The 453,441-nt window shown below is 68.3% G+C and carries 407 protein-coding genes, 10 tRNA genes, 1 other RNA gene, 2 pseudogenes and 1 riboswitch (2 of these 421 running past the window's edge); of the genes and pseudogenes, 182 read left to right on the forward strand and 238 right to left on the reverse strand.

The window, feature by feature from the left end:
- From BOX17_RS00250 to BOX17_RS00270, 5 genes are all read right to left on the reverse strand, one after another.
- Positions 1-727, reverse strand: partial view of a bifunctional prephenate dehydrogenase/3-phosphoshikimate 1-carboxyvinyltransferase gene (locus tag BOX17_RS00250; protein ID WP_244272172.1) — the 5' end (the start) only. 1,646 nt of this gene lie to the left of the window's left edge; only the first 727 of its 2,373 coding nucleotides appear in the window; the start codon lies at positions 725-727; its stop codon lies beyond the left edge, outside the window.
- Between the two features lie 2 nt (positions 728-729).
- Positions 730-1,821 carry a prephenate dehydratase gene (gene pheA / locus BOX17_RS00255; protein ID WP_071941509.1) on the reverse strand — a complete coding sequence of 364 codons (1,092 nt, stop codon included), beginning with the start codon at positions 1,819-1,821 and terminating at the stop codon, positions 730-732.
- Positions 1,822-1,824: 3 nt separating this feature from the next.
- Complete coding sequence (gene serC, locus BOX17_RS00260) at positions 1,825-2,928, reverse strand: 3-phosphoserine/phosphohydroxythreonine transaminase (protein WP_071941510.1); 1,104 nt, start codon at positions 2,926-2,928, stop codon at positions 1,825-1,827.
- A 15-nt stretch (positions 2,929-2,943) separates the two neighbouring features.
- A complete protein-coding gene (gene gyrA, locus BOX17_RS00265; protein WP_071941511.1) occupies positions 2,944-5,652 on the reverse strand; it encodes a DNA gyrase subunit A in 2,709 nt (902 codons plus the stop codon).
- A gap of 106 nt (positions 5,653-5,758) precedes the next feature.
- A complete protein-coding gene (locus BOX17_RS00270; protein WP_071941512.1) occupies positions 5,759-6,178 on the reverse strand; it encodes an acyl-CoA thioesterase in 420 nt (139 codons plus the stop codon).
- 190 nt (positions 6,179-6,368) lie between these two features.
- On the opposite strand from BOX17_RS00270, the gene BOX17_RS00275 reads away from it, so the two are divergent.
- The 5 genes from BOX17_RS00275 (at position 6,369) to BOX17_RS00295 (ending at position 12,452) form a co-directional block, all read left to right on the forward strand.
- A complete protein-coding gene (locus BOX17_RS00275) occupies positions 6,369-7,301 on the forward strand; it encodes a recombination-associated protein RdgC (protein ID WP_071941513.1) in 933 nt (310 codons plus the stop codon).
- A gap of 26 nt (positions 7,302-7,327) precedes the next feature.
- Positions 7,328-8,494 (forward strand): 1-acyl-sn-glycerol-3-phosphate acyltransferase, encoded by a 1,167-nt coding sequence (locus tag BOX17_RS00280; protein ID WP_071946508.1) that lies wholly within the window; start codon positions 7,328-7,330, stop codon positions 8,492-8,494.
- A 67-nt stretch (positions 8,495-8,561) separates the two neighbouring features.
- Positions 8,562-9,713, forward strand: coding sequence for a cation diffusion facilitator family transporter (locus BOX17_RS00285; RefSeq protein WP_071946510.1), 1,152 nt, complete (start codon positions 8,562-8,564; stop codon positions 9,711-9,713).
- 87 nt (positions 9,714-9,800) lie between these two features.
- Complete coding sequence (locus tag BOX17_RS00290) at positions 9,801-10,517, forward strand: transglutaminase-like cysteine peptidase (protein WP_071941514.1); 717 nt, start codon at positions 9,801-9,803, stop codon at positions 10,515-10,517.
- A gap of 3 nt (positions 10,518-10,520) precedes the next feature.
- A complete protein-coding gene (locus BOX17_RS00295; RefSeq protein WP_071941515.1) occupies positions 10,521-12,452 on the forward strand; it encodes an EAL domain-containing protein in 1,932 nt (643 codons plus the stop codon).
- Between the two features lie 64 nt (positions 12,453-12,516).
- On the opposite strand, the gene BOX17_RS00300 is transcribed toward BOX17_RS00295, so the two are convergent.
- The 6 genes from BOX17_RS00300 to BOX17_RS00325 all read right to left on the reverse strand — a co-directional run bounded on the left by BOX17_RS00300 (position 12,517) and on the right by BOX17_RS00325 (position 26,495).
- The gene (locus BOX17_RS00300; RefSeq protein ID WP_071941516.1) at positions 12,517-12,855 is read right to left on the reverse strand and encodes a tryptophan synthase subunit beta like protein; all 339 of its coding nucleotides are present in this window, start codon (positions 12,853-12,855) and stop codon (positions 12,517-12,519) included.
- Between the two features lie 103 nt (positions 12,856-12,958).
- Positions 12,959-19,813: a retention module-containing protein gene (locus BOX17_RS00305; protein ID WP_071941517.1), complete on the reverse strand. Its 6,855-nt coding sequence runs from the start codon at positions 19,811-19,813 to the stop codon at positions 12,959-12,961.
- A 163-nt stretch (positions 19,814-19,976) separates the two neighbouring features.
- A complete protein-coding gene (locus BOX17_RS00310; RefSeq protein WP_071941518.1) occupies positions 19,977-20,582 on the reverse strand; it encodes a response regulator transcription factor in 606 nt (201 codons plus the stop codon).
- Positions 20,582-22,009 (reverse strand): HlyD family type I secretion periplasmic adaptor subunit, encoded by a 1,428-nt coding sequence (locus BOX17_RS00315; RefSeq protein ID WP_071941519.1) that lies wholly within the window; start codon positions 22,007-22,009, stop codon positions 20,582-20,584. The genes BOX17_RS00310 and BOX17_RS00315 overlap by 1 nt, the downstream gene beginning before the upstream one ends.
- The gene (locus BOX17_RS00320) at positions 22,009-24,180 is read right to left on the reverse strand and encodes a type I secretion system permease/ATPase (protein ID WP_071941520.1); all 2,172 of its coding nucleotides are present in this window, start codon (positions 24,178-24,180) and stop codon (positions 22,009-22,011) included. The genes BOX17_RS00315 and BOX17_RS00320 overlap by 1 nt, the downstream gene beginning before the upstream one ends.
- An 89-nt stretch (positions 24,181-24,269) precedes the next feature.
- The gene (locus BOX17_RS00325) at positions 24,270-26,495 is read right to left on the reverse strand and encodes a TolC family outer membrane protein (protein ID WP_071941521.1); all 2,226 of its coding nucleotides are present in this window, start codon (positions 26,493-26,495) and stop codon (positions 24,270-24,272) included.
- A 414-nt stretch (positions 26,496-26,909) separates the two neighbouring features.
- Between BOX17_RS00325 and BOX17_RS00330 the strand changes: the two genes are divergently transcribed.
- On the forward strand, positions 26,910-27,191 hold the full coding sequence (locus BOX17_RS00330) for a hypothetical protein (protein ID WP_071941522.1): 282 nt from the start codon (positions 26,910-26,912) through the stop codon (positions 27,189-27,191).
- 147 nt (positions 27,192-27,338) lie between these two features.
- Entirely contained in the window at positions 27,339-28,820 is a 1,482-nt protein-coding gene (gene thiI / locus BOX17_RS00335; protein WP_071941523.1) for a tRNA uracil 4-sulfurtransferase ThiI, read from the forward strand.
- Here thiI and BOX17_RS00340 read toward each other — a convergent pair.
- Positions 28,817-29,515 carry a TVP38/TMEM64 family protein gene (locus BOX17_RS00340; protein WP_071941524.1) on the reverse strand — a complete coding sequence of 233 codons (699 nt, stop codon included), beginning with the start codon at positions 29,513-29,515 and terminating at the stop codon, positions 28,817-28,819. The two genes, thiI and BOX17_RS00340, sit on opposite strands and share 4 nt — an antisense overlap.
- Positions 29,516-29,870: 355 nt before the next feature.
- On the opposite strand from BOX17_RS00340, the gene metG reads away from it, so the two are divergent.
- The 5 genes from metG (at position 29,871) to BOX17_RS00365 (ending at position 34,554) form a co-directional block, all read left to right on the forward strand.
- Positions 29,871-31,907, forward strand: coding sequence for a methionine--tRNA ligase (metG, locus tag BOX17_RS00345; RefSeq protein WP_071941525.1), 2,037 nt, complete (start codon positions 29,871-29,873; stop codon positions 31,905-31,907).
- Positions 31,908-31,916: 9 nt separating this feature from the next.
- Positions 31,917-32,714, forward strand: coding sequence for an electron transport complex subunit RsxB (gene rsxB / locus BOX17_RS00350; RefSeq protein WP_071946512.1), 798 nt, complete (start codon positions 31,917-31,919; stop codon positions 32,712-32,714).
- Positions 32,715-32,721: 7 nt separating this feature from the next.
- Positions 32,722-33,357 (forward strand): endonuclease III, encoded by a 636-nt coding sequence (gene nth, locus BOX17_RS00355; protein WP_071941526.1) that lies wholly within the window; start codon positions 32,722-32,724, stop codon positions 33,355-33,357.
- An 89-nt stretch (positions 33,358-33,446) separates the two neighbouring features.
- Entirely contained in the window at positions 33,447-34,205 is a 759-nt protein-coding gene (locus tag BOX17_RS00360) for a YdcF family protein (RefSeq protein ID WP_071941527.1), read from the forward strand.
- A gap of 79 nt (positions 34,206-34,284) precedes the next feature.
- Positions 34,285-34,554, forward strand: a complete 270-nt coding sequence (locus tag BOX17_RS00365; protein WP_071941528.1) for a hypothetical protein — start codon at positions 34,285-34,287, stop codon at positions 34,552-34,554.
- A gap of 87 nt (positions 34,555-34,641) precedes the next feature.
- Here BOX17_RS00365 and BOX17_RS00370 read toward each other — a convergent pair whose 3' ends face one another.
- Positions 34,642-35,577: a sulfurtransferase gene (locus tag BOX17_RS00370; protein ID WP_071941529.1), complete on the reverse strand. Its 936-nt coding sequence runs from the start codon at positions 35,575-35,577 to the stop codon at positions 34,642-34,644.
- A 119-nt stretch (positions 35,578-35,696) separates the two neighbouring features.
- Positions 35,697-36,374 carry a glutathione S-transferase family protein gene (locus tag BOX17_RS00375; protein WP_071941530.1) on the reverse strand — a complete coding sequence of 226 codons (678 nt, stop codon included), beginning with the start codon at positions 36,372-36,374 and terminating at the stop codon, positions 35,697-35,699.
- Between the two features lie 199 nt (positions 36,375-36,573).
- Here BOX17_RS00375 and BOX17_RS00380 point away from each other — a divergent pair, with 199 nt between their 5' ends.
- From BOX17_RS00380 to BOX17_RS00395, 4 genes are read left to right on the forward strand one after another with little or no spacing between them, the layout of a single operon-like run.
- Positions 36,574-36,945, forward strand: a complete 372-nt coding sequence (locus tag BOX17_RS00380; RefSeq protein WP_071941531.1) for a response regulator transcription factor — start codon at positions 36,574-36,576, stop codon at positions 36,943-36,945.
- Positions 36,945-39,014 (forward strand): 3'-5' exonuclease, encoded by a 2,070-nt coding sequence (locus BOX17_RS00385; RefSeq protein WP_071941532.1) that lies wholly within the window; start codon positions 36,945-36,947, stop codon positions 39,012-39,014. The genes BOX17_RS00380 and BOX17_RS00385 overlap by 1 nt, the downstream gene beginning before the upstream one ends.
- Positions 39,011-39,202: a hypothetical protein gene (locus BOX17_RS00390; RefSeq protein ID WP_071941533.1), complete on the forward strand. Its 192-nt coding sequence runs from the start codon at positions 39,011-39,013 to the stop codon at positions 39,200-39,202. Before BOX17_RS00385 ends, BOX17_RS00390 begins: the two co-directional genes overlap by 4 nt.
- A 6-nt stretch (positions 39,203-39,208) precedes the next feature.
- Positions 39,209-41,974, forward strand: coding sequence for a sensor histidine kinase (locus tag BOX17_RS00395; protein ID WP_071941534.1), 2,766 nt, complete (start codon positions 39,209-39,211; stop codon positions 41,972-41,974).
- Positions 41,975-41,983: 9 nt separating this feature from the next.
- Here BOX17_RS00395 and BOX17_RS00400 read toward each other — a convergent pair whose 3' ends face one another.
- The 3 genes from BOX17_RS00400 to BOX17_RS00410 form a co-directional block, all read right to left on the reverse strand.
- The gene (locus tag BOX17_RS00400; protein ID WP_071941535.1) at positions 41,984-43,114 is read right to left on the reverse strand and encodes a DUF294 nucleotidyltransferase-like domain-containing protein; all 1,131 of its coding nucleotides are present in this window, start codon (positions 43,112-43,114) and stop codon (positions 41,984-41,986) included.
- 138 nt (positions 43,115-43,252) lie between these two features.
- A complete protein-coding gene (locus BOX17_RS00405) occupies positions 43,253-43,567 on the reverse strand; it encodes an HlyU family transcriptional regulator (RefSeq protein WP_071941536.1) in 315 nt (104 codons plus the stop codon).
- Between the two features lie 51 nt (positions 43,568-43,618).
- On the reverse strand, positions 43,619-44,839 hold the full coding sequence (locus tag BOX17_RS00410) for an argininosuccinate synthase (protein ID WP_071941537.1): 1,221 nt from the start codon (positions 44,837-44,839) through the stop codon (positions 43,619-43,621).
- 146 nt (positions 44,840-44,985) lie between these two features.
- Here BOX17_RS00410 and rnt point away from each other — a divergent pair, with 146 nt between their 5' ends.
- On the forward strand, positions 44,986-45,651 hold the full coding sequence (gene rnt / locus BOX17_RS00415) for a ribonuclease T (RefSeq protein WP_071941538.1): 666 nt from the start codon (positions 44,986-44,988) through the stop codon (positions 45,649-45,651).
- An 86-nt stretch (positions 45,652-45,737) separates the two neighbouring features.
- Here rnt and grxD read toward each other — a convergent pair whose 3' ends face one another.
- Positions 45,738-46,088 (reverse strand): Grx4 family monothiol glutaredoxin, encoded by a 351-nt coding sequence (gene grxD, locus BOX17_RS00420; protein WP_071941539.1) that lies wholly within the window; start codon positions 46,086-46,088, stop codon positions 45,738-45,740.
- Positions 46,089-46,251: 163 nt separating this feature from the next.
- Between grxD and argF the strand changes: the two genes are divergently transcribed.
- From argF to BOX17_RS00455, 7 genes are all read left to right on the forward strand, one after another.
- Entirely contained in the window at positions 46,252-47,172 is a 921-nt protein-coding gene (argF, locus tag BOX17_RS00425) for an ornithine carbamoyltransferase (RefSeq protein ID WP_071941540.1), read from the forward strand.
- A gap of 103 nt (positions 47,173-47,275) precedes the next feature.
- Positions 47,276-47,581, forward strand: coding sequence for a hypothetical protein (locus BOX17_RS00430; protein WP_071941541.1), 306 nt, complete (start codon positions 47,276-47,278; stop codon positions 47,579-47,581).
- Positions 47,582-47,657: 76 nt separating this feature from the next.
- Positions 47,658-47,780, forward strand: a riboswitch (TPP riboswitch).
- A gap of 61 nt (positions 47,781-47,841) precedes the next feature.
- A complete protein-coding gene (thiO, locus tag BOX17_RS00435; protein WP_071941542.1) occupies positions 47,842-48,942 on the forward strand; it encodes a glycine oxidase ThiO in 1,101 nt (366 codons plus the stop codon).
- Positions 48,939-49,148 (forward strand): sulfur carrier protein ThiS, encoded by a 210-nt coding sequence (gene thiS / locus BOX17_RS00440; protein WP_071941543.1) that lies wholly within the window; start codon positions 48,939-48,941, stop codon positions 49,146-49,148. Before thiO ends, thiS begins: the two co-directional genes overlap by 4 nt.
- On the forward strand, positions 49,148-49,948 hold the full coding sequence (locus BOX17_RS00445) for a thiazole synthase (RefSeq protein WP_086830670.1): 801 nt from the start codon (positions 49,148-49,150) through the stop codon (positions 49,946-49,948). The genes thiS and BOX17_RS00445 overlap by 1 nt, the downstream gene beginning before the upstream one ends.
- A 165-nt stretch (positions 49,949-50,113) precedes the next feature.
- A complete protein-coding gene (locus tag BOX17_RS00450; RefSeq protein ID WP_071946516.1) occupies positions 50,114-51,250 on the forward strand; it encodes an alcohol dehydrogenase catalytic domain-containing protein in 1,137 nt (378 codons plus the stop codon).
- Positions 51,247-52,296, forward strand: a complete 1,050-nt coding sequence (locus BOX17_RS00455; RefSeq protein WP_071941544.1) for a proline racemase family protein — start codon at positions 51,247-51,249, stop codon at positions 52,294-52,296. Before BOX17_RS00450 ends, BOX17_RS00455 begins: the two co-directional genes overlap by 4 nt.
- Positions 52,297-52,352: 56 nt before the next feature.
- Here the strand turns inward: BOX17_RS00455 and BOX17_RS00460 are convergent, their stop codons facing one another.
- The 3 genes from BOX17_RS00460 to BOX17_RS00470 all read right to left on the reverse strand — a co-directional run bounded on the left by BOX17_RS00460 (position 52,353) and on the right by BOX17_RS00470 (position 54,964).
- Positions 52,353-53,459, reverse strand: coding sequence for a Glu/Leu/Phe/Val family dehydrogenase (locus BOX17_RS00460; protein WP_071946518.1), 1,107 nt, complete (start codon positions 53,457-53,459; stop codon positions 52,353-52,355).
- 160 nt (positions 53,460-53,619) lie between these two features.
- Complete coding sequence (locus BOX17_RS00465; RefSeq protein WP_071941545.1) at positions 53,620-54,720, reverse strand: DUF4236 domain-containing protein; 1,101 nt, start codon at positions 54,718-54,720, stop codon at positions 53,620-53,622.
- A gap of 168 nt (positions 54,721-54,888) precedes the next feature.
- Positions 54,889-54,964: transfer RNA gene (locus BOX17_RS00470), tRNA-Ala, on the reverse strand.
- Between the two features lie 222 nt (positions 54,965-55,186).
- Here BOX17_RS00470 and uvrY point away from each other — a divergent pair.
- From uvrY to nadB, 8 genes are all read left to right on the forward strand, one after another.
- Complete coding sequence (uvrY, locus tag BOX17_RS00475; protein ID WP_071941546.1) at positions 55,187-55,834, forward strand: UvrY/SirA/GacA family response regulator transcription factor; 648 nt, start codon at positions 55,187-55,189, stop codon at positions 55,832-55,834.
- Positions 55,835-55,902: 68 nt separating this feature from the next.
- Entirely contained in the window at positions 55,903-57,717 is a 1,815-nt protein-coding gene (gene uvrC, locus BOX17_RS00480; protein ID WP_071941547.1) for an excinuclease ABC subunit UvrC, read from the forward strand.
- A gap of 66 nt (positions 57,718-57,783) precedes the next feature.
- Positions 57,784-58,335 carry a CDP-diacylglycerol--glycerol-3-phosphate 3-phosphatidyltransferase gene (gene pgsA / locus BOX17_RS00485; protein ID WP_071941548.1) on the forward strand — a complete coding sequence of 184 codons (552 nt, stop codon included), beginning with the start codon at positions 57,784-57,786 and terminating at the stop codon, positions 58,333-58,335.
- A 60-nt stretch (positions 58,336-58,395) separates the two neighbouring features.
- Positions 58,396-58,470, forward strand: a tRNA-Gly gene (locus BOX17_RS00490).
- A gap of 133 nt (positions 58,471-58,603) precedes the next feature.
- Positions 58,604-58,677, forward strand: a tRNA-Cys gene (locus tag BOX17_RS00495).
- Positions 58,678-58,709: 32 nt separating this feature from the next.
- Positions 58,710-58,796 (forward strand) — tRNA-Leu (locus BOX17_RS00500).
- A 58-nt stretch (positions 58,797-58,854) separates the two neighbouring features.
- Positions 58,855-59,997, forward strand: coding sequence for an FUSC family protein (locus tag BOX17_RS00505; protein WP_071941549.1), 1,143 nt, complete (start codon positions 58,855-58,857; stop codon positions 59,995-59,997).
- Entirely contained in the window at positions 59,994-61,574 is a 1,581-nt protein-coding gene (gene nadB, locus BOX17_RS00510; protein WP_071941550.1) for an L-aspartate oxidase, read from the forward strand. The genes BOX17_RS00505 and nadB overlap by 4 nt, the downstream gene beginning before the upstream one ends.
- Positions 61,575-61,629: 55 nt before the next feature.
- Here the strand turns inward: nadB and BOX17_RS00515 are convergent, their stop codons facing one another.
- Positions 61,630-62,028 (reverse strand): hypothetical protein, encoded by a 399-nt coding sequence (locus BOX17_RS00515; RefSeq protein WP_125925485.1) that lies wholly within the window; start codon positions 62,026-62,028, stop codon positions 61,630-61,632.
- Complete coding sequence (locus tag BOX17_RS00520; protein WP_071941552.1) at positions 61,988-62,281, reverse strand: FAD assembly factor SdhE; 294 nt, start codon at positions 62,279-62,281, stop codon at positions 61,988-61,990. The genes BOX17_RS00515 and BOX17_RS00520 overlap by 41 nt, the downstream gene beginning before the upstream one ends.
- Before the next feature lie 202 nt (positions 62,282-62,483).
- Between BOX17_RS00520 and BOX17_RS00525 the strand changes: the two genes are divergently transcribed.
- Genes BOX17_RS00525 through lapB form a run of 3 tightly spaced genes read left to right on the forward strand, consistent with a single transcriptional unit; the run spans position 62,484 to position 64,322 of the window.
- Complete coding sequence (locus BOX17_RS00525) at positions 62,484-62,780, forward strand: integration host factor subunit beta (protein ID WP_071941553.1); 297 nt, start codon at positions 62,484-62,486, stop codon at positions 62,778-62,780.
- 51 nt (positions 62,781-62,831) lie between these two features.
- Positions 62,832-63,137 (forward strand): lipopolysaccharide assembly protein LapA domain-containing protein, encoded by a 306-nt coding sequence (locus BOX17_RS00530; RefSeq protein ID WP_071941554.1) that lies wholly within the window; start codon positions 62,832-62,834, stop codon positions 63,135-63,137.
- Positions 63,138-64,322, forward strand: a complete 1,185-nt coding sequence (lapB, locus tag BOX17_RS00535; RefSeq protein ID WP_071941555.1) for a lipopolysaccharide assembly protein LapB — start codon at positions 63,138-63,140, stop codon at positions 64,320-64,322.
- A 7-nt stretch (positions 64,323-64,329) separates the two neighbouring features.
- Here the strand turns inward: lapB and pyrF are convergent, their stop codons facing one another.
- Positions 64,330-65,031: an orotidine-5'-phosphate decarboxylase gene (gene pyrF / locus BOX17_RS00540; RefSeq protein WP_071941556.1), complete on the reverse strand. Its 702-nt coding sequence runs from the start codon at positions 65,029-65,031 to the stop codon at positions 64,330-64,332.
- Positions 65,032-65,245: 214 nt separating this feature from the next.
- On the opposite strand from pyrF, the gene BOX17_RS00545 reads away from it, so the two are divergent.
- Complete coding sequence (locus BOX17_RS00545) at positions 65,246-65,524, forward strand: ComEA family DNA-binding protein (protein WP_071941557.1); 279 nt, start codon at positions 65,246-65,248, stop codon at positions 65,522-65,524.
- A gap of 113 nt (positions 65,525-65,637) precedes the next feature.
- Here BOX17_RS00545 and BOX17_RS00550 read toward each other — a convergent pair whose 3' ends face one another.
- Entirely contained in the window at positions 65,638-66,399 is a 762-nt protein-coding gene (locus BOX17_RS00550; RefSeq protein ID WP_071941558.1) for an SDR family oxidoreductase, read from the reverse strand.
- A 219-nt stretch (positions 66,400-66,618) separates the two neighbouring features.
- Between BOX17_RS00550 and BOX17_RS00555 the strand changes: the two genes are divergently transcribed.
- The 4 genes from BOX17_RS00555 (at position 66,619) to BOX17_RS00570 (ending at position 70,218) form a co-directional block, all read left to right on the forward strand.
- Positions 66,619-67,143 carry an FxsA family protein gene (locus tag BOX17_RS00555; RefSeq protein ID WP_071941559.1) on the forward strand — a complete coding sequence of 175 codons (525 nt, stop codon included), beginning with the start codon at positions 66,619-66,621 and terminating at the stop codon, positions 67,141-67,143.
- 212 nt (positions 67,144-67,355) lie between these two features.
- The gene (locus BOX17_RS00560; RefSeq protein ID WP_071941560.1) at positions 67,356-67,649 is read left to right on the forward strand and encodes a co-chaperone GroES; all 294 of its coding nucleotides are present in this window, start codon (positions 67,356-67,358) and stop codon (positions 67,647-67,649) included.
- Between the two features lie 63 nt (positions 67,650-67,712).
- Positions 67,713-69,356, forward strand: coding sequence for a chaperonin GroEL (groL, locus tag BOX17_RS00565; RefSeq protein ID WP_071941561.1), 1,644 nt, complete (start codon positions 67,713-67,715; stop codon positions 69,354-69,356).
- 127 nt (positions 69,357-69,483) lie between these two features.
- Complete coding sequence (locus tag BOX17_RS00570; protein ID WP_071941562.1) at positions 69,484-70,218, forward strand: RNA methyltransferase; 735 nt, start codon at positions 69,484-69,486, stop codon at positions 70,216-70,218.
- Positions 70,219-70,278: 60 nt separating this feature from the next.
- On the opposite strand, the gene BOX17_RS00575 is transcribed toward BOX17_RS00570, so the two are convergent.
- The 10 genes from BOX17_RS00575 to BOX17_RS00620 all read right to left on the reverse strand — a co-directional run bounded on the left by BOX17_RS00575 (position 70,279) and on the right by BOX17_RS00620 (position 79,463).
- Positions 70,279-71,628: a Na+/H+ antiporter family protein gene (locus BOX17_RS00575; RefSeq protein ID WP_071941563.1), complete on the reverse strand. Its 1,350-nt coding sequence runs from the start codon at positions 71,626-71,628 to the stop codon at positions 70,279-70,281.
- 285 nt (positions 71,629-71,913) lie between these two features.
- Positions 71,914-72,933, reverse strand: a complete 1,020-nt coding sequence (locus tag BOX17_RS00580) for an Lnb N-terminal periplasmic domain-containing protein (RefSeq protein WP_244272174.1) — start codon at positions 72,931-72,933, stop codon at positions 71,914-71,916.
- Between the two features lie 85 nt (positions 72,934-73,018).
- The gene (locus tag BOX17_RS00585; protein ID WP_071941565.1) at positions 73,019-73,987 is read right to left on the reverse strand and encodes a branched-chain amino acid transaminase; all 969 of its coding nucleotides are present in this window, start codon (positions 73,985-73,987) and stop codon (positions 73,019-73,021) included.
- A gap of 46 nt (positions 73,988-74,033) precedes the next feature.
- Positions 74,034-75,143, reverse strand: coding sequence for a class II histone deacetylase (locus tag BOX17_RS00590; protein WP_071941566.1), 1,110 nt, complete (start codon positions 75,141-75,143; stop codon positions 74,034-74,036).
- An 89-nt stretch (positions 75,144-75,232) separates the two neighbouring features.
- Positions 75,233-76,174: a bifunctional Delta(1)-pyrroline-2-carboxylate/Delta(1)-piperideine-2-carboxylate reductase gene (gene lhpI, locus BOX17_RS00595; RefSeq protein ID WP_071941567.1), complete on the reverse strand. Its 942-nt coding sequence runs from the start codon at positions 76,172-76,174 to the stop codon at positions 75,233-75,235.
- 1 nt (position 76,175) lies between these two features.
- Positions 76,176-76,529 (reverse strand): RidA family protein, encoded by a 354-nt coding sequence (locus BOX17_RS00600; protein WP_071941568.1) that lies wholly within the window; start codon positions 76,527-76,529, stop codon positions 76,176-76,178.
- Between the two features lie 26 nt (positions 76,530-76,555).
- A complete protein-coding gene (locus tag BOX17_RS00605; protein ID WP_071941569.1) occupies positions 76,556-77,590 on the reverse strand; it encodes a histone deacetylase family protein in 1,035 nt (344 codons plus the stop codon).
- Between the two features lie 12 nt (positions 77,591-77,602).
- Complete coding sequence (locus BOX17_RS16900; protein ID WP_164508615.1) at positions 77,603-77,746, reverse strand: hypothetical protein; 144 nt, start codon at positions 77,744-77,746, stop codon at positions 77,603-77,605.
- A 165-nt stretch (positions 77,747-77,911) separates the two neighbouring features.
- Complete coding sequence (locus BOX17_RS00615) at positions 77,912-78,691, reverse strand: AraC family transcriptional regulator (protein WP_071941571.1); 780 nt, start codon at positions 78,689-78,691, stop codon at positions 77,912-77,914.
- Between the two features lie 85 nt (positions 78,692-78,776).
- A complete protein-coding gene (locus tag BOX17_RS00620; RefSeq protein ID WP_071941572.1) occupies positions 78,777-79,463 on the reverse strand; it encodes a GntR family transcriptional regulator in 687 nt (228 codons plus the stop codon).
- A gap of 162 nt (positions 79,464-79,625) precedes the next feature.
- Between BOX17_RS00620 and BOX17_RS00625 the strand changes: the two genes are divergently transcribed.
- The 7 genes from BOX17_RS00625 to BOX17_RS00655 all read left to right on the forward strand — a co-directional run bounded on the left by BOX17_RS00625 (position 79,626) and on the right by BOX17_RS00655 (position 88,250).
- Entirely contained in the window at positions 79,626-81,179 is a 1,554-nt protein-coding gene (locus BOX17_RS00625) for an ABC transporter substrate-binding protein (protein WP_071941573.1), read from the forward strand.
- A 72-nt stretch (positions 81,180-81,251) separates the two neighbouring features.
- Positions 81,252-82,229 carry an ABC transporter permease gene (locus tag BOX17_RS00630; protein WP_071941574.1) on the forward strand — a complete coding sequence of 326 codons (978 nt, stop codon included), beginning with the start codon at positions 81,252-81,254 and terminating at the stop codon, positions 82,227-82,229.
- Positions 82,226-83,062, forward strand: coding sequence for an ABC transporter permease (locus BOX17_RS00635; protein WP_071941575.1), 837 nt, complete (start codon positions 82,226-82,228; stop codon positions 83,060-83,062). The genes BOX17_RS00630 and BOX17_RS00635 overlap by 4 nt, the downstream gene beginning before the upstream one ends.
- Positions 83,063-83,086: 24 nt before the next feature.
- Positions 83,087-84,700, forward strand: a complete 1,614-nt coding sequence (locus BOX17_RS00640; RefSeq protein ID WP_071941576.1) for an ABC transporter ATP-binding protein — start codon at positions 83,087-83,089, stop codon at positions 84,698-84,700.
- 40 nt (positions 84,701-84,740) lie between these two features.
- Positions 84,741-86,135 carry an FAD-binding oxidoreductase gene (locus BOX17_RS00645; RefSeq protein ID WP_071941577.1) on the forward strand — a complete coding sequence of 465 codons (1,395 nt, stop codon included), beginning with the start codon at positions 84,741-84,743 and terminating at the stop codon, positions 86,133-86,135.
- Between the two features lie 7 nt (positions 86,136-86,142).
- A complete protein-coding gene (locus BOX17_RS00650; RefSeq protein ID WP_083582026.1) occupies positions 86,143-87,075 on the forward strand; it encodes a DMT family transporter in 933 nt (310 codons plus the stop codon).
- 68 nt (positions 87,076-87,143) lie between these two features.
- Positions 87,144-88,250 carry a pyridoxal phosphate-dependent aminotransferase gene (locus tag BOX17_RS00655; RefSeq protein WP_071941579.1) on the forward strand — a complete coding sequence of 369 codons (1,107 nt, stop codon included), beginning with the start codon at positions 87,144-87,146 and terminating at the stop codon, positions 88,248-88,250.
- 63 nt (positions 88,251-88,313) lie between these two features.
- Here BOX17_RS00655 and BOX17_RS00660 read toward each other — a convergent pair whose 3' ends face one another.
- The 3 genes from BOX17_RS00660 to BOX17_RS00670 form a co-directional block, all read right to left on the reverse strand.
- A complete protein-coding gene (locus BOX17_RS00660; protein WP_071941580.1) occupies positions 88,314-88,511 on the reverse strand; it encodes a hypothetical protein in 198 nt (65 codons plus the stop codon).
- A 35-nt stretch (positions 88,512-88,546) separates the two neighbouring features.
- Positions 88,547-88,849, reverse strand: coding sequence for a hypothetical protein (locus tag BOX17_RS00665; protein WP_125925487.1), 303 nt, complete (start codon positions 88,847-88,849; stop codon positions 88,547-88,549).
- 204 nt (positions 88,850-89,053) lie between these two features.
- Entirely contained in the window at positions 89,054-89,242 is a 189-nt protein-coding gene (locus BOX17_RS00670) for a hypothetical protein (protein WP_071941582.1), read from the reverse strand.
- A 207-nt stretch (positions 89,243-89,449) separates the two neighbouring features.
- Here BOX17_RS00670 and BOX17_RS00675 point away from each other — a divergent pair, with 207 nt between their 5' ends.
- The gene (locus tag BOX17_RS00675) at positions 89,450-90,658 is read left to right on the forward strand and encodes an MFS transporter (RefSeq protein ID WP_071941583.1); all 1,209 of its coding nucleotides are present in this window, start codon (positions 89,450-89,452) and stop codon (positions 90,656-90,658) included.
- Between the two features lie 64 nt (positions 90,659-90,722).
- On the opposite strand, the gene BOX17_RS00680 is transcribed toward BOX17_RS00675, so the two are convergent.
- Both BOX17_RS00680 and cysK read right to left on the reverse strand, forming a co-directional pair.
- Positions 90,723-91,349 carry a carboxymuconolactone decarboxylase family protein gene (locus BOX17_RS00680; RefSeq protein ID WP_071941584.1) on the reverse strand — a complete coding sequence of 209 codons (627 nt, stop codon included), beginning with the start codon at positions 91,347-91,349 and terminating at the stop codon, positions 90,723-90,725.
- Between the two features lie 17 nt (positions 91,350-91,366).
- On the reverse strand, positions 91,367-92,866 hold the full coding sequence (cysK, locus tag BOX17_RS00685; RefSeq protein WP_071941585.1) for a cysteine synthase A: 1,500 nt from the start codon (positions 92,864-92,866) through the stop codon (positions 91,367-91,369).
- A gap of 165 nt (positions 92,867-93,031) precedes the next feature.
- On the opposite strand from cysK, the gene BOX17_RS00690 reads away from it, so the two are divergent.
- The 4 genes from BOX17_RS00690 to BOX17_RS00705 all read left to right on the forward strand — a co-directional run bounded on the left by BOX17_RS00690 (position 93,032) and on the right by BOX17_RS00705 (position 97,850).
- Positions 93,032-95,314, forward strand: coding sequence for an ATP-binding protein (locus BOX17_RS00690; RefSeq protein ID WP_071941586.1), 2,283 nt, complete (start codon positions 93,032-93,034; stop codon positions 95,312-95,314).
- Positions 95,311-95,868, forward strand: coding sequence for a DUF4242 domain-containing protein (locus BOX17_RS16525; RefSeq protein ID WP_083582027.1), 558 nt, complete (start codon positions 95,311-95,313; stop codon positions 95,866-95,868). Before BOX17_RS00690 ends, BOX17_RS16525 begins: the two co-directional genes overlap by 4 nt.
- Before the next feature lie 105 nt (positions 95,869-95,973).
- Complete coding sequence (locus BOX17_RS00700; protein WP_071941587.1) at positions 95,974-96,534, forward strand: OsmC family protein; 561 nt, start codon at positions 95,974-95,976, stop codon at positions 96,532-96,534.
- Complete coding sequence (locus BOX17_RS00705; protein ID WP_071941588.1) at positions 96,531-97,850, forward strand: NAD(P)-binding domain-containing protein; 1,320 nt, start codon at positions 96,531-96,533, stop codon at positions 97,848-97,850. Before BOX17_RS00700 ends, BOX17_RS00705 begins: the two co-directional genes overlap by 4 nt.
- 105 nt (positions 97,851-97,955) lie before the next feature.
- Here BOX17_RS00705 and BOX17_RS00710 read toward each other — a convergent pair whose 3' ends face one another.
- On the reverse strand, positions 97,956-98,849 hold the full coding sequence (locus BOX17_RS00710; protein ID WP_071941589.1) for a helix-turn-helix transcriptional regulator: 894 nt from the start codon (positions 98,847-98,849) through the stop codon (positions 97,956-97,958).
- A 115-nt stretch (positions 98,850-98,964) separates the two neighbouring features.
- Here BOX17_RS00710 and BOX17_RS00715 point away from each other — a divergent pair, with 115 nt between their 5' ends.
- The 3 genes from BOX17_RS00715 (at position 98,965) to BOX17_RS00725 (ending at position 101,298) form a co-directional block, all read left to right on the forward strand.
- The gene (locus BOX17_RS00715; protein WP_071941590.1) at positions 98,965-99,669 is read left to right on the forward strand and encodes an ABC transporter permease; all 705 of its coding nucleotides are present in this window, start codon (positions 98,965-98,967) and stop codon (positions 99,667-99,669) included.
- Positions 99,666-100,391, forward strand: coding sequence for an ATP-binding cassette domain-containing protein (locus BOX17_RS00720; protein ID WP_208858072.1), 726 nt, complete (start codon positions 99,666-99,668; stop codon positions 100,389-100,391). The genes BOX17_RS00715 and BOX17_RS00720 overlap by 4 nt, the downstream gene beginning before the upstream one ends.
- A 115-nt stretch (positions 100,392-100,506) precedes the next feature.
- The gene (locus BOX17_RS00725) at positions 100,507-101,298 is read left to right on the forward strand and encodes an ABC transporter substrate-binding protein (RefSeq protein WP_244272277.1); all 792 of its coding nucleotides are present in this window, start codon (positions 100,507-100,509) and stop codon (positions 101,296-101,298) included.
- A 53-nt stretch (positions 101,299-101,351) separates the two neighbouring features.
- Here BOX17_RS00725 and BOX17_RS00730 read toward each other — a convergent pair whose 3' ends face one another.
- Positions 101,352-103,298: a serine hydrolase domain-containing protein gene (locus tag BOX17_RS00730; protein WP_071941592.1), complete on the reverse strand. Its 1,947-nt coding sequence runs from the start codon at positions 103,296-103,298 to the stop codon at positions 101,352-101,354.
- 193 nt (positions 103,299-103,491) lie between these two features.
- Between BOX17_RS00730 and BOX17_RS00735 the strand changes: the two genes are divergently transcribed.
- From BOX17_RS00735 to BOX17_RS00760, 6 genes are all read left to right on the forward strand, one after another.
- Positions 103,492-104,433 (forward strand): sodium-dependent bicarbonate transport family permease, encoded by a 942-nt coding sequence (locus tag BOX17_RS00735; protein ID WP_071941593.1) that lies wholly within the window; start codon positions 103,492-103,494, stop codon positions 104,431-104,433.
- A 235-nt stretch (positions 104,434-104,668) separates the two neighbouring features.
- A complete protein-coding gene (locus BOX17_RS00740) occupies positions 104,669-105,838 on the forward strand; it encodes an isovaleryl-CoA dehydrogenase (protein WP_071941594.1) in 1,170 nt (389 codons plus the stop codon).
- A 12-nt stretch (positions 105,839-105,850) separates the two neighbouring features.
- Complete coding sequence (locus BOX17_RS00745) at positions 105,851-107,458, forward strand: carboxyl transferase domain-containing protein (protein ID WP_071941595.1); 1,608 nt, start codon at positions 105,851-105,853, stop codon at positions 107,456-107,458.
- Between the two features lie 7 nt (positions 107,459-107,465).
- Positions 107,466-108,323: an enoyl-CoA hydratase/isomerase family protein gene (locus BOX17_RS00750; protein WP_071941596.1), complete on the forward strand. Its 858-nt coding sequence runs from the start codon at positions 107,466-107,468 to the stop codon at positions 108,321-108,323.
- Complete coding sequence (locus tag BOX17_RS00755; RefSeq protein ID WP_071941597.1) at positions 108,320-110,356, forward strand: acetyl/propionyl/methylcrotonyl-CoA carboxylase subunit alpha; 2,037 nt, start codon at positions 108,320-108,322, stop codon at positions 110,354-110,356. Before BOX17_RS00750 ends, BOX17_RS00755 begins: the two co-directional genes overlap by 4 nt.
- A gap of 150 nt (positions 110,357-110,506) precedes the next feature.
- A complete protein-coding gene (locus tag BOX17_RS00760; RefSeq protein WP_071941598.1) occupies positions 110,507-111,406 on the forward strand; it encodes a hydroxymethylglutaryl-CoA lyase in 900 nt (299 codons plus the stop codon).
- Between the two features lie 104 nt (positions 111,407-111,510).
- Here BOX17_RS00760 and BOX17_RS00765 read toward each other — a convergent pair whose 3' ends face one another.
- The 5 genes from BOX17_RS00765 to BOX17_RS00770 all read right to left on the reverse strand — a co-directional run bounded on the left by BOX17_RS00765 (position 111,511) and on the right by BOX17_RS00770 (position 115,424).
- Positions 111,511-112,764: an nSTAND1 domain-containing NTPase gene (locus BOX17_RS00765; protein ID WP_071941599.1), complete on the reverse strand. Its 1,254-nt coding sequence runs from the start codon at positions 112,762-112,764 to the stop codon at positions 111,511-111,513.
- Between the two features lie 105 nt (positions 112,765-112,869).
- On the reverse strand, positions 112,870-113,085 hold the full coding sequence (locus BOX17_RS16665; RefSeq protein ID WP_125925489.1) for a hypothetical protein: 216 nt from the start codon (positions 113,083-113,085) through the stop codon (positions 112,870-112,872).
- 67 nt (positions 113,086-113,152) lie between these two features.
- Positions 113,153-113,320 carry a hypothetical protein gene (locus tag BOX17_RS16905; RefSeq protein ID WP_164508618.1) on the reverse strand — a complete coding sequence of 56 codons (168 nt, stop codon included), beginning with the start codon at positions 113,318-113,320 and terminating at the stop codon, positions 113,153-113,155.
- A gap of 114 nt (positions 113,321-113,434) precedes the next feature.
- Positions 113,435-114,028, reverse strand: a complete 594-nt coding sequence (locus tag BOX17_RS16670) for a hypothetical protein (RefSeq protein WP_125925491.1) — start codon at positions 114,026-114,028, stop codon at positions 113,435-113,437.
- A gap of 781 nt (positions 114,029-114,809) precedes the next feature.
- On the reverse strand, positions 114,810-115,424 hold the full coding sequence (locus BOX17_RS00770) for an alpha/beta fold hydrolase (protein WP_071941600.1): 615 nt from the start codon (positions 115,422-115,424) through the stop codon (positions 114,810-114,812).
- Positions 115,425-115,657: 233 nt separating this feature from the next.
- Between BOX17_RS00770 and BOX17_RS00775 the strand changes: the two genes are divergently transcribed.
- Positions 115,658-116,458 carry an SAM-dependent methyltransferase gene (locus tag BOX17_RS00775; RefSeq protein ID WP_071941601.1) on the forward strand — a complete coding sequence of 267 codons (801 nt, stop codon included), beginning with the start codon at positions 115,658-115,660 and terminating at the stop codon, positions 116,456-116,458.
- A gap of 564 nt (positions 116,459-117,022) precedes the next feature.
- On the opposite strand, the gene BOX17_RS00780 is transcribed toward BOX17_RS00775, so the two are convergent.
- The 5 genes from BOX17_RS00780 to BOX17_RS00800 all read right to left on the reverse strand — a co-directional run bounded on the left by BOX17_RS00780 (position 117,023) and on the right by BOX17_RS00800 (position 121,178).
- Positions 117,023-117,718, reverse strand: coding sequence for an NAD(P)-dependent oxidoreductase (locus BOX17_RS00780; RefSeq protein WP_208858073.1), 696 nt, complete (start codon positions 117,716-117,718; stop codon positions 117,023-117,025).
- A gap of 175 nt (positions 117,719-117,893) precedes the next feature.
- Positions 117,894-118,793: an EamA family transporter gene (locus BOX17_RS00785; RefSeq protein ID WP_071946524.1), complete on the reverse strand. Its 900-nt coding sequence runs from the start codon at positions 118,791-118,793 to the stop codon at positions 117,894-117,896.
- Between the two features lie 63 nt (positions 118,794-118,856).
- A complete protein-coding gene (locus tag BOX17_RS00790) occupies positions 118,857-119,525 on the reverse strand; it encodes a DsbA family oxidoreductase (RefSeq protein ID WP_071941603.1) in 669 nt (222 codons plus the stop codon).
- Positions 119,525-120,175 (reverse strand): NAD(P)H:quinone oxidoreductase, encoded by a 651-nt coding sequence (wrbA, locus tag BOX17_RS00795; protein ID WP_071941604.1) that lies wholly within the window; start codon positions 120,173-120,175, stop codon positions 119,525-119,527. Before wrbA ends, BOX17_RS00790 begins: the two co-directional genes overlap by 1 nt.
- 133 nt (positions 120,176-120,308) lie before the next feature.
- The gene (locus BOX17_RS00800; protein ID WP_083582029.1) at positions 120,309-121,178 is read right to left on the reverse strand and encodes a LysR family transcriptional regulator; all 870 of its coding nucleotides are present in this window, start codon (positions 121,176-121,178) and stop codon (positions 120,309-120,311) included.
- A gap of 342 nt (positions 121,179-121,520) precedes the next feature.
- Here BOX17_RS00800 and BOX17_RS00805 point away from each other — a divergent pair.
- A pseudogene (locus tag BOX17_RS00805) lies at positions 121,521-121,895 on the forward strand (beta/alpha barrel domain-containing protein); the annotation flags it as partial.
- A gap of 59 nt (positions 121,896-121,954) precedes the next feature.
- On the opposite strand, the gene BOX17_RS00810 reads toward BOX17_RS00805, so the two are convergent.
- Both BOX17_RS00810 and BOX17_RS00815 read right to left on the reverse strand, forming a co-directional pair.
- Positions 121,955-122,353: a GFA family protein gene (locus BOX17_RS00810; RefSeq protein ID WP_071941606.1), complete on the reverse strand. Its 399-nt coding sequence runs from the start codon at positions 122,351-122,353 to the stop codon at positions 121,955-121,957.
- A gap of 105 nt (positions 122,354-122,458) precedes the next feature.
- Positions 122,459-123,208: an NAD(P)H-dependent oxidoreductase gene (locus BOX17_RS00815; RefSeq protein ID WP_071941607.1), complete on the reverse strand. Its 750-nt coding sequence runs from the start codon at positions 123,206-123,208 to the stop codon at positions 122,459-122,461.
- A gap of 87 nt (positions 123,209-123,295) precedes the next feature.
- Here BOX17_RS00815 and BOX17_RS00820 point away from each other — a divergent pair, with 87 nt between their 5' ends.
- Positions 123,296-124,189, forward strand: a complete 894-nt coding sequence (locus BOX17_RS00820; protein ID WP_071941608.1) for a LysR family transcriptional regulator — start codon at positions 123,296-123,298, stop codon at positions 124,187-124,189.
- Positions 124,190-124,263: 74 nt separating this feature from the next.
- Positions 124,264-124,460: pseudogene (locus tag BOX17_RS17195) on the forward strand (hydroxymethylglutaryl-CoA lyase); the annotation flags it as partial.
- Positions 124,461-124,640: 180 nt separating this feature from the next.
- On the opposite strand, the gene BOX17_RS16680 reads toward BOX17_RS17195, so the two are convergent.
- The 16 genes from BOX17_RS16680 to BOX17_RS00905 form a co-directional block, all read right to left on the reverse strand.
- Positions 124,641-125,375, reverse strand: a complete 735-nt coding sequence (locus BOX17_RS16680) for a hypothetical protein (RefSeq protein WP_071941609.1) — start codon at positions 125,373-125,375, stop codon at positions 124,641-124,643.
- A gap of 76 nt (positions 125,376-125,451) precedes the next feature.
- Complete coding sequence (locus tag BOX17_RS00835; RefSeq protein ID WP_071941610.1) at positions 125,452-125,751, reverse strand: YciI-like protein; 300 nt, start codon at positions 125,749-125,751, stop codon at positions 125,452-125,454.
- Positions 125,752-125,866: 115 nt separating this feature from the next.
- Positions 125,867-127,024 carry a phenylacetate--CoA ligase family protein gene (locus BOX17_RS00840; RefSeq protein WP_208858074.1) on the reverse strand — a complete coding sequence of 386 codons (1,158 nt, stop codon included), beginning with the start codon at positions 127,022-127,024 and terminating at the stop codon, positions 125,867-125,869.
- Positions 127,025-128,124: 1,100 nt separating this feature from the next.
- The gene (locus tag BOX17_RS17200) at positions 128,125-129,888 is read right to left on the reverse strand and encodes a putative bifunctional diguanylate cyclase/phosphodiesterase (protein WP_208858075.1); all 1,764 of its coding nucleotides are present in this window, start codon (positions 129,886-129,888) and stop codon (positions 128,125-128,127) included.
- Between the two features lie 992 nt (positions 129,889-130,880).
- Positions 130,881-131,783 (reverse strand): GGDEF domain-containing protein, encoded by a 903-nt coding sequence (locus BOX17_RS00850; RefSeq protein ID WP_071941612.1) that lies wholly within the window; start codon positions 131,781-131,783, stop codon positions 130,881-130,883.
- A 218-nt stretch (positions 131,784-132,001) separates the two neighbouring features.
- Positions 132,002-134,203, reverse strand: coding sequence for an OsmC domain/YcaO domain-containing protein (locus tag BOX17_RS00855; RefSeq protein ID WP_071941613.1), 2,202 nt, complete (start codon positions 134,201-134,203; stop codon positions 132,002-132,004).
- A gap of 129 nt (positions 134,204-134,332) precedes the next feature.
- The gene (locus BOX17_RS00860; protein WP_071941614.1) at positions 134,333-135,535 is read right to left on the reverse strand and encodes a tetratricopeptide repeat protein; all 1,203 of its coding nucleotides are present in this window, start codon (positions 135,533-135,535) and stop codon (positions 134,333-134,335) included.
- A gap of 169 nt (positions 135,536-135,704) precedes the next feature.
- Positions 135,705-136,520 (reverse strand): alpha/beta fold hydrolase, encoded by an 816-nt coding sequence (locus BOX17_RS00865; RefSeq protein ID WP_071941615.1) that lies wholly within the window; start codon positions 136,518-136,520, stop codon positions 135,705-135,707.
- A 171-nt stretch (positions 136,521-136,691) separates the two neighbouring features.
- Positions 136,692-137,360 carry a hypothetical protein gene (locus BOX17_RS00870; RefSeq protein ID WP_071941616.1) on the reverse strand — a complete coding sequence of 223 codons (669 nt, stop codon included), beginning with the start codon at positions 137,358-137,360 and terminating at the stop codon, positions 136,692-136,694.
- A gap of 107 nt (positions 137,361-137,467) precedes the next feature.
- Entirely contained in the window at positions 137,468-137,947 is a 480-nt protein-coding gene (locus BOX17_RS00875) for an MAPEG family protein (RefSeq protein WP_208858076.1), read from the reverse strand.
- Positions 137,948-138,022: 75 nt separating this feature from the next.
- On the reverse strand, positions 138,023-138,313 hold the full coding sequence (locus BOX17_RS00880) for a DUF1330 domain-containing protein (protein ID WP_071946530.1): 291 nt from the start codon (positions 138,311-138,313) through the stop codon (positions 138,023-138,025).
- Positions 138,314-138,439: 126 nt separating this feature from the next.
- Positions 138,440-139,261 (reverse strand): CPBP family intramembrane glutamic endopeptidase, encoded by an 822-nt coding sequence (locus BOX17_RS00885; protein WP_071941617.1) that lies wholly within the window; start codon positions 139,259-139,261, stop codon positions 138,440-138,442.
- 42 nt (positions 139,262-139,303) lie between these two features.
- Complete coding sequence (locus tag BOX17_RS00890; RefSeq protein WP_071941618.1) at positions 139,304-140,128, reverse strand: CPBP family intramembrane glutamic endopeptidase; 825 nt, start codon at positions 140,126-140,128, stop codon at positions 139,304-139,306.
- A complete protein-coding gene (locus BOX17_RS00895; protein WP_071941619.1) occupies positions 140,121-140,954 on the reverse strand; it encodes a DUF6544 family protein in 834 nt (277 codons plus the stop codon). Before BOX17_RS00895 ends, BOX17_RS00890 begins: the two co-directional genes overlap by 8 nt.
- 132 nt (positions 140,955-141,086) lie before the next feature.
- Positions 141,087-142,058, reverse strand: a complete 972-nt coding sequence (locus tag BOX17_RS00900) for a sensor domain-containing diguanylate cyclase (protein ID WP_244272178.1) — start codon at positions 142,056-142,058, stop codon at positions 141,087-141,089.
- A 435-nt stretch (positions 142,059-142,493) separates the two neighbouring features.
- Positions 142,494-143,363 carry a LysR family transcriptional regulator gene (locus BOX17_RS00905; RefSeq protein ID WP_071941621.1) on the reverse strand — a complete coding sequence of 290 codons (870 nt, stop codon included), beginning with the start codon at positions 143,361-143,363 and terminating at the stop codon, positions 142,494-142,496.
- A 145-nt stretch (positions 143,364-143,508) separates the two neighbouring features.
- Between BOX17_RS00905 and BOX17_RS00910 the strand changes: the two genes are divergently transcribed.
- The gene (locus BOX17_RS00910; protein WP_071941622.1) at positions 143,509-144,009 is read left to right on the forward strand and encodes a lactoylglutathione lyase family protein; all 501 of its coding nucleotides are present in this window, start codon (positions 143,509-143,511) and stop codon (positions 144,007-144,009) included.
- A 97-nt stretch (positions 144,010-144,106) separates the two neighbouring features.
- Here the strand turns inward: BOX17_RS00910 and BOX17_RS00915 are convergent, their stop codons facing one another.
- Positions 144,107-144,889 carry a bestrophin-like domain gene (locus BOX17_RS00915; RefSeq protein ID WP_071941623.1) on the reverse strand — a complete coding sequence of 261 codons (783 nt, stop codon included), beginning with the start codon at positions 144,887-144,889 and terminating at the stop codon, positions 144,107-144,109.
- 351 nt (positions 144,890-145,240) lie between these two features.
- Between BOX17_RS00915 and BOX17_RS00920 the strand changes: the two genes are divergently transcribed.
- A complete protein-coding gene (locus BOX17_RS00920; protein ID WP_071941624.1) occupies positions 145,241-146,833 on the forward strand; it encodes a BCCT family transporter in 1,593 nt (530 codons plus the stop codon).
- A gap of 167 nt (positions 146,834-147,000) precedes the next feature.
- On the opposite strand, the gene BOX17_RS00925 is transcribed toward BOX17_RS00920, so the two are convergent.
- Entirely contained in the window at positions 147,001-147,243 is a 243-nt protein-coding gene (locus tag BOX17_RS00925; protein WP_071941625.1) for a phage tail protein, read from the reverse strand.
- A gap of 275 nt (positions 147,244-147,518) precedes the next feature.
- Complete coding sequence (locus BOX17_RS17090) at positions 147,519-149,171, reverse strand: MBL fold metallo-hydrolase (protein WP_071941626.1); 1,653 nt, start codon at positions 149,169-149,171, stop codon at positions 147,519-147,521.
- Positions 149,172-149,306: 135 nt separating this feature from the next.
- Between BOX17_RS17090 and BOX17_RS00935 the strand changes: the two genes are divergently transcribed.
- From BOX17_RS00935 to BOX17_RS00945, 3 genes are all read left to right on the forward strand, one after another.
- Complete coding sequence (locus tag BOX17_RS00935) at positions 149,307-149,645, forward strand: RidA family protein (protein WP_071941627.1); 339 nt, start codon at positions 149,307-149,309, stop codon at positions 149,643-149,645.
- Between the two features lie 388 nt (positions 149,646-150,033).
- The gene (locus BOX17_RS00940; RefSeq protein WP_071941628.1) at positions 150,034-151,242 is read left to right on the forward strand and encodes an ammonium transporter; all 1,209 of its coding nucleotides are present in this window, start codon (positions 150,034-150,036) and stop codon (positions 151,240-151,242) included.
- Positions 151,243-151,325: 83 nt separating this feature from the next.
- Positions 151,326-151,760, forward strand: coding sequence for a secondary thiamine-phosphate synthase enzyme YjbQ (locus BOX17_RS00945; protein WP_071941629.1), 435 nt, complete (start codon positions 151,326-151,328; stop codon positions 151,758-151,760).
- Positions 151,761-151,768: 8 nt separating this feature from the next.
- Here BOX17_RS00945 and BOX17_RS00950 read toward each other — a convergent pair whose 3' ends face one another.
- Positions 151,769-152,116 carry a hypothetical protein gene (locus BOX17_RS00950; protein ID WP_071941630.1) on the reverse strand — a complete coding sequence of 116 codons (348 nt, stop codon included), beginning with the start codon at positions 152,114-152,116 and terminating at the stop codon, positions 151,769-151,771.
- 208 nt (positions 152,117-152,324) lie between these two features.
- Between BOX17_RS00950 and BOX17_RS00955 the strand changes: the two genes are divergently transcribed.
- From BOX17_RS00955 to BOX17_RS00970, 4 genes are all read left to right on the forward strand, one after another.
- On the forward strand, positions 152,325-153,497 hold the full coding sequence (locus BOX17_RS00955; RefSeq protein ID WP_086830676.1) for a ChaN family lipoprotein: 1,173 nt from the start codon (positions 152,325-152,327) through the stop codon (positions 153,495-153,497).
- 144 nt (positions 153,498-153,641) lie between these two features.
- Positions 153,642-154,112: an aminoacyl-tRNA deacylase gene (locus BOX17_RS00960; RefSeq protein ID WP_071941631.1), complete on the forward strand. Its 471-nt coding sequence runs from the start codon at positions 153,642-153,644 to the stop codon at positions 154,110-154,112.
- A gap of 129 nt (positions 154,113-154,241) precedes the next feature.
- On the forward strand, positions 154,242-156,005 hold the full coding sequence (locus BOX17_RS00965; RefSeq protein ID WP_071941632.1) for a chloride channel protein: 1,764 nt from the start codon (positions 154,242-154,244) through the stop codon (positions 156,003-156,005).
- A gap of 109 nt (positions 156,006-156,114) precedes the next feature.
- Positions 156,115-157,134 carry an extracellular solute-binding protein gene (locus BOX17_RS00970; protein ID WP_244272180.1) on the forward strand — a complete coding sequence of 340 codons (1,020 nt, stop codon included), beginning with the start codon at positions 156,115-156,117 and terminating at the stop codon, positions 157,132-157,134.
- A gap of 72 nt (positions 157,135-157,206) precedes the next feature.
- Here the strand turns inward: BOX17_RS00970 and BOX17_RS00975 are convergent, their stop codons facing one another.
- Both BOX17_RS00975 and BOX17_RS00980 read right to left on the reverse strand, forming a co-directional pair.
- The gene (locus BOX17_RS00975) at positions 157,207-157,848 is read right to left on the reverse strand and encodes a hypothetical protein (protein WP_071941634.1); all 642 of its coding nucleotides are present in this window, start codon (positions 157,846-157,848) and stop codon (positions 157,207-157,209) included.
- A 40-nt stretch (positions 157,849-157,888) separates the two neighbouring features.
- Positions 157,889-159,124 (reverse strand): methyltransferase, encoded by a 1,236-nt coding sequence (locus BOX17_RS00980; RefSeq protein WP_071941635.1) that lies wholly within the window; start codon positions 159,122-159,124, stop codon positions 157,889-157,891.
- Positions 159,125-159,256: 132 nt separating this feature from the next.
- Here BOX17_RS00980 and BOX17_RS00985 point away from each other — a divergent pair, with 132 nt between their 5' ends.
- Positions 159,257-160,123, forward strand: a complete 867-nt coding sequence (locus BOX17_RS00985; RefSeq protein WP_071941636.1) for an SDR family NAD(P)-dependent oxidoreductase — start codon at positions 159,257-159,259, stop codon at positions 160,121-160,123.
- A gap of 15 nt (positions 160,124-160,138) precedes the next feature.
- Here BOX17_RS00985 and BOX17_RS00990 read toward each other — a convergent pair whose 3' ends face one another.
- Both BOX17_RS00990 and BOX17_RS00995 read right to left on the reverse strand, forming a co-directional pair.
- Complete coding sequence (locus BOX17_RS00990; protein ID WP_071941637.1) at positions 160,139-161,104, reverse strand: YbgA family protein; 966 nt, start codon at positions 161,102-161,104, stop codon at positions 160,139-160,141.
- A gap of 139 nt (positions 161,105-161,243) precedes the next feature.
- Positions 161,244-161,714 carry a GFA family protein gene (locus tag BOX17_RS00995; protein ID WP_071941638.1) on the reverse strand — a complete coding sequence of 157 codons (471 nt, stop codon included), beginning with the start codon at positions 161,712-161,714 and terminating at the stop codon, positions 161,244-161,246.
- A gap of 159 nt (positions 161,715-161,873) precedes the next feature.
- On the opposite strand from BOX17_RS00995, the gene BOX17_RS01000 reads away from it, so the two are divergent.
- The 3 genes from BOX17_RS01000 to BOX17_RS01010 all read left to right on the forward strand — a co-directional run bounded on the left by BOX17_RS01000 (position 161,874) and on the right by BOX17_RS01010 (position 163,808).
- A complete protein-coding gene (locus BOX17_RS01000) occupies positions 161,874-162,701 on the forward strand; it encodes a Spy/CpxP family protein refolding chaperone (protein WP_071941639.1) in 828 nt (275 codons plus the stop codon).
- Between the two features lie 83 nt (positions 162,702-162,784).
- Positions 162,785-163,225 (forward strand): DUF411 domain-containing protein, encoded by a 441-nt coding sequence (locus tag BOX17_RS01005; RefSeq protein WP_071941640.1) that lies wholly within the window; start codon positions 162,785-162,787, stop codon positions 163,223-163,225.
- A 235-nt stretch (positions 163,226-163,460) separates the two neighbouring features.
- Positions 163,461-163,808, forward strand: coding sequence for a putative quinol monooxygenase (locus tag BOX17_RS01010; RefSeq protein WP_071941641.1), 348 nt, complete (start codon positions 163,461-163,463; stop codon positions 163,806-163,808).
- Positions 163,809-164,143: 335 nt separating this feature from the next.
- Here BOX17_RS01010 and BOX17_RS01015 read toward each other — a convergent pair whose 3' ends face one another.
- From BOX17_RS01015 to BOX17_RS01025, 3 genes are all read right to left on the reverse strand, one after another.
- A complete protein-coding gene (locus BOX17_RS01015; RefSeq protein ID WP_071941642.1) occupies positions 164,144-165,451 on the reverse strand; it encodes a peptidoglycan-binding protein in 1,308 nt (435 codons plus the stop codon).
- 122 nt (positions 165,452-165,573) lie between these two features.
- Entirely contained in the window at positions 165,574-166,302 is a 729-nt protein-coding gene (locus tag BOX17_RS01020) for an aspartate racemase/maleate isomerase family protein (protein ID WP_071941643.1), read from the reverse strand.
- A gap of 114 nt (positions 166,303-166,416) precedes the next feature.
- A complete protein-coding gene (locus BOX17_RS01025; protein WP_071941644.1) occupies positions 166,417-166,698 on the reverse strand; it encodes a DUF503 domain-containing protein in 282 nt (93 codons plus the stop codon).
- Between the two features lie 169 nt (positions 166,699-166,867).
- Here BOX17_RS01025 and BOX17_RS01030 point away from each other — a divergent pair, with 169 nt between their 5' ends.
- The 5 genes from BOX17_RS01030 (at position 166,868) to BOX17_RS01050 (ending at position 171,949) form a co-directional block, all read left to right on the forward strand.
- Positions 166,868-167,257 carry a gamma-glutamylcyclotransferase family protein gene (locus BOX17_RS01030; RefSeq protein WP_071941645.1) on the forward strand — a complete coding sequence of 130 codons (390 nt, stop codon included), beginning with the start codon at positions 166,868-166,870 and terminating at the stop codon, positions 167,255-167,257.
- Between the two features lie 68 nt (positions 167,258-167,325).
- Positions 167,326-167,649, forward strand: coding sequence for a hypothetical protein (locus BOX17_RS01035; RefSeq protein ID WP_071941646.1), 324 nt, complete (start codon positions 167,326-167,328; stop codon positions 167,647-167,649).
- Between the two features lie 267 nt (positions 167,650-167,916).
- Entirely contained in the window at positions 167,917-169,308 is a 1,392-nt protein-coding gene (locus tag BOX17_RS01040; RefSeq protein WP_071941647.1) for an MFS transporter, read from the forward strand.
- Positions 169,309-169,484: 176 nt separating this feature from the next.
- Positions 169,485-171,131 carry a PEP-utilizing enzyme gene (locus BOX17_RS01045; protein ID WP_164508620.1) on the forward strand — a complete coding sequence of 549 codons (1,647 nt, stop codon included), beginning with the start codon at positions 169,485-169,487 and terminating at the stop codon, positions 171,129-171,131.
- A complete protein-coding gene (locus BOX17_RS01050; protein WP_071941649.1) occupies positions 171,128-171,949 on the forward strand; it encodes a PEP/pyruvate-binding domain-containing protein in 822 nt (273 codons plus the stop codon). Before BOX17_RS01045 ends, BOX17_RS01050 begins: the two co-directional genes overlap by 4 nt.
- Positions 171,950-172,022: 73 nt before the next feature.
- Here the strand turns inward: BOX17_RS01050 and BOX17_RS01055 are convergent, their stop codons facing one another.
- From BOX17_RS01055 to BOX17_RS01080, 6 genes are all read right to left on the reverse strand, one after another.
- Entirely contained in the window at positions 172,023-173,342 is a 1,320-nt protein-coding gene (locus tag BOX17_RS01055; RefSeq protein WP_125925493.1) for a carboxypeptidase-like regulatory domain-containing protein, read from the reverse strand.
- The gene (locus BOX17_RS01060; RefSeq protein ID WP_071941651.1) at positions 173,339-173,731 is read right to left on the reverse strand and encodes a hypothetical protein; all 393 of its coding nucleotides are present in this window, start codon (positions 173,729-173,731) and stop codon (positions 173,339-173,341) included. The genes BOX17_RS01055 and BOX17_RS01060 overlap by 4 nt, the downstream gene beginning before the upstream one ends.
- A gap of 223 nt (positions 173,732-173,954) precedes the next feature.
- On the reverse strand, positions 173,955-174,575 hold the full coding sequence (locus BOX17_RS01065; RefSeq protein WP_071941652.1) for a GDSL-type esterase/lipase family protein: 621 nt from the start codon (positions 174,573-174,575) through the stop codon (positions 173,955-173,957).
- Positions 174,576-174,794: 219 nt separating this feature from the next.
- Entirely contained in the window at positions 174,795-176,348 is a 1,554-nt protein-coding gene (locus BOX17_RS01070; RefSeq protein ID WP_071941653.1) for a phytoene desaturase family protein, read from the reverse strand.
- 202 nt (positions 176,349-176,550) lie between these two features.
- Positions 176,551-176,880 carry a DHCW motif cupin fold protein gene (locus BOX17_RS01075; protein WP_071941654.1) on the reverse strand — a complete coding sequence of 110 codons (330 nt, stop codon included), beginning with the start codon at positions 176,878-176,880 and terminating at the stop codon, positions 176,551-176,553.
- Between the two features lie 532 nt (positions 176,881-177,412).
- On the reverse strand, positions 177,413-177,754 hold the full coding sequence (locus BOX17_RS01080; protein WP_071941655.1) for a YbjQ family protein: 342 nt from the start codon (positions 177,752-177,754) through the stop codon (positions 177,413-177,415).
- A 365-nt stretch (positions 177,755-178,119) separates the two neighbouring features.
- Here BOX17_RS01080 and BOX17_RS01085 point away from each other — a divergent pair, with 365 nt between their 5' ends.
- The 4 genes from BOX17_RS01085 to BOX17_RS01100 all read left to right on the forward strand — a co-directional run bounded on the left by BOX17_RS01085 (position 178,120) and on the right by BOX17_RS01100 (position 180,434).
- Entirely contained in the window at positions 178,120-178,398 is a 279-nt protein-coding gene (locus BOX17_RS01085) for a peptidylprolyl isomerase (RefSeq protein WP_071941656.1), read from the forward strand.
- A 125-nt stretch (positions 178,399-178,523) separates the two neighbouring features.
- On the forward strand, positions 178,524-178,730 hold the full coding sequence (locus BOX17_RS01090; RefSeq protein ID WP_071941657.1) for a DUF6494 family protein: 207 nt from the start codon (positions 178,524-178,526) through the stop codon (positions 178,728-178,730).
- Entirely contained in the window at positions 178,723-179,661 is a 939-nt protein-coding gene (locus tag BOX17_RS01095) for an ABC transporter ATP-binding protein (protein WP_071941658.1), read from the forward strand. Before BOX17_RS01090 ends, BOX17_RS01095 begins: the two co-directional genes overlap by 8 nt.
- 2 nt (positions 179,662-179,663) lie before the next feature.
- Positions 179,664-180,434 carry an ABC transporter permease gene (locus BOX17_RS01100; protein ID WP_425268701.1) on the forward strand — a complete coding sequence of 257 codons (771 nt, stop codon included), beginning with the start codon at positions 179,664-179,666 and terminating at the stop codon, positions 180,432-180,434.
- On the opposite strand, the gene BOX17_RS01105 is transcribed toward BOX17_RS01100, so the two are convergent.
- Entirely contained in the window at positions 180,435-181,343 is a 909-nt protein-coding gene (locus BOX17_RS01105; RefSeq protein ID WP_071941659.1) for a carbamate kinase, read from the reverse strand.
- Positions 181,344-181,561: 218 nt separating this feature from the next.
- Here BOX17_RS01105 and yejK point away from each other — a divergent pair, with 218 nt between their 5' ends.
- The 3 genes from yejK (at position 181,562) to BOX17_RS17205 (ending at position 184,776) form a co-directional block, all read left to right on the forward strand.
- The gene (gene yejK / locus BOX17_RS01110) at positions 181,562-182,569 is read left to right on the forward strand and encodes a nucleoid-associated protein YejK (protein WP_071941660.1); all 1,008 of its coding nucleotides are present in this window, start codon (positions 181,562-181,564) and stop codon (positions 182,567-182,569) included.
- 66 nt (positions 182,570-182,635) lie between these two features.
- The gene (locus tag BOX17_RS01115) at positions 182,636-183,220 is read left to right on the forward strand and encodes an NAD(P)H-dependent oxidoreductase (RefSeq protein ID WP_071941661.1); all 585 of its coding nucleotides are present in this window, start codon (positions 182,636-182,638) and stop codon (positions 183,218-183,220) included.
- Between the two features lie 242 nt (positions 183,221-183,462).
- Positions 183,463-184,776 (forward strand): GGDEF domain-containing protein, encoded by a 1,314-nt coding sequence (locus BOX17_RS17205; RefSeq protein ID WP_071941662.1) that lies wholly within the window; start codon positions 183,463-183,465, stop codon positions 184,774-184,776.
- On the opposite strand, the gene trxC is transcribed toward BOX17_RS17205, so the two are convergent.
- Positions 184,691-185,128 (reverse strand): thioredoxin TrxC, encoded by a 438-nt coding sequence (gene trxC / locus BOX17_RS01125; protein ID WP_071941663.1) that lies wholly within the window; start codon positions 185,126-185,128, stop codon positions 184,691-184,693. The two genes, BOX17_RS17205 and trxC, sit on opposite strands and share 86 nt — an antisense overlap.
- A gap of 159 nt (positions 185,129-185,287) precedes the next feature.
- On the opposite strand from trxC, the gene BOX17_RS01130 reads away from it, so the two are divergent.
- Positions 185,288-187,078, forward strand: coding sequence for an ABC transporter transmembrane domain-containing protein (locus tag BOX17_RS01130; RefSeq protein WP_071946535.1), 1,791 nt, complete (start codon positions 185,288-185,290; stop codon positions 187,076-187,078).
- Between the two features lie 34 nt (positions 187,079-187,112).
- On the opposite strand, the gene BOX17_RS01135 is transcribed toward BOX17_RS01130, so the two are convergent.
- Positions 187,113-189,488 carry a DNA polymerase II gene (locus BOX17_RS01135; protein WP_071941664.1) on the reverse strand — a complete coding sequence of 792 codons (2,376 nt, stop codon included), beginning with the start codon at positions 189,486-189,488 and terminating at the stop codon, positions 187,113-187,115.
- 417 nt (positions 189,489-189,905) lie between these two features.
- Positions 189,906-190,226: a cupin domain-containing protein gene (locus BOX17_RS01140; protein ID WP_071941665.1), complete on the reverse strand. Its 321-nt coding sequence runs from the start codon at positions 190,224-190,226 to the stop codon at positions 189,906-189,908.
- Between the two features lie 105 nt (positions 190,227-190,331).
- Here BOX17_RS01140 and BOX17_RS01145 point away from each other — a divergent pair, with 105 nt between their 5' ends.
- The 8 genes from BOX17_RS01145 to BOX17_RS01180 all read left to right on the forward strand — a co-directional run bounded on the left by BOX17_RS01145 (position 190,332) and on the right by BOX17_RS01180 (position 198,137).
- Positions 190,332-191,228 (forward strand): NAD(P)-dependent oxidoreductase, encoded by an 897-nt coding sequence (locus BOX17_RS01145; RefSeq protein WP_071941666.1) that lies wholly within the window; start codon positions 190,332-190,334, stop codon positions 191,226-191,228.
- Positions 191,225-191,989 carry an SDR family oxidoreductase gene (locus BOX17_RS01150; RefSeq protein ID WP_071941667.1) on the forward strand — a complete coding sequence of 255 codons (765 nt, stop codon included), beginning with the start codon at positions 191,225-191,227 and terminating at the stop codon, positions 191,987-191,989. Before BOX17_RS01145 ends, BOX17_RS01150 begins: the two co-directional genes overlap by 4 nt.
- Before the next feature lie 92 nt (positions 191,990-192,081).
- Complete coding sequence (locus tag BOX17_RS01155) at positions 192,082-192,936, forward strand: AAA family ATPase (RefSeq protein WP_071941668.1); 855 nt, start codon at positions 192,082-192,084, stop codon at positions 192,934-192,936.
- 3 nt (positions 192,937-192,939) lie between these two features.
- The gene (locus BOX17_RS01160) at positions 192,940-194,118 is read left to right on the forward strand and encodes a vWA domain-containing protein (RefSeq protein ID WP_071941669.1); all 1,179 of its coding nucleotides are present in this window, start codon (positions 192,940-192,942) and stop codon (positions 194,116-194,118) included.
- A 109-nt stretch (positions 194,119-194,227) separates the two neighbouring features.
- Positions 194,228-194,875 carry a helix-turn-helix domain-containing protein gene (locus BOX17_RS01165; RefSeq protein WP_071941670.1) on the forward strand — a complete coding sequence of 216 codons (648 nt, stop codon included), beginning with the start codon at positions 194,228-194,230 and terminating at the stop codon, positions 194,873-194,875.
- Positions 194,872-195,627: a DUF3307 domain-containing protein gene (locus BOX17_RS01170; RefSeq protein WP_071941671.1), complete on the forward strand. Its 756-nt coding sequence runs from the start codon at positions 194,872-194,874 to the stop codon at positions 195,625-195,627. The genes BOX17_RS01165 and BOX17_RS01170 overlap by 4 nt, the downstream gene beginning before the upstream one ends.
- 133 nt (positions 195,628-195,760) lie before the next feature.
- On the forward strand, positions 195,761-197,470 hold the full coding sequence (locus BOX17_RS01175) for a proline--tRNA ligase (protein ID WP_071941672.1): 1,710 nt from the start codon (positions 195,761-195,763) through the stop codon (positions 197,468-197,470).
- 46 nt (positions 197,471-197,516) lie between these two features.
- A complete protein-coding gene (locus tag BOX17_RS01180) occupies positions 197,517-198,137 on the forward strand; it encodes a lytic transglycosylase domain-containing protein (RefSeq protein ID WP_083582206.1) in 621 nt (206 codons plus the stop codon).
- 101 nt (positions 198,138-198,238) lie between these two features.
- On the opposite strand, the gene ccoM is transcribed toward BOX17_RS01180, so the two are convergent.
- The 3 genes from ccoM to rfaH form a co-directional block, all read right to left on the reverse strand.
- The gene (gene ccoM / locus BOX17_RS17210) at positions 198,239-198,355 is read right to left on the reverse strand and encodes a cytochrome c oxidase subunit CcoM (RefSeq protein WP_279626233.1); all 117 of its coding nucleotides are present in this window, start codon (positions 198,353-198,355) and stop codon (positions 198,239-198,241) included.
- Between the two features lie 128 nt (positions 198,356-198,483).
- Positions 198,484-198,990: an FKBP-type peptidyl-prolyl cis-trans isomerase gene (locus BOX17_RS01185; RefSeq protein WP_071941673.1), complete on the reverse strand. Its 507-nt coding sequence runs from the start codon at positions 198,988-198,990 to the stop codon at positions 198,484-198,486.
- Positions 198,991-199,035: 45 nt separating this feature from the next.
- Positions 199,036-199,578, reverse strand: coding sequence for a transcription/translation regulatory transformer protein RfaH (rfaH, locus tag BOX17_RS01190; RefSeq protein WP_071941674.1), 543 nt, complete (start codon positions 199,576-199,578; stop codon positions 199,036-199,038).
- A 199-nt stretch (positions 199,579-199,777) separates the two neighbouring features.
- On the opposite strand from rfaH, the gene BOX17_RS01195 reads away from it, so the two are divergent.
- Entirely contained in the window at positions 199,778-201,139 is a 1,362-nt protein-coding gene (locus BOX17_RS01195; protein WP_071941675.1) for an AmpG family muropeptide MFS transporter, read from the forward strand.
- A gap of 32 nt (positions 201,140-201,171) precedes the next feature.
- Here the strand turns inward: BOX17_RS01195 and BOX17_RS01200 are convergent, their stop codons facing one another.
- Positions 201,172-203,001 carry an SEC-C domain-containing protein gene (locus tag BOX17_RS01200; RefSeq protein WP_071941676.1) on the reverse strand — a complete coding sequence of 610 codons (1,830 nt, stop codon included), beginning with the start codon at positions 202,999-203,001 and terminating at the stop codon, positions 201,172-201,174.
- Positions 203,002-203,065: 64 nt separating this feature from the next.
- On the reverse strand, positions 203,066-204,310 hold the full coding sequence (locus BOX17_RS01205) for an ABC1 kinase family protein (protein ID WP_071941677.1): 1,245 nt from the start codon (positions 204,308-204,310) through the stop codon (positions 203,066-203,068).
- Between the two features lie 119 nt (positions 204,311-204,429).
- On the opposite strand from BOX17_RS01205, the gene BOX17_RS01210 reads away from it, so the two are divergent.
- From BOX17_RS01210 to BOX17_RS01220, 3 genes are read left to right on the forward strand one after another with little or no spacing between them, the layout of a single operon-like run.
- Positions 204,430-206,340: a DNA topoisomerase III gene (locus BOX17_RS01210; protein WP_071941678.1), complete on the forward strand. Its 1,911-nt coding sequence runs from the start codon at positions 204,430-204,432 to the stop codon at positions 206,338-206,340.
- Between the two features lie 16 nt (positions 206,341-206,356).
- Complete coding sequence (locus BOX17_RS01215) at positions 206,357-207,292, forward strand: ketopantoate reductase family protein (protein WP_071941679.1); 936 nt, start codon at positions 206,357-206,359, stop codon at positions 207,290-207,292.
- Between the two features lie 59 nt (positions 207,293-207,351).
- Positions 207,352-207,930, forward strand: coding sequence for a hypothetical protein (locus BOX17_RS01220; protein ID WP_071941680.1), 579 nt, complete (start codon positions 207,352-207,354; stop codon positions 207,928-207,930).
- 86 nt (positions 207,931-208,016) lie between these two features.
- Here the strand turns inward: BOX17_RS01220 and ppc are convergent, their stop codons facing one another.
- The 5 genes from ppc to cysM are packed head-to-tail and all read right to left on the reverse strand — an operon-like array spanning position 208,017 to position 216,149.
- Positions 208,017-210,665, reverse strand: a complete 2,649-nt coding sequence (gene ppc, locus BOX17_RS01225) for a phosphoenolpyruvate carboxylase (protein ID WP_071941681.1) — start codon at positions 210,663-210,665, stop codon at positions 208,017-208,019.
- On the reverse strand, positions 210,662-211,537 hold the full coding sequence (gene mazG, locus BOX17_RS01230) for a nucleoside triphosphate pyrophosphohydrolase (protein WP_071941682.1): 876 nt from the start codon (positions 211,535-211,537) through the stop codon (positions 210,662-210,664). The genes ppc and mazG overlap by 4 nt, the downstream gene beginning before the upstream one ends.
- Positions 211,534-213,810: a GTP diphosphokinase gene (gene relA, locus BOX17_RS01235; protein ID WP_071941683.1), complete on the reverse strand. Its 2,277-nt coding sequence runs from the start codon at positions 213,808-213,810 to the stop codon at positions 211,534-211,536. The genes mazG and relA overlap by 4 nt, the downstream gene beginning before the upstream one ends.
- Complete coding sequence (locus BOX17_RS01240) at positions 213,803-215,251, reverse strand: TRAM domain-containing protein (RefSeq protein WP_071941684.1); 1,449 nt, start codon at positions 215,249-215,251, stop codon at positions 213,803-213,805. Before BOX17_RS01240 ends, relA begins: the two co-directional genes overlap by 8 nt.
- A 1-nt stretch (position 215,252) precedes the next feature.
- Entirely contained in the window at positions 215,253-216,149 is an 897-nt protein-coding gene (gene cysM / locus BOX17_RS01245; protein ID WP_071941685.1) for a cysteine synthase CysM, read from the reverse strand.
- Positions 216,150-216,267: 118 nt separating this feature from the next.
- Here cysM and BOX17_RS01250 point away from each other — a divergent pair, with 118 nt between their 5' ends.
- Positions 216,268-218,982: an ATP-binding protein gene (locus BOX17_RS01250; RefSeq protein ID WP_071941686.1), complete on the forward strand. Its 2,715-nt coding sequence runs from the start codon at positions 216,268-216,270 to the stop codon at positions 218,980-218,982.
- On the opposite strand, the gene BOX17_RS01255 is transcribed toward BOX17_RS01250, so the two are convergent.
- The 11 genes from BOX17_RS01255 to rpoE all read right to left on the reverse strand — a co-directional run bounded on the left by BOX17_RS01255 (position 218,922) and on the right by rpoE (position 229,409).
- Positions 218,922-219,299 (reverse strand): holo-ACP synthase, encoded by a 378-nt coding sequence (locus BOX17_RS01255; RefSeq protein WP_071941687.1) that lies wholly within the window; start codon positions 219,297-219,299, stop codon positions 218,922-218,924. The two genes, BOX17_RS01250 and BOX17_RS01255, sit on opposite strands and share 61 nt — an antisense overlap.
- Entirely contained in the window at positions 219,296-220,105 is an 810-nt protein-coding gene (gene pdxJ, locus BOX17_RS01260) for a pyridoxine 5'-phosphate synthase (RefSeq protein WP_071941688.1), read from the reverse strand. The genes BOX17_RS01255 and pdxJ overlap by 4 nt, the downstream gene beginning before the upstream one ends.
- A gap of 74 nt (positions 220,106-220,179) precedes the next feature.
- Positions 220,180-220,881, reverse strand: coding sequence for a DNA repair protein RecO (recO, locus tag BOX17_RS01265; protein WP_071941689.1), 702 nt, complete (start codon positions 220,879-220,881; stop codon positions 220,180-220,182).
- Positions 220,882-220,896: 15 nt separating this feature from the next.
- Complete coding sequence (gene era / locus BOX17_RS01270; RefSeq protein ID WP_071941690.1) at positions 220,897-221,796, reverse strand: GTPase Era; 900 nt, start codon at positions 221,794-221,796, stop codon at positions 220,897-220,899.
- Complete coding sequence (gene rnc / locus BOX17_RS01275; protein WP_071941691.1) at positions 221,793-222,497, reverse strand: ribonuclease III; 705 nt, start codon at positions 222,495-222,497, stop codon at positions 221,793-221,795. Before rnc ends, era begins: the two co-directional genes overlap by 4 nt.
- 84 nt (positions 222,498-222,581) lie before the next feature.
- The gene (gene lepB, locus BOX17_RS01280; protein WP_071941692.1) at positions 222,582-223,385 is read right to left on the reverse strand and encodes a signal peptidase I; all 804 of its coding nucleotides are present in this window, start codon (positions 223,383-223,385) and stop codon (positions 222,582-222,584) included.
- 14 nt (positions 223,386-223,399) lie between these two features.
- Positions 223,400-225,217, reverse strand: coding sequence for a translation elongation factor 4 (gene lepA / locus BOX17_RS01285; protein WP_071941693.1), 1,818 nt, complete (start codon positions 225,215-225,217; stop codon positions 223,400-223,402).
- Between the two features lie 178 nt (positions 225,218-225,395).
- Positions 225,396-226,805 carry a DegQ family serine endoprotease gene (locus BOX17_RS01290; RefSeq protein ID WP_071941694.1) on the reverse strand — a complete coding sequence of 470 codons (1,410 nt, stop codon included), beginning with the start codon at positions 226,803-226,805 and terminating at the stop codon, positions 225,396-225,398.
- A 77-nt stretch (positions 226,806-226,882) separates the two neighbouring features.
- Positions 226,883-227,833, reverse strand: coding sequence for a MucB/RseB C-terminal domain-containing protein (locus BOX17_RS01295; protein ID WP_244272283.1), 951 nt, complete (start codon positions 227,831-227,833; stop codon positions 226,883-226,885).
- A 56-nt stretch (positions 227,834-227,889) separates the two neighbouring features.
- The gene (locus tag BOX17_RS01300) at positions 227,890-228,603 is read right to left on the reverse strand and encodes a sigma-E factor negative regulatory protein (RefSeq protein WP_071941696.1); all 714 of its coding nucleotides are present in this window, start codon (positions 228,601-228,603) and stop codon (positions 227,890-227,892) included.
- 200 nt (positions 228,604-228,803) lie between these two features.
- Entirely contained in the window at positions 228,804-229,409 is a 606-nt protein-coding gene (gene rpoE, locus BOX17_RS01305) for an RNA polymerase sigma factor RpoE (protein ID WP_071941697.1), read from the reverse strand.
- Between the two features lie 305 nt (positions 229,410-229,714).
- Between rpoE and BOX17_RS01310 the strand changes: the two genes are divergently transcribed.
- Positions 229,715-230,794: a 3-deoxy-7-phosphoheptulonate synthase gene (locus BOX17_RS01310; protein WP_071941698.1), complete on the forward strand. Its 1,080-nt coding sequence runs from the start codon at positions 229,715-229,717 to the stop codon at positions 230,792-230,794.
- Positions 230,795-230,924: 130 nt separating this feature from the next.
- Here the strand turns inward: BOX17_RS01310 and dinG are convergent, their stop codons facing one another.
- Both dinG and rhlB read right to left on the reverse strand, forming a co-directional pair.
- Positions 230,925-233,066, reverse strand: coding sequence for an ATP-dependent DNA helicase DinG (gene dinG / locus BOX17_RS01315; protein ID WP_071941699.1), 2,142 nt, complete (start codon positions 233,064-233,066; stop codon positions 230,925-230,927).
- Between the two features lie 6 nt (positions 233,067-233,072).
- Entirely contained in the window at positions 233,073-234,347 is a 1,275-nt protein-coding gene (rhlB, locus tag BOX17_RS01320; RefSeq protein ID WP_071941700.1) for an ATP-dependent RNA helicase RhlB, read from the reverse strand.
- Between the two features lie 168 nt (positions 234,348-234,515).
- Between rhlB and BOX17_RS01325 the strand changes: the two genes are divergently transcribed.
- Together BOX17_RS01325 and xthA are read left to right on the forward strand one after the other, a co-directional pair.
- Positions 234,516-234,761, forward strand: coding sequence for a hypothetical protein (locus tag BOX17_RS01325; RefSeq protein WP_071941701.1), 246 nt, complete (start codon positions 234,516-234,518; stop codon positions 234,759-234,761).
- Positions 234,761-235,588 (forward strand): exodeoxyribonuclease III, encoded by an 828-nt coding sequence (xthA, locus tag BOX17_RS01330; RefSeq protein ID WP_071941702.1) that lies wholly within the window; start codon positions 234,761-234,763, stop codon positions 235,586-235,588. Before BOX17_RS01325 ends, xthA begins: the two co-directional genes overlap by 1 nt.
- Here the strand turns inward: xthA and BOX17_RS01335 are convergent.
- The 6 genes from BOX17_RS01335 to BOX17_RS01360 are packed head-to-tail and all read right to left on the reverse strand — an operon-like array spanning position 235,555 to position 240,598.
- Positions 235,555-236,733, reverse strand: a complete 1,179-nt coding sequence (locus BOX17_RS01335) for an ATP-binding protein (protein WP_125925495.1) — start codon at positions 236,731-236,733, stop codon at positions 235,555-235,557. The two genes, xthA and BOX17_RS01335, sit on opposite strands and share 34 nt — an antisense overlap.
- A 4-nt stretch (positions 236,734-236,737) precedes the next feature.
- The gene (locus BOX17_RS01340) at positions 236,738-237,496 is read right to left on the reverse strand and encodes an energy transducer TonB (protein WP_071941703.1); all 759 of its coding nucleotides are present in this window, start codon (positions 237,494-237,496) and stop codon (positions 236,738-236,740) included.
- A complete protein-coding gene (locus BOX17_RS01345; RefSeq protein ID WP_071941704.1) occupies positions 237,493-237,900 on the reverse strand; it encodes an ExbD/TolR family protein in 408 nt (135 codons plus the stop codon). The genes BOX17_RS01340 and BOX17_RS01345 overlap by 4 nt, the downstream gene beginning before the upstream one ends.
- Complete coding sequence (locus BOX17_RS01350) at positions 237,893-238,450, reverse strand: MotA/TolQ/ExbB proton channel family protein (protein ID WP_071941705.1); 558 nt, start codon at positions 238,448-238,450, stop codon at positions 237,893-237,895. Before BOX17_RS01350 ends, BOX17_RS01345 begins: the two co-directional genes overlap by 8 nt.
- A complete protein-coding gene (locus BOX17_RS01355) occupies positions 238,431-239,819 on the reverse strand; it encodes a MotA/TolQ/ExbB proton channel family protein (RefSeq protein ID WP_071941706.1) in 1,389 nt (462 codons plus the stop codon). The genes BOX17_RS01350 and BOX17_RS01355 overlap by 20 nt, the downstream gene beginning before the upstream one ends.
- Positions 239,816-240,598: a DUF3450 domain-containing protein gene (locus BOX17_RS01360; protein ID WP_071941707.1), complete on the reverse strand. Its 783-nt coding sequence runs from the start codon at positions 240,596-240,598 to the stop codon at positions 239,816-239,818. The genes BOX17_RS01355 and BOX17_RS01360 overlap by 4 nt, the downstream gene beginning before the upstream one ends.
- Positions 240,599-240,894: 296 nt before the next feature.
- Here BOX17_RS01360 and fhuF point away from each other — a divergent pair, with 296 nt between their 5' ends.
- Entirely contained in the window at positions 240,895-241,644 is a 750-nt protein-coding gene (fhuF, locus tag BOX17_RS01365; protein ID WP_071941708.1) for a siderophore-iron reductase FhuF, read from the forward strand.
- Between the two features lie 104 nt (positions 241,645-241,748).
- Here the strand turns inward: fhuF and BOX17_RS01370 are convergent, their stop codons facing one another.
- A complete protein-coding gene (locus BOX17_RS01370) occupies positions 241,749-243,917 on the reverse strand; it encodes a TonB-dependent siderophore receptor (protein ID WP_083582035.1) in 2,169 nt (722 codons plus the stop codon).
- 180 nt (positions 243,918-244,097) lie between these two features.
- Positions 244,098-245,900 (reverse strand): ABC transporter ATP-binding protein, encoded by a 1,803-nt coding sequence (locus tag BOX17_RS01375; RefSeq protein WP_071941709.1) that lies wholly within the window; start codon positions 245,898-245,900, stop codon positions 244,098-244,100.
- A gap of 150 nt (positions 245,901-246,050) precedes the next feature.
- Here BOX17_RS01375 and BOX17_RS01380 point away from each other — a divergent pair, with 150 nt between their 5' ends.
- The 24 genes from BOX17_RS01380 (at position 246,051) to BOX17_RS01490 (ending at position 280,354) form a co-directional block, all read left to right on the forward strand.
- The gene (locus tag BOX17_RS01380) at positions 246,051-246,818 is read left to right on the forward strand and encodes an ABC transporter ATP-binding protein (protein ID WP_071941710.1); all 768 of its coding nucleotides are present in this window, start codon (positions 246,051-246,053) and stop codon (positions 246,816-246,818) included.
- Positions 246,819-246,847: 29 nt separating this feature from the next.
- Positions 246,848-247,729: an iron-siderophore ABC transporter substrate-binding protein gene (locus BOX17_RS01385; protein ID WP_244272182.1), complete on the forward strand. Its 882-nt coding sequence runs from the start codon at positions 246,848-246,850 to the stop codon at positions 247,727-247,729.
- A complete protein-coding gene (fhuB, locus tag BOX17_RS01390) occupies positions 247,719-249,743 on the forward strand; it encodes a Fe(3+)-hydroxamate ABC transporter permease FhuB (protein ID WP_071941712.1) in 2,025 nt (674 codons plus the stop codon). The genes BOX17_RS01385 and fhuB overlap by 11 nt, the downstream gene beginning before the upstream one ends.
- Before the next feature lie 607 nt (positions 249,744-250,350).
- The gene (locus BOX17_RS01395) at positions 250,351-250,938 is read left to right on the forward strand and encodes a Pvc16 family protein (protein ID WP_071941713.1); all 588 of its coding nucleotides are present in this window, start codon (positions 250,351-250,353) and stop codon (positions 250,936-250,938) included.
- On the forward strand, positions 250,938-251,729 hold the full coding sequence (locus BOX17_RS01400; protein ID WP_083582036.1) for a hypothetical protein: 792 nt from the start codon (positions 250,938-250,940) through the stop codon (positions 251,727-251,729). Before BOX17_RS01395 ends, BOX17_RS01400 begins: the two co-directional genes overlap by 1 nt.
- Before the next feature lie 38 nt (positions 251,730-251,767).
- Positions 251,768-253,921, forward strand: coding sequence for a phage tail sheath family protein (locus tag BOX17_RS01405; RefSeq protein WP_071941714.1), 2,154 nt, complete (start codon positions 251,768-251,770; stop codon positions 253,919-253,921).
- Between the two features lie 27 nt (positions 253,922-253,948).
- Positions 253,949-254,410, forward strand: a complete 462-nt coding sequence (locus BOX17_RS01410; protein ID WP_071941715.1) for a phage tail protein — start codon at positions 253,949-253,951, stop codon at positions 254,408-254,410.
- Positions 254,411-254,420: 10 nt separating this feature from the next.
- Positions 254,421-255,926 (forward strand): hypothetical protein, encoded by a 1,506-nt coding sequence (locus tag BOX17_RS01415; protein ID WP_071941716.1) that lies wholly within the window; start codon positions 254,421-254,423, stop codon positions 255,924-255,926.
- Complete coding sequence (locus tag BOX17_RS01420; RefSeq protein WP_071941717.1) at positions 255,919-256,410, forward strand: phage tail protein; 492 nt, start codon at positions 255,919-255,921, stop codon at positions 256,408-256,410. Before BOX17_RS01415 ends, BOX17_RS01420 begins: the two co-directional genes overlap by 8 nt.
- Entirely contained in the window at positions 256,407-257,354 is a 948-nt protein-coding gene (locus BOX17_RS01425; protein ID WP_071941718.1) for a CIS tube protein, read from the forward strand. The genes BOX17_RS01420 and BOX17_RS01425 overlap by 4 nt, the downstream gene beginning before the upstream one ends.
- A 40-nt stretch (positions 257,355-257,394) precedes the next feature.
- Positions 257,395-257,562 (forward strand): hypothetical protein, encoded by a 168-nt coding sequence (locus BOX17_RS16910; RefSeq protein WP_164508621.1) that lies wholly within the window; start codon positions 257,395-257,397, stop codon positions 257,560-257,562.
- A 10-nt stretch (positions 257,563-257,572) separates the two neighbouring features.
- On the forward strand, positions 257,573-258,625 hold the full coding sequence (locus tag BOX17_RS01430; protein ID WP_071941719.1) for a phage late control D family protein: 1,053 nt from the start codon (positions 257,573-257,575) through the stop codon (positions 258,623-258,625).
- Complete coding sequence (locus BOX17_RS01435; RefSeq protein WP_071941720.1) at positions 258,622-259,260, forward strand: phage baseplate assembly protein V; 639 nt, start codon at positions 258,622-258,624, stop codon at positions 259,258-259,260. The genes BOX17_RS01430 and BOX17_RS01435 overlap by 4 nt, the downstream gene beginning before the upstream one ends.
- A gap of 12 nt (positions 259,261-259,272) precedes the next feature.
- Positions 259,273-260,934, forward strand: coding sequence for a hypothetical protein (locus BOX17_RS01440; protein ID WP_071941721.1), 1,662 nt, complete (start codon positions 259,273-259,275; stop codon positions 260,932-260,934).
- Between the two features lie 24 nt (positions 260,935-260,958).
- Entirely contained in the window at positions 260,959-261,336 is a 378-nt protein-coding gene (locus tag BOX17_RS01445; RefSeq protein WP_208858077.1) for a GPW/gp25 family protein, read from the forward strand.
- Positions 261,337-261,351: 15 nt separating this feature from the next.
- Entirely contained in the window at positions 261,352-263,544 is a 2,193-nt protein-coding gene (locus BOX17_RS01450) for a putative baseplate assembly protein (protein WP_071941723.1), read from the forward strand.
- Positions 263,544-265,907 carry a phage tail protein gene (locus BOX17_RS01455; protein WP_071941724.1) on the forward strand — a complete coding sequence of 788 codons (2,364 nt, stop codon included), beginning with the start codon at positions 263,544-263,546 and terminating at the stop codon, positions 265,905-265,907. Before BOX17_RS01450 ends, BOX17_RS01455 begins: the two co-directional genes overlap by 1 nt.
- Before the next feature lie 9 nt (positions 265,908-265,916).
- Positions 265,917-266,816, forward strand: a complete 900-nt coding sequence (locus BOX17_RS01460; protein WP_071941725.1) for a hypothetical protein — start codon at positions 265,917-265,919, stop codon at positions 266,814-266,816.
- A gap of 62 nt (positions 266,817-266,878) precedes the next feature.
- Positions 266,879-268,609: a hypothetical protein gene (locus BOX17_RS01465; protein ID WP_071941726.1), complete on the forward strand. Its 1,731-nt coding sequence runs from the start codon at positions 266,879-266,881 to the stop codon at positions 268,607-268,609.
- A gap of 10 nt (positions 268,610-268,619) precedes the next feature.
- A complete protein-coding gene (locus tag BOX17_RS01470) occupies positions 268,620-272,276 on the forward strand; it encodes a hypothetical protein (protein WP_071941727.1) in 3,657 nt (1,218 codons plus the stop codon).
- 6 nt (positions 272,277-272,282) lie between these two features.
- Positions 272,283-273,869 carry a hypothetical protein gene (locus BOX17_RS01475; protein ID WP_071941728.1) on the forward strand — a complete coding sequence of 529 codons (1,587 nt, stop codon included), beginning with the start codon at positions 272,283-272,285 and terminating at the stop codon, positions 273,867-273,869.
- 1 nt (position 273,870) lies between these two features.
- Positions 273,871-275,766, forward strand: a complete 1,896-nt coding sequence (locus BOX17_RS01480; protein ID WP_071941729.1) for an ATP-binding protein — start codon at positions 273,871-273,873, stop codon at positions 275,764-275,766.
- Between the two features lie 2 nt (positions 275,767-275,768).
- Entirely contained in the window at positions 275,769-279,389 is a 3,621-nt protein-coding gene (locus tag BOX17_RS01485) for an eCIS core domain-containing protein (protein ID WP_071941730.1), read from the forward strand.
- Positions 279,389-280,354 carry a tetratricopeptide repeat protein gene (locus tag BOX17_RS01490; RefSeq protein ID WP_071941731.1) on the forward strand — a complete coding sequence of 322 codons (966 nt, stop codon included), beginning with the start codon at positions 279,389-279,391 and terminating at the stop codon, positions 280,352-280,354. Before BOX17_RS01485 ends, BOX17_RS01490 begins: the two co-directional genes overlap by 1 nt.
- 687 nt (positions 280,355-281,041) lie before the next feature.
- Here BOX17_RS01490 and BOX17_RS01495 read toward each other — a convergent pair.
- The 3 genes from BOX17_RS01495 to BOX17_RS01505 all read right to left on the reverse strand — a co-directional run bounded on the left by BOX17_RS01495 (position 281,042) and on the right by BOX17_RS01505 (position 283,533).
- Entirely contained in the window at positions 281,042-281,653 is a 612-nt protein-coding gene (locus BOX17_RS01495) for a superoxide dismutase (RefSeq protein WP_071941732.1), read from the reverse strand.
- A gap of 204 nt (positions 281,654-281,857) precedes the next feature.
- Positions 281,858-282,784 carry an electron transfer flavoprotein subunit alpha/FixB family protein gene (locus BOX17_RS01500; protein WP_071941733.1) on the reverse strand — a complete coding sequence of 309 codons (927 nt, stop codon included), beginning with the start codon at positions 282,782-282,784 and terminating at the stop codon, positions 281,858-281,860.
- Complete coding sequence (locus tag BOX17_RS01505) at positions 282,781-283,533, reverse strand: electron transfer flavoprotein subunit beta/FixA family protein (protein ID WP_071941734.1); 753 nt, start codon at positions 283,531-283,533, stop codon at positions 282,781-282,783. The genes BOX17_RS01500 and BOX17_RS01505 overlap by 4 nt, the downstream gene beginning before the upstream one ends.
- Before the next feature lie 397 nt (positions 283,534-283,930).
- Here BOX17_RS01505 and BOX17_RS01510 point away from each other — a divergent pair, with 397 nt between their 5' ends.
- Positions 283,931-285,574, forward strand: a complete 1,644-nt coding sequence (locus BOX17_RS01510; RefSeq protein ID WP_071946545.1) for an electron transfer flavoprotein-ubiquinone oxidoreductase — start codon at positions 283,931-283,933, stop codon at positions 285,572-285,574.
- A gap of 69 nt (positions 285,575-285,643) precedes the next feature.
- Here BOX17_RS01510 and BOX17_RS01515 read toward each other — a convergent pair whose 3' ends face one another.
- The 16 genes from BOX17_RS01515 to BOX17_RS01590 form a co-directional block, all read right to left on the reverse strand.
- A complete protein-coding gene (locus BOX17_RS01515) occupies positions 285,644-286,474 on the reverse strand; it encodes a sulfurtransferase (RefSeq protein ID WP_071941735.1) in 831 nt (276 codons plus the stop codon).
- Positions 286,471-288,708: an ATP-dependent helicase gene (locus tag BOX17_RS01520; RefSeq protein ID WP_071941736.1), complete on the reverse strand. Its 2,238-nt coding sequence runs from the start codon at positions 288,706-288,708 to the stop codon at positions 286,471-286,473. The genes BOX17_RS01515 and BOX17_RS01520 overlap by 4 nt, the downstream gene beginning before the upstream one ends.
- The gene (locus BOX17_RS01525; RefSeq protein ID WP_071941737.1) at positions 288,699-289,277 is read right to left on the reverse strand and encodes a DUF1285 domain-containing protein; all 579 of its coding nucleotides are present in this window, start codon (positions 289,275-289,277) and stop codon (positions 288,699-288,701) included. The genes BOX17_RS01520 and BOX17_RS01525 overlap by 10 nt, the downstream gene beginning before the upstream one ends.
- A 33-nt stretch (positions 289,278-289,310) precedes the next feature.
- Complete coding sequence (locus tag BOX17_RS01530; RefSeq protein ID WP_071941738.1) at positions 289,311-290,156, reverse strand: TatD family hydrolase; 846 nt, start codon at positions 290,154-290,156, stop codon at positions 289,311-289,313.
- A 51-nt stretch (positions 290,157-290,207) separates the two neighbouring features.
- Entirely contained in the window at positions 290,208-290,543 is a 336-nt protein-coding gene (locus BOX17_RS01535; RefSeq protein ID WP_071941739.1) for a PilZ domain-containing protein, read from the reverse strand.
- A 13-nt stretch (positions 290,544-290,556) separates the two neighbouring features.
- Positions 290,557-291,558, reverse strand: a complete 1,002-nt coding sequence (locus BOX17_RS01540; protein WP_071941740.1) for a DNA polymerase III subunit delta' — start codon at positions 291,556-291,558, stop codon at positions 290,557-290,559.
- Complete coding sequence (gene tmk / locus BOX17_RS01545; protein WP_071941741.1) at positions 291,549-292,202, reverse strand: dTMP kinase; 654 nt, start codon at positions 292,200-292,202, stop codon at positions 291,549-291,551. Before tmk ends, BOX17_RS01540 begins: the two co-directional genes overlap by 10 nt.
- Before the next feature lie 19 nt (positions 292,203-292,221).
- The gene (gene mltG / locus BOX17_RS01550) at positions 292,222-293,226 is read right to left on the reverse strand and encodes an endolytic transglycosylase MltG (protein ID WP_071941742.1); all 1,005 of its coding nucleotides are present in this window, start codon (positions 293,224-293,226) and stop codon (positions 292,222-292,224) included.
- A gap of 12 nt (positions 293,227-293,238) precedes the next feature.
- Positions 293,239-294,060: an aminodeoxychorismate lyase gene (gene pabC / locus BOX17_RS01555; protein ID WP_071941743.1), complete on the reverse strand. Its 822-nt coding sequence runs from the start codon at positions 294,058-294,060 to the stop codon at positions 293,239-293,241.
- A 15-nt stretch (positions 294,061-294,075) separates the two neighbouring features.
- Positions 294,076-295,314: a beta-ketoacyl-ACP synthase II gene (fabF, locus tag BOX17_RS01560; protein WP_071946547.1), complete on the reverse strand. Its 1,239-nt coding sequence runs from the start codon at positions 295,312-295,314 to the stop codon at positions 294,076-294,078.
- 199 nt (positions 295,315-295,513) lie between these two features.
- The gene (gene acpP, locus BOX17_RS01565) at positions 295,514-295,747 is read right to left on the reverse strand and encodes an acyl carrier protein (RefSeq protein ID WP_008956801.1); all 234 of its coding nucleotides are present in this window, start codon (positions 295,745-295,747) and stop codon (positions 295,514-295,516) included.
- Between the two features lie 132 nt (positions 295,748-295,879).
- Complete coding sequence (gene fabG / locus BOX17_RS01570; RefSeq protein ID WP_071941744.1) at positions 295,880-296,623, reverse strand: 3-oxoacyl-ACP reductase FabG; 744 nt, start codon at positions 296,621-296,623, stop codon at positions 295,880-295,882.
- A gap of 48 nt (positions 296,624-296,671) precedes the next feature.
- The gene (fabD, locus tag BOX17_RS01575) at positions 296,672-297,625 is read right to left on the reverse strand and encodes an ACP S-malonyltransferase (protein WP_071941745.1); all 954 of its coding nucleotides are present in this window, start codon (positions 297,623-297,625) and stop codon (positions 296,672-296,674) included.
- A gap of 5 nt (positions 297,626-297,630) precedes the next feature.
- Positions 297,631-298,752, reverse strand: a complete 1,122-nt coding sequence (gene plsX / locus BOX17_RS01580; protein ID WP_083582037.1) for a phosphate acyltransferase PlsX — start codon at positions 298,750-298,752, stop codon at positions 297,631-297,633.
- Between the two features lie 37 nt (positions 298,753-298,789).
- Positions 298,790-298,960, reverse strand: coding sequence for a 50S ribosomal protein L32 (rpmF, locus tag BOX17_RS01585; RefSeq protein ID WP_071941746.1), 171 nt, complete (start codon positions 298,958-298,960; stop codon positions 298,790-298,792).
- A 32-nt stretch (positions 298,961-298,992) separates the two neighbouring features.
- The gene (locus BOX17_RS01590) at positions 298,993-299,520 is read right to left on the reverse strand and encodes a YceD family protein (RefSeq protein ID WP_071941747.1); all 528 of its coding nucleotides are present in this window, start codon (positions 299,518-299,520) and stop codon (positions 298,993-298,995) included.
- Positions 299,521-299,647: 127 nt separating this feature from the next.
- Between BOX17_RS01590 and BOX17_RS01595 the strand changes: the two genes are divergently transcribed.
- On the forward strand, positions 299,648-300,229 hold the full coding sequence (locus tag BOX17_RS01595; protein WP_071941748.1) for a Maf family protein: 582 nt from the start codon (positions 299,648-299,650) through the stop codon (positions 300,227-300,229).
- 16 nt (positions 300,230-300,245) lie between these two features.
- On the opposite strand, the gene BOX17_RS01600 is transcribed toward BOX17_RS01595, so the two are convergent.
- From BOX17_RS01600 to BOX17_RS01610, 3 genes are read right to left on the reverse strand one after another with little or no spacing between them, the layout of a single operon-like run.
- Positions 300,246-301,328 carry a S49 family peptidase gene (locus tag BOX17_RS01600; protein ID WP_071941749.1) on the reverse strand — a complete coding sequence of 361 codons (1,083 nt, stop codon included), beginning with the start codon at positions 301,326-301,328 and terminating at the stop codon, positions 300,246-300,248.
- Positions 301,329-301,350: 22 nt separating this feature from the next.
- Positions 301,351-302,001: an HAD family hydrolase gene (locus BOX17_RS01605; protein WP_071941750.1), complete on the reverse strand. Its 651-nt coding sequence runs from the start codon at positions 301,999-302,001 to the stop codon at positions 301,351-301,353.
- An 11-nt stretch (positions 302,002-302,012) separates the two neighbouring features.
- Positions 302,013-302,960, reverse strand: coding sequence for an RluA family pseudouridine synthase (locus BOX17_RS01610; protein ID WP_071941751.1), 948 nt, complete (start codon positions 302,958-302,960; stop codon positions 302,013-302,015).
- Between the two features lie 563 nt (positions 302,961-303,523).
- Between BOX17_RS01610 and rne the strand changes: the two genes are divergently transcribed.
- Entirely contained in the window at positions 303,524-306,715 is a 3,192-nt protein-coding gene (gene rne / locus BOX17_RS01615; protein WP_071941752.1) for a ribonuclease E, read from the forward strand.
- A gap of 108 nt (positions 306,716-306,823) precedes the next feature.
- Here rne and murB read toward each other — a convergent pair whose 3' ends face one another.
- Genes murB through BOX17_RS01660 form a run of 9 tightly spaced genes read right to left on the reverse strand, consistent with a single transcriptional unit; the run spans position 306,824 to position 315,544 of the window.
- Positions 306,824-307,837, reverse strand: a complete 1,014-nt coding sequence (murB, locus tag BOX17_RS01620; RefSeq protein ID WP_071941753.1) for a UDP-N-acetylmuramate dehydrogenase — start codon at positions 307,835-307,837, stop codon at positions 306,824-306,826.
- Positions 307,834-308,310: a low molecular weight protein-tyrosine-phosphatase gene (locus BOX17_RS01625; protein WP_071941754.1), complete on the reverse strand. Its 477-nt coding sequence runs from the start codon at positions 308,308-308,310 to the stop codon at positions 307,834-307,836. Before BOX17_RS01625 ends, murB begins: the two co-directional genes overlap by 4 nt.
- Complete coding sequence (gene kdsB / locus BOX17_RS01630) at positions 308,310-309,098, reverse strand: 3-deoxy-manno-octulosonate cytidylyltransferase (protein WP_071941755.1); 789 nt, start codon at positions 309,096-309,098, stop codon at positions 308,310-308,312. The genes BOX17_RS01625 and kdsB overlap by 1 nt, the downstream gene beginning before the upstream one ends.
- Positions 309,098-309,307 (reverse strand): Trm112 family protein, encoded by a 210-nt coding sequence (locus BOX17_RS01635; RefSeq protein WP_071941756.1) that lies wholly within the window; start codon positions 309,305-309,307, stop codon positions 309,098-309,100. The genes kdsB and BOX17_RS01635 overlap by 1 nt, the downstream gene beginning before the upstream one ends.
- A 19-nt stretch (positions 309,308-309,326) precedes the next feature.
- Positions 309,327-310,364, reverse strand: a complete 1,038-nt coding sequence (lpxK, locus tag BOX17_RS01640) for a tetraacyldisaccharide 4'-kinase (protein WP_071941757.1) — start codon at positions 310,362-310,364, stop codon at positions 309,327-309,329.
- On the reverse strand, positions 310,361-312,106 hold the full coding sequence (msbA, locus tag BOX17_RS01645; RefSeq protein ID WP_083582038.1) for a lipid A export permease/ATP-binding protein MsbA: 1,746 nt from the start codon (positions 312,104-312,106) through the stop codon (positions 310,361-310,363). Before msbA ends, lpxK begins: the two co-directional genes overlap by 4 nt.
- Entirely contained in the window at positions 312,103-312,525 is a 423-nt protein-coding gene (locus BOX17_RS01650; RefSeq protein WP_071941758.1) for an ExbD/TolR family protein, read from the reverse strand. The genes msbA and BOX17_RS01650 overlap by 4 nt, the downstream gene beginning before the upstream one ends.
- On the reverse strand, positions 312,522-313,208 hold the full coding sequence (locus BOX17_RS01655; protein WP_071941759.1) for a MotA/TolQ/ExbB proton channel family protein: 687 nt from the start codon (positions 313,206-313,208) through the stop codon (positions 312,522-312,524). Before BOX17_RS01655 ends, BOX17_RS01650 begins: the two co-directional genes overlap by 4 nt.
- 38 nt (positions 313,209-313,246) lie before the next feature.
- Positions 313,247-315,544, reverse strand: a complete 2,298-nt coding sequence (locus tag BOX17_RS01660) for a DNA internalization-related competence protein ComEC/Rec2 (protein WP_071941760.1) — start codon at positions 315,542-315,544, stop codon at positions 313,247-313,249.
- A gap of 131 nt (positions 315,545-315,675) precedes the next feature.
- Between BOX17_RS01660 and BOX17_RS01665 the strand changes: the two genes are divergently transcribed.
- Complete coding sequence (locus BOX17_RS01665) at positions 315,676-316,218, forward strand: DUF2062 domain-containing protein (protein ID WP_071941761.1); 543 nt, start codon at positions 315,676-315,678, stop codon at positions 316,216-316,218.
- Positions 316,219-316,282: 64 nt separating this feature from the next.
- On the opposite strand, the gene BOX17_RS01670 is transcribed toward BOX17_RS01665, so the two are convergent.
- Positions 316,283-317,005, reverse strand: coding sequence for an ABC transporter ATP-binding protein (locus tag BOX17_RS01670; RefSeq protein ID WP_244272184.1), 723 nt, complete (start codon positions 317,003-317,005; stop codon positions 316,283-316,285).
- A 7-nt stretch (positions 317,006-317,012) separates the two neighbouring features.
- Entirely contained in the window at positions 317,013-318,254 is a 1,242-nt protein-coding gene (locus BOX17_RS01675; protein ID WP_071941763.1) for a lipoprotein-releasing ABC transporter permease subunit, read from the reverse strand.
- 154 nt (positions 318,255-318,408) lie between these two features.
- Between BOX17_RS01675 and BOX17_RS01680 the strand changes: the two genes are divergently transcribed.
- Entirely contained in the window at positions 318,409-319,479 is a 1,071-nt protein-coding gene (locus BOX17_RS01680; RefSeq protein WP_071941764.1) for an agmatine deiminase family protein, read from the forward strand.
- Complete coding sequence (locus tag BOX17_RS01685; protein ID WP_071941765.1) at positions 319,476-320,378, forward strand: carbon-nitrogen hydrolase; 903 nt, start codon at positions 319,476-319,478, stop codon at positions 320,376-320,378. Before BOX17_RS01680 ends, BOX17_RS01685 begins: the two co-directional genes overlap by 4 nt.
- A gap of 212 nt (positions 320,379-320,590) precedes the next feature.
- Here the strand turns inward: BOX17_RS01685 and BOX17_RS01690 are convergent, their stop codons facing one another.
- The 4 genes from BOX17_RS01690 to BOX17_RS01705 form a co-directional block, all read right to left on the reverse strand.
- Complete coding sequence (locus BOX17_RS01690) at positions 320,591-321,538, reverse strand: Nudix family hydrolase (RefSeq protein ID WP_071941766.1); 948 nt, start codon at positions 321,536-321,538, stop codon at positions 320,591-320,593.
- An 84-nt stretch (positions 321,539-321,622) separates the two neighbouring features.
- Positions 321,623-322,852 carry a bifunctional glutamate N-acetyltransferase/amino-acid acetyltransferase ArgJ gene (gene argJ / locus BOX17_RS01695; RefSeq protein ID WP_071941767.1) on the reverse strand — a complete coding sequence of 410 codons (1,230 nt, stop codon included), beginning with the start codon at positions 322,850-322,852 and terminating at the stop codon, positions 321,623-321,625.
- A gap of 44 nt (positions 322,853-322,896) precedes the next feature.
- Positions 322,897-325,632, reverse strand: coding sequence for a preprotein translocase subunit SecA (gene secA, locus BOX17_RS01700; protein ID WP_071941768.1), 2,736 nt, complete (start codon positions 325,630-325,632; stop codon positions 322,897-322,899).
- Between the two features lie 70 nt (positions 325,633-325,702).
- Complete coding sequence (locus BOX17_RS01705; protein WP_083582209.1) at positions 325,703-326,011, reverse strand: hypothetical protein; 309 nt, start codon at positions 326,009-326,011, stop codon at positions 325,703-325,705.
- Positions 326,012-326,202: 191 nt separating this feature from the next.
- On the opposite strand from BOX17_RS01705, the gene BOX17_RS01710 reads away from it, so the two are divergent.
- Positions 326,203-326,625 carry a DUF721 domain-containing protein gene (locus BOX17_RS01710; RefSeq protein ID WP_244272186.1) on the forward strand — a complete coding sequence of 141 codons (423 nt, stop codon included), beginning with the start codon at positions 326,203-326,205 and terminating at the stop codon, positions 326,623-326,625.
- A gap of 79 nt (positions 326,626-326,704) precedes the next feature.
- On the opposite strand, the gene lpxC is transcribed toward BOX17_RS01710, so the two are convergent.
- The 17 genes from lpxC to rsmI form a co-directional block, all read right to left on the reverse strand.
- Positions 326,705-327,616 carry a UDP-3-O-acyl-N-acetylglucosamine deacetylase gene (lpxC, locus tag BOX17_RS01715; RefSeq protein ID WP_071941771.1) on the reverse strand — a complete coding sequence of 304 codons (912 nt, stop codon included), beginning with the start codon at positions 327,614-327,616 and terminating at the stop codon, positions 326,705-326,707.
- 111 nt (positions 327,617-327,727) lie between these two features.
- On the reverse strand, positions 327,728-328,900 hold the full coding sequence (gene ftsZ, locus BOX17_RS01720; RefSeq protein WP_071941772.1) for a cell division protein FtsZ: 1,173 nt from the start codon (positions 328,898-328,900) through the stop codon (positions 327,728-327,730).
- 34 nt (positions 328,901-328,934) lie between these two features.
- On the reverse strand, positions 328,935-330,224 hold the full coding sequence (gene ftsA / locus BOX17_RS01725) for a cell division protein FtsA (RefSeq protein WP_071941773.1): 1,290 nt from the start codon (positions 330,222-330,224) through the stop codon (positions 328,935-328,937).
- A gap of 194 nt (positions 330,225-330,418) precedes the next feature.
- Positions 330,419-331,144 (reverse strand): cell division protein FtsQ/DivIB, encoded by a 726-nt coding sequence (locus BOX17_RS01730; protein WP_071941774.1) that lies wholly within the window; start codon positions 331,142-331,144, stop codon positions 330,419-330,421.
- Positions 331,145-331,147: 3 nt separating this feature from the next.
- Complete coding sequence (locus tag BOX17_RS01735) at positions 331,148-332,065, reverse strand: D-alanine--D-alanine ligase (protein ID WP_071941775.1); 918 nt, start codon at positions 332,063-332,065, stop codon at positions 331,148-331,150.
- The gene (gene murC / locus BOX17_RS01740; protein WP_071946551.1) at positions 332,062-333,474 is read right to left on the reverse strand and encodes a UDP-N-acetylmuramate--L-alanine ligase; all 1,413 of its coding nucleotides are present in this window, start codon (positions 333,472-333,474) and stop codon (positions 332,062-332,064) included. Before murC ends, BOX17_RS01735 begins: the two co-directional genes overlap by 4 nt.
- Positions 333,475-333,535: 61 nt before the next feature.
- The gene (gene murG / locus BOX17_RS01745; protein ID WP_071941776.1) at positions 333,536-334,621 is read right to left on the reverse strand and encodes an undecaprenyldiphospho-muramoylpentapeptide beta-N-acetylglucosaminyltransferase; all 1,086 of its coding nucleotides are present in this window, start codon (positions 334,619-334,621) and stop codon (positions 333,536-333,538) included.
- Entirely contained in the window at positions 334,618-335,853 is a 1,236-nt protein-coding gene (gene ftsW / locus BOX17_RS01750) for a putative lipid II flippase FtsW (protein ID WP_208858078.1), read from the reverse strand. Before ftsW ends, murG begins: the two co-directional genes overlap by 4 nt.
- Positions 335,850-337,226: a UDP-N-acetylmuramoyl-L-alanine--D-glutamate ligase gene (gene murD / locus BOX17_RS01755; protein ID WP_071941778.1), complete on the reverse strand. Its 1,377-nt coding sequence runs from the start codon at positions 337,224-337,226 to the stop codon at positions 335,850-335,852. The genes ftsW and murD overlap by 4 nt, the downstream gene beginning before the upstream one ends.
- 41 nt (positions 337,227-337,267) lie before the next feature.
- Positions 337,268-338,350 carry a phospho-N-acetylmuramoyl-pentapeptide-transferase gene (gene mraY / locus BOX17_RS01760; RefSeq protein WP_071941779.1) on the reverse strand — a complete coding sequence of 361 codons (1,083 nt, stop codon included), beginning with the start codon at positions 338,348-338,350 and terminating at the stop codon, positions 337,268-337,270.
- Between the two features lie 9 nt (positions 338,351-338,359).
- The gene (locus BOX17_RS01765; RefSeq protein WP_071941780.1) at positions 338,360-339,727 is read right to left on the reverse strand and encodes a UDP-N-acetylmuramoyl-tripeptide--D-alanyl-D-alanine ligase; all 1,368 of its coding nucleotides are present in this window, start codon (positions 339,725-339,727) and stop codon (positions 338,360-338,362) included.
- A complete protein-coding gene (locus BOX17_RS01770; RefSeq protein ID WP_071941781.1) occupies positions 339,724-341,232 on the reverse strand; it encodes a UDP-N-acetylmuramoyl-L-alanyl-D-glutamate--2,6-diaminopimelate ligase in 1,509 nt (502 codons plus the stop codon). The genes BOX17_RS01765 and BOX17_RS01770 overlap by 4 nt, the downstream gene beginning before the upstream one ends.
- 25 nt (positions 341,233-341,257) lie before the next feature.
- Positions 341,258-342,973, reverse strand: coding sequence for a peptidoglycan D,D-transpeptidase FtsI family protein (locus tag BOX17_RS01775; RefSeq protein WP_071941782.1), 1,716 nt, complete (start codon positions 342,971-342,973; stop codon positions 341,258-341,260).
- Positions 342,970-343,296, reverse strand: a complete 327-nt coding sequence (gene ftsL, locus BOX17_RS01780) for a cell division protein FtsL (RefSeq protein ID WP_071941783.1) — start codon at positions 343,294-343,296, stop codon at positions 342,970-342,972. The genes BOX17_RS01775 and ftsL overlap by 4 nt, the downstream gene beginning before the upstream one ends.
- Positions 343,297-343,304: 8 nt before the next feature.
- Positions 343,305-344,261, reverse strand: coding sequence for a 16S rRNA (cytosine(1402)-N(4))-methyltransferase RsmH (gene rsmH / locus BOX17_RS01785; protein ID WP_071941784.1), 957 nt, complete (start codon positions 344,259-344,261; stop codon positions 343,305-343,307).
- A gap of 52 nt (positions 344,262-344,313) precedes the next feature.
- An RNA gene (gene rnpB / locus BOX17_RS16615) (RNase P RNA component class A) lies at positions 344,314-344,677 on the reverse strand.
- A 32-nt stretch (positions 344,678-344,709) separates the two neighbouring features.
- A complete protein-coding gene (rsmI, locus tag BOX17_RS01795) occupies positions 344,710-345,567 on the reverse strand; it encodes a 16S rRNA (cytidine(1402)-2'-O)-methyltransferase (protein WP_071941785.1) in 858 nt (285 codons plus the stop codon).
- Positions 345,568-345,613: 46 nt separating this feature from the next.
- Between rsmI and BOX17_RS01800 the strand changes: the two genes are divergently transcribed.
- Genes BOX17_RS01800 through BOX17_RS01815 form a run of 4 tightly spaced genes read left to right on the forward strand, consistent with a single transcriptional unit; the run spans position 345,614 to position 348,931 of the window.
- Positions 345,614-347,365, forward strand: coding sequence for a penicillin-binding protein activator (locus BOX17_RS01800; protein ID WP_071941786.1), 1,752 nt, complete (start codon positions 345,614-345,616; stop codon positions 347,363-347,365).
- Positions 347,349-347,717, forward strand: a complete 369-nt coding sequence (locus BOX17_RS01805) for a YraN family protein (protein ID WP_071941787.1) — start codon at positions 347,349-347,351, stop codon at positions 347,715-347,717. The genes BOX17_RS01800 and BOX17_RS01805 overlap by 17 nt, the downstream gene beginning before the upstream one ends.
- 37 nt (positions 347,718-347,754) lie before the next feature.
- A complete protein-coding gene (locus BOX17_RS01810) occupies positions 347,755-348,348 on the forward strand; it encodes a phosphoheptose isomerase (protein ID WP_071941788.1) in 594 nt (197 codons plus the stop codon).
- A gap of 4 nt (positions 348,349-348,352) precedes the next feature.
- Positions 348,353-348,931, forward strand: a complete 579-nt coding sequence (locus tag BOX17_RS01815) for a BON domain-containing protein (RefSeq protein ID WP_071941789.1) — start codon at positions 348,353-348,355, stop codon at positions 348,929-348,931.
- An 81-nt stretch (positions 348,932-349,012) separates the two neighbouring features.
- Here BOX17_RS01815 and BOX17_RS01820 read toward each other — a convergent pair whose 3' ends face one another.
- The 8 genes from BOX17_RS01820 to zapE form a co-directional block, all read right to left on the reverse strand.
- Entirely contained in the window at positions 349,013-349,471 is a 459-nt protein-coding gene (locus BOX17_RS01820) for a ClpXP protease specificity-enhancing factor (protein ID WP_071941790.1), read from the reverse strand.
- Between the two features lie 52 nt (positions 349,472-349,523).
- The gene (sspA, locus tag BOX17_RS01825) at positions 349,524-350,150 is read right to left on the reverse strand and encodes a stringent starvation protein SspA (RefSeq protein ID WP_071941791.1); all 627 of its coding nucleotides are present in this window, start codon (positions 350,148-350,150) and stop codon (positions 349,524-349,526) included.
- A 146-nt stretch (positions 350,151-350,296) separates the two neighbouring features.
- Positions 350,297-351,067, reverse strand: a complete 771-nt coding sequence (locus BOX17_RS01830) for a cytochrome c1 (RefSeq protein WP_071941792.1) — start codon at positions 351,065-351,067, stop codon at positions 350,297-350,299.
- Complete coding sequence (locus BOX17_RS01835) at positions 351,067-352,326, reverse strand: cytochrome b (protein ID WP_071941793.1); 1,260 nt, start codon at positions 352,324-352,326, stop codon at positions 351,067-351,069. Before BOX17_RS01835 ends, BOX17_RS01830 begins: the two co-directional genes overlap by 1 nt.
- Positions 352,326-352,919, reverse strand: a complete 594-nt coding sequence (petA, locus tag BOX17_RS01840; protein WP_071941794.1) for a ubiquinol-cytochrome c reductase iron-sulfur subunit — start codon at positions 352,917-352,919, stop codon at positions 352,326-352,328. The genes BOX17_RS01835 and petA overlap by 1 nt, the downstream gene beginning before the upstream one ends.
- A gap of 219 nt (positions 352,920-353,138) precedes the next feature.
- Positions 353,139-353,528 (reverse strand): 30S ribosomal protein S9, encoded by a 390-nt coding sequence (gene rpsI, locus BOX17_RS01845; protein ID WP_071941795.1) that lies wholly within the window; start codon positions 353,526-353,528, stop codon positions 353,139-353,141.
- Between the two features lie 13 nt (positions 353,529-353,541).
- Positions 353,542-353,970, reverse strand: coding sequence for a 50S ribosomal protein L13 (gene rplM, locus BOX17_RS01850; protein ID WP_071941796.1), 429 nt, complete (start codon positions 353,968-353,970; stop codon positions 353,542-353,544).
- Between the two features lie 152 nt (positions 353,971-354,122).
- Complete coding sequence (gene zapE, locus BOX17_RS01855) at positions 354,123-355,313, reverse strand: cell division protein ZapE (RefSeq protein WP_071941797.1); 1,191 nt, start codon at positions 355,311-355,313, stop codon at positions 354,123-354,125.
- Between the two features lie 197 nt (positions 355,314-355,510).
- On the opposite strand from zapE, the gene BOX17_RS01860 reads away from it, so the two are divergent.
- Positions 355,511-355,954, forward strand: a complete 444-nt coding sequence (locus tag BOX17_RS01860) for a Z-ring associated ZapG family protein (protein WP_071941798.1) — start codon at positions 355,511-355,513, stop codon at positions 355,952-355,954.
- 60 nt (positions 355,955-356,014) lie between these two features.
- Here BOX17_RS01860 and BOX17_RS01865 read toward each other — a convergent pair whose 3' ends face one another.
- Positions 356,015-356,776: a Nif3-like dinuclear metal center hexameric protein gene (locus BOX17_RS01865; protein ID WP_071941799.1), complete on the reverse strand. Its 762-nt coding sequence runs from the start codon at positions 356,774-356,776 to the stop codon at positions 356,015-356,017.
- 103 nt (positions 356,777-356,879) lie between these two features.
- Between BOX17_RS01865 and BOX17_RS01870 the strand changes: the two genes are divergently transcribed.
- Positions 356,880-358,100, forward strand: a complete 1,221-nt coding sequence (locus BOX17_RS01870; RefSeq protein ID WP_071941800.1) for a Do family serine endopeptidase — start codon at positions 356,880-356,882, stop codon at positions 358,098-358,100.
- Between the two features lie 112 nt (positions 358,101-358,212).
- Here the strand turns inward: BOX17_RS01870 and hisD are convergent, their stop codons facing one another.
- From hisD to BOX17_RS01915, 9 genes are all read right to left on the reverse strand, one after another.
- Positions 358,213-359,535 carry a histidinol dehydrogenase gene (gene hisD, locus BOX17_RS01875; protein ID WP_071941801.1) on the reverse strand — a complete coding sequence of 441 codons (1,323 nt, stop codon included), beginning with the start codon at positions 359,533-359,535 and terminating at the stop codon, positions 358,213-358,215.
- Between the two features lie 70 nt (positions 359,536-359,605).
- Positions 359,606-360,268, reverse strand: coding sequence for an ATP phosphoribosyltransferase (gene hisG / locus BOX17_RS01880; RefSeq protein WP_071941802.1), 663 nt, complete (start codon positions 360,266-360,268; stop codon positions 359,606-359,608).
- Positions 360,269-360,288: 20 nt separating this feature from the next.
- Positions 360,289-361,551, reverse strand: a complete 1,263-nt coding sequence (gene murA, locus BOX17_RS01885) for a UDP-N-acetylglucosamine 1-carboxyvinyltransferase (RefSeq protein WP_071941803.1) — start codon at positions 361,549-361,551, stop codon at positions 360,289-360,291.
- A gap of 12 nt (positions 361,552-361,563) precedes the next feature.
- A complete protein-coding gene (locus BOX17_RS01890) occupies positions 361,564-361,818 on the reverse strand; it encodes a BolA family protein (RefSeq protein WP_244272188.1) in 255 nt (84 codons plus the stop codon).
- A gap of 140 nt (positions 361,819-361,958) precedes the next feature.
- Positions 361,959-362,297: an STAS domain-containing protein gene (locus BOX17_RS01895; protein ID WP_071941805.1), complete on the reverse strand. Its 339-nt coding sequence runs from the start codon at positions 362,295-362,297 to the stop codon at positions 361,959-361,961.
- Positions 362,294-362,944, reverse strand: a complete 651-nt coding sequence (locus tag BOX17_RS01900) for an MlaC/ttg2D family ABC transporter substrate-binding protein (RefSeq protein ID WP_071941806.1) — start codon at positions 362,942-362,944, stop codon at positions 362,294-362,296. Before BOX17_RS01900 ends, BOX17_RS01895 begins: the two co-directional genes overlap by 4 nt.
- Before the next feature lie 5 nt (positions 362,945-362,949).
- Entirely contained in the window at positions 362,950-363,414 is a 465-nt protein-coding gene (mlaD, locus tag BOX17_RS01905) for an outer membrane lipid asymmetry maintenance protein MlaD (protein WP_071941807.1), read from the reverse strand.
- Between the two features lie 16 nt (positions 363,415-363,430).
- The gene (gene mlaE / locus BOX17_RS01910) at positions 363,431-364,213 is read right to left on the reverse strand and encodes a lipid asymmetry maintenance ABC transporter permease subunit MlaE (protein WP_071941808.1); all 783 of its coding nucleotides are present in this window, start codon (positions 364,211-364,213) and stop codon (positions 363,431-363,433) included.
- The gene (locus BOX17_RS01915) at positions 364,210-365,022 is read right to left on the reverse strand and encodes an ABC transporter ATP-binding protein (protein ID WP_071941809.1); all 813 of its coding nucleotides are present in this window, start codon (positions 365,020-365,022) and stop codon (positions 364,210-364,212) included. Before BOX17_RS01915 ends, mlaE begins: the two co-directional genes overlap by 4 nt.
- Positions 365,023-365,159: 137 nt before the next feature.
- Here BOX17_RS01915 and BOX17_RS01920 point away from each other — a divergent pair, with 137 nt between their 5' ends.
- The 11 genes from BOX17_RS01920 to BOX17_RS01970 all read left to right on the forward strand — a co-directional run bounded on the left by BOX17_RS01920 (position 365,160) and on the right by BOX17_RS01970 (position 373,359).
- Positions 365,160-366,119 carry a calcium/sodium antiporter gene (locus tag BOX17_RS01920; protein WP_071941810.1) on the forward strand — a complete coding sequence of 320 codons (960 nt, stop codon included), beginning with the start codon at positions 365,160-365,162 and terminating at the stop codon, positions 366,117-366,119.
- Between the two features lie 28 nt (positions 366,120-366,147).
- Positions 366,148-367,143, forward strand: coding sequence for a KpsF/GutQ family sugar-phosphate isomerase (locus BOX17_RS01925; protein WP_071941811.1), 996 nt, complete (start codon positions 366,148-366,150; stop codon positions 367,141-367,143).
- A gap of 42 nt (positions 367,144-367,185) precedes the next feature.
- The gene (locus tag BOX17_RS01930; protein ID WP_071941812.1) at positions 367,186-367,743 is read left to right on the forward strand and encodes a KdsC family phosphatase; all 558 of its coding nucleotides are present in this window, start codon (positions 367,186-367,188) and stop codon (positions 367,741-367,743) included.
- A 3-nt stretch (positions 367,744-367,746) separates the two neighbouring features.
- On the forward strand, positions 367,747-368,331 hold the full coding sequence (lptC, locus tag BOX17_RS01935) for an LPS export ABC transporter periplasmic protein LptC (protein WP_071941813.1): 585 nt from the start codon (positions 367,747-367,749) through the stop codon (positions 368,329-368,331).
- A complete protein-coding gene (gene lptA / locus BOX17_RS01940; protein ID WP_071941814.1) occupies positions 368,328-368,858 on the forward strand; it encodes a lipopolysaccharide transport periplasmic protein LptA in 531 nt (176 codons plus the stop codon). Before lptC ends, lptA begins: the two co-directional genes overlap by 4 nt.
- Positions 368,858-369,583 carry an LPS export ABC transporter ATP-binding protein gene (gene lptB / locus BOX17_RS01945; protein WP_071941815.1) on the forward strand — a complete coding sequence of 242 codons (726 nt, stop codon included), beginning with the start codon at positions 368,858-368,860 and terminating at the stop codon, positions 369,581-369,583. Before lptA ends, lptB begins: the two co-directional genes overlap by 1 nt.
- A gap of 142 nt (positions 369,584-369,725) precedes the next feature.
- Complete coding sequence (locus tag BOX17_RS01950) at positions 369,726-371,150, forward strand: RNA polymerase factor sigma-54 (protein WP_071941816.1); 1,425 nt, start codon at positions 369,726-369,728, stop codon at positions 371,148-371,150.
- Positions 371,151-371,320: 170 nt separating this feature from the next.
- A complete protein-coding gene (gene hpf, locus BOX17_RS01955; RefSeq protein ID WP_071941817.1) occupies positions 371,321-371,629 on the forward strand; it encodes a ribosome hibernation-promoting factor, HPF/YfiA family in 309 nt (102 codons plus the stop codon).
- Between the two features lie 7 nt (positions 371,630-371,636).
- The gene (gene ptsN, locus BOX17_RS01960; protein ID WP_071941818.1) at positions 371,637-372,122 is read left to right on the forward strand and encodes a PTS IIA-like nitrogen regulatory protein PtsN; all 486 of its coding nucleotides are present in this window, start codon (positions 371,637-371,639) and stop codon (positions 372,120-372,122) included.
- 43 nt (positions 372,123-372,165) lie between these two features.
- Positions 372,166-373,086, forward strand: coding sequence for an RNase adapter RapZ (gene rapZ, locus BOX17_RS01965; protein WP_071941819.1), 921 nt, complete (start codon positions 372,166-372,168; stop codon positions 373,084-373,086).
- Positions 373,087-373,089: 3 nt separating this feature from the next.
- Complete coding sequence (locus tag BOX17_RS01970; protein ID WP_071941820.1) at positions 373,090-373,359, forward strand: HPr family phosphocarrier protein; 270 nt, start codon at positions 373,090-373,092, stop codon at positions 373,357-373,359.
- Positions 373,360-373,388: 29 nt separating this feature from the next.
- On the opposite strand, the gene pmbA is transcribed toward BOX17_RS01970, so the two are convergent.
- Positions 373,389-374,729 carry a metalloprotease PmbA gene (pmbA, locus tag BOX17_RS01975; protein ID WP_071941821.1) on the reverse strand — a complete coding sequence of 447 codons (1,341 nt, stop codon included), beginning with the start codon at positions 374,727-374,729 and terminating at the stop codon, positions 373,389-373,391.
- Between the two features lie 119 nt (positions 374,730-374,848).
- Between pmbA and yjgA the strand changes: the two genes are divergently transcribed.
- Positions 374,849-375,355 (forward strand): ribosome biogenesis factor YjgA, encoded by a 507-nt coding sequence (gene yjgA / locus BOX17_RS01980; protein ID WP_071941822.1) that lies wholly within the window; start codon positions 374,849-374,851, stop codon positions 375,353-375,355.
- Between the two features lie 60 nt (positions 375,356-375,415).
- On the opposite strand, the gene tldD is transcribed toward yjgA, so the two are convergent.
- The 7 genes from tldD to BOX17_RS02015 form a co-directional block, all read right to left on the reverse strand.
- Entirely contained in the window at positions 375,416-376,870 is a 1,455-nt protein-coding gene (tldD, locus tag BOX17_RS01985; protein WP_071941823.1) for a metalloprotease TldD, read from the reverse strand.
- Positions 376,867-380,709 (reverse strand): YhdP family phospholipid transporter, encoded by a 3,843-nt coding sequence (locus BOX17_RS17215; protein ID WP_071941824.1) that lies wholly within the window; start codon positions 380,707-380,709, stop codon positions 376,867-376,869. Before BOX17_RS17215 ends, tldD begins: the two co-directional genes overlap by 4 nt.
- Positions 380,710-380,713: 4 nt before the next feature.
- Positions 380,714-382,177, reverse strand: a complete 1,464-nt coding sequence (gene rng, locus BOX17_RS01995; RefSeq protein ID WP_071941825.1) for a ribonuclease G — start codon at positions 382,175-382,177, stop codon at positions 380,714-380,716.
- A 90-nt stretch (positions 382,178-382,267) separates the two neighbouring features.
- Positions 382,268-382,852, reverse strand: a complete 585-nt coding sequence (locus BOX17_RS02000) for a Maf family protein (RefSeq protein ID WP_071941826.1) — start codon at positions 382,850-382,852, stop codon at positions 382,268-382,270.
- Between the two features lie 28 nt (positions 382,853-382,880).
- Positions 382,881-383,369 (reverse strand): rod shape-determining protein MreD, encoded by a 489-nt coding sequence (mreD, locus tag BOX17_RS02005; RefSeq protein ID WP_071941827.1) that lies wholly within the window; start codon positions 383,367-383,369, stop codon positions 382,881-382,883.
- Complete coding sequence (gene mreC, locus BOX17_RS02010) at positions 383,369-384,286, reverse strand: rod shape-determining protein MreC (protein ID WP_071941828.1); 918 nt, start codon at positions 384,284-384,286, stop codon at positions 383,369-383,371. The genes mreD and mreC overlap by 1 nt, the downstream gene beginning before the upstream one ends.
- A gap of 29 nt (positions 384,287-384,315) precedes the next feature.
- Positions 384,316-385,353, reverse strand: a complete 1,038-nt coding sequence (locus tag BOX17_RS02015) for a rod shape-determining protein (RefSeq protein WP_071941829.1) — start codon at positions 385,351-385,353, stop codon at positions 384,316-384,318.
- 181 nt (positions 385,354-385,534) lie between these two features.
- Between BOX17_RS02015 and gatC the strand changes: the two genes are divergently transcribed.
- Genes gatC through BOX17_RS02035 form a run of 4 tightly spaced genes read left to right on the forward strand, consistent with a single transcriptional unit; the run spans position 385,535 to position 389,364 of the window.
- Positions 385,535-385,822: an Asp-tRNA(Asn)/Glu-tRNA(Gln) amidotransferase subunit GatC gene (gatC, locus tag BOX17_RS02020; RefSeq protein WP_071941830.1), complete on the forward strand. Its 288-nt coding sequence runs from the start codon at positions 385,535-385,537 to the stop codon at positions 385,820-385,822.
- Between the two features lie 51 nt (positions 385,823-385,873).
- A complete protein-coding gene (gene gatA, locus BOX17_RS02025; RefSeq protein ID WP_071941831.1) occupies positions 385,874-387,328 on the forward strand; it encodes an Asp-tRNA(Asn)/Glu-tRNA(Gln) amidotransferase subunit GatA in 1,455 nt (484 codons plus the stop codon).
- Complete coding sequence (gatB, locus tag BOX17_RS02030) at positions 387,328-388,782, forward strand: Asp-tRNA(Asn)/Glu-tRNA(Gln) amidotransferase subunit GatB (protein WP_071941832.1); 1,455 nt, start codon at positions 387,328-387,330, stop codon at positions 388,780-388,782. The genes gatA and gatB overlap by 1 nt, the downstream gene beginning before the upstream one ends.
- A 30-nt stretch (positions 388,783-388,812) precedes the next feature.
- Positions 388,813-389,364 (forward strand): cupin domain-containing protein, encoded by a 552-nt coding sequence (locus BOX17_RS02035; protein ID WP_071941833.1) that lies wholly within the window; start codon positions 388,813-388,815, stop codon positions 389,362-389,364.
- A 6-nt stretch (positions 389,365-389,370) separates the two neighbouring features.
- Here the strand turns inward: BOX17_RS02035 and BOX17_RS16690 are convergent, their stop codons facing one another.
- The gene (locus tag BOX17_RS16690) at positions 389,371-389,541 is read right to left on the reverse strand and encodes a DUF6435 family protein (RefSeq protein ID WP_125925497.1); all 171 of its coding nucleotides are present in this window, start codon (positions 389,539-389,541) and stop codon (positions 389,371-389,373) included.
- A 266-nt stretch (positions 389,542-389,807) separates the two neighbouring features.
- Here BOX17_RS16690 and BOX17_RS02040 point away from each other — a divergent pair, with 266 nt between their 5' ends.
- On the forward strand, positions 389,808-390,251 hold the full coding sequence (locus BOX17_RS02040) for a hypothetical protein (protein WP_125925499.1): 444 nt from the start codon (positions 389,808-389,810) through the stop codon (positions 390,249-390,251).
- 299 nt (positions 390,252-390,550) lie between these two features.
- The gene (locus BOX17_RS02045) at positions 390,551-391,990 is read left to right on the forward strand and encodes an FAD-binding oxidoreductase (protein WP_071946553.1); all 1,440 of its coding nucleotides are present in this window, start codon (positions 390,551-390,553) and stop codon (positions 391,988-391,990) included.
- Positions 391,991-392,067: 77 nt separating this feature from the next.
- Here BOX17_RS02045 and BOX17_RS02050 read toward each other — a convergent pair whose 3' ends face one another.
- The 3 genes from BOX17_RS02050 to BOX17_RS02060 are packed head-to-tail and all read right to left on the reverse strand — an operon-like array spanning position 392,068 to position 395,747.
- A complete protein-coding gene (locus BOX17_RS02050; RefSeq protein WP_071941835.1) occupies positions 392,068-393,570 on the reverse strand; it encodes an aldehyde dehydrogenase in 1,503 nt (500 codons plus the stop codon).
- Positions 393,567-394,955: an aspartate aminotransferase family protein gene (locus BOX17_RS02055; protein ID WP_071941836.1), complete on the reverse strand. Its 1,389-nt coding sequence runs from the start codon at positions 394,953-394,955 to the stop codon at positions 393,567-393,569. Before BOX17_RS02055 ends, BOX17_RS02050 begins: the two co-directional genes overlap by 4 nt.
- Before the next feature lie 27 nt (positions 394,956-394,982).
- Entirely contained in the window at positions 394,983-395,747 is a 765-nt protein-coding gene (locus tag BOX17_RS02060; RefSeq protein WP_071941837.1) for a gamma-glutamyl-gamma-aminobutyrate hydrolase family protein, read from the reverse strand.
- Positions 395,748-396,008: 261 nt separating this feature from the next.
- Here BOX17_RS02060 and BOX17_RS02065 point away from each other — a divergent pair, with 261 nt between their 5' ends.
- On the forward strand, positions 396,009-397,385 hold the full coding sequence (locus BOX17_RS02065; RefSeq protein WP_071941838.1) for a glutamine synthetase family protein: 1,377 nt from the start codon (positions 396,009-396,011) through the stop codon (positions 397,383-397,385).
- A 94-nt stretch (positions 397,386-397,479) separates the two neighbouring features.
- Here the strand turns inward: BOX17_RS02065 and BOX17_RS02070 are convergent, their stop codons facing one another.
- The 3 genes from BOX17_RS02070 to BOX17_RS02080 form a co-directional block, all read right to left on the reverse strand.
- Positions 397,480-398,079 (reverse strand): glycine zipper 2TM domain-containing protein, encoded by a 600-nt coding sequence (locus BOX17_RS02070; protein WP_071941839.1) that lies wholly within the window; start codon positions 398,077-398,079, stop codon positions 397,480-397,482.
- 145 nt (positions 398,080-398,224) lie between these two features.
- Positions 398,225-399,163: a methylenetetrahydrofolate reductase gene (locus tag BOX17_RS02075; protein ID WP_071941840.1), complete on the reverse strand. Its 939-nt coding sequence runs from the start codon at positions 399,161-399,163 to the stop codon at positions 398,225-398,227.
- Between the two features lie 3 nt (positions 399,164-399,166).
- Positions 399,167-400,363, reverse strand: coding sequence for a glycine cleavage T C-terminal barrel domain-containing protein (locus tag BOX17_RS02080; protein WP_071941841.1), 1,197 nt, complete (start codon positions 400,361-400,363; stop codon positions 399,167-399,169).
- Between the two features lie 293 nt (positions 400,364-400,656).
- Here BOX17_RS02080 and BOX17_RS02085 point away from each other — a divergent pair, with 293 nt between their 5' ends.
- Entirely contained in the window at positions 400,657-403,224 is a 2,568-nt protein-coding gene (locus BOX17_RS02085) for a GcvT family protein (protein ID WP_071941842.1), read from the forward strand.
- Between the two features lie 12 nt (positions 403,225-403,236).
- On the opposite strand, the gene BOX17_RS02090 is transcribed toward BOX17_RS02085, so the two are convergent.
- Positions 403,237-404,301 (reverse strand): GlxA family transcriptional regulator, encoded by a 1,065-nt coding sequence (locus BOX17_RS02090; RefSeq protein WP_071941843.1) that lies wholly within the window; start codon positions 404,299-404,301, stop codon positions 403,237-403,239.
- Positions 404,302-404,620: 319 nt separating this feature from the next.
- Here BOX17_RS02090 and BOX17_RS02095 point away from each other — a divergent pair, with 319 nt between their 5' ends.
- The gene (locus BOX17_RS02095) at positions 404,621-406,354 is read left to right on the forward strand and encodes a formate--tetrahydrofolate ligase (protein ID WP_244272190.1); all 1,734 of its coding nucleotides are present in this window, start codon (positions 404,621-404,623) and stop codon (positions 406,352-406,354) included.
- Between the two features lie 45 nt (positions 406,355-406,399).
- Here the strand turns inward: BOX17_RS02095 and BOX17_RS02100 are convergent, their stop codons facing one another.
- The 7 genes from BOX17_RS02100 to BOX17_RS02130 form a co-directional block, all read right to left on the reverse strand.
- Complete coding sequence (locus tag BOX17_RS02100; RefSeq protein WP_071941844.1) at positions 406,400-407,545, reverse strand: iron-containing alcohol dehydrogenase; 1,146 nt, start codon at positions 407,543-407,545, stop codon at positions 406,400-406,402.
- Positions 407,542-408,915 (reverse strand): aldehyde dehydrogenase family protein, encoded by a 1,374-nt coding sequence (locus tag BOX17_RS02105; protein ID WP_341853293.1) that lies wholly within the window; start codon positions 408,913-408,915, stop codon positions 407,542-407,544. Before BOX17_RS02105 ends, BOX17_RS02100 begins: the two co-directional genes overlap by 4 nt.
- 126 nt (positions 408,916-409,041) lie before the next feature.
- Positions 409,042-410,412, reverse strand: coding sequence for a glutamine synthetase family protein (locus BOX17_RS02110; RefSeq protein ID WP_208858079.1), 1,371 nt, complete (start codon positions 410,410-410,412; stop codon positions 409,042-409,044).
- 102 nt (positions 410,413-410,514) lie between these two features.
- Complete coding sequence (locus tag BOX17_RS02115) at positions 410,515-411,567, reverse strand: TRAP transporter substrate-binding protein (RefSeq protein WP_071941846.1); 1,053 nt, start codon at positions 411,565-411,567, stop codon at positions 410,515-410,517.
- An 82-nt stretch (positions 411,568-411,649) separates the two neighbouring features.
- Positions 411,650-412,972, reverse strand: coding sequence for a TRAP transporter large permease (locus BOX17_RS02120; protein WP_071941847.1), 1,323 nt, complete (start codon positions 412,970-412,972; stop codon positions 411,650-411,652).
- Positions 412,972-413,568 (reverse strand): TRAP transporter small permease subunit, encoded by a 597-nt coding sequence (locus tag BOX17_RS02125; protein ID WP_071941848.1) that lies wholly within the window; start codon positions 413,566-413,568, stop codon positions 412,972-412,974. Before BOX17_RS02125 ends, BOX17_RS02120 begins: the two co-directional genes overlap by 1 nt.
- Positions 413,561-414,358: an N-formylglutamate amidohydrolase gene (locus tag BOX17_RS02130; protein ID WP_071941849.1), complete on the reverse strand. Its 798-nt coding sequence runs from the start codon at positions 414,356-414,358 to the stop codon at positions 413,561-413,563. Before BOX17_RS02130 ends, BOX17_RS02125 begins: the two co-directional genes overlap by 8 nt.
- Positions 414,359-414,490: 132 nt before the next feature.
- On the opposite strand from BOX17_RS02130, the gene BOX17_RS02135 reads away from it, so the two are divergent.
- Complete coding sequence (locus tag BOX17_RS02135; RefSeq protein WP_071941850.1) at positions 414,491-415,369, forward strand: MurR/RpiR family transcriptional regulator; 879 nt, start codon at positions 414,491-414,493, stop codon at positions 415,367-415,369.
- A 27-nt stretch (positions 415,370-415,396) separates the two neighbouring features.
- Here the strand turns inward: BOX17_RS02135 and BOX17_RS02140 are convergent, their stop codons facing one another.
- The 7 genes from BOX17_RS02140 to BOX17_RS02170 all read right to left on the reverse strand — a co-directional run bounded on the left by BOX17_RS02140 (position 415,397) and on the right by BOX17_RS02170 (position 423,597).
- Positions 415,397-416,689 carry an NAD(P)/FAD-dependent oxidoreductase gene (locus BOX17_RS02140; protein WP_071941851.1) on the reverse strand — a complete coding sequence of 431 codons (1,293 nt, stop codon included), beginning with the start codon at positions 416,687-416,689 and terminating at the stop codon, positions 415,397-415,399.
- Between the two features lie 200 nt (positions 416,690-416,889).
- A complete protein-coding gene (locus tag BOX17_RS02145) occupies positions 416,890-418,257 on the reverse strand; it encodes a glutamine synthetase family protein (protein ID WP_071941852.1) in 1,368 nt (455 codons plus the stop codon).
- A gap of 55 nt (positions 418,258-418,312) precedes the next feature.
- Positions 418,313-419,377, reverse strand: coding sequence for an ABC transporter substrate-binding protein (locus tag BOX17_RS02150; protein ID WP_071941853.1), 1,065 nt, complete (start codon positions 419,375-419,377; stop codon positions 418,313-418,315).
- A gap of 39 nt (positions 419,378-419,416) precedes the next feature.
- Positions 419,417-420,214, reverse strand: coding sequence for an ABC transporter permease (locus BOX17_RS02155; RefSeq protein WP_071941854.1), 798 nt, complete (start codon positions 420,212-420,214; stop codon positions 419,417-419,419).
- Complete coding sequence (locus BOX17_RS02160) at positions 420,211-421,134, reverse strand: ABC transporter permease (protein WP_071941855.1); 924 nt, start codon at positions 421,132-421,134, stop codon at positions 420,211-420,213. The genes BOX17_RS02155 and BOX17_RS02160 overlap by 4 nt, the downstream gene beginning before the upstream one ends.
- 10 nt (positions 421,135-421,144) lie before the next feature.
- Positions 421,145-422,272, reverse strand: coding sequence for an ABC transporter ATP-binding protein (locus tag BOX17_RS02165; protein WP_071946559.1), 1,128 nt, complete (start codon positions 422,270-422,272; stop codon positions 421,145-421,147).
- Between the two features lie 32 nt (positions 422,273-422,304).
- Positions 422,305-423,597: an NAD(P)/FAD-dependent oxidoreductase gene (locus BOX17_RS02170; RefSeq protein WP_071941856.1), complete on the reverse strand. Its 1,293-nt coding sequence runs from the start codon at positions 423,595-423,597 to the stop codon at positions 422,305-422,307.
- Positions 423,598-424,029: 432 nt separating this feature from the next.
- Here BOX17_RS02170 and aptA point away from each other — a divergent pair, with 432 nt between their 5' ends.
- On the forward strand, positions 424,030-425,388 hold the full coding sequence (gene aptA / locus BOX17_RS02175) for an omega-aminotransferase AptA (protein WP_071941857.1): 1,359 nt from the start codon (positions 424,030-424,032) through the stop codon (positions 425,386-425,388).
- Positions 425,389-425,412: 24 nt separating this feature from the next.
- Here aptA and BOX17_RS02180 read toward each other — a convergent pair whose 3' ends face one another.
- The 6 genes from BOX17_RS02180 to hemA form a co-directional block, all read right to left on the reverse strand.
- Positions 425,413-426,318 (reverse strand): LysR family transcriptional regulator, encoded by a 906-nt coding sequence (locus BOX17_RS02180; protein WP_071941858.1) that lies wholly within the window; start codon positions 426,316-426,318, stop codon positions 425,413-425,415.
- A gap of 10 nt (positions 426,319-426,328) precedes the next feature.
- Positions 426,329-427,075 (reverse strand): HesA/MoeB/ThiF family protein, encoded by a 747-nt coding sequence (locus BOX17_RS02185; RefSeq protein WP_071941859.1) that lies wholly within the window; start codon positions 427,073-427,075, stop codon positions 426,329-426,331.
- A gap of 8 nt (positions 427,076-427,083) precedes the next feature.
- Entirely contained in the window at positions 427,084-427,584 is a 501-nt protein-coding gene (locus BOX17_RS02190) for an Lrp/AsnC ligand binding domain-containing protein (RefSeq protein ID WP_071941860.1), read from the reverse strand.
- Between the two features lie 149 nt (positions 427,585-427,733).
- Positions 427,734-428,609 carry a peptide chain release factor N(5)-glutamine methyltransferase gene (prmC, locus tag BOX17_RS02195; RefSeq protein WP_071941861.1) on the reverse strand — a complete coding sequence of 292 codons (876 nt, stop codon included), beginning with the start codon at positions 428,607-428,609 and terminating at the stop codon, positions 427,734-427,736.
- Positions 428,606-429,700, reverse strand: coding sequence for a peptide chain release factor 1 (gene prfA / locus BOX17_RS02200; protein ID WP_071941862.1), 1,095 nt, complete (start codon positions 429,698-429,700; stop codon positions 428,606-428,608). Before prfA ends, prmC begins: the two co-directional genes overlap by 4 nt.
- 9 nt (positions 429,701-429,709) lie before the next feature.
- Positions 429,710-430,978 carry a glutamyl-tRNA reductase gene (hemA, locus tag BOX17_RS02205; RefSeq protein ID WP_071941863.1) on the reverse strand — a complete coding sequence of 423 codons (1,269 nt, stop codon included), beginning with the start codon at positions 430,976-430,978 and terminating at the stop codon, positions 429,710-429,712.
- 202 nt (positions 430,979-431,180) lie between these two features.
- Here hemA and BOX17_RS02210 point away from each other — a divergent pair, with 202 nt between their 5' ends.
- From BOX17_RS02210 to BOX17_RS02250, 9 genes are all read left to right on the forward strand, one after another.
- On the forward strand, positions 431,181-432,962 hold the full coding sequence (locus BOX17_RS02210) for a tetratricopeptide repeat protein (RefSeq protein WP_071941864.1): 1,782 nt from the start codon (positions 431,181-431,183) through the stop codon (positions 432,960-432,962).
- A 15-nt stretch (positions 432,963-432,977) separates the two neighbouring features.
- Positions 432,978-433,589: a lipoprotein insertase outer membrane protein LolB gene (gene lolB, locus BOX17_RS02215; protein WP_071941865.1), complete on the forward strand. Its 612-nt coding sequence runs from the start codon at positions 432,978-432,980 to the stop codon at positions 433,587-433,589.
- Positions 433,582-434,463, forward strand: coding sequence for a 4-(cytidine 5'-diphospho)-2-C-methyl-D-erythritol kinase (gene ispE / locus BOX17_RS02220; protein ID WP_071941866.1), 882 nt, complete (start codon positions 433,582-433,584; stop codon positions 434,461-434,463). Before lolB ends, ispE begins: the two co-directional genes overlap by 8 nt.
- Positions 434,464-434,520: 57 nt before the next feature.
- A tRNA-Gln gene (locus BOX17_RS02225) sits at positions 434,521-434,595 on the forward strand.
- 63 nt (positions 434,596-434,658) lie between these two features.
- The gene (locus tag BOX17_RS02230; RefSeq protein WP_208858081.1) at positions 434,659-435,600 is read left to right on the forward strand and encodes a ribose-phosphate pyrophosphokinase; all 942 of its coding nucleotides are present in this window, start codon (positions 434,659-434,661) and stop codon (positions 435,598-435,600) included.
- A 138-nt stretch (positions 435,601-435,738) separates the two neighbouring features.
- Complete coding sequence (locus tag BOX17_RS02235) at positions 435,739-436,428, forward strand: 50S ribosomal protein L25/general stress protein Ctc (protein ID WP_071941868.1); 690 nt, start codon at positions 435,739-435,741, stop codon at positions 436,426-436,428.
- 114 nt (positions 436,429-436,542) lie between these two features.
- Entirely contained in the window at positions 436,543-437,127 is a 585-nt protein-coding gene (gene pth, locus BOX17_RS02240; protein ID WP_071941869.1) for an aminoacyl-tRNA hydrolase, read from the forward strand.
- A gap of 115 nt (positions 437,128-437,242) precedes the next feature.
- Positions 437,243-438,334 carry a redox-regulated ATPase YchF gene (ychF, locus tag BOX17_RS02245; protein ID WP_071941870.1) on the forward strand — a complete coding sequence of 364 codons (1,092 nt, stop codon included), beginning with the start codon at positions 437,243-437,245 and terminating at the stop codon, positions 438,332-438,334.
- Between the two features lie 68 nt (positions 438,335-438,402).
- Positions 438,403-438,479, forward strand: a tRNA-Met gene (locus BOX17_RS02250).
- Positions 438,480-438,572: 93 nt separating this feature from the next.
- Here BOX17_RS02250 and BOX17_RS02255 read toward each other — a convergent pair.
- Positions 438,573-439,871 carry a M18 family aminopeptidase gene (locus tag BOX17_RS02255; protein WP_071941871.1) on the reverse strand — a complete coding sequence of 433 codons (1,299 nt, stop codon included), beginning with the start codon at positions 439,869-439,871 and terminating at the stop codon, positions 438,573-438,575.
- A 142-nt stretch (positions 439,872-440,013) separates the two neighbouring features.
- Between BOX17_RS02255 and BOX17_RS02260 the strand changes: the two genes are divergently transcribed.
- Positions 440,014-442,092, forward strand: a complete 2,079-nt coding sequence (locus BOX17_RS02260) for a carboxy terminal-processing peptidase (protein ID WP_071941872.1) — start codon at positions 440,014-440,016, stop codon at positions 442,090-442,092.
- 314 nt (positions 442,093-442,406) lie between these two features.
- Here the strand turns inward: BOX17_RS02260 and BOX17_RS02265 are convergent.
- From BOX17_RS02265 to BOX17_RS02285, 5 genes are all read right to left on the reverse strand, one after another.
- A tRNA-Asn gene (locus tag BOX17_RS02265) sits at positions 442,407-442,482 on the reverse strand.
- 49 nt (positions 442,483-442,531) lie between these two features.
- Positions 442,532-442,607: transfer RNA gene (locus BOX17_RS02270), tRNA-Asn, on the reverse strand.
- Positions 442,608-442,656: 49 nt separating this feature from the next.
- Positions 442,657-442,732, reverse strand: a tRNA-Asn gene (locus tag BOX17_RS02275).
- Positions 442,733-442,875: 143 nt separating this feature from the next.
- Positions 442,876-442,952, reverse strand: a tRNA-Met gene (locus BOX17_RS02280).
- A gap of 84 nt (positions 442,953-443,036) precedes the next feature.
- Positions 443,037-444,002, reverse strand: coding sequence for a choline ABC transporter substrate-binding protein (locus BOX17_RS02285; RefSeq protein ID WP_071941873.1), 966 nt, complete (start codon positions 444,000-444,002; stop codon positions 443,037-443,039).
- Positions 444,003-444,196: 194 nt separating this feature from the next.
- On the opposite strand from BOX17_RS02285, the gene betI reads away from it, so the two are divergent.
- The 4 genes from betI (at position 444,197) to BOX17_RS02305 (ending at position 450,919) form a co-directional block, all read left to right on the forward strand.
- Positions 444,197-444,802: a transcriptional regulator BetI gene (gene betI, locus BOX17_RS02290; RefSeq protein ID WP_208858082.1), complete on the forward strand. Its 606-nt coding sequence runs from the start codon at positions 444,197-444,199 to the stop codon at positions 444,800-444,802.
- Positions 444,803-444,814: 12 nt separating this feature from the next.
- Positions 444,815-446,299 carry a betaine-aldehyde dehydrogenase gene (betB, locus tag BOX17_RS02295; RefSeq protein ID WP_071941875.1) on the forward strand — a complete coding sequence of 495 codons (1,485 nt, stop codon included), beginning with the start codon at positions 444,815-444,817 and terminating at the stop codon, positions 446,297-446,299.
- A gap of 267 nt (positions 446,300-446,566) precedes the next feature.
- On the forward strand, positions 446,567-448,258 hold the full coding sequence (gene betA, locus BOX17_RS02300; RefSeq protein ID WP_071941876.1) for a choline dehydrogenase: 1,692 nt from the start codon (positions 446,567-446,569) through the stop codon (positions 448,256-448,258).
- Between the two features lie 213 nt (positions 448,259-448,471).
- Positions 448,472-450,919 carry an acyl-CoA dehydrogenase gene (locus BOX17_RS02305; protein WP_071941877.1) on the forward strand — a complete coding sequence of 816 codons (2,448 nt, stop codon included), beginning with the start codon at positions 448,472-448,474 and terminating at the stop codon, positions 450,917-450,919.
- Between the two features lie 63 nt (positions 450,920-450,982).
- On the opposite strand, the gene BOX17_RS02310 is transcribed toward BOX17_RS02305, so the two are convergent.
- Together BOX17_RS02310 and BOX17_RS02315 are read right to left on the reverse strand one after the other, a co-directional pair.
- Positions 450,983-452,812 (reverse strand): SLC13 family permease, encoded by a 1,830-nt coding sequence (locus tag BOX17_RS02310; protein ID WP_071941878.1) that lies wholly within the window; start codon positions 452,810-452,812, stop codon positions 450,983-450,985.
- Positions 452,813-452,938: 126 nt separating this feature from the next.
- On the reverse strand, positions 452,939-453,441 hold the 3' portion of the coding sequence (locus tag BOX17_RS02315) for an enoyl-CoA hydratase-related protein (RefSeq protein WP_071941879.1). Its footprint extends 304 nt past the window's final position; only the last 503 of its 807 coding nucleotides appear in the window; its start codon lies off the right edge, out of view; its stop codon occupies positions 452,939-452,941.

Consider the following 453,441-nt stretch of genomic DNA (forward strand, 5'->3'; position numbering starts at 1 on the left):
CCAGCGAGAAGGCCAACAGGTGAGGCAGGTGGCTGGTGCGGGCCAGCACCTGGTCGTGGCGCTCGACGGCCATCTCCAGCACCTCGGCACCGCAGCACTCCCAGAGCGCCCGCACCCGGGCCGTGGCCGCCGGATTCGTGTCGGGCTCGGGCGTGAGGATCACCTTGTGACGGGCATAGAGCGAGGGGTCGGCGGCGGCCACGCCGCTCTTCTCCGAGCCGGCGATGGGGTGGCCGAGCACCAGGTTGGCCGGCATGCGCCCGAAGGCAGCCACGGCGGCCTCGCGGATCGCCGCCTTGGTGCTGCCGACATCGGTGACGACGACCTCGGGGGCGGCGCGCTCGAGACAGCCGGCCAGCTCGCGCATCACGCCGGCCATGGCCAGCACCGGCACCGCCAGCACCACCAGCGACGCGCCCTCGACGAGCGGCGCGAGGCGGGTGTCGCCGCGGTCGATCAGCCCCATCTCGATGCCGCGCGCGATCTCGGCAGCATCCGGGTCACAGGCCAGGATCTCGGCCTGCGGCGCGGCACCGCCCTCCCCCGGCCCGGCATCGCCGACGTCGCGACGCCCCACTCCGGCGGCGCCCTCTTTCGCCGCCCCGAAGCCGGCGGTGCCCTCTTTCGCCGCCCCGAAGCCGGCGGCACGCAGGGCGGCGGCCAGCGAGCCACCGATCAGCCCGAGCCCGACGATCAGGATGCGGGGTTCGCGGACCTCCACTTCCATGCCTAGAGGACGCCGGCCGGGTAGGACCCCAGCACCTTCACGTCGGCGGCTCGCAGCTTGACCTCCTCCAGCATGGCCGCGACACGCGGCTCATCGCGATGCCCCTTGAAGTCGATGAAGAAGACGTAATTCCACACGCCGCTGCGCGACGGGCGCGTCTCGAGGCGCGTCATGTCGATCTGGTGGCGATGGAAGGGCTCGAGGAGGTCGTGCAGGGCCCCCGGCTGGTTGCGCATCGCGACCACCAGCGAGGTCTTGTCCTCGCCGGAGACGGGCACGTCCTGGTTGCCGATGATCAGGAAGCGCGTGGAGTTGTCCGGGCGGTCCTCGATCTTCTCGGCCAGCCGGGCCAGGCCATAGAGCTTGGCGGCCATGTCGCCGGCGATGGCCGCGCTGTGCCACTCGGTCTTGACCAGGCGGGCCGCCTCGGCGTTCGAGGAGACCGGCACCCGCTCGGCCTGGGGGAAGTGGGCGTCGATCCACTTGCGGCACTGCGCGAAGGACTGGGGATGGGAGTAGATCCGCGACACCTTGTCCCGGCGGGTGGTCTCGGACACCAGCAGGTGATGATGGATGCGCAGCACCACCTCGCCGCAGATGCGCAGCGACGAATCCATGAAGGAGTCGAGGGTGTGGTTGATCACCCCTTCGGTGGAATTCTCCACCGGCACCACGCCGTAGTTGACGGCACCGGCCTCCACCTCGCGGAAGACCTCGTCGATGGCGGCCATCGGCAGGCTGATCGCGCTCTCGCCGAAGTGCTTGAGGGCCGCCTGCTGGGTGAAGGTCCCCTCCGGCCCCAGGTAGGCGACCTTGACCGGCTGCTCGAGGGCCAGGCAGGCCGACATGATCTCGCGGAACAGCCGCGCCATCTCCTCACTGTCCAGGGGGCCATGGTTGAGCTCCATGACCCGGCGCAGCACCTGGGCCTCGCGCTCGGGACGGTAGAAGACGCCGCCGGGCTCATGCTCGGCCTTGATCGCGGCGACCTCCTGGGCACAGGCGGCGCGCTCGCTGATCAGGCGCAGGATGTCGTTGTCCAGGGCATCGATGCGCTGGCGGAGCGCCTCGAGGCTGACGGAAGGCTCGGTCATGGATTATCCCCTGCGTTTCTCGAAATCGGCCATGAAGGCGATCAGCGCATCGACGGCGGCCTCGGGCACGGCGTTGTAGAGGCTGGCCCGCATGCCGCCGACGCTGCGGTGACCCTTCAGGTTGAGCAGCCCCGTCGCCTCGGCCTCGGCCAGGAACGCCTTGTCGAGGCTCGGGTCGGCGAGCACGAAGGGCACGTTCATCCGCGAGCGGTTGCGCAGCGTGATCGGGTTGGCATAGAGCGCGCTGGCGTCGATGGCGTCGTAGAGCTTGCCGGCCTTGCGGTCGTTAAGGGCGTTCATGGCGTCCAGCCCGCCGATCTCGCCCTTCAGCCAGTCGAAGACCAGCCCGGCGAGGTACCAGCTGTAGGTCGCCGGGGTGTTGATCATGGAGCCGGCCTCGGCCAGCTCGCGGTAGCCGAGGAGCGAAGGCATGTCGTCCCTGGCGCGGTCCAGAAGGTCCTCGCGCACGATCACCACCACCAGGCCCGCCGGGCCGATGTTCTTCTGCGCGCCGGCGTAGATTACCCCGAAACGGGAGACGTCGAGGGGCCCCGAGAGGATGCTCGAGGACATGTCGCAGACCAGCGGCACCTCGCTGCCGTCCGGACGGCGAGCCTCGGGGATATAGTCGAACTCGAGACCGCCGATGGTCTCGTTGGCGGTGTAATGGAGGTAGGCGGCGTCCTCCGAGAGGACGATGTCCTTCTGGCGCGGCACCGCGCTGTGGCCGCTTTCCTCGCTGCTGGCGGCGACGTGCACGTCGCCGGCCAGGTGGCGGGCCTCGGCGATGGCCTTCTTGCTCCAGATGCCGGTATGCAGGAAGTTGGCACGCCCGCCCCGGCCGAGCAGGTTATAGGGCACCGCGGAGAACTGCAGGGTGGCGCCGCCCTGGGTGAAGAGCACCCGGTAGTTGTCGGGAATGGCCAGCAGCTCCCGCAGGTCGGCCTCGGCCTGCTCGGCGATGGCCACATACTCCGGCGAGCGGTGGCTCATCTCCATCACCGAGAGGCCGTGCCCCCGGTAGTCCAGCATCTCGTCCCGGGCGCGTTCCAGCACGGCCTCGGGCATGGCGGCCGGGCCGGCACAGAAGTTGTAGTGACGTGTCATCAGCGTTGTGTGTCCTTATTCCTCACCGGGTTCCTCGCCGGTGGTCGGCGCATCCTCTCCGGTGCCACCCTCTTCGGTGGTGTCACCGTCCAGGGCCTCAGCGTCCACCGCCTCCTCGGGCTCGTCGACCCGCACGGTCTTGACCAGCTTCTCGTCGTTGCCCAGGCGGATCAGCATCACGCCCTGGGTGTTGCGCGAGGTGGTGGACACCTCCTCGACCCGGGTGCGCACCAGAGTGCCGCGGTCGGTGATCAGCATCATCTCGTCGGAGGAGTAGACCTGCATGGCCGCCACCAGGGCGCCGTTGCGCTCGCTGGTCTGCATCGCGATCACGCCCTGGCCGCCGCGGCCGCGCAGCGGGAACTCCTCGAGGCGAGTGCGCTTGCCGTAGCCGTTCTCGCTGGCGGTGAGGATGTAGATCTGTCCGCCGTTGCCGGCCTCTCCATCGGGCCCCACTTCGCCCTCGGCCTCATTGTCGGCCTCGGCATCGATCTGCTGGCTCTGCGGGATGATCAGGCTGATCACCTCGGCGCCATCGAGCAGGCGCATGCCGCGCACCCCGCGGGCGGTCCGCCCCATGGCGCGGACGTTGCCCTCCTCGAAGCGGATCGCCTTGCCGTTGGACGAGAGCAGCATGACATGGTCGCTGCCGCTGGTGATGGCGGCGCCCACCAGGCGATCGTCCTCGTCGAGGTCGATGGCGATCAGGCCTACGCTGCGCGGCCGAGAGAACTGCTCGAGGCTGGTGCGCTTGACGGTGCCCTTCTCGGTGGCGAAGAAGATGTAGCTCTCCGGATCGTAGTCGCGCACGGGCAGGATGGCGTTGATGGCCTCTCCCTCGTCCAGCGGCAGCAGGTTGACCAGCGGCTTGCCGCGGGAGCCGCGGCTGGCCACGGGCATCTCGTAGACCTTGAGCCAGTAGACCTTGCCGCGGTTGGAGAAGAGCAGCACGGTATCGTGAGTCGAGGCCACCAGCAGGTGCTCGATGACGTCCTCGTCCTTCATGGCCGTGGCAGACTTGCCGCGGCCGCCGCGCCGCTGGGCCTGGTAGTCGGAGAGCGGCTGAGTCTTGGCGTAGCCCGTGCGGGACACGGTGACCACCATGTCCTCCTCGGCGATCAGGTCCTCGAGGCGCAGGTCGAGGTGGCTGGCCTGGATCTCGGTCTTGCGCGGGTCGCCGAACTGGTCGCGCACGGCCGCCAGCTCCTCGCGGATCACCTCGAGGAGACGGTCGGCGGAGGCCAGGATGGCGGTGAGCTCGGCGATCTTCTCGAGGATCGAGAGGTATTCGTCGAGAAGCTTCTCGGTCTCCAGCCCGGTCAGGCGGTGCAGGCGCAACTCGAGGATCGCCTGGGCCTGGGCCGGCGACAGGCGGTACTCGGCGCCGGTCTGGCTGAGGCCGAAGCCCTCCTCCAGATCCTCGGGCTTGCACGAGGTGGCACCGGCCCGCTCGAGCATGCTGGTCACCTGACCCGGCTGCCAGGACTGGGCCAGCAGCTTCTCCTTGGCCTCGGAGGCGTTCGGCGAGGCCTTGATCAGCTCGATCACCTCGTCGATGTTGGAGATGGCGACGGCCAGACCCTCGAGGATGTGGCCCCGCTCGCGGGCCTTCTTCAGCTCGAACAGGGTGCGCCGGGTAACCACCTCGCGGCGGTGACGGATGAAGGCCTCGAGGATCTCCTTGAGGTTCATGATCTTCGGCTGGCCATCCTCGATGGCGACCATGTTGATGCCGAAGACGTTCTGCAGCTGGGTCTGGGCGAAGAGGTTGTTGACCACCACCTCGCCGGACTCGCCCCGCTTGACCTCGATCACCACCCGCAGGCCGTCCTTGTCGGACTCGTCGCGCAGCTCGGCGATGCCCTCGATCTTCTTTTCCTTGACCAGCTCGGCGATCTTCTCGATCAGCCGCGCCTTGTTCACCTGGTAGGGCAGCTCGCTGACGATGATGTGGTCGCGGCCGGTCTTGTCGTCGTGCTCGATGGTGTGGCAGGAACGCACGTAGATGCGGCCGCGGCCGGTGCGATAGGCCTCGAGGATGCCGGCGCGGCCGTTGATGATGCCGCCCGTGGGGAAGTCCGGGCCGGGGATGTGCTCGATCAGGTCATCGACGCTCAGGGTGTAGTCGTCGATCAGCGCCAGGCAGGCGTTGATCACCTCGCCCATGTTGTGGGGCGGGATGTTGGTCGCCATGCCCACGGCGATGCCCGAGGAGCCGTTGATCAGCAGGTTGGGCACCTTGGTGGGCAGGACATCGGGAATGCGCTCGGTGCCGTCGTAGTTGTCGACCCAGTCGACGGTGTCCTTCTCGAGGTCGGCCAGCAGCTCGTGGGCGAGCCGGGCCATGCGCACCTCGGTGTAACGCATGGCGGCCGCGCTGTCGCCGTCGATGGAGCCGAAGTTGCCCTGGCCATCCACCAGCACGTGGCGCATCGAGAAGTCCTGGGCCATGCGCACGATGGTGTCGTAGACGGCACTGTCCCCGTGGGGGTGGTACTTACCGATGACATCGCCCACCACGCGGGCGGACTTCTTGTACGGCTTGTTCCAGTCGTTGCCGAGCTCGTGCATGGCGAAGAGCACACGCCGGTGCACCGGCTTCAAGCCATCGCGCACGTCGGGCAGCGCACGGCCGATGATCACGCTCATCGCGTAATCGAGGTACGACTGCTTGAGCTCGTCCTCGATGTTGACTGGCAGAATCTCTCTGGCGATGTCACCCATGGGTCGTCGAATCCTTTGCACTGCAACAGGTTGGCGCGTCACGTGGCCGTGACATGGCGCGCAATAACAGCCTCACATCATACCATCCCGGACGATGATAAGGGAGCTATGGGAGCACCAGCGCCGCCATGGTTTCGCGGATCTCGCCGTCGATCGTCACCGCCCGTCCGGAGGCCACGTCGAGCAGCACGAAGGTGATGTCGGCACTGGCCACCACCTTGCCGTCGGCCACGCGGCAGACCTCCTGATGGATGCGGGCGCGACGCGAGCCGATCTCGGAGAGTCGGGTGAGCACCTCCAGGTCGTCACCGGCCACCGCGGCACGCCGGTAGTCGATGTTGAGGTTGACCGCGACGAAGGCCAGGTCCCCGCGCGACAAGAACGCCGCCAGCCGAGGCCGCTCGTCGAAGTAGGCCCAGCGCCCCTCCTCCAGGAACTCCAGGTAGCGGGCATTGTTGACGTGGCCATAACCGTCCAGGTGGTAGCCCCTGACGCGCAGCGTGATACGGGAGATACGGGAATCCATGCAGACCGCTCCTGTGTGGGTGTAGAGCCCGGGTGGGTGTAAGAGAGAAGGCAAAGCCCCGATTCTAGTCAGCTCGACACCCGAGGTTCAAACCATCGTTTGAATTCGACGATGCCTCGATGACGCGAGGCGCTGGCACCCACGCGCTCCTTTGGCCATAATGTGCCCCTTTTATTTCGGGAAATGCTTCATGTGGTTCAAGCACTTGCATCTCTACCGCCTGCACGACGCCCCGGAACTGGACGCCGCCAGCCTGGAAACCGCCCTGGGTGAGCAGGCCTTTCGGCCCCTGGGCGGCAGCGAGGCGCGTCGCCTGGGCTGGTCCGCGCCGGCGGGCCGCGCCGGGACGCAGCTGCTGCACGAGCTGCAGGGCCAGCGGCTGATGACCGCGCTGCGCCAGGAGCGCATCCTGCCCGCCTCGGTGGTCCGCGAGGAGGTCGAGGAGCGCAGCGAGGCGATCGAGGTCAGCGAGGGCCGCAAGCTGCCCCGCAAGGAGAAGCTGGCGATCAAGGAGCAGGTCTACGAGGAACTGCTGCCCCGCGCCTTCGTGCGCAGCCAGAAGGTCGACCTGTGGTGGGACAGCCGTCGCCAGCTGATCGCCATCAACGCCAGCTCGCGGACCCGCGCCGAGGAGCTCCTCGACCTGCTGCGCGAGACCCTGGGCAGCCTCAAGGTGACCCCGCTGGCCAGCCAGACGCTGCCCATGCGCGCCATGACCACCTGGCTCGGCGATCCCGGCGAGCGGCCGGCCGACCTGGTCCTCGGCGACCAGGTGGAGCTGAAGGCCAAGGCCGATGACGGCGTCCTGCGCGCCCGCCAGGTCGACCTGGACAGCGACGAGATCCAGCAGCTGCTGGAGAGCGGTCGCCAGGCCAGCAAGCTGGCGCTGTCGATCGAGGGCCGGCTAAGCTTCGTGCTGCATGATGACCTGGCCATCAAGTCGCTGCGCTTCGACGATGCGCTCATCGACGAGGCCTCCCAGACCGATGACGGCGATGACGCCCTGGTGCGGCTGGAGACCGACTTCATCCTGATGACCCAGGCGCTGGCCGAGAGCATCGAGCGCCTGATCGAGTGGCTGGGTGGCGAGGCCGGCAGTGCCGGCGATGCCCCGAGCGCCTGATCGCCCATGACCATGACCTGGACCTCATGACCGAGACTCACGACACCACCGCATCCGATCCCTGGGCCGATATCCGCCCCTATCAGGACAACGAGGTGGCCGAGGTGCTCGAGCGCCTCGGCCATGACCCTGAACTGCTGGACGCCCTGACCCGCTATCGCCTTCCGCGCCTGGCTCGGTACTTTCCGCGCCTGGCTCGGGCCCTGGCCAGCTACGCCATTCGCCGCGAGGTACGTGGCGTCACCGGCGTGCATGACTTCCAGATGCGTATCGCGAGCTACATGCAGCGCATGCTCAGGAACTCCACCGACGATTTTCGCGTGGAGGGCCTGGATCGGCTGGACCCGGATACCGCCTACCTCTTCATCGGCAACCATCGCGACATCTCGATGGACCCGGCCTTCGTCAACTACGCGCTCTACCTCTCCGGGCGCGATACCGTGCGCATTGCCATCGGCGACAACCTGCTCAAGAAGCCGTTCGTCAACGACCTGATGCGCCTCAACAAGAGCTTCATCGTGCCGCGCAGCGCGCGAGGCAAGCGCGCCATGCTGGCCGCCTATCAGCAGCTCTCCGCCTACATCCGCCACTCCATCCTCGAGGACAACCATTCGATCTGGATGGCCCAGCGCGAGGGGCGCGCCAAGGACGGCATCGACCGCACCGACCCGGCGATCATCAAGATGCTGACCATGGCGCGTCGCGGCGAGGACCGACAGGCCGGCATCGGCGAGGCCATCGCCGAACTGCGCGTGGTTCCCGTGTCGATCAGCTACGAGTATGACCCCTGCGACCTGCAGAAGGCCCGGGAACTGCATGCCGTGCAAGCCAGCGGCAACTACGAGAAGAGCGAGTTCGAGGACATCAGTTCCATCGTTGCCGGCATCACCGGCCACAAGGGCCGGGTCCAGCTCACCTTCGGCTCGCCGCTGTCCGCCGATCTCGACGGTCCCGAGGCCGTGGCCGCCGAGATCGATCGCCAGGTGCTGGCCGGCTATCACCTCTTCCCCAGCCACTACCTGGCTCTGGAGGCGCTGGGCGAGGCCCCCGAGCTGCTGGAGATGAGCGAGGTCAGCGACGCCGACCGGGCCCGCTTCCAGGCACGCCTGCAGGAGGTGCCCGACGAGCTTCGCGACTGGTGGCTGACCCAGTACGCCAACCCGGTGCTCAACAAGGCGGGACGATGCCGGTGAGGAGACAGACATGATCGGCAAGGAAGCCGGCACCAACGGGCCGACGGGTCACGGGCCGGACAGGCCGATGGGGCGCGACGCCCAGGCCCGCGAGGCCCACAAGGTCACCCTGATCGGCGCCTTCGTCGACTTCGTGGTCGGTGTGGCCAAGATGGTCGCCGGCTTCATGGTGGGCTCGGCCGCCCTGGTGGCCGACGGCATCCACTCCTTCTCCGACATCCTGACGGACATCTTCGTGTTGGCCGCCACCCACTTCGGCCGCCAGGAAGCCGACAGCAACCACCCCTACGGCCACGGCCGCATCGAGACCCTGGCGACCCTGTGGCTCGGCAGCGTGCTGATCTTCGTCGCCGGCGGCATCGCCTGGGCCAGCATCACCCGGCTCGTCAGCGGGGCCCCGATCCCCGCCCCGGGCCTCTGGGCCATCGGCATCGCCGTGGCGGCCCTGCTCGCCAAGGAGTGGATCTATCGCTACACCATGAGCGTGGCCAGGCGGGTCAACTCACGGCTGCTCGAGGCCAACGCCTGGCACTCGCGCTCCGATGCCCTCTCCACCGTGGTGGTGCTGGTCGGCCTGGTCGCGGCCCAGTTCGGCGTGGGCTGGATGGATGCCGTGGCCGCCGTCGTGGTGGGCATCATGGTCGGCCAGGTCGGCGGGCGACTGCTGTGGGAGTCCAGCCAGGAGCTGATCGACACCGCCCTGCCCGCCGAGGAGCGCGACGCCATGCAGCGGGAGGCCGAGGAGGTCCCAGGCGTTGACGGGGTGCATGACCTGCGCACCCGCAAGCTGGGCAGCGACATCCTACTCGACCTGCACATCGTGGTCCCTCCTCGGGTCACGGTGTCCGAGGCCCACGAGATCGGCAACGAGGTCAGTCGCCGGCTGCGCGAGGCCTTTCCCAACCTGCACGACGTGACCTTCCACATCGATCCCGAGGATGACTCGGGGGAAACCGAACACAGCCTGCGTCCGGGCCTGCCGCTGCGGGAAGATGTCGAAGGGGTGCTCGACCGGGTCTGGCATGGCCTGCCGATCTGGCAGGCCCGCGTCGCCCTGGATCTCCACTACCTGGACAACCAGGTCGATGTCTCCCTCTACGTCAACGCGCTCCCCACGGGGCAGGATCTCGACACGGCGGCCGACGAGCTCCGCCGGGCGGCGGATCGACTCGACTGGGTAGGCCGCCTGCGGATCTGGCTCGGCCCGGGCAAGGGATGATCCCGCCGGCATGAGGCTTCTCATCGCCTCGCATTAGCTGCCTGCGCCCCCTAGACTTAAGCGAATGCTCATCCAGGCCGCCCCGCCATGCCCTCCCCTTCGCACCGGACACTCGAGTCGCCCGGACGCCGCCGCTTTCTGGCGGGGCTGGGCGGCCTGTGGCTGGCGCTCGGCCTGGGGCTGCGTCCATCGCCGGTCGCCGCCAACCTCGCGGCAGAGCGCCTGCGTCAGGCCATGCAGGCAAAGTATGGCGCGAGCGGGCTGTCGAGCCTGGAGGAATGGTTCGTCCTGATCGAACGGCTGCGCCCTGCCGATCTCCAGACACGCCTGCGCGAGGTCAACGACTTCTTCAACCGGCGAATCCGCTGGCTCGACGACATCGACATCTGGCGCCAGGAGGACTACTGGGCCACGCCCCTGGAGACCCTCGGCCGCGGCCAGGGGGACTGCGAGGATTTCTCCATCGCCAAGTACATCACCCTCAAGGAGCTGGGGGTGCCGGAAGACGAGTTGCGCCTGATCTACGTTCGCGCGCGCATCGGGCGCAGCAGTATCACCCAGGCGCACATGGTGCTGGGCTATTACGAGACGGCCGGGGCGGAGCCACTGGTCCTGGACAACCTGGTGCCGTCCATCACCCGCGGCTCGCTGCGCACCGACCTGGACCCGCTATTCAGCTTCAACGGTAGCGGCCTGTGGGCCGCCGGCTCGTCGCAATCGCGCGCCGACCCAGTGGCCCGACTATCGCGCTGGCGAGGGGTGATCGACCGCATGCAGCAGCAGGGATTCATTCAAGGGGGGTAGGACATGTCGCTCATCAAGCAGCTCTGGCTGATCATCGTGGTACTGCTGCTGCTCGCCTTCGGGGGCAGCCTGTTCATCGGGGTGACCACCAGCCGGGCGTACATAGAGCAGGAAGTGCTCATCAAGAACGCCGACAATGCCAATGCCCTGGCTCTGACGATGAGCCAGATGCCCAAGGACCCGGTGACTCTCGAGCTGCTGGTGTCGGCCCAGTTCGACACCGGTCACTACCGCCGCGTGGAGCTGCACAGCCCCGAGGGCGAGATCATCGAGCAGCGCGCCGCCGACGAGGCCATCGGGGACGTACCCGCCTGGTTCGTCGACCTGGTGCGCTTCGACATCCCGCCCGGTCGGGCCGTGGTGCAGGACGGCTGGCGGCAGCTGGGGACCCTGGTGCTGGAAAGCCAGCACAGCTTCGCCTACCGCTCGCTGTGGCAGAGCACCCTCCGGCTCGTGGGCTGGTTTGGCCTCGCCGCCGTGATCAGCCTGCTGCTGGCCTGGTGGATCGTTCGCACCATTCGTCGCCCGCTGGGGGCCGTGGTCGAGCAGGCCCTGCACATCGGTGAACGACGCTTCACCACCATCCCGGCCCCGCGTACCCGCGAGCTTCGCGAAGTGGTGGAGGCCATGAACCAGCTCTCCGCCGCGGTGCGCGACATGCTCGGCGAGGAGAGCCAGAAACTCGACCGGCTCCGGCAACAGCTGCAGCACGACAAGGTGACTGGTGCGCTGAATCGCGAGGCGTTTCTCTCGCAGCTGCAGTTCCACCTGGACAGCCAGGATGCCCGGGCCAGCGGCGCCATCGCCCTGGTGCGCCTGGCACACCTGACCGAGGTCAACGAGCGGCTCGGCCACGCCAGGACCGATGCGCTGCTGCATGACGTGGCCGATGGCCTGGACCAGTTCGGCAGGATCCACGGGGGTGGCATCACGGGGCGCCTCAACGGCAGCGACTTCGCCCTGCTGCTGCCCGGGGTCTTCGACCTGGAGTCGCTTCGGCATGACCTCGAAAGGCGCCTCGCCGCGATGCGGGAACGCACCGAGATGCCACTCGGCCTGCCCGGTGCGCTGATCGACTACGCCCAGGGAGACAAACGCGGCATGCTGCTGGCCAGCCTCGATGGCACCCTGTCTGCCGCCGAAGCCCGAAGCGATGAGGGCCTGATGATGGCCCAAGGCCCCCAGCGTCATACGCTCTTCACGACCCACAACGAATGGCGCCGCGCCCTCCTGGAGGCCATGGCCAGGGGGGTCTACCTGGCCCACTACCCGGTACTGGACGCCAACGGCGGACTCCTGCACTTCGAGAGCCCCTCGCGACTGCGACTGAACAGCGAATGGCAACCCGCCGGAGTCTTCATGCCCTGGATCTCGCGACTGGAGCTCAGCAGCCAGCTCGACCTGGCGGTGATCGACGAGGCAATACGGGACATCACCCAGCGCGGCCAGCCCCTGGGCATCAACCTCTCGGCGGCCTCGATTCGGGATGCCCGCTTCGTCATGGAGCTGCAGACCCGGCTCAAGGCGCGCCCCGACGTCGCCGAGCGGCTCTGGCTGGAGCTGCCCGAATCCATGGCCATCCACGACCTGGCCAGCTTCCGCAGCCTGTGCCACGCCCTGCAGCCGATGGGCTGCCGGATCGGCCTGGAGCACGTGGGCGCCTCCTTCACCCGGATCGCCGACCTGCAGGACCTGGGGCTCGCCTACCTCAAGCTCGACCGGACGCTGGTCAGGAACATCGCCCAGGTCGCCGAGCAGCAGACCATCCTGCGCGGCATGGCCACGCTCTGCCATTCGCTGGGCATCCTGGCCATCGGCGAGGGGGTCGAGACCCTGGAGGAGGCCCGCGTGCTCTTCGAGCTGGGCCTGGATGGCGCAACCGGCCCGGGGATCCGCCAGCACGACAAGTCCGGGGGTGACAACAAGAGGGGCTGACAACGAGAGGGGCCGGCGTCCTCGCGGACGCCGGCCCCGTGCCACCCAGGCATGGCACGCCCGGCTAGATAACCCCGCTCTCGTCGTCGCTGCCGGACACCAGATGAAGGCCATTGAGGCGGCGACGCAACGTCTGGCGTTCCATCACCTTCTCCTGAGCCGGTTCCGGCAGGTCGGTGAAGGTGATCACCCCCTTGTCCATCAGCAGCTCGATCACGTCCTCCAGCACCCGCACGAAGGCCAGGTCGGAGGCCTGGAAACGCGCCGCACTCCTGCCGACCTCGCCCTCCATCAGGAAGGCCAGCAGTTCCGGCGAGTCGGCCGGCAGGTACTCCCGGCACGCCGTCGTCTCCTCACGGCTGACCAGATCGATGCGTCCTTCATCGTCGCGCTTGATGTACATGAAAGGCTCCTGAAAGACCCTGACTGCAGCTTGGTCAGCCGCAACGGAAAACAACAAGCCAGCGCCCGGCAAAGGCCGGGCGCTGGGGTTGAGTGATGGCCGGTTACTCGATATCGAGCTGGCCGTCGGCGATCAAGGACTGAATGAAGGCGGAAGAATCAACACCCTCCATGCTGACGCCATTCAAGGCAATGATCTGATCGGCATTATTGGCATCGAAACCACCGTCAAAGGCACCGTTGCTACTGATATGGAGGAGTGTATTGCCTTCTCCATCTTCGACCGCATGGATATAGCTCCCAACATCGCCCCCCGTTGCAGGCAGCAGATCATTCAGTTGCAGGACATCTCCTTCGCTGACCTCATTGAGGTTGAAGTCAGTAACCAAATCAACGGCCGGCGAACCCGCTGTTCCCTGGTCACCACTGTTATCCGCGAAGCTCCAGGCGAAGGTATCGGCGCCCAGGCCACCAGCCAGCACGTCATCGCCCTGCCCGCCGGTCAGGGTATCGTCACCCTCGAGACCAAACAGGCTATCATCACCGCTGGTCCCCGAGAGGTCATTGCCCTGAGCATCGCCCACGATGCTCTCCGAGTCAGGATAAACGGTGATGGCCACCTGGCCGTCAAGGCTGTCGCCATCCGCATCCGAGCCGGTGACCGGCAGAGTAAAGGACACCGGAGAGAAGGTCGACTCCTCCCCGTAGCTGAACTCCCCGAGCTTGAAACTGGTGGTGATAGCGTCACCGCCAAGCTCGGCACCCTGGATCTCCACGGCATTGAAGGCTTCGGGATCGAGGTTGCCATCCACGCTGACGATCTGGAAGGTCCAGCCATCCTGCATCCCACTGACCAGCAATTCGCCGTCTTCGATGGTGACATGGCCGGTCTGCTCGACGCCGTTATCGTCGTAGATCTTGACCTCATCGACGGTCAGGGTCAGCTGACCCGCACCATCGGGACCCGAGACGAGCGACGATGTGGCACCATCAGCGGAATCCCCCAGATCCATGGAGTAGATTCGCAGATAGAAGCTCGCTTCCTTCTGACTACCGTCCACGGCGACTTTCTGCGAAAAGGCCAAAGTCTCCTGATACCCGGAAAAGGTGTATGACTCCGCATTATTGGTGTCGTCAATCGAGAGGTTACTGACCAGGTCATAGCGCACGACCTCGCCGCCAGATACCTCGGCGCCTTGACCAACCCCCAGGGTCGTACTTGTGCTGTTGACGGTTCCCTGATCGGAATCAGTCAGGGGCAGGATCTCCGAAGACACCAGGACATCATCCGTACCATCCGGGTCCGCTGCCTGCTTGGTGCCGATATTCAGTCCCTTGAAGGGAACATTGCCGCCCCCGATACCACTGAGATCGGTGACGGAGGTGATCTTGCTGTCCGTCAGGATGGAGCCGGAGAAGATCGTGTAGGTGACATTGCCCAGCGCATCGATGGTGGCCGTGAAGCCGACGTCTCCGGACTCCGTGACAGCCTGGATAGTATGGTGCGAGTCATCCGCGTACTGGAGGAACAACGCCTCGTTGTTCAAGTAGAGCTGATCACCATCGACGCTAAGGAAGGCTTGCCGCCCATCCACCAGGTCAAGGTTGAACACGATGTCGCCAAGCCCATCCGCACCTGCCAGGAAGTTCAGGGACTGAGTCACCGTCTTTTCAGACGCTCCCGAATCATCGACTGCCAGCAGGACATGGCCAGACTGCGGATAGAATGGCGCCGGCATATCGTTCTCGACCGTCACCGTGAAGGCGCCGGCCGCCAGGCCGTCGAGCGTGGCCACGTCGCCGTCGGCGTCTTCCACCGCCACACTGACCAGCCCGGAGAAGTCGATCGCGTCGACCGAGGTCTCCTCGCCGGTGACCAGCGCGGTGGTGGTGTCACTGTCGGTGGCCACGTGATCCAGCGGGCCATCCAGGTCGAAGCTCCAGCTACCGTTGGCATTCACGGTCAGCGTGAAGATGATGTCACCCCCCGCCTTGGCGGTCAGGGTGTCGTTCACACCGTCCTGGTCGGCATCGGTCACGTCGTAGCTCAGCAGGACGCCACCGGAGTACAGCGTCGGCAGGCCGTCGGTCGTGGACTGCAGGCCGAAGCGGACGCTGGCCGGGGCGTCGGCCCCGTCGTTGACGGTGATCAGGCTGGCCAGTGAGCCCAGCGTGCCGCTGGCCTCGTCGCTGGCCAGCGTCTGGCCGGCATCCAGGTTGCCGTCGGTCAGGTCACCGGTGTCGCCCGCGCTGGTGGACAGGGCGTCCTCGGCAACCGCGGCCACGACCGGCGTGGCCTGACCGTTGCTGACCACGGTCGGCAGGTCGTTCTCGACCGTCACCGTGAAGGCGCCGGCTGCCAGGCCGTCGAGCGTGGCCACGTCGCCGTCGGCGTCTTCCACTGCCACGCTGACCAGCCCGGAGAAGTCGATCGCGTCGACCGAGGTCTCATCACCCGTCACCAGCGCGGTGGTGGTGTCACTGTCGGTGGCCACGTGATCCAGCGGGCCATCCAGGTCGAAGCTCCAGCTACCGTTGGCATTCACGGTCAGCGTGAAGATGATGTCACCCCCCGCCTTGGCGGTCAGGGTGTCGTTCACACCGTCCTGGTCGGCATCGGTCACGTCGTAGCTCAGCAGGACGCCACCGGAGTACAGCGTCGGCAGGCCGTCAGTCGTGGACTGCAGGCCGAAGCGGACGCTGGCCGGGGCGTCGGCCCCGTCGTTGACGGTGATCAGGCTGGCCAGTGAGCCCAGCGTGCCGCTGGCCTCGTCGCTGGCCAGCGTCTGGCCGGCATCCAGGTTGCCGTCGGTCAGGTCACCGGTGTCGCCCGCGCTGGTGGACAGGGCGTCCTCGGCAACCGCGGCCACGATCGGCGTGGCCTGACCGTTGCTGACCACGGTCGGCAGGTCGTTCTCGACCGTCACCGTGAAGGCGCCGGCTGCCAGGCCGTCGAGCGTGGCCACGTCGCCGTCGGCGTCTTCCACTGCCACGCTGACCAGCCCGGAGAAGTCGATCGCGTCGACCGAGGTCTCATCACCCGTCACCAGCGCGGTGGTGGTGTCACTGTCGGTGGCCACGTGATCCAGCGGGCCATCCAGGTCGAAGCTCCAGCTACCGTTGGCATTCACGGTCAGCGTGAAGATGATGTCACCCCCCGCCTTGGCGGTCAGGGTGTCGTTCACACCGTCCTGGTCGGCATCGGTCACGTCGTAGCTCAGCAGGACGCCACCGGAGTACAGCGTCGGCAGGCCGTCAGTCGTGGACTGCAGGCCGAAGCGGACGCTGGCCGGGGCGTCGGCCCCGTCGTTGACGGTGATCAGGCTGGCCAGTGAGCCCAGCGTGCCGCTGGCCTCGTCGCTGGCCAGCGTCTGGCCGGCATCCAGGTTGCCGTCGGTCAGGTCACCGGTGTCGCCCGCGCTGGTGGACAGGGCGTCCTCGGCAACCGCGGCCACGACCGGCGTGGCCTGACCGTTGCTGACCACGGTCGGCAGGTCGTTCTCGACCGTCACCGTGAAGGCGCCGGCTGCCAGGCCGTCGAGCGTGGCCACGTCGCCGTCGGCGTCTTCCACTGCCACGCTGACCAGCCCGGAGAAGTCGATCGCGTCGACCGAGGTCTCATCACCCGTCACCAGCGCGGTGGTGGTGTCACTGTCGGTGGCCACGTGATCCAGCGGGCCATCCAGGTCGAAGCTCCAGCTACCGTTGGCATTCACGGTCAGCGTGAAGATGATGTCACCCCCCGCCTTGGCGGTCAGGGTGTCGTTCACACCGTCCTGGTCGGCATCGGTCACGTCGTAGCTCAGCAGGACGCCACCGGAGTACAGCGTCGGCAGGCCGTCAGTCGTGGACTGCAGGCCGAAGCGGACGCTGGCCGGGGCGTCGGCCCCGTCGTTGACGGTGATCAGGCTGGCCAGTGAGCCCAGCGTACCGCTGGCCTCGTCGCTGGCCAGCGTCTGGCCGGCATCCAGGTTGCCGTCGGTCAGGTCACCGGTGTCGCCCGCGCTGGTGGACAGGGCGTCCTCGGCAACCGCGGCCACGACCGGCGTGGCCTGACCGTTGCTGACCACGGTCGGCAGGTCGTTCTCGACCGTCACCGTGAAGGCGCCGGCTGCCAGGCCGTCGAGCGTGGCCACGTCGCCGTCGGCGTCTTCCACTGCCACGCTGACCAGCCCGGAGAAGTCGATCGCGTCGACCGAGGTCTCATCACCCGTCACCAGCGCGGTGGTGGTGTCACTGTCGGTGGCCACGTGATCCAGCGGGCCATCCAGGTCGAAGCTCCAGCTACCGTTGGCATTCACGGTCAGCGTGAAGATGATGTCACCCCCCGCCTTGGCGGTCAGGGTGTCGTTCACACCGTCCTGGTCGGCATCGGTCACGTCGTAGCTCAGCAGGACGCCACCGGAGTACAGCGTCGGCAGGCCGTCAGTCGTGGACTGCAGGCCGAAGCGGACGCTGGCCGGGGCGTCGGCCCCGTCGTTGACGGTGATCAGGCTGGCCAGTGAGCCCAGCGTGCCGCTGGCCTCGTCGCTGGCCAGCGTCTGGCCGGCATCCAGGTTGCCGTCGGTCAGGTCACCGGTGTCGCCCGCGCTGGTGGACAGGGCGTCCTCGGCAACCGCAGCCACGACCGGCGTGGCCTGACCGTTGCTGACCACGGTCGGCAGGTCGTTCTCGACCGTCACCGTGAAGGCGCCGGCTGCCAGGCCGTCGAGCGTGGCCACGTCGCCGTCGGCGTCTTCCACTGCCACGCTGACCAGCCCGGAGAAGTCGATCGCGTCGACCGAGGTCTCATCACCCGTCACCAGCGCGGTGGTGGTGTCACTGTCGGTGGCCACGTGATCCAGCGGGCCATCCAGGTCGAAGCTCCAGCTACCGTTGGCATTCACGGTCAGCGTGAAGATGATGTCACCCCCCGCCTTGGCGGTCAGGGTGTCGTTCACACCGTCCTGGTCGGCATCGGTCACGTCGTAGCTCAGCAGGACGCCACCGGAGTACAGCGTCGGCAGGCCGTCGGTCGTGGACTGCAGGCCGAAGCGGACGCTGGCCGGGGCGTCGGCCCCGTCGTTGACGGTGACCAGGCTCGCCAGTGAGCCCAGCGTGCCGCTGGCCTCGTCGCTGGTCAGCGTCTGGCCGGCATCCAGGTTGCCGTCGGTCAGGTCACCGGTGTCGCCCGCGCTGGTGGACAGGGCGTCCTCGGCGACCGCCGCCACGATCGGGGTGGCCTCGCCGTTGCTGACCACGGTCGGCATATCGTCGTCGATCGCGACACTGATGCTGGTGGTCGCTTCACTGCCGTCGGTGTCCTGGAGGCTGACGTCCACCGTGAAGTCGACGTTGTCCTCGAAGGCGGCCGGATCGGTCGGATCGGCATGCTGGATCGGCTGCAGCAGCGTCAGCGCATAATTCGCCCCGCTCTGCGTCACGTTGGTGACATCGATCACGAAGACCTGATTGGCCTCCACGCTGGCATCGGTCCCGGTGTGGCCGATCAGCTGATTGCCCACCCAAGTGGCGGTGACCGCACTGCCATCCAGGGTGGTCAGACCGGTGTCGCCATCCGTGCCGACCGAGAGGGTCAGCGTAGACAGGTCGAAGGCATCCAGGCTGGTGCTGTTGTCGAAGCTCAGCGTGCCGCTCAGTGTCGGACTGTCATCACCTGCGGCAAGGTCGGCATTACCGATGGTGGGCAGGTCGTCCTCGTCGGCCAACAGGCCATTCGAGGCGCTCAGTGTCGGATCACCGGCGTCGCTGACGTCCACGGTCACCTGGCGGGTCACGCTGTCACCGTCCTGATCGACCACGGTGTACTCGAAGGTCTCGGTGACCGCCCCGGCGGTGCTGTCGACGCTGGCCGGCGCGGTGTAGACCAATTGGCCAGCATCATCGATGGTCAGGCTGCCACCGGTGGTGCCCTGATTGGTGAAGGCGATATCTTCCAGCGCCACTTCGATTCCATCAGCACCGGCGCCGATGCCCAGGGCATCGGCTGCGTCCGCCGCCAGTACGGTGTCGCCGCTGCCTTCGGTGATCGCCGTGGCATGGTCATAGTCGCTGGCCACCGGCCCATCATCATTGACGTCGATGGTCAGGGTCGCCACTGGCGAGACGTCGCCGTCGTCGTCGGTGACTCTCACCCCGAACAGGTCCTGAACCTGATCGGCGGTACCGACGGCGTCGATCGCATCGTGGTCGAGGGTGTTCTCCTCGAGGGTGTAGCTCCAGCTCCCGTCGGTGTTCACCGTCAGGATCCCGTACAAGCCGGTCACCTGGGTGCCGTCCGCGCCGATTTCCACCCAGTTGCCGGCGGCATCCTGCACCTCGATCAGGGCCAGCAGGTCATTGCCGGTATCGATCTGGAAGGCCCCGGAGGTTGTCAGGGTGCCGCCGCCGCTGCCGGTTTCCGGCAGAGCCGACTCCCAGACCATGTCGCCATCACCGTCGAGGTCGATGGTGTCGACGGTTGGGAAGGAATCCGGCTCTTCGTCGAGCGCCTGCCCCTCGATCTCGGAGGTTCCCTCGAGGGAGGTCAGGCCATACTCGTAGGAGAGCGGATTGAGGTTCTCGGTGATCCGCGCCAGGCGCACGAAGTCATGACCGCCACCCTCGCCACCGGCGCCGCCACCGGCCGCGGTGGCATCGAGGTCCGCGAGCAGGTCACCCTCGCCCTCCTCGATGGCCGCGAGCAGGGCCTGGAGGTCCTCGTCCTGGACGCTCGCATCCTCCGCATCCACCGGCTGCTCGGCGTCGAGATCGGGCGTCATGACGACTTCCTGCACCCCTTCGATCACCGTGGGGTCGCCGATACCGTCGGCAAAGTCGAGTTCCACCCGGCCATTGTCCGAGGTGACGAGGGTCTCGCCCTCCTGCAGGGTGTCCCCGACCTGCAGCTCGCGAAGATTGCCCGAGGCGTCGCGCGCCCAGGCCTGCCCGGTGATGGAGATGATGGTGGCGATGGTCATGAGGTGACTCCCTGCGTAAGAATTGCGTACGAGGCCGCCCATGGAAGAACGGCTGATAGTGTCAAGCTAGGGCAGGATGGGCAGTAGCAGTATTGTACTGATGGCCATGAGGTAGCCCGCCTTGACCTGCGTCAGGTCTCGACGGGGAATCGCTGGTGGAGCGTCAGGCGACCTCACGCTGACCGAGCCGCAGGGTCAGCTGCAGCCGGTCACGGACACCGAGCTTGCGGAAGGTGGCGGCAAGGTGCGCCTTGACGGTGCGCTCGGTGATCTCGAGCCGGCGCGCGACCTCCTTGTTGCTCTGCCCCTGAGCCACGGCAAGGGCCACGTCCCGCTCGCGCTCGGTCAGTACCGAGAGAAGCTCGTCCTGCTGACGGGACTCCCCGCCAAGCGCCCGGTAGGCGCCCCCCATCACCTGGGCGAGCAGCTCGGGCGGCACCCAGATGCCCTGGTGACGGGTTACCAGGGCCACCTGCCGCAGCAGCTCGGGGGGTGACAGGGCGTGGGCATAGCCGCGGGCGCCGGCATCGAGGGCCCGCAGGGCCTCCCGGGAATCGGGCGCGTAGCTCAGCACGCTGACGATGGCGCCCTGGCCGCTCAGCTGGGTGACGAGGCTCGGCCAGTGCTCGATATCGCTCATCACCCAGACGCCATCCCCGGCGCCGGAGCGGGCACGGGCCTGTTCGGGACCAACGCATCGAACCTCGTCGAATGCCCTGCGCCAGCGCGGAATCTCGTCACGGCCGTGACAGACGAAGAGCTGTGTCATCATCGTTCTCCCATGGAATTCTCCCAGGCCCGCAGCACGGGCTTGAGGAGGTACTGCATCACGGTGCGCTTGCCGGTCAGGATGTCCACCTGGGCCGTCATGCCCGGAATCACGTCCAGTTCCCGCTGCTGGCCTGCCTCCTCCAGCGTGCGCACGCGCACCAGGTAATAGGTATTGCCCTCGTCATCGGTGATGGTGTCGGCGCTGATGTGGTCGAGCTCGGCCTCGAGGCCGCCGTAGATGGCGAAGTCGTAGGCGGTGAGCTTGATGGTCGCCGGCTGGCCGGGGCGCAGGAAGGCGATGTCCTGGGGAGCGATGCGCGCCTCCACCAGCAGGGCATCGTCGGTGGGGACGATGTCGATCACCTCCTGTCCGGGCTGGACCACCCCGCCGAGGGTGTTGAAGCCAAGCCGCTGCACCACGCCATCCACCGGCGAGCGGATCTCCGACAGGCGAACCCGATCCTCGAGCCCGGAGCTGGACTCGTTCAGCGCCGCCAGCTCGCCCAGGGTCCGCGAGAGCTCGGTGCGCCAGTCGTTGCGGGCGTTCAGCTCCACCTCGCGCAGCTGGGACTGGGCTTCCTCGATCGCCGACTGCAGCCGCTCCACCTGGGCGGCTGCCTGGGTGCGCTCGCCGCTGGCACGTGAGACATCCCGTCGCAGCCGCAACACCTCGACCTCGGACACGGCACCGGACTGCAGCAGTGGCCGGGTGAGGTTGAGCTCCTGGCTGGCCATGCCGAGCTCGCGTGCCGCGGTGTCACGCCGTGACTGCGCCTCATCGAGCTCGGCGCGACGCTGGGCGAGGCGCTCCTGCAGGATGCTCTGCTCCTCGGCCAGCTTGTCGAGACCGTTCGCGTAGAGCTCGCGCTCCTGAGCCACGATCGCCGGGGCCTGATCGGTCAGCGCCTGCGAGGGGGTGAACGGCGAGCCGGTCGCCAGGGCCCTCAGGCGCTCCGCCCGAGCCTGGAGGGATTGCGCCTTGGCGCGGTTCTCGCGGAACGTGGACAGGAATCGGGTGGGATCGATGCGCATCAGCAGCTCGCCGGCCTCGACCGACTCCCCCTCGCGGACCAGGATCTCCTGCACCACCCCACCGTCATAGGACTGCACGCGCTGCAGCTGGCTGGAGGGGATCACCCGGCCCGTGCCCCGGGTCACCTCGTCGATGGAGGCGAACCAGGCCCAGGTCAGCAGGGCCGCGACCGCCAGCACCACCACGTAGAGGAAGGCCCGGGCACGGATCGGGTCCTGCTGCAGGCGGGCCCAGTCGGCATCGCTCGCCCAGTCGCGGTTGAGGTGCGCCGCGCTGACCCGGCGGGCGAAGAGTCGGTCGATGAAGGGGCGAAAGGGCCTGCCGCCCGCCTCGGAGAAGCGACCGATGGCCTCGAAGCCCTGCTGTTCGGCGGTCTTGCGGGAATCAGCCATCAGCTGGCCCTCCCGATCTGTCCCTTGCGCAGGGCCTCCACCACCTTGTCCCGCGGGCCGTCGGCCACCACCTTGCCGGCATCGATGACCAGGATGCGGTCGACCAGCGACAGCAGTGAGGTCCGGTGGGTGACGATGACCAGGGTCTTGCCCTGGCCGAAGGCCTTGAGGCCGGCCTTGAAGGCCTCCTCGCTGGCGTGGTCCATGGCGCTGGTCGGCTCGTCGAGCAGCAGGATGCGCGGATCGTGGACCAGCGCGCGTGCAATGGCCACGGCCTGGCGCTGGCCGCCGGAGAGCATCTGGCCGCGCTCCCCCACCGGCAGGTCGACGCCCTGGGGGTGGGAATTCACCAGGCCGTCCAGCCCGCTCACCTTGATCGCCCGCAGCATCGCCTCGTCATCCACGCCGTCGCTGCCGCCGCCGGCGAGGATGTTGTCGCGCAGCGAGCCGAAGAACAGGCTGACGTCCTGGGGCACGTAGCCGATATGGCGGCGCAGCTGCACGGGATCGATCTGGCGGATATCCACGTCGTCGATCAGCACCGCCCCGGCCGTGGGCTGGTAGAGGCCCAGCAGCAGCTTGTTCAGGGAGGTCTTGCCGCAACCCACGCGGCCCAGCAGCGCCACTCGCTCGCCCGCCTCGATCGTCACCGTGACGTCGCGCAGGGCATCGCGTTCCGCCTCGGGATAGCGCAGCGACACCTTGTCGAAACGGATGTCGCCGCGCACCACCGGGCGGTCGATGAAGGTCTTCCCCTCGGGCCGCTCCACCGGCCGCTCCATCACCGCGTTGAGCGACTGCAGCGCCGTGGAGGACTGATGGTACTGCGCCAGCAATGCCGCGGCCTGGCTGATCGGGGCCATGGCCCGCGACGACAGCAGGTAGGCGGCGATCAGCCCCCCCTGGGTCAGGTTGCCCTCGATGATCTGGTAGACCCCGATGATGATCACGCACACCGCCACGCTGTGCTGGGCCCAGAGCGCCACGCTGGAGACCGAGGAGCTGACCAGGCGCAGCTGGGCGGAGGTACGCGACAGGAAGGCCGAGGCCTTCTCCCAGCTCCCCTGGATGCGGCTCTCGGCCCTCAGGGTCTTGACCGTCTCCAGGCTGGAGAGGGATTCGACCAGGGTGGCGTTGCGCTGGGCCCCCACCCGCCAGGTGGTCTCGGAGAGCTCGTGAAGCTTGCCCTGGGCCGCCATGGCATAGAGCAGCACCAAGACGATGCCCACCAGCACCGGGATCACCAGCGGCGGGCCGATCAGCGCAATGATGGCCGCGAACATCAGCACGAAGGGCAGGTCCACCAGCGACACCACCGTGGCCGAGCCGATGAAGGCCCGAACCGACTCGAAGGACTGCAGGGTGGACGCGAAGGAACCGGTGGAGGCCGGCCGGGCCTCCATGCGCAGCCCCAGCACCCGGGCCATGATCGACGACGACAGCTTGACGTCGGCGCGACTCGCGGCCAGATCGACGAAGGCGTTGCGCATCAGGCGCAGGGCCAGGTCGAAGCAGAGCACGATGAAGATCCCCGCCGCCAGCACCCAGAGCGTCTCGGTGGCATGGTTCGGCACCACCCGGTCGTAGACGTTGAGCACGAACAGCGGCATCGCCACCGCGAAGAGGTTGATCACCACGGAGCCGGCGATGACGTCGCGATAGAGCTTGCGGTTCTCGCGGACCACACCCCAGAACCAGTGGCGCGAACGCTGCCGCTTGACCTCCGGGCCGCGCGCGTCGAAACGGAAGCGCGGACGCACGTAGATGGCCTGGCCGCTGTAGCTCTCCTGGAGGCCATCCAGGCCCACTTCGGTCTCGGCGTCGCCCAGCTCGGGAAAGATGACCCGGGCACGGCGCGACCTGAGGTCCAGGGCCACCAGCACGCAGGCGCGCCCGGGCTCGAGCAGCAGCACGGCGGGAAACAGGGCCGGGTTGAGCTGCACAAGGCGGCTCTGGGTGATCCGGGCAGTGAGCCCGGCGCGGGAGGCCGCGCGGGCAAAGACACCGGGGGTCAGGCGCCCCTGTTCCAGGGGCAGGCCAGAGGTCAGCGATTCGGCCGTGGCCGCTCGATCATGGACCTGCGCGATGGTCTGCAGGCACTCGAGCAGCTCGTCATGCACCGCGGAGCGTGAGGGACCCGGGCCCGGGTCCAGATCTTCTTTTTGCGACACAACCACCTCGAAAATCGATACGCCCCGCCGTGATCACGGCGGGGCGAGACGTGCCGACGGGCCGCGCCCGCCGGTCACCGTCATCATGGTCAGCCGCTCACCACATAGCTTCCATCATACCCCATGGCCTCGAGCCGCTGACGCAGCGATGGCACCACGGAGGGATCATGGATCGGGCCCAGCTGGACCCGATGCAGGCGCTCGGTGGAGCGCAGCCTGACCGGCAGGTCGAGCACGCTGCCGAGGCGCTCGCCCAGGCCGCTGGCCCGCGCTTCGCTCGACAGGGCCACGACCTGCAGGAACGCCCCCTGCTCGGACGTCGGCGTCGACGATTCGGCCACACGCAGGTCCACCTCGCCGTAGAAGCCTGCCGGAGCGGCGGCCCAGGCCGAGTCGAGCTGGCTGACCATGGCAGGCGCGTGCCGATGGTCATCGAAGGCGCGCCCGGTCAGGTCCAGGTTCTCACCGACGCGCTCCAGGGTCACCTCGACGCGGCGGTTCTGGCGGCGTCCTTCCACGGTGGCATTGGTGGCCACCGGCCGCCGGGAGCCGAACCCGCGGGTCTCGATCAGGGTGCGATCCACGCCCTGGCCGACGAGGTAGGTGGCGACGCTGTCGGCACGGCGCTGGGAGAGCGGGTCGTTGATGGCGTCACTGCCGGTGATGTCGGCATGACCGGCGATGAACACCCGAGCGAGGTTGTTCATGCCGCGGATCTCGGCGGCCAGGGCGTCGAGCTCGGCACGGGCCTCACCGCTCAGCTCGGCGCTGTTGATCTCGAACAGGGTATCGGCGGAGAGGGTGACGTCCGGCGCGCGGGCGGGGGCCTCGATGCCGGCCGTGAAGTCGGCCAGGGTGAACCCCTGGGGCCCCTGGGCCGGGCAGATCACGTCAGGATTGATCTCCACCCCGTCGCTGCCCAGGTCGGCCAGGGTCGGCAGATCATCGCGCCGCACCTCCAGCGCCTGCATCAGCTGCCCCATGGCGGCCAGGGTGCGGGCATCGGCCAGCGCCACGTCATACTGGGCATTGGCGTAGGCGCGGCTGGCCTCGAAGTACTCGTTCTCGCTGTCCAGGACATCGAGCAGGGTCCGCTGGCCGATATCGAACTGCTGCTGATAAGCGCCCCGGACGCGGTCGATGGACTGGCGATGGTCGTTGAGGTACTGCAGCTGCTCGCGCAGGCGCTGGGTATCGTTGAAGGCGATCTGGGTGGTCTGGCGCACGTCGACACAGGCCTTCTCGCGCAGGTTGACGGCCTGCTCGACCCGGTCGCTCGCGGCGCGGAAGGAGGCCAGGTCGCTGCCGCCGCGATACAGGTTCATGCTGGCCACCAGCTCGATGCTGTGGCGATCCCGGTGATCGCCGTCGGCGACCAGGTCATAGCTGCCGTCGGCGTTCTCGTAGGTGCCGGTGCTACCGCGCAGGTCGAGGCGCGGCTGGAAGGCCGAGCGGGTACCGCGCTGCTCGGCGCGGGCGGCCTCGATGTTCTCGATGGCGGCATGGAAGTCGGGATTGCCCTGGAAGGCCAGGTCGAGGGCCCGGCTGACATCCGCCGGCAGGCGCTCGTCCATCTGTGGGGCCGGCGCCAGGGTCTCGGCCGGCAGGTCACCGACGATGCGCTGGAAGCGCGCCGTCACGTCATGCAGGTTCGAGGCCTCGGTCAGCAGGTTCGACTCGGCGAGCGCCAGGCGACCACTGATCTGCTCCAGGTCGACGCGGCGCCCCGCCCCCGACGTCGCCCGCTCCTCGATCTGGTTGAATACCCGCAGGTGGTCACGGTAGTTATTCTGCGCCAGGCTCACCAGCTCCCGATAGCGCTGCACGTCCAGATAGGCGCGGGTCGCCTCCAGGGCCACCTCCTCGCTCGCCCCCAGCAGCTCGTAGTAGCGCACCAGTTCGGCACGGTCGAGACGCTCGACCTCACTGTAGGTGGCCAGACCGTCCCAGAGCATCTGGGTGATGGTCAGCTCGGCATAGCTGGTGTCGTAGCTGCCGCGACCGTCGAGCTCACGATCCTCCAGGCCGATGCCGGCGGAGACATCGACGCTGGGCAGGTAGTTACCGCGGGCCACGCCGACGTCGTTGCCGGACGCCCGGAAGCCGTTCCATGCGGCCATGACCTCGGGGTTAGTCGAGATCGCCTGCTGGACGACCTGGCGCAGGTCGCTGCTGCCCGGGGACGTCAGGCCCGGGGGGAGCGACTGCGCGACCGCCGCGGCGAGCGGCAGCAGCGTCAGGGAAGCGCCCATCGCGACGGTGCCGGCGAGACGACGGGCATGGGCGAGGTTCACGGGATCGGGGCTGAGTTTCATGGGTGTTCCCTTTCATGGGCGGCGACATGCCCGCGAAGCGGACCGTTCTGCCAGGCGATGAGATGACCCACCCGTCGTGACGAAATCCCTCGGCAGGTGGATGACGCGTCCCTTTCCGGAGGCTGATGCTGACGACGCGTCTCTTTCAGCACTTCGTTGGACCGGCTCGGGGCCGGAAGAACGTGCCAGACGCTTCATGCATTAGCATGATGTGTCTGTTTGTAATCCAGCGTAACCGAATGGTGGAATTTGTCCACTAATAAGACATCTCAGAAGGCACTGTGGCGAGCGATACTTGATGCAGGTCATGGCGGGTGGAGCACCGTGGCAGGCCAGCGCGCGGCACGCCCGCCGGCAAACGTGCTATCGTCTGCCCCATCCCCGAACCGGCGTGGTTACCCCAAGGAGAACGACATGGCCTCATCGGAAATCCAGAAGACCCGCGTGATCAACGAACTGCGGGGCTTCATCAAGAAACTTCTGCAGGACCCGAAGATTCTCGAGCAGTCACTGGACATCACCCGGCGCCAGCTCGGTGAATCGGGCCAGGGCGACGTGATGGCGCGGATCGCCAACGAGATCTCCGACACGACCAGCGTGCACATCCCCGAGGATCCCGAGGAGCACTCCGAGGCCGATCGGCTCTTCCTGGAGCTGCTCAAGGAAGTCGTCAGGGAGGAGCAGGCGCTCTACTGACGCTTGCGCCCGTGGTGACCACGCCCGGCTCTGTCCCCAAAGCCCTGAGCCGGGCGTGGCCATGTTGGGGCCCCTCTCGCCGTCGCCGTGCGAGCCGGGCCTGCCCTTGTTAGAATGGCGGCACATCGTGACAGCCGTTCCTTTCGCATGACCTATCTGCTCAAGCTCCACCCCGAGATCACCATCAAGTCCCGCTCCGTCCGCCAGCACATGACCCGCTGCCTCGCCAGCAATGTGCGCAACACGCTGCGCCAGCGGGCGGAAGGCGTGCGAGTGAAGGCGGGCTGGGATGCCCTTCGCGTCAAGCTCCCGGAGACGCTGACGCCCGAACGAGAGCGCGAGTTGGCGGAAAGCCTGTCGCGCATTCCCGGTATCCACGAGGTGCTGGCAACCGAGGAGGTCCCCTGTACCTCGCTGGAGGAGGCCGCCGACTGGATCGTGCCCCACTGGAAGGCGGCGATCGCCGGACGCCGGTTCCGCGTCCGCGCCAAGCGTCGCGGCGACCATGCCTTCTCCTCCGTGGACCTGGAGCGCCACCTCGGCAGCGCGCTGCTGGCGGCCGAACCCTCAGCCCAGGTGGACCTGAAGCATCCTGAGGTGGTGGTGTCGGTGGAACTGACCCACCATCGGCTACAGCTGTTCCGCTCCCGCCGGCCTGGCCTCGGCGGCTATCCACTGGGGGTGCAGGGCGAGGCTCTGGCACTGGTCTCGGGGGGCTTCGACTCCCCGGTCGCCGCCTGGCGCATGCTTCGGCGCGGCATCAAGACCCACTACCTGTTCTTCAACCTCGGGGGGCCGGCCCACGAGGCGGGCGTCAAGGAGGTCACCCACCACCTCTGGCAACGCTACAGTGCCTCGCACAACGTCGACTTCACCTCGGTGCCCTTCGAGCCGGTGGTCGCGGAGATCCTGCGCAGCATTCCCGACGGCCTGATGGGGGTGGTCCTCAAGCGCATGATGGTGCGCGTGGCCAGCCGCATCGCGGCCCGGTCGGGCATCCCGATGCTGGTGACCGGGGATGCCATCGCCCAGGTATCCAGCCAGACCCTCACCAATCTGGCGCTGATCGACGCGGCCAGCGAGCGGCCGATCCTGCGCCCGCTGGTCACCGAGGACAAGCAGGAGATCATCGACACGGCCCGCCGCATCGACACCGCACGGTTTGCCGAGCAGATGCCGGAGTACTGCGGGGTCATCTCGCGTCGCCCGCACACGCGCGCCCCCACCGACAAGGTGCTGGCCGCCGAGGCCGACTTCGACTTCACGGTGCTGGATGCCGCCGTCGAGGCCGCCACCGTGACCCGGGCCAGTCGCCTGATGGAGGAGCGGCGAGCGCCCGGCGAGGTGACCGTCGTCGACTCGCCGACGGCCCTCGCCGAAAGGCCGGCAGTCAGCGTGATCGACATACGCCCGCCGGACGAGTGCGAGGCGGCACCGCTCGAGCTCGACGTGCCCTGCCTCGAGATCCCCTTCTACGAACTCCAGGACCAGGCGGAGACCCTGCCCGACGACCGCGAGTACCTGCTCTACTGCGACCAGGGCGTGATGAGTCGCATGCAGGCGCTGCACCTGGCCGACCGGGGGTTGGACCACTTCGGGGTCTATCGCCGAACGGGAACGGAGGGCTAGCGGGGATGCCTGAGGTGGTCGACGAAGTCCCGCCAGCGCTTCGGCAACGGTATCCAGCCGGCATCGACCATCCTCGGCAGCGCGACCAGCAGGCAGATGACCACCACCCCGACCGCCATCGCCCAGCCGCTGTCGATGGCGATCCCCTCCCCGGCCAGCACATAGATCAGGGTCATGGGTGACATGCCCAAGGCCGTCGCCATCAGGAACCGGCTGGTGGTGAGCGCCGTGAGTCCCGCCGCATAACTGATCAGGGCAAAGGAGACGACCGGCACCAGCCTCGCCAGGAGCACCATGCCGAAGAGGATGTCCTGCGGGCACTCGGGGAACAGGGCGACATGGCCGTGGAAGAGGCGCTCGATGACCGGCCGACCCACCAGCCGGGCGATCCAGAAGCTCAGGCCGGCACCTGTCAGGGCCCCCACCATGCTGAGCGTGAAGGCCAGGAAGGGGGGGTAGATCATGCCCGCAGCCACGCTGACCACCATGGTGGGAATGGGGCCGACCACCACCGTGAGCGCCATGATCCCCGCCAGCATCGGCGGGCCCCAGGGCCCCAGCGCCTGGCTCAGCGCCTCCAGGCGGGCCACCTCGAGGAAGCCCGACCGATAGAGCCAGACGCCCAGGGCCACCAGCCCCGCCAGCAACGCCCCCGCCAGCAGTGCGCTCTTCCAGCGACCCGGCCTGATGTGCATGATCCCCCCCTTGCCGGTTTTCCCGCCTCATCTCGCGCAACGATCGGCCCCGCGGCGAGGCGGTGCGTCACTGACGTCTCATTGGGCCGGTATCTGCCGACAGCAGTGTCACGGCTTCAAGGCATTGTCCTCTTCCCCGGGAGGTTCCACCAGAGGCGCGGCGGTCAGGTATTCGACGCCCGCCGCGGCATGACCTGAGGTCGGCCGGGCGCTCGTCACCGGGCGGGTGCAGGCGGGGACGAAGATGCTACAATCGGGAGCCTGATTTCACGGACATTTCGCATGGCGGCCTCGACTTCGCCCAGGCGTCGAGTCGGCCGCCATGTACCACGCTTACGGGAACCTCTGAGCCACCATGTCGAATACCGCCCCGCGCAAGATCCTGGTCACCAGCGCCCTGCCCTATGCCAACGGCGCCATCCACCTGGGCCACCTGCTGGAGTATATCCAGACCGACATCTGGGTCCGCTTCCAGAAGAGTCGCGGCCATGAGTGCCACTACGTCTGCGCCGACGACGCCCACGGCACCGCCATCATGCTGCGCGCGGAGCAGGAGGGCATCACCTCCGAGGCCCTGATCGAGCGGGTCTCCCGCGATCACCAGACCGACTTCTCCCGCTTCGGGGTGGCCTTCGACAACTACCACTCGACCCACTCCGAGGAGAACCGCCACTTCAGCGAGCTGATCTACACCCGGCTGCGCGACAAGGGCCACATCGCCACTCGCGACATCGAGCAGATGTTCGACCCGGCCAAGGGGCTGTTCCTGGCCGACCGCTTCATCAAGGGCACCTGCCCGAAGTGCCGGACCGAGGACCAGTACGGGGACAACTGCGAGGCGTGCGGGGCCACCTACACGCCGGCGGAGCTGATCGACCCGGTCTCGGCGATCTCCGGTGCCACCCCCGAGGTAAGGAGTTCCACCCACTACTTCTTCAAGCTGCCGGACTTCGCGGACTTCCTTAAGGCCTGGATCGACGACGACCACGTCCAGCCGCAGATCCGCAACAAGCTGATGGAATGGTTCGAGTCCGGGTTCAACGAGTGGGACATCTCTCGTGATGCCCCTTACTTCGGCTTCGAGATCCCCGATGCGCCGGGCAAGTACTTCTATGTCTGGCTCGACGCGCCGATCGGCTACCTGGCGAGCTTCAAGAATCTCTGCGAACGCAAGGGACTGGATTTCGACGCCTACTGGGCGCCCGGGTCCGACGCCGAGGTCTACCATTTTATCGGCAAGGACATCGTCTACTTCCATGCGCTGTTCTGGCCGGCCATGCTCCACGGCGCCGACTTCCGCACCCCCTCCGCCGTGAATTGCCACGGGTTCGTGACGGTGAACGGGGCCAAGATGTCCAAGTCCCGCGGCACCTTCATCAAGGCGGCCACCTACGCCGACCACCTGAACCCCGAGTACCTGCGCTACTACTTCGCCGCCAAGCTGACCTCCGGGGTCGATGATCTGGACCTCAACCTGGAGGACTTCGCGGCGCGGGTGAACAGCGACCTGGTCGGCAAGGTGGTCAATATCGCCAGCCGCTGTGCCGGCTTCGTCAAGAAGCTCGGCAGCGGGCGGCTCGCCGCCCACTGCAGCGAACCCGAGATGGTGGCCCTCTTCATCGCCGCCGGCGACCAGATCGCCGAGGACTTCGAGGCACGCGAGTTCGGCCGCGCCATGCGCCGCATCATGGAACTCGCCGACGAGGCCAACACCTACATCGCCGAGGCCGAGCCCTGGGTGCTGGCCAAGCAGGACGGCCGCGAGCAGGAGGTTCTCGAGATCTGCTCGGTGGGCATCAACCTGTTCCGCCAGCTGATGGTCTACCTGGCCCCCGTCGTACCGGCCATGGCCGAGCAGGCCCGCGAGTTCCTCAAGCTCGACGGCCTCGACTGGCACAGCCGCCACACCCTGCTGGTCGACCACGAGATCGCCAAGTTCAAGCCCCTGATGAACCGTGTGGAGCGGGACAAGATCGAGGCCATGATGGAGGCGTCGAAGGAGGATCTGGTGGAAGAGCAGAAACTGAAGGACGCCGCCAAGGGCCCCCTGGCCGACGACCCCATCGCCGACGAGATCGCCTTCGACGACTTCGCCAGGGTGGACCTGCGCATCGCCCGAATCGCCAGTGCCGAGTACGTCGAGAAGGCCGACAAGCTGCTCAAGCTGACGCTGGATCTCGGCGGCGAGACCCGCACCGTCTTCGCCGGCATCCGCGCCGCCTATGCCCCCGAGGCCCTGGAGGGCCGCCTGACCGTGATGGTGGCCAACCTGGCCCCGCGCAAGATGCGCTTCGGCGTCTCGGAGGGTATGGTCCTCGCCGCCGGCGACGGCGAGGGCATTTACCTGCTCGGTCCCGATTCCGGCGCCGAGCCCGGCCAGCGGGTGCGCTGAGCGGCCGTGGTGACGGGGAAGGAAGACCGTTCGCGGGCAGCACTGATCGAGGCCATCGATGCCGAGCTGCCCCAGACCCAGTGTGGCAAGTGCGGCCAGCCCGGCTGCCGCCCCTACGCCGAGGCCATCGCCGCCGGCGAGGCCATCAACCGCTGCCCCCCGGGCGGCGAGCAGACGGTGGCCCGGCTGGCCGAGCTGACCGGCCGAGAGCCGCTGCCCCTGGCGGAGCCGGCCCAGTCGCCGCTGGTGGCCTGGATCCGTGAGGCCGAATGCATCGGCTGCACCAAGTGCATCCAGGCCTGCCCGGTGGATGCCATCCTCGGGGCCTCCAAACGGATGCACACGGTCATCGCCGACGACTGCACCGGCTGCGAGCTCTGCGTGGCGCCCTGCCCCGTGGACTGCATCGACCTGCTGCCCCACCCCCGCTGGGAGGCGGCACAGACCAAGGCCGAGCAGCAGGCCTACCTGGCGAGTCGGGCCGAGCGGGGCCGCCGCCGCCACCAGGCACGCCAGCAGCGCCTGGCCCGGGAGGCCCGGGAGAAGCGCATGGAGCGCCAGAAGCGGCTGATCCGCCAGCGCCAGCGTCCGGGCGCGTGCGACACGCCCGGCCCAGGCCAGCATCGCCAACGGCAGATGGCGGTCAAGGCCGCGGAGCAGGCCCTGCGACGGGCACGCCAGCAGATGGCCCACGCCGAACGCCAGGGGGAGGCGGCCGCCATCGAGGCGGCACGACAGCAGGTCGACGCCGCCCAGCGGCTCCTCGACGACGCCCGGACCGCCCTTCACCACACCGCCGCCCCATGAGCCGAGCATGAACGCCCAGAAACGCCATGAGATCTTCGCGCGGCTGCGCGACCACAATCCCGAACCGACCACCGAGCTTCACTGGTCCACACCCTTCGAGCTGCTCGCCGCGGTGCTGCTCTCGGCCCAGGCCACCGACGTGGGCGTCAACAAGGCCACGGCGCGCCTCTTCCCGGTGGCCAACACGCCCCAGGCGATCCTCGACCTGGGGCTCGACGGCCTCAAGGAGCACATCCGGACCATCGGCCTCTACAACACCAAGGCCGAGAACCTGATGAAGGCCTGCCGGATCCTGGTCGAGCAGCACGAGGGCGAGGTCCCGAGGACCCGCCAGGCCCTGGAGGCGCTGCCGGGCGTCGGCCGCAAGACCGCCAACGTGGTCCTCAACACCGCCTTCGGCGAGCCCACCATCGCCGTGGACACCCATATCTTCCGCGTCTCGAACCGCACCGGGATCGCCAGGGGGAAGGACGTGGCCGAGGTCGAGAGGAAGCTGCTGCGCCATGTGCCCAGGGAGTTCCGACAGGACGCCCACCACTGGCTCATCCTGCACGGGCGCTACACCTGCCTGGCCCGGAGGCCCCGCTGCGGCAGCTGCGTCATCGAGGACCTGTGCGAGTTCAAGGAGAAGGTCGACCTCTAGGACTCAAGGGCCTCGGCAAGCGTTTCCTCGGGGGCTCTGCTACTGTGGGCAGCACCGCGAGAGACGGACGACACGAGGCCTCCCCCGCCATGGCGATGCTCCAGACCCTGCTGCTCCCCCCCCTGATCAATGTGCTGCTGACGCTGCTGGGCCTCGCCCTGTGGTCGCGGATGCGGATGCTGGGGGGGCTGCTGGTGGTGCTGGGCCTGGGCGGGCTGCTGATGCTCGCCACGCCGGTGGCCAGCCACGCCCTGCGCCAGGGGCTCGAACCGCCGGCGCTGGTCGGGCCGAGCCAGCTGCGCGAGGCCGGGGCCATCGTCATCCTCGGCGGGGGTCGCGACTATGACGCGCCGGAGTTCGGCTGGGGCGACGCACCGGCCAATGCCGCCTGGCGGCGGCTGGCCTATGGGGCCTACCTGCACCGCCAGACCCGACTGCCGATCCTGGTCAGCGGCGGCCGAGGTCACGACGAGCACAGCGCCGAGGCGAGCCTGATGGCGGCGGCGCTGCGCGAGGTGTTCAAGGTGCCGGTTCGCTGGATGGAGGGGCGCAGCCGCGACACGGCGGAAAATGCCCGCTACACCGCCGAGATGCTGGGCGCGGACGGCATCGAGCACGTCGCGCTGGTCTCCCAGGCCTGGCACCTGCCCCGGGCAACGGCCGAGTTCGAACGGGCCGGCCTGAGCGTGACGCCCGCGCCGACCGAGTTCGCGAGCGCGCCGACCGGCGGCATCGATGACTGGCTGCCCCGCGCCTACCATCTCCACCAGAGCACGCGTGCGCTGCACGAGTGGCTGGGACGCGCCGAACTGGCCCTGCGCGAGCGGCTGCTGCGACGCGACGAATGACCCGGCCCCGCGGCGTCAGGCATCCCGGACGGTGACCGCCGCCGCCTTCCCGACTTTCCCTGATGGCAAGAGACTCGACATGCTGGACCTTCTCCTCCCCCTGAGCCTGTCCGCCGCCTTCGGCGCCTTCATCGGCACGCTGTGCCGGCTGACCCGATGGCCGGGCCGCGAGCGTCCCCTGCGCTTCCCGCTGGTGGGCCTCGTCGCCGGCATCACGGCCTTCATCATCTACCTGGTGCTGAACGCGGTGACCGGTGCGCCCCTCTGGCTGCTACCGGTGCTGGTGATACTGCAGGTCTGGCTGTGGCTGGGCCCGCTAGGCCCGAGGCCGAGACAGCCTCGGGACTGACGGGAAACCTTCCAGGAGACATCATAACGCACGCCGCCGCGGCCAGGCCGCGGCGGCAGTCATGCGAGAGGCTCATACGCCCGGGGGCTAGTCGAGCAGTCGCTCGGCGAAGGCGAGCGGGAGATCCTCGCCCCGCGTCCACTCGGCCATGGAGCCGTCGTAGAGGCTGACGTTGTCGAAGCCAGCCACCTCGCTCAGCACGAACCAGTCGATGGCCGCCCAGTGGCCGGTATTGCAGAAGGCCACGGTGGGCGCCTCGCCATCCAGCTCGGCCTCGTTGATGCGGGAACCGAGCACCTCGGTATCCAGGTACCAGGCCTCCTGGCGCTGCGTCAGCAGGCGATGGTACGGCAGGTTGCGGGCGCCGGGGATGGTGCCGGGGGCCGCGGCCGCCGGGGACTGGGTCTCGCCGCGGAAGTAGTCCGCCGGACGGGCATCCACCAGCTGCGCCTGGCTCTCCCGGGCGGCCTGGACCTCCTCGGTGGTGGCGATCAGCGCCTCGTCCAGCTCGCCACGGAAGTCGGCGGCGTCGGGAGCCGTAGTCTCGCCACTGGCCACCTCGTGGCCCTGGGCCTGCCAGCCGGCGAAGCCGCCGTCGAGGATCGCCACCTCCTCATGCCCCAGCACCTTGAAGGTCCAGTAGACCCGGGCCGCACTGCCGAAATCGGTGGCACCGGTGCCGGCGGGCACGATGACCACGGTGTCATCGTTGTCGATGCCGAGCCCGCCGACCAGCTGCTCGAGTCTCGACACCGGGGGCAGCAGGCCGGCCACGCCGTCGCGGCTCTCGCGCCACCCGGCGTCGGTATAGCTGCTGTAGACGCTGCCGGGGATACGCGAGGCCTCGAAGCTCTCGCGATCCCCGCCGTCGTCGATCCCGGAGCGCACGTCCAGCACCACCAGGTCCTCGTTGCCGAGCCGCTCGCTGAGCCAGCCGGCTTCCACCAGCGGCTCAACCTGGGCGGCGACCGCCTGGGAGGTCCCGGCCAGCAGGCCAAGCCCCATGACTATGGACTTGATCATTATCCTGACCTCTTCACTCGGATATGGATGACGCTCATTATCCGGGCCGGCCGGGGGAGTTCAATATAAACAAATAGAATAAATTATCAGAAGCTTCTCAGAATACCGCATAAGAAAGGTCACGACATCGAGAACTCGCCCCCCGCCGCCACCGCCCGACGGTAGGCCGGGCGATCCCGACAGGCGCCCAGGAAGCCGGAGAGCCGGGGGTAGCCGGACAGCCCGTCGCCGGCCTCGAGGGCCAGCAGCGGAAAGCTCATCTGGATGTCCGCCGCGCTGAAGGCCTCGCCGGTGAACCAGGGGCCGTGCGCCAGTTCAGCTTCCCAGTAGTCGGTCAGTTGCCGGATCTGCGGCCCCAGGAACTGCCGTTCCACGCCGCGCGCGAAGAGCCTGCCGACGGGCCTCGCCAGGGCCGGCACCGGCGGCCTGCCGAGGCTCGCGAAGACCAGCCGCATCACCAGCGGCGGCATGGCCGACCCTTCGGCATGGTGGAGCCAGAAGCGGTAGCGCTCCCGCGCCTCGCTGCCCGCCGGCGGCACCAGGCGGTGCTGCGTATCGAACCGCTCGATCAGGTACTCGAGGATGGCGCCGGATTCCGCCACCACCTGACCGCCGCGGGCCCCGTCGGTGATCACCGGAGACTTGCCCAGCGGATGGACCTCGCGCAGCGAGGCGGGGGCCAGCATGGTGCGTGGATCACGCCGATAGGTGATGATCTGGTAGTCGACGCCCAGTTCCTCGAGCAGCCACAGGACGCGCTGGGAGCGGGAGTTCTCCAGGTGATGCACCTTGATCATGACAGTCTCCTTGGGGCCTCCTCCGGCGTCGCCGGACACCGGGGCAATGACCGCACACTACCACGCTCCACGGGGGCGTCTCCTGCCAAGGTCGTCTTTGCCACCGTCATGCCGGCCACTAGACTGATCAGTAACACTGCATAAAAGCAGGCACGATAGACCGAACACGCCGAGAGTTCACACACATGAGGAGGGCACCATGGCCAAGGTGCTGGTGGTGGACGATGAACCCAACATCGTCCTGTCCCTGGAGTTCCTGATGCAGCAGGCCGGCTTCGAGGTAGACACCGCCGAGGACGGGGAAGGCGCCCTCGCGCGCATCGCCGAAGGCGCCCCCGACCTGCTGCTGCTCGACATCAGCCTGCCCGGCATCAGCGGCTTCGATGTCCTCGAGCGTCTGCGCGCCGACCCGGCCCATGCCCGGCTGCCGATCATCATGCTCACCGCCCACGGGCGGGAGGTGGAGCGGGAGAAGGGTCTCGCCCTGGGCGCCGACGACTACGTCACCAAGCCCTTCTCGACCCAGGCGCTGGTGGAGAAGGTCAAGACGCTGCTTGCCGAGGTCTCCTGATGGCCAGGCGAAGCAAGAGTCTGCCCCGTCGCCAGCGGCTGATCGGCCTGTGGCTGCTGCTCAGCGGCATCAGCATCTTCGGCGGCGCCGTGTTCGCCCTGTGGCTGGACGGCCTGGCCGGGCTCGAAGGCATGGCGCGGGTGTGGCTCTGGCTGGGCTGCTTCTCGGGGGGCGGCACCATCTTCCTGGTCGGCCTGCTCCTCGAGCGCCAGCTCTTCACCCCGTTGCGCCACCTGCAGGTGCAGCTGGCTCGCCTGGTGGCCAACCCCGATGCCCGCCAGGATTACCCGCCCGAAGGGTGGCTGAGGGGCCTCGGCCCAGACCTGGTGCGCGTGCGAGAGGCCTGGCGGACCGATCGCGAGCGACTTGCCACCGCCCATGCCGAGGGCGCCAGCAGCGCGGCGCGCATCCGCCAGGAACTCGAGACCCTGCTCCAGGTCCTGGACACGCCGCTGCTGCTCTGCGATCACCATCGTCGTGTGCTGCTCTTCAACCAGGCCGCCGAGACCCTATTCGAGGGACATCCCGGACTGGGCCTCGGCAAGCGGCTCGACGCGCTGCTGCCGATCACCAGCCTCGGGGACGCCCTGGGCCAGCTACCCGATGACGGGGCACCCCGGGAGATCCTGGTGCCCTGCGACGAGCGCTGGCTGCACGTGGTGATGCGCCGCGTGCCCAACAGTCACAACGAGACCCTGCTGACCCTGACCGATACCACCGCGGCCTGGTCCAGCGAAATGGGCGCCCGCGCCGACCTGGCCGAGATGCTGCCGCCACTGCGCCGTCACACCGCCAGCCTGACCAGTGCCGCCGACGCCCTGGTCGGCGTCCGCACGGCGTCGCCGACCAGCGAACTGGGCCAGCGCCTCGAGGCCGTGATCGACGAGGAGGGCCGGGCGCTGGCCCGCCAGCTCGAGCAGATGGGCAAGGTGATGGAGGACATGCACCGCCAGGGCGAGCGCCTGGTGCCGCTCTGGTCCAACGACCTCTGGGCCTCACTCGGCGAACGCCTCGGCAAGGACCACCTGCACATCACGCCCATCGGCATGCCCGCCTGGCTGAAGGGCGACGCCCCGGCGCTGCTGGCCCTGCTGGGCTCGCTGCTGCCCCGGCTGGCCACGCACTGCGACAACGGCGAGCTCGAGGGGGAGGTCTGCCTCGGCAATCGCCGGGTCTACCTGGACGTGATCTGGCAGGGGCGCCCCCTCGGCGAACAGCTGCTGGACGAGTGGCGTGCCGAGCGACTGGAGGCCCTGCCCTTCGGCCCGCGGGTCGGCGATGTGCTCCGGCAGCATACCAGTGATGCCTGGAGCCTGGCCGACGAGGACGGCGAGCACGCCCGCCTGCGCCTGCCGCTGCCCGCGGCCGACCGGGTCGGTGCCCCGCGCCCGCACACCCCGCCGCGTCCGGAGTTCCACGACTTCGGCATCGCCGAGATGCCCCCACCGGATGCCGAACTGGCGGCCCGCCCCCTGAGGACCCTCGAGGTCGTGGCCTTCGACACCGAGACCACCGGGCTGGAGCTTCGCAACGGCGACACCGTGATCAGCCTCGGGGCCTGCCGGATCGTCAATGCCCGGCTGCTGGCCAGCGACGTCCTCGACCTGCGCGTGGACCCCGGGCGGCCCATTCCCCCGGCCAGCACCGCCATCCACGGCATCACCGATGACGACGTCGCCGGCGCGCCGCCGCTGGCCGTGGCCCTGCCCCGCTTCCGCGACTACATCGGCGAGGCGGTGATCCTGGCGCACAACGCGGCCTTCGATCTGCTGGCCATCCAGCCGCCCGGTGGGAGCGTCACCTTCGACATGCCGGTCCTCGACACCCTGCTGCTGTCGCGCGCCCTCGATGAGAGCCTCGACGGCCACGACCTCGACAGCCTGGCCGACCGCTACGACCTGAGCTTCCCGCCGGGCACCCGCCACACCGCCCTGGGCGACGCCCGCGTCACGGCGGAGCTGTGGCTCTCCCTGCTGCCCCGCCTGGAGGCCCGCGGCATCGAGACACTCGAGCAGGCCCTGGCGCTGCAGGCCAGCGCCTTCGACCGGGAGGACGCCTTCGCCTCGTGAACGCTCCTCGCCAGAGAGCACGCCTGGTCGCCCTGGTCGTGCTCACCGCCCTGCTCTTCTCCCCGCCCCTGCTGCTGATCGCCGCGTCGCCGGCCGCCCCCGGCCGGCTGGTGGTCTATGTCTTCGTGGCCTGGGGCACGGCAATCGGCCTGATGGCCTGGCTGATGGAACGTCGGGAAGAGGACTGAGGCGATATGAGAAGCAGCCTCGTGGTGCTGACCCTGGCCTTCGGCTACCTGGCGCTGCTCTTCGTCATCGCGGCCTGGGGCGACCGCCGCGCCGCCCAGGGGCGCTCGCTGATCGGCTCGCCCACCGTCTACGCGCTTTCCATCGCCGTCTACTGCACCGCCTGGACCTTCTACGGCAGTGTCGGGCGGGCCGCCCAGTTCGGCCCCAGCTTCCTGCTGATCTACCTGGGGCCGACGCTGGCGATGCTGATGGCCCCCTTCGTGATCCGCAAGATGGTGCGCATCGCCCGCGCCCAGCGTCTGACCTCCATCGCCGACTTCATCAGCGCCCGCTACGGCAAGAGCTCGAGCCTGGGCGCCCTGGTCACCCTGATCGCGCTGGTCGGCATCACCCCTTACATCGCCCTGCAGCTCAAGGCGATCACCGTCAGCCACGCCGTGCTGGTCAACTATCCCCAGGCCGCCGAGTTGCACCTGGCCGACGCTCGCTTCTGGAACGACAACTCGTTCTGGGTCGCCCTGGTGCTGGCGGTCTTCATCATCCTCTTCGGCACCCGCCACCTGGACGCCAGCGAGCGCCACGAGGGCATGGTCGCCGCCATCGCCTTCGAGTCGCTGATCAAGCTGTTGGCCTTCCTCTCGGTGGGGGTCTTCACCCTCTTCATGCTCTTCGACGGCCCCGCGGACCTCTTCGGCCGGGTCGGCGAGACGCCCGAGCTCGCCCGGCTGCTGAGCCTGGAGGCGGTCCCCGGGGGGGCCCTCGGCTGGGTGGGCATGCTGGTGCTGGCCTTCCTCGCCTTCCTCACCCTGCCGCGACAGTTCCAGGTCCTGGTGGTCGAGAACGTCGACGAACGCCACATCCGGCGGGCCAGCTGGCTCTTCCCGCTCTACCTGCTGGCGATCAACCTGATGGTGATCCCGATCGCCCTGGCCGGCCTGCTGGTGGGGGACGGCAACAGCGACCCGGACAGCTTCGTGCTCACCCTGCCGCTCTCCGCCGACCTCGGGGGGCTGCCGCTGCTGGTCTTCATCGGCGGGCTCTCCGCCGCCGCCAGCATGATGATCGTCGAGACCATCGCCCTGTCGACCATGGTCAGCAATCAGCTGGTGATGCCCCTGCTGCTGCGCACGCGACGACGGCACCTCGGCAGCCGAGGCGAACTCGCCGGCTGGCTGCTGGGCATCCGCCGGGTGACCATCCTGCTGATCCTGCTGCTCGGCTACCTCTACCATGCGCTGATCGGCGAGACCTACAGCCTGGTGACCATCGGCCTGGTCTCCTTCGCCGCGGCCAGCCAGTTCGCCCCGGCGCTGCTGATCGGCATGTACTGGCGCGGCGCCCAGCGACAGGGGGCGGCGCTGGGGATGAGCGCGGGCGCCCTGGTCTGGGCCTGGACCCTGCTGATCCCCGGCTTCGCCCAGTCCGGCTGGCTGGACGCCGGCTTCCTCGAGCAGGGCCCCTGGGGCCTGGCGTGGCTGAGGCCCTATGCGCTGTTCGGGCTGGAGGGCTGGGACATCTATACCCACTCGCTGTTCTGGAGCCTGACCGCTAATGTCGGGCTGCTGGTGGGCGTCTCGCTGTTCGCCAGACCGAGCCCGCTGGAGCAGACCCAGGCGGCGCTCTTCACCGAGGCCATGAGCCCCGGCCTGATGCCGGCCTCGCTGTGGCAGGGGCAGACGACCCGCGGCGAGCTGCGTGCCCTGCTCGACCGCTACCTGGGGGACGACGTCACCGCCCGGGTCTTCGCCCACCACCCCGGGGCCGCCGAGGAGGACGGCCAGCCTGCGCCCGCGGCGCTGACCCTGCGGGCCGAGCAGGCGCTGGCCGGCTCGCTGGGCAGCGCCTCCGCCCGGGTGCTGATCGACTCGGTGGCGCGCGGCGAGACGCCCGACCTGGAGTCCCTCCTCACCATCCTCGACACCACCTCCGAGACCCTGGAGATGAACCGCCGCCTCGAGCAGAAGTCATCGGAGCTGGCGCGGGCCAGCGAGGAGCTCCGTGCGGCCAACGACCGGCTGCGGGAGCTGGACCGCCTCAAGGACGAGTTCGTGGCCATGGTCAGCCATGAGCTGCGCACGCCGCTCACCTCCATCCGCGCCTTCGCCGAGATCCTGCGCGACAACCAGGCACTGCCCGACGAGAAGCGTCGTCACTTCCTCGACGTGGTGGTGCGCGAGAGCCAGCGGCTCTCGCGGCTGATCGAGGAGATCCTCGACCTGGCCAGGCTCGAGAGCGGGCGCCTGACCCTGACCCCGACCCGCCTGGACCTCGCGGCCCTGGCCCGCCAGAGCGTCGAGGCCGTGCAGCGCCTCCAGGAGAACCGCGGAGTCGAGCTGGAGATGGAGATCGAGCCGACCGAGGCCTGGATCGTCGGCGACACGGACCGCCTCGAGCAGGTGGTCATCAACCTGCTCGACAACGCCGGCAAGTTCGCGGCCGACGAGGCGCCCCGGGTGCTGCTGCGCCTGGTGCGCCACAAGGACCACTATCGCCTCGCCGTGGAGGACAACGGCCCCGGGATCTCGCCGGTCGAGCGGGAGCGGGTCTTCGAGAAGTTCCACCAGCTCGCGAACCAGGGAAGCGGCGAGGCCCGCGGGCGCCCGCGGGGCAGCGGTCTGGGCCTGCCGATCAGTCGCGGCATCGTGGCCCAGCTGGGGGGGCGACTGTGGGTCGAGGAGGCGACCCGCCTGGGCGGCGCTTGCCTGGTGATGGAGCTGCCCAGGGCCCCTGCCGAGGCGGCGCCTGCCGACGGAGGCACCGACACCCCCTGAGCCCGGGGCTCAGGGCGTCCGACGGGCCTGGCGGACGAACGAGCGGATCTCTCGGAGGTCATGTCGCAGCAGCAGGCGCTGGTCCTCCCTCAGGCGGGGGATGTCCACCCAGCCATCCGGGACGCGCCCCTCGACGAGCGCCAGCCGCTGGGCCTCCAGCATCAGGGCCTGGAGGCGTTCGAGCGCGGCGGTCAGGGACTCCGCCCGCCCGGCGTCGACCACCTCCCGCATCACCAGCGCCACGAGTCGCGAGCGGGTGTCCGGCGGACGCACGCCCTGGCGCAGCGCCAGCAGGCGCACCGCATTGACCAGCGGCAGCACGCCCTGGCGCTTGAGGTCGACAGCCCCCTCGTGGGGCGCCCCCTCGTCGTCGCCGCTCAGCCGGCCCAGGCGATCCAGCGCCAGCGGGAGCTCGGCGAGCAGCCCCGCCATCTCGTCGAGGAAGAGGTGCGAGGGGGGAAGAAGCCTGGCCACCCGCTCGGCCAGCGCCTCGGCCAGCGCCCCGTCGCCGAACACCGGGCGAAAATCCAGCAGGATGTTCGCCTGCTGCACGCGCTTGACCCGTCGCTCCGCCGTCCAGATCTCCAGCTGTGCACTCCACTCCGAGAGCCGCTTTCGCCACATCGGCCAGCGCGCCATGACATGGCCCTGGCAGAGGGGAATGCCGGCCGCGTCGAGGCGTGCCGTGAAGCGCTCACCCAGCGACTGGAAGTAGCCGTCGATCTCGGTATGCCGGGCGTCGGGGTAGTCGGCGATGATCATGGCGTTGTCCTGGTCGGGCGCCAGCAGGCTCTCGTGCCGGGCGCCCGAGCCCAGCATCAGCACGCAGAAGGCGACCGGGGGCGCTCCCCAGCCCTGGGCGCGCATCTCCGCCAGGGAGAGGTCGATGGCGCGCCGATAGAGCCAGTCGTTGTGGTCGCTGACCAGCTGGCAGATACGCCACGCGGGCAGGTCCAGGCGGTCGAGGGCCTCCACCAGCTCGCCCTGCCAGGCGTGGGCGGCGGCAAGGTCGGGATGGGGGCCGAGGCGGACCAGGGCCTCGCGCAGCGGGTCGAGCAGGGAGGGCCAGCCAGCGGGGTCGGGCAGCGTGTCGGCCGCGAAGAGCGATCGCCAGGACGAGGAACGGTGCAGCAGGCGCATGAGCCCTCCGGGTCATGTCACGGGTCGGCCATGCCCCGAGTCTAGCCAGCCCCGGCGAGGGCGACACTTGGGCGAAAGGTGCAGGCAGGGCGAGGGACGCGACACGTCCCCCCACCGGGAGCCATCATGAGGGAGGGATCAGCGCGGCTCGAACATGTCGTCGCCGACCTCGTCGATGAAGCGCTCGGCCTTGCTGACCATCAGCTGGTCGCAGGCCTCGCGTCCGGCCAGCATGTCGGAGCGCTCGAAGCGATGCTCGAGCATCTCGCCGGCCTGTCCCTCGGACGAGGGCACCGGCTTGCGGATCCAGCCGCTGACGCGATACTGCCCTCCCGCGTCGGCGGGCTCGGAGACGATCAGGTAACCCTTGTATTCCACCGGATCGGCGGCGGTCGCGCCCTTCGGCTCGCCCTTTTCACCACCGAACAGGCCGGATAGCAGCTTCTTCAGCATGGAACCTCCTGGAAAGGAAGACGCCGGCACGGGGCCGGCGTCGGGGGAGCCTCAGTCCTGGCGGCGACCCTTGCCGGCAGCGATCCGCAGGCGCAGGGCGTTGAGCTTGATGAAGCCCTCGGCATCCTTCTGGTCGTAGGCGCCGGCATCGTCCTCGAAGGTGGCGATGGACTCGTCGAACAGCGAGGCGTCGGACTTGCGACCGGCCACGACGGCGCTGCCCTTGTAGAGCTTCATGCGCACCACGCCGGAGACGTTCTGCTGGGTCTCGTCGATGGCAGCCTGCAGCATGCGACGCTCCGGGCTCCACCAGTAGCCGTTGTAGATCACCTCGGCATACTTGGGCATCAGCTCGTCCTTGAGGTGAGCCTCCTCGCGGTCAAGGGTCAGCGACTCGATGGCGCGGTGGGCGCGCAGCATGATGGTGCCCCCCGGGGTCTCGTAGCAGCCGCGCGACTTCATGCCCACGTAGCGGTTCTCGACGATGTCGAGGCGACCGATGCCGTTGTCGCCGCCCATCTTGTTGAGCTTCTCCAGTACCTCATGGGGCCTCATCGGCTCGCCATCGATGGCCACGATGTCGCCCTTCTCGAAGGTCAGCTCCACGTAGGTCGGCTGGTCCGGGGCGGCTTCCGGCGAGACGCTCCAGCGCCACATGTCCTCCTCGGCCTCGGCCCAGGGGTCCTCGAGGATGCCGCCCTCGTAGGAGATGTGCAGCAGGTTGGCATCCATGGAGTACGGCGACTTCTTCTTCTTGGAGGAGAAGTCCACCGGGATGTCGTGCTGCTCGCAGTAGGCCATCAGCTTCTCGCGGGAGTTGAGGTCCCACTCGCGCCACGGCGCGATCACCTTGACGCCCGGCTTCAGGGCGTAGGCGCCGAGCTCGAAGCGGACCTGGTCGTTGCCCTTGCCGGTGGCGCCGTGGGAAATGGCGTCGGCGCCGGTCTGGTTGGCGATCTCAATCAGGCGGCGGGCGATCAGCGGGCGCGCGATGGAGGTGCCGAGCAGGTACTCGCCCTCGTAGATGGTGTTGGCGCGGAACATCGGGTAGACGTAGTCGCGCACGAACTCCTCGCGAAGATCCTCGATGTAGATCTCCTTGACGCCCAGGGCCTGGGCCTTGGCACGTGCGGGTTCGACCTCCTCGCCCTGGCCGATGTCCGCGGTGAAGGTCACGACTTCACAGTCATAGGTCTCCTGCAACCACTTGACGATGACGGACGTGTCCAGGCCGCCGGAATAGGCGAGCACGACCTTCTTGACATCGGACATGCTGAGGCTCCTCTAGGCTAACGATCATGAAGGGGTGGGATTATAGCGCGGCGAGCCTCCAGCGAATACCGGCGACGGGACTCGCCGCGGCCAAGCTGGTAGACTTTCGCGGTCCAGAGACAGATGGCCCAGACAAGGAGAGGTGCATGAGCGAGGCGATGGCCCGCGAACTCATGGCGCAGCGTTTCCGCAGTTTCCTGCCCGTGGTGGTGGACCTGGAGACCGGCGGCTTCAACCCCGCAGGCGATGCGATCCTCGAGATCGCGGCAGTGACCCTGACCATGGACCCGGAAGGCAACCTGCTGCCCGACGCCACCTACGCCTACCATGTCACGCCCTTCGAGGGGGCCAACGTGGAACAGTCGGCGCTGGACTTCACCGGCATCCGCCTCGATGACCCCCTGCGCCAGCAGGTGGCCGTCGGCGAGGCCGAGGCCCTCGGCGAGATCTTCCGCCCCGTACGCAAGGCCATCAAGTCCCATGGCTGCACGCGCGCCGTGCTGGTCGGCCATAACGCGGCCTTCGACCATGGCTTCCTGAACGCGGCCGTGGCCCGCTGCGGCATCAAGCGCAACCCCTTCCACCCCTTCTCGAGCTTCGACACCGCCTCGCTCGCCGGCCTGGTCTACGGCCAGACCGTGCTGGCCCGGGCCTGCCGGGCCGCCGGCATCGAATTCGACAACAGCGCCGCCCACTCGGCCCGCTACGATACCGAGCGCACCGCCGAGCTGTTCTGCGCCATGGTCAATCGCTACAAGGACATGGGTGGCTGGGCCCTGGCCCAGCGGGAGCAGGGGCTGGAAGAGGCCTAGCCCGACGCCTTCACGCCCCCACGACGAAAAGACCCCCGCAGGCCAGGCCTGCGGGGGTCTTCACTGGCGTGCCAGGGGCCGGCGCATCAGGCCTGGGCATCGCCCTCGTTGTCCTGAGTGCGGGCGGCTGCAGCCTTGATCAGCTTCTCCAGCTCGCCGGACTGGTGCATCTCGGCCACGATGTCGCAGCCGCCGACCAGCTCGCCCTCGACCCACAGCTGCGGGAAGGTCGGCCAGTTGGCCACCTTGGGCAGCTCGGCGCGGATGTCCGGGTTGTCCAGCACGTTGACGAAGGCGAAACGCTCGCCGCAGGCCATCAGGGCCTGCACGGTCTGTGAGGAAAAGCCGCACTGGGGCAGCTGGGGGGTGCCCTTCATGTAGATCAGGATCGGGTTCTCGCTGATCTGGCGCTGGATGTTCTCGACGGTAGTGCTCATGACGTCTCCCTTTCTCGCTTGACTGAAGCCCCGGCGGTCTCCGGGCAATACCCGAGTACGCTGGTCGGCCTTGTGGATGAGGGCCATTCTACTGATGCCGGGCGCGTTGCGCATCCCCTGCGGGCTGGCTAGGATGGACGTTTTTTCCCGTGGAGCGACCCCCATGGCCACCCGCCATTTCCTCACCCTGCTTGACCTCAGTCCGGACGAGTTGCGCTACCTGATGCAGCGCGCCATCTCGATCAAGAACGGCCTGAAGACCCACGGGCCCACCTACACGCCGTTCGCCAATCGCACCCTGGCGATGATCTTCGAGAAGTCCTCGACCCGGACCCGGGTCTCCTTCGAGACCGCCATGGCCCAGTTCGGCGGCCATGCGCTCTTCCTGTCGTCCCGCGACACCCAGCTCGGCCGCGGGGAGCCCATCGGCGACACCGCCCGCGTGCTGTCGGAGATGGTCGATGCGGTGATGATCCGCACCTTCTCCCACGAGGGCCTGGAGAGCTTCGCGGCCGCGAGCACGGTGCCGGTGATCAACGCCCTGACCGATGACTACCACCCCTGCCAGCTGCTCGCCGACGTCATGACCTGGACGGAGCTTCGCGGCAGTGTCAAGGACCGCACCGCCGTGTGGATCGGTGACGGCAACAACATGTGCCACTCCTGGATCAACGCCGCACGCCAGTTCGGCTTCCAGCTGCGCATCTGCTGCCCCGAGGGCTACGAGCCAAGCCAGGACATCCTGGCAGCCGCCGGTGACCGGGTGACCCTTGTTCGCGACCCGATGGAGGCCGTGGTGGATGTCGACCTGGTCACCACCGACGTCTGGGCCTCCATGGGCCAGGAGGAGGAGCAGGCGAAACGCGAGGCGGACTTCGCGGGGCTGCAGGTCACCGAGGCGATGCTCGATCGCGCCAGGGAGGACGTGCTCTTCCTGCATTGCCTGCCCGCCCACCGTGGCGAGGAGATCAGCACGACCCTGCTCGATGATCCCCGCGCTGTGGTCTGGCAGGAGGCGGGCAACCGCCTGCACGCCCAGAAGGCACTGATCGAATTCCTCCTGCTGGGGCGGGTGGAGAGCTGAGGGGTCGGGGCCGGCGGGGGCCGCATTAGACCTTGGTATGACATATACCTTCGTCGCATGTATAATGCGCTGCAGCAGAATCCAGCTCAGGAGATGCGGCAGCATGAGACACGAACCCACCAGTACCGACGGGATGCAACGCAGCCTGCGGCAGTGCCTTTCCCACATGGCCGCCATCCTCTACCGCCACGGCCACGTCCTCGAGACGGTCACCGTCCCCCACAAGGGCCTCGACCGCCAGGCCCTGAAGGCCCTCGGCGCGGCCTCCAGCGACTGGCGTCCCTGCCAGCACGTCCTGGAGAGCAGCGAGGCCGCCACCTGGAACGACCAGCAGCGCCTGGTGCTGACCGGGCTCGGCCGGGAACTGCTGTTCGACATGTTCGGCGAGGGTGCCGCCGACTGCGCCTGATCCCCCACCCAGGCCAGGCGTGACGAGGCCCGGGCGCGCAGCCGATTGCGCGCCCGGGCCTCGTTGGTTATGTTGAGGCGACTTGTCGGGGAGCCCCGGCACGCTCGAGGAGTCGTGCACGGGGGCTGAGATCGGTACGGCCGAACCCGTTGAACCTGATCAGGTTGATGCCTGCGGAGGGAACAAGGGAGTGTCACGCCAGCCTGCCCCTGCGTTCATCCAGCCTGTTCCGTCTTGTCGCCTGCTGGATGGATACCGCCTTGACCCGATCCAACGATTGCACCATTGCCGTGGCCGGCGCCGGCCTGCTGGGCCGCCTGGTCGCCTGGCAGCTGCTGCGCGACGGCCATGCCGTCACCCTCTATGACGCCGGCGACCTGGACCGCCCCCCCGCCGCCGCCTGGACGGCGGCCGGCATGGTCGCCCCGCTGTGCGAGACCGCGGTCTCCGAGCGCAGCGTCTACGAGATGGGGCGCTTCGCCCTGACCCAGTGGCCGCGCTGGCTCGACGCCCTCGACGCCAGCGGCCTGTGGCATCATCAGGGCAGCCTGATGGTGGCCCACGCCCAGGACATGGGGGAGCTCACCCAGTTCCGTCGCGACCTCGCCCACGTCCTAGACGGGGAGCCGCCCTGCCAGACGCTCGACGACGCCGAGATCCACCGCCTGGAGCCCGACCTGGCGGCGAGCTTTCGCCAGGGCCTCTACCTGCCAGACGAGGCGCACCTGGACAACCGCGCGCTGCTCGTTCGCCTGCTGGCCGAGATCCGCCGCCTGGGCGGAACCTGTCACGCCCACTGCCCCGTCTCGACCTATCTCGGCGAGGTCGAGACCCGCGACGGCCGCCGCGCCTTCGATCTGGTCGTCGACTGCCGCGGTACCGGCGCTCGCCAGCACCACCCCAGCCTGCGCGGCGTGCGCGGCGAGACCCTGCACGTCCAGACCGCGGAAATCCGCCTCTCGCGCCCGGTGCGCCTGATGCATCCGCGCTACCAGCTCTACGTGGTGCCCAAGCCCGACCAACGCTTCGTCATCGGGGCCACCCAGATCGAGAGCGAGGACCGCTCACCAGTCTCGCTGCAGTCCTCGCTGGAGCTCGGCAGCGCCCTCTACACCCTGTCACCGGCCTTCGCCGAGGCACGCATCCTGGAGCAGGGGGTCAACCTGCGCCCCGCCTTCCGGGACAACCTGCCCCATGTCACCCGGCGCGACGGGCTGATCACCGCCAACGGCCTGTTCCGCCACGGCTACCTGCTGGCCCCGGCGGTGGCCTGCCACCTGCTGGCCACGATCCGCGGCCGGGGCGAGCAGCCCTTCGCCGAGACCCTGGCCACGCCCCCGCCCCAGGAGAGCGCCGCATGACCGAGATCACCCTGAGCCTCAACGACGAGACCACCCGGCTGCCCGCCGGCACGCCGCTGGCCACGGCCCTGCAGGCTTGGCGCTGTGCCGATCGGCGGGTCGCGGTGGCGATCAACGGCGAGTTCGTGCCCCGTTCAGCCTACGCCGAGCGGGTACTCGAGGACGACGACCGCATCGATATCGTGGCCCCGGTGGGAGGCGGCTGATGGACAACCGACACGACGACACCCTGACCCTCTACGGCGAGGCCTTCACCAGTCGCTTCCTGCTGGGCACGGCCCTCTATCCCTCGCCCGCGGTGATGCAGGAGGCGATCCTTGCCGCCGGCTGCGAGATGGTCACCCTGGGGCTTCGCCGCCAGAACCCCGCCGAGGGCGACGGCGACGCCTTCTGGCAGATCCTGCGCGACAGCGGCTGTCGGCTGCTGCCCAACACCGCCGGCTGCCGGACGGCCCGGGAGGCCATCACGCTGTCCCAGATGTCCCGCGAGATGTTCGACACGCCCTGGATCAAGCTCGAGGTGGTCGGCGATGACTACAACCTGCAGCCGGACCCCTTCGGCCTGCTGGAGGCCGCCCGGGAGCTCATCGACCAGGGCTTCAAGGTGCTGCCCTACTGCACAGACGACCTGGTGCTCTGCCAGCGACTGCGCGACGCGGGCTGCGAGGCGCTGATGCCCTGGGGCTCGCCCATCGGCACCGGCCGCGGGCTGATGAACCGCTATGCCCTGCGGACCCTGCGCGAGCGGCTCGACGTACCGCTGATCATCGATGCCGGCCTGGGGGCACCCTCCCAGGCCGCCGAGGCCATGGAGATGGGCTTCGACGGGGTCCTGCTGAACACCGCCGTGGCCCGGGCCCATCGGCCGGCGCTGATGGCCGAGGCCTTCGCCGGCGCGATCGACGCCGGGCGCAGCGCCTATCGCGCCGGGCTGATGCAGCGGCGCCAGACCGCGAGCCCGTCCACGCCGACGGTGGGCCAGCCCTTCTGGCACCGCGACGGCTGAGGCGCCCGGCCCCGATTCACGCCCCCTTCTCCCGACGGGCACGACCGCGTCGGCAAGGGCGCTGAAAGGGATGACGTCGAGCCGGGGAAGTCTGCTATCGTCACCTCGAATCCCGACCCCGATGACAGGAGGTAGCCCGTGAGCAGCGAGAGCATTCCCGAGACCATGGCGGCCATGCTGCTGACCGGGCATGGCGGCGTCGACAGGCTGGTCTATCGCAAGGACGTGAGCGTGCCGCAGCCCGGACCCGGCGAGGTGCTGGTGAAGGTCACGGCGACCGCGAAGAACAACACCGACCGCAAGGCGCGCGAGGGCCTCTACCCCACCAAGGACAAGGGCGAGGTGACCTCCTTCGCCATGGGCGGCTCGCCGACCCTGACCTTCCCGCGCATCCAGGGGGCCGACATCGCCGGCCGCGTGGTGGCGGTGGGCGACGGCGTCGCGCCCTCGCGCATCGGTGAGCGGGGGCTGCTCGACTTCAACCTCTACGCCGACCAGCGCCCCGACATCAACCTCACGCCGGACTACTACGGCCACGGCGCCGACGGCGGCTTCGCCGAATATGTCGCCGTGCCGTCCGGTCAGTTCCATCACGTGCCCAACCCCGAGCTGGCCGATGCCGAGCTGGCGGCCATGGGCATGTGCTCCTACCAGACCGCCTACCACATGATGACCTCGGCCCGCGTCGCCGCGGGCGAGCGGGTGCTCGTCACCGGGGCCAGCGGCGGCGTGGGCACGGCGCTGATCCAGCTGTGCCGGATCGTCGGCGCCATCCCCTACGCCGTGAGCCAACCGGATAAGGCCGATGCCCTGCTGGCGCTGGGCGCCGAGGCGGTCATCGACCGGGGCGACCTGCCGACCTTCGTCGACCGGGTGCTCGAGGCCACCGCAGGCGCGCCCATCGACGCGGTGATGGACCTGGTGGGCGGGGAGATGACCGACCGCTTCATCGACACCATGATCGTCGACATGGCCGGGCGGGCGACCTATCCGCGGCTCTCCATCGCCGGCGCCAGCGGCGGGAACCTCAGCGAGATCATGTGGACGCGCATCTACCTCTACCAGGTGCAGATCTTCGGCGTCTCCCACGGCACCCGCGAGGAGGCCGAGCAGCTGGTGGCGTGGATACGTGCGGGCCAGCTCAGGCCCGTGCTGCATGCCGCCTTCCGGCTCTCCGCGCTCCACGAGGCGGAACGCTACTTCGTCAATCGCGGCAGCAACTACCTGGGGAAGATCGTCATCGTCCCCGACAGCGAGTGGGCCGAGCATGGCGCACCCTACGCCCTCCAGGAGCAACCATGACCCCGTCACTGACCCTACAGCTGATCGATACCCATGCCGGCGGCGACGTCAGCCGCATCGTGGTCGGCGGCATCATGCCGTTGCCCGGCGCCACCGTACGCGACCAGATGCACTACCTGCGCGACGACGCAGACGGCCTGCGTCGGCTGCTGCTGGAGGAACCCTACGGCATTCCCGAGATGTCGGTGGACCTGCTGGTGCCCGCCAGCGACCCCGAGGCCGTGGTGGGCTACATCATCATGGAGGTGATGGGCTATCCGATCTATTCCGGCTCCAACACCATCTGCACCGCCACGGCGGTGCTGGAGAGCGGCCTGGTGCCCAAGCAGGAGGGACGCCAGAACTTCAAGCTCGAGTCCCCGGCCGGGCTGGTGCAGATCGAGGCGCTGGTCGAGAACGGCGTGGTGGAGGCGATCACCTGTGCGGGGCTGCCGAGCTACATCGACACCTACCGCGACAGCATCCATGTGCCGACCCTGGGCGACGTGACCTACTCGGTGGCGTACAGCGGCGGCTTCTACGCCCTGGTGGACGCCAGCGAACTGGGCTTTTCCCTGGTGCGCGAGGAGGAGCGGGCACTGGCCGATTGCGCCCACCGGATCGTCGAGGCAATCCAGGCCGAGCGCGGCTTCTCCCACTACACCCTTGGTGACGTGGGACCGCTGCCCTTCCTGCATTTCATGGGGCCCGTCGAGCAAGTCGCCGATGGCTACTATCGCTCCCGTTCGACCACCTACGTGCACCCGGGCGTGATCTGCCGCAGCACCACCGGCACCGGCACCTCCGCCCGGCTGGCCCTGATGCACCATGAGGGGCGCATCCAGCCGGGCGATCGGCTGGAAACCATCTCGCTCCGCGAGACCGGCTTCATCGGCGAGTTCACCGGCTCCCACCAGGAAGGCCCCCACCGGGTGGTAGAGAACACCATCACCGGCAAGAGCTACGTCCTGGCGCACTCCGACATCGTGGTGAACTGCGAGGACCCCATGGTGGAGTGCGCCGGCCTGCACCACATCCTCACCGCGGGCCAGGCCGACTCCGACTGAGCGGCTCTCGCACCCAACCCGCGCCGCCGGCCGGTCCCTGGACCGGCCGCCTGCTTTCAGCAGGTCCGGCGATAGCGCATGGCGGCCAGGACCCGCTCCTTCGCCAGCGCCACGGCGGCGTCGCGGGGCAGCACCTGGCCCTGCTCGGCCCGGCGCAGCACCGCCGCGACATTGGCCCGGATCTTCTCGGCGATGGTCTCGAGGGCCTCGCCCTCGCGACCGCCGTGATACTCGAGCGCCGCGCAGATCACCCCGCCGGCATTGACGATGAAGTCCGGCAGCACCAGCACGCCGCGTTCGGCGAGCCGCCGCTCGGCGCCCTCGGTCAGCGGGATGTTGGCCCCTTCCACCACGACCCGGGCACGCAGACGCTCGACGTTGCCCTCGTGGATGACGTCGGGCCGCGCCGCGGGGATCCAGATGTCGCAGTCGACATCGATGATGGCGTCACGTGGCCTTGACTCCCCGTCCGGGAAGTCCGCCACCGACCGGCCCTGCCGCTTCCAGTCGATCAGCGCCGGCACATCGAGGCCCTCGGCACGGAGCAGGCACCCCGTGGAATCCGAGGCCGCCACGATCCGGGCTCCCCGTTCGGCCAGGTGGCGGGCGGCATGCATGCCGACCGCCCCGAACCCCTGCAGGGCGACGCGAGCCCCGGCGACCGGGACGGCCCCGAAGGGCTCGGCCGCCTCGAGGGCGACGGCCAGCCCGAACCCGGTGGCCCCGATCTCGTCCAGCGGAATGCCGCCGATCTCCCGGGGCAGCCCAACGGAACGGCCGATCATGTCGTGCACCCAGGCCATGGCGGTCTCGTCGGTGCCCATGTCAGGCCCCGGGATGTAATCCCGCACGTCCTTCAGGGCATGGGCGTAGGCGCGTACCAGCCTCTCCTTGTCGGCGACCGCCATCCCGGGATCGGCGAAGATCACCGCCTTGGCACCGCCGTGAGGCAACGAGGCCGCCGCGTTCTTGAGGGTCATGGCACGCGCCAGTCGCGCGCACTCCGCCAGGCTCACGTCGGGCGCCATACGCGTCCCGCCGATGGCCGGCCCCGCCGCCACGTTGTCGACCACCAGGATCGCCCGGAGCCCGGCGGCCGGGTCATGCAGGTAGAGGACCTTCTCGGGTCCCAGATCGTCGGCAAGCTCGAAGGCCTCTTCCATCACCGTCTCCCCCATCGTCACGTCCCTGTCGTCAAGCTAGCAGGGATCGTCCGGGTCGGAAGGCCCGAGCGCCTCGCCCGGGCGAGACGCGGTGCGACGGCGACGCCGCCTTGACCTGGATCAACCCCCGAGCCGTTGCCCTCCCCGGCTCGGGGGTCGCCTAGCGCCAGCGCCAGTCGGGCGCGAAGGGTTCGATGACGCGGAAGTCACCGGTGCGGGTGATGTCACGGCGCAGGGTGAAGGCCTTCATGGCCTCGCCGGGATCGAGCGCTTCCAGGCGGTCGAAGTCGAGCCGCTCCCACTGCTCGCGGGTGACCTTGACGCTGAAGAGGTAGGAGGGAGAGGCGTCTCCGTCGGAGGAATCGGCGACGGGCCGATAGCCGGACAGCAGGACGAGCTCGGTCCGCGGCAGGCGCGCGAAGACCGCGCCGAGCACACGAAAGGCCACGCCATGCAGGTACGCCTGATAGAGCTGGCGTTGCCGAGTGGCCGTGAGCCGGTGGGGCGTCAGCTTGATCCGCTTGGCGGGCATGCTCCAGTGGCGGTCGGGCAGCTCCTGCTCACCGGGCAGTTCGATGTCCAGGGCGATGGTGCGACAGTCGTCCACCAGCTCGAAATCGATCAGCGTCTCGCGAGGCCAGTCGATCTCCTCCAGGCGTTCGGTGAGGGTCTGCTGCATGGCGTCCGGGTCCTCCCAGGTCGCCTCCTCCTCGCGCTGCTGCCGCTGGAACTCCTGGGCATCGAACTCGGCCTTGCGCCACTCCCAGGCCCGATAGGCCTCGGCGTGCTCGGCCTGGCGCCGGGCATTCTCCTCCTGCAGGCGCTGCCGGGCCGGGCCCCAGACCCCCTGCCACCAGGACGGCCGCTCCAGGATGACCGGGATGGGCGGCGGCTCCGGATAGCTGCGAGGCTCATACCCGATGGCATCCGGACAGGGCGTCTGCTCGTGCAACCGACCGAGCCGGTCGAGGCTGGCATTGAGACGCTCGCAGTGCGCCTGGAGGGCGTCGCGCAGCTCCTCCTCGGCATCTCGACGCAGCGCCCGGGCCTCGGCGGCGGACATCCGGGTGCCATCGCCGTGCCGGTAGCGGATCTCCCCGCTGGCGGTGATCTCGAGGTTCACCGGCTGCCCCTCGCCCTCCCCGCGCCCGACCACCAGCTCGATGCCCGGCGGGCCGACCGAGAGGCCGGGACGCAGCCGGGTGCTGATGAGCCGCACACCGGGTGCGAGACGAATGCGACGCTGGAAGCGGTACTCCACGGTGATCTCCCCGACGGTCTAGAGCTATAGCGTACTTTAGCGCTTATGGATCCTGATGGAAGCGTGGCGTTGGTGAGCGCGTTCCATGACTCGCGGGCAGGCCGACGAGTGCCCACGCGAAAACGCCGCCGGAAGCATGGCTTCCGGCGGCGTTTGCGTGATGTTTCATGGTGGAGCCTAGCGGGATCGAACCGCTGACCTCAACACTGCCAGTGTTGCGCTCTCCCAGCTGAGCTAAGGCCCCACTGCGTCCCGCCTTGCGAGAACGGGGCGTATCATACGACGCGCCCTGCCCCCCGTCAAGCCCCGAACGGGAACTCGTTTCTACTCCCTTGTACCAATTACACTTAGGAGCAGAATGTGCCACCCTAGCCACATCATGAACGAGCCGGTCGAATCAGGGCGCGCCGTTATCTCGCAGGCGTCCCGAGTCGATAGTTGTCCACCATCATTCAGGAGCGTCCGAGTGATCAGGGTTCTCGTCGCCGATGACCACCACCTGGTGCGGACCAGCATCGCCCACCTGCTGAATGCCGAGCGCGGGATTCGCGTGGTCGGCGAGGCCTCCAACGGTGAGGATGCGATCACCATGGCTCGCAAGCTCGAGCCGGACATCGTGCTGATGGATATCCGCATGCCCGGCATCGGCGGCCTGGAAGCCACGCGCAAGATCCACCGCTTCGCCAGTGACATCCGCATCCTGGTCCTGACCGCCTTCATCGAGGAGACCTTTGCCCAGCGCCTGCTCGAGGCCGGGGCCCACGGTTTCATCAGCAAGGGCTGCCAGCAGGACGAGATGGTCGAGGCCATCCACTGCGTGTTCGGCGGCAAGCGCTATGTCAGCCCCGAAATCGCCCAGCGGCTGGTGCTGTCGCGCATCGACGCGCCGGACAACCCCTTCGACCAGCTCTCCCAGCGCGAGCTCCAGGTGGCGATGATGGTCGTCAACTGCCAGCGGGTCGCCGACATCGCCGACCGCATGTTCCTCAGCCCCAAGACCGTCAATACCTACCGCTACCGGATCTTCGAGAAGCTCGGGGTGGCCTCCGACGTCGAGTTGACCCATCTCGGCCTGCGCCACGGCCTGGTGGACGGGTTCACCGAGGCCGATTGAGCCCCTTGCCGCCCGGACGATTCTGTTAGGATGGCGGCTCCGCCATCCTCTTCCGGCACGCCGCGACCATGAGCTTCGATTCCCGCGACTTCCTCGGCAGCGTCAGCGAGTCACCTGGGGTTTACCGCATGCTCGACGAGCAGGGCGAGACCCTCTACATCGGCAAGGCCCGTCGGCTCCGGGCACGCCTGGCCAGCTACTTCCGCGGCGCGTTGAACACCAAGACCCAGGCCCTGGTGGGCCGGATCGCCGATATCCAGGTCACGGTGACCAACAGCGAGACCGAGGCGCTGCTGCTCGAGCAGACGCTGATCAAGGAACTGCGTCCGGCCTACAACATCCTGCTGCGCGACGACAAGTCCTACCCCTTCGTCTTCGTCACCGACCGCCACCCCTTCCCGGCCCTGGAGTACAAGCGTGCCCGGGTGCGCCGTGACGACGGGCGCTATCTGGGGCCCTACCCCAGCAGCGGCGCCGTGCGCGAGAGCCTGTCGCTGATGCAGAAGATCTTCCGCATCCGCAACTGCGAGGACAGCGTCTTTGCCCACCGCACGAGGCCCTGCCTGCAGTACCAGATCCACCGCTGCAGTGCACCCTGCGTAGGCTACATCAGCGAGGCGGACTATCGCCGCGACCTGGAGCATGCGGTGATGTGCCTGGAGGGCAGGAGCGAGGCGGTGACCCGTGAGCTGACCGAGGCCATGGAAGCCGCGAGCGGCCGCCTGGACTTCGAGGAGGCCGCCCGGCTGCGCGACCAGGTCCAGCACCTGCGCCAGCTCCAGCAGCGCCAGTTCGTCGACACCGGCGGCGGCGATGCCGATGTCTTCGCCCTGGCGAGCCGGCCCGGGGCGCTGTGCATCTCGGTGCTCACGGTGCGCCAGGGCCGCCTGCTGGGGGCCCGTCACCATGCTCCCGCCAACGGGCTGGACCTGGGGCCCGAGGCCCTGCTCGGCGACTTCATCAGCCAGTTCTATCTGGGCCAGGCGCGGGAGATCCCGGCCGAGGTGATCACCAGCCACCCCGTGCCGGATGCCGACCTGATCGCTCGGGCGCTCGGCGAACGGGCCGGCAAGCGCATCCGCCTGACCGACCAGGTGCGCGGCCACCGGGCGCAATGGCGCGAGCTGGCCCGCACCAATGCCGAACAGCAGCTGGCCAGCCAGCTGGCGAGCCAGACCCAGCTGTCGAAGCGCTTCGAGGCGCTGCGCGAGACCCTCGACCTCGAGAGCACGCCACAACGGCTGGAGTGTTTCGACATCAGCCACAGCCATGGGGAGGCCACCGTGGCGTCCTGCGTGGTGTTCGACGAGGGTGGCCCGCGCAAGTCCGACTACCGGCGCTTCAACATCGAGGGCGTGGCGGCCGGCGACGACTATGCCGCCATGCGCCAGGCCCTGACCCGTCGCTTCAAGCGCCTGGCCGAGGGGGAAGGCGAGCGGCCGGACATCCTGATCGTCGATGGCGGCAAGGGACAGCTGAACATGGCCCGCGAGGTCTTCGCCGAGCTCGGCGTCAGCGGCGTCACGCTGCTCGGCGTGGCCAAGGGCACCACCCGGAAAGCGGGCCTGGAGACGCTGTTCGTCGAGACCGTCGATCGCAGCCTGGACCTCGATGGCGCCTCCCCCGCCCTGCACCTGATCCAGCATATCCGTGACGAATCGCACCGCTTCGCCATCGCCGGCCACCGGGCACGGCGGGACAAGACCCGGCGCACCTCGACCCTGCAGGACATCCCCGGGGTCGGCCCGCGCCGGCGCCGCGAGCTGCTGCGCTTCTTCGGCGGCCTGCACGGCGTCAAGCAGGCCAGTCGCGAGGAGCTGGCCCGGGTCCCGGGCATCAGCGCCACCCTGGCAGAGACGATTCATCGCGCCCTGCATGGATGAGCCGGGCCCGGGCGGATAGAATGAGGGGATTTCCCGGCACCCCCAAGGCAAGGAACGCAGCTCTCGATGAACATACCCAACCTCCTCACCCTGGCCAGAATCCTCTTCATTCCGATGCTGGTGGTGCTGTTCTACCTGCCCTTCAGCTGGAGCATGCCGCTGGCTGCCGGCATGTTCGGCCTGGCCGCAGTGACCGACTGGCTGGACGGCTACCTGGCCCGGCGCTGGGACCAGTCCACCCCCTTCGGCGCCTTCCTCGACCCGGTGGCCGACAAGCTGATGGTCGCCGTGGCCCTGGCCCTTCTGATCGAGCGCTATGACGCGGTCTGGCTGACCCTCCCGGCGCTGGTGATCATCGGCCGCGAGATCGTGATCTCCGCCCTGCGCGAGTGGATGGCCGAGATGGGCAAGCGTGGCCAGGTGGCGGTCTCCTGGATCGGCAAGGTCAAGACCACGCTGCAGATGATCGCCCTGCTGGTGCTGCTGGCCTTCGCCCCCGGTAGCCCCATCGCCCTGCTGGGCGTGGTGACCCTCTATGTGGCCGCCCTGCTGACGCTCTGGTCGATGATCCTCTACCTGCGGGCGGCCTGGCCCCACCTCAGCAGCTCCATGCGCTGAATATTCACGAAAAGTGTTTGACAGTCACCGACTTATCCGTATAATTCGCACTCGAGTCAGGCGGGAATAGCTCAGTGGTAGAGCATCGCCTTGCCAAGGCGAGGGTCGCGAGTTCGAATCTCGTTTCCCGCTCCAGACTCGAAGAGCACCAAAGCTGAGTCAATGCGTGCGACAGCGAGGGTCGCGAGCCGGAACGCCGGTTCGACTGATGGCAGCCCCATCGAATCTCGTTTCCCGCTCCATTCCCCACGAATGGCACGACTCATGAGGCTGGATGGCAGAGTGGTTATGCAGCGGACTGCAACTCCGTGTACGCCGGTTCGATTCCGACTCCAGCCTCCATTATTCCCCAGCTGCCCGCTCGGAACCGTGCCGCCCGGATGGCGAAATTGGTAGACGCAAGGGACTTAAAATCCCTCGGTGGAAACACCGTGCCGGTTCGAGCCCGGCTCCGGGCACCAGCTAACCCGCACCCTTCCGGCAAGCGTCGGGCGTGACCCTCCAACGGGACGCCATGTCATGATCCTGCCGCGCCTGCGCGACCCCTACTTCAACTATCAGCACCGTCGCAAGCTGCACGTGCTGCGCGTCGTGCTGGCCCTCTGCATCACCTTCGGCATCATCGAGTTCTTCGCCATCCAGCACAGCGGCTGGGCCCTGGTCAGCACCGTCATGGTGATGGGCAACCTCCCGCACATCGGCGGCGTGCTCGACAAGGGGCGCCAGCGCCTGCTGGGGACCGCGCTCGGTGCCGGCTGGGGCCTGTTGCTGATCCTGCTGCCGCTGACCTGGCCGCCCCTCGTCCCCATTGCCACCCTCGCCGGCATCGCCGCTGCCACCTGGTTGACCTTCGGCAACCGTCACGGCTACAGCGGCCTGATGTTCGCCATCAGCCTGCTGCTGGTGGTCGGCGACGGCACCAGGGAACTCGATATCGGCATGTGGCGAGCCTTCGACGTGCTGCTCGGCACCCTGGTGGGCATCACCGTGACGGTGCTGGTGCTGCCCCAGAAGGCCACCGACATGATGCGCTTCATGATGGCCGACAACCTGGACCGCATGGCCCGTCTCTATCATGCTCACACCACCGCCACCGCCGCCTCGGACATCGACAGCCGCGAGCTGCTCAAGGCCACCAGCAGCGTGCTGGTCAAGCAGCGCGGCCTGGTGGACGCCATCCACCGAGAAAGGCGACTGAACCGCCAGGAGCTGGATGACCTCATCTCGCTGCAGCGGCGCATGCTCTCGACCATCGAGCTGTTGCTCGAGACCCACTGGACGAGCCGCGACGGGCACGATCACATCGAGGCCATGACCGGACTGCGCGAGGAGCAGCACACCCTGGCCCGCGGCATCGGCACCCTGGCCTTCCAGGTTCGCACCGGGCGGCCGGTCGACGTCTCGATCACCCGCTTCGAGCTGGAGCGTCACGCCGAGCTGGCCGCCAACGCCCGGACCAGCGACGGCAGACGCCTCTTCAGCCCCGGCGGCTATCTGTGGCTCAATCGGGAGCTGGCACGCCTCACCGCCGACCTGACCCGGCGCCTCGGTGACCTGGAGCGCCTGCCCAGCCGGCGACTGCGACGCCGGGCGCCCGACCACGGCCTCACCGACACCCCATCGGCCGCCGGGGACCATCACGCAAGAAGGAAAGGCAGATGACGGACAGCGAGCATGACGTGCTGGTCATCGGCGGCGGGGTCGCCGGACTGGTGCTGGCACTGGAAGTGGCCGATCATCGCCGGGTCACGCTGCTGCGACCGACCAGCGACGACCAGGGAGCCAGCCGTTGGGCCCAGGGGGGCATCGCCGCCGTGCTCTCCCCCCAGGACGACATCGAGGCCCATGTCGCCGACACCCTGGTGGCCGGCGATGGCCTGTGCGACGAGCGGGCGGTCCGCTTCACCGTCGAGCAGGGGCCGGCCGCCATCGAGTGGCTGCTGTCCCTCGGCGTCCCCTTCACGCCGGATGCGAGCCCCGACGCCGGCTACCCCTACCACCTGACCCGGGAAGGCGGTCATGGCGCCCGCCGCATCATCCATGCCGACGATGCCACCGGCCTTGCCGTGGTCGAGACGCTCAGGCAGCACGTGGATGCCCACCCGGGGATCACGCTGCGCGGCGACCTCACGGCCATCGGCCTGATCGGCGATGTCGCCGGCCGCTGCCGGGGCGCGCGCTGCCTGGACACCCACGGCCGCCTGCACGAGCTCACGGCCGAGGACACCGTGCTCGCGACCGGCGGCGCCAGCGGCCTCTATCGCCACACTACCAGCCCCCAGCCGGCCAGCGGCGAAGGGATGATGATGGCCGCGGAGCTCGGCGCCGAACTGATGAACCTCGAGTTCCAGCAGTTCCACCCGACCTGCCTCTACGACCCCGAGGGCCCGGCCTTCCTGGTCAGCGAGGCCGTGCGCGGCGAGGGAGGCCTGCTGCTCAACGCCGCCGGCGAGCGCTTCATGCCGGCGGTGGACCCCCGGGCCGAACTGGCCCCCCGCGACGTGGTCGCCCGGGCCATCGATGCCGAGATGCAGCGCACCGGCACCGATCATGTCTTCCTGGACATCCGCCACCTCGGCGAGGGCGCCATCCTCCGTCACTTCCCGACCATCCACGCCCACTGCGCCAGCCGGGGGCTGGACATCGTCCACCGTCCGATTCCCGTGGTGCCGGCCGCCCACTACAGCTGCGGCGGGGTGAGCACGGACCTCGAGGGCGCCACCACGGTGCCGGGGCTCCATGCCATCGGCGAAGTCGCCTGCACCGGCCTGCACGGCGCCAACCGCATGGCCAGCAACTCGCTGCTGGAATGCCTGGTGTATGCGCGCAGCTGCGGCCAGCGGCTGCGCACGGCCCGGGGCCGGGCAGACGCCGACCTGGTGCCGAGGCACTGGGGCACGCGGGTGGTGGACCCGGAGGCCGTCGCGACGATCCGCGAGGAGATGCGCCAGCTGATGAGCGCTCGCGTGGCGATCGTGCGCACCGACCGCGGACTGGATGAGGCCGCCCGGGAGCTTGGCGTGCTGTACCAGGACCTCGCCCTGCGGGTGCGGGAGGCCACCCCGTCTGTGGCGCTGTCGAACCTCTGGCATGCCCTACGCCTGGCGCGACTCACCGTGGCCAGCGCCCGGGCGAGAAGGGAGTCCCGTGGCCTGCATTACAACCCGGATTGCCCGGTCCACGCCGAGGCGAATCCGCACCCCTCGCGGATCCGGCTTGAGGACCTCGAGACGCGGTGAGCTACCCCGCCCCGCGTCCCCGGGATGACGAGGAGGCCGTTCAGTTCCATTCAGTTCAGGGCAGGGGAAGCAGCGCCCGGCGCAGGCGCCGCAGGGAGTCGGGGTCGCTGCTGTCCGGCCAGAGCCACAGGCGGCGCCCGTCGAGTTTCAGCCCGATCAGCCAGGGCCCCAGATAGTCACACCGCAGTGTGACCGGCCGCCAGGGCCGGGTCCCGTCGTCTCGCCAGGAAAAGCTCGTGCCGCCCGTCGCCGTCGGGGTGACGAGCAGCTGGCCATGGCAGCGGCGCCGAGCGACGGTCGCCATCACCCCGGCGAGCATGCCCACCGCGAGGATGCCGGCCCACGGGGGAGCCACGCCGACCACCAGGGCGGCGGCCGCCGCGGCGACCAGCCCCTGGGCCGCCAGCGAGAGCCTAGAGGTTGCGATAGCGATCGTTGTCGGTGGTCTCGGCATGGTCGACGATCATCTTGACGATGCGACGCCTCGCCGGATCCTCGGGCCACTCACGACGCATCAGCCAGACGAACAGGTCCTGGTCCTCCTCGTCGATCAGCGACCGGAATGCCGCCTGGTCCGCCTCCTCCAGGTCGCCATAGCACTGGTCGAGGAAGGGAATCAGCAGCAGGTCCAGCTCCCACATGCCGCGACGGGAGTGCCAGTAGAGGCGCTTGCGAAGGGCGGCTTCCGGAGACGAATCGTCGTTCAAGGTCGGCCTCGTTGGGTCGGATGGATGTGGCGCCAGTATACCCGAGCCCCCTCCCTACCGGCAGCCCACTGCCCCCTCTCGCCGCGCCGGTTCGTGAAAAGGTCGTAGTGCGTTGTTTTCTCGAGACTTGCACAGTATGCTTTGGAAAAACAACAACGCCGGGATCGCGCCGACCCAGGCAGGACCGCACGGAGACGAGCCGATGACCAAGTCCGAACTGATCGAACAGATCGCCATGCGACAGCCAGAGCTGTCGGTCAAGGAGGTCGAGGCCGCGGTGCGCCTGATCCTCGACGACATCACCGACACCCTGGCCGAGGGAGGACGCGTGGAGATTCGCGGCTTCGGCAGCTTCTCGCTGCACTACCGGGAGCCCCGGGTCGGCAGGAACCCCAAGACGGGGGAACCGGTCGCACTCGAGGGCAAGTTCGTGCCACACTTCAAGCCCGGCAAGGAGCTGCGCGAACAGGTGGATGCCAGCCGCGCGCTCGGCTACTGAACGGCGACCAACGACCGCCGTCTCTCCTTCAACCGACACGGGAACATGCACATGCGTTGGCTCAAAGGCCTGATCCTGGCCATCATCCTGCTGGCGGTACTGCTGATCGGCATCCTCTTCGCCGTCAACAACCAGCAGGCCCTGCCCCTGAACCTCATCTGGATCGAGCTGCCAGCCGTCTCGCTCTCCGTCTGGCTGCTGGCCGCCCTGGCCGTGGGCGTGCTGCTCGGCATGCTCGCCATGAGTGGCGTCTACCTGCGCCTGCGCACCCTGCTGACCCGTGCCCAGCGCCACAACCAGCAGCAGCGCAAGGAACTCGACCGTCTGCGCGTCCAGGAGATGAAGGAACTCCCCTAGATGCCCGATGTTCTCCTGCTGGCCCTGCTGGTGGTGGCAATCGCCACCGGCTGGTGGCTGGGCCGACGGGAACGGCGACGTGTAGGCGAGGCGTCAGCGCCGCCGGCGCTGTCGAGGGATTATTTCGTCGGCCTCAACTACCTGCTGAACGACCAGCAGGACCAGGCCATCGAGACCTTCATCGGCGCGCTGGAGGTGAACAGCGACACCGTCGAGACCCACCTGGCCCTGGGCAACCTCTTCCGCAACCGGAGCGAGGCCGATCGGGCGCTGAAGATCCACCAGAACCTGCTCGCCCGCCCGACGCTGACTACCGACCAGAGCGAGCGTGTCCAGCTCGAGCTCTCCCGGGACTTCCTCGCCCTGGGCCTGCTCGACCGTGCCGAGCGGCTGCTGCAGAGCCTGCTGCACGACGGGCAGGACGACGAGCTGCGCGGCTCGGCCAGGCGGCTACTGGTCGACCTGCTCGAACGCGAGCGCGAATGGCAGGCCGCGCTGGAGGTGGCCCTGCCCAGGCTGACCCGCCAGCATGATGACATCCGCCGCGCCGCGGCCCACTGGCTCTGCGAGCTGGCCGAGCAGGAACGCCACTCGGCAAGCCCCGTGCTGGCCAGACGTCACCTGCGTCAGGCACTGGCCACCGACCCCCGCTGCGTGCGCGCCAACCTGTTGCTGGCCGCCATGGAGCAAGACACGGGCCATTACCGGCAGGCCATCAAGCTGCTGCGACGCGTTCCCGACCAGGATCCGGCCTTCACCTCTACCCTGCTAGACCCTCTGGCCCACGCCTACCGGCTGCTGGACGACGAGGAGGGGTTGATCCAGTGCCTGAGGGAGCTGCTCGAACAGGCCCCCTCCACCGCGGTGATCACCCTGCTGGCCGAGACGCTGCGCCACCACCAGGGCAACGATCAGGACGCCCTCGCGCTGATCCGCGAGCAGCTCGAGCGACAGCCGAGCCTCGAGGCGCTCCACTACCTGCTGACGCTCTATCGGCGACACGACCAGGCAGAGGACGACGAGCGCATCGCGCTGCTGGAGCGCCACACCCTCAGCCTGGTCAGCGCCCATCCCCGACATCGCTGTCGACGCTGCGGCTTCGCCGCCGAAAGGCTGCACTGGCAGTGCCCGCGGTGCCGAAGCTGGGGCACCATCAAGCCGATCGATCGTCCCGACGGGGACTAGTCTGGCCTCAGACGGCGTCGAGCTCCGCCTCGATGGCCGTCAGGGCCGCCATCGGATCCTCCGCTTGGGTCACGGGCCGCCCCACCACCAGGTGCGTGCTGCCGGCCCGCAGGGCCTCGGCAGGGGTCATCACGCGCCGCTGGTCCCCGGCGGCGGCAAAGCTCGGGCGGATGCCGGGCGTCACCTTGAGGAAGTCGGTGCCGCACAGCGCCTGCAGGCGACGAGCCTCCTGGGCCGAACAGACCACGCCGTCCATGCCGCTGTCGCGGGCCAGCGCGGCCAGGCGCTCGACCTGCTCGGCAGGGGTCGATGACACTCCCACCTCGACCAGGTCGGCCTGCTCCATGCTGGTCAGCACCGTCACCGCGATCAGGTGTGTCGTCAGCCCATGGCGATCCAGCCTCTCCCGGGCGGCGGCCATCATCCGCCTTCCCCCGGCGGCATGCACGTTCACCATCCATACCCCCTGGTCGGCCGCGGCCTGGACCGCACCCGCCACGGTGTTGGGAATGTCGTGGAACTTGAGGTCCAGGAACACCTCGAAGCCGCGACCATGGAGGGCCTCGAGGATCTCCGGGCCACTGCGGGTGAACAGCTCCTTGCCCACCTTGAGCCGGCAGCGGGCGGGATCGAGGCGATCGGCCATGCACAGGGCGGCATCCAGGGAGGCATAGTCGAGGGCAATGATCAGGGGAGAAGCGGTGGACACGGTCGGGCTCCTGGCAGGATGAAGGGACTGGGCCAGTATATCAGCCATGGCCTACGCCGCAGGTCGTCGAAATCGCCGGGAGGCTGACGGCCATGGCTGACGCCAGGTCGCCGTGATCGATGACGAAGGGATCGCGAGTGCCGCACTAGCTTGAAGGAGCAGGCCGGCCCAGGGTGGTGCCGGCCACTGCCCACCGGACTCGAGGAGAGCCATCATGAAGACCGCACTCAAGCACGGCCTGTCCTGCCTGCTGCTGGCGATGCTGCTCGGCATCGCGCCCCTGACCCTCGCCCAGGAGATGGAACCGATCAACGTCAACTCCGCCGACGCGGCACTGCTGGCCGAGCTGCCCGGCATCGGGCCGAGCAAGGCCTCGGCGATCATCGAGGACCGCCAGGCCAACGGCCCCTACGAGAGTGCCGCTGACCTGATGCGGGTGAGCGGCATCGGCGAGGCCACGGTGGAGGGACTCGCCGACCAGGTGACGTTCTGATCGCTCCTCGCCACCGGTCACGCCAGGACGCCGGCCGATCGCGTGCCGGCGTCCTCGGGGCCTCGAGCCACCGCTAGCCTGGCCGCCCCGGGGTCGGCCTCATGAACGAGACGCTAGAGGCGCAGCCCCCCGTCGCACTCGATCACGCGTCCAGTGAAGTACTCGTTGGTCATGATGAAGGCCACGCTCTCGGCGATGTCCTCGGGCTGGCCGAGACGCCTCAGCGGCACCCCCGAGGTCAGCTTCTCGAGCATGTCCTCGCGCATAGAGGCGGTCATGTCGGTCTCGATGAACCCCGGCGCCACCGCGCCCACCCGAATGCCGTAGCGTGCAAGCTCCGCCGCCCAGGTCGTGGTCAGGGCCACCACGCCGGCCTTCGCCGCGGCATAGTTGCTCTGCCCCATGTTGCCGGCCCGCGAGATGCTCGAGATGTTGACGATCACGCCCTCGTGCCCCGCCTCGATCATCTGCGTGGCGGCCTCCCGGCCGCACAGGAAGACCCCGGTAAGGTTGACATCGATCACCTGCTGCCACTGCTGCAGGGGCAGGCGCTTCTCCACCTTGCCGTCCTTGGCCTTGACCAGCAGCCCGTCCTTCACGATCCCGGCGTTGTTGACCAGACCGTGAACCGGCCCCAGTGCGTCCAGGATGTCGCGGAAGGCCTGCTGCACCGAGGCCTCATCGGCCACGTTGACGATGAAGCCGCGCGAGGCGATCCCGTCAGCGTGCAGGCAGGAGACGGCCTCGTCCAGGGCATCGCCATCCATGTCCATCAGGGCGAGGCGCGCGCCCTGCCGGCCGAGTCGCTGTGCCATGGCCAGGCCCAGGCCGCGGGCGCCGCCGGTGATGGCGATGACGGTGTTGTCCAGTTTCATGTGGCTTCTCCAAGGGCATAAACACGCGATGCCAAGGCAGGTCGGTGCGGCCTCCGATCGAGTATCTTGCACCGCCTCATATAACCTAATGACATCGTGCTCATCGCCAGACTAACGGAGCCTGGAAGGATATTCCATCGCGTCGATTCCACGCCCTGTCGGCTTGAATTCTGCCTTACAGCCCCCATCACCTGCGGAACTGACATCTGCGGAGCCATCATGCCCTTTCTCGTCATCTTTTCCCTCTTCGCCCTGCTCGACTTCGTCATCCTCTTCTCTGTCGGCAGCCAGATCGGCCTGCTGACCACGCTGGTGCTGGTGCTGGCCACCGGCTTCATCGGCCTGCACCTGATCCGGCGGGAAGGCGTGGCCACCTTTGCCCGCGCCCAGGAACGCATGGCCCAGGGGGAAATCCCCTCGGGCGAACTGCTGACCGGTGCCGCCCTGATCTTCGGCGGGGCCCTGCTGATGGCCCCCGGCTTCCTCTCCGACGCGCTGGGCTTCATGTGCCTGGTGCCCGACGCGCGGCGACTGCTGGCCAAGTCGCTGACCTGGCTGGGGGTGCGCATGAAGGGTCTGCACGTCCAGGCCGAGACCTATCGTCCTCGCCAGGGGTCCGATGCCGACTGGCAGCAGGCGGGCCCCCAGTGGGAGTCCGCGGCAGACCGGGAGGGCGGCCAGGGAGCCTCCGGCGGCGACCGTCCCCTCGAGGGCGAGTTCATCTCCCGCGATGACGCGCGCTGATCGGGGCGCAAAAAATTTTCATGCGGGGCCTTGAAAGCCCCATGCCGAACCCCACTTATCCGACAGCATCAGGATTCGGTCCGGGGGGCTCCCCTCGGGCCATCGACAAGGAAGGCGTCCATCGCCTCCACCCCGCAGCGAGACTGCGGGTTGATGATGAAAACCGCCGGGGCAGCGTCCCGGCACAGCAAACCATCAGGAGAACGTGAGCAATGAACATCCGTCCCTTGCACGATCGCGTCGTGATCCGTCGCGTCGAAGAAGAACAGAAGACCGCTGGCGGCATCGTGCTTCCGGGCAATGCCCAGGAAAAACCGACTCGTGGCGAGATCCTCGCCGTCGGTAACGGCCGGATTCTCGACAACGGCGATGTCCGCCCGCTGGACGTCAAGGTCGGTGACACCGTGATCTTCAAGGAAGGCTTCGGCGTCGAGAAGCAGAAGATCGACGGCGAGGAAGTCCTGATCATGAGCGAATCCGACATCCTGGCCGTCGTCGAGGGCTGAGGCCGGACACGACCCGCAACCGTTCGATTCTGACGTTCAAGAACTCACAGGAAGAAAACGAAAATGGCAGCGAAACAAGTCAAGTTCTCCGATGAAGCCCGCAACCGCATGGCCCGTGGCGTCGACGTCCTGGCCAATGCCGTCAAGGCCACCCTGGGGCCGAAGGGCCGCAACGTGGTGCTCGAGAAGTCCTTCGGCGCGCCGACCGTGACCAAGGACGGCGTCTCCGTGGCCAAGGAGATCGAGCTCAAGGACCGCTTCGAGAACATGGGCGCGCAGATGGTCAAGGAAGTCGCGTCCAAGACCTCCGACGTCGCCGGTGACGGCACCACCACCGCCACCGTGCTGGCCCAGTCCATCGTGACCGAGGGCCTGAAGGGCGTCATCGCCGGCATGAACCCGATGGACCTCAAGCGCGGCATCGACCAGGCCGTGATCGCCGCCGTCAAGGAGATCGAGACCCTGTCCGTGCCCTGCACCGACTCCAAGGCGATCGCCCAGGTCGGCACCATCTCCGCCAACGGCGACGCGCGCATCGGCGCGATCATCGCCGAGGCCATGGAGAAGGTCGGCAAGGAAGGCGTCATCACCGTCGATGAAGGCCGTGGCTTCGAGGACGAGCTGGACGTCGTGGAAGGCATGCAGTTCGATCGCGGCTACCTGTCGCCCTACTTCGTCACCAACCAGGACACCATGGCGGTCGAGCTGGAAGACCCCTACCTCCTGCTGGTCGACAAGAAGATCTCCAACATCCGCGAGCTGCTGCCGACGCTGGAAGCCGTCGCCAAGGCCGGCAAGCCGCTGGTGATCATCGCCGAAGACATCGAGGGCGAGGCGCTGGCCACCCTGGTGGTCAACACCATGCGCGGCATCGTCAAGGTCGCCGCCGCCAAGGCACCGGGCTTCGGTGATCGTCGCAAGGCCATGCTGCAGGATATCGCCATCCTGACCGGTGGCACCGTGATCTCCGAGGAAGTGGGCCTGAGCCTCGAGCAGGCGACCCTGGACCACCTGGGCACCGCCAAGCGCGTGACCATGTCCAAGGAGAACACCACCATCATCGATGGCGCCGGCAACGACGGTGACATCGAGGCGCGCGTCGGCCAGATCCGCGCCCAGATCGAGGAGACTTCCTCCGACTACGATCGCGAGAAGCTCCAGGAGCGTGTCGCCAAGCTGGCCGGCGGCGTCGCCGTCATCCGCGTCGGTGCGGCCACCGAGGTGGAGATGAAGGAGAAGAAGGCCCGCGTCGAGGACGCCCTTCACTCCACCCGTGCCGCCGTCGAGGAAGGCGTGGTGCCCGGTGGCGGTACCGCCCTGGTCCGCGTGCTGACCAAGATCGCCGGCCTCAAGGGTGACAACGAGGACCAGACCCACGGCATCGCCATCGCCGTGCGCGCCATGGAAGCCCCGCTGCGCCAGATCGTCAGCAACGCCGGCCAGGAGGCCTCCGTCATCCTGAACCGCGTCAAGGACGGCGAAGGCAACTTCGGCTACAACGCCCAGACCGGCGAGTTCGGCGACCTGTTCGAGATGGGCGTTCTGGACCCGGCCAAGGTCACGCGTTCTGCCCTGCAGTCAGCTGGCTCCGTCGCCGGCCTCATGATCACCACCGAGTGCATGATCGCCGACGATCCGGACGAGAAGGAAGCCGCGCCGGACATGGGCGGCATGGGCGGCATGGGTGGCATGGGCGGCATGATGTAAGCCAGCCCCCTGCCCCAGGCCTCGCCTGAGACGAACCCCGCCGGGAGACCGGCGGGGTTTTTTGTTGCCTGCGGCACGGTAAGATGCTCGCCTTGACACTCATCACGACCAGGCCTGCCCGCGCCCCATGCTATCGAACATCCGCATCGTCCTCGTCCAGACCTACCATCCCGGCAATATCGGCGCCTCGGCCCGCGCCATGAAGACCATGGGCCTCACCGACCTGGTGCTGGTCAATCCGCGCCGCTTCCCGGACCCCGAGGCCTCGCGCCTGGCCGCCGGGGCCGAGGACCTCGTCGACGATGCCCGGGTGGTCGGCTCCCTGCAGGAGGCCGTGGCCGACTGCGTGCAGGTGGTGGGGGCCAGTGCCCGGTTGCGCAGCCTGCCGCTGCCGCATTTCGACGAGCCGGCGGACATGGCGCGGGAACTGGTGGAACAGGGCGCAGATGACCCCGTGGCGCTGGTCTTCGGCCGGGAGCGCTTCGGCCTCACCAATGACGAGATCCGCTGCTGCAGTCACCAGGTCAGCATCCCGGCCAACCCCGACTACGGCATCCTCAACCTGGCCCAGGCCGTCCAGGTACTGGCCCATGAGCTCTTCACCGCCTGGCGCCGTCGCCCCGACAGCGGCTACCGCCCTGCCCTGCCCGCGACCGAGCGCCAGCCCACCCGCGAGCAGCTGGACCACTTCCACGACCACCTGAGCCGGGTGATGCAGCACAGCGGCTTCATCACCCAGCCCCACGCCCGCACCGAGGCACACCTCCAGGCGCTGTTCGCCCGGGCGCGGCCCTCGCGCCGCGAGCTCTCGCTGCTGCGCGGCCTGCTGGGCTCGCTGGAGCGCCATCTTCCGGACGAGTGACGGCCGGACACGACGACGGCGGCTCGAGGGCCGCCATCGTCGTTCGGGCGGGGGGCGCGATCAGAGGGTCATGGCCGCCAGCCAGCCGAAGGCGATGAGCGGGATGTTGTAGTGCAGGAAGGTGGGCACCACGCTGTCCCAGATATGGTCGTGCTGGCGGTCGACGTTGAGTCCCGAGGTCGGCCCCAGGGTGGAGTCCGAGGCGGGCGAGCCGGCATCGCCCAGGGCGGCGGCGGTCCCCACCAGTGCCACGGTGGCCAGCGGCGAGAAGCCGAACTGAACCGCCAGGGGCACGAAGATCGCGGCGATGATCGGGATGGTCGAGAAGGAGGACCCGATGCCCAGGGTGATGAACAGCCCCACCAGCAGCATCAGCAGCGCGGCCAGGCCGCGGTTGTCGCCGATGAGCTCGGCGCTGGCGGCCACCAGGGTCTCGACCTCGCCCGTGGCGGTCATCACCGAGGCGAAGCCCGAGGCCGAGATCATGATGAAGCCGATCAGCGCCATCATGCGCATGCCGCTGGTGAAGAGGTCATCGGCCTCCCGCCACTTGAAGATCCCGCCAAGCGACAGCAGCGCGAAGCCGACCAGGCCGCCCAGCACCATGGAGCCGGTATAGAGCTGGATGCCCAACGCCGCGACGATGGCCAGGACCGACATCGCCACGCCCAGGGCATGCGGCGCCTGAACCTCGGGGTGGTGGTGCGGCACGTTGGTGGTGGCGACCTCCGCCGCCTCGTAGTCGCGGGGCTTGCGGTAGCTTGCGAACAGCGCGACGACCAGGCCCAGGGCCATGCCGGCCACCGGCACCCCCATGGCCAGGGGCACCATGCCGCGAGTGATCTCGAGGCCCAGCGGCTCGCCGGCCTGGTTGATGTTGGCCAGCAGGATGTCGTTGAGGAAGATCGCCCCGAAGCCCACCGGCAGCAGCATGTAGGGAGCGGTCAGGCCGAAGGTCAGGGCACAGGCCACCGCTCGGCGGTCCAGGCGCAGCTGGTTCATCACCTTGAGCAGCGGCGGGATGAGGATCGGGATGAAGGCGATGTGGACCGGGATCAGGTTCTGGGAGGAGATCGCCACCAGCAGCACCGAGCCGAGCAGCAGGTACTTCACCGTGGCCTGGCGGCGTGCCGAGGCTTCCTGCCCCAGCAGCGCGATCAGGCGGCGTGCCAGCAGGTCGGGCAGCCCCGAGCGCGAGATGGCGACCGCGAAGGCGCCCAGGGTCGCATAGGCCAGGGCGACCTTGGCCCCGCCACCGACCCCGTCGTTGAAGGCCGCCAGCGTGTCCGTGACCGAAAGCCCCCCGACCAGGCCGCCGGCCAGTGCCCCGACCACCAGGGCGAAGACCACCGAGACCCGTGCCAGCGACAGCCCCACCATCACCAGCACCGCAATAATCACCGCATTCATGACATTTTTCCGAAAAAGGAGTTGGATTCAGACGAAACGGCGCAGGATTCTACCAGAAGGCAGGGGCTGCTGCCGGAACTCCTTCACCGGAAATGTCACCACCTCGTCATCGAATCCTCATGACGCTGTCACGGGGAACGGCGATAACGGAAAGGCCAGGCAAGGGAGACTGCCGCGCACGGTGACAGGGAGGTCAGGGGGCAGGAGGCCCCACGAGGGAGAGCAGCATCGGGACGATGCCCAGGGAGGAGGCATACCGCCACGACGCGCGCGTCGTGGCGTTTTTCATGAGGGTCGGTCCAGGGATTGCCACCCCGGCACGCCCCGGCGGATCCGACGCGAGAAATCGGGGGCGTCATGGGCCTGCCTGGCGCGCTCGGTGATGTCGCCGAGGCGGCGCAGCTCGGAGAGGCGATAGCCCTCGACGAGGCCCCCATGGTCATGGACGTACCCCGGCAGCAGGCCGCTGAGCAGCAGGCGATGGTCCAGCGGCAGCCCCTCGATGATCCGCCGCATCATGGCGAACACCAGGGTGGCGCAGTTGGCGGTGATGGTGTGATAGAAGCGCGGCTCGCGCGCCAGGTCGTTGGCCGAGTCCACCAGGGCCAGCAGCAGGTCACGACGGGCGTCAGGCGGTAGCGTGACGTGGTAGAGGGTCACGCGCTCGCCCCGCACGTTGCTGCGCAGGCGCACGGCGTCGCGCTCGTCGGCCGCGATGATCGCCAGTTCGTACTGCTTGAAGAAGCCCCCGATCTCCGAGAAACGCTCATGGCGCTCGCGGCGCACCTCCACCGAGAAGGCGACGAACTCATCGACGTTGCCGTCGCGGCCGGCAAAGCCGAAGGAGATCAGCACGTGGGCGATGCCGGGCCGCCCCCAGTTCGAGACGAACAGGTCCAGCGTGCTCAGCCGCTCGAGGTCATAGACGCGCCGCTCCCAGCCTCCCGTGGCGATGCCGGGGGCCTGCCAGTCGAAATGGCGCACATGGTCCAGGGTCAGCCGCTCCCCCTCGACCCGGCCGGTGGCGAGGTGGGCCACATCCTCGGCCCAGTCCAGGTCCGCCGCGGGAGTCAGACGTCGCCACCAGGCCTGCAGCACGGCCATCTGGACGCCCATGCCAAGGAGGGACCCGAGCCGCGCTCCCTCCCAGGCCTGCCACAGCCAAATCGCTCCCGACAGACCCCATAGCGCCACCCCGCCCCACCGCCAGGGCTGCGGGAGCTGCAGGCGATGTCCCAGGGCCAGCGCGCCCCAGGCCGTGGCGATCAGCACCGCCAGGAACAGGAGGCCATCCAGCAGTGCCATGATCATCATCATCCTTGCGAGCGGGATGGCACGAGGCTACCACGGCCGGTCCCGCGGAGGGGATCAACGCGGCCCGTCGGGAGGCTCAGGCGGGGGTCAGCCAGCCGGCGAAGCCCTGGAGGTCATCGCCGAGATCGCCCCGGGTGACCCGGTGATAGAGCCGCTGCAGCCGGGCGGTCACCGAGTCGTCCGGGATGGGAAGGTCCGGGGCCGGCGCCCCGGCCCGGGCGCCGATGTGTCGCCCGTCGAGCTCACGCAGCGGGAGGATCTCGGCGGCGGTGCCGGTGACGAAGGCCTCGTCGGCGATGTAGAGCTCGTCGCGGGTGATGCGCCGCTCGCGCACCTCGATCCCCAGCACCTCCCGGGCCAGGCGAATCACGCTGTCCCGGGTGATGCCCTGCAGGCAGGAGGTCACCTCGGGGGTGTGGAGCACGCCGTCCCGCAGCAGGAAGACGTTGGCCGCCGAGGCCTCGGCGACATGGCCCTCCGGGTCGAGCATGATCGTCTCGTCGAACCCCGCCTTGATGGCGGTGTTCAGCGCCAGCATCGAGTTGACGTAGTGGCCGTTGGTCTTGGCCCGGCACAGGCTGATGTTGACGTGGTGGCGTGCCCAGGAGGAGGTCAGGGCCCGCAGGCCGATGGCCGCGGCCTCGGGCGAGATGTAGTCGCCCAGGTCCCAGGCGGCGATCATCACGTGGCTGGTCAGCCCCTTCGCCCTGAGCCCCAGGCCCTCGGCGCCGAAGTAGACCGTCGGCTTGAGGTAGGCGTTGACCAGGCCGTTCTTCGCGAGACACTGGCGCTGGGCCTCGACAAGTTCGGCCTCGCCGAAGGGCAGCGGCATGTCCAGCGCGTGGGCGCTGTCGGCCAGGCGGCGAGTGTGCTCCGCCACCCGGAACAGATGCGTGCCATGGGGCCCGTCATAGGCGCGCACGCCCTCGAAGCATCCCATGCCGTAGTGCAGGGTATGCGTCAGCAGGTGGGTGCGGGCATCGCGCCACGGCAACCACTCTCCGTCCTGCCAGAGCCAGCCGTCGCGATCGTAGAGCGGTGTCATGGTCGGGCGTTCCTGTCGTGAAAGGGATCGGTCATCGAAAACGGTGTCACAGCCGTCCGGCCGCGGCCCAGGCCGCCTGCCAGCCGTCGATCAGCTCGCGCTGGTGGGGTTGCAGCGCCTGGTAGGGCCAGGCGGCGATCTCGTCGTTCTGGGGGTCGGGCACACGGACGGCACTGCCGGCTAGCTCCCCGATGACGGCATGGCCGCACAGCGGCACATAGCCCTCCGAGTACCCCCCCTCGTGGACCATCACCAGCCGACCCCGGCAGACCCGATCGGCCAGGGCCCGGAGCTGGCGGGTCATACGCGCGAAGGCCGCGCTGTTGAGCAGCATCTTGCCCAGCGGGTCCTTGGCGCAGGCGTCATAGCCGCAGGCCACCACGATCAGCTCGGGCCGGAAGGCCTCGAGGGCCGGCAGCACCAGCTCGGACATGGCGTGGTCATAGGCGCCGAGGCCACAGCCCGGCGGCAGCGGCAGGTTGAGGCAGGCGCCCTGCCCCTCCCCGTCGCCCTGCTCGTCGAAGCCTCCCGTCTCCAGCGGGAAGTTGCCCGCCTGGTGGATCGAGATCGTGAACACCTCGGGGTCGGCGTAGAAGGCGGCCTGCTGGCCGTTGCCGTGATGCACGTCCCAGTCGAGGATCGCCACCCGACCCACCTGCCCCAGGGCGCGGGCGCGCATCACGGCGACCGGGATGTTGCCCAGCAGGCAGAAGCCCCGCCCCTGGTCGGCCTCGGCATGGTGGCCGGGCGGCCGACAGAGGGCATAGGCGCGCTCGAGGTCACCGGTGGCCACGGCCTCCACCGCCGCGATGGCCAGGCCCGCCGACTGGCTCGCGGCGGCCAGGCTGCCCGGCGTGTAGGGGGCGCAGTCGCCGGCATCGCCGCCCAGGGCCCGATCCCCGGCCTCGAGGGCATCGAGGTAGCGCGGGGTGTGGAAGCGCTCGAGATCCTCGCGCCGCGCCATGGCCGGCTTGCGCACGTCGAGCTCATCGATCAGGCCGGAGACCTCCAGCAGGTTCTTCAGGCGTCGCTTGCTCTCGGGACTTTCCGAGGCCGGCTGGGGCTGCAGGAACTCCCCGGGGGCCGAGAAGACCCCGATGGCCCCCGGGTCGTGCCAGAAGCAGCGCTCGTGCCAGAAGAATCCTGTGGCCGGCATTCCGGCGGCAGGCGACCCTGTGGCCGGCATTCCGGCAGCAGGCGACCCTGCGGCAGGCGATCCCGCGGTCGGTGTCGGGGAGCCGACACTCATGAACCGCCCTCCAGCCGCTCCCATACCTCGATGGCCGCGGCCAGGTCCTCCAGCGACGCGCCCACCGACTTGAACAGGGTGATGGCGTCACGGGAGGAGCGTCCCGGCCGCTCGCCGCGCAGCAGTTCCACGAGCTCGCCCTGGATGTCGTCGAAGGCGAAGCGCCCCTCGTCGATGGCCTGCAGGATGTCCCCCGCCTCGCCCCTGGCGCCGGCATAGGTGTCCACGAACACCTCGCCGCGGGCCAGGCACTCGGCGTCGGTCTCGCGCATGCTCGGCCGGAAGGCGCCGATCAGGTCCAGGTGCGCCCCCGGCGAGAGCCAGTCGCCCCGGATCAGCGGCTCGGTGGAGAGGGTCACGCAGCTGATCAGGTCGGCCTCGCGGGTCGCCGCCTCGAGGTCGGTGACGGCTTGCGTGTCGAAGCGGTCGGCATACTCGGCGGCCAGCCGTTCGGCCTTGTCGGGATGACGCCCCCAGATCCGCACCTTCTCGATGGGACGAACCGCGGCGTGGGCCTCGATCACCATCGGGGCCAGCTTGCCGGTGCCCACCACCAGCAGGGTCGAGGCGTCGTCGCGGGCCAGTTCCCGGGCGGCCAGCGCCGAGGCGGCGGCGGTGCGCCGACGGGTCAGCTCGCTGCCGTCGAGGCAGGCCAGGGGGCGGCCATGGGCGCCCTCACTGAGCAGGTAGACACCGGAAATGGCCGGCAGGCCGTGCTCGGCATTCTGCGGAAAGACGTTGACCATCTTCATGCCGATGTAGCCGTCCGGTTCCCAGGCGGGCATCAGCAGCATGGTGGCCTCGCCATCGGGACGATGCATGGCATGGTGGTGACGCGGCGGCGACTCCACGCCCTCGCGGAAGGTCATCGCCAGCCGCTCGACCAGCGCCGGCCAGGCCAGCGAGGTCGCCACCTCCTCGGCGGTGATCATGCGCATCTCAGCCCTCCAGTGCGGCGGTGACCATGATCTCGACCTTCCATTCCGGCTTGGCGAGCTTGGCCTCGACGGCGGCCCGCACCGGCGGGCGGCCCGGCACCACCCAGCTGTCCCAGGCGGCATTCATCTGGTCGAACTCGGCCATGCTGGTCACCCAGATCTGGGCGGCGATCAGCTGCTCCTTGGAGGTGCCGGCCTTGGCCAGCAGGTCGTCGATGCGCTCCAGCACCTGCTCGGTCTGGCCGCGCATGTCGGCACTCGGATCCGACGGCACCTGGCCGGCCAGGTAGACGGTCCCGTTGTGCACGGTGATCTGGCTCATGCGGGCATTGGTGTCGTGATGGGTGATGGTCATGGCGTGGTCTCTCGTCTTGATGGCAGTCAGGCTGCGGTGAAGCCGCCCAGGAAGGCGGCCAGGTTGTCGCCCAGGTGCTCGGTGGGGTATCCCCCCTCCTGCACCAGCACGGTGGGCAGGCCGAGGGCGGCGAGACGCTGCCCCACGGCGGTGAAATCGGCGGTCTCGAGGGAGAGACCGGCCAGCGGGTCGTCCTTGTGGGCATCGAGGCCCAGCGCCACCACCAGCGCCTGGGGGCGGAACTCGGCCAGCCGTTCGATCAATCGATCCAGGGTGGCGAGGAAGGCCGCCCCGTCGCTTCCCAGGGGCAGCGGCAGGTTGACGTTGGTCCCTGCCCCCTTGCCCTCGCCCGTCTCGTCGGCGCCCCCCCAGAAGAAGGGATAGAAGTCCGACGGGTCGGCATGCAGCGAGCCGGTCCAGACATCGCCGCGGCGATAGAAGATGTCCTGGGTGCCGTTGCCGTGGTGCAGGTCCACGTCGAGGATCGCCACGCGATCGTACTGCTCGCGCAGCACCTCGGCGGCCAGGGCCGAATTGTTGAGGAAACAGAATCCCCCGGCCCGCTCGGGGCCGGCATGGTGGCCCGGCGGACGGCACATGGCATAGGCCGAGGGCTCACCGGTCAGCACCGCATCGGCGGCGGCCTCGGCGCTGGCGGCGCTGGCCAGGATGCCGGCGAAGCTGTCGGCGGTCATCGGGCAGGCCATGTCGTGCATATGCCAGCCCACCAGCCCCACCGGGTGACGGGGGTAGTGGTGCCCGCCGCCGCAGGGGTGGACGTTGGGCGCCACGATGTCGGCGGCATCGGGCATCGCCCGCCAGCGGGCATGGATGGTCTCGAGGAACTCGAGATAGCGCGGCGCATGGATGGCGGCCAGGCGCTGCCGCAGCCGGGGGCTGTCGACCTCGGTGGGCGCCGTCATCGACAGCCCGATGGCCGAGAGCCCCTGCGTCAGCAGCTCGGCCCGCAGCGGACCCTCCGGCGAGTCCACCGGCCGGCCGCGCAGCAGGAAGGTCGGCGGCGCGTGGCGCTCCTGATCGGGATGGTAGAAGAGCTTCATCGATGGCATTCCTCAGTCCAGGAGCGACGGGGTCCAGGTGGAGAGAGACGGAAAGGCCGCGAGCATCACCACCACGGCAATGAAGGCGCAGTAGAACGGCAGCGAGGCGACGATCGCCCGTTCATGGGGCACCTGGGCGATCCACGTAAAGGTCATCGGGGACGTCCCGGGGTCATGGTTGTCATTGTCGGGCCCTTCGCTCGGCGCCGGGGCCACCGAGGAGACGGTCACCCGGCCAGGGCACTGATATTCAGACTAGGCCGCGGCAGGCAGGGGCGCTTGCCCTGGACTGCGGTGATCTTGCCCGGGACTCGGGAATGCTCAGCCGGCTCGGCGCACTTCAGAGGGGGATGCCGCGAAGCGACGACGGTAGGCGCGGGAGAAGCTGCCCTGGTCGCGGAAGCCCACCAGGGAGGCGATATGGCCGAGACTCAGGCCGCTGTGGATCACCAGGGTGTGGGCATGGTCCAGGCGACGCCGCTGGACGTAGGTGAGCGGGGTCATGCCGGTCAGTTCCCGGAAGCAGGCATGGAAATGCCCGGCACTCATGGCGCAGAGCGCGGCCAGCTGCTCGACCCGGACCTCGTCCGCGAGGTGGCGGTCGATCCAGGCATCCAGCCGCGCCAGGTCGAGCCGCTCGCTGAACCCCGGGGAGGCGAGCCCCTCGACGTCCGCCGACAGGGGCCCGGATTCGAGATGCAGGTAGAGGGCACGCAGCAGCAGCGCGGCAATCTCGCTGTGCAGGGCCGGGCAGGCCTCCAGCTGCTGCATCAGGCTCTCGGCCAGGCGGTTGAGTCGAGTCGGCACGCCGAAGAAGCGGGGGCGGTCGAAGAGGCGCTCGATCTCGTCGCCATCCCTCAGCGCCGGCAGGCTGTCGGCGGGGATGTCGAGCACGAAGGTACGGTTGTGGCCGTCGCCCCGGTAATCGTGATGACGGCCGCAGGGAATCAGGCAGCCGCGGCTGCCGGTGATGCGGCCTCCCTGCCCCTCGATGGACAGCTCCGTGGCGCCTCTCGTGGCCAGGATCAGCTGGTGGTGCCCGTGGGCATGGGCCACGTGTTCCTGCCCCAGGGTGGCGGTGCGTAGATCGAGAAAGGACATCGGGATCAGCGCCTCACAGTCGCCATCGACGGATTCAACATGCCGGGACAGACCACCGAAAGCAATCCATGGACGCCGCCGGCCCTCATGACCGCGCCTCCTCGATGCCCTGGACCACGTAATCCCGTGCCACCCCGATATGGTAATCGATGGCCTCGCGGCAGCGCTGTCCATCGCCGCTGGCCAGCGCATCTAGCAGCTGGTGATGGCTCTCGGCGATGGAGTCCGGCGCCTCATGGGTCTTGGTGATCAGGGTGATGCATAGCCTCAGCTCATGAGCCAGGTCATCGAAGGTCCTGAGCAGTCGCGGGTTTCCGGCCGAGGCGACCAGCAGACGATGAAAGGCCAGGTCCTCCTCGATACGCCGGGTCTCGTCGCCGCTGCTCGCCGCCGCACACAGCACCTTCACCTGGTCTCGCAATGCGGCCAGGGTCTCGGGCAAGCAGGCTCCGGCGAGCCGCTCCATGGCATGGCGTTCCAGGCAGAGTCGCAGGTCGAAGATATCCACCAGCTCGCCGGCATCCAGGGCCCGCACGAAGAAGCCTCGCCGCGGCTGGGAGACCAGCAGGCCACGGCTCTCCAGCAGCCGGGCCGCCTCGCGCACCGGCGCCCGACTCACCCCCAGGTCGCGGGCCAGCTGCACTTCCGACAGCCGCTCACCCGGCGAGAAGCGCTGGCTGATAATGGCCTGGGTCAGGTAGTCCGCCACCTGCTCCACCAGATTTCTCTGCTGGATGATCGCGGGCTGAGCGATGGCTCGGGACGTCGGCATATGGCTCGGACTCGTATCGGGATAGTGATTTTTCCAGTATGGCGAAAGGCCAACATTTGTCGACCGTCGATTGCCGACTGTCGACAGCTCGCAGATCGCCTGCTAGGTTCTTTCGAGTGACTGCCCATCGCCAACAACAACCGCCACAACGGGGACAGCATCATGAAGACACCACTGGCCATCGCCATCACCGCCGCGGCCCTGACCGCCACCTATGCCCTTGCCGAGGAGCCTAAGGAAGGCGGCGTCATCGACACCATCATCCAGCCAGAGCCCCCGGGCCTCGTACTGGGCATGATCCAGAATGCCCCTACCCGCACGGTGGCCGGCAACATCTACGAGGGCCTGCTGCGCTACAGCACCGACCTGGAACCGATGCCGCAGCTCGCCGAGTCCTGGGAGGTCAGCGACGACGGCCGCACCTGGACCTTCCACCTCCGTGAGAATGTCAGCTGGCATGACGGCGAGCCCTTCACCGCCGAAGACGTGGTGTTTTCCGCCGATGTCTTTCACCGTGAACTCAATCCCAGCGCTCGGGCGGTACTGCAGCATGTGGAGTCCATCGAGGCCCTCGACGACTACACCGTGGCCTTCACCCTCAAGGAGCCCTTCGGCCCGTTCCTGATCTCGTTCGAGGCCGGGACCTTCACCATGGTGCCCAAGCACATCTATGAAGGCACCGAGTTCCGCGACAACGAGGCCAACAACCACCCGATCGGCACGGGTCCCTTCAAGTTCGAGAACTGGGACCGCGGCACCGTCATCCAACTCGTGAAGAACGAGGACTACTACGAGGAGGACCTGCCCTACCTGGATGGCATCAACTGGCACATCATTCCCGACGGCGCCTCCCGGGCCGTGGCCTACGAGAACGGGACCGTCGACGTCCTGCCCTACGGCACCGTGGAGAACTTCGACATCCCCCGCCTCACCGAGATGGACAACACCTGCGTGACCGAGCACGGGAATGAGTACTTCAGCCCCTTCGCCATGCTGTGGATGAACAACCGTGAGGGTCCCACCGCCGACAAGCGCTTCCGCCAGGCGGTGATGTATGCCATGGACCGGGAGTTCGCCCGCAATGTTCTGTGGAACGGCCTCGGCAAGGTGCCGCTGGGCGCCTTCGGCTCCAATGCCAAGTTCCAGAACGATGACCTCGCTCCCTTCGACCACGACCCGGAACGCGCCCGCGAACTGCTGGACGAGATGGGCTATGACGGCGAGGAAGTGCGCCTGCTGCCCCTGCCCTACGGTGAGACCTGGACACGCTGGGCCGAGGCCGTGCAGCAGAACCTCAAGGAGGTCGGCATCAACGTGCGCACCGAAGCCACCGATGTCGGCGGCTGGAACCAGCGTCTCGGCGACTGGGACTACGACCTCGCCTTCACCTACCTCTACCAGTACGGCGACCCGGCACTCGGCATCTCACGTACCTACCTCTCCAACAACATCCAGAAGGGCTCGCCCTGGAACAACGTCGAGGGCTACGAGAACCCGAAGGTCGATGAACTGTTCAACCAGGCCGCCACGGCTCACCCGGATGAGAAGCGCGAGGCGCTCTACCACGACGTGCAGGAGATCCTCCAGGAGGATGTTCCGGTGGGGTGGTTGCTCGAGCTCGGCTTCCCGACGATCTACCGGTGCGACGTCAAGAACCTGGTGACCTCGGGGGTCGGCGTCAACGACGGCTTCAAGGACGCCTGGCTCGACAGGTAAGCCTCAGGGGGCGGCCGGCACGGTCGCCCCTGCACCGTTCCATCGCGTCTGATGTCCCCAGGGGGTAATGGCATGCTCTATGCCAGACTGATCGCATCACGGCTGTTCAAGGCCGTGGTGGTGCTGTTCTTGATCATCATCTTCAACTTCTTCCTCATCCAGATGGCACCGGGTGATCCGGCCGCCATCCTGGCCGGCGAGGCCGGGGCCACCGATGCCGAGTTCCTGCGCCAGCTGACTGAGCGCTTCGGCCTCGACCAGCCCCTTCACGTTCAGCTGTGGCGGTATGTCTCCGGCGTGGCGACGCTGGATTTCGGCTTTTCCTACCGCCAGCAGGTGCCGGTACTCGACCTGATCCTCGAGCGCCTGCCTGCCACGCTTCTGCTCACCGGCACCGCCTTCGTGCTCTCTCTGGTCCTGGGCATCGTCGCCGGATCACTCGCCGCCGCCCGGGTCAAGAAGCCCTCGGGCTCGGTGATCATGGCACTGGCCCTCGTGTTCTATGCCACGCCACTCTTCTGGGTCGCGCTGATGGCGGTGGTGCTCTTCTCGGTTTACCTGGAGTGGTTGCCCGCCTACGGCATGTATACCGTCGGCGCCGGGCACGTCGGCCTTGCCATGGCACTGGATGTGGGCAAGCACCTGATCCTGCCCGCCACCACACTGGCCCTGTTCTTCATGGCCATCTACACCCGCATGACCCGTGCCTCCATGCTCGAGGCCGCCCAGCAGGACTTCGTCAAGACCGCGCGGGCCAAGGGGCTCTCTCCCCGAGTGATCCAGCGTCGCCATGTACTGCGCAATGCGTTGCTGCCCATCATCACCCTGGCGGGCCTGCAAGCGGGTCAGATGGTCGGGGGAGCGATCCTCACCGAGACGGTCTTCGCCTGGCCGGGTATCGGACGACTGATGTACGAGGCCCTTCAGCAGCGTGACTACAACCTGCTGCTCGGCATCTTCTTCTTTTCGGCGGCCCTGGTGATCGTGTTCAACATCGTGACCGATCTCGTCTATCGGCTGGCCGACCCGCGCATCAAGGAGGGGTCATGAACTTCTTCGCCCGCTTCGCCCAGAACCGGGGTGCCCTGGTCGGCCTGGTCATCCTGACACTGATCGTGCTGATGGCGATCCTCGCGCCGCTGCTGTTCCCGGAATCGCCCTGGCGCATGGTGCAGCGCCCCTTCCTGCCCCCCCTCGAAGCCGACGGCTTCTGGCTGGGCACCGACACCATGGGCCGCAACGTCGCCTCGGGGCTGATGCATGGTGCCTGGGTCTCGCTGCTGATCGGCCTGGTCTCGACCTCGGTGGCGCTGCTCATCGGGGTGCCGCTGGGCGCCGTGGCCGGCTATTACGGCGGCCTGGTCGACGACGCCCTGATGCGCTTCACCGAGTTCTTCCAGACGATCCCCAACTTCGCGCTGGCCATCGTGCTGGTGGCGATCATGCAGCCCAGCGTGACCTCCATCGTGCTGGCCATCGCCCTCGTCAGCTGGCCGCCGGTGGCGCGTCTGGTGCGGGCCGAGTTCATGTCGCTGCGACACCGCGAGTACGTCGAGGCGGCACGACTGGTCGGCCAGGGCAACCTGACCATCATCCTGCGCCAGATCCTGCCCAACACCCTTTCGCCGATCATCGTGCTGGCCTCGCTGATGGTGGCTACCGCCATCCTGCTGGAGTCCGCCCTCTCCTTTCTGGGCCTGGGGGATCCCAACGTCATGTCCTGGGGCTACATGATCGGTGCCGCGCGGACGGTGATCCGCCAGGCCTGGTGGCTGAGCTTCTTCCCCGGCGTCGCCATCCTGCTCACGGTGCTGGCCCTCAACCTGGTGGGTGAAGGCCTCGACGATGCCCTGAACCCCAAGCTCGCGCGCGAGCGTCAGTAGGACCATGCATCCCCGGAGAATCCCATGAGCGAACCCGTACTGAGCCTGCGCGGCCTGACGCTGTCCCTGCCCCAGGGCGCCGACCGCCCCTATGCCGTGGAGGAGGTCAGCTATGATGTCGAACGCGGCGAGATCATGTGCGTGGTCGGCGAGTCCGGCTCCGGCAAGTCCATGGCGGCCAATGCCGTCATGGGGCTGCTCCCCAAGGGCGTGCGCCCCGCTGCCGGCGAGGCGATCTTCGACGGCCAGGACCTGCTGAAAATGACCGAGAAGCAGCACCGTGCCCTGCGGGGCCTGCGCATCGGCATGATCTTCCAGGAGCCGATGACGGCCCTCAACCCGCTGATGCGCGTGGGGGCCCAGATCAGCGAGGTGTTCGAGGCCCATGGCCGCCTGACCGGCAAGGAGCGCCAGTCGCGCGCCCTTGAGCTGCTCACCGAAGTGGGCATCCCCCAGCCGGAAAAGGCCATCCGTGCCTATCCCTTCGAACTCTCCGGGGGGCAGCGACAGAGGGTGATGATCGCCATGGCGCTGGCCCTCGAGCCCGAACTGCTGATCGCCGACGAACCGACCACCGCGCTGGACGTCACCACCCAGGCCCAGATCCTCGAGCTGATCCGTGACCTGCAGCAGCGCCATGGCATGGCGGTAATGTTCATCACCCACGACTTCGGCGTGGTGGCCGAGATCGCCACCCGGGTCTGCGTGATGCGCGAGGGGCGCATCGTCGAGCTCGGCTCTGCCGATGAGGTGCTGGAGCACCCCCGCCACCCGTACACCCGCGACCTGATCGCGGCGATTCCCGGCAGCGTCATCCCCGAGCCCCGGGGCGGCGAGATGCCCGCCCCGCTGCTGGAAGTCCGTCACCTGCAGAAGGTGTTCCGCTCACGGGGTGGACTGTTCAAGCCGTCCCGCGAGGTGCGCGCCCTGCAGGACGTCGGCTTCACGCTCGCCCCGGGGGAGACCCTGGGGATCGTCGGCGAGTCGGGCTCCGGCAAGTCGACCCTGGGCCGCTGCGTGGTGCGCCTCGAGCGTCCCGACAGCGGCAGCCTGTCGCTCTCCGGCATCGACTTCTCGGCGCTGACGGGCGAGTCGCTGCGGCGCGAACGCCGGCGGGTGCAGATGATCTTCCAGGACCCCTATGCCTCGCTGAACCCGCGCACCCGGGTGGGCATGGCCATCGCCCAGGGCCCCATCGCCAACGGCGTGCCCCGACCCAAGGCCCTTGCGCGAGCCGACGAACTGCTCGAGCTGGTGGGGCTGGGGGGCGTCGCCGACCGCTTCCCCCACGAGTTTTCCGGGGGCCAGCGCCAGCGAATCGGCATCGCCAGAGCGCTCGCCCTGGATCCGGAGCTGATCGTCGCCGACGAGGCCGTCTCGGCCCTGGACGTCTCGATCCAGGCGCAGATCCTCAAGCTGCTCGAAGACCTGAGGCAGAAGCTGTCGCTGTCACTGCTGTTCATCACCCACGACCTGCGCGTCGCCGCCCAGATCTGTGACCGGATCATCGTCATGCAGCACGGCCGCATCGTCGAGCAGGGGACCGCTCGGGACGTCTTCCTCTCCCCGCAGGCGGACTATACCCGCGAGCTGGTCGACGCCATTCCCGGCCGCGGCCATGCCCTCGTCGGTTCCTGACCCAGGTGCGCGTCGGCAAATGACAGAGAAGGTACACGCCATGGATGCACTGCTCAGGCAGATCGCCGCCGTCGTCGGCGACGGCAACGTCCTCACCGGCGAGGCGGTCACCGCCCGCCGCGTGGACTGGCTTTCCGGCGCGCCCTGCCAGGCCGGGGCGATCGTGAGGCCGGGCTCCACGGCGGAGCTCGCCGAGGTGATGCGCCTGTGCCATGTCGCACGACAGCCGGTGGTCACCCACGGCGGCCTCACCGGCCTGGTCCATGGTGCCGAGACGGCCAAGGACGAGCTGGCCGTCTCGCTTGAGCGTATGACCGCCATCGAGGACGTCGACCCCATCGGGGCCACCCTCACGGTGCAGGCCGGCGCCCCCCTGCAGAGCGTCCAGGAGGCTGCCGAGGCGGTCGACCTGCAGTTTGCCCTCGACCTGGGCGCCCGGGGAAGCTGCACCATCGGCGGCAACATCGCCACCAATGCCGGCGGCATACGGGTGATCCGATACGGCATGATGCGCCAGCAGGTGCTGGGGCTCGAGGCCGTGCTGGCCGATGGCACCGTGGTCAGCTCGATGAATCACATGCTCAAGAACAATGCCGGCTTCGATCTCAAGCAGCTTTTCATCGGCAGCGAGGGCACGCTGGGCATCGTCACCCGGGCCGTGCTGCACCTTCAGCCCCCCACGTCGGACATGCAGACTGCCCTGGTGGCCTGCCCCTCCTTCGAGGCGGTCACCGGCCTGCTGGCCCATCTTGCCCAGACGCTAGGCGGGAGCCTGGCGGCCTTCGAGGTGATGTGGCAGAGCCACTACCGGCTGCTCACCGAGGAAAGTTCGCGACATCGGCCACCGCTGGCGACGGACTCGCCCTACTACGTGATCCTGGAATCCCTGGGCAATGATCCACAATCCCATGCCGCGCAGTTCGGTCGTGCCCTGGAGGGAGCGCTGGAGAGCGAGCTCGTCAGCGACGCGGTGCTCGCACAGTCCGGCAGTCAACGACAGGCCCTGTGGGACATCCGCGAGGACATCGAGGGACTCCTGCAGGCGCTGTCGCCGCTGTTCGCCTTCGATATCAGCCTGCCGATACCCGCCATGGAGGGCTATGTCACCCGCCTGGAGGCGGCGCTGGCCGACGACTGGCCAGGCGCGCGCATGGTCACCTTCGGCCACCTGGGCGACGGTAACCTGCATATCTCCATCTCCACCGGCAGCGCTGACCCGACGACGCGACGCGCCGTGGAGCGGCTGGTCTACACGCCCCTGGCCGAACTCGGCGGCTCGGTCTCCGCCGAGCATGGCATCGGCCTCGAGAAGCGCGACTACCTCGCCCTGTCGCGCACGCCCGAGGAGATCGGCCTGATGCATACCCTGAAGCGGGCCCTGGACCCGTACGGACTGCTCAACCGACACAAGGTGCTGGCCCCGGAGGCCGGCTGAGACCGCCATGGCCAGTCCTCTTCTTCACCAGCTAAGGCTCGCTCTGGTCGCGAGGCCTGCACTCGGCACCCTGGCCCTGATCATGGCGACCGGAGTCTTCTGGGGAGGCAACTGGCCGGCGGTGCGCTTCATCCTCCGTGACCTGCCGCCCTTCACCCTGCGCGCCATCGGCTTCACCGCCGGCGCCCTGATGCTGCTGGGCTGGGCCCGCTGGCGAGGCCTGTCGCTGCGCGTGGCGGCCAGGGAGTGGCCGTGGCTGGCGGTGACGGGGCTGTTCACCATCCTCGGGTTCAACCTGGGCACGGCCTTCGCCCAGCTGCGCATGCCGACCTCCCAGGCGGCGATCATCGCCTTCACCATGCCCTGTTGGGCCCTGTTGCTGGGCTGGGGGCTGCTCGGCGAGCGTGTCAGGCCACGCCAGTGGCTGGGACTCGCGACCGGGCAGCTGGGGCTGGCGGTGCTGCTGGGACCCGCGGCGCTGGCCGCGCGAAGCGAAGACCTCATCGGCCCCGTCTTCGTGCTGGGAGCAGCCCTCTCCTGGGCCCTGGGCACCGTTCTGATCAAGCGCCGCGGTCAATGGGAGAGCCCCACGGTGGTGATCACGGGCTGGCAGTTCGCGCTCTGTGCCGTCCCGATGGTGGTGTTGATGCTGTGGCGCGAATCCCCCCCGTCACCCATCGCATGGCACGGCGCCACCTGGCTGGCGCTGGGCTACCACCTGGTCTTCTCGATCTGCCTCGCGCAGATGCTATGGTTTCGAAACGTCAATCGTCTCACCCTCGGCGAGGCGACCATCAGCACCCTGATCATCCCGGTGATCGGCGTCGGCAGCGCCAGTCTGCTGCTGGGCGAGCCCCTGACGCTGCAGGTGATGATGTCGCTGCTGCTGATTCTCGGTGCGATCGCCATCGTCATGCTCGGCAGGCGGCCGCCGCCTTGACCAGGCGCTGCCTGCACCCGAACGTGTTTCCGTATCCCCTATCGACCACACCTGACTGGGAGTCATCGATGCCTCGTTTTCCCGACCACCTGACCGGCGACGGCCCGACCAACCCCTTCCCGGGCATCCGCGTGCTGGAGCGGCGCCTGGGCCGAGAGATCCCCCACCGCCTGGGCTCTAACGAGGGGCTGGACATGCCGCACCGTGCCCTGCGCGCGCATTTCGGTGACGCCATGGTCGAGCACGTCTACTGCTACGGAGACTCGGAGGCCCTGGGCGTGCGCCAGCGACTCGCCGAGCAGCAGGGCCTCCCGCTCGACGCGCTGCTGGTCGATGCCGGCGCCGACAGCCTGATCGCGCTGGCCCTGCGCACCGTGGCCGAGCCCGGCGCCACGGTGGTGGCCACCGCCGGCACCTACCCGACCTTCGGCTACTTCGCCCGGGGCCAGGGCTGCGAGCTGGTCGAGGTCCCCTACGAGGAATCGCCCGGCCGCCTCGCCCCGGACCTCGAGGCCCTGGTGGCCACCGCCCGGCAGACCCGGGCGCGGCTGGTCTACCTCGCCAACCCGGACAATCCCAGCGGCCACCTCCACGGCGACGAGGCGATTCGCCGCCTGCGCGAGGCGCTGCCCGACGACTGCTGGCTGCTCCTCGACGAGGCCTATCACGACTTCCGCGATGACCCCGACACCCCCTTCGCCCGGGAGGTGCTGCCCGGCGTGATCCGGCTGCGCACCCTCTCCAAGGCCCATGGCCTGGCCGGGCTGCGCATCGGCTATGCCATCGCCGAGCCCGAGACCCTGGCGATGATGATGAAGGTGCGCATCCACTATGCGGTCTCGACCCTGACCCTCGCCGCCGCCGAGGTGGTACTCGACCACCCCGAGGAAACCCGGGACCACATCGCCGCCGTCCATGAGCGCCGTGCCCGCCTGGCCGAGAATCTCCGCGGCCTTGGGGCCCAGATCCTGCCCAGCGCCACCAACTTCATCGGCGTGCAGATGCCCAGCGCCGAACTCGCCGAGCGGGTCAATCGGGAGCTGCTCGAGGCCGGACGACTGATCGCCCGCCCCGCCCATCCGGGACTGGGTCACGTTCTGCGCATCACCGCCGTGGAGGATGCCCTGGTGCCGGGTCGGCTGAAGATCCTGGAAGAGGCCCTGCAGCAGGCCTAGGCCTGGAGGCCCGGCCCGGAGGGAACGCCTCAAGGAGAGGGTCCGACGGGTCGGCCGGCACCCTCACTGGGCGTTGTCGTTCTCGCCTTGATCATCCTGCTCATGGCGTCGCGAGTGCCAGGCCGAATGACCGTCGATCTCGATCAGCGGCTCGGTACGGACATGTGCCGGCGTGTAGCTGCACCCTGCCAGGAGCGTCGCCAGGGACAAGGCCATGACGATGTCCGTCGTCCCCGGCCATCCCGCCTTCGATCGGGTCATCCTGTCGTCCTCGTTCGATCCATCCGGGCGCTCCTTCAGCAGCGGCCCTGCATCCGCAGTCCCGGCGGGCAGAAGCCGCCGCGGCGATCGTGGTCGCGGCGATCGGCGTGGTGATAGCGGTCGCGGTCCCGATAACGGCGCTCGTAGTGGTGACGTGACCGGTAATCACGGTCGCGATAATGGCGATCATCATCGTGGTAGTAGCGATGATGACGGCTGAAGCCGTCGATCTCGATCAGCGGCTCGGACTTGATGCGCGCAGGCGTGTAGCTGCACCCAGCCAGTGTCAGGGTCGACGCCAGCAGGGCCAACATCATCAAGCGGACGGGAATCCTCATGGGGTTGTCCTCGCAAGACAGTGAAGGGTGGACCATCCCTCGATCCCTGCTGGGAGCACCTCATGCCGACGATCTGTCACGGCTGCCTCTTCGGGCTGGATGCCATCGAACACTGTTCCCTGTCAGACTATGACGGCCCCGCGCCACCGCCAAGCGCGGAGCGAGGAAAGAGCGTGCAAGCCTGAGGGAAAAACAAGAGGGAGCTCAGCAGCGCCCCTTCTTGGCCTGACCCGGCGGGCAGAATCCCCCCCCGCCGTCATAGTGGTCATGGCCTCGGCCGTCATCGAGGACGACCAGCGGCTCGGAGCTGATCCGGGCCGGGGTGTAGCTGCAACCCGCCAGGAAGGGGATGGCGATCAGCAGGGTCGAGAACAGGATCATGCGACAGGTCATACGGTCTCCTGATAGAGGTGGATCGACCGCCATTCTAACGAACCGATGCCCCCTTCCCCATGTGGCACAGCGGCGACGTCACTGTCTCCAAACGCCGACAGCCGTCCCTGCCGGATGCGGCCCGTTGCCCATGGCGACGGTGGCCGACGCACCGCAGATGCGCGATAGTGGGCCCTCATCAGTCGGCAAACAGGTCACCCCTCGCCTATGGATGCGCTGCGTCGCCACACCCTGCTGATCATCGTCCTGGGCGGCCTGGTCATCTCCCTGGCCATGGGCCTGCGCCATGGCTTCGGCCTGTTCCTGGAGCCGATGAGCAGCGAGCTGGGCTGGGGCCGCGAGGTCTTCGCCTTCGCCCTGGCCCTGCAGAACCTGGTGTGGGGGCTGACGCAGCCCTTCAGCGGTGCCCTGGCCGACCGCTTCGGGGCCGCCAGGGTCGTGGTGGCGGGGGGCATGCTCTATGCCCTGGGACTCGCCATGATGGGGCTGTCGGACTCGGCCCTCGGCATGTCGGTCAGCGCGGGGCTGCTGATCGGCCTGGGCCTTTCGGGCACCACCTTCTCGGTGATCCTCGGCGCCGTGGGGCGCGCCGTCTCGCCCGAGAAGCGAAGCCTGGCCATGGGCATCGTCAGCGCCGCGGGCTCCTTCGGCCAGTTCGTGATGCTGCCCGGCACCCTGGGCCTGCTGGAATGGCTCGGCTGGTCCGCGGCGCTGCTGGCGATGGGCGCCCTGGCCGCCCTGATGGTGCCCCTGGGCGGGATGCTGCGCGACCGCCCCTCACCCCGCCAGGCCAGCGATCTATCGCTGCGGGCGGCGCTGGACGAGGCCGCCGGGCATCGCGGCTTCTGGCTGCTCTGCCTGGGCTTCTTCGTCTGCGGCTTCCAGGTGGTGTTCATCGGCGTCCACCTGCCCGGCTACCTGGCCGACAACGGCATCGCCGTGCAGGTGAGCAGCACCGTGCTGGCCCTGGTGGGACTGTTCAACATCGTCGGCACCTACAGCGCCGGCTGGCTCGGCGGCCACTTCTCCAAGCCGCGCCTGCTGACCTGGCTCTACCTGATCCGCGGCGCGGTGATCACCGTCTTCATCGCCATGCCGCTGAGCACCGCCAGCGCCTACCTGTTCGGCATCGCGATGGGCCTGCTGTGGCTCTCCACGGTACCGCTGACCAACGGCATCGTCGCCTCGGTCTTCGGCGTGCGACACCTCTCCATGCTCGGCGGCATCGTCTTCCTCTTCCACCAGCTGGGCTCCTTCATGGGCGTCTGGCTCGGCGGCTACTTCTACGACCTCCACGGCGACTACGACCTGGTCTGGAAGCTCGCCGTCCTGCTCTCGGTGATGGCCGCCGTCCTGCATGCGTTCATCCGCGAGACGCCGGTGGAGCGCTCCCCCGCGGCAGGCGCCGAGGCATGAGCCGACGCCCCGACGGCATACCGGGAACCCGCCAGCTGCCCGACCGGCCAGCACCCTCGACCGGCTAGGGCCCGGCGGCCGGCTGCTCCAAGGAGATCTCCTCCAGATCGTTGCCGGTGGCGATGGGGCGCCCCACGGTGAGCGCCTCGCGCAACTCGGGCGCCAGCTCCCGATAGGCGACATCGGCCTGGGCACCCAGACCGTCCAGCACCTTGGTGAAGAAGGCTCGCGCGGCGGCCACGGCCACGATGTCGAAGATCTCGTCATCGCCGATCCCCAGTGCGCGCAGGCGGTCGATGTCGGCCTGGGTCACGCCGGCGGCGTCATCGGCCACCTTCGCGGCCAGGGCCATCATCTCCCGTTCCGCCGCACTCAGCGTATCGGGGCCCTCGAGGATCGCCTCCAACTGCGGTGTGCCCAGCAGCCCCGCCAGCGCCTGGCCGTGGGCCAGGGCGCAGTAGGAGTTGCCCAGTGTCCGAGCCGCGGCCAGGGTCACGAGCTCGAAGCGCCGCGGGTCGACGTGACGCCGGATGCTCCCCAGCAGGGCCCCCCAGTTGGCCATCACCTCGGGGCGATGGCAGAACACCCGGGCATAGTTGGGCAGATAGCCAAAGTGGGCCTGCTGTCGCCGGTACATGGCCTGCACCTCGCCGGAAGCCTGCTCGGGTTCAATCGTGTGAATGAAGCTCATCTCGTCGTGCCTCCCGGTCATGCCGCGCTGGTGCGCGGATGTAGCCACCGCGGCAGCAGGTCATAGGGATCGACCTCGACATCGCGGCGATAGTCGATGCCGTGGGCCTCCAGACGCCGTTGCATCGAGCCGTCCCGCCAGGCATCGAAGAACTCGGTGCAGCCCCCGATCGACTCGCCGGCGACGAAGATCCGAGGGATGGTGGTGGCCCCGGTGCGATCGGCCAGCACCGCGCGTATCCGGCCGCCTAGATCCTCTACCTGGTAGGCCACCGCGTCGAGGTCGACGCTGCGATAGTCGATCCCCAGCTGCGTAAACAGCTTGCGGACCGACCAGCAGAACTCGCACCACTCCAGGGCGAACATCACCACCGGCTCGCTCGCCACGGTCGCGTCGACGAAGCGTTCGGCCTCGGCATCCAGCTCGACCGGCGCCGCCGCTGGCGACTCTGCCGGGCGGGACGGCGCCGCGGGGACATCGAAGCGATAGCCCGGCGTGGAGCGCGACAGGGCGAGCTCCTCGTCGGACATCGCCTCGCCGATGCCATCGAACAGCGGCGTGGAGAGGTAGCGCTCACCGGTGTCCGGCAGCATGCAGACGATGTTGCTGCCGGGCGGCGAACGGCGCGCCACCTCCAGCGCGGCGGCCAGGGTGGCCCCGCTGGAGATGCCGACGAAGATCCCCTCGCGGCAGGCCAGCTCGCGGGACAGTCGCAGCGCCTCGTCCCCCGCCACCGGCACCACCTCGTCGACATGCTGCGCCGTCAGCGCGTCCTCGGTGAGCCGCGAGATGAAGTCCGGGCTCCAGCCCTGCATCAGGTGGGGTCGGAAGCTCGGATGGCTGACCGAGGGGGCGCCGTGGGGATCCCGCGGCTGCGCGATGCCGCTGCCCAGCAGGGCGGCGTTGTCGGGCTCGGCGACGACCACCTGGGTCGCCGGATCCGCTTGCTTGAGCACCCTGGATACCCCCTTGAGGGTGCCGCCCGTGCCGAAGCCGGTGACCCAGGCGTGCAGGGGCTCGCCGCGAAAGTCGTCGAGGATCTCCCGGGCCGTAGTCCGCGAATGCGCCTCGGCGTTGGCCTCGTTCTCGAACTGGCGGCACAGGAAGTAGCCGTGGCGTTCGGCCAGCTCCACCGCCTTGTTGAGCATGCCGGTGCCCTTCTCGGCCGCGGGGGTCAGCACCACCCTGGCCCCGAGGAAGCGCAGCAGCTTGCGTCGCTCCACGCTGAAGCTTTCCGCCATGGTCACCACCAGCGGATAGCCCTTGCGCGCGCAGACCATGGCCAGCCCGATACCGGTGTTGCCGCTGGTCGCCTCGATCACCGTCTGGCCGGGGCGAAGCTCGCCGTCGCGTTCCGCCTGCTCGATGACCGCCAGGGCCATGCGGTCCTTGACGGACCCCATGGGATTGAATGCCTCGAGCTTCACGTAGAGGTTCACCCCGGCGGGGGCTAGCCGGTGAAGCCGCACCAGCGGCGTGCGGCCGATGGTGTCCAGGATGCTGTCATAGCGTGCCATGTCGCTGCTCCTCGGTTTGGATGGGTGCCTTGCCATGTCACCCTGCGCCGCCGCCGAGGAAGCGGGCGTGGAAGCCAGCGTGGTATTTTCCGGGCGGGTCCAACGGGCGCGAGCGCCAGGCGCGCTATACTCAAAGACGGTCTCTCTCCCGGGAGGGAGCAGGCGATGAATGCACTGACCCTCAACGTGCTCGGCGATCTCGAGGTGGTTCGGGATGGCCGGGTGCTGACTCTCCCGCCGTCGAAGAAGACCCGCGCCCTGCTCGCCTACCTGGCGGTCAACGGCCGCCCCCTCTGTCGCGAACACCTCTGTGACCTGCTGTGGGAGATGCCCGACGACCCTCGAGGCTCGCTGCGCTGGAGCCTGTCGAAACTGCGCCGGGTGGTGGACGAGCCGGAGCGGCCGCGCATCATCGCCGACCGCCTCGGCGCGGCACTCGATACCGACGACCTGGATATCGACCTGCTGGCCCTGCAAGGGATCCAGGGAGAGGGGCTCGAGCAGGAGGATATCGAACGGCTGGAACGCATTGCCGACCGCTATCGAGGCCCCTTCCTGCAAGGGCTAGAACTGCCGAACTTCCACGACTTCCATGGCTGGTGCCTGGGCGAGCGGGAACGCGCCCTGCGTGCCCAGACCGCGCTGCTCTCGGCCCTGGTCACCCGCCTGGCCGAGGCGCCCGAGCGGGCCCTGATCCATGCCCATGCGCTGGTCCGGCTGGCGCCCTTCGACGAGGACGCCCACGCCCGCCTGATCCGGCTGCTGATGGTCCTCAATCGCCCTCGGGAAGCCGAGCAGCACTTCCGGCTGGGCCAGCGCCTGCTCGACGAGGCCGGCATCCCCTCGAGCGGCGCCCTGCTCCGCGCCCGGCGGGCGACGGCCGTCCACCCCGCGACCGGTCCACCGCCCTGCCCGGCTACCGAGGCGACACCGCACGCGGCCGCCACGGCGCCGGCGAGGGCGCCAGCCACCGAGGCGCCCATCCCGCTGGAAGGCGAGGCCCTGGAGATCCTGCACTGGGTCGCGCTGCTGGGCCACTGTCCGAATGTCGCCATGCTGGCCCGGCTCAGCGGGTTCGAGGCCCAGCGCATCGTCTCGGGCCTCGAACTCGGCGAGCAACGGGGCCTGCTGCAGGCCAAAGAGCATGGGCTGTGCCTCACCGACGACGACCTGGCGCGCCGCCTGTACGAGGCGATCTCCCCGACACGGCGCCAGATGATGCACCGCCATGTCGCCGAGCAGTACCTTGGCGAGGCCCACCTCGATCCGGACAGTGCCGCCGAGCTGGCGCACCACGCCCGACAGAGCGGTGACCCTGCGCTGGCCGCCGAGGCCCTGGTCGCGGCCGGGCGCGCCTGCCTGCGCTTCTTCGCCAACGACGAGGCCCTGCGCCTTGCCCGCCAGGGCATCGAGATGGCCGAGCGTCTCGCCGGTGCCCGCCGGATCAGCCTGCTGATCGAGCTGCGCGACGTGATGCTCCATGCCGCCCCACTGGAGGACTGGCAGGACACCGCCGGGGAACTGGTGGCCCTGGCCGAACAGGCCCTGGAGCATGGTGCTCTCGCCCATGCGCGGCTCGGCTACCAGCTGGCCAGCCAGGTCCGCTGGTCCCATGGCCAGTGGCGGGATGCCCACGAAGAGGCCCTGCAGGCCGAGCGAGTCACCCACAGCGCCGACGACCGGGACCAGGTCGTCGCCATGGCGGAGACGGCCAAGTGCCTGGCCATGCTGGAGCGTGACCTCGAACAGGCCGCCGGCATGCTCGACGACGCCCGCACATTGGCCGCCCGGCAACGGTTCAGCCACCCCGCCATTCCCATGGCGCTGGCCTTGATGCACTTCCACGGCAACCGGCTGGACGAGGCGGAGGACCACTTCAAGGAGGCGCGGACCCTGTGCAAGGCCGGCGGCGATCGTCTCGGCGAGTTCCAGGCCAACGAGGGCCTGCTGATGCTGGAGCTCGAGCGGGAGCGCTTCCCGGAGGCCCTGAAGCGCGGCATCACCCTGGCGGAGATCGGCGACAAGCTGCGTGAGGGCAGCGAGGCGCCCTTCGCCTGCGCCGCCCTGGCGCTCTGCGGCTATGCCCTGAACGACGAGGCGTCCCCCTTGGAGCCCGCCCTGGCGAGGCTGCGTGACACCGATGCCAAGCACCGGCTCTGTGGCCTGCTGATCCGGGCCGCCCAGCTCGACCTGAAGCGCGGCCGGGCGCTTGACGCCATCGCGCGGGCCGGGGAGGCCCTGACGCATGCCCGGACCCTGGAGCGTGCCACCGAGCAACTGCTTGCCCATGGCGTGCTGGCCGAGGCCCACCGGGCGACCGGTGACACGGATGCGCGACGCCACCACGCGCAGGCGGCCGCCGAGATCGCCCGGCGGCCGGTCGCCCGCTGGGCGCGACTGCGGACGGCGGCCCTGCTGGCCGACAGCCGGCCGGAGGACACCGCATGATCGACCTCTTCCTGGAGCGCCGTTTCACGACCCCACTCGGCGCCGAACGCCTCAGGACGCTCTCGGGGGCGGCAACGGGCTGCTTCGCCCTGCATCGGGTCGACTGGGCAGGCAGCCTGCTGGCGAGGGACGGCCGACGGATGGTCTGCCACTTCCACGCCCCGGATGCCGAAGCCGCACGTCTCGCCCTGCGCCAGGCAGGCATCGAGGTCACCACCCTCTGGCCCGGCACGCTCCACGATGCCCCGGGACTCGATGCCGAGGCGCTCGCCGCGGCCAGCGTGCTGGTCGAGCGCACCTTTCCCTCGCCAGTCAGCCTCGCGGCGATCCAGGCCCGCGAGGATGCCGGGGCGGCCTGCCTGAAACACCACCGGGTGCGCTTCGTCCGCACATTCCTCTCGCGGGACGCCCGGCGCATGCTCTGCCTCTACCAGGCCCCCGATGCCGAGTCGGTGCGCATCGCCCAGCACCAGGCCGGCATGCCGCTGGAGCGTGTCTGGGCCTTCCGCACCATCCTTCCCTCCCTCCCGGTCGATTCCACGCACGCCGGCTGAAAAACCACGACCTCTCCCACTCTGGGTCCCACGTGACGGCCCCAGAGTCGTACCTGACGAGTGATCCCACCCGTCATACCACGACAACCGCGAGGAGAGACCACCATGCAGACCGCCATCCGCAAGACTGACAACGGCGTCAACGTCAGCGCCCTGCTGGGTGCCCGCGAGGCCCTGTCCCAGGCCCCCGAAGCCGCCCGCTTCACCTGGCGCGCCAGCTGCGACTGGGCGAGGGGCACCCACAGCCGCGCCACCGTCGACGGCTTCCATGGGCTCGGCGAGGAGCAACACCACAGGACCCGCTTCACCTTCGATACCGACCATCCCGAGGTCTTCGCCTCCGAGGACCATGGCCCCACGCCGGTGGAGTACGTGCTCGTCGGCCTCGCCGGCTGTCTGACCGCCGGCATCGCCGCCATTGCCCAGCACCGCGGGATCCAGCTCCATTCGATCCGGGCCCGCCTGGAGGGCGAGATGGATATCCAGGGCATCCTGGGCATGGACCGCGACGTGCGTAACGGCTTCGACGAGGTCCGGGTCATCTTCGAGGTCGATGCCGACGCCACCCGCGAGGAGATCGAGGCCCTGGTCGCCCAGTCGCAGAAGCGCTCGGCGGTCTTCGACATCCTCACCAACCCCACCCACGTCTCGGTGCAAGTGAAATGAACGAGAGTCGTGCTGACCGGCAGCACCGCCCGGCCCGCGCCGTGACCGTGGTGGTCATCGGCGCGGGCCAGTCGGGGCTCGCCATGAGCCACTACCTCGGCCGGGCCGGCATCGATCATGTGCTGCTGGAGCGGGGAGAGGTGGGCAACGCATGGCGTCACGAGCGGTGGGACTCGCTCAGGCTGCTGACACCCAACTGGCAATGCCGGCTGCCCGGGCTCCGCTATGCGGGGCCCGACCCGGATGGCTTCATGTCCATGCCGCAGGTGGCCGACTTCCTTCGCGACCATGCGCGGCGATACTCGGCCCCGGTGCAGGCCAACACCCGAGTGCTGTCGGTCCGGCCAGCGGCGGAGGGCTATCGCGTCATCACCGACCAGGGCGAGTGGCGCTGCCGGGCAGCGGTAATCGCCAGCGGTGCCTTCAACCTGCCCCGGGTGCCGCCCCTGGACCGAGCCCTGCCGATGTACGTCGACCGCCTGACGGCCCGGGAGTATCGCCACCCGGGCCAGCTGGCGCCGGGTGGCGTGCTGGTGGTGGGGGCCTCGGCCACCGGACTGCAGCTGGCCGACGAGCTCCAGCGCGCTGGCCACGCGGTGACCCTGTCGGTGGGCGAGCACGTCCGACTGCCGCGCCGCTACCGGGGGAAGGACATCCAGTGGTGGCTGCACGCGGCCGGCATCCTCGACCAGCGCTTCGACGAGGTAGACGACATCGTGCGGGCCCGTCGCCTGCCCTCCCCCCAGCTGGCGGGCGGCGATGCCCCCGCCACTCTGGACCTGAATGCCCTGAGTGCCCGGGGCGTCAGGCTGGTCGGACGGCTGGTGGGCCTTCAGGATACCCGGCTGCAGTTCTCCGGCTCGCTGTCGGTCCACTGCGCCGCGGCGGACCTCAAGCTGGGACGGTTGCTCGACACGCTCGATGCCTGGTCAGGGGCCCGGGGACTGGACGCCTGCCTGGAGGCGCCGCGGCGGTTCCCGCCGACCCGCCTGCCGAAGCCTCCCTGCCTGGGACTGGACCTCGCCCGGGGCGAGATCCGCACCGTGCTCTGGGCCACCGGCTATCGCCCCGACTACCGCTGGCTGCAGGTGCCGGTGCTCGACCGCAAGGGCGAGCTGCGTCATCACGGCGGCGTGGTCGACGCCCCGGGGCTCTACGTCCTGGGCCTGCCGTTCCTGCGGCGTCGCAAGTCGAGCTTCATCCACGGGGCCGATGACGACGCCCGGGAGCTCTGCGACCACCTGGTCGCCTGGCTGGCCCGGAGGCCCCGCCAGGGCGCCGCGATAAGGGCCCTGCCCACCGCGATCGTTACCTGACCTCACGCCGGCCCATCCGGCCGGCGTCCTCTTCGCGCGCTCCTCTTTCACCCCCCTCCACGCCTCCATTTCGCACCCGCTACGCCCGCCGACCCGGGGACGCACTCAGGCGTTGTACATCACGGCACCCGACTCGCCGATGTCATAGCCGCCCAGGGCCTCGGCGCGCTCGGCGAAGCGCGGCTCCCGGGCGAAGGCCAGCAGCCGCTGCACGGGCGGCTCGAAGTAGCTGCGCCGCCGCATGGCCAGGTCGAAGGTCTCCTGGTGGAGCGGCACGAAGGCGAGCCCCTGCCGGCGGGCCGCGGCCTCCACGCCGAGCCCCGCGTCCGCCTCACCCTGGCGGATCGCCAGCGCCAGGTCGTCCTCGGAAAGCGAAGGGTGCGCGGCGAAGCGCAGCCCGTCGGGGTCGACCCCGGCGCGGGCCAGCAGCCAGGTCAGCAGTCGGTGGGCCCCGGCATCCGGCTGTCGATGGGCCACACGCACCCTGCCGCCGGCCAGGTCCTCGAGGGAGGTGATGCCGAGGGGGTTGTCCGGCGCCAGCAGCAGACCCTGGCGACGGCGGGCCCAGCGCACCATCACCAGGTCGCGCATGCCGGCAAGCCCCAGGGCCTCGGGCCGGTTGTAGTCGCCCTGGCGCTCGTCCAGCAGGTGAAGCCCCGCCACCATCGCCTCGCCCGAGAGCAGTCGCCGCACCCCGTCGCCGCTGCCGTGACAGAGCAGCGCCAGCCCCGCGGCGCTCTCGCGGACCGCCCACTCCAGCAGGGGGTCCTGGCTGCCGGCGAGCACCAGCGGCACGGGGCGGCTGCTCGCCTGGTCGCCCTCCAGGTGGCTCATCAGCCACAGGTCGATGCCCTGGCGGGGAAACAGCAGCTTGCCGGTCACCCGCACGCAGGGGATGCCGCCCTGGCGCACCAGGTCATAGACCTTGCGCTCCTTGAGTCGCAGATAGTCGGCCACCTCGGCGGTGGTCAGATAGGCATGTTCCGGGCCGCGCTCCATGGGATACCCCTCACATCGATTCGTCGTTTTCCTGCATATTACTGCATTTATTCCATCGTAGGATGCGCCGGCGCGCTTCAACGCACATGATGCAGGAAGATCGCAGGAGAGCCCGATGCCCGACGACGCCAACGCCTTCCAGACTGCCCTCGCCCTGATCCTCGGGCTGGACCCCGACCTGTTCGGGATCGTGGTGCTGTCGCTGAAGGTCTCGCTCTCCGCCGTGCTCATCGCCGCGCTGCTCGCCCTGCCACTGGGCGCAGCCATCGCGCTGTGGCGTTTCCCCGGCCGCGGGGTGCTGATCGTGGCGCTCAATGCGCTGATGGGGCTGCCGCCGGTGGTCGCAGGGCTCGCGGTCTACCTGCTGCTCTCCCGGGCGGGCCCGCTGGGCGAGCTGGGCCTGCTGTTCACCCCGGGGGCCATGGTGATCGCCCAGGTGATCCTGGTGCTGCCGATCATCGCCGCCCTGACCCGCCAGCAGGTCGAGGAGCTCCACGGCGACTATCGCGAACAGCTCACCTCGATGGGCGTCTCGCGGGCGCGCCGGATCCCCACCCTGCTGTGGGACGCCCGCTTCGGGCTGGCCACCGTGATGCTGGCCGGCTTCGGCCGAGCCAGCGCCGAGGTCGGGGCGGTGATGATCGTCGGCGGCAACATCGACGGCGTCACCCGGGTGATGACCACCGCCATCGTGCTGGAGACCAGCAAGGGCAACCTGCCCCTGGCCCTGGGGCTCGGCATCGTGCTGCTCGCCCTGGTAGCCCTGGTCAACGCCGCCGCGCACCTCGTCAGCGAGTCGGCGCGGAGGCGGCTGGGATGAACGAGATGACCCGCCTGGACGTCACGGCCATTCCCCCGCTCGCCCTGGAGGGCGTCGGGTTTGCCCACCGCGGCCAGCCCCTGCTGCACCCCACCGACCTGCGCCTGGAGGGGTACCGGCGCACCCTGGTGATGGGGCCCAACGGCGCGGGCAAGAGCCTGCTGATGCGCCTGGCCCACGGCCTGCTGGTGCCCACCGTCGGCCGGGTGCGCTGGGAGGGCCACCTGCCGCGCCAGTCCATGGTCTTCCAGCGGCCAGTGCTGCTGCGCCGCTCGGCCCTGGCCAACCTGACCTATGTCCTGGCGATCCACGGCATCCCCCGCCGCCGCCGCAAGCCGCTGGCCCGCGAGGCCCTGGAGCGCTTCGGCCTGGCCGCCCTGGAGGCGCGGCCGGCCCGGGTGCTCTCCGGCGGAGAACAGCAGCGGCTGGCGTTGGCCCGGGCCTGGCTGGTGGAGCCCGAAGTGCTCTTCCTCGACGAGCCAACCTCGGCGCTCGACCCCGCCGCCATCAAGGCGGTGGAGGACGCGGTCAACGACTTCCACCGCCGCGGCACCCGCATCGTGATGACCAGCCATGACCTCCACCAGGCCCGCCGCCTGGCCGACGACATCGTGCTGCTCTTCGACGGCCGGCTCATCGAGCACTGCCCGGCCGAGACCTTCTTCACGGCTCCCGCCTCCGCCGAGGCGCGGGCCTTCATCCGGGGCGAGCTGGTCTGGTAGCGGCTCCCCCTCCGCACCCGCCCCATGAGAAGGAAGGCAACATGAGAAGGAAGGCAACATGAGAAGGAAAGTCACCATGAGACAGCAGGGACTCGCCCTCGCCGCCATCGGACTGATGGGCCTCTCGCTCGGCGCCAGCGCCCAGGACGACGACCGCTACATCACCCTGGCCTCCACCACGTCCACCCAGAACTCGGGGCTCTTCGATGCCATCCTCCCCCAGTTCACCGACACCAGCGGGATCGAGGTGCGGGTAGTCGCCGTGGGCACGGGCCAGGCCTTCGAGATCGCCCGCCGGGGCGACGCCGACAGTCTGCTGGTGCACGACACCGAAGGCGAGGAACGCTTCATCGCCGAGGGCTACGCCACTGAGCGCGCCGACGTGATGTACAACGACTTCGTGATCATCGGTCCCGGCGACGATCCGGCCGGCATTGGCGACGCCGACACCGTCGAGCAGGCGCTTTCCGCCATCGCCGAGGCCGAGGCCCCCTTCGCCTCACGCGGTGACGACAGCGGCACGAACCGTGCCGAGCTGCGCCTGTGGGACGCCGCCGGCATCACACCCGGCGGCGACTGGTATCGCGAGCTCGGCAGCGGCATGGGCCCGACCCTGAACACCGCCGCCGGCATGGACGCCTACGTGATGAGTGACCGCGCCACCTGGGTCGCCTTCGACAACCGCCAGGACCTCGACCTGCTGTTCGAGGGCGACGAGGCGCTCTTCAACCAGTACGGCAGCATCCTGATCTCCAAGGAGCGCCACCCGCACCTCAAGCACGACCTGGCCGCCCAGTGGCACGACTGGCTGCTCTCCGAGGCGGGCCAGGCCGCCATCGCCGACTTCGAGGTCAAGGGCCAGCAGCTGTTCTTCCCCAACGCGCACGCCGCCTCCGACGACGAGTAGGCTTCCCACCTCGCCATGGGCCTCCCCGGCCCGTGGCGAGGTGGCCGACCCGCTCAGCCCATCAGCACGAAGCCGTTGAACCGCCAGACCGTTACCAGGGTCACTGCAAGCAGCACGACCACCCCGGCATGGCGCAGGCGCCGCCCTCGTGACCAGCCCTTCTCGCCCAGCACCGGCATCAGCAGGGCGAGAGCCCCCAGGCTGACCGCGCCCGCCAGCATGGCGACGACCTGGGCGGCCACGAAGGGTGGCGGCGGGAAGCCGAAGAAGACGAGCCCCACGTCCCGCGTGATGGGCAGGATTCCGGCCAACGCGAGCCCCATGCTCACCACCCAGAGCCCGGCGGCCAGCACGGTCAGCCGCCCTCCCCAGCGCGCCGCGGGCCGCCGTGCGGCAGGCCGGCCCCAGCCGAACAGCGCCACCACCAGGGTGCCGACGAACACCGCCACGGCCAGGCCCAGGAACGCCAGCCGCCAGCGCGGGTTGGCCAGCGGCCCGACCCGCTCCATCACCATGACCGGCTCCGGCACCGCCAGGTGCGTGACGGCGCCATCGTCGTCGGTGAGGAATCGCAGCGACTCCTGGCTGTCGGCCTGGCGGAAGTGCCCCTCGCCCGGTGCCGGCACGAGGCGTACCTGCCGCCCCCGCCGACTCAGGACCAGCTCTCCGTCCCGGTCAAGGTGGACGCTGGCCATGTCGTGATTCAGCAGCGCCTCGACCGTGGTATAGGGACGCCGCGTGGAGAGATAGTCCCCGGCATAGCGCGCGGGGTCGTCGGGCGCCGCGGCCACGACGGGGGGATCGGTCGGGAAGTAGCGGTGCACCAGCGCCTCGACGAAGCCGCGGATCAGCGCCTGGCCGCCGTTGCTGTTGGTGGAGATGAACACGCCCAGCTCCAGCTCGGGGATCAGCTGCAGGTCGGAAACGAAATGCACGGTGCCACCGCCATGGCCGATGGCCCGGTAGCCGGCGATCTCGCTCTCGACGAAGCCGTGGGCCATGCCGGGTTGCCCCGGCGTCACCCGGTAGTGGGTGCGCTGCATCTCACGGGCCGTGTCCGGCGCGAGCAGTGCCACATCGCCGAGTCGGCCCTCGTTGAGGTGGGCCCGCATGAAGCGCGCCATGTCGGTGGCCGTGGTGGAGAGGCTGCCCGCCGGACCGATGCCGCCGACGAAGGTGAAACCGCCCGGCTGGAGGGCGCCACCGACCCATTGATAGCCCTCGCTGACCCGCTCGCGCAGGGCGGGGGCCATGGGGGCCTGCTCGCGCTGCGGCCCCCAGGGCTCGCGGAAGGTGCTGTCCCGCATGCCCAGGGGGCCGAGCAGGTGACGCTCGGCGTAGGCCTCCCAGGAGAGGCCGCTGACCTCGGCGACCACCAGCCCGGCCAGCGCCACCCCGTAGTTGGAATAGGCCGGCCAGGTGCCCGGCGCTCGCACCTGGGCCGGGGCATGGCGGCGCAGGTAGTCGCGCAGCGACAGCACGGCGTCGGGGTCGTCCTCGAAGAGATGGCCCATGGCCGTGTCCTCGAAGCCCGGCGTGTGCGCCATCAACTGGCGCAGGGTGATGGGCGCCGGATAGCGGGTCGCCAGGGGCAGGTCGGTCAGGATTTCGCGGATGTCGGTGTCCAGGTCGAGCCGGCCCTGCTCCACCAGCTGCATCACCGCCGTCCAGGTGAAGAGCTTGGAGATCGAGCCCGGCCGGAACAGGGTCCGCCCGGCCACCACCGGGCGCCCGGCCTCGAGGTCGGCGAACCCATACCCCTTGGCCATCACCAGTTCGTCATCCTTGACCACCGACACCGTGACGCCGGCCACATGCTCGGCCTCCATGCGGGCGGTGACATAGCCGTCGACGAAGGCCTCGAGATCCTGTCGTTCGATAGCCTGTCGCTCGAGACCCTGTCGCTCGAGGTCCTGGCCACCGCCCACGGCCCCCGTGGCCATGCCCGCCCACAGCCAGAGCAGCAGGCCGACCAGAACGCCTCGCCTCCACAGGGGCATCGAATCTCCGGGGATCGTGCCGCAGCCGGCTGCATCGTCCAGCCGTGAACGGGCGATGGCGCTCGGGGCGCCGGCCGCGGCCCCCGTATCATGAGGGATCATATATGATGGGCTCCGACAGTCATTCCTGCTCATAGTGTGTCGGAATCTACACACTCGACGCACGTGGTTCACTCGGTACGAGATCCCTGCCATGCCCGATATCGTGGTGATGTTCTTCCTGCTCGGCGTGCTCGCCGGGGTGGTGAAGTCGGACCTGACCATCCCCAAGGCCGCCTACGACACCCTGAGCCTGCTGCTGATGCTGACCATCGGCATCAAGGGCGGGATGGCGCTCTACGGCAACCTGCACTGGTCGCTGCTGCCGGAACTGGGGGCCGTGGCCGCCCTCGGCGCGCTGATCCCCCTGGCCCTGATGCCAATACTGCGACGCCTGGTGCGGCTATCCGCGGCCGACAGTGCCAGCATCGCCGCCCACTACGGCTCGGTGAGCGCGGGCACCTTCGCCGTGGCGCTGGCCTTCGCCGAGGGGCGCGGCCTGCCCACCGGCGCCGAGGTGACACTCTACCTGGTGATGCTGGAGCTGCCCGCGATCATGGTCTCCATCGCCCTCTACCGCCGCTACCGCGGGGCCCAGGGCGGCGAGGCGATCAGTGGCCTGTGGCACGAGACCCTTACCAATCGCGGGGTGATCCTGCTGGCCGGCGGCGTGGTCATCGGCGCCCTCTACGGGCCCCAGGAGGGCGCCAACGTCACCGACCTGCTGACCGGGGCCTTCCACGCCGTGCTCGCCCTCTTCCTGCTGGAGATGGGCCTCACCGCCGCCGAGACCCTGCGCCCCCTGCCCTGGCAACACTGGCGCCTGCTCAGCTTCGCGCTGGTCACGCCGCCGCTGCTCGCCCTGTCCGGCCTGCTGGTCGGGCTGGCGCTGGACCTGCCCCAGGGCTCGGTGCTGATCCTGACCACACTGGCGGCCAGCGCCTCCTACATCGCCGCCCCGGCCGCCATGCGCGCCGCCATTCCCCAGGCCAACATCGGCCTGGCCATGCTCGCCTCGCTGGGGCTGACCTTCCCCCTCAACGTGATCTTCGGCATTCCGCTCTACCATGCGGTGATCTCCGCGATCGTCGGCTGAGTCCTCCCGCCTCGCACACGGCTTTCCCGACCGCTCCCATGCCCGGCCGCCAACGCGGCCCATGGGGGCACCCGCCCCCGTCCTTGCCACCTTCGTATAAGCCGGCAAATGTTGCACTTTACGTTAACGTCAACCTCGCCTAGTCTTGTCGCATCTGCCATTTTGATGACACCAGTTTGCCTGTTGCGTCGCCGCTCGCGCGGGACGCTTCACCTGACGAGACGGGAGCCACGCCATGCACACGCCCTACCAACCCCTCGACTTCGGCCTCGACGACGAGCTGAACATGCTGCGCGACCATGTCAACGCCTTCGCCCGGGACGAGATCGCCCCGCGCGCGGCCGAGATCGACGAGAAGAACGAGTTCCCCAACGACCTCTGGCAGAAGTTCGGCGACATGGGCCTGCTCGGCATCACCGTGGCGGACGAGGACGGCGGCAGCGGCATGGGCTACCTGGCGCACTGCATCGCCATGGAGGAGATCTCCCGGGCCAGCGCCTCGGTGGGCCTCTCCTACGGCGCGCACTCCAACCTCTGCGTGAACCAGCTCAAGATCAATGCCAGCGCGGAACAGAAGGCCAAGTACCTGCCCAAGCTGATCAGCGGCGAGCACGTGGGGGCGCTGGCCATGTCCGAGCCGGGCGCCGGCTCCGACGTGGTCTCCATGAAGCTGCGCGCCCGCAAGGAGGGTGACAAGTACATCCTCAACGGCAACAAGATGTGGATCACCAACGGCCCCGACGCCGACGTGCTGGTGGTCTATGCCAAGACCGACCCGGAGGCCGGCTCCAAGGGGATCACCGCCTTCATCATCGAGAAGGGCATGGCCGGCTTCTCCACCGCCCAGAAGCTCGACAAGCTGGGCATGCGCGGCTCCAACACCTGCGAGCTGGTGTTCGAGGACTGCGAGGTGCCGGAGGAGAACGTGCTGGGCGAGGTCGGCCGCGGCGTGAAGGTGCTGATGAGCGGCCTGGACTACGAGCGCACCGTGCTCGCCGCCGGCCCCATCGGCATCATGCAGGCGGCCATGGACATCGTGGTCCCCTACGTTCACGAGCGTAAGCAGTTCAACCAGTCCATCGGCGAGTTCCAGCTGGTGCAGGGCAAGATCGCCGACATGTACACCACCCTGAACGCCTGCCGCGCCTACCTCTACGCCGTGGCGGCGGGCTGCGACCGTGGCCGGACCTCCCGCAAGGACGCCGCCGGCGTGATCCTCTACTGCGCCGAGAAGGCGACCCAGGTGGCGCTGGACGCCATCCAGCTGCTCGGCGGCAACGGCTACATCAACGAGTACCCGACCGGGCGTCTGCTGCGCGATGCCAAGCTCTACGAGATCGGCGCCGGCACCAGCGAGATCCGCCGGATGCTGATCGGCCGCGAGATCTTCAACGAATCCAAGTAAGGGCGGCGTTCCATGAGCATCCTCCAGACCCAGATCAACCCGCGCAGCGACGTCTTCCAGGCCAACGACGTCGCCATGCGCCACGAGGTCGGCAAGCTGCGCGAGCTGACCGCGGCCATCGCCCAGGGCGGCGGCGAGAAGGCCCGCCAGCGCCACGAGTCCCGCGGCAAGCTGTTCGTGCGCGACCGCATCGACCACCTGATCGACGAGGGCTCGCCCTTCCTCGAGTTCTCGTCGCTGGCCGCCCACGAGGTCTACGACGCCTCGGTGCCCGCCGCCGGCGTGGTCACCGGCATCGGCCGGGTCTCGGGGGTGGAGTGCGTGATCGTCGCCAACGACGCCACGGTCAAGGGCGGCACCTACTTCCCGCTCACCGTGAAGAAGCACCTGCGCGCCCAGGAGATCGCCCGCAAGCATCGCCTGCCGTGCATCTACCTGGTCGACTCCGGCGGCGCCTTCCTGCCCCGCCAGGACGAGGTCTTCCCGGACCGCGACCACTTCGGGCGCATCTTCTACAACCAGGCGACGCTCTCTGCCGAGGGCATCCCGCAGATCGCCGTGGTGATGGGCTCCTGCACCGCCGGCGGCGCCTACGTGCCGGCCATGGCCGACGAGTCGATCATCGTCAAGGAGCAGGGCACCATCTTCCTCGGCGGCCCGCCCCTGGTGAAGGCCGCTACCGGCGAGAGCATCAGCGCCGAGGACCTGGGCGGCGCCGACGTGCACGCCAAGGTCAGCGGCGTGGCCGACCACTATGCCGAGAACGACGCCCACGCCCTGCAGCTGGCCCGTGGCTGCGTCTCGCGGCTCAACTGGCAGAAGCGCGGCCAGCTGGCCATGCAGGCGCCCAGGCCACCGCGCCTCGACCCGAGCGAGCTCTACGGCATCGTCGGCACCGACCTCAAGAAGCCCTACGACGTGCGCGAGGTGATCGGGCGCATCGTCGACGACTCCGACTTCGACGAGTTCAAGCGCTACTACGGCGACACCCTGGTCACCGGCTTCGCTCACATCCACGGCTACCCGGTGGGCATCGTCGCCAACAACGGCGTGCTGTTCTCCGAGTCCGCCGTGAAGGGCGCCCACTTCATCGAGCTGTGCGCCCAGCGCAAGATCCCCCTGGTGTTCCTGCAGAACATCACCGGCTTCATGGTCGGCTCGAAGTACGAGCACGAGGGCATCGCCAAGCACGGCGCCAAGCTGGTCACCGCGGTGGCCTGCGCCCGGGTGCCCAAGTTCACCGTGCTGATCGGCGGCAGCTTCGGCGCCGGCAACTACGGCATGTGCGGCCGCGCCTTCGAGCCCAACCTGCTGTTCATGTGGCCCAACGCCCGCATCTCGGTGATGGGTGGCGAGCAGGCCGCCGGCGTACTCTCCCAGGTGAAGCGCGAGCAGATCGAGCGCGAGGGCCGCGAGTGGACGAAGGAGGAGGAAGAAGCCTTCAAGGCGCCCACCCGCGAGCAGTACGAGCACCAGGGCCACCCCTACTACGCCAGCGCCAGGCTGTGGGACGACGGCGTCATCGACCCGATACAGACCCGCGAGATCCTCGGCCTGTCGCTGGCCGCCGCCATGAATGCCGAAGTGGAAGAGACCCGCTTCGGCGTGTTCCGGATGTGAGGTCGAGATGACGCAGACATATTCCCGACTGACGATCGACGAGCGCGGCGTGGCCTGGCTGACGCTGGACCGCCCGGACGTCCACAACGCCTTCGACGACAGCCTGATCGCCGAGCTCAACGCCCATCTCGAGCGCCTGCACGATGGCGCGCATCACGGCGAGGTGCGCGTGGTGGTGCTGGGCTCCGAGGGCAAGAGCTTCTCCGCCGGGGCCGACCTCGGCTGGATGAAGCGCATGGTCGAGTACGATTTCGACGGCAACCTGTCCGACTCGCGCAAGCTCGCGACCCTGATGCACCGGCTGGACACCCTGCCCTGCCCCACCCTGTGCCGCGTGCAGGGGGCGGCCTTCGGCGGGGCCGTGGGCCTGGCCGCCTGCTGCGACGTGGTGGTCGCCTCCGAGAAGGCGAAGTTCTGCCTCTCCGAGGTCAAGATCGGCCTGTCGCCGGCCGTGATCAGCCCCTACGTGCAGCGCGCCCTGGGCGAGCGGCAGGCCCGACGCTATGCCCTGACCGCCGAGGTCATGGACGCCCCCACCGCGCTCTCCCTGGACCTGGTGCATCAGGTGGTCGCCCCTGACGCCCTGGACGGCGCCGTCGACGCCATGCTCGACGTCCTGCTGGCCGGCTCGCCCCAGGCCCAGCGCGCCACCAAGGCGCTGCTCGCCGAGGTCGCCCGGGAGCCCGACAGCCAGGCCACCCGGGAGCACACCTGCCGGGTGATCAGTGAGCTTCGCGTCAGCGCCGAGGGCCAGGAGGGGCTCGCCAGCTTCTTCGAGAAGCGCCGCCCCGCCTGGACGCCCGACGCTCCCAACACAGCCCCCGACACCGCCCCTGACAAGACCGCCACGGAGCGCCGCTCATGAGCCGTTCGAACACCTTCGACACCCTGCTGGTCGCCAACCGCGGCGAGATCGCCTGCCGGGTGATGCGCACGGCACGTGCCATGGGCCTGCGCACCATCGCCGTCTATTCCGATGCCGACGCCAACGCCCGCCACGTGCGCGAGGCCGACGAGGCCATCCGCCTCGGCCCCGCCGCGGCCCGCGAGAGCTACCTCAAGGTCGAGGCCGTGGTGGAGGCCGCCCGCCGCAGCGGCGCCGGGGCCATCCACCCGGGCTACGGCTTCCTGTCCGAGAACGGCGCCTTCGTCGAGGCGCTGGACCAGGCCGGCATCGTCTTCGTCGGCCCTCCCGCCTCGGCCATCGCCGCCATGGGCGACAAGTCCGCCGCCAAGGCGCGCATGGCCAACGCCGGCGTGCCGCTGGTGCCCGGCTACCATGGCGACGACCAGGACGACGCCCTGCTCAAGGCCGAGGCCGACAAGATCGGCTATCCGGTGCTGCTCAAGGCCAGCGCCGGCGGCGGCGGCAAGGGCATGCGCGTGGTGGAGTCCACCGAGGGCTTCCAGGCCGCCCTGGATGGCTGCCGCCGCGAGTCCCAGGCCGCCTTCGGCGACCAGCGCATGCTGATCGAGAAGTACCTGACCCAGCCGCGCCACGTCGAGGTCCAGGTCTTCTGCGACAGCCACGGCAACGGCGTCTATCTCTTCGAGCGCGACTGCTCCGTGCAGCGCCGCCACCAGAAGGTGCTGGAGGAGGCCCCCGCCCCGGGCATGAGCGAGGCCCTGCGCCGCGAGATGGGCGAGGCTGCCGTGCGCGCCGCCCGCGAGATCGGCTACGTGGGCGCCGGCACGGTGGAGTTCCTGCTGGATGCCGATGGGTCGTTCTTCTTCATGGAGATGAACACCCGCCTGCAGGTGGAGCACCCGGTCACCGAGATGATCACCGGCCAGGACCTGGTCGAGTGGCAGCTGCGCGTGGCCATGGGCGAGCGGCTGCCGCTGGCGCAGGACGAGCTGACCATCACCGGCCACAGCTTCGAGGCGCGGCTCTACGCCGAGGACCCGGAGCAGGACTTCCTGCCCGCCACCGGCACCCTCACCCGCTTCGCCATGGACCTGGAAGGCGCCGGCCTGGACCCGGCGCGCGTGCGCCTGGACAGCGGCGTGGAGACCGGCGATGTCGTCTCCATGCACTACGACCCGATGCTCGCCAAGCTGATCGTCCACGGCAACGACCGCAACCAGGCGCTGGCGACCCTGAACCGGGCCCTGGCGGCGCTGGACGTGCAGGGCGTGGTCACCAACCGCGCCTTCCTGCAGCGGCTGGCCACCCACCCCGCCTTCAAGGCCTGCGAGCTGGACACACGCTTCATCGAGAAGCACGAGGAGACCCTCTTCGCGCCGCGTAGCTACTCCACCGAGGAGTATGCCGGGGCCGCCCTGGTGGGCCTGAACCAGCTCGCCCGCGAGTGCGAGACCGACTCGCCCTGGGACCGCCACGACGGCTTCCGCGTCAACGCCCCGCACACCATCCGCATCGCCCTGTGCGACCCGGCGCATGCCCAGGACGACGACGACTCCGAGGCCGTGGTGGTGGTCGAGGGCACCCGCGAGCGCAATGATGCCGCTTGGCACCTGACCATCGGTGACCAGACGCTCACCGCGCGCCTCGACCCGCTGGCCGGCGACGCCGTGGCGATGACCCTGGACGGCCACCGCCGTCGCCTGCAGGCGCGCCGCGACGGCAACGTGGTGGTGATGGTCGACCCCCGCGGCGAGACCCGCCTGTTCTGGCGGCGCATCGACGCCATCGACCACGGCCACCACGAGGCCGAGTCCACCCTCACCGCGCCCATGCACGGCACCGTGGTGGCGCTGCTGGTGGAGGCCGGCGCCCGCGTCGAGAAGGGCATGCCGCTGATGGTCATGGAGGCCATGAAGATGGAGCACACCATGTCCGCCCCCGCCGACGGGCACGTGGCGAGCTTCCACTTCCAGGCCGGCGACACCGTGGGCCAGGGCGACGTGCTGCTCGAATTCGCCGCCGACGAGTAAGACACCGCGCGCAGGCGGGCGACACCGGGGACAGGTCGAAGCGGAGGTCCTCTGCCAGGGATGGCAGAGGTAGCGCCCAAGGATGGGTTCACAGCGCCTCCGCGATAGGACCTGTCGCCGGAACATCGCCAGAATGACAGGAGAGAAGAAATGGCATTTCCCCAAACCGTGCGCCTGGTCGAGGTCGGCCCCCGCGACGGCCTGCAGAACGAGCCGGAGCCGATCAATACCGCGACCAAGCTCGAGCTGATCGAGCGCCTCGGCGCGGCCGGCCTCACCTACATCGAGGCGGCGAGCTTCGTCTCGCCCAAGTGGGTGCCGCAGATGGCCGACCACCGCGAGGTGATGCAGGGCATCCGCCGCCGCAAAGGCGTCACCTACTCGGCCCTGACCCCCAACCTCAAGGGGCTCGAGGCCGCGCTGGAGTGCGGCGTCGAGGAGGTCGCGGTGTTCGGCGCCGCCTCCGAGGCCTTCTCGCAGAAGAACATCAACTGCTCGGTGGCGGAATCGCTCGAGCGCTTCGCCCCGGTGCTGGAGCGCGCCCGCGAGGCCAACGTGCGCGTGCGCGGCTACGTCTCCTGCGTGCTGGGCTGTCCCTACGAGGGCGAGATCGCCCCGGCCAAGGTGGCCGAGGTCTCCAAGGCGCTCTATGACATGGGCTGCTACGAGGTCTCGCTTGGCGACACCATCGGCACCGGCACCCCGCTCAAGGCCAAGCGAATGATCGAGGCCGTGGCCCGCGAGGTACCCATGGACAGGCTCGCCGCCCACTTCCACGACACCTACGGCCAGGCGCTCGCCAACCTCTATGCCGTGCTCGAGGAAGGCGTGGCGGTGATCGACAGCTCCGTCGCCGGCCTCGGCGGCTGCCCCTACGCCAAGGGCGCCTCCGGCAACGTGGCAAGCGAGGACGTGGTCTACCTGCTCGACGGCCTCGGCATCCAGAGCGGCATCGACCTCGATGCGCTCGCCGCCACCGGCACCTGGATCACCCAGGCCATCGGGCGGCCCAACCGCTCCAAGGTAGGTGTGGCGCTCTCCGCGCAGTAACGACCGAGCCACAACGCAAAGCCCCGAGCCGGGAAACCGGCTCGGGCTTTCTTGTAACGGTCATTTACTCTTGCTGAAATTTAACACACAGATCAGACGTCGCTTTAGCGGTCGGCTGCATCTTCTTGTTCTACATCGGGGAGGCTAGATAGGTTGGCAAGCCTGATATAACTGGGCATTCGAGGATCATTAAATCTATAGACACCCTTAGCTAGCCGACGAAGAATTGTACCACTTCCATCTGACACTATTTTTTGGAGGTAATTGTTTAACCAACCTTGGTTGATTTCTCTACCCCATACCTTTGCGTACGCACCTCTTAGCCTTGTGGAATCGAACTCCACGTCGGTAATTGAAGATGCCGCAATCAGAATGTTTTTGAACTCCTCAGTGTTTGATGAACGAATCGAGTCGTTGTATGAAGTTCTAAGGACTCCTTCCGCATCGCCGCAAGCATCATCGGTAGCAAGCTGAATATGGCCGAGCGAGATCTCGTTTCGATCGTCACCAATCGCCTGCTCCGCAGCTTTCAGAGCCAAAAGGTGTGTAAAATGGGCGTAGCCTGCACTTACGCTGACTATTTTTTTAATAGCAGAAGGAGAAAATTTTATACCTAACCGCTCAGACCCACTCTCAACAATTTCGTGTATTTCTTGATCGCTCAACTTGGGAACAGGTGTTTCCTTCAAACATCTCTGAACGGATTTGTGGGCATTAGTTAGCTCGCTTGCTGTCTCAGCAATACCTACAATCAAAAACTTTAAAGGAGATCCTTCATCGGAAAGCTGCTTCACTAATTCAGCAACCTTCCATTTTTCTTTTTTATCTATTACGTCAATCTCATCAAGCAAGAACAAAGCTTTTAAATCTTTAACTTGCTCTGCAACCCAGCTTGGCGAATTTGCACGTTCTTCCACTCCCTTTAAACTAACCGTGTCGGTACTTTTCGAGTCGACACCTGCTTGTAACCCAGGAACCTTCACTCCGGCCTTACCTCCCTGGGCCTTCTGTTGTTGCGAAGAGCTGACCTGAAGGTCAAATCCAACTTCATTTAGAAGCTTCTCAATAATGGATACAAAAGTATCATCACTATCACAACGCTTTTTAATTAGCCTGTCACCTTTTAATGGCTTCAAGGTTTCAGCGGTAATGTTAGCTAATGAACTCTTTCCTACACCGCGATCTCCAAAAAGCACTGAATGCTGACCTGGAGTATTCAATTGCTTAATAATGCTTGAGACTTCGGTAGAGCGACCATAAAAAAGATCACGACTAAGTATTGGCTGATATGGAGTAAAAACCTCTCGCACTCCTGATTCTAATATCCTTTTTTCTTTTTCAATTTCGAACAAATCCATACTCAACCTTCTCAGTTTTTAGAACGCAACCAGCAAGTGCGGCTTTGTAGTGAAGGCGAAGCCGTAACGGAAAAGACGTCACCGTGCCTGGCCTTGTTAGGCTGCTTATTGCTTTATCGTTACTTTACTTGGCGCCGCCTTTGCTATATCGACTAAATCATACTTTGATTTTGAGTCGCAACCAAATAGCTCTAGGCCACAACCATCCTGTATAGCTTTTGCAATATCCACGAGATCGTATTTTGAGAATTTTGATGCATCTAAAACGAGGTTTGCTCCAGCTTTTGCGATGTCTATAAGGTCATATTTTGATTTATTCATAATTCATCCTTTCTCGGTCAGTGTTTATGAATGACAAGTATCTCGACTGCTTATCATCAGATTTAAGTTACTTGAGCATCATAAGGGAAAGTGAAGAAAAAGTCTGATCTGCCATCTTATCTCCAGTAAGCTGCTGCGCCACAAAGCTGCTAACCGGGACAGCGCTAGATTCTTTGATGTTACTCAAGAAACCTAAAGCCCCAGCCATCATCTCTACGCCTGTACTTCTATCCATTCCATTCTCCGATAAATTGTATGCCTAACGCCAACATTCAGCGGCCGGCTTAAGGCGCAGCTTTAAGCCGGACCGGTAGAGGCCCAAAGGGCTGAAACTAACTGCAATATCTTGTTATTGAAGCAAGTTCAGAATGTTACCGCCCCAACCTAAAATAAAACCACAGTACGTTGCGACGCCAAAGCTCAGGACAAACCCTAGGATATAATCAGTAATTGGCGGAGAAAATATAGAGAAGCGGAGAAACGCCATTGCTTCCCACAGAATAATTTGGCGACGATAAACGGGAAGCTTAAAATTGAACATTCTCTCTTCATTCCCTTCTGTCTGCTCATAAGCTTGGCCGTTGTAGATATAACCATTGTGGCGAAGCCCCCAATAACTATAGGCACAACCATCATTTGGCTTGTCGTATGCTCTATAGACTAGGGACTTTATCCGCGGATTCACGGTAGCTTCAAAGTCCCTTCGCCAGGTTTTGAGTAGGTTGCTCGGCCCTTCTTCAAGGAAGTACACCGAGTACCTGTAGAGGAAGTAGGCCCAAGTCACCCACAAAAAAAGCAAAAGAATCTCCGGATTTTCGAAGGCTCCGAATTGCACTCCAGCAACGGAGAGCTGTTCAATTTTTACCTTCGCCAACGCCAAGAAAATAATAATGATATTTGTAATTATCAGGTTTCGTCTTTGACGAATAAATCCTTCGGTCAATTCCTACCCCCAACTACATAACAGTGATTAGACCGCGTGCTCGTATATCGACTTGAACGAGCTGACACGTTCAACAATATTATCGAGCGCGCCATTTTACGGCTAACCCATTGATAGCAAAACCCCTAAGAATAGCTCGGCCACCTATGCAGGATTCGCGCGCTTGCGCGTTTTGCCAGACCCAATAGCACTGTACGTACATCCATATTTTAGACGGCAACGTATGGACGCGCACAACAGACCACCCAAGCTGATGGATCGAGTGAAGGCCACCATGCGGGTCAAGCGCTTCAACTTATCCGCGACTTTGCGAAAAACAATCTGGACTCCAGACACGCTACCGCCCCTACCCAGCAAGCCGTGATGGCCTCCTGCCATCCCTGCGGTAGTCCCTGCGTTCCGGCGATGTCGATAGGCCGCCCGGCTTTAAGCGACCTTAATCCGCCAGCGTATGCGAGATTACTGATATAAACCACACGTCGATTGGTCGCAGACGTCGCTCGCCCGAGTATAAAAAGCCCCGAGCCGGTGTTCCGGCTCGGGGGCATTTCGTTGAGGCAAAGCAGCCGCGGGCATCGCCGCCTACTGTAGCTCGAACTCCGCCGGCTGCAGCGCCTCGGCAACACAGAGGCCATCGGTAGCGTCATTCCCCTCCTCCCGATGAAGACACCGAACTGGCGAGGCCACAGGGCGGCGTAGAGGCCGCTTCGCTCCGGCAGCGCCTAGTCGCTTGGATGGCTCGGGCTTGGCGGAATAAGCCGCGTACAGCACGTAGCAGCAGCTATTCCCGATGGCGGGGGTACACCAATGACCTCAGAAACGCCAGCACGGCCGCGTGGGCCCTCTCCGGCTGCTCGATGGGTGTCATGTGCCCAGAGTCTGGAATCGTGGTGAGGCGGGCATCTGGCAAGCCCTCCTGAATCCGACATGAGAGCGACGGCGGCAGCATGCGGTCCTCCTCGCCCACCACCACCAGGGCCGGCACGCCGATCTCGTGAAGGCGCTCCACCACCGAATCCCGTCGCATCAGCGCCGCCAGGCACTTGAGCGCCGAGGGCACGTGGCTTCGGGCAATCATCGCCCGGGTTTCGGTGACCAGCGCGGGGTTGTCGTGCCGCGTGGTGGCGCCGAACATCAGGCGGGTCACGTATGGAAGCAGCGGGCGGAACCCGAAGACGCTCACCGCGATTCCCATGGCGCGATACTTCACCCGGTGCCAGGCGATTTCCGCGCCGGCATCCGTATCTATCAGGATCAGGCCGGCGATCCTCTGCGGATGCCGGATCGCCGCGCGCAGCGCCACCATGCCGCCCAGGATAATCGGGGACAGACCCCAATTTTGCAGCTGCTGGCACGTCGACTTACGCTGACATCGGGAAAGGTCGCTGACTGTCATTCGCCCTCAGGTCGGGCGACCGTCGCCTTGCGGTCAGGCGTCTTCGCTGTCAACGAGATTTCCCAAGTGCTAGCTTACAGGAACAGGCCACACTCGTTCGTTCAGCCAAGCCTTGACCTTCTCATCTGAATCTTCCAACGGAGCAATGTCGCCACGCGAGTGTGAAAAAATCACGACTTCACGACACTCTTGCGTTTTGCTCTGAGAATAGTCGGTTCAAAAAGGACGAATCCATGACCGAAAATGTCGATCTCTATAGTAGCTCGTACAGCAATTATTCGCTTGAAACCTATAGCGAGATCCGGCGAGAGACCTACGGGGAGGACTATGGGCAAACCAGCTGGGTGTCGACTGAGGAATCTCATGAGATACCCGAGCTGCTTCGGTTGACTCCCGATTCATCGGTCCTGGACATTGGGTGTGGTTCTGGAGGGTATGCTGTCGGCTTGGCAAAACGTATCGGCTGTCGGGTCGTGGGTTTCGAGATCAATGCGCCGGGCGTGGAAACCGCCAATTCTCTTGCTGAAAGCGAGAATGTCACCGACCTCGTAACCTTTGAGCTGCAGGATGCGTCTCAAACATTACCCTATGAAAATGGCTCGTTTGACGCGATTTATTCCACCGATGTCATGTGCCATGTTCCTCTTCGCCGGGAAGTGCTCGCCAACACGCATGGGTTGCTCAAGCCAGGAGGGAGATTCGTTTTCAGTGACGCCTTAGTCCTTGAGGGGATGATTTCAATCGATGAGCTCGAGACTCGATGCCCAGACGGGCAGTATTTCTTTAGCCCCCCGGGTGTCAATGAGCAACTGATACAGGAATCCGGTCTCAAGCTGCTTGAAGCTCGTGATACCACGGAAAATTGTGCGCTATTGTCCAAACGTTGGCACGATGCGCGCGAGAAACGTAAAGACGCACTCATCGAATATGAAGGTAGGGAAAACTTTCTGGGCGTGCAGCAATTCCTGGAATGCGTTCATACGTTAACCACCGAGAGGCGCTTGTTACGCTTCTTGTATACGTGCTCGAAATAGCGGAGAGGCCGTTGCCTGAACGACGCCAATAGCGCGTTTGCCTGCCGCGTCCATCGCCATCACAGCCTGCATCGGGATGGTCGCCCTCCCCCCTCAGTCGGCCCCATCGCGTCCGGAGGGCGGCCTGGCCAGCCCCGACACTGCCTAGACTAATCGGGGACAGACCCCAATTTTTGCTGCGGGCATCAGAATCCCGCTCAGATAATGGCGAGAAGTGGGATTAAGGCACGCTACCGCCCCTACCCGGCAAGCCGTGATGGCCTCCTGCCACCCCTGCGGTAGTCCCTGCGTTTCGGCGATGTCGGTATGCCACCCTGCTTTCTAAGCGATCTTAATCCGCCAGCGTATGCGAGAGTGCCGATGGATGCCACACATCGAATGGTCGCAGACGTCGCTAGCCCCGGCGTCTGGGGCCCCGGACCAGCGTGCAACCCAACCGCGCCCAGTTGGGTATGGCGCTCACCGGTGAGCGATGGCACCGCTGCAAACGAAAGCCCCCGAGCCAGAGGACTGGCTCGGGGGCTTTGCTTGCAAACCTCACTTACCCTGATCGGGGCTCTTGATCTAGCGTTCCGCACCCGCAGCGAGAACAGAAGGTGTCTGGCAGCCAACGATCGCCGGCGCCTCTTGAACCAGCGCTTCGTCTTCGAGCGCCGCCACCATGAAAAGCGCAAAGTCCACGCGGCGAGTGATGTTGCTGGCGAGGATGGGATCGCCCACATGCCGGGACCACACCGGCAGGCCCTGGCTCTCACCTTCCTCGAGATCACTCCCCCGAACGACGGTCCATCGCCTCCCACTGGCGAACACGCGCCGGCAGGCTTCCACCTGGTCATCCAGGTCCGCGAAGCGCAGGAGTCGCGCGAGGCTGCCGAAAACCTTCACGAAGGTCCTGAGCTTCCAGGAGTAGATGTCCTGGCCATCGCGGGAGATGTGCCAACCACAGGAAAAGACGAGGCGTGCTCCGGGCTTCGCGTGGTCGAGCACCGCCTGGGCCGTCCCCGTCGCGTACTGCTGAACGCCCCAGGGCACCAGCACGGTCAGCACCCCATCGCACCCCGCGACGGCTTTCTCAATCACCTCTCGGTCGTTCGTCGCTCCCGGAACGATCGTGATGCGCCCCTTGAAGGGCTCGAGCTTCCCAACGCTCTGCGGGCGGCACACGCCAACCACCTCGTAGCCCCGATCAAGAGCATGCTGCACCATGTACTGCCCCAGCTTCCCGGAAGCCCCTACGATGCACACCTTGTTCATCGTCATCCTCTCGCATTGTCCGGCGGTAGGCTCACGAGCGCGCCGTGCGCACCTATCAGAAAGCGCGGCCCACAACCTGTTCATGCCGACGGGGCCCCGCCAGCCTGCGCCAGGTCCCTCATCCCAACATACCGCCCGAAACGGCGACGCCCAGTAAATCGCGTTCATAAAACCGCGTTCATCACCGCGGCAATGGCCAGGTCGTAGAGTGCGCTCCGGTAGCAGGCCGTGATCCGCGGCGTGCAGCCCACTGCCCGAGCCACACCGAGCCGAGTACGATCATAGCGCCGCCGGCCTGCAGCGGGCTCAGCCTCTGATCCAGCAGCATCCAGCCTAATGCGACCGCGGTCAGTGGACTCATCATCCCGAGCATCGAGACCGCCGCCGGCTCGATGCGGGCGACCCCGCGAAACCACAGGAAATAGGTCAGGGCGGCGCCGATCAATCCGAGGTAGCCGAGGCCCACAATATTGGTCGTTGTCAGAGCGGGCAGCGCAGGTTCGCCGAACCAGGCCAGCGGCACCAGCAGCAGGCCGCCCGCCGTCAGCTGCCAGGCGGTGAAGGTCAGCGGCGATACCGGTGGCTGCCACTTGCGGCTGAGCACGGTACCGGTCGCCATCGATAGCGCACCTCCGAGACCAGCCGCCAGGCCGATAGGATCCAGCTCGGTGGCGGGGGTAAGCACCAGGAGGGCAACGCCGCCGGCACCGGCCAGTGCCGCCATGACCGAAAGCGTCATGATCGGCGTACCCAGCAGGCCGCGAGCCAGCAGCACCACCCACAGCGCCTGCAACGCGCCCAGGGTAGCGGCCACGCCGCCCGGTAGCCGATAGGCCGCCACGAACAGCAACGTCCAGAAGATCGCGAAATTGAAGGCGCCGAGCAACAGCACCCTGCCCCACCAGTCGCGCCCCGGCAGCCTGCGGACCAGCAGCAGCAACAGCAGACCGGCAGGCAGGGCGCGAAGCACGGCCAGGGTGATCGGATAGCCCGCGGGCAAGAGCTCGCTGGTGACAATATAGGTGCTGCCCCAGACGGCGGGCGCCAGGGCAGTGAGCAGCAGGTCGGTCAAGCGGTTCATGGCGATGCCTCGCATCGGCAGGGGCACCGGGTTCCAGGGGGAAGGTCAGCCCGGTGCAGGAGATCAGGAGGTGAGCTCGGTGGAAACGAGCCGCAGATTGTCGAGAAGCTGCGCGCGCAGGCTCTCCAGTGGGCCATTGATCAGGCGCTGCCCCGTCTCGCGCACGATCACCGTGGGTACCACGCTGACCCGCAGCCGCCGGGCCAGTCGCTGGTCGGCCTGGACGACCTCGAGGGTCGCCGGGTCTTCCAGCCGCCGCGTGAAGGCAAAGGCGTCGAAACCGGCCTCGCGGGCGATGGCCCTTAGCACGCTGGGATCCGCGACGTTGCGAGCCTCGCTGAGGTGAGCGGCCTGGATGGCATCGAACATCTGCCAGTGGCCTGCCTCGCCGGCCAGGTATTGCGCGGCCTGGCAGGCCAGCGCCCCGGGCAAACCATGGGGATAGTCGAATGGGGCCGAACGCATGCCCTCGATGTTGAAGCGCTCCGGTGCGTCGTTGGCTTCCCGACAGGCCGCCCAATGGTCGAGGATCGTCGCCTTGGCCTGAGCCATGGAGCCGAAGACCTCCGCCATGCGCGCCGGGCTGTCCTGCAGGACGAAGGTACGGTGCCGGATATCGAGCTCGAACTCCTCGGCCAGCCGATGCAGCCGCGGCGACAGGTTGAAGCACCAGCCACAGACGACATCGTGGAAGAAGTCGAGGGTGAGCGAGGGGGTGGGCGAGACAGTCATCAGGCGCTCACCTCCTCGATTGACTGAGAGGCAAAGGACGAGATGTCTCGACCGGCGGCCAGGCGTGCGGCAATCTCGGCCACGTGGCGCCCCTGAAAGCGGGCGCCGGCCCGTTCCGTGTCGCTTGGCTGGCGCGAGCCGTCCCCGCCGGCCACGGTGCCGGCGCCATAGGGTGAGCCGCCGACGATCTCGTCGTGTCGCATCTGGCCCGCGAAGGTATAGGGCAGTCCGGCGATCAGCATGCCGAAATGCAGAAGGGGCAACTGGGTGGAGAGCACCGCCGCCTCATGGCCGCCATGCTGCGAGCCGGTGGAGGTGAAGACGGCGCCTACCTTGCCGACGAGAGCATTGCGAGCCCAGAGCCCGCCGGCCTGATCGATGAACTGCTTCATCTGCGCGGCCATGTTGCCGAAGCGAGTCGGCGTGCCGAGGATGATGGCGTCATAGTCGGGCAGCTCCTCGACCTTGGCCTTCGGGGTGTCGTCGGCGACATGGCCTGCCGCCTTGCGCACCGACGCCGATACCGTCTCGGGTACACGACGAATGTCGACCTGTACGCCGCGGACGCTGCGCGCGCCCTCGGCTTCTGCCTCGGCGAGGGTGCGGATATGGCCATAGCTGGAGTAGTAGAGAACGAGAACGCGGGTCATGGTGAGCCTCTCTGTTTCGGATGGGTGACGAAACAGAGCATGAACCAGCATCTCAGGGAGAATAAGCGGGACAAGGGAAAGACATTCTTTACGCTTGGTAAAGAATGTCGTGGCGGGAGAATTGGCGCGAGGGTCAGCTGCCCAGCCGCTCCTTGAGATGGTCGAGGAAGGCCAGGGTCTTGGCGTCGGTGCCCAACCGCGAGGCGGTGACGGCATAGACCTGCCGGGTCGGCAGCTCGAAGGCTGGAAGCACCCGCACCAACTGGCCGGCCGCCTCGGCCCGATCGGAGATGAAGTCCGGCAGGGCACCGATGCCCCGACCGGCGATCAGCATATCCCGCAGCATCAGGCTGCTGCCGACCTCCAGGCGCGCGGGGCAAGGCACCGAGACCGCGCCGCCGGGACCTTGCAGCGGCCAGTGGCTTGCATCATCGGCCAGCAGGTAGCTCACCGCTTCGTGAGAGGCGAGTTCCTCCGGCCTCTGCGGAGTGCCGTGCGCTGCCAGATAGGCCGGGCTGGCGAACAGCCGCTGGTGCACCGGCGCGATGCGGCGGGCGATCAGGCTCGAGTCCGGCAGGATGGCGCGCACCCGAATCGACAGATCGAAGCCGCCCTCGACCATGTCAATCACACGGTCCTCGAGGGCCAGCGACACCTCGACCTCGGAGTAACGCTCCATGAAGCCGGGCAGCAGCGGCGAAAGCACCATCAGGCCGAAGGACTGGGGCGCATTGATACGCAGCCGCCCCCGCACGCGGTCGGTATGCTCGCGAACCCTTTCCTCTACCTGCTCGACCTCCTCTAGCAGACGGCGACTCTCCTCGTAGTAGAGGCGGCCCTGCTCGGTCAGTGCCATTCTGCGGGTGGTGCGGGTGAGCAGGGTGCAGCCCAGGTGCTGTTCCAGGCGCTTGGTGTCACGGCTCAAAAGCCCCGGTGATACGCCGAGATCCTCCGCCGCCCTGGCGAAGCTGCCACGTTCCACGATGCGGCAGAAGGCCCTCATGACCGCCAATCTGTCCAAGGTGTGACTCCATGTATTCGCGGAGGGAGAGGCGCGACGTGTCACTACAGGCAGGTGTGGCATGCGGCGTCGGTCCTGTGGTCGCGCATATCAAGCATCATGCCCGCCGCTGATCCCTAGTGGGCTTGAACGTGATGCCCTGCCGCCATCTCTGCCGGTGTCTCTGCGTTCGAGAAGGAGAGCCGCCGGCCTAGTTATATCAGTCAACTTTGGCCGCAAGCCAGTGAATGAGTGCCGCTGGATGCAAGCCGAGCGATCGTCGCAGACGCCGCCCCGTCACCGCCTCGCGGCGGATCGCGCTGCAATCAGCGCTCGCACAAACCGCTCGGCGACACCATCGGCACCGGCACCCCGCTCAAGGCCAAGCGCATGATCGAGGCGGTGGCCCGCGACATCCCCATGGAGAAGCTCGCCGCCCACTTCCACGACACCTACGGCCAGGCGCTCGCCAACCTGTACGCGGTGCTCGAGGAAGGTGTGGCGGTGATCGACAGCTCCTTGGCGGGCCTCGGCGGCTGCCCCTACGCCAAGGGCGCCTCCGGCAACGTGGCAAGCGAAGACGTGGTCTACCTGCTCGACGGCCTCGGCATCGACAGCGGCATCGACCTCGACGCCCTGGCCGCCACCGGCACCTGGATCACCCGGACCATCGGCCGGCCCAACCGCTCCAAGGTGGGCGTGGCGCTCTCTACGAAGTAACACCAGAGCAGAAACGAAAAGCCCCCGAGCCGGATGACGGCTCGGGGGCTTTTCTTGTCTCAGTCGAAACCCGCATGCTGCGGCAGGTCATCCGTGATCTCGAACCAGGGTGCCTTGCTCTCCACGAAGACATGACGCTCGGCACTTACCCCGGGATCGGTGTCGAGTGTTCCGAGTGGAAAACCATAAATATCGGGGTTTGCATCGAATCTGGTGTAGAGACTTGAGCCGCAATTCGAGCAAAAGCCTTTATGCTCGCCCGGTGAGGATTCGTAGAACTTGATCAGCCCCTCACCTTTGACTGTGTGCCAGTCCGAAGCCCTCACCTTGGCACGCGTCCTGAAAGCCGAGGCATGAAGCTTCCGGCACATGGAACAGTGACAGTTCAGCACATCCGTCAGGGGGCCGTGGATTTCGTATTGAATGCCCCCGCAGAGGCAGCTTCCGGTGTGATGCATTCGCTGGTCTCCTTCATCCTCAGGTCCGATCGCCACGCTGGCCGTGGCGGCGCCTCTGCAGGATCGCAAGCCGGAAAGCTCCTGACCATGGCCACGCCTCCCTCCCTAGGGGCGCCACCTCATGGGATGGGCGTGCTTGAGCACCCCGTTGTCGTTCCAGTCGTCCCAGGCGGTAAACGGAATCGGAGACTCGCTGGAAAGCGTGGGTAGTCGCTCCGCCCACAGCGATTTTTTCTGCTCCAGCTGTTCCTTGAAGACGCCATCATCCTGATAGCGGATGCCGCCGCCCTGAACGCCATAGCTGACCTGGGGCGCCAGGACGTCGAACCCCACGTAATAGAGCGACGAGTGCATCGGCCACAGCCACTCCACCATGTTGCCCGCCCGACCGAAGGGCATGAACGCCTGCTCCGGAGACCCGGTGGTCACCGAGCATAGGGCCTGCTTGCCCCGGAAGTGGCCCCGGTCGTAGCGCCGGCTCCCGGAATAGAGCCCGCCGTAGACCAGCACCCGGTCAAACCAGCCCTTGAGGATCGCCGGCTGCGCATGCCACCACAGCGGGAACTGGAAGATCACGAGGTCAGCCCACTCCAGACGGCCGATTTCCCGCTGCACCTCCGGGGGTAGCGGCCCGCGCTCATAATGGGCGCGCTGCTCGGTCAACGGCGCGAAATACCCTTCGTCGACCCGCTCGGCATAGTGACCGGCACGTTCAACCGGATCGAACCCCTCCTGGTACAGGTCATCCAGTTCGACCCTGTGCCCGGCGCCCTGGAGGGCCTCCTTCGCCACATCGGCCAGCCCGCCGTTGAACGACGCCCGCTCCGGGTGAGCCAATACGATCAACACATTCATACCCCATCGCTCCTGTTGCGTGCACTCGGCTATAGCCTATTCTGTTCTTCCACACACACATTCCCCAGTTTTGAGATTGCCGCTTGCATGAATGAACATCACATCCGATGGGATGACCTGCAGATCGTCTCGGCCATTGCCGACACCGGCAGCCTTTCAGGCGCCGGTCGGCGGCTGGGCATCAGCCATGCGACCGTCTTCCGTCGACTGACCAACATGGAAGCCCGGTTGGGGGTGGCCCTGTTCGAGCGCTCGCGCACGGGATACTCGCCGAGCCCCGCCGGAGAGGACCTCTTCGCCGTCGCGAAAAGGGTGCAAGCGGATATCACCGGCGCTGAACGCCGACTCGCAGGACAGGACCTCAAGCTCTCCGGAACCATCCGGGTCACCACCACCGACACGCTTTTTGCAGGCCTGCTGGCTCCAACCTTCGAGACGTTTCGTGCGGACTATCCGGACGTCGTGCTGGAAGTCGTCATCTCGAACCAGGTGCACAGCCTGAGCAAGCGAGAGGCGGACATTGCCATTCGCCCCACGGGCAAACCTCCTGAAACCCTGATTGGCCGTCAGGTGGGCGTGATCCGGCAGGCCGTCTATGGGCAGCGGCGTCATTGGCAGGTCGCGCCGGCACCTCTAGACGCGTTGACGGAGTACCCCTGGGTTGGCCCGGATAACCACATGGGCAACCGTGCCCTCGAAACCTGGATGGCCCAGCATGGGCTGGACAAGCATTGCCACTACCGCGTCGACTCCATGCTGGGCATGCAGACGGCCACGCGATCAGGCAACGCATTGTCGGTGCTTCCCAACTATCTAGGTGACGCCGACCCTGAACTTCTTCGCCTGACCGATCCTATCGAGGAACTGGACGTTCCACTCTGGATGCTGACCCACCCCGATCTGAAACGCGTAAAACGCATCAGGGAATTTACCCGCATTATCGGTGAGCACCTGAGACGAACTCTGGATGAACAGACATGATGCTGAGTTGAGCAACAGCAGGCTGGCGACCGGCGACAGCGCCTGGTTTCGACACGGATCGGGTTAAACGCCCCGTGGCCGGCCTCGGGGGCTGCCCCTATGCCAAGGGCGCCTCCGGCAACGTGGCCAGCGAGGACGTGGTCTACCTGCTCGACGGCCTCGGCATCCAGAGCGGCATCGCCTCGATGCACTCGCCGCCACCGGCACCTGGATCCCCCGGATCATCGGGCGCCCCAACCGCTCCAAGGTGGGCGTGGCGCTGTCCGCGAAGTCATATTGCCTCAGGAACGAAAAAGCCCCCGAGCCAGGGCACTGGCTCGGGGGCTTTTCTTGTCACGGACCATTACCGTCGCCGGGATGGACCTCCCCCGGTCGGGGGCCGCGCTCAATGTGAGGCACCGATGCTTCAAGCAACGCCGGGCATAGGTGACGGGCGCGCATATAGCCCGGGTCAGCCACCATCTTGTCGACGGAAAGCAGACGTGGAGAGAAACTCCTGGACCTGATCGTCATCGATGAAATCCGGCGTGCCCACGGGTACGGATACGATCATCGTGGAGTTGATCACACGGCGTTTCGATTCTTCGGGTGACGCAATCGTCGCGGCATGCAGGGTGCCCTGCCATGTCGGTTGCGATTCGGAATATGGCGAACACGAGTTGTTGATGCAGAGGATCCAGTAGTCGGTTTTCGAAAAGCAGGGCACGCGAGTTTTATAGGGTCGCAAGATGTCGTGGCCGGACTCGAACATGGGGTTGTGTTTTACCATGAATTCATTCGGCGTAAGATCACGGTCGAATGCACATCTCGCGTAGTCATAGATCTCGAGTTCGGAATCGATGGCGGAAGGCTCGTAGCCGAGCATCAAGAAGCACTCATCCGGCCCACCATCGAGATGCGGCCGAGTGGTCCCCTGTTGATCGAAGCGTGCAGCCGACAGGTACACCAGCGTGTTGCCGGTGGTGGATTCATGAATCGCGGCCATTTCACGCTTGAGGTCCACCATCACCTGACGGAGGGCGAAGGAATCGATGTCTCGACCGAGATGTAGAACGCAGAAGCCTGGCCTGTCGAAGTTGACGCGACAGGTCCGGCGGTAGAGGTCGGCAGCGATCGACCTCAGGTCCCACGATGAGGGACGAAGGCAGATCGCTTCCCGTGACCATGTGAGGGGTTGATCGTTCATGGACAGGGGAATGTCCCCATGGGATCACTATGCATGTCGCTCATAAGACCTGATCCTTTCCTGGTGAATGGGGCTTTCAAGGCACGACAGGGTGTTCGGCATCCTTTCCCGCGACGGTGGTCCATTCACGGACATGCCAGGCGGTCACGAGACCGTTGATGACGTAGGGATCCGCTTCGGCGAAAGACGCGGCGATGTCTCTTGAATCCCCCTTGAAGACAATGGCGGCCCCATCCGCCGGATCGGCAAACGCTCCCCCGAGGAAGAATTCCCCTCGCTCGATGGACGCCTTTGCCAGTGAGAGATGCTGATCCCGGAATTCCCCACGCCGCTCCAGGTAGTCAGGGGCGTATTCATAGAACAGGATATAGTGCATTACCTCACCTCCACGTCATCAGTAGTGTGTTTTCTGATTCTAGCCAGCAGCTTAAATACAACATGACGCCAAGCATCGCCGGTAACACAAACTCAGCGAAGCGGAGCTTCATCAGTCATGATCGCGAATCGGAGTCTCGCACAGACAGTACTTCATGGAACTTTCCACTCGCGGTGAGTTCGGGCGGTTCCCCACTTTCCGTGACCGCGACGTCCTCCAGCCCGTTATCGCGAAACACCTGTTTCACCGACTGGATGACTTCTTCAAACACAACGCCTGCCGCCGCCTCATCGGCCAGTTCGATTCGCACCTCGAAGTCTCTCTCGCTGGTCTGGACCAGTTGAATGCGACGGGCTTGCTCGTGCTCCAGATCGAAGACGAGCGGCGACAACGTCACCTCGCCCACACGAACGAGCGTCGCCTGACGCCCTTGCACCTGAAAGCTCCGAAACGGCGAACCACAGGGACAGGGGTCCGCGTAGAAACGAATGCAGTCGCCTAGATCATATCGGATGAAGGGTTGAACGTCGTTGGCGAGCACCGTCAACAGCACGGTCGCCGACAGTGTGCCATCGGGAACGGGCCGCATCGCTTCGTCGACCGCTTCGAGGATGACCCAATCATTGTGCACATGCTTCCGCCCGTGGCTACACACGAAAGACATCGCCGGGCACTCGGTACACCCATAGGTGTCGAGAATGCCGTATTTCAGCGAGGGGAAGGCTCGGAAAACCCGCTCGCGAAGATCATCCGTGAGGGTCTCGCCCCCCGTACTGAAGACCACCGGCTCGATCTGCAGTCGCCCGGCTTCCTTTTCCTTGACGAGGGTGGTCAGCGTGCTTGGGTAGGTCGAAATCCAGGCGACCTTCGGAATCGCATTCAGTCCTTCGACAAGCCAGTCGATCGGCTGCCCGGCCTCGATGAAGGTCAACTCCCTCGTCAATCTTGGGTACAGATGTCTCACCAATCTGTTGAACCCGACGCCGAGAAAGTGACCGTTGCCGCCGGTGACTGTCACCCTCGTGCCAAGCTTGCGAATCTTCCGGACGAGCTTCCGCTGGTGTCGATCGAAGCGCGCCATCGAAATCCCAAATGAATACTCCAGGAAGGATGAGGGCAATACGACGATCGCCGGTTCCCCTGATGTCCCGGAAGTTTGGAAAATGGCGACATCGTCGATAGGTACGCCAAGCTTCCGGATATCCCGGAGATGATCGCGGGCCCTGTCGAGGGGAAGAGAACGAATCGTCAGCCAGTCGTCGAACTCACTCATGAGATCGCGTTTGCGGGTCACCGGCAACTCGCGCAGTTCGACCTCGCTTGATGGACCGAGATCCGCGTAAAGCCTGTGAAACAATGGGGAGTCCCGCCGCGCTTTTTCCACGAGACGCCGCAGGTTGCGGAGCTGTGTGGCTTCGATTCGCTTCCGTCCTCCCCAGGCTGTCCAGAGACCGCCGGCGAAGTATCCCAGTGTTCTAAGAAGGCTGATTCGCATAGGCTGATGGGTATGCCCCAGGGGAGCTCAAGTGCCGCCTAACAATGAATAGGCTGCGTGCTCGTTTATTGACTCGAACGCGCTGTCACGTTCAACAATATTATCCAGTGCGCCATCTTCTACCTAACCGTTGATAGCAAACATTCCTAAGCATAGCTCAGCAGCCGCTAGGGGAAATCGGTGAATTCTCACGCGCTAGGCGGCCGCGATGTTTTCCCGTGGTCTTATACCATGAGTAAGTGATGCGTGTGCTTGGCTACCTGTTTGGCCCCATGCACCTGATGGGGTCCTTGATGTAAGGCTCAGGCCTTCGAGCACTTGAAACCTGCCGCCTGCGCATACGGGATATCGACGTCGAACGCAGATCATCACGGTGAGGGCCGGCAAGGGCTTTACCGGTGTCAGAAGCCCGCTCGGATAATGGCGATGGACTAGATTCAAGCACGCTACCGCCCCTACCCGGCAATCATTGACGGACTCCTCGCATCCCCACGTTCCGGCAATGTCGGTAAGCCGCCGGCCATCAAAGCAACCTTAAGCATTCAGCGTATGCAAGAGTGCCGATGCATGCCACACGTCGATTGGTCGCAGACGTCGCTCGCCCCCGCTGAACCAAAAAAGGCCCCCGCGCCGGAGGTCCGGCACGGGGGCCTGTTTATGTGTCACGTCATGAATCACGCCAACCTGCCTTGGCTGGGGCGTTAACGCATCGCATCAGCGGCGCGGCCCCTGCCGCGTCCGGCTGCATGCGTTTGATGCGGTTCTTTCCCCAGTGACGTCCCACCTAGAACAGGACTGATGAGTGTGTGAGAAGCTACGGAAATTCACGGACTCTTGGTGAAACCTCTAGGGGACACCCGGAGCCCAGACGTAAGTACTCAACCTGAGGCGGCCATCCGGTCAAGGAATACCTGTGCGTCCCAGTTATGGGCCCAGGCGATGTAGTCGTCGCTGGCCATGGGTTTCGCGAGCCCGAAACCCTGACCGTAATCACAGCCAAGGTGCCTGAGCGCACTCGCGATGGAATAGGACTCGACGCCCTCGGCGACCACGAAACAGTCGTTGGCGTCAGAGATCGCCAGAATACTCTTCACAAGCGCGAGACTTCCCCCATCGGAAAGAAGCGTTCTGATGAATAGCTGGTCAATCTTCAGTTTATCCACCGGCAGCGAGTGGAAATAGGTCAGCGATGCATACCCCGTTCCGAAGTCATCGAGTGAAAACCTGATGCCGAGCTCCTTGCAGACCCGCAGTATCTCATTGGCCTGATCAAAGTCTCTGATCGATGAGACTTCCAGAACCTCGATCTCCAGATTTTCGCCGGAGATAGACGCGTCATCAAGGAATTGCTTCAGGAGTGACGGAAGCTCCCTGTTTTCGATGGTGCTGGGCATAACGTTCAAGCTGAAAGGGCCCTGCAGTCCGTATGCACGAAAGCGCCTAACCTGAGCCAGGGCCTCTTTCATCACCCAGGTATCAAGCTCCCATTCGAGTGACGTACCCCTGATGGCCGTAATCACCTCGACTGGGGGCGTCGGACCATCGGGTCTGAACCAGCGTAACAGGGCTTCTGCGCCAGATAGCGAACCATCTCGCAGGCAAATTCTAGGTTGAAAGTGCAGGATAAACTCGTCGTTCTCGATCGCCTTTTCAATGTCGACGAGTAATTGATTCCGTGATCGGTTCGACTGATGACGCTTGGCATCAAAATAGCAGATACGCGACTTTCCGGATTCCTTGGCTTCGTACATGGCATGGTCGGCATGGCGAAGCAACTCGTCGGGTTCATCGCTGTCGTGTGGGTAGATCGTGACACCGATACTCGCGGTAATCGCGAAACTGCCGAATTCCGTTGAATAGGTCCCTTCGATCGACTGCTTGACCCGCTGAACGGCGTCCTGGATATCCTGCTCGTTTTCTCCGGTAAGAAGGCCCACGAACTCATCGCCGCCAAGCCGTGCGAATGTGTCCTCAGCCCGGACACTGTGTTCCAGATGCCGGGCGATGCCCACCAGCACCTCATCGCCGAGGCTATGTCCCTGACGGTCGTTGATCCGCTTGAAATTATCCAGATCTATGAACAATACGCCAAGAAAAAAACCGTGGCGTCTTGCCAGGTTCAGGGCCGCAGATATTCGGTCTGAGAACAGTTTCCGGTTGGGAAGCCCTGTGAGCGCATCATGCAGTGCGAGATGCTCCAGGGCTTGCTGCGCATCCATGATCTCGGAGATGTCCTGTGCCGTTCCGATGGAGCGTTCAGGATTTCCTTCACTGTCATAGTAAGTGACGCCGCGTGCTTCAATCCACTTGGTGGCCGGGCCGGCCTTTATGCGGTAGCGAATGTTGTATTCAGTGCCGTCCTTGACGGAGGCCTTGTAGGCCGCATCGACAAACTCCCGATCATCGTCAAAAATGAGGCTGACGAAAATCTCATAGTTGGGATCCAGAGCGTTTGCTTCGAGCCCGTAAATGGCGAAGATTTCCTCTGACCAGTACAGCGTTCCATTCTGGTAGTTCAGCTCCCAGAAGCCAACGCCGGAGAGTCGCTGAGCCTCGCGCCTTCGGCGCTCGGAAATGGCCAGGGCATCTGACAGCTCTTGTATTCCCAGTCCAGTCGTGGGTTTGCCACGCAATTTTTTCACGGATATAGGCCTAGTTCAGACAACCTGGAAAATCCACCGGCACCCAACACATTCCACAATTCCTCTCTGCCTTCAGGAAAAACAGGCCCTTTCTGCCATGACACCAAGGCATTCAACCTGAATGACACAGGCTATCAGGGTGACGGGGAGAAGAATGCTGGCACTGACGCCCTCTCCGGGTCGGTAAGAATAAAGACTAGCAACGCTCAATTCGCCCTACAAGGAATGCAAACGCGACCTGGCCAGAAGGGCCACCATCCGAGCCCTGGGTGCATCACGCCTATCGCGGGGTAGATCAGTAAGGTACGGCCCATACGCTATCGGGCCTGCACACGCCATGCCAGAATGGAGGAGCCACATGTTCAAAACCCTTAGATATAGTCGTGAACTCCCGTATACATGCCATGATCGATTTGATTTCCATAACCATGGCTTCATTCGTCGTTCAGGCATGGAAAACGATTCGGCATTCCATTGTTACGTGCAATATTCCGGTCGGTTAATTCTGCTGATCACTCCATTGAACGTCACCAGACTCCACGCCTCATGAGCCCTGTCTATCTCGGTCCTTATCGAGCATCTCAACCAGAACTCCATTTAATACTGCGATGCAAAAAAACAAGCTTCAACAGGTCTTTCATATGTATGGGGAAAAGGCTTTTCCGTGGTGCGCAGATCTTTGCGGTGTCGGCATTTCCAGGGCGACGGGCATGCTAACGCGCCTGACAGGAACAACGTCCACGTCATCAGCCGTCGAGAGTGTTGAATCGTATGAGGTCGGTCGATAGCCTTCCGGCGCCGCCCCCATCAAGTCCTTCCCGCCATTGCTCCTGCTGGAGATGATGGTGGTGACCATGAGTCCCAGGCCAAGCCCGCCCAGCAAACTGCCAACAGAGCCGAGAGAGGATTGCGGTAGAAAGAAGAAGCCGATGCCATCGGTCGTGACCGGTGATACCGCACGGCGCGTTCTACCCCGCCCCGTGGAGGCCGTATCAGGCCGCCACGACCCGATTCTTGCCGGTCCGCTTCGCCTGGTAAAGTGCATCATCCGCCCGTTTCAGGGTGGCCTCGTAGGTGCGATCTTCCGGCACCGTGGTCGCGACCCCGATGCTGACGGTGGCGACGAGGTCGGCCGTGGAGAAGCGACTCAACTCGCGCCTGAAGCACTCGCGCAGCCGGTCGGCAAAGTGCACCGCGTTCTCCAGCCCGGTGTTCGGCAGGCAGATCACGAACTCGTCCCCCCCGAAGCGACAGGCGACATCCGTCTTCCTGAGCTCCGCGCGACAGATCGTGCCGATCGCCATGAGGATGTCGTCCCCGGCGTAGTGGCCGAGGGTGTCATTGATCCGCTTCAGGTTGTCGATGTCGAACATCAGGATGGACGTCGGCACCGCGTAGCGGTCGAACATCTCATGATTAAGCGACAGGTCGCGCTCCAGTTTCCGGCGGTTGAAGAGCCCCGTAAGCTCGTCGGTGTCGCCGAACTCGCGCAGCTTGATCTCCAGGTCGTGCCGCTCCGAGATGTTGCTCGCCACCCAGAGCACCACGTCTTCCCCCTCCACCTGGAAATCGAGCGCCTGGATGCGCCCCTCGAACCAGATGGGCTCCTCGGGCCCCTCATCCTGGAGACCCTCGACGTCCCCGCCGCTCAGCTCGTATTCCCGGATCAGCAGCTGGCCGGTCTCCAGCGCCAGCTCGATCTGCTCCAGAAACCAGGCCGCCTTCTCGGGCTCCACCACGTCGGCGATATGGCAGCCGACCAGGCCACTGCCGTCATGGTAGTAACGGGCATCGCGACCGCCGAACACCGACACGTACTTGCCGGTCCTCGTGAGGATGAAGACAGGGTCCGGCAACGCCTGCAGGACAAGGGGCATCTGCTCAATGCTGATCATAGAAGTGCTCGCTCTGATACATCTTTATGATCTTATTTCATGAGACAGCTGTCACCTGCTCGCTTCAACGGGAAGGCGGAGGCGGCACCCTGCCCCGCCCACGCGCCCTGCAAGCCCCTCACATCAAGGCCCCTCACAGCAAAGCCCCCGAGCCGGTCGACCGGCTCGGGGGCGTCTTCGTGCCAACCCCCCAACGGCGGGCAACCGCAGTGACCAGCTTACCGCATGCCGGCCAGGGCCGCGCGATGCGCGTGCAGCTTCTGGTAGCTCTCGATCAGGCGATGGTGCTTCTCGAGGCCTTCCAGCGCCATGCTGGTGGGGGTCAGGCCATGGAAGCGCACGGTGCCCTTCACCGAACCCACCACGGCGTCCATGGTCGCCTCGCCGAACATGCGCGTGAGGTTGTGGCGGTAGTCCGCCAGGGCCAGCTCGTCATCCAGGGTGATCTCCAGCACCGCGTGCAGGGCCTGGTAGAAGAGCCCGCGCTCGACGGTGTTGTCGTTGAACTGCTGGAACATGTCTACCCGCTCCAGCGCCTCCTCGTGCTGGCCCAGCGCCAGGTTGATCAGCAGCTTGAGCTCGAGAATGGTGAGCTGGCCCCAGACGGTGTTCTCGTCGAACTCGATGCCGATCAGGGTGATGATGTCGATGTGGTCATCGAGCTGGCTCTCCTCCAGGCGCTCCAGCAGGTCGGCCAACTGGTCGTCGCTCAGGTCGTGGAGGTGAAGGATGTCCTCCCGGTAGTCGAGGGCCATGTTGGTGTTGTCCCAGACCAGGTCCTCCACCGGGTAGACCTCGGAGTAGCCCGGCACCAGGATCCGGCACACCGGCGCGCCGAGATCCTCGTGCACGGCCACGTACGCCTCCTTGCCCAGCTCCTCGAGGATCCCGAACAGCGTCGCCGCCTCTTCCTCCGTACTGCTGGAACCGCTGCCGGAGAAGTCCCACTCGACGAAGTCGACGTCCGCCTTCGCACTGAAGAAGCGCCAGGAGACCAGCCCGGAGGAGTCGATGAAGTGCTCGACGAAGTTGTTGGGCTCGGTCACGGCCAGCGAGCTGAAGGTCGGCGCCGGGAAGTCATTCAGGCCCTCGAAGCTGCGGCCCTGCATCAGCTCGGTGAGGCTTCGCTCCAGGGCCACCTCGAAGCTCGGGTGCGCCCCGAAGGAGGCGAAGACGCCGCCCGTCTTCGGGTTCATCAGGGCGACGCAGGCCACGGGGAATCGTCCGCCCAGGGAGGCGTCCTTGACCAGGATCGGGAAGCCCTGCTCCTCCAACGCCTCGACGCCCTCAAGGATGTCGGGGTACTTCCTCAGCACCTCGTGGGGCACGTCCGGCAGGGCGAGCTCCTGCTCGATGATCTCGCGCTTCACGGTCCGCTCGAAGATCTCCGACAGGCACTGCACCTGCGCCTCGTGCAGGGTATTGCCGGCACTCATGCCGTTGCTGAGGAAGAGGTTCTCGATCAGGTTGGAGGGGAAGTACACCGTCTCGCCGTCCGACTGGCGCACGAAGGGCAGCGAGACAATGCCGCGCGCCACCTGGCCGGAGTTGGTGTCGATCAGGTGGGAGCCGCCGAGCTCGCCGTCCGGATCGTAGATGGCCCGACAGTGGTCGTCGAGGATGCCCTCCGGCAGCTCGTCGTTCGGCCCCGGCTGGAACCACTCCTCGTCGGGGTAGTGGACGAACTGGCTGCCCGCGATCTCTTCACCGAAGAACTGGTCGTTGTAGAAGAAGTTGCAGCTCAGCCGCTCGATGAACTCGCCCAGCGCCGAGCAGAGTGCGCTCTCCTTGGTGGCGCCCTTGCCGTTGGTGAAGCACATCGGCGAGGCGGCGTCGCGGATATGCAGCGACCAGACATGGGGCACGATGTTGCGCCAGGAGGCGATCTCGATCTTCATGCCCAGGTCAGCCAGGATCGAGGTCATGTTGGCGATGGTCTGCTCCAGCGGCAGGTCCTTGCCCTCGATCCAGGTGGCGCCCTCGCCCTGCGCCTTGCCCAGCAGCAGCGCCTGGGCGTCCTCGTCGATGTTCTCCACGGTCTCGATCTGGAACTCGGGGCCGGTCTGCACCACCTTCTTCACCGTGCAGCGGTCGATGGAGCGCAGGATGCCCTGGCGATCCTTGTCGGAGAGGTCCGCCGGCAGCTCCACCTGGATCTTGAAGATCTGGTTGTAGCGGTTCTCCGGGTCGACGATGTTGTTCTGCGACAGCCGGATGTTCTCGGTGGGGATGTCGCGCGCGTTGCAGTAGACCTTGACGAAGTACGCCGCGCACATGGCCGAGGAGGCCAGGAAGTAGTCGAACGGACCGGGTGCCGAGCCGTCGCCCTTGTAGCGGATCGGCTGGTCGGAGATGACCGTGAAGTCGTCGAACTTGGCCTCCAGCCGGAGGTTGTCGAGATAGTTGACCTTGATTTCCATGGACAAAGCACCGGATGTAGAGATGGGGCGGTCGTAGCGCGTAACCGGCCATTATCCAGCTTTTTCCGGGCTTCGTCTTGGTCGCTTTACCAAAAGACACCACCTCGACGCGGGCGGCGTCGGCCCTGCCTAGTGCCGCCGCTGGCTGCTCGCCTCGATCAGGTCGACGAGGATGCGCTCGACATTGCTACCACCGATGCCGATTCGCGCGCCCGGGGAAAGGGTCGACAGGGTCTGCAGCGCACGCGGATAGTCGCCGGCCACGTGGTCCCACAGTGCGGAAACCAGCGCCAGGGCGACGTCGCGATTGGCGCCCTCGGGGGTGGCCTCGATGGCGGCCTCGCAGCGCTTCAGCCCGTCCAGATCTCCCGCCGTGGCGTAGAGGGCCGCCACGTGCAAGGCGATGAAGGGGTGGCCGATCATGCCCCAGACGCGAGCGATATGTCCGGTCACGTCGTCGTCCAGCGGGCGCTGCCGGCCGCTCTGCAGGTAATCCCTGAGCAGGAAGCCGCCGCAGTCTGCCAGCGTCAGCACCGGGCCGCAGGTGGTGGTGGCCGGCGAACAGTACGACAGGTAGCGCTGCATGGCGGCTTCGCGGTCACCGGTCTGGAACTCGGCAAGCGCCAGGTGCCATTGCACGTGGCCGTACATCTGGCCATCCCGTGCGCCGGGCCCGTACACGCGAAGCCAGTCACCCAACTGCGTGGCCGACGTCTCGGCCGCGCCGTCGTCATGGAGCAGGTGCGCCAGGGCATGAATGGAGAATAGCGACTGGGGGCGGATCGCCAGGGCCCGCTCGATGAGATCGCGACCGCGCTCCCGCTGGCCCGCCTCGCTGGCGGCGAAGCCGAGCCGGGCCAGGAAGGCCCAGTCGTCGCCCAGCGCCTCCTCCACGGACTCGAAGATCGACAGCACGGCCTGCTGCTTGGTAGGGCCGCCGTAGAAGAACCGGTTGCCCGTCAGCAGCGAGACCACCAGCAGGTCGGCGGGTGTCGTCCGGAGATAGGCCTCTGCCCTGTCGAGGGTCGCGCCCGGCTGGTCGAGCAGCCCGATCACCATCCCGACATGCTGGCGCTCCCAGTCACTCGCCTTCAGGGCGGCGCGCTCGGCCCGTTCGCGATGGAGATCGCTCCCCGGCTCGCCGGCATCCTTCGCCAGGTAGTAGCGGGCCGCGGCGGCCAGGGCGAACTCCTCGTCGAGCTCGATGGCCCTGTCCAGGGTCTCGGTGGCCCCGGACTCGGAGCCGAGTATCCGGTCCACCGCGTCCTGGTAGAGCTTGACCGCCTCGACGGAATCACTCGATACCGGGTGGCCTGTGCGCGCTTCGATCATGGAACATCCTCATGGGGGCTTACGTTCCCGGCACGGCGGCCGGGTGGAGGTCGGGACGTCCCAGTCCCGCGAGCCGAACGACGTCCGGGGTCAGGCGCCCTCGGGGCCATGCACCGTGCAGGCGGGGAGAAGAGTCAAGGGGGCATTCTCGCGAACTCGCCCTTCAAGATTAGGCGAGCGGCCCGGCCGGCGCCACGGCACCCGCCAGAAACCCGATGATGGCCTGGTTGACCCGTGCCGGCTGCTCGAGCGCCGTGAGGTGCCCTGCCCCGGGGATGACCTCGAAGGTGGACCGGGGGAGCCGGTCATGCATCCGGCGGGAGAGCGCCACCGGCAGCGAGCGATCCTCCTCCCCCACGAGGACGAGCGCCGGCACGCGGATCTCATGCAGGCGGTCGAGCACCGAGTCGCGCCGTATCAGCGCATCCAGGCAGAGCAGCGCGGAGGGCACATGGTTCCGGGCAAACTGCGCCTTCCCTGCGTCGACCAGGGTGGGATGCCCACGCCGGGTGGTGGCACCGAACATCAGCTTCGCGATGGACGGCAGCAGCGGACGAAAGCCGAAGGCCCGGACAGCGGCCCCCATGGCGCGATACTTCAGCCGGTGCAACGGCGTTTCGGATCCGGCATCCGTGTCCATCAGGATCAGGCCGGCCACCCGCTCGGGGTGGCTGAGCGCGGCACGCAGCGCCACCATGCCGCCGATCGACAGGCCGCACCAGACCGCCCGCTCGATGCCCAGCGCGTCGAGCACGGCGATGACGTCGTCGACCGCATCATAGAGAGAGAAGCGCGCCGCCAGGCGACCCGACCGGCCATGGCCGCGAAGGTCGGGATTGATGACGCGGTAATGCTCAGCCAGGACGGGAACCTGCTCGCGCCACATCTTTCCCGAGTAGAGGAAGCTGTGACCGAGGACGACCGGCAGCCCCGATCCGCTCTCCTCGAAGGCGATCCGGATGCCTTGATGGTCGACCAGTGTCATGGATGTCTCCGGGGGACGAGAGTGCGTGCGGTATGCGGTATGCGGCATCAGTACCGGACCGGTCGTTGACGGCATCACCGGGAGGCAAGACGGCAGGCGCATCCTGTCTGACGTCTTGTCAGGCGGCCTGGATGTTTACATCCACTGGTCATGCCGATGTCCATCTTCCTCTCATTTTCGCCAACCGGCATAGATTCTTGCAGCGATAGCGCCTTTATCCTGACGCGTTGTTGCTTGGGAGGACATGGATTTCGCATCCGTCTCAGCGGCGGGACGCAGCTCGACTTTCGGCCTGTCCGTCAGGTTTAGTTGCTCGATGTTTCCCGACGTATACCACCCGTCCGCAGAGCGCGGAGACTCGTTGAAGTGAAGGTATCCCACTCCAGAGAAGTCGTCATCCTGCGCTTCATGATCCCCCTTGTAGAAATATCTCAACTCCATCGTTGCCGCGTTGAAACTGACACCTATGCTCCACCAGCTGGCGAAAGGCTCTCCATCCGCGGTGTATGCATCACCGTTTATCACCACCTGCTGTTGCTCTTCGGAGTACTGGATCGTCACGAAGCTGACCGCATTGGTCCTGTCATGCCGAATGAATTGCCACCAATTCCCTTCGATGGTGGAAAAACCGGAAGGTGCGACTGTCTTTCCGAACCAGTCTGTGGCCTTGAAGAGCCCAATGACAGAGGCAACCAGTTCAATCACCAATGCCGAGAAGAGGACTTTCAGGTATTCCGCATCGACCTCTATCAAGTGAGTGACACCCAGCAGGGTAACGGTCGCCGTCAACACGAAGATGACGATGACGGAGTAAAACAGGGTTTCGCGCGCATATTTCATATTACGCCCTCTCCATCGACATCACTCGACACTGCCCCAAGGCGCTGTGTTGTAGTGGCAGGCCTGGGGTCAGGAACACGCCTTGGTCTGACATCTCGCACATGGGCTCAGGCAGACAAGCCACGTACAAGGATGTAGACCGCCATCGCGATGACCGGCAGCGAGCTGAGGGTCCAGCAGGTGGCACGGATGTCATGCAGCTGGGCCGTCGAATAGGCGATGAAGTGTGCCGCCCTGGCGATGACGTACCCCCACAGGAGCACCTGGGCCAGGATCACCGGCGGGCCCGTCAGGACGAACAGGAAGCCCGCCACGAGGAAGCCCGGAATGCTCTCCAGGTCATTCAGGTTCATGCGTCGAGATCGCTCGACGTACTCATTGGGTTCCAGCTGGCCCGGGCCAGGCATCGGGTTCAGAGGACTCTTCTTCGCGTCCTCGGGACTGCGAAACCCCGCCCGCACCTCCATCATGCGAAACACGGTCATCCACGGCTGCAGCATGAGCTTGAGCAGCATGATGGCAGCCGCGATCAGATAGGTGACGAACACCGGATTGTCCAGGCTCAACAGGGCCATGTCGGTTTCCATCGGCGGCCTCCCCCTTTACCTTGATGGTGATCAGGAACGGAATGGCATCGAGGCACGGAGCCTTGGCTCACGACATCACTGGCCAGCCCCGTTGGCCAGGACGGCCATGCCATCGCAGTTGTCCAGCCGCAACCCGATGATGTCCTGGTACTCGGGCGAGTCGTACCACCCCCTGGCCGCTTCCTTGGAAGGAAACTTCAGCACCACCGTCACGTGCCTGGCATCGCCCTCCACGGCCTCACTGTCGAAATCCGCGGCCAGGATCTCCGCGCCATGGGCTTCCAGGATGGCCGGCACCGCAGCGAGGTAGGGATCGTAGGCGTCTCGATCATTGATGCGATAGTTGAAGACCAGATAAGCGGACATGTCGTGTCCCTCCTCACGCCACGGAAGTGTGGCCACCTCCCTGGCCATAGTGGCACTCGTGCACGCAGATGACTGCCTGCACGTCACGATGGCGCCGATGCCATCACCCTGAGGGAGGTCCATGTCCTAGAGTCTAGTCCCATGCGGCGGCCCTGGCCGTCTGGCCGGCACCACCGTCGTGATGGCACCCCGGCGCGTGAACATCGCCTCCCGGTTGAGCCAAACGACGACGACCGCCACCGCGACGAACCCCCAGGTATCGTAGGGCTGGGCGTCGGGCCACAGGGGATTGATCAGTTGCAGGTGGAAGATGGCGGGCAGCAGGAGGCTACCGCGCGAGCCGTTGAACAGCGGTGTCACGATGACACTGAGCGCGACGGTGCCCACCAGGAACGGCAGCAGTGACCAGCCGCTCTGCGGTGTGCCGCTCAGCAGAAAGGCCGGCAGGTGCCAGGCCGCCCAGATGCCGCCCACGACGAGCGACGCCCAGATCGGCGCCATCGATCGTTGCAGCAGGGGCAGGGCCATGCCGCGCCATCCCAGCTCCTCGAGTGGCCCCTTGATGGCCATCAGCAGCAGCGCCACCAGATAGGCGGCCGGCGAATCGAACGGGAATAGCGTCGGCCAGGCTCCCTCCTTGAACAGGGCCGAGAGGTAGAAGACCAACGGCACGACGATGACCAGGAACGCATACCAGGCGAGGGACGCCCGCCACTGCAGCAGCCGGGAGAGAAAGCGTCGAAGCCCGTCGACGCCGTGCCGACGGTGCACCACCGCCAGGGCGGCGATCGCCGGCGCATAGACCGCCAGGTAGAACAGCGGGTGCGACCCCGTCAGGCGCCCGAACAGCCGGGTCATCGGCTCCGCGGCGAAAAGGTAGAGCCCGAGGATGCCCCAGGCGATCAGGAAGGTCAGGGCAACAAAGGGGATCAGGTCGCGTTGACGCATGGCGGAGTGGCCTCAAGAGGGTGCCTGGCAAGGGCCGGCGGGTCAGCCGCCGCGTCGCCATAGCAGGATCAGCAGGACGGCGAGCAGGACATTCCCCCAGAGCATGAAGGGATACATGTCCGGCGAAATGCGCAACCACTCGCCGGTCAGGTTCATCATGCCGTGAAAGATGAGCACCGCCAGAATGCTGCGCCCGGTGCGATGGTAGACGTGGACGATCAGCAGCGTGTGGCAGACGATCATGGGCAGCCACCACGAGAGTGCCGGATCGAAGGTAGTGTTGTCGTAATATCCCGGAAACACGACGAACGGCGCGTGCCAGGCCGCCCAGACCACCCCGTTGATCAATCCCGCGGCCATCTGGCCGAGGCGCTGCTGGAGCACGTCCAGGTAGTAGCCACGAAGTCCCACCTCCTCGACCGCTGGAAAGACGAACGACAGGAGCAGGAGGAACAGCAGCAGGCTTGGGTTCTGCAGGAGTGAGCCGTTCACATCGAGGGGCGAGTCGGTGACGCCAAGCCACATCGCCAGGCCCGCCATGGCCAGGTCGAATACCAGCCAGAACGAGAGGATCAGCAGCCACCACGACCCGGGTATCCGCCGCCAGTCGATGAGGCGACACGCCAGGTCACGAAGCTGTGCCCTTCCCCCCGTAACCGCCGCCAGACAGAGTCCAGCGATCAGCGGGCTGGCGCCACCGACCAGGAACCACAGGATATTGGGAAAGGCCCATACGGAGGAGTCGGACAGCAGCAAGGGCGTCCAGAAGAGGTAAGCCCACCCCAGATATAGCAGCGGAAAGGCGAGGACTGGGTGTGCCAGCACCCATTGACGCAAACCGGTGACGTCGTCGCGTGCATCAGCCATGGGGAAAGTCGATATCCGTCACGTTCACCACGAAGAACGGAAAGTACCGATCCGTGCCGAAACCGTTGCCAGCTTCCACGTGGGTGGGCAAGCGGAACCCCGCGAAGGTCCGATACGCCGATAGGTGGCCACCGAACGGTTGCAGCCGATACGCCTTGTCCGGATTGGCATTGCTCCAGCGTTCGAAGCACACCTGGGTCGGCTGGCCATCCACCGCCACCCGAACATCGATGGCCTGCGACAGTGCCCCATGCCTCACGGTGAGACGGGCGCAATCCGTGTCCACCCATTCCCAGTCGATCCCCGGGCCCGGCAGCACCGCGGCCGGGGTCCAGAATACGGCTTCGGCCACATAGCGCCCGAAGGCCGCTCGTGCGTGGTCCGGGTCACCCCCCAGGCGTGCCACCGGCAGCAGCCCCATCAGCCAGAAGCGGGTCCAGCGCTCGCTGTCCGAGCCGGACAGGTGCATCAGACCGCGTCTCGCGCGCATCTTCCAGACGAAACCGGCCGGCATGGCCAGGGTCTGTGTCGCCGACATCTCGAGGTAGCCCGGGGCCTCCTTCGTTCCCATCCCGAAGCGCCCCGTCATGGTGATGTGGGCCACCGTATGGAGCGGTGTGCCCGGCGCAATCGTGTAGAGAAAGTAACGCCTCGCGGGCTCCGGCAGGGCCTCGACCATCGCCGGATCGAACGCAGTGGGCGCGGCCGGCTGTTCGGCGGCAAGCCGGGTAATGGCCTCACGATCCGCCCGATGATCACTTACCCGCCAGGCAGAGAGTGCCATCACGGCCAGCGGGATCGACAGGAGCAGCAGGTTCGTCAGCATGCTTCAGGTGGCCCATTTCCCCAGAAGTGACCACGACGCCTCGCGGCGGGATCGCGTGGTGAGAACGTGACGTTCAGGGCAAGTCGCACAGGGTAGAGGCGTTATGAAGACCACCGGGAACACACCGCCCCCTCACGCCCGTTCGGCCTCGTCCTGTCCCTTTTCCTCGTACATCAGGGCATCCCCTTCCGCCAGCAGGGCCTCGATGGTCTCATGCCTCTCGGCGTGGAACGCCACGATGCCGTGGGTGAACTGGATCTCATAGCCCCGGTCGGCGTCTCGATTGTAGCGGCTCAGGGTCTCGCCGAGTCGCGCTATGTAGCATTCCGCGGTCTGAATCGTCGCATTCGGCAGCAGGGCGACGAATTCATCGCCGCCCAGCCGGGCGATGATGTCGGCTCGTCGGGATGAGCCGCCCAGAATCTCGGCGAAGGCCGCCAGGGCCAGGTCCCCCTCCTGGTGCCCGTGGGCGTCGTTGATGTCCTTGAACTTGCACAGGTCGATGAAGACCAGGGTGGCCGGCATCTCGTAGCGGGTGCAGAGGTCGAGGCTGTGCTGGGCCAGCCCCATGAAGCCCCGCCGGTTCGACAGGTTGGTCAACTCGTCCCGCGTGGCCAGCTTCACCATGGCCAGCTCGCGTTCGGCGATGGCCGCGAGGTCCTTCAGGGCCGCGATATCCTCCGCGGAAGGCTCCCGTGGCGTGTGGTCGATGATGCAGAAGGTGCCCAGGTTATGGTGCGCCATGTCGGTGATCGGGCATCCGGCATAGAAACGAATGCGCGGCCCCCCCGCCACCAGCGGGTTGTCCGCGAAACGCTCATCCTCCAGCGTATCGCGGACGATGAAGACGTCGCTGCCGAGAATCGCATGGCCACAGAAGGAGATGTCCCGGGGGGTCTCGGAAGCCTCCAGCCCAGCGTGGGACTTGAACCACTGCCGGTCGTGGTCGACCAGGCTGACCAGCGCGATGGGCACCCCGAACAGGCGCCTGGCCAGGCGTGTCAGACGGTCGAACCGTTCCTCGGCCGGCGTATCGAGGATGTCGAAGGAGCGAAGTATCTCGATTCGGGACTCCTCATCCACGGGGTTGCAGGGCTTCTTCACACCGTTCTCCAGCGATGGCACCGCCATCGAGCGTCATAGTTCGGAAAGGAAACGCATCAGGGAGACTGCGTCGGAAAAGTCGCCATCGAGCACGGCCTGCGGCCCATTCTCGCCGGTGCGCAGCAGCGCGGGGGGGGAACATGCCGAAGGCGATGGCCTGGCCTGGCTCCTTCAACAGGTCGATCTCGCATGGCCAGCCCTCGAGGCCGGCCTGCCGGGGCCGTGCCCATCAGCACTTCCGCCCCGAACTGGTAGACGTCCGTCAGCGACAGGCCCTGCGATGAGATGACCAGCTCGCGTACTGGTTGGAGTGGGCCGCTCCCCGGGACGGCATGAAAAATCTCATGAATCAGGTTAACGCAGTCCGTCCCCGTCAACGACGGTTTCCGCCAACGGTCGACCACTTTTCAAGACCTGGCGAGGCATCGGCCATGACTAGAGGTGCTGCGTTGCCTCGTCCAGCACCGTCTTGACCCGATTCGGCATGGCCTTGCGGCGGTGGCTGGCCAGGTAGAGCGTCTCGCTGACGGGGTGCGAAAGCGAGTGGACCCTGACCCGCCGTGGCTTGTCGAAGGCCTCGACCGCATGGGCCGGCAGCACCGTGAACCCCAGTCCGAGGCTGACGGGCTCGAGGATCAGGTTGACCTGGTTGGAGAACCCGGTCTTCTCGAGCTGGTGGACGTGCTCGAACTCGGCGTAGTTGGCGCCCAGCAGCAGGCCGGCATGGTGGGCGCCGTCGGGATGATCGATGAAGCCCAGCCGGCGAAGCGTCTCCCAGTCGGGCTCGGCCGCATCAATCGGCGTGACCAGCAGCAGCGGCTCCCGGGCCACCGGCCTGGCGCTGACCTCCTCCAGCGAGGAGGGCGTCGTCATGAAGCCGATATCGACCTCGTCACCGGCGACGGCCCGCTCCACGTCGGCATTGGGGGCAAAGCGGTAGTCGATCACCAGCGCCGGGTGCCGCCGCTGAAGTGCCAGCAGGTGACGATAGAGCTTGAGCCCCACGCTGCCGGGCGACATGACCCGGACGACGCCCTCGTAGGCCGGATCCGCTCCCACCCGCTGCTCGAGGTTGTCCAGCGACTGCACGATCTGCCGCCCTTCCCGATACAGGCGCTCTCCGGCATCGGTGAGCGTGAACCGCTTGCCCTGCCGCACCAGCAGGTCGCGCCCCAATTGGTACTCGAGCTTGCTCACCTGCTGGCTGACACCGGACTGGGTCATGTGCAGCCGCTCGGCGGTGCGGGTGAAATGCCCCACCTCCACCAGGGTGCAGAAGCTGCGCAGCCAGACGGGATTTATCATTACAGCCCATACTCATCAAAATGATAAATGATAATTTTAAGTGATTATCTAATGCCCGTACACTCCCTCCCTGTCGATGTCCCCTATCGACACTCCCCCATCGACATTCCCGACGCCATTACCCAGAAACACAGGAGGACAGGTCATGAACAACGTCTACCCGAGGAACTTCTCCCACATCGGCATCTCGGTGCCGGATCTCGACAAGGCGGTCGAGTTCTACACCGAGGTGATGGGGTGGTACCTGATCATGGAACCGTCGGAGGTCGTCGAGGACGACAGCGCCATCGGCGAGATGTGCACCGACGTGTTCGGCAGCGGCTGGGGCAGCTTCCGGATCGCCCACCTGTCGACCGGCGACCGGATCGGCGTCGAACTGTTCCAGTTCAACAACGCCGAGGACCCGGAGGACAACTTCGAGTACTGGAAGACCGGCGTATTCCACTTCAGCGTGCAGGACCCCGACGTCGAGGGGCTGGCCGAGCGCATCGTCGCCGCCGGCGGCCGGAAGCGCATGGCGAAGCCACGCTACTACTACCCGGGCGAGAAGCCCTATCGCATGATCTACATGGAGGACCCGTTCGGGAACATCCTCGAGATCTACAGCCACAGCTACGAGCTGACCTACAGCGAGGGTGCCTACTGACGCCCCGCCACCCTGGGTCATCCTGCGTCACGCGACAGGCCCCGAGCCGGATCACTGACCCGGGGCCTGTCGACGCCATCGAATGCGGACGGGATCGTCAGCCGGTGGCGCCCACCATCCCCTCGTACAATCGCTCGAAGCGGAAAGGCTCGACATAGCCGGGGGCGCTGAAGGGGTTGGAAAAGGCGATGATGAAGTAGAGCACCAGCCCCGTGTAGACACCGAACAGCAGCAGCAGGGTCAGGTTCACCGGAGTGGGTGGGAAGGGAAAGTAGCCGATCGACATCACCACGATGCCGGCAATGGCCGCGAAGAAGAACAGGTCGTTGGTGCCCACCAGCGCGGCCGTCTCCCGATTGATGCGAAGCTCGGAGAGCTCGCGGACCTGGCCCAGCATGATCTCCCTCAGGGAGTCCTGTCGACGCGTCTCGGGGACCAGGTCCAGGATGGCGTGATATACGTGCTGCCATTCCGCCCAGGCCTGCTCATCCAGTTGCCCTTGCCTCGCCAGGCCTGGCCACTCCCGCTCCAGCACGATGGCGGTGTAGTCGACGAGATGCGTCTGCACCGAGGCGGTGGCCTCGTCGTCATAGCGCTGGAGGTCATAGTAGATATCCCCCACGAGGGTGGCCTCACGAGTCATCGCATGTCTCGCCTCGCTGAAGTTCAGCAGTTCCTGGGCAAAGATCAGCGCCAGGATCAGGCTGTGCAGGGCACCGATGCGAAACAGCACGGACCCGGCCAGATCCTTCGAGTGCTCGTCGGCCCTGGCCAGCATGACCCTGCGCGCCAGCAGATACGGCACCAGGGCCAGCGCGCTGGCGATGAGGACGATCACGACGATCAGCAGGGCGTTGGGCAGATGGGAAAGGTAGGTCATCGGTTCCGGTCCATTATCCGGCATGTCGACGGGCGTCGGCGCCATTGCGTCCGGCCATCGATGTCAGGCGCTTGCCCGGTCGCCGACCGGCATGGCACCACCCGCTGGCCATTGAACAGGGCGTGCCATCACCGTCGCGGGCGGTTCGATGCCCGACCCTGAATCAAGCGGCTTTGTGTCACCGTGGAGATTCTAGACCAGGCGCAGGCGGGTCGCCGGAAGTGCGCCCCAGGCCAGGAAGACAACGGCGACCACCCTTTAGACCTTGGTCGAACATCTGGTAGAATGCGGGCGCTCTGGTCGGCGTTGCGTCCCTCGCCGCCGAAAATTCTCCCAACTAGAGCATCCGCCATGTCCCAGAATGACCAGACCGCCGACTCACGGACGGGTCTACTGTCACGCTTCGGCGATCCTCTCGTCCTGCTGCTCACCGTGGGCTTCATCATCGCCTTCGTGGGGCTCTCCCTGTATGACATCCAGGGGGTCGCCGACGGCATCGCCAGCGGCTTTACCTGGACGGCCGCTACGCTCGGCACCTATTTCCAGCTGCTGCTGCTGCTGACCTTCCTGGTCGGCATCGGGGTGGCGATCTCCCCCGCCGGCGAGGCCCGGGTCGGCAACCTCGATGCGCCACAGATCAGCACCTTCAAGTGGCTGTCGATGATCATGTGCACCCTGCTGGCCGGCGGCGGCGTCTTCTTCGCCGCGGGTGAGCCGATCTACCACTTCGTGGTCACCCCGCCGGCCTTCGACACCGAAGCCGGCACCGCCGAGGCGGTGGCCGGCGCCCTGGCCCAGTCGTTCATGCACTGGGGCTTCCTGGCCTGGGCCGTGCTCGGCACGCTCACCGCCGTGGTGCTGGCGCACGCGCACTACGTGAAGGGTCAGCCGCTGCAGCCGCGCACCCTGCTCTACCCAGTCCTCGGCGAGCGGGTCATGAAGGGCTGGATCGGCAGCGTGGTCGATGCCTGCTGCGTGATCGCCGTGGTCGCCGGCACCGTCGGCCCCATCGGCTTCCTCGCCACCCAGGTCAGCTTCGGCCTCGGCGAGCTGTTCGGCATCGGCCAGGGCTACGGCACCCAGCTGGCCATCCTGGTCGTGCTCGGCGCCGTCTACGTCACCTCGGCGATGACCGGCATCCACAAGGGCATCCAGGTCCTCAGCCGCTTCAACGTCTTCCTGGCGCTCGCCATCGCGGCGGTGATCGCGGTCTTCGGCCCCACGCAGTTCCTGATCAACGCCTTCACCCAGGGCTTCGGCGAGTACCTCTCCTCGTTCTTCACCATGGCGACCATGACCTCCGAGACGGCGCCCGCCTGGTGGATGAAGTGGTGGACGGTGTTCTTCTTCGCCTGGTTCATCGGCTACGGTCCGCTGATGGCGATCTTCGTGGCGCGCATCTCGCGAGGCCGCTCCATCCGCCAGATGATCCTGGCCGTCGCCGTGATGGCGCCGATCGCCACTGCCCTGTGGTTCACCCTGCTCGGCGGCTCCGGCATCCACTATCAGCTGACCGGCGTCATCGACCTCACCGAGGCGCTCAACAACTTCCAGTTCGACGTGGCGACCCTCACCGTGGCGCAGGCGCTGCCCGGCGGCAGCCTCATGGCGATGGCCATACTGCTGCTGACAAGCATCTTCGTGGCCACCACCGGCGACTCCATGAGCTACGCCATCGCCGTGGTCTGCACCGGCCACGATGCACCGCATCGCCTGGTGCGCGCCTTCTGGGGTATCGCCATGGCCCTGATGGCGGGCATCCTGCTCTACATGGGTGCGGGCCAGATCAGCGCCCTGCAGCAGTTCATCGTGATCACGGCCATCCCGGTCTCGCTCGTACTGCTGCCCTCGCTGTGGACCGGGCCCCAGGCGGCCTATGCCATGGCGCGCGAGCAGGGCGTGGTGGCACCGCGGGGCCAGGCGGCAGCCGCCGCGCGTCACTGATCCCCGGCGGGTTGGCGTCGCGACATGGCGCCGGCCATCGCATTGATGCTCGCGGCACCTGGCGCGACGCCATGATGCACAAGGCCCCGAACCAGCCAGCTGGTTCGGGGCCTTTGTCGTCGGCCTGATGCCCTCCCGAGAGAAGGTGTCAGGACAAGGGATACCGCCTAGCCCCGACTGGGATAGACGCCCTGCAGCGCGATGCAGTAATGCAGATTGTCATCCAGGTTCTTGGTCTTGAGATCGGGCAAGGCGAAGGTCGTTCGCCCGTCCCCGCCGTAGGTGTTGCCGATGAGGGAGTAGAGCGTCGTATTCTGCTCGATCTGCAGCATCTGGCCTTCGCAGAACGCCCAGCCGCGGGGCGCGAAATTGTACGGAAACAGCTGTATCTGACCGATGAACGGTTCCATGAAGCCTTCCTCTTTTCCATGGCCACGCGATGTGCGTCGGCCTCCATGAATCGATGCCCTTGCGACTCTCCCCGGACTGCCGGAGGTCCCCAGAGGGCTGTCTTGCCAGCGGACGACGGGGAGCGCTGCGTCATGCCGTCCGCTCTGTGTCATAGCGAGAGGCAATAACCGCGGCCTTGATCGATAAGCCTAGATAGCGCCCCGGGATTTGCAACGCCCCCCGAGACCCGCGGCCTTCCGAGGCGAGGGAGGCCGGAACTCCCCCGAAGGGAGCGTCAGGGCGCCCGCAGCGCCCACTGCCCGCCGCGCTCCAGGGCCTGCCCCTCGGCCTTGAGCTTGAGCAGGTGGGCCAGTGCCGAGCGGGCCGCGATCCCCTGGCGCGCCTCCGGCACGTCGTCGTAGGCGTGGCGGGTCAGGGCCTCCAGGCTCGCCGGCCCATGGCGCTTCAGCGCCCGACAGACCTTGTGCTCCCGGGCCAGCCGGTGGGTGATCAGGAAGTCGATGGCGGCGTGGGCCTCGCCGATGAGGAAGCCGTGGCCCGGCGCGATGAAGTCGACGGGCCGCTCGAGCAGGGTATGCAGCGCGTCCAGGTAGGCGGCCATGTCGCCGTCCGGCGGGTTGATCACCACCGTGGAGCCCTGCATGACGTGGTCGCCCGAGAACAGCAGGCGCGCGGGTTCCAGCAGGTAGCAGAGGTGGTTGGAGGCATGCCCCGGCGTGTGCAGCACCGTCAGGGGGCCCGCGGGAGTCTCGAGGCGCTCGCCATGCCGGGGCCGGTGGTCCGGTGCGAAGCCGGCGTCCTGTCCCTCCCCCGCCGGCGCCGGGTGGCCGACCAGTCGGGCACCGGTGCGTGCGCTCAGCAGGGCCGCGCCCGGGGAGTGGTCGCGATGGGTATGGGTGACCAGAATCCGTGAGATTCGCCTCCCGGCGAGCGCCAGCAGACGCTCCTGGTGTTCGGGCAGCTCGGGACCGGGGTCGATCACCACGTGGTCGTCGCCATCGCCGAGCAGGTAGCTGTTGGTCCCCGGCCCCGTCATCACGCCCGGGTTGGCCGCGGTGACCCGGGTGACGCCCGGCGCCAGCCTCACCGCCCTGCCGGGCAAGATCTCGGCACTGGCCATCCCCTGCCGGCCGGGATCGAGACGGCTCACCTCCGCATAGGCCGGGGCATCCGGCTCGACCTGCCAGGCGGTTCCCCCCTTGCGAGCCGGCCAGGGACGGCTGGGCCTCGGGGTCGGCGGGTTGGCATGGGCATGGCGCATCAGCGCCTCGCCGGTGGGGAAGTCGGCGAGGATGCGCAGGGTGCGGAGGGTGGGATACCCCAGCGGCAAGCGGCCGGTCCGGTGATCCGCCAGGGCCCGGGCCGGCGTCAGCCAGGCATGGGCGATGGTCTCGCTGCCGTCGTGCGCCGCCTGCTGGCCCGGCGGCGCCAGGGCGACAAAGAAGCGCGTGTCGAAGCGCCGCGGCGCCCCCCGGGGCGTGACCCAGTGACCGAGGTAGGCCAGCCGGTCCAGCGGCAGGCCAAGGCCATGCTGCTCGCACAGGGCGCGAAAGCTCGCCTGCCCGCGCCGCAGCGCCTCCCGACCGGCCGTGAGGATGGGGTGATCGCCCGCCGGCAGTTGCCCCTGGTCATCCACGGCCAGCAGCAGGCCCGCCTCCTCGAGGCACTCCCTCAGGGCCGCGATCATGTAGTCGGCCCCGCCCTCATCGAGGCTCAGGGTCTGGCTGACGGCGGCGTCGCCGCGTCCCGAGGCACAGGCCCGCAGGTCCGGGTCCTGGGGGTCCACGGCCCCGCCGGGGAAGACGAAATAGCCGGGCAGGAAGGCCGCCTGCCAGGTGCGCTGCAACAGCAGGACCTCCAGCCCCCGGTCGCCGTCGCGCACCAGGGCGAGGGTCGCGGCGGGACGGATCTCGGGGGCTGGGGTCATGGGCCGGCTCCGGGCAGTGAACGGGGCAGGACCCAGAGATACCATGCCGAGGGCCCGCCGCCCACCACCTGGCGGGGCGGGGCGCAGGCCACTGGCTAGACTCTGGACAGGCCATCACCGCAGACGGAGTCCCCCATGCCGACCTACCACAACGTCGCCACCCTCCCCCTTCCGCTCTTCCCCGGCAGCCATCTGGTGATCGACGACGACTACATCTTCCTCTCGGGGCTGACCGTCGAGGATATCCAGGGCGGCGAGACCGTGATCGGCGACATGCAGGCAGAGACCCGCCTGGTGATGCGCAGCCTCCAGCGCATGCTGGCCTCCGTCGGCTGCGACATGGCCGACGTGGTAAGGGTCGACGTGCACATCACCGACCTCGACCTGATCCGCGACATGGACGCCGCCTACGCCGAGTTCTTCGAGGCCCATCGCTACCCGGCGCGCACCTGCACCCAGTCGCCCCGCCTCTAGGGCGGCGCCCACGTGGAGATCACCGTGATGGCCCGCCGCCCCGCCGGCAGCAAGGAGAGCGACGCGCCACCGGAGGCGGATCGCTCCACCCCCTGAGGGGGAACGGCGCCGCACGGGAACCCCAGCCTGACCCCGACCATCGACGCCGGGGCCCTCCACGGGCGACCTCTTCACCGAAGCAGTGCATCGAAGCCCCCTTGAGCACCATATGTGTGCATACCCATGGCGGCCGTGCGCCCTCCTCGGCTATATGCACCATCGGGAAGCCTCCAACCCCCTGGCTTCCATCCGGATGCGCCAACATGGAACATCTCTTGCATCGCAGGGAGGTCCTACAAGTCCCAGAGGCCCCGAGGGGGCGACCAACGCATCCGGAGAGATCACCGACGTGGATATCACGAGTGCAGTCCAGACCCTGACCCAGAGCGCCAACACGCTCTTCATCCTGATTGGCGCCATCATGGTCCTCGCCATGCATGCCGGCTTCGCCTTCCTCGAGGTCGGCACGGTACGCCACAAGAACCAGGTCAATGCCCTGGTCAAGATCATGACCGACTTCGGCGTCTCCGCCATCGCCTACTTCTTCGTCGGCTACCTCGTCGCCTACGACACCCACTTCCTGCACAGCGCCAGCGAGCTGACCGCCGGCAATGGCTACGAGCTGGTCAAGTTCTTCTTCCTGATGACCTTCGCCGCGGCGATCCCGGCCATCGTCTCGGGCGGCATCGCCGAGCGGGCCCGCTTCTACCCGATGCTGGTCGCCTCCGCGCTGATCGTCGGATTCGTCTATCCGTTCTTCGAGGGCATCGTCTGGAACGGCAACTTCGGCATCCAGGAGTGGCTGGCGCATCGTTTCGGTGCAGGCTTCCACGACTTCGCCGGCTCCGTGGTGGTGCATGCCGTGGGCGGCTGGGTGGCGCTGATGGCCCTGCTGCTGCTGGGCGCTCGCAACGGGCGCTATCGCAACGGTCGGGTCGTGGCCTTCGCCCCCTCCAACATCCCCTTCCTGGCCCTCGGCGCCTGGATCCTGACCATCGGCTGGTTCGGCTTCAACGTCATGTCGGCCCAGACCCTCGACGGCATCAGCGGCCTGGTCGCGGTGAACAGCCTGATGGCGATGGTCGGCGGCATCGTCATCTCGATGGTGCTCGGCAGGAAGGACCCGGGCTTCATCCACAACGGCCCCCTGGCCGGCCTGGTGGCGGTCTGTGCCGGCTCCGACCTGATGCACCCCGTCGGCGCCCTGGTCACCGGCGGCGTGGCCGCAGCCATCTTCGTCTACCTCTTCGAGTGGGCCCAGGATCGGATCGAGCGCCTGGATGACGTGCTCGGCGTCTGGCCGCTGCATGGCGTCTGCGGCGTCTGGGGCGGCATCGCCGCGGGTATCTTCGGCCAGGCTGGGCTGGGCGGCCTCGGCGGCGTCAGCCTCGCCTCCCAGCTCATCGGCTCGCTGGCCGGGGTGCTGGTGGCCGTGGTCGGTGGCCTGCTGGTCTATGGCGCCATCGCCATGATCACCGGCCTGCGCCTGAGCGAGGAGGAGGAGTTCAACGGCGCCGACGTCAGCGTGCACCGCATCGGGGCCAACGCCTGGGACTGATCGAGCAACGGGCCGGGGGATGAATGTCGCCCCGGCCTTCCCTATGCTGGAGGCCTGTTCGATGACGGGAGACAACGACCACCATGTGGGACCAGCGCGAGATCGTCCTGTCGCCCCGCTCGCGGGGCTTTCACCGGGTCACCGACGAGGTCGTCGCCGGCCTGCCGCGGCTCTTGGACTGCCGGGTGGGGCTCGTGCACCTGCAGCTGCTGCACACCTCGGCCTCGCTGACCCTCAACGAGAGCGCCGATCCGGACGTGCGCCACGACATGGACGCCTTCCTGCGTGACCTGGTGCCCGGCGACCTGCCCTACTTCCGCCATACCCTCGAGGGTGACGACGACATGCCGGCCCATGTGGCCGCCAGCCTGTTCGGGACCCAACTGACCGTGGCCGTGAGAGGCGGACGCCTGGCCCTGGGGACCTGGCAGGGCATCTGGCTCGGCGAGCACCGCGACCATGGCGGCTCCCGCCGCCTGGTCGCCACATTGCAGGGAAGCCGGGACGGGCAGGAATAGGACAGCCCTCACCGCCGCTCGACGCTCTCCAGCGTCAGTCGTCGCCCCTCGCTGGGCGAGAAACGAAAGTGTCCCTGCACCCGGACGGCCTCGCCCAGGTAGGGCGCGATCCGCTCCTGGGGAAAGAGCTCGACCCGGTGCAGGTCCTCGTCCTCGATCCAGTAGTGCAGCGGGTCCTCGAAGCGGCGCACCACGCCCTGGGTCGCCACGCGGCTGTCGTCGTGCGCGGCGGGATTGTTGGCGAGCACTGGCAGGGGCACCTCGGCGACGGCGTTCTCGTCGCTGCAGGCCCCCAGCAGGAGCCCGGCGAGCAGGATCGCCAGGCAGGTGGCGGCCGGTCTTGCGTGAGCTGTCATCACGTCCCTCTCGAAGTACTGATTCGAAGTACTGATAGCCAGTGGCTGATCAAAGACCGATGTCCGCGCCAGTATCGCCGACGCCCCCCTGTCGCGTCATCGCAATGCGACGTCGCGGCCCTTTTCCCCCACCGGGCCCCGGGCTAGGGTAGACACCACCCCTGTGCCGATGTCGGGCATGGCCCGCCACCCACGCCGAGAGTCACCGATGCCGCGATCCCGCCCCTTGCGTTTCCGCTCCCGTTGTCGCCACCTCTGCCGCTGGGCCGTCCTGGCCGGGCTCCTCCTGCCCCTCGCGTCTCCTGCCAGCCTGGCCGATGACTGCCCCCTTCCCGGCCAGTGGCAGACCCGCGGCGGCGAGCGCCTGTCCACCGCGGCGCTGATGCCTGAGCTCACCGACCATCGCGTGCTGCTGCTCGGCGAGCGCCACGACCGGATCGACCATCACCGCTGGCAGTTGCATACCCTGGCCGCCCTGCATGCCTATCGGCCGGACATGGTGATCGGCCTGGAGATGCTGCCCCGCGAGGCCCAGCCGGCGCTGGACGCCTGGGTGGCCGGCGAGTTCGACGAGCCCGGCTTCCTGGCGGCCAGCGACTGGCAGCGGGCCTGGGGCTTCGACCCCGCCCTCTACCTGCCGATCCTGCACTTCGCGCGGATGCAGCGGATCCCGCTCGTGGCCCTCAACGTCACGCCGGCGCTGCGCGGTCGGCTGGCCATGGAAGGCTGGGAGGCCGTCCCCGCGGAGGAGCGCTTCGGCATCACCCCGCCGGCCCCTGCCTCGCCGGCCTATCGCGACCGCCTCACGGCGATCTACGACCAGCACGTCGACCGCGACGACGACACGGCGGGCCTCGAGCGCTTCATCGGCGCCCAGCTGGTCTGGGACCGCGCCATGGCTGCGGCGCTGGTGGAGGCCGCAGGGCGAGACACCCTGGTGGTGGGCCTGATGGGCGAGGGGCACCTGGCCAACGGCGAGGGGGTCCCCTACCAGCTCGACGACCTCGGCCTCGACGACCACCGCACCCTGCTGCCCTGGACCCCGACGGGCGACTGCATGGCTCCTGCGGGGCGAGCCGACGCCCTCTACGTGCTGGGCGACGAGTCTGCGTTCCAGCCTTCCGCGCCCCTGCGCCTGGGGGTGCTGCTCGAGGCGCACCCGGACGGCGTGCGGGTGCGCCGCATCGAGCCGGGGAGCGTGGCCGAGCGGGCGGGCCTCGCCGAGGGCGATGTCATCGTCAGCGCCGCCGGGGTCGCCGTGGACACCCCCACCGACCTCACCACCCTCCTGCGTCGCCAGGCCCCGGGCACCCTGCTGCCGCTGGGGGTCCGGCGCGACGGCGTCACCGAGGAGCGGCTGGCCCGCTTCCCCCCGAGCTGAGGGGCCTCGGGCCCGGCATGACGCGGCGCAGGGCGCGCCTCGCCGCCTCCGGGAACGACTATGCTGAAGGTATGGAGAGCAACATCACCGGAAGCTAGCCAACCATTGTCGTTCCCGGCCCAAGTGGCCGAAGGAGAAAGTGTCATGAGCATGCCCATGACGATACGGGAGTACCTCCGAGCCTGTGACATCGACTTCGAGGAAGTGCCCCATCCACACGAAGTGACAACCAGCCGCATCGCCCAGCAAGCGCATGTCGCCGGCAACCAGATGGCCAAGGCCGTCATGCTGAAGGGCGACGCAGGTTACCGCCTGGCCGTGCTGCCCAGCACCTGCGATGCCGATCTCGACCTGCTCTCGGCGCTTTTTCACGAGAAGGTCGAGCTTGCCTCGGAAGCGCAGATCGTCGAGCAGTTCCGCGACTGCGATCCCGGCGCCACCAGCCCGGTGGGCCAGGCCTATGGCCTGCAGGTCTACATCGACGACCTGCTACGCCATCAGCCCGACATCTACTTCGAGGCCGGTGACCACGAGACCCTGGTGCACATGAGCGGCAGCGAATTCGACCGCCTGATGACCACCAGTCCGCATGGCCGTTTCAGTCGGCACCACTGACCGCCCGGTCCGGGCCGCGGCCACGCCCCCTGGCCGCGGCCCTTTCCTGCGACCCGCCCTGCCATCCTGCTCGCTGCAATGGTGGGGCATCGCCTTGCCCGGCACGCTCGCCCCGCCTGCACCGTGAGGATGGATTCGATCTCGGCAACCGAGCGATACCGCCGAGGCCCGCTGGCCGTCGTCCGCTTCCTGGGGCTGGTGCTCCTGGGCGCCGTCATCGGCGCCATCGCCTCCCTGTTCGCCGTGGGGTTCGTCGCCGCGGTGCTCGCGCTCAATGACCTCCTGCTGATCTCGCCGCGCAGCCGGATGATGTTCGACCATCCCGGCCTGCTGGTGGCCATCACCATCGCGGTGCCGACGCTGGGCGGCCTGGTGGTCGGCCTCGTGCACCTCGCCATTCCCGAGCGGCGCCCCCATGCCCCGGCCGACGTGATTGCCGCCGTGCAGACCCGCCGGGGGCGGCTGCCGGTCCGGGCCGGAAGCCTCTCGGCGCTCGGCGCGCTGGTCTCGCTGGGCGCCGGAGCCTCGGTAGGCCAGTACGGCCCCCTGGTGCACCTGGGGGCCACCCTGGGCTCGCTGGGCGCGCGGCTGCTGCGCCTGGGGCGCTCCGACGACAACATCACCATCGCCTGCGGGGTGGCCGCCGCCATCGCCACCGCCTTCAATGCGCCCCTGGCGGGCATCGTCTTCGCCCACGAGGTGGTGCTGCGCCACTATGCCCTGCGCGCCTTCGCCCCGGTGGCCGCGGCCGCCCTCGTCGGCCACGTGATCGCCACCAACGTGCTCGAGCGCGGTGCGCTCTTCCATGTCGCCGACACCGCCGTGCCACACCCCTGGGAGTTCGTCGCCTTCCTCGCGATCGGCGGCCTCGGCGCCCTGGTCGCAGGGGCCTACATGGGCACCCTGCTCGGCGTCACGCGACTGGCCATGCGCCTGACGCTCCCCCCGCCGCTGCGACCCGCCCTGGCCGGCTCCCTGCTCGGGATCGCCGCCCTGTGGGTGCCTGACATCCTCGGCATGGGACAGGAGACCCTGCGCTTCGCCACCATCGCCGGGGCCTTCGGCAGCGGCGAGCTGCTGCTGGTCCTGGTGCTCAAGATCGCCGCCACGGGGCTGTGCCTGGGCATGGGCTTCGGCGGCGGGGTGTTCAGCCCGGCGCTGGTCATCGGCACGCTGTTCGGGGCCCTGTGCGGGAGCCTCGTCGGCCAGTTCAGCGGGGCGCCCCAGGAGACCTTCGTCTTCTACGCCGTCTGCGGCATGGTGGCCGTCACCGCCCCGGTGATCGGCGCCCCCCTGACGAGCCTGCTGATCGTCTTCGAACTGACCGGCAGCTACGCGCTGACCACCGCCGCGCTGGCCAGCGTGACCCTGGCGAGCCCCATCGCCGCCCAGCTCTTCGGTCACTCGCTGTTCGATATCCAGCTCGAGAGTCGCGGCCTGGATCTCTCCGCGGGGCGCGGGCGTGCCGTGCTGCGCTCGACCCCGGTGGTGGAGCTCCTGACCGAGGAGTGCGTGACCCTGCGCCCGGAGACCCCGGTGGCGGCGGCGGTCACGGCCCTCTGCCAGGCCCGGCACGGCGAGGGCTACCTGGTCGACGAGCAGGGGCGCTACCTGGGCTGCGTGGGCCTGGCCGACCTGGAAGCCGCTCGGGAGGCCACCGCGGGCGACCTCCGGGTGGGTGGCGTCGTCCGCCTGGCGCGCTCGGTCCTGGCGCCGGACACCTCGCTGTGGGACGCCATGGAGGTGCTCCAGGACGTTACCGGCGAGGCCCTGCCGGTGGTCGATGCCGAGGCCGATGACGCCTTCCTCGGGGTGGTCTTCGAGTCGAGCATCGCCCGGGCCTACCTGGCACACAGCGACGAGCTGCGAAGGGAGGAACATGGCACGGGATGAACGAGAATTAGGGCAAGGGCCAGGCCGGTGGCCGGCGCACCTGCTGTGGCTGGTGCTGCTCGCGGCCCCGTCCGGCGAGGCCGGATATGCAGGAGACGCTCCGCTCACCGTGCTGAGCTGGGGCGGGGCCTACGAGCGCGCCCAGCAGGCAGCCCTGTTCGCGCCCTACACCGCCGCCACCGGCCGCCCCGTGGCGGTGGAGCAGTACGACGGCGGGCTCGATGAGCTGCGTCGCGCCGTGGCCGACGGCGAGGTGCCCTGGGACCTCATCGACATGACCCGCAGCGAGGCCATGGCCGCCTGCGAGCAGGGCCTGCTCGAGCCCCTCTCGTCCTCGCTGCTGGCTCCGGCCCCGGACGGCACCCCGGCCGAGGAGGACTTCCTGCCGGACGCCTTCGGCCGCTGCGCCATCACCCACAGTGTCTTCGCCACCGTGGTCGCCTACCGCACCGACGCCTTCCCGGGACGGCGACCCACCGTGATCGGCGACCTGTTCGACCAGCGGCGCTTCCCCGGGCCGCGCGCACTGCAGGACACCCCGGCGGTCAACCTGGAGTGGGCGCTGCTCTCCTATCGCGTGCCCCTGGAGGAGCTCTATCGGCTGCTCAGTACCCGACGCGGCCTGGACCTGGCCCTGGAGCGCCTGGACGAGCTCGAGGAGATCCAATGGTGGGAGGCCGGCGATACCCCGCCGCGCCTGCTGGCCGAGGGCAAGGTCGTGATGGCCTCGGGGTACAACGGCCGCTTCTTCGATGCCATGGTCAACCGGGGCGCCCCCATCGCGATCCTCTGGGACGGCCAGGTCCAGGAGCACGAGACCTGGGTGATTCCCCGCGGCAGCCCCCACCCCGAGGCGGCGCGGGAATTCCTGCGCTTCGCCACCACCACCGAGCGCCTGGCCGACCTGGCGCGGCACATCCCCTACGGCCCGGCCCGTCGCTCGGCGGCCGTGCGGGTCACCACCCACGCCGAGACCGGCGTGGACATGCGCCTGCACATCCCGACCCACCCGCTGAATGCCGAACGGGCCTTGGTCAAGGACGAGACCTGGTATGCCCGCACCCTGGCACGCATCCAGGCGCTCTTCCGCGACTGGCGGAAATCGAGGGAATCGCGGGAACCGGAGTGACGGCACGCGGGCAGGAGAAGGCAAGCAGGAAGCAGAGACGGCAAGGAAGGACGAGTGGCGCCGGGACGGCGGTCAGTGCACCACCAGGGCGTCCACCAGCATGATCTCGCAGGCTCCCTGGCCGGTATCGGTGCGACGGGTGCTGGTTCGCCACGTCCAGCGATCGCCCTCGATATCCACCAGGTGACCTCGCAGCGTCACCCTGTCCCCGGCCTCGAGACGCTTGAGGGATGCCATCGTCGCGGCATCGCCGGCCAGCATGTGAATGTTGCTGCTGTTCAACGCGATCGTCCGGGGCGGGATGGGGGGCGGGGCGTCGGTGCGCCAGTAGTACCAGCGATTTCGCTGCGAGATCTCGAGCGCCTCGATCACAGGTTCCTCGGCCATCGGCCCCCAGCCCAGCGCCAGGTCCAGTGGGGAGAGACGCGCGTCACGGCCCAGACGATACGACCGGCTCGACAGCACCCTGGCCGTGAGCTCGAAGGTGGCCCGGGGCACCACCCGGACGTCGAGGCCCTCGACGGGCAGCCGGCGCGGCGCCGCCACGAGGTCGCCCTGGCGAGGCGGTTCGGCGATGGAGAGGAGGGGCGCCCCCTCGGGGAGCGGGTGATGCTCGGCGATGGCGGTGGCCACCACCTCGGCGGGCGGCGCGATCACGAAGTGGAAGAGCCCCCAGCCCACCAGGCCCAGCAGGGCGATGCGTTTCCAGGGCATGTGCCACCTCGCCTCTCTATCGGGCCTCGATGCGAGCCCGTCAGTCCAGCGGGCGGGACGGCGGGGAGGCCCGCAGCAGCAAGTTGCGCGGGGTCAGCTCGCGCTCGCAGAAGGTGCCGAGTTCCACCGAGAACCCCGCCTCCTCGAGCCGCAGGGTCCGGTCCAGCACCAGCCACACCTCCAGCGGGCGGCGGAACAGGTGGCGCACCAGCTCCAGGCGCGTCACCTCGGCCCGGCGCCGATGCCCGGCCGCCTCGAAGGCCGGCCAGTCGAGGCCGGCCGGCAGGACCAGCCCCTTCCGCTCGGCCGCCCACCGGCAGAATGCCTCGAAGCTGCCGGGCAGTCGACCATAGGCCAGGCTCGGCACCGGCAGGTAGGCGTCGACGCCCCGCACCTCGCGCTGCAGCAGGTCGAATCCCAGTCGCCAGCCACCGGCCTGCTCACGCTGGCGGCGAACATGGCGCGGGGCCGTCACGGTCTCCTGCACCGCCATGGCCAGATCCTCTCGGGTGAGCGAAAGCCCCGAGGCCGCCAACCGCTCGCGGCCCTGTCGCGACAGGGGCCGGTAGTGGGCCTCGGCGGTACGCTGATAGCAGCATGGCGCCAGGGTCATGGCATTGCCGTGCTCGGTGGAAAGCTCGATCAACCGCCCGTGGAGGTCGCCGCAGGCATGCAGCGCCGCCACCCGAGTATCGGAAGAGAGCCACCGCCCGGCCCCGGGCGCCAGCACGTCCTGCTCGGCCATGCGCACCGAGGCCCCCTGGCGCTCGGCCAGCCGCTGCCCCTCCCGGCACAGCGCCGGCTGCCACTCCAGGGCCGTCACCTCGGCATCAAGTCGACGCGAGAGCGCCCGGGCCATGTGCCCCTTGCCCGCGCACCACTCCACCAGTCGTTCGCCGGGCGAGGCCCCCACCCGGGGCAGGAAGGCCTCGATCTGCGACCACTTGCGCCCGCCCACATGGGCGGCCCAGGACGACGGCAGCTCGACGACGTCGCCGGCAAGCTCCGGCAGCTCCACCAGGCGGGCGAGTTCGGCCACCGGCAGCCACTCGTCCAGCGGCGACTCGCGGAAGGGAGCGTCCTGCAGGCGCGTCGTGGCCGCGTCGGAAAGCTTGAGCAGCGCCGCTTCCAGCCCAGGCCACGCCTCGCCCCAGGGCGGGCGGCGATGCTGGAACGGCAGCGGACGCCACAGGTCCTGCCTTTCGGCCAGCAGCTCGGTCAGCCGCGCGAAGCGGTCCTGGTGGGAGAGGTCCTGATGGGAGAGGGACTGGGACATAAGTGGTCGGTCTCTGGCGAAGGCCGCATTGTAGGAGCTTCGCGACCGACTTGCATGGCCGGGCGCCAGGCGACAGAGTGCGGGGTTGCGCCGCGCCGGCGCGCCCGACCTTGACTGCCAGGAGCCAGACCGATGCCCGTCTCCCCCGATGCCTCCTTCCGCAGCGTGCTGGTCACCGGCGCCTCCAGCGGCATCGGCCAGGCCGCCGCCCTCGCCCTGGCCAAACGTGGCTGGCGCGTGTTCGCCACCGCGCGTCGCGAGGAGGACCTGGCGCGGCTGCGTGACGAGGGCCTCACGGCCGTCCCCCTGGACCTGGACGACAGCGACTCGATCGCCGCCTGCCTCGAGGCGGTCCTGGAGGCGACCGACGGGCGACTCGATGCGCTGTTCAACAACGCCGCCTATGGCCAGCCCGGGGCGGTGGAGGACCTGTCCCGGGAGGTGCTGCGCGCCCAGCTGGAGACCAACCTGCTCGGCACCCACGAGCTCACCTGCCGGGTACTGACGGCGATGCGCCGCCAGGGCGCCGGGCGCATCGTGCAGAACAGCTCGGTGCTGGGCCTGGCCGCCATGCCCTACCGGGGCGCCTACGTCTGCTCCAAGTTCGCCCTGGAGGGGCTGACCGATACCCTGCGCCAGGAACTGCACGGCAGCGGCATCCGCGTCAGCCTGATCGAGCCGGGGCCCATCACCAGCCGCTTCCGCGAGAATGCCTACCGCGCCTTCAAGGCCCACATCGACACCGCCCACAGCGCCCATGCCGACACCTACCGCGCCGTGGAGGCCCGGCTCGCCGGACACGATGATGGAGGGCCCTTCACCCTCGGACCCGACGCCGTGGTCGACAAGCTGGTGCATGCCCTGGAAAGCCCGCGCCCCCGGGCGCGCTACTACGTGACCGTGCCGACCCACCTGTTCGGCACCCTGAAGCGCCTGCTCGGCACCCGGATGCTGGACCGCGTACTACTGCGTGCAACCCGCGGCGAGCGTCAGCCCTGAGGGCCGGAAAGACCGTCAGATGGTGTTTCGCAGGCCCAGTTCATAGGGATGCGGGTCGAGATAGGTCTGCTCGCGGATGTACTCCGACCCGTAGCGCTTCACGTAGTGCTTGAGCAGGCGGATCGGCACCACCAGGTGCACGTGGCCCAGGCGGTAGTCCTCGATGGCCGCCAGCAGGTCCTGGCGGGTCTCGCCGTCCACGGCCTGCTTGAGGTAGCCCAGCACGTGCATCAGGGCATTGGTGTGGGTCTTGCGGGTGGCCGGCCGGCCGAGCGCCGCCATGAAGCGCTGCAGGTAGTGGGTCATGGCCTCCTGCAACGGCAGCCTGCTGGACTCGGCCAGGTAGCGCCCCAGCTCGCGATAGGATTCCACGTGGTGGGCCATCAGCAGGTACTTCTGGCGGCTGTGGAACTGCAGCAGGGCATGGTAGCTGGGGGCGGCCTCCACCCGGCGCTTCCAGTCGTCGAAGGCATAGACCCGGGTGATGAAGTTCTCGCGCAGCACGGCATCGTTCATCCGGGCCTCCTCCTCCAGCGGCAGTTCCGGGAAGTGGCGGCGCAGGGCGCGCACGAACGCCCCCGAGTCGGCGTGGCTGGGCATGCCGTTGGGATGGTAGACCTTGACCCGCTCGAGCCCGCAGCTCGGCGACCCTTTCATCAGGATGAAGCCACGCAGGTGACGGTGGTCGGCGACGAAGGCCTCGCTGACCTCGTCCAGGCGGTCGGTGACATCGAGGCTCGGATCCCTGGTGCCCACCACCCGGGGCTCCTCGCCCAGCAACCCCACCAGGCGGATGGGGTCCCGGGGGACGCCGAGCCCGGCCTCGAGCTCCGGGCAGAAGGGTTCGAAGGCGAAACGGTCCTGCAGGACCTCCAGGCAGTAGCGGGAGCGCTTGTGACCGCCGTTGTAGCGCACCTGCTCGCCCATCAGGCAGGCACTGATGCCGACCGGGATCCCTTCCCTGGTTGCCGACTGTTCCATAGTTGCCATTCTCCTCTTGCCGCTCTTGTCTGGGCTCGCGCTGCGTCCACGCCCCGACATGGCCTGCGGGGCAGCGCCATTTTGGCACAGCCAAGCCGCGCTGCCAGTCCCGACTCCCCTGCCGAGTGATCACCGCCGGCTAGCGCTCCAGGCCCAGGCGCCGATGCCACTCGGCGAGGCTCTCCTCGGGGTAGCCGGCGAAGCAGCGGTCGTTGTCCCGTGCCTCGACCTCGACCCAGGAGGCCTTGCTGTCCAGCAGCAGGTGGACCCGCTCGGGCGGGATCGGCAGGTCGCTGTCGATCGCCGAGGCGAAGGGATGGACCAGCTCGGGCCAGCCCGGGTCGAAGACCCACAGCGCGCTGCCACAGCGACCGCAGAAGTGGCGCTCGCCCTCGCTCTGCTGGCCGTCGATCACCGCATGGTAGACCCGCGTGTGCTCGCCTCCCTCGACCTCGAGGGTGTCGGCAAGTGCGCCCAGGTTGATGGCATAGCCGCCACCGCCGGCGGTCTTGCGACAGATCGAGCAGTAGCAGCGCTGGTAGGGATAGGGGTGGGGGGATTCGACGCGAAATCGCACGGCGCCGCAGTGACAGGAACCTTCCAGCCGCATGGGATCACTCCTCCAGGTCGAGGGCGAGGTTGATACACGTCAATCGTGCCATCCCATGGACGGCTATGCTGGATGACAGTTCCCGACCCGGCCCAATCGGGCGGGTCGAGTCCACCATGACCGCACCACGAGCCAGCCTGGCTCGAGAGGAGATGACCCATGAATTTTCGCCTTCCGACGCTCGCCCTGGGCCTGGCCCTTGCCCTGGGATCCAGCGGCAGTGCCCTCGCCCATGGAATGATGGGCCATGACCAGGATGATCGGGGGCCGGGCTACGGCCAGACGGGACCCGGCATGATGGGGTACGGTCAAGGGCAGACGGGCCCCGGCGCGATGATGGGGCCGGGCTATGCCCCGATGGGCCCCGGCATGATGGGATACGGGCCGGGCTATGGCCACATGGGACCCGGCATGATGGGATACGGGCCGGGCTATGGCCACATGGGACCCGGCATGATGGGATACGGGCCGGGCTATGGCCACATGGGACCCGGCATGATGGGATACGGGCCGGGCTATGGCCACATGGGACCCGGCATGATGGGACACGGGCCGGGCTATGGCCGCATGGGACCCGGCATGATGGGACACGGGCCGGGCTACGGCCACATGGGCCCCGGCATGATGATGGGGCCAGGCTACGGCCAGATGGGCCCCGGCATGATGATGGGGCCGGGCTACGGCCCGATGGGGCCCGGCATGATGGGATACGGGCCGGGCGGCATCGCGCCGCTGCTCGATGAGGGGCAACGTGAGAAGATGCATGAGCTGATGGAGGCGCATCGGCCTGACCAGCTCGAGCGCATGAACCAGATGCGGGAACTGCAGGAGGAAATGATCGGCCTGATGCAGCAGGAGCGACCGGATCCCGACGAGCTGTCATCCCTGCACGAGCGCATGGCGGAACTGCATGGCCAGATGATGCTCGAACGGCTACGGCTGCATAATGCCCTGCAGGACCTTCTCACCGACGAACAGCGCCAGTAACTCCACTCAGGCGGGGTTGTACGCTGACGACCACCAACAGGATCAGGCCCATGGGTGACATGGGCCGGTTACGGAGACCATTCATGAATCGTGCGACCACCTCCCTGCTGCTCTCCGGGGCTCTGCTGTTGGGCGCTGCCTCCGCCCAGGCCGCCCTCCCGGAGGAAGCGACCCTCTACAAGAATCCCCAGTGCGGCTGCTGCGACGGCTACGCCAGGCACCTCGAAGCGATGGGGATCGAGGTCACCGTCGTCGATGACGTCGAACTGGGCAAGGTCAAGGAGGCCTCAGGGGTGCCCTACGGCCTCGGCGCCTGCCATACGGTCGTGCTGGGGGAGTACGTGATCGAGGGACACGTGCCGCTTGCGGCGATCGAGGCCCTGTTCGAGCAACGCCCCGATATCGACGGCATCGGCCTCGCCGGCATGCCCATCGGCACGCCCGGCATGCCCGGCCCCCAGAGCGAGCCCTATGAGGTCTACCAGTTCGATGACCATCGGGACTCTCCTTTCATGACGCTCTGAGCCTCTGAAACTCTGAGCCTCTGAAACTCTGAGCCTCTGAAACTCTGAACCACAGAAACTGACGCCCTTTACCTCAGCGCTCCCGGCCCCGAGCCGGGAGTGCTCATTTGTGGGCCCCACCATGCGGGTGTTGGCTGCCGATGACGCCCATCAGGGGGAAGATCATGACCGCACGCTGGTGGCGATGGGGGCTTGTTGGTATCGTCGGCGCGGCATTCATTCCCCTGGAGTCACCATGTCACAGAAGATCTACTGCATCGCGAGCTTCAAGCCCAAGCCCGGCAAGGAGGCCGCCGTCTTCCAGGCGCTCCAGGCCCTGGAGCCGAATGCCCATCGCGAGGACGCCTGCCTGCGCTATACCGTCACCCGCCAGATCGACAACCCCTTCGCCCAGGGCGAGAGCTACCCCATCGTCTTCCACGAGGTCTGGACCAACCGCTTGGCCTTCGAGGCGCACTGCCAGCGCCGGGAGATCCGTGACTTCTTCGCCCGCCAGGTCGAGGCCCCGGACGGCGACATCGAGGATGCCAACGTCTGCGTCTATACCGACGAACCGGCCGACTTCGACGCCCCGAGACTCTGACCCCAGGAACGAGCGGGCACCCGGCCGGTGCCCCGCAACGCGATTCGCCGCCGGCCGCCTCGACCATGGCCTTGCGCCGACGCAGCGAGTCGATGGCGGTATCGGGGATCAGCAACGGCCGCGAGGCATCGGGATAGCGCTGGCGAAAGCGGCGGAACTCCGCCACTATTCGGCAGGCTCCTGGCAACCTGGATGGGGGATGATGCCTCTCGGCACCTCCGCGGCGCCTCCGGGTCCGGCTTATGGGCCGGACGGCGCAGCCGGCGACCCTGGCCTGGCGCTTGCCCGTTCCTTCCTTTCCCGGGTCCTTCCCGGCCGCGGATCGTGCTACCGGACTAACCGTCCAGGCGTACTCGGCGAAGGCTGTATTCTCCCCCATAGTTCACCAGTACGAAGCCGCGGAATCCCTGGCGAAGGTGCAGATCACGTGCCTGGATGACGCGCCGGCCATCCACCCGCACTTCCATCCCGCCGTCCACGTTGCGACTCCAGTTCAGGGTATGGAAACGGCCGTCCTCGAGATCGAGGGTGCCCTCGCTGCTGGCGATCACCTCGCCCCCTTCGGAGGTCAGCCGCACCAGGCTTAGCCCCGGGCGTGCCCCAGGGTTGTAGACCAGCCGATATCCCCCGCCTGGCTGGCTGCCCTGAAACACCCCCAACTCCAGGCTGCCGGGTCGCTGGTAGGACGCCAGTTCCATCTCCAGTGCAAAGTCATTGCCGACCGGCGCCTCGACGAAGATCCGGGCGGGCTCTGCAAATTCGACCTCCGGTACCGGTGTCGTCTCGGTGGCACGCGGGGGCAATCCACCCGCCTGCTCGAGGATCAGTTGCAGGACCGCAAGACCGAGCTCCTCCTCCCGCCGCCGCGGCTGTTCCGTCGGCGTTTCGGACCCGACCGCACGTGGCTTCTGCACGATACTGCGCAACCCGCGGTCATCGACATCGAAGCGACCACTGAGCACGGTCCATGCTGGATCACGTCGGAAGTCGCCATCGCGGAAGCTGTCCTCGAGCACGGCACGCATCGCCTGCTCGGCGGAGGACGAGGGCGCAGGCGACGAGCTCTCATTCCGCAAGCGCTCAAGCAGCGTCGTCGTCACCAGGCCATCCTGTGGAAGCCCCACGGTGCCCTGGTAGTCGCGGATCGCATTACGGGTACGACTGCCGATCAGCCCATCGGCAGGACCGGCATCATAGCCCAGCTGGTTGAGTTCCCGCTGAATACCGGCGACTCGCTCGCGGTCCGACAGCATCTCGACGGAGGTCGATGCCTCGGGAGATACAACCGAACCCGGCTGCCAGGCACGGGCCGCCTGCTGAGCATCGGCGATCTGCTGACGCGTCATCCTGGTGGCCACCGCATCGCGGGCAGCGGCAGCATGTCGGTGACCTCGGGATGCAGCAATGTTGTACCACTTGTGCGCCGCCACGAAATCCTGCGGCGTTCCATTGCCGGCCTCGTAAAGGCGCCCCAGCATGTACTGGGCATCCGCATCGCCGGCGACGGCAAGGCTGGAGAAGCCCCGCAGTGCCTGGCGGTACTCCTGCTCCTCGAAGCTATGCATGGCATCGTTGTAGTCGGCACTCGCCAGCGCGACATTACCGAGAAGCAGAAGGATGAACAGCAATCTCTTATTGATCATGGGCTCACTCCAGAGTGGGGGAGCATCTTCGACGCTCGGCTGAAGAGGACCACCGCCGGGCTATGCAGGAAATATAGTGCACCTGGTCAGGAAACATCGATGACAGGCTGAGCGACGCGACCTCAAGGCTCCGCGAGAAGCCCCAGCAAGGACGCAGGCCGTTGCGGCCACGTCAGCCGCTTCAGCCCGGCCCAGAGGGTCACCTGGTTGGCGGTCAGCACCTCGCCGCCTGCCGCCTCGACCATGGCCTCGCGCCGACGCAGCGAGTCGATGGCGGTATCGGGGACCAGCAGCGGCCGCGAGAGATCGGGATAGCGCTGGCGAAAACGGCGAACCTCCCCGAGGATGTCGGCACGGTGGGAGTCCTCGGCATAGGGGCAGTCCAGCGCCTTGTCGTGGATGACGCCGACGCCGCCCTCGCGCAGGAAGCTCACGAGCCTCAGGGTGACATCGTCCGGATAGGGACTCAGCAGGTCGACCCGGTCGAGTCCCAGGCTTTCGAGCGCCTCCAGGAAGGCCAGGGCAGTGCTGGTCACCGGCACGCCCAGTCGCGCCTCCAGGCCGGCACGCTGCTCTCGGGCCCAGTCGAGCCCGCCGATGAAGCTGGCGCTGGTGCAGGCCCATACCACGGCCTCGGCGCCCTCCTCCTCCACCAGCCGCCTGCCCATCGGCACCAGCCGCTCCACGTCACCCAGCGCCAGCAACGCCGCAGGGGCATGGTGGCCGTCACTCGGCACCTTGCCCACTTCCAGACGCGGCAACCCGGGCACCTCCTCGCCGAGGCTGTACCACTCGTAGTCATCCGGTCCATCGTCGGGCAGCAGGATGCCCAGGCAGGGTTCTTGCGACATGCGATGACCTCCCGGTCTGGCTGAAGACGTGGCACAACGGGTCAGGACCTGACCCAAGGCTAGCGCAGCTCCCCGGGCCGCTGGCAATTCCCCTTAAGGCTCAGGCGGTCAGGCTCACAGGAACTCGCGGGTGGCCTCCAGCACCCGGCCGTCCACCGTGCGCTGCAGTTTGTCCTCGATCTCGCTGCACAGGGATTCCACGGCTCGCGAGCTGGCGCCCACCACCACGAAGGTCCACTCGCTGGCATCGTGGCGGTCAAGGTCGCCGCTCTCGCAGACGGCAATCGACGGATGGCGTCCGAAGCGCTCGTGAAGGCCGCCCATGCGCTGTCGCTTCTCCTTGAGCGAACGGCAGCCCGGCAGGGAGATCGTCATGGTGAGGATGGCGATGTGCATGCCCGTCTCCTGTCGGCGATATCGATCACGCCCACTATCGGCGCCTGGCGGCGAAGGCTGCAAGCCCGGGACGCCCTCGCAGCCGGGGGTGATGGCATGGCATCGCGCCGCCCGCGCAAGGTAAGCTCATGGCCGACACTCGACCAATTCCCCGAGGAGGCAAGGGCCCATGCACACTCCCCCCCTCGCCGTGCGCCGCACGCCGCTGGTCGCCGTCTACGGCACCTTGAAGCGTGGCCTGCGCAACCACCACTGGCTGGAGGACGCCGCCTTCCTGGGCGAGGACTGCCTGACCAGCGCCACGCTCTATGACCTGGGGCCCTATCCCGCCGCCAGGCCCGAGCCTTCGCTGGGCATCGAGGTGGAGGTGTTCCAGGTGGATGCCCGCCTGCTGGCCGGCCTCGACCGGCTGGAGGACTACCGGGTCCGCACGCCGCGGGAGGGCGACTACGACCGCCTCATCCATGCGACCCGCTTCGGCCCCGCCTGGCTCTACCTCTACAACCGGCGAGTGGCCGGTTTCCCGGTGATCCGCGAGGGGGCCTGGCTGCCCCGCTAGGGCCGCGCCTGTGATATAACACGCGCTCATCGAGGAAGCCCGTTCGGGATATCACCAAGGAGACGGTCATGGTCCGCTTCATTCTCTATCTCACCCTGCTGGCCGGTCTGGCCTTTGGCGGGGTCTACTTCTACTACGACGTCAGCATCAAGCGCGCCGTGAAGGACCACCTCGACGGCCTCGGCCTCACCGCGGTGGAGGTGAAGCGGGTCGATTTCGACCCCATGGCGCCGCTGGTCACCGATACCCACGTCACCGCCGAGGTCACCTACGGCGGCGCCGAGGCGAGCCTCGACATCCGCGTGATCGGCCATCCGGCCTTCTCCGAGGAGTATCGCCTCGAGCTCGACAGCCTGCAGGCCTTCCGGCTCAGCATCGGGACGGGTGGCTGAACCCGGGCCGGCAGGCGGCCCCTGCTCGGCCTCGGTGCAACGGCCATCGACAGCTATCGTCCAAGTGAAGCGGTCCCGACATTCCGGACGGTCGTGCAGGGATGCAGTATTCTGATCGTATCCACCGTCGGGCTTCCGTCTGCCGCGTGCCGGTGGCCAATACCCATCGGCATGTCGGCGTACACCTGATTGTCCGGGCGCGACAGAACGACGCCGTTGACCGGAAAGCATGCGCCATACGCATCGCGACAATGACGGGACGCCACCTTGAACGCCACCGACGTTGCCACCCGGATGTCTGCTGCGAGCACTGCGGCCTTGCTGATCGCGTCAGCGCAGGCGCCGCTGGGTTCGACGCTGATTGCCGTGGCACTCCCGTCAATCGGCATCGGGATCGGTGCGGATCTCGTCCTGATCACGGGTCTGCTGGTCACCAGTTATCTGGTGGTCAATGTGGTCTGCCAGGGACCTGCGGGAAAGATAAGCGATCTCGTCGGGCATTCGCGCATCCTGTGGACGGGGATGGGTCTTTACGTCATCGGCGCGGGCTCAGGGCTCCTGGCACAGGATGTCGGCCTGTTGTTCGTGTCGCGCTGCGCCATGGCGGCAGCCGGTGCACTGGTGGTTCCCGCCACACTCGCCCTGATGCGCCTGCATGTGCCCAGGCAGCGGCGTGGCCGTATCTTTGGCCTGTTTGGGGCGACCATGGGCATTGCCGCAGCAGGTGGGCCCGCCCTGGGGGGTGAGATCGTGAGCCTGTTTGGCTGGCGCGCTGTTTTCATTGCCAATTTGCCATTCCTGGCTCTCTCGGCCCTCCTGCTGCACCTGTATCCCTTGCCTGCAGGCCACCCCCAGGCACGGCGTTCCCTGAGGGAACTGGCCCAGTCGCTGGATGGTTTTGGCATCGGCCTGCTGGCGCTGTCACTGGCGTTCCTGATCGTGGCGAGCAAGCTCGATGGCCCGGGTTTTTTCGCCATGGTTCTGGCGGGGGCCGTCGCCGGGGTGGCCTTTGTCACCTGGGAGGCAAAGGCCGCGGCCCCCGTCTTCGATCCGCATCTGTTTTCTCGGCCGGCCTTTGCCGCGGGAACGATGATGATCGCCTTGCAGAACTTTGCGATGTACGGATTGCTGTACCAGTTGCCGCAATTCTTTTCCGTGTTCCGCGGGGCCGAGCCACGCGACATCGGCTACATGCTTTTCGTCATGATGATCGGCATGGTGGTTGCCGCACCGGCAGGTGGACACCTGACCGACCGGATCAGCGCACGGAGTGCGGCGCTCTTGGGGTGTGCGCTGCTGCTGACGGGCATGGTACAGCTCTGGCACCTGGGGTCGTTCGAGTCCCCGAAGGACGCGATGCTGGCCCTGCTGATCTTCGGGCTGGGCCTTGGCCTGTGCAACGCACCTGCACAGGCATCCTTGATGAGCGCAGTGGAATCGGGACAGGCGGGAATGGCCGCCGGGGTCAGTTCCACGATGCGCTACCTCGGCGGAATCCTTAGCATTCTGGTGCTCGGCGCGGTCCTGGGAGCCGACACGATCGTCAGCGTAACGCGCCATGAGGTCATGATCTGGCTGTTTACCATCGCCATCGTGCTGTCCGCCCTCATGAGCCAGAGACTGCTGGGCGCGGGGAATGCGGCAGCGGAATCCCCCTGACATCGCTACCCTTCGGCTACCTTACGCCGGCGCCTCTGGCAGTGACCGACATGCGTGGCTGACCTGACCCTTCGAGAGAGCAGATAAAGCAGCCATGTCGGTGATGTGAAGTCTGCTAGCATCAATCTAGTGCCCGACACTCCCCTCGATCTGCATTCATGGCAGGACATCACAACATGAACAGTCCAACTTCCTCCGCCCCGGCCGCGTTTGAAGCACCCGGACCGGGATCGTGGTCCATTGACGCGGCGCATTTCCCGCGCCCGGTGTCGCATTTTCAGGCCGAGATCCATCCACCAGGCATAACCAGCGGGTTTCTGGACTGCGCGCGCCGCTATGGGTTGCTGATCGATACCCTGGACTTTCGCTTCGTGAACGGTTTCGCCTATTCGTCCCCCGTACCCGCGGCCGAGGCGGAAATTCCGGCGCGTTTCAGGGCCGCCGAGGATGTGTTCCGTAACAAGATCTGGAGGGAGGACCTCGCGCGCTGGGACCGCGACGTGAAACCCGCGTCCGTCAAGGCGCATCAGGCGTTGCTGGCCGTAGATCCCGCCACATTGTCCGACGACGAACTGATGACCTATGTCGAGCGTTGCCGCGACAACCTGCAACGCATGATTCATCAACATCACAGCTTCAATCTGGCGGCGATTCTTCCGGTGGGTGATTTCATGGCCCATGTCGGCGCATGGACAAGCCTGCCGATGGGCGAGTTTCTCGCACTGACGCGTGGATCTGCTCCGGAATCCGCCGGATCCTTTCCGGAGATGGATCGACTGGCCGAGGAAATACGAAACAACCCGGATGCACGCGAACTCCTGGAATCCGGGCAGGCGAGTGCAGATATCCTCGAACTGCTCTGTAATGAGCTGAATTCGCTGGGTGAAGCGACGAGAGACTATCTTGGCGTGGTCGGCGACCGACTGCTCAACAGCCTTGATACCGGCGAGCCCAGGGCCATCGAGGTGCCCGACGCGCTCATCGCCCGGATCAGGATGGCCGTCGAGCAGCATGAGCATCAGGACGTGGCCGTGACCGAAGCGGACGTGTCCAGGCTGCGAGAGAAGATTCCCTCCGAACACCGCGCCCAGTTCGATGAGTTGCTCGACGAGGTGCGTCTGATGTCGCGGCTTCGTGACGAGCGTGGCTTCTACAGCGACGTCTGGGCGGGGGGTGTCATGCGCCGCGCACTGCTTGCCGCCGGCGCGAGGCTTGCCGCGGAGAGCCGGATCGAAGCGGCGGCACATCTCGTCGAGGCAAGCTATGAGGAAATCCAGGCCCTTCTCAGCCGAACGGGTGGCCCTGGCGCGGTGGAACTCGCGGAACGCGCCAGGTATCGCAAGGAGCAGCGTGCCGAGAATGCGCCTGCGGAACTTGGCGATCCCGCCTCTCCGCCACCCCCCATGGACGGCCTGCCACCACAGGTGATACGTGTGATGACCGCCCTGGGGACGGCCATTCAATCCCTCGGGGCGGGGCCTCAAGACAATCGCGACAGTGCCGTCGTCAAGGGAATCGGGGCCAGCCCCGGCACCTACAGCGGAATCGCGCGTGTCATCGACAGTATTGAAGACCTCAGTCGCCTCGAACAGGGGGATGTGCTGATCACGGCGGCGACCACAGACTCCTTCAACATCGTCCTTCCCCTGCTGGGGGCCATCGTCACGAATGCCGGCGGCCTGCTGTCCCATGCCGCCATCGTGGGACGCGAATATGGCATCCCCTCCGTCGTGGGAACCCGCAACGCCACCGCTCAGATCGCGGACGGAACGCCTGTGACGGTGGACGGAACGACAGGCGAAGTCCGGATCGACGCCCCATGACACCGATTCCATTGTCGTCGGCCCGCAATGAGCAGGCCTACGGCGGAAAGGCCACGCAACTCGGTGCGGCGATCCGCGCCGGGCTGCCTGTGCCCGAAGGTTGCGCGCTCGATACCGCGTTCGTCGATGCGATCGCATCGGGTGACCCCGGCGCACGGGAGGAACTTGCTGGAATATGTGCGCAGATGCCCGGTCCGGTGGCCGTCAGATCCTCAGCCATCGGCGAGGACTCGGGTGGTGCGAGTTTCGCCGGACAGCATGCTACCGTTCTCAACGTCATGGGTTTCGAGGCTGTGTCGGACGCGGTTCTGGTCGTCCGGAAATCGGCATGGACGGAGTCTGCCCGGGCGTATCGCGACCGTATCGGGGTGGACACGGACATACGCATGGGCGTGGTCATTCAGCGACTTGTCGCCGCGGAGGTGGCCGGCGTGCTGTTCACCTGCAACCCCGTGACCGGACAAGACGAGCTTGTCGTCGAGGCCGTGTGGGGGCTGGGTGAAGCGGTTGTGCAGGGTCTTGTCATCCCCGATAGCTATCGCATGGATCGTGCCGGGTGCCTCATTGAATGCCGCGCAGGCTTCAAGGACATCCGTATTCAGCGTATGCCCGGAGGCCTGACCCGCAAGGAGGCTGTCGCGGAGCATCTTGTCGAGCATCCCTGCCTGGATGCGGAAAAACTGGCTGCGCTGCACGTTCTTGTGTCGCGGTGCGAGAGCGTGTTCGGTACTGGACCACATGACATCGAATGGGCGTTCGAGCGCGAGATTCCTTACCTGCTGCAATTACGCCCGGTGACGAAATACTCGACGGCCTGAACCGCCATCCAGGCGGAGCGGCAAGCACAAAGAATGGACGGGGCAAGATTCTCCGTCGCCACGTCACCCTCACTCAGGACGAAGGCAGACAGCCGGTGGGGCCAGCGCCAGCGGCCAGCACGCGCAGGCGAACCTCGAGATCATGGCGCCGGTAGTCGGTATCGAAGGCCATCACCTCGACGACGGTATCATCGCGCCGGCCGACCAGTATCGGCGCCGAGTGGTAAACGAAACGCTCGCCATCCACCGTCATCTGCAGGCGTGGCAGGCCCTCCTCGTCGTACTCCAGCCGCAGCGAATCGAAGCGCCATGTCAGCGGAGTGTCGTCGGCACAGCTCGCCAGATCCAGCGCAACGCCCGGTGTCAGCTCGAAGCGCTGCCGCTCCAGTACCCTGCCCTCCGCATCGGTCACCACCAGCCGGTAGGCACGTGGCCCCGCATAGGGCGCGCCCTCCCCGGGCAGGGTCGCCAGCAGCGCGGCGCGGACGGGCTCAACCGGAAACAGCGGCGGCTGATACGGCAGCGTGTTGCCAGGGCCGGGACGATAGACGAAGCGCAACGAGAGCAGCCGTTCACTGCTGACATCGAGGCCCGGCACGCTGCCGGACATCGACAGCACCTCTCGCGGCTCCCAGGCCAGCTTGGCGTAGCGCCCCTGGGGGGTACGCAGGAAGAGCGTGCCGGGAGTGTCGTCAAGCGTCAGCCTCGCCGCCGAGAGTGGCGCGGGCGAGGCATCCAGGTAGCGAAGCAGGTAGCCCCGGCTGGGGGTGGCGATGCCCTGGGCCTCGGCCGGCACGAAGTGAAGCCCTCCCCCTTCGGCGACCACCAGGGTGACCTCGAAGGGCTCACGCCGTAATTCGAGGGGGTAGAGATCGACTCGCGCGAGGTCATGATTCGGGCCATGGTCAATGAACGACCAGCCGAAGGGCTCGCCCGCCTCGTCCCAGCCCAGATAGGCGGTGCCGCCGGGCAGATGCGCATCACGGATGGCCACCGTTTGCAGGAACAGGTCTGCCCCCGGTGCCGCATGGCCCATGTCCAGGGTCTGATAGCCCACCGCCTCGGCCTTGAGCCGGCCACCGCCCGTGCCCACCAGCCACACCGGCCCCGGCAAGGGCACCCGAAAGCGGCCCTCGTCGTCGGTGGTCGACGTGGCCACATAACTTTTATCCCAGATCAACTGGCCATCATGGTCGCTTCGCCCCCAGCCATAGCGGCGCAATGTCACAGTGGCACCAGCCACCGGCGCATCGCTGCCATACTCGACAAGCTGGCCCGATACCGGTGCCGGCGACAGCCACCACGGCGCCAGCCATGTCAGCATCAGGAAGGCGGCCAGGCCCATGGCAAGGGCCACGGCAAGGCGGCGAAACGCTCGGGAACGGCCGCTCATGGCGCGTCAGGCCTCGGCCACCCGCCGAGGAACCGGGCGGCGTCGAAGGCGATGCGCCGATGTCTCGATACCAGCACGATGTTCCTCGGGCCCAGTCGCGTGTGAAGGTCCGCCTCCAGCAGCGTCTCGCCGCGGAAGGTGACGGCCAACCTTTCGCCCAGGTGGGAAGAGAGCAGGCCTTGGAAGGCCCCAAAACATTGGGGTGTTTCGGGCATATCGAAACGCAGGTGCATCAGGTCATTCTCGGCGAGGGCATGGCCTACCCGTTGGGCACAGACCGGGGTCAACACGAAGCGCTCGGCGCCCATGGTGAAGACCACGCCCTCATCATCGGCGTGAACCAGGGGCACCGCCAGCGCCAGCACAGCAAACAGCGACAGATGGAACATCACTCCCTCGCGTCTCAAGAATGCATGCAGCATAGCAACATGGCGCTGCCATCAAGACCATGGAGAACCATGGCTCAAGATTACCCTGCCATTTGCTGTACTATATTTTGTAAACATCATCATTCTTCAACAACGTCTTTGGTAAAATAGCGGCTTTTTAAGCGTAGCGCGGAAATGGTGGCGGTTTACCCAAACCCGGAAATGTTAATCTTTCAATCGCCTTTCATGGAAGAGCCCCGCTATTCTCCAGCAAGTCATTAATTGACTCCGCCATCTCTTGATATCCCGCTTCATTAAAGTGAATCTGGTCAGATTTCAGGGATGGATCACGGAGCAAATCAACAATCAGAGATCCGTCATACACCAAATCGAAATCCTCGGCGAGCTCCTCATAAAATGGCGCAGAACTGGAAAACAAGCTCTTCTTAGGAACACCGATCAGCACTACCGGGATACCTCGACTTTGCGACATCTCGATCATCACCCTCAGATTCTGCTTGATTACAGAATGACTTATATTTCGAAGAATATCATTACCGCCTTCAATCAGAATCACCAAATCCGGGGAAGAACGCTCAAGCTCAACTGGCAATCGTTCCAGACCTCTATCGGTTTTTTCACCGGAAACACCGGCATTGATCACGTTCAACCCCGTGAGATCGGCGAGCACTGCAGGATAACTTCTTGATCTTGTCGTACCAACCCCGTCAGTCAGGCTATCGCCGAAGGCCAGAATCGTCCCACCCTTTGCGATAGGGTCAAGTTTTGGTTCGTTACAACCGTTAAATAAAATTGTGAAAACAAGAACTGAGAGGATCTTAATATTTTTATTTAAACGATACATTATACTCACTCTTGGTTACGCCCAACGCCGCGCTCTGCGGAAAATTTGTCCGACAGCCGCGGCTTGTTATGTGGCATTACTGCTTTGTTCATAACTTACCGATCGTCATTAGCTCCACCGGATCGGTTGGAAACACAGCCGCCCGCCCGAGATAGATGCTGTCTCTGAGTACTTAGGCGGGATCTCGTGCCGAGCGGCAAGATGGGATTAACATGCCTTCTATCTCAGTTTCTGGAAGACACGCGGATCGATCGCCGCAGCGCCTAACATGCCACCCGTAAGCGCCCCAGCGATTCCAGGGCTCATAACGTCCTGCCCTGACAGGAACAAACCGGGAACAGGCGTGCGGGCATTGAGTGCATCCGATAACAACCGGCGCGGGCTTGTTTCGACGCCATAGAACCCCCCCTTCTCGTGACCGGTGAATGAGGCGGTTGCGAGTGGAGTGCCAAGCTCACGGTAGACGACAAGTGGCGCCAAATCTGGGAATTTCTCTTCGAAGCACGCCAACATCCTGGATTCGATACTCTGCTTAAATACTGCCCACTCTTCGGGACGCTGCTCAGCACCTCCATTTGCAAATTCGGCTACTGACGACCAATCGGCCCACACCAGCATATCGCCAGTGTGCCTGTTCGAGGGGCCGGGTTCGTGCGTGGCATCCTTGAGGGATCCAAACGAGACGAACATCATCGGAATTGGCTCGTTGCCCGGCGCTGCAAAGATGGCGTCATTGGTGTCCCAGCTGTCGTAAAACCAGTGGTTTGAACGCGTCGCTCCGTGTTTGGCGATGTCTCCCTCGAAGCCAAGAAAAAGATCGAAGTGGCAGATCGACGGCTTGAATGTAGCTATCTCACGAGCCCAGTCCTGCTCACGAATTTTCTCCGGTAGCAGGTGCTTCACGGTTTCACCGGCACCGATCGCGGATACGATGAACGGCGCGTTGAATTCTTCACCGGATTTGGTGCGCACACCCACGGCTTTGTCATCTTCAAGCAATATTTCACTAACCGACATTCCGGTTCGGGCACTGCCTCCCGCTGCTTCGATCACCGGAACAAGACCCTTCGCGATGGCAGCAGCGCCGCCCACGGGATAGCCGGCGCCTTCAAGGTAGTGGCCCATGACGGTGGCATGAAAGGCAAAGCTCGCTTCTTTCGGATTGCCGCCATAGGTGCCCCACTGCGCCGACAACACGGAGGCAAGCTTCGGGTTGCTGATGAGCTCTGCAATCACCTCGGCGGTCGTGCGACTGCACCAGCGCTGGATCTTCCTTTTATTCCACCAGTGATGAGCGGAACGGAACGGCTCAGGTATCGCTCGCTCGGCACCCACCATGTGCCCGGCTTCCTCCGCCGACAGCAATGCCTGGAAGTAGGCATCTATTTCGGCAACATTATCGGGAAAATGGTCTTTAAGCTCCATCTTGTAGGCTTCAGCCGGGCGCCCAACGGATATCTCGAAGCCATCCGGGAAGTGAAGCGTGTCATAGACGGTACCAACCGAGCGAAACTCGATTGTTCCGCCGCTGAGCCAGTCCAAGATCCGGCCCGCAGGTTGGTCATGGCCGAATGTACCGCAATAATGAAGGCCGACATCCCAGGTGAAGCCGTTTCGTGAGAAGGAATGTGTAAGCCCACCAAATGCCTGCGCTTGCTCAAGCAGCAGGACTTTGTGATCTAGCCGGGAAAGCGCAGCGGCCGTCGTCATTCCACCCATGCCGGACCCGATAACAATGACGTCGAACTCGTTTGCTGACTGTTTGGCTGTCATTCGGCTGCGCTCCTCTTATTCTTGATATATATCAAAAATACCTGGAACCGATCGCTTTGGGCCAAAAAAAGACATTTTCACTTCATCTCCGAACCCAAAGCGCGCACATGCCACCTAGCCACATAACGCTCTCCGTCACCGGTGTCAAAGCCGCAGCGAAGCGGAGGTTTTAGCATCCGGTGCATGGCCTGGTCATGTGTGTTTAGTCGACAACGAATAGCTTGGCGCCTCGCTCAGTCGATGAACGGTGAAGCTCTGCATTATCTGCGACCTGATAGCTCATACCGCGACTGAGTACGAAACGCCGACCGTCTTCCAGTTCAGTATGAAGCTCGCCTTCTAGACAGAGAAGTATGTGTCCCTTGGCACACCAATGATCGGCCAAATAGCCTGGGCTGTACTCAACCATTCGCACTCGGATATCGCCGAATTTTCGGGTTTTCCAGTAAGCCACACCCTGTTCCCCGGAGTGCTCGGTCTTCTCAACTTCAGACCAATCAGTAACCCCAAAAGGCAAATCCGTGATGTTCAAGACTGCTACTCCTTAAGCACATAACAGGTATTAGACTGCGTGCTCGATATTTCACTTGAACGCGCATGCGCGTTGAACAATATTATGCTGCGCATCAGCCTTCCACATAACCTACTGAAATACCCAAACATTAAGCATAATCCAGCAGGATAATACCCATAATCGTGCATGCTGCATAACACGGCTGAACGAGCATGCGGCATTTGTCGTGAAGTCCGCTTGGTATCGATCCCCACCATATGCTCGGCAAACCAGCCAACCACCATCGCCTTGCCTAGGTCGAGGGGCGTCGCGAGGAGGTCTGTTCAGTGTAGTCCGGCGGTGGCGCAGCCGGCCTCTTTCCACAGCACATCGTCGATGTTCTTGAAGGTCTGCTCGAACATGGGGGGCGCGGATCCTTGCGATGAGAAATCGTGGGAATAATGCTACGCCGCGGTGCCCCGGGGCGCCGATCGCCGATCGCCGATGGAGGAGAGCATTGCGCTGCCAGCAGCGCTCCCACGAAGACCTGCTGGGTGCCAGAAGTGGGGATTCAGGCCTTGGCGACCTTCACCGCCGTGCCGGTCGCGACCAGGAACAGCATCGACTTGCCGCCGCCGGAGATCTCGCTGTAGTCGAGGTCGATGCCGATGACGGCATTGGCCCCCATGTCACTCGCCTCCCGACGCAGCTCATCCAGGCAGGCCACCCTGGCGTCGCGCAGGGCATCCTGGGACGACTTGTTGCGCCCGCCGAAGAAGTCGCGAAAGCCGGCGAACATGTCCTTGAGGATGTTCATGCCAAACACGCACTCGGCCGAGACGATATCGATATGCTCGGTCACGCGGTAACCCTCGAGGTGGGACGAGGTGGTCAGGATGACTCGGTCGGACATGGCACTCTCTCCGTTCATGGGTGGTACTTCAGGTCATGGGTAGTGCTTCAGGATGACGGTTCACTGCTGCACTGCTCTGCGTACTGGCAACGGTCCTGTCCCGACGGCCGGGTCCAGGCCGCCGCCCTGCGGCCGGTGTGGCGCCTGACCGTCAGCATGTCACCAAAGGTAACCAGGGACCAGTTCGCAAGGCCGGGCTGACGGCCCCCCCGGAAGGGTCGCCGGGTGCCGGGGAGAACGTCGATGGGAAGAAGGCGATGGAGAGATGGGCCCTTGCGTGCTCACACGGGACACCCATGAGGGGGGGCGTGATATGCTCGCCGCATCATCAACCGGCATCCCCGCCGATCGTCGAGGAGAGCAACATGGCTCAGGCAAGCGCACGTCATATCCTGGTGGACAGCGAAGCGAAATGTAACGAACTCAAGGCCGAGATCGAGGGCGGTCGCGACTTCGCCGAGGTCGCTCGCGAGCACTCCACCTGCCCGTCCGGTCGCCAGGGCGGCGAGCTCGGCACCTTCGGCCCGGGGCAGATGGTGCCGGAATTCGACAAGGTGGTGTTCTCCGCCGAGGTGGGCACGGTCCAGGGCCCGGTGAAGACCCAGTTCGGCTACCACCTGCTGGAGGTCACCAGCCGCAGCTGAGGACATCCCCGCCGTCAGGAGCCGCGCATGGACCTCATGGGCGGCTTTTTCTTGTACAATACCTGTATGACGTGGAGGATGACGGCAGGAAACCGCCATCGACAACGACCCCGGAGGAGCCCCCGATGAACGACGAGACCTTCAACCACAGCGTCCGCAAGCTGCTGAAGAACGTCGGCGTGAACACCCAGCAGGAGATCGAGAAGGCCGTGCAGCAGGCACTGGCCGATGGTCGCCTGCAGGGCGACGAGACGCTCCCGGCACGCGTGAAGGTCGAGGTGGCGGGCCTGGCACTGGACCTCGAGTTCACGGGAGACATCACCCTTGAGTGACGCGCCGATCATCCGTGTCGAGGGGCTGTCGAAGACCTTTGCCGACGGCTTCCAGGCGCTGGTCGATGTCGACCTCGAGATCCAGCGGGGCGAGATCTTCGCCCTGCTCGGCCCCAATGGCGCGGGCAAGACGACCCTGATCAGCGTGATCTGCGGGCTGGTCAACGCCAGCCAGGGCCGGGTGCTGGTGGATGGCCACGACAACGTCAGCGATTACCGCGCCGCCCGGGCGCTGATCGGCCTGGTGCCCCAGGAGCTGACCAACGAGGCCTTCACCACGGTGTGGGACACGGTCAGCTTCAGCCGCGGGCTGTTCGGCAAGCCCAAGGATCCGGGGCACATCGAGAAGGTGCTGCGCTCTCTGACCCTGTGGGACAAACGCAACAGCCGGCTGCTGGAACTCTCCGGCGGCATGAAGCGCCGAGTGCTGATCGCCAAGGCGCTGTCCCACGAGCCCCAGGTGCTGTTCCTGGACGAGCCCACCGCCGGGGTGGACGTGGAGCTGCGCCGCGAGATGTGGGAGGTGGTCCGCGGCCTGCGCGACCAGGGGGTGACCATCATCCTCACCACCCACTACATCGAGGAGGCCGAGGAGATGGCCGACCGCATCGGGGTGATCCGCCGCGGGGAGATCGTGCTGGTGGAGAACACCCATGCCCTGATGCGCAAGCTCGGCAGCAAGGAGCTGACCCTGCACCTGCAGCAGCCCCTGGAGGCGGTGCCGGAATCCCTCTCGGGCCACGGCCTGGCACTCGCCAACGAGGGCCAGGCGCTGGTCTACAGCTATGATGCGGCCAGCCAGGAAGGCGGCTCGACCATCTCCGGACTGCTGGCCGACGTGGAGGCGGTGGGGTTGAAGGTCAAGGATCTGAATACCCGCCAGAGTTCGCTGGAGGACATCTTCGTCAGCCTGGTCCAGGAGCGTCGCTGAACATGAAGAGCTTGAACCTGCAGTCCGTCAAGACCCTCTATCTCGCCGAGATGGCCCGCAGCCTGCGCACCATGCTGCAGAGCATCGTCTCGCCGGTGATCTCCACCTCGCTCTACTTCGTGGTGTTCGGTGCAGCCATCGGCACGCGGATCAGCGAGGTGAACGGGGTGAGCTACGGCGCCTTCATCGTGCCGGGCCTGATCATGCTGATGCTGCTGACCCAGAGCGTCTCCAACGCCTCCTTCGGCATCTTCTTTCCGCGCTTCTCGGGCTCGATCTACGAGATCCTCTCGGCGCCGATGTCCTACGTCGAGGTGATGGTGGGCTATGTGGGGGCGGCGGCGACCAAATCGCTGATCCTCGGCGCCATCGTGCTGGTCACGGCGCGGCTGTTCGTGCCCTACTCCATCGATCATCCGCTGATGATGGGAGTATTCCTGGTGCTCACGGCGGTGACCTTCAGCCTGCTCGGCTTCATCATCGGCATCTGGGCCGACGGCTTCGAGAAGCTGCAGCTGGTCCCGTTGCTGGTGATCACTCCCCTGACCTTCCTCGGCGGCACCTTCTACTCCATCGACATGCTGCCGCGCTTCTGGCAGTTGGTGACCCTGGCCAACCCGGTAGTCTACCTGGTGAGCGGCTTCCGCTGGAGCTTCTATGGCATCAGCGACGTGAGCCCGCTGGTCAGCCTGGGGATGATCCTGCTGTTCCTGGCGGCGGCGCTCGCCGTGGTGGGGTGGATCTTCAAGAGCGGCTATCGGCTCAAGCCCTGATCATGCCCGGATCAAGGTGCCGGCCAGGCCCTCGAGGATCCGGCCGGCATCCTGCAGCGCGCCGATGCCGGCGATGCCGCCCCGGGCCGTCACGAACTCGCAGGCAGCCGCCACCTTGGGGCCCATGGAGCCCGGCTCGAACGTCATGACGGAAAGCTCCCCGGGGGTCACCCGATGCAGGGGTCGAGGGTCGGGCCCGCCCCAGCCGTCGAACACGGCCTCCACGTCGGTCAGCAGCAGCAGGGCATCGGCATCCAGCCGGGCCGCCAGCAGCCCCGCGGCATAGTCCTTGTCGATCACCGCCTCGACCCCTTCCAGGCGCCCGCCGGCGCCCCGCACGGTGGGAATGCCGCCGCCCCCGGCGCAGATCACCACCACCCCCGCCTCGACCAGCCGGCTGATGATGTCGATGGGCAGGATGCGCCGCGGCAGGGGCGAGGCAACGACACGCCGCCATCGCCCGGGCGACGCCTCGACGAAGGCCCAGCCCTTCTCGACCTTCCATCGGCGCGTGGTCTCGAGGTCGTAGTCGGGCCCGATGGGCTTGGTCGGAAAGAGGAAGGCGGGGTCATCGGCATCCACCTCGACCCGGGTCAGCAGGCTGGCGCAGCTGGCCCCGGCCGGCATCTCGTTCATCAGCTCCGCCTCGATCAGGTAGCCGATCATGCCCTCGGTCTGGGCATCCATCACGTCCAGCGGATAGGCCTCCACCTGCGGGTAGGCCATGGCCTGGAGCGCGAGCAGCCCCACCTGGGGGCCATTGCCGTGGGTCACCACGACCTGGTGCCTCCCCGCCAGCTCGGCCAGGCCCACCGCGGCCTGCCGCACGTTATGGCGCTGGTTGTCTATGGTCATGGGCTCGCCACGCCGCAACAGGGCGCTGCCGCCCAGGGCTACCACGATGCGCATGCGGGTTCGCCTCCGGCGTCGATGTCGGGCTGCACGGTCATGTCGGGTCTTGCCCCGGCGCGCAGGCGCGGCAGCGAGCACTCCCCCACTTCATCAGCATAGCCCGGAAGCAAGGCCCGGAGACGTTGGGAGAGACGGCCCCATGACACGGGCCGGCTATCGAGCGGCGCCCCCGGCGGGTATCATCCCCACCCTCGCCCCACCACCGCGGAGCTCCCATGCCGATCCTGCACAGCATCATCCATCGCATCGACACGGCCTCCGGCGAGACGCCGGCGCTGACGCCCGCCGCCGAGGAGCTCGCCTCCTCGCCGGCAGTGGACGACCTGCTGGCCGGCGTGAATGACGCCTTCAACGCCAAGCCCAAGGCCTGGGGCCACTTCGTCGACGCCACGCCCGAGGGCGAGGTGAGCTCGCCGTTTCCCACCGAACTCGCCGACTACCTCGATGGGGGCCGCGACTTCGCCACCTTCAGCCGCGATGTGGCAAAGCGCCTCGCCGACCTGATCGCGGACCACCTGACGCTCTCCGGCGACCTGTTGATGGTCGACCAGCGCGTCGGCGACGCCCGCTACCTGAGCCTGGCACTGCTGCATCACCGCAGCGGGTTCGGCGTCGACGACAGCCTCGCCGTCGTGCCGGTCCGCCAGCTCAACCTGACCCAGATGAGCCTGGCCGCGCGCCTCGACATCCACCAGTGGCGCGGCGACTCGCCCTCGAAGCAGTACCTCTCCTGGACCCGGGATCGCGGCGGAAAGAAGCTCGCCGAGGGCTTCGCCGCCCTGCTCGGCGCCGCGGAGGGCGTGGACGCCACGGGCGAGACCCGCACCCTGCTCAAGGCCTTCAGCGACTATGTGGAACAGGAGGATCTGCCCGAGGAGGCCAGCCGCGAGAAGACCGACGCGCTGATCGACTACGCCAGCGACCAGGCCCGTCGCGGCGAGCCGATCACCCTGGAGGAACTCTCGGAGGTGCTCGACGAGCAGCAGCCGAAGGCCTTCTACGACCATATCCGCCACGCCGACTACGGCCTCTCCCCGGAGATCCCGCCGGACCGGCGGACCCTCAACCAGTTCCGACGCTTCACCGGCCGCTCGGGCGGGGTGTCGATCAGCTTCGATTCCCACCTGCTCGGATCCAGCGTGGAATACGACGAGGACCAGGACCGGCTGATCATCAAGCAGGTGCCCAGGCAGCTGCGGGAGCAGCTCAAGCGGCAGGACTGACCCCCCGGTGCGCGAGCGCCGCAGGGCGGGTATGCTGAGCCTGGATCCACCGCCGGGAGAGACGCCATGAGCCGCATCCTGATCCTCCAGGGCCATCCGGACCGCGAGGTGCCACACCTGCTCCACGCCCTGGCCGACCACTATCGCCAGGGGGCCGAGGGACGAGGGCACGAGGTGCGCACCGTGACGATCGCCGACCTGGCGTTCCCCCTGCTGAACAGCCAGCGGGCCTGGACCGAGGAGCCCATGCCGGCCGCGCTCGAGCCTGCACGGGACGCCATTGCCTGGTGCGAGCACCTGGTGCTGTTCTTCCCGCTGTGGCTGGGCGACATGCCGGCCCTGGTGAAGGGCTTCCTCGAGCAGGTGATGCGTCCCCACTTCGCCTTCGAGTACGTGGAGGGCAACCCTCTGGGTCGCAAGGGACTGAAGGGCCGTTCGGCAAGGGTGGTGGTGACCATGGGCATGCCTGCGGCGATCTACCGGCATGTCTATCGCGCCCACAGCGTCAGGTCGCTGGAACGCAATATCCTGGGCTTCGTCGGCTTCGCGCCGGTGCGCGAGACGCTGGTCGGCTCGGTGGAGAACCTCGACGAGGCCGGCCACCACAAGTGGTTCACCCGCCTGCAAAAGATGGGCGCCAAGGCGGAATGACCGCGCTCCCCGGCGAGCGGGGTCTCATACTTCCTCTGTAAGCGATCGCTTACGCGCTACTTGAGACGATTACTACACTTTCACGAAGTGGCTGGCGAATATCCGGATTCGTCGCCATGCTTGCCAGGTAGCGCGACCGTGTGATTATCCTCCACGGTTCGACCACAGGAAGCAGCTCCTATCGAACGACGCCCGACGACCGGTGGCAGCATGACGGTCGCCGGTCCTCAAGGACGTCGCGAATGGCCACCAACTCAGGGGATGGCGAAGACTTCGATTGGCGTGGCGAATTCAGGGACCCCGCCAGGGAGGCCCAGTTTCGCCGCACCATGCGGGCCCACGACGCCTGCCAGCTGCGTCACGCCCTGACGATCGGCGCCGGCCTCTTCCTCGCTTTCAGCCTGACGGACTACTACCTGCTGGGCGCGGGATTCGACTTCCATGTGCTGCTCGGCATGCGGGTCATCGTGGCCCTCGGCCTCCTGCTGCTGGCCCTGGCGGCATGGCGCCGCCCTGCCCTGGCCCAGGCGCCGCTGCCGGTCAACCTGGCCTGCCTGCTGGCGATCAGCGGCCTGCTGCTCACCATCCCGCTGCGCCCGGATGGCCTGATGATGAACCTCGCCTCGCTGGTGGCAACCAGCATGGCCCTCTACCTCTTCATCCCCAACCGGACCCCCTGGATGCTGGCCAGCAACGCCTACCTGAGCGGGGGCCTCATCGCCTCGGTGCTGCTCTGGTCGCCGCTGCCCGGCGGCGAGCTGGCGAACACCCTGCTGCTGCTGGGCTTCGTCAACCTGCTGTGCTGGATGACCGTGACCCGGCTCCACCGGCTGCAGCGTGCGCAGTTCGCCAGCCTGGTCGATGAGCGCTCCGCCAACCGCCGGCTGGCGGCGGAGATCGAGGAGCACAACCAGTTGGAGACGCGCCTGCGCCACATGGCGAGGACCGATGAGCTGACCGGGATCACCAACCGACGGCGTTTCTTCGAACTGGCCGAACAGGAACGGCGTCGGGCGCATCGTGACGGCACGCCCCTGTCGCTGTGCATGGTGGATATCGATCACTTCAAGGACATCAACGACCTGCATGGCCATGCCATCGGGGACCTGGCCCTGACGGTGGTCGCCGCCCGCTGCCAGTCGGTGCTGCGCGAGAGCGACATCATCGGCCGCTATGGCGGCGAGGAGTTCGTCATTGCCCTGCCCCTGGCCAACCTGGTCACCGCCCGCGAGATCGCCGAACGGATGCGCGATGCGGTCTGCCGACAGCCCCTGGAGTTCAACGGCGTGACCCTGGCGCTGTCGGTCACGGTGGGCATCAGCCGGGTCGAAGACAGCGAGACCAGCCTCGACCCCGGACTGCTGCGCGCCGACCAGGCCCTCTACACCGGTAAGGCGAAAGGGCGCAACTGCGTGATGGTGAGGCCGCCGGGCCTCGGCCCCACCCGGCTGGGCAGTACTCCGTCTGCCGTCATGCCAAGTGGGGCTGGAGCCACTGCCGCAGCTGCGGCCCCTGCAATAGACCCGGCTGGCGGGCAACTTCCCCGCCGTTTCTGAAGACGATCAGGGTGGGGATGCTGCGGATGCCGAAACGCGCCGCCAGCGCCTGTTCCTGCTCGGTATTCAGGTTGGCGAAACGCAGCCGCGGCTCGAGTTCACGAGCGGCCTCGGCGAAGATCGGCGCCATCATCTTGCAGGGCCCGCACCAGCTGGCCCAGAAATCCACCACCACCGGCAGGTCGCTGCGTTCGACCAGGGCGGAGAAGTTGGACGCGGTCAATGCCACCGGCTCGCCGGTAAAGAGCGCCTTCCGGCACTTTCCGCACTTCGGCCCCTGGTCGAGTCGTGACCGGTCGACACGGTTGATGGCGTTGCAGTGGGGGCAGCCCAGCTTCAGGGACTCGGTCATGGCGCGCTCCAGGTTGGATGGATTTCCTGCACTATGGCTGGAGCCCGCGGCAGGCATCAAGCGGCATGGCGTCACAGGCGTTGCCAGCGCGCCATGCAGGGCGTCCCGGAGGCTGGTATCGTCGCGGCAATGCCTGCCGGCGACCGCCATGAGACCGCCATGTCCGACCGTCCCGATCCCCGCGTGCTGCTGCGACTGCTGTCACTGCTCTCTCCCTACCGCGGGCGCCTGGCGCTGGCCGCCCTGGCACTGCTCGCCGCCGCGGCCAGCGTGCTGCTGCTCGGCCAGGGGCTGCGCCTGGTGATCGACCAGGGCTTCCTGGCCCGCGATGCCCGGCAGCTCAACCAGGCCCTGATGGGCATGGTGGCCGTGGTGGCGGTGCTGGCGATGGCCTCGGCACTGCGCTACTACCTGGTCACCTGGATCGGCGAGCGCCTGGCCGCCGACCTGCGTCGCCGGGTCTTCGACCACCTGCTCGACCTGGAGCCCGGCTTCTTCGAGAGCAGCACCGGGGAAGGCGGCGGGGCCGGGGAGATCGCCTCCCGACTCACGGCCGACACCAGCGTGCTCCAGAGCCTGTTCGGCTCCTCGGTCTCGCTGGCGGTGCGCAACCTGCTGATGCTGGTCGGCGCCGTGGTGCTGATGCTGGTGACCCAGCCGTGGCTCTCGGCCATCGTGCTGCTGGGCATCCCCGCCACGGTGCTGCCGATCCTCTGGTTCGGTCGCCGGGTGCGGCGCCTCTCCCGCTTCAGCCAGGATCGCGTGGCCGAGTTGGGGCGCTATGCCGGCGAGGCATTGGCCGGCATCCGCACCGTCCAGGCCTTCAACCACGAGGCGCATGATCGCCGGGCCTATGGCGCACGGGTCGAGGAGGCCTTCGCCACCGCCGTGGCACGCACCCGCCAGCGCGCCTGGCTGACTGGCATCGCCATGCTGGCGGTCTTCGCCGCCGTGGGCGTGATGCTCTGGCAGGGGGGCCAGGCCGTGCTGGCCGGCCGCATGAGCGCCGGCGAGCTCTCGGCCTTCGTCTTCTATGCGGTGCTGGCCGCCGGGGCCGTAGCGACCCTGGCCGAGGTGGCCGGGGAGGTGCAGCGGGCCGCCGGGGCCGCCGAGCGCCTGCTGGAGCTGCTTCGGACGCGACCGACGATCCGCGCCCCGGCCCGTCCCCGGCCCCTTCCCGTGCCGCTGCGCGGGGCGATCCAGTTCGAGGGGGTGAGCTTCACCTACCCCGGGCGGGACACGCCGGCGCTGGAGGCGTTCGACCTGCGGATCTCGCCAGGCGAACGGGTCGCCCTGGTGGGCCCGTCCGGGGCGGGCAAGAGCACCCTGCTGTCGCTGCTGCTGCGCTTCCACGACCCCGACCGGGGCACCCTGCGCCTGGACGGCGTCGACCTGCGCGACCTCGACCCGCACGAGCTGCGCGCGGGCCTCGGCCTGGTGGCGCAGGAGCCGGTGCTGTTCAGCGGCACCGTGGCCGACAACCTGCGGTTCGCCGCGCCCGAGGCCGACATCGAGGCGATGCGCCGGGCGGCGCGGGATGCCAACGCCCTGGGCTTCATCGAGGCGCTGCCCCGCGGCCTGGATACGCCGCTCGGCCCCGGCGGCGTGCAGCTCTCCGGCGGACAGCGCCAGCGCCTGGCCATCGCCCGCGCCCTGCTCAGGGATCCGCGGGTGCTGCTGCTCGACGAGGCCACCAGCGCCCTGGACGCCGAGAGCGAGCGCCTCGTCCAGCAGGCGCTGGACCGGCTGATGGCCGAGCGCACGAGCCTGGTGATCGCCCATCGCCTGGCCACCGTGGTCGCCGCCGACCGTCTGCTGGTGATGGACGCAGGCCGCCTGGTTGCCAGCGGGAGTCACCAGGCGCTGCTCGAGACGAGCCCGCTCTATCGCCACCTCGCCGAGCTGCAGTTCGGCCGGCATGCCCTTCCCGTGGCGGCCGACGGCGACTGAGGCCGGACGATCGGGCGACCCGGCCGGGGGGGGCTCAGAACAGCCCGAGCTGGCGGTCGATCAGGGCCGTGAAGTCGTCACCCACGAAGGGCAGGATGGCGTCGGCCACCGGCTGGAGCTGGCGGGTCAGGTAGTGGTCGGCGTCGATCGCCGACGCGTTCGCCTCCAGGGGCTCGGGCCCGGCCACCGTCATCACGTAGCGGATCCAGCCCCCCTGCTGGTACTGGCGCGGCCGTGCCAGCCGGTCGTTGGCCTCGTCGGCGAGCCGGGCGGCGCGCACATGGGGCGGCACGTTGCGACGGTAGTCGTCGAGGCGACGACGCAGCCGCTTGCGGTAGACCAGCCGGTCGTCGAACTCCCCCTCGCGGGTGCGGCGCAGGAACTCCCCGACGTAGTCGCGCACGTACTCTCGCCAGGGCTCGCCTTCGAAGACGCGCCGGTAGAGCTCCTGCTGGAAGGTCTTGGCCAAGGGCGTCCAGTCGCTGCGCACCGTCTCCAGGCCCTTGAAGACCATCCGCTCCTCCCCCGACGCCTCGCGCACCAGCCCCGCATAGCGTTTCTTGCTGCCCGCCTCGGCGCCGCGGATGGTGGGCATCAGGAAACGCCGGTAGTGGGTCTCGAACTGCAGCTCCAGGGCGCTCTCCAGGCCGTACTCGGCGGCGAGGTGCTCGCGCCACCAGGCATTGACGCGTGCCACCAGGCGCCGACCGATCGCCGCGGCCTGCGCCTCGGGATGCTCGCGACCCAGCCACACGAAGGTCGAGTCGGTATCGCCGTAGATGACGGTATACCCCTCCTCCTCGATCAGCTCGCGGGTGCGGTGCATGATGGCGTGGCCGCGCATGGTGATGGAGGAGGCCAGGCGCGCGTCGAAGAAGCGACAGCCCTTCGAGCCCAGCACCCCGTAGAAGCTGTTCATGATGATCTTCAGGGCCTGGGAGAGCGGTGCGTTGCCAGCCTGCTTGGCGGTCTCCCGCCCCTCCCAGACCTGGGCCACGATGGCCGGCAAGGCGTGACGGGTGCGTGAGAACCGCGCACCGCGAAAGCCCGGCACCGAGGCCTCGTCCGAGGGGTCGGCGAGCCCTTCCACCAGCCCCGCGGGGTCGATCAGGAAGCTGCGGATGATCGAGGGATAGAGGCTCTTGAAGTCCAGCACCAGGACCGAGGCGTAGAGGCCGGGCCGGGAGTCCATGACGAACCCGCCGGGACTCTCGGCGGGCTGCCCCTCGCCGAGGCCGGGCGCCACGAAGCCCAGCCGGTGCAACCGCGGCAGGTAGAGGTGGGTGAATGCCGCCACCGAGCCGCCGCTGCGATCGGCCGGAAGCCCCGTGACGCTGGCCCGCTCCAGCAGGAAGTCGAAGAGCTCGGTCGCCTCGAAGATACGCGTCACCAGCTCGCAGTCCTTGAGGTTGTAGCGCGCCAGGGCGGGCTTGTCCTCGGCGAACATGCGCAGGATGTCGTCCAGGCGCTGGTAGGGGTTGTCGATGGCCTTGCCCTCGCCGAGCAGCGCCTGGGCCACGCTCTCCAGGCTGAAGGAGGGAAAGTGCCAGGTGGCCGAGCGCAGCGCCTCGATCCCGTCGATGATCAGCCGACCCGCCGCCGAGGCGAAGTAGTGGTTGGCCTGGCGGCCATGGGCCCGCCACTCCATCTCGCTGCCGTCGCGCCCCAGCGTCAGGGGCACGCCGAGCCGAAGGGCATGCTCGTGGAGGATGCGCAGGTCGAACTGCACCAGGTTCCAGCCGATGATGGCATCCGGGTCGTGCTGCGCGATCCACTGGTTCAGCCGCTCGATCATGGCCGCGCGGCTATCGCAGTAGTCGAGCCGGAAGTCGAGCGCCTCGTCGTTGCCGTTGGGCGGGCCCAGCATGAACACCTGACGGGCCCCGCAGCCCTCGAGCGCGATGGAGGTGAGCTCTCCTCGGGCCGTGGTCTCGATATCCAGCGACACCGGCCTGAGCGTCGGTCGAACGTCCGGGGCGGGCCTGAGGCGGGCCGCCGTCAGACCGCCCTCGCCGTCCGGCGTCCCGGTGGCCTCCACTGGCGCGGTGATGAAGCGCTCCATCAGGTAGCGATCCGGCGGGCGGATATCGTCCTCGAAGACCGCCACGCCGGCCTCCTTCAGCCGCCGCACCACGCGCCCGAGCCGGCGATGCTGCCGGCCATAGAGGCCCAGCACCGGGCGATGGTGAAAGTCGCGCAACGACAGCGGCCGCAGGTCGATCCCGGGCTCGCCGGCGAGTACGGCCTCTGCCCGCTCGCGCTGCGCCTCCGGCAGGAAGGCCACCGACGGCTGCGGCGGCAGACTCACCTTGAGGGGCCCCTGCTCGGTGGCCAGCCAGAACGTGATCTCGTTGCCCCGGGGCGACTCCCGCCAGTGCCGGGTCAGGATGAATCCCTGCCGTGAAACCACCGCCGCTCCTCGTGTCCCTTTGTCAGGACGTGATCATACCGCCGGTGGTGGCGTCTCACACCTCGCCAGACACCTCGACAGGCGGCCATAAAAAAGGCCCCCCGAAGGGGACCAGTTGGAGCACGCCAGCTCACTCGGTGTATCGCCGGCCGCAGGGGTGACCTACCGCTCGGCGATGCGTCATCGGGTTCGGTCGTCGGCCGGTGGGCATCGCCCTCCTGTCGCGGGAACTCGTCGACGTTCTGTCCATCACCCTACGAAATCCGTGCCACCCGACGAAATATCGTTATCAGTCAGAAGGTTGAATAAGATCACCCGCCCGCCCGCCGGCACCAGGGAGCCGCCCGCCCTGCTGCAGTGCACCAAACGAGGACGTGACCGCCCTCGTCGGCGCCATCGCGGCGCATTCGCTCGCCCTCAGGCCCGGTAGTGCACGGCCAGCCAGAGGGTCGTCTGCTCGGGGGCGGTCCAGGCCACCCGATGCCGGCAATGGGCAGGAATCGTGAGGTGGTCGCCGGGCCCCAGCGCCACCTCGTCACCGGAGTCGAAGGCGATCACCGCCTCCCCCTGGAGCACCACCACCCACTCGTGCTGCGGCTGGTCATACCAGCCGGATGCCGGGGAGGAGTGTCCCCGCGAGACGATGCGCTCGATCGTGACGTCTTCCGAACGGGCCAGCGCATCGAAGTGCTCCTCGTCGAGGTCCTCGGGCATCGCGGCGTACAGATTGCGGATCATGGGAACGGCCTCCTCGATGGACGATGATCGCTTGCCACTCGCCCCTGTATAACAGCAAGCTACGTCGAGGCTCGATGCCCTGCGCCCCTTTCTGGAGATTTCTTCATGACTCAACCTCGACTCGGCTTCATCGGGATCGGCCTGATGGGCGAGCCCATGACCCGTCGCCTGCTGGAGGCCGGCTTCGACGTCAGCGTCTGGAACCGCTCGCCCGACAAGACCGCCGGCGTGGCCGAAGCCGGCGCCCGGGTGGCAGGCTCCATCGAGGCGCTGATGACGGAAGTGGACATCGTACTGCTCTGCCTGGCCAACACCGCCGTGGTCGAGGACGTGGTGTTCGGTGAGGGCGGCGTGGCCCAGCACGGCCGCGCCGGCCAGCGCCTGGTGGACCTCTCGAGCTGCGACCCCGCGGCCACGCGCGACTTCGCCGACTGGCTCGGCAGCGAGTGCGGGATGCTCTGGGTGGATGCCCCGGTCTCGGGGGGTGTGGCCGGTGCCGAGGCGGGCAGTCTGGCGATCATGTGTGGCGGCGAGGCCGAGGCGGTGGAGGCGATCCGCCCCGTGCTGGCGCCGCTGTCCGCCCGGGTGACCCACATGGGCCCGGTGGGCAGCGGCCAGGTCACCAAGGTGTGCAACCAGATGATCGTCGGCTGCCAGGCGGCGGTGATCGCCGAGATGGTGGCCCTGGCCGAGGCCAGTGGCGTGGAGGCCGGCCGGCTCACCGAGGCCCTGGCCGGCGGTTTCGCCGACTCGACACCGTTTCGCATCCTCGCCCCGCGCATGGCGGCGAGCGACTTCGACGACCCGCCCTGGCACCTGCGCACCCTGCTGAAGGATCTGGACCTGGCGGTGGCCCAGAGCCAGCGCATCGGCAGCGCCACGCCGATGAGCGGCCTGGCGGCACAGCTGATGCGCGCCCAGGCCCGCCGCGGACACGCCGAGCATGACCCGGCGATCCTGGTCGAGGCCTACCGTCCCGTCGGCAAGGAGGGGGCGACATGAGCCACAACAGGGTGATCTATCTCACCGGCGGCGCCCAGGGCATCGGGCTCGGCATCGCGGCGCACCTGCTGGCCCGGGGCGACAGCGTCGCCCTGACCGACGTCGACGCCCAGGCGGTGGCCGAGTGCCAGGAACGGCTCGGCCATGAGGAGCGGCTGCTGGCCATGGTCTCGGACGTTCGCGACGAGGCCGGTGTCGCCGACAGCCTGGAGCGCACCCTCTCCCGCTTCGGGCGCCTCGACGGGCTCATCCACAACGCCGGCCTGTCCGATCCCTTCGCCGGTCCGCTGGAGTCCCTGGAGCTGGCCACCTGGCAAGCCTACCTCGATACCAACCTGACCGGCGCCTTCCTGTGCGCCAGGCAGGCCGCCCCCCACCTGAGGCGCACGGGGGGCGCCATCGTCAACATCGCCTCCACCCGGGCCCTCCAGTCGGAGCCCGACAGCGAGGCCTACGCCGCCAGCAAGGGGGGCATCGTGGCGCTGACCCATGCCCTGGCGATCAGCCTGGGGCCGGAGATCCGCGTCAACGCCATCAGTCCCGGCTGGATCGAGGTGGGCGACTGGCAGAAACGCGCGCACCAGACGCCGGTGGAGCATCGCGACATCGACCGCGACCAGCATCCCGTGGGGCGCGTCGGCCGCCCGGAGGATGTCGCCGCCATGGCCGCCTTCCTGCTCTCCGACGAGGCGGGCTTCGTCACCGGACAGAACCTCGTGGTGGACGGCGGCATGACGCGCCGGATGCTCTACGCCGAGTGAGACGGCGTCGTTTTCGCCGGCGGTTTGTTCCCGGTCATGCCCTTCCGTACACTTGTTTGATTCCCGACGACCACGACCCCGAGGCGCGATCCATGGCGTTTGATTCCACTTCCACCTACGTGGCCACCGAGGCCCTCAAGCAGGCGGTGAACGCCGCCGTGACCCTGGAGCGACCGCTGCTGATCAAGGGCGAGCCGGGCACCGGCAAGACCCTGCTGGCCGAGGAGCTGGCCGCCTCCCTGGGCACCCGGCTGATCACCTGGCACATCAAGTCCTCCACCAAGGCGGCCCAGGGGCTCTACGAGTACGACGCGGTCAGCCGGCTGCGCGACTCCCAGCTGGGCATCGAGGGCGTGGAGGATGTCGCCAACTACATCCGTCCCGGCAAGCTCTGGGAGGCCTTCACCGCCGGCGAGCGGGTGGTGCTGCTGATCGACGAGATCGACAAGGCGGACATCGAGTTCCCCAACGACCTGCTCCAGGAGCTGGATCGCATGGAGTTCCATGTCTACGAGACCGGCGAGACCATCACCGCGACCCACCGCCCGATCATCGTCATCACCTCCAACAACGAGAAGGAGCTCCCCGACGCCTTCCTGCGCCGCTGCTTCTTCCACTACATCGAGTTTCCCGACCGGGAGACCATGCAGGCGATCATCGACGTGCACTTCCCCGACATCGCCCCCAAGCTGGTCGGCGAGGCGCTGGAGGTGTTCTTCGAGCTGCGCCAGGCCCCGGGCCTGAAGAAGCGGCCCTCCACCTCGGAGCTGGTCGACTGGCTCAAGCTGCTGATGAGCGACGAGCTGGCCCGCGAGGCGCTCTACCAGCGCGACCCGGTCAAGGCGATCCCGCCGCTGGCGGGGGCACTGGTCAAGAACGAGCAGGATACCCAGCTGCTGGAACGGCTGGCCTTCATGCTGCGTCGCCAGGGCAACCCGAGGCGCTGACGGATGTTCATCGGCCTGTTCGAGACCCTGAAGCGCCACGGGGTGCCCGTCTCCCTGCGCGAGCTGCTCGACCTCCATGCGGTGGTCGAGCGCGGCGTGGTGTTCGCCGACATGGAGGCCTTCTACCGGGTGGCGCGCACCGTGATGGTCAAGGACGAGCGCCACTTCGACCGCTTCGATCGCGCCTTCGCCTCCTGGTTCGAGGGGCTGGAGCACCTCGACGCCGCCATCGAGGCGCTGATCCCCGATGACTGGCTGCGCCGCGAGTTCGAGAAGCAGCTCTCCGATGAGGAGAAGGCGAAGATCGAGTCCCTGGGCGGCCTCGAGCAGCTGATCGAGACCTTCAAGCAGCGCCTCGAGGAGCAGAAGAAGCGCCACGCCGGCGGCAACAAGTGGATCGGCACCGGGGGCACCAGCCCCTTCGGCGCCCATGGCTACAACCCCGAGGGCATCCGCATCGGCCAGGACGGCTCGCGGCACCGCCGGGCCGTGAAGGTATGGGACGAGCGGCGCTTCCGCGACTACGACGACTCGCTGGAACTGGGCACGCGCAACATCAAGATGGCCCTCAGGCGGCTCCGGAAGTTCGCCCGCCAGGGGGCGGCGGAGGAGTTCGACGTCGATGCCACCATCCGCGAGACCGCAAGGGACGCGGGCCTTCTCAACGTGCGCATGCGCCCCGAGCGCCACAATGCGGTGAAGGTGCTGCTGCTGCTCGACGTGGGCGGCTCCATGGACGACCACGTCCGGGCCTGCGAGGAACTCTTCTCGGCGGCACGCTCGGAATTCAAGCACCTGGTGCCCTACTACTTCCACAACTGTCCCTATGAGGGACTGTGGCGCGACAACCGGCGGCGCGGCAGCGAACGCATCCCGACGATGGACGTGCTGCACACCTACGGCAGCGATTACCAGGTGGTGATCGTCGGCGACGCGGCCATGTCGCCCTACGAGGTGACCCATCCCGGCGGCAGCGTGGAGCACCTCAACGAGGAGTCGGGCGCCGTCTGGCTCAGGCGCCTGGCCGACCACTTCCCCCGCCTGGTCTGGCTCAATCCCATGGCCCCGCGTGCCTGGGACTATACCCACTCCACCCGGCTGATCCGCGAGCTGATCGAGGATCGCATGTACCCCATGACCCTGGAGGGCCTGGAGCGCGCCATGCGCGAGCTGGCCCGCTAGCCGCATAGCCTTTAAGGGCTATATATAACTTTTATCGCCTTTAAGGGCTATCAGCTTGAAGAATAGCCCTGCGCGGCTATTCTGGCGGTACAGCCCAGGAGAATGCTTCATGCCACAGCGAATCGCCGTCCTCACCGGCGACGTGATCGAGTCCCGCAAGGTCGGCGACCGGCCGCGCCTGTACCGACAGCTGGATGACACCCTGGCCGCACTGGCGGCCCGTCACGGCGGGCACGGCGAACGCTTCCGCGGCGACGGCTTCCAGCTTGCCCTGCCCCATGCGGCAGCGGCCATGGAGGCGGCCGTGGCCCTGCGGGCGGCCCTGGTCCAGCACTCGGAGCCGGACCAGCGCTGGGACGCCCGCATCGCCGTGGCGATCGGGCCGGCGGAGGCCGGCCTCGCGGCGGCCGACGGCGAGACCTTCATCGCCTCGGGACGCACCCTGGATGCCCTGGCGGGCGGCCACGGCCACCTGGCCCTGACCCTGCTGGACGAAGCCGAGGACGAGGGGCTGGCCCTGCTGGTGCGCTTCATCGACGACCTGCTCGATGGCTGGTCCCCCTACTCGGCGGAGGTCGTCGGGCTGAGCCTGCGCGAGGACAGCTCCCGGCAGGTCTCCCAACAGACCCTCGCCGAGCGCCTGGGCATCACCCAGCCCAGCGTGCACAAGCGCCTGCGCGCCGCGCGCTGGGCACTCCTCTCCGACAGCCTCACGTACCTGCGCCGGCGACTCGCCGAACAGGGGGCGACGCCATGAGTGCCGATGCCCTCTCGCTGCTGATGGCCCTGGTACTGGCCCATCTGGTGGGCGACTTCCTGCTGCAGCCGCGGCGCTGGGTGGAAGAGCGCTACCGGCTGCACCACCGCTCCCCGCGGCTGCTGCTCCACGCCCTGCTGCACGGGCTGCTCGCCGGCGGCGTGCTGCTGGTGGCCGCCGGTGCCACGTCCCGTGGACCCGGCGCCGCGCTGCTCGGCGCCCTGGCGGTGGGCGCCAGCCACTGGACGATCGACCTGGCCAAGTCCCGGCGGCCGGCCGGCGAGCTTCGCTGGTTCCTGCTCGACCAGGCCGGCCACCTGCTGGTGCTGGTGGGGCTCTGGCTGGCCTGGCTGGAAAGCCTGGCCCCGCTGCAGGCGCTCGCCGTCTGGCTGGCCTCGCCGGCGGTGCTGGGCGTTGCCACGGCCTACCTGCTGGTAACCCGTCCGCTGTCGATCGCCATCGCCCTGGTCATGCGGCGCTGGAGCGCCGAGCTAGAGGACACCGGCACACTGGCCAGCGCCGGCGCGCGCATCGGCGTGCTGGAACGGCTGCTGGTGCTGACCCTGGTGCTGCTGGACCAGCTCACCGCGGTGGGCTTCCTGCTGGCCGCCAAGTCGGTGCTGCGCTTCGGGGACCTGCGCGAGACCCGCGACCGCAAGCTCACGGAGTATGTGCTGCTCGGCACCCTGCTCAGCGTCTCGACGACCCTGGTGCTGGGCATGCTGGTGCGCCTGCTGCCGACGGGGGGCTGACCCCGACGGGGCGAGCACAGGCTTTTTTGCCGCCGCGGGGCCGCTGGCCGTACAATGACCGGCCATTGCCGCTGCCCAGCACGGCCCGTCACTGTCTTCTGTACAAGAACACGCTCGAGGAAACGCCGGACCCATGCGCGCCAGTCAACTGTTGATCGCCACCCTCAAGGAAACCCCCGCCGACGCCGAAGTCATCAGCCATCAGCTGATGCTGCGCGCGGGGATGATCCGCCGCCTGACCTCCGGCCTCTACACCTGGCTGCCGATGGGCCTCAAGACCCTGCGCAAGGTCGAGCGCATCGTGCGCGAGGAGATGGATCGTGCCGGCGCCCAGGAAGTGCTGATGCCCGCGGTGCAGCCCGCCGAGCTGTGGCAGGAGTCTGGCCGCTGGGAGCAGTACGGCCCGGAGCTGCTGCGCCTCAAGGATCGCCATGGTCGCGACTACTGCGTCGGCCCGACCCACGAGGAAGTGATCACCGACCTGGTCCGCAAGGAGATCGCCAGCTACAAGCAGCTGCCGGCCAACTTCTACCAGGTCCAGACCAAGTTCCGCGACGAGATCCGGCCGCGCTTCGGGGTGATGCGCTCCCGCGAGTTCATCATGAAGGACGCCTACTCCTTCCACGTGGACGAGGCGTCGCTGCTGGAGACCTACCAGGTGATGTATGACGCCTACGTGCGCATCTTCACCCGACTGGGCCTCGACTTCCGCCCGGTGATCGCCGACAACGGCGCCATCGGCGGCACCGGCTCCCACGAGTTCCACGTGCTGGCCGACTCCGGCGAGGACGACATCGTCTTCTCCACCGAGTCCGACTATGCCGCCAACATGGAGAAGGCCGAGGCGCTGGCGCCCCAGGGCGAGCGCGCGGCGCCCACCGAGGAGCTGCGCCTGGTCGACACCCCCGATGCCCGGACCATCAAGACGCTGGTCGAGCAGCACGGCCTGCCCATCGAGAAGACCATCAAGACCCTGCTGGTCCAGGGCGAGGGAGGCGGCCTGGTCGCCCTGCTGGTGCGCGGCGATCACGAGCTCAACGAGGTCAAGGCCGAGAACCTCGCCGAGGTGGCCTCGCCGCTGACCATGGCCACCGAGGAGGAGATCCGTGCCGCCGTGGGGGCCGGTCCCGGTTCGCTCGGCCCGGTGAACCTCGAGCTGCCGATCGTCATCGACCGCAGCGTGGCACTGATGAGCGACTTCGGTGCCGGGGCGAACGTCGATGGCCAGCACTACTTCGGCATCAACTGGGAGCGCGACGTCGCGCTGCCCAGCGTCGCCGACATCCGCAACGTGGTGGAGGGCGATCCCTCGCCGGACGGCAAGGGCGTGCTCGCGATCAAGCGCGGCATCGAGGTCGGCCACGTCTTCCAGCTCGGCAAGAAGTACTCCGAGGCGATGAATGCCACCGTGCTGGGTGACGAAGGTCGTGCCGTGCATCCCTGGATGGGCTGCTATGGTATCGGGGTGACCCGGGTCGTGGCCGCCGCCATCGAGCAGAACCACGATGACGCCGGGATCATCTGGCCCGACGCCATCGCCCCCTTCCACGTCGCGATGGTGCCGATGAACGCCCACAAGTCTCAGCGGGTGCGCGAGGAGTCCGAGCGACTCTACCAGGCCCTTACCGCCGCCGGGCTCGAGGTGCTGCTGGATGATCGCGACCTGCGCCCGGGCGTGCGGTTCGCCGACCATGAGCTGATGGGCATCCCCCACCGTCTGGTCGTCGGGGACCGGGGCCTGGACAAGGGTGAACTGGAATACAAGGGACGCCGTGACAGTGACGCCACCATGGTACCGGCCGGGGAGATCATCGACTTCCTGCGCGAGAAGGTCGATATCTGAACGATGTCGGGTAGCCGCGCTCGCGGTGGCCTGCTGCCTGCCGGCCATGACGGCCCTGGGCCAGGGCGAGCGTGACTTCCTCGCCGCCCTGCCCCCCTCGCTGTCACCCGAGCCCCCCGCCCCCTTCGTGCGGGCCCTGCCGGCCATCCCCGCGAGCCTGCGCGGCACCCTCGACAGCGTACGCGAGGCGCCCATCTCGCCCGCCGAGATCTGGGCGGCGCGTCAGTGGCTGAACGCCATGGAGCCCAGGCTAGCCCGCTACGTCCCGGAGATGGACCGCCGCCGCGAGCTGCTGGGCCGTATCCACCATGAGGCACGGTTGGCGGGCCTGTCGCCGTCGCTGGTGCTGGCGGTGATCCAGGTGGAAAGCGCCTTCAAGGCCGAGGCGGTCTCCTCGGCGGGTGCCGTCGGCCTGATGCAGATCATGCCGTTCTGGATCCGCGAGCTGGGCCTGCCGGCCGACGACCTGAAGGACCCGCGACGCAACCTCCGCTATGGCTGCACGATCCTGGCCCACTACCTGGCCGTGGAGCGCGGCGACCTGACCCGGGCACTGGCCCGCTACAACGGCAGCCTCGGCAAGACCTGGTATCCCGAGCGGGTGATGCGGGCCCTGGCAGGCCGGTGGTCCTCCCGGGATGACGTGCGTACCACGGCGCTTCGCTGAGTCGGCCACCCGTCATCCGGACGAAAAAAAAGCCGACCCTGACGGGTCGGCTACTGGGGGGACAGCTCCCCCCTCCCCTGACGACTCTTGAAGCGACTGGATCAGTGCTTGTTCTTGCGATGGTGATCGCGAACGATGAATGCTACCCAGCCACCCATGAAAGCGACCATCATCGCGACGGTAACCAGCCCGAAGATTACGGCGTCATCCAGATACATGGTGGTGTCCTCCCGTCTCGATGTGTTGGGAAGACTGTAGCGCGGCGTGGGGAGGGGGAAAGTGACCTGTATCAAGTTTCCCCGCGGGCCCGGCAGGACGCGGGGAATCCGTTGATCCAGATCAGTTTTCACGGCATCTTCTTGTCTTCCACCTCGCTCGGCTCGGTGCCGGGCGGCAGCGGATGCCCCTTGGCCAGCTCGGCCCGGGTAGCCTCGCGGACCTCGAGCACCTCGAGGCGATAGCGCAGGGTCTGGCCGGCCAGGGGGTGGTTGGTGTCGACCAGCACGCTGTCGTCGCGCACCTCGAGGATGGTGACGATCTCGGGACCGTCGTCGCCGGGCGTCTGGAAGCGCATGCCGGGAGCGAGATCGGGGGCGGGGAAGGCGTGCCGCCCGACCTCGCGCACCAGCGCCTCGTCACGCAGGCCGTAGGCATCGGCCGGCATCAGGGTCACCGACAGTTCGGCGCCGACGGACTGGGCCTCCAGGGCACGCTCCAGGCCGGCCATGATGTTGCCGTGGCCATGCAGGTACTCGAGGGGCTGCGCGCGGGCCCGGGAGTCGTCGAGGACGTTGCCGTCCTGATCGCTGAGCACGTAGTGCAGGGTCACGACCCGTTGAGGGGCGATGGTCATGGGATCTCCTGACGGGAAGGGGGGGAATGACGGCGAGGTCGTCGCCTACTCGTGTCGACGCAACTGGCTGACGGGCATCTCGAGGCGCTGCTGCTTGTGCAGCAGGTTGAGCAGCACGATGGCCCGTTCCTCGCCCTTATGGCTGGCGAACACGGCCTGCAGGTCCTTGAAGGGCCCCTCGGTGATCTCCACCGCCTCACCGGCGCGGAAGTAGACGTTCGAGGTCGCATCCTCCTCCCCGCGGCCATGCTCGAGCAGGGTCTCCACCAGCGCATCGCTGACGGGCACCGGCATCGAGAGGCCGAAGGTGACGATCTTCAATACCCCTCGGGTGGAGCGGATGGGGCGCCAGTTGCTGGCCAGGCGGTCGAGCCGGATGAACAGGTAGTAGGGAAAGAGCGGCTCGCTGACCCACTCCAGCTTGCCGCGACGCTTCTTCTGCACCTGCAGCACGGGATGGAAGATCTCGTAGCCCTGATTGGTCAGGTGCTCGGCGGCGCGGAAGGACTCCCCGCCCTTGCACTGGATCACGTACCAGCGGGGCACGGCATCATCGGCCTCGGCCTGGCGAATCTCGGAATCGCTCATGTCGCTCCTGGTCGGGTTCCTGCTGGTATCACTGCCGGCGCTCTGCAACAATCCCACCGCATGCCATCCCCGGGGCGATCGCCCGCGGGGGACATGGGCCGGACGGCAAGCCGCCGGCTGCCGTATTCAGGATTTTATCATCGATGGCGAGGACCTGCGTGGCCTCCCTCGTGCCCGACCGCAAGGAGTGCTGCCCGACATGCCGCCCCCCACCGCTCACCGCAGCTGGCACGACGCCCTGGTGATCTACCTGCGCGCGCCGGTCATCACCATGCTGTTCCTGGGCTTCTCGGCCGGCCTGCCGTTCCTGCTGGTGTTCTCGACCCTCTCGGCCTGGCTGCGCAGCACGGGGGTCGAGGTGGCGGCCATCGGCTTCTTCGCCTGGATCGGCATGCTCTACTCGATCAAGTTCTTCTGGGCCCCGGTGGTGGACCGCCTCGCCCTGCCACTGCTGACGCGCAGCCTGGGTCAGCGCCGGGGCTGGATGCTGCTGGCCCAGGCGATGATCGCCGCCGGCCTGGTGGGGCTGTCCGGCATCGACCCGGTCGGCCACCTGCCGCTGGTGGCCGTCTTCGCGCTGCTGGTAGCCTTCGGCTCGGCTACCCAGGACATCGCCATCGATGCCTTCCGCATCGAGTCGGCTCCGGAGGATGTCCAGGCCGCCATGGCCTCGACCTACATCATCGGCTATCGCGGCGGGCTGCTGGCGGCCGGCGCCGGCGCCCTCTACGTGGCCTCGCTGGTCTCCTGGGAGGCGGCCTACCTGTGCATGGCAGGGCTGGTGGGCGTCGGGGCGGTCACGGTCCTGCTGCGACCGGAACCCGAGCGACTCGCGCTGACCACCCAGCTGATCCACGAGCCCCGGGTGCGGGCCTTCCTGAGGGCCTCCCGCGGGCGCTCGAAGACGCTGCGGCGGCTCGGCGCCTGGGTGATCGGCGCCATCGTCTGCCCCTTCACCGACTTCTTCAGCCGCCACCGTCGCAAGGCGATCTGGCTGCTGCTTTTCGTGGCGGTGTTCCGGATCAGCGACCTGGCCATGGCCTCGATGGCCAACCCGCTCTACATCGACCTGGGCTTCAGCCTTGAGACCATCGCCAACGTCACCAACGTCTTCGGCATCGCCATGAGCATCGGCGGGGGCATCCTCGGGGGGCTGCTGGTGGCCCGCTATGGCATCGGGCCCATCCTGGTGCTGGGTGCGGCGGCCGCGGCGCTGACCAACCTGCTGTTCGTGGCCCTGTCGCTGGCGGGCCAGCACCTGCCGATGCTGGTCATGGCCATCGTCGGCGACAACCTGGCCAACGGCCTGGCCAGCGCGGTCTTCATCGCCTTCCTCTCGAGCCTCACCTCGCGGGCCTACACGGCCACCCAGTACGCGCTCTTCTCGTCGCTGATGACCCTGCCCGGCAAGTTCCTCAGCGGCTTCGGCGGCCTGGTGGTGAGCGGCGAGGGCTATGCCACCTTCTTCCTGATCTCCACCGCCCTGGGCGCGCCGGCGGTGCTGCTGGCGATCTGGATCAGCCGCGACCGCGCACTGATGCCGGCCCCGCGGACCGCCTGAGCCCAGGCCTGACCCTGGTCCTGACCTGGGTCTCAGTCGGCCAGCCGCGCCTGGAGCCAGGCCAGGGCCCCCGGGGTGCTGCGCCACTGGTCGCGCATCAGGGTCCGGTACTGCCAGGCCTCGGCGCGAGAGCCGGGCTCGGCGATGCCGTCGCCGCCCGTGCCGGCCGGACGCGGGTTCTCGGCGCAGAGCATGGCCGCGACATGGGCATTGTGGCGGCGAACCTCGTCCAGCGCCTCGCGGGCCTCGTCGGGGCGTCCCAGGCGGTAGAGCGCCAGCACCCGCCCCATCAAGAGCCCCAGCGGCGGGGTCTCGTCCCCCTCGCCGTCGAGCTCCCGCACGCTGAGCTCCAGGGCCGCCCGGTCTCGGCCTTCCCGCAGCAGCTGGTCGAGCACCAGCTCGCGCAGGCCCAGGCTGTCCTGGTCGTCCAGGGTCAGGAGGCGCTCGGCCAGCTCCCTGGAGCGGGCCCGGGCGCCACGCTCCATGCCCACCACCAGGGCCAGCCCGGTCCGCAGCAGCACGGCGTTGTCGGCGCTGTCCCACGGGAAGGGCCCCTCGCCCTCGGCGCGCACCTGCTCGAGCCAGCGCTCCAGCCGGCTGGCCAGGGGCTCGAAGAGGCTCGGCGCCATCCACGGCAGGCTGCCGAAGCGGCTGGCCAGCGCCAGCGCCAGGGACTGCACCACGGCCGGCGCGTCCAGCCACTCAGGATGGGCGCAGAGCGCGGGCAGCCACTCGCCGGCATGGGGCCAGGGATCGTCATCGAAGCCCATGGGGGCCTCGCTCTCGACGTTAGCCTTGAAGACCTTCTGCCAGGCGGCAAACAGGGTGTCCTCGCGGGCGGTGGAATGGTACTCGAGGCCGCTGCCCTCGTGGTGGTGGATCTCCAGCCGCGGGGCGACGGGCAACGACTCCAGCAGCGCCTGCAGGGCCACCAGCGGCTCGGCCAGGTCCTCCTCGGCACTGAGCAGCTGGTCGGCCAGGGTCGCGCCGGGGTTCTCTGCGAGGTCGGCCAGGAACTGCAACTGGTCGGGATCCAGGTCCCCCTGGCGGGAGAGGCGCCGGAACCAGAAGCGTGACCGCTCCGCGGCCTCCTCCTCGTGGCCCTCGTGAAGCAGCAGCATGGCCTCGATGTAGGCCAACGTCGGCGAGTCGGGCAGCGCCTGCTGGGCGCGCACGAAGGCCGCCCGGGCGCTGTCCAGGTCGTCGTTGTCCAGGTGCATCAGGCAGAGCCGCTCCAGCGCCACGCCGCGCAGGAACAGCGGCCCACGGTCGAGCACCGCATCGAGCAGCGCCTCGCGCTTGCGGTGAAAGCCGCGCTCCTGGTAGAGGTCGATGAGGATCTCGAAGGCGGGCTCGGCCTGCTCGGGAAGCGTCTGCCAGTCGGCCCGCTCGAACAGCGACTCGAGGATCTGCTGGGCGCGCCCCCGCTGGCCGGACTCGGCGGCGATCAGGCCAGCCTCGAGCAGGGCCTGGGCCGGCGCAAGGCCGCTGGCCAGCGCCGCCTTGAGGGTGTCGCCCTTCCAGTCGCGCAGCGAGAGCATCCACATCAGGTGGGACGGCACATGGCCGGGCAGGCTGACGGCACCGCAGCAGTGCTTGGTCTTGCGCCCGGAGTCGCACCAGCAGGGCTCGTTGCGCCCCGGCCGGGCCAGCGGCTCGGCGGCGAAGTCGAGTCGCGCCAGCGGGGTCTGCGACCACAGCTCCGGGGCCAGCGCCTGGGCCAGGGGCAGGTTCCCGCCGACCAGCGCCGGCCCCTCGTCCCGGGCCCAGGCCATCAGCGTGGGATAGCGCTCGTCCTCACGAATGGCCGCCAGGGCCCCCGTGGCAAAGCCCAGCAGCTGCTCCACCCATACTGCCAGCATCGCACTCTCCGCTATCCAGAAAATGGCACAGTCTACCAGTCCGGCGGCATGCTGGGCAGGTGGCTCAGGCCTTCGCGCGGGCAAACAGCGGGCGGGTCCGGGTGTCCATGTCGAGCCGCGCGCCGAGGCGCACCAGGTTCCAGTAGTGGCCGTTGAGGGTGCGCGAGAGCAGCAGGGTGTCCGCCGGGGGCTGCAGGCGGTCCATGGCGGCCCAGACCTTCGGGCTCAGGTCGCGCAGGCGACGGTGCACCCGCACGTCGCCGAAGTCCTGCTCGCCAGGCTCGAACAGGGGCGACACCGCCTCGGCCGACTCCCGGTAGAGCGCCAGCGGAGCGCCCTGCCCCTGGCGGCCGCCCAGCTCGAGCAGCGCCCCGTCCATGGCCATGGGGTCGCCCTGGAGGGTCGCCTCGAGCAGGCGCATCATCGCCGTCAGCCGCGCCGCGGGTACCGGGATCACCGCGCCGAGGTCGTAGATCACCAGGCGGCCCTGCGCATCCGCGGCGAAGTTGCCGGCGTGGGGGTCGGCATGCAGTTCGCCGTGGGTGAAGAGCTCCTCGGTCAGCCAGTCGGCCAGGGTCGTGGCCACCTGCTGGCGCCGCTCGTCATCGGCGGCCTCCAGGTCACGTAGCGGGGTGCCCGCCACGTAGCGCATGGCCAGCACCCGAGGGCCGGAGAGGTCAGGCAGCGGCTCGGGGATGACCAGGCGATCGAGATGGGCGTAGCGCTCGCGGTAGCGGGCCAGCGCCTCGGCCTCGGCGTGGTAGTCCAGCTCGCCGCGCAGGCTCACCGCCAGCTCCTCGAACAGGGCATCGAGGCGCGCCTGGGGCACCTTGAACCAGCGGCCCAGGCGCATCAGCCGACGCACCTGGGCCAGGTCGCTCTCCAGCACCTCGGCGAGGCCGGGGTACTGGACCTTGAGCACCAGGGTCTCGCCGTCGTGGGTCACGGCACGATGCACCTGGCCCATGGAGGCGCTGGCGAAGGGCCGCTCCTCGATCTCTCGGAAGCGGGCCTCGAGGTCACCGTACTCCTCGACCAGGGTGCGCCGGATGTCGGTCCAGGGCATGGGCTCGGCCTGGCGCTGAAGCCGGGCGAGCTCCTCGGCCAGGTCCGGCGGCAGGAGGTCGTCCCACTGGGACATGATCTGGGCCAGCTTCATGGCCGGCCCCTTCAGCTCGGACAGCCCCTCGAAGAGGGCCTCTCCCAGGGCCCGCCAGTCGGCCTGACCGCCGAGACGGGTGCGGATCAGCGCTCCTCCCGTCTTGGCACCGAGTCCCAGCAGGCGCCGGGTGCGGCCACGTTCGCGCATCGCCTCTCTCCTCGAAGGATATTTATACAATCATTGTACACCATATCGACCTCGTTACACCTGGCGAGGCCTCGAGAATACTGGAAGAATGTCCATGTCACTTCCCCCGACGAGTCGCCATGCGCCTGATCATCGCCGAGAAACCGAGCCTGGGGCGGGCCATCGCCGACGCGCTGCCCGGTCGCCCCCGCCGCCAGGACGGGGCCCTGGTGATGGGAGACACCACGGTCACCTGGTGCCTGGGCCACCTGCTGGAACAGGCCCCGCCGGATGCCTACGACCCCGCCCTCAAGCAGTGGCGCCTCGACCACCTGCCGATCCTGCCGAGCCGCTGGAAGCTGATGCCCCGACCGAAGGCCCGCGGCCAGCTGGCGGTGATCCGCAAGCTGCTCAAGGACGCCCGCGAGGTGGTCCATGCCGGCGACCCGGACCGCGAGGGCCAGTTGCTGGTCCAGGAGGTGATCGAGCACTTGGGCTGGAAGGGGCCGGTGTCGCGCCTGCTGGTCAGCGACCTCAACCGCCCGGCGGTGCAGCGGGCGCTGGCCCGCCTCGAAGACAATGCCCGCTTCGACCCGCTCTACCGGGCGGCCCAGTCACGCGCCCGGGCCGACTGGCTCTACGGCATCAACCTGACCCGCGCCTGGACGGTGTCCGGTCGCCAGGCCGGCCACGACGGGGTGCTCTCGGTGGGGCGGGTGCAGACCCCGGTGCTGGGACTGGTGGTGCGCCGCGACGCCGAGATTCGCGACTTCCGGCCCAAGCCCTTCTTCGTGCTGTGGGCCGACCTCGCCGTTGAACGGGGACGGCTGCGGGCCTGGTGGCAGCCGGGCGAGGCCCACTCTCTCGACGACCAGGGACGACTGCTGTCGCGCCAGCCCGCCGCCGAGCTGGCCGAGCGCCTGCCCGGCGCCGAGGGGCGGCTCACCTCGCTCGAGCGCCAGGAGCGGCGCCAGGCCGCTCCCCTTCCCTACTCGCTCTCGGCCCTGCAGGTGGACGCGGCCCGCCGCCACGGGCTCTCCGCCAAGTCGACCCTGGACATCTGCCAGCGCCTCTACGAGCGCCATCAGCTGATCACCTACCCGCGCTCGGACTGTCGCTACCTCCCCGAGGAACACTGGGCCGCGGCGCGCGCCACCCTGGAGAGCGCCTGCCGACCCGACGACACCCTGCGCGGCTGGCTCGCCGGCGCGGACTTCTCGCGACGCTCGAAGGCCTGGAACGACGGCAAGGTCGGCGCGCACCATGCCCTGGCGCCCACCGGCAAGCCCGCAGAACTCTCGCGGCTCGAGAAGGCCGAGGCGGACGTCTTCCGGCTGATCGCCCGCAACGTGCTGGCCCAGTTCTACCCGCCGCTCGCCCTGCGCGAGGTCAAGGCGGACTTCCTGATCCTCGACGAGCCCTTCCGCGCCAAGGGACAGGAGCTCCTCGACCCCGGCTGGAAGCCGCTGTTCACCACCCGCGATGAGGCGCCCCCCCTGCCCCCGCTCACCGAGGGCGAGGCCTGCCGGGTGGAAGAAGCCGGCGTGGAGGACCGCGAGACTCGCCCCCCCGAACCCTTCACCGACGCCAGCCTGATTAAGGCGATGATGAACATCGCCCGCTACGTCGACGACCCGGCGGTGCGACGCACCCTGCGCGAGCATGACGGTCTGGGCACGGAGGCGACCCGCGCCGGCATCATCGAGACCCTGGTGGAACGCGGCTACCTGGTGCGCCAGGCCAAGGCGCTGCGCGCCAGCCGGCTGGGCAGCGCGCTGATCGCCTCGCTGCCCGAGGCGGTGGGCCGCCCCGAGCGCACCGCGCTGTGGGAACAGCGGCTGAGCGCCATCGCCGAGCAGGGAGACGACCCGGCCCCCTTCCTGACGGCGCTGATCGAGGACCTCCACGGCCTGCTCGACGCGGCGGATGCCGGGAGGATACGCGCGGCCCTGGAGAGTGCCCGGGGCGAACAGGCCCCCGCTCCCCGCGGCAAGCGCCGGGGCGCCCCGCGCCGCCGGACCGGCTCCGCCCGACGGCCACGGCGCCGCTGACGTGAGGAGGCCCACCATGACCCACACCAGACATTGGATTGTCGGGCCCGGCGCCTTGGGCCGGCTGATCGCCCTGAGGCTGGCGGAGGACGCTGCGGTGACGCTGATCGGACGACGCACCATCCCCGTCGTCCAGACCCTGCTCACCCCGGAGCAGTCGTCCCTGGTCCGCCGGGTCGAGGTGGCCCGGATCGACGCCCTACCCCGGGAGGTTCCCGATGTCGTGCACCTGACCACCAAGGCGCACGGTGCCGAGGCGGCGCATCGCGCCCTGGCCGGCCAGCTGCCGGCCGGGACTCCCCTGCTGCTGTGGCAGAACGGCTTCGACTGCCAGCCGCGGTTGAGCGCGCGTCATCGGGGGCCGGTGCTCTGTGCCAGCACGACCGAGGGGGCCTACGTCCAGGACGAGGCGCAGGTGACCCATGCCGGGCACGGCCACACCTTCCTGGGCAGCCTCGATGGCCGGCATGGCGCGCTCGCCGGGCGGCTGGCCGGCATCCTCTCGTCGGCCGGCCTGCCGACCGAGGCGGTCGACGACATTCGCGTGCGGCTGTGGCGGAAGCTCGCCGTCAACGCGGTCATCAACCCGCTGGTGGCCCACTTCGGGATCCGCAACGGCGAGCTGCGCGATGCTCCCTACCGCGACAGGGTCGAGCCCCTGCTCGCCGAGGTCGCGTCGATCCTCACCGCCGAGGGCATCACGCCGCCCGACGGTGAGGGGCTCGAAGGCTGGCGGCGCCTGGTGTGGCAGGTCATCGAGGCCACGGCCGCCAATCGCGCCTCCATGCTGCAGGATGTCCAGGCGGGACGGCTCACCGAGCACGAGGCGATCCTCGCCCCGCTGCTCGAGGCGGCCGGGCGCCACCGACTGGCGGCACCGCACCTGGCCCGACACCTCGACACGCTGCGTGCCCGGGCCGACGCATTGGCGCAACCGCCGCCCCGTTGCTAGATTGAGATGACAATGATTCCGGGCCGGCACCTCCCGCTGCCGACTCAAGGTCGGAAACCATGCAACCGGATTCTCGTCATTTCATCGCCCTGGCTGCCCTCCTGGCGGCCGTTTCCCTGCCCTGCCAGGCCGACGTCGGGCCGGAGACGCCCGCCTACGGCGGCATCGCCGAGCCCCTAGTGCTGCTCGACAATGGCATGATCGTCCAGGGAGACGACGTCGAGAGCCCGGATGGCTTCACCTCCGGCTTTCGCCTCACCGCCGGCTTCACCCCCCGGACCCTGCCACGCCTCGACCTGGCCGCCGAGTTCAGCTACCGGCACAGCGACGACGTGCCGGTCGCCGGCGAGAGTGGCCGGCAGATCCTCGACACCACCAGCCTGGGCGGCAGCCTGCTGGCGGGCGTGCGCCTCGGCCCGCTCGGCCTCTATGCCAAGTCGGGCCTGGCGGAGTGGTACGGCGATCCCGTGGCCCTGAACGACCAGGCCCAGGGGAGTCGCGGCACGGCCAGGATCTCGGGCTTCGGTGCCCGGCTGCAGATGCGAAACCTGGTCAGCCGCCTGGAGTACGAGGCAATCGACGCCCCGGCCCTGGACCACCTCAACCTGATGACCGCATCAATTCACTACCCCTTCTGAGCCCGACGCTCCCTTCCACGACATCGCCCCGGCCGATTGGCCGGGGCGATGTCGTTTCCTGGCGGGACCCGCCGGACGGGAAGGCCTCAGCCGGTATTGCGTAGCCCGGCCGCGATGCCCGCCATGGTGACCATCAGGGCCCGGGAGAGGTCCGCGCTGATGGCCCCGTCGGCGTCGCGGTTGCGCTGCAGCAGCTCGGCCTGGAGGCCATGCAGCGGATCGATGTAGGGATTGCGCACGTCGATTGCCTGACGGATCAGCGGCGTCTCCTGCAGCAGTTCCTGCTGGTCGAGCACCTGCAACACCGCGTCCTGGAGCCGCATGAAGCGCTTCCGCAGCCGCTCCCCCAGCGCCTTCAGGGCCGGCTCGTCCACCAGGCGGTGCTCGTAGTAGGCGGCGATGTCGACGTCGGCCTTGGCCAGAAGCATCTCCAGCATGTCCAGGTAGGTGCCGAAGAAGGGCCACTGCTCGCGCATCTCCCGGAGCAGCTCGAGGCCGCCCGGCTCCTGCATGCGCTCGCTGAATGCCTCGCCGCTGCCCAGCCAGGCCGGGAGCATCAGGCGGGTCTGGGTCCAGGCGAAGATCCATGGAATGGCCCGCAGGGTCTCCACCCCGCCGTCCTGGCGCCGTTTGGTGGGCCGTGACCCCAGCGGCAGGCGACCCAGCGCCCCCTCCGGGGTCACCGAACGGAAGTAGGGGACGAAATCCGGGTCCTCGCGCACCACGCCCACGTAAGCGCGATGGGCCACCTCGGCCAGGTGGTCCATTTCCCTGCGCCACTCCGCCCGCGGCGCCGGCGGCGGCAGCAGGCTCGCCTCGAGCACCGCGCAGGCATAGATCTCCATGGAGCGCAGGGCGATCTCCGGCTGACCGAACTTGAAGCGGATCATCTCGCCCTGCTCAGTGACCCGCAGGCTGCCGTTCACCGACCCTGGCGGCTGGGAGAGGATGGCCGCGTGGGCCGGGCCGCCGCCGCGACCCACGGTGCCGCCGCGACCGTGGAAGAGCGTCAGGTCGACGCCATGGCGTTGGCAGATCTCCACCAGGGTTTCCTGAGCCCGATACTGGGCCCAGGCGGCGGCCAGCTGGCCGGCGTCCTTGGCGGAATCCGAGTAGCCGATCATCACCTCCTGACTGTCGCCCGCCAGGGCGCGATAGCCCGGCAGCGACAGCAGGTGGTCAATGACCTCGCCGGCGTGGTCGAGGTCGTCGAGGGTCTCGAACAGGGGGGCGATGGGCAGGCTGACCGTGCCGCCCACCTCCTTCATCAGCAGGGCCACGGCCAGCACGTCGGAGGGCTTGGCGGCCATGGAGATGATGTAGGTCCCGAGCGCCTCGCGATGCTCGGAGGCGATGACGCGAAAGGTGTCGATGACCTCCCGGGACTCCGACGAGCACTCCCAGCGCCTGGGGATCAGCGGACGCCGGGACGCCAGTTCGGCGAGCAGGAACTCCTGGCGCTGCGCCTCGTCCCAGTCGCGGTAGTGGCCGAGTGCCAGGCCGTCGGTGAGCTCCTCCATCACCTGGGCATGGCGACTGGCCTCCTGGCGCAGGTCGAGCTTTGTCAGGGTCACGCCGAACACGGCGACGCGCCGCAGGGTATCGAGCAGCACGCCGTTGGCGATGGTGTCCAGGCCCACGTCGCACAGCGACCGGTAGCAGGCCAGCAGGGGAGCATAGAGCTGGTCGCGGGTCTCGATGATGGGGCCGTCATCGACGCTGCGGCCATCCAGCTCGGCCTTGGCCCAGTCCCGCGTCGCCTCGACGCGAGTCACCAGGCGCTTGAGCAACTCGCGATACGGCTCGGCCACCTCGCCCACCTCGGCCCTGAGGGCGCTGTTGGCCTTCCACATGGAGAGCTCGGCCTTGAGCTGCTCCAGGTCCCGCAGGTAGAGGTCAGCGGCCATCCAGCGGCCCAGCAGCAGCACTTCCCGGGTCACCTTGGCCGTGACGTTGGGATTGCCGTCGCGGTCGCCGCCCATCCAGGAGGCGAAGCGGATCGGCGCGGCATCCAGCGGCAGGCGCTCGCCGGCGGTCTCCAGCAGCAGGTTGTCGAGGTCGCGATGGAAATCGGGCACGGCCTGCCACAGGGAGTTCTCGATGACCGCGAAGCCCCACTTGGCCTCGTCCACTGGGGTCGGCCGCTCGTGACGGATCTCGTCGGTGTGCCAGGCCTGGCTGATCAGCTCCTCCAACCGCCCCTGGGCGCGCACGCCGCGCTCCGGGTAGTCGGTGGAGGACTCGATGGCGGTCAGGCAGTCGTCGATGGCGTCGTACTTCTGGATCAGGGTGCGCCGGATGACCTCGGTGGGATGGGCGGTGAGCACCAGCTCGACGCGCATGCCGGCGAGGCTCTCGACCAGCTTGCGCGGCGAGTGGCCGGCGCCCCTTGCCCGCTCGAGCAGCTCGGACAGCACCGGCTGGGTCCCGGGCCGGTAGTCCTCCACCCGGCGAAAGCGCGCCCGGTAGTGCTGCTCCGCGATGTTGGCCAGGTTGAGGAACTGGTTGAAGGCGCGGGTGACCGGCAGCAGGTCGCGGTCCGGCAGCTTGCGCAGGTACTCGATCAGCTCGCGCTGGCTGCCGTGCTCACCCTGGCGGCCGCGCTTGGCGAAGCTGCGGATGGCCTCGATGCGGTCGACGAACCCCGGACCCAGGTCATCGGCGATGGTGCGCCCGAGGCTGTCGCCCAGGATACGGACATTGTCACGCAGCGATTCATGCAGGTCATGGCTCATGGCCGGGTCTCTCCTTGAGGCAATTCCTTGAGGGGGGTGTCGTGACGCTTGGCCGACTGCCAGTGTCGCTCCATCGCCTCGAGGCCGGCCTCGCGCAGCGGCACGCCCTCGGCGTCGAGGGCCGCCTCCACATGGCGAAAGCGCCGCTCGAACTTGGCATTGGTGTGGCGAAGGCACTGCTCGGGATCGGCCTTGAGGGTACGCGCCAGATTGGTGACGGCGAACAGCAGGTCGCCCACCTCCTCCGCGGCATGCTGGCGGTCATCCTCGGCCAGGGCCTGCTCGACCTCGTCGAGCTCCTCGCGGATCTTGGCCAGCACGCCTCGGGCGTCGGGCCAGTCGAAGCCGACCCGGGCGGCCCGCTTGGAGAGCTTGGCGGCCCGGGAGAGCGCCGGCAGGGTCCCGGGCACGTCGTCCAGCACCGAATGGGCCTCGGCCTCGTGGCGGGCTCGCTCCGCGCGCTCCTCGGCCTTGAGGGACTCCCAGCGGGAGTGCACCTGCTGCGTCTCCACCTCGGCGGCGCTGACGCCCTCGCGTCGCGAGGCCAGGGTCCCGTCGGGGAAGACGTGGGGGTGGCGGTGCAGCATCTTGTCGGTGAGGGTGTGCACCACGTCATGGAAGTCGAAGCGCCCCTCCTCGGCCGCGAACTGGCTGTAGTAGACCACCTGGAAAAGCAGGTCGCCGAGTTCGCCGGGCAGCTCGTCCCAGGCGCGCCGCTCGATGGCGTCGGCCACCTCGTAGGCCTCCTCGAGGGTGTGGGGCACGATGGAGTCCCAGTCCTGCCTGACGTCCCAGGGGCAGCCCTGGACGGGGTCGCGCAGCACGGCCATCAGCTCCAGCAGCTGGTCCAGCTCGTGGCGGGGATCGCTCATGTGGCCCTCCTCTTTCCCTTGCCCTTCTTTCCGCCGCTGCGCAGGCGACGCACCTCGATGACGTTGGGCAGCTGCTGGATGCGCGAGAAGAGCCGCCCCAGGGTCTCCAGGCCGTCGACCTCGACGGTGATGGACATGCGGGCGATGCCGTCGTCGGTGTCGGTGAGGGTATTGACGGACAGTACGTTGACGCGGTCGTTGCTGAGCACGCCGGTGACGTCGCGCAGCAGGCCCGAGCGGTCCCAGGCCTGGACCTCGATGTCCACCGGGTACTGGGTCCGGGCGCGCTCCCCCCACTCCACCTCGATGATCCGCTGGGGCTCGTCGAGGCGCAGCTGGAGAATGTTGGGGCAGTCCTGACGATGCACGGTGACCCCGCGCCCCTGGGTGATGAAGCCGACGATGGGCTCGCCGGGCACCGGGTGGCAGCAGTTGGCCATGCTGGTCTTCAGGTTGCCCACGCCGAGCACGGTGATGTCGCTGCCGGCGCCCTTGCCGGGGGCCTTGCGCGGCTTGGCCAGCAGGCGGTCGAGCTGCTCCTGGTCATCGCTCTCGCCGAACAGCTGCTGCGCCTGGTGCAGCACCTGCCCGATGCGCAGGTCCCCGGCCCCCAGGGCGGCATACATGTCGTCCGGGGTGGGATAGTTGACCTTGTTGGCCAGGCGAGTGAGGTTCATGTCCTCGATATCGAGCCGCTTCATCTCGCGTTCGAACAGCGCCCGGCCCTCCTCGAGGTTGCGATCGCGGGCCTGGAGCTTGAACCAGGACTGGATCTTGGCGCGGGCCCGGGAGGTGCGCACATAGCCCAGGTTGGGATTGAGCCAGTCGCGACTCGGCCCCCCCTTGCTGGCGGTGAGGATCTCCACCTGCTGGCCGGTCTTGAGCCGGTAGGTGAGCGGCACGATGCGCCCGTTGACCTTGGCCCCCCGGCAGCGATGCCCGACCTCGGTATGCACCCGATAGGCGAAGTCGATGGGCGTGGCGACCCGCGGCAGGTCGATGACGTGGCCATCCGGCGTGAAGACATAGATACGGTCCGGGGCCACGTCGCTGGTCAGCCCCTCGCGCAGGTCGCCGAAGTCGCCGACCTCCTCGTGCCACTCCAGCACCTGGCGCAGCCAGGCGATCTTCTCCTCGTAGCTGGCGCTTCGCGCGCTGGTATCGTGACCCTTGTAGCGCCAGTGCGCACAGACCCCGAGTTCGGCCTCCTCGTGCATGGCGAAGGTGCGGATCTGGATCTCCAGCACCTTGTTCTCCGGGCCGAGCACCGCGGTGTGCAGCGACTGGTAGCCATTCTTCTTGGGATTGGCGATGTAGTCGTCGAACTCGTTGGGCACGTGATGCCAGCGCGAGTGGACGATGCCCAGCACCGTGTAGCAGTCGGTCACCTCGGGCACCAGGATGCGTACCGCCCGGATGTCGTGGACCTGGGAGAAGTCGATGCGCTTGCGCTTCATCTTCCGCCAGATCGAGTAAATGTGCTTGGCGCGGCCATCGACCTGGTAGCGGCTGATCCCCTGGGCCGACATCAGAGACTTGAGGGTCTCCACCACCTCGGTGATGTAGCGGTCCCGGTCCAGGCGCTTCTCGGCCAGCTGCCGGGCGATGGTCTTGTACTCTTCCTCGTGCAGGTAGCGGAAGGAGAGGTCCTCGAGCTCCCACTTGAGCTGTCCGATGCCCAGGCGATGCGCCAGGGGGGCATAGATGTCGAAGACCTCCCGGGCCACCTGCAGGCGCTTCTCGCGCGGGGCATCGCGCACCTGGCGCAGCGCGCAGGTGCGCTCGGCGATCTTGATCAGGGCGACGCGCACGTCATCGATCAGGTTGACCAGCATCTTGCGCAGGTTGTCCTGCTGGTCATGCTGGATCAAGCCCTGACTGGGCGCCTGGAAGGTGCTGATGGCGGCCATCTGCAGGACGCCGTCGATCAGCCGGGCGACCTCGTGACCGAAGCGCTTCTCGACCTCCCCGAGGCCAATCAGCCGTTCGCGCACCGCCCGGTAGAGTACCGCGGCCTCCAGCGCCGGCTGGTCGAGCTTGAGCTCACCGAGAATGTCGGCCATCTCGAGCCCCATGCGAAAGCTCGAGCCATCCTTCAGCCAGGCCTTGTGGGGCCGGTCGGAGGCAAGTTCCAGGTGCTGGGCGAGCTCGCAGGCCTGCCGCATCTCCTCGACGTCACGCAGTTTCACGTCGTCCTGCAGGCGCGTCAGCCACTGGTCGATGTCGACCGTCCCGTCCTGGGTCAACGGCTGATCCTCACGCACTTTAACCATCGGTTGGCGCTCCTTGGGGGTGCCGCGCCGAGCCCGTGTACTCGAACAGCAGCATCGATTCCAGGTGAGAGGTGTGCACGAACATGTCGGCCACCGCCGCGCGCACGATCCGGTATCCACCATGCACAAGATGTGCCGCATCCCTCGCCAGAGTCGCCGGATCACAGGAGATGTAGAGCACCCGGGGCACCGGATGTTCCTGAAGGGCGCGGCTGACCGACTCGGCACCCTCCCGTGGTGGGTCCAGCACCACCACCTCCGGACGCGTGGACGCCAGCAGCTCGTGCACGGCCGCCGGGGCGGCGAGGTCCGCCTGGCGCGCCTCGACCCCCGGGCCCCGCCCCGGTGACGTGGCCCGGGCATTCTCCGCCAGCCGCTCGACCATGGCGGGGCTGCCTTCCGCCGCGGTGACCCGGGCGCCGGCCTCGGCCAGCGGCAGGCTGAAGTTGCCGACGCCGGCAAAGAGGTCGAGCAGGCGCGCGTCATCGACGTACGGGGCGAGCCAGGACAGGGCAGCCCCGACCATCAGGCAGTTGACCTCGGCATTGGCCTGGAGGAAGTCGCCGGGCGCGACGCCCAGCGCGATCTCCCCGGCCGGCCCCGGCACCCGACAGGTGAGTGACGGCATGGGCGTCAGCCATTCGAGGTCGGGGGCGTCGCGGCCGAGCCAGCGGGCCAGGTGGACCCCCTGGCGCTCGGCGAAGGCCTGCCAGCGGCGGGTGTCGCCGGTATGGTCACGCAGCTGACGCACCACCAGCACGACCCCCTGATCGCACTCGAGCAGCTCGAGATGCCCCACCTGGCGAGGCGCCTCGAGTTCTGCCAGCTGGAGGTGCAGGGGCACCAGCTGCGCCGCCAGGGCCGGCACCAGCACGGTGCAGGCCTCGATGTCGACGAGGCGGTGGGTGTGACGCGCACGAAACCCGAGATGCACCTGGCCATCGGCGTCGACCTTGACGCCCAGGCGGGCACGGCGGCGATAGCCCTCGCCCGCCCCGGCCAGCAGCTCGGGAGGGGACGCCAGCGTGATGCCCTGGCGTCCCAGCAGCTCCTCCAGCACGGCACTCTTGTGGCGCCGCTGTGCCGGCAGGGCGAGGTGCTGGAGATCGCAGCCGCCGCAGCGACCGAAGTGGGGACAGGGCGGCTCGACGCGCTCCGGCGAGGGCGTCAGCACCTCCCGGACGTGCGCCTCGTCGAAGCGCTTGCGGGTGCGATGCACGGCGACCCTCACACGCTCGCCCGGAAGGGCGCCCTCGACGAACACCGTCTTCCCCTGGGCGGCGCGCGCCACGCCCCGCCCGTCATGGGCGAGCCCGTGGATCTCCAGGACATCCTGCTCCGGGGGTGGCGCGGGCGCATGGCGGGTGTCGGCCTGGCGTCCCTGCAGCCCCGAGACGCCCGACGGCGCACGTTTCGGTCGGCGCTTGCCCAGCATGGCCATGTCAGCGCTCCGGGGCGAACAGGCCGGTGGACAGGTAGCGGTCGCCGCGATCACAGACGATGAAGGCGATCACCGCGTTCTCGACCTCGGCGGCGATCCGCAGCGCGCCGGCGAGCGCACCGCCGGACGAGACGCCGGCCAGGATGCCCTCCTCCCGGGCCAGACGACGCATGTGTTCCTCGGCCTCATGCTGGCCGATGTCCAGGACCCGATCGACGCGACTGGCATCGAAGATGCTCGGGAGGTACTCCGGCGGCCAGCGCCGGATGCCGGCGATACTGGCCCCGTCCTCGGGCTGCAGGCCGATGATCTGCACCTCGGGGTTGCGCTCCTTGAGGTAGCGCGACACGCCCATGATGGTGCCGGTGGTGCCCATGGAGCAGACGAAGTGGGTGATGGTGCCGCCGGTCTGCTCCCACAGCTCCGGGCCGGTGGTGCGGTAGTGGGCCAGGGGATTGTCGGGGTTGGCGAACTGGTTCAGCGGCTTGCCCTCCCCGCGGGCGACCATGGCCTCGGCCAGGTCACGGGCCTCCTCCATGCCGCCCTCCTTGCTCACCTCGATCAGCTCGGCCCCGTAGGCCGCCATGGCCTGCTTGCGCTCGGCGGAGGCGCTTTCCGGCATGATCATCACCATGCGGTAGCCCTTGATGGCGGCCGCCATGGCCAGGGCTATGCCGGTGTTCCCGGAGGTCGCCTCGACCAGGGTGTCACCGGGCACGATCTCGCCCCGGGCCTCGGCCTGCTGGATCATGGAGAGCGCCGGCCGGTCCTTGACCGACCCGGCGGGATTGTTGCCTTCCAGCTTGGCCAGCAGGGTATTGCCGCGCCCGGCGGTGATGCGCTTGAGACGGACCAGCGGTGTATGACCGACGGTCTCCTCGAGAGTGGGGAAATGCATGTAACCTTCCTGATGGAAACGTCTTTTCGGCATTATATCCCTGCCGCTCCACACAGGACAGGCATCCGCCCGCGCTGTGGCATACTGGAGGCAGATTCATCGTCCGACGAGCCCGCCGATGTCCCTCAAGACGCGCCTGATGCTGTCGATCCTCGGCCTGCCGATGCTGCTGATGACCCTGCTGGCTGGCGTGACCGTGGCCCTCGAGGACCAGCAGCGCCGGGCGGCGCTGCGCGAGACCCTGACCCAGGGCGCCGAGCTGCTCGCCCCGACCCTGGGCGAGGCCCTGGCAGCGGGTGACGACCCGGCGCTGTCGCGACTGGCCGAGCGCCTGCTGGCGATGCCCCATGTCCGTGCGCTGAGTGTCCGGGAGGGCCAGGGGGCATCCCGCCTCGCGCTCGGCAGGCCGGGCGACCTGCCGGCACCGCCGGAGCGCGCGGCCACACGCCTGCTGGAGCACGACCAGCAGTGGTGGCTGCAGTTTCCGCTGACGCGCGGCAGGCCGACGCCGGCCTGGCTGACCCTGGACGTCGACACCACGCCCCTGCTGCTCGCGCACTATCGCCTGATGGCCATTGCCGGACTGGTGCTGATGCTCGCCGGCCTGCTGCTGTTGCTGGCCGGCCTCTCCGCCACACGGCGGGTGACCCAGCCCCTGGAGGATGCCGATCGCGCCATGGAACGTCTCGCCTACGGGGTGGTGCCGGGCCGACTGACCCCGGCGGACTCGCCGGAACTCGCGGTAGTGGCCCGGCGCGTCAATGCCCTCGCCGAGCACCTGGCGACGGCCCGGGACGACATGCAGGCCCAGATCGAGCAGGCCACCGGCGAACTCCAGGAGTCCATGGAGACCATCGAGGTCCAGAACATCGAGCTGGACATCGCCCATCGGCGGGCGCTGGAGGCCAGTCGCATCAAGTCGGAGTTCCTGGCCAACATGAGCCACGAGATCCGCACGCCCCTCAACGGCATCGTCGGCTTCTGCCGCCTGCTCGGGCGCTCGAGACTGGACCCCCGCCAGCGCGAATGGCTGGATCATGTGCAGCGGGCCTGTGACAACCTGCTGATGCTGGTCAACGACGTCCTCGACTTCTCGAAGCTGGAGGCCGGACGGGTCGAGCTGGAGACCTTGCCGCTGGACATGGTCACCCTGGTCGACGAGGTGCTGGGCCTTCAGGCACCGCTGGCCCAGCAGAAGGACCTCCAGCTGCTCGGCCTGGTCTATGACGACGTCCCGGCCGACCTCCAGGGCGACCCCATGCGGGTCCGTCAGGTCATCACCAACCTGGTCCACAACGCCATCAAGTTCACCGACCGGGGCGAGGTGATCGTGCGCGTCATGCTGGAACAGGCCGTGGCCGACCGGGTGATCCTGCGAGTCAGCATCAGCGATACCGGCATGGGCATGACCGACGAGGCCCACCAGCGCCTGTTCCAGGCCTTCCACCAGGCCGACATCAGCCACTCGCGGGAATTCGGCGGCACGGGCCTCGGGCTCGCCATCTGTCGCCAGCTGGTCGAACAGATGGGCGGCGAGATCTCCGTCGAGAGCGCGCCGGGCGTGGGCTCGACCTTCTCCTTCACCCTGCCGCTGGCCGGCCACGCGGCGGTCGAACGCGCCCCCGAGCTTCGCCTGCCCGGCGATACCATCGTGCTCGATGAATCCCACCGTCCGACCCGCCGGGCGCTCGAGCACCTGATGACCCGCTGGGGGGCCCGGGTCGTCAGGGCGTCCCAGGCCACCGCCGACACCCGGCCCTCTCTGGTCGTGGCGGCGCTCGACACCGACGACCTCGGCGAGGAGGGGCTCGCCGCCTGTCGGCAACGCCTCGACGAGTGGGGGTGCCCCGCCCTGCTGCTGGTCAACGCCGGCCCACCCGACCTCCCCGCCCTGCCCCTGCCCCATGGCGGCGAAGTGATCGCCAAGCCGATCTCCCGCATGGCCCTGTCCGAGGCCATGGGCCGCCTCCTGCCCGGGACGCCACGGGCCCTTCCGGCACCGTCGACGACGCCGGCGCGGCTGCTGGTCGTCGACGACACCGAGTCCAACCGGTTGCTGCTGCGCGAGCTGCTGGCGGGCTCGGGGGTCACGGTCACCCTGGTCTCGAGCGGCACGGAGGCGCTGTCCCTGGCCCATCGGCGGGACTTCGACCTGGTGCTGATGGACATCCGGATGGCCGGCATGGATGGCCTGGAGACGGCCCGGGCGCTGAGACGACTCGGCGGGGACTGGCGCCGGGTGCCGATCATCGCCGTCACCGCCCATGTCCAGGGCGACCAGCAACGCCTGATGCACGAGGGCGGGTTCAACGATGTCCTGGTCAAGCCGCTGGAGCCGCGGCGCCTGGCCCGGCTGCTCGAGGAGACACTGGGCCTCTCGCTGCCGCAGCACCAGACCGAGGACGGGACGCGCGAGGGCACCGACGGCGCACCGAGCGAGGATCAGGAGCTGGCGGTGGTCGACCTGGAGATGGGTACCCGCCTGGCCGGCGGACGCGAGCCGCTCGCCCGGGAACTGCTGGAGCAGCTGGCCGATTCCCTGACGGACAGCGAGCAGGCCATCCGGAAGGCCATCGGCCGGGCCGACGACGAGGCCCTGCTGGATGCCCTGCATGCCCTCAACGGCGCATGCCGCTACTGCGGCACCCCGCGCCTGGGACTGCTGGCGGAGACCCTGGAGACGCGCCTGAGGTCACGCGGCATGCCCGCCGTGGCGCCGCTGCTGCCGGACCTCTATGCCGCCATGGCCGACCTGCGCCGCTGGCGGGCCGCTCAGCCCTCGAGCACGACGAAGGCCACGGCCAGGGCGTCCTCGTCGGAGAGCGACAGGTGAAGGGAGCGCACGCCGGCCGCCTCGGCCAGCTCCTGAGCCTTGCCGGAGAGCACCAGTGAGGGACGCCCCAGGGCATCGTTGGTCACCTGGATCTCGCTCCAGCGCATGCCGCGACGCAGCCCCGTTCCCAGGGCCTTGACGAAGGCCTCCTTGGCCGCGAAGCGCTTGGCCAGGAAGGCCGCCGGCATCACCTCGTCACGGAAGCGCGCGTGCTCGAGTTCACCGAGCAGTCGCCGGGGGAAGCGCTCGCCGTGACGTCCCATCGCCCGTTCGAAGCGGGCCACCCGGGCGATATCGGTCCCGATTCCGATGATCATCGGCTGCCGGCCGCCTCCCCGTCATGATGATCGTGGTCATGGTCATGCTCGTCGAGGGCCGCCAGCAGGCCGGCCTCCTGGCCGGCGATGGCCAGCCGCTTCATCTCTGCCACGGCCTCCTTCAGGCCCACGAAGAGCGCCCGGGCGATGATCGCATGGCCGATGTTGAGCTCATGAATACCGGGCAGCGCGGCCACGGCCTCGACGTTGTGGTAGTTCAGGCCATGGCCGGCATTCACGGTGAGGCCCAGCTCGAGGGCCATCTCGGCGGCCGCGGCGAGCCGCGCGTGCTCATGACGGGCGGCCGGCCCCGTGACCTCGGCATAGGCACCGGTATGCAGCTCGATCACCGGGGCACCAGCCTTCGCCGCGGCGGCGACCTGCCCGGGCTCCGGGTCGATGAACAGCGAGACCTCGCAGCCCGCTGCCGCCAGCCGACGACAGGCCTCGCCGATGGCCTCGAGGTTGCCGGCCACATCGAGCCCGCCCTCGGTGGTCAACTCCTCGCGCTTCTCCGGCACCAGGCAGACGTGGGCGGGACGCACCTCCTCGGCCAGGCGGAGCATCTCCTCGGTGACGGCCATCTCGAGGTTCATGCGGGTGTTGAGTACCTCGGCCAGCAGGCGCACGTCGCGCTCCTGGATATGGCGGCGGTCCTCGCGCAGGTGCACGGTGATGCCGTCGGCGCCCGCCTCCTCGGCGAGCAGAGCCGCCTGGACGGGGTCGGGGTAGCGGGTCCCCCGGGCCTGGCGAAGGGTGGCGATGTGGTCGATGTTGACGCCGAGCAGGATGCGCGGGGGGTGCATGCAGACTCTCCTGGCTGAAGGGCTTAGGGGCTTAAGGGCTTAAGGGCTTAGGGGTTAAAACGTGAAGATCAGGATCAAGTGTGAGGGGGCCGTCGCCGCCCGGCCAGCTCGCGCATGAGCTCCCTGGAGCGCAGAGGCCGCGAGCCGAGCAGGGGCGCCAGGGCACGGCGGGTCACCGCCTTCGCGGGCCCGGCGAGTCCCGGCTCGCCCCACCCTCCTCGGGCCAGCAGCCTCAGGGTGCGACCGTCGATGCCGCCCTCGGCGGGCACGAAGGCCCGCGAGCCGGGCTCGAGCTCATAGCGACACTGGGGGTCGAGCTCGCCGCCCTCGGGATCGGTGAAGCGCGGCAGGGCATCCAGCGCCTCGAGCACCGCCACCTCGAGGCGACGCAGCGCCGCGGCCCGCCCGTCGGGTCGCGGCAGCTCCTCCAGCATGGCGGTGTAGAAGGCAAAGGTCTCGGCGACGGGGAATTCCACCGGCAGCACCCGGGTCAGCAGCTCGTTGGCATAGAGCCCGCACAGCAGCCCTTCGCCGGCGAGCAGCGCCGCGCTGCCGCGCGCCTCCATGAGCCGCAGGCGCTTGAGCTCGCCCTCGCCGACCCAGGTGACATGCATCGGGGCGAAGGGCTGCAGCCTGCCGCGAGACCGGCTGCCCGGACGCTGCACCCCCTGGGCCACCGCCCGCACGCGGCCATGGTGGAGGGTCAGGAGCTCGACCAGGGCGCTGGTCTCGCGATAGGGGCGCTTGTGCAGCAGGAAGGCCGGTTCGGGCGTCATCTCGGCCTCATGGCGTCAGTCCAGGTCGTAGCCCAGGCTCTTCAGGGCCCGCTCGTCATCGGACCAGCCACGCTTGACCTTGACCCAGAGGTTGAGCATCACCTTGGCGCCCAGCGCCCGCTCCATGTCCAGACGCGCCTCGCGACCGATGTTCTTGATCCGTTCGCCGTTCTCACCGATCAGAATCTTCTTCTGCCCCGCCCGCTCGACCAGGATCAGGGCGCTGATATGCACCACCCGCCCCTCGTCACGGAACTCCTCGATCTCGACGGTCATCTGGTAGGGCAGCTCGTCCCCGAGCTGGCGCATCACCTTCTCGCGCACCAGCTCCGCGGCCAGGAAACGCTGGCTCTTGTCGGTGACCTGGTCCTCGGGGAAGTAGTGCACGCTCTCGGGCAGGTGCTTGGCGACCTCGGCCTCGAGCTCGGGCACGTTGGTGCCGTGCTTGGCAGAGATCGGCACGATGGCCGCGAAGTCGCGCCGCGCCCCGACCTGCTCCAGCCACGGCAGCAGGCTGGCCTTGTCCTGCAGCCGGTCAACCTTGTTGACGGCCAGGATCACCGGCGCCTCGACGTTCTCCAGGCGCTGCAGCACAACCTGGTCCTCGTCGCTCCAGCGGGTACGGTCGATGATGAACACGACGCAGTCCACGTCGCGCAGAGCCTGGACGGCGGCCTGGTTCATGAAGCGGTTGATCGCCTTGTTGCGATCCTTCGCCATGATGTGGATGCCGGGGGTATCGACGTAGATGAACTGAGCCTCGCCCTCGGTCTTGATCCCCATCACCTGGTGGCGCGTAGTCTGGGGGCGTCGCGAGGTGATGGAGATCTTCTGGCCGAGGATCCGGTTCATCAGCGTCGACTTGCCGACGTTGGGACGGCCGACGATGGCCACGAAACCGCAGGTGGTGGTCATGGGCAGCCTCCCGTGCCGTGGGACTTGGTCGGTTCGAGCCGGGACAGGGCCTGTTCGGCGGCCTGCTGCTCGGCATGGCGCCGGCTCGAGCCGATGCCTCGAGTATGCTCCTCGAGCACCTCGACGTGACACTCGACGGTGAAGGTCTGGGCATGCGCCTCCCCCTCCACCGAGGTCACCTCGTAGCGCGGCAGGGACACCTGGCGTGACTGCAGGAACTCCTGCAGGCGGGTCTTGGGATCCTTCTGGGTATCGTCGAGGCTGATGGCCTCCAGGCGCTCGGCGTACCAGGAGAGCACCCGGGCCCGGGCCGTCTCCATGCCGGCATCGAGGTAGATCGCCCCGAGCACGGCCTCGACGGCATCGGCGAGGATCGAGTCGCGGCGGTGTCCCCCGCTCTTCATCTCGCCGGAGCCGAGCAGCAGGCATTCGCCGAAGGCCATCTCCCGGGCCAGCTCGGCCAGGGTCTTGCCCTTGACCAGGCGCGCGCGCAGCCGTGACAGCTGGCCTTCCCTGGCCTGGGGAAAGCGCAGGAAGAGCGCCTCGGCGATGACGAAGTTGACGATCGAATCACCGAGAAACTCGAGGCGTTCGTTGTTCTGGCCGCCGTAGCTGCGATGCGTCATGGCCAGTTCGAGCAGACCGGGGTCCGCGAACGTATGGCCGATGCGGCGGCTGAAGGCGTTAAGGGAGTTGCTCACGGCGCTCCTGAAAAAATCGATGTCGAGGATGAGTGTTCTGTCGACGGGCCAGGCAAGTGGCCCGACCCGTCAGGCGAGCCCGCCCTAGTGGATGCGGCGCACGCTGGTGAAGCTCGGCAGGCCACCGTTCCAGTGCATCCAGACGGCGAAGGCCTTGCCGACGATGTTCTCTTCCGGGACGAAGCCCCAGTAGCGGCTGTCGTTGGAGTGGTCGCGGTTGTCGCCCATCATGAAGTAGTGCCCTTCCGGCACCACCAGCTCGCGCACCTGGGGGCCGGGATCTCGGGGATTATTGTAGATACCGTGCTCCCCCTCGCCCAGTTGCTCGGCCATCAGCAGCTCGGTGGGCGCCTTGGCGGGCCCCGCCTGGAGCAGCCGCTTGGGGACCGCCTCGCCGTTGACGAAGAGCTGCTTGTCCTCGTAGCGAATCCGGTCACCGGGCAGGCCCACGACTCGCTTGATGAAGTTCACGGAGGGCTCGTCGGGAAAGCGGAAGACCATGACGTCCCCCTGCTCCGGGTCGTCGACCTCGACGAACCGGGTGTTGATCACCGGCAGCCGCAGGCCATAGGCAAACTTGTTGACCAGGATGAAGTCGCCGATCTCTAGGGTCGGACGCATCGACCCGGAGGGGATCTGGAACGGCTCGACCACGAAGCTCCTGAGCACCAGCACCACCAGCAGCACCGGGAAGAAGGAGCGGGCATAGTCCACCGGCCAGGGTTCCTTGAGCGCCTTCTGGCGGGCCCGCTCATCGAGCCCCTCGGTGGTGCCGGACTCGGCCGTGGCCAGTCGCTGCCGGCGCGCGGGACGCCACCAGAGCAGATCGAGCAGCCAGATCACTCCGGTGACGGCCACCGCCACCACCAGCATCAGAGAGAAGTCCATGCGGTTATCCGTCCTTAGTCATTGACCCTGAGCACGGCGAGGAAGGCATCCTGGGGAATCTCCACCCGGCCGACCTGCTTCATGCGCTTCTTGCCCGCCTTCTGCTTCTCGAGCAGCTTCTTCTTGCGACTCACGTCGCCGCCGTAGCACTTGGCGGTGACGTTCTTGCGCAGTGCCTTGACGGTGGAGCGCGCCACCACCTGCCCGCCGATGGCGGCCTGGATGGCCACGTCGAACATCTGACGCGGGATCAGCTCCTTCATCTTCTCGACCAGCTGGCGCCCCCGGCTGTGGGCGTGGTCACGATGGATGATCACCGCCAGGGCATCGACGCGATCGCCGTTGATCAGCACGTCCAGGCGCACCAGCTTGGCCTCCTGGAAGCGCTCGAAGTTGTACTCCAGCGAGGCATAGCCCTTGGAGATCGACTTCAGGCGATCGAAGAAGTCCATCACCACTTCACTCATGGGCAGCTCGTAGGTGAGCTGGATCTGGCTGCCGAGGAACTGCATGTCGAGCTGGGTGCCGCGGCGCTGCTCGCACTCGGTGATGACGTTGCCCACGAAGTCCTGGGGCACCAGGATGCTGGCGCGCACGATAGGCTCGCGCATCTCCTCGACGTCGGCCATGTCGGGCAGCTTGGAGGGGTTGGCGACGTAGATGACCTCGCCGTTCTTCATGGCCAGCTCGTAGACCACGGTGGGCGCCGTGGTGAGCAGGTCCAGGTCGTACTCGCGCTCGAGGCGCTCCTGGACGATCTCCATGTGCAGGGTGCCGAGGAAGCCGACCCGGAAGCCGAAGCCCAGGGCGTCGGAGTTCTCCGGCTCGTAGTCCAGCGAGGCATCGTTGAGCGCCAGCTTCTCCAGGGCGTCGCGGAAGTCCTCGTAGTCGTCGGCGCTCACCGGGAACATCCCGGCGTAGACCTGCGGCTTGACCTTCTGGAAGCCGGGCAGGCGGGCGACGTCCGGCGTCTTGGTATGGGTGATGGTGTCCCCCACCGGGGCCCCCTGGATCTCCTTGATCCCGGCCACGATGAAGCCCACCTCGCCGGCACGCAGGACGCCGGTCTCCTTGCGCAAGGGCGTGAAGATCCCCACCTCGTTGGCCTGCCAGTCACGCCCGGTGGACTTGATGCGGATCTTCTCGCCCTTCTTGAGGGTGCCGTCGAAGATCCGCACCAGCGAGACCACGCCCAGGTAGTTGTCGAACCAGGAGTCGATGATCAGCGCCTGGAGGGGACCCTCGGGGTCACCCTTGGGGGGCGGAATGTCGCGCACCAGGCGCTCGAGCAGCGCCTCGATGCCCATCCCGCTCTTGGCCGAGACCTGGCAGGCGTCCGTGGCGTCCAGGCCGATGATCTCCTCGATCTCGTGGGCGACCTTGTCCGGGTCGGCCTGGGGCAGGTCCATCTTGTTGAGCACCGGCAGCACCTCGAGCCCCTGCTCGATGGCGGTATAGCAGTTGGCCACCGACTGGGCCTCGACGCCCTGGCCGGCATCCACCACCAGCAGGGCCCCCTCACAGGCATACAGCGAGCGGGAGACCTCATAGGAGAAGTCCACGTGGCCGGGGGTGTCGATGAAGTTGAGCTGGTAGGTGTTGCCGTCCTCGGCATGGTAGTCCAGCGTCACCGACTGCGCCTTGATGGTGATGCCGCGCTCGCGCTCGAGGTCCATGGAGTCGAGCACCTGCTCCTTGAGCTCACGCTCGGTCAGGCCTCCGCAGGTCTGGATCAGCCGGTCGGCCAGGGTCGACTTGCCGTGGTCGATATGCGCGATGATCGAGAAGTTGCGGATGTGCTTGAGGGGGGCGGAGGTTGCGTCTTGGGACATCGAGTCGATTCTGCCTTGTGGGTGTCGGGCCACGACCGACCCGACGGATCACGATGCGGTCGGCTGGCGGGCTCTGATCGGAATGGTCGCCATTGTAGCGGGATGCGCCTGTCAGATACAGCGACCCGACGGCGGCAGCCGTCGGGTCGCGGTCACGGCGGAGCCCCGGAGGGCCCGATCAGTCGCGGGAAAGCCGCATGGCCACGAACATCGAGCGGCCGTCGCGGTAGAGGCGCACGGGCACCGCACGGTCCTCGGGGAGATCGGCCACCAGGGTGGCGAGCTGGTCGGGGCTCTCCACGGTGCGATGGTCGATGCTGACCAGAATGTCGCCGGCCCGCAGGCCCGCCGAGGCGGCGGCGCCGGCCGGGTCAATTTCGACGATGCGAACGCCGTTCTCGATGCCCAGCTGCTCGCGCTCGCCCTCCTGCAGGGGCATCACGGCGACGCCCAGGCGGGTCGGCTGCTCGTCCTGGCTGGCGGTCTGGCCCGGCGCATCGGGCCATTCGCCGAGGGTCACGGTCTGCTGACGACGCTCGCCGTCACGCAGCAGCGTCAGCTCTACCTCGCTGCCCGGAGAGGTCTGGCCGATCAGCCGCGGCAGGGTGCTGGACTGGTCCACCGCGTGACCGTTCACCGAGAGGATCACGTCCCCGGCCTGGAGCCCACCGCGTGCCGCTGGGCCCTCGGGATCGAGGTCGGCAATCAGCGCTCCCTCGGCGGTGTCCATGCCGAAGGACTCTGCCAGGTCGCGGGAGACCGGCTGGATCATCACTCCGAGCCAGCCCCGGCTGACCTGGCCGTCATCCTGCAGCTGGTCGGCCACGCCCATGGCGACGTTGATCGGGATCGCGAAGGAGAGCCCCATGTAGCCGCCGCTACGGGTCAGGATCTGCGAGTTGACGCCGATCACCTCGCCATCGAGGTTGAACAGCGGGCCGCCGGAGTTGCCCGGGTTGATGGCCACGTCGGTCTGGATGAAGGGCACATAGGCATCGCGCGGCAGCGTGCGATCGATAGCACTGACGATGCCGGCGGTCACCGAGTGGTCGAAGCCGAAGGGAGACCCGATGGCCGCCACCCACTGGCCAACGCGCAGGTCGTCGGAGTTCCCGAGGGCCAGGGTCGGCAGGTTGTCGGCATCGACCTTGAGCACGGCGATGTCGGTCTTGGCGTCGGCGCCCACCAGCTCCGCCTGGAGCTCGCGGCGATCATTGAGACGCACCACGATCTCGTCGGCCCCGTCAACCACGTGGGCATTGGTCATGATGTAGCCGTCCTCATCGATGATGAAGCCCGACCCCAGCGACTGACGCTCCTCGCTGCGCCCCTGCCCTCCTCCGGGGGGCGTGGGAAGACGATCACCGAAGAAATGGCGAAAGATCTCGGGGATCTCCTGGCCACCGAAATCGTGGACGGACCCACGTCCTTCCACCATCCGGGTGGTGGAGATGTTGACCACCCCCGGGGCGGCCTGTTCGACCAGCTCGGTGAAGTCCGGCAGGTCGCGTGCCACGGCCGACTGCGCGGCCAGAAGTGCCGTGGCGAGCAACATGCCGAGGGAAAGATGTCGCATCATGCGTTTCATGAAAGGCTCCTGCGTCGACAAGCGATGGAAGGACAGCGTGTGCTCCTTCGTGCCGTATTCGCGTCAAAAGGTTCCGCTCAGGGCGAGGTGTCATCCCCGGATGCGACATCCTGCCACTCCACCGAATCGGCCACGCGAATCAGCACCCCCGGAGGCAACTCGCCCATCACCACCACCTGACGGAGCTGGCCGCCCAGCTCGCGGTGGCGCACGGCGGCATGGGACACGCCGAGGCGATGCAGGCCGGGAATCAGCTGATCCGTGCCAGTCACGGGTTCGACGAACAGGCTGAGGGTTGCCAGGCCGTCGCTATAGACCCGGTGGCCGATGTCATCGCCCTGGCGAGGGCTGCGAGTCTTCACGGGCTTGGGCATGAAGCCCTCGGGCAACCAGGTGGGGTGCCAGGGATCGTCGGGCGGAGGCCGGTGACGATCGAGGTCGATCGACCCCTGATAAAGCCGGGGCTGGTGAAGCTGGGTGATCTGGAAGGTCTCCACCACACGCCCCTGCTCGTCCAGCAGGATCTGCTTCAGCGGCAGGCCCGTGGCCGTGTCCAGCCAGAAGCGATGGCCATAGCGCAGGCCATCCAGGGGTTCGATGTCCAGGCGCAAGGCGTTGCGGTTGGCGAGACGTTCCTCGCCGCTGAGCTGCAGGCGGTAGAGTCCCTCGAGGTGCTCGGCGACCCCCGCGGGAGAGGCCGGCGGCGTCGAGTCGTCCTCGGACCAGCTCAGACGGCCGATGCGCCCGCGGCGCTCGAAGACCACCGGCGGGCCATCCAGGAAACGCGCCACCTCTCGCTCGACGCCCTCCACGACATCGTGGGAGAGCGCCAGCGAACGGACGCCGTCACTACCGATGCGCACGGCGCGCGCCTGGAAGGTGTAGCAGTGATTGGCCCAGAGGCTTCGCTCCAGCCACGCCCGAGGGGTCTCGGGCGTCTCCAGCTCGGCCAGGGCCATGCAGTCGAAACGCTCGTCCTTCGCCTCATCCGCCGACGGCGACTGGGCCGCGGTCCCGGTTGACAGCACCAACAGGCCGATGGCCAGACACTTTCCGAACCCGCGGGCCGTAAGACCCAAGCGCATCAGCGCTGGCCCAGCGACTCGCTGCCGGAGGCACGCAGCAGCGGCATCCAGGTGTCGACGCTGCCGTAGGCCGCTCCCTCGGCATGACGGTCCAGGTAGGACTGCAGCAGCTGGGCCTGCTGCTGGTTGATCCGGGCGGACTGCCGCGGGGAGAGAACCAGCGGCGAATCGACGCCAGCGCCCACCGTCATCAGGCCACGTCCGTTGCCGGACGGCGTCTGGAACAACGGCAGGTCGGCCAGCGAGGGACGGTTATCGGGGCGCGAGGCGGCAAGCTCGTTACCGCCGAGGGCGGCCGGGCTCGCCTGGAGCTCTGCACTCGACAGGGGCTGTGACGGCGCCTGGGACGCCAGGTCGGCCGGCACCTGCCCGGTGCCGCCGGAATAGAACTGCACGCCGGTGATGACCATCAAGGACACGGCGGCGGCGATACCGGCGCCGCGAGCCAGTGACATGGAACGACCCGGCGCCTCGCTGGCCTCGACCTGCGGCAGCGGCTCCTGCTCGATCCTAGCCATGATGCCGGCCGAGAGGTCGGTGGCGACATCGATCTCCGGCTCCCGTCGCATCAGGCTACGCATGAGATGGTAACGCCGCCAGGTGTCGGCCGCGTCCGGGGAATCGTCCAGTGACTTCAGCACCCGACGCAGCTCCAGCTCATCCCCTTCGTTGTCCATCAGGGCAGAAAGCGATTCCCGTGCGTTCTGACTCATTATTGATACCTCACACTCGACAAGGCGACCCGAGACGGGTCTTCTGACAGCCTGTTGTTCCCGACATCGGCGCGTGTCGCCCTGGCCATGTCGGCATGTTCTCGCCCGCGGGTGGCGGGCCGGTCACCGCATATGACGTCACAGATGCCGGACAGTTCAGCAAATCGTCAAAAAACATGCAGTTTCTCGTCTTGGCCGGCTCATTCGACCACCGACTCCTGGTTGCGCGACGTGGTGACCAGCGGCCGGATATGCTGGTCCACGGCCTCGCGGGCCCGGAAGATCCGCGAGCGGACGGTGCCCACGGGACACTGCATGATGGCCGCGATGTCCTCGTAGGAGAGCCCGTCGAGCTCGCGCAGGGTGATCGCCGTGCGCAGGTCGTCGGGCAGGGCCTCGATCGCTTCGAAGATGGCGGCCTCCAGTTGGTCCCGCGCCATGGCCGCCTCGGGCGTCTCGGAATCGGCCAGCCGTCCGCTGTGATCGACGATCTCGGCATCGACGATGTCGAGGTCGCTCCCCGGCGGCCGGCGCCCCTTGGACACCAGGTAGTTCTTGGCGGTGTTGATGGCGATGCGGTACATCCAGGTGTAGAACGCGCTTTCGGCGCGAAACTTCCCCAGTGCCCGGTAGGCCTTGATGAAGGCCTCCTGCGCCACGTCCTGCACCTCGGCGTGGTCGTGCACGTAACGACCGATCAGGCCGATGATCTTGTGCTGGTACTTCTTCACCAGGAGGTCGAAGGCGCGATTGTCCCCCTTCTGGGCGCGCTCGACGAGTTGCTGGTCGGTTTCCCGGGTGCCCATTCAGGCCCTCCCTGGACGGAAAGGCGTGGGTGACGACCCGGCGTCGGGTCGCGAACGATCTGGTGTCGCTTGCATAGTGTCAACCTGGGGCCTGAAGCCGCTGAATGGTCAGGATCATGAATCTTTAGGAGTACAAGTGTTCCTGTTTCTGGCACGTCCATCAAGCCGCTCGACTCGCCGCGAGGCCGGCGATGTGACCGCCAGCCGTCCCGAGGGTTCCACGGCGATTGAATTTGCTGGCCCCGCGCGCGATAGTAGAAGCCAAAGAATTTCGCCATCAGCGCAGACACGACACAGGAAGCACCATGTCAGAGCAGCAGGTCAACAACCTCAACGTCCTCGCCCAGGACGTCCTGATCACCCCCGAGGCCCTGAAACGGGAAGTCCCCCTGACCGAGGCCGCGGAGCGGACGGTGATCGAGGGACGCGAGACGATCCAGGCCATCCTCGACGGCCGCGACCCGCGCCTGCTGATGGTGGTGGGCCCCTGCTCCATCCATGACGTGGATGCGGCCCTGGACTACGCCCGTCGCCTGCGCCGCCTGGCCGACGAGGTCCAGGACAGCCTCTACATCGTGATGCGCGTCTACTTCGAGAAGCCCCGTACCACCGTGGGCTGGAAGGGACTGATCAACGACCCCCACCTCAACGGCTCCTTCGAGATCGAGGAGGGGCTGCACATCGCCCGCCAGCTGCTGGTCGAGCTCGCCGAGATGGGCCTGCCCCTGGCCACCGAGGCACTGGACCCGATCTCGCCCCAGTACCTGCAGGACTGCATCAGCTGGTCGGCCATCGGCGCCCGCACCACCGAGTCCCAGACACACCGCGAGATGGCCTCCGGCCTCTCCGGCCCGGTGGGCTTCAAGAACGGCACCGACGGCAGCCTCGATGTCGCGGTCAACGCCCTCCAGTCGGTCTCTCATCCGCACAACTTCCTGGGCATCGACCAGGCCGGCCAGGTGGCAATCATCCGCACGCGGGGCAACGCCTATGGCCACGTGGTCCTGCGCGGCGGCAACGGCAAGCCCAACTACGACAGCGTCAGCGTGGCCCTCGCCGAGCAGGAGCTGACGCAGGCCGGCCTGAAGCCCAACATCATGATCGACTGCTCCCACGCCAACTCCAACAAGGACGCGGCCCTTCAGCCACTGGTGCTGGAGAACGTCACCAACCAGATCCTCGAGGGCAACCACTCGATCATCGGGCTGATGGTGGAATCCAACATCGGCTGGGGCAACCAGAAGATGACCGAGGATCCCGGCCAGCTCGAGTACGGGGTGTCGATCACCGACGCCTGCATCGACTGGGACACCACCGTCGAGGCCTTCAAGCGCATGAACGAGAAGCTCGCCCCGGTGCTGGACAAGCGCCGCCAGGCCGCCTGACGCCCCGCCTTTTTACCAGCCATCAAAGGGCCCGCCTCCAGGCGGGCCTCTTCTATGGCGTGCACTTCCGGCTGCCTGGAGTCCCGCCGGGGGCCATGCCGCAGCCCTCTCCTGCGCGGCGCCAGTCGCCCTAGGCGTCACGGACCCCGTCGATCTCGCGGACGAAGGGTGGCAGGGCATCGAGCAGGGCGCGGCCATAGCGACGGGTCAGTACCCGCCGGTCGAGCAGCGTGATGCGGCCCTCGTCGGCCTCCTTGCGGATCAGCCGGCCGCAGGCCTGCACCAGCTTGATCGAGGCATCGGGCACGCTGATCCGCATGAAGGGATTGCCGCCCCGGCTCTCGATCCATTCGGCCAGCGTCGCGCCCACCGGATCGTCCGGCACCGAGAAGGGCAGCCGGGTGATGACCACATGGGTCAGGTAGTCCCCGGGCAGGTCGATGCCCTCGGCGAAGCTCGCCAGGCCGAAGATGATACTGCCCTTCCCGGCATCCACCCGGGCCCGGTGCCGCGTGATCAGCTCACGCTTGGGCAACCGGTCCTGGGCGAGCACTCGCTCGCGGCGCCCCTTCGACAGCGCCTTCTCCACCCCGCGCAGCTGGGCCCGTGACGAGAAGAGCATCAGCACCGCCTCCTGCTCGCCGAGGGCCTCGACGAAGTCGACGATGGCGCGCTCATGCCCTTCCCGATCGGCGGGGTCGACCGCCTCGCGGGGCACGCTGAGCACGGCCCGGGAGTAGTCGAAGGGGCTCGGCAGGCGCTGGTAGCGGTAGCGATTGGCCAGCCCCGCCCGCTCCTGCAGGCGTTCGAAGCGGCCCAGCGCCGTGAGGGTCGCCGAGGTGACCACGGCCCCATGGGTGCGGCCCCAGAGGTTGCGGGCCAGGGTGTGCGCGGCGGAGACCGGGCTCGCCGAGAAGGTCAACTCGGGCTCGCCGCCGAAGCGTTCCAGAGTCAGCCAACGGGCCCGGGGCGGCTCGCCATCGGGGTCCGTCTCGGCGAAGGACTGCCACAGGGCATGGCCCTCCAGCGCCCGACCGTGCAGCAGCGCCACCAGCGGCAGCCAGGCCTCGGCCTGCTCCCGCGGCAGGCCGGTATGCTTGTCCGGGTCGAGGCTCTCGCGGAGGATATCGCCCATGCTCTCCAGGGTGCGCGCGAGCTCGGCGAAGATCACCAGCAGGGCATCGGCCTGTTCCCGCAGAGAATCCGGCGCACGCCCCATCTCGAAGCGGTGGTGACGGCTATCCTCGCCTTCGGCCAGTCCCTGGGGGCGGCCGGCGAGCTGGTGCCCCAGCGCGAACGCCTCGCCGAGCCGTGGTTCCAGGGCATTGATCGCCTCCGGCAACCCGGCCAGCAGGCGGGCCAGGGTCGGCTGCACGGCCAGCGCCTGGTTGAGCTCGGTGAGGGAGGATTTCAGGGTGCGCAGCCAGCGCAGCGCCCCGCCGATGGCGAAGCGATGGGTGAAGTGCTGCAGGGCCTTGTCGGGCAGGTGATGCCCCTCGTCGAAGACGTGGATGCAGTCCGCCGGGTCCGGCAGCACCACGCCGCCCCCCAGGGCCAGATCCGCCAGCACCAGGTCGTGGTTGGCGACGATGACGTCGGCGCTGTCGAGGTGACGGCGGGCGCGGAAGAAGGCGCAGGCCCCGAAGTGGCCGCAGCGACGATTGGTGCACTGGCGATGGTCCACGGTGAGGCGGCGCCAGTGGCTGTCGTCGATGGCCTCGGGCCAGCTGTCGCGATCCCCCTCCCAGCGACCGTTGCCGTAGGCCTCGCCCAGCTCCTTCACCAGGGCCTGGAAGTCATCCCCGCCGCTGGCCAGGGACTGCTCGAAGAGAGACAGCGTGGGGTTCTCCTCGGCGCCGTCCAGGGCCTGGTCGAGGCGCGCCACGCAGACATAGCGGCCCCGCCCCTTGGCCAGGGCATAGTCGAAGGCCAGCCCGCTGTGGGCCTTCAGCGACGGCAGGTCCTGATGGAGCACCTGCTCCTGCAGGGCCACGGTGGCGGTGGCGATGACCAGGCGCTTGCCGCGGGCCTTCGCCACCGGCAGGGCCGCGAGCAGGTAGGCGAGCGTCTTGCCGGTGCCCGTGCCGGCCTCCAGCACGCAGACATGCTCGTCGCTGGTCCGCCGGCCGGCGTCATCGGCCTCGATGCCCGCCAGGGTGCGGGCGATCTCGGCGATCATCAGCCGCTGCCCGTAGCGCGGGGTGAGGTCAAGGCCCTCGAGCACCCGGCGATAGGCCTCCTGGATCTCGCCCTTCAGCGCTTCGTCAAGCATGGGCCGTCAGAGCAGCCCTTCGGGGGGGTGCTCGCACGGCAGCTTGTCGTTGATGTAGCGCTCGATCTCCGGCAGGGAGAAGGCGTCCTCCTCGCCGACGAAGCTGATCGACACGCCCTTGGCGCCGGCGCGACCGGTACGCCCGATGCGATGGACGTAGTCCTCGGGATCTTCCGGCAGGGTGTAGTTGATCACGTGGCTGACGTCCTCGATGTGGATGCCGCGACCCGCCACGTCGGTCGCCACCAGCACCTGGATCTGCCCGTCGCGGAACTTCTCGAGGGTCTCGATGCGCTGGTTCTGGGGAACGTCACCGGACAGCATGGCGGCGTTGATGCCGGCCTTCTCGAGCAGGTCATCGAGCTTGCGTACCAGGTCCCGGCGATTGCCGAACACCATCACCCGATCGAAGCTCTCCTGCTTGAGCAGGTTGACCAGCAGGCGCTGCTTGTCCTCGTCGCTGACCAGGTAGACGCGCTGGTCGATGTCGGCGGCATTCTCGACGGTGACCGCGATCTCCACGTGGGCCGGCTCATGGGTCCACTGGCTGGCGAGGTTGAGGATGTCCTCGCTGAAGGTCGCCGAGAACAGGAAGGTCTGGCGCTGCTCCTTGTTCGGCGTGTGGCGGATGATGCGCTTGACGTCGGGAATGAAGCCCATCGACAGCATGCGGTCGGCCTCGTCGAGCACCAGCACTTCCACCTGGGTCAGGTCGACGTCGCGCTTCTCGTGGAAGTCCAGCAGTCGTCCCGGGGTGGCGACGAGGATGTCGAGCTTGTCACCGAGCGCCTCGCGCTGCTTCTGGTAGTCCATGCCCCCCACCACGCTTGCCACCTTGAGGTCGGTGAAGCGGGCGAGCGCCTTGGCGTCCTTCTCGATCTGCAGTGCCAGCTCGCGGGTCGGGGCCACGATCAGCGCCCGCGGTGCCCCCGGCTTCTGGGCGTTGGGCGCCTCCTCCTCGAGGAAGTAGGCCAGGATCGAGATGAGGAAGGCCGCGGTCTTGCCGGTCCCCGTCTGGGCCTTGCCGACGACGTCGCCGCCCAGCAGGGTCTGGGCCAGGGCCTCGGCCTGGATCGGCGTGCAGTATTCGAACCCGAGTGCATGGATCGCCCGCATCAACGGCAGCGGCAGATCGAAGTCATGGAAGCGCCACTTGCCCGCCACGGCGGGGACCTGGAACTGGCGCAGATCCCAGTTCGACTGGCGGCGACGCGGCTTGCGCCGGCGACGCTTGGGCTTGCGGTTCTGGGCCGGTGCTGTGGTCTGTTCCGACTCGCTCATAGGCTGTGCTGTCTTGTCCGTATCGGTGGATGAGGTGCATGACGCAAACCGGCATTGTAACAGCCTCCGGCGACGAGGGCGCGCCCCGGACGCCAGGTGGCGGTCCATCGCTGTCGGCAGGCGGGCCTCGGCTGCTAGAATAGCGCCCTTACAAGCAGGAGTGGCACCATGACACGCCGAAAGAAGACCCGTTCGCTGGCCGACAAGGTGCAGATCCGCACCGGCAAGCGCAAGGATTTCAAGAAGTGGCGGCACGAGAATCCGGACCAGGTGACCTCGTCGACCCGCTTCTCCCAGAAGAAGCGCCAGCAGCGCAAGCTGCAGGCGGCCCGCAAGCAGGCCCGTCAGGAGGCGGGGCAGCCGATCGCCATCCATCCCGAGCGGGAGGACACCGGCGAGGGGGAGCGCGACTGATGCGCCTCGTCTCCTTCAACATCAACGGCATCCGTGCACGCCTGCACCAGCTGGAGGCGCTGATCGCGGCGCATCGCCCGGCGGTGATCGGCCTGCAGGAGACCAAGGTCCAGGACAGCGAGTTTCCCGTGGAGGCCGTGGAGGCCATGGGCTACCAGGTCTACTACCACGGCCAGAAGGGCCACTACGGGGTGGCCCTGATGGTCGACACCGCCCAGTGCGGCGAGCCGGAGGCGGTGTTCCACGGCTTCCCCGACGACGTCGAAGAGGCCCAGCGCCGCATGATCGGCGTGCGGCTGAGTCCGGCCGGTGGCGAGCCGATCACGGTGTGGAACGGCTACTTCCCCCAGGGAGAGAACGTCGAGCACCCGGTGAAGTTTCCTCACAAGCGGGCCTTCTACGCCCAGCTCCAGCACCTGCTGGAGACACAGCACCGCGCCGACGAGCGCCTGGCGGTGATGGGCGACTTCAACATCTCCCCCGAGGACATCGACATCGGCATCGGCGAGGCCAATCGCAGGCGCTGGCTGCGCGAGGGCAAGACCAGCTTCCAGCCCGTGGAGCGCGAGTGGCTGGACGGCATCAAGGCCTGGGGCCTGAGCGACAGCTATCGCCTGCGCTATCCCGAGGTGGACGACCGCTTCAGCTGGTTCGACTACCGGTCGCGCGGCTTCGACCGCGAGCCGAAGCGGGGGCTGCGCATCGACCATATCCTGGTGAGCGCATCGCTCGCCGAGTGCGTCCAGGATGCAGGCATCGACTATGACCTGCGCGCCATGGAGAAACCCTCCGATCACGCGCCGGTCTGGACCGACCTCTCGCTCTGATCGGCACCCGTCCCGGCGCCCTCCCCTCCTTCACCGGGAAGCGAGGCGAGCCACGCCTCGGCCTCCTCGGCGCCCAGCGCGCGGGCCCGCCTCAGCGCCCGCCGGGCCAGCGCCGCCTCCCCCCAGCCGTGGGCAAGCTGGCCCAGGCGCAACCAGTCGGCCGCCCGGCCGCTCTGGCGCGCCACGTCCTCCCAGGCCGACAGCGCCCGGCCGTGATCGCGCGCCGCCTCCCAGGCCGTGGCCAGGAGTCGCCGATGACTCACATCGCCCGTCAGCACGCCGTCCTCGATCCCGCGCGCCAGGTGCTCGGCCGCCCGTGCCGGGGTCCCGCCGGCCAGGTGCAATCGGACCAGGCGCCGCAGGTCCTCCTCGCCCGACAGGAGGCCTCGCTGCCAGCCAGCCTCCCAGATCGCCGCGGCGAGCCCCGGGTCGCCGAGGCGCTGGGCCAGCGCCGCGGCCTGCCGCCATTGCCTCGGTCCGGCCTCGCGCCCCAACCGCTCGCGCAGCAGCGTCAGGGCCTGGCCGTCGCGCCCCGCCTGCCGATAGACCGTGATCGCCAGGGCCCGGCGATCCGCGTCCTGCGGCGCTTCATCCAGCGCCTCGAGGCGCCTGGCGGCCGCCTCCCAGCGCTCGAGCTCGCCCAGCCAGCCGATCAGCCGCCAGTGCTCGTCGATGGGCGGCACCGACGCCTCCTCCAGCCAGCGGGCGAGGCGCGCCGCGGCGAGCGATGTTCGCCCCGCGGCGCGGTACTGGAGGGCCGCCTCCCTTAGCCGCGCCTGTCGCCAGGCCGCCGGGGCCACGTCGCTTCCTGCCGCGGCGTCCAGCCACGCGGCGGCTGGCGCGTGCTCGCCCCGACACGCCGCGGCACCGGCCGCCAGCTGCAGATAGAGGGCACGGGCCCAGCGGTCGGAGGTGTTACCCCCCGCCAGGCGCTCGGCCTGGCGGCGGGCCTGGTGTTGAATGTCGACCTGCCCCTCGGCGGACGCGCCATGCAGCCGGGCCTCGAGTCCCTGGAGGTCGCGGATGAAGCCCCCGGGCAGAGCCGGCTGGGCCTGCACCGGGGCACAGGACAGCAGCAGCAAGGCCGAGAGACCGGTCAGCAGGCGACGCGAGATCGGGCGATATCGAATCAACATATGCGACATGGGCTCACCTCAGCTGAAACTCGAGTCGCTGGCGGGCTCGTCGCAGGCGAACGTCGGCCTCGAAGCGCCAGTCGGCCACGGCCCGGGTGGCCGCCTCGTCGAAGACACGCCGCGGCCGGGCCTCGACCACCCGGACCGAGCAGGCCTTTACCCGGCCGTCGGGGCGGATCAGGAACTCCACCACCACGTGTCCCTCGAGGCCGCGACGCTGGGCGCGCCGCGGGTAGCTCGGCGGCACGCGCCGGGTCGGCGTCGCCTGCCCCACGTCCTGCACCGTCTGGCGGGCCTGGCCGTCGGCGCGCGGCGCGCCCTGCCCCGAGGCGGCGGGCCTCGGCGTCGCGGCGGCCTCGGGCGTCGCCGGGGGACTCGCCGATTCGGGCGACGGAGCCGGCTCGGGGTCCGGCGCTGCCTCTGTCAGCTCGGGCAGCGCGGTGTCCAGTTCGGCGACCTCCTCGGGCTGCGGCGGTGGCGGCTCGGGCAGCGTCGCCTCGGGCAGCGACAGCGCACTGCCCGGTAACGGCGCGGGCGCGGGTGGGCTGGGCGGCACCGGCCGTGGCGCGGGCGGCGCGCTGGGGACGTGCGCGACCGACGGCGCTGCGGGCGCTTGCGTCGGCTGCTCGGCGGCAGCGACCAGGCGCATCGTCACCGCCGTCTCGCGCACCTCGACGTCCGCCTCGGGGGGCGCCACCAGCAGCGCCAGCCCCCAGAAGAGCAGCAGCGCCAGGGACGCCCCGGCCAGTGACGCCAGGGGCCAGCGAATCACGGCCCCTCCCGGGAGGCCGCCACCGCGATCTGCTCGACGCCCGCCTCGCGCAGGCGATCCATCACCTCGACCAGCAGGCCGGTGGTGGAGGCCCGGTCGGCCTGGATGACCACGCCCCCCTGCTCGCTCATCAGCGGCGCCACGGCCTCGCCGACGCGATGCGCGTCCACCGGCGCGCCGTCGACCCACACCGCACCCTCGGCGGTCAGGGCCACCATCACCTGAGCCTCGGGCCGCGGCGTCGCGGCACTGGACTGGGGACGCTCGATCTCCACCCCGCTCTCCTTGACGAAGCTGGTGGTGACGATGAAGAAGATCAGCATGATGAAGACCACGTCCAGCATGGGGGTCAGGTTGACCTCGCTGGTCTCGCCGCTGTCGGCACTCAGGCGACGCCTACGCATCGGGCTCCTCCACGGCGCGGGCCATGCGGTCGTGCAGCCGCTGGTCCTCGCGCCGGATGATGTGTTCGAGACGGGTGGTGAAGAGCAGGCCGGCCACCGCCACCGCCATGCCGGCGAGGGTGGGCAGCGTGGCCCGGGCGACGCCGTCGGCCATGGCGCGGGCCTGGCTGGTCTCGCTGGCGGCCAGGCCCTCGAAGACGGTGATCATCCCGGTCACCGTGCCCAGCAGGCCGAGCAGCGGACAGAGCGCCACCAGCAGCCGGAGCCAGGGCAGCGGGCGACTCAGCCGGGCGATCAGCTCCTGGGTCCAGACCTCGCGCAGCGTCAGCGCGCTCCAGCTGGCATGCTCGTCGCGCCGCACCCAGCGTGCCACCAGGGCCTGGCGCTGGCGGCGCCAGACGAAGCGAAAGTAGCACCAGCGCTCCAGGGCCAGCGAGAAGAGCAGCATGGCCACCGCGCCGATGGCCACCAGCACCGGCCCGCCGGCCTGGGCCAGCCAGGCGAGCGGCGCGGCGGCGCTCACCAGGAACTCAGGCCAGGGAAGCGGCATGGCGCGACTCGCGGCGCGGGGCGGAAGCCGGCAGGGCATCGAGGTGCTCGGCCAGCTCGGCGCTGGCCCGCCCCTCGATCAACCCGGAGAGCCAGCGGCTGCGGCTGGCGAGCGCGGTGTGGGCGAGCATCAGCGGCACCGCGGTGATCAGGCCCAGCACCGTGGTGACCAGCGCCTGGCTGATACCGCCGGCCATCAGCTGCGGGTCGCCGGTGCCGAACACCGTGATCGACTGGAAGGTGCCGATCATGCCGGTCACGGTGCCGAGAAGCCCCAGCAGCGGCGCCACGGCCGCCAGCAGCTTGACCAGCGCCTGCCCCCTCTCGAGCCGCGGCAGTTCGGCGAGCAGGGCCTCGTCGAGGCGCGCCTCCAGCGCTTCGGGCACCAGCCCCTGGCGCAGCGTCTGCACCTTGGCCAGCACCCGGCCCAGCGGATTGTCGTCACGCAGGTTCGCGTCGTCCCGGAGCTGGCGACGCAGGCGCACGGTCACGCGCATCAGGTAGCCGTACTGGCCCAGCGCGATCAGGAGCCCGACTCCGCCGAGGGCCACCACCACGTAGCCCACGGCGCCGCCCTGGTGGAAGCGCGCCAGCAGGTCGGGGCGCTGGGTCAGCGCCTCGAGCAGCGCGCCCCCGGTGGGGTCGAGGGTGACCCGATCGCCCTCGCCTCTCGCGAAGGCCGCCAGGGTCTCGCCGGCATCGTCGGGCGTCGCGGCCATCGCGGCCGGCGGCAGCTCGGGCGACACCCGCCGCAGCCAACGGCCGTCGCCGATCATGGCGAGATCCCCCAAGCGCAGCACCTCCCGGGGGGCGACGTGGCCATCGACCGAGGCCACCGGCAACGTCAGCCGCTCGATGCGACCGGTCTCCCGGGTGAGGGCCATCAGCGCATCGGCCAGCGATGCGATCCGCGCGAGGTCGGGCAGCGTGTCAGTATCGCCTCGGGCGGGCAGTTCGGCCCCGCCGAGGGTAAGCCAGCTCTGGCCGAGGGCGTCGCGCAGCTCGCCGACATGGCGCTCCAGCACCGGCGTGAGCGCCGAGAGGTCGTCGCCCTGCGCCTGCTGACGGGCCGTCAGCGCCTCACGGCGCGCCTGCTGCTCGTCGCGCCGTGCCTCGAGGGACTGGCGCCGCTGGGCCGCCGCGTCGCGGCGTTCGTGGGCCTCGTCGACGGCACGGCGCAGGGCGTCGCGATCATCGACCAGCGCGGCGAGACGCGCCCTGTCCCGCTCAAGCTCAGCCTGGCGCGCCTCGGCAAAGGAGGCCGGGGTGTCCTGCTGAACGGGTGTGTCGTCCTCGGCCTGGAGCAGCGCCGCCGGCAGCATCAGGGCCCCGCACAGCAGCAGGCGGACCGCGTATCGTGACAGCGTCATGAGGCGTCTCCCCCGCGCTCGCGCGTCGTCTCTGGTCGGGAGATGGTCTGGGAGACCGGCAGCGTCAGCAGCTCGGGGGCCCGCTGCTCGCGCGCGATGCGAAGTCCGTCCGCGAGACTCCGGCGAGCGGCCTTGTCGAGCGGCTGCCAGGCCTGCTCCTCGACCTTCCATACGCCGCCCTCATGGCCGTTCGGGGTCAGGTAGTAGAAGCCGACCCGGCCCAGGCGCAGGAAGTCCACCTCCCGTTCGCCGTCCAGCAGGCCGCGCCAGGCGTCCAGCTCGCGGCCATAGGCGAGTTCGCCGCGCCAGGCGGCGAGCACGCGATCCAGGCGTTCGGCGGGGGACAGCGCGGGATCGGAAAGCACGCGCTCCAGGCTCGCGACCCGGGCGCGGCGCTCGTCGCGCAGGAACGGCAGGTCGGCCTCGATCCAGTGATCGAGGCGCTCGACCATCCCACGCAGCAGGGGCGGCAGCTCTTCATGAAGCGTCGCGGCGCCCTCCAGGGCGCGCTCGCGACGGGCCAGTGCCTCCGCCTGGCGCGCCACCACACGCTCGAGCTCGGCGTTGTAGGCCTCGACCCGTTGCGCCTCGGCGCGGGCCTGACGCAAGTCGCCGATCAGGCGGCGCGTCTCGTCATCCGCGGCGTCGATACGCGTCTGCAGCTCGGCCTGGCGGCGCTGCGCCTCGGCCGATCGGTCGACCAGCGACTCCTGGGCCTGGGCATAGCCGGCACCGCACAGGGTGACGAGCGCGACGAGCACGGCATGGAAGCGAAACATCCTCAAGGCGACTCTCCGATGGTGATCTCGAACGGATCGAGACAGTGACACAGATGGTAATGCTTATCAATACAATCCGAGACGTGCTCCCGCCCCCCTGCCGGATCCGGGGGATACCGCACCAGGGAGTGGTCAGGATACGCTTCCCCGCGTTCCGTTTGGACATCGCTCATTGCCAGCTCCCTCGCCCATCGCCCCCCCTCCCCGACGTCAGGCACGCCAACCCCAGCACATCATTTGATAACGATTATCATTTTATCTATCATCCGACCTCGACGTCCCCCGGTGGAGGCCCCATGACGCAAGCGCTGTCGACGCTCTATATCGGCCCCCTGGAGGGGCTGACGCCGCCAAGGGTCGCCTCAACGCCCGGCCCCGATGCCCTGCCCGCCGGCAGACTGCTCGACCCCGACTACCTGGACGCGCTGTTCGAGCGCTTCGGCACCCGGTATGGCCACGGCGATCGCCGGGCGGTGGCCTCGCTCTGGTCGAAGGGGCACTTCAGCACCCTGACGGGCCATGGCCTGGCGGCCAACCTGCTGCTCGAGCGCGACCTGCCGCTGGGGCTGGACACGCTGCACCTCGTGCAGTCCGAGGAGGGGCAGACCACCGGGCTGGTCTTGCCCCATGCCGGCAAGCCCCTGGCCCGGCTCGATTCCGACTCGCGTTTCACCACCCTGCTCGACAATCACCTGACGCCGCTGGTCGAGGCTCTGGCCGCGGCCACCGGCGCCTCGCCCAGGGTGTTCTGGAGCAATGCCGGCAACTACGTCGAGTACTTCGTCAACGCCCTGGCAGACCATCCCATGGCCGGGCCGGACGTGAACGAGCCCGCCCTGGCGCTGATCGAGCGCCGCACCCTCCCCGACGGCCGCCGCAACCCCCTCTACCGGCCGGTACGCCATGTCACACCCGAGACGGCGGAGGCGCCCTCCCGCATCCGCCGACTGTGCTGCATCCGCTACCTGATCGACGAGCTCGGCTACTGCGCCAACTGCCCGCTGGCGTGCCGGCGCGGTGCCCGCGCCGCCAGGGCGACCGGCTGAGGCCACCGGCCTGGAGCTGCCAGCGGGGGATCGTGGCGGCATTCACGAAGGGCCCCTTCCCACGCCCGAAGGGACCTGTGGCCACCGAGGAGAGCCCTCGCGACTCAGTAGCGCCAGGTCAGGTTGGCCATCACGTGACGTGTGGCGCCGTAGAAGCCCTGATCCCACTTCAGGCTGGTCAGGTACGTCTCGTCGGTGACGTTGTTGAGGTTCAGCGAGCCGGTCAGGCTGTCGCTGAAGTCGTAGCTCGCCATCAGGTCGACCAGCGCATAGGCCTCCTGGCGGGTCTTGCCATCGGCGACGTCACGATCCCGCTCGATGTCGTCCTGCCAGCGCAGTCGGGCGCCGACCTTCAGCGCGGCCAGGGCGGCCGGCCGGTAGCTGGTGGTCGCGCGCACCAGGTGACGGGGAATATAGGTATTGGTGGCCTCACCCTCGGCGTCCTCGACCTCCAGATAGGTGTAGCCGGCGCTCGCCTGCCAGCCCGGGGCCAGCTCTCCGGCCAGGGTCACCTCCACGCCCTCGCTGGTGATGCCGTCGACCGCCTTGTAGGCCTCGCGCCCGTTCACCGAGCCATTCGGCTGGGCGACATTGTTCTGCTCGGTGCGGAACACGGCCAGGGTCGCATCGGCGCCCCCGTCGAAGGCATCCGCCTTGAGCCCCAGCTCATAGCTGACCCCCTCGATGGGATCGAGATACTGGCCACTGCGGTCCATTTCGGTCTGCGCAGTGAAGATCTCGGTATAGCTGGCGTAGAGCGAGGCCCGGTCGGTGAGGTCATAGATCAGTCCGGCATAGGGCGTCAGCTCGTTGTCGAGGGTGGTGTCCTGCGAGCTGCCGTACTGCTCGCCCACGGTATCCAGCCAGCTCATCCGCGCGCCGACCACGGCCGTCCAGCGATCGGCCAGGTCCAGCTTGCCGGTGCCGTAGAGGCTGCGCTCCTTGATGGTGGCGTCGTTGACGAAGTCGGGGTCGCCGAAGTCGGGCTCCGGATAGTCGCCGTCCCACTCGTCCAGGGGCGGCAGGTCCTCCGGCGCGGGCGCGTAGAGGGAGCTCTGCTGATTCCGACTCTGGCTCCAGTCCGAGCCCAGCACCATCTGATGGGAGCGCCCGAACGCTTCGACATCCCCCTTGGCATGCAGGTCCGCCACCCACTGCTCCAGATGCCGGTCATACTTGCTCAGATAGAAGCTGTTGGGAATCCGCCCCGTGTCGGCATCCGGCACGGTGCCGATGTAGAACAGCTGGGTATCGGAAACCATGTCCAGATGGGTCACCGTGCCCCTGAGCGACCAGTCGTCGGAGAGCCGCTGGGTCAGCTCGACGAAGCTGCGCTGGGTCTCGCCGTTCCAGTAGGACCAGTCGGGTGCCGACGACGTCGAGCGGTCATAGTCGGTGGGGTTGCCGGCCGAGTCGTAGAGCGGCAGCGCCCCCCACATGTTGCTGTCGGTATCGTTCTGCTGCCAGGTATGGCCCAGCGCCAGCTGGGTGCTGTCGGTCAGATCGGCCTCCAGCACGCCGTAGAGCACGCCCCGCTCGCGGTGCAGCCGATCCAGGTAGGAATCGCTGTCCTGCCCCGCCGCCACCAGGCGGCCGCGCACCCGCCCCTCGTCATCCAGGGGGCCGGAGACGTCCAGCGCCAGGCGACGATGGTCATCGCCGCCCAGGCTCCCCGTGACGGACGCCTGGGGCGTCGCGGTGGGCCGCTTGCGGATGAAGTTGACGGTGGCCGCCGGGTTGCCCGAGCCGGACATCAGGCCGGTGGCGCCGCGCACCACCTCGACCCGGTCATGGACGGCGGTATCGATGTCGCCATGCACATTGTTGTAGGGCATGGGCAGGCGCAGGCCGTCGACCTGCACGTTGGAGATCTCGAAGCCACGGGATGAGTAGTAGGTACGGTCCGTCTCGACGCGCTCCACCGTCACGCCCGGCGTGGTCTCCAGCACGTCATTGAGGGTGTCGAGCTTGAAGTCCTCGATCTGGGCGCGGGTCACCGTGGAGACGGACTGCGGGGTCTCGCGGGGCGTCAGGTCGAGCCTGGTCGCGGTGCTGGTCTGCGGCACCCGATAGTCGTCGCCACCCTCGGTAACGAGCGACAGCGCCTCGGCCTCGACGGTGACCGTCTCGAGCCGCTCGGCGGACGCATCTTCCTGCGCCTGCAGGGCGGGCGAGCCCAGCACGAGGCTGCCGAGGGTGGCCAGGCCGAGCGCGCGGCGCACGGCCTGGGCGAGGGGGTCGACGCCGACGCGGCGGGGAGCGGATGGGAACATGGGAAAGCAAGCCTCTGGGTCTTATGCACGTGAACGCGCATGATAATGACTCTCATTATTATCAACAACCCACAGGGGAACTTATTCGTGCTGGTAGCGTATTGGGCCATCCTGCCGACCGATCGACCCTGTGGCGGCGACCCTGGGGCCGCTGCCTCGGTGAACGTGTTGCGCCTTGCGTCAGCCCGGGGCCGGGACCTCCGTTTCCTGTTCGCCGGTCTGCACCCGCCACTGGGCAGCGTAGCGACCGTCCCGCGCGAGCAGTTCGGCGTGGGTGCCCCATTCGACCACCCGGCCGGCCTCGATGACGGCGATGGCGTCGGCATGCACGATGGTCGAGAGCCGGTGGGCGATCATGATCACGGTGCGGCCGTGGCCGATGCGCGCCAGCGAGCGCTGGATCGCCGCCTCGGTCTCGTTGTCCACGGCGCTGGTGGCCTCGTCGAGCACCAGGATCGGCGGGTCCTTGAGCAGCGCCCGGGCCAGAGACAGGCGCTGGCGCTGGCCGCCGGAGAGGCGCACGCCGCGCTCGCCCACCGCGGTATCGAGCCCCTGGGGCAGCGCCTGGATGAACGCCCAGGCCTCGGCGGTGCGGGCCGCCTCGATGATATCGCCCTCCTCCGCCTCCGGCCTGCCATAGGCGATGTTGTCGCGCACCGAGCCCTCGAACAGGTAGACGTCCTGGCTGACCAGGCCGATGGCCCCGCGCAGCGAGGCTAGGGAGACCGCACGGATCGGCTGGTCGTCGATCAGCACCCGTCCCGCGGCCGGATCATGGAAGCGCAGCAGCAGCTTGATCAGCGTCGACTTGCCGGAGCCGGTGGCCCCGACCAGTGCCAGGGTATGCCCCGCCGGCACCGCCAGATTGATGCCGTGGACGCCGGCGTCCCCCTCGTCGTACTGAAAGCTCACCGACTCGAAGGCCACCGCGCCGCGCACCGGCGCGGCCAGCGCCTCGGTCGCCTCGTCGCGCACCCGAATGGGCGTGGCCAGCAGGTCGAGGATGCGCCGGGTGCTCGCCATGGCCCGCTCGAAGAGGTCGATCACCTGGGCCAGGCCGGTGAGCGGCCACAGCAGGCGCTGGGTGAGGAACACCAGCACGCCGTAGGCGCCCACGTTGAGCTCGCCCTTGAGCGCCATCATGCCGCCCACGGTGAAGGTCGCCAGGAAGCCGGCGAGGATCGCCATGCGGATCACCGGGATGAAGGCGGAGCTCAGGCGAATCGCCCGCCGGTTGGCCGCCACGTAGGCCTCGCTGGCGGCCTTGAGGCGCTCGGCCTCGCGGGCCTCGGCGGTGAAGCTCTTGATGGTGGCGATCCCCGCCAGGTTGTTCGCCAGCCGGCTGGACAGGTCGCCGACCCGCTCGCGGACATCTGCATACAGCGGCCCGGCCCGGCGCTGGAAGTAGAAGGCCCCCCAGATGATCAGCGGGATCGGGGTGAAGGCCAGCAGGGCGATCAGCGGCGACAGCACGACGAATACCGCGCCCACCGCCACCACGGTGACGGCGACCTGGATCATGGCGTTGGCCCCGCCGTCGAGGAAGCGCTCGAGCTGGTTGACGTCATCGTTCATGGTCGCCACCAGCTGCCCCGAGCTTCGCGACTCGAAGAAGCCCATGTCCAGCCGCTGGGCATGCTCGTAGGCGTCCTGGCGAAGGTCGGCCTGAAGGCGCTGGGCCAGGTTGCGCCAGAGGATCTGGAACAGGTACTCGAACAGCGACTCGCCGGCCCAGATGAAGAAGGTCAACGCCCCCAGTACCAGGATCTGCTGTTCGGCGGTGGTGAAGCCCAGCCCGGCGACGAAGCTCTCCTCCTGGTTGACCACCACGTCGATGGCCACGCCGATCAGGATCTCCGGGGCGATATCGAAGAGCTTGTTGAGGATCGAGCAGACGCTGGCGGCGATGATGCGACGCCGGTAGCCCCGGGCATAGCGCAGGAGGCGCCCCAGGGCCTGAAAGCTGGAAGCGGTGGACGACATCGGGACGTTTCCTTGGGGAGGGAGGCCACAGCCTACGGCATGCACGCCGCCGGACCAACCGACCTCATTGATAAGGATTCTCGTTTACTTTACGCTTTGCATCGCAACGTACCGTCCCTGGGTGGCGGCCATCCGCGAGCGGAGCCTTCCATGATCGAAACGCGTGCCGCCTCCTTCGAGGTCAACGGCCAATGCCTGCTGCATCCCCTCGACCTCGCCTTCGCGGAAGGCCGGGTCCACGGCCTGATCGGCCACAACGGCTCGGGGAAGTCGACCCTGCTCAAGCTGCTGGCCCGCCAGCAGGCCACCAGCCGGGGCGAGCTCAGGCTGGACGGCACGCCGCTGAGGCACTGGGGCCATCGCGCCTTCGCCCGTCGGGTCGCCTACCTGCCCCAGCACCTGCCCGCCGCCGACAACCTCACCGGCCGCGAGCTGGTCGGATTCGGCCGCTATCCCTGGCGCGGCCTGCTGGGCCGGCACGGCCGCGGCGACGAGGCGGCCATCGACCGCGCCATGGCGCTGACCCACACCGAGCCGTTCGCCGACCGCCAGGTGGACACCCTCTCCGGCGGCGAGCGCCAGCGGGTCTGGCTGGCCATGCTGCTCGCCCAGGGCAGCGGCTTCCTGCTCCTCGACGAGCCCCTGGCGGCGCTGGACGTCGCCCACCAGGTGGAGGTGCTGACCCTCACCCGCCGCCTGTGCCGGGAGCTTGGCCTCGGCGTGATCATCGTGCTCCACGACATCAACATGGCGTCGCGCTACTGCGACCGCCTGGTGGCCCTGCACGGCGGCCGCCTGCTGGCCCAGGGCACGCCCGAGGAGATGATGAACGGCGACACCCTGAAGGCCATCTACGGCATCCCCATGCACGTCATGGCCCACCCCCGTGGCGGGCACCGCGTCGCCATCGCCCACTAGCCACGCTGCCCCTGACCATGGAGCTCGCCGTGTTTCCCGGATCGCCCCGCCCTCGACGCGCCCTGACATGGCTCGCCGGCCTGCTTGCCGCGCTGGTCGCCGCCGCGGCCCCGGCCGACACACCGCGCCTCGCCACCCTCGACTGGACCCTGGCCGAGACGCTGGTCGCGCTCGGCACGCCGCCGGTCGCGGTCGCCCAGGTCGAGGCCTACCATGCCTGGGTGGGCAAACCCGCCCTGCCTGCCCGGACCCTGAACCTGGGGCTGCGCAGCCAGCCCAACCTCGAGCGGCTCGCGAGCCTGGCGCCGGAGCGTATCCTGATCTCGCCGATGTTCGCCAACCTGACACCGCGCCTCGCGCGCATCGCCCCGGTCGTGTCCCTGCCTCTCTACAGCCCCGGGCGCGACACCTGGGAGGAGATGCGCGAGCTGACCCGCTCGCTCGGCCGCCTGGTCGAGCGTCCCGAGGCGGCGTCGCGGCTGATCGAGGAGACCGAGGCCCGGCTCGATGCCCTGCGCCGGCGACTCGATGACAGCCCCCCGCCGCTGCTGGTCGTGCAGTTCATGGACCGCCGCCACGTGCGGGTCTTCGGCGACAACGGGCTCTTCCAGGCGGTGCTCGATCACCTGGGGCTCGACAACGCCTGGCGCGGACCCACCAACGCCTGGGGCTTCTCGCTGGTGGGCATCGAGGCACTGGCCGGCCTCGACGCCCGCCTGGTGGTGGTGGAGCCCTACCCCGCGGGGGTTCGCGAGCGCCTGGACGACGCCGGCCTCTGGGGCCACCTGGTCGAGGTGAGCCGCGGCGCCCCCATCGTGCTGCCGCCGATCTGGAGCTTCGGCGCCCTGCCTGCGGCCACGCGTTTCGCCGACCGGCTGGTGAGCGCCCTGGAGCCCGACGATGCCGCCTGACGCCCCCGCCGCCCGCCGACCGTGTCGCCCCCGGCTGACCCCGGGGGCGCTCTGCCTGCCGCTCGCCCTTGGCGTGCTGATCCTCGGCCTAGGCCACCTGCTCGACGGCCCCGGCCTGGGGGAAGGCCTGGCTGCACTGCTCACTCCCGAGGCGCCAAGCGATACTCCCTCGCGCCTGGTGCTGCACTACACCTGGTGGCCGCGCCTCGCCATGGCCCTGCTCGCCGGGGGCGGACTGGCGCTCGCCGGGGTGCTGATGCAGCAGGTACTGCGCAATCCCCTCGCGGCGCCCACCACCCTGGGCGTGGCCAGCGGCGCCAACCTGGCGCTGATGGCCGCCTCGCTGATGGCCCCGGGCCTGCTGGGGCTGGGGCGGGAGTGGGTGGCGCTGGCCGGCGGCGGCCTGGCCATGGCCCTGGTCTTCGCCCTGGCCTGGCGACGCGGCCTGGCGCCGGTGGTGGTGGTGCTCGGCGGCCTGGTGGTCAACCTTTACTTCGGGGCGCTCTCCATGGTGCTGCTGCTCTTCCATCAGGAGGAGCTCAAGGGGCTGCTGATCTGGGGGGCCGGGTCGCTTTCCCAGAACGGCTGGCAGGACGTCGCCTTCCTGGCGCCGCGCCTGGCGATCGGCGGCCTGCTCGCCGGGCTGCTGCTGCGCCCCCTGGCGGTCCTCGCCCTCGACGAGGCCGGGGCCAGGAGCCTCGGCGTCTCGCTCAGGCACCTGCGCCTCGCCGGCCTGGGGCTCGCGGTCTTTCTCACCGGCTGCGTGGTCAGCGTGGTGGGGATCATCGGCTTCATCGGCCTGGCCGCGCCGAATATCGTGCGCCTGGCCGGCGCGCGGCGCCTGGGCGCTCGCCTCGCCTGGTCGACGCTGCTCGGCGCCCTGCTGATGGCGGCCACCGACCTGCTGCTGCAGCGCGTCTCGGGCCAGCTGCCGACCCTGATCCCCACCGGCGCCACCACCGCCGCCCTGGGCGCGCCCCTGCTGCTGTGGCTGATCCCGCGGCTGCGCCTCGCCGGCGAGACGCCCCCCCGCGAGGCTCGCGCGCCCGGTCGGCGTCATCCGGCTCCCGGGCGGCTGGCCGGCGGGCTCGCCATCGCCCTGCTGGGCGTGGGCGTGGTCGCGGTGCTGGTCGGCCAGGGCGCCGACGGCTGGCAGTGGGCCGCGCCCGGCGACTGGACGCGGCTGCAGTGGCGCGCGCCCCGGGCGCTGGCCGCCGCCGGCTGCGGGGTCATGCTCGCCATCGCCGGCACCCTGATCCAGCGCCTGACCGCCAACCCCATGGCCAGCCCGGAGGTGCTGGGCATCAGCGGTGGCAGCGCCATCGCCTTGATGGGCGCCATCTTCCTGCTGCCCGCCCCCGGCAACCTGACCCTGGTGGCCGCCGGCACCCTGGGGGCGCTCGCCAGCCTGGCGGTGCTGGTAGGCCTCAACCGCGGCAGCGGCTTCCAGCCGGAACGGCTGCTGCTGACTGGGGTGGCCATCACCGCGATGTTCGAGGCGATCAAGGGCGTGGTGCTGGCCGGCGGCGACCCCCGCGGCCAACAGGTCATCGCCTGGCTGTCGGGTTCCACCTACTACGTCGACCCGACCAGCGCGCTATTGGTGGCCGCCGCGGCCCTGCTGCTGGCCCTGGTCGCCGCACCGCTGGCCCGCTGGCTGGAGATCCTGCCGCTCGGTGGCGCCACCGCCACGGCCCTGGGCCTGCCCCTGGCGCGTGCGCGGCTGGCGCTGTTGCTGATGATGGCGATGCTCACCGCCGGGGCCACCCTGGTAGTGGGGCCGCTCTCCTTCGTCGGCCTGCTGGCCCCGCACATGGCGCGACTGATGGGCTTCGCCCGGGCCCGGTCGCACCTTGTCGGGGCGGCGCTCACCGGCGCCCTGCTGATGGTGCTCGCCGACGGGCTGGGTCGCCAGCTGCTGTTCCCCGAGGAGATCCCCGCCGGCCTGGTGGCCACGCTGCTCGGCGGCGCCTACTTCATGTGGGGGCTGCAGGCAGCGCCCGCAACACGCTGAGGCCGTCGACTCATCGACGCAACAGCACCACACCTCACCGGGGCGCGACCCTGTCGAGGTGCTGGACGGGCCGTGTCAGCCGCTCGCCGGCGAGGGTTCTCAGCGACTCGGCCAGCGACTCGACTCGCGGCTGCGATGGCCCCGCCAGACATCACCCTGCAAAGTTCGGCCCTCAGCGATCTACAAGGATGTAAATCGTAATACCCCAATCTATAAATTTAATGATTTGATCTAAGCATTTTTTGCCCTGCAACTCGTCGGGGGCTATACCTGAAATCAAACCCGTCATTGATGGATGCAGAGGCAGGAGCCACGTGGCGGATCAGGGATGGTGTGGTCTTGGCGCCCCCAGCCTGTCAGCGGGGGCGTATTGTCCATTTTCCCGCCAGATATTGACGATGATTGATAATTATTCCTGCCCGATTTCCGGCTCGAACTTTACATTAGATAGTACTTAATATTAATCCGCCTACACCATCTCTTCCAGGAAAAAGGAAAGCCCTTGCGATGCGACAATCGCGACGCGAGGCATCGAAAGGAGACGGCGCGGGCCTGCCCGGGGACTTGGGAACGACAACAGGATGATGCCGTCCCGACAGGAGGTTGAATGGCTTCGTACAAGGGGGTACAGGGCGCCCTGAATGCGCTGGAGGCCTTCTTCAAGGCGCAGCTGCCGGAGGAACTGAGCGGCGGGCCGACCAATGCCCGGGTCAGCCTGCTGGGCAGCAACGACATCGCCAATCGGCTGACCGGCAACCTGCTCGGCATCTACCTGCATCGCATCACCATCGACGACCATGGCCGTTCGCGCTTCTTCAACTCCCAGGGCACCGATAACAGCGCCCCCCGCCCCGAACTGCCCGTCAACCTGCACTTCCTCCTGATCGCCAACGCCAACAGTGCCACGGTCGAGGCGGATCTGATGAGTTGGGCCATGGTGGAACTGGCCAATCATAGCCAGCTGGATATTTCCCATGTGCAGGACGTCGATGACGACTGGGGGCAGGCGGAGATCCTCAACATCACGCCGGTGGACATTACCACCGAGGACCTGATGCGCCTCTGGGACGTGTTCGAATCCCCCTATACCAGCACCATGGCCTATATCGCCAAGACCGTTCGCCTGCGGCTGAATCCACAGCGCACCGAAGGACCCGACGTGGTCACCCGCGTGTTGCCGGCAGGGCGCATCTGATGAGTGCCCTCAAGATACTCGACACCCACATCACGCACGCCAGCGACATCCTGTACTGGCTGGACGGCAGCACGGCGGAGGAGCCGGACCAGATGCTGAGGCTCCCCCACCCCGTCCAGTTCGACCTGAGCAGCAAACCCCGCGACCTGCAGATTCGCCAGGTGCCAGGCAGGACCGCGCTCTGGCGGCGGTCGGCAGCGAAGATCATCGACGGTCCCGCCAGCGAAGCGGACAGGACCTTCGCCGATGCCGGCAGTTTCACCTTGGCCGGCACCGCATACGACAGCCGCGGCTTCTACAACCCCCGCACCTTTTCCATCACGGCGGGCGCCGGCAGCGTCCCGATCGCGGGCCATGGGCTGGTGATGTATCCCAGCCCCAAGGGGACGCGCTTCGGCAAGGCCGGTGGCCTGGTCGCGACGCTGCGATTCGCCGGCGAGGACCGCATCGTGCCCTGGGCACTGTTGACCGCCGTGGTCGCCATTCCCGGCATCGGCCACCAGACCTATACCGCTCAGGCGGATCACCGCGGCGACGTGCTGCTGCCACTGCACCGTCTGCCGCCGCTGCCGGAGGGCGTTTCCGAGTACAGCATCAGCCTGGGTGTCGAGGCACTGGAGAGCGCCAGCGCCCAGACTCCGCTGAATACCGACGATCTGGTGGCCATGGACCTGGAGAGCCTCTCCAGTGCCGGTGCCTTTTCCGATCCCATCGGATTCTCTGTCGTACCCGGTGAGATCCGATTAATCCGATCCGCGAACAAGGATCATTTGGCCGTGCAGCCCAGCTGACCATCGCTGCCAGCTGAGCATCGCTGAAGGAGGAGATCATGCCTGAATATCTAGCACCGGGTGTCTATGTCGAGGAAGTCAGCTTCCGGTCCAAATCCATCGAGGGCGTGGGAACCAGCGTGGCGGGCATCGTGGGTCCCACCCGTTATGGTCCGCTGCGCGGCAAGCCGGAAGCAGTCACCAGCTTTGCCGACTTCACCCGCGTCTACGGTGACGTCCAGGACCTTTCCCTGGGCGGCAGCGGCGTGCTCAATCACACCGCCATGGCGGCCAAGGCGTTCTTCGACGGCGGCGGCAAGCAGCTCTTTGTTTCCCGAATCGCCAACTATGCACTGCCCACCGACGGCTTCGCCTCGGCGGCGGACAGCAGCAACCACGTCATCTTCCGGAGCCGCTACCCCGGCGCCATGGGCGACCTCACTCTCGAGGTGGAATGGCGGGACAGCGAGAACCTGATCCAGTCCACCGTCACCAGTGCCCCGACGGAAGGCAACGTGGTGTTCCTCGATGCCGTCGGCCTGCCGGCGGAGGCCATCGCCAACGACGCTCTGCCCGCCAGCCACTTCCCGATGACCGTTCGCGGACTGGTGCAGCGGGTCGGTGACAACTACCGCATCGTCGACGGGCTCTGCGACATCACCGCGGACGACGATGCCAGCCTCACCGCTGCCGACCTGGTCTCCGGTGACGATCATCTGCTGGGCGCCAACATGGCAAACGGCGGCGACACCCGCATCAGCATCACCCGGGTGGTCGCCAAGCGTCCTACCAGCGGTGCGCTGTCCGACGGCACCTCGGCGGTGCTGACCCTGAGCGAGGAAACCGACCTCTCGGCCTTTTTCAGCGGCAGTCACTGGGGCACCCTGACCTCCCTGCGTGGCACCCTGAATGCCGCCGGCACCGTCTTTACCGTCGACGGCAGCGGCCTGAACGCCGGCGTGGGCATGGCGATCGCGCTGAACCTGTCGGCCCTGGCGGCCGCGCCGGACAGCGTGCGCGCGATGATGGTCCAGCGCACCTTCGATATCAGCGTGCACAACGGCGGCGCCAACGGCCCGGTGATCTACGGCTACGGCAACATTTCCAGTGCGCCCGACGCCGACAACAGCCTCGCTGGCGTTCTGGCCGCCGAACCGCAGAAGCGCTACGACCGGCTCACCAGTCCGGTCCAGTGCTCCCTTGCCGACGGCATCAGCGGCGAGGATGTCATGACCGCGTTGTTCCAGCTGTTCGACGACGATGCCATGAACCCCGGCCCGACGTCTGTGGAAGGCCCTCGTTACCTGATCACCCTCGACGGCGGCAGCGACGGCGAGGTGCCCGCGGCGTTGCACTACGGCGGCGCCACCGACGAAGTGAACGGCAGCACCGGATTCGCGTCGCTGGAGGATATCGAGGACATCGCCATTGTCATGACGCCTGCCGCGGCGGCCGATGCCGCCAACCACCAGGCCATCGTGGCGGAGATGCAGAAACACTGCCGCAAGATGCGGTACCGGGTCGGCATCGTCGACGGTCGCGAGGGCATGTCGCTGTCGGAAGTGCGCGAGTTCCGCTCCAACTTCGACGATTCCCGCCTCGCCCTCTACTACCCCTGGGTGGTGGCCGCGGATCCTCGCGGCATCAGCCCCACCCTCACGTTGCCGCCGGCGGGATTCATCGCCGGTGTCTACGCCAACACCGACGCCCAGCGTGGCGTGCACAAGTCGCCCGCCAACCAGCCGGTGATCGGCGCCCTCGGCTTCGCCCAGGACATCAACCGCTTCCAGCAGGAGCTGCTCAACCCCGAAGGCGTCAACTGCCTGCGCTCCTTCCCGGGCCGCGGCCACCGGGTCTGGGGCGGCCGCACCCTGTCCAGCGACCCGGAGTGGAAATACGTCAACGTCCGCCGCTATTTCCTCTACCTGGAGCGTTCCATCGACAAGTCAACCCAGTGGGTGGTGTTCGAGCCCAACGGCGAACGACTGTGGGACAACGTGCGCATCACCGTGGAGAACTTTCTCTACAACGAATGGGTGAACGGCCGGCTGCTGGGCAGTGCCAAGACGGCCTTCTTCGTGCGCTGCGACCGCAGCACCATGACGCAGAACGATCTCGATAACGGCCGCCTGGTGTGCGAAATCGGCGTGGCCGCGCTGAAGCCGGCGGAATACGTCATTTTCCGCATCGGCCAGAAAACCGCCGACAGCTGAAGCACGCACTGATAAGGAACCGACGCCATGGCACAGTTTCGTGAGACACCCTACAGCGTTTTCAACTACCTGGTGAATCTGGACGACGGCACCGAGGGCGATATCGCCGGCGGCTTTTCGGAGATCTCCGGCCTCAACGCCGAGGTCACGGTGGCGGAATATCGCAACGGCAACGCGCCGGTGAACTACGTCACCAAGATTCCCGCCATCCACAAGGCCGGCGACGTCACGCTCAAGCGTGGCGTCATCGGCGCGGAGAACATATACAGCTGGCTCGACCAGGTGCGGGCCGGTGACGTCGCCGCCAAGCGCAACGTCACCGTCAAGCTGAAGAGCGAGGACCCGACCAGCGCCACCGCCGTGGTCACCTGGAAACTGGTCAACGCCATGCCGATCAAGTGGACCGGGCCCACGCTGACCGCCAAGGGCGGCAGCGACGTCGCCATCGAGGAGCTGGTGCTGGCGGTCGAGCACATCGAACAGGAGTGAGTGCTGCCCCATGAAGGAACTGCTGGCTTCCCGAATCGCGTTGACGCCACGTCCGCCACTGCCCCGCAAGGCGGTGCTCGAGGTGGCCATGCTGGGTCACTGCCCGGGCCCGGTGCGGCTGGAGCGCCTGCGGGCGCTGCACGGTGCCGTGGCGGAAATGCGGGCCCTGGGCTTCGGCGAGGCAGTGGCCCAGCTTCAGGCCGGCAGCGGCGACCCCCGGGTACTGGCCTTGCAGCACCTGCCGATCCCGCTGCGCTCCAGCGCCGAGTTCCACGATATCTTCCCGGAAGCGTCAAACGCCGACACGGACTACGTCAGCGTGCTGGCAGGGCGCCGCGCCTGGCTGCCCCGCTGCATCGATGACTTCTTCGCCAACGGCGGCGAGAAGCTCTGGGTGATCGTGGTGCCCGAGGAGGAGGGCCAGGACGGCTTTCTGCCGGCGCCGGACACCCGATTGCACGAGATCGCCACCTTGCGTGGACTGGCCTGCGCGCTGGTGATTCCCACGCTGGGCACGGTCACCTTTCCTGATCTGGAGCGGCTGCAGGTCCCGGCCCGCTTGCCCGACATTCCCCGGGTACGCCTGGACAACCCCGACCCCCGCTTCGTGCCCTGCGGCACCGAGCTCGACGACGATCATCGCGAACGGCGCCACAGCGAGGAAGTGGCGCTCGGCGAGATGCCACCGCCGGCGGCGCTGAACCGCGTGCTGCAGGGCATCCTGCCGTGGCTGGCGAAACAGCGCCCGGACCTGCAGTGCCTGCTGACCCTGCCCCTGGCCTATCACGGCGAACGGGGCAGCCCCGCGGTCGACGAGCAGGCGCTGCAGTGGATCCGCGATATCCGCGACGGCGACAGCGGCCCCCATCTGCGCCATGTGCAATTCCTGTTTCCCTACCTCCGCGGGCCCCAGTTCGACCTGCTCAGTCCGGCAGGCCTGGTCGCCGGCAAGCAGTCCGCCCGGGCACAGGCGCGAGGCCCCTGGCGCTCCATCGCCGGCCAGCCCCTGGAAAGCTCGGGTCTGCCCTATCCGCCGTTGAGCATCGTTGACCAGGTACGGCTGCGTGACGATCCCGGCGTGGGCGTGCTGCAGCAGCGTAACGGCCGGGTGCAACTGGACGATGAACGCCTGGTGGTGCCGGCGCTGCACCCGGACGATTACGCCCATGCCGACGCTCCGAGCCGCTTCGACGGCTATCGCTCGGCGGAGGTGATGCGCCTGCTGGGCTACCTGCGGCGTCAGCTCAACACGCTGGGGGAGCAGCTGATCTTCACGCTGGATTACCGGGACCCCCGTCCGCGTCTGTTGCTCGAACGCTTCTTCCGGCAGCTCCAGCAACGGGGGGCGCTGCGCGGGGCGACGGCCCAGGAGGCCTTCCACATCGAGGAGAGTCCGACCCGGGAAGGCGTGATGATCTTCGACATCATGATCGCACCGGCCTTCCCGATCGACCGCATCCGCCTCACCTTCACCAACCGGCAGGGGGAATGGAAGGGAGGGGTGAACGATGTCTGAGTTCGTGCCGTTCCGCTTCAAGGTGAACCTGTACAACAGCGAGAACAACCAGTTGCTGTGCAGCGGACAGTTCAGCGAGGTCACGGGCTTCGAGCTCAGCATGGAACCCAGGACCATTCAGGAGGGCGGCCGCAACTGGGGCGAGCTGAAGCGCAGCGGCATCACCACGTTCGCGCCGATGATCCTGAAGAGGGGCGTCACCAGCGTCAACGACCTCTGGAGCTGGTTCGACGCCAGCACCCGGGGCTCCCACTACGGCTACCGCCTGCACGGGGAAATCATCGTGCTGGGCAATCCCCTGGAGGGGAAGACAGAAAACCCGGTGATGACCTGGCGCCTGGAAGGCGTCATGGCGACCAAGTTCAAGGGCCCCGACCTCAACGCCACCGCCAGCCAGGTCGCCATCGAAGAGCTGCACCTGGTGCATGAGGGGCTGGAACTGGAACGGCCGGCGGCGACCGGCAAGGGAGCTGAACCGAGATGATGAACCCCGAGCGCGGCAAGCTGATACCGGTCAGCGGCAACAACAGCACGCCGGACATGGGCAATGCGGTCGACGTGCAGTTCAACCCGATGTCGCTGAAGGTGTCGCTGTCCAACACGCTGAAGGAAAACAGGCGCAACGGCAGCAGCCGCGCCGCCCAGTTCGTCGACAAGAGCTCGTCCAGCCTGTCGGTCGAGCTGCTCTTCGACACCACCTACATCGACGCCGGCAGGGACGAATCCCAGAACGATATCGAGCAGGGCTCCGACGTCCGCGACCAGACGAAGAAGATCGCCGAACGCTTTCTGAAACCGGTGGCGTCCGGCGAGCAGATGGAGGCCCCCAGGCGCTGCCTGTTCCAGTGGGGCAGCTTCGAGTTCGTCGGCATGGTGGAGAGCTTCGACGAGACCCTCGAGTACTTCTCCAAGGAAGGCCGCCCGCTGCGTGCCAAGGTGGTACTGCGTCTGAAGGAGGACCGTTACCAGTTCCGTCAGCGCAGCGACGGCGTCGCAGCGGCGCAGCAGGATACGCCCACGCTGACCCCCACCGGCAGCGGCGGCACCGGTACCGGTACCCACCAGAATACCCGTCCCGTGCCCGGCGCCAGCGAGGGTCCCGGCAACTGGCGCGATACCGCCCTCTACAACGGCATCGAGACCCCGCGGCTGCCCGGCGCGTCGGTGCTGGCGGTGCCCGGCGTCTCAGCCGGTGCCTCGGTGGGCATCCACGCCGCCGGCGGCGTCGGTGTCGGCGTCAAGACCTCCTTCTCCGCCCGGCCGGCCTTTTCCTTTGGCGCCTCGGCGCGTCTCGGCACCCGTGTCCAGGGCGCCTTCGGCATCGAGACTGGCGCCGGCTCCTCGGCGGCGGCTGTTTCCAGGGCAGACGCCGATGCGGCGGGCGAAGGGCCTGTCATCGGACCGGATGCCGGCGTCGGCTTCGATTGAAGGCCGGATGTTCATGAACCGTTAACCGCAGGAGTCACGGATGCCCATCATCATCGAAGAAGTCATCGCCGACATTCAGGAGCCGGTGACCCAACCGGCCGAAACCCTGCCGGCACCGCAGCAGCAGCCGCTGGATGACACTGAGGCCAAGCTGGCCGCGACCCTGGAAAGAATTCAGCAGCGCCAGCAGCGCCTGACAGTGGATTGAGCGACCGATCATGCCGGACAACGCCTTCATCAACATCCGCCCGGTCATCCACGTGGATGGCGAGCGACGCGACGATCTCACCGATGCGCTCATCGGCATGGTGGTGAACCTGCCGCTCCACGGATGCGCCCATGGCGAGCTGACGGTCACCAACTGGGGAACGCCGGCCGGTGGCGACGCTCCCGCCCATGTCTTCGACGACATCGTCCTGGGGGCGGAAGTGGACATCGCCATGGGACAGCCGGATCCGGTGCGCATCTTCCGGGGAGAGATCACCGCCATCGAGGAGCAGTACGGCGATGGCGCCCCCGGCCTGGCGCTGCTGCTGCAGGACAGGCTGCACCGGCTGGCCCGGGCGCGGCAGAGTCGCCACTACGAGGAACACTCCCCCGACGATATCGTCCGCGCCATTGCCGACGCTGCAGGCCTGCGCGCCGATGTCCGGGTCTCCAGCATCAACCGGAGCTGGCATCAGCTCAACGAAAGCGACCTGGCGTTCCTGCTGCGCCTGCTCGGCCGTTTCGACATCGCGCTGCGGCTGGAGGACGACACCCTGCGCGCCCGGCCGGAAGAGCCGGATGGCGACCCGGTCGATCTCAGCGCCCAGGACAGCGCCTTAAGCGTCCGGCTGATCGCCGACCTGAACCACCAGCCGGTGGCATCCCGCAGCCAAGGCTACAACGTCGGCACGGCCGAGGCGGTGGACCACAGCAGCGACCGGCTGACCCCGGCGCCCGAGGCGACCAGCGCCGCCGACACCCTGGCCCGGCTGGGCTGGGCCGGCGACGATACCGTGCCCCACCCCTTCGCCCGCAGCCAGGCTGAGGCGGAGGCCTACGCCGACGCCCACTTTCGCCGCATGGCCAAGCGCTTCGTGCAGGGCGACATCGTCTGCCAGGGAGAGCCGACGTTGAAGAGCGGCCGTGACATCCGGCTCAGCGGCGTGTCGCCCCGTCTGCGCGGCACCTACCAGGTGGTGCACTGCTGTCACCGCTTCGATAGCCAGAACGGCTACGAAACCCACCTCAAAGTGAACCGAGCCGACTGGAGCCCTACCCCATGAACGCCCATACCCTTGGCCACCTGCACAGCCTGCAACTGGCGCAGGTCACCGACAACGCCGACCCGGATCACCGCGGCCGCGTCAAGGTGCGGCTGCATTCCGCGCCGATGGAGATGTGGGCCAGCGTGGTGGCCCCCTCGGCCGGTAACGGCTACGGCGCCAGCTTCGTCCCTCGCCTGGAGGAAATCGTCGTGGTGGCGTTCGTCGACCAGGACACCCCGCTGGTGCTGGGCAGCATCTGGTGCGGCAGCGGCAGCCACCCGCAGGACGCCGATCCCCAGGAACAGCACTATGTGGTGCGTACCCCGAGCGACACCGTCCTCGAGTTCGACGACAACGAACCCAAGGTGGAGCTGCGGACCCGCTCCGGTTACCGCGTCACCGTCACCGAGAGCGGCGGCGGCGAAGTGAAGATCGAGCGCGGCTCCCAAAGCGTCACCATGACCGCCGCCGAGATCAACGTGGACAGCGCAGGACCGGTGAACATCAGTGCCGCGCGGGTCAATCTGTCTGCCGCCATGGTGCAGGTGGACGCGGGCATGTCCCGCTTCAGCGGGGTGGTTCAGTGCGACACCCTGATCGCCACCTCGGTGGTGGGCACTACCTACACCCCCGGCGCGGGCAACATCTGGTAACCAGGAGCGGACATGAGCAGCGCACAGATCCTCCACGACGTTCGCCTCCGGGCCCCGTACTTCGGGAACGGGGAGCAGGCAACACTGCTGCGTTACCTGGATCCGGACTTCGTCGCCCGCTTCCAGCAGGACGTCCAGAAGCAACGCTTCCTGCAACCGCAGTTCGCCGACTGGACGCAGGAGGAGATCCACAGCCCGTTCGACAGCAAACCCGTGTTGCGTCTGCCGACCCATCGCGCCTTTCACCTGATGTGCTGCGAAGTCGTCTGCGAACGCTTCGGCCGGCCGGCGCTGGATCCTGCCCGCATCACCTCGGCCGGCTTCGTGATCCGGCGACTGCGCGACGGCCGGGAACAGGCCTGGATCCTCGAGGAAGGAGAAGCCCTGGGCTGGCGCGACACCGATACCGGCCTCAAGGACCCGGACCTCGACCGACGGCTGTGCGCCAACGGTGTCCTGCACCCACGCGCCAACCAGGCCTCCTATAGCGGCGAGCAGACCCACCCGCTGCACGTCCTCGACAGCACCGACGCCAAGGGCAAACGCCATACGCTGCTGTTCGGTTATGTCCCGCTGGGGGGCTTCTACTACGAACGCGACACCCAGGGCCTGTTCGATGCCCAGAGCCGGCAGGAGGTCGAGGACGTCCAGGCCCGTTCCCTGCCCTGGCCGTTCGGTTACCGCGACGGCGCACGCCCGGCATGGCGGACGGACGACAGCGTGCAGGTGGACGAGGGAGTACCAGGCAAGCCGCTGTTCGAACTGCTGCGCCTGCTGGTCAACCGCTATCACCTGGGCGAGGCCGGACGCGAGGCCAACGCCGAACTCGAGGCCCTGTTTGCCGACATCTGGTTCTACGACGACTCTCGCGTGCCCGCCAAGCTGCGCGGCGAGCCCTTCGATGAACGCAGCCGCGAACGGATCAGGGGCGCGCGTCGTTTCCATCTCACCACCTACCTGCAGGACTGTTTCGCCCGCGGCGACAACAACCCCCTGGTGCGATGGATCATCGAGCAGGAGGACGCCGCCGACAGGGCCGGCGGTCTCGACCGACTGGGGCAGCTGGCGCCGCTGCCCGACCCCGGCGGCAACGGGCCCCTGACCCTGTCGCTGAAGCTGGTTGCCAGCGATGCCGAGGATATCCGCCACCGCCTGGGACAGCGTTTTCGCGAGCAGACCCTGGCCCAGGCACGGGAAATCCCGCTGCCGAAGTTCGGCCAGGGCGAGAATGACGTCTACCAGATCCTCCCCTTCGTGCGCTCCCGCAACGATCGGGGCAAGGAGCAGATCCAGTGGGGGGATGTCCATTGCCGCTCGCTGCCGTTCCGCGTCGCCGCCCCGCTGGACCCCGAAGCCAGCCGGCCGTCGCTGATTCCGATGCCGAGCCTCAGGGACCTGAAACGGGGTCTGGCGAAGGGCGCCGCGGTGCTGACGCCCGGCGACACCTTCGATTTCATCAACGGCCTGAAGCTGAAGAAGGGGGCCAGCGAGGACGTCATCGGCCAAGGCCCGAAACTGGGCGTCCAGTGGATCTGCTCGTTCAGCCTGCCGGTCATCACCCTGGTGGCCATGATCCTGCTGATGATCATGGTCTCGCTGCTGAACATCGTCTTCTTCTGGCTGCCGTGGGTGCGGATATGCCTGCCGTTTCCCAAGATCGACAAGAAGGGATGAGGTGAAATCGCGATGAGAACCCCGATGCCCCATGTTCGCAGCTGGCCGCTGGGCGGCGTCGACGAGGACGGTGCCCTGACATGGGCCACAGACGATCAGAGCGTGCGCGAGGTGATGCTGAACATCCTGCTGACCCGTCCCGGCGAACGTCTGCAGCGGCCGGACTTCGGCGCCGGCCTGCTGAACTTCGTCCACCAGCCCAACAACGAGACCACCCGGAACCTCATCGCCGGTGTGGTCAGGAAATCCCTCACGCTGTGGGAGCCGCGCGTGCTGGTGGACGCCGTCGACGTCAGCCCCGGTCCGGACGACGTGTCGGAGGTGCACATCAATATCCGCTATCGACTGCGGCACAACCCGGCCCCCGCCGAACTGGGGCTGACCCTGAACCTGGGCGTCTAAGGAGGACGTGAGACCATGCCATTACCGGTCCCCAATCTGGATGATCGCCGCTTCGACGACCTGGTCGCCGAAGCCAGGGAGCGCCTCGCCACCCATCTGCCGGAACTGACGCAGATCGCGCCGGGCGATCCGATGCATGGTTTCATCGACCTGTTCGCGTGGCTCACCGAAACCATCCTCTACCGCGCCAACCTGATTCCCGAACGGCAGCGACGCATCCTGCTGAACCTGCTGCAGATCCCGGTGCGGCCGGCACGCCCGGCGCGGGGCGTCGTCTGCGTCGATGCCGGGCCCACCAGCGTGACACTGCCGCCGCTGCTCAAGGAGGGCAGTCAGCTGCGGGGCGGCAAGCAGAGCCTGACCACCCGGGGCGAACTGCAACCCACCTGCCTCGACCTGCAGGTACTGATCAAGCAGCGCCTGACCCCCGACGACCTGGCGGCACTGGGCATGACGCTGCAGGACCTCCACGAGCAGTTCGGACTGCGCAGGGGCGAAACGCCCAGCCCGTTCCAGCCGAGGCGTTTCGAGCTGGGTCGCGAACGGCTCAGCCTGGCCCGGAGCCTGGATCACAGCTTCTACCTGGCCTGCATCGCGCCGAAAGCACTGGACGACCACCTGGACCAGCTGCGCGACAACCTGGCGGGCATTCGCCTGAACCTGGCCATCGCACCGGCGGACAACCTGGAGGGCGACAGCGTCGGCGACCTGGAGGCACGCCACCTGCTGTGGGAACTGGTCGCCCCGGGGGCCGACGGCGCTACCCGCTTCCTGCCCCTGGATGTCATGTCCGATACGTCGCTGGGGGGACGCCAGACCGGCGTGGTACGGCTGCGCCTTCCCGACAACAGCGCCCTGTTCGAGGGCTTCGCCAGCGCCGACCCCATGTTCGACGGCAGCAAGCACCTTCCGCCGGCGCTGGACGATGCGGTCGAGGCGACTCGGGTGGCGCTGTGGCTCCGCCTGCGCTGTCCGGACGACCCGGACCTGCAACTGGGGTATCTGGCCCTGAACGGCGTCGACGTCCTGGCCCAGGGCCTGCGGCGGGACCGGATCGTCGGCCTCGGCACCGGGTTGCCGGATCAGGTCGTCGCCCTGCCCGATCAGCAGATCGACGCCGGCAGCCTGGACCTGCAGGTCGAGGAGGATGGCGCCTGGGTGCAGTGGCGGGGGGCCGACTACCTCGCGGGCCAGGGACCGGATGCCCGGGTCTATCGACTCGACCCGGAATCGGGCTACGTCACCTTCGGCGACGGCCTGGAGAACGGCCGTCGCCCGCCCCGCGGGGCCCGCATCCGCATCGCCCAGTACCGCTACGGCGGCGGCGAGGCCGGCAACCTGCCCGCGGGCAGCATCAGGGAAATCGTCGACGGCAGCCCTCGTTTCACGCTGCGTCATGAGTGGCCGCTGCGCGGCGGTCGCGACGCCGAAACCGTGGAACAGGCGGAGCAGCGCATCCCCCAGTTTCTCACCCACCGCAACCGCGCGGTGACCGCCACCGACTTCCAGCTGATCTGTCGCGGCAATCCGGTGAATCCGGTGGCGCGTGCCGAGGTCGTCGAAGGCTTCCTGCCGGGCCACACCCTGGAGGCAGCGCGCCATGACGTGCCCGGCGTGGTCAGCGTCTTCGTGCTGCCGCCGGCACAGGTCGGCATCGGCAACTGGCCGAAGCCCAGCAAGGCGCTGCTCAAGGACCTGTTCAACTACCTGCTGGAGCGCATCCTGATCGGCACCGAGCTGTACGTGCTGAGCCCGCAGTTCGTCCCCCTCGCGGTCAGTATCCTGGTGCAGGTGCGGGATTCGCAGACCGAACAGGAGACCCTCAAGGCGGTCCAGGCCGCCGTCACCGAATACCTCTGGCCGCTGTCGCCAGGCGGCGCCAGCGGCGAAGGCTGGGCCCTGGGCCGCACGGTGCGGGCCAACGAACTGCTGACCCGGGCGGCTCGGGTCGACGGCGTGCAGGCGGTCAACGCCGTGACGCTGTTCGAACAGACCACCCGGGACGGCAAGCCCCTGTGGCGGCGCCTGCCCGAGGCGGAAGACCTGGACCTGACCGGCTACCAGTTGCCGGAACTGATGGGCGTTCGGGCAGGCATCGGCGGTACCGGGGACACACCGCCTCTGCCCGGCGGGATCGATCCCTCGCAGGGCGCGCCGGGTGACCGTGGAGACGGTATCGCCGTGCCGGTGATACCGGATGTGTGCTGATGGACGTTAACAACACCCCCTACTTCCTGCTGCGCAGCGAGGCAGAGCTGGCCGAAGGCTCACGACGGCTGCAGTGGCACGCCGGCAGGCAGGCCCTGACCCTGGCGCAGAATCAGAGCCTGCGCCTGCCCGCCAGCGACGCGGTGGCCGCGCTCGCCGCCTGGCAAGCGGCGACACCGATGGCGGTGGACACCCACTACCAGGTCGCGCGACTCGGCGCCGATGCCCGCTCGGTGGAGTTCAACAGCGGCCGGGGCTGGCTGCCGCTGAAGGACGGGGAACTGAACAGCCTCAGCGCACCGGCTGGCACCCTGAGGGACCTGAACCTGAACCGAGAAGGCCGTCTTGCGGTGCCGTTCAGCGACGACATCGACCAGCACGGCCTGTTGCTGTTCCATCTGCGCCAGCGCTGGCTGACCCGGTGTGCACTGCCGGTGGCGCCGCGCCGCGCCTGGGTGGACGCGGACGATCGCGTCTGGTGTATCGGCGCCGACCGGCTGATGCTCTGCCAGGGCGAACCCCTGCCGCTGCCCTATGCGCCCCGCGACGATCGCTTCGAGCCATTGACGCCCAATCCCGAGGCACTTGGCCTGCGCTGGCAGCAGCCGCTGCCGTCCGGGTGGGAAGCCCTGGCGCTGTGCGGCGACCGGGAGCGGCTCTATGTCCTGGTGCACGATGGCGCCGGCAGCCAGCGTATCCTCGTCCGCTCGCGATCGACCGTCAGCGACCGCCCGTACCAGAGCTACGCCATGGGCGGCGACGTCCCCTTCGCCATCGACCTGGAGATGGCCGGTCCCGGCCGGCTCGCGGCCCTGACGCCGCGGCAGGCGGACGATACCCCTTTCCGCCAGCGGGACTGCCCGGTGCTCGGCCTGCAGCGGGATGCCGGCAGCGACGTCGGCGAAGCGCGCCTGATCCTCGAGCGCTATCCCATGCTGTCGCTGGCGGTACCCCGTTTCGCCAGCAGCGCCGACGGTCAATTGCGTTACCAGGCCAAGCCGGACGCGGACTACCCGGACGTCGACCCGCGGCCGCGGGAACTGCACGCCCTGCGCCAGCCCCGTTACCACCTGGAGGCCGCGGCCCTGCTGCAGGAGGTGCTGGATTCGGGCGCCCCCAACACCATCTGGCACCGGGTCTACCTCGATGCCTGCATCCCGCCCGGTTGCGCCATCAGACTGTCGGCGAGGGTCTACGACACCCCGGAACAACGGGGCAGCGCCGAACTGATCGAGCAGCCGGTGCCCGTGTGGAACCCCCTCCCCTCGGAGCTGGCATTCCAACAGGCCCTGTCCGGACACGAGCCCGGCCAGCGGGGACTGTTCGAGCTGCTGTTGCAGCGCCCCAGCGGCCCGGTACGCCGACTGACCGGACGCTATCTGCAGTTGCGGGTAGGGTTGCGCGGCACCGGGCGCTCGACGCCGTCCCTGCATGCCATCCGGGTGTATCAGCCACGATTCTCCTACCAGGAGGCCTACCTGCCGGAACTGTACCGGCAGGAGCTGAGTTACGACCCCGCCAACGACAGCGGGCCGGCCAACGGCGCCGATACCCGCGAGCGGCTGCTGGCGAGCTTCGAGGGCGTTCTCACCCCGATCGAGGGCCGCATCGCCGCCAGCGACCAGCTGCTCCATCCCGATGCGGCGCCGAGGCAAAACCTGCACTGGCTGGCTCGCTCCATCGGCGCGGACCTGCCGGCTCACTGGCCCCTGGCGCGGCAGCGGCGCTGGCTGAAACAGGTCACCCTGATCCAGCAGTACAAGGGCACCCTGCCGGCGGCGAACCTGGCGCTGGACATCCTCACCGACGGCGGCGTGCAGCGGGGCGACGTCGTGGTGCTGGAGAACTTCCGGTTGCGCCGCACCATGGCGACCATCCTCGGACGCCACCTGGACGACGCCGACCACCCCTTGACGCTCGGCACCGGCATGAGCGGCAACAGCATCGTCGGGGACAGCCTGATCCTGTCGGACATGAACGCGCGGGAATTCCTGGCGATGTTCGCGCCGGAACTGGCGACGGAAGAGGAGGCCCTGGCGGTCGAGGCCTTCTTCGAGCGTTACGGTCACCGCCTCAGCGTATTGCTGCACGGCCCCGCACGGCAGCAGCGCAACGCCGTCGAAGAGATGCTCAGGCAGCAGCTACCGGCGCACCTGCAGTGGCGCATCATCGAGACCGAGCGGCCCTTCATCCTGGGCACCTCGCCGCTGCTGAGCGTGGACACCTACCTGGAACGGCAACCCGATGCCGAGCCGGTCATCCTCGACGAAACCCGCATTGGACAGGACGGCCTGCTGCACAACCCTGTGGCGTTTTCGCCGCGGGACATCAACGCCGGCGCCCGACGAGGAGACGAACCATGAGGAGGCCCCATGAGTAACCAGGACGACCTGCCGACCCTGAAACAGGATGACCGGCTGGCGGAGCCGCTGCGCCGGGTGTCCTACGAGGCCGGCATGATGCTGGGGCTGGAGGCCACCCGCGACGAACAGGCCTACCACCGACGCCGCCTCACCCGCCACCAGTACTGGCTGCACGGTCACGGCACGCTGGCGGGACTGAACGTGAGCATGGACCCGGACAGCCATGACAATGATGCGGACGATGTCCTGGTGCGGCTGCAGGTGAGCCCCGGCATCGCCATCGACGGGCTGGGCCGGGAAGTGCTGGTGCACGAGACCTACTGCATCAATCTGCGCCAGTGGCTGGATGCCCAGAGCGAGGGTGACCTGCTCGAAGGCTTCGATGGCGACAACGAACAGCTCTGGCTGAAGGTCTCCGTACGCCAGAAGGATTGCCCCCTGGCACGGCAACCGGTGCTGACGCGCAAGCTCAACCTCAGCACCGATTCGGTCCAGCCCAGCCGCACCGCCGACAGCGTGCAGCTCGAACTGATTCCCGAACTGCCGCCGGCGCCGGACGAGCGCTTCGCGCCCTGGGCCAGCCACCCCCCGGTGGCGGATGCGGCGCCCAGCCTCACCGCCGCCGAACAGCAGACCCTGGACGAGCTGGAGCTGAGCAATCCCGCCGCGGCCGCGCAGCTGAGCCTGCACGCCAGGCTGCTGCACGCCCTGGACGCCGGCGGCGTGGCCACCACCAACCTGGCGGACGACCTGGAAGCCGGCGCACGCCTGCTGCTGGCCCGTATCAGCATCAGTACCGCCGACCCGGTCAACCTCGTGGTGAACCCGCAGCGGATCAGCATCAACAATCTGGTGCGACCCTTCCTCACCACCGCCAGCCAGCTGGCCTGGCTCAAACGGCAAGGCTGAAGCGACATGACGATACCGCTCCTGTTCAGTGGCCGGGTACATCAAGCATGCGAGGAGAGACCATGAGCGAGATACTGTTTCAACCCCTGGGGGATCCCATCGCCGCCGGCGAGCGCCTGGAGCATATCGCTGACATCGACCCGCGCATGACCCGCACCCACTACTTCGACGGCCGCCTGCTCACCGCCGAGGACCTGGAGCGGGACCAGATCTACCTGGACCAGCGACTGCGGGAGATCGGCAAGGTACTGGGCCAGGGCGTGATCGCTGGCCTGGACCTCGACTACGACCCCTTTTCCGGCCTGCTGACCCTGGAGCCAGGACTGGGCATCACGGCCCTCGGCCGCGTGCTTCAGCTCAACCGCCAACTGCTGGTAAGCCTCGGGGACCGGGCCCTCATCGCCCAGCTCAACGACAGCAAGTACCGACGCTTCAACCGCGGGCTCTATGCGGTGGTACTGAAATACGTCGAGGTGGCCACCGACGTCGCCGAGGTGTTCCCGACGGACCTGGCCTCCAGGCGCGGCGCCGATTACGCCATGGTGACGGAATCGGTGCAGCTGGGCCTGGTTCCCCTGCCCCTGCCGTTGCCGCAACAGAACCCGCTGCACATCCGCGCCAACCTGATGCGGGAGCTGCTGGGCCACGACCTCGCCGATGCCCTGATGCCGGAGGATAGTGTGGCGCTGGGGCTCGTCGCCATCCAGAACGACACCCCTCAGTGGCTCGACAGCGAGCTGCTGCGCCAGCCGGCTCGGCAGCAGGCGGGCGCGACGGATCTGCAACACGACCTGTCGCGCCAGTACGAGGCCCTGCTCGCCGACATCTTCACCGAGCGGGCCGGCGGCAGTCTCGACAACCACTTCGCCGCCCGGGACTATTTCAGCCTGCTGCCGCCGGTGGGCACCGTGCCCCGCGACGCCATCGACGCGGTCAACGGCCACCAGGGCTATTTCCCCGAGCATTTCAACGTCCACGTCGCGCCGATTCGGCTGTCGGACCTGGAACTGATCCGGGCCGAGTCGCTGCTGCTGCCGAATATCGATCTGAACGCCCGTGAAGGCGTCGACATCGTGGTGCTGGCGCCGCTGACGAACCAGGACTATGGCCTCTACGCCCCCCAGTTGGAACGGGATGTCGACCCGGAGAGCCGACGCCTGCCGCAGCTGGACCTGCTGCGCCTGAAACTCTACCCGGTGCAGCCAGTGCACCACCTCGATACCGATGCCAGCGTCTGGCAGAGCATCTGGGGCGCCGTGGTCGGCGGCCGGCTGATGTACGTGCGGCGACCGATCCGGACGGCAGAAACCGCGGTGAGCGGGATCGTGCTTGCGCTCGGCAGCAGCGTGCCGGCACCCGCCGAGCCCCCGCCGACCGATGATTCGGTGCCAACCACGCCATCCGACCCCGGCAGCGTCATCGAGGACGAGGACAGTGTCCTGCTGCGCTTCATCAACCTCGAACGGTTGGCGAAGATTCGTCCGCCCCGGGACGGCCGCGGCGAGGAAGCCCTGAGGCAGCTGATCGACAGCGTCGGAGACGACGCACCTCGGGTCCTGCAGGCCAATGAATTCCTGATCCGGGTGGAGCGGCACTACGACCCCCTGGTCTGGCCCACCCTGAGGGTGCTCGTCGAACGGGAAACGCTGCCGTTGCTGCTGGAGAGGCTGCGGGACACCGACGAACGGCACCCTGCCGTGACCGGCAAGCTGGTGCGGGAGGCCGCCGCAGAACTCGGCATCGAGGGCGACCTCGCGGGCCAGTGGGAAGAGCTGGTGGGACAGATCAACTGAGGAGACGACCATGTCGCTTATCCTGCTGCACCGTCCCATCGCCAGCGCCCCGGCGCTCGAACGACTGCACCTGTTTGCCGGACGCCACCTCGGGGAGGAGGAGTTCGACCGCCAGCAGGCCTATGCCGATGCGCGCCTGGCCACGCTGCTCAAGACCCGTCCCGCGGGCGTGGTCCATGGCCTGCGCCTCGACAGCAGCGGGGCAGGTGACCTCACGGATCACGACACCTTCGTCGTCAGCCCGGGCCTCGCCGTCACCCCGCAGGGGCAGACACTCAACCTGCAGACGCCGCTCAAGGCCGAGTGGCGGGGCCTGATCGAGCATTACCTGGCCCGCACGGCCACGTTGGACGCCACCGGGGTCTATTACCTCACGCTGCAGCAGACCCTCGACACCATCGATGCCCCCAGCGTCGAACCCTGCCAGCGAGCGGAATTCGATCCCACGCGGGATTCGCGCCTGGTGGCGGTCACCAGCGTGCGGCTCAAGCGGCTGGCCATCGCACCGGAGGTGGTGACCGGAACGCCGGCGCAACAGCTGCAGAACTGGATCGCCGCGGACCGCGTCGACGGCGAGTTTCTCGGCGGTTTCCACCAGGCCATTCCGCTGGCCCTGCTGGCGATCAGCACCAGCGACGACACCCACCGCGTGACCTGGGTATCGGAGGCGGCCGGCCGTTACGAGGCGGTTCCCGCCGCCGGCTACCGCGTCCTGCTGAACCAGGCCAGCGCCACGCTGCGCCGGACGATGCAGGCCTACGGTGAGCCGACCAATGCCGCCACGCCGCTGGCGGCTTTCCTCGACGCCAACCTGCACCTGGATTACCTGCCCGCCGCCGGCCAGTTGCCCGTCAACTGGCTGCGGCATCCGGATACCGTCGCGCCCGAGCTGCTCTGGCTGCCGCCTCATCTCGGGGTCGACATGGTTCCGGTCCCGGCAGACGCGGTGGGGGAACTGATCGACCGGCACCTGCCGCGCCGGATGATCGACCTGCGACGGCCCGCCGGCGACCGGATCCGCCTGCTGCTGGCGCTGGACCGCCGCGATTATCGCGCCGATCTGCTCGACATTCCCCCGACGGATGCGCGGCTCGAGGCCGACATCTACCGCTTCTACCTGCGCGCCTACGACGCCTGGCATCGCTGGCGCAGGCAGTTCGACCATCTCTACTACGTGGAGCCGTCGAATGAGCCGCCGCTGACCGCCCCCGCGGGCTTGTCCGCCATCGAGCATCGGGTGCTGGACCCGGCGCAGTTCAAGCACCTGGACCTGCCCAGGCCGGCGCTGCCCCCCATCCCGCCGACGGCCCTGTTCGAGAACGTCATCCGCCGGGCACTCCAGGCGTCCGGCACACTCGGCACCGACAACGCCCCGCCCTACCCCTACGATCGGGGGATTCCGGCGCCATCGGCCTTCTATCGCGACTGGCTGGTGACGGTCGACGACGCCTCGGTACCCCCGCCGGTGCCGACGCCGGACGATGACGGCCTGGTGATCCAGTACGCGGTGGCCCTGGTGGAGCTGGAGGCCATCGAGAACCAGATCAGGACGATCCGCTCGCGGCTGGAGAAGACCCGGGACCTGCTGTTGCTGCAGCGCCAGCAGCTGGACTCGCAGACCGTGGCACTCTCCTCCCTGGCCGGCGGCGTCGCCGGCGACGGCAACGGCCTCAAGGTGGCGCGCTGGCTGCCCTATGCCAGCCTCAACACCAGCCTGATGCCGGAGGAGCTCACCGCCACCACCCCCGCCGCGGCCGCCCCCGTGGTGCGGACGACCGCCACGCGAGACCCAAGCCCCACGACAACCGGCGGCACCGCCACCCGCCTCAGCAGGAGCTTCAGCAGCAGTCTGCTGACGTCCGCGTTGAACACCAGCATCAACAGCACCCCCGCGTACCTGACCACCAAGCCCGAGACCTACTCCGCCTTCGAGCTCGGCATCAACAAGCAGCGTCTCGACCTGCTGGCCAACCTGGCCAAGAGCGCCGTCAGCAAGCCGGCCTTCGACGCCCAGGAGTTCCGTTTCGGCGTGCTGGACCACATCAGCCCCGAGATCGACGAATACAACAAGGCCTATTACGGCATGCGGGACCTGGTGACCACCATCCGCGACCTCTTCGACCCCACCGATGCCGCCACCCTCAACAAGAAGCTACGGGTCAGCGAACAGAGTTTCGGCCTGGTCGACCCCTCCCGTCTGGACGACGAGATCGAGACCCGAACCCAGCAGCTCGCGGACCAGGCAGGACCGACGGAAGGGGAAAGTCAGGATAAGAAGCGACTGCGGCTGCGAGGCCTGGTGGCCAGCCAGAAACGCTACGAAGCCCTGTTCAATGCCGGCAAGGTGCTGACCCACTGGATCTCGATCGTCGAGGGGCGCTACAACCGGATCGAGCGCAAGCTCCAGGGCAAGCTGCGCGAGCACACCCGCACACTGGCGCGGATCGACAAGCTCAGCGGCCGGATCCGGGTGGCCCGGGAGACCCTGGAAAACCTCGATCGCCAGCTGGACGAACAGCTGGGCGACTACGGCGTGGCCCAGCGCCTGCTCGAGGAGGACTGGCGCCAGGCCCACGACGCCAACCTCGAGCGCTCGCGCATCCTCACCACGGCGCTGCAGGGGCTCTACTACGTTCGGGTTCGCAATACGCCGGTGTCCATGGTGCTGCCGGATCCCCTGGCCCTGCGCCACCGCGGCCGCCACGACATCGTGCCCGGCTGCGAAGGGGATGCCGACGCCAGCCTGCCGCAGGAGCTGGAGGGCTTCTTCGACGCCGTGACCGAGATCCCGATGGACGACTGGGCAAGCCTGAAGCCCCTGCACGCCCAGCTGCCGCCGTTCGAGAAATACGGCTACCTGGGCAAGCTTCGCCAGGCCCGTTTCGCGGCCCGTCCGGCGCGCCCCAGCCTGGACAGTGGGACCGGCACGCTGCAGGCCCGCTTGCATGCCGTGCAGCAGCAGGCCCAGACGGTGCTGGCCCAGTGGTCCAGGCTGACGCTGCCCGCCTACACCCACAGCAGCCTGCAGACCCAGCAGCAGGCGGCGAAGGTCTTCTCGCTGGAGGACCTCTCCCAGGGCGGCCGGGGCGGACTGCGCAGGCAGGCCCAGACCCTGCGCGAACGCCTGGAACAGTGCCAGGCCTGCCTGCTGGAGAAGCTGGCCCTGCTGCCCGGCTCCCTTCGGCTGCAGTGGGGGCAGCTGGCGGAAGACGACCGCATCCGCGTGGAACAGGTGGCGTGGTGGCCGGGGCTCGAACGGGCCGAGCAGGACGATTTCAACGCCACCCGGACCATCGCAGAACTGGTCGACTGGTGGTTCCGGCAGCTCAGCGCCGACGCCGAGGCGGCCAGCCATCACGCCATGCGCACCATGATCCGCGCGAGCCTGATCTTCGCCTCGCTGGGCGATCCCCAGGAGATCGTGCGGGGGACGGTGCTCGTGCCGCCGCGTGTGGCACGACCCGGAGAGCGCTTCCGGGTCCAGCTCAACCGCGCCGTCCAGCCGGGCGTCAAGCTGCAGCTGCTGGATCTGGATCAGCAGGTCGCGGCCGAACTGGCGGTCGAGGACCACGGCCCCGACAGCACCCAGGTGCGCATTGTCACCCTGGTGCAACCCGAACTGACCGTCGACTCCCGCTTCGCGGTCGTCGGCAACGTTCGCCGGTAGCCTCTCATGCCGACCCCGGGCCGCGACACCACCATCGGCACCCTCCGCATCCGCGGACCGGCCAGCGTGCAGGACCGGGTAAGCCGGATCCTGCAGCAGGCCGACTGGCCGGATGCCGGCGGGGACGAGATCGTCTTCGTGCGACAGATCCATGTGGCGGACAGCGCCGATCGCATCGGTCCGGCGGTGCAGGACCGGGTCCGCCAGTGCCTTCGCCACGGTACCGACCCGGCCAACGTCATGCGCTTCGCCAACCGGCTGGAGATGCTGGCAGCGCTGCTCGCCGACCTGGCCGAGGGCGTCGCGGCCCGGCACTGGTACTGGCGACGCTGGTCACGCCTGGTGTCACTGCCCCCGAGTCAGGCGCTCTGCTCGATACTGGCGGACCATCAGACGCTGCTGAATGGACTGGCGGAGTCGCTGCATGCACGGCGACAGCTGGCCGGCGTCTGGCGGGCACTCGCCGACCCGGACGCCGAGCAACTGATGCGGGAACTGTGCTGGCGCAATGGTTACCGTCTCACCGACCGGGCATCGACGCCGCGTTCGGGCAGCACGCCCCAGGACCTGCCGCCACGGATCAGGGACCGCTGGCAACCGGCCCTGGCGACGATGCCCCCCGCCAGTCCGCGTTTCCGCCTGGCCGCCCTGCTGATCGCGCAGGAGACCGTCCCGCTGATGCTGATGCAGTCGGCGTCGGCGACCCTGTCCGCCGTCACCGAGCTACTGACCGGCGAGCCCGGGCTCGTGACATCACCGGCCCGGCACGCCACCGGGCGCCCGCCGCCAGCCTGGAACCCGCGCCCGACGACGGAAACCCCGGAGTTCATCAGCGCTTCAGCGCATCCTCGGGCGGACACCGAGCCGCTGCGGTCCCCACCGTCGCAGGCGTCATCCGGGGACGACGAGACGGTCGAACCGACCGCCCCTTCGCCACATGAGCACCACCCCGTACCCCCTGGACGACCGTCCGGGGGACTGCGGCCGGCGGACCGTGATCGGGAGTCGGGCCAGGCGGGCACCGGAACGCCTGGCGAATCGCGGCCATCTCACCCGCTGAGCCGGATAGCGATTCGCACCAGCAACGACACCGACGCCCCTTCCCCGCCGGCGCCGGAGTTCCAGACCGAGCAGGGTGGCGCGCTCTATCTGCTGAACTTCCTCAACCGCCCGCCGTTGCCCTCCATCATGGGCGATTACCGCGACGCCCTCCCCAGCGGCTGGCTATGGCTCTATCGGGTCGCACAGCTGCTGGCGCTGGATGAACGCGACCCGCTGGTGCCTTTCCTGGCCACCCAGATGGGACTGGAGGATGCCCGCGACCTCGACGCCCTGCCGCCGTTGCCCGAACGCGAACGCATCGAAGCGCTGGCACGGCAGTGGTACGGCGCCTCCGGCCTCTGGCAGGCATCGTTGCTGAGGCTGCCCGCCCGTATCCGCTTCAGCGCCAGCCATCTCGATATGCACACGGCCTTGTCCCATGCGCGGATCGAGGTGCGCCTGGCGGGGCTGGACCTGAATCCGGGCTGGCTGCCGTGGCTGGGCCGAGTCGTGCAGTTCCACTTCGAGCAGCCCACACAGGGAGGAACCTGAGATGACGGACCTGGCCCTGCTGTCCATGCCGGACTCCAGCCTGTCCACCCTGCTGCAGTGGGTCGACACGGGTATTGCCCATTACTGCCGTCAGGAACGGGACGATGACTGGGACACGGCCGACCGTGCCATCCGCGAGCGCTGGCCGCTGCCGGGTAGCCGCCTGGCCGACTGCATCGACGAGTTGAGCCTCGGCCGGGAAGAGGCCTTCGTGCTGATCCTGGTGGGACTGGCGGAGACCCGGCCGCAGATCATCTTCGCCCTTCAGGCACTGCAACATCCCGACACGTCTGGTGCGGTCAGCGTGCACCTGGCACTGGAACTGATCAACAGCCTGTTCCCGCAAGGGTCCCCCTGGAACGCGCTGGACCTGATCAACAGCCCACTGCTGACGAGGTCGCTGCTGGAACTCGAGGGAGAGGGTCCCCTGCCGTTGCAGACCCTGCGCATCCAGACGCCCTTCTGGTCGGTGCTGAACGACCGTGATCACCCCTGGCCCGGCACCCGGCCGATCGCCGGCGGAGACCGCGGCCTGTTGCCGAAGGACACCCGCCAGGCCCTGCCGACACTGGCACAGCCGCTGATGGACGGGCAGCTGCGACACCTGATCCTTCGCGGCCACCCCAACAGCGGGCGGCACGCGATGGCCCGGGCACTTGCCGAGCTCCTGGGCATGGAGCCGCTGTCCACGCCGCTGTCGCTCTGGCGGGAGCAAGCGTCCTTCCTGCTCGCCTGCCGCTACGCCAGGTGGCTGCCGGTGATCGAGGTGGAACTGAGCGCCGGCGAGGCGCTGAAGCTGCCGGCGCATCCCCATCCGGCCATCATCATCCTGAACGCGGACGGTGCCGTCGCCGGCGATGCCTGCCTGGAACACCCGATGGGCCTGCCGGACCAGCAACAGCGCTTCGAGCTCTGGCAACGGGCCCTGGGGCAGGAAACGCTGGCGCGAGAGCTCAGCGGCAGCGTCCTGCTCAGCGGCCCCACCATCGTCCAGCTGGCGCACAGCGCTCGCCGCCATGCCGAGCAACGTGGCGAGCCGGTCGGCGCGGACCATGTCCGGCGGGCGCGCCAGGATCATGGCGCGGAAAAGCTGCGGCTGCTGGCACAGCCGGTAGTGTGCTATCTCACCCGGGATGCAGTCGTCTTTCCACCGCTGATCGAGCAGTGCCTCGAGGACATGATCGCCCGGGCGCAGCAGCGCGAGTCACTCTGGCGCCATCTGGGCAGTACCCTGCAGGCGAGCCGGAACAGCGGGCTCCGGGCGCTCTTCGTCGGAGAAAGCGGTACCGGCAAGACCCTGGCCGCCAGCTATCTGGCCAACCGGCTCGGCGCCCCGCTCTACCGCGTCGACCTCGGCGCCGTGATGAACAAGTACATCGGGGAGTCGGAGAAGAACCTGGGGCTGCTCCTGGACCAGGCCGCGGCCAGCGATGTCATCCTGCTGTTCGACGAGGCCGATTCGCTGTTCGGCAGCCGCACCGACGCCAAGCAGACCGGCGAACGCTACGCCAACAACCTCACGAACTATCTGCTGGCCCGCATCGAGAACCATCCCGGCATCGTGATCCTCACCACCAACAGCCGGGAACGCATCGACAACGCCTTCAACCGTCGCATCGAGATCCTCATCGACTTTCCCCTGCCGGGCTTTGCCGAGCGTCTGCGCCTTTGGCACAGCCACCTCGGGGAGCGGGCGCCGGAGGGCGACGTCGTGCGCAGCCTGGCGAGCCACTGCGACCTGACCGGCGGACAGATTCGCAATGCAGTACTGACCGCCGCCGGCACCCAGTCGACCAACGACCCCATCGAACCCCGGCACCTGGTGCAGGCGATAGCACGGGAATACCAGAAGCTCGGCCGCAGCATGCCCTCGGCGCTGGACAACCTGAAGGGTTGATCATGGACAGCAAGCAGATTCACAAACCCAAGCCGGCGGCCCAGCACAAGCCCCAGGGGCCGACTAAGGCCCGACGCAAGGTCTGCAAGCCGGCCTACCTGCAGCGCAAGCTCCAGGTCAGCGACCCCCAGGACGCCGAGGAGAAGGAAGCCGACGCCGTGGCGGCGGACGTGAAGCGCCGCGTCCGCCCGGCCCCCGACGAGGAAACGCCGCCGATCGCCTCCGCCCAGCGTGTCGTCGCCCGCAGCATCGCGCGCCAAGCAGACGCAGAGGAAGAGGAAGAAGAGGCCATGATGCCCAAGGTCAGGCGTCAGGCGCAGACCGAAGAAGAGGAGGAAGAGGCACAGACCAAGTCGCTGGGCAGGGTTCGCCGCCAGGAAGAAGAGGAAGCGGCCCAACCCAAGCTGATGCGCCAGCCAGAGGAGGAAGAGGAAACGGCGCAGACCCAACTGTTGCGCCAGCCAGAAGAGGAGGAAGCCCAGACCAGGCTCTGGCGCAAGGGAAGCGAAGAGGAAGAAGCCCCGACCGCCACAGCGGCCGGCGAGGAGCGGCAGGACACCTCCGCGGCGATGGTCGAGCAGAGAATCCAGAACAGCCGGGGCAATGGCAATCCGCTGCCGGATGCGGTGCTACGGGACATGGAACAGCAGTTCGGCAAGGACTTCTCCCATGTCGTCATCCATGCCGACAACGAGGCCGCCGAGCTCTGCAAGGAATTGAATGCCCGTGCCTTCACCATCGGCAGCGACATCTACTTCGCCCCGGGCGAGTTCACTCCGGAGACCGACACCGGCCGCGAACTGCTGGCCCATGAGTTGACCCATGTGGTCCAGCAGGGGCGCCATGTGGCGCGCAAGATCTATCGAAACACTACCGAAAACACTGACGACCAATATTCCGTCAGTTCCGGAGATTATTCCGGAACCTCCATCAACACCCGTAGCGGCAGCCGTACACTGAGCCTGCCCAAACTGAATCTTCCTGCCCTTAAGCAACGCAACAGCGTCCTGTTTCCCGTACCGCTTCCGGTCCGTCAGGGACGCCGGCCTCGTACCACCCAAACCAGCCAGTTCCGCACGGCTGTGCACAGTTCAGTCACTTCTAATTTCGTCAGCCTAGCCACCACGGCTCGTAATCAGAATGCGGTTGAGGATGACCCTGAATCCGGCAGTGACCTCTTCTTCTTCATCCACAGTGAGAACCGCAGATTCATGCTGTTCGGGACACAGGAAAATCTGCTGCAACGCCTGGAAATCCCGATATGGGACGCCGAGGGACGTGGCACGAACTTCCAAGTAGACCATATCAGGGAAATGCAGTTGAACGGAGACGATGGTGTAGGCAATTACGAGTTGCTCGAAGGTGACGCCAATATGGGCGCAGGCCGAGCCATCGCCGGTGAAATTCGCGACTCCATCAAGGGTGGTTTGGATGCACTCAAAGAGGAGAACCCCAATGCTCCAATTCCCTCTTCACGCCGATGGAGCCGCGTAAAAAACAGCTATCAAGTCAGTTTCGCTTCATTGGGCTGGACGCTGGGCCACGATGGCTCCGGAAACGGCGACCGTTTCTGGGGCGTTCAGGCCATCAAGGATGGCAACCATACCGAATTGTTAAGACCGATGACACGAGAAGAGCGTGAGCAGGTGGGCGCCGGTGGCCCTCCACGGGTTTACGCATCGGAACAAGGTGGCGAGCCGCTGCCGGGCATCAACCGGCCACGTCGCAACTGGATTCCGCGAGTGGATCTGGTGAGCTGGACGCCCAACGACGATGCCAGCAGCAACGAGCTGGGTACTATGGTGGTCAGCGCTTTTAAAGCCTCCAGTGCCAGGCGCAGAGCCGGCGGGATCGCCACATCCCCCGATTATCCGAATCAAAGCTGGTCCGTAAAACGCATACCGGGCATGAACGCCGGCTACATAGAGTCATCGAGCTACACCACTGCCATTCGAAACAGCTTGCGCCTACCCGGGATGAGCCCCATCGAACTGGATTCCGTTACTCTCTCGTCTGCCGGCATTCATGCCGAGGGTCGGGTGCTGCCTACTGTGCCACTGATCAGCCAGGCCGATATACGGATCAGCATCAGCGGCGATGATGCCCGTATCTTCAAGACTTTCTCACTGGAAGAACTCGACATCCCCTCTCCCTTCAGCGTCGAAAGCTGCGACCTGACCGTGTCTTACAGCACCTCCCGCGGGCTAGGAATCGAAGGCCGAGCCGACTTCAGCATAGACCGTATGGGGGAAGGCTATCTGGGTGCCTCGGCATCCACCCGGGATGGTTTTGCCCTCGAAGGGGGGTTCGATTTCGACAGCGAGCTGTTCGACCGCGCCAGTATAGACCTGTGGTATCGAGATGATCAGTTAGGTGCCAGAGGCACCATCGGCATCGACCGAGCCGACAAGATCAGGGGCATTCGCTCCGCCAACATTACCGCCGAATACAACGAGGGTGACTTCTCGGCCGAGGGCGACGTACAACCCGACATTCCCGGCGTCCAGCAGGCCGGCCTGACCGTGGCCTATGCCGAGGAGGAAGGCCTCACCATCGGCGGCAACCTGCAGCTCACCGCCAATCCGGCCATCCGCTCCGGCGCCATCGAGGTGACCGTCAACAAGCGCGGGGACGACTGGAGAGTCAGCGCCAACGGCACGGCCCAGCCGGCCATTCCCGGGATCGACTCCCAGCTCACCGTCGGCTACGACGACGGCGCCTTCACCGCCGAGTTCAGCGGGGCCTACCAGCGCGGCATGCTGTCCGGTCGTGTGACCGTCGGCGCCACCAACCGCGCCGTGGGCGAGGACGGCCGTCCAAGCGGCGACCCGTTGCCGGAGGGGGCGCTGAATATCTACGGCGCCGGTTCCGCCACCATCCAGATCGCGCCCTGGCTGCAGGGCACCGCCGGGATCCGCTTCGACCCCAACGGCGAAGTGACGGTCTCTGGCGAGATCGGCATCCCCAACGAGGTGGAGATCTTCGCGCGACGCGAGATCAACAAGTCGATCTTCAGCATCGCCGTGCAGGTGCCGATCGTGCCCGGCATCGTCGCCGAGGTGGGCGGCGGGCTCGGGGCGGTCGCCGGCATTGGCCCCGGGGTGATCGATGAGATGCGCATCGGCATCACCTACAACCCGGCCCACGAGGAAGACACCCGGGTCACCGGTGATGCGCACCTGAACGTGCCGGCAGATGCCGGGTTGAGGCTGTCGGTAAGGGCCGGCATCGGGCTCGGCATCACCGGGGCCAGCGCCACCGGTGGACTGGACATCGGCGGCACCCTAGGGATCGAAGGCATGGCCGAGGCCGGCGTCCATATCGACTGGACGCCCTCCGAGGGCCTGGACCTCAGTGCCAACCTGTCGGTCCACGCCCAGCCCAGTTTCACCTTCGACATCGGCGGTTACATCAGCGTCCGCGCCCTGGGCTTCAGCGTCTACGACGAGCGCTGGCAGTTCGCGTCCTACTCCTTCGGCTCCGGTTACCGCTTCGGCATACGCCTGCCGGTGCATTACCATGAGGGCGAGCCCTTCGACATCTCGCTGGACGACGTGCAGTTCGACGTGCCGGATATCGACACCAACCAGTTACTGCGGGGCCTGATCGGGAGGATTGCCTGATGAAACGCGTTGCCGATTTACTGAAACAGGGACTCAAGGCCCACGACCAGGGCGACCTCGACACCGCCGCCCAGGCCTATCGGGCCGCGCTGGAGCTCGACCCGGACAGCGCCAGCGCCCATAACAACCTGGGCTTCCTGCTCAGCCAGCGGCAACAGTGGCAGCCGGCGCTGCTGCACCTGCGCAGCGCCATCGCCCTGGATCCCCACTCCTCCATGGCGCACTGCAACCTCGGACAGGTGCTGATCGCGCTTCAGCAGGTGCAAGATGGCATGCACCATATCGAACAGGCGGTGGCGGAAGATCCGCATAATCCCATCGCCTGGGACGCCCTGGCCCGCTTCAAGGTGCTGCTGGGGGATTTCACCAACGGCGAGTACGCCGCGCAACGGGCCATCGGCCTGCAGCCGCAGAGCAGCCCGCTTCACGTTCGCCTCGGCATCGCCCAGGCGGCGCAAAAGCGCTACCAGGAAGCCCTGCGCAGTTACCAGACCGCCCTGTCGCTGGACGATCGCAATGCCGAAGCCTGGGCACAGTACGGCATCACCTGCTTCCTAAGTAACAACTTCGGCGATGCCCGCCAGGCCCTGCATAACGCCCTGCACCTGAACCCCGCCGATGCCAATGCCCTGCGCCACCTGGCGCTGACGGAACTGAGCCTCGGCCACCAGGAGCAGGCCATGGCGTACCTCAAGCAGATCGTGGACCAGGTCCCGGGGGATGATGACGCAAGGATCGAACTGGCGGTCCTGCACCTGTCCCGGCACGAGACCGAGCAGGCCCAGCAGCTGCTCGACCAGGTGCAGGACGCGCACCGGGACAGTAGCCGATACCGCTTCTACCTGGCGCTCAGCAAGCAACAGGGCCGGTCATTCGACGAGAGCCAGGCGATACTGGCGACCCTGGCACAGGGAGCCGATGCCTACGCCAGGAAGGCACGGCAGATGCTGCAACAAGTGCACTGACGTGTCGCTTGACATCGCCTTTGCAAGGTAGACGGGCAGGAGCTAGAGTTTTCCATGAGCACTGCTGCGGTGTGAAAAGCCTTCAGGCTCGATGACGGCTGGAACAACTAAGCAACTGCGTGTCCAATAGTATCCGGCAGGAAGCCGCGAAGAGGCGTACCAAGCGGTTCCATACGAGGAACTCGTGCCTCAAGGTAAAATTCCGGTTTCCCAAGGATTTTTCCGTCAACGGCATCAGCGGTAGGCCGGTGGAGCCGGTGAGTCCACTGATCGGCGAAACGGCTGTGGTCGACTCGGCTCACCGAGGGATGCCGCGGAGGAAGTTTCCGCTTTCAGGAGCACTCAAGAGAGTGACTCGTCATGTAAGTGGTGCAGCTTTCCAAGCGGTGGAACTCACGGAGTCTGGTCAGACTGCAGTACGAATCCATGTGAAATGGATTCACGCCCACCGGCATGCTCCACCTCCACGGTGACACACGGACAACTGGCGGCACCGGCAACGCACCCCGTGTCTCGGGGAGCAGCCTGCCCCACACGCCGCCATGACCCCGCCTCGCACACCCCGCCCTCTCCGGCTTGCAGCCGACGCGGCATGGCGATCCTCACCGGGATGCTGGGGCATCGACCCGACGCAAAGAAGCCGCGCCCTCCCCGGGCGCGGCTCCGATGCGGTTCTACCAGGCGGTGTCAGCGAGTCGCATTCTGATAGCGACGCTCGACGTCTTCCCAGTCGATGACGTTGAAGAAGGCGGACACGTAGTCCGGACGCTTGTTCTGGTACTTCAGGTAGTAGGCATGTTCCCAGACATCCAGCCCCAGCACCGGCGACCTGCCCTCCATGATCGGGCTGTCCTGGTTGAGGGTGTTCTCGACCTTGAGCTTTCCGTCGGGCGTGACGCTGAGCCAGGCCCACCCGCTTCCGAAACGCCCCAAGGCCGCCTTGATGAAGGCGTCCTTGAAGGCATCGAAGCCGCCCAACTCGCTGTCGATGGCCTCTGCCACCTTCCCGTGGGGCTGGCCACCGCCATTGGGCGACATCATCTGCCAGAACATGGAGTGGTTGGCGTGTCCGCCGCCGTTGTTGATCACCGCCTGACGCTTGCCGTCGGGGACACGATCGAGGTTCGCGATCAGCTCCTCGACGTGCACGTCCTCCAGGCCGGTGCCCTCGAGGGCGGCATTGAGGTTGTTGACGTAGGTCTGGTGGTGACGGGAGTGGTGGATCTCCATGGTCAATGCATCGATGTGCGGTTCCAGGGCATCGTAAGCATAAGCCAGTTCAGGAAGGGTATGCGCCATGATGGATCCTCCTTTCGGTTGTCCGTTGGGGCTCTGCGCCCCGGTTCACCCACAAGGATGGCAGAGAAGCCTGCTTGTTGCTAACAGTTCTCGTTATCCCTTGTATAGCTGCAGTTAATCAAGGTTTTTCTCCTGGATACGACAAGGCCGACCCGCCTGGGGTCGGCCTTGAGTGGGGCGTGCCGCGACTCACGCAGGCAGGCGCTACAGCTTCTGTTCGAGCTCCGGCAGGGCCTCGAAGAGATCCGCCACCAGCCCGTAATCGGCCACCTGGAAGATCGGGGCCTCCTCGTCCTTGTTGATGGCGACGATCACCTTGGAGTCCTTCATGCCGGCCAGGTGCTGGATGGCACCCGAGATGCCTACGGCGATGTAGAGGTCCGGGGCGACGATCTTGCCAGTCTGGCCGACCTGCATGTCGTTGGGCACGAAGCCGGCATCCACGGCGGCGCGGGAGGCGCCGATGGCGGCGCCCAGCTTGTCGGCGATGCCGTCGAGGAGCTTGAAGTTGTCGCCGTTGCCCATGCCGCGGCCGCCGGAGATGACCACCTTGGCGGCGCCCAGCTCGGGACGATCGCTCTGGGCCAGCTCCTCCTTGACGAAGGTGGACTGGGCATTGTCGACCACGGTGTCCACCGCCTCGATCGGGGCGCTGCCGCCCTCGCCGACCGCATCGAAGCCGGTCGAGCGCACGGTGATCACCTTGAGGACGTCCTCGCTCTGCACGGTGGCAATGGCGTTGCCGGCGTAGATCGGGCGCTTGAAGGTATCGGCGCTGTCGACCGCGATGATCTCGGAGATCTGCGACACGTCCTTCAGGGCGGCGACGCGGGGCAGCACGTTCTTGCCGGTGGTGGAGGCCACCGCCAGCAGGTGGCTGTAGTCGTCGGCCAGCTCGGCCAGCAGCGCCCCCATGGGCTCGGCCAGCTGGTGGGCATAGGTGGCGTGGTCGGCCACGCGCACCTTGCTCACGCCGTCGAGCTTGGCGGCCGCCTCGGCGATGGCGCCGACGTTCTCGCCCGCCACCAGGACATCGATGTCACCACCGATCTGCTGGGCCGCGGCGACGACGTGGGCGGTTGCGCCGGCGAGCGCACCGTCGTGATGTTCGGCAAGGACCAGGATACTCATGAGATCACCTTCGCTTCGTTCTTCAGCTTGTCGACCAGCTCGTCCACGGAGCCCACCTTTACGCCGCCCTGGCGCTCGGCCGGCGGCTCGACCTTGAGCAGCTTGACCTTCGAGGCCACCTCGACGCCCAGCTCCGCCGGGGTCTTGACGTCCATCGGCTTCTTCTTGGCCTTCATGATGTCAGGCAGCTTGGCGTAGCGCGGCTCGTTCAGGCGCAGGTCGGTGGTGACGATGGCCGGCAGGGTCAGCTCGACGGTCTGCAGGCCGCCGTCGATCTCGCGGGTCACCTGCAGCTTGTCGTCCTGGACGGCCAGCTCGGAGGCGAAGGTGCCCTGGGGCAGGCCGCTCAGCGCGGCAAGCATCTGGCCGGTCTGGTTGTTGTCGGTGTCGATGGCCTGCTTGCCGAGGATCACCAGGCCCGGCTGCTCCTCCTCGACCACCTTGGCCAGCACCTTGGCCGCTCCCAGCGACTCGACGCGCTCATCGGTCTCGACGTGCACGGCGCGATCGGCGCCCAGCGCCAGGGCGGTGCGCAACTGCTCCTGGGCGGCCTTGGGGCCCACGGTGACCACGACGATCTCGCTGGCCACGCCCTTCTCCTTCAGGCGAACGGCCTCTTCCACGGCGATCTCGCAGAAGGGGTTCATGGACATCTTGACGTTGGTGAGGTCGACGTCGGAGTTGTCCGGCTTGACCCGGATCTTGACGTTGTAGTCGATGACGCGTTTGACCGCGACGAGTACCTTCATAGTGTCCTCGCTTGGTTCACTCTGGGAACCTGATGGTTGGAGAAGCGTCCTCGTCACCCGAGATGGTGGCGGGTGGACACACGCCTCCTTGGAACCGGCTGGCATACCCTTATACGATTCATGCAAGCGTTTGATAGGCGCTGCACCAAAAAACGTTCCCAATGTGCCACAGGCGGATCCAGATCAACAATCCCCGGGGTTCCGGGGCGCGAGCCGGGCGCCATGACGCACTGCACCATCGCAGGGGGTGACCCTTTGCCGCTATTATGCCTATCATGAGGCATGCCTAGAAGCAAACGACCGTTTTAAATCCTTTCGACGTTGGTCGCATCCGGTGGCCGCGTCCTCGGGGACAGCAAGGAGAGAGCAGGTGGAAGAACAAGTCGAACGCGATTCCATGGACTTCGATGTGGTCATCGTCGGTGCCGGCCCCTCGGGCCTCTCGGCGGCTGCTCGCCTGATGCAGCAGGCCAACGAGGCCGGGCAGGAGCTGACGGTGTGCGTGGTGGAGAAGGGCTCCGAGGTGGGCGCCCACATCCTCTCGGGGGCCGTCTTCGAGCCCCGCGCCCTCCAGGAGCTGTTCCCCGACTGGGAGGAGCGGGGCGCGCCGCTGACCACCCCCGCGACCCGCGACGAGCTCTACCTGCTCAAGGATGCCGAGAAGGCCCAGAAGCTCCCCAATGCCCTGGTCCCGAAGACCATGCACAACACCGGCGGCGACCAGACCCGCTACGTGATCAGTGCCGGCAACCTCTGCCGCTGGCTAGGCGAGCAGGCGGAGGCGCTGGGCGTGGAGATCTTCCCCGGCTTCGCCGCCCAGGAGGTAATCCAGGACGAGGACGGCACCGTGCGCGGCATCCTGATCGGCGACATGGGCGTGGGCGCGGATGGCCAGCCCAAGGACGGCCACATGCCGGGCATGGAGCTGCGCGCCAAGTACACCCTGTTCGCCGAGGGCGCCCGCGGCCACCTCGGCAAGCGACTGATCCGCGACTTCCAGCTCGACGCGGGCAAGGACCCGCAGCACTACGGCATCGGCCTGAAGGAGCTGTGGGACATCCCCGCCGAGCAGCACGAGCCGGGGCTGGTCCTGCACGGCTCCGGCTGGCCGCTGGACAGGCACACCCACGGCGGCTGGTTCCTCTACCACGCCGAGAACGCCCAGGTGGTGGTCGGCCTGATCATGGACCTCTCCTACGAGAACCCCTGGCTGTCGCCCTTCGACGAGTTCCAGCGCATGAAGCACCACCCGGTGCTCAAGCAGCACCTGGAGGGCGGCAAGCGCGTGGCCTACGGCGCCAGGGCCATCGCCAAGGGCGGACTCAACTGCCTGCCGAAGATGACCTTCCCCGGCGGCCTTTTGATCGGCTGCGACGCCGGCACCCTGAACTTCGCCAAGATCAAGGGCCTGCACACCGCCATGAAATCCGGCCTGGTGGCGGCCGAGGCGGTCTTCGAGGCCCTCGCTCAGGGCGATGAGGGCGGCAACGAGCTGACCGCCTTCACCGACCGGTGGGAGGCGAGCTGGGCCTATCAGGAGCTGAAGGAGAGCGCGAGCTTCGGCCCGGCGATCCACAAGTACGGCACCGTCGGGGGCGGCGCCTACAACTTCCTCGACCAGCTGCTCGGCGGCAAGCTGCCCAACGTCCACGACACCACGCCGGACCACGCCACCCTGAAGAAGGCGGCCGAGTGCGAGAAGATCGACTACCCCAAACCGGACGGCAAGCTCTCCTTCGACAAGCCCTCCTCGGTGTTCCTGTCCAACACCAACCATGAGGAGGACCAGCCCTGCCACCTGAGCCTGGCGGACCCCGAGCTGCCGATCCGCGACAACCTGCCCGAGTATGCCGAGCCGGCCACCCGCTATTGCCCGGCCGGGGTCTACGAGGTGGTCGAGGGAGACGATGGCACGCCGAGGTTCCAGATCAACTTCCAGAACTGCGTGCACTGCAAGACCTGCGACATCAAGGATCCGGCCCAGAACATCACCTGGGTGGCGCCTGAAGGCGGCGGCGGCCCCAACTATCCGAACATGTGACGCCCGACAGCACCCCACGAAGAGGCCCCGCCATGGCGGGGCCTCTTCGCGTCCTGTCGGTGCGCCCTGTCAGTCGCCGGTGGCGACGGGCCGTGAAGGCTCCCGGATCCATTCGCTCCAGGAGCCGACGAAGAGCCTGGGCAGGGGTCGGCCGGCGATGGCGCAGGCCAGGACGTTGTGGCAGGCGGTGACCCCCGAGCCGCAGTAGGCGATCATCGAATCGGCCTCGGGCAGTTCGCTGGCCAGTACCCTGGCGCTCTTGAAGTGGCCCCCCTCCCCGAGGTTGTCGGCGCTGGGGCGGCAGACCGCGCCGGGAATGTGGCCGGCCACCGGGTCCACGGGCTCGGCCTCGCCCCGGAACCGCTCGCGGCTGCGGGCATCGAGCAGCATCGCCCCCGAGGCGGCGACCTCATCGACCCCGACCCAGGCCGCGTCGCGATACGCCGGCTGCCAGTCCGACGACGGCGGGAGCAGTTCCGGGTCGCCGTCCTCATAGAGCTCGCCCCCCGCCGCCAGCCAGGCCTTGAGCCCGCCGTCGAGCAGGCGCACGTCGGGATGCCCGGCCCAGCAGTCGAGCATCCACCAGGCCCGCGCCGCCGCCAGCTGGCCCCCCATGTCGTCATAGACCACCACGGGCTGCTCGGGCGTGATGCCGAGCCGCTGCAGCACCGCGGTGAAGGCCTCGGGAGTCGGCAGCGGATGCCGCCCCCCCGCCCCGGGAGGGCCTGCCAGGTCGCGGTCGAGGTCGAAGTGGTAGCTGCCCGGCAGGTGCGCACCCCACCACAGCCCGCGACCGGCATCGGGTTCGCCCAGGCGGGCGCGGCAATCCAGCAGGCGGGGCGGATGAGCGCCCTCGAGGGCATCGGCCAGGGCGGCGGCCGAGATCAGTGGCTGTGTCATGCGTCGACTCCGTCCAGCAGTTCGATGGGGGCGCGGCAGGCGATCAGGCGGCGCCGGCCCGCCGTGCGGAAGCGTACCTCGATCACCGGGTTGTCCGGATCTCCCTCCACGCCATGGATCCGGCCCTCGCCGAACACCGCATGACGCAGGACCTGACCCACCCGGAAGTGCCCCGGCTCGAGCGCTCCGACCCCCGACTCGGCCGCCGCTGGCCTGGCCTTCGCCAGCGGCAGCGACTGGCCCAGCGACGCCAGGTAGCGCCCGACCAGTTCGGGGTCGGCCACCTCCAGCGGCGCCTCGCGCTCGGCGCCCTCCGCCTCGGCCAGGCGTCGCGCCACGCGCAGGCCATCCTCCCAGGCGGACTCTCCGATGAAGCGGCTGGGACGGTGGTCACCACCGTCATGGAGCAGCACCAGGCGCTCCCGGGCCCGGGTGATGGCCACGTAGAAGAGCCGTCGCTCCTCCTCGAGACGTGCCGGGCTCAGCGGGTTATCGCGAGTATAGTGGGGAAAGTCCTCCTCGTTGGTGCCGGCCAGCAGCACCAGCGGCCATTCGAGCCCCTTGGCCCCGTGCACGGTGGTGATCAGCACGCCGTCCTGGCGGTTCTCGACCGGCCGGCACAGCAGCTCGATGAAGCCGGCGGTGTCGTCGCCCAGCTCCCCCGCCTGCTCGACCAGCACGTCGAGCAGCCGTACGTCCTCCTCGCCCTTGTCGCGCCGGGCCGCCGCCCGCTTCAGGACCTTCTCGGCCTCCACCGCCTCGAGCACGTGCTCGAGCAGTCGGGCCGGCGGCCAGGCGGCCAGGCGGGGCAGCTCGCAGAGCAGCGACCAGCGGCGCTTGAGGGTGCGCCGCTGGTGGGGCTTGAGCCCTTCCAGCAGGGGATCATGACGTTCGGGCCAACGCTGGGTCTCGGCCAGACGGGTGGCCAGGGCGGCGATCCGTTCCCTGGCCACGAAGGCGGTGGGATGGGCCAGCAGCAGGGTCAGATGCCCCGGATCCTGCAGCCGCCAGGGCTCCAGGGCCAGCCTCAGGTAGCCGGCCAGGGCCTCAACCAGCGGCAGGCGGAAGACGAAGCGGTCCTCCCGGGCCAGTCGAAAGGGGATGCCCTCGCGCAGCAGCGCCAGCTGCAGCGGCACCGAGAGCGCCCAGCTGCGCACCAGCAGGCAGGCCTCGTCCAGGCCGCGGCTCAGGCGACGCCAGGCATCGAGCTCCCCGAGCAGGGCCCGGCTGCCCTGCCCCACCGCCAGTCCGGTCCGGGGATTGCCGGGGGCCGCCAGGCAGAGCTGGTCGGGGCGCCGCCTGTTGGCGTCGATGGCATGGTTGGCGGTCAGCGCCAGGGCATGGCCGTGGCGGAAGGTGGTGGAGAGCGGGTAGTCGCGGGCCTCGCCGAAGGTGGCGGTGAAGTTCTCCAGCATGGTGTCGGGATGGGCGCCGCGCCACTCGTAGATGCACTGGTTGGCATCGCCCACGGCCATCACCTCGGCCTCCCGGCCGGCGAGCAGCGCCAGGAGGCGCTGCTGGGCGGTATTGATGTCCTGGTACTCGTCGATGACCACGTGGTCGAGGAAGCCCTGCACCCGGCGGCGCAGCGAGGCATCCTCCTCCAGGACCCGCAGCGGGCGATAGAGCAGATCGGCGAAGGTCATCAGCCCCTGCTCGGCCAGCAACCGCTCGGCATGCTCGAAGGCCGCCACGAAGTGATCGGTCCCCTCGCCGAAGTCGAGCCGACGGTGGAGCTCGGCCGGGGCCGCCATCTCGGCCTTCACCAGGCCGCAGAAGTGGGCCAGCGCCTCGAGGCGCTCGGCGTCCAGCGCCGATTCCCTGGCCTCGGGCTCCTCGGCCAGCGCGGCGAGCGTCGCCTGACGCAGCAGCCGCTCGAGCTGCCAGTCGGCGGTGAGCAGCTGGCGGGGGGGCAGCGCGCCCCAGCGGGTCAGGCTGGCGGAGAGCCGATGGCCGAGCGCGTGGAAGGTGCGCACGTCGGGCAGCGGCTGCCCGGCCGGCGCCATGGCCGCGAGCCGGGCCTGGAAGTCCTCGCGGGCCGAGCGGTTGAACATCAGCACGAGGATCCGGCCCGGGGGGACGCCCTTCGACAGCAGGTGCAGCACCCGAGCCACCATGGTGGTGGTCTTGCCAGCTCCGGCCACGGCCGCGACCCTGGCGTGCCCGCGGTCATGGGCGACCACGGCCTGCTGCTCGGGCGTCAGCGGGGGGATCGGAGACGCGTTCAGCCGCATGGGAACTCGCCGTCGGGTCGTTCGCCTTCGTGCAGCCGCCCCAGGGGCTGCCAGGCGCCATGGCTGGTCAGCCCCAGCTCGAGCATGCCCTCGCCGACCTCGCGCGTCTCGGCCTGCTCCACCAGCCGGTAGTAGACGTTTCGCCCCAGTCGGGCGGCCAGGCCGAAGCGGACCGGCATCTCGGGCACCGTCTCCCCGGCCGGCGTCCCGCTGAGGGTGAGTCGACACGCCTCGTCGAGCCGGACCCGGTCGCCGACGTTGGTGGTGAGCCACCAGTCACCCGACGCATCGGGCTCGGCATCGACGATCAGGAAGGGACGATCCTCGACGCGGATGCGCTGCATCTCGGCCGGCGTCACCAGCCAGTAGTCGCCATCGGGCTCGCGGCGCAGGATGGTCGACAGCAGGCGGACCAGCCGCGGGCGAGCGATCGCCGTGCCCTCATGGATCCAACGCCCATCGGCGGCGATGGTGAGGTCCATCTCGCCACGACGCTCGGGATTCCAGCGATCCACGGGGGGGATCTCGCCGTCCGGCTCGATCTGTGCCAGCAGGGGGTCGAGGGTCATGGTGGCGGCCTCCGTCGGTTGCCTCTCCCGAGCCTAGACCAGGCCGGAGCGGGAAAGGGCCTCGCGGACGCTCGCCGACGCCTCGGGGACCGCCGCACGGAACAGTCGATAGAAGTTGGCGGTGGTCTGGGCGCCGACCTCCTCGACGCTGATGCCCCGGGCATCGGCGATGCACTCGGCCACTTCCACCACCCAGGCAGGCTCGTTGGGCTTGCCGCGATGCGGCACCGGGGCCAGGTAGGGGCTGTCGGTCTCGACCAGCAGCCGGTCCAGGGGCACCCGCCGCGCCACCTCGCGCAGCGATTCGGCATTGCGGAAGGTCACGATGCCGGACAGCGAGATGTAGAAGCCGTGCCGCACCGCCTCCCGGGCCATGTCGAGATCCTCGGTGAAGCAGTGCAGGACTCCGCCCACGGCCGGGTCGCTGTGCTCCCGGATCAGGGCCAGGGTGTCCTCGCGGGCCTCGCGGGTGTGGATGATGACCGGCAGCTCCAGCTCGGTGGCGGCGATCAGCTGGCGACGGAAGCGTTCCAGCTGCACGTCACGAGACGGCACCTTGTCCGGCGCCTTGTCGAGATAGTGATAGTCCAGGCCGCACTCGCCGATGGCCACGGCGCCGAAGCGCTCGGCCGCCTCGGTGATCGCCGCCACGTCCGGCTCCTCCTCCAGCCGCTGGAGGGGATGGACCCCGGCGCTGATCGCCACGTCGTCATGGGCGCGGCTGATCTCGGCCAGGGTCGGCATGTCCTCCAGGGTCACGGCGATGGCCAGGAACTGGCGCACGTCACGGGCGCGGGCCGCCTCGAGGGCGGCGGCGAGATCGCCGCCGTGGGTGCCGGGATCGAGTCGGTCGAGATGACAGTGGGAGTCGACGAACATGCAGAGGGGTACCGAAGTCGGAAAGTGGATTCAGGGAAGCGGACCGGAGCGTCAGAGGGTGTAGGTCGGGGCGCCCTTGTCCAGCTGGCCGGCCAGCAGGGTCTCGATGCGGTCGCGCACGGCCTGGTCCTCGGCGCTGAAGTGGATGCCGATACCGGGGACCCGGCGGCCGGCCACGCCCTCGGGCGAGACCCAGACCACCTGGCCGGTGACCGGCACCCGCTCCTCGTCGCCGGGCAGCATGAGCAGCAGGAAGACCTCCTGCCCCAGTTCGTAGCGTTCGCGGGTGGGCACGAAGATGCCGCCGCGCTCGAGCACCGGCATGTAGGCCGAGAGCAGGGTCGGGACATCCTGGATCGTCAGGGAGAGCGCTTTCTGTGCGGCCATGGTGCCTCCATTCTCAAGAGCGCAGCAGCGTGGACCAGCGGACCAGCCAGGCCTCGAGGGCCAGCTGGGGATTGGGGTTGCCGCCCTGGGCCAGCATGCGTCGCTGCTCGCGGGCGTAATCCAGCAGGCGGAACCAGTCGCGTACCCTGGCATTCTTGACCGCCTGGCGATAAAGCACCAGCAGGTCGGGGTTGCGAAGCTCGGTGGTGTCCCCCGAGAGCCCCAGGCGGATCAGGTCCTCCAGCCAGGAGATACCGTACCACAGGATGGCGTCGATGGACTGGCGATCCAGGCGGGCCGCCTCGGCCACCGGCTCGGCCCCCCGCACCAGGGCCTCGAAGGTATCGACCAGCTGCTGACGCAGCGCCCGGGAGGCCGGCTCCGCCAGCTCCAGGGCCCGCAGGGGCAGCCCCCCCGCGGCCCGGAACCAGAAGCGGGCCTCCTCCTCGCCCCCCAGGCGCTCGGCCAGCCAGGGGCGGCAGTCGGCCTCGTCGGGCACGGCCAGGCTCCAGTGCTGGCAGCGCGAGCGGATAGTGGGCAGCAGCCGCGACGGGATGTCGGAGAGCAGCACGAAGAGGGTCCGGCCGCCCGGCTCCTCGAGGCTCTTGAGCAGCGCGTTGGAGGCCGCCACGTTCATGGCCTCGGCCGGCGTGATCACGATCACCCGGTAGCCGCCCTGCTGGGCGGTCTGGGCGACGAAGCCATTGACCTCGCGGACCGGCGCGATGCGGATCTGCCGCTTGCCCTCCTCCGGCGCCACCCGCAGCAGGTCCGGGTGGTAGCCCGAGGCCAGCATGTGGCAGGCATGGCAGCGGCCACAGGCGGTGTCGCCCGGCGAGGCGCAGAGGGTGCGTGCCACCAGCGCCTCGGCCAGGGAGTGCTTGCCGATGCCGTGGGCTCCCGAGATCAACAGGGCATGGGGCAGTCGGCCGGCCTCGGCCAGCCTGACCAGCTCGCGCCAGCGCGGCATCAGCCAGGGAAGCGGGCGCGGCACCTCGACGGGGGTCATTGCCATGTCGCCATCCGCTCGTCCAGACGGGCCAGCAGCTCGGCCTTGACCTCATCGAGGTCGGCACCGGCGTCGATCACCACCATGCGCTCGGGGGCCGAGGCGGCTCGGGCGAGGTAAGCCTGGCGCACCGCCTCGAAGAACTCGGCGCGCTCGCTCTCGAAGCGGTCGCGCGCCGCGCCCTGCCCCCGGAGGCGCCCGTCGAGGCGCCGCTGGGCGGCGGCCATGGGCATGTCCAGCAGCAGCGTGAGGTCGGGCTCGAGGCCCTGCTGGACGAAGGTCTCGAGGGCCGCGATGCGCGAGGCCTCGATCCCCCGTCCGCCGCCCTGGTAGGCATAGGTGGCGTCGGTGAAGCGGTCGCAGACCACCCAGGCGCCACGCGCCAAGGCCGGTCGTACCACGCGGGCGAGATGCTGGGCCCGGGCGGCGAACACCAGCAGCAGCTCGGCATCCGGGTCGAGGGGTTCCTCCTCGCCGGGGTCCAGCAGCAGCCGACGGATGTCCTCGGCCCGAGGGGTGCCGCCGGGCTCCCGGGTCGCCACCACCTCGTGCCCGCAGGCCCGGAGGTGGCCGACCACCAGGGCGAGGTTGGTGGATTTCCCCACGCCTTCACCGCCTTCCAGGGTGATGAATCGTCCGCGCTCGGTCATGTGGGATGCCGCTCCATGGTCAGCGATTGCGGATATACCGGTTCACCGCGTTGTTGTGCTCGCGAAGGGTGCGCGAGAAGTGATGGGTGCCGTCGCCCCGCGCCACGAAGTAGAGCGACTCGCCCTCGGCCGGTTGAACGGCGGCTTCCAGGGCGGCCCGTCCCGGCAGGGCGATCGGTGTCGGCGGCAGCCCCTCGATCACATAGGTGTTGTAGGGCGTCGGCTCGCGCAGGTCGGCCCGCGTGATGTTGCCCTCGAAGCGCTCGCCCATGCCGTAGATCACGGTGGGGTCGGTCTGCAGGCGCATGCCGCGCTCCAGGCGGCGCGTGAACACGCCGGCGATACGGGGCCGCTCCTCGGGAGCGCCGGTCTCGCGCTCGACCAGCGAGGCCAGGATCAGCGCCTCGTAGGCGTCCTCCAGGGGCAGGTCCTCGTCGCGGGTCTCCCAGACGCTGTCCAGGGTGGCCTCCATGCGCTCCAGGGCCTGGCGCAGGATCTCCAGGTCGCTCAGCCCCTTGTGGTAGCGATAGGTGTCGGGGAAGAACCAGCCCTCGGGGTGGCGCTCGTCCCGGTCGAGCAGCGCCATCACCTCGGCGTCACTGAGCCCGGCGGTGCGATGGTCCAGCTTGGGCGCGGCATCGAGCGCCTCGCGCATCTGGTGGAAGGTCCAGCCCTCGGGAATGGTCAGCGGATAGGTGACGACCTCGTGGCTGCCCAGCAGGGCCAGCAGCTCCCGGCCGCTCATGCCGGGCATCAGCCGGTACTCCCCCGGGCGCAGGGCGGGCAGGCTCTCGGGCTCCAGGCGGACCAGCAGGCGGAAGGCCCACTCGTCGGCCAGGACGCCGCGCTCGGCCAGCTCGCCGACCACGCGATGGAAGCCGGCGCCGGCCGGCACCTCGTAGAGGGTCGGCTCCTCGACCGCGATCGGGGCCGCGAGTCGCGACTGCCAGTAACGGTGGCCGGCCAGGAGCGCCACGGCCGCCAGCACGACCAGGACCAGCAGGATCTTCACCAGACGCAGCATGCGGTTCCTCGTTCAGTCATCAAGCCGGGTCGGATAGCCCAGCACATCATGGGCCTCGGCCTGCAGGCGGCGATGGTCCTGCCCGAGGGTCCAGCGCTGCAATGCCCTGCCCCGTGCATCGTCCAGCCTGACCACAGGCCAGAGGCCCTGCAGCGAGTTGCCCAGCCACAGGGCCTCGACCCGCTCCAGGGCCTCGGGGAAGGCGTCCACCTCGCGGATCGGCAGCCGCTCGAGCAGGGCCGCCCGCAGGGTGCCGGCCACGCCGCAGCGATCGAGCCGCGGGGTCTCCAGCAGGCCGTTGCGCTGCCAGAAGAGGTTCATGCAGGTGGCCTCCACCAGACGCCCCTCGCTGTCGCAGAGCAGGCCCTCCGCCGTGTCGGCATCCGCCCACTCGGCCCGGGCCAGTACGTTCTCGAGTCGATTCAGGTGCTTGATCCCGGCCAGGGCCGGCTGGATGCCCAGCCGCAGCCGGCAGTGGCGCACCCGCACCCCCTGGCGCCAACGTGGCGGGCTGGGCATGAACGGCGCCAGTCGCCAGCGCAGTCGGGGCTCGGGGGGATCGGGGGGCGCATAGCCGCGACCGCCGCTGCCCCGGGTCAGCATCAGCTTGAGGACCGAGAGCCCCTCGGGGGCCTCGGCCAGCGGTCGCGCCAGCCGGGCCGGGTCCGGACGGGGAATCCCCAGCCCCCGGCAGCCTCGAGCCAGGCGCGCCAAGTGCTCCTCCCACAGCAGGGGGCGACCATCGCGCACCAGTACGGTCTCGAAGAGGCCATCCCCGTAGGCGACGCCACGGTCCTCGAATGGCCAGCCGTCCTCCGCCGCCTCAGCCGTCACGACGCTCCCCCGGGCTCACACCCTGCTGAAGACCAGTGTGCCGTTGGTGCCGCCGAAACCGAAGGAGTTCGAGAGGCTGACGTCGATCTTCATCTCGCGAGCGGTGTGCGGCACGTAGTCGAGGTTGCAGCCCTCCTGGGGGGTGTCCAGGTTGATCGTCGGCGGTGCCACCTGATCGCGGATCGCCAGCACGCTGAACACCGCCTCCACGGCACCGGCGGCGCCCAGCAGGTGACCGATCATCGACTTGGTGGAGCTCACCGCGACCGACTTGGCGGCCTCGCCCATCACCTTCTCGACGGCACGGCTCTCGGCGAGGTCGCCGGCCGCGGTGGAGGTGCCGTGGGCATTGATGTAGTCGACGGCCGAGGGATCGATGCCGGCATCCTGGATGGCGTTGCGCATAGACCGGGCGGCCCCGCGGCCATCTTCCGGCGGCGCCGTCATGTGGTAGGCATCATCGCTCATGCCGAAGCCGGTGAGCTCGGCATAGATGGTCGCCCCGCGGGCCTTCGCCTGCTCGTACTCCTCGAGCACGACCACGCCGGCGCCGTCGGAGAGCACGAAGCCATCACGGTCACGATCCCAGGGGCGGCTCGCCGCTTCAGGGTCATCGTTGCGGGTGGAGAGCGCCCGGGCTGCCGAGAAGCCCCCGAGGCCCAGGGGCGTGGTCGCCATCTCGGCACCGCCGCAGACCATCACGTCGGCATCGCCGTAGGCGATGGTGCGGGCGCTGTAGCCGATGTTGTGGGTCCCGGTGGTGCAGGCCGTAGTGATCGCGATGTTGGGGCCGCGGAAACCATGCTGGATCGCCAGGTTGCCGGAGATCATGTTGATGATCGAGCCCGGCACGAAGAACGGCGAGATCCGCCGCGCCCCGCCCTTGAGCAGGGCATTGTGGTTGTGCTCGATCATCGGCAGACCGCCGATCCCGGAGCCGATGGCCACCCCGATGCGATCGGCGTTCTCCTCGGTGCACTCGATGCCCGCATCGGCGATCGCCTGGGCGCCCGCCGCCATCCCGTACTGGATGAACAGGTCCATCTTGCGGGCTTCCTTCGGATTGAGATACGGACTGATGTCGAAATCCTTCACCGACCCGCCGAAGCGCGTGTTGAAGGCGCTGACATCGAAGTGTTCGATGGGAGTGACACCGCTCTTGCCGGCCAGAATGCTGGCCCAGCTCTCCTTGACGGTATTCCCCACCGGCGTGACCAGACCGAGCCCGGTCACCACAACCCTTCTACGAGCCATCAGCATTCCTCCAGACAACCTTGGTGACACGACCCCGCTCCGGGGTCGTCATTGCGCGCATTATACCCGAGTCTCCCCGACCTGTGCGGGCTCGGCAAGCTCCTGTCGCACATAGCACGAGAGCCGTCCTGCCACAGCAGGACGGCTCTCCACGGGGCCACGGCCCCGGACGCCTCAGCAAGCGGTATCGACCGCCACCTTACTGGTGGGCGTTGACGTAGTCGATGGCTTCCTGAACGGTGGTGATCTTCTCGGCTTCCTCGTCGGGAATCTCGGTGTCGAACTCCTCTTCGAGCGCCATCACCAGCTCGACGGTATCCAGGGAATCGGCGCCGAGATCCTCGGTGAAGGAAGAGGAGTTCTGGATGTCTTCTTCCTTGACGTTCAGACGCTCGGCTACAACCTTCTTCACGCGCTCTTCGATGGTGCTCATTATGACGTACTCCAGTCGTTCACATTGGCCGTTCGGAAACCAGCCGTTAAAGTTCCAGATCCCGCTAGCCGGAAGCTGCGGGGTAGTTTATAGACGCCCCGAGGTCGGCGCAACCGCCTCCCCCCGGAGGCTTCAACGCATGTTCATGCCACCGTTGACATGCAGGGTCTCGCCGGTGATGTAGCCCGACGTCTCGCCGGTCAGAAAGCCCACCGCTGCCGCGATCTCTTCGGGCTCACCGAGCCGTGAAAGGGGAATCTGGCCGAGCAGCATCTTGTGCTGCTCTTCCGGAAGCGACTCCGTCATGTCGGTGGCGATGAAGCCGGGTGCCACCGCATTGACGGTGATGGCGCGCGAGGCGACCTCACGGGCCAGGGCTCGGGTGAAACCTTCCATGCCCGCCTTGGCGGCGGCATAGTTGGTCTGCCCCAGGTTGCCCATGGTGGCCACCACCGAGCTGATCGAGACGATGCGCCCGAAGCGGGCCCGGGTCATGCCGCGCAGGCAGGCCTTGCTGACGCGATAGACGGACTTGAGGTTGGTGTCGATCACCGAATCCCACTCGTCCTCCTTCATGCGCATCAGCAGGTTGTCGCGGGTAATCCCGGCGTTGTTGACCAGGATGGTGGGGGCACCAAACTCGTCGGTGACCGCCTTGACCAGGGCATCGACGCTGGCCTGGTCGGTGACGTCCAGCTTGCGGCCTGCCCCTTCGATGCCCGCCTCGGCGAGGTCGGCGCCGATCCGCTCGGCACCGGCATCGCTGGTGGCGGTGCCGATCACGATGCGACCCTGGCGGCCCAGCTCGTGGGCGATGGCGCGGCCGATGCCGCGACTGGCCCCGGTGATCAGGGCGACTCTACGCTCGGTTGTCATGGTCTCTTCCGTCTACGTCCGAGAGATGGATCGGCCATTGGCCGACGGTCACTGGCCGGCGGCTTCCCTGGCCAGTTCGAGGGCCGCGGAGAGGCTGTCCGGATCGTTGACCGCCAGCCCCTTGCTGCCCCGTGCAATTCGCTTGTTGAGCCCGGTGAGCACCTTGCCCGGCCCGCACTCGATGAACACTTCGGCCCCCTTGCCGGTCATCGCCTCGATGCAGGAGGTCCAGCGTACCGGCTGATAGAGCTGCTCGACCAGCCGGGTGCGCAGGGTCGAAACATCGGCATGGGCCTGGGCATCGACGTTCTGGTAGACCGTGTATCGCGGCGAGCGCAGCTCGATCTCCTCCATGGCCGCGGCCAGGCGCTCGGCGGCCGGACGCATCAGGTCACAGTGGGACGGCACCGAGACCGGCAGCGGCATGGCACGCTTCGCCCCGGCCTCCTGGCACGCCACGATGGCACGGTCGACGGCGGCCCTGCTGCCGGCGATCACCACCTGCCCCGGGGCATTGTAGTTGACCGCGGCAACCACGTCGCCGTCGGCTGCGTCGACGCAGGCCTGCTCGACGGCGGCATCGTCCAGGCCGAGAATCGCCGCCATGGCGCCCTCGCCCGCGGGAACCGCCGCCTGCATCGCCTCGCCACGCAGTTTCACCAGTCGCACGCCCTCGGCGAAGGTCAGGGCGCCAGCGCACACCAGGGCACTGTACTCGCCCAGGCTGTGGCCGGCCATGGCGCCGGGCCGCGGCCCCTCCAGCTCCTGCCAGACGCGCCAGACGGCGACGCTGGAGGTGAGCAGCGCCGGCTGGGTGCAGGCCGTGGCATTCAGCGACTCGGCCGGCCCCTCCTGGACCACCTGCCAGAGGTCGTAGCCCAGGGCGTCGGAGGCCTCCTCGAAGGTGGTGCGCACCACGCTGTAGCGCTCTGCCAGCTCGCGCAGCATGCCGATCTGCTGCGAGCCCTGCCCGGGAAAGATGAGGGCAAGGGATTGTGTCATGTCGATCACCTTTGCGCTTGTTGACTGTCGTCGACGCCGGTCGCGCCCGGCAGGATGGGCCCCTCTGGCCCGGATCCGCTCTCGACTCGGCCGACGTCGGCCGAATCGACAGAGGACCGGCGATGGTCCAGTTCGGCGGCCAGGCGGCTCGGCAGGTCATGGCTCACCTCGTTCACCGCCCGCTGGACCGCGAAGCGGAACCCCATCGCGTCGGCACCGCCGTGGCTCTTGACCACGATGCCGGAAAGGCCGAGCAGGCTGGCCCCATTGTAGCGGACGGGGTCGAGTTCGCCCTTGAGGCGCCGCAGCGCCGGACGGGCCAGCAGCCCCACCAGCCGGCTGCTCCAGTGGGCCTCGAAGGTCGCCTGCACCCGTTCCACCAGCAACCGCGCCAGGCCCTCGCTGGCCTTGAGCACGGCGTTGCCGACGAAGCCGTCGCAGACCACCACGTCCGCGGCGCCGCTGAAGATCCCGTCCCCCTCCACGTAGCCAAGGTAGGCGATGCCGGGATGCCGACGCAGCCAGGCATCCGCGGCCCGCACGCTGTTGGTGCCCTTGGTGCCCTCGACGCCGACGTTGAGCAGAGCCACCCGCGGCGCTTCCAGGCCGTCCACATGACGCGCCATGACCTCTCCCATCAGGGCGAAGTCGATGAGCCGCGCGGCACTCGCCTCGACGTTGGCGCCCAGGTCGAGCAGGTAGCAGCGCCCCCGATCCCGGGTGGGAATGGCGGTGCTGATGGCCGGCCGCGGGATGCCCGCCACCGTGCCCAGCGCGCGGCGCGCCAGGGCCATCAGGGCCCCGGTATTGCCGGCGCTGACCCCGGCTTGGGCGTCACCGTCGGCGATGCAGTCGAGCATCCTGGCCATGCTGGTGTCGGCCCCGTGTCGCAGCGCCTCGCGAGGTCGCTGCGCCTGCTCGACCACCCCCGGCGCGTCGCTGACCTGCAGACGCGACGCCGCCGCGGCCAGCGGCCGCGGCAGGCGGGAGATCTCGTCCTTCAGCCGCTCGGCGGGGCCGAACAGCCTCAGCTCGAGATCGGGGTCGGCAAGGACCGCTTCGGCGGACCCCATGACGGCGGGGCGGGGACCGAGGTCCCCGCCCATCGCATCGATGGCGATCCGCATCTCAACGGCCTGCCATTACCACCCGGTCGTCATCGCCTCAGGCGTCGACGACCTTGCGGCCGCGGTAGAAGCCGTCCGGCGCCACGTGGTGACGCAGGTGGGTGGTGCCGGTTTCCTTGTCCTGGGACAGGGCAGACGCGCTCAGGGCGTCGTGGCTGCGACGCATGCCGCGCTTGGAACGAGTCTTACGGTTCTGTTGAACTGCCATGGGTTGTCACTCCAGAGTGAAACGAGGATGTATCAGAGTTTTCCCTTGATCTGCCGCAGCACATCGAAAGGGCTTGCTGGGGTGTCGGCCGACGCGTCGGTCGCCTCCCCGCTGTTCAGCTGGTCGCGCGAGACCGGACACTCGGCCTCGTCGTGGTAAACCACCTGGGGCAGGCTGAGGATGAGCTCATCCTCGACCACCGCCAGCAGGTTCAGCTGTTCGTTCTCCACCAGCACCGGCTCGTGGGTGCTCGGCAGCTCGGCGGCCAGGTCGTCACTGGTGACCATCCCCAGCCGGAAGTCGCTCTCGACGTGCTGCGCCATGGGCTGGAGACAGCGCCGGCACGGCAACTGAAGCTCGGCCTCCAGGTGGCCGCGAATCTCCCGGCGCCCCTGGGGATCGATGGCGAAATCCAGCCACACCTGGCCATCGCCGATCTGGGCGCCGACTTCCTCTTCGAGTCGGGCCAGATCGGCCAGGGCCACCAGGCCTTCCAGGTGTTCGGCACGGGCCGCGAGCTTGTAGGGCTCGACCCTGCCGGGGAGTCGTGTGGTCAACATAGGCGCGCAATGATAGGCACTCCCCCCTCCCCTGTCAAAGCCGCCATCGCCCCGGGTTACACTGGGCAGGCGGCGGCCGCGCCGCGCTCGCCCATCCACCCCACTCGACACCTTGCGGAGGACCCCCATGCCCCGTCTGATCCTCGCCTCGGGCTCTCGCTGGCGCCGCCAGTTGCTCGACCGCCTCGACCTCCCCTTTACTTGGGAGAGCCCGGATATCGACGAGACACCCCACCCCGGCGAGGCCCCCGAGGCCCTGGTACATCGCCTGGCCCTGGCCAAGGCCGAACGGCTGGCGGAGCGCTGGCCCGACCACCTGATCATCGGCTCCGACCAGGTGGCGCTCTTCGAGGGCGAGATCCTCGGCAAGCCCGGCGACGAGGCCAGGGCCCGTGCCCAGCTGGCCCGCTTCTCCGGCCATAGGGTGCGCTTTCTCACAGGCCTGGCGCTGATCGACACGGGGCGCGGCCATCACCGCGTCTGCCACGAGACCTACGACGTGGTGTTCCGCCGCCTCGGCGAGGCGGAGATCGCGACCTATGTGGCGCGGGAGAAGCCGCTCGACTCCGCCGGCAGCTTCCGCATGGAGGGCCTGGGCATCGCGCTGTTCGAGCGACTCGAGGGAGACGACCCCAACACCCTGGTCGGCCTGCCGCTGATCCGGCTCTGCGAGATGCTGCGGGAGGCCGGCCTGGACCCGCTGGGCTAGCCCCGGCCGCCGGCGATCAAGGCAACTGGTAGCGCACCGGCGAGGCCCCGGAGGAGGCCCCCAGCCACTCGGCGGCGACCCGGCCGAACTGCCGGGAGAGCCGCTCCAGGGGATCCAGGCGCGGCGTGTAGTCCTGCAATCGCGCACCGTCGAAGCGCCGCGCCAGGGTATCGAGGCTGCCCAGCCCGTCCACCAGGCCAAGGTCCAGGGCCTGCTCGCCACTCCAGATCAGTCCGCTGAAGAGCCGCTCGTCGTCGACCAGACGCTCCCCTCGCCCCTTCCTGACGTCGCCGATGAACTGCCGGTGGGTGGTAGCCAGCACCTCCTGCCAGAACTCGCGCTGGGACGGGGCGATGTCGGAGAAGGGGTCGAGGAAGGCCTTGTTCTTCCCGGCGGTGAAGACCCGCCGCTCCACCCCGAAGCGCCCGATGGCCTCCTCGAAGCCGAACCCCGCATGGATCACCCCGATCGATCCCACCAGGCTGGCCCGGGCGGCGACGATCTCGTCGGCCGCGGCCGCGATATAGTAGGCACCGCTGGCCCCGATATCCTCGATCACCGCGATGATCGGCTTGTCGCCGGCATCGCGAAGGCGCATCACCGCATCGAAGATGCGTTGCGACTGGACGGGGCTGCCGCCGGGACTGTTGACGTGCAGCACCACCGCCTCGGCCCTGTCGGCCTTCCAGGCCCGCTCGAGCCCCTGGATGATGCGCTCGGCGCTGGCCGGCGAGTCGCTGTCGATCACGCCCTTCACCTCGACGACCCCCAGGTGCGGCGTGTCGGGGGCCCCGGCCCCGGGGGCGATGAAGAGCCCGTAGAAGGTCGTGGACAGGGAGCCAAGGATCAGCAGGGCGAAGAAGAAGCGGAAGAACAGCTTCCAGCGCCGCGATCGCCGCTGTTCGGCCAGCACCCCGCCGATCCAGCGGTCCATCATCTCCAGCTGGGCCAGGCGCTGGCGCTCGCGCAGGGTCTCGGCGTCCTCGTCGCCTGGCGTCGCGGCCTCGTCCCGCGCCGCCCGGCGCATCCGCCGCGCCTCCTCCGGGGTCAGCTCGGGACCTCGCGTCCAGCGGTCGTCTCGCTTGTCGTCATCGCTCATGACATTCCGATTCCTTGGTGGGCTAGCCGTGCAGCCAGTCGAAGAGGTCGGGCACCGTCTCGGCGGTGAACACCGGCCGGCTGGCGGCCAGCCGGTCCGGGGCATGCACCCCCCAGGTCACGGCGACCCGGTCCATGTCCAGCGCCCTGGCCATCTCCAGGTCATAGGCGGTATCGCCGATCATCACCGCCTCGCCGGCCTCGACCCCGAGCTCGGCGAGGAGCTCCTCGAGCATGCGGGGGTGCGGCTTGGAGAGGGTCTCGTCGGCGGTTCGGCTGGCATGGAACCAGCCGCCGCTGCCGCTCTCGCGGAAGATGCGATCCAGGCCGCGGCGACTCTTGCCGGTGGCCACGGCCAGGCGCTGGCCTTCCCGGCCCCGCAGCCGCGCGATCCCCGCCTCGACCCCCGGATAGAAGACCATGGGGGTCGCGTCCCCTTCGACGAAATAGTGGGCATAACGCGCCCTGAGCAGCTCGGCGCGCTCGGCATCGATCCCGGGACAGAGGGCGGCAATGGCCTCGGGCAGCCCGAGACCGATGATGTTGCGAACCGCCTCCGCCTCGAGCTCGCCCCAGCCGGCATCGCGGGACGCCGCCTGCATGCAGGAGACGATTCGAGCGATGGAGTCCATCAGGGTGCCATCCCAGTCGAAGATGGCCAGTCGGTAGCGCATGAGGTCTCCTGTCAGCGGGATTGGCGAGCCCGGGCGAGCACCGCTTCGAGGTCGTCGGGCAGGGGCGCCTTGATCTGCACGGGGCGGCCACTGGTGGGCTCGGGAAAGGTCAGGGAGGCGGCATGCAGGAAGAGCCGCGACAGGCCGAACCCGGCCGCCAGCCGCTGGCTCTCGCGGCTGCCGTACTTGTCGTCGCCCAGCAGCGGATGGCCGGCATGGGCCGCGTGGACGCGGATCTGGTGGGTCCGGCCGGTGACCGGCTCCGCCTCGACCAGGGTGACCCGGTCGAAGGTCTCGCGCACCGCGAAGCGGGTGCGGGCCACCTTGCCGGCCGCATCGACCCGTACTCGCCGCTCGCCGTTGCCCAGCTCGAAGCGGTCGAGACGGGCGCTGACGAAGTCCCGGCGCGCCGGCCAGCGCCCGGCCACCAGGGCCAGGTACTGCTTGTCCATCCGGTGCTGCTTGAGCAACTCGTTGAGCGCCAGCAGCGCCGGGCGCGACTTGGCCAGCAGCAGGCAGCCGGACGTGTCACGGTCCAGACGGTGCACCAGCTCCAGGAAGTCAAGGTCCTCGCGGACCTGACGCAGGGCCTCGATCAGGCCGATCTTGACCCCGCTCCCCCCATGCACGGCCAGCCCCGAGGGCTTGTTGATCACCAGCCAGTCGCGCCCTTCCACCAGCACGCTGCCGGCCAGCAGGTTGCGCAGGTTGTCGCTCACCTCGCGCACCGCCTCGCGGGGCGTCAGGCGAAGCGGAGGGATCCGGACGAGGTCGCCCAGCGCCAGGCGCGTATCGGCCTTGACCCGCTTCTTGTTCACCCGCACCTCGCCCTTGCGCACGATGCGGTAGATCAGCGCCCGAGGCGCTCCCTTCATGCGCGTCAACAGGAAGTTGTCGACCCGCTGGCCGACCTGGCCCTCGGTCACTTCCACCCACTGCACGTCGCGCCCTTCCGCCATGCCGCCACTCCACTGGATAACCGCGTGAAAGGCGCATTCTACCGCAGTGCGCTGCATCCTGCGTCAATTGCTGGCCACCCCCTTTACTGGTATATTGCCAACTCGCTTGAATGGGTCATGTTGACCCGCCAAGGCGCCTGCACGACAGACACGCAGGCCAGAGCGAATAGATCAGGCCGCGACGATCCTCGCCAATCCGAGGTCCCGCCGCCGACAAGCAAGCGATAACACGCCACGCCCGGCTCCGGTCGCGCTCCCGAGGCACGACCGGAGATCCAGGGATACGTACAACAACGTGCCGGAGGCCGGCGTTGGCGAATCGATGAATGCCAGGTGTTGGCGGTGACCGCAGGACCGGATGGACGACACCCCACCGAGACATGTCCTGCCACCGCCCCGTACTCAACATGATCATGCCGTGTCGGATCCATCGTGCAAGGATGCTCCGGGACGGCCGGGCGCTATACCGCATCCGCGACATGCGCTGAGCACAGGCACGCTGCAGCCAGCGGTTCGCCTCCGTCGTTGACCGCCATCCGGCACGTCCATATTTGCGAGACGACATGAAACGGATGCTCATCAATGCGACCCAGCCGGAAGAGCTGCGCGTCGCGCTGGTCGATGGACAACGCCTCTACGACCTGGACATCGAGTCCGGGGCCCGGGAACAGAAGAAAGCCAACATCTACCGCGGCAAGATCACCCGCGTCGAACCCTCCCTCGAAGCCGCCTTCGTCGACTTCGGTGCCGAACGCCACGGTTTCCTCCCCCTAAAGGAGGTCTCTCGCGACTACTTCCTGAAGGAGCCCTCCGGGCGCCCCAGCATCAAGGAAGTGCTCAAGGAAGGTCAGGAAGTCATCGTCCAGGTCGACAAGGAGGAGCGCGGCAACAAGGGGGCGGCGCTGACCACCTTCATCAGCCTGGCCGGCCGCTTCCTGGTGCTGATGCCCAACAACCCGCGCGCCGGCGGCATCTCGCGGCGCATCGAGGGCGAGGAGCGCAGCCAGCTCAAGGAGGCCATGGGCCAGCTGACCGTGCCCGACAAGATGGGCATGATCGTGCGCACCGCCGGCATCGGTCGCTCCCCCGAGGAGCTGCAGTGGGACCTCGACTACTTGGTCCAGGTGTGGGAATCGATCACCGAGGAGGCCGGCAAGCGCCCGGCGCCCTTCCTGATCTACCGCGAGTCCAACGTCATCATCCGCGCCATGCGCGACTACCTGCGCCAGGACATCGGCGAGGTGCTGATCGACAGCGAAGAGGTCCACCAGGAGGCGCTGGCCTTCATCCGCCAGGTGATGCCCTCCTACCAGCAGAAGATCAAGCTCTACGTCGACGAGGTCCCGCTCTTTTCGCGCTTCCAGATCGAATCGCAGATCGAGACCGCCTACGAGCGTGAGGTCAAGCTGCCGTCCGGCGGGTCCATCGTCATCGACCATACCGAGGCGCTGGTCTCCATCGACATCAACTCGGCGCGCGCCACCCGCGGCAGCGACATCGAGGAGACCGCGCTGCAGACCAACAGCGAGGCCGCCGACGAGATCGCCCGCCAGCTGCGCCTGCGTGACATCGGCGGCCTGGTGGTCATCGACTTCATCGACATGAGTCCGGCGCGCAACCAGCGTGAGGTCGAGAACCGCATGCGCGACGCCCTCAAGCTCGATCGCGCCCGGGTGCAGATCGGCCGCATCTCGCGGTTCGGCCTGATGGAAATGTCCCGCCAGCGCCTGCGCCCGTCGCTGGGCGAGACCAGCGGCGTTGTCTGCCCGCGCTGCGACGGCCAGGGCACCATCCGCGACGTGCGCTCCATCTCGCTCTCCATCATGCGCCTGATCGAGGAAGAGGCCATGAAGGAGCGCAGCGCCCAGATCCGCGCGATCCTGCCGGTGCCGGTGGCCACCTACCTGCTCAACGAGAAGCGTGCCGTGCTGGCCGAGATCGAGCGTCGCCAGGGGGTTCGCGTGGTGATGCTGCCCAACCCCGACATGGATACGCCCCACTACGACGTGCAGCGGCTGCGCGACGACCACGTGGACGAGGAAGGCACTACCAACCTCTCCAGCTTCGAGCTCCCCACCGATACCGAGGTGGGCAAGGAGCCGGAGGCCGCCTTCGGCAAGCCCGTCCAGCGCGCCGAGGCCGCCGTCAAGACGGTGATCCACCACGAGCCGGCGCCCGACTCCCTGCAGAAGGAGGAGGCCTCGACGCCGCCTCCCGCCGCGCCGGCCGCCGCCACCAGGGCACCCGCACAGCCGGCCGCCGAGCCCGAGGCCGGCGTGCTGGGTCGCCTGGTCAAGGGCCTGGCCAAGCTGCTCGGCGGCGACGAGGCCCCGGCTGGCCAGCAGAAGGCTCCGGCCGCCCGCGGCGGCGAGTCGCGTGGCAACCAGGACGCGCGCAAATCCGCCCAGCGTGACGACGAGCGCGGAGGCCAGGGCGGTCGCCAGCGCCGACCGCGCAGTGACGAGCGTCGCGGATCGGGCGCCCAGGACGGAGGTCGCGGTGACGGCAAGGCCGCCAGCGGCGATGGCCGGGACAACCGGGGAAATCGGGGCGGACGCGGTCGCGGTCGCCAGGACGACAACCGCCAGGCACCGCGCCAGCAGGAGCCGTCCAGGGCTCGCGACGACAAACCCCGTGACGAGAAGCCCCGCGACCAGAAGCCCCGTGAGGACTCGCGCCGCCAGAAGCCGAGCGACAAGCCTGCCGAGAAGGCGGCCGACAAGCCGAGCGAGAAGCGCGCCGACAAGCCCACGACCACCGAGCCGGTCGACGATGGCAAGCCGAAGCGGACCCGCAACAACCCGCGCAACCGCACCCGCAAGCATGCCATCAATCCCAAGGCCGAGGCCGAGCAGCAGCGTCTCCAGGCGGAAGCCGCCGACGCGCCCCAGGCCGAAGAGCAGGTAACGGCCGAGGCCGAGAAGCCGGAGCCGGCCAAGTCCGAGCAGCCGACCGAGGCCAAGCCCGAGCAGAAGCCCGCCGAGGCCAAGCAGCCGGAACCGGCCAAGTCCGAGCAGCCGCCGGTTGAGGCCAAGAAGCCCGAGCAGGCCAAGCCCGAGCAGCCGAAGGCAGAGGCCAAGCAGGCGGATCAGGCCAAGCCCGAGCAGAAGCCCGCCGAGGCCAAGCAGGCGGATCAGGCCAAGCCCGAGCAGAAGCCCGCCGAGGCCAAGCAGCCGGAACCGGCCAAGCCCGAGCAGAAGCCTGCCGAGGCCAAGCAGCCGGAACCGGCCAAGCCCGAGCAGAAGCCCGCCGAGGCCAAGACGCCGGAACCGGCCAAGCCCGAGCAGAAGCCCGCCGAGGCCAAGCAGCCGGACCAGGCCAAGCCCGAGCAGCCGAAGTCCGAGGCCAAGCAGCCGGAGCAGGCAAAGCCCGAGCAGAAGCCCGCCGAGGCGAAGCAACCGGAACCGGCCAAGCCCGAGCAGCAGGCCGAGGCCAAGCAGCCAGACCAGGCCAAGCCCGAGCAGAAGCCCGCCGAGGCCAAGAAGTCGGAACCGGCCAAGCCCGAGCAGCCGAAGTCCGAGGCCAAGCAGCCGGAGCAGGCCAAGCCAGAGCAGAAGCCCGCCGAGGCGAAGCAACCGGAACCGGCCAAGCCCGAGCAGCAGGCCGAGGCCAAGCAGCCAGACCAGGCCAAGCCCGAGCAGAAGCCCGCCACCAAGGCGTCACGCCGCCGGGGTCGTCGTCGCGCGCATAACGATCCGCGCGAAATCCGCCGGCGCGAGCAAGAAGCCAAGGCCCAGGAGGGCAAGCAGGGATAACCCAGGCCCCTGCCCTGCCCGCCTCAACGACAACGCCCGCAGCCATGGCTGCGGGCGTTGTCGTCTGTCAGGACGTTCATCGGCACGACAGAGCGCGCCGGCTCCCTTCTACTCGTGGGCCATCCGAGGCTCTCGTTCCAGGATCACGCCGAAACACTCGCGCACCCGTGCGGCCACCTCGCCGGCGAAGGCCAGGAGCTCATCGGCGCTGCCGCCCCCGAAGTGCACCAGCACCAGCGCCTGGCGATCGTGCACGCCGAAGTGGCCTTCGCGCCACCCCTTCAGGCCAGAGCGATCGATCAGCCAGCCGGCCGCCAGCTTGACCCGACCGTCTGGCTGGGGAAAGTGCGGCATGGCAGGGTGATCCGCCAGCAGTCGGCGGGCATGCTCGCCACTGACCAGGGGGTTCTTGAAGAAGCTGCCGGCATTGCCCAGCACCTCCGGGTCGGGCAACTTCTCGCGACGGATCGCGCAGACCGCCTGGGCCACCGCCAGCGCCGACGGCTCGGCATCGAGACGTCGCGCCAGGTCCCCATAGCCCAGCCGGGGGCGCGGCGTGCGTGAGAGTCGCAGCACCAGCCGGGTGATGACCACCCGGCCGTCCAGGGCTCCCTTGAAGACGCTGGCCCGGTAGCCGAAGGCGCAATCGGCGGCCGTCAGCACCGCCTCCCGGCCGTCGTCGAGGTGCACCAGGTGGACCGCCTCGAGAACGTCGCTCAGCTCGACGCCGTAGGCGCCGATGTTCTGGATCGGCGCCGCCCCGCAGTGGCCGGGGATCAGCGCCAGGTTCTCGGTGCCCCAGAGGCCCAGGCTCGCCAGGGTCATCACCAGCTCGTGCCACCCCATCGCCGCCTCGGCATGCACCAGCACGGATTCGCCCTGCTCTTCCAGCCACCAGCGCCGCATGGCCGGCTGGACCACCAGTCCCCGCAGCCGCTCGGGCAGGATCAGGTTGCTGCCGCCGCCCAGTACCGTCAGGGACCAATGTCGCCGCTGCGCCAGGTCCAGCGCCTCGAGCAGCGCGTCCAGGGTGGCCGGTGCGCAATAGCGCTCGGCCACGCAGGGCAGCCCCAGCGTATTGGCCCGGGAAAGGTCGTGGTCAGACTGGAGCACCAGGCTCAATGTCCGGTCTCCAGGCGCGACGCGATCTCGGCCACCAGGCCCCGGGAGGCCGCCTCGATCAGGTCCAGCACCGTCTCGAAGCCCTCCTCGCCTCCGTAGTAGGGGTCCGGCACGGCACGATCGGGCAGGCCGGCGAAGGCGAGGAAGAGCCCCGTGACCGCGTCGCTGCCGTCGGGGCGCAGGGCCTCGATGGCGGCGAGGTTGTCGTGGTCCATGGCGAGCACGTAGTCGAACCGCTCGAAATCCTCGCCGGCGAGCTGCCGGGCCCGCAGGCCGCTGAGGTCGATGCCGCGCCGGGCGGCGGCCTCCCGTGCGCGGGCATCCGGCGCCTTGCCCACGTGCCAGGACCCGACGCCACAGGAGTCGACCTCGACCCGATCGGCGAGGCCGGCCTGGGCGAGGTGATCACGGAAGACCCCTTCCGCGGTGGGCGACCGGCAGATGTTGCCCAGACAGACGAAGAGCACGCGCATCAGGAACCTCCTCGGTGGCCTCGTTCATCGAGTATCTCGCGAACCCGCACCAGATCCTCCTCGGTATCCACCCCCGCCGGATGCGGCACCCGGGCCAGGGCGACCTGGATGGCATGGCCATGGTGCAGGGCCCGCAGCTGCTCGAGCTGTTCGAGCCGCTCCAGCGGCGACGGGGGCCAGTCACGATAATCGGCGAGGAAACTCGCCCGATAGGCGTACAGGCCGATGTGCCGCAGCCAGGCATCGGTCTCGAGCAGCTCGGGACGACGGGAAAAGGCGTCCCGATCCCAGGGGATGGGCGCCCTCGAGAAGTAGAGGGCACGCCCGGAGAGGGCGCGCACCACCTTCACCGCATTGGGGTTGAAGAGCGTCTCGACGTCGCTGATCGGCTCGGCCAGGGTGGCGATGGACGCCTCGGGATCATCGAACAGCCGGGTGGCGACCTGGTCGATCAGCACCGGCGGAATCAGCGGCTCGTCGCCCTGCACGTTGACCAGCACGGCATCATCGGCCAGTCCCAGTCGCTCGGCCACCTCGGCCAGGCGATCGGTGCCGGAGGGATGGTCGGCCCGTGTCATCACCACTTCGGCCCCGAAGGGCGCGAGGGCGTCGCGGATCCGCTCGTCGTCGGTGGCCACCACGACCCGAGCGGCGCCGCTCTCGCCGGCGCGACGCCAGACATGGGCCACCATGGGTTCGCCCGCGATGTCGGCCAACGGCTTGCCGGGCAAACGCGAGGAGGCGTGGCGCGCGGGAATGACCGCGATGAAGGAATCGGCGCCGGACATCACGCCTCCCCCGTGCGTCCCGGGGAGTCGTGCAGCGTCTCGTCGACCCCCATCGCCCGGGCCTCCTCCGGCAGCATCACCGGGATGCCGTCGCGGATCGGATAGGCGAGGCCATCGTAACGGCACTCGAGTTCCGCGGCCTCGCGGTTGTACTTCAGCTTGCCCTTGCACAGCGGGCAGACCAGCATTGCCAGCAGTTCCTTGTCCATGACTCCCCCTCGTGGTGGTTCAGTGGGTCGCACGGGCCTCGCCCGGCACCGGATATGATGATGACAGGGCGTGCAGCCGGCTCGCCAGCCAGGCGACGAAGGCGGCATCGGGACGCGCCTCGACCTCCAGCACCCAGCTTTCGGCGGGGGCCAGCTCACGGCACTTGACCGCATCCTTGGCGGTCATCACCAGCGGCCGGCCGTCGCCGAAGGCCAGGTCGTCGGCCGAGTAGTGATGGTGGTCGGCGAAGGCGTGCGTGACCGCCTCGACGCCCAGGTCGGCCAGGGTCGCGAAGAACCGCGGCGGATGACCAATCCCGGCCAGGGCATGCACCGGGCCCTCGAAGGGCAAGGGGGCCAGCGGCACGCGCCGACCGTCGCCGAGGCGCCGCCAGGCGGCAGGGGCCAGGACCATGCCGTGGGCCCCGGGCGGTGGCGTGAAGGCGGGTGCGCCGTTGACCACCACAGCATCCACGCGTTCGAGCCGCGAGAGGGGCTCGCGAAGGGGGCCGGCCGGCAGGCAGCGGCCATTGCCGAAACCGCGGGTCCCGTCCACCACCACCAGTTCCAGGTCACGGCACAGCGCTAGGTGCTGCAGGCCGTCGTCGCCGATCAGGATATCGCACCCCGCCTCGAGCAGGCGCCTGGCCCCGCGGGGCCGGTCCGGGTCGACCACCACCGGCAGGCCGGTCTGGTCGGCCAGCATGCGCGGCTCGTCGCCGCAGGACGCCACCGGGGTATCGGCGTCCAGCAGCAGCGGGTAGTGCTCGCAGTGGCCGCCATAGCCCCGGGAGAGGATGCCCGGCGACCAGCCTCGCTGCGCCAGGTGACGGGCCAGCCAGGCCACCAGCGGCGACTTGCCGGTGCCGCCCAGGGTGATGTTGCCGACCACGATGACCGGCACCGGCGCCCGCCATACCGGCTTGCGCCCAGAGGCATAGGCCGTCGCACGACGGCGCACAACCCGACGATAGAGGGCCTCGAGCGGACGCAGGACGGCCAGCCAGGCGTCGCCCCGGTAGGCCGCCGTCAGCCAGCGCTCGCCCAGGCTCGTCATGCGGCCCCGGGCTCCTGGAACTGCAGCCGATGCAGGGCCGCATAGGCCCCGTCGCGGGCCAGCAGCTCATCGTGAGCACCCTGTTCGATGATCTCGCCCTGTTCCATGACCAGGATGCGGTCGGCCCGCTCGATGGTCGAGAGGCGGTGGGCGATCACGAAGGTGGTCCGGCCCCGGCATACCTCCTCCAGGGCCGCCTGGATATGGCGCTCGGACTCGGTGTCCAGCGCCGAGGTGGCCTCGTCGAGCACCAGCAGCGGGGCATCCTTGAAGATCGCCCGGGCAATGGCCAGGCGCTGCCGCTGGCCGCCGGAGAGCATCACGCCGTTCTCGCCCACCACGGTGTCGTAGCCGGCGGGCATGCGCTCGATGAACTCGTGGGCATGGGCGGCACGGGCAGCCGCCTCGATGGCGGCCGGGTCCGCCTGCGGAACGCCATAGGCGATGTTGTCGGCGATGCTGGCATTGAACAGGGTGACCTGCTGGGAGACCAGGGCAATCTGGCGGCGCAGCGGCGCCAGGCGGTACTCGTCCAGCGGCACGTGGTCGATCAGCAGGCGTCCCGAGGTGGGCCGGTAAAAGCGGGGCAGCAGCCCGACGAGGGTCGACTTGCCGCTGCCGGAGCGTCCGACAATGGCGATCATCTCGCCGGGCGTCACCTCGAGGTCGATGCCCTTGAGCACCTCGGGCTGGTCGTCGCCGTAGGCGAAGCGCACCCCCTCGAAACGGACCCGGCCCTCGAGCCGGCCGGGCTCATGGGTCCCGGTGTCACTCTCGGGGGGCTCCTCGAGCAGGCCGAAGAGTTCGGCGGAGGCGGCAATGCCCTTCTGGATCTCGCTGTTGATCTCGGTGAGCTGGCGCACCGGCTTGGCCATCAGCGCGGCAGCGGTAATGAAGGCCACGAACTCCCCCGGCGTCATCGCATCCAGCAGGGTCGGCGACATGGCCAGCCACACCAGCAGCGCCAGCGACAGCGCCACCAGCAGCTGGATCACCGGGGTGCTGGTGGCCTTGGTCAGCGCCTCCTTCATGCTCTGATGGCGGTTGACCTCGCTGGCCTCGGCGAAACGCGCCTTCTCGAAGGCCTCGGCCCCGTGGGTACGCACCACCCGGTACCCAGAGAGGGCCTCGGAGGCGACATGGGTGACGTCCCCCATGGAGCGCTGGATGCGCCGCGAGATCCGCCGGAAGCGCTTGCTGGCATAGCTGACCACACCGCCGATCAGCGGCGTCACGGCGAGGAACAGCAGGGTCAGCATCCAGTTGGTCCACAGCAGGTAGCCCACCAGGCCGATCACGAAGAGGCCCTCGCGCAGAAGTATGGTGACGGCCTTGGTGGCGGCCCCGGTGACCTGCTCGACGTGATAGGTCACCCGGGAGATCAGGTGCCCCGTGGAGTGGTTATCGAAGAAGCGGCCCGGCAGGTGGAGCATGTGGTTGAAGACGTCGCAGCGCAGCACATGGACCAGGTTGCGCGCCACGCTGCTCATGAAGTAGGTGCCGAGGAAGGTGCCGAGTCCCCGGGCCGCGAACATGACGACCACGAACAGCGGCAGGAACAGCCGGAAGGCGGCATCCGGGTCCTGGATGCCATCGATCAGCCGCTTCATCATCTCGGCCAGCGCGGTGCTCGAGGCGGCGTAGATGACGTAGCCGAGGATCGCCAGGGCGAAGGCGCGCCAGTAGGGCTTCACGTAGCCCAGCAGGCGCTTGTAGAGGGTCCAGCCGGAATAGTCGATCACGGTGTCTCCGCTTGAGGGGTTGAGGCGGCTTCCGTGGCGATGCGCACGTGCCGGATCTGGAGCCCGGCGGCCCGGTCCAGCACCCGCACCACGTCGGCGTGGGCGGCCCGGCCATCGGCCTCCACCACCAGGCCATGCTCGCGGGCCTGCTCGGCCTGGGCGGCCAGGGCGTCGCCGACCGTCCCGGCCGTGTAGGCGCGATCGTCCAGGCGATACTCGCCGGTCGCGGTGACCACCAGGGTCACCGGCGCAGCCTCCATGGCCTGGCCGCTCTCGCTCTCGGGCAGCTCGAGTTCCAGCGCCTGGCGGGTCTCGAAAGTGGTCGAGACCATGAAGAAGATCAGCAGCAGGAACACCACGTCGATCAACGGGGTGAGATTGACCTCCACGGGGTCGCTTCGCCGCCGGGGAAACCTCACGACGTCTTCACCCTCGGGGCCGTGCGGCCATCCGCCTCCCGCCGCTCGTCACCGTGGCGCTCGGCCAGCACCAGTTCGCCCGGGTAGTGGGCGAGGTACTCGACCACCTGCCCGGCCTGCTCCTCCATGCGCACCGTGATGTCCTCGATGCGACGCTGGAAGTAGCGATGGAACATCAGGGAGGGAATCGCCACCGTGAGGCCCGCCGCGGTAGTCACCAGGGCGCGGGAGATACCGCCGGCCAGGTCCGCGGTGCGACTGACCCCGTCGCCGCTGACGATCACCGCGAAGACCTCGATCATGCCCACCACGGTGCCCAGCAGGCCGATCAGCGGCGTGATGGCGGCGATGGTGCCCAGCGGGCTCAGGAAACGCTCCATGTCGTGGATCACCGCGGTAGCCGACTCCTGGAGGCGGGCACGCACCTGCTCGTGACCGAGCCGCGCGTTGCGCAGGCCGGCCGCGAGCACGCCGCCCAGCGGGGAGTGGGCCTCCAGCCAGTAGAGGTTGACCTGCCCGTGGGCCACCAGCCGGCAGACCTCCTGCCCCAGACCGCGCGGGGCGATGCGTCCGCCGCGCAGGGTCCACAGGCGCTCGATGATGATCACCGAGGCCACCAGCGAGCAGCCCAGCAGCGGCACCATCAGCCAGCCGCCGGCGATCAGGGCATCCATCATGTCCATGCCGTTCCCCCTGCGTGTCGCCGGCCCGCGGCCGGCTATCAGTGAGGCGATTCTAACGCAAGGCAGCCGACTCCGACACCGCCGTGCCGCCAGGCGAGCGGTCGCTCGGCGACGATCTTCCGGCGCGCCTCGTGACCCAGCCACAGGGTCAGGGCACCGTCCCGGGCGGTACTCCACAGGCAGCTGCCCACCTCGCGGAACCTCCTCACCACGCGGTCCGCCGGGTGACCGAAGGGGTTGTCCCGCGCGGCACTGAAGATCACGTGGCGCGGCGCCAGGTGACGCACCAGCGGCAGGCCGGAGCTGGTATCGCTGCCGTGGTGCCCCGCCACCAGCAGGGTCAGCGCCGGGTCGAGCTCGCCGAGGAAGCGACGCTCGGCGTCACGGCCGACATCCCCGGTGATCAGCAGCCGCTGGTCGCCGACGGCCACCAGCAGGACACAGGACCGATCGTTGGCGGCGAGCCCGGCGGTATCCGGCGGCGGCCAGAGGAGACGAAAGCTCACGCCGTCGCGTTGCCAGCGGCGTCCCGCCGTGCAGGGCTCGGCCGGCAGTCCCTGCGCCTCGCCGGGGGGCGCCAGGAAGCGCCCCACCCGATGCGCGTCGCGCAGGGCCGGCAGGCCGCCGGCGTGATCCTGGTCGGCATGGCTGACGATGACGTCGTCGAAGCGCTGGCCGGGCGGCCACAGCGCGTCCAGGGGCATGTAGCCGGAAGCGAAGCGTGGCCCGGTATCGTAGAGGGCGCGATAGCCGGCGGTGCGCAGCTCGATCAGCTGGCCCTGGCCCACGTCGTGAACCCGGACCCTCAGCAGCCCCTCCGCGGGGACCGGCGACGAGGAGGAGAGCGTCAGCGGGACCAGCACCAGCACGGCGGTGGCCGCCAGGCGCAGGCGCGGCAGCAGGCCCGGCAGCCCCCACAGCAGGCCACCGAGCCCCAGCGCCAGCCCGAACGGAACCACTCGCCCCGGGTCCGGCCGCCACAGGGGCAGCCCGTCGGCCGCCAGTTCGAGGAGGGCGGCCAGGGCGTCGGCCAGCCAGCCGAACAGCCCCCAGCACAGCGCCGAGAGCGGAGGCAGCCAGGCCGTGAGCCAGCCCAGCAGCCCCAGGGGCACCAGCAGGCTGCTGACGAGCGGCACGGCGATCAGGTTGACCAGGGGCGCCGCCGGCGCCAGCCGGTCGAAGGCCAGCAGCACGGCGCCGGCCATCAGCGGCGCCAGCAGCAGCTGGGAGCGGACCAGCGCCCATAGCCAGCCGGCCAGGCCCCGCGGGCGGGGCCTGCCCTGCCAGATCAGGATCAGCAGGGCCACGGCGGCGAACGATAGCCAGAGACCGGGGCGCCAGGCGGAGAGCGGGTCGACCAGCAGCACCACCGCCAGGGCCAGCCACCAGGCCTGCCAGGGCCCGGGCGCGTGTCGCCCGCTTGCCACCCAGAGTCCCACCAAGGTCATGATCATGGCGCGCAGGGCAGGCGGCTCCAGGCCGGCGAGGGTGGCATACCCCACCGCCGAGGCACCGGCGAGCCACCAGGGCCAGACCGCCAGTCGCCATGCCCCGGGCGTGACCAGCCGCGACACCCCCCTGGCCAGCCACAGGGCGAAGGTGGCCACCAGCCCCACGTGCAGCCCGGAGATCACCATCAGGTGGGTGGTGCCGGTCGCATTGAGCAGGTCCCAGTCGGTACGGTCCAGCCGCCCGCTCGCCCCCAGGGTCAGGGCCGCCAGCCATCGCGCGTGGCGCGGCGGCAGCACCTGGGCATCGAGGTGGTCCAGGGCGAGCCGACGCGCCGAGAGGCCGGCGTCGGCGAGCCGCCGTGGTGGCGGGGCGCTACGCACGTAGCCGCTGGCCTGGATGCCCTCCCGCCACAGCCAGCCGCGATAGTCGAAGGCGCCGGGGTTGGCGAAGCCGCCCGGCGGGCGCAGGCGCACCGTCAGCGCCCAGCGCTCCCCGGCCACCAGCTCGGGGGCCTCGAAGAAGGAAAGACGCACCCGGGTCAGGTCGTCACAGGTCGGCAAGCCGACCGCCAGCGCGCGGCAGTCGTCCACCGCCAGGACAAGGCGCGTCAACCGCACGTCCCTGACCACCGAGACCAGGCGCCCCTCGAGGCGCAGGTCCTGGCGGGTCAGGCCGGGGGCGAGCTCGCCGCCGCGCACCATCAGCAGCTGGGCCGCCAACAGGGCCGCGATGCACAGTGCCATCGCGAGGCGTGCCCGACGCCCGGCCAGGGCGGCCAGCAGGCCGACCGCCAGGGCCTCGACGGCCCCCGGCACGGCAAGATGGCTCCCCAGCACGCCGGCCAGCACGGCGAGCGCCAGGGGAATGGCCAGGCCCAGCTGCATGGCATCGTCCCTGAACGGCAAGCAAGGTGACCCGCCCGCCCCACCACGGCGTCACGTTGAGGGGCATCATGGCGAGGCACGCGACTTGTATGGATAATAGCCCGGGTTTCGAAGCCGCGAGCCCCTCGTCAATGCCGCGCCGACTGCTGCAGCGCTACCTGCCCCACCCCGATGCCCTCAGGCGCCGGCGCTCCCTGCGCGTCGTCGGCCACCTGATCGGCAACCCCTCGCTGTGGGTGCTGACGCGGCGCAGCGTGGCCACTGCCTTTTCCGTCGGGCTGTTCAGCGCCCTGCTGCCGATCCCCTTCCAGATGCTGCTGGCCGCCTTCGGCGCCTGGCTGTTCCGCTGCAACCTGCCCCTCTCGATCGGCCTGGTGTGGATCACCAATCCGCTGACGATGCCGCTGATCTTCTTCGGCAACTATCGCCTGGGGGCCTGGCTGCTGGACACCCCGGTGCGAGAGGCGCCGGACCGGATCTCCACCCACTGGATCGCCGAGCAACTGGTGGACATCCTCCCGGCGCTCGCGCTGGGCTCGCTGGTCGCGGCGGTGGTCATCGCCGCCCTGGCCCACCTGACGATCCGCCTGGTGTGGCGCTGGCAGGTATCACGGAGCTGGAAGGAGCGCACGCGGCGACGCCGTCGCCTTCGACAGGCCGTCCCGAAGGAGTGACGCGACACGCAAGCGGCCGGCGCCATGGCGCCGGCCGCTTCTTTCACGGCATGCCCCGTCGGGCTCAGTCGTGGGCGGGCTGCTCGACCAGGCGTCCGCCATCGAGCCGGAGCACGCGGTCCTGGTGGGCGGCCAGGCCCGGATCATGGGTGACGATCACGAAGGCACAGGCCGCGCTTGCCGCCAGCTCGTCCATCAGCGACAGGATGCTTGCCGCGGTGGTCTGGTCCAGGTTCCCGGTGGGCTCGTCCATCAGCATCAGGCTGGGGTCGGTGACCAGCGCCCGGGCGATGGCCACGCGCTGGCGCTCGCCCCCGGAGAGCTCGCCAGGCTTGTGGTCGGCCCGCTCGGCCATGCCGACGCGCTCCAGGATCTCCCGGGCGCGATCCTCGGCCTGGCGCTTGCGCAGGCCCCGGACGATCAGCGGCAGGGCCGCGTTCTCCAGGGCGGTGAACTCCGCCAGCAGGTGGTGGAACTGGTAGACGAAGCCGATATGGCGGTTGCGAAAGCGCCCCAGGTCGGTGTCATTGAGCGACAGCAGGGATTCACCGGCGATGGTCACCTCGCCGCGGCTGGGTCGGTCCAGCCCGCCCAGCAGGTTCAGCAGCGTGGTCTTGCCGGAGCCGGAGCTGCCGACCACGGCGACCCGCTCGCCGGCCCGCACCCGCATCTCCAGCCCGTCCAGCACGGTGAGGTCCCTCGGGCCCTCGCGATAGACGCGCGTCAGATCCGTGCACTCGAGCATCATCCGCTCCGCTCGAGGGATCGCGTCGTGTCGTGGCGTCATGGCCGTCTCACTCATAGCGCAGTACCTCGGCAGGCTGGACCCGCGCGGCCCGCCAGGCCGGATACAGGGTCGACAGGAAGGTCAGGACGAAGGCCGCGGTCACGATGTTGCGCACATCCGACCAGATCAGCTGCGACGGCAGCTCGCTGATGAAGTAGACCCCGGCATCGAGGAAGTGGATGCCGAAGGTGCTCTCCACCCAGCCGATCAGGTCGGACACGGTCAAGGCCAGCAGCACGCCCAGCGAGACCCCGATCAGGATGCCGATCACCCCGATCGCCAGCCCCTGGACGATGAAGATGCCCATGATCGAGCGCGGGGTGGCACCGATGGTGCGCAGGATGGCGATGTCGGCCCGCTTGTCGGTGACCACCATCACCAGGGTGGAGACGATGTTGAAGGCCGCCACCGCGATGATGACCGTCAGCAGCAGCGCGATCATGCGCTTCTCCATCTGGATCGCCTGGAAGAGGTTGCCGTGGGAGTAGGTCCAGTCGAGCCCCCGGTACCCGGGGCCGAGCTCGTTGATGATCGCCTGGGTCTCGCTGCCGGCGGCGAACAGGTCATCGAGTTCGAGGCGCAGCCCCCCCACGGCGTCACCCAGGCGGGCGAGGGTCTGCATGTCCTCGATGTGGGCATAGGCCAGGGAGGCGTCGAGGTCCGCGCCGACGCTGAAGATGCCGCTCACCGTGAAGCGCTTGAGGCGCGGGAATACGCCAGCCGGGGTGATCGAGGCCTCGGGCACGAGCAGCGTGACGCGATCCCCCACGCCGACGCCCAGGCGGCGGGCGAGAATCGACCCCAGCACGACGTGCCACTCGCCCGGCTTCAGGTCATCGAGACGCCCCTGACGCATGTTCTCGTCGACGATCGAGACGCGGCTCTCCCACTCGGGGTCGATGCCGTTGACCATGGCCCCCTCGTTGCGCCCGCCCACCGAGAACATGCCCTGCTGCTCCACGTAGGGCGCGGCGCCGATCACCCGCTCGCGCTCCATGAGGCGCTCCGCCAGGGGACGCCAGTCGGTCAGCCCCCCGGGCGACTCGATCTTGGTGTGGGGCACCATGCCCAGCACCCGGGTGCGCAGCTCATGGTCGAAGCCGTTCATCACGGAAAGCACCAGGATGAGCACCGCGACCCCCAGCATGAGGCCCAGCATGGAGGTGAGGGAGATGAAGGAGATGAAGTGGTTGCGTCGCTTGGCGCGCACGTAGCGCAGCCCGATCAGGAAGGGTAGACGGTCGAACATGGGCACATTCCTTGTCGGCGGGCGCCCATGGTACGGTTTTTTGGCCCCTGCTGCATCGCCGGCAGCGCCCGCTTGCGCGATCATTGCATCATTGCCGATGGCGGCCTACATTGCGCCGGCACGACCCGAGACGACCTGCACGAGACCCGCACCCATGGCCCATCGCCTGCTCCCCGAATGGCATCCCCAGGATGCCGTGCAACTCACCTGGCCCGGCCCCGACAGCGACTGGGCGCCCCTGCTCGAACGCATCGAGGGCACCCTCGAGGCCATGGTGGTGGCCATCGCCCGCTACCAGGCCGTGCTGATCGCCGTGCCGGACGCAGCCACCCGAAGCCATCTGGCCCACCGCTTTGCATGCCTGGGCGTCGATCCCGACCGCCTGCGACTGATGGTCGCCCCCGCCGACGACACCTGGGCCCGCGACCATGGCCCGATCGCCGTGACCCGCGACGGCGAGCCGGTGCTGCTCGACTACGTCTTCACCGGCTGGGGCGGCAAGTACGAAGCCGCCCGGGACAACACCCTGACCCGCCGCCTGGCAGAGGCCGGCGCCTTCGCCTGCCCGGTGTCCTCGAGTGACCTGGTGCTGGAGGGCGGGGCCATCGAAACGGACGGCGAGGGTACCCTGCTGACCACCGAGGCCTGCCTGCTCAACCCCAACCGCAATCCCGGCCTCGACCGGGCGGCCCTGGAGGCGCGCCTGAAGGAGGAGCTCGGGGTCACGCGGGTGCTGTGGCTGAGCAGCGGCCATCTGGAAGGCGACGACACGGACAGCCACGTCGACACCCTGGTCCGCTTCTGCGACCCGGCCACGCTGGCCTATGTGCGCTGCGACGACCCGAGCGACCCCCACTACCCGGCGCTCAAAGCCCTCGAGGACGAGCTCAGGACCCTGCGCCGGCCCGATGGCGAGGCCTATCGGCTGATCCCCCTGCCCTGGCCGCAGGCCTGCCACGACCCGGTGGACGGTCACCGCCTGCCCGCCACCTACGCCAACTTCCTGATCATCAACGGCGCCGTGCTGGTGCCGGCCTACGGCGACAGTGCCGACACCCGGGCGCTCCTCGCCGTGGCCGAGGCCTTCCCGGACCGCGACATCATCCCCATCGACTGCCTGAGCGTGATCCGCCAGCATGGCAGCCTGCACTGCCTGACCATGCAGCTGCCCCGGGGCAGCCTGGCCGACGCCCCCGGGCCAACATCCACGAGGAGAGCCCCATGACCCGCACCCTGAAGGTGGGCCTGGTCCAGCAGCCCGCCTGGCCCGACAAGCCCCGGAGCCTGACCGAGAGCGAGGCCGGCATCCGCGAGCTGGCAGGCGCCGGTGCCCAGCTGGTGATGCTCGAGGAGCTTCACGCCACGCACTATTTCTGCCAGACCGAGGACACCGACCTCTTCGACCTGGCCGAACCCCTCGACGGGCCCACCGGCACCCGGCTGGCGGCCCTGGCCAGGGAGCTCGACATCGTGCTGGTGGGGTCGCTGTTCGAGCGCCGCGCCCCCGGCCTCTATCACAACACCGCCGTGGTGTATGACCGGGAGCGGGGCCGGGTCGGCCACTACCGCAAGATGCATATCCCCGACGATCCCGGCTTCTACGAGAAGTTCTACTTCACGCCGGGTGACCAGGATGACGCCCGCGGCCAGGGCTTCACGCCCATCGACACCTCGGTGGGCCGACTCGGGGTGCTGGTCTGCTGGGACCAGTGGTACCCGGAGGCCGCCCGGCTGATGGCCCTGGCCGGGGCGGAGCTGCTGCTCTACCCCACCGCCATCGGCTGGCACCCGCCGGATGACACCCCAGAGAAGCAGCGCCAGAAGGATGCCTGGACCCTGATCCAGCGCAGCCACGGGGTGGCGAACGGCCTGCCGGTGATCGTCGCCAACCGGGTCGGCCACGAACCGGATCCCTCCAGGGCGACGCCGGGCATCGACTTCTGGGGCGGCAGCTTCATCTGCGGCCCCCAGGGGGAGCTCCTCGCCCATGCCGGGGAGGAGCCCGAACGGATGCTGGTGACCCTGGACATGGCCCGCAGCGAAGAAGTACGACGCATCTGGCCCTACCTTCGTGACCGCCGTATCGACGCCTATGGCGACCTGACACGGCGCTATCGGGACTAGGCGGCCAAGCGGCCAAGCGGCCAAGCGGCCAAGCGGCCAAGCGGCCAAGCGGCCAAGCGGCCAAGCGGCCAAGCGGCCAAGCGGCCAAGCGGCCAAGCGGCCAAGCGGCCAAGCGGCCAAGCGGCCAAGCAAGCGTAGGATTCCCCCAGCAATGGCAAAACCCCGGAGGGCGACCTCCGGGGTTTTGCTTGGCGATTGTTGCTCGGCGCTGATTACTTCCAGAAGTCGCGGATCGAGGCGATCCCCTGGGCGCCCACGGCCCGGGCATGGTGGGCATCGAAGCGCGTCATGCCGCCCAGCGCGAAGACCGGCATGCCGGCGTGTTCCACCAGCTGCTGGAAGTCGTGCCAGCCGATCGGGGCGACGTCTGGATGGGACGGGGTGGTCCGCAGCGGCGACAGGGTCACGAAGTCGCAGCCGATGCGCCGCGCCTGGGCCAGCTGACGACGATCATGGGTGGAGGCCGAGAGCCACTTCCCCTCGGCCAGCGGCCGACGCTCCAGGCTCATCAGCCGGTCGCTGGTCAGGTGGATGCCGTCGGCGTCCACGGCCTCCAGCAGCGAGGGCTCGCCGTTGAGCACCAGCCGGGCATCCCGCTCGCGGCATATCGCGAGGGCCCGCTCGGCACGCTGCAGGAGCGCCGCCTCGTCCAGGGACTTGGCGCGCAGCTGCACCAGGCGCACGCCATCCTCGTCGAGGGCACGCGTCAGCCGCTCGAGGAACCGCGACTCGTCGGCTTCCTCACCGGTGATGAGGAACTCGGTGGGTAGCATCACCGCCCGCAGGATCGGCAGGTTGGCCGCCGGAAAGGGATAGTTCACCAGCTCGTTCATGGGAACCCAGCGCACGGCCTGCCCCTCCCGACCGAACGGCTCACCGGCGAAATCATGCACCTGCCACACGTCCAGCAGGATGTGCTTGTCGGAATATTCATGGTGGATGCGGATCAGCGGCTGTGCCCGCCGGATCTCGACGCCGAGTTCCTCGTGGAGCTCGCGCTTGAGCGCCTCCAGGCCGGTCTCGTAGGGCGCCAGCTTGCCGCCGGGAAACTCCCAGAGGCCTCCATGATCGACGTTGGAGGGACGACGGGCGAGGAGCACCTCGCGGCCGTCGGCACTGATGATGGCGGCCGCCGCCACGTGCACCCTTCTCTTCACCATTGCGTTCATTGGCTCCTACCCGATGATCCACGCGACCGAGTCGCCGCGTGGGGTGTCTGTCTGTCCACCGACCGACGCCGCCGGTCAGCTGCGATAGTCGGCATTGATGGTCACGTAATCGTGGGAGAGGTCCGAGGTCCAGACCGTGGCGCCCTGATCGCCGCGCCCCAGGGAGATGCGGATCTCGATCTCCTCACGAGCCATCACGGCGCTGCCGGCCTCCTCGGTGTAGCCCGGCGCCCGGCCGCCGTTCTCGACCAGGCGCACCTCGCCCAGATCGATGGTGACCCGGTTCACGTCGAAGTCCTCGACCGGCGCACGCCCCACCGCGGCGAGAATGCGCCCCCAGTTGGCATCGCTGGCGTAGAGGGCCGTCTTGACCAGCGGCGAGTGCGCCACGGTGAAGGCCACGTCCAGCGCCTCGCGCCGGCTGTGCGCCCCGTCGACCTGCAGGGTGACGAACTTCGTCGCCCCCTCGCCGTCGCGAACCACCGCCTGGGCCAGCTCGGTCATCACCTGCAGAAGCCCCTCGCGGAAACGCTCGAGCGCCTCCCCCTCGACCACCGGGCTGCCGTGCCCCGTGGCGATCAGCATGCAGGCGTCGTTGGTCGAGGTGTCGCTGTCCACGGTGATGCAGTTGAAGGAGCGGTCCACCGCCTCGCGCAGCAGCTGGTCGAGCAGGGGCTGTTCGATGGCGGCATCCGTGGCCACGAAAGCGAGCATGGTGGCCATGTCGGGACGGATCATCCCGGAGCCCTTGGCGATGCCGTTGAGGGTCACCGTCTCCTCGCCAAGCGCGAGGGTCACGCTGGCGCCCTTGGCCCGGGTGTCGGTGGTGAGGATGCCCTCGCCCGCCGCCTGCCAGGCGCCGGCCCCGTCATCGAGGGCCTGGACGGCGCCGGGCAGCCCCGCCAGCAGGCGGTCCATGGGCAGCGTCTCGCCGATCACCCCGGTGGAGAACGGCAGGACACTCTGCTCCTCCACCCCGGCCAGCCGCGCCAGCTCGGCACAGGTCGCGCGGGCATCGCGCAGGCCCACCTCTCCGGTGCCGGCGTTGGCATTGCCGGTGTTGATCACCAGGTAACGCGCCCCCTCTCCGCGGGCCTCGCAGGCGGCGAGGTGCTCTCGCGCCACCGTCACCGGCGCCGCGCAGAAGGCATTGCGCGTGAAGGCGCCCGAGACCCGGGCGCCCTCCGGGATCTCGATGACCACAAGGTCACGTCGACCGGGTTTCTTGATGCCGGCCATGGTGGTCCCCAGCCGCAGCCCCTCGATAACCGGCATCTTCGGAAAACGCGTCTCGCCCACTGCCATCGTCTCGTCTCCTTTCCCGGCCGGGTCCTCCCCGGCCTGTCGCCTCAGTTCAGCTTCCCGCAGCACTGCTTGTACTTCTTGCCCGACCCGCAGGGGCAGGGATCGTTGCGGCCCACCTTGGGGCCCTCGCGGCGCAGCGGGCGACCGTCGGCACCGGGGGCCGGGGCGGCGGGCGCCTCGCCCTGCTCGCCGGCGGCCATGGCGGGCTCGTCGTGACGGCTCGCCGCCGAGGCCTTCTCACGTTCCAGGGCCTCGCGACGCTGGCGCTCCAGGGCCTCGACCTCCTCGGGGCGGCGCACCTGAACGTGGCTGAGGATGCGCGTCACGTCGGCCTTGATGTTGGTCAGCAGGTGCTGGAACAGCTCGAAGGATTCACGCTTGTACTCCTGCTTGGGGTTCTTCTGGGCGTAGCCGCGCAGGTGGATCCCGCGGCGCAGGTGATCCATGGACTGCAGGTGCTCCTTCCAGCGGGTGTCGAGCACCTGGAGCATGGCCTGCTTCTCGAAGCGGCGCATCAGGGCCTCACCGGCCTCCGCGACCTTGGCCTCGTAGGCCTCGCGGTGCATGGTCTGGAGCCGTTCCCGCAGCTGCTCCTCATGGAAGCGCTCATCCTGCTCGGCCCACTCCACGACCGGGGCGTCCAGGTTGAACTCGCTCTTCAGATGATCCTGGAGACCCGCCAGGTCCCACTGCTCGGCCAGACTCTGGGGCGGCACGAATTCGCTGATGGCCTCATCCAGCACCTCCTCGCGGATGCCCAGGACGCTGTCGGAGACATCGTCGGCGGCGAGGATCTCGTTGCGCTGCTCGTAGATGACCCGGCGCTGGTCATTGGCCACGTCATCGTACTCGAGCAGCTGCTTGCGGATATCGAAGTTGCGCCCCTCGACCTTCTTCTGGGCCCGCTCGACGGCATTGGAGACCATCTTGTGCTCGATGGCCTCGCCCCGCTCGAGCCCCAGGGCCTGCATCAGGCGCTGGACCCGGTCGGAGCCGAACAGCCGCATCAGGTTGTCTTCCAGGGAGAGGAAGAAGCGCGTGGAGCCCGGGTCGCCCTGGCGACCCGCGCGGCCCCGCAGCTGGTTGTCGATGCGCCGGGACTCGTGGCGCTCGGAGCCGACCACGTGCAGGCCACCGGCCTCGAGCACCGCGTCGTGGCGCGCCTGCCACTCCGCCTTGAGCCGCTCGAGCTCGGCCTCGGAGGGGTTCTCCAGCTTGGCGGCCTCGGCCTCCCAGTTGCCGCCGAGCACGATGTCGGTGCCGCGACCGGCCATGTTGGTGGCGATGGTGACTGCCCCGGGGCGACCGGCCTGGGCGATGATCTCCGCCTCGCTCTGGTGCTGCTTGGCGTTGAGCACGTTGAAGGCCATGCCGGCCTGCTTCATCAGGTTGGCCAGGTACTCGCTGGTCTCGATGGAGGCGGTACCGACGAGCACCGGGCGGCCCGCTTCCGTCTGCGTCTGGACGTCCTCGATGATCGCCTCGAACTTCTCCTCGGCGGTGAGGTAGACCAGGTCGTTGAGGTCCTGGCGGACCAGCGGCCGGTTGGTCGGAATCACCACCACGTCCAGGCCGTAGATCTGGCGGAACTCGAAGGCCTCGGTATCGGCGGTGCCGGTCATGCCCGAGAGCTTGTCGTAGAGGCGGAAGTAGTTCTGGAAGGTGGTGGAGGCCAGCGTCTGGCTCTCGCGCTGGACCGGCACCCCTTCCTTGGCCTCCACCGCCTGATGCAGGCCTTCCGACCAGCGCCGACCCGGCATGCTGCGACCGGTGTGCTCGTCGACGATCACCACCTGGCCATCCTTGACGATGTAGTCCACGTCACGGTGGTAGAGGTGGCGGGCGCGCAGCGCCGAATGCATGTGCTGAAGCAGGTTGAGGTTCTGGGCGGCGTAGAGGGAGTCGGCCTCGCCGAGCAGGCCCTGATCGCGCATCAGCGCCTCGACCTTGTGGTGGCCGCCCTCGGTGAGTTCCACCTGCTTCTGCTTCTCGTCGAGGGTGAAGTCGCCGCTTTCGGGATCCTCCTCATCGCTGCACTGCTCGAGATGGCGTGCCAGGCGATCGACCACCTGATAGAGCTCGGTGTTCTCGTCCACCGCCCCGGAGATGATCAGCGGGGTGCGCGCCTCGTCGATCAGGATCGAGTCCACCTCGTCGACGATGGCGAAGTGCAGGTCTCGCTGCACCTTCTCCTCCAGCGAGAAGGCCATGTTGTCGCGCAGGTAGTCGAAGCCGAACTCGTTGTTGGTGCCGTAGGTGATGTCACAGCCGTAGGCGTGACGCTTCTCCTCCGGCGTCTGGCCGGAATAGATCACCCCCACCGAGAGGCCGAGGAATTCATAGAGCGGACGCATCCACTCGGCGTCGCGGCGTGCCAGGTAGTCGTTGACCGTGACCACGTGCACGCCCTTGCCCGGCAGGGCATTGAGATACACCGCAAGGGTCGCCACCAGCGTCTTGCCCTCGCCGGTCTTCATCTCGGCGATGCGACCACTGTTAAGGGTGATGCCGCCGACCATCTGAACGTCGAAATGGCGCATCCCCATGACGCGCCGACTGGCCTCGCGAACCGTGGCGAAGGCTTCCGGGAGCAGGGTATCGAGGGGTTCGCCCCCCTCGAGACGCTCGCGAAAGTGATCGGTACGGGCCCTGAGGGCGGCCTCGTCGAGGGCCTCGAGCTCGGCTTCCAGGCCGGTGACATCCGCCACCTGGCGGTTCATGCGCTTGACGTCGCGGTCGTTCTTGGAGCCGACGACCTTGCGTAACAGGTTGTTGATCATGAAGGGTCCAGTTGCTGCATGTGGCATCTCGTCGCGGGCATCGGCCCGCGACCTCTCCGGGGACGGTTGATCACCGGCCCACGGGAGGGCCACGACGCGACAGGACGTCATGGGCGGCGACCGGATGGCAGGACACCGCCACGGGGCGGGGGGAGGCCCTCGACGCCGCCCTCGGCCAGACCACGATCCGAAGGATCCAGCGCACCAGGGCGCGACGGCGCGCCTGAAGCCGGGAGCGCACGCGCAACAGCGCGGGCACCAGGATGCTGACCTGGGCGGCACGCTCGATGGGTCGCAGGGACTCCACCTGGGCGAGGCTCGCCGGCAGCAGGCACCCCACCAGCAGGCCAGCCAGCCACCAGCGAGTCGCTCGGCGCATGCGCCGCGTGCCCTGTGGGCCAGCGCAGTTGTCGGTGATGGCAGGGGGCATGCTGTCGAGGGCCTCCGGTGCGTGCTAGGCTCTGGCTGTTCACAGGCCGCCTGGGTGGGCGGCCGACGGGTAACGTCAGGGGTTCGGCCCCGAGAATCAAGCTGATGAGTATAAAGGTTAAGCGGTTCCGAGCACAGCCCATGTCCCGCCTGCTGGAGGGTCGCGGCGAACTGGGAGCCTTGATGCGCATGGCCACCCTGGTCGAGCGTGCCCAGGTGCACCTGCGGGCCCACCTGCCCGAGGAGATGCGCGAGCACCTCTTCGTGGGCGGCTTCCACCAGGGACGACTGGCACTGATCACCGACCGTGCCGTCTGGCTGACCCGGCTGCGCTACGAGCAGCCACGCCTGCTCGAGCTGCTGCACCAGCTGCCGGGCTTCGAGGCGGTCACCGGCTTCACGCTCAAGGTCCGCCCCGTTCGCCCGACCCGCCCTCCCCTTCGACAGGTACGCCACCTGCCGGAGAAGGCCGCCGACGAGATCTCCAGCTGTGCCGCCGACGTCGACGACCCCGGCCTCAAGAGCGCCCTGGAGCGACTGGCCGCCCACGCGGAGAAATCCTGAACGCACCCCGCCGATACGAGAACGCCGCCACCCTGGCGGGTGGCGGCGTTCCGGTGACTGCCCTGTAAGGCGGGTGGCCTCAGGCCATGGCGGGCGCGGCGTAGGAGATCGGCGCCTTCTCGGACTCGCCCTCGAAGGTGACCAGCTCCCAGGCTTCCGGCTGGGCCAGAAGCGCGCGACACAGCTGGTTGTTCAGGGCATGGCCCGACTTCACGCCGCGGAACTCGCCGATGAGGCTATAGCCGAGCTGATAGAGGTCGCCGATGGCATCGAGGACCTTGTGCTTGACGAACTCGTCGTCGTAACGCAGCCCGCCCTCATTCACGATGCGGTAGTCGTCGACCACGATGGCATTGTCGAGGCTGCCACCCAGCGCCAGGTCATTGGAGCGAAGGTATTCCAGGTCGCGCATGAAACCGAAGGTCCGCGCACGGGACACCTCCTTGACAAAGGAGGTGGTGGAGAAGTCCACCATGGCGGTCTGCGACTGGTCCTCGAACACCGGATGGTCGAAGTCGATGGCGAAAGAGACCTTGAAGCCCTGGTGGGGCAGGAAGATCGCTTCCTTGTCATCCTCTCGCACCACGATCTCGCGCTTGATGCGGATGAACTTCTTGGGCGCTGCCTGCTCGGCAATGCCGGCCGACTGGATCAGGAAGACGAAGGGACCCGCACTGCCATCCATGATCGGCACCTCGGGGGCGCTGACGTCCACGTAGGCATTGTCGATCCCAAGGCCGGCAAAGGCCGACATCAGGTGCTCGACGGTGGCGACCTTGGCCCCGCCGGAGGACAGCGCGGTGCACAGGGTCGTGTCGGTAACGTTCTCAGCGCGGGCCGGGATCTGCACCTCGGGTTCGAGGTCGGTACGCACGAACACGATGCCGGTGTCGGCCGGTGCCGGCCGAAGCGTCAAGTAGACCTTCTTGCCGGAGTGCAGGCCGACGCCGGTGGCGCGGATGACATTCTTCAGGGTTCGTTGTCTGATCATGGGCAGTCGCCAGGCAGTCTGTGATTATCAAACAGTGTTCACTATAACACCGAACACCCGTTTCAACAAAGAAAGATCGCCCGGCGCCCGCTATGGCTGCGATAGGTCAGGTCAATCAGCCTGACGTCGCAGGAAGGCCGGAATGTCCAGATAGTCATCGAGCTCCTGGGAGGGACGCTTCTCGGCCTGGGGCCGCGGCGCCTCCTGGGGCTCGGCCTTGGGAGCCGTGGCCTGGGCCCGGCCGGCAGCCGCCTGGGGACGCTGGCGATAGCCGCTGGCCTCGGTGCGACGCGAGGTCTCGCGGGCGGCCGGCTTCTGGGCCTTGTTGCCTTCGAGCCCGGCGGCAACCACGGTCACGCGCAGCTCGTCGGTCATGTCCATGTCGATGGAGGTGCCGACCACGATGGTCGCATCCTGGGAAGCGAACTCCTGGACGGTGGCACCGACGTCGTTGAACTCGCCGATGGAGAGATCCGGGCCGGCCGTGATGTTGACCAGGATGCCGCGGGCACCGTGCAGGTCGATGTCCTCGAGGAGCGGGCTGCGAATGGCCTTCTCGGCGGCCTCGCGGGCGCGATTCTCGCCGGTGGCACCGCCGGTGCCCATCATCGCCATGCCCATCTCGGACATCACGGTACGCACGTCGGCGAAGTCGACGTTGATGATACCGGGACTGGTGATCAGCTCGGCGATCCCCTGAACGGCGCCCAGCAGCACGTCGTTGGCCGCGCTGAAGGCGGTCAGCAGGGTCGCGCTCTTGCCCAGTACCGAGAGCAGCTTCTCGTTGGGGATGGTGATCAGGGAGTCGACGTGCTCGGAGAGCTCCTTCATGCCCTCCTCGGCGGCACGCATGCGCTTCGGGCCCTCGAACGGGAAGGGGCGCGTCACCACCGCGACGGTGAGGATGCCCAGCTCCTTGGCCACCTGGGCCACGACGGGTGCTCCCCCGGTGCCGGTTCCACCCCCCATGCCGGCGGTGATGAAGACCATGTCGGCGCCGCCGAGCAGCTCGGCGATGCGCTCTCGATCCTCCATGGCGGCCTGTCGGCCGACATCGGGATTGGCCCCGGCACCGAGCCCCTTGGTGATCTCGCTGCCGAGCTGGAGCACCGTCTTGGCGGCGACTCGCTTGAGCGCCTGGGCATCGGTGTTGGCGCAGATGAACTCGACGCCCTCGATGTTGCTCTCGACCATGTGGTTGACGGCATTGCCGCCGCCGCCGCCGACACCGATGACCTTGATGACTGCGCTACTGGAGGGTGCGCTATCTACCAGTTCGAACATAAGTCCCGTCTCCTGGACCGCAACCGCGGCCCTGTCAGAAATTTCCTTTGAACCAGCCCTTGATCCTTGCCAACGCCGGAGTCCCTTCCCCTGCGTCACGCCGGGTAATGTCGTCACGCCTCGGTTGCGCCGCGATACTGCCCCCAGCCTGCTGGCGGCCATGCCCCTGACGGGTTTCCAGTAGAGCGTAATGCAGCAGACCGACACCCGTCGAATAAATCGGATTGCGCACCACGTCCGCCAGCCCGCGCACGTTCTGCGGGCAGGCGATACGTACCGGCATGTGGAAGATCTCCTCGGCCAGCTCGACCACCCCCTCCATGCGCGAGGTGCCGCCGGTCAGGACCACCCCGGCGGCGACGAGGTCCTCATAGCCGCTGCGACGCAGCTCGTCTCGCACCAGGGTGAAGAGTTCCTCGTAACGAGGCTCCACGACCTCGGCCAGCGACTGGCGGGACAGGTCCCGGGCCGGCCGGTCTCCCACGCTCGGGACCTTGATCATCTCGTCACTGGCGGCGAGCTGGGTCAGCGCGCAGGCGTACTTGACCTTGATCTCCTCGGCGTGCTGCGAGGGCGTGCGCAACGCCATGGCGATATCGTTGGTGACCTGGTCACCGGCAATGGGAATCACCGAGGTATGGCGAATGGCCCCCTCGGTGAACACCGCGATGTCGGTGGTGCCGCCGCCGATGTCCACCATGCAGACGCCGAGTTCGCGCTCGTCCTCGGTGAGGACCGCATGGCTGGACGCCAGCTGCTCGAGGATGATCGAATCCACCTCGAGCCCGCAGCGTCGCACGCACTTCTCGATGTTCTGGACGGCATTCAGGGCGGCGGTGACCAGGTGGACCCGTGCCTCGAGGCGGACCCCGGACATGCCGAGCGGTTCGCGGATACCGCCTTGGGTATCGATGGCGAACTCCTGGGGCAGGACGTGCAGCACCCGCTGTCCTTCGGAGATGGCCCGGGCCCGGGCGGAGTCGATGACACGATCGATATCCGTGGAGGCGACCTCGCGCTCCTTGATCGCCACCACGCCATCGGAGTTCATGGAGCTGATGTGACTGCCGGCGATGCCCACATAGACGGAGTGGATATCGCAACCGGCCATCAGTTCAGCCTCTTCCACGGCGCGCTGTATGGACTGCACCGTCGACTCGATATTGATCACCACGCCCTTCTTCATGCCACGTGAAGGGTGTGAGCCGATACCGGCGATTTCGATCCCACCATCGTCGGTGGGCTGACCCACGATCGCCACGACCTTGGATGTTCCGATATCCAGCCCGACTACCATATTGGACGCATTGGATGGACCTGCCATGAGTCGGGAAGTCTCCTCGAACCTGACCCCGAAGGGGAAGATTAATCCTGAAAAATTGGCCTTGGGCAATTATAGGAACAACTTCAGTTATTCCACCAGCCCAATTGCGAAAACACCAGACACGATACGGCGATTTTGCCGCGAAAGAAACACCCGAAATGCCGCCATGGTCGAAGTGTTATGCAACTAACCCATCAACCGTCTGCCGCCGACTGCTCCTCGAGGGGTTCGGTTTCGCCGTGCCAGGCCACGGCGACGCCGTTGGGATAACGCAGGTCAATGTAACGAATATGCGATGCCAGAGGCCCCAGTTCACGCTCCCAGGCCGCGACGAGTCGACCCAGGCGGGATGCGCGATCGTTGCGGCCGAGCATCACCCAGACCCCTCCCTCGAGCTGGAAACGCCAAGCCCCGCGCGGCTCGAGACGCAACTGGCGCACCTCGAGCCCCAGGGAGGCGAGCCGCGAGGCCAGCCGGGCCCGATAGTCCAGGACCTCCGCACCGCTGTCGGGCGGACCGGCCAGGTCAGGCAGGTCATCGGGCGGCGCGACCGGGCCGAAGGCAAAGGGCTCGCCCTCGGCATTGAGCAGGTGCCCGTCGCTCCAGCGCGCCACCGGCAACTGCTCGACCAGGTCGAAGGTCAGGGCATCGGGCCACTCGCGACTGACACTCACCTCCTTCAACCAGCCAATTTCCCGGGCCCGGCGGCGCAACGCCGGCAGGTCGACGGAGAGCCAGGTCTGGCCCTGGATCAGCGGCGCCAGCCGGGTACGAAGATAGTCGGCGCTGACGTAGTTCAGGTCACCACGCACCGAGACCCGCTCGATGGGACGGTCCAGCCAGACCCACAGCGCCCGCCCCCCGGCGCCCAGCAGCAGCGCCAGCAGCAGCACCCCGACGAGGCTTCCCCGTGCCGCCATGGTCTAGCGCCGCTCCTCGGCGGTGGCCAGGATGCGCAGCACGAGGGTATCGAAATCGATGCCCGCGTGGGCCGCCGACTGGGGCACCAGGCTGTGGTCGGTCATGCCCGGCACGGTATTGACCTCGATCAGCCAGAACCGGCCATGGCCGTCGCGCATCACGTCGATGCGCCCCCACCCCTCGGCGCCGATGGCCGCGAAGGCCTCACGGCAGAGGTCGGCGAGGTCGGCCTCCTCTTCACCGGACAGGCCACAGGGCAGGTGGTAGCGAGTGTCGTTCGAGAGGTACTTGGCCTCGTAGTCGTAGAAGCCACTGGGAACCTCGACACGGATGGCCGGGAGGACGTCGCCGCCGAGCAGCGATACCGTGTACTCTTCCCCTTCGATGAAGCGCTCGGCCATCACACGGGCATCGAATCGGGCCGCATCGCGATAGGCCGCCTCCAGGGCGTCACGGCTGTCGACGATGCTGATGCCCAGGGTCGAGCCCTCGTGCACCGGCTTGACGATCAACGGCAGGCCGAGACGGTCGACCACCGACTGCCAGTCGGCGTCGGGGCCGAGCATCACGCACTCCGGGGTCGGCAAGCCCAGCGCCTGCCAGACCAGCTTGGTGCGCTGCTTGTCCATGCCTAGCGCCGAGGCCAGTACCCCGCTGCCGGTGTAGGGAATGTCCAGCAGCTCCAGCGCGCCCTGGAGGCTACCGTCCTCGCCCCCGCGGCCATGCAGCGCGATGAAGACGTGGTCCGGCGCCAGGGCCTCCAGGCCGACCAGCCCGCCATCGGCGGGATCGTAGCCAATGGCATCCACCCCCGAGCGCTTCAGGGACGCCAGCACGGCCTCCCCACTCTTCAGCGACACCTCTCGCTCGGCGGACCGTCCGCCGTAGAGCACCACCACCCGGCCCTTATCGCGCATCATAGCGTCACCTCATCGAGATTCAGGGCCGCATCGGCCAGGCGCTGGGCGATCCCGCCGATATCACCGGCCCCCTGGGTGATCAGGATATCGTCGGGACGCAGCACCCTCGCGAGCAGGCCCGGCAGTTCGCTCTTGTCCTGGACGAAGATCGGGTCGACCCCGCCGCGCTGGCGGATCGAGCCGGCCAGGGTACGGCCATCCGCCCCGGTCAGTGGCGCCTCTCCCGCGCTGTAGACGTCCAGCAGCAGCAGGGTGTCGACCTCGGCCAGCACCCGAACGAAGTCCTCGTAGAGGTCGCGGGTCCGGGAATAGCGGTGCGGCTGGTAGACCATCACCAGGCGCCGGTCTGGCCAGCCCGCCCGGACCGCGTCGATCACCATCTCCACCTCGCGGGGGTGGTGGCCATAGTCGTCCACCAGCATCACCTGCCCCTCGCCCTCCGGGGCCAGGTAGTGGCCATGCACCTGGAAGCGGCGTCCCACCCCCTCGAAGTGGGCCAGGCCGCGCAGGATCGCGTCGTCGGCCACGCCGGCATCGCTGGCCACGGCGATCGCCGCCAGGGCATTGAGCGCGTTATGGCGTCCCGGCATGGCGAGGCGCACCTCAAGCGGCGCCAGCCCCTCCGGCCGTACGGCGGTGAAGCGCACCTCGCCGGCCAGCTGGACGAATTCCTCGATGCGGTAGTCGGCATCCTCGCTGAAGCCGTAGGTCACGAACTGTCGACTGACCTGGTCGAGCAGCCCGCGCACGTGGGCATCATCGATGCACAGGATCGCCAGCCCGTAGAACGGCAGGTTGTGCAGGAACTCGATGAAGGTGCCCTTGAGGCGCTCGAAGTCGCCTCCGTAGGTGTCCATGTGGTCGGCGTCGATGTTGGTGACGATCGACACCATGGGCTGCAGGTGCAGGAAGGAGGCATCGGATTCGTCCGCCTCCGCCACCAGGAAGTCGCCCTCGCCCAGCCGCGCATTGGTGCCGGCACTGGTCAGCTTGCCGCCGATCACGAAGGTGGGGTCGAGCCCGCCCTCGCCGAGCAGGGTGGCCGTGAGGCTGGTGGTGGTGGTCTTGCCGTGGGTACCGGCCACGGCGATGCCGTGGCGGAACCGCATCAGCTCGGCGAGCATCTCGGCGCGGCGCACCACCGGCACACGGTGCTCGTGGGCCCAGCGGATCTCGGGGTTGGTCTCGTCCACGGCGGTGGACACCACCACCACGTCGGCACCCACGGCGTTCTCGGCGTCATGGCCGAGGGCCACGCGGATGCCGCACTGTTCCAGCCGGGCCACCACCGGCGAGGCCTTCAGGTCGCTGCCACTGACCACATAGCCCTGGTTGGCCAGCACCTCGGCGATGCCGCACATGCCGGCCCCCCCGATGCCGACGAAATGGATGCGCCGGATACGACGCATGCCCAGCCCGCGTCCGGGGTGCGGGGGGGTGGCCTGACCGGGAACCGGTCCGAGGGTCTCGTCACTCAAAACCTGTCTCCATGCAACCGGCCACCAGGCGCTCGACGGCGTCGAGATGGGCACAGGCACGGGCCCGTGCCGCCATGGTGGCGAGAGTGTCGGGGTCCAGCAGCGTCGCCAGGCACTCGGCCAGCGTCGCTGCGCTCATTTCCTGCTGGGGGATCAGCCGGGCCGCCTGCTGCTCGACCAGCGCCCGGGCATTGGCCGTCTGGTGATCATCCACCGCATGGGGGAAGGGCACGAAGAGGGCCGGCTTCGCCGCGGCGGCCAGCTCCGCCACGGTCAGGGCGCCGGCCCGGCAGACCACCAGGTCGGCCCAGTCGTAGGCCGCCGCCATGTCGTCGATGAAGGCCGTCACCTCGGCCTCGACGGCCTGTTCACGATACCCGGCGCGGGTCGCCTGGTCCTTGTCGCGGCCGGCCTGGTGGCGCACCTCGGGGCGGTGCGCCTCGGGCAGGGAGGCCAGCGCCTCGGGCAGGCGTTCGTTGAGGGCCTGGGCCCCCAGGGACCCGCCCACCACCAGCAGGCGCAGTCGCCGGCCCGCCATCCCGGCCGCGCGCCTGGGCGCCTGGCCGAGGTCGGCGATCTCGGCGCGCACCGGGTTGCCGATCACCTCGGCCCGGCCGGGAAAGGCCTGGGGAAAGGCGGCGTAGACGCGCCGCGCCAGGTGCGAGAGGGCGCGATTGGTCAGCCCGGCGACGGCATTCTGCTCGTGGATCACCAGCGGTCGGCGCATCAGCCAGGCCGCCAGGCCGCCGGGCCCGCTGGCGAAGCCTCCCAGGCCGACGACCAGCTGCGGGTCGAGGTCGCGGATGACCCGGCCCGCCTGCCAGACCGCCCGCATCAGGTTGAAGGGCGCCAGCAGCCAGCCGGCCAGGCCGTTGCCACGCAGGCCGCTCACGGCGATGCGCGACAGGGGGATGCCGGCCTCGGGGACCAGGCGGTTCTCGATGCCCCGCGGGCTGCCGAGCCAGGCGACCTCGACCCCCGCCTCTGCCAGCCCGCGGGCCAGCGACAGGGCCGGGATGACGTGTCCCCCGGTGCCGCCGGCCATGATCAGTACGCGACGTCCTGGGTGTCGACTCATGAGGCGTGTCCTTGTCTCTTGCCGGGCCCCGGTGGCGTGCCGGGGCCTGATGCCTTGCGTGGCGGGGCCGAGCGGGTGGCCGTGGGCCGGGCCCGCCGGCGTGCCTCGCGGGTCTCGATATCGGCACGCAGCAGCAGGGCGACCATCACGCAGCTCACCACCAGGCTCGACCCCCCGTAGCTGAGCAGCGGCAGGGTCAGCCCCTTGGTCGGCAGCATGCCGGTGCTCACGGCGATGTTGATGAAGGCCTGGGCCCCGATGACCAGTGCGAAGCCGTAACTCAGGTAGGCGGCAAAGGCCAGGCCTGCCAGCTCGGCCCGCCGCCCCACGGCCATGGCGCGCCAGATCAGCAGGGCGAAGAGCCCGACCACGGCGATGGCGCCGACCAGGCCGAGCTCCTCGGCCAGCACCGCGAAGACGAAGTCGGTGTGGGCCTCGGGCAGATAGAACAGCTTCTGCACGCTGTTGCCGAGGCCCATGCCCAGCCAGTGGCCCCGGCCGAAGGCGATCAGGGCCTGGGTCAGCTGGTAGCCGCTGGCGAACTGGTCGGCCCAGGGGTCGGCGAAACTCGTCAGGCGGGCCATCCGGTACGGCTCGGCCACGGCGGCCAGGGCCCCGAGGGCCCCCACCAGCAGCAGCAGCACCAGGAAACGCCCCCAGGGGGCGCCGGCCATCAGCAGCATGCCCATCACCGCCCCGGTCATCACCACCACGGCACCATAGTCGGGCTCGAGGATCAGCAGCCCCGCGACCAGGGCCATCACCACCAGGGGGCGCAGGAAGGCGCCCCACTCCCGCCTCACCAGCGGCAGGAAGCGCTCCAGGTAGCCGGCCAGGTAGACGATCAGGCAGAGCTTGGCGACCTCCGAGGCCTGCAGGTTGAAGGGCACGCCCGGCAGGGAGAGCCAGCGCCGGCTGCCGTTGACCTCGCGCCCCACCAGCAGCACCAGCAGCAGCAGCACCAGGCCCACCAGCAGCAGCAGCGGGCCGTTGGCCTTCCACCAGGCCAGGGGAACGCGCAGGGCCAGCGCCCCGACCGCGAGGGCCACCAGAAGGAAGGTCCCGTGTCGCAGGCTGAAGTACCAGGCGTTGCCGGTGAGGCTCGAGGCCACCTCGCTGGAGGCCGAGGTCACCATCACCCAGCCGGTCAGCAGCAGGGCAAGCGAGGCCAGCACCAGCCAGCCGTCGAAGGGGTGGTCGGCGGTGCTCAACCTCCGTCGCAGACCGCTCATGCGCTCTCCTCCGCCAGTCGCAGGACCGCCTCGCGAAAGCATTCGCCGCGTTCCTGGTAGTCTTTGAACTGGTCGAGGCTCGCACAGGCCGGCGAGAGCAGCACGCAGTCGCCCGGTTCGGCGATCCTGGCCGCCCTCGCGAGGGCCCGGGACAGGTCCTCCACCCGGGTCACCGGCAGCCGGCCGTCCAGGGCCTGGGCGAGGCGGTCGGCGTCGCGGCCGAAGAGGATCGCCTCGCGGCCGTGGCGGGCCAGCGGCGAGGCCAACGGGGTGAAGTCCGCCCCCTTGCCCATCCCGCCGGCCAGCAGGATCAGCCGCCCCGTCAGGGTCGGCCCGAGGCCCGCGATGGCGGCCAGGGTCGCGCCGACATTGGTGCCCTTGGAGTCGTTGATCCAGCGCACGCCATCGACCTCGGCCACCAGCTCGCCGCGATGGGGCAGCCCGGGAAAGCGCCGCAGCACCTCGATCATCGCCGGCATCGGCAGCCCGAGGCGGCGCCCCATCGCCATGGCGGCCAGCGCATTGGCCTGGTTGTGGCGTCCGGGCAGGCGCATCTCGGCGGCGGGCATCAGCGGCACCTCCCCGTGCATCAGCCAGTCGGCCCCCCGGTGGCGGCCGATCCCCCATTCCCCGTCCTGCGGGGCGCGGGTGGTGAAGCGGTCCTCGGCAGGCAGCGGCGTCGCCGGCCAGGTCATGGGGTCCTCGGCGTTGACCACGCCATGCCGGGCGCCGCGGAAGATGCCCAGCTTGGCGGCACGGTAGCCGGCCATGTCGCCGTGGCGGTCCAGGTGGTCCTCGGAGAGGTTGAGGAAGGCCGCCGTCTCGGCGCCCAGCCTCGGCGTGGTCTCGAGCTGGAAGCTGGAGAGCTCCAGCACGTAGCACTCGGCCTCGGGCGCATCAACCAGCAGGTCGAGGGCGGGCGTGCCAAGGTTGCCGCCCACGGCGACCCGGCGCCCGGCCTCGCGGGCCATCTCCCCCACCAGGGTGGTGACCGTGGACTTGGCGTTCGACCCGGTGATGGCGGCGATGGGCGCCCGGGCCGCGCGCACGAAGAGCGCGATCTCGCCCACCAGCAGCGGCTCACCGGTGGCCTCGCGGGTGCGTCCGGCAAGCTCGGCGAGGCCCGGGGCGTGCGGGTCGATGCCCGGGCTGACCACGACCTCCTCCACCTCGCAGAGATCGAGGTCGGTGAGCGACCCGCAGTGGATGCGGATACCCGGATGGGCGGCCCGGAAGTCATCGAGCCCGGGCGGCGCGGCCCGGGTGTCGGCGACCATAAAGGGGACGCCAAGCCGGCTCAGGTGGCGACAGATGGCCCGCCCGGATACTCCGAGCCCGACCACCAGCGTCGTTCCCTTCGGCACCTTGAGCATGTTGGGCTCCTTGCGGATGGCGTGGCGGCCCCAAGGGGCGATCAGCGGACCTTCAGGGTGGCCAGGCCGATCAGGACCAGGACCACGGTGATGATCCAGAAGCGCACGATGACCCGTGGCTCCGGCCAGCCCTTGAGCTCGTAATGGTGGTGCAGCGGCGCCATGCGGAAGATGCGGCGCCCGGTGAGCTTGTAGGAGCCCACCTGCAGGATCACCGAGACGGTCTCCATGACGAAGATCCCGCCCATGATGAACAGCACCACCTCCTGGCGCACGATCACCGCCACCACGCCGAGGGCCGCGCCCAGTGCGAGCGCCCCCACGTCCCCCATGAAGACCTGGGCCGGGTAGGTGTTGAACCACAGGAAGCCGAGCCCGGCCCCGGCGATGGTGGCGCAGAAGACCGCCAGCTCGCCGGCACCGGGGATGAAGGGAATCTGCAGGTAGTCAGAGAAGACCGTGTTGCCGCTGGCGTAGGCGAACACGGCCAGGCCCATGGCCACCAGCACCGTGGGCATGATCGCCAGGCCGTCCAGGCCGTCGGTGAGGTTGACCGCGTTGGAGCTGCCGACGATGACCAGGTAGGTCAGCACGATGTAGAAGACGCCCAGCGGCAGCACGAACTCCTTGAAGACCGGCACGATCAGGCTGGTCTCCACCGGCGAGGCCGCCGTGACATAGAGCAGCACCGCGGCCGACAGGCCGATCAGCGACTGCCAGAAGTACTTCCAGCGGGCCGGCAAGCCCCGCGGGTTCTTCTCCACCACCTTGCGGAAGTCATCCACCCAGCCGATGGCGCCGAAGCCCAGCGTCACCGCCAGCACCAGCCACACGTAGTGGTTGGTGAGGTCGCCCCACAGCAGGGTGCTCACCGCGATGGCCATCAGGATCATCGCGCCGCCCATGGTCGGCGTGCCGGCCTTGGAGAGGTGGGACTGGGGGCCGTCGTCGCGCACCGCCTGGCCGATCTGGCGTTCCACCAGGCGACGGATCATCACCGGCCCCAGCCACAGACAGAGCACCAGGGCGGTCAGGGTCCCCAGGATCATGCGCAGGGTCAGATAGTCGAAAACGTTGAAGGCACTCTGGAATTGCGCCAGAAAGTCAGCCAGAAAGAGCAGCATGTATCGCGTTCACCTTGAAGCATCCGCGCGCAGGGCGGCAACGACGTGTTCCATGCCGGCACTGCGCGAACCCTTGACCAGCACGCTGGCCCCGGGCGGTAGATGGTGGAGGACGTGGCGCATCAGCGCCTCCCGGTCGTCGAAATGGGACCCGCCTTCGCCGAAGGCCTGGCTGGCCGGCCGTGCCGGCTCGCCGAGGGTACCCAGAAAATCGACCCCCTGTTCCCGCGCGTAGTGCCCGAGCTCGGCATGCAGCCGGTCGGACTCGCCTCCCAGTTCTCCCATGGCGCCGAGCAGGCACCAGTGCGGTGCCGGCAGCGTCACGAGGACATCGAGCGCCGCCTTCACCGCGCCGGGGTTGGCATTATAGGTATCGTCCAGCAGGTACGTGCCGTTGAGGCCTTCCACGACGCTCATCCGGCCCGTCATCGGCGCCACCGCCTCGAGTCCGGCCAGCACCTCGGCCTCCTCGAGTCCCATGGCCAGCGCCGCCGCGGCGGCGGCCAGGGCATTGGCCACGTTGTGACGCCCCAGCAGGGCCAACCGCACCCGGCCGATCTCGCGGCCGTCCCGAACAAGCGTGAAAGCATAGCGCCCAAGGGCGTCGCAGGCCAGCGCCTCGGCCCGAAGGCGGGCCCTCGGGTCCAGCCCGAAGTCGAGCACCTCCCGCGGCGCGGCGAGGCCCGCCCAGGCCGCGAAGAAGGCATCGTCGCGATTGAGCACGGCCACGCCGTCGTCGGGCAGGCCGGCCAGGATCTCGGCCTTGGCCTGGGCGATGCGGCCCATGCCGCCGAACTCGCCCACGTGGGCGCCGGTGACGTTGGTGATCACCGCCACCCGAGGGCCGGCCAGGGCCGTGGTCCAGGCGATCTCGCCGAGGTGGTTGGCCCCCAGCTCCACCACCGCCTGGCGGTGGCCCGGCTCGAGGGCCAGCAGGGTCAGGGGCGCGCCGATATCGTTGTTGAGGTTGCCCTCGGTGGCGAGCGTCGCCCCGCTGCGGCCCAGCAGGGTCGCCAGCATCTGCTTGACCGTAGTCTTGCCGCTGTTGCCGGTGACGGCGACCAGGGCCCCGCCCCAGGCCCGGCGCCGCGCCCGCGCCAGCAGCCCCAGGGCGAGACGGGTGTCGGGCACCACCAGCTGGGGCAGCGGGTCGTCCACCGGCCGCTCGACGAGCGCCGCCACGGCCCCGGCCTCGCGGGCCTGAGCCACGAACTCGTGGGCATCGAAGCGCTCGCCGCGCAGCGCCACGAACAGCGCCCCGGGCGCGAGCTTCCGGGTATCGGTGACGATGGCGCCGACGGCCGGATCCTCGTCGGGCCGCGTCAGCCCGAGGGCGTCGGCCACCTCGTGCAGCGTCTGCAGGCCCACGCCGCTCATCGTCCGCCCTCCGCGGCACGGCGCGCCAGGCCACGCTCGGCCTCGGCGAGGTCCGAGAAGGCATGGCGCACCCCTGCCACCTCCTGATAGTCCTCATGGCCCTTGCCGGCGATCAGCACCACGTCGTCCGGGGCGGCCTCGGCCAGCACCCGGGCGATGGCTTCGCCGCGACCGGCCACCTCGATGACCTCGCGGTTCGGCGCGTCGTCCAGGCCCTCCAGGACCTGGGCGCGGATCGTCTCGGGGGCCTCGCCGCGTGGATTGTCGTCGGTGACCACCAGCACGTCGGCATGGCGCGCCGCGGCCTCGGCCATCAGGGGGCGCTTGCCGCTGTCGCGGTCGCCGCCGCAGCCGAACAGGCACCACAGCCGGCCGTCGCCCGGAAGGTGTGCACGCAGCGCCGCCAGGGCGTTATCCAGGGCGTCCGGGGTATGGGCGTAGTCGATGACCACCGTGGGCGCGCCGGGACGCGACAGGCGCTCCATGCGCCCGGGTACCGGGGCGAGGTCGGCGGCCGCCTCGAAGAGCGCCTCCAGGGAATGCCCCAGGCCATGGAGGGTGGCGATGGCCAGCAGCACGTTGTCCAGGGTGAAGCGACCCATCAGCGCGAGCTCAAGCTCGCGCTCGCCGTCCGGCGTGGCGATCAGCGCCCGCTGGCCGCCGGCATGGGCGAGCCACTCGACGACGCGCAGGGTCACCGCCTCGTCCTCGCCCACCGCCAGGACGCGCACGCCACGGTGCACCCCGGCGAGCATCAGTCGCGCCAGCGGATCGTCGCCGTTGACCACGGCGAGCTCGAGCTCATGGCGACGGAACAGCCGCGCCTTGGCGGCGGCATAGGCCGCCATGCTGCCGTGGTAGTCCAGGTGGTCGCGACTCAGGTTGGTGAACACCGCGGCCTGCAGGCTGCAGCCGTCGAGGCGCCCCTGCTCCAGGGCGTGTGAGGAGACCTCCATGGCCACGCGCCGCACCCCCTCGGCGGCCAGCTCGCCGATCGCCGCCTGCAGGGCCAGGGGACCCGGCGTGGTCAGGTGGCCGGCCGTCAGGGCGCCGGGGCGCCCATGGCCCAGGGTGCCGACCAGGCCGGCATCCACCCCGAGGGCAAGGCTCAGTTCGGCCAGGTAGTGCGTCACGGAGCTCTTGCCGTTGGTGCCGGTGACGCCGATCAGCTCCAGCTCCCGGGGCACCTCGAACAGGACCCGGCCCAGCTCGCCCTGGGCCTCGCGCAGCCCCGACAGCCAAAGCACCCGGTCGCTGTCCGGCCCGGGCGTACCGTCATCATGGGCCAGCACCAGCGACGCCCCGGCCGCCAGCGCCTGGTCGATGTACGCTCGCCCGTCGGCCGCGACCCCGGGCACCGCCACGAAGACGTCCCCCTCTCCGACCCGACGGCTGTCGAGCACGAGGCGCACGGTGTCGGGCAGGGAGAGGTCCTCCAGGGCAAGGCGGCACTCGGGCCAGAGCCCGACCAGGCCCGCCTCGAGTCGCTCGGCACTCAGCTGCATCTCGTTCTCTCTCCTGAACTGGCGATCATGATTCCGGGTCCCGGGCATCCGGCGGCACGTCGAGCAGGCGCAAGGCATTGCCAGCCACCCGGGAGAAGACCGGCGCCGCCACTGCCCCGCCGTAATAACTGTCGCCCCGCGGATGGTCGATCATGACCACGGTGACGATCCGGGGATTCGAGACGGGGGCGATACCGACGAAGAGGCCACGGTAGGCCTTCTCCTGGTAGCCGCCGGCATCGGTCTTGCGCACGGTGCCCGTCTTGCCGGCCACCCGATAGCCAGGCACAAGGGCCCGACGGGCGCCGGTGCCGGGTTCGACGACCTGGTCCATCATCCCGAGTATCCGCCGGGCCACGTCCGGGTCGATGACCTGTTCGCCGGCCGGCGACTGACCGAGCTTGAGCAGCGAGGGCGGCAGGCGGCGCCCCTCGTTGGCGATGGCGGTATAGGCACTGGCCAGCTGCAGCGCCGAGACGGACAGGCCATACCCATAGGAGAGGGCCGCCCACTGGCTGCTCGACCAGCGCACCGGCGCCGGAATGCTGCCGGTGGACTCGCCGGGGAAGCCGGTGCCCGGGCTCTGCCCCAGCCCCAGGGCGCGATACTTGGCCGGGACCACGGGGTCGTCCAGGCGCAGGGCCAGCTTGGACATGCCGATGTTCGAGGACTTCTCGAGGATGCCGGCCAGGGTCAGCTTGCCGTAGTTGCGAATATCCTTGATGGTGAAGCGGTCGATGACCATCCAGCCCGGCGAGGTGTCGACCACCGTATCCAGGGGCAGGTCACCCGTCTCGAGCATGGCCGCCATCGCCAGCGGCTTCATGACCGACCCCGGCTCGTAGACATCGACGATGGCCCGGTTGCGCAGGCCCTGGGGGTCGAGCCCGGCCCGGTTGTTGGGGTTGTAGGAGGGCTGGTTGGCCATGGCCAGCACCTCCCCGCTGCGGGCGTCCAGCATCACCACGATGCCGCCGTCGGCATCATTCTCGGTGACCGCCGCCTTGAGCTCGCGGTAGGCCATGTACTGCAGGCGCTGGTCCAGGGCCAGGGTGAGGTCGCCGCCGGGCTGCGCCTCCTGCAGCATGGCCAGGTCGCGCACCAGGCGCCCGCGGCGGTCCTTGAGGACCCGACGCTTGCCGGGGACTCCCGCGAGGTAGGGCTGGTAGGCCAGCTCCAGGCCCTCCTGCCCCTGGTCGTCGATGTTAGTCACCCCCAGCAGCTGGGCGGTCACCTCGCCGGCCGGATAGTAGCGCTTGTACTCCTCGCGGGCGTGGACGCCGGGAATGCGCAGGTCGAGCACCTGCTGCGCCGCCTCGGGGGTCATGCGGCGCTGCAGGTACATGAACTCCCGCTCCGCGTAGCGCGCGATGCGCTCGTTGAGGGCATCGAGCTCCTGCCCGAGGGCGTTCGCCAGCATGAGGCGCTGGATGTCGTCCTCCGGCAGGTCCTGGGGGTTGGCCCAGAGGGTCACCACCGGCGTGGAGATGGCCAGCGGCTCGCCGTGCCGGTCGGTGATCATGCCACGGTGGGCGGGGATGGTATCGGTGCGCAGGGTCCGGGCATCGCCCTGCCCCTGCAGGAAGGATCGGTCGAAGACGTGCAGGTCGACGATGCGCCCCGCCAGCAGGGCAAGCCCCAGCGCAACCAGGGTCATCATCACCCGATAGCGAGCCTTGCCCATGGGCGCCATGGGGGGAGGACGACGCGGCGTCACGCCGCTGCGGGATGCGTCGCTCATGGCCGGATGACCTCGACCTCGTCGATGTCGGGCAGGCGCATCTCCAGGCGCTCCTGGGCCAGGCGTTCGACCCGTGCCGGCGACGACCAGGCGCTCTCCTCGAGCAGCAGCTGACCCCATTCGGTCTGCAGCTGCTGATGTTCGCGCTCGAGGTGCTGAAGGCGCGCGTACTGGTCACGGGTCAGGTGACTGGTGGTGATCACCCCCAGGGCCGAGGCCAGGCAGGCCGCCAGCAGGAGGGCGACCAGCAGCAGCATCGGTGACGCCCCCAGGCGCAGGGGCCAGCCGAAGGAGGAGGTTACCGGGGATCGTCCCTGTGCCATGGTGGACCTCAGTATCGTTTGCGTGCCACACGCATCACCGCACTGCGCGCCCGAGGGTTCTCCTGAACCTCCTCGGCGGAAGGTCGACGCGCCTTGCCCAGCGCCTCCAGGCGCCGCTTGAGCTGATCATCGCGCAGCGGCACGCCGCGGGGCAGGTCGGTGTCCCCCCGCACATGGTCGCGGATGAAGCACTTGACCCGGCGATCCTCCAGCGAATGGAAGCTGATCACCACCAGGTGACCGCCCGGGGCGAGGGCCTCCAGGGCCGCCTCGAGGGCGGCATCCAGCTGTTCCAGCTCGCCATTGACCTGGATGCGCAGGGCCTGGAAGACCCGGGTGGCGGGATGTTTGCCCTTCTCCCAGGCGGGATGGGCCGCCTTGACCACCTCGGCGAGGTCCGCCGTCCGCTCGAAGGGTCGCTCGGCACGCCGGGCCACGATAGCCCGGGCCAGGCGGCGCGCGAAGCGCTCCTCGCCATAGGTCTTGAAGACCCGCACGATCTCGCCCTCGCTGGCGCGCGCCAGAAAACCGGCGGCACTCTCGCCGTGGTCGGGATCCATGCGCATGTCCAGGGGGCCGTCGCGCAGGAAGCTGAAACCGCGCTCGGCATCATCGAGCTGGGGGGACGAGACCCCCACGTCGAGCAGGACCCCGGCCAGCCGGCCATGCAGGCCATGGCGCTCGGCGATCTCGCCGAGCCGGGCAAACTCGCCCCGCTCGATGGTGAAGCGGGCATCGGTGATGCCCCCCGCCTCGGCGACGGCCTGAGGGTCGCGATCGATGGCCAGCAGGCGCCCCTCGGGCGCAAGGCGCTCGAGGATCGCCCGGGAGTGACCACCGCGCCCGAAGGTGCCGTCGAGATAGGCACCGGCCGGGTCATGGACCAGGGCCTCGACCGCGCCATCGAGCAGCACGCTGGCATGGCGAAAACCGCGGACGGGTGATTCGGGAGCGGATGACGGCATGCACTTCTCGTTGGCAGCTGGCAGGGACCGTGCGCGACGGTGACAGAAAAGATGGGGGAGTCGGCCGATAAGCCGGGTTCTGTCGAGGACAGTCATTCCTCTAGGGGCGACGTCACCGGCGCCCTCGAGCAACCTACCCGAACCCGACGCGGGCCACGCCATGGGGTTCCTATTTGGTCTTGCTCCGAGTGGGGTTTACCTTGCCACGCACTGTTGCCAGGCGCGCGGTGCGCTCTTACCGCACCCTTTCACCCTTACCGGCCTCCCGAGGGAGACGTAGGCGGTCTGCTCTCTGCTGCACTTTCCGTCGGCTCGCGCCGCCCAGGCGTTACCTGGCACTCTGCCCTATGGAGCCCGGACTTTCCTCCCCCGCCCGACCCGAGGGCCGGGGCGGCGGCGACTGTCTGGCCAACTCCCGCGGCAAGGATACCAGCGCCCTTGCGCCGCCTCAATGGCCGTCCTTGAGGGCCTGGGCCCTGGCGTACCACACCTTCTTGACGCCCCCCAGCACCCGCGCCGCCACGGCGGCGGCCTGCTTGACGCCCACCCCCTCGGACAGCAGGGCAAGCAGCAGCTCATCGGCCTCCACCGCCGACTGCTCGGCCTCGCCGCGCGCCGGTGCGCCGGCCACCATCACCACGAACTCGCCGCGGGCCTGGTCCGGGTCCTCCTCCATGCGGGCGATCAGCCCGGCCGGCGTGCCGTCGAGGAAGGTCTCGAAGGCCTTGGTGAGCTCCCGGGCCAGGACCACCCGGCGCTCCCCCAACACGCTGGCGAGGTCGGCCAGGGTGTCGCGGACCCGATGGGGCGATTCGTAGAACACCAGGGTCTCCTCCCTGCCGGCCAGGCGTTCAAGCCGCGCCCGACGGGTCCCGCCCTTGGCCGGGAGAAATCCCTGGAAGAGGAAGCGGTCGGTGGGAAGGCCCGCCGCCGACAGGGCCGCGACGAGGGCGCAGGGCCCCGGGAGCGGGATGATGCGACGCCCCCGCGCCCTGAGCTCGCGCACCAGCACGAAGCCCGGGTCGCTGATCAGGGGCGTGCCGGCGTCCGAGACCAGGGCGACATCCTCGCCGGCCATGAGCCGGGCATCCAGGGCGTCGACCCGCGAGGCCTCGTTGTGCTCGTGCAGCGAGAGCATGGGTCGTGACAGGCCCAGATGGCGCAGCAGGCGGCCACTGTGCCGGGTGTCCTCGGCGGCAATCAGCGCCACCTCGCCGAGCACCCGGGCGGCCCTCGGGCTCAGGTCGTCCAGATTCCCAATCGGTGTGGCGACCACGTACAATGAACCGGCAGGCGTATCGGACATCTCGGCTCCTGGGATGCTCTGGGACATGGAAACAAGGGAAGGAATCATGAAGATCTCGTTACGCGGCCCGCTGGCCGCCGCGCTCACCGCGCTGCTTCTCGCGGGTTGCAGTTTCCAGCCGGGTGTCATCGAACGACAGGCCGATGTGGATCCGCAGCGCCTGCTTCAGCAGGCCGAACAGCAAGAGCCGGGGCAGGCGGCCCTGTCCCGCCTGGAGGCGGCCGACATCCTAGCACGCCAGGGCCGTCGCCCCCAGGCGCTGGAGGTCGCCAAGGAAATCGACGACAGCCGGCTGGAACGCCAGGCCCGAGTGCGCTGGGCGCTGCTGCTCTCCGACCTGGGCGAGACCGAGGGGGATCCCTGGGCGGTCATCCAGGCCGGCCAGCTACTCGACGAGGTCGAGCTACCCCGCGAGGCGTCCCTGACCGTGCGGGAACGCCTGGGCATGGCGCTCGCCGAGGTCGACGAGCCCCTCGCGGCCGCCCGGGCGCTGATCCGCGTCCAGGGCGAGACCGATCGCGAGGACCTGAACGACCCGATCTGGGCCCAGCTTTCCCGGCTGGACAGCCGCGAGCTGGCCGCGCTGCGCGAGGGAGGCGACGACCTGACCCTGGGCTGGGTCGCCCTCACCGAGCTGGTGCGCACCAGCGGCAGCGACATCCAGCGTCTCTTCGCCCGCCTCGAGGACTGGCGCGGAAGCCATCGCGGCCATCCGGCGGCCCGTCGGCTCCCCGGCGAGATCACGGCCCTTGGGGAGCTGCGCGGACAGCGCGTGGATCACATCGCGGTCTTCCTGCCGGAGTCCGGGCCGCTCGCCGGCATCGCCAAGGCGATGCGCCAGGGCATCCGCACCCATCACCTGGAGGGCGTCGACAGCGGCGCCCGCCTGAGCTTCTTCGACAGCAGTGCCGTCGACCTGGATGCCCTCTACCGCGAGGCCGCCGCCCTGGGTGCCCAGGTGGTGGTCGGGCCGCTGGACAAGGACGCCGTCAGCCGACTCGAGCAGCGTGATCGTGTCCCGATGCCGACCCTGGCGCTCAACTACGGGCGAGGCGACCGCAACCAGGCCAAGGGGCTCTTCCAGTATGGCCTCTCCGCCGAGGACGAGGCCCGGCAGGCCGCCCAGCGCGCCTGGACCGACGGCCACCGCCTGGCCTCCCTGATGGTGCCGGACAACGACTGGGGACGCCGCGTCGGCGAGGCCTTCTGGGACACCTGGCGCGACCTCGGCGGCGACGTCGCCAGTGCGGTCCGCTACGATCCCCGGGCGCCTGCCACCGAGAGCGCGAAGCGGGCCGCCACCAACCCGCAGCCGGATATGCTGTTCCTGCTGGCACTGCCCGAATACGCCCGCCAGGTGCCGCCCAACCTGGACTATATCGATAGCGGCGACCTGCCGATCTACGCGACCTCCCACCTCTTCGCCGGCCAGCTGCAGCCGCGCCTGGACGGAGACCTGGACGACGTGCTGTTCGTCGACATCCCCTGGCAGATCCCCGACGCGTCCGTGGGCGGCGTGGAGGCCCTGCCCTTCCTCGACAGCTACCGCCAGCTGCGCGAGGAGTCGGACTCCACGATGTTCCGCGTGATGGCCATGGGCGTGGATGCCTACGAGCTGGCCCTGCGCATGCCGCAGCTTCAGGCCATCAGCGGCACCGAGCTGTTCGGCGCCACCGGCACCCTGAGCGCGGGGGAGGACGGCCGCATCCATCGCCGCCTGCCCTGGGCGCGCTTCGTCAATGGCGTGCCCCAGCCGGTGCTGATCCCGGGCGTGTTCGGCGATGAACGGGCCCCGTGACGCCCGGGCCCGCGGCGGCGCCATCGAGCAGCTCGCGGCCCGCTGGCTGACCTCCCGCGGGCTGGCGCTCGAGGCCAGCAACCAGCACGCCAAGGGCGGCGAGATCGACCTGGTGATGCGCGACGGCGAGGTCCTGGTGTTCGTCGAGGTCCGCCATCGCGCCGACAGCCGCCACGGCCACCCCCTCGAAACCATCACCGCCACCAAGCAGCGCCGCCTGATCCGGGCGGCGCGTTTTTATCTCCAGCGCAACGGGCTATCATGTCCCTGCCGCTTCGATGTGCTGGCCGTCACCGGCACGCCCCCCGAGTTCGAGATCGACTGGGTCGCGAATGCCTTCGAAGCGCCCTGACCGGTCAAGCCACTCTGCCAAAGGACCCGGAACCCGCATGGATTTCCAGCAGCGCATACTCGGCCACTTCAATGCCAGCATCGACACCAAGACCTATGCCAGCGAGGTGCTCCCGCCCTTCATCGAGGTCGCCAGCCAGATGATGGTCCAGTGCCTGGTGAACGAGGGCAAGATCCTGGCCTGCGGCAACGGCGGCAGCGCCGGCGACAGCCAGCACTTCTCCTCGGAACTGCTCAACCGCTTCGAGCGTGAGCGCCCCAGCCTGCCGGCCCTGGCCCTGACCACCGACACCTCCACGCTGACCTCCATCGCCAACGACTACAGCTACAACGAGGTCTTCTCCAAGCAGATCCGCGCCCTGGGCCAGCCCGGCGACATCCTGCTGGCCATCTCCACCAGCGGGAACTCCGCCAACGTCATCCAGGCCATCCAGGCCGCCCATGACCGGGACATGACGGTGATCGCCCTGACTGGCCGCGACGGGGGCGACATGGCCTCGCTGCTGGGCCAGGACGACTGCGAGATCCGGGTGCCGGCGACCTCCACGGCACGCATCCAGGAGGTCCACCTGCTGGCCATCCACTGCCTCTGCGACCTGATCGACGAACAACTCTTCGGGACAAGCGAGTAAAACCATGACCAAGACCTCCCTGCTCACGCCCATTCTGCTCACCCTCGCCCTCGGCGTCGGCGGGTGCACCGCCGTCACCGGCGTCACCCATCCCGGCACCATCGAGGAGGACTATGGGGAGCGCACCTTCGGCACCCAGGTCGAGGACGAGAGCATCGAGACCAAGATCGCCCACAACCTCGGCCAGACCGATGCCCGGCTGGGCGATGCCCGCATCAACGTCGACAGCTTCAATGGCGTGGTGCTGTTGACCGGCCAGGTGCCCAGCGAGGAACTCCAGCAGAAGGCCGAACAGGTCGCCGGCCAGGTGCGCAACGTGCGCGAGGTGCACAATGAGCTGACCGTCGCCGCCAACCTGCCTGCCAGCCAGCGCCTCGCCGATACCTGGCTGCGCACCCGTATCAACACCGCCCTGGTCGCCAACCAGGAGATCGACTCGGGCCGTGTCCAGGTCATCACCGAGAACAGCAGCGTCTACCTCATGGGCATCGTGAACCGCAACGAGGCCGAGCGCATCGTCCAGGCCGTCGCGGCCGTGGGCGGCATGCAGCGCATCGTCAAGGTATTCGACTACCTCGACTGATGCCCCCAGACGCAGGACGGCAGGCCCGAGGGCCTGCCGTCCTGCGTGGATACCTCGCTCCCGCGGGAGCCGGCGTTCACGTCACTTGATGACGCGCAGTGAGGGAGGCCCCTTGCGTGGCCGGGCGGCCTCGTCATCATCACCGCCTTCGTCCTCGCCGGCATCGGCCGGGCTCTCCACCCCGCTGAGGGGAGACGCCTCTTCCGGCTCGGTGACCTCGATCGGCAGCACCGGCTCGTGGCCGAAGACCATGCCCACGCCGTTCTCACGGGCGTAGATGGCGATCAACGCCTCCATGGGCACCATCACCTGCATGGGCTGCCCGCCGAAGCGCGCCGAGAAGCTGACCGCCTCGTTCTCCATGGCGAAGTCGCGAATGGCCGTCGGGGCGAGATTAAGCACGATCTGACCGTTCTGGACGAACTGCCGGGGCACCTCGACACCCTCCTGCTCGGCATCGACGACGATGTAGGGCGTGAGCTCGTTGTCCAGCAGCCACTGGTACAGGGCCCTGGCAATATAGGGACGGCTCGAGTGCATGGTTGGCCCTCCTGGGGTGGCCCCCCGGCCAGGCCGGGGGATGCAGGGAAGATCAGGAACGCATCTCGCGTTCGCTCTCGCTGAGTGCCGCCTTGAAGCCGTCGCGATCGAACAGGCGCTCCATGTAGCCCAGCAGGGGTTTGACCTGCTTCTCGGGCAGCTCGATGCCCAGCACCGGCAGGCGCCAGAGGATCGGCGCCAGGCAGCAGTCCACCAGCGTGAACTCATCGCTCATGAAATACGGCATGTCCTCGAAGATCGGCGAGATACCGACCAGGCTCTCGCGAAGCTCCTTGCGTGCCTTCTCCACGTCCTTCTTGGCGCCAGTCTGGATCTGCTCGACCAGCGGACACCATTCGCGCTCGATGCGATGCATCCACAGGCGGCTCTTGGCGCGCGCCACCGGGTAGACCGGCAACAGCGGCGGATGCGGGAAGCGCTCGTCCAGGTACTCCATCATCACCTTGGACTCGTAGAGCACCAGGTCGCGATCGAGCAGCGTGGGCACGCTGTTGTAGGGATTGAGGTCGGCAAGCTCCTCCGGGTGGTGCTCGTCGGTCACCTCGACGATATCCACGGCCACGCCCTTCTCGGCGAGCACGATTCGCACACGATGACTGAAATGGTCATCCCCTCCGGAGTAGAAGATCATCGACGACCGCTTGGCCACTACACCCATGTAACAATCCTCGCATCAGTTCGTGCCGAGATGATAACACGACCGACCCCGCCTTGAGGGCGATCGTCCTGCCCGGTATCGGGCATATACCACAGGGGCGCACGGCCTGCGGCCATGCGCCCCTGTGATGCTGCGTTGCCATCGGATCAGTGAATGTCGCGCCAGTACTCGCGCTTGAGCAGGTAGGCGATGACACCGAAGATGAAGATGAAGATCAGCACCTTCGGCCCCAGCGACTGGGCCTGCAGCTTGGACGGCTCACCCGCGTAGGCCAGGAAGTTGGTGAGGTCGTAGACCGCATTCTCGAACTCCTCGGGCTCCATCTCGCCGGGCCGGGTCACCTGCAGGGTCTCGCAGGACTGGTACTTGCCGGTCAGCGGATCCAGTTCACCCCCCGGGACCGGCTTGTCGCTGGCGGCACAGACCTTCTCCTGGACCCCCTGCAGCGGCTCCAGCACGTTGGGCATGGCCACCAGCGGGAAGACCGCGTTGTTGACGCCGGTGGGACGCTCCGGATCCTTGTAGAAGCTCAGCAGGTAGGAGTAGACCCAGTCGGTGCCGCGCAGGCGCGCCTCGAGGGTCAGGTCCGGCGGCGCGGCACCGAACCAGTTCTCGGCATCGCCACTGCCCATGGCGATGTGCATCTGGTCATTGAACTTCAGGGCATCCGAGAAGATCAGGTTGTCCTCGACGAGATCCTGGGGCATGTCCAGGTCCTCGGCAGCGCGGGAGAAGCGCTGGTACTCCATGGAGTGACAGCCCATGCAGTAGTTCACGAAGAGCTTCATGCCGTTCTGCAGCGAGGCCTTGTTCTCGAGGTCCGGATTCATCTCCTCCAGATGGACACCTCCGCCCCCGGCGGCGAACCCGACCATCGGCACCAGCGCGAAGAGCAGTGCGAACAGTTGCTTTTTCATTAGCCAGTCACCCTTTCCGGAACGGGTTTGGTCTTCTCCAGCCGGGTATAGAGCGGCATCAGCAGGAAGAAGGCGAAGTAGAGCGCGGTACACAGCTGGGCGATCATGGTCCGCGTCTCGGTCGTCGGCAGCACGCCGAGTACCCCGAGGATCACGAAGCTGATGGCGAAGAGGAGCAGCATCACCTTGGAGATCCACCCCTTGTAGCGCATCGAGCGCACCGGACTGCGATCGAGCCAGGGGAGCACGAACAGGATGGCGATCGCCCCACCCATCACGATGACGCCGAGGAACTTGGCGTCCAGCCCGAACAGGCTGAAGGTGATCGCGCGCAGCATCGCGTAGAAGGGCGTGAAGTACCACACCGGTGCGATATGGTCCGGCGTCTTCAGCGGGTTGGCCGGCTCGAAGTTGGGCTTCTCGATGAAGTAGCCGCCGCCCTCCGGGAAGTAGAAGATCACCATCACGAAGACGAACAGGAAGACCGCGAGTCCGACGAGGTCCTTCACCGTGTAGTACGGATGGAAGGGGATGCCGTCCAGCGGCTTGCCGGACTCGTCCTTCTTCTTCTTGATGTCGATGCCGTCGGGGTTGTTGGAGCCGACCTCGTGCAGGGCAATGATGTGGAGCACCACCAGCGCCAGGATCACGATGGGCAGCGCCACCACGTGCAGGGCGAAGAAGCGGTTGAGGGTGATGCCGGAGATCAGGAAGTCACCGCGCACCCACTGGGCCAGGTCCGGGCCGATGGCGGGGATGGCGGAGAACAGCGAGATGATGACCTGGGCACCCCAGTAGGACATCTGGCCCCAGGGCAGCAGGTAGCCCATGAAGGCCTCCGCCATGAGCGCCAGGTAGATCGTCATGCCGAAGATCCACACCAGCTCGCGGGGCGCCTTATAGGAGCCGTAGAGCAGGCCGCGGAACATGTGCAGGTAGACCACGACGAAGAAGGCCGAGGCCCCGGTGGAGTGCATGTAGCGGATCAGCCAGCCCCACTCCACGTCGCGCATGATGTACTCGACCGAGGCGAAGGCGCCCTCGGCGGAGGGGTTGAAGCTCATGGTCAGCCAGACGCCGGTGAGGATCTGGTTGATCAGTACCACCAGGGCCAGCGAGCCGAAGAAGTACCAGAAGTTGAAGTTCTTCGGCGCATAGTACTTGGCCAGGTGCTCTTCCCACATCTGAGTGGCGGGGAAGCGGTCATCGACCCAGCGCATGAAGCCGCGCTCCGCCTTGGCCTTGTTCGGATTACCCATCAGGCAGACTCCTCATCTTCGCCGACAGTGATCAGCACATCGCTGTCGAAGCGGTAAGGTGGGACTTCGAGGTTGGTCGGCGCCGGCACGTTGGCGTACACCCGCCCCGCGAGGTCGAAGCGTGAGCCATGACAGGGGCAGAAGAAGCCGCCGGGCCAGTCAGCGACGTCCACGCTGCCGGGCTCGGGCCTGAACAGCGGCGAGCAGCCCAGATGGGTGCAGATGCCGATGAGCACGCCGATCTCGGGCTTGATGGAGCGCAGCGGGCCTTCCACGTAGTCGGGCTGCTGCGGCACGCTGGACTCCGGGTCGGCCAGCTGCGACGGGTCGATCGATTCGGTGCGCTCGATCATCTCCGACGAGCGATTGAGGATCCACACCGGCTTGCCGCGCCACTCGACGGTCATGCGCTGCCCGGGCTCGAGCTTCGACACGTCCGCCTGAACGGGGGCACCCGCTGCTCTCGCCCTGGCACTCGGCTGCCAGGAAGCCACAAAGGGGACCGCAACCCCGACGGCACCCACCGCACCCACGACGGTGGTGGCACCTACGAGGAAACGGCGCCGACCCTTGTTTACGCCGTTATCTGCCATATTCAGGTTTCTCCCATCAACTTACCCGCTGTTTTATCACGGGCAGTGAATCCCCCGCGACCACGGATACCAAATGCGATCTATGGTAAAAAATCGTGTCGTCCCGCACAAGGAAAGGTTCCCGGACATTGGTGGAAACCCGGTGACAAATTCTTGATCAGGAACAAAAAACGCCCAGGTCGCTGGACCTGGGCGTTTTCGGACGACAATACGTACGTATTAGCGCTTGGAGAACTGCGGGCGACGACGTGCCTTGCGCAGGCCGATCTTCTTGCGCTCGACCTGGCGGGAGTCGCGGGTAACGTAGCCCGCCTCGCGCAGCTGGGGACGGAAGTCCTCGTTGTACTCCATCAGGGCACGGGTGATGCCGTGGCGGATGGCGCCGGCCTGAGACGAACCGCCGCCGCCCTTGACGGTGACGTAGACGTCGAACTGGCCCAGGGTCTCGGTCAGCTCGAGCGGCTGGCGGACCACCATGCGGCCGGTGACGCGACCGAAGTACTGGTCCAGCTCACGGCTGTTGACGGTGATCTTGCCGGTGCCCGGCTTCAGGAAGACGCGCGCGGTAGAGGTCTTGCGGCGCCCGGTACCGTAATACTGCTGTGTCATGGCGAAGACTCCCTCAGATGTTCAGTTCTTGCGGCTGCTGGGCAGCGTGCGGATGCTCGGTGCCGGCGTAGACCTTGAGCTTCGAGTACATGGCACGACCCAGGGGACCCTTCGGCAGCATGCCCTTGACGGCGGACTCGATGACACGCTCCGGTGCGTGGGCGATCATCTTCTCGAAATTCATGGAGCGCAGGCCACCCGGATAACCGGTATGGCGGTAGTAGGTCTTGGCATTGACCTTGTTGCCGGTGACCTTCACCTTCTCGGCATTGATCACGACGATGTAGTCGCCGGTATCGACATGCGGGGTGAATTCCGGCTTGTGCTTGCCACGCAGGCGGCGAGCGATCTCGGTGGCCAGACGGCCGAGCGTCTTGTCCGCGGCGTCGACGACGAACCAGTCGCGCTGGACAGACTGCGGTTTGGCAGTGAACGTCTTCATGGATGAGTCACCATTACGATGTATTGGGTTCTGCCGCCGGGAATCCGGCATGGAACCATCCCTATTCTTCTTGGTTGCCTCGCCCCGAGGGACGTGCAACGGTCAAGCGAGCGCGCATTCTACACGACCCCTGCCCCACAGGGGAAGGGCCCTCAGGGCTTGTGGGGCAGCGCCAGGTAGTCGTGGGACTGCATCTCCTGGAGCCGGGAGAGGGTTCGCTGGAACTCGAACTCCAGCCGTCCGTCCCGATAGAGCGACTCGGCCGGCACCTCGGCGGACATCAGCAGCTTGACGCCGCGGTCGTAGAACTCGTCGACCATGTTGATGAATCGGCGTGCCCGGTCGTCCGTGGCCCCGCTCATGCGGGAGACGTTGGAGACCAGCACGCTGTGGAACTCGCGCGCCAGCTCGATGTAGTCGTTCTGGCTGCGCGGCCCGTCGCAGAGCTCGGAGAACTCGAACCACACCACGTCGTCGTGCAGTCGACGCGTGCGCAGGTTCCGGTGATTGATCTCGATGGACGCCCCCTCTTCCCCCTCGTGGCCGGCGATCTCGCGAAAGCTGCGGGCCAGTTCCGTCTCGGCCTCGTCATCGAGCGGGGCATGAAAGATCTCGGCACGTTCCAGGACGCGCAGCCGGTAGTCGATGCCCGAGTCGACGTTGACCACCTCGCAGTGACGCTCGAGCAGGTCGATGGCCGGCAGGAAACGGGCGCGCTGCAGGCCATCCTTGTAGAGCTCCGCCGGGACGATGTTGGAGGTGGCCACCAGCACCACCCCCTTCTCGAAGAGCGACTCGAGGAGGTTGGCCAGGATCATGGCATCGGTGATGTCCTTGACGAAGAACTCGTCGAAGCAGATCACCCGGGCCTCGGCCGCGAACTTGGTGGCGATCAGCCGGAGGGGGTTCTTCTCGCCCTTGTAGTGCTCGAGCTCGTTGTGCACCCGCTGCATGAAACGGTGGAAGTGGGTACGCATCTTCTCGGGAAAGGGCAACGCCTCGAAGAAGGTGTCCATCAGGTAGGTCTTGCCGCGTCCCACGCCGCCCCAGAAATAGAGCCCGTTGATGCTGGGCATCGCGGGTTCCGCGGACGCCTCGCGTTCGCGCCGCCCGAACAGGCCGGCCACCCGCGAGGTCAGGCCACCGCCGGGCTTCGGCGGGACCACCCGGGAGGGCGGCGTGGCCACCAGCTCGTCGTAGAGGCGCTGCAGATGGGCCACCGCCTGCTCCTGGGCGGCATCGCGCTGGAAGTCACGGCGTTCGAGATCGGCGCGGTAGCGGGTCATCGGCGTCTCGGACCGCCGCGCGCCGCGGGAAGCCGTGGGGGAGTGCGTCTCGCTCATGGGGAATCCTGAAGGCCTCTCCTCTGGGCATTGGCGAGGGCATTATACGCATCCCGCCCCCGGTTGGCATGCGCCGCCCCCGCGTTGACCCGGCACACCGGGTCGCCCCTATAATGAGGAACCCGGCCGGAAGCGGCCACCAGACGCCATCGGCGCCTCGCATGCCAGGCGTCCCAAGGCTCCAGGAGACCCACGACGTGGACGAGACCAACATCAACTGGGTGCTGGCCGTCGCCTGCCTGCTGGCGGGCATCGGGATCGGAGCACTGGGCTATCACCTCCTCAATGCCACGGCCGACAATGCCCAGCGGTTGCGCCAGCGCCTCGCCGAACGCGAACGGGCCCTGGCGGAACTCAAGGATGGCATGGGCGACAGCCTGGAGCGCATCGCCAGGCTGGCCGAGAGCCTTCAACGGGAAAGCCGCAGCCTCGAACAGGAAGCCGAGGCGGCCAGCAGCACCCTCGGCGCCCCCTCCTTGCGCCGCCAGGCCATGGACGACGCCGCGCCGAAGCCCGAGACGGGCGATGCCGAACCGGCCGTGCCTCGGGACTATGCCGACGGCAACCGGGGCACCCTCTCCGAGGAGTTCGGCCTGAAGCAGGGCGAGGACGGGGCGGTGCCCCAGCCCCCGCGCTACTGAGCGCGACGCACCCTACCCTTCCCCACGCCCCGGCCCTCCGCCGGGGCGTGGTCGTTCTGCTCAGGCGGGATTGTCGATGTCGACGAAGCGGTGCTCCAGGCCGAACTCCGCGGCCAGCCGATCGCCCAGCGCCTGGACGCCGTAGCGCTCGGTGGCATGGTGGCCCGCCGCCAGATAGTGGATGCCCATCTCTCGTGCCAGGTGGGTCGTGCGTTCGGAGATCTCGCCGGAGATGAAGGCGTCGGCGCCGGCCTCGACGGCGGTGGTGATCATGTCCTGGGCCCCGCCCGTGCACCAGGCGACGCGGCGAACCTCGCCGCCGCCCGGCGCCTCGATCAGCAGGGGATCCCGCCCCAGCACCTCCCCCACCCCGCGGGCCAGGCCGGTGGCATCGAGGCCCGGCGAGGGTTCCCCGAGCCACACCAGCCCCTCGCCGAGCGCCCCGTCGGCGCAGCCGGTGACGGTGAAGCCGAGCCGCCGGCCGAGCTCGGCGTTGTTGCCGAGTTCAGGATGGGCATCCAGTGGCAGGTGGTAGGCCAGCAGGTTGATGTCATGGGCCAGCAGCGTCGCGAGGCGCCGTCGCTTCATGCCGGTGATGGTGACCGGCTCGTTCTTCCAGAAGTAGCCGTGGTGGACCAGCACGAGATCCGCCTGCCAGGCCACGGCCTCGTCGAGCAGCGCCTGGCAGGCCGTCACGCCGGTCATCACCCGGGCCACGCGGTCGCTGCCGGCCACCTGCAGACCGTTCACGGTGTAGTCCTTGAAACGTTCGGGTTCGAGCAGGCGATCACAGGCGGCGACCAGGTCGTCTCGATTCGTCATGCAGCCTCCGGGCGCGGTCGGGTTGGCGATGTTACAATCCGCCCAGTGTAACCAGCGGGCGGATGCCCCGCGACCCAGCATCGTCGACAAGGACCCCCGCCGCATGCGACGCACCCTGCTCCCCTACCTCTGGCCCGTCCTCATCGGCGTGCTGGGGGCGATCGTTCTGCTCAACGCCTTCCCCCAGCTGATCGGGCGTCCGGCCCCCGCCCCGGCCTCCGCGCCCTACTCCCTGGCCCCGCCCCCCGGGGAGGACGAGGCCGTGTCCCGCGACGCCCCCGAGGTCCGCCAGGCCGAGCCGCTGACCCGGCAGCAGGGGCCGGCCAGCTATGCACAGGCGGTGGAGCGGGCCGCCCCGGCCGTGGTCAACATCTACTCCTCCCGGGTGGTCAAGCGGGAGGAGCACCCCCTCATGTCGGACCCCTTCTTTCGCCAGTTCTTCGGTGACGAGACGCCGAGGCGACAGCGCATGCTGTCGAGCCTCGGGTCCGGGGTCATCGTCAGCGACGAGGGCTACGTGCTGACCAACAACCACGTGATCCGCGGGGCCGACCAGATCCAGGTCGCGCTGCGCGACGGCCGCGAGACCCTGGCCGAGGTGATCGGCACCGACCCGGAGACCGACCTGGCCGTGCTGCGCATCGACCTTGCCTCGCTGCCGGTGATCGAGCTGACCGACACCAGCCGGATCGCCGTGGGCGACGTCTCGCTGGCCATCGGCAACCCCTTCGGGGTCGGCCAGACGGTCACCATGGGCATCATCAGCGCCACCGGGCGCAGCCACCTGGGACTCAACGCCTACGAGGACTTCATCCAGACCGATGCCGCCATCAACCCCGGCAACTCGGGGGGCGCCCTGGTCAATGCCGAGGGGGCGCTGATCGGCATCAACACCGCCATCTTCTCGCGCTCCGGCGGCTCCCAGGGCATCGGCTTCGCGATCCCCGCCAACCTGGCCCGCAGCATCCTCGACGAGCTGGTCACCCGGGGACGGGTCATTCGCGGCTGGATGGGCATCGAGGCCCAGGAGCTCAACCAGGAGCTCGCCGCCTCCTTCGGCCTGAAGAGCCCCATCGGAGTGGTCATCGCCAACGTGGTACCGGACGGCCCCGGCGACAGGGCCGGCCTGCAGCCCGGCGACGTGCTGCTGGAGGTCGATGGCCAGCCCGTGCTGGACCCCCGCCAGACCATGAGCGACATCGCCGCGGTGGAGCCCGGCACCCGGCTGCCGCTCACGGTGGTCCGCGGCGGCGAGCGCCGGGAGGTGACCATCGAGCTGGGCGAGCGGCCGACGCCGGCGCTGCCCCGCCCCGATCAGCGCTGAACCGCCATCCGGCCTCCCCCGCCACCCGAACGCCCAACCCCCATGACGAGAGAGGGCCCCGCCATCCGGCGGGGCCCTCCTGCAGGCTTCCCTGACGCCTCGCCTCGGCGGCCTAGGGCGTCAGGCGGTACTCGGCAGAGCGGGCATGGGCGGTCAGCGACTCTCCCCGCGCCAGCGTCGAGGCGATCTTGCCGAGCTCGCCGGCGCCTTCCGCCGAGCAGTGGATGATGGAGGAACGCTTCTGGAAGTCGTAGACCCCCAGCGGCGAGGAGAAACGCGCCGTGCCCGAGGTCGGGAGCACGTGGTTGGGTCCGGCACAGTAGTCGCCCAGCGCCTCGGCGGTGTAGCGCCCCATGAAGATGGCGCCGGCATGACGCACGTCCGGCAGCCACCCCTCCGGATTGGCCACCGAGAGCTCCAGGTGCTCCGGCGCGATGCGGTTGATCATCGCCACCGCCTCGTCGCGGTCCCGGCAGTGGATCAGCATGCCGCGGCGGGCCAGCGACTCACGGACGATGTCCGCGCGCTCCAGGGTCGGCAGCAGCCGCGCGATGGACGCTTCCACGGCCGCCAGGTGTGCCTCGTCCCAGCTCACCAGGATCGCCTGGGCATCCTCGTCGTGCTCCGCCTGGGAGAAGAGGTCCATGGCCAGCCAGTCGGGATCGGTCCCCCCGTCCGAGACCACCAGGATCTCCGAGGGGCCGGCGATCATGTCGATGCCCACCTGGCCGAACACCGCCCGCTTGGCCGTGGCCACATAGATGTTGCCCGGCCCGACGACCTTGTCGACCCGCGGCACCGTCTCGGTGCCGAAGGCCAGGGCCGCCACCGCCTGGGCGCCGCCCAGGGTGAAGACGTAGTCGACGCCGGCCAGGTACGCCGCCGCCAGCACCAGCTCGTTGAGCACGCCGTCGGGGGTCGGCACCACCATGACGATCTCGCGCACCCCGGCCACGTGGGCAGGAATGGCGTTCATCAGCACCGAAGAGGGATAGGCCGCCTTGCCGCCCGGCACGTAGATGCCGGCGCGGTCCAGCGGCGTGACCTGCTGGCCAAGCACGGTGCCGTCGGCCTCGGTGAACTGCCAGGAGGTCGGCTTCTGGTGCTCATGGTAGGCGCGGATGCGCTCCGCGGCCGCCGAGAGTGCCTCGCGCTGGTCCCCCGGGAGGCCCTCGTAGGCCTCGCGCAGGCGCTGCTCGCCCAGCGTCAGCTCGGCCATGGTGGTGACGTCCAGGCGGTCGAAGCGGTTGGAGTACTCGACCAGGGCCGCATCGCCCCGGACCTTGACCTCGGCCAGGATCTCGTCGACGCGCTGCTTGACCGCGGCATCCGAGACGCCTTCCCAGGCCAGCCGGTCCGCCAGGCGGCGATCGAAGTCGGCCTGGGAGGTCGACAGCCGGGCGATCTCGACGCGCTCTTGGGGGGATTCGCTCATGGCAGTGGCTTCCTCTCGATACAGGGTTCGTCGTCAGGGACAGGAACACGCTCGCAGCGGGCCGGGCGAGCTACGACGCCGACAGGGCCGCACCTTCGCGCCGCCTCGCCACCGCCTCACCGAGACGGGCGATCAGCGGCTTGAGCCGGGCATGCTTCATGGTCATGGCGGCCTTGTTGACCACCAGCCGGGTGCTGACCGGGGCGATCAGCTCACGGGGCTCCATGCCGTTGGCCCGCAGGGTGTTGCCGGTGTCGACGATATCGACGATCTCGTCGGCCAGGTTCATCAGCGGGGCCAGCTCCATGGCGCCATAGAGCTTGATCACCTCGGCCTGGATCCCCTGCTCGGCGTAGTAGCGGCGCGCCACGTTGACGAACTTGGTGGCCACCCGGCGCCGCGCCCGGGCGGGCTCGGCACCGGTGATGCCGGCGGTCATCAGCTTGCAGTGGGCGATCTCCAGGTCGAGCGGCTCGTAGAGCCCCTCGACGCCATGCTCGAGCAGCACGTCCTTGCCGGCCACCCCGAGATCCGCCGCCCCGAGCTGCACGTAGGTCGGCACATCGGTGGCCCGGATCACCACCAGCTTCACGTCCGGCAGGTTGGTGTCGAACAGCAGCTTGCGACTCTTGCCCAGGTCCTCGGCCGGGGTGATGCCGGCGTCGGCCAGCAGGGGCAGGGTCTCGTCGAGAATGCGGCCCTTGGAGAGGGCCAGGATCAGTTGCTTGCTCATGGGTCTCGCCTGTTGTCGGCTCAGCCGGGAATGCGCCGGATGCGCGCGCCCAGCAGCTGCAGTTTTTCCTCGATGCACTCGTAGCCGCGATCGATGTGGTAGATCCGGTCGACCAGGGTCTCGCCCTCGGCCATCATCGCCGCTATCACCAGGGAGGCCGAGGCCCGCAGGTCGGTGGCCATCACCGGCGCCCCGGACAGCGTCTCCACGCCGGTGATCACTGCCGTGTTGCCCTCCAGGGCGATGTGGGCCCCCATGCGATTGAGCTCCTGCACGTGCATGAAGCGGTTCTCGAAGATGGTCTCCACCACCCGGGAGGTGCCCTCGGCGACGGCATTCATGGCCACGAACTGGGCCTGCATGTCGGTGGGAAAGGCCGGATAGGGCGCCGTGCGCAGGTTGACCGCCCGGGGCCGTCGTCCCTGCATGTCGAGCTCGATCCAGTCATCGCCCGTGGTGATGGTGGCGCCGGCCTCCTCGAGCTTGGCCAGCACCGCATCGAGGATATCGGCCCGGGTCCGGCGCACCTTCACCCGACCCCGGGAGAGCGCCGCGGCCACCAGGAAAGTACCGGTCTCGATGCGGTCGGGCATCACGTCGTGGTAGGCGCCGTGGAGCCGCTCGACGCCCTCGATGACGATGGTGTCCGTGCCGTGGCCGCGAATGTCGGCGCCCATCTTGATCAGGCACTCGGCGAGGTCGACCACCTCGGGCTCGCGGGCGGCGTTCTCCAGCACCGTGGTGCCCTCGGCCAGCGTGGCCGCCATCAGCAGGTTCTCGGTGCCGGTCACGGTGACGGTATCGAAGAAGATGGTGGCGCCATGCAGCCGGCCGTCGACCCGCGCGCGGATGTAGCCACCCTCGACGCTGATCTCCGCCCCCATGGCCTGGAGGCCGTGGATGTGCAGGTCCACCGGGCGCGACCCGATGGCGCAGCCGCCGGGCAGGGAGACATCCGCATGGCCGAAGTGGGCCAGCAGCGGCCCGAGCACCAGGATCGAGGCGCGCATCTTCTTGACCAGCTCGTAGGGCGCGTGACAGTCGGTCACCTGGGAGCCGTCGAGCTGGATGCACATCTTGTCGCCCATCACCGGCTGGACGCCCATGTGGCCGAGCAGCTCCAGGGTGGTGGTGATGTCCTGGAGGTGCGGCAGGTTGCCGATGGTCACCGACTCGTCGGCCAGCAGGGTCGCACAGAGGATCGGCAGGGCGGCGTTCTTGGCACCGCTGGCCCAGACCTCGCCGTCGACGGGGCCGCTGCCGGTAATGATCAGCTTGTCCATGGAAGGTCGCCCTCAGGCCCCCTGGTTGTCGGTGGCCGCCTGCCACTGCTGGGGCGTATAGGTCTTGATGCTCACCGCGTGCAGGGCCCCGGAGGCGATCTCGTCGGTCAGGGCGCCGTAGATCATCTGCTGACGCTTGACCGGGGAGAGCCCCTCGAAGACCTCGCCCACGGCCACCACCTGGAAATTGCAGCCTTCGCCCTGGATATGAAACTCGCAGCCGTCGAGTCGGTTCTCGAGCAGCGCCTTGACCTCACTGGGTTGCATGGAACCGGCACTCCTGTGGTTCATCGATTCGTCACGGACGCGCGCCGTCGGCCACGCGGTGGCAGGCAGCGGCGTCCCGTCATGGCAGGACATGGTAAAGAAAAGCACCGCGCTTGGCGATGGTGGGGAACGGGCAGCGATCACTCGCCCCGGGGGTCCCCCAGGGGCAGCAGGGTATCCAGCCCGGCGACCCGGGTCAGGCGATCCAGGGCCGGCGAGAGGCAGATGCGCTCGACGCGCACCCCCGCCAGCCGGGCCCGCCGCGTCCACTCGAGCAGCACGCTCAGGGCGGCGCTGCTGACCCGGCCGACGCCGCTCAGGTCGAAGACCACGTCACTACCGGAGGGCCGGGCCGCCAGCCAGTCGCTGCCGGCCTCGGCCATCGCCGAGGCCACCTCGAAGCCGACCTCGCCCGTCACCGACAGCCTGCGGTCATCGGCCTTCAGGCAGGAATGCCGCTGCTCGAGGAGCACACTCATGCGTTGCCGCCCTGCTCCAGCTCCTCCACGGCGAGCTCCGGCGACCAGCCGTCGATGACCGCATCATAGTCGCGGTTGTGGTCGCGCATGGCCTGGTCGAACTGGTTGCGGAAGGTCAGCCCGAGGTTGATGCCGTTGACGATCACGTTGACCACCTTCCACTGCCCATCGTCCAGGCGCAGGGAGTAGCTGACCGGATAGACGGTGCCGTCATTGGCCACCACCTCCATGGCCACGCTGGCCTGGTCCTCGTAGCGCGACGCCTGCTGGTTGTCGAGCACGCGGATCTCCCGGTAGTCGAAGGTGACCAGCCCCTTTGTGTAGGTGTCGATCAGCGTCTTGCGGAAGGTCTCGACGAAACGCGAGCGCTGCTGCGGGGTGGCGTTGCCGAAGTAGCGGCCCATCACGCTGGCGCCGATGTAACGGAAGTCGGCCACGTCCTCGAGGCTGTCGTCGACGATGTCCTCGAGCTCGCCGAGGTGGTCGGCGAAGTACGCCTCGCGCCCCTCGATGCGGCTCATCAGGTCGTCGATGCTGGCCCGGATCATCTGCTCGGGACGCTGGTCGGACGGGGTGGCCATCAGCGGCAGGGCCACCAGCAGCAGGCAGAGCCCCGCGAACAGGGCGCGAAGGGGAATCATCTTCATGTCGTTCACTCCTTGACCATGCTGGTCACGAACTGCTGGATCAGCTCTTCCAGTACCAGGGCGGACTGGGTGTCTCGCACCGTGTCGCCGTCGGCGAGCGTCTCGGGGGCGCCGCCCACCGAGAGGCCGATGTACTGCTCTCCCAGCAGGCCGGCGGTGAGGATGGCGGCGGTGCTGTCCTCCGGAAGCTGACCTTCCAGCTCACCGTCGAGTTCCATCACCACCCGTGCATCGTACCAGTCGGTATCGAGATCGATGGCCTCGACCCGCCCCACGGTCACGCCGGCCATGGTGACCCGGGCGCGTGGCTTCAGCCCACCGATGTTGGCGAAGTTGGCCTCGAGCCGGAAGGTCTCGCTGGGCACGCTGAGGCTGAGGCCGCTGACCCGGAGCCCGAGGAACACCAGCCCCAGGATACCGGCCAGCATGAACAGGCCGACACCGAGCTCCGTTGTCTTGCTACGTTTCATCCGTTTGCTCCGAACATCAGGAAAGCTCTCCGAACATCAGGGCGGTGAGCACGAAATCCAGGCCCAGGACCGCCAGAGAGGAATAGACCACCGTACGGGTGGTGGCGCGCGAGATGCCTTCCGAGGTGGGAATCAGGTCATGCCCCTGGAAGACCGCGATCCAGGTCACCACCAGGGCGAAGACCACGCTCTTGACCAGGCCATTGCCGACATCATCGAAGAACTCGACGCTGGCCTGCATGTTCCCCCAGTAGGAGCCCTCGAACACCCCCAGCCATTCGACACCGACCAGCTGGCCGCCCCAGACCCCCACCACACTGAACCCGATGGTCAGCAGCGGCAGGGAGACGAAGCCGGCCCAGAGGCGCGGCGCGACCACGCGACGCAGCGGGTCGACCCCGATCATCTCCATGCTGGTCAGCTGCTCGGTGGCCTTCATCAGGCCGATCTCGGCCGTCAGGGCCGAGCCGGCCCGACCGGCGAAGAGCAGGGCCGCCACCACCGGGCCCAGTTCACGCAGCAGCGACAGCGCCACCATCTGCCCGAGGGCCTGTTCTGCACCGAAGTCGACCAGGATGGTATAGCCCTGCAGGGCCAGCACCATGCCGATGAACAGCCCCGAGACCAGGACGATGGCCAGGGACATCACCCCGACGAAGTGCATCTGGCGCACCCACAGGCGCAGGCCCTCCCGGCTTGGCACCCCCACCGCGGACTGGGCGAGGAAGATCCCCGCCCGGCCAAGGGACTCCAGCAGGTCGCAGCCACGCCGCCCCAGGCGACGGATCCAGTCGATCATTGCGGCCCCCCGCTGCCCAGGATGTCGGCGTAAAAGTCCATCGCCGGGTAGTGGAACGGCACGGGACCGTCTGGCTCGCCATGCATGAACTGGCTGACCCTCGGGTCGCGATCGGCATCGAGGCTCGCCGGGGTGCCGTGGGCCATCACCTGGCCATCGGCAATCACGTAGACGTAGTCGGCGATGGTCAGGGTCTCCTTGATGTCGTGGGAGACGATGACGGCCGTCAGCCCCAGGGCCTCGTTGAGGCGCTTGATCAGCTGCACGAGCACTCCCATGGAGATGGGGTCCTGCCCCGCGAAGGGTTCGTCGTAGAGGATCAGCTCCGGGTCGAGGGCGATCGCCCGGGCCAGGGCCACCCGCCGGGCCATGCCGCCGGAGAGTTCCGACGGCATGAGCTCACGGGCCCCGCGCAGTCCCACCGCCTGCAGCTTCATCAGTACCACGTCACGGATCATCGCCTCGGGCAGGTCGGTATGCACCCGCAGCGGGAAGGCCACGTTCTCAAAGACATCGAGGTCGGAAAACAGCGCGCCACTCTGGAACAGCATGCCCATGCGCCGACGCAGGCCCAACAGGGCCTTGCGGGAGAGGGCATGGACATCCTGGCCATCGATGCAGACCCGCCCCGCATCGGGAGTGAGCTGCCCGCCGATCACCTTGAGCAGGGTGGTCTTGCCGGTACCGCTGGGCCCCATGATCGCGGTGATACGGCCACGCGGGATGGTCAGGTCGATACCGCGGAAGATCTCCTTCTCGCCACGCGAGAAGTGCAGGCTCTCCACTTCCACGAAGGGGGAGTCCGTCATCGCATCAGCATCCTCGAGAAAATTATCGAACATCGTATCCTAACCATGCCCTGGCGCGCCAGCACCCCGCGTCCCCTTGCACCGCCGAAGTCCGGCATGTTCAATGTGCGCCCTCCTTCACCGCCCCGGATCTCGTCATGCTGGCTCCCCTGCTGATCGTACTGCTCGGTTTCATCGGCCTGCTTTGGAGTGCCGACCGCTTCGTCGGGGCGGCCGCCGCCACCGCCTGGCGGGCCGGCATGAGCACCCTGCTGGTGGGGATGACGATCGTCTCGCTGGGCACCTCGGCACCGGAGATCGTGGTCTCGGTGATGGCCTCCCTGGACGGCGTGCCGGACCTCGCCATCGGCAATGCGCTGGGCTCCAACATCGCCAATATCGCCCTGGTGCTGGGCGTGACCGCCCTGGTGGTGCCGATCCCGGTCCGCTTCTCCATCGTGCGCCGCGAACTCCCCTTGCTGCTCGGCGCCACGGGCCTGGCCGGCTATGCGCTGGCCAACGGCCACCTCGACCGTCTCGACGGCGTGCTGTTGCTGGTGCTGCTGGTGTTCAGCCTGTGGTGGCTGTTCCGCGCCGACAGTCCGGACGACGACAGCGCCGGCGAGATTCCCGGCATGCCGCTGGGCCAGGCCCTGGCCTGGCTGGCCGGCACGCTGGTGATCATGGTCATCAGCTCCCGGGCGCTGGTCTGGGGGGCCAGCGAGCTGGCCCGCGGGCTCGGGGTCAGCGAGCTGGTGATCGGCCTGACCGTGGTGGCCATCGGCACCAGCCTGCCGGAGCTGGCCGCCTGTGTTGCCAGCGCGCTGAAGCGCCACCACGACCTGGCCATCGGCAACGTCATCGGCTCCAACCTCTTCAACATGCTCACCGTGCTGCCCGTCCCCGCCCTGATGGCACCGGGTGCCACCGACCCCGCGGCGGCCGGCCGCGACTACCCGGTGATGCTGCTGCTGACCCTCGCCCTGGGGGGCCTGCTGCTGTGGAACCGGCGGGGGCACCTGGGGCGGCTGCCAGGTGCCCTGCTGCTGGCGAGCTATGTCGCCTACCTGATCTGGCTCGGGGGCGCCGGCCTCCCCGCCGCCTCACCCCTTGAGTGAAACGCCACAACGGGCAACAATCACTGCCATGACCAACGACGCCCCCTACGCGGCCGGCACGTCCCGCCTGCGCGACAGTGCCCGCCGCACCCTGGAACTGGAACAGCAGGCCGTGGCGGCCCTGGCCGAACGCCTCGACGACTCCTTCGACCATGCCTGCCGCCTGATCCTGGCCTGCCACGGCCGGGTCGTGGTCACCGGCATGGGCAAGTCGGGCCATATCGCCGGCAAGATCGCCGCCACCCTGGCCAGTACCGGCACGCCGGCCTTCTTCGTGCATCCCGGGGAGGCCAGCCATGGCGACCTGGGCATGATCACTCGCGGCGACGTGGTGCTGGCCCTCTCCAACTCCGGCGAGACCGCCGAGGTCACCGCCCTGCTGCCGCTGCTCAAGCGCATGGGCACGCCGCTGATCAGCATGACCGGTCGTCCCGGCTCGACCCTCGGCCGCCATGCCGACGCCCACCTGGATGCCGGGGTCGAGCGCGAGGCCTGCCCGCTGGACCTGGCACCGACCTCGTCCACCACCGCCGCCCTGGCCCTCGGCGACGCCCTGGCCGTGGCGCTGCTCGAGTCCCGAGGCTTCACGGCCGAAGAGTTCGCCCTCTCCCACCCCGGCGGCAGCCTGGGCAAGCGCCTGCTGCTGCGGGTCTCCGACCTGATGCACGAGGGCAGCCGGCTGCCCGCGGTGCCGCTGGGCAGCCCCCTGCGCGATGCCCTGCTGGAGATCACCCGACAGGGGCTGGGCTTCACCTGCGTGGTGGATGCCGATGGCCGCCTGGCCGGGGTCTACACCGATGGCGACCTGCGCCGCACCCTCGACCAGCACAGCGACCTCTCGGCGCTAAGCGTCGACGACGTCATGACCCGCCCCGGCAAGCGGATCGCCCCCGACACCCTGGCCGCCGAGGCCGTCCGCCTGATGGAGGACAGCCGCATCTCGGCCCTGGCCGTGGTCGACGCCGACGGCCGCCCGGTCGGCGCCCTGCACATGCACGACCTGCTCGCCAGCGGCGTCATCTGACGCCCTGATCGCCCACCTACGCCCCAGACTGCTGGAGACACCATGAGCCTTGAATCCCCCCTGCTCGACAGCCAACTCGTCGACCGCCTGCGCCACGTCCGCCTACTCGCCATGGACGTGGACGGGGTGCTGACCGACGGGCGCCTCTATTTCCAGGCCGATGGCATCGAGATCAAGGCCTTCCACACCCATGACGGCCATGGCATCAAGCTGGCCCAGCGCGCCGGCATCGTGGTGGCCCTGATCACCGGTCGCGATTCGCCGATGGTCAGCCAGCGCGCCGCCGCCCTGGGCGTCAAGCATGTCTTCCAGGGGGCCGAGAAGAAGCTCACCGTGCTGCGCGAGCTGTGCGGTCGCCTGGGGCTGGAGCTCGAGCAGGTCGCCTACTGCGGTGACGACATGCCCGACGTGGCGGCCATCCGGCGTGCCGGGGTCGGCATCAGCGTGCCCGGCGCGCCGTCCTACATCCGCCAGCATGCCGACTGGGTAACCGAGTCGGTGGGCGGCCACGGCGCCGTGCGCGAGATCTGCGACACCCTGCTCCAGGCCCAGGGGCACTGGGACGCCGTGCTCGACACCTACCTGCACGGCTCGACCTGATCCATGGCCCTGCCGCGCCCGGGCTTCCGCACCGGCCTGTTCCTTCTGCTGCTCGTCCTGGGCGGGGGACTGGCCCTGCTCGACCTGCAGGACGCGCCGCCCCCCGGCCCGGTTCCGGGAGACGCGTCGGGCGAGCCCGACTACTACCTGGAGGACGCCCGGCTGACCCGTTTCGACGCAAAGGGGCGGCCTCACCAGCGCCTCGACACCCCGCGGCTGACCCATACCCCCCATGACGACGTGACCCGCCTACAGCAACCGGACGGCACGCTGCTGGACGAGGAGGGACGGGTCTGGCTGGCCAGCGGCGACACCGGCACCCTGGGCGCGGGAGGCAACCCGCTGACCCTGTCCGGCGACGCGCGACTCCTCGCCCCCGCCGAGCGCTGGCAACTGGACACCGAGATCCTGCACTTCGATGCCGACAGCGGCCACGCCTGGAGCGAGACCCCGGCCGTGCTGCGCCAGCCGCCCCAGCGGATGCGCGGCGAGCGCTTCGACGCCTGGATCCATGACAACCGCGCCCGGCTGACCGACAATGTGCGCGGCTACCATCCGCCCGCGACCCACGAGGACCCCGAGTCATGACGCGACCTTCCCTCGCCCCCCTGCTGACCCTCGGCGTCATCGGCGTGCTGCTCGGCAGCGCCCCGGCCCTGGCCCTGGAGGGTGACGCCAGCGCCCCGATCGAGGTGGAAGCCAACCAGCTCGACCTCGATGACCGCGCCGGCACCGCCGTCTACACCGGCAACGTGGAGATCCGCCAGGGCAGCATGCAGCTGACCGGCGACCGGGTGGAGATCGTGCGCAACGACGAGGGCGAGCTCAGCCGCGCTACCGCCACCGGCGAACGTGCCTACATCGAGCAGAAGCCCGCCCCGGACGAGCCCCTGGTCCGCGGTTGGGGCCGCACCGTCGTCTACCACGTCGCCGATCGCCGCATCGAGCTGATCGACCGCGCCGAGCTGCACAAGGACGGCGACACCTTCGACGGGGGGTACCTCGAATACTTCCTCGACCGCCGCGTCGTCCAGGCCCGCTCCGAGGCCGAGGGCGTCCAGGAGCGCCAGCGCGTGCGGATGACCCTCGAGCCCGAACAGCAGGACGGCCAGTGATGAAGACCCTGAGCGCCCGGCACCTGGCCAAGAGCTACAAGCGTCGTCGCGTGGTGCAGGACATCAGCGTCTCCATCGAGCAGGGCCGGATCGTCGGCCTGCTCGGCCCCAACGGGGCCGGCAAGACCACCTCCTTCTACATGATCGTCGGCCTGGTTCGCGCCGATGCCGGCGAGGTGCACATCGACGACCTCGACCTCTCGACGGCCGCCATGCATGAACGGGCCCGGGCCGGCATCGGCTACCTGCCCCAAGAGGCCTCGATCTTCCGCAAGCTGTCGGTCGCCGACAACATCATGGCGATCCTCGAGACACGCCGCGACCTCGACCGCCAGGGCCGCCAGGCCCGGCTCGAGGAACTCCTCGAGGACTTCCACGTGACGCATATCCGCGACAACCTTGGCATGAGCCTCTCCGGGGGCGAACGGCGACGCGTGGAAATCGCCCGGGCGCTGGCGACCGAGCCCGCCTTCATCCTCCTCGACGAGCCCTTCGCCGGCGTCGACCCCATCTCGGTGGGCGAGATCAAGGGCATCATCCGCCAGCTCAAGGCCCGCGACATCGGCGTGCTGATCACCGACCACAATGTCCGCGACACCCTGGACATCTGCGATACCGCCTACATCGTGGGCGACGGCCGGATCATCGCCGAGGGCAATGCCGAGGCGATCCTGTCCAACCAGCGCGTGCGGGAGGTCTACCTGGGCGAGGACTTCCGCCTCTGATTGCAATCACCTGATATACCTGTCGTTATATCCCGACGGCATGAAGATTGCGGATGGCACGATTGTTGCAAATTATCAGGTTGCAACCCCCTCGGGCAGGGGCTAGGGTAGGGGTTTTCGGCACGCCGGGGGAACTCCTCTCATGGCCATGAAGGCTTCCCTGCAGCTTCGCGTCGGCACCCAGCTGACCATGACGCCCCAGCTGCAGCAGGCCATCGCCCTGCTGCAGCTCTCGACCCTGGACCTTCGCCAGGAGATCCAGCAGGCGCTGGAGTCCAACCCCCTGCTGGACGTCGAGGACGAGTTCGGCGAACAGGCGGTGAGCGAGACGCCCGACGACGACTGGGCCAGCGAGATCCCCGAGGAACTCACCACCGATAGCGACTGGTCCGACACCTACCAGGACCTCGGCACCGCCCCCGCCGGCGGCAGCGGCGAGGGCCCCGACTTCGAACGCCAGGCGTCGGGCCAGAGCCTGCAGGGCCACCTGGCCTGGCAGCTGGCCATGACCGACCTCGACGAGCGCCAGATGCGCATCGCCGAGAGCCTGATCGACAGCATCAACGGCGACGGCTATCTCACCCAGCCCCTGGAAGAGATCCGGGACGGCTTGAGGACCCAAGGCCTCGCGGGCCTGAGGAGCCGGGAAGTCGAGCAGGTGCTCCTGCGCCTCCAGCAGTTCGAGCCCACCGGCGTCTTCGCCCGGGACCTGCGCGAGTGCCTGCTGCTGCAGCTGGCCACCCTGCCCGATGACACGCCCCTGCTGCCCCAGGCCCGCCGCCTGGTTCGCCAGTTCCTCGAGGCGCTCGCGGGCGACGACCGCCGCCTGCTCAAGCGCCGGCTCGGCCTCGACGACGCGGCCCTCGACACGGTGATCGACCTGGTGCGCTCGCTGGATCCTCGCCCCGGCAGCGCCTTCACCGAGAGCGACAGCGACTACGTGATCCCCGACCTCGTCGCGCGTCATACCCGCGAGGGGTGGCAGGTGGAACTCAATCCCGAGGCCATGCCGCGCCTGCGCATCCAGCCCGACTACGCCGCCCTGATCCGACGCGCCGACAAGAGCGACGACAACCAGTTCCTCAAGGACCACCTGCAGGAAGCGCGCTGGCTGATGAAGAGCCTCTCCAGCCGCAACGACACGCTGCTGCGGGTGGGCCGCGAGATCATGGTGCGACAGATCGACTTCCTGGAGCATGGCGAGGAGGCCATGAAGCCGCTGATCCTGGCCGATATCGCCCAGGTCGTGGAGATGCATGAATCGACGATCTCGCGGGTCACCACCCAGAAGTTCATCCATACCCCGCGCGGCATGTTCGAGCTCAAGTACTTCTTCTCCAGCCAGGTGGGGGGCGGCAACGGCGAGGGCGACGCCCACTCCAGCACCGCCATCCGCGCCCGGATCCGCAAGCTGATCCAGGACGAGCCCCCGCGCAAGCCGCTTTCCGACAGCCGGCTGGTCGCGCTGCTCGAGGAAGCCGGCATCAGCGTCGCGCGCCGCACGGTGGCGAAATATCGCGAGGCGATGGGCATCCCCTCCTCCAGCGAGCGCAAGCGGTTGCGTTGAACGATCCCCCGCGACGCCCTCAAGCGCCCTCCTGCCGCCTATTGACCCGAACGCAAGCGATTGAAATGACGCCGTTCACGGGGAGCTCCAATCCCCCGGGGCGAAGGGGTATGCAGGACGGCAAAAAGGGTTACAATCGAGCCACACCCCGCAAGAGCAAGGAGCGTGTCATGCAAGTCAACATCACCGGCCATCATGTGGAACTGACCGACGCACTGCGTGACTATGTGCAGGAAAAACTGACCCGCGTCGAGCGTCACTACGACAACATCACCAATGTGCAGGTCACCCTCTCCGTGGAGAAGGAACGCCAGCAGGCCGCCTGCACCCTGCATGCCGCCGGTGCTGACCTCCATGCCGAAGCCATGGAGAGTGACATGTATGCCGCCATCGATGCCCTGGCCGACAAGCTCGACCGTCAGCTGGTGAAGCACAAGGAAAAGGCACAGGCCCGCGCCCAGGGCGCCGGCGCTCGCTGATCCCGTCATGACACTGGACGCCATCCTGCCCCCCGAGCGCACCCTCTTCGATGTGCCGGGGGGAAGCAAGAAGCGGGTGCTGGAGTTCTTCAGCACCTTCATCGCCCAAAACACGCCCAGCCTCGACAGCCAGGAGGTCTTCAGCCGACTGATCGGCCGGGAGCGGCTGGGCAGCACCGGCATCGGCAACGGGGTCGCCATTCCCCATGCCCGGAACCCGCACTGCAAGGCCCCCATCGCTGGCTTCCTCAAGCTGGCTGAGCCGGTGGACTTCGATGCCATCGACGGGGAACCGGTGGACCTGGTCTTCGTGCTGCTGGTCCCCGAGGAGGCCGACGAGGCCCACCTCGCCCTGCTCGGCCAGGTCGCCGGCGTGATGAACGACGCCGATACCCGGGCCCGGCTGCGGCACAGCTCAAGCCAGCGCGAGCTCCATGAGCACCTCATGGAGGCGATCCGACAACAGGCCCCGACCGGCAGCCAGGGAGGCTGAGCCCTCCCTGCCCCCCGGCCCGTCCCCCAGCCAGGAGACCCGCATGCAGCTCGTGATCATCAGTGGCCGGTCGGGTTCCGGCAAGTCGATCGCGCTGCAGGCGCTGGAGGACCTCGGCTACTACGCCATCGACAACCTGCCGGCGATGCTGCTGGGCTCGCTGGTGGACGAGCTACAGGATGACCGCACGGTGCGCTCCTCGATGGCCGTCAGCATCGATGCCCGCAACCTGCCGGAGGCCCTGAAACGCTTTCCGCAACTCCTGCACGATCTGCGCGCACGCAACGTGGACTGCCAGGTGGTCTACCTGACCACTGATGCCCGGATCCTGCTGGAGCGCTACTCCCACACCCGCCGCCGTCACCCGCTCACCCGCGGCAGCGACATGACCCTGGCCGAGGCCATCGACTCCGAGGAGCAGGCGCTCTCGGAGATTCGCGATCTCGCCGACCTGGTCATCGACACCACGCGGCTCTCGGTGCACGAGCTCCGGGGGCGCATCACCGACCAGGTGGCGGGCCATCGGGCGGAGCAGATGACCCTGACCGTGGAGTCCTTCGGCTTCAAGCGCGGGGTGCCCCTGGACGCGGACATCGTCTTCGACGCCCGCTGCCTGCCCAACCCCTACTGGGATCCGGCCCTGCGCGACGCCACGGGGCGGGATGCCAGCATCATCGCCTTCCTCGACAGCTACCCGGTCGTCACCGAGATGCATGACGACATCCTCGCCTGGGTGGAACGCTGGCTGCCCCGCTACCAGGCCAGCCAGCGCAGCTACCTCACCGTGGCCATCGGCTGCACCGGGGGACAGCATCGCTCGGTCTACCTGGCCGAGCGACTGGCCGACCACCTGGCGAAGCGGCATGCCGGCATCCGGCTGCGCCACCGCGAGCTGGGGATGCAGGTCAACCTCCCCGCCGAGGACGAGACGGACGGCAACGACCCGCTACAGGAAGGAACCTGACGCGTGCCGAAACGCAAGCTGACCCTGACCAACCGGCGTGGCCTGCACGCCCGGGCCGCCACCAAGCTGGTGCAGTGCTGCCGGCCCTTCGATGCGCGGGTCACCGTGCACCGGGGGAGCCAGGAGGCCGATGCCGGCAACATCATGTCGCTGCTGATCCTCGCCGCGCCCTGCGGCACCGAGCTCGAGGTCTACACCGAGGGCGAGGACGCCGAGGCGGCCCTCGAGGCCATCACCGCGCTCTTCGAGGCCCGCTTCGACGAGGATGCCTGAGCCCGGGCCCGCTGCGGGCCCGGGGCCGGTCAGCCGCCGGCCACCATCATCTCGTCGACCAGCCAGCTGCCGGTATGGATGCTGCCGCGGGTATCGGTATCGTCCCCCACGCCCACTAGCCCCTGGAACATCGTCTCGAGGTTGCCGGCGATGGTGAACTCCTCCACCGGATGCTGGATCCGTCCGTTCTCGACCCAGAAGCCGGCCGCCCCGCGCGAGTAGTCTCCCGTCACACCGTTGACGCCCTGCCCCATCAGTTCGGTGACCAGCACGCCGCGCTCCATGCGCGCCAGCAGGTCCTCGCGGCTCTGAAGCGGCGCTGTGATGCGCAGGTTGCGGGCCCCGCCGGCATTGCCGGTAGTGGTCAGGCCGAGGCGCCGAGCGCTGTAGGCCGAGAGCATGTAGCTCTCCAGGCGACCGTCCCGGATGAAGACGTTGTCGCGGGTCTGCACGCCGTCGTTGTCGAAGGGCGAACTCGCCATGGCCCCGACCTCCATGGGGCGTTCGCCGAGGCTGAACCACTCGGGGAAGAGCGCATCGCCCAGGCGATCACAGAGGAAGGAGGCCTCGCGGAACAGCGCCCCGCCGGCGATGGCGCTCATCAGGTGGCCGACCAGGCCGCTGGCCAGGGTCGGGTCGAAGAGCACGGGCATACGCCCGGTGGCCGGGCGGCGGGCGCCGAGGCGACGCAGGGTGCGCCGGGCGGCGCTCTCGCCTACCGCCTCGGCGGCAACCAGGTCGCGGGGGTCGCGGGCGCTGGTGTAGTCATAGTCGCGCTGCATGCCGTTCTCGTCCTCGGCGATCAACATGCAGGAGAGCGAGTGACGGCTGCCGCGCTGGCTGCCCAGGAAACCGTGGCTGTTGCCGTAGACGCGCACCCCCTCGCCGCTGGAGAGGCTGGCCCCGTCGGAGCTCTTGATGCCCGCCATGCCGCGCCCGGCCGACTCGCACCGCAGGGCGAGCTCGGTGGCCTCGTCGATGGAGAGCGGCCAGGGGTGGTGCACATCGAGGTCGGGCAGGTCGGTGGCCATCAGCGCCGCGTCGGCCAGGCCCGAGGCCGGGTCCTCGCCGGTGTGGCGGGCGATCGCCAGGGCCTTCTCGACCACGGCACGCACCGAGGCCTCGCCGGCATCGCTGGAGGAGGCCGTGCCCTTGCGCTGCCCCACGTAGACGGTGATGGCGATCCCCTGGTCCCGGGACAGCTCGACCGTCTCCACCTCGCCCTCGCGGACGCTGACGCCGACGCCCTGATCGACGCTGGCCCCCACCTCGCAGGCGTCGGCCCCGAGCTGGCGGGCCAAGTCCAGGGCCATCCGGGCGCGACTCTCCAGCAGGGCCTGCTGGGCGGCGGCATCGAAAGCCTGTGTCATGAACGTCTCTCCTCAGTCGGCCGGCCATGGCGCCGGCCTTCAAGATGGTGCATTGTCCAGCCCCGTGCCGCGGGCTGATATACTGGCGCGCAATTCGACCCCGACGATGTGGAACCCGCATGACCCAGGATGACCTCTCCCCGGCCGACGAGCGGCCCAGCAAGTCCCAGATCAAGCGCGAGATGCAGGCCCTGAAGCAGCTCGGCGAACAGATCATCGCCATGAGCGATGCCCAGCGCGCCCGCTTCCCGCTCTCCGACGACCTGCTGGCCGCCGTCGAGGAGGCCGGGCGTATCAAGGCCCGCGAGGCCCGCCGCCGCCACATGCAGTACGTCGGCAAGCTGATGCGCGGCGAGGACCTCGAGGGCATCCAGGCGGTGTTCGACGAGATCGAGAACGAGACGCTGCGCCGCGATCATGCCTTTCACCGCCTCGAGCAGTGGCGCGACCGGCTCATCGCGGAAGGCGACGACGCCGTGGAGGCCTTCGTGGCCGAGTTCCCGGACGTCGAGCGGCAGGCCCTGCGCCAGCTGATCCGGAACGCCCGCCGCGAGCGCGAGCAGGGCAAGCCGCCGACCAACGCCCGGCGCCTGTTCCGCCTGATCCGCGATACCGCGGGGTTGTAAACCTTTCACTTCTCGGGGCCTGTCCGGGGCCTCCTGAGAACAGCAACCCCCTTGTCTGGCTCAGGACTGGGTGCCGCCCACCGTCAGCTCGTCGAGCTTCAGCGTCGGCTGGCCGACGCCCACCGGCACGCCCTGCCCCTCCTTGCCGCAGACGCCGATGCCGGTGTCCAGTTCCATGTCATGGCCGATCATCGAGACGCGGCCCATGGCCTCGGGACCGTTGCCGATCAGGGTCGCGCCCTTCACCGGGGCGGTGATCCTGCCGTCCTCGATCAGGTAGGCCTCGCTCGCCGAGAAGACGAACTTGCCCGAGGTGATGTCCACCTGGCCGCCGCCGAAGCTCACCGCGTAGAGGCCCCGCTTGACGCTCCGGATGATCTCGGCGGGGTCGTCGTTCCCCGCGCGCATGTAGGTATTGGTCATGCGGGGCATCGGCAGGTGGGCGAAGGATTCTCGCCGGGCGTTGCCGGTGGGCGCCATGCCCATCAACCGGGCGTTCAGCTTGTCCTGCATGTAGCCGGTCAGGATGCCGTCCTCGATCAAGGGGGTGCACTGTCCCGGCGTGCCCTCGTCGTCGACGGTCATGGAGCCGCGACGGTCCGCCAGGGTGGCATCGTCGACCACCGTGACTCCCCTCGAGGCGACCTGCTGGCCAATGCGCCCCGCGAAGGCCGAGCTGCCCTTGCGGTTGAAGTCGCCCTCCAGGCCATGCCCCACCGCCTCGTGGAGCAGGATGCCCGGCCAGCCCGGACCCAGCACCACCGGCATCTGGCCGGCCGGGGCGTCGACGGCCTCCAGGTTGACCAGCGCCTGGCGGACCGCCTCGGTGGCATAGCGTTCGGCCACGTTGTCGTCGCGCAGCCGGGCCATGGCGAAGCGGCCGCCGCCGCCGGCGCTGCCGCGCTCGCGCCGGCCGTTCCTGACCGCGATCACGCTGACGTTGAAGCGCACCAGGGGCCGGATGTCGGCCGCCAGGGTGCCGTCGCTGGCCCGCACCAGCACCACCTCGTGGACACCGGTGAGCGAGGCGCTGACCTGGGCTACCGAGGGGTCGGCCGCCCGCGCCACCCGATCGGCCAGCTTGAGCATGGCGATCTTGTCCTCGGCGGAGAGGCCGGAGAGCGGGTCGACCCCGGCATAGCGCGCCGAGGCGGTCATGGCCACGCCCGGGGCGACCGCCAGGCGGTCGCCGCTGCGCACGATGCCGGCAGCCGTGCGACCGGTCTCGGCCAGGGCGTCGGCGTTGATCTGGTTGGAATAGGCGAAGCCGGTCTTCTCGCCGGCCAGGGCCCGGACACCGACGCCGCCGTCGATGTTGTAGCTGGCTTCCTTGACCTCGCCGTCCTCCAGCACCCAGCCCTCGTGCCAGCTGCGCTGGAAGTAGAGGTCGGCATAGTCGATGCCACGGCCCATGGCATGGCCAAGCCCGGTCTCCAGGGCCGCCAGGTCGAGGCCGCCCGGGGTCAGCAGCAGGGCGGAGGCCTCGTCGAGCATGTCGTGAGTCTGTGATGTCATTCGGCACTTTCCAGAGCGATCCGCGGCGAGGTCCAAGGGCCCTGCACGCGATAGTGGATTCGGGTCACGCGGTCGATGGCATCCCCGAACAGCTTGTCGGCGATGAACAGGGCACCGCCCACCACCGGGGCGCCGGCCAGCACCGCTGCCAGCGGCAGGTTGTTGCTGACCGGGACAATGACCGTCAGACGCTGGTCGAGTTCCCGGCGCGCCAGGTCGACGCTGCCATCCAGGGTGAAGCGGGTCGCGGGCCCCTCGATCTCCACCGGACCACGGGTTTCCAGTACCCCACCATACAGGGTGGCGGCACCGCTGACACGATCGAAGGCGGTCCCCTGGCCGGTGACATCGGAGAAATCGAGCCTCAGGCGGCGCAGCAGGTTGTCGACGTTGAGCAGCCCGATGACCCGGGCCGAGGGAGACTCGACATTGACGAAGCGGCCGTCGCGCAGCTCGACCTCGAGGCTGCCCTGGGACCGCGACAGGGCGAACTGCCAGGGGGCCCCGGGCCAGGCGAGCTGGCTCTTCACCCGGGTCTCGTCGCTCTGCACGGCCACGGGCTGGTCCAGCACCGTCAGTGCGCTGCCCAGATCACTGCCCTCCAGATCGAGACGTGCCCGGGTCAGGCTGTCGCCGGGCCCGCTTGCCTCCCACACCAGGCTGCCGCGGGCGATGATCTCCCCCAGGGTCAACGCCAGGGGGTCGACCGTCAGGCGGTCTTTCGCCGACCGCCATTGCCCGTCGAAGGGACCGACCCGCTGTCCCCGCCACGCCAGCTCGGCGATGCGCAGCCGACCGCTCGGCAACGCCGCGAGCCCCTCCGGCAGCGGCGCGGCCTCGGCAGGCACCGCGACTTCATCCAGCAGCTGGCCGCTGCTGGTCGCGGGGGGCACCAGGGCATCCAGCGACAGTCGATCGAGGTCGATATCCAGGGGGGGCGACTGGGCGGGCCGGTAGCTCAGGCGACCGCTGGCCAGGCTGCCGTCCAGGCCCAGCCGCCAGCCGCCGCCGTCGGCACGCCCGTCCAGGGCCAGCGACCCCAGGCAGCGCGTCTCTACCTGAAGGCAGTCGGTCTCGACGGACAGCGAGGAGAGCGACGTCGACGCGCCTCCCCCTCCCGGGGCGCCTTCCGCGGCCGCGAGCAGCGGCGACAGGGCGCTTCCCCACTGGTCCACCGGCAGGCGCGGCAGGTAGGCCTCGGCCTGCCAGCCAGGCCGCCCGGACCAGTCCGGCGCCGTCAGGCGCCCCAGCCACACCTGGCCCTGGCCCACGCCGTCGCGCGCGCGCCAGCGCAGTCCCATCCGATCGCCCAGACGGCCCTCGAGCCGATCATCGGTCAGGTCGACGGTCAGCTGCAGGGAGCGCGCGGCCTCGTGCGCCTTGCCGACCGGCTCCGGCAGCGCGATGGAAAGCCCCTCCAGCCGGCTGTCGAGTCGCAGCGAGGCGCCCTCGTCACCGATCGACAGTCGCCCCTGCCACGGCAGCCGGCCATCGATAAGGGCGTCCAGGGCCGGCATGCCGCTCCAGGCGGCCAGGGCCGGGGCCTCGGCCGTGCCGGACAGGTCGAGTCCGCCGGCAAGGGTGTCGATCTCGGCGACCAGGGGCCCGCCCAGCGCCTGCCCGATCAGCCGCCCCTCCAGGCCGCCCTGCTCCCCGCGCTGTCGCCAGGCCAGTGGCCCCTGGAGGTCACGGAACGTCAGCTGCAGGGGCTCATGGACGAGTCGCCCAAGCGTCGCCTCGGTCTCGATATCCAGCGCCAGGGAGCCGGGCTCGTCCAGCGTGAGGGCCAGGTCCAGGGTGCCGGTCGCCTCGCCCTCAGCCCGCCAGGTGTCGACCGCCTCCATGCCCTCGACGGGCAGCGCCCGCAGGTAGCGGCGCAGGGCGTCGCCGGAGGCCGCGAGCTCGCCGCTCACCGAGAGCCGTTGCCCCTCGAGGGTCACCTGCCCCGCCTCGGCCTCGACCCCGAGGCTCTCGGCGGCGTCGACCCGCGCGGTCAGCATCCCGTCGTCCATCTCGAGGCGGCCGCTGACCCCCTCGAGGGCCGGCCAGCCGGGGGCGAAGGGCAGGCGTCCCTCCTCGATGTCCAGGGCCAGCTGCATGGCCGACTCGATGTGCTCCCCCTCCCGGGCCAGGGGAACATGGAGGCGCAGCGAACCCTCGGGCACCCGGCCGGCCACGCCATTGGCCAGCCAGTCGGTCAGCGCCGGGCCCAGGATGCCCACCGGCAGCCAGTCGGTGAGCGGCGTGCCGACGGCGTCCACGTCCGCGAAGTCGAGCTGCAGCCCGAAACCACCGCGACGCTCGCCGCCGATCGAAAGCCCGAAGTCGCCCTCGATCCGCGCCCCGTTCCATTCGACCTCGAGGTCCCGCCCGCTGACGAAGCTGCGCGGGCCGTCATAGGCCCAGTCGATCACGCCGCTGGCCCGGGCGAGGGACATCGGCGCGCCGAATACCCGGGGAAAGTGAAGCTCGCTGTCGGTGCCGGCGAACTCGACGTGGCCCGACAGGTCCCGGGATTCCACCCAGACGTTCAGGGGGCCGCCGCCGGGGGCCTGTTCCCAGGGGGAGACGGCTACCTCGGTCGCCGACGCCCGGGCCAGCCAGTGGCCGCCCTCCCGGCCCAGCCCCAGCCCGGTGACCCGGCCCCGCGGGTCGAGGCTGTCGATCACCCGCGCCAGGGCCTCCGGCAGCGGCAACCGATCTCGCCAGGCGGCCAGGGCTCCCAGGTCGAACTCGCTGGTGTTGAGCCACCAGCCGTCCTCCTGGCTGCGCACATGCCAGAAGCGCGGCACGGCCGGCCCCGCGGCCTCGGCCTCGCCCTCGGGCCGGGCCCAGTCGGCGCTGTTCGCATCCCCCTGCATCCAGGCCTGCCAGCCGTCCTCCCCGCGCAGCCACTGGGCACGGGCCGCCACCTGCTTGAGCACCACGGCCGGGGGCGCCTCGTCGCCGGCCGATGCCGGCTGCTGCAGGGCCAGCAGGGGCGCCTCCAGGTCGACGCGCAGGTCGGCCAGGGCCCCGGCGTGCCAGCGGCCCCAGAGGCGCGCATCGCCGCTGGCGGTCTCCAGGCGCAGATCATCCCCGTAGCCCAGCACCTCGGAGAGCCCCAGCAGGCTCTTGAGTCGCATGTCCGCCTGCAGCGCCGCACTGAAGTCCCCGAGCCCCGACGGGCCGGGAACCAGCTCCATCACCGCCCGGATGACATGTTCCTGCTGCCCCTCCACCATCACCTCGCCCTCGAGGTGTGTGCGGCGATCGTCGCCGGTCATCACCAGACGGGGCGCCGTCAGCACGGCACGCTGCTTGCGGCCGTGCAGGACCAGGCTGACGTTCTCGACCCAGGCACTCTGCTGCAGCAGCATGCCCACCCAGAAGTCGAGGCGATCGAGGTCGAAGGTGGTCTCGGGGACCAGTTCGGGAGGCAGTTCTGCGGGCGCCGGCCACTGCCAGCGCCCGGCCTCATCCTGATAGAGGTGGACGGTCACCCCCTGCACGCGAGCCTCGGCCACCCTCGGCATGCCGGTGGCCAGGCTGGCGAGGGTATCCAGCCGCAGCTGCGCCTGTTCCACCTCGAGCAGCGGGACCTGCCCCAGCCCCTTCCGGGAGCGGATATGCAGGCCGTCGATCGCCAGGTGCGGGTCGAGCCGTGCCAGCCCCGCCGCCATCCCGTCCAGCTCCACCACGGCATTGAACCGGGTGGAGAGCAGGCGCTCCAGGGGCGCCGTCTGCTCGTCCAGCAGGAGCGGCAGGAGGCGCAGCGCCAGGACCAGCACCGCCAGCAGCGCCAGCGGCACGGCCACCAGGGTCAACAGCCAGCGAGTGACGAGACGGGTCGTGGACATGGGTTCACATCAGCACGATGTCGTACTGCTCCTGGGAGTAGTGGGTCTCGACCTGGAAGCGGATGGTCTTGCCGATGAACTCCTCCAGGTCCGCCACCGCGGCGGACTCCTCGTCGAGGAGGCGATCCACCACCGCCTGGGAGGCCAGCACGGCATAGGTCTCGGCGCTGTAGGCCCGATCCTCGCGCAGGATCTCGCGGAAGATCTCATAACAGACCGACTCCGGCGTCTTCAGGGTGCCGCGCCCCGCGCAGGTCGGGCAGGCCTCGCAGAGGGTCTGCTCCAGGCTCTCCCGGGTGCGCTTGCGGGTCAGCTGCACCAGGCCCAGTTCGGTGACGCCGGTGCACTTGGTCTTGGCGTGATCGCGCTCCAGCGACTTCTCGAGCATGCGCAGCACCTGGCGCTGGTGCTCGGGCTCGTCCATGTCGATGAAGTCGATGATGATGATGCCGCCGAGGTTGCGCAGCCGCAGCTGGCGGGCGATGGCGGTGGCGGCCTCGAGGTTGGTCTTGAAGATCGTCTCCTCGAGGTTGCGATGGCCGACGTAGCCACCGGTGTTGACGTCGATGGTGGTCATCGCCTCGGTGGGATCGATGACGAGATACCCTCCCGACTTGAGCTGCACCTTGCGCCCCAGAGCCTTCTGGATCTCGTCCTCAACGCTGAACAGGTCGAAGATGGGCCGCTCGCCGGCGTAGTGCTCGATGCGCTCCACCGCCGCGGGCATGAACTCCTGGGCGAACTCGATCAGCTTGACGAAGTTCTCCCGGGAATCGATGCGCACCTTCTCGATGTCGTCGCGCATCACGTCACGCAGGGTGCGCATGAACAGCGGCAGGTCGTCGTAGACCACGCTGGGGGCCGGCGCGGTCACCTTGCGCTCGCTCACCCGCCGCCACAGGCGCAACAGGAAGTGCATGTCGGAGGAGAGCTCCTCGAGGGTGACGCCCTCGGCGGCGGTGCGCACGATGAAGCCGCCGGTGACCTCCAGCTGCTGCTCGGCGCTCGCCGCCTCGACCAGGCCCCGCAGCCGCTCGCGTTCCGTCTCGTCCTCGATGCGCTGGGAGACCCCGTGATGGGGGGAGTCGGGCATGTAGACCAGGTAGCGCGAGGGCACCGAGAGGTGGGTGGTCAGCCGCGCGCCCTTGGAGCCGATGGGGTCCTTGGTGGCCTGCACCACCAGGGCCTGGCCCTCGTGGAGCAGCGCCGCGATCGAGACCTGCTCGTCGGCCGGGGTCCCCGGCGGCATCACCTCATGGGCGTGGATGAAGGCGGCCCGATCGAGGCCGATGTCGACGAAGGCCGCCTGCATGCCGGGCAGCACCCTCACCACGCGTCCCTTGTAGATGTTGCCGACGATCCCCCGGCGTCGGGCCCGCTCGATGAAGGCCTCCTGCAGCACGCCGTTCTCCACCACGGCGACGCGGGTTTCCATCGGCGTCAGGTTGATGAGTACTTCACCGCTCATGCGGAATTCCTTGTCCAGAAAGAGTCTGTCGCCATTATGACATAGCGCGGAATCACATCGTCCCGCTCCATGGCCAACGGCGCCCCTGCCCTAGGCCAGGTTCCAGAGCGGCACGCCCTGGCGGGCCAGCAGGTCCGCGGTCTCGAACAGCGGCAGGCCCACCACGGCCGAGTGGCTGCCCTCGATGTGCTCGACGAACACCGCGGCCAGGCCCTGGATGGCATAGCCACCGGCCTTGTCGGCCGGCTCCCCGCTGGCCCAGTAGGCCGCCAGTTCCGCCTCCTGGATCTCGCGCATGAAGACACGGGTCGTCACGCACGCCGCCAGCACCCCGGCGGGGCCGGTGACCGCCACGCCGGTGAGCACCTCGTGGCAGCGGCCGGAGAGCGAACGCAGCATGGCAGCGGCCTGCTCGCGGTTCGCCGGCTTGCCGAGGATCTCGCCGTCCCGCACCACGGCGGTGTCCGAGCCCAGGGTGGGCAGCGGCGTGAGGCGGGCGCCGGCTAGGGCCTTTTCCCGGGCCAAGCGAACCACGTAGTCCCGGGCCGGCTCCTCAGGCCGCGGGGTCTCGTCGATGTCCACGGGGCGCACCTCCACCGCCACGCCGATCGAGGCGAGCAGGTCGCGGCGGCGCGGTGAGGCCGAGGCCAGGCACAGCACGGGGTCGTGGGTCATGGCAGCTCCAGGGCTAGTGACAGGCGGGTCAGTCGGGGACGCGCCGACGCCCCAGCGCCTCGAACAGGGTCGTCAGCCAGGGCCACAGCAGCGCCCCGATCAGGGCCGGGATCAGGAAGGAGAGGTGCATCAGGAAGGGCCCGAACAGGGTGCGCAGCCACTGTTCGGCCAATTGGACCACGCCCAGCAGCACGAAGATCAGCACCGCCTGCTGGATCAGCGAGTAGGCCCGGAAGCGCGGATAGACCAGGGCGCAGAGGAAGGCCAGCAGCGAGAGCAGCAGCGCATTCTGCCCGAGCGGCGCGCCCTCGATGAGGTCCACCAGGATGCCGAGCACGAAGCCATGGAAGACCCCCACCTTGAGCGGGGCGCGCATGCACCAGTAGATCAGCATCAGGCCCAGCCAGTCGGGACGCCAGACCTGCCAGCCATCGGCCAGCGGCATCACCTGCAGGCAGAGCGCCAGCAGCAGGGTGAACCAGATCCACAGCAGGTTGGCGGGAGAGGACGTGGCCATCAGCGCATCTCCTGGTCGGCCGGCGCCCCGCCCACGGCCCGGGCCGCCTCCAGGGCCGGGGCGGCCAGCTCGCCCTCGGGGGGCGCCGCGGGCGGGGCGGGCGGAAACAGCAGCAGGAAGTGGCGGGACCGCTCCAGCTGCGCCACCGGCGCCGCGGTGACGCGGGCGAAGGGCTGGCCCGGGTCGTGGATCACCGCCGAGACCCGGGCCACCGGGTAGCCCGGCGGGAAGCGACCGCCCAACCCCGAGGTGGTCAGCAGATCGCCCTCGCGGATATCGGAGGTGTCGGACACGTGGGTCACGTTCAGGGCGTCATAGCTGCCGACCCCCTGGACGACGAAGCGCAGCCCGTTGCGATTGACCTGCACCGGCAGGGCATGACTGGCGTCGGCCAGCAGCAGCACCCGGCTGGAATAGGCCGAGGTCGCGGTGACCTGGCCGACCAGCCCGGACGCATCCAGCACCGGCTGGCCGACGTAGACCCCGTCCCGGCGCCCCCGGTCGATCACCATCTGGTGGGTGAAGGGGTCGGGGTCCAGCGACAGCAGCTCGGCGGTGATGTAGGGGATGTCCCGCTCGCGGGTGGCCGAGAGCAGCTCGCGCAGCCGCACGTTCTCGGCCGTCAGGCTGGCCATGCGCTGGACGCGATGCGAGAGCGTCAGGATCTGCTCGCGCAGGCGGCGGTTCTCGTCCACCAGGGCACGCTGCTCGGACAGGGCCAGCGCCCCCCAGTTGAGGACATCGCTGGGCAGGCTCACCACCCACTGGATCGGCGCCACCAGGGTCGACAGCTGTGCCCGCACGGGTTCCATGCGCGTGAAGCGCGCATCGGCAAACATCAGCGCCGCGGCCAGCATCGCACACAGCAGCATGCGATAGCCGGGCAGCGGTCCGTGCGAGAACAGCGGTTTAATGATCGACCCCCTGCATCAGGCCAGCGCCTCCGTCAGTCGCTGGACAGCAGCTCGAAGGTGTGCTGGTCGATCATTTCGAGGGCCTTGCCGCCCCCCCGGGCCACGCAGGTCAGCGGATCCTCGGCGACGATGACCGGCAGGCCGGTCTCCTCGGCAATCAGCTTGTCGAGGTCACGCAGCAGCGCCCCGCCACCGGTCAGCACCAGGCCGCGCTCGGCGATGTCGGACGCCAGTTCGGGCGGCGACTGCTCCAGGGCGCTCTTCACCGCGGCGACGATGGAGCCCAGGGTCTCCTGCAGGGCATCGAGGATCTCGTGGGAATTCAGGGTGAAGCTGCGCGGGATGCCCTCGGCCAGGTTGCGGCCGCGAACGTCGATCTCGCGCAGCTCGCCACCGGGGTAGGCGCACCCGATCTCCTCCTTGATGCGCTCGGCGGTGGCCTCGCCGATCAGGCTGCCGTAGTGGCGACGCACGTAGGCGATGATCGCCTCGTCGAAGCGGTCGCCGCCGACGCGGATGGACTCGGAGTAGACCACGCCGTTGAGCGAGATGATGGCGATCTCGCTGGTGCCGCCACCGATGTCGACCACCATGGAGCCCTGGGCCTCGTCGACCGGCAGGCCGGCACCGATGGCCGCGGCCATGGGCTCCTCGATCAGGAAGACCTCGCGGGCCCCGGCGCCCTCGGCGGACTCCTTGATGGCCCGTCGCTCGACCTGGGTCGACATGCAGGGCACGCAGACCAGCACGCGGGGGCTCGGCGTCAGGAAGGTGCTCTGGTGAACCTTGCGGATGAAGTACTGCAGCATCTGCTCGGTGACGGTGAAGTCGGCGATGACGCCGTCCTTCATCGGGCGGATGGCGGTGATGTTGCCGGGGGTCCGGCCGAGCATGCGCTTGGCATCGGCACCCACCGCTGCCACGCTGCGCATGTTGCCGGACTGGCGAATCGCCACGACGGACGGTTCATCGAGCACGATGCCGCGGCCGCGGACATAAATCAGCGTATTGGCCGTCCCCAGGTCGATCGATAGATCGCTGGAAAACAGCCCCCTCAAACGTTTGAACATGGAGTCGTTACCTAGTGCAGTCCGGGAACCCAGTGCGGACGCAAACGGTATCACCGCCTCCCCCCAGCAGCAAGCAGAAGACCCGCGCCGCCCGGCTTTCTTGGGCCTGCCAGCCGAGCGGCGGATGTGGTACCTTCTGCGGTCGTTTCCATGACCCACCCCCTCTCGAGGACACCCGATCATGGCGCTTGAACACGCAGACGTTCTCAGGGCCGCCCACCTGGCCCGGCTCGGCCTGAACGACGACGAGGCCGCCCACTACCTTGACGACCTGGGCCGCATCCTGGAGATGGTCGACCAGCTCCAGTCCCTGGATACCGAGGGCGTCGCCCCCCTGGCCCACCCGCTGGAGACCACCCAGCGGCTGCGCGCCGACGAGGTCACCGAGGCCGACCAGCGCGACCAGTTCCAGCGCTGCGCCCCGGCGGTGGAGCAGGGGCTCTACCTGGTCCCCCGGGTCGTCGAATGATCCGCGCCACTCCCATCCGTTACCGGCAAGCCATCACGGAGCCCAGGGCCCATGCATGACAAGACACTGACGGAACTCGCCGCCGGCCTCGCGGCCGGCGAGTTCTCCAGCCGCGAGCTCACCGAGAGCCTGCTCGCGCGCATCGAGCGCCACGACGGCGACCTCAACAGCTTCATCACCGTGACACCGGAGCAGGCCCTCGCCGCCGCCGACGCCGCCGATGGCGCCCGGGGCGAAGCCGGCCCACTGGCCGGGGTGCCGCTGGCGCTCAAGGACATCTTCTGCACCACCGGCGTGAAGACCAGCGCCGGCTCGCGGATGCTCGACAACTTCGTGGCCCCCTACGACGCCACCGTGGTCGAGAAGCTCAAGGCCGCCGGCACCGTGAGCCTGGGCAAGACCAACATGGACGAGTTCGCCATGGGCTCGTCCAACGAGAACAGCTTCTACGGCCCGGTGAAGAACCCCTGGGACGGCAGCGCCGTGCCGGGCGGCAGCTCCGGGGGCAGCGCCGCCGCCGTGGCGGCGGGCCTGGTACCCGCCGCCATGGGCACCGACACCGGGGGCTCGATCCGCCAGCCGGCCGCCTTCTGCGGCATCACCGGCTTGAAGCCCACCTACGGCCGCGTCTCGCGCTACGGCATCATCGCCTACGCCTCGAGCCTCGACCAGGCCGGCCCCATGGCGCGCACGGCCGAGGACTGCGCTCGGCTGCTCGGCGCCATCGCCGGCCACGACCCCCGCGACTCCACCAGCGTGGCCCGGGGCGTACCCGACTACACCGAGGAGCTCGCCGCCCCGCTGTCCGGACTGAAGATCGGCCTGCCGACGGAGTACTTCGGGGAGGGCCTCGACCCGGACGTGGAGCGCGCCGTGCGCGAGGCGATCCGCGTCTACGAGTCGCTGGGCGCCACCGTGCGGGAGGTGAGCCTGCCGCACACCCACTACGCCATCCCGGCCTACTACGTCATCGCCCCGGCGGAGGCCTCGTCCAACCTGGCACGCTACGACGGCGTGCGCTTCGGCCACCGCTGCGACGCGCCCGCCGACCTGACCGACCTCTACAAGCGCAGCCGCGCCGAGGGCTTCGGCGAGGAGGTCCAGCGCCGCATCCTGATGGGCACTCACACCCTCTCCGAGGGCTTCTTCGACGCCTACTACAAGAAGGCCCAGCAGGTCCGCCGGCTGATCCGCCAGGACTTCCTCGACGCCTTCGACGAGTTCGACGTGCTGATGGGCCCGGCCTCGCCGACCCCGGCCTTCGACCTGGGGGCGAAGAAGGATCCGGTCTCGATGTACCTGCAGGACATCTACACCATCGCCATCAACCTGGCGGGAATCCCCGGCATCAGCGTGCCGGCCGGCTTCGTGGGCGGTCGCCCGGTGGGCCTGCAGATCCTCGGCACCCACTTCGCCGAGGCCCGGCTGCTCAACGTCGCCCACCAGTTCCAGCAGGCCACCGACTGGCACCTGCGTCGTCCCGCCCTCGCCGAGGAGACCCTGTGATGCAATGGGAAACCGTGATCGGGCTGGAGGTCCACGTCCAGCTCGCCACCCGCTCCAAGATCTTCTCCGGCGCCTCGACCGCCTTCGGCGCCGAGCCCAACAGCCAGGCCTGCGCCGTCGACCTGGGCATGCCCGGGGTGCTGCCGGTGCTCAACGAGGCCGCCGTGGCCATGGCCGTGCAGTTCGGCCTGGGCATCCACGCCGAGATCCCCGAGATCTCGGTGTTCGACCGCAAGAACTACTTCTACCCGGACCTGCCCAAGGGCTACCAGACCAGCCAGATGTACCACCCCATCGTGGGTCCCGGCGAGGTAGAGATCACCCTGGAGGACGGCGGCACCAAGGCCGTCCGCGTGCACCATGCCCACCTCGAGGAGGATGCCGGCAAGTCCCTCCACGAGGACTTCCACGGCATGACCGGCATCGACCTCAACCGCGCCGGCACGCCGCTGCTCGAGATCGTCTCCGAGCCGGACATGCGCTCGGCCAGGGAGGCCGCGGCCTACCTCAAGGCGATCCACTCCATCGTGACCTACCTCGGCATCAGCGACGGCAACATGGCCGAGGGCTCGATGCGCTGCGACGTCAACGTCTCCGTTCGCCCCAGGGGCCAGGAGGCCTTCGGCACCCGCGCCGAGATCAAGAACGTCAACTCCTTCCGCTTCGTCGAGCGGGCCATCGAGTACGAGGTGGAACGCCAGATCGAGCTGCTCGAGGACGGCGGCGAGGTGGTGCAGGAGACCCGCCTGTTCGATCCCGAGGCGGACGAGACCCGCAGCATGCGCACCAAGGAGCAGGCCAACGACTATCGCTACTTCCCCTGCCCCGACCTGCTGCCGGTGGTGCTGGACCAGGCCTACGTCGACCACCTGCGCGAGACCCTGCCGGAACTGCCCGCCGCCAAGCGGGCCCGCTTCCAGGAGGGGCTGGGCCTCTCGGCCTACGACGCCGGCGTGCTCTCGGCGAGCCGCGCGATGGCCGAGTTCTTCGAGCAGGTCAGGGACGTCTGCGGCGATGCCAAGCAGGCCGCCAACTGGGTACAGGGCGAGCTCTCCGGTGCCCTGAACCGTGAAGGTCTGCCGATCGAGGACAGCCCCGTCTCGGCACGGCAACTCGGCGAACTCATCGCCCGGGTCATCGACGGCACCATCAACGGCAAGGCCGCCAAGCAGGTCTTCCAGGCCCTGTGGCATGGCGAGGGCAGTTCCGCCGACGAGGTGATCGAGGCCAAGGGCCTCAAGCAGGTCACCGACACCGGCGCCATCGAGGCGATGATCGACCAGGTGATCGCGGACAGTCCCGCCCAGGTGGCCCAGTACCGTGACGCCGAGCCCGACAAGCGCGGCAAGATGATCGGCTACTTCGTCGGCCAGGTGATGAAGGCCTCGCGGGGCACGGCCAACCCCCAGCAGGTCAATGCCCTGCTGAAAGAGAAGCTCGACGCGCTGTGCTGACAGGAAGCGCGTGGCAGGAAGGAGGACCGGATGTCGGATGATGTCGGCGCGCGGCTGCGCGCCCTGCGCACCCTCAAGGGCATCTCCCAGCGCGAGCTGGCCAAGCGGTGCGGGGTCACCCACTCCAGCCTGTCACTGATCGAGCAGGGCAAGGTGAGCCCCTCGGTGAGTTCGCTGAAGAAGATCCTCGACGCCATACCGATGAGCGTCGGGGACTTCTTCACCATGGACCTCGAGAGCCGCAACCAGGTGTTCTATTCGGCCGAGGAGCTGGCCGACGTGGGCTCGGGCGACGTCATCTACAAGTTGGTGGGGGCCAACCGCGCCAGCCGCGCCCTGGCCTTCATGATCGAGACCTATCCCCCCGGGGCCGACACGGGCCGGGAGATGATCGCCCACCAGGGCGAGGAGGCCGGCGTGGTGCTGGAGGGGGAGGTCGAGATCACCATCGGCGCCGAGACCCGCCTGCTCGGGGTGGGCGAGGCCTACTACTTCGACACCAACGTTCCCCACCGCTTCCGCAATCCCGGCAGCGCATCCTGCCGACTGGTCAGCTGCGCCACCCCGGCGCGGACCTTCTGAACCGCCTCAGGACGCTTTCAACTTCTCGATCTCCTCACGCAGCGCCTCCGCCTCCTCGGTCAGCGAGGCGTTGGCGCGCATGTCGCCGTTGCGGGCGGCCAGCATGGCCTGCTCGAGCTTCTGCTCGTAGGCCTTCTGCAGCTTCTTCACCGGGTCACGCTTTAAGAGTCCGAACATATGGCTGTCTCCTGATTCGAGGGTCGATGACCAGACTACGCCATAAAATGTACAAAGGCTATACAGTATATCCCATATGTACACTATGGGGTGAGGACGGGGCCGCCAAGGACTTGCCCCTTTGCCCCGCGTCTCTCATTGTTGTGTCAGGGCCCGGACCAAGAAGAGGCCCGTCGCCGACCGGCGCAGGGAGACAACGGCAGGCCGAGGGCAGAATCGTTGCCCGAGGCGGCACAGGAAGACTTCGATCCCGAGGAGAAGAGAAGATGATGACGACACGATCATGGATGGCCATGGCCCTGCTGCTGGGGCTGCTGCCCCTGGGGGCGCTGGCCGATGAGGGCGACGACCCGGAGGTCGATGACGTCGAGATCGAGGGCGTGGTGGTCGAGGAGAGCGAGCCGGACTTCAGCCGAGCCCTGGAGAACCTCAATGCCGAGGCCCGGAAGAGTCGTCCCGAGGCCGCCAGCTTCGGCCTGCAGACGGCCCATACCGCGGTCAACGAGGGGGGTGTGGACGGTCAGGCCGTCAGCGCCAGGGCCAAGGCCCGGGCCAGTGAAAGGCGAGGTCCCGAGACCGGCGGCCTGAGCGCCAGCGATCGCGGTGGTGCCGGCGGCCACGGTGGCAATGGCGGTAATGGCGGTAATGGCGGCAATGGCGGCAATGGCGGCAATGGCGGTAACGGTGGCAATGGCGGTGGGCGCGGCTGACCCCGTCACGCCATCCTGACACGTCAGGGCCGGCTCCCCGGAGCCGGCCCTGACGTGTCTGCGCGGGCGGCGCGGCGCGCCACCGGGCGACATGCCCTCCTCCCCCGACCGTGTCCTTCTGCCTCCCGGGCGCGAGCCTCGCCTCCAAGACCGGGCCGACATCGCCACTTTCGACCTAGAAATATGAGCCGCTGCATTGCCCGGCACCATCCAGACTAAGCAGGACAAGCATCTCAACGACCCAGCGGGATCGCGCCGTGGCCTCGCGTCTCGGCCCCCTGGCAGAGGAGGAAAGCATCATGACAACACTGACCTATCGCACCCTGGATGGCGACCAGGCCGCCCTGCCGGCCGAGGCCGTCGACGACTTCGCGTCCCGACTGGCGGGACGGCTGATCACCCCGACCGAGGCGGACTATGCGCCACGGTGCCAGGTCTGGAACGGCATGGTCGACCGCCACCCGGCGCTGATCGCCTGCTGCCAGGGCAATCAGGACATCGTGCAGGCCATCGACTTCGCGCGCTCCCAGCGCATGTGCCTGAGCGTGCGGGGCGGCGGCCACCACATCGCCGGCAATGCCATCGCCGAGGGTGGCCTGGTGATCGACCTGTCGGCCATGCGCACGGTGCACGTGGATCCCCGACAGCGCACCGCCAGGGTGGCCCCGGGGGCCCTGCTCGGGGACATCGACCGCGAGACCCAGGCCTTCGGCCTGGCCACGCCGCTGGGCATCAATTCCACCACCGGGGTGGCCGGCCTGTGCCTGGGGGGTGGCTTCGGCTGGTTGACCCGCAAGCACGGCATGACCATCGACAACCTGCTCTCGGTGGACATGATCACCGCCGATGGACAGCGTCACCGCGTCTCGGCAGACGAGGACGCGGAGCTGTTCTGGGCCCTGCGCGGCGGCGGCGGCAACTTCGGCGTGGTCACCTCCTTCGAATTCCGCCTGCACCCGGTGGGCCCGGAGGTCTATGCGGGCCTGGTGGTCTATCCCTTCGACCAGGCTCGTCGAGTGCTGCACGCCTGGCGCGACTTCACTCGCCAGGCACCGGAGGAACTCAGCGTCTGGGCGATCCTGCGCGAGGCGCCGCCCCTGCCCTTCCTGCCCGAGGCGGTGCATGGCCAGCGAGTGGTCGTGTTCGCCCTGATGCATAATGGCGATCCGGCCAACGCCGAGCGCGACGTCGCCCCGGTGCTGGCCTTCGGCGAGCCGGTCGGCCAGATGCTGGGGACCCAGCCGTATGCCGGCTTCCAGTCGGCCTTCGACCCCCTGCTCGCCCCGGGCGCCCGCAACTACTGGAAGTCCCATGACTTCCGTGACCTCAGCGACGAGGCACTCGACAAGGCCATGGCGGCGGCCGAGCAACTGCCGGGCCCGGAGTGCGAGGTCTTCCTGGCCCAGCTGGGGGGCGCCATGTCACGGGTCGACCCCACCGCCACCGCCTATGCGGGACGCGATGCCCAGTACGTGATGAACGTGCATGCCCGCTGGCAGGACGCCGCCGAGGACGACCGCTGTCGCGACTGGGCGCGTCATGTGTTCCAGGAGCTGGCGCCCTTCGCCACCGGCGGCGGCTACGTCAACTTCCTGACCGAGGACGAGGGCGATCGCGTCGCCACCGCCTACGGCGTCAACTTCGCGCGCCTGCAGGCGGTGAAGCGCCGCTACGACCCGGACAACCTGTTCCGCGTGAACCTCAACATCCCGCCCGCCCCCGCCGAGGTCGCCGCCTAGCCGGCTGCCGGACGACCCACCCTCACGACCGACCCTGAACGACGACCGGCGCCCCCTGGGCCGCCGGTCGACAGGTCTCAGGGGGAGAGCGACATCCACACGCTCTTGAGGTCGGAGTACTCCTCCAGGGAGTGGTGGGACTTGTCCCGGCCGTTGCCGGACTGCTTGACCCCGCCGAACGGCATGGTCTGGTCGCCGCCCGCCCAGTTGTTGACGAACACCTGGCCCGACGCCAGCCGGCGCGTGACCCGCATGATGCGGTCGATGTCCTGGCTCCACAGGCCCGCGGCCAGGCCGAAATCGCTGTCGTTGGCCATGGCCACGGCCTCCTCCTCGGTGTCGAAGCCGAACACCGAGAGCACCGGCCCGAAGATCTCCTCGCGGCCGATGACCATCGCCGGGGTGACTCCGTCGAACACCGTGGGCGGAATGAACAGCCCCTGGCCCTCCAGCGCCTCGCCACCGCAGCGCAGCCTCGCTCCCTCCTCGACCCCCTGGCGGATGTAGTCGAGGATGCGGCGATGCTGCGTCTCGTCGACGATCGCCCCCATGAAGCTCGCCGGGTCCAGCGGGTCGCCGGGCTGCATGCCCTCGGCCGCCGCCAGCACCTTCTCGACGAAGGCCTCGCGCACGCTGTTCTCCACCAGCAGGCGGGAGCCGGCGATGCAGACCTCGCCCTGGTTGTGGAAGATTGCCGCGGCGGCGTGCCGGGCCACGCGATCGAGGTCCCTGCAGTCGGCGAAGACGATGTTCGGGCTCTTGCCGCCGCACTCCAGGTAGAGCCGCTTGAGGTTGGACTGGCCGGCGTACTGCATCAGCTGCTTGCCCACGGCGGTTGAGCCGGTGAAGGCCAGGCAGTCGACCTCCATGGAGAGCGCCAGCGCCTTGCCCACGGTATGGCCGAACCCCGGCAGCACCTGGAAGACCCCGCGGGGCAGCCCCGCCTCCTTCGCCAGCTGCGCCAGGCGCAGCGCCGAGAGGGGCGACTTCTCCGAGGGCTTGAGGATGACGCTGTTGCCGGCGGCCAGCGCCGGGGCGATCTTCCAGGCGGTCATCATCAGGGGGAAGTTCCAGGGCACGATGCAGGCCACCACACCCAGCGGCTCGCGGAGCACCAGCGCCAGCGCCTCCTCGCCGGTCGGCGCGACCTCCCCGTAGAGCTTGTCGATGCACTCGGCCTGGTAGCGAAGGCAGCCGATGGCGCCGGCCATGTCGCCCAGCGAGCTGTTCACGGGCTTGCCCATGTCCAGGGTGTCGAGCAGCGCGAGCTCGTGCTTGTGCGCCTCCATCAGGTCGGCCAGACGGAGCAGCACCTTCTTGCGACGACCGGGCGCCAGGCGCGACCAGTCGCCCCGCGAGAAGGCCTCCCGGGCGTGATGCACCGCGGCCTCGGCATCCGGAGCATCGCAGCTGGCCACCCGCGCCAGCGTCTCGCCGCTGGCGGGGTTGATCGTCTCGAAGGTCTCAGTGCTCAGGGCGTCGACGAAGTCGTCGTCGACGAAGGCCCGCGTCTCGAGGGTCTGCGAGGCGGCCAGCGCCTGCCAGTCGGCGTGGGTCCTGGGGGTGTCATGGCGACTCATTCGTATCTCTCCTGGGGGTAGAGGGTGTAGGCGAAGTCGCCCGAGAGGCGTCTGGCGGTCTCGTCGAGCGCCTCCCGGGCCAGGCTCACCAGCTCGTCGATCTGTTCGTGGGTGATCACCAGCGGTGGCGAGATGATCATGGTGTCGCCCACCGAGCGCATCACCAGGCCACAGGCAAAGCTGATGTCGCGGCACAGGGTGCCGACGGCCAGGGCCCGGTCGAAGCGTCCGCCCGTGGTCGGGTCGACCAGCTCGAGGGCGCCCATCAGCCCCAAGGAGCGGGCCTCGCCGACCAGGGGATGGTCGGCGAGTTCGGACCAGCGACGCGCCAGGTAGGGCCCCAGGTCGTCGCGCACCCGCTCGACCACGCCCTCCTCCTCCATGATCTCGAGGTTCCTGAGGGCCACGGCGGCGCAGACCGGGTGTCCGGAGTAGGTGAAGCCGTGGAAGAACTCGCCGCCCTCCTCGATCAGGGTGTCGGCGACCCGATCGCCCACCAGCACCCCGCCGATCGGCAGGTAGCCCGACGACAGCCCCTTGGCGATGGGCATCAGGTCCGGCGCCAGGTCATAGAGCACGCTGCCGAACCACTCGCCCAGCCGGCCGAAGCCACAGATCACCTCATCCACCACCAGCAGGATGTCGTAGCGTGCCAGCACCGCCTTGACGGCGGGCCAGTAGCTCGCAGGCGGCATGATGGCCCCGCCGGCGCCCTGCACCGGCTCGGCGATGAAGGCCGCTACGTTCTCCTCGCCCAGTGCCAGGATCCGCTCCTCGATGGCGGCGGCACAGGCATGGCCGAAGGCCTCGGGCGACTGATCGCGGCCTTCACCGAACCAGTAGGGCTGGCGAACGTGGGTAATGCACGGCACGCCGGGGCCGCCCTGCTCATGCATCAACGCCATGCCACCGAGGCTCATGCCGGCCAACGTGGAGCCGTGGTAGCCGTTCTCGCGGCCGATGACCCACTGCTTCCACGGCTTGCCCCTGAGCGCCCAGTAGCGGCGCACCATGCGCAGCACGGTGTCGTTGGCCTCGGAGCCGGAACCGGTGAAGAAGACGTGGTTCATGTGCGCGGGCGCGAGCCGGCAGAGCTTCTCGGCGAGTCCGACCGCCGGCGGATGCGTGGTCTTGAAGAAGGTGTTGTAGTATGGCAGCTGAAGCATCTGCTCGGCCGCGGCGTCGACCAGCTCGCGACGACCGTAGCCGAGGTTCACGCACCACAGGCCGGCCATGCCGTCGAGGAGGCGGTGTCCCTCGGCATCGTGGATGTAGACCCCCTCGGCGTGGGTGATGACCCGGCTTCCCTCCTCACCCAGGGCCTTGAAGTCGGTGAAGGGATGCAGGTGATGGGCACGGTCCAGTGCCGGGAGCGAAGGCGGCATGAGGGCTCTCCTTGGTCGACGACGGCATCAGGCGTCGAGGGGCTGGACGCGGGCGGCCCGGCAGTGGGCCTCGCAGGCCTCGGCGAAACCGCGAAACAGGGCATCATGGAGCGGATGTTCCCGCGGTTTCCACTCGGGGTGCCACTGCACCGCCAGGGCGAAGGTCGGGGCGCCGGCGACCGAGATGGCCTCGATCTGCCCATCCAGGGCCACCGCCTCGGCATCGAGCCCGAGCCCCAGGGCGTCGATCCCCTGCTGGTGCAGCGAGTTGACGCGGCTATACCGCTCGGCGAAGAGCCGGGACATCATGCCGCCGGGCAGGATCTCCAGGTCATGGGCCGGCGCATAGCGGATGTCGTGATCGCCCACGGGCTCGCGATGGTCGAACCGGCCGGGAACCTGCTGGACGGCCTGATGGAGAGTGCCGCCGAAGGCCACGTTGAGCTCCTGGAAACCGCGGCAGATGCCGAACAGCGGCAGACCCTGGTCCAGGGCCGCCGGAATCAGGCCGAACGCCGTGGCATCCCGATGGTGATCGTCACGGGTGTTCTCGGGCACGCGCTCTGCCCCGTACCGCCCCGGCTCGACATTGGTGCGGCTGCCGGTGAGTAGCAGGCCGTCCAGACGCGACAGCAGCTCCCTGTCCACGTCCCCTTGCCACACCGGCAGGATCACCGGGGCGAGGCCATAGTCGCGCAGGGCCGAGAGGTACTTGTCGGTGACCATGTGCGCGGGGTGACCTTCCACCTCGCGTCGACAGGCGATCACGCCCACCAGGGGTCGAGCACGCATGGCAGTCTCCTAGAAACACGCATGTAGATGATTGTTATGTTTGGCTCAACATATCGCCGTTGATTAACCTTGCCAACCCTCGCCCGCGCCGGACGCCGATATCTCGACACAAACCTCTGTTTTCAGGCGCCTCAGCCCCGCATACCGGCGACAGGAGACCCGCGGCACCCGCGATGGTTCGTAAAGGATTTGACAACAAGCGCCGGTGATTCAAAGATGACAGCCACCGCACGACGACCCACGGCCGATTAGGTGGCTTCCATGTCTTCCTCTCCCGCCGACGAGGCGCGCACTTTCCTCGACGACCATCCCGAGATCGACAGTATCGACCTGCTGATCGGCGACCTCAATGGGGTGCTGCGAGGCAAGCGCATTCCGCGCACCAATCTCGAGAAGGCCTTCCGGGACGGGGTCAACCTCCCCGCCTCGGTGTTCGCCCTGGATATCCTGGGCAACACCATCGAGGCCACCGGGCTGGGACTGGCCTCCGGTGACGGGGACCGGGTCTGCCGGCCTGTGCCGGGCACCCTGATGCCGAGCCCCTGGCTTCGCGACGGCCGCCAGGCGCAGTTGCTGATGACCATGACCGAACCCGACGGCGGCCCCTTCTTCGCCGACCCCCGCCAGGTACTGGACCGGGTGATGGAGCGTTTCCGTCAGGCCGGCCTGACGCCGGTGGTCGCAGTGGAGATGGAGTTCTACCTGGTCGACCGCCGTCGGGACGGCCTGGGCATGATCCAGCCGCCCTGCTCGCCGGTGACGGGCGAGCGCGCCTCCCAGAGCCAGCTCTACTCGATCAACGAACTCGACGAGTACGCGGACCTGCTCGAGGAGGTCCATGCCAGCGCCCGGGCCCAGCAGCTCCCGCTGGACACCGCCCTCAAGGAGTGCGCACCCGGCCAGTTCGAGATCAACCTGCTGCACTGCGACGATGCGCTCAAGGCCTGCGACAGCGCCGTGCTGCTCAAGCGCCTGATCAAGGGCGTGGCCCTGCGCCACGGCTTCGAGGCCACCTTCATGGCCAAGCCCTACGGCCAGGAGGCCGGCAACGGCACCCATGTCCACATCAGCATGCTCGACGAGGCAGGCCACAACGTCTTCGCCGCCGAGGATGGCGGCCCGCTCGGGACGCCGCTGATGCAGCAGGCCGTGGCCGGGCTGCTCGAGTTGATGCCGGCCTCCATGGCGCTGTTTGCCCCCAACCTCAACTCCTTCCGACGTTTCCAGCCCGGACTCTACGTACCGATGGCACCGACCTGGGGCTACGACAACCGCTCGGTGGCGGTGCGCATTCCCTCCGGCCCCAACCCGGCACGGCGACTCGAGCACCGGGTCGCCGGCGCCGACGTCAATCCCTACCTGCTGATGGCCACCCTGCTGGCCGCGATCGACCATGGGATGGCGCAGCGCCTGACCCCGCCGCCGGCCGTGACCGGCAACGCCTATGCCCAGGTCGCCCCCAGCCTGACCAACAGCTGGAGCCAGGCCCTGGACCTGCTGGCGACGAGCGCCCCCCTCACCGAGGCGCTGGGCGCGGACTTCCTCGAGGTCTTCCTGGCCAATCGCCGTGCCGAGCGCGACCACGCCATGCAGGCGGTCAGCCGGCTCGAGTATGACTGGTACCTGCGCCACGTCTGAGGCGCCTTGCCCCGACAACGACAGCCCCCGACAACGACAGCGCCCCGGCCAGTGATGGCCGGGGCGCTGTCGTTCATGACGAGATGGAGCTCGTTCAGCCACCTTGCGAGGAGACGGCATTCCACTGCGGCTGCCCCTCCTCGAGCAGCACCCGGTCGCCCTGGGGTGGGTTGTCCAGGCGGGCGGTCTGCACCGTCTCGCCGTGACGCCAGGTCACCTCGTAGCCCGTGGTCTCCTGGCGGGTGTCGACCACGGTACGACACTCCTCGCGGGTCGTGGTGCGCGGCTGGGACTGCGCCGCCTGGGAATGCTGGCGTGCCTCCACCCGCTCCTGGACCTCACGGCCGGCCAGGCCGCCGCCGATGGCACCGGCCACCGTGGCGATCTTCTTGCCGCTGCCGCCGCCGATCTGGTTGCCCAGCAGGCCGCCGACGATGGCACCGGCAGCGGTCCCCAGCACGCGGTGGGGATCACGGCTGGCCCCCTGCCCCGTCGGGGTTTCCGGTGGCAGTTGCACGACCACCTGCTCACACACCTCGCGGGGGGTCTCCACGGTGCGGGTCAGGGTCTCCACGTTGGTGATCTCGGCGTACTCGGGGCCACGCTGCTGGTCCTGGATCTGCCAGGCACCGAAGCCGAGGCCACCCAGCCCCAGCACGGCCAGGGTGGAGCCCACCACGATCGACTTGCTCATCTTTCACCTCCAGGAGGACGCGGCTGCGCCTCGTTGTTGTCACGGACTCCGGGAGATGCGTGACGAAAAAAAGGGTGCGATGGCGATGACGCTTCCTGCGCCAGTCGCGAATCGCATCCAGTATACGCCGCCGGGACCCCGGGCTTCAGTATCGTGCAGCAGGTTTCACAATCCCTGACCCGCTGTCACCAGATGGCGACAGTAGAGTCGCCACCGGGTCGGTGCCCGCACAGCGGGTAGCGCGCAGTGCCTCCAGCCAGGCCCGGGTGGCACCGACCTGGTTGAAGGAGTAGACATGCAGCCCGGCGAAGCCGTCCGGTTCGTCCAGGGCCGGCCACAGCCCGCGCATCAGCGCCTCGGGGCGATACACGGCGGGCCGCAGCAAGCGCCCGAGCAGCCCCCGCTGGCGGCCCAGAGCCCGCGTCGAGGCCCCCAGGCCGATGCGCATGGCCACCGACAGCAGCCGGGCATGGGCGATCACCCCCGGGATGCCCGCATAGATCGGCAGGGCCAGCCCCCTGTCTCGCTGAAGCCGCAGCCAGTCCCGCAGCGGCAGGGCCTCGAAGCAGAGCTGGGTGACGGCATAGTCGGCCAGTCGCGCCTTGGCCTCGAGATTGCGCTGCAGGGCCGCAGCGTCGAACCCAGGATGCCCCTCCGGATAGGCGGGCACGCCGAGCCGTGAGGGGCGCGCGGGATGGCCGGCCAGGCCCTCCAGCAGGGCCAGGCCGTCGGCAAAGTCTCCCGTCGCCCGGGGGGCATCGCCCCCCACCACGAGGCAGTCATCGATGCCGGCCGCCGCCATGCGCGACACGATCTCCTCCAGGTGGGCCCGGTCGCGGACCAGGCGAGCGGCGAGGTGAGGCACCGCCCGAAAGCCGGACCGCGACAGCCACTCGGCCTCCTCCAGGGTCCGCTCGATGCCGTGGCGTGGCGAGCAGGTCACGGTCACCAGGGCCCCGGCCGGCAGGAGGCCGGCCGCCTCCCGCATGTCCGCCAGGGGCAGCAGCTCGTAGCGGGGACTGGCCAGCGCCAGGCACCCCCGGAGGCCCTGCTCCGGGGACGTCACGCTCCGTAGATCGTTCATGGCTCAGCCCTTGGGAATGTCCTTGCGCGGATCATGGAACGGCTTGGGCACCACCACCGCCTCCTGCATGCCGGTGTTGGCCTCGATGCGCAGCGGCGTGCCGAGCTCGGCATGGGAGGTCGGCACCATGGCATAGCCGATGTTGCGGTCCTGGCGTGGCGAGCGGGTGGCCGAGGTCACCTTGCCGATGAGCGCCCCGTCGCTGTCGTGGACGGGGAAGACGTCGATCATCGAGCCATCGGTGAAATAGCCGATGCTGGGGCCGTCGATCTCCACGCCCACCAGGCGGCGGGTGACCCCCTCGGCCTTGATGCGCTCCAGGGCCTTGCGCCCGACGAAGTCGTCGTCGCCGCGCAGGTCGACCATCCAGTCGTAGCCCATGCCCACCTCGAAGGGATTGGTGTCGTACCAGATGTCGCAGCCGAAGGCGAGGATGCCGCCCTCGATGCGGCGGATATGGCAGGGACCGATCACCTGCATGCCGTGGGGGCGCCCCGCCTCGAAGACCCGCTGCCACAGGGCCTCGCCGTGACGGGTGGCCTCTCGCAGGTAGATCTCGTAGCCGATCTCGCCGGAATAGCCGGTACGCGAGACCACCACGGACATGCCATCGAGCTCCGCCTCCATGAGGTGGTAGTAGGGGATCTCCAGCACCCGCTCGCCGAAGAGGTCCACCATCACCGGCTTGGCATTGGGCCCCTGGACCTGGACCGGGGCCACGTCCACCTCCCGGATGGTGACGTCCAGGCACGAGTGGTAGGCCAGGCCCTGGCACCAGAGCATCACGTCACTGTCGGCCAGCGACAGCCAGAAACGGTTCTCCTCGATGCGCAGCAGCACCGGGTCGTTGATGATGCCCCCGTCGTCCGCGGTGACGAAGACGTACTTGCACTGGCCGACCTGGCAGTGACGCATGTCACGGGGCACCAGCATCTGGGTGAAGGCGAAGGCGTCGGGGCCGCTGATCTCGATCTGGCGCTCCACGCCCACGTCCCAGAGGGTGACCCCCTCCACCAGGGCCCAGTACTCGTCCACCGGGTCGGTATAGAGGCGCGGGTGGTAGTGATGGTTGTAGACGCTGTACTTGCGCACCCCATGGCGCCGGGAGGCGTAGAAGAACGGCGACTTGCGGATCCGCGGATAGAGCAGGATCTCCGGTGCCGACTGGGTGTGCGCGATGCTTTCGATGACCTGGGACATGGTCGTGTCTCCTTTCCAGATGCCTGGGCCTTGCCACGCGGCCTCGGGGCGAATGCCGGAAGGCCGTTCCTGCCCTCGAAGCTAGTCCCGCCGGCCGGCTCCCGTGACACCAGCGGCGACGGCCACTTTGGTCCCTGCGACACATCGGGCGCGCCGTCACGCCCCGCCGCCGACGGGCCCCGACCCGCGGTCGCCACGAGCAAAGATCGGGTCGGCCAGAGGCAACGGGCGGCGCCCGCCTGGATTATGGTGAAGCGGAAGGCGGCGACAGAATCGGCAGGGGGAGACCGGCCATGACAACACTACCCAAGCACGCGGATGCGGTGATCATCGGCCAGGGCGGCATCGTCGGCGCCAGCGTGGCCCACCACCTGATCGAACTGGGCTGGGAGAACCTGGTGGGGCTCGACAAGTCCGCCATTCCCTCGGACATTGGCTCCACCTCCCATGCCTCGGACTTCTGCTACATGACGTCCCACGACAAGATGTCGTGCTACACCACGACCTACAGCCGCGACTTCTACGAGCGCCGGGGGCACTACCAGCGGGTGGGCGGCCTCGAGGTCGCCCGGGTGGGCGACGAGGCGCGCATGGCGGAGCTTGCGCGCAAGGTCGCCTCGGGCAAGGCCTTCGGCACCCAGGCACGGCTCATCGGCCCGGACGAGGTCGTCGAGCGCTTCCCCCTGGTCAGGCGGGAGCTGATCCTGGGCGGCCTCTGGGATCCGGACGCCGGGCTGGTGGTGCCCCGCTCGCAGCAGGTCGCCGGCGAGCTGGTCGAGGAGGCGGTGGCGTCCGGGAAGCTCCAGGCCTTCGCCGACACCCCGGCACTTGACATCGATGTCCAGGACGGCCGCGTGCGCGGCGTCACCACGGCCCGGGGCTACATCGCGACCCCGGTGGTGATCGTCACCTCGGGGATCTGGGGGCCCATCCCCGCGGCCATGGGCGGCGCGGCCCTGCCGCTGATGCCGGTGGAGCACCCCCTGATGTTCTTCGGCCCGTTCGACGTCTTCGCCGGCACCGGGGTCGAGATCGGCTATCCGCTGTTCCGCGACCAGGGCAACTCGGCCTACATGCGCGACACCGGCGACCCCCGCAGCACCGAGGGCGGTCAGCTCGAGTGGGGCTACTACGAACCCACCTCGCCACGCCTCGTCGCGCCCACCGACATCCTCGAGCGCGACCAGGCACGACTGTCGCCCTCCATGCGCGACCTGGAGATCGACCAGGTGATGGAGGCCTTCGAGCGGGCGGTGGAGCTCGCCCCCGTGCTCGGCGAACTGGGCTGGGACGAGAAGCACTCCTTCAACGGCCTGCTGTCGGTCACCTCGGATGGCGGCTCCCTGGTCGGCGAGGCGCCGGAGACGCGAGGCCTGTGGCTGTGCGAGGCCGTCTGGGTCAAGGATGGTCCCGGGATGGGGAAGGTCCTGGCCGACTGGCTCACCCTCGGCCGACCAGCGCTGGACCCCCACGGCATCGACATCGCGCGCTTCTACCCCGTGCAGAAGACGCCGCACCACGTCCGCGGGCGCTGCCTGGAGATCGCCAGGAAGATCTACGACCCGCCGGTCCATCCCCGCGAGCCCTTCGAGTCGGGCCGCAACCTGCGGCGCAGCCCCTTCTGGCCGAGGGAGAAGGCGCTCGGGGGCCACTTCATGGAGGTCGCGGGCTGGGAGCGGGCCCATGGCTATGCCGCCAACGAGGCGCTTCTGGAACGCTACGGGGACCGGGTACCCGAGCGGCCCGACGAGTGGGACGCCCGCCACTTCTGGCGGGTCTCCAACGCCGAACACCTTGCCCTGAGCGAGGGCGTTGGCATGATCAACCTCTCCCACTTTGCCATCTTCGATGTCGCGGGCCCCGACGCCGAGGCGCTGCTGGAGTACCTCTCTGTGGCCCGGGTGGGGGGCGAGACGCCGCACGGCAAGGGGATCTACACCCACTTCCTCGATGACGCCGGCGGCGTTCACTCCGACCTCACCGTGGTGCGCCTGGCCACGGACCGCTTCCGGGTGATCTGCGGCGGCGACACCGGCCATCGCGACCTCATGTGGATGACCCGGATGGCCGATGCCCGGCAGCTAACGCGCCTGCAGCTCGAGGACCGTACCGACAGCCTGGCCACCCTGGGGCTCTGGGGCCCCGAGGCCCGCCGCACCCTGCAGGCGCTCGCCGACGTCCCGGCAGAACTCGAGGACGAGGCCTTCCCCTTCGCCACGGCACGCGAGATCCGGGTACGCGGGCTCCCGATATGGGCCTTTCGCATCTCCTATGTCGGCGAGTTGGGCTGGGAGCTCTACGTCCCGTTCAGCTACGGGCTCACCCTCTGGGACCTGCTCTTCGAGCAGGGCGTGACCCCGGTGGGCATCGAGACCTACGCCAACAGCCGGCGCCTGGAGAAGAGCCTGCGGCTGCAGAACGTCGACCTGCTGACCGAATACAACCTCGTCGAGGCGGGCCTGGCACGCCCCCGGGTCAAGCCAGAGGACTTCCACGGCAAGGCCGCCTACCTGGCGCAGCGCGAGCGCCAGGAGCAGCCGGCTTACCTCTGCACCCTGACCATGAAGGATCACCACGACGCCCGGGGGGTGGCCCGCTACCCCGTGGGCCACTCGCCGATCCTCGACCCGGACAGCGGGGAGGTGCTGGTGGATGCGCTGGGGCGCCGCTCCTACGTGACGAGCATCGCCTACGGCCCCTCGGTGGGGAAGGTCATCGCACTGGGCTACCTGCCGGTGAGCCATGCCCGAGTGGGCCAGGTGCTGCACATGGAGTACTTCGGCGAGCACTATCCGCTGAGCGTCGAGGCCGTCGGCTATCAGGCCCTCTACGATCCGGACAACCGGCTGCCCCGAGGATGACGCCGCGGGGCGTCAGGCCTCCCCGACCCTCGAGGCATCGGGGCGCAGGGCGCTCGGGGAGCTCGGGGAGCTCGGGGAGCTCGCCAGATCGGCCACCCGATCGCAGCGCCGGGACCGTTCCCGGCTGGGCGAATGACCGAAGCGGTCGTGAAAGCACTTGGTGAAGTGCGGTGGCGAGATGAAGCCGCAGGCCAGGGCCACGTCGGTGATCGGCATGTGGGTCTGGCGCAGCAGCAGGCGCGCCCGGAGCAGGCGCAGGTCCATGTAGTATTTCAGGGGCGGACAGTCCACGTAGCGCTGGAAGAGCCGTTCCACCTGCCGCCGCGAGAGACTGGCATAGTTCGCCAGCTCGTCCAGGGAGAGCGGCTCCTGCAGGTTCGCCTCCATCAGGGTCGCCACCTCCTCCAGCTTGGGATGGGTGCGGCCGAGGCGCACGCGCAGCGGCGTTCGCTGACGGTCGCCCACCTCGCGGATCCGCTCGTGGAGGAACTCCTCGGCGATCGCCTCGGCCAGTTCCAGCCCCTGCTGCCGACCGATGAGGGTCAGCATCATGTCCAGGGGCGCGATCCCCCCGGAACAGGTGTAGCGGTCACGATCGATGACGAACAGCTGGGGGGTGAAGGTGACGGCGGGAAACAGCAGCGCCTCGTGAATGCTCGAGATGTGCTCCCAGTGCAGGGTACAGCTGTAGCCATCGAGGACCCCGGCCTGGGCCAGCACGTAGCCGCCGGTGCAGACCCCGCCCAGCGGGATATGCCGCCGGGCCAGCTGACGCAGCCAGCCGAGGGTGTCGCGATCGCAGTGATGCTGGACGTCCACGCCGGCACACACCAGCACGAGGTCCAGCGACAGCCCCTCCTCCATGGCGCAGTCCACCGCCGTCTCGAGACCGCTGCTGCTGCTCACGGGACGGCCGTCCCGGCTCACCAGGTGCCAGGTATAGAGCCGACGGTCGGCGAGGTGGTTGGCCATACGCAGGGGGTCCAGGGCCGAGGAGAAAGCCAGCAGGGAAAAGCCCGGCAACAACACGAAGCCGATGTCGTAGTGATCCTTGGTCGGTGCGTACACGGGGTCCATCTGTCGTCCTCCTGACCACAGTCTCCTACCTGGACTCTAGTCAGAGTCTTGCCATGGCAACAGTGCCGCGGCTTGTCGATTCACGACCTAGACTGTCCTCATGACGCCAGGTGGGGACTTCCGGCCTGAACGACGCCTTCCCGGCGCCCGCTCTCGCCATCGTTCTCGGCCCCGTTCAAGGTGTCGCTGTGGCCAAGCCCGCCGACGCAGGCGGGCAAGCCCCTGCCCTGCCGGACGCAAATACTGTGGCTATCGGATGCCGTGGCGATCGAATGCCGCGGCGATCGATGCCCCGGTGGATGACGCAGGAGACGTGGCGATGACGAGCCAACCCCAAGACCTCGGCCAGGCGCGGCAGTGGATGCCGGACAACCTCACCATCGCCCGTGACGCCCGTCTCTGGCCCATCGAGGAGATCGCCCACCGCCTGGGCGTGCCCGGCGAGACGGTGGAACCCTACGGGCGCGGCATCGCCAAGCTGGACCTGGCGGCCGTGGACGCCCTGGAGGGGCGACCCCGGGCGCGCTACGTGGTGGTCTCGGCGATCACCCCCACCCCCCTCGGCGAGGGCAAGACCACCACCTCCATCGGCCTCGTCCAGGGCCTGCAGCAGCTCGGCCACGGCGCCACCGTCGCCCTGCGCCAGTCCTCCATGGGCCCGACGCTGGGCATCAAGGGCGGCGCCGCCGGCGGCGGCTACAGCCAGGTGGTCCCCATGGAGCGCATCAACCTGCACCTGACCGGGGACATCCATGCGGTCTCCGCCGCCCACAACCTGCTGGCGGCGATGGTGGACAACCACCTCCACCACCGCCTGGACACCGACCTGGACCCGCAGGCGATCGGCTGGTCACGGGTGATGGACATCAACGACCGCGCCCTGCGCCATGTCGTCACCGGACTCGGCCCGCCCGCCGACGGCGTCCCCCGTCAGAGCCACTTCGAGATCACCGCGGCCTCCGAGGTCATGGCGGTGCTCGCCCTGGCGACGTCGCTCAAGGACCTGCGGCAGCGGCTGGGCCGGATCCGGGTCGGCTACACCCGCACCGGCGAGCCGGTCACCGCCGAGGAAATCGGCGCGGCGGGGGCCATGACCGTGCTGCTCAAGGAGGCGATCAAGCCCAACCTGCTACAGACCCTCGAGCACGCGCCAGCGCTGATCCATGCCGGGCCGTTCGGCAACATCGCGCACGGCAACTCCTCCATCGTCGCCGACCGGATCGGCCTGCACGGCGGGGACTACCTCGTCACCGAGGCGGGCTTCGGGGCCGACATGGGGGCGGAGCGCTTTTTCAACATCAAGTGCCGGGCCTCCGGCATGATCCCGGATGCCGCGGTGCTGGTGGCCACGGTGCGCGGGCTGAAGTTCCACTCCGGGCGCTTCGCCGTGACCCCGGGACGACCGCTCCCCACGGCCATGCTGGCGGAGAACCCGGACGACGTCCGCGCGGGGGCCGCCAATCTCGTCAAGCAGATCGACAACCTTCGCCTCCACGGCGTCACCCCGGTGGTGGCCATCAATGCCTTTCCCTCGGACCATGCCAGCGAACACGCCGTGATCCGCGACATCGCCGAGGCCGCCGGGGTCCGGGCCGCGGTATCGAACCACGTGCGCGACGGGGGTATCGGGGCACTGGAGCTGGCCCAGGCCGTGGTCGAGGCCGCCGAGGGCGGCAGCACCTTCCGCTTCCTGTACCCGGACGAGCTGCCCCTTGACGCCAAGATCGAACGCATCGCCACCCGCCTCTACGGCGCGGCCGACATAGCCTTCAGTCCCGAGGCCCGACGCCAGATCGACCTCTACCAGCAGCAGGGCCAGGGCCACCTGCCGGTGTGCATCGCCAAGACCCACCTGTCGCTGTCGTCGGACCCGACCCTGCGGGGGGCCCCCACCGGCTGGACCCTGCCGGTGCGCGAGGTGCGGCTCTCCGCCGGGGCGGGCTTCGTCTATGCCCTCTGCGGTGACATGCGCACCATGCCGGGCCTCGGCCGCGACCCGGCCGCCGCGCATCTCGACATCGACGACAACGGCGAAATCACGGGGCTGTTCTGAAGCTCGGTCTGAGGCCCGGGTCGGAAGTTAAGCGGTCGCGCGGGCTCACATGCACTGCCGGAACAGCGCCTTGAGATCCTCGACGGTCAACGCCACCGGGTTCCCGCCGCAGCTGGGATCCTGGATGGCCATGTTCGCCAGCTCGTCGATGCGGTCGGGGGAGGCCCCGATCTCGGCGAGGGTGCGCGGAATGCCCATGCGGTCGTTGAGGTCCTGCACGAAGGCCCTGAAGCCGTCGAAGCCCCCCTCGATACCCAGGTAGGCGGCCGCCATGTCGAAACGCTCGCGGATGGCGTCGGCGTTGAACTCGAGCACCGCCGGCATGCAGATCGCGTTGGTGGTGCCGTGGTGGGCATTGAACACCGCTCCGATGGGATGGCTCATCGCATGGATGGCCCCCAGCCCCTTCTGGAAGGCGGTGGAGCCCATCATCGCCGCGCTCATCATGTGCGCGCGCGCCTCGAGGTCCGTGCCGTCGGCATAGGCGCGCGGCAGGTACTCCTTGACCAGCCGCATGCCCTCCAGGGCGATGCCCTGGCTCATCGGGTGATAGTGCGGGCTCGAGAACGCCTCCACGCAGTGGGCAAAGGCATCGAGTCCCGTGCCGGCGGTGATGGCCCGGGGCATGCCCACCGTCAGCTCGGCGTCGCAGAGCACCACCCTGGGCAGCACCTTGGGGTGGAAGATGATCTTCTTCTCGTGGGTCTCGGCGTTGGTGATGACGCTGGCCCGCCCCACCTCCGAGCCGGTCCCGGCGGTGGTGGGCACCGCCACGATGGGGGCGATCGCCTCGGCATCGGCCCTGGTCCACCAGTCGCCGATGTCCTCGAAGTCCCACACCGGGCGCGTCTGGCCGGACATGAAGGCCACCATCTTGCCCAGGTCCAGCCCCGAGCCGCCGCCGAAGGCGATGACCCCGTCGTGGCCGCCCGCCCGGAAGGCCTCGACCCCTGCCGCCAGGTTCCGCTCGTTCGGGTTGGGGTCGACCTCGGCAAAGAGGCCCCGGCCCAGGCCCGCGGCGTCCAGGATGTCCAGCGCGGCGGCGGTGATCGGCAGGTCGGCCAGGCCTCGATCGGTCACCAGCAGCGGCCGGGTGATACCCGCCTCGGCACAGGCCTCGGGCAACTCCTTGAGCCGGCCTGCCCCGAAGCGGATGGCGGTGGGATAGGTCCAGTTTCCAGTCAGCGTCATGTCGTCACCTTCTTCAGGTAGTAGGACTTGGGGCGTGTCAGGTTGTGATAGCCGATCACCGACAGGCCGCCGCCGCGTCCCGTGTCCTTGCAGCCGGTCCAGCAGAGGCCGGGGTCGAGGTAGTCCGCGCGGTTCATGAAGACGGTGCCGGTCTCGACCCGGTCGCCCACCCGCTGGGCGCGCTCGATGTCGGCGGTCCAGAGGCTGGCCGTCAGGCCGAACCGGCTGTCGTTCATCAGCCGGATCGCCTCCTCGTCGCCGCTGACCTTCATGATGCCGACCACCGGACCGAAGCTCTCGTCGCGCATCACGCGCATGTCGTGGCTCACCTCGGTCAGGATCTGCGGCGTCAGGTAGGCGCCACCGTCATCCTCGGGCTTCTGCGTGACACGGGCCCTTGCCCCGGCGGCCAGGGCCTCGTCGATCTGGTCCCGGACCTCCTGTGCGAAGCGGATGTTGGCCATCGGGCCGATGTCCGTGTCGGGGGCCAGGGGATGGCCCAGCTTGTACCCCTCGACCATCGCCACCGCCTTGTCGACGAAGGCATCATAGAGGCTCTCGTGCACGTAGATCCGCTCGATCCCGCAGCAGCACTGCCCGGAGTTGAACATCGCGGCGTCGACCAGGGTCGCGACGGCGGCGTCGAGGTCGGCATCCTCCATGACGTAGCCCGGGTCCTTGCCGCCGAGCTCCAGTCCCAGCCCGGTGAAGGTGCCGGCGGCCGCCTGTTCCATGGCACGCCCGCCGCCCACGGACCCGGTGAAGTTGACGAAGTCGAAGGCCCGGTCGGCGATCAGGCTCGAGGTGGTGTCGTGGTCCAGGAAGACGTTCTGGAACACCGCCTCGGGAACGCCGGCGGAGTGGAAGGCGCGCGCCATGCGCTCGCCCACCAGCAGGGTCTGGGTGGCATGCTTCAGCAGCACGGTATTGCCCGCGATCAGCGCCGGCGCCACCGTGTTGATCGCCGTCATGTAGGGGTAGTTCCAGGGGGCCACCACCAGCACGACCCCGTGGGGGATGCGCCTGATGTAGCGCTTGACGGTGGCGTCCTCGCCCACCGGAATATCGGCCAGCGCCTCCTGGGCGATGTCCGCCATGTGGCCGCCCCGCTCCTCGAAGCCACCGAACTCGCCGCCGTAGCGCACCGGACGGCCCATCATGTGGGCCAGCTCCGGCACCACCTCGTCGTTCATCGCCCCCACGGCGGCAATGCCGGCCCGCACCAGGTCGACCCGCTCCTGGAGGGGGCGTGCGGCCCAGTCGGCCTGCGCCGACCGCGCCCGGTCGGCCGCCTGCCGCGCGGCCTCGGGCGACAGCGCCTCGCGCTCGGCGTAGACCGACCCGTCGATCGGCGAGATACATCTCAGCATGTGACCCATGGTCCTCTCCCGTTTCTGCATGGCCTGGCGCGCGAGGGCCCTGCCCCGTAGTCGTTGCCGGAGGCATGCCGGCCGGGCGCCCTCGTCCGGGGCCTGCCCGACGTCGCCAGGCTGTCGTTACGACCGCTCGAAGCCGCGGGCCACCTCATAGTCGGTGACCACCCGCTGGAAATCCTCCAGCTCCACCTCGGCGGCACGCGTGTAGTGATCGACCACCTCGTCCCCCATGGCCTCGCGCAGCATGGCCGACCCCCTGAGGGCCTCCATGGCATCGCGCAGGTTCTGCGGGATCAGGCCGGTCTCCCCCTCGTAGTTGTCGCCCTCGGCGGCCGGCGGCAGCGTCAGGCCCTCCTCGATGCCCTTGATCCCGGCGGCCAGTTGCCCGGCCATGGCCAGGTAGGGATTCAGGTCCGAGCCGCCGATGCGACACTCGATGCGCACCGCCCGGGTGCCCTCGGCGCAGAGGCGGAACCCCGCGGTGCGGTTGTCCACCGACCAGACCGTGCGCGTGGGCGCGAAGGACCCCTTCTGGAAGCGCTTGTAGCTGTTGATGTAGGGGGCCAGGAAATAGGTGTAGTCGGGCGCGTATTTCAGCAGCCCGGCCAGGTACTGCTTCATCAACGGCGACATGCCCAGGGCATCGCTCTCGTCGACGAAGGCGGGCCGCCCCTCCTTCCACAGCGACTGGTGGATGTGGCTGGAGCTGCCCGAATGATCGTGGTGCCATTTCGGCAGGAAGGTCACCGCCCGCCCCTGCTGCCAGGCGATCTCCTTGGTCGCGTGCTTGGCGAAGGTATGGTAGTCCGCCGCATCCAGGGCCTTGGCATAGCGGAGGTTGAGCTCCTCCTGGCCCGACCCGGCCTCGCCCTTGGTGCCCTCGACGGGGATGCCCGCCGCGTAGAGATGGTTGCGCAGCGGACGCAGCACGTGCTCTTCCTTGGTGGTCTGGAAGATGTGGTAGTCCTCGTTGTAACCGCTGATCGGCTGCACGTCCCGGAACCCTGCCTTGCGGATCTCGTCGAGGCTCTGCTCGAACAGGAAGAACTCCAGCTCGGTGGCCATCACCGCATCCAGCCCCATCTCCTCGAGCCGCGCCAGCTGGCGCTTGAGGATGGTCCGGGGGGCATGGGGAATCGGCGCGTGGTCGCGATGATCCAGCAGGTCGCACAGCACCATGACCGTGCCCTCCAGCCACGGCATGGGACGCAGCGTGGTGAGGTCGGGTTTCATGATGTAGTCGCCATAGCCCGCCCGCCAGGAGGTGCTGGCATAGCCGTCGGGCGTCTCCATCTCGAGGTCCGTGGCCAGCAGGTAGTTGCAGCAGTGGGTCTCGTCCCAGCCGTCATCCACGAAGTGACGCGCATGAAGCCGCTTGCCCATCAGGCGTCCCTGCATGTCGACGATGCACACGAGCACCGTGTCGACCTCGCCGCTTTCCACCTTGGCCTTCAGGGCCTCAAGGGCATCCAAAGCCAGCGCGTTGGTCATTTCCGAGGCTCCTTGTAGAGATCACGATGACGGGGCCCGACGCTCGGTCGGGCCCCTTCCCCAGGCCGCGTGCCCCGGCAGGCGCCGGAGCACGCGGCCGGCTCACGCCTGACCGTAGCGGTAGGGCCTGCCGGCCTTGCGCATGTCGGCGTTGTACTGCTTGAAGATCTCGACCACCTTGGCCTTGGTCTCGGATTGCGCGGCAATCTCGTTCCAGAACTCCTGGGCCGCCTCTTCCACCTGATCCCACTCGGCATCGGGGATGGAGGTCAGCTCCAGCTTGTCGCCGTGCACGCGCAGGCTGGCCTCGCCGCCCCAGTACCAGTGCTGGCGATAGTAGTGGGACTGTTCGCAGCACACCTCGAAAAGCATCCTCAGGTCTTCCGGCAGCTCGTTCCAACGTTCCATGTTGACGAAGAAGTGGCCGATCCAGGCCCCCGAGATGTTGTTGGTCAGGAAGTAGTTGGTGACATCGGCCCAGCCCACCGTGTAGTCCTCGGTGATGCCGGACCAGGCGATCCCGTCCAGCTCCCCGGTCTGCACGGCAACCTCGATGTCCTCCCAGGGCAGGGTCACCGGCACCACGCCGAACTGGGAGAGGAAGCGCCCCGCGGTGGGGAAGGTGAAGATGCGCTTGCCCTCCAGGTCCTTGAGGCTGCGTATCGGGTCCTTGGTGACAAAGTGGCACGGATCCCAGGCGCCGGCGCTGACGTGCTTGACGCCGACCTTGGCATACTCCTCTTCCCAGATCTCCTTGAGCCCGTACTGGTGGAACAGTACCGGCACGTCGAGGCTGTAACGGCAGCCGAAGGGGAAGTAGCCCCCGAAGACGGTGACCTCGGTGGGTGACGCCATGGAGTCGTCATCCGACTGCACGGCATCGATGGTTCCCCGCTGCATCGCCCGGAACAGCTCCCCCGTCGGCACCAGCTGATCGGCATAGTACAGCTCGATCTGCATGCGATCCCCGGCGATCCGGTTGAACAGGTCGATGGCGGGCTTGGCGACATGCTCGGCCAGGGCCGCGCCGGCATAGGTCTGCATGCGCCACTTGATGGTCGGCTCGGAGGATGACTGGGCCATGACCTTCGAGGCCAGCGGCGCGATGGCCGCCCCGGCCGCGGCATTGATCAGAAACTTGCGTCTTGTTGTCATTTTCTCGCTCTCCTGGTGTCAACTCTCGGATATGCATGGATACGGCCCCTGTAGGGGCTCTTGTTGTTCGCTCCTGCTGCGGTCAATTCCCATAAATGTAGCCCGGAAGCCAGAGGGCAATCTGCGGAAAGACCATCACCAGGGTGAGGGCCCCCGTCATCACCACCACGAAAGGGATGATCGACCGGTAAATATCTAGCAGCCCGATCTGCGGGGGGGCCATGGCGCGCATCAGAAAGAGGTTGTAGCCGAACGGTGGCGTCATGTAGGCGATCTGGGTGGTGATCGTGTAGAGCACGCCATACCAGATCAGGTCGAATCCCAGCGCATCGACCAGAGGCACGTAGAGCGGCGCCACGATCACCAGCATGGCGGTGTCGTCGAGGAAGGTCCCCATGACGATGAAGCTGAGCTGCATGAGGATCAGGATCATCCAGGGCGAGAGGCCCAGGCGCTCGGTGAACAGGTCCTCGATGGCCTTCACTGCGCCCAGCCCGTCGAAGATGGCCCCGAAGGCCAGTGCTGCCAGGATGATCCACATGAACATGCAGGAGATGGCGAGCGTCTGTCGCACCGACACCTCGAAGACCTTGCGCGTCATCCGGCCCTTGAGGATGGCCGCCAGCAGCGCGGTCATCGCGCCCACCGCCGAACTCTCGACCAGGGAGGTCCAGCCCTTGACGAAGGGGACCATCATCACCGCGAAGATCATCAGGGGCAGCAGGCCCGCCCGAAGCAGGCGCAGCTTCTCGGCCCAGGAAACGTCGCGTTCCTCGACGGGCAGCACGGGCCCCAGGCTTGGCTGCAGGCGACAGCGGACATAGATGTAGATGATGAAGAGCGTCGCCATCATCAGCCCCGGCAGCACGCCGGCCAGCCACAGCTGTCCCACGGGCTGGCGCGCGATCATGGCGTAGAGCACCAGCACCACCGAGGGCGGCACCAGGATGCCGAGACTGGACCCCGCCTGGATGACGCCGGTGACCATGATCTTGTCGTACCCCCGCCGGAGCAGCTCGGGCAGGGCGATGGTGGCGCCGATCGCCATCCCGGCCACCGACAGGCCGTTCATGGCCGAGATCAGCACCATCAGGCCGATCGTGCCGATAGCCAGCCCGCCTTTGACCGGGCCCATCCAGACATGGAACATCCGGTAGAGGTCATCGGCGATACGGCTCTCCGAGAGCACGTACCCCATGAAGATGAACATCGGCAGGGTCAGCAGCGGGTACCACTTCATCAGCTTCATCGCGGACGAGAACGGGATGTCCACCCCGCCGGTCCCCCACAGCAGGACGCCCGCCAGGGCGCCGACGAAGCCGATGGCGCCGAACACGCGCTGCCCGGTGAGCAGCATCAGCATCATCGAGCTGAACATCACGATGGCAATCATCTCGTACGACATCAGTCGATCACCCCACGCAGACGGCCGATATCCCGGAAAAATTCGGCAAGAGATTGAAGGATCATCAGGAACACGCCGAGACAGATCAGCGACTTGACGGGCCAGAGCCAGGGCCGCCAGGCCGTCGGGCTGCGTTCCAGAAACCCGAGCGCCTCGCCGGCCGCCGAGGGGCCCTCCGTGAGGAAGGTGCCGACGAGGGACAGGAAGAAGTCGAAAGGCTCATCGCCGAAGTAGCCGAGCGAATAGGCCGTCGACACCAGCCCGCCATAGAGCAGGACGCCGAGATAGAAGAGCAGGAAGCACACCGTGAAGGCATCGACCCAGGCCTTGGTCCTCGGGCTCCAGTCACCGTAGAAGAGGTCCATGCGCACGTTCGAGCCCAGCTGGATCGAGTAGGGCCCGCCCAGGACGAAATACCCCACCATGACGAACTGTGCGGTCTCCAGCGTCCACATCGAGGGCGTCAGGAGCACCTTGGAGGCCGAGGACCACAGCAGCACCCCGATCAGGACGAAGATCAGGTACATCGCGATCCGCCCGATGAAGCGGTTCATCGCATCGATGGCGCTGATATAGCAGAAGATGACCCTAGGCATCGCGCTGGCCCTCCCGGGACGGACACTCGACGCCGAGACTCTCCAGCGCCGGCTGGATCAGCTGCATCAGCTCCCGGGCCATGGCGTCCGCCTCGTCCAGGGTGGCCAGCAGGTCGTTGCGAATCTCGATCATCACGTTGGCCAGGCCATTGCCGATGCCATGACGCTTCAGGGAATGGGTGACCCCGTCCTCAGGCCCATAGGGGTCGTTGCGCCGGATGCATCGGTGAGGCAGGCGATGGGCCTGCGAGAGCATCGCATCGGCCATCCGCGGGTCGGCATCATGGAGAATGCCGACCTCGACCTCTCGCACCCGGCCGTGAAAGGTCGGCGTGAAGCTATGGATGGTGAGCAGCACGGTGGGCAGGTCGCGTGCCGCCCGCTCCGCCAGCACGCGCGACACGGCCTCGCAGAATGGACGGTAGACGGCCTCGACCCGGGCGGCGCGCTGGTCTTTCGTAAGTTCGCGGTTGCCCGGCACCTCGACGATCTCCGAGCGTTCCGGCATCGCGCTGTCGGCCTCGGGAGGACGATTGCAGTCGTAGACCAGCCGTGAGACGCGACTCGCCACCAGCGGGGCGTCGAGCAGGGCCGACAGCGAGAGGGCCAGGTCGCGGGCGCCGGGATCCCAGGCCGCATGACTGCGACGATGGGCGGGGTCCAGGCCCAGGCCGTGATAATGCTCGGGGATGTGGTGCGACGCGTGCTCGCACAGGAGAACGACCGGGCCCTCGGCCTGCCGATGGCGGATCTCGACGTTCGGGGATGACTGCTCGATTTCGCTTGACATCAGGGCTCCTCCACGGTCCTGTAAAGATATAGACGCCGTGAAGCGCGTGTGTCAATATTTCTTCAAAAGCCGTGACCGCCTCGCCGCGCCACGGCCATCGTCCGCACAGGGCCTACCGGGAAGGGACGCGTGATGGCCGCCACCGACTCCACCTCCACCGTGCGTGAACTGATCCGAGAGCACTATCCGGCGTTGACGCAATCGGAGCGCAAGTTCGCCAATGCGCTGCTCGACAACTATCCCGCGGCAGGCCTCGCCTCGATCACCATCGTGGCGAGCAACGTGGGAGTGTCCTCCCCTACCGTGGCCCGGATGGTCAAGAAGCTGGGGTTCAAGGGCTATCCGGAGTTCCACAAGGCGCTGTTGCGCGAGCTGGAGGCCAAGGGCGTCGGCCCCACCCAGCGGCGCGACAACTGGTCATCCGAGGCCCCCGAGACGCACCTGCTGAACCGGTTCGCCCAGGCGGTCACCCACAACCTTCAGCAGACCTTCTCCCATATCGAGACGGAGCGCTTCGACCAGGCCACCCACCAGCTGGCCGATGCCGACCGGCACCTCTACCTGGTCGGCGGACGCATCACCCAGGCGCTGGCCGCTTACGCCTTCACGCATTTCCAGGCGGTGCGCCCGGGGGTGACCCAGCTGACCTCGTCCTCGGGCACCTGGCCGCATTACGTGCTGGACATGGCGCCGGGGGACACCCTGCTGATCTTCGATATCCGGCGCTACGAGAACAACCTGCTCCGCCTGACGGAGATGGTGCGCCAGCGCGGCGTGAAGATCGTGCTGTTCACCGACCAGTGGGGCTCCCCCATCGCGTCGCTCGCCGACTTCACCTTCCACTGCTGGGTGGAGATTCCCTCGGGATGGGATTCCAGCGTGTCGACCATGATGCTGCTCGAGACCATGATCGCCGCCGTTCAGGAGGAGCGCTGGCCCGACGCCCGCGATCGCTACGAGCGACTGGATGAACTCTTCGACATGACCCATTTCTTCCGCAAGTTCACCTGACGACCGCCGCGGGGCTCGCGCCGACGCTCAGATCCCCAGGCGATCACGGGCCTCGTAATACCAGGCGCCGATGGCCGAGAGCGGCACCCGCAGCAGGCGCCCGCCGGGGAACGGCAGGTGGGGCAGGCCGGCGAAGGCATCGAAGCGCTCGTCGCGCCCGGACATCACCTCGGCGATCAGGCGTCCGGCCAGGTGGGTGCAGGTCACGCCGTGCCCCGAGTAGCCCTGGGCGAAGTAGACGTTGCCGTTGATCACCCCGAACTGCGGCAGGCGGTTGAGGGTCATCAGGAAGGTGCCGCTCCAGGCGTAGTCCAACTTGACGTCGTCGAGCGACGGGAAGGTCGTGAGCATCTTGGGCCGGATGACGCCCGCGATATCGGCCGGGTCGCTGCCGCCATAGTTGACGCCACCGCCATAGAGCAGTCGGTTGTCGGCGGTGAGGCGGAAGTAGTCAAGCAGGTAGTTGCAGTCCTCCACCGCCAGGCCATTGGGGATCAGGGCGCGGGCCCGCTCCTCGCCCAGCGGCTCGGTGGTGATGATCTGGGTGCCGCAGGGCATGGACCTCCCCTCGATCTCGGGCAGCACGCCCTTGAGGTAGGCATTGCCGGCCATCACCACGCGACGGGCCTTCACCACGCCCCGAGGCGTGTGCAGGTGCACCGTGTCGCCATGCGTCAGGCGCTCGACGGGGCTCTGCTCGTAGATGGTTCCGCCGAGGGACTCGACGGCCGCCGCCTCGCCCAGCACCAGGTTAAGCGGATGCAGGTGCCCCCCGGCGTGGTCGACCAGGGCCCCGGTATAGCGGTCGGTGTTCACCTCACGCCGATAGGCGTCGCCCTTGAGCAACTCGAGGCGGTCGTGGCCGTAGCGCTCCCACAGGGCCTTGTGCTCGCGCAGCCCCTGCATCTGCTTCTCGTTACAGGCGGCGAAGAGGTTGCCGTCACGCAGGTCGCAGTCGATGCCGTAGGTCGCCACCCGCTCGCGAATGATGCGGTTGCCCTCGAAGGCCATGTCGCCCAGGGCGCGGGCGGTATCGGGGCCGTACTTCGCCTCGATCACGTCCATGTCGCGGCTGTAGCTGTTGACGATCTGGCCGCCGTTGCGACCGGAGGCGCCGAAGCCCACCCGGGCCGCCTCCAGGACCACCACCCTGAGCCCCTGCTCCGCGAGGTGCAGGGCCGACGAGATGCCGGTGAAGCCTGCCCCCACCATGCAGACATCGCACTCGACCTCACCCTCCAGGGCCGCGCGGGCCGGGGCGTCATGGGCCGAGGCGGCATACCAGGATGCCACGTGGTCGATCGCGGGAGAGACGCGCATGGAAGCCTCCAAAGTGGACATCTTATTCAACATGATATCGCCAATGAAACGGGATCATCTCGATACCCTGCCACGTCATTGCCGTGGAATATTCACCATGCGAGCGCCACCAACGGAGTGACGGCCGCGGCGCTCGCGAGGTGCAGCGTGCCGGCGGCGACGAAGAAGCGCCCTGCCCCATGGGACCCGGCCCGGCGGCCCTAGACCCGAAGCAGCAGGTGCTCGCGCTCCCAGGAGCTGATGACCTGGAAGTAGGCGCGATGCTCGGCCCGCTTCACCGCCAGGTAGCTGTGGGTGAAGCGTTCACCGAGGATGTCGGCCAGCGGCTGGCAGTCGTGGAGCAGGTCCATCGCCGGGCCGATGTCGTCGGGCAGCTTGTTGCCGCCGGACCAGGCGGACCCCACCATCGGCGGGCGAGGCTCGAGCCGCCCCAGCATCCCCAGGTAGCCGCAGGCCAGCGAGGCCGCCATCACCAGGTAGGGATTGGCATCGGCGCCCGCCAGGCGGTTCTCCACCCGGGTCGCCTCGGGGGTAGAGACCGGCACGCGCAGCCCCACGGTGCGGTTGTCCATGCCCCACTCCACGTTGATCGGCGCCGAGCCACTGGTCTCGGTGCGCATCAGCCGGCGGTAGGAGTTGACGTTGGGGGCCAGCAGCGGCATGGCCGAGGGCAGGTAGCGCTGCAGCCCCCCGATGAAGGAGTGGAAGAGGCGACTGGGCTGGCCCTCCTCGTCGGCGAAGACGTTGTGGCCGTCCTTGCTGTCGAGCAGGCTCTGGTGGATATGCATCGAGCTGCCCGGCTCATTGGCCATGGGCTTGGCCATGAAGGTGGCATACATGCCGTGGCGCAGCGCCGTCTCGCGCAGGGTGCGCTTGAACATCACCACCTGGTCGGCCAGGGCCAGGGGATCGCCGTGCTGGAAGTTGACCTCCATCTGGCCCGCCCCTTCCTCGTGGATCAGGGTATCGAGGTCCAGGTTCATGGCGTCGCAGTAGTCGTACATCTCCTCGAACAGCGGATCGAACTCGTTGACCGCATCGATGGAGAACGACTGGCGGCTGCTCTCCTGGCGCCCGGTACGCCCGATCGGCGGCTCCAGCGGGTAGTCGGAGTCGGTGTTGGTCTTGACCAGGTAGAACTCCACCTCCGGGGCGACCACCGGCGTCCAGCCGCGGGCCGCGTAGAGGTCCAGCACCCGCTTGAGCACGTAGCGGGGCGCCAGCTCCACCGGCTCGCCGGTCAGGTAGAAGCAGTCGTGGATGATCTGCGCGGTGGGATCCTCGGCCCAGGGAACCAGGTAGACGGCGTGGGGGTCGGGCACCAGCTCCATGTCACGCTCGGCGGGATTCCAGAAGCGGATGTCCTCGTCGTCGGGATAGCCGCCGGTGACGGTCTGGATGAAGATCGAGTCGGGCAGCCGGGGGCGGCCGCCGTTGAGGTACTTGCCGGCGGGCATGATCTTGCCCTTCAGGATGCCGGTCAGGTCGGAGACCAGGCACTCCACCTCGGTGATGCCGTGGCGCTGGAACCACTCGTTGAGGAGTGGCTGCTCCTGTCGGTTGCTCATGGGAAATTCCTTGCTGGAATGGCGAGCCCCCGGCCCGATGCCGGGGACCCTGCGCTCAGCGGGACTGGACCTCGGACCACAGCTGCTGGAAGGTCTGCAGGGCATTGCCTTCCAGGCTGGGGGTGAAGCGCAGTCGCTCCATGTCGGCGTCGCTGGGCTGGACGGGCGGCTGGGTCAGCACCTCGTCGAGGTAGGGCGCGGCGGCGGCATTGGGGCTGGCGTAGTAGTTGTAGTTGGAGAGCTGGGCCCCGACCTTGGCATCGAGGATGAAGTCGATGAACTTGTGGGCCATGTCCGGGTTGGGCGCCTCGGCGGGGATCATCATCGAATCCACCCACATCTCGGCGCCCTCGTCGGGGATCATGAAGTCCAGGGACGCGAAGGTCTCGGGGTCCTCGGTCTTGAAGAACAGGTAGTCACCATTGTAGGAGAGCCCCACGTGGGTCACGCCCCGGGCCAGCTGCTGCAGCGCGGGGGTACCGTCGGTGAAGCCGCTGAAGGTCTCGCGCCCCTTGGTGTCGATGAGCAGCCTCGCCGCCTCCTTCCAGGCGTCCATGTCGGTGCAGTCGTAGCCGTGGCCCAGGTAGGCACAGGCGCCGCCCATGCTGACCTGGCCGTCGCCCATCAGCGCGAAGGGATGGTCGGGGTTGACCTCGGGGTCGAACATCAGCGACCAGCTCTTCGGCGCCTCCGGGAAGGTCTCGGTGTTGTAGACGATGCCGGTGGTCCCCCACTGATAGGGCGCCGTGTACTCGGCACCGGGGTCGTAGGCCGGATCCCGGAACTGCTCCATGACGTTGTCGAGGTTCTCGAGCTTCGATCTGTCGAGCTTCTGCACCAGGCCGGTCTGGATCAGCCGCGGCACGTAGTAGTTGGAGGGCACGATGATGTCGTACTGGGAGGCCCCGCCCGCATTGAGCTTGGCGAACATCTCGGGCAGCGAGTTGAAGTAGTTCTGGACGACGTCGACATCGTACTTCGCCTCGAAGGCCTCGATGATCTCGGGGTCCATGTACTCGGTCCAGTTGAACAGGTAGAGCTTGTTCTCCTGGGCCTGGACGCTGCCGGCGAGCAGCAGGCCGCCCAGGGAAAGGGCCAGTAGGGTCTTGTTGTTGGTCATGTCGGACTCTCCTCGTTTCCCTCGGGAAGGTGTGCCGGCTCAGGTGGGCCGGCGACGGCTGAACAGCAGGCTGAGAATGGCGGCGATGGCGACCGCGCCGATCATCAGCGTGGCGATGGCGTTGATCTCGGGTGACACGCCCTTCTTGATGGCCCCCCAGATGTAGATGGGCAGGGTCGCGCTCTCGGGCCCGGCGGTGAAGAAACTGATCACGAAGTCATCCACCGACAGCGTAAAGGACAGGAAGAAGGCCGAGATCAACGCTGGCTTGATGGTCGGCAGCATGAAATGCATCACCCGCTTGGCCGGCGTGGCGTAGAGGTCCTTGGCGGCCTCGAAGAGCGTCGGGTCGAGCCCCACGAAGCGCGAATAAACGATCAGCGCCACGAAGGGGATCTGGAAGGTCACATGGGCGATGACCATGGTGGGCAGGCCCGGCTGCAGCAGCCCGGTCAGGCGGTGGATCTGCACGAAGAAGGCCATCTCCGAGATGCCGAAGACGATGTCCGGCAGCACGATGGGCAGGTAGATCAGCACGATCAACCAGCCGAGCCTGCGATGGCGATGGCGGTACATGCCGTAGCCGATCAGGCAGCCGATGCCGAGGGCGATCACCGAGGAGGTGATGGCCAGGACCAGGCTGTTGCCGAAGGCCGAGAGGATCTCCTCGTTGCCCATCAACTGGTGGTACCAGCGAAACGAGATGCCGGTGAAGCTGGCGGCACTGTTGGCCTCGTTGAAGGAGAACAGCACCACCACCGCCAGCGGCAGGTAGAGGAACGCCAGGGTGGCCCACCAGAAGAGGGTCAGGCCGCGATGCAGCGTGCGCTTTCTCATATCACGACCTCCTCGCCGCCACCCAGGCGCTTGCCGATGCGTCGCATGGCGAACAGCCCGATGAAGGTGGCGATCAGCATCAGGATCGCGCCGGCCGCGCCCAGCGGCCAGTTGGCGCCGCCGGCGAACTGCGTGGCCACCAGGTTGCCGAGCATCATCCCCTTGCCGCCGCCCAGCAGCTCGGGAATCACGTACATGCCGAAGGCGGGAATCGCCACCAGCACGATGCCGGCCAGCAGTCCCGGCAGTGTCTGGGGGAAGACCGCGTGCCAGAAGGCCCGCACCGGCGAGGCGAAGAGGTCCCGGGCGGCCTCCACCTGGGCGGTATCGAGCTTCTCGAAGGCGGCATAGAGCGGCAGCACCATGAAGGGCAGGAAGTTGTAGACCAGGCCCAGGGTGACCGCGAAGCTGGAGGGATAGAGGCCCATGTTGGGCGGGATCAGGCCCAGCCCCTCGGCCAGCCCGGAGAGAGGCGTGCCGGGGGCGAGCAGGTTCATCCAGCCGAAGGTGCGGATCACCTGATTGGTCCAGCTCGGCACCACCACCAGCAGCAGCATGATCGGCCGCCATTTCTCTCGGCAGGTGGTGATGTAGTAGGCGATCGGGTAGGCCACCAGCACCACCAGCCCGGTGGCGACCAGGGTCTGCCACAGCGAGCGCAGCAGGGTATAGAGGTTACCGGGGCTCCAGCCCAGGAAGCCGAAGCCCGCCAGGCGCCGGAACGACTCCAGCGACAGCGGCATCTCCGGCAGGCCGTAGGGACCGTTGGTCATGAAGGCCACGCCCATCAGGTAGGCGCCGGGCAGGACCAGGAAGATCACGATCCAGACCGCCCCGGGCGCCACGGTGAACAGCAGGTGCCGCGCCTCGCGCACCATGGCCCGGCTGCGAGCGGACGGCACTGTGCGGGTATCGGCCATGCGCGCCTCCTCACTCATCCAGGGTGACCAGGTCTTCCGGCGCCACCGTGACGGTGACCCGGTCGCCCACCTCGGGCAGGTGCCGGCCTCGGTTGCTGAGGGTCGCCTGCAGGGTCGTCCCGCCGATCTCCAGGCGGTACTCGGCATGGCTGCCGCGGTAGAGCCGCTCGCTGACCACCGCCGGCAGGTGGTTGTCGCCCGCCACCTCGCCCGGCAGCAGGTCCAGGGTCTCGGGGCGGATCAGCAGCAGCTCGCCCTCCCCCGCCTCCTCGGCGGACAGCTCGCCGAGCGGCGTGGTCAGCCGGCTCCCCCGGCGGGCGGTGACCGGATACAGGTTGTCGTGGCCCATGAAGCGGGCCACGAAGGCGTTGGCCGGATGCTCGTAGACCTCCCGGGGCGGCCCCACCTGCTGGATCACGCCGCCGTTGAGCACGGCGATGCGATCCGACATCACCATGGCCTCGTCCTGGTCGTGGGTGACGAAGACGAAGGTCATGCCCAGGCGCTTCTGGACCCTCAGCAGCTCCACCTGGAGCTGGCTGCGCAGTCCCGCGTCCAGCGCCGACAGCGGCTCGTCGAGCAGCAGCACGTCGGGCTCGCAGACCAGGGCGCGCGCCAGGGCGATGCGCTGGCGCTGGCCCCCGGAGAGCTGGTCCACCCGCCGGTCCACGAGGTCGCCGAGCTTGATGAAGGCGGCGATCTCGTCGACCTTGGCATCGCGCGTCGTGGCGGCCATGCCGCGCATCTTCAGGCCGAAGGCCAGGTTCTCGCGGACCGAGAGGTGCGGGAAGAGCGCATAGGACTGGAAGACGGTATTGACGCTGCGATGGTGGGGCGGCACCTCGGTGACATCCTTGCCGCCGATGGCCAGGCGACCGTCGTCGGCCTCCTCGAGGCCGGCGAGGATGCGCAGCAGGGTCGTCTTGCCGCAGCCGGAGGGTCCGAGCAGGGTGAAGAACTCGCCGGCCTCGATGGTGAGGTCGACCCCGTCCAGCGCCACGGTGTCACGGCCGAATCGCTTGTGCAGGCCCCGCATCTCGATGGAGGACGCCTGGCGGGCCGCGTCGCCGTGCGCGGTCTCGCCGGCCGGGCGTTCGCTCGGGGAGGCGATGGCGTCCTCCGTGATGGTGTCGTTCATGGGGGTGCCCTCTCGGTTCTCGCCGGCCCGGGTCACAGCCGGTCCCGCAGCTTGTAGAAGTGGGTGGCCAGCACCAGCAGTGGCATGCGCAGCAGGCGTCCGCCGGGAAAGCGGCGATGCGGCATGGCCGCGAAGACGTCGAAGCGCTCGCTCTGGCCGGCGATGGCCTCGGCCAGCAGCTGGCCGGCGAGACCCGCCAGCGCCATGCCATGGCCGGAGTAGCCCTGTGCATAGTAGACGTTGCGCCCCAGCCGGCCGAAGTCCGGCGCGCGGTCCAGGGTGATCGCCACGTCGCCGCCCCAGCGGTACTCGATCGGCACGCCCGCGAGCACGGGGAAGATCCGCGCGATCTTGCCATCCATGCGTGCCTCGAGGTGTCGCGGCTCCCGGCCATCGTAGCTGACCTCGCCGCCGAAGATCAGGCGGCGGTCGGCGGAGAGCCGGTAGTAGTCGAGCACGAAGTTGGCATCCGAGAGGGCATCGTTTCTCGGCAGTACCTGGGCCGCCTGCTCGGGAGAGAGCGGCGCGGTGGCGATCATGTAGTTGGCGGCACGCATGATGCGCCCGGAGAGCGCCGGCTCCAGGCCCGCCTGGTAGGCATTGGTACCGAGCACCACGAAGTCGGCCGTGACCCTCCCCCGCTCGGTGACCACGGTGGCCGGCTGCCCGTGGCGGATCTCGACGGCGGCGCTGTGCTCGTGGATGGCCACGCCGGCACGACGGGCCGCCCGGGCCAGGCCCAGGGTGTAGTTGAGCGGATGGAGGTGGCCGCCCTCGGCATCGAAGAGGGCGGCCGGATAGGCATCGCTCACCACGTGCTCGCGAAGGGCATCGCCCTCGAGCAGGCTGAGGGCCTCGTAGTCGAAGTCGCGGGCCATGCGCTCACGGAACGCCTGGAGCTCGCGCACCTGGCGCGGCTTCACCGCCGCATGCAGGTAGCCCCAGGAGAGTTCGCAGGGGATGTCATGGCGCTCGATCAGCGCCGCCGTCAGGCGCACCGCCTCGCGGCTCATCTCCCAGACCTCCCGGGCCCGGGCATGGCCCAGCGCCTTCTCCACGGTGGCGATGTCGGTGCCCAGGCCCGGCAGGATCTGGCCTCCGCTGCGCCCCGAGGCGCCATGTCCGATCTCGCCGGCCTCGAGCAGCACCACCGAGTAGCCGCGCTCGGCCAGATGCAGGGCCGCCGAGCACCCGGTGATGCCGCCGCCGATCACGCAGACATCGGCCCGCGCCTCCCCCTCCAGCGGGGGACAGTCGCCGAGTTGGACGGCGATGGAGGCGCGATACCAGGAGGCGGGGTGCTCCGGGGAGGGGGAGGACGACATGCGGGAAACCTGTCCGTTCTTGCGCGCTGCGCTGGTTGTTGTTGGCACCCTTCCCGGCGAAGATGGCACGGAAAAGGCGACCTCAGTTTGACACCAGCGCAGCGATGACTGTCAAGTATTTAATACCTTGATGATCGCCTGGCCTCACTCCCCACCAGGCAACCTCGCCCCCTCTCCAAGACAGAACACTGTTGTTAAATGGGTATATCAAGCGACGCGAGCAACAGGGGGGCGGACACGCCGCCGCACTCCCGGCCCCATATCGTCAAGTAATAACCATCACCCGCCTGACCTACCCTGGCCACGGGTCACGCCAGGGCCCCGCTGTCACGTCAGCCTTCACTCACGCAAGGGTCAGCAGGAGAGCCTTTTATCGACTCGACACACCCCCCATGCTCCAGTGAGGACCATGATCCAAACGAGGAGACCACCATGACGGCGTCGACTGCTTCTACCCCACATGCCGTCGAGCGCGGCAGAGAGCCCAGCCCGCTCAACCACCACTTCTGGATGCCGTTCAGCGCCAACCGTGACTTCCATGCCCATCCGCGGATGATCACGGCGGCCGAGGGACGCTACTTCATCGATGACCGTGGCCGGCGACTTTTCGACTCGCTCTCCGGGCTCTGGACCTGCGGCGCCGGCCACAACCGTGTCGAGATCCAGCAGGCGGTGGCGGCCCAGCTGGGCCGGCTGGACTACGCTCCGGGCTTCCAGGTCGCCCACCCGCTCGCCTTCGAGCTGGCCGAACGGGTGGCGGCGCTGACCCCGCCGGGGCTGGACCACGTCTTCTTCACCGACTCCGGCTCCGAGTCCGCGGACACGGCGGTGAAGATGGCGCGCGCCTACTGGCGCCTCCAGGGGCGTCCCGAGAAGACCCGGCTGATCGGGCGCGCCAAGGGCTACCATGGCGTGAACGTGGGAGGCACCAGCCTCGGCGGGATCGGCGGCAACCGCAAGCACTACGGCCAGTTGCTGGACGTCACCCACCTGCCCCACACCCTGCAGCCCGCCCTCGCCTTCACCCGCGGCCAGGCCGAGACGGGCGCCGAGCTCGCCGACGCCCTGCTCGACCAGATCGCCCTGCACGACGCCTCCAGCATCGCCGCCGTGATCGTCGAGCCGATGTCCGGTTCAGCCGGGGTGATCGTGCCGCCGAGGGGCTACCTCGAGCGGCTGCGCGAGATCTGCACCGCCCACGACATCCTGCTGATCTTCGACGAGGTGATCACCGCCTTCGGCCGGGCCGGTGCCCGGACCGGGGCCGAGGCCTTCGGCGTCACCCCGGACATCATGAACGTGGCCAAGCAGCTCACCAACGGCGCGGTGCCCATGGGGGCCGTGATCGCCTCCCGAGAGATCTTCGACACCTTCATGGCCGGCGGCGGCCCCGCCCACGCCATCGAGTTCCCCCACGGCTACACCTACAGCGCCCACCCGGTGGCCTGCGCCGCCGGCCTCGCGACCCTGGATCTTTTCGAGCGCGAGGACTTCCCCGGGCAGGTGCGGGCCATCGCTCCGACGTTCGAGAAGAAGCTCCACGCCCTCAGGGGCCGTCCGCACGTGGTGGATATCCGCAACCATGGCCTGGCCGGGGCCCTGCAGCTCGCCCCCCGTGACGGTGACCCGACCATCCGCCCCCGGGACGCCCACCTGGCGCTCTGGGAGGCGGGCTTCTACGTGCGCTATGGCGGCGATACCCTGCAGTTCGGGCCGCCGTTCGGCAGCACGGAGACGGAGCTCGAGCGGCTCTTCGATGCCGTGGCGACGACCCTGGATCGACTGGCGTGATGGGCGATCCGGCCGTTTGGCTGCCTAGCCGAGCGCGGCCAGAAAGGCCTCGAGCACGCGATGGGGGCGTCGGTCGCGCTGGGTGATGGCCACCAGGGGAATCCGGTAGCGGCAGCTGTCGGGGCACAGCGTCCTCAGCCGGCCGGCCGCCACCCAGGGGGCCGCCAGGTGGTCGGGCAGGTAGCCGATGTAGCAGCCGGTGAGGATCAGGAAGGCCGCCCCCTCACGGTCCGATGCCGTGGCGGCCCCGCGCAGTCTCGCATGGGCCGCCCGAGCGGCCTCCGGCAAGGGATAGCCGGGCACCACTGCCTCATGGGCATCGAGACGCTGCGGGTTCGTCACCGCCTCGCCGAAAAGCGGATGGGTGTCGGCACAGTAGAGAAGGGAGTGCTCGTCGTAGAGCGCCTCACTCGCCAGGCTCGACGGCAGATTGACCTCTGGCACGACCCCCACGTGCAGCCGGCCGTCCACCACGCCCCGGGCGATGCTGTCGGGCGCCTCCATGGCGATGTTGATGCGCACCTCCGGGCCCCGCGCCTTGAGCTCGGCCAGGGCGTGGGTGATATGCATCTCGGGCATGCTGACCAGGTTGTCGGTGATGCCGATGTTGAGCTCGCCACGCAGGCTCTCGTGCAGCCCGTTCACCTCGGTGCGAAAGGTCTCCAGAGAGGCCAGCAGGGTGAGGCCCGCCTCATATACCTGGCGCCCCTCCTCGGTAAGCGAGAAGCCTCCGCGGCCTCGCTGGCAGAGCCTCAGCCCCAGGCGACGTTCCAGATCGTTCATGTGCAGGCTGATGGCCGAGCGGCCAACGCCGAGCACCCCCTCGGCGGCGGAGAAGCCGCCGCACTCCACCACCGCCTTGAAGACGCGGATCAAGCGGATGTCGAAGTCGCTGACCTGACCAAGGGGTACCACCTGGTGATCGGTCATGGGACCCTCCTCAGGCCGTGCCGCAGACCGGACAGGCGGGATCTCTCGGCACGCCGAAGTGTCGCCACTGGCCGGTGAGTCCGTCGAAGGTGGAGAGGCCACGATGGGGTGTGCCGGCGCCGCTGACGATCTTGATCGCCTCCAGGGCCTGGAAGCTGCCGATCAGCCCCACCAGGGGTGCCACCACGCCGTTCTCGGCACAGCTGAGTTCCTCGTCGCCCGCCCCGGGGGGATAGAGGCAGGCATAGCAGGGCGCCTCGGGGTCGCGGGGATCGAAGACAGCCAGCTGGCCGGAGAAGCGGATCGCCGCCCCCGAGACCAGCGGCACCCCCGCCGCGCGGCAGGCGGCATTGATGGCATAGCGGCTGGAGAAGCGGTCGGTGCAGTCGAGCACCACGTCGGCCTCGGCGGCCGCCCGGGCCAAGGCCTCGCCGTCCAGGTAGTCGTCTATCGCCCGCACCGAAACGTCGGGGTTGAGGGCGAGCGCCGCCTCGCGGGCCGACTCGGCCTTATTGCGCCCGATGTCCGCGGTGGCGTGGGCGACCTGGCGCTGCAGGTTGGAGAGCTCCACCTCGTCGGCATCGGCCAGGGTCAGGCGGCCGAGGCCCGCGGCGGCCAGGTACAGCGCCACCGGCGAACCAAGCCCGCCGGCGCCGATCACCAGGGCATGGCCGGCCAGCAGGCGCTCCTGGCCCTCGATGTCGATCTGCTCGAGCATGATCTGCCGGCTGTAGCGCAGCAGGGTGGCGTCATCCATGGACGGGCTCACTTCTCCTCGAACTCCTCGATGTCCGGCACGTGGAGGCTGAAGTCCTCCTTGACCTCTTCCATCACCACGTAGCTCTTGGACTCCTTGACCCCGGGCAGGGTCAGGACCACGTCGCCGAGCAGCTGGCGGTAGGCGGACATCTCCGGGATCCGGCACTTGAGGATGTAGTCGAACTGCCCCGAGACGAGATGGCACTCCTGGATCTGCGGCAGCTTGGCCACGGCGCGACGGAACTCGTCGAACACCGCCGGCGACTGGGTCTCCAGGCTGATCTCGACGAACACCAGCAGGTTCGCCTTGAGGGCGCGCGGGTCGAGCAGCGCCTTGTAGCCGCGGATGATGCCGGCACGCTCGAGGCGCTTGACGCGCTCCAGGCAGGGCGTGGTGGAGAGGCCGACCTGGGAGGCCAGGTCGACATAGGAGATGCGGGCGTTCTCCTGCAGGCAGCGCAGGATCTTGAGGTCGATGCGGTCGAGCGAGCGGGTCTTGGCTTTCATTGTCGTTGGCATGCCGGAATGGTGGGTCTTTCACGCCGTCGCGACAGTACGATCACCTGAAAATCACCCCACCGCAGGGTTCCCGGTGGGCTTCACGCATGCAAAGGCGACGAGACGTGGCGTTTTTTCCTGCAGGAAGATGTACCACATCACGACCGTGGGGCTCCAGCCCCCTCCTCGACCCGTCGCCCCACACTGACCCGGGGATGGCCACCCAGGTCGCGCAGGCTCGCGACCTCGACGAAGCCGGCCGCGGTGAGCACGTCGCGCACCGCCTCGGCCTGCTCAAAGCCGTGCTCGAGCAGCAGGAAGCCGCCCGGGGCCAGGTACCGCCAGGCCTCGCGCACCAGGTGGCGCAGGTCGGCCAGGCCGCCGTCGGCCGCCACCAGGGCGCTGCGCGGCTCGAAGCGCACGTCCCCCCGGGCCAGGTGCGGGTCGTCCGCGGCGATGTAGGGCGGGTTCGAGACGATGAGGTCGAAGCGCTCGCCGGCGCTGTCATCGACCAGGGCGGCGAACCAGTCGCTCTCGCGGAAGGTAACGTTGGGGATGGCGAGCCGCTCGGCGTTCTGCCGAGCCAGACTCACGGCCTCGGGTCGCAGGTCGACCCCGAGTACCGACCAGCCGGGCCGCTCGCTGGCAAAGGCCAGGGCGATCGCCCCGGTGCCGGTGCCGAGGTCCAGCAGCCGTCCCCGGGGAGGCGTGGCCCGCTCCAGGGCCGCCTCCACCAGGCGCTCGGTGTCGGGCCGGGGGATCAGGGTGTGCGGCGAGGTGGCGAGCCGCAGGCCCCAGAACTCCCGTTCACCGGTCAGGTAGGCGATAGGCTGGCCCTGGGCGCGGGCCGCCACCAGCGCCTCGAAGCGGGCCCACTCGAAGACCGGCGCCTCGCGGTCTCCCCAGGTGTAGAGCCAGGTGCGGTCCACGCCCAGCACGTGGCAGAGCAGCACCTCGGCATCGAGCCGCGCGCTCGGCGAGCCGGCGGCCGAGAGCCGCGCCGCGGCCTGGGCCAGCAGGCGATCCAGGGTCATCCGGCGTCCTGCTGGAGGGCCGCCAGCTGCTCGGCCTGGTACTCGTGGATCAGCGGCTCGACCACGTCGTCTAGCTGCTCGCCGCTGACCACCTCGTTGAGCTTGTAGAGCGTCAGGTTGATGCGGTGATCGGTGACCCGGCCCTGGGGGAAGTTGTAGGTGCGGATGCGCTCGCTGCGATCGCCGGACCCTACCAGGGAGCGCCGGGCGTCGGCCTGCTGCTGGCGCTGGCTGGCCACGGCCGACTGCTTCAGGCGAGCGGCCAGCAGCGACATCGCCTTGGCGCGGTTCTTGTGCTGGCTGCGCTCCTCCTGGCACTCCACCACCACGCCGGTGGGCAGGTGGGTGATGCGGATGGCGGAGTCGGTGGTGTTGACGTGCTGGCCGCCGGCGCCGCTGGAGCGGAAGGTGTCGACCCTGAGGTCGCCTGAATCGATGTCGATGTCGCCGACCTCGTCGGCCTCTGGCATCACCGCCACGGTACAGGCCGAGGTGTGGATGCGGCCCTGGGACTCGGTGGCCGGCACCCGCTGCACCCGGTGGGCGCCGGACTCGAACTTGAGGCGCGCATAGACCCCCTCGCCCTTGATCCGCGAGATGATCTCCTTGTAGCCGCCCTGCTCGCCGTGGCTGGCGCTGACCACCTCGACCTTCCAGCCGTGCTGTTCGGCGTAGCGGGAGTACATGCGGAAGAGGTCGCCGGCGAACAGCGCCGCCTCGTCGCCACCGGTGCCGGCGCGGATCTCCAGGAAGACGTTGCGGCGATCGTCGGGGTCCTTCGGCACCAGCAGCTGCTTGAGCCGGACCTCGAGGGCCTCAAGCCGCTCGCGCCCCTCGTCGCGCTCGAGCTCGGCCAGCTCGCGCATCTCGGCATCGGCATCGCCCAGCAGCTGCTCGGCGGAGGCGATGTCGGCCTCCACGGCGAGGTACTCGCGCCAGGCCTCCACCAGCGGTTCGAGCTCGGCGTATTCCCGCGAGTAGTCGCGGAAGCGGGTCTGGTCGCTGATCACCTCGGGCTCCGCCAGCAGGGCGGCGAGCTCCTCGAAGCGCTCGATGAAGGCATCGAGGCGCTGGCGCAGGGTGGCTTTCATCGGCGCATCCTATCGGGAGTGGTCGTTGGATTCGTCCAGCAGAAGGGTCGTGGCGGCGTCCAGCAGGTCACGATGCTCCTGCGAGGCCGCCTCGCGCATCGCCACCGTGGGGCGATGCAGCAGGCGGTTGGTCAACTGGTGGGCCAGGCGGCGGATCACCTCCTCGGGGTCCTCGCCGCGGGCGAGCCGGGCCAGCGCCTGCTGCTCGGAGAGCTCGCGCACGGCCTGGCCCCGGGCGCGCACGTCGCGGATCAGCTCGCCGCCGCTGCGGATGCGGCGCTCGTGCTGCCAGTTGCCCACGCCGTGCTCGATCAGCGACTCGGCCTGGTCGGCCGCCACCTGGCGATGCCGGCGGTTCTCCTCGATGACCTCCTGGAGGTCATCGACGGTATAGAGGAAGACGTCGGCGAGCTCCCCGACCTCCGGCTCGATGTCCCGGGGAACCGCGATGTCGACCATGAAGACGGGGCGATGGCGACGCTTCCTGAGGGCCCGCTCGACCATGCCCTTGCCGAGGATCGGCAGGGGGGCGGCGGTGGAGGAGATCACGATATCGGCCTCCACCAGGGCCTCGGGGATCGCATCGAGGGTGATCGCCTCGCCCCCCAGCGGACCGGAGATGACCTCCGCCCGCTCGCGGGTGCGGTTGGCCACGGTCAGCTGGCGAACGCCGGCCTCGTGGAGGTGACGCGCCACCAGCTCGATGGTCTCGCCGGCCCCGATCAGCAGCGCCCGCGAGCGGCTGAAGTCGCCGAAGATGCGGCTGGCCAGGCTCACGGCCGCGTAGGCCACCGACACCGGGTTGCGGCCGATGCCGGTCTCGGTGCGCACCTGCTTGGCCACGGCGAAGGTGTTCTGGAACAGGCACTCGAGCTCCCCGCCCAGTCCCCGGGCCTGCCGGGCCGCCTGGTAGGCATCCTTGAGCTGGCCCAGTATCTGGGGTTCGCCCAGCACCATGGAATCCAGCCCCACGGCCACGCGCATCAGGTGGCGCGCCGCCTCGTTCTCGCGGTAATGGTAGGCGCAGCGCATGAGGTCCTCCACCTTCAGGCCGTGGAAGCGCCCCAGCCAGTCGAGGATTTCGCGTTCCCCGGTGGCGCCGGTGACGCAATAGAGCTCGGTGCGGTTGCAGGTGGAGAGCAGCGCCGCCTCGTGCACCTCCGGCAGGGCGCGCAGCTCGGCCAGCGCCGACGCCAGCTGGGTGGGCGAGAAGGCGACCTGCTCGCGCACCTCGACGGTGGCGGTCCGGTGATTGATTCCCAGGGCAAGAAGCGTCATGCGTTCGGCATCTTCGCGAGTCGTGGTTCCGGCAAGGGCGGCATGGTGATATCCGGCGGCGCGGATCGCCCATCCTCGAAGCGCCGCATTCTAGCACAGGCCGAGCGCCGTAAGCGCCCCGGCGTGCCCTGACCGGGATCATGCTTTGCCCGGGCGGGTCGAGCCGTTATGCTGGCGGCTCGGCCACCAGCATGAGACGCGCATGCCCCGCGGAACGCTCCTCCGACTCTCTCGCCACGCTCCCCTGGCTCCCCTGACGCTGGCCCTGCTGCTCGCCGGCTGCCAGGGACTGCCGGGCGCCTCCTCGGCCGACGACCCCGATGACCCGATGGCCGGCGCACCGCCGGTGACCCGGGGCCTGGATGCCGCCGGCCTCTCCGGCCTGCTGCAGGCCGAGCTTTCCGGCCAGCGCGGCGACTACGTCCCGGCCACCCGTGGCTTCCTCGAGGCCGCCGAGCGCTACGACTCCGTGGCCCTCGCCGAGCGCGCCACCCTGGCCGCGCGCTTCAGCGAGGATCCCGACCTGCTCGATGAGGCAGCACGACGCTGGCAGGAACTGGACCCCGGCAGTGCGGCACCCTCGCGCCTGCTCGCCAGCCTTGCCATCCAGCGAGGCGACTGGAACGCCGCCCTGGCCAATCGCCTGGCCGCGATCGAACAGGGCGCCGCGGAGGAGCTGATCGGGCTCGTGGAGGGCGCGCTGGACGCCGGCGCCGATCCGGCCCCGCTGCTGGCCAGGCTCCGCGAGCACCTGGCCAGCATTGACGCGGCCCCGACACCGGCCCGCCAAGAGGCCGAACTCGCCACCGCCCTGCTGGAGGCCGCCGCCGGACAGCCGGCCGCGGCCGACCAGCGCCTGGCTCGACTCGCGCGGGAGGCGCCCGAGCTTCCCGAGCTGTGGCAGATACGCGCCCGCCTCGCCCTGGAGCACGAGACCCCCGCGGCGGCGCGGTCGGCCGCGCGTCGGGGCCTGGAGGTATCGCCGGGAGACCCGCGCCTGATGCTGCTGCTGGCCCAGGCCGAACTCGCCCTCGGCAGCGTCGAGGCCGCCGAGGACGCCGTCCAGGACCTGCTCGAGGAGCACGGCGACGATCCGTCGCTGCGCCTGGGACTGGCGCGGCTGTTCCTCGAGCAAGAGCACCTGGCCCCGGCACGCCGCCTGCTGCTGCCGCTGGTCGGCGACGACGAGACCCCGCCGCTGGCCTTCCTGCTGCTGGGCGCCATCGCCGAGGAAGAGGGCGAGATCGACAACGCCCTCCTCTATTACCGCCAGGTGCCGGAGGGAGAGCAGTTCCTTACGGCGCGGCTGAGTGCCGCCCGGATGCTCATCGAGGATGACCGCCTGCTCGACGCGCGGACCTTCCTGCGCCTGGAGCGCCTGCGCCACGAGGACTACGAGAGCGACCTAGCCTCCCTGGAGGTGGAGCTGCTGGACGAGGCCGGCCTGCCCGAACAGGCCAATGCCCTGCTCGACAGCGAGCTGTCGCGTCGCCCGGATGACGAGCAGCTACGCTACCAGCGCGCCATGCGCGCCTTCGCCGACGACGACCTTGCGGCCATGGAAGCGGACCTGCGCCACATCATCGAGCACGACCCCGACAACGCCAACGCCCTCAATGCCCTGGGCTATACCCTCGCCGATGCCGACCTCGAAGGTCGACTGGACGAGGCGCGCGAGCTGATCGAGCGGGCCCACGAACTGGAGCCGGACAACCCGGCGATCCTCGACAGCCTGGGCTGGGTCCGCTATCGCCAGGGCGACGCCGCCGGCGCCCTGCCCTGGCTAGAGCGCGCCTGGTCGGCCATGCCCGACCAGGAGATCGCCGCCCACCTGATCGAGGTGCTCTGGGTGCTGGGCGAGGAAGAGAGGGCCCGGTCCCTGCTCGAGGAGGTCCGGCAGCGCTTCGAAGAGCGCCCACTGATCGACGAACTGCTCAATCGCCGGCCCGAGCTGGATGGCGCGGGCGCGCCGGCGGCCCCCTGACGAACGGATGCTGACATGACGAGACTCCCGCGACTGCTGATCCTGCTGCTGGCCCTGACCCTGCTGGCCGGCTGCGCCGGCCGGCCGCCCGTCCCCGAGGGAGAGCGCGCGGCCGGGCAGTGGGAGGCCCAGCGCCAGCGTCTGGCCGACCTCGACACCTGGATGCTGGTCGGCAAGGTCGGCCTGCGCACCCCCGAGGACTCCACCAGCGCAAACCTGGACTGGAGCCAGCACCCCTACTATTACCGCCTGCTCATCAGCGGCCCCTTCGGCAGCGGCCGCAGCACCCTGGAGGGGCGCGAGGGACGCTTCTCGCTCACCACCGCCGAGGGGCGCTTCGAGGCCGAGACCCCGGAGGCCCTGATGGGACAGCAACTGGGCTGGTCGCTGCCGGTCAGCGCCCTCTCCGAGTGGATCCGCGGCCTGCCCGCCGAGGGCAGCGCCCATCGAATGGAGCGCGACGACCTGGGCTTCCCCCGCCGCCTCGAACAGGACGGGTGGGACATCGCCTACCGCGACTGGACGCGCGTCGAGGGCCTCTGGCTCCCCCGCAAGATGGTGATGACCTACGACACCCTGCGGGCCACCCTGGTGGTCACCGAGTGGCGCCCCGCCCTCGATGAGTGACGCCATTCCCCACCTCGACCCGGCCGCCGACACGCTCGTGCTGCCGGCCCCGGCCAAGCTGAATCGCCTGCTGCACATCACGGGCCGCCGGCCGGATGGCTACCACGAGTTGCAGACGCTGTTCCAGTTCCTCGACATCGGCGACACCCTCACCCTGCGCCGCCGCGAGGACGGCGAGCTGCGCCTCACGCCGGCCATCGACGGCGTCGATGACGAGGACAACCTGGTCATGCGGGCCGCCCGCCTTCTCCAGGCCGAGGCCGGCGGACGGCGGGGTGCCGAGATTCACCTCGACAAGCGGCTGCCCATGGGCGGGGGGCTTGGCGGCGGGAGCTCGGATGCCGCCACCGCCCTGCTCGGCCTAGACGCCCTCTGGGGACTCGGCCTGGACCTTGAAACGCTGGCGCGCCTGGGCCTCGCCCTCGGGGCCGACGTCCCGGTGTTCGTGCACGGTCATGCCGCCTGGGCCGAGGGCATCGGTGAGCGCCTGACGCCCGTGTCCCTCGACACCCCCTGGTTCGTGGTGATCCACCCCGGCGTGACGGTCTCCACCCCGGCGGTGTTCGGGGCGCCCGAATTGACACGCGATACCCCCCCGATTACCATGGCGCGCGCACTGCAGGGGGGAGCGGGGAGCTGGCGCAACGACTGCGAGCCCACCGTCCGGAGACAGTATCCCGAGGTGGCACGTGCACTCGACTGGCTGGCACGTCGAGCACCGGCGATGCTGACCGGCACCGGCGCCTGTGTCTTCGCCCGGCTCGAGACCGAGCCGCAGGCAGACCGTCTCCTGGCCGAGGTTCCCAAGGGCTGGCAGGCCTTCAAGGCACACGGCCTGAACCGCTCACCTCTTCATGCTGCGCTGGGTCGATGACCCTCGTCGCCCAGGGGCGTCGAGGCTTCCTCGTCATTCCGGTGCGGAGCTGATTGCTGGGGCATAGCCAAGCGGTAAGGCAGCGGTTTTTGGTATCGCCATGCGGAGGTTCGAATCCTCCTGCCCCAGCCATTCCGTCCCGACGGACCGTCGACCCCAACCCCTGAAGACCCAACACAGCAAAGGTGGCTGCGCGTGTCAAAATTGATGGTTTTCGCCGGGAATGCCAATCCCGAGCTCGCCCGAAAGGTCGCCGAGAGTCTGGATACCCGCCAGGGCAACGCCACGGTGGGACAGTTCAGCGACGGCGAAGTCGCGGTCGAGATCAACGAGAACGTGCGCGGCAAGGATGTCTTCGTCCTGCAGCCCACCTGTGCACCGACCAATGACAACCTGATGGAGCTGATCCTGATGGTGGACGCCCTACGACGCGCCTCCGCCACCCGGATCACCGCCGTGGTCCCCTACTTCGGCTATGCCCGCCAGGATCGCCGCGTGCGCTCCGCCCGCGTGCCGATCTCCGCCAAGATCGTCGCCGACATGATGGTCAAGGCCGGTGTCGACCGGGTCATGACCATGGACCTGCACGCCGACCAGATCCAGGGCTTCTTCGACGTGCCGGTGGACAACGTCTACGGCTCGCCGATCCTGCTCGACGACATCGAGCGCCAGAACTACGACGACCTGGTCGTGGTCTCGCCGGACGTCGGCGGCGTGGTCCGGGCCCGGGCCATCGCCAAGCAGCTCAATGCCGACCTGGCGATCATCGACAAGCGCCGCCCGTCGGCCAACCAGGCCCAGGTGATGCATATCATCGGCGAGATCGAGAACCGCACCTGCGTGGTGGTGGACGATATGATCGATACCGCCGGCACCCTCTGCAAGGCCGGCGAGGCCTTGAAGGAGCGCGGTGCCCGGCGCGTGGTGGCCTACGCCACCCACCCGATCCTGTCCGGCCCCGCCGTGGACAACATCGCCGGTTCGGTCCTCGACGAGGTCGTGGTGACCGACACCATCCCGCTGTCCGAGACCGCGCGTCGCAGCGGGACGATCCGTCAGCTCAGCGTGGCCGGGCTGATCGCCGAGGCGATCCGCCGGGTCAGCAACGAGGAATCCGTCAGCGCCATGTTCCACTGATGCTCTCGCCGTCGAGCCCCGCTCGGCGGATGGCATAGGGGACGAGGCGCCGGAGCAGCGCCCTTCGGGGCTCCCGGAAGCGTCGTGGTCTGGTCGCGGGCCACGGCGTCTTCCTTACTTCCAGAAAGAGGCAATTTCATGTCCGATTACACACTCAATGCCAGCGTTCGAAACGACCTGGGGAAAGGTGCGAGCCGCCGCCTGCGTCGTGCGAACGAACAGGTGCCGGCCATCATCTATGGTGGTGAGCAGGCGCCGCAGCCGATCGCCGTCGACAAGACCAGCTTCTACAAGGCGCTGGAAGACGAGGCTTTCTTCTCCTCCATCATCAACCTGCAGGTGGACGGCAAGGCCCAGCAGGTCGTGGTGCGTGATCTGCAGCGCCACCCCTTCAAGCCGCTGATCACCCACGCCGACTTCCTGCGCGTGGACGCCACCCACGAGATCACCCTGCGGGTGCCGTTGCACGTGATCGGCGAGGACGCCAGCAAGGCCATCAAGGACGAGGACGGCGAGCTTCACCTCCTCGCCTCCGAGGTGGAGATCAGCTGCCTGCCGAAGGATCTGCCGGAGTACCTGGAAGTCGACATCAGCGATGTCGAGCTGGGCAGCACCCTGCACCTGTCCGACCTCACGGTGCCGGCCGGCGTGACGCTGGTCGCGCTGACCCACGGTGAGGACCACGACAACGCCGTGCTGAGCGTCACCAAGGCCAAGGTCCGCGCCGAGGAAGAGGAAGAAGGCGAAGAGGCCGCCGGCGAGGAAGCCAAGGGCGAAGAGCCCAAGGACGAGGAGTCCAAGGGCGAGGACGAGGGCGACACCGAGTAATCGGCCGTTGCCGGCGGGCATGTCGAACCCTCGGCATGCCCGCCTCGTCTTCCGGAATCAAGCGCCTCGGCGCTTGATTTTTTTTGCCATCACACCGCACGCGAGGAGATCGCCATGAGCCAGCTGAAAGCGATCATCGGTCTGGGCAACCCCGGGGCCGACTACGAGGCCACCCGCCACAACGCCGGTGCCTGGCTGGTGCAGGCCGTGGCGAGGGCGGCGGGCGGCGAGCTGCGCCCCGACAAGAAGTTCCTGGGCCTGCATGCGCGGGTGAAGCTCGACGGTCAGGAGCTGCACCTTCTCGAGCCCACCACCTTCATGAACCGCAGCGGCGGTGCCGTGGCGGCCCTCACCCAATTCTTCAAACTCGCGCCCGACGAGCTGCTGGTAGCCCACGACGAGCTCGACATGCCGCCGGGCACGGCGCGCTACAAGACCGGCGGCGGTCACGGCGGCCACAACGGCCTGCGCGACATCATCCGCGCCCTGGGCAACGACCGGTCGTTCCATCGCCTGCGCATCGGTATCGGCCACCCCGGCGACGCTCGCCAGGTGACCCATTACGTGCTGGGTCGCCCCGGCAAGGCGGAGCGCACCGCCATCGATGCCGCCATCGACGAGTGCCTGGCCACCCTGCCCCAGGCCGTCGAGGGCGACTGGGCGAAGGCCATGAACCGGCTGCACAGCTTCAAGGGCTGAGTCGCTCGGGGCAGGCGTCGCCGCCTATCCGCACGAGCCGCTTACGGCCCGCCGTCCTTTTCGCGTAGAATGCCGGCCATTCTCCATTCCCGAACTCGCTTTCCAGGAAGATCCCATGGGTTTCAACTGCGGTATCGTCGGCCTGCCCAACGTCGGCAAGTCCACCCTCTTCAATGCCCTGACCAAGTCGGGCATCGACGCCGAGAACTTCCCCTTCTGCACCATCGAGCCCAACGTCGGCATCGTGCCGATGCCGGACACGCGGCTCGACCGGCTGGCCGAGATCGTCAAGCCGCAGAAGGTGCTGCCCACGACCATGGAGTTCGTCGACATCGCCGGCCTGGTGGCGGGCGCCTCCAAGGGCGAGGGCCTGGGCAACAAGTTCCTGGCCAACATCCGCGAGACCCAGGCCATCGCCCACGTGGTGCGCTGCTTCGATAACGACAACGTGATCCACGTAGCCAACCAGGTCGACCCCCGCGCCGACATCGAGATCATCAACATGGAGCTGGCGCTTGCCGACCTCGACACCGTCGAGCGCGCCATCCAGCGCCTGGTGCGCGTGGCCAAGGGCGGCGACAAGGAGGCCATCGCCACCAAGGCGATCCTCGAGCGCATCCAGCCCCACTTGGCCGAGGGCCTGCCGCTGCGAAGCTTCGGCCTCGACGAGGAGGAGAAGCACCAGCTCAAGAGCTTCGGCTTCCTGACCCTCAAGCCCACCATGTACATCGCCAACGTCAACGAGGACGGCTTCGGGGACAACCCCTACCTCGAGGTGGTCAACGAGATCGCCGCCGAGGAAGGCGCCGTGGTGGTGCCGGTGTGCAATCAGATCGAGGCCGAGATCGCCGAGCTGGACGACGAGGAACGCGCCATGTTCCTCGACGAGATGGGCATGGAAGAGCCCGGCCTCGACCGGGTGATCCGCGCCGGCTACGCCCTGCTGGGCCTGCAGACCTACTTCACCGCGGGGGTGAAGGAGGTCCGCGCCTGGACGGTCAAGGTCGGGGCCACCGCCCCCGAGGCGGCCGGGGTGATCCACACCGACTTCCAGAAGGGCTTCATCCGCGCCGAGGTCATCGCCTATGACGACTTCGTCACGCTGGGCGGCGAGCAGGGAGCCAAGGACGCCGGCAAGTGGCGCCTGGAGGGCAAGGAGTACATCGTCCAGGATGGCGACGTGATCCACTTCCGCTTCAACGTCTGAGCCGCCTGCCAGGGCCCTCGAGGCTTGACGGGGACGAGGCAGGTCCGTAAACTTCGCCCCCGTTGTTCGGCTACGTAGCTCAGCTGGTTAGAGCACATCACTCATAATGATGGGGTCCCCTGTTCGAATCAGGGCGTAGCCACCAGATACCCGAAAGAAGCCCGCCTGGTTCGCCAGGCGGGCTTCTTCGTGTGCTGGCCCGGGAGGCCGCGCCGCCGGGACGCGGCGCGGCCGTCGCTCAGGGCAGCGCGTCGCGATTGACGAAGGCCGTGAGCACCCGGGTCAGGTACTCCACATCCCGGGCGCCGGCCGTCTCGCGGATGGAGTGCATGGCCCACTGGGGGGCGCCCACGTCCAGGGTCGGCACGCCGAGCTCCGTGGCGGTGATCGGGCCGATGGTGCTCCCGCACCCCATGTCGGCCCGGGTCACGAAGGTCTGCACCGGTACCTCGGTTTCGCGGCAGAGGTCCCGGAACAGGGCCGCGGTCGCGCTGTTGGTGGCATAGCGCTGGCTGGCGTTGACCTTGATCACCGGCCCGCCGTTAAGCACCGGGCCGTGGGCGGCATCGTGCTTGTCCTGGAAGTTGGGATGCAGGGCGTGGGCGTTGTCGCAGGAGATCAGCCGCGAGGCCTGGACCAGGCGGATGAAGCCCTCCTCCCCCGCCTCGCCGAGCTGGGCATTCACCCGCCGCAGCACGTCGCCGAGGAAGGGCCCCTGGGCGCCGCAGGCGCTGGCACTGCCGACCTCCTCGTGGTCGTTGGCCACCAGCACCGCGCCCTGGCGGCCGTCGCTCTCAAGCAATGCCTCCAGGCCGGTGAAGCAGGAGAGCAGGTTGTCGAGCCGGGCACTGGCGATCAGCTCGCCCTCGATGCCGACCCGCGCCGGCGGCTGCATGTCGCGGAAGGCGAGCTCGAAGTCGAGGACCTCCACCTCCGTCAATCCATGCTGCTCCTCGAGCCACTGGTTGAGCAGCCGTTCGAGATCGGGGCGCCCGCCCCCCTGCAGGAACACCGGGGCCATCTGGGTCTGGGCATTGATGGCGCGGCCGTTGTTGGCCTCGCGGTCCAGGTGGATGGCGAGGCTCGGGATGATCGCCACCGGCCGCTCGACGTCGAGCAGCACTCCCTCGATGCGCCCGTCGGCGTGGCGAACGTGCACTCGCCCGGCCAGCCCCAGGTCGCGGTCGAACCAGGGGGCCAGCAGCGCCCCGCCATAGACCTCGACGCCCAGCTGCAGCCAGCCCGCCGCGGACTGGGCCGCATGGGGCTTGAGGCGCAGGCCCGGGCTGTCGGTATGGGCGCCGATCAGGCGCAGGGCCGAGAGCCGCTCGCGCGGCAGCTGGAGGGCAATGATCGAGGAGTCGTTGCGGGTCACGTAGACGCGCTCGCCGGGCGACAGGTGCCAGGTCTCGGTCTCCTCGAGGCGACGGAAGCCGGCGGCCTCCAGCCGTCGGGCCATGCTGGCCGTGGCATGCCAGGGGGTGGGGGATCGACGCAGGAAGTCGAGCAGACGCTCGAGTCGGGCATCCTCGGACATGGAATTCCTCTTTCGCGGGGCGTTTCGGGGTCTTGACGACACGGTCAAGCTGATACAATGACCCGTCGGTCCATGCAACTCGACGGCCGGGTCGGGGTCTGGAGTGAGAGTGAGTGTACACGAATCGGGGAGTGCTTCATCGATGAGCCTGTTAGTCACCCTTGGGCGTGCCGCGGTCCTGGGCCTGCTGCTGGTCACCACACCGGCGCTGGCCACCATCGAACCGAGCGATGCCCAGCGTCAGGTGGCCGTGGAAGTGGCCGAGTCACTGCGCTATGGCCACTATGCGGATATCAGCCTCGACGACGACTGGTCGCAACGGGCCTTCGAGCGCCTGCTGGACATCCTGGACGGCCAGCGCGCCTACCTGCTGGACGGCGACGTGGCCGCCTTCCGCGACCTGGAAACAGGCATGGACGACGCGCTGCTCGACGGCGATCTGTCGCGCCCCTTCGCCCTCTACCGGCGCTATCACGAGCGCGCCGAGCAGCGCCTCGAGTGGCTGCTGGCACGGCTCGACGAGGGCGTCGACTTCGCCTTCGACAGCGACAAGCGCCTCGAGCTGGAGCGGGAGGACACCCCCTGGGCCGGCAGCGAGGCGGCCCTGGACGAGCTGTGGATGAAGCGGCTCAAGAACGCCGCCCTCACCCTGACCATCAGCGACCAGGACGCCGAGCAGGTGGAAACCACCCTGCGCCAGCGCTACGAGGGGCAGCTCTCGCGCCTGAGCCAGACCAACGAGGAAGACGTCTTCGGGCTCTTCATGGCCGCGGTGACCGGCAGCATCGACCCGCACAGCGAGTACCTCTCGCCGCGACAGGGCGAGTCCTTCGACATCCAGATGCGGCTCTCGCTGGAGGGCATCGGCGCCCTGCTGCAGGCCGACGGCGAGTACGTCAAGGTCTCGAGCCTGGTGGCCGGCGGTCCGGCCGAGCGTGACGGCGCCCTGCAGCCCGCCGACCGCATCGTCGGCGTGGGCCAGGAGGACGAGGAGATCGTCAACGTGGTGGGCATGCGCCTCGACGACGTGGTCGACCTGATCCGCGGCCCCAAGGGGTCGGTGGTGCGCCTCGACGTGGTGCCCGCCCAGGCCGTCGACATGACGCGCTCCACGGTGATCGACATCACCCGGGACACCGTGGACCTCGAGGACCAGGCCGCCCATGGCGAGGTGGTCGAGATCGAACGGGAGGACGGCACGCACCGTGTCGGCGTGATCGGGGTGCCCACCTTCTACGTGGACTTCGACGCCTGGCAGGCCGGCGAGGAGGACTACCGCAGCACCACCCGCGACGTGGCCCGCGAGATCGAGCGCCTCCAGGGCGAGGACATCGAGGGCATCGTGCTGGACCTTCGCAACAACGGCGGCGGCGCCCTGCAGGAGGCCAACTCGCTGATCGGCCTGTTCATCGACCGCGGCCCCACCGTCCAGGTGCGGGACGCCCGCGGCCGCATCAGCCTGTATGGCGATACGGAGAGCGGCGCCCTCTACGACGGCCCCCTGGCCGTGCTGGTCAACCGCCTCTCGGCCTCGGCCTCGGAGATCTTCGCCGGCGCCATCCAGGACTATGGCCGCGGCCTGGTCGTGGGCAGCGACACCTTCGGCAAGGGCACGGTGCAGACCCTCAACGAGCTCAGCCACGGCGAGATCAAGCTGACCCGCGCCAAGTTCTACCGCATCTCCGGCGAGAGCACCCAGCATCGCGGCGTGGAGCCGGACATCAACTTCCCGAGCCTGATCGACCCCGAACTCATCGGCGAGAGCAGCCTGGACAACGCCCTGCCGTGGGACACCGTCCGCGAGGTGCAGTACCGCACCTATGGTGAGCCCCGCCAGTACCTGGAAACGCTGCGCACCCGCCACCTCGAGCGGGCTGCGAAGCAACCGAACTTCCACTACCTGGAGCAGCGCTCCGAGCTGGCGAGCCAATTGCGCAAGCAGCACACCAGCGTCAGCCTCAACCGTGAACAGCGCCAGCGCGAGGTGGAGGCCCAGGAGGCCGAGCAGCTCGCCCTCGAGAACGAGCGGCGCCTCGCCCTGGGCCTGGAACCCCTGGAGGACTGGACCGATGCCCGCGACGAGGAAGACGCCGACGCCGATGCCGAGGGCGGCGAGCCCGAGGAAGAGCCGATCGACCGCGCCCAGGTCCTGGAAACCGCCCAGATCCTGCTGGACTACCGCCAGCTCGCGGACGGCTGGCACTACGCGGAACTCAACTGAAGGCGGAGCGCAACTGAGCCGGCACTCTCCCCCGCCCCATGAACCACCACGCCGGGCCCCTGGGCCCGGCGTTGTTCTTTCTGCCTTCGGGTCCTGGTCAGGCCCCTTCGCCTTCCGGGACGGTCTCTTCTCCCGCCACGGCACACGCGACGCAGCGTCGGCTCGCGGGCAGCCAGCGCGGGTCGGTCACACGGCGACATCCCGTCGGCGCAACGGATCCACTCCCCGGTATCACGAGGGAGGCCGTGGGTGACGGCAGCGCTAACAGCAAGAGCGGTAGCAGCAAGAGAGAGAAGAATTCGGCCAGGCAGGACTGGCTCCCCGAACAGGACTCGAACCTGTGACCCAGTGATTAACAGTCACTTGCTCTACCAACTGAGCTATCGGGGAATGATGCAGGATGACGCGGGAGGTGATGCGGCAAGCAGCTAGGAGCGGTTGGCTCCCCGAGCAGGACTCGAACCTGCGACCCAATGATTAACAGTCATTTGCTCTACCAACTGAGCTATCGGGGAATGACCGCATGCCGCACTGTGTTCGTCTCCTCGCCGCGATGGGCGAAGCTGGCTCCCCGAGCAGGACTCGAACCTGCGACCCAATGATTAACAGTCATTTGCTCTACCAACTGAGCTATCGGGGAATGACCTCGAACACGGGGCGTAGTATACGGATCGGGCCCGCAAGGTCAAGACGCGATTGGCATTCTGCTTGCGTTCGGGCCGTCCGGACGCGCCACGAAAAACGCCCGCCGGGCCGGGGCCTGACGGGCGTCTTCGCGTGTCCTGGTGGCTACGCCCTGATTCGAACAGGGGACCCCATCATTATGAGTGATGTGCTCTAACCAGCTGAGCTACGTAGCCTTATCAACAGGTTGCCCGGCCGGGGCCGGGCAACGGGGATGAATTATGCACGCGGGCCCCGGTCATGGCAAGCCCGCGAGGCACTCAGCCCTCGATATCGAGCGCGGCCTTCACCGCCGGCAGGGCGGGCTCGCCCTCGCGGGTGTTCACGCCCTCGAGCCAGGTCTCGAGCACTGCGGGGTTGGCCTGCAGGTAGGCGCGGGCCGCATCCCGGGGATCAGCGCCCTGGTCCATGATCTCACCCATCAGCTGGTTCTCCATGGTGAGGGTGAACTCGAGGTTCTCGAGCAGGGTACCGACGTTGCCGCACTCCTCGGCGTAGCCGCCGCGGGTGTTGGTGTAGACGGTGGCGCCGCCCAGGTTCGGGCCGAAGTAGTCATCGGCGCCGGACAGGTAGGCGATGTCGAAGTTGGTGTTCATGGGATGCGGCTCCCAGCCGAGGAACACCATCCAGCTCTCATCGGGGGTGCGGGCGCTCAGCTCGGCCAGCATGCCGGCCTCGCTGGAGTCGACCAGCTGCCAGTCGCCGAGGCCGAAGGCATCGTCGTCGATCATGTCCTGGATCAGCTGGTTGCCGTCGTTGCCGGCCTCGATGCCGTGGACCTTGCTGTCGAATTTCTCGGCGTGGTCGGCGAGGTCGGCCACCGAGGTGACGCCGGCATCGTGGACGTACTGCGGCACGGCCAGGGTGTACTTGGCCCCCTCCAGGTTGGCCCCCAGACGGTCGACGTCGCCATCCTCGATGTAGGGGTCGCTGATCGAGGCCATGGACGGCATCCAGTTGCCCAGGAAGACGTCGAAGTCATTGTTCTTCAGGCCCTGGTAGGCGATCGGCACCGAGACAGTGTCGATACGGGGCTCGTAGCCCATGGCCTCCAGCACCTCGGAGGTCAGCGCGGTGGTCGCCGTGATATCGGTCCAGCCGACCTCGGCGAAGCGCACGGTCTCGCAGCTCTCCGGCTCGGCGGCCTGCAGCGGGGAGACGGCGAAACCGAGGGCGGCGGCGCCAACGCCCAGGGCCATGCGACGGTTCAGGGTGGTCATGTTCATGGGAGGGTTCCTCTTGTTGGACATGAAAGTATAGCCGCGATGGCAATGCCACCGGCCGGCAGGGGAATCCGCCAGAGCTTCATTGATTGAACGTTCAATAAAGAAATGGCAAGCTGTGCACATGGTAACCATGCTTCATGCGTTGGTTGCAAGATCGGTTACAAGATCAATTCCCGGGAAAGGAGCCAGCAACGGTGCCAAAGGTTGGAATGGAACCCATCCGCCGCCATCAGCTGATCAAGGCGACCATGGCGGCCATCGACGAGGTCGGCCTGGCCGATGCGACGGTGATGCGCATCGCCCGCCACGCAGGCGTCTCCGCCGGCATCATCAGTCATTACTTCGGCGGCAAGGACGGCCTGCTGGACGCCACCATGCGCCAGATCCTGAGCGACCTGGGCGAGGCGGTGGCCGCGCGCCGCGCCGAGCTCACCACCTCGAGCCCCAGGGCCCATATCGTCGCCATCATCGACGGGAACTTCGACCGCAGCCAGGTCACCGGCCCGGTGGCCAAGACCTGGCTGGCCTTCTGGGCCAGCAGCATGCACAAGCCGAAGCTCGCGCGCCTGCAGCAGGTCAACGACCGGCGCCTCTACTCCAACATCTGCTACCAGTTCCGCCGGCTGATGCCCCGCCACGAGGCGCGCGCCTCGGCCCGGGCACTGGCCGCCCTGATCGATGGCCTGTGGCTGCGCGGTGCCCTGACCCCCGGCGGCCTGGACGGCAACGAAGCGCGCCGCCTGGCCCGGGACTACCTGGACCGCCTGCTCGACACCCACGATACCCTTTCCCCCGCCTGAACGGAGGCCACCATGGCAACCCTAGACACCCAGACCCTCTACATCGACGGCCGTCACACGGCCGCCACCTCGGGCGAGACCTTCTCCGTGGTGAACCCCTTCGACGGCTCGCTGCTCGCCGAGGTCCCCCAGGCCGCCGAGGCCGACGTGGATGCCGCCGTGGACGCGGCCCGCAAGGGCCAGCGGGCCTGGGCGGCCATGACCGGCATGGAGCGCGGCCGCATCCTCCAGCGCGCCGTCGCGCTGCTGCGGGAGCGCAACGACGAGATCGCCGAGCTCGAGACCCGCAACACCGGCAAGCCGATCAGCGAGACCGCGGCCGTGGACGTGGTCACCGGCGCCGACGTGCTCGAGTACTACGCCGGCCTGGCCTCGGCCCTGGAGGGCAGCCAGATCCCGCTGCGCGAGGACTCCTTCGTCTACACCCGCCGTGAGCCGCTGGGCGTGATCGGCTCGATCGGCGCCTGGAACTACCCGATCCAGATCGCCTGCTGGAAGAGCGCCCCGGCGCTGGCCGCCGGCAACGCCGTGGTCTTCAAGCCCAGCGAGGTCACCCCGCTGACCACCATGAAGCTCGCCGAGATCTTCACCGAGGCCGGCCTGCCGGACGGCGTCTTCAACGTGGTCCAGGGCGACGGTCGCGTTGGCCAGATGCTCACCGCCCACCAGGGGATCGACAAGATCTCCTTCACCGGTGAGGCCCCTACCGGCAAGAAGGTCATGGCCGCGGCCGGCGGGTCGACGCTCAAGGACGTGACCATGGAGCTCGGCGGCAAGTCGCCGCTGATCGTCTTCGCCGATGCCGACCTGGATCGCGCCGCCGATGCCGCGATGATGGCCAACTTCTACTCCAGCGGGCAGATCTGCACCAACGGCACCCGGGTGTTCGTGCACGCGAGCGTCAAGGAGGCCTTCGAGGCCAGGATCCAGGAGCGCGTCTCCCGCATCAGGGCCGGTGACCCGCTGGACCCGAGCGTCAACTTCGGCCCGCTGGTGAGCTTCGAGCACCAGGAGAAGGTGCTGTCCTACATCGCGCTGGGCAAGCAGGAAGGGGCCCGCGTGCTGGCCGGGGGCGACGCCTGGGACCAGGGCGACGCAGACGGTGTCAACTGGGCAAATGGCGCCTGGGCGGCCCCGACCGTCTTCACCGACTGCACCGACGAGATGCGCATCGTGCGCGAAGAGATCTTCGGGCCGGTGATGTCGATCCTCGCCTTCGACGACGAGGAGGAGGTGATCCGTCGCGCCAACGACACCGAGTACGGCCTGGCCGGCGGGGTCTTCACCGAGAGCCTCAACCGCGCCCACCGCGTGATCCAGCGCCTGGAAGCGGGTATCTGCTGGATCAACACCTGGGGCGAGTCCCCCGCCGAGATGCCGGTGGGCGGCTACAAGCAGTCCGGGGTCGGTCGCGAGAACGGCATCGAGACCCTGGCCCACTACACCCAGACCAAGTCGGTCCAGATCGAGATGGGGCCCTTCGAATCGGTGTTCTGATCGCTCATCGACGACCCGCTGCGAGATAAGCACCGGGGACGAGGCGAAGCGAGGGTATTTGCCATGGATGGCAAGAGTAGCCCCCAGGGAGGGGCAACGTTGCCCTCGTGACGTCTCGTCGCCGGGCAGCACTCGTGTTGGCCGTGGCGAGCCATCAGCGCCAAGCGCCCTTCCACGAACGTGATCGGGGCGCGGACTACATCCACCGCGCCCCGATCGGCGAACGTCTCGCCGTCGTGACCCCTTTGACTCTCTCAGGGAGGCTCCATGTCGCAGTCCCGTGAATTCGACTACATCATCATCGGCGCCGGCTCCGCCGGCAACGTCCTGGCCACCCGGCTCACCGAGGACCCCGAGACCAGCGTGCTGCTGCTCGAGGCCGGTGGCCCCGACCACCGCTTCGACTTCCGCACCCAGATGCCGGCAGCCCTGGCCTACCCGCTGCAGGGCAAGCGCTACAACTGGGCGTTCGAGACGGACCCGGAGCCCCACATGGACGGCCGTCGCATGGAGTGCGGCCGCGGCAAGGGGCTCGGCGGCTCCTCGCTGATCAACGGCATGTGCTACATCCGGGGCAACGCCCTGGACTACGACGGCTGGGCCAAGCGCGCCGGCCTCCAGGACTGGACCTACGCCGACTGTCTGCCCTACTTCAAGAAGGCCGAGACCCGCGACATCGGCCCCGACGCCTACCACGGCGGAGATGGCCCGGTCAGCGTGACCACCCCGAAGGACGGCAACAACCCGCTGTACCAGACCTTCATCGAGGCGGGACAGCAGGCGGGCTACCCGGCCACCGAGGACGTCAACGGCTACCAGCAGGAGGGCTTCGGTCCCATGGACCGCTTCGTCACGCCGAACGGCCGTCGCGCCTCCACCGCCCGCGGCTACCTGGATCAGGCGAAGTCGCGCCCCAACCTGACCATCGAGACCCGCGCCACCACCGACGTCATCACCTTCGAGGGCAAGCGCGCCACCGGGGTGCGCTACGAGCGCCGCGGCCAGACGCAAGAGGTCCATGCCCGCCGCGAGGTGCTGCTGTGCGGGGGCGCGATCGCCTCGCCGCAGATCCTGCAGCGCTCGGGCGTGGGCAACCCCGAGCACCTCGCCGAGCTCGACGTCCCGGTGGTCCACGACCTGCCCGGGGTGGGCGAGAACCTCCAGGACCACCTGGAGATGTACATCCAGTACGAGTGCACCCAGCCGATCTCGCTCTACCCGGCGCTCAAGTGGTGGAACCAGCCGAAGATCGGCGCCGAGTGGCTCTTCCTGGGCAAGGGGGTGGGCGCCAGCAACCAGTTCGAGGCGGCGGGCTTCATCCGCTCGAATGACGCGGAGGAGTGGCCCAATCTGCAGTACCACTTCCTGCCCATCGCCATCAGCTACAACGGCAAGAGCGCGGTCGAGGCCCACGGCTTCCAGGCCCACGTGGGCTCCATGCGCTCCGAGAGCCGCGGGCGCATCCGCCTGACCTCCCGGGATCCCAAGGCCGCGCCCAGCATCCTGTTCAACTACATGTCGACGGAGAAGGACTGGCAGGAGTTTCGCGACGCCATCCGCCTGACCCGCGAGATCATCGCCCAGCCCGCCTTCGACCCCTACCGGGGCCAGGAGGTCGCGCCGGGGGCGAACGTGCAGTCCGATGCCGAGCTGGATGCTTTCGTCCGCCAGCATGCCGAGACCGCCTACCACCCCTGCGGCAGTTGCCGCATGGGCGAGGACGAGGGCTCGGTAGTCGACGGCCAGGGCCGGGTGCACGGCCTGGAGGGCCTGCGGGTGGTCGACGCCTCGCTGTTCCCGGTGATCCCCACCGGCAACCTCAACGCGCCGACCATCATGCTCGCCGAGAAGATCGCCGACCGGATCCGTGGCCGCGAGCCCTTGCCGCGCTCGGACGCCCCCTACTACGTGGCGGGCGATGCCCCGGCGCGGAAGGCCCCCCGTCGCCGCCTGGCCTGACCGCCACCGGCCCTGAGGTCTCATGCCCGACCGGCGCCCCGCCCTGCCAACGCAGCGGCGGGGCTTTGTCGTGATGGACGGGCCAACCGGCGGAAGGCGGCGCGGGACAACACCGACGGTCAACGAGAAGCACACGGGGCTGGCCGGTTGCAGGGGAATGGGCTAGTCTGCAAGAATTCAAACACACGTTCGAATTACAGACGGAGAGGCTCCATGTTGACCCTGTTGCTTATCGTGCTGGCCGTGGCCGGCCTGCTGGTAGTGCTGCGCCGCGAGGCGGGCGCCCTGCCCGCCCTCGGCGTGCTGGCCGTGCCGGGCCTCGCCGGCCTGCTGCTGGGCTCGCCGGTGCTCGGCGTGCTGTTGCTCCTCGCCGCCGCAGGGGTGGCCGTGGCGGGCCTGCCCGCCCTGCGGATCCGCTGGCTCTCGCCGCGCCTCTTCGCCCTGTTCAAGCAGGTTGCGCCCAGGGTCTCGGACACCGAGCGAACGGCGCTCGAGGCCGGCACCGTGGCCTGGGACGGCGAACTCTTCACCGGTCGCCCCGACTGGCAGACGCTGCTCGATGTCCAGGACGAAGGCCTCTCGGCGAAGGAGCGCGCCTTCGTCGACCACCAGTGCAGCGTGGCCGCCGGCATGTGCAACGCCTGGGAGATCGCCCGGGAGCGCGCCGACCTGCCCCAGGAGCTCTGGGACTACCTCAAGCAGGAAGGCTTCTTCGGCATGATCATCCCCGAGGAGTACGGCGGGCTGGGCTTCTCGGCCAAGGCCCAGTCCCTGGTGCTGCAGAAGCTCTCGGTCAGCGAGACGCTGATGGTCACCGTGGGCGTGCCCAACTCCCTGGGCCCGGGCGAACTGCTGCTCAAGTACGGCACCCGGGAGCAGAAGGACCACTACCTGCCGCGCCTGGCGGACGGCCGGGAGATCCCCTGCTTCGGCCTCACCGGCCCCCGGGCCGGCAGTGACGCCACGGCCATCCCCGACACCGGCGTGGTGTGCAAGCGGGTCGTCGATGGCGAGGAGGTGCTGGGCCTGCGCCTCGACTTCGAGAAGCGCTGGATCACCCTGGCGCCCATCGCCAGCGTGGTGGGCCTGGCCTTTCGCCTCTTCGACCCCGACCACCTGCTCGGCGAGGAGGTCGACCGCGGCATCACCCTGGCGCTGATTCCCCGCGACACCGGGGGCATGGAGATCGGCCGCCGCCACCACCCCATCGGCAGCCCCTTCATGAACGGGCCGATCAGGGGGAAGGATGTCTTCGTGCCGCTGTCCACCATCATCGGCGGTCAAGAGATGATTGGCCAGGGCTGGCGGATGCTGGTCGAGTGCCTCTCCATCGGTCGCTGCATCACCCTGCCCTCCGGCGCCACCGGCACCGCCGGCTACGCCCTGGGCTGGAGCGGCGGCTTCGCGCGGATCCGCCGCCAGTTCAACGTGCCGGTGGCGGAGATGGAGGGCGTCCAGGAGCCCCTGGCTCGCATGGCAGCCCTGGCCTACATCTCCCGGGCCGCGGTCTACCAGACCGCCAACACCATCGACCACGGCGAGAAGCCGGCGGTGCCCTCGGCCATCCTCAAGAGCCAGCTCACCGAGTTCCAGCGCCAGATCCTCGGCGATGCCATGGACATCCACGGTGGAAAGGGGGTGACCCTGGGGCCGCGCAACTACCTCGGCATCGGCTACAGCGCCAACCCGGTGGCCATCACCGTCGAGGGCGCCAACATCATGACCCGCAACCTGATGATCTTCGGCCAGGGCGCCATCCGCTGCCATCCCTACGTGCTCGAGGAGCTGGCCGCCAAGGACGCCGATGACCTGGCGGCCTTCGACCGGGCCTTCTTCGGCCATGCCGGGCTGATCTTCGGCAACGCGGCCCGGGCCCTCACCCAGGGCCTGGGGCTCGGCCGACCGGACGTGCCCTTCGACGAGGTCGCCGCCCCCTACGCCCGGGACATCGCCCGCCTCTCGGCCGGCTTCGGGCTGTGCGCCGATGCCGCCATGGCGAGCCTCGGCTCGACCCTCAAGCAGCGGGAGATGCTCTCCGCCCGGCTCGGCGACGTGCTCTCCAACCTCTACCTCGCCTCCATGACGCTCAAGCAATGGCACGAGGGAGACAAGGTCGAGGGCGAGGCGGCCCTGCTGCACTACGGCTGCCGGTTCCTGCTGGGCCGCGCCGAGCAGGCCCTGGACGAGCTCTTCGACAACCTGCCGAGCCGCGCCCTGGGCCGGACGCTGCGGCTCGTCGTCATGCCCACAGGACGTCGCTGGAAGCGGCCCCAGGACGCGCTGACCCGCGAGATCGCCCAGGCCGTCTCCCGGGACACGGCCCTGCGCCGCCACCTGCTCGAGGCCACCTGGCAGGAGAACGACGGCAGCCGGGACAACCCGCTCGCTCACTACAACGGCCTGCTGGCGACCCAGGAGCGTGCCGAGGGCCTCTATCGCCAGGTCAACAAGGCCTACGCGAAGGGGAAACTGCCGGCACAGGCCCTGCATCCGGAACAGCGGGTCGAGGCGGCCCTGGCGGAGGGGCTGATCGGCGAGGAGGACGCCGCATTCATGCGGGAGCGCGAGGCCGCGGTCCTGGAGCTGCTCACCGTGGACGACTTCGAGTACGATGCCTTCGTCGCCGACAAGGCCAGCGTGCTGCGCCACCAGCCCGCCTGACCCGGGCGCCACGACCCGAGCGCCACGACCGCGACGACGCCCCGGCCTGCGCCGGGGCGTCGTCTAGAGGGGCCAGGCCCACAGGATCATCGGCACGGCCACCAGGGTGATCACCCCTTCCAGGGGCAGGCCCATGCGCCAGTAGTCACCGAAGCGATAGCCGCCGGGGCCCATCACCAAGGTGTTGGACTGGTGGCCGATGGGAGTGAGGAAGGCGCAGGAGGCGCTGACCGCCACCGCCATGAGGAAGGGATCCAGGGAGGCCCCGAACCCCTCCGCGAGGCTGGCGGCGATGGGGGCCATCAGCACCGCCGCGGCGGCGTTGTTGATGATGTCCGAGAGCATCATGGTGACCACGAAGAGCCCCGTGAGGGTCACCACCACCGGCCAATCGTTGCCCAGCACGAGCAGCGCCTCGGCCACCAGCGCCGCCCCGCCGCTGGTCTCCAGCGCCTGCCCCACCGGGATCATCGCCCCCAGCAGCACGATCACCGGCCCGTCGATGGCCTGGTAGCTGTCGCGCAGCGGCATCACCCCCGCCATCAGCGACAGCAGGGCGGCGCCCGAGAGGGCCACCGCCGAGGGCAGGAGATCCAGCACCATGGCGAGGATCGCTGCGGCGAAGATGGCCAGCGAGATCAGCAGCAGCCGCGGCTGGCCGAGGGTCAGGTTGCGGCTGGCCAGCGGCAGGCAGCCGAGCGTCGCCAGGCTCTCGGAGAGGCCGCCCTCGTCACCCTGCAGCAGCAGCACGTCCCCGGCGCGAAAGCGGATGTCGCGCAGGCGCTGCTTCAGCCGTTCGCCGTCGCGGGCCACCGCCACCAGGTGCAGGCCCAGCTGGTTCTGGAGGCGCAGCTGGGTGACGGTGCGGTTGACCATCATGGAGTCGTTGCGCACCACGGCTTCCACCAGCTGCAGCCCTTCGGTATCGACCTTCTCCTGGCCGGGCGAGGCCTCCCGCCGCTCGGGGTCCGCCTCCGGCGCCTGGTGCTCGCCTTCCTCCTCCTCCGGCTCGGCGCCCACCGCCAGGCCGGCCTTGTCCTCCAGCAGCTTCATCTCGTCCGGGCCCGCCTCCACCAGCAGGATGTCGCCCTCGCGCAGGGTGCCGTGGAAGGCGTGTCCGGCGCGGCGCTTCTCGTCGCGCACGACGGCCAGCACCGGGATGGTCTCCTCCAGCTCGTCCTGGAGGTCGCGCAGCGACCAGCCCACGGCCTTGGCGCCCTCGGGCACGCCGAGTTCCACCAGGTAGTGGGCGGTATCGAACATCTCCTCCGTGGAGGCCTTGCCGGCGCGGCGAGGCACCAGTCGCCACCCCAGCAGCACGATGAAGGCGAAGCCGGCGAGTGCCACCGCGGCCCCTACCGGGAAGAAGGAGAACATGCCGAAGCTCTCCCCCACCGCATCGCCGCGGTAGCTGGAGATGATGATGTTGGGGGGCGTGCCGATCAGGGTGGTCAGGCCACCGAGCAGGGAGCCGAAGGCCAGCGGCATCAACAGCAGCGACGGCGAGGTGTCGTGCTGGCGGGCGACGCGCATGGCCACGGGCAACAGCAGGGCCAGGGCACCGACGTTGTTCATGAAGCCGGAGATCACCACCACGGTGCCGACCAGCGCCACGAGTTGCAGGAAGAGCCGGTCACCGACCTTGAGCACCTGGTCGGCGATCAGGTCCACCACGCCGGAGCGCTCGAAGCCCCGGCTGAGGACCAGCACGGCCGCCACCGTGATCACCGCCGGATGGCCGAAGCCGAGGAAGGCCTCGTCGGCCGGCACCAGCCCCAGCATCACCGACCCCAGCAGGGCGGCGAGGGCCACCAGGTCGTAGCGGAAGCGCCCCCAGACGAACGCGGCGAGGGTCAGGCCGAGGACGATGAACACCAGCGTGGTGTCGGTCATGCCCGATCACCTCCCTGTGCATGCGAGATGTCTCAAGCACAACAGCCGACGCCGAGAAAATCCAGCCTTTTCCCGCATGCCCCCGCCGGCGACCCCATGTCCGGCGCCTGGCGGATCAGTGGGCGCTCACTTCCTGGCCATCTTCTCCAGCATGGCGTTGACGGCGTCCAGGTGCTCGGGCTCGTTGTGGCACAAGCCCTGGAAGGTGGCGCAGAGGTCGAGGAAGTCGGGCAGCTCCATGCGGCTGCCCTTCTTCATCAGCCGCTTGGTCAGCCGGGTGGCCTTCGGCGGCTGGGCCGCCATCTGCCCGGCCATCTTGAGGGCCCGGGCCATCAGGGCGTCGGGCTCAGTCACCTCCAGCACGATGCCGTACTCGCGGGCCTGCTCGGCGTCGATCACCCGGCCGGAGAGCGTCAGCTCGAAGGCCCGCTGGTAGCCGATCAGGCGCTGCAGGAACCAGGCGCCGCCGTCGCCGGGGATGATCCCCAGGTTGAGGAAGGTCTCGCCGAAGGTCGCCCTGCGGGAGGCGATGCGAATGTCCGCCATGTTGGCCAGGTCGAAGCCGGCGCCGATTGCCGGGCCGTTGACGGCGGCGATGATCGGCACCTCCACGCCCTCCAGGGCAAGCG

This window comes from Halomonas aestuarii (genome assembly GCF_001886615.1).
Classification (GTDB): domain Bacteria; phylum Pseudomonadota; class Gammaproteobacteria; order Pseudomonadales; family Halomonadaceae; genus Halomonas; species Halomonas aestuarii.

Coding starts and splice junctions, on each gene's coding strand:
- BOX17_RS00660 (WP_071941580.1), bottom strand. CDS start 88,511: ATGACCCGATCGAAGGCGGGATGGCCGGGGACGACGGACATCGTCATG.
- BOX17_RS01475 (WP_071941728.1), top strand. CDS start 272,283: ATGCCGACCCCGGGCCGCGACACCACCATCGGCACCCTCCGCATCCGC.
- trxC (WP_071941663.1), bottom strand. CDS start 185,128: ATGACCGAGTCCCTGAAGCTGGGCTGCCCCCACTGCAACGCCATCAAC.
- BOX17_RS00280 (WP_071946508.1), top strand. CDS start 7,328: ATGACCGAGACTCACGACACCACCGCATCCGATCCCTGGGCCGATATC.
- lptA (WP_071941814.1), top strand. CDS start 368,328: ATGACGCGACCTTCCCTCGCCCCCCTGCTGACCCTCGGCGTCATCGGC.
- BOX17_RS01675 (WP_071941763.1), bottom strand. CDS start 318,254: ATGTTCGACCGTCTACCCTTCCTGATCGGGCTGCGCTACGTGCGCGCC.
- BOX17_RS02210 (WP_071941864.1), top strand. CDS start 431,181: ATGCCCCGCGGAACGCTCCTCCGACTCTCTCGCCACGCTCCCCTGGCT.
- mlaE (WP_071941808.1), bottom strand. CDS start 364,213: ATGATCGACTGGATCCGTCGCCTGGGGCGGCGTGGCTGCGACCTGCTG.
- BOX17_RS01240 (WP_071941684.1), bottom strand. CDS start 215,251: ATGGCCATGCTGGGCAAGCGCCGACCGAAACGTGCGCCGTCGGGCGTC.
- BOX17_RS01665 (WP_071941761.1), top strand. CDS start 315,676: ATGCCGCGCCGACTGCTGCAGCGCTACCTGCCCCACCCCGATGCCCTC.
- BOX17_RS01020 (WP_071941643.1), bottom strand. CDS start 166,302: ATGTCGCAAGAACCCTGCCTGGGCATCCTGCTGCCCGACGATGGACCG.
- BOX17_RS16900 (WP_164508615.1), bottom strand. CDS start 77,746: ATGACCTTTACGTGGATCGCCCAGGTGCCCCATGAACGGGCGATCGTC.
- BOX17_RS02140 (WP_071941851.1), bottom strand. CDS start 416,689: ATGCGCGTCTCTCCCGCGATCGACCACGTGGCATCCTGGTATGCCGCC.
- BOX17_RS02125 (WP_071941848.1), bottom strand. CDS start 413,568: ATGCCTAGGGTCATCTTCTGCTATATCAGCGCCATCGATGCGATGAAC.
- BOX17_RS00910 (WP_071941622.1), top strand. CDS start 143,509: ATGAACAACGTCTACCCGAGGAACTTCTCCCACATCGGCATCTCGGTG.
- pmbA (WP_071941821.1), bottom strand. CDS start 374,729: ATGACACAGGCTTTCGATGCCGCCGCCCAGCAGGCCCTGCTGGAGAGT.
- BOX17_RS01805 (WP_071941787.1), top strand. CDS start 347,349: ATGAACGGGCCCCGTGACGCCCGGGCCCGCGGCGGCGCCATCGAGCAG.
- BOX17_RS01350 (WP_071941705.1), bottom strand. CDS start 238,450: ATGCCGCTTCCCTGGCCTGAGTTCCTGGTGAGCGCCGCCGCGCCGCTC.
- BOX17_RS02000 (WP_071941826.1), bottom strand. CDS start 382,852: ATGACCCACGACCCCGTGCTGTGCCTGGCCTCGGCCTCACCGCGCCGC.
- BOX17_RS01775 (WP_071941782.1), bottom strand. CDS start 342,973: ATGAGCGACGCATCCCGCAGCGGCGTGACGCCGCGTCGTCCTCCCCCC.
- BOX17_RS00785 (WP_071946524.1), bottom strand. CDS start 118,793: ATGAACCGCTTGACCGACCTGCTGCTCACTGCCCTGGCGCCCGCCGTC.
- BOX17_RS17090 (WP_071941626.1), bottom strand. CDS start 149,171: ATGACCCCAGCCCCCGAGATCCGTCCCGCCGCGACCCTCGCCCTGGTG.
- nadB (WP_071941550.1), top strand. CDS start 59,994: ATGACGGACAGCGAGCATGACGTGCTGGTCATCGGCGGCGGGGTCGCC.
- BOX17_RS01525 (WP_071941737.1), bottom strand. CDS start 289,277: ATGACCCTCGACCCCCTGCTGGCACAGATCGAGCCGGACGGCGAGATC.
- fabD (WP_071941745.1), bottom strand. CDS start 297,625: ATGACACAATCCCTTGCCCTCATCTTTCCCGGGCAGGGCTCGCAGCAG.
- BOX17_RS00305 (WP_071941517.1), bottom strand. CDS start 19,813: ATGACCATCGCCACCATCATCTCCATCACCGGGCAGGCCTGGGCGCGC.
- thiI (WP_071941523.1), top strand. CDS start 27,339: ATGACCTATCTGCTCAAGCTCCACCCCGAGATCACCATCAAGTCCCGC.
- gatA (WP_071941831.1), top strand. CDS start 385,874: ATGCATGACAAGACACTGACGGAACTCGCCGCCGGCCTCGCGGCCGGC.
- tmk (WP_071941741.1), bottom strand. CDS start 292,202: ATGACCGAGCGCGGACGATTCATCACCCTGGAAGGCGGTGAAGGCGTG.
- BOX17_RS01950 (WP_071941816.1), top strand. CDS start 369,726: ATGGCCATGAAGGCTTCCCTGCAGCTTCGCGTCGGCACCCAGCTGACC.
- BOX17_RS02160 (WP_071941855.1), bottom strand. CDS start 421,134: ATGGCCGATACCCGCACAGTGCCGTCCGCTCGCAGCCGGGCCATGGTG.
- BOX17_RS00865 (WP_071941615.1), bottom strand. CDS start 136,520: ATGACACTGGTCGACCATCAAGGCATCCGGATCGCCTTCGAGGAGAGC.
- BOX17_RS01625 (WP_071941754.1), bottom strand. CDS start 308,310: ATGCGCGTGCTCTTCGTCTGTCTGGGCAACATCTGCCGGTCGCCCACC.
- BOX17_RS00965 (WP_071941632.1), top strand. CDS start 154,242: ATGGATTCGATCTCGGCAACCGAGCGATACCGCCGAGGCCCGCTGGCC.
- BOX17_RS00715 (WP_071941590.1), top strand. CDS start 98,965: ATGCCCGACGACGCCAACGCCTTCCAGACTGCCCTCGCCCTGATCCTC.
- BOX17_RS02260 (WP_071941872.1), top strand. CDS start 440,014: ATGAGCCTGTTAGTCACCCTTGGGCGTGCCGCGGTCCTGGGCCTGCTG.
- BOX17_RS16525 (WP_083582027.1), top strand. CDS start 95,311: ATGATCGACCTCTTCCTGGAGCGCCGTTTCACGACCCCACTCGGCGCC.
- BOX17_RS00750 (WP_071941596.1), top strand. CDS start 107,466: ATGACGCAGACATATTCCCGACTGACGATCGACGAGCGCGGCGTGGCC.
- BOX17_RS00790 (WP_071941603.1), bottom strand. CDS start 119,525: ATGACTGTCTCGCCCACCCCCTCGCTCACCCTCGACTTCTTCCACGAT.
- BOX17_RS01925 (WP_071941811.1), top strand. CDS start 366,148: ATGACCAACGACGCCCCCTACGCGGCCGGCACGTCCCGCCTGCGCGAC.
- BOX17_RS01405 (WP_071941714.1), top strand. CDS start 251,768: ATGCCTGAATATCTAGCACCGGGTGTCTATGTCGAGGAAGTCAGCTTC.
- BOX17_RS02080 (WP_071941841.1), bottom strand. CDS start 400,363: ATGTCCCAGGTCATCGAAAGCATCGCGCACACCCAGTCGGCACCGGAG.
- BOX17_RS01105 (WP_071941659.1), bottom strand. CDS start 181,343: ATGCGCATCGTGGTAGCCCTGGGCGGCAGCGCCCTGTTGCGGCGTGGC.
- murG (WP_071941776.1), bottom strand. CDS start 334,621: ATGAGTCGACACCCAGGACGTCGCGTACTGATCATGGCCGGCGGCACC.
- BOX17_RS00670 (WP_071941582.1), bottom strand. CDS start 89,242: ATGACCTGTCGCATGATCCTGTTCTCGACCCTGCTGATCGCCATCCCC.
- lepA (WP_071941693.1), bottom strand. CDS start 225,217: ATGTCCCAAGACGCAACCTCCGCCCCCCTCAAGCACATCCGCAACTTC.
- recO (WP_071941689.1), bottom strand. CDS start 220,881: ATGACGCCCGAACCGGCCTTCCTGCTGCACAAGCGCCCCTATCGCGAG.
- prmC (WP_071941861.1), bottom strand. CDS start 428,609: ATGACCCTGGATCGCCTGCTGGCCCAGGCCGCGGCGCGGCTCTCGGCC.
- BOX17_RS00625 (WP_071941573.1), top strand. CDS start 79,626: ATGAAGACACCACTGGCCATCGCCATCACCGCCGCGGCCCTGACCGCC.
- BOX17_RS00710 (WP_071941589.1), bottom strand. CDS start 98,849: ATGGAGCGCGGCCCGGAACATGCCTATCTGACCACCGCCGAGGTGGCC.
- BOX17_RS00270 (WP_071941512.1), bottom strand. CDS start 6,178: ATGGATTCCCGTATCTCCCGTATCACGCTGCGCGTCAGGGGCTACCAC.
- BOX17_RS02165 (WP_071946559.1), bottom strand. CDS start 422,272: ATGAACGACACCATCACGGAGGACGCCATCGCCTCCCCGAGCGAACGC.
- BOX17_RS01035 (WP_071941646.1), top strand. CDS start 167,326: ATGGTCCGCTTCATTCTCTATCTCACCCTGCTGGCCGGTCTGGCCTTT.
- BOX17_RS02115 (WP_071941846.1), bottom strand. CDS start 411,567: ATGACAACAAGACGCAAGTTTCTGATCAATGCCGCGGCCGGGGCGGCC.
- BOX17_RS01465 (WP_071941726.1), top strand. CDS start 266,879: ATGAGCGAGATACTGTTTCAACCCCTGGGGGATCCCATCGCCGCCGGC.
- BOX17_RS00925 (WP_071941625.1), bottom strand. CDS start 147,243: ATGGAACCGTTCATCGGTCAGATACAGCTGTTTCCGTACAATTTCGCG.
- BOX17_RS00525 (WP_071941553.1), top strand. CDS start 62,484: ATGACCAAGTCCGAACTGATCGAACAGATCGCCATGCGACAGCCAGAG.
- BOX17_RS01610 (WP_071941751.1), bottom strand. CDS start 302,960: ATGGCGGAAGGGCGCGACGTGCAGTGGGTGGAAGTGACCGAGGGCCAG.
- BOX17_RS01635 (WP_071941756.1), bottom strand. CDS start 309,307: ATGGACAAGGAACTGCTGGCAATGCTGGTCTGCCCGCTGTGCAAGGGC.
- BOX17_RS01535 (WP_071941739.1), bottom strand. CDS start 290,543: ATGGCCGCACAGAAAGCGCTCTCCCTGACGATCCAGGATGTCCCGACC.
- BOX17_RS00385 (WP_071941532.1), top strand. CDS start 36,945: ATGGCCAGGCGAAGCAAGAGTCTGCCCCGTCGCCAGCGGCTGATCGGC.
- BOX17_RS01150 (WP_071941667.1), top strand. CDS start 191,225: ATGAGCCACAACAGGGTGATCTATCTCACCGGCGGCGCCCAGGGCATC.
- BOX17_RS00310 (WP_071941518.1), bottom strand. CDS start 20,582: ATGACACAGCTCTTCGTCTGTCACGGCCGTGACGAGATTCCGCGCTGG.
- BOX17_RS01180 (WP_083582206.1), top strand. CDS start 197,517: ATGACGGCCCTGGGCCAGGGCGAGCGTGACTTCCTCGCCGCCCTGCCC.
- BOX17_RS01160 (WP_071941669.1), top strand. CDS start 192,940: ATGTTCATCGGCCTGTTCGAGACCCTGAAGCGCCACGGGGTGCCCGTC.
- BOX17_RS02095 (WP_244272190.1), top strand. CDS start 404,621: ATGACGAGCCAACCCCAAGACCTCGGCCAGGCGCGGCAGTGGATGCCG.
- BOX17_RS00370 (WP_071941529.1), bottom strand. CDS start 35,577: ATGATCAAGTCCATAGTCATGGGGCTTGGCCTGCTGGCCGGGACCTCC.
- BOX17_RS00570 (WP_071941562.1), top strand. CDS start 69,484: ATGCTATCGAACATCCGCATCGTCCTCGTCCAGACCTACCATCCCGGC.
- BOX17_RS01325 (WP_071941701.1), top strand. CDS start 234,516: ATGACACGCCGAAAGAAGACCCGTTCGCTGGCCGACAAGGTGCAGATC.
- BOX17_RS01360 (WP_071941707.1), bottom strand. CDS start 240,598: ATGTTTCGCTTCCATGCCGTGCTCGTCGCGCTCGTCACCCTGTGCGGT.
- BOX17_RS01470 (WP_071941727.1), top strand. CDS start 268,620: ATGTCGCTTATCCTGCTGCACCGTCCCATCGCCAGCGCCCCGGCGCTC.
- BOX17_RS00985 (WP_071941636.1), top strand. CDS start 159,257: ATGCCCGTCTCCCCCGATGCCTCCTTCCGCAGCGTGCTGGTCACCGGC.
- gatB (WP_071941832.1), top strand. CDS start 387,328: ATGCAATGGGAAACCGTGATCGGGCTGGAGGTCCACGTCCAGCTCGCC.
- BOX17_RS00760 (WP_071941598.1), top strand. CDS start 110,507: ATGGCATTTCCCCAAACCGTGCGCCTGGTCGAGGTCGGCCCCCGCGAC.
- BOX17_RS01495 (WP_071941732.1), bottom strand. CDS start 281,653: ATGGCGCATACCCTTCCTGAACTGGCTTATGCTTACGATGCCCTGGAA.
- BOX17_RS00800 (WP_083582029.1), bottom strand. CDS start 121,178: ATGAGGGCCTTCTGCCGCATCGTGGAACGTGGCAGCTTCGCCAGGGCG.
- groL (WP_071941561.1), top strand. CDS start 67,713: ATGGCAGCGAAACAAGTCAAGTTCTCCGATGAAGCCCGCAACCGCATG.
- rnt (WP_071941538.1), top strand. CDS start 44,986: ATGAGCGAGGCGATGGCCCGCGAACTCATGGCGCAGCGTTTCCGCAGT.
- BOX17_RS01030 (WP_071941645.1), top strand. CDS start 166,868: ATGCACACTCCCCCCCTCGCCGTGCGCCGCACGCCGCTGGTCGCCGTC.
- BOX17_RS02190 (WP_071941860.1), bottom strand. CDS start 427,584: ATGAAAGCCAAGACCCGCTCGCTCGACCGCATCGACCTCAAGATCCTG.
- ftsA (WP_071941773.1), bottom strand. CDS start 330,224: ATGGCAGGTCCATCCAATGCGTCCAATATGGTAGTCGGGCTGGATATC.
- BOX17_RS01215 (WP_071941679.1), top strand. CDS start 206,357: ATGACCCACACCAGACATTGGATTGTCGGGCCCGGCGCCTTGGGCCGG.
- BOX17_RS01255 (WP_071941687.1), bottom strand. CDS start 219,299: ATGATCATCGGAATCGGGACCGATATCGCCCGGGTGGCCCGCTTCGAA.
- BOX17_RS00950 (WP_071941630.1), bottom strand. CDS start 152,116: ATGACAGCTCACGCAAGACCGGCCGCCACCTGCCTGGCGATCCTGCTC.
- BOX17_RS00585 (WP_071941565.1), bottom strand. CDS start 73,987: ATGACACCGCTCTACGATCGCGACGGCTGGCTCTGGCAGGACGGAGAG.
- BOX17_RS16680 (WP_071941609.1), bottom strand. CDS start 125,375: ATGAACGATCAACCCCTCACATGGTCACGGGAAGCGATCTGCCTTCGT.
- BOX17_RS00550 (WP_071941558.1), bottom strand. CDS start 66,399: ATGAAACTGGACAACACCGTCATCGCCATCACCGGCGGCGCCCGCGGC.
- aptA (WP_071941857.1), top strand. CDS start 424,030: ATGACGGCGTCGACTGCTTCTACCCCACATGCCGTCGAGCGCGGCAGA.
- BOX17_RS00450 (WP_071946516.1), top strand. CDS start 50,114: ATGGCGGCCATGCTGCTGACCGGGCATGGCGGCGTCGACAGGCTGGTC.
- BOX17_RS02255 (WP_071941871.1), bottom strand. CDS start 439,871: ATGTCCGAGGATGCCCGACTCGAGCGTCTGCTCGACTTCCTGCGTCGA.
- BOX17_RS02180 (WP_071941858.1), bottom strand. CDS start 426,318: ATGACCGATCACCAGGTGGTACCCCTTGGTCAGGTCAGCGACTTCGAC.
- argJ (WP_071941767.1), bottom strand. CDS start 322,852: ATGGCAGTGGGCGAGACGCGTTTTCCGAAGATGCCGGTTATCGAGGGG.
- rfaH (WP_071941674.1), bottom strand. CDS start 199,578: ATGAGCGATTCCGAGATTCGCCAGGCCGAGGCCGATGATGCCGTGCCC.
- argF (WP_071941540.1), top strand. CDS start 46,252: ATGGCCACCCGCCATTTCCTCACCCTGCTTGACCTCAGTCCGGACGAG.
- BOX17_RS01080 (WP_071941655.1), bottom strand. CDS start 177,754: ATGTCCGACCGAGTCATCCTGACCACCTCGTCCCACCTCGAGGGTTAC.
- rsmI (WP_071941785.1), bottom strand. CDS start 345,567: ATGTCCGATACGCCTGCCGGTTCATTGTACGTGGTCGCCACACCGATT.
- BOX17_RS00995 (WP_071941638.1), bottom strand. CDS start 161,714: ATGCGGCTGGAAGGTTCCTGTCACTGCGGCGCCGTGCGATTTCGCGTC.
- BOX17_RS01915 (WP_071941809.1), bottom strand. CDS start 365,022: ATGACGGACTCCCCCTTCGTGGAAGTGGAGAGCCTGCACTTCTCGCGT.
- fhuF (WP_071941708.1), top strand. CDS start 240,895: ATGACGCAAGCGCTGTCGACGCTCTATATCGGCCCCCTGGAGGGGCTG.
- BOX17_RS01865 (WP_071941799.1), bottom strand. CDS start 356,776: ATGACGAATCGAGACGACCTGGTCGCCGCCTGTGATCGCCTGCTCGAA.
- BOX17_RS00980 (WP_071941635.1), bottom strand. CDS start 159,124: ATGTCCCAGTCCCTCTCCCATCAGGACCTCTCCCACCAGGACCGCTTC.
- BOX17_RS02105 (WP_341853293.1), bottom strand. CDS start 408,915: ATGCTGAGATGTATCTCGCCGATCGACGGGTCGGTCTACGCCGAGCGC.
- BOX17_RS00275 (WP_071941513.1), top strand. CDS start 6,369: ATGTGGTTCAAGCACTTGCATCTCTACCGCCTGCACGACGCCCCGGAA.
- BOX17_RS02045 (WP_071946553.1), top strand. CDS start 390,551: ATGACAACACTGACCTATCGCACCCTGGATGGCGACCAGGCCGCCCTG.
- BOX17_RS00725 (WP_244272277.1), top strand. CDS start 100,507: ATGGGCCTCTCGCTCGGCGCCAGCGCCCAGGACGACGACCGCTACATC.
- BOX17_RS02065 (WP_071941838.1), top strand. CDS start 396,009: ATGTCTTCCTCTCCCGCCGACGAGGCGCGCACTTTCCTCGACGACCAT.
- BOX17_RS00505 (WP_071941549.1), top strand. CDS start 58,855: ATGATCCTGCCGCGCCTGCGCGACCCCTACTTCAACTATCAGCACCGT.
- BOX17_RS00530 (WP_071941554.1), top strand. CDS start 62,832: ATGCGTTGGCTCAAAGGCCTGATCCTGGCCATCATCCTGCTGGCGGTA.
- BOX17_RS02055 (WP_071941836.1), bottom strand. CDS start 394,955: ATGCCGCCTTCGCTCCCGGCACTGGACCGTGCCCATCACCTGCATCCC.
- BOX17_RS01540 (WP_071941740.1), bottom strand. CDS start 291,558: ATGGCAATGACCCCCGTCGAGGTGCCGCGCCCGCTTCCCTGGCTGATG.
- BOX17_RS00600 (WP_071941568.1), bottom strand. CDS start 76,529: ATGACCATCACCCATCACGACACCAATGCCCGCATGAGCCAGATCACC.
- BOX17_RS00990 (WP_071941637.1), bottom strand. CDS start 161,104: ATGGAACAGTCGGCAACCAGGGAAGGGATCCCGGTCGGCATCAGTGCC.
- BOX17_RS01680 (WP_071941764.1), top strand. CDS start 318,409: ATGGCCCATCGCCTGCTCCCCGAATGGCATCCCCAGGATGCCGTGCAA.
- BOX17_RS02070 (WP_071941839.1), bottom strand. CDS start 398,079: ATGAGCAAGTCGATCGTGGTGGGCTCCACCCTGGCCGTGCTGGGGCTG.
- BOX17_RS00295 (WP_071941515.1), top strand. CDS start 10,521: ATGTCGCTCATCAAGCAGCTCTGGCTGATCATCGTGGTACTGCTGCTG.
- BOX17_RS01520 (WP_071941736.1), bottom strand. CDS start 288,708: ATGCGGCTGAACGCGTCTCCGATCCCCCCGCTGACGCCCGAGCAGCAG.
- hisG (WP_071941802.1), bottom strand. CDS start 360,268: ATGAGCAAGCAACTGATCCTGGCCCTCTCCAAGGGCCGCATTCTCGAC.
- cysK (WP_071941585.1), bottom strand. CDS start 92,866: ATGGCACGCTATGACAGCATCCTGGACACCATCGGCCGCACGCCGCTG.
- BOX17_RS00780 (WP_208858073.1), bottom strand. CDS start 117,718: ATGACGATGAACAAGGTGTGCATCGTAGGGGCTTCCGGGAAGCTGGGG.
- BOX17_RS01605 (WP_071941750.1), bottom strand. CDS start 302,001: ATGCGCTACCGACTGGCCATCTTCGACTGGGATGGCACCCTGATGGAC.
- BOX17_RS16905 (WP_164508618.1), bottom strand. CDS start 113,320: ATGGATAGAAGTACAGGCGTAGAGATGATGGCTGGGGCTTTAGGTTTC.
- BOX17_RS02130 (WP_071941849.1), bottom strand. CDS start 414,358: ATGTCAAGCGAAATCGAGCAGTCATCCCCGAACGTCGAGATCCGCCAT.
- BOX17_RS01170 (WP_071941671.1), top strand. CDS start 194,872: ATGAGTGCCGATGCCCTCTCGCTGCTGATGGCCCTGGTACTGGCCCAT.
- BOX17_RS01500 (WP_071941733.1), bottom strand. CDS start 282,784: ATGAGTATCCTGGTCCTTGCCGAACATCACGACGGTGCGCTCGCCGGC.
- BOX17_RS00340 (WP_071941524.1), bottom strand. CDS start 29,515: ATGCACATCAGGCCGGGTCGCTGGAAGAGCGCACTGCTGGCGGGGGCG.
- prfA (WP_071941862.1), bottom strand. CDS start 429,700: ATGAAAGCCACCCTGCGCCAGCGCCTCGATGCCTTCATCGAGCGCTTC.
- BOX17_RS00330 (WP_071941522.1), top strand. CDS start 26,910: ATGGCCTCATCGGAAATCCAGAAGACCCGCGTGATCAACGAACTGCGG.
- ftsZ (WP_071941772.1), bottom strand. CDS start 328,900: ATGTTCGAACTGGTAGATAGCGCACCCTCCAGTAGCGCAGTCATCAAG.
- BOX17_RS16690 (WP_125925497.1), bottom strand. CDS start 389,541: ATGTTCGGACTCTTAAAGCGTGACCCGGTGAAGAAGCTGCAGAAGGCC.
- BOX17_RS01380 (WP_071941710.1), top strand. CDS start 246,051: ATGATCGAAACGCGTGCCGCCTCCTTCGAGGTCAACGGCCAATGCCTG.
- BOX17_RS00375 (WP_071941530.1), bottom strand. CDS start 36,374: ATGATCAAGGTGCATCACCTGGAGAACTCCCGCTCCCAGCGCGTCCTG.
- BOX17_RS00735 (WP_071941593.1), top strand. CDS start 103,492: ATGCCCGATATCGTGGTGATGTTCTTCCTGCTCGGCGTGCTCGCCGGG.
- mreD (WP_071941827.1), bottom strand. CDS start 383,369: ATGGCCACGTCCTCTCCCGCCAACCTGCTGTGGATCTGGTTCACCCTG.
- ppc (WP_071941681.1), bottom strand. CDS start 210,665: ATGAGCCATGACCTGCATGAATCGCTGCGTGACAATGTCCGTATCCTG.
- BOX17_RS01810 (WP_071941788.1), top strand. CDS start 347,755: ATGGATTTCCAGCAGCGCATACTCGGCCACTTCAATGCCAGCATCGAC.
- BOX17_RS02035 (WP_071941833.1), top strand. CDS start 388,813: ATGTCGGATGATGTCGGCGCGCGGCTGCGCGCCCTGCGCACCCTCAAG.
- BOX17_RS00650 (WP_083582026.1), top strand. CDS start 86,143: ATGGCCAGTCCTCTTCTTCACCAGCTAAGGCTCGCTCTGGTCGCGAGG.
- BOX17_RS01770 (WP_071941781.1), bottom strand. CDS start 341,232: ATGCAGCTGAGTGCCGAGCGACTCGAGGCGGGCCTGGTCGGGCTCTGG.
- BOX17_RS01140 (WP_071941665.1), bottom strand. CDS start 190,226: ATGATCCGCAATCTGTACGCCGCGATGCCCGAGGACCTCGACGAGGAG.
- BOX17_RS01100 (WP_425268701.1), top strand. CDS start 179,664: ATGAAGAGCTTGAACCTGCAGTCCGTCAAGACCCTCTATCTCGCCGAG.
- betB (WP_071941875.1), top strand. CDS start 444,815: ATGGCAACCCTAGACACCCAGACCCTCTACATCGACGGCCGTCACACG.
- BOX17_RS01085 (WP_071941656.1), top strand. CDS start 178,120: ATGGCTCAGGCAAGCGCACGTCATATCCTGGTGGACAGCGAAGCGAAA.
- BOX17_RS01205 (WP_071941677.1), bottom strand. CDS start 204,310: ATGCGCGAACGTGGCCGCACCCGGCGCCTGCTGGGACTCGGTGCCAAG.
- BOX17_RS01060 (WP_071941651.1), bottom strand. CDS start 173,731: ATGTTCCATCTGTCGCTGTTTGCTGTGCTGGCGCTGGCGGTGCCCCTG.
- BOX17_RS02285 (WP_071941873.1), bottom strand. CDS start 444,002: ATGAACATGACCACCCTGAACCGTCGCATGGCCCTGGGCGTTGGCGCC.
- ftsL (WP_071941783.1), bottom strand. CDS start 343,296: ATGGCACAGGGACGATCCCCGGTAACCTCCTCCTTCGGCTGGCCCCTG.
- BOX17_RS01420 (WP_071941717.1), top strand. CDS start 255,919: ATGTCTGAGTTCGTGCCGTTCCGCTTCAAGGTGAACCTGTACAACAGC.
- BOX17_RS01600 (WP_071941749.1), bottom strand. CDS start 301,328: ATGAGCGATGACGACAAGCGAGACGACCGCTGGACGCGAGGTCCCGAG.
- BOX17_RS00955 (WP_086830676.1), top strand. CDS start 152,325: ATGCCGCGATCCCGCCCCTTGCGTTTCCGCTCCCGTTGTCGCCACCTC.
- BOX17_RS00890 (WP_071941618.1), bottom strand. CDS start 140,128: ATGGCTGATGCACGCGACGACGTCACCGGTTTGCGTCAATGGGTGCTG.
- BOX17_RS01765 (WP_071941780.1), bottom strand. CDS start 339,727: ATGAGCGGCGTGGGCCTGCAGACGCTGCACGAGGTGGCCGACGCCCTC.
- BOX17_RS01480 (WP_071941729.1), top strand. CDS start 273,871: ATGACGGACCTGGCCCTGCTGTCCATGCCGGACTCCAGCCTGTCCACC.
- BOX17_RS01920 (WP_071941810.1), top strand. CDS start 365,160: ATGCTGGCTCCCCTGCTGATCGTACTGCTCGGTTTCATCGGCCTGCTT.
- BOX17_RS02145 (WP_071941852.1), bottom strand. CDS start 418,257: ATGAGCAACCGACAGGAGCAGCCACTCCTCAACGAGTGGTTCCAGCGC.
- BOX17_RS00665 (WP_125925487.1), bottom strand. CDS start 88,849: ATGAGGATTCCCGTCCGCTTGATGATGTTGGCCCTGCTGGCGTCGACC.
- BOX17_RS00300 (WP_071941516.1), bottom strand. CDS start 12,855: ATGTACATCAAGCGCGACGATGAAGGACGCATCGATCTGGTCAGCCGT.
- BOX17_RS01440 (WP_071941721.1), top strand. CDS start 259,273: ATGAGCAGCGCACAGATCCTCCACGACGTTCGCCTCCGGGCCCCGTAC.
- rng (WP_071941825.1), bottom strand. CDS start 382,177: ATGAGCGGTGAAGTACTCATCAACCTGACGCCGATGGAAACCCGCGTC.
- BOX17_RS01815 (WP_071941789.1), top strand. CDS start 348,353: ATGACCAAGACCTCCCTGCTCACGCCCATTCTGCTCACCCTCGCCCTC.
- BOX17_RS01510 (WP_071946545.1), top strand. CDS start 283,931: ATGGACTTCGATGTGGTCATCGTCGGTGCCGGCCCCTCGGGCCTCTCG.
- lptB (WP_071941815.1), top strand. CDS start 368,858: ATGAAGACCCTGAGCGCCCGGCACCTGGCCAAGAGCTACAAGCGTCGT.
- BOX17_RS00555 (WP_071941559.1), top strand. CDS start 66,619: ATGCCCTTTCTCGTCATCTTTTCCCTCTTCGCCCTGCTCGACTTCGTC.
- BOX17_RS00405 (WP_071941536.1), bottom strand. CDS start 43,567: ATGCTGAAGAAGCTGCTATCCGGCCTGTTCGGTGGTGAAAAGGGCGAG.
- BOX17_RS01130 (WP_071946535.1), top strand. CDS start 185,288: ATGTCCGACCGTCCCGATCCCCGCGTGCTGCTGCGACTGCTGTCACTG.
- BOX17_RS00545 (WP_071941557.1), top strand. CDS start 65,246: ATGAAGACCGCACTCAAGCACGGCCTGTCCTGCCTGCTGCTGGCGATG.
- BOX17_RS00655 (WP_071941579.1), top strand. CDS start 87,144: ATGCCTCGTTTTCCCGACCACCTGACCGGCGACGGCCCGACCAACCCC.
- BOX17_RS01450 (WP_071941723.1), top strand. CDS start 261,352: ATGCCATTACCGGTCCCCAATCTGGATGATCGCCGCTTCGACGACCTG.
- BOX17_RS02110 (WP_208858079.1), bottom strand. CDS start 410,412: ATGACCAACGCGCTGGCTTTGGATGCCCTTGAGGCCCTGAAGGCCAAG.
- pgsA (WP_071941548.1), top strand. CDS start 57,784: ATGAACATACCCAACCTCCTCACCCTGGCCAGAATCCTCTTCATTCCG.
- BOX17_RS16910 (WP_164508621.1), top strand. CDS start 257,395: ATGCCCATCATCATCGAAGAAGTCATCGCCGACATTCAGGAGCCGGTG.
- BOX17_RS01415 (WP_071941716.1), top strand. CDS start 254,421: ATGAAGGAACTGCTGGCTTCCCGAATCGCGTTGACGCCACGTCCGCCA.
- lpxK (WP_071941757.1), bottom strand. CDS start 310,364: ATGACGAGCCTGGGCGAGCGCTGGCTGACGGCGGCCTACCGGGGCGAC.
- BOX17_RS00360 (WP_071941527.1), top strand. CDS start 33,447: ATGGCGATGCTCCAGACCCTGCTGCTCCCCCCCCTGATCAATGTGCTG.
- BOX17_RS01425 (WP_071941718.1), top strand. CDS start 256,407: ATGATGAACCCCGAGCGCGGCAAGCTGATACCGGTCAGCGGCAACAAC.
- BOX17_RS02135 (WP_071941850.1), top strand. CDS start 414,491: ATGGCCGCCACCGACTCCACCTCCACCGTGCGTGAACTGATCCGAGAG.
- BOX17_RS16665 (WP_125925489.1), bottom strand. CDS start 113,085: ATGAATAAATCAAAATATGACCTTATAGACATCGCAAAAGCTGGAGCA.
- BOX17_RS17215 (WP_071941824.1), bottom strand. CDS start 380,709: ATGTCCACGACCCGTCTCGTCACTCGCTGGCTGTTGACCCTGGTGGCC.
- BOX17_RS01345 (WP_071941704.1), bottom strand. CDS start 237,900: ATGCGTAGGCGTCGCCTGAGTGCCGACAGCGGCGAGACCAGCGAGGTC.
- BOX17_RS00775 (WP_071941601.1), top strand. CDS start 115,658: ATGACCGAAAATGTCGATCTCTATAGTAGCTCGTACAGCAATTATTCG.
- BOX17_RS00720 (WP_208858072.1), top strand. CDS start 99,666: ATGAACGAGATGACCCGCCTGGACGTCACGGCCATTCCCCCGCTCGCC.
- BOX17_RS01355 (WP_071941706.1), bottom strand. CDS start 239,819: ATGACGCTGTCACGATACGCGGTCCGCCTGCTGCTGTGCGGGGCCCTG.
- BOX17_RS02155 (WP_071941854.1), bottom strand. CDS start 420,214: ATGAGAAAGCGCACGCTGCATCGCGGCCTGACCCTCTTCTGGTGGGCC.
- BOX17_RS01300 (WP_071941696.1), bottom strand. CDS start 228,603: ATGAGTCAGAACGCACGGGAATCGCTTTCTGCCCTGATGGACAACGAA.
- gyrA (WP_071941511.1), bottom strand. CDS start 5,652: ATGGGTGACATCGCCAGAGAGATTCTGCCAGTCAACATCGAGGACGAG.
- BOX17_RS00365 (WP_071941528.1), top strand. CDS start 34,285: ATGCTGGACCTTCTCCTCCCCCTGAGCCTGTCCGCCGCCTTCGGCGCC.
- BOX17_RS00920 (WP_071941624.1), top strand. CDS start 145,241: ATGTCCCAGAATGACCAGACCGCCGACTCACGGACGGGTCTACTGTCA.
- BOX17_RS01310 (WP_071941698.1), top strand. CDS start 229,715: ATGTCAGAGCAGCAGGTCAACAACCTCAACGTCCTCGCCCAGGACGTC.
- BOX17_RS00875 (WP_208858076.1), bottom strand. CDS start 137,947: ATGGAAACCGACATGGCCCTGTTGAGCCTGGACAATCCGGTGTTCGTC.
- fabF (WP_071946547.1), bottom strand. CDS start 295,314: ATGGCTCGTAGAAGGGTTGTGGTGACCGGGCTCGGTCTGGTCACGCCG.
- BOX17_RS00855 (WP_071941613.1), bottom strand. CDS start 134,203: ATGGAAATCAAGGTCAACTATCTCGACAACCTCCGGCTGGAGGCCAAG.
- BOX17_RS00815 (WP_071941607.1), bottom strand. CDS start 123,208: ATGAATGTGTTGATCGTATTGGCTCACCCGGAGCGGGCGTCGTTCAAC.
- zapE (WP_071941797.1), bottom strand. CDS start 355,313: ATGAGCGAGACGCACTCCCCCACGGCTTCCCGCGGCGCGCGGCGGTCC.
- sspA (WP_071941791.1), bottom strand. CDS start 350,150: ATGGGTGTAGTGGCCAAGCGGTCGTCGATGATCTTCTACTCCGGAGGG.
- pth (WP_071941869.1), top strand. CDS start 436,543: ATGAGCCAGCTGAAAGCGATCATCGGTCTGGGCAACCCCGGGGCCGAC.
- BOX17_RS02170 (WP_071941856.1), bottom strand. CDS start 423,597: ATGTCGTCCTCCCCCTCCCCGGAGCACCCCGCCTCCTGGTATCGCGCC.
- BOX17_RS01195 (WP_071941675.1), top strand. CDS start 199,778: ATGCCGCCCCCCACCGCTCACCGCAGCTGGCACGACGCCCTGGTGATC.
- BOX17_RS01005 (WP_071941640.1), top strand. CDS start 162,785: ATGAATCGTGCGACCACCTCCCTGCTGCTCTCCGGGGCTCTGCTGTTG.
- BOX17_RS01505 (WP_071941734.1), bottom strand. CDS start 283,533: ATGAAGGTACTCGTCGCGGTCAAACGCGTCATCGACTACAACGTCAAG.
- BOX17_RS02305 (WP_071941877.1), top strand. CDS start 448,472: ATGTTGACCCTGTTGCTTATCGTGCTGGCCGTGGCCGGCCTGCTGGTA.
- BOX17_RS00880 (WP_071946530.1), bottom strand. CDS start 138,313: ATGTCCGCTTATCTGGTCTTCAACTATCGCATCAATGATCGAGACGCC.
- ispE (WP_071941866.1), top strand. CDS start 433,582: ATGAGTGACGCCATTCCCCACCTCGACCCGGCCGCCGACACGCTCGTG.
- BOX17_RS01375 (WP_071941709.1), bottom strand. CDS start 245,900: ATGTCGTCCACCGCTTCCAGCTTTCAGGCCCTGGGGCGCCTCCTGCGC.
- BOX17_RS01335 (WP_125925495.1), bottom strand. CDS start 236,733: ATGTCGCATATGTTGATTCGATATCGCCCGATCTCGCGTCGCCTGCTG.
- BOX17_RS00640 (WP_071941576.1), top strand. CDS start 83,087: ATGAGCGAACCCGTACTGAGCCTGCGCGGCCTGACGCTGTCCCTGCCC.
- BOX17_RS00515 (WP_125925485.1), bottom strand. CDS start 62,028: ATGCCGAGACCACCGACAACGATCGCTATCGCAACCTCTAGGCTCTCG.
- BOX17_RS00285 (WP_071946510.1), top strand. CDS start 8,562: ATGGGGCGCGACGCCCAGGCCCGCGAGGCCCACAAGGTCACCCTGATC.
- murA (WP_071941803.1), bottom strand. CDS start 361,551: ATGGACAAGCTGATCATTACCGGCAGCGGCCCCGTCGACGGCGAGGTC.
- rpsI (WP_071941795.1), bottom strand. CDS start 353,528: ATGACACAGCAGTATTACGGTACCGGGCGCCGCAAGACCTCTACCGCG.
- cysM (WP_071941685.1), bottom strand. CDS start 216,149: ATGCATTTCCCCACTCTCGAGGAGACCGTCGGTCATACACCGCTGGTC.
- BOX17_RS00455 (WP_071941544.1), top strand. CDS start 51,247: ATGACCCCGTCACTGACCCTACAGCTGATCGATACCCATGCCGGCGGC.
- dinG (WP_071941699.1), bottom strand. CDS start 233,066: ATGCTTGACGAAGCGCTGAAGGGCGAGATCCAGGAGGCCTATCGCCGG.
- BOX17_RS00895 (WP_071941619.1), bottom strand. CDS start 140,954: ATGCTGACGAACCTGCTGCTCCTGTCGATCCCGCTGGCCGTGATGGCA.
- BOX17_RS00810 (WP_071941606.1), bottom strand. CDS start 122,353: ATGCATCACACCGGAAGCTGCCTCTGCGGGGGCATTCAATACGAAATC.
- mlaD (WP_071941807.1), bottom strand. CDS start 363,414: ATGAAACGTAGCAAGACAACGGAGCTCGGTGTCGGCCTGTTCATGCTG.
- BOX17_RS00605 (WP_071941569.1), bottom strand. CDS start 77,590: ATGAAGCTCTTCTACCATCCCGATCAGGAGCGCCACGCGCCGCCGACC.
- fhuB (WP_071941712.1), top strand. CDS start 247,719: ATGCCGCCTGACGCCCCCGCCGCCCGCCGACCGTGTCGCCCCCGGCTG.
- BOX17_RS00395 (WP_071941534.1), top strand. CDS start 39,209: ATGAGAAGCAGCCTCGTGGTGCTGACCCTGGCCTTCGGCTACCTGGCG.
- betA (WP_071941876.1), top strand. CDS start 446,567: ATGTCGCAGTCCCGTGAATTCGACTACATCATCATCGGCGCCGGCTCC.
- mazG (WP_071941682.1), bottom strand. CDS start 211,537: ATGAGCGATCCCCGCCACGAGCTGGACCAGCTGCTGGAGCTGATGGCC.
- BOX17_RS01670 (WP_244272184.1), bottom strand. CDS start 317,005: ATGACGCCACGACACGACGCGATCCCTCGAGCGGAGCGGATGATGCTC.
- BOX17_RS01435 (WP_071941720.1), top strand. CDS start 258,622: ATGAACGCCCATACCCTTGGCCACCTGCACAGCCTGCAACTGGCGCAG.
- BOX17_RS01200 (WP_071941676.1), bottom strand. CDS start 203,001: ATGCTGGCAGTATGGGTGGAGCAGCTGCTGGGCTTTGCCACGGGGGCC.
- lapB (WP_071941555.1), top strand. CDS start 63,138: ATGCCCGATGTTCTCCTGCTGGCCCTGCTGGTGGTGGCAATCGCCACC.
- BOX17_RS00755 (WP_071941597.1), top strand. CDS start 108,320: ATGAGCCGTTCGAACACCTTCGACACCCTGCTGGTCGCCAACCGCGGC.
- BOX17_RS00620 (WP_071941572.1), bottom strand. CDS start 79,463: ATGCCGACGTCCCGAGCCATCGCTCAGCCCGCGATCATCCAGCAGAGA.
- BOX17_RS00770 (WP_071941600.1), bottom strand. CDS start 115,424: ATGACAGTCAGCGACCTTTCCCGATGTCAGCGTAAGTCGACGTGCCAG.
- BOX17_RS01835 (WP_071941793.1), bottom strand. CDS start 352,326: ATGGGTAATCCGAACAAGGCCAAGGCGGAGCGCGGCTTCATGCGCTGG.
- BOX17_RS01210 (WP_071941678.1), top strand. CDS start 204,430: ATGCGCCTGATCATCGCCGAGAAACCGAGCCTGGGGCGGGCCATCGCC.
- BOX17_RS01900 (WP_071941806.1), bottom strand. CDS start 362,944: ATGAAGATGATTCCCCTTCGCGCCCTGTTCGCGGGGCTCTGCCTGCTG.
- BOX17_RS00740 (WP_071941594.1), top strand. CDS start 104,669: ATGCACACGCCCTACCAACCCCTCGACTTCGGCCTCGACGACGAGCTG.
- wrbA (WP_071941604.1), bottom strand. CDS start 120,175: ATGACCCGCGTTCTCGTTCTCTACTACTCCAGCTATGGCCATATCCGC.
- BOX17_RS01930 (WP_071941812.1), top strand. CDS start 367,186: ATGAGCCTTGAATCCCCCCTGCTCGACAGCCAACTCGTCGACCGCCTG.
- BOX17_RS01370 (WP_083582035.1), bottom strand. CDS start 243,917: ATGTTCCCATCCGCTCCCCGCCGCGTCGGCGTCGACCCCCTCGCCCAG.
- lpxC (WP_071941771.1), bottom strand. CDS start 327,616: ATGATCAGACAACGAACCCTGAAGAATGTCATCCGCGCCACCGGCGTC.
- BOX17_RS01065 (WP_071941652.1), bottom strand. CDS start 174,575: ATGTATCGTTTAAATAAAAATATTAAGATCCTCTCAGTTCTTGTTTTC.
- BOX17_RS00705 (WP_071941588.1), top strand. CDS start 96,531: ATGAACGAGAGTCGTGCTGACCGGCAGCACCGCCCGGCCCGCGCCGTG.
- BOX17_RS00675 (WP_071941583.1), top strand. CDS start 89,450: ATGGATGCGCTGCGTCGCCACACCCTGCTGATCATCGTCCTGGGCGGC.
- BOX17_RS01895 (WP_071941805.1), bottom strand. CDS start 362,297: ATGAGTGTGCTCCTCGAGCAGCGGCATTCCTGCCTGAAGGCCGATGAC.
- BOX17_RS01070 (WP_071941653.1), bottom strand. CDS start 176,348: ATGACAGCCAAACAGTCAGCAAACGAGTTCGACGTCATTGTTATCGGG.
- BOX17_RS01430 (WP_071941719.1), top strand. CDS start 257,573: ATGCCGGACAACGCCTTCATCAACATCCGCCCGGTCATCCACGTGGAT.
- BOX17_RS02085 (WP_071941842.1), top strand. CDS start 400,657: ATGACAACACTACCCAAGCACGCGGATGCGGTGATCATCGGCCAGGGC.
- thiS (WP_071941543.1), top strand. CDS start 48,939: ATGACCGAGATCACCCTGAGCCTCAACGACGAGACCACCCGGCTGCCC.
- hisD (WP_071941801.1), bottom strand. CDS start 359,535: ATGAGCGAATCCCCCCAAGAGCGCGTCGAGATCGCCCGGCTGTCGACC.
- BOX17_RS02040 (WP_125925499.1), top strand. CDS start 389,808: ATGATGACGACACGATCATGGATGGCCATGGCCCTGCTGCTGGGGCTG.
- BOX17_RS00380 (WP_071941531.1), top strand. CDS start 36,574: ATGGCCAAGGTGCTGGTGGTGGACGATGAACCCAACATCGTCCTGTCC.
- uvrC (WP_071941547.1), top strand. CDS start 55,903: ATGAGCTTCGATTCCCGCGACTTCCTCGGCAGCGTCAGCGAGTCACCT.
- BOX17_RS00290 (WP_071941514.1), top strand. CDS start 9,801: ATGCCCTCCCCTTCGCACCGGACACTCGAGTCGCCCGGACGCCGCCGC.
- BOX17_RS02050 (WP_071941835.1), bottom strand. CDS start 393,570: ATGAGTCGCCATGACACCCCCAGGACCCACGCCGACTGGCAGGCGCTG.
- BOX17_RS01155 (WP_071941668.1), top strand. CDS start 192,082: ATGGCGTTTGATTCCACTTCCACCTACGTGGCCACCGAGGCCCTCAAG.
- BOX17_RS01175 (WP_071941672.1), top strand. CDS start 195,761: ATGCGCGCCAGTCAACTGTTGATCGCCACCCTCAAGGAAACCCCCGCC.
- hemA (WP_071941863.1), bottom strand. CDS start 430,978: ATGACGCTTCTTGCCCTGGGAATCAATCACCGGACCGCCACCGTCGAG.
- xthA (WP_071941702.1), top strand. CDS start 234,761: ATGCGCCTCGTCTCCTTCAACATCAACGGCATCCGTGCACGCCTGCAC.
- BOX17_RS01590 (WP_071941747.1), bottom strand. CDS start 299,520: ATGTTGACCACACGACTCCCCGGCAGGGTCGAGCCCTACAAGCTCGCG.
- BOX17_RS00960 (WP_071941631.1), top strand. CDS start 153,642: ATGAGCATGCCCATGACGATACGGGAGTACCTCCGAGCCTGTGACATC.
- BOX17_RS02150 (WP_071941853.1), bottom strand. CDS start 419,377: ATGACCAACAACAAGACCCTACTGGCCCTTTCCCTGGGCGGCCTGCTG.
- BOX17_RS01705 (WP_083582209.1), bottom strand. CDS start 326,011: ATGCGCCGAGCGACTCGCTGGTGGCTGGCTGGCCTGCTGGTGGGGTGC.
- BOX17_RS02235 (WP_071941868.1), top strand. CDS start 435,739: ATGTCCGATTACACACTCAATGCCAGCGTTCGAAACGACCTGGGGAAA.
- BOX17_RS01485 (WP_071941730.1), top strand. CDS start 275,769: ATGGACAGCAAGCAGATTCACAAACCCAAGCCGGCGGCCCAGCACAAG.
- lhpI (WP_071941567.1), bottom strand. CDS start 76,174: ATGCGCATGATCACCGCCGAGGAGGTGGCGACCTCGCTGGCCTGGCCG.
- BOX17_RS01690 (WP_071941766.1), bottom strand. CDS start 321,538: ATGGTGAAGAGAAGGGTGCACGTGGCGGCGGCCGCCATCATCAGTGCC.
- BOX17_RS01395 (WP_071941713.1), top strand. CDS start 250,351: ATGGCTTCGTACAAGGGGGTACAGGGCGCCCTGAATGCGCTGGAGGCC.
- BOX17_RS01530 (WP_071941738.1), bottom strand. CDS start 290,156: ATGTTCGTCGACTCCCACTGTCATCTCGACCGACTCGATCCCGGCACC.
- metG (WP_071941525.1), top strand. CDS start 29,871: ATGTCGAATACCGCCCCGCGCAAGATCCTGGTCACCAGCGCCCTGCCC.
- BOX17_RS00575 (WP_071941563.1), bottom strand. CDS start 71,628: ATGAATGCGGTGATTATTGCGGTGCTGGTGATGGTGGGGCTGTCGCTG.
- BOX17_RS01400 (WP_083582036.1), top strand. CDS start 250,938: ATGAGTGCCCTCAAGATACTCGACACCCACATCACGCACGCCAGCGAC.
- grxD (WP_071941539.1), bottom strand. CDS start 46,088: ATGAGCACTACCGTCGAGAACATCCAGCGCCAGATCAGCGAGAACCCG.
- yejK (WP_071941660.1), top strand. CDS start 181,562: ATGCCGATCCTGCACAGCATCATCCATCGCATCGACACGGCCTCCGGC.
- BOX17_RS01115 (WP_071941661.1), top strand. CDS start 182,636: ATGAGCCGCATCCTGATCCTCCAGGGCCATCCGGACCGCGAGGTGCCA.
- acpP (WP_008956801.1), bottom strand. CDS start 295,747: ATGAGCACCATCGAAGAGCGCGTGAAGAAGGTTGTAGCCGAGCGTCTG.
- lolB (WP_071941865.1), top strand. CDS start 432,978: ATGACGAGACTCCCGCGACTGCTGATCCTGCTGCTGGCCCTGACCCTG.
- ftsW (WP_208858078.1), bottom strand. CDS start 335,853: ATGAGCGGTCTGCGACGGAGGTTGAGCACCGCCGACCACCCCTTCGAC.
- BOX17_RS01165 (WP_071941670.1), top strand. CDS start 194,228: ATGCCACAGCGAATCGCCGTCCTCACCGGCGACGTGATCGAGTCCCGC.
- BOX17_RS00325 (WP_071941521.1), bottom strand. CDS start 26,495: ATGAAACTCAGCCCCGATCCCGTGAACCTCGCCCATGCCCGTCGTCTC.
- BOX17_RS01595 (WP_071941748.1), top strand. CDS start 299,648: ATGCCCCGTCTGATCCTCGCCTCGGGCTCTCGCTGGCGCCGCCAGTTG.
- BOX17_RS00870 (WP_071941616.1), bottom strand. CDS start 137,360: ATGAAATATGCGCGCGAAACCCTGTTTTACTCCGTCATCGTCATCTTC.
- rpoE (WP_071941697.1), bottom strand. CDS start 229,409: ATGGGCACCCGGGAAACCGACCAGCAACTCGTCGAGCGCGCCCAGAAG.
- rapZ (WP_071941819.1), top strand. CDS start 372,166: ATGCAGCTCGTGATCATCAGTGGCCGGTCGGGTTCCGGCAAGTCGATC.
- nth (WP_071941526.1), top strand. CDS start 32,722: ATGAACGCCCAGAAACGCCATGAGATCTTCGCGCGGCTGCGCGACCAC.
- BOX17_RS02310 (WP_071941878.1), bottom strand. CDS start 452,812: ATGACCGACACCACGCTGGTGTTCATCGTCCTCGGCCTGACCCTCGCC.
- BOX17_RS02060 (WP_071941837.1), bottom strand. CDS start 395,747: ATGCGTGCTCGACCCCTGGTGGGCGTGATCGCCTGTCGACGCGAGGTG.
- secA (WP_071941768.1), bottom strand. CDS start 325,632: ATGATCAACAACCTGTTACGCAAGGTCGTCGGCTCCAAGAACGACCGC.
- BOX17_RS00560 (WP_071941560.1), top strand. CDS start 67,356: ATGAACATCCGTCCCTTGCACGATCGCGTCGTGATCCGTCGCGTCGAA.
- BOX17_RS01445 (WP_208858077.1), top strand. CDS start 260,959: ATGCCCCATGTTCGCAGCTGGCCGCTGGGCGGCGTCGACGAGGACGGT.
- ptsN (WP_071941818.1), top strand. CDS start 371,637: ATGACACTGGACGCCATCCTGCCCCCCGAGCGCACCCTCTTCGATGTG.
- BOX17_RS00400 (WP_071941535.1), bottom strand. CDS start 43,114: ATGCGCCTGCTGCACCGTTCCTCGTCCTGGCGATCGCTCTTCGCGGCC.
- BOX17_RS00935 (WP_071941627.1), top strand. CDS start 149,307: ATGCCGACCTACCACAACGTCGCCACCCTCCCCCTTCCGCTCTTCCCC.
- BOX17_RS01185 (WP_071941673.1), bottom strand. CDS start 198,990: ATGACCATCGCCCCTCAACGGGTCGTGACCCTGCACTACGTGCTCAGC.
- BOX17_RS00630 (WP_071941574.1), top strand. CDS start 81,252: ATGCTCTATGCCAGACTGATCGCATCACGGCTGTTCAAGGCCGTGGTG.
- BOX17_RS01490 (WP_071941731.1), top strand. CDS start 279,389: ATGAAACGCGTTGCCGATTTACTGAAACAGGGACTCAAGGCCCACGAC.
- BOX17_RS00460 (WP_071946518.1), bottom strand. CDS start 53,459: ATGGAAGAGGCCTTCGAGCTTGCCGACGATCTGGGACCCGAGAAGGTC.
- BOX17_RS01000 (WP_071941639.1), top strand. CDS start 161,874: ATGAATTTTCGCCTTCCGACGCTCGCCCTGGGCCTGGCCCTTGCCCTG.
- BOX17_RS01660 (WP_071941760.1), bottom strand. CDS start 315,544: ATGCAGCTGGGCCTGGCCATTCCCCTGGCGCTCGCCGTGCTGGCCGGC.
- pheA (WP_071941509.1), bottom strand. CDS start 1,821: ATGACCGAGCCTTCCGTCAGCCTCGAGGCGCTCCGCCAGCGCATCGAT.
- BOX17_RS01800 (WP_071941786.1), top strand. CDS start 345,614: ATGAAGATCTCGTTACGCGGCCCGCTGGCCGCCGCGCTCACCGCGCTG.
- BOX17_RS01250 (WP_071941686.1), top strand. CDS start 216,268: ATGTCCCTCAAGACGCGCCTGATGCTGTCGATCCTCGGCCTGCCGATG.
- BOX17_RS00885 (WP_071941617.1), bottom strand. CDS start 139,261: ATGCGTCAACGCGACCTGATCCCCTTTGTTGCCCTGACCTTCCTGATC.
- BOX17_RS00410 (WP_071941537.1), bottom strand. CDS start 44,839: ATGTCCGATGTCAAGAAGGTCGTGCTCGCCTATTCCGGCGGCCTGGAC.
- petA (WP_071941794.1), bottom strand. CDS start 352,919: ATGGCAGATAACGGCGTAAACAAGGGTCGGCGCCGTTTCCTCGTAGGT.
- BOX17_RS00765 (WP_071941599.1), bottom strand. CDS start 112,764: ATGGATTTGTTCGAAATTGAAAAAGAAAAAAGGATATTAGAATCAGGA.
- hpf (WP_071941817.1), top strand. CDS start 371,321: ATGCAAGTCAACATCACCGGCCATCATGTGGAACTGACCGACGCACTG.
- rne (WP_071941752.1), top strand. CDS start 303,524: ATGAAACGGATGCTCATCAATGCGACCCAGCCGGAAGAGCTGCGCGTC.
- mltG (WP_071941742.1), bottom strand. CDS start 293,226: ATGCTGCGTCTGGTGAAGATCCTGCTGGTCCTGGTCGTGCTGGCGGCC.
- BOX17_RS01830 (WP_071941792.1), bottom strand. CDS start 351,067: ATGAAAAAGCAACTGTTCGCACTGCTCTTCGCGCTGGTGCCGATGGTC.
- BOX17_RS01055 (WP_125925493.1), bottom strand. CDS start 173,342: ATGAGCGGCCGTTCCCGAGCGTTTCGCCGCCTTGCCGTGGCCCTTGCC.
- BOX17_RS01890 (WP_244272188.1), bottom strand. CDS start 361,818: ATGCAACCCAGTGAGGTCAAGGCGCTGCTCGAGAACCGACTCGACGGC.
- BOX17_RS00315 (WP_071941519.1), bottom strand. CDS start 22,009: ATGGCTGATTCCCGCAAGACCGCCGAACAGCAGGGCTTCGAGGCCATC.
- rhlB (WP_071941700.1), bottom strand. CDS start 234,347: ATGAGCGAGTCGGAACAGACCACAGCACCGGCCCAGAACCGCAAGCCC.
- BOX17_RS00445 (WP_086830670.1), top strand. CDS start 49,148: ATGGACAACCGACACGACGACACCCTGACCCTCTACGGCGAGGCCTTC.
- gatC (WP_071941830.1), top strand. CDS start 385,535: ATGGCGCTTGAACACGCAGACGTTCTCAGGGCCGCCCACCTGGCCCGG.
- BOX17_RS17205 (WP_071941662.1), top strand. CDS start 183,463: ATGGCCACCAACTCAGGGGATGGCGAAGACTTCGATTGGCGTGGCGAA.
- BOX17_RS01730 (WP_071941774.1), bottom strand. CDS start 331,144: ATGGCGGCACGGGGAAGCCTCGTCGGGGTGCTGCTGCTGGCGCTGCTG.
- BOX17_RS01015 (WP_071941642.1), bottom strand. CDS start 165,451: ATGATCAATAAGAGATTGCTGTTCATCCTTCTGCTTCTCGGTAATGTC.
- BOX17_RS00730 (WP_071941592.1), bottom strand. CDS start 103,298: ATGCCCCTGTGGAGGCGAGGCGTTCTGGTCGGCCTGCTGCTCTGGCTG.
- relA (WP_071941683.1), bottom strand. CDS start 213,810: ATGGTTAAAGTGCGTGAGGATCAGCCGTTGACCCAGGACGGGACGGTC.
- BOX17_RS00635 (WP_071941575.1), top strand. CDS start 82,226: ATGAACTTCTTCGCCCGCTTCGCCCAGAACCGGGGTGCCCTGGTCGGC.
- BOX17_RS02075 (WP_071941840.1), bottom strand. CDS start 399,163: ATGAACGATCTACGGAGCGTGACGTCCCCGGAGCAGGGCCTCCGGGGG.
- BOX17_RS01515 (WP_071941735.1), bottom strand. CDS start 286,474: ATGACACAGCCACTGATCTCGGCCGCCGCCCTGGCCGATGCCCTCGAG.
- BOX17_RS01145 (WP_071941666.1), top strand. CDS start 190,332: ATGACTCAACCTCGACTCGGCTTCATCGGGATCGGCCTGATGGGCGAG.
- BOX17_RS00645 (WP_071941577.1), top strand. CDS start 84,741: ATGGATGCACTGCTCAGGCAGATCGCCGCCGTCGTCGGCGACGGCAAC.
- BOX17_RS01045 (WP_164508620.1), top strand. CDS start 169,485: ATGAACAGTCCAACTTCCTCCGCCCCGGCCGCGTTTGAAGCACCCGGA.
- tldD (WP_071941823.1), bottom strand. CDS start 376,870: ATGACATCACAGACTCACGACATGCTCGACGAGGCCTCCGCCCTGCTG.
- mraY (WP_071941779.1), bottom strand. CDS start 338,350: ATGCTGCTCTTTCTGGCTGACTTTCTGGCGCAATTCCAGAGTGCCTTC.
- rsmH (WP_071941784.1), bottom strand. CDS start 344,261: ATGCCGTCATCCGCTCCCGAATCACCCGTCCGCGGTTTTCGCCATGCC.
- murD (WP_071941778.1), bottom strand. CDS start 337,226: ATGCTCAAGGTGCCGAAGGGAACGACGCTGGTGGTCGGGCTCGGAGTA.
- BOX17_RS01290 (WP_071941694.1), bottom strand. CDS start 226,805: ATGAAACGCATGATGCGACATCTTTCCCTCGGCATGTTGCTCGCCACG.
- rplM (WP_071941796.1), bottom strand. CDS start 353,970: ATGAAGACGTTCACTGCCAAACCGCAGTCTGTCCAGCGCGACTGGTTC.
- BOX17_RS01870 (WP_071941800.1), top strand. CDS start 356,880: ATGCGACGCACCCTGCTCCCCTACCTCTGGCCCGTCCTCATCGGCGTG.
- BOX17_RS01820 (WP_071941790.1), bottom strand. CDS start 349,471: ATGCACTCGAGCCGTCCCTATATTGCCAGGGCCCTGTACCAGTGGCTG.
- lepB (WP_071941692.1), bottom strand. CDS start 223,385: ATGGACTTCTCTCTGATGCTGGTGGTGGCGGTGGCCGTCACCGGAGTG.
- BOX17_RS01685 (WP_071941765.1), top strand. CDS start 319,476: ATGACCCGCACCCTGAAGGTGGGCCTGGTCCAGCAGCCCGCCTGGCCC.
- ychF (WP_071941870.1), top strand. CDS start 437,243: ATGGGTTTCAACTGCGGTATCGTCGGCCTGCCCAACGTCGGCAAGTCC.
- BOX17_RS00580 (WP_244272174.1), bottom strand. CDS start 72,933: ATGGCACTGCTGGATGGCCTCCTGTTCCTGGCGGTGCTGATCGCCACG.
- rpmF (WP_071941746.1), bottom strand. CDS start 298,960: ATGGCAGTTCAACAGAACCGTAAGACTCGTTCCAAGCGCGGCATGCGT.
- BOX17_RS00590 (WP_071941566.1), bottom strand. CDS start 75,143: ATGCCGGCCACAGGATTCTTCTGGCACGAGCGCTGCTTCTGGCACGAC.
- fabG (WP_071941744.1), bottom strand. CDS start 296,623: ATGACAACCGAGCGTAGAGTCGCCCTGATCACCGGGGCCAGTCGCGGC.
- murC (WP_071946551.1), bottom strand. CDS start 333,474: ATGCGTCGTATCCGGCGCATCCATTTCGTCGGCATCGGGGGGGCCGGC.
- BOX17_RS01410 (WP_071941715.1), top strand. CDS start 253,949: ATGGCACAGTTTCGTGAGACACCCTACAGCGTTTTCAACTACCTGGTG.
- BOX17_RS00430 (WP_071941541.1), top strand. CDS start 47,276: ATGAGACACGAACCCACCAGTACCGACGGGATGCAACGCAGCCTGCGG.
- BOX17_RS01025 (WP_071941644.1), bottom strand. CDS start 166,698: ATGCACATCGCCATCCTCACCATGACGATCTCCCTGCCGGGCTGCCGT.
- kdsB (WP_071941755.1), bottom strand. CDS start 309,098: ATGTCCGGCGCCGATTCCTTCATCGCGGTCATTCCCGCGCGCCACGCC.
- yjgA (WP_071941822.1), top strand. CDS start 374,849: ATGACCCAGGATGACCTCTCCCCGGCCGACGAGCGGCCCAGCAAGTCC.
- pdxJ (WP_071941688.1), bottom strand. CDS start 220,105: ATGCACCCCCCGCGCATCCTGCTCGGCGTCAACATCGACCACATCGCC.
- BOX17_RS00820 (WP_071941608.1), top strand. CDS start 123,296: ATGAATGAACATCACATCCGATGGGATGACCTGCAGATCGTCTCGGCC.
- BOX17_RS00840 (WP_208858074.1), bottom strand. CDS start 127,024: ATGAGTGAGTTCGACGACTGGCTGACGATTCGTTCTCTTCCCCTCGAC.
- BOX17_RS01050 (WP_071941649.1), top strand. CDS start 171,128: ATGACACCGATTCCATTGTCGTCGGCCCGCAATGAGCAGGCCTACGGC.
- plsX (WP_083582037.1), bottom strand. CDS start 298,752: ATGCGGATCGCCATCGATGCGATGGGCGGGGACCTCGGTCCCCGCCCC.
- BOX17_RS00680 (WP_071941584.1), bottom strand. CDS start 91,349: ATGAGCTTCATTCACACGATTGAACCCGAGCAGGCTTCCGGCGAGGTG.
- ccoM (WP_279626233.1), bottom strand. CDS start 198,355: ATGTATCTGGATGACGCCGTAATCTTCGGGCTGGTTACCGTCGCGATG.
- BOX17_RS00860 (WP_071941614.1), bottom strand. CDS start 135,535: ATGATCGAAGCGCGCACAGGCCACCCGGTATCGAGTGATTCCGTCGAG.
- BOX17_RS00745 (WP_071941595.1), top strand. CDS start 105,851: ATGAGCATCCTCCAGACCCAGATCAACCCGCGCAGCGACGTCTTCCAG.
- BOX17_RS02015 (WP_071941829.1), bottom strand. CDS start 385,353: ATGTTCAAACGTTTGAGGGGGCTGTTTTCCAGCGATCTATCGATCGAC.
- BOX17_RS01090 (WP_071941657.1), top strand. CDS start 178,524: ATGAACGACGAGACCTTCAACCACAGCGTCCGCAAGCTGCTGAAGAAC.
- BOX17_RS02090 (WP_071941843.1), bottom strand. CDS start 404,301: ATGGACCCCGTGTACGCACCGACCAAGGATCACTACGACATCGGCTTC.
- BOX17_RS00615 (WP_071941571.1), bottom strand. CDS start 78,691: ATGTCCTTTCTCGATCTACGCACCGCCACCCTGGGGCAGGAACACGTG.
- BOX17_RS00835 (WP_071941610.1), bottom strand. CDS start 125,751: ATGCACTATATCCTGTTCTATGAATACGCCCCTGACTACCTGGAGCGG.
- lptC (WP_071941813.1), top strand. CDS start 367,747: ATGGCCCTGCCGCGCCCGGGCTTCCGCACCGGCCTGTTCCTTCTGCTG.
- BOX17_RS00975 (WP_071941634.1), bottom strand. CDS start 157,848: ATGCCCTGGAAACGCATCGCCCTGCTGGGCCTGGTGGGCTGGGGGCTC.
- BOX17_RS01735 (WP_071941775.1), bottom strand. CDS start 332,065: ATGATGCGCGATAAGGGCCGGGTGGTGGTGCTCTACGGCGGACGGTCC.
- era (WP_071941690.1), bottom strand. CDS start 221,796: ATGACCACCACCTGCGGTTTCGTGGCCATCGTCGGCCGTCCCAACGTC.
- BOX17_RS01460 (WP_071941725.1), top strand. CDS start 265,917: ATGAGTAACCAGGACGACCTGCCGACCCTGAAACAGGATGACCGGCTG.
- BOX17_RS00690 (WP_071941586.1), top strand. CDS start 93,032: ATGAATGCACTGACCCTCAACGTGCTCGGCGATCTCGAGGTGGTTCGG.
- serC (WP_071941510.1), bottom strand. CDS start 2,928: ATGACACGTCACTACAACTTCTGTGCCGGCCCGGCCGCCATGCCCGAG.
- BOX17_RS01710 (WP_244272186.1), top strand. CDS start 326,203: ATGTCCCGCCTGCTGGAGGGTCGCGGCGAACTGGGAGCCTTGATGCGC.
- BOX17_RS01010 (WP_071941641.1), top strand. CDS start 163,461: ATGTCACAGAAGATCTACTGCATCGCGAGCTTCAAGCCCAAGCCCGGC.
- BOX17_RS01455 (WP_071941724.1), top strand. CDS start 263,544: ATGGACGTTAACAACACCCCCTACTTCCTGCTGCGCAGCGAGGCAGAG.
- BOX17_RS00700 (WP_071941587.1), top strand. CDS start 95,974: ATGCAGACCGCCATCCGCAAGACTGACAACGGCGTCAACGTCAGCGCC.
- BOX17_RS01220 (WP_071941680.1), top strand. CDS start 207,352: ATGCAACCGGATTCTCGTCATTTCATCGCCCTGGCTGCCCTCCTGGCG.
- BOX17_RS01655 (WP_071941759.1), bottom strand. CDS start 313,208: ATGGACATGATGGATGCCCTGATCGCCGGCGGCTGGCTGATGGTGCCG.
- BOX17_RS00850 (WP_071941612.1), bottom strand. CDS start 131,783: ATGATCAGCATTGAGCAGATGCCCCTTGTCCTGCAGGCGTTGCCGGAC.
- BOX17_RS02120 (WP_071941847.1), bottom strand. CDS start 412,972: ATGTCGTACGAGATGATTGCCATCGTGATGTTCAGCTCGATGATGCTG.
- BOX17_RS02100 (WP_071941844.1), bottom strand. CDS start 407,545: ATGACGCTGACTGGAAACTGGACCTATCCCACCGCCATCCGCTTCGGG.
- BOX17_RS00905 (WP_071941621.1), bottom strand. CDS start 143,363: ATGATAAATCCCGTCTGGCTGCGCAGCTTCTGCACCCTGGTGGAGGTG.
- BOX17_RS02185 (WP_071941859.1), bottom strand. CDS start 427,075: ATGGATGACGCCACCCTGCTGCGCTACAGCCGGCAGATCATGCTCGAG.
- BOX17_RS00945 (WP_071941629.1), top strand. CDS start 151,326: ATGTGGGACCAGCGCGAGATCGTCCTGTCGCCCCGCTCGCGGGGCTTT.
- BOX17_RS00915 (WP_071941623.1), bottom strand. CDS start 144,889: ATGACCTACCTTTCCCATCTGCCCAACGCCCTGCTGATCGTCGTGATC.